Raw genomic sequence first — 454,543 nt, 5'->3', positions numbered from 1 at the left:
CTGCTTGCAGGCCTCGTCAACAGCCCCTCGGCCTTTGATCCGATCAGCAACCCGGACAACTCCAAGAAGCGCCGCGACCTGGTGCTGGCGGCCATGGTCAACCAAGGCAAGATCACCCAGGCAGAGTACGACGAGGCCGTGGCCACTCCTGTCACCACCAAGGTCACCCCGGCCCGCCAGGGTTGCGCCTACGCCACCATGGCTCCGTACTTCTGTGACTACGTGCTGCACCTTCTCTTGAACAACCCCGCCTACGGCGAAACTTCCGACGATCGCGAGAAGCGCATCATGCGCGGCGGCCTCACCATCCAGACCACCCTCGACCCCACGGCCCAGGCTGTGGCACAGCAGCAGGTGGACGGTACGGCCGGCGCCAACCCGGACAAGTGGGGCGCGTCGATCGTCTCCGTGCAGCCGGGCACCGGCCAGATCGTGAGCATGGCCCAGAACACAGTGTGGCTCCCGCAAGAGGGCAAGTTCGATCAAACCCAGAACTTCAACGTGGACGTCATGGACGCCAAGGGCAACGACCTGAACGGCATCGGTGGCTTCCAGCCCGGCTCGACGATGAAGCCGTTTACGTTCGCCCAGTGGTTGAACGAAGGCAAGTCCATGAACCAGACGGTCAATGCAGCGCAGCGCCGGTATCCACAAAACTTTCCGTGGAAGAACACCTGTGAAACGCCGACCGTTGGCTGGTATGACGCCACCAACGGCACGTTCGATCTCCAGAACTCCGATGAGGGCTACTACCGCAACATGACGGTCCTCTACGGCCTCATGAACTCCATCAACACCGCCACGTTCGCGTCGGCGGCACAGGTGGACCTCTGTGGGATTCAGAAGATTGTTGACGCTGTGGGAATCCATGGCGGTCTGCCCGCGCGGGACAAGGAAACCGGCAAGATCACGGATCCGAACCCCAAGGTCACCATGACCACGCTGTCCAACCTGATCGGTGCGACGCAGACGGCACCGCTGACGATGGCAAGTGCCTTTGCGACATTCGCCGCTGACGGCAAGTACTGCGAACCAATCGCCATCACCTCCGTGAAGGACCAGACCGGAGCAGATCTTCCGGCGCAGTCATCCAACTGCAAGGATGCCGTCAAGCCGGAAGTTGCACGCGGCGTGGCTTACGCGATGCAGGAAGTACTGAATGCCGGCTCCGGTTCCTTGATCCGCCCGGCGCTCAGCACGAAGAACAACTTCCCCGTCGCCGCCAAGACCGGTACCAACGACTCCAACGGCTCCACGTGGGTTGTGGGTTACACCACGGGGCTGGCCACGGCCTCTTGGTTCGGCGATCCCTTGGGTGACCAGCTCCGCCCGGGCCGCAACATCACCGTCAACGGCAAGTTCTACCAGTCCATTGACGGTTACATGATCGCCGGTCCGCAGTTCACCAACTTCATGCTGGCGGTGGCACCTGCGTATGGCACCAACCCGTTCCCGGCACCGCCGTCGAACCTCATGGGTGGCGGAGCGCCGCAGCGCAACAACACACCGGCGCCCAACACCCAGAACAGCCAGGCCCCGTCGAACAGCGGCAATAGTGGCAACAACGGGAACAACAACGGTGGAAACGGCAATAACAACGGCCCCGGCAAGGACTAACTAGTGACTTTCCGCGATTCCCTGGCAAACCGCGTCCGCGTTATCGGGCGCGGTTTCGCCGTAACTACAGCAATCGGAGCAACAGCCGGCGCAGCAGCTGCCGCCTACGGCTGGTGGGAAAAGGACCAGTTCGAGCTCAGGCGGGAGACGCTGCCCATTCTCCCCGAGGGCTTTGGACCACTCCGTGTCCTGCACCTGAGCGACATTCATTTCGTCCCCGGGCAAACCAAGAAGGCGCAGTGGCTGCGGTCTTTGGCAGACCTCAAACCGGACCTCGTGGTCAATACCGGTGACAACCTGAGCCACAAGAAAGCAATTGATCCCTTGGTGGAGGCGCTCCGTCCACTGATGGAGTTCCCGGGCGTCTTTGTGCCGGGTTCCAACGACTACTACGCGCCCCGCATGAAGAATCCTGCCGGCTACTTCCGTGGACCGTCCAAGCCCAAGCAGGATCCCATCAAGCTCGATTGGCCCAAGCTCCGCACGGCCTTCGGCATGGGCGGGTGGATCGAACTGACCAACCGGGCCCAATCGGTGGTCATCGACGGACTGCGGTTCGACTTCTCCGGTGTTGATGATCCGCACTTGAAGCGTGACCGTTTCGCCGGCTGGCCCCGCGGCACAGTCAACCAGGATGCCCGCCCCCGTCTGAGGGTTGGGGTCATCCACGCACCGTACCAACGCGTCCTTGACCGCTTCACCGAAGCGGAGGCAGACCTCATCCTCGCCGGGCACACTCACGGCGGCCAGATCTGCATCCCGGGCTACGGTGCGCTCGTGTCCAATTGCGACCTCCCCACGTGGCGCGCCCGAGGCCTCCACGATTGGGAAAGCGATGGATTCACGACGCCGGTGAACGTCTCCGGCGGTATCGGAACCTCCCGCTTCGCCCCGGTCCGCATCGCGTGCCGCCCGGAAGCGGTCCTGCTGACCCTTACGGCCCGCAACTGAACCAGCTGCGGCATTACAAAGCCCAATAACTGGGACCATCATTCCAACGGCGTCGCGCCATCCTGTGAAACGAATCACGGCATGGCATAGGGTTGTTGCTACGGGAAACTACCTCCGCACCACCTGAAGATCCAGCTGTTGAGAAGCGGGCATGTCCAAGCAAACGTCGTTCTTTACCTCCGTCGGCCGGCTATACCCCCATGTGCGGCCTATCCTCCCCCGGCTTTTCATGGGCCTGTTGTGTGCCTTGCTTGCCAGTGTCGTGGCACTGGCCATCCCGCAGGTGCTCCGGGTACTGGTCAATAACTCGCTTGAACCCGACGGCGACCCGGGCGCCGTCTGGACTGCCGCCGTCGTGATTCTTGCGCTCGGCGTGGGCGAAGCGGGACTGGTGGCGCTGCGCCGTCAGTTCGTGATCAACCCTGCGACCACGGTCGAGACGAAGATGAGGGTGTCCCTGTACGGGCACTTGCAGCAGCTCACGGTTGCCTTCCATGATCGCTGGGGGTCGGGGCAGCTGCTCTCGCGGGCCATGACGGACCTCAGCTTCCTCCGCCGCTGGATGGCATTCGGCGCCATCATGCTGGTGGTCACGACGCTCACGGTGATCATTGGCGTGGGCGTCATGTTCTCCATGAGCTGGCAGTTGGCGTTGATCTTCCTGGCGGCTGCCGTCCCGATCATGGTCAACTCGTTCCGTTTCCGCCGCCGCTTCAGCCTGGTCACGCGGCTCAGCCAGGACCAGGCCGGCGACCTTGCCACCACAGTGGAAGAGTCCGTCCACGGCATCCGCGTCCTGAAAGCGTTCGGACGCAGCCGGGAAGCGCTGGAGAACTTCAATGGACAGGCCGAGGAACTTCGCCAGACGGAGATCGCCAAAGCCAAGCAACAGGCCGGCTTCACGCTGGTAGTCACCCTCCTGCCCGAACTTGCCCTGGGTGTTGGACTGGTAGTCGGCATCATGCTGGCTGCTTCAGGCCAACTGAGCATTGGAGCGCTCGTTGCCTTCTTCGCCACCGCGGCGGTCGTGGCGACTCCCGTGGAATTCTCGGGCATGCTTCTGGCGATGGCGCTGACCGCCAAGACCGCGCTTGACCGCCACTTCGAGGTCATGGACACGGTCAACACCATTACGTCCCCGGACCAGCCCGCCACCCCTTCCGTGGTCAGGGGCGCCTTGGGCTTTGAGCACGCAGGCTTCGGGTTCGACGACGGCGGGACCCTCCTACACGACGTCACCCTGGACATCCGCCCCGGCGAAACCATGGCCCTCGTGGGCATCACGGGAAGCGGGAAGAGCGCCATGCTGCAGCTGGTTCCGCGCCTCTACGACGTGACCGAAGGAGCTGTGACCATCGACGGCGTGGACGTGCGCGACTTCGACCTCCAAGAACTCCGGAGGATTGTGGCCGTGGCATTCGAGGACACCACGCTCTTCTCCAGTTCCGTCCGGGACAACGTCCTGCTGGGCGCGCCCGACCCCTCGGATGCAGCCCTCGACGAAGCACTTGACGTCGCCCAGGCACAGTTCGCCTATTCATTGCCGGACGGCGTGGACACCTTGATCGGAGAGGAAGGGCTGAGCCTCTCCGGTGGCCAGCGGCAAAGGATCGCCCTGGCCCGCGCCATCGCAGCCAAGCCGAAGGTCCTGGTGTTGGATGACCCCCTGTCCGCCTTGGACGTCAACACCGAGGAACGCGTGGAAGCGCGGCTCCGCGATGTCCTCCACGACACCACGACGCTCATCGTTGCGCACAGGCCGTCAACGGTAGCGTTGGCGGACCGCGTGGCCTTGCTCGAAAACGGAACCATCACCGCCGTCGGAACCCATACCGAACTCCTGGTCAACAACGCCCACTACCGCTACGTCATCGCGAGCCTGGACACCGGGCCCAAGGACCTGGACAGCGAACTGCACGATCTCGAGGACGCAGAGGAGTCCCGCCGGTGAGTGCCACGACTTTTGGAACGGCCAACGAGGACAACACCCTTCTCTCCAAAGCGGACAGCAAAGCCGTACGACGGCGGTCCCTCGCCTTGCTTGCCTCCCTGATACGTCCGGTCCGGCTGCGTTTTTGGTTGACGATCGTGATGGTTGTGGTTTCACAGCTCACCCGCGTTGCGGGGCCGGCACTCATCGCTTTTGGCATCGACCACGCACTCCCCGCGTTGCAGTCCGGTGACAACGGTCCGCTGATTCTGGTGGGCGTTCTGTATATTGCCGCGGCTGTGGCCACCGCCGGAATGACGGCGCTGTACGTCACGTCCACGGCACGCCTGAGCCAGGCGATGCTGTTGGATCTCCGGGTCCGGGTGTTCCGCCACACTCAGCGGCTGAGCCTCGAATTCCACGAGAAATACACGTCCGGACGCATCATCGCCAGGCAGACCTCGGACCTTGAGGCACTCCGCGAGCTCCTGGACTCAGGCGTCAGCTCACTGGCATCCGGGCTGCTCTTCATGATCTTCACCGCGGTCACCATCTTCGCATTGGACTGGCGAAGCGGACTGATCGTTTTGGCTGCAGGCGTACCCATGTTCTTCCTGGCCCGCTGGTACCAAATTCGTTCCCAGATCGCCTTCCGGGAATCCCGCGTCGTGTCGGCACGGCTGATCGTCCACTTCGTGGAGACCATGACCGGCATCCGTGCGGTCAAGGCTTTCCGCAAGGAGCGTGAGAACGCCGAACAATACGGCGAGGTGGCCGAGGACTACCGCAAGGTCACGGTCCGGTCGATCTTCCTGAACGGTGTCCTGCAGCCCGGATTGGTGCTGATCGGCAACGTCTGCGTCGCTGTAGTTCTGTTGTTCGGAGGCTTCCGGGTTCTCAGCGGGGATCTGGCGGTGGGTGTCCTGCTGGCCCTTATTCTGTCCACTAAGCGCTTCTTCCAGCCCGTGGACCAGATGGCAATGTTCTACAACTCCTTCCAAAGTGCGCAGGCTGCCCTGGAAAAGGTGTCCGGGCTGCTCGAGGAAGTTCCCACCGTCCGCCCGCCCAAGAACCCGGTGGCGTTGAAGCAGCCGCGCGGCGAGATCGACTTCAACAGCGTGGAATTCGGCTACAACGACGGCAGCGTTGTGGTTCCACGGCTTGACCTGCACATTCCTGCCGGACAGACAGTGGCGCTGGTGGGGCAGACGGGCGCCGGCAAGTCAACGCTGGCCAAGCTCATAGCGCGTTTCTATGACATCTCTTCCGGGTCCATCACGCTGGACGGCGTCGATCTGCGCGATCTGTCCACCACCGATCTTCGGCGGGCAGTGGTCATGGTCACCCAGGAAGCTTTCCTCTTCAGTGGCTCGGTGGCGGACAACATTGCCCTGGGACGCCCGGAAGCGTCCCGCGCCGAGATTGAAGCAGCGGCAAGAGCAGTGGGAGCCCACGAGTTCATCATGGGCCTGCCAGACGGTTACGACACCGATGTGAACAAGCGCGGCGGACGCGTATCCTCCGGGCAGCGCCAGCTCATAGGCTTCGCCCGGGCCTTCCTTGCGGCACCGGCAGTCCTGATCCTGGATGAGGCAACCTCCTCCCTGGATATCCCTTCCGAGCGGATGGTCCAGCAGGGATTGGCCAGCCTGCTGGAAGGAGTATCCGGGGGCAGCGCGGGACGGACTGCGATCATCATTGCCCACCGTCTTTCCACCGTCGAGACTGCCGACCGGGTGCTGGTGGTCCACGACGGACGGATCGTTGAAGACGGGACACCCGCGGAATTGATCTCCGGCGGCGGCAGGTTCGCCCGACTGCACGGGGCGTGGCGGGATTCCCTGGTTTAGCGTCAAAGGGTTGGGGCTCAGGGTGTTGTTGTGACGAGCAACACCGCTCCCCCGATTTCGCATCCCGCACCGATTCAGCTATTCTTTAACAGTTGCTTTCGCAGCGGATCGGGATGTAGCGCAGCTTGGTAGCGCGCTTCGTTCGGGACGAAGAGGTCGCAGGTTCAAATCCTGTCATCCCGACCAATAACGAAAATGGCGTCGAGAAATCGGCGCCATTTTTGTTTTAAGTTGGGCCCGGGCCCCTGGGCCGGGACCTTGGGCCGGGGCCTTGTCTCAAGGCACGAGGCTCACGGTTGCGGCGCCGGGCTGTCCACGCATAAAACGCAAAAAGAAACCCCGGAGCTGCTCGTGATGCTCCGGGGTTCCAGTCGAATGATTGATTACATCGGATCCGGCCAGTTGCCGATGGACGAGGTGGTGTACGTCGTCTCCGTTGTCTTGGTGGGTGCCGCTACGCTTGCGCGCATCGGATCAGGCCAGTTGCCAATGGCACTGAGCGAAGTGTCGGATTCAACGGTCGAAGCCGCGGAGACGACTGCGGGAGCCGCAACCGTGAACGCAAGCGCGCCTGCCAGTGCCACCGAGGCGGCGAGTTTCTTGAACATATTGTTCCCCAATGCGAGTCGGATTCGTTACGGAAATTGCGCGGTCCCTGTTGACATACATTGTAAAATGTTTTCCACAGACACTGTCAAGGTTTGGGTCGAAAGACACCGTAGGGAGGAACCCGTGGGAAACGGATTCGGCGAGAAACTACGTGCCGAACGGCTGGAACGCGGTCTGACCCAGGCCGAGCTGGGTAAGAACCTGTACTCCCCGAGCTACATCTCCCTGCTTGAAACCGGACGGCGCGAGCCCACCCAAGAGGTCATCGAGGAACTCGCCCGGCGCTTGGAATTGGCACCTAAGGCCTTGGAGGCCTGGAGCCAGCCCGTTTCAGTCAGTGACGCCGAGTACGTCCTGGCCGGTCTTTACGCCCGGCAGGCCTGGGACCTCCGCGATTACCAATTAGCCGCCAGTCATGCAGCAACGGCAGCGCAGATCGCGCTGGAAGCCAAGAACAACAGCGCTTGGTGGAACATGACCTACATGCAGGCCGAGTGCGTCATGAAGCAGGGCCTGCTGAAGGAATGCCAGCAGATTGTCGAACACCTGCTGGAACACCCTATGGCCACCGAGTCCGCAGGCTTGGGAGTGCGCGCCTGGCAGATGCTTGCTGCTGTGTGCCACGGTCAAGGCCAACTGGCCACCGCCGTCGAGCATGCCAAAAAGGCCGTTGAACTCTCCAGTGAGCTGCCCAAGGGATCCACACTGATCATTGGCGCCCACCGGGCGTTGATCGGTGCTCTGGCCGAGAGCGGCAAACTGGACGAGGCGTGGGAGTACTGCCTCGCGATGATCGATCACATGGATGAGCACTCCATGTCCCAGCTCGCCGGCGAGGTGGCCTGGGTGGTGGGCAACGTCGCCTTCATGCGCCACGATTACGCAGAGGGCATCAAGCACCACGAACGGGCCGCCAAGCTCCTCTCCCCCGCCAACGACATCGAACTGTGGGCCCGCTTCAACAAGGCCTCCGCCGCAGTCCGGCTGTCCTCCGGAATCGTTGAGCCGGAGACGTTGTCCGCCATCGAGCGGGCCGAGTTGGCCCTGTCCATTGTGGGCGGCAACAAGACCGACCAGCTCGAAGTCGCTTTCATCCGTGCGCGCTGGCTGTACCTGACCGGTGACATTCCTGCCGCCGTCGACAAACTGCGGGAGATTTACGAGGACCGCAAGGTCCTGGCCCGGCACACTGCCGGCGAAGTCTCGCTTCTGCTCGGCAAGTCGTTGAAGGCTGCGGGCGAAACCGCCGAGGCGCTTCACTTCCTGGAGGAAGCACAGCACGACTTCAGCGCGGCGGGTGCCTCAGACCGTGTCCAGCAGGCCATGGACGCGGTCCTGGAAATCCGCTTGGCCGAACGCCGCGCCGCCGCAACACACCCGGAACACTCAGAGGCCAGCTAAACCCATCTAAGTAGCAGTAGAGCGCGTTTTGAGGGTTCAAAACGCGCTCTACTGCTACTCAGTTGGGGCGGGGTTACGCGAAGGTGCGGCCCGTCAGTTTCTCGTACGCTTCGACGTAGCGGGCGCGGGTGCGCTCCACAACCTCGGCAGGCAGTGCCGGCGGAGGGGTGTCCGAGGACTTGTCCCACCCGGATTCCGCGGAGGTCAGCCAGTCACGGACGTACTGCTTGTCATAGGACGGCTGCGACTTGCCCGGTGCGTACGTGGACGCATCCCAGAATCGGGACGAGTCCGGCGTCAGGACCTCATCGCCCAGGGTGATCACGCCCGTGTTCGCATCGACACCGAACTCCACCTTGGTGTCTGCCAGGATGATGCCCCGTTCCCGGGCGATCTCCTCGGCGCGGGTGTAGATCTTCAGGGTGAGCTCGCTCAGGCGTGCAGCGATGTCGTCGCCAACCATGGCCACAACGTCGTCGTACGTGATGTTCTCGTCGTGTTCGCCCACCTCGGCCTTGGCCGACGGCGTGAACAGCGCTTTCTTCAGGCGGGACCCGTCAACCAGGCCCTCGGGGAGCGGAATGTCGCACACCGTGCCCGATTCCTTGTACTCGGCCAGCCCCGAGCCGGTCAGATACCCGCGGGCGATGCACTCCACAGGGAACATGTCCAGCTTCTTGCAGATCATGGCCCGGCCCTCAACCTCCGCCGGAACACCGCCTTCAGCCGTGGAAGCGAGCACGTGGTGCTCAACACCCAGCTGCTCGAACCACCACAGGCTCAATTGCGTCAGCACGCGGCCCTTGTCCGGGATCTCGCTGCTCAGCACATGGTCGTAGGCGCTGATCCGGTCGCTGGCGACCACCAGGACGCACTCCTGCCCGAACTTCTCGTTAATGGACTCATCGGCGGGAACGTAGAGGTCGCGGACCTTGCCGGAGTACACGTGCGTCCAGCCGGGAAGCTGCAGGGCCTCCGTCTCAAGGCCGCCGGTGGGAAGGGACTCAGTCATGGCTCAGGCCTGCACTTTCGGGATGCTTCCGGTGGCGCCGTACGGTACGTGGATTTCTCCGCGAGCGGCCTTGCCTGCAATATCCGTACGGAACTGTGCGCCTTCGAGCTGAACCAGCTCCACGCCGTCGTACGCTTTTTCGCGCGCGTCCACCAGGTCGGAACCGAGCGCAACAACGGCCAGGACGCGGCCGCCGGCCGAAACCACCTTGCCGTCGTCGTCCAGCTTGGTGCCGGCATGGATAACGTGGACGCCGTCCAGCTCGTCAACCTTCTTGAGGCCGCGGATGCGATCGCCCGTGCGGGGCGTGTCCGGGTAGTTCTCAGCGGCCACGACGACGGCGACTGCCGTGTCCTTGGACCAGCGCAGCTCTTCTGCCGTGTCCAGTTCGCCCTTGGCAGCTGCCAGCAGCAGCGCACCGAGCGGCGTCTTGAGGCGGGCAAGGACGGCCTGGGTCTCAGGATCGCCGAAGCGGACGTTGAACTCGATGACGCGGGTGCCGCGAGAGGTCAACGCGAGGCCGCAGTACAGGACCCCGATGAAAGGCGTGCCACGGCGGGCCATCTCGTCCACGGTGGGTTGGGCGACGCGGTCGATGACTTCCTGGACGAGGCCTTCCGGAGCCCACTCCAGCGGGGTGTAGGCACCCATGCCGCCGGTGTTGGGGCCTTCGTCGTTGTCGAAGATGCGCTTGAAGTCCTGCGCCGGGGACAACGGGACGGTGTTGCGGCCGTCGCAAAGAACAAACAGGGACACCTCGGGGCCGTCGAGGAACTCCTCGATCACCACGGTTCCGCCGGCGTCGAAGCAGGCCTGCGCGTGGGCCAGGGCTTCGTCGCGGTCACGGGTGACAACAACGCCCTTGCCGGCAGCCAGTCCGTCGTCTTTCACAACATAGGGAGCACCGAACGTGTCCAGCGCGTCGGCGGCTTCTTCGGCGTTCTCGGCAACCCGGGCCATGGCGGTCGGCACGCCGGCCTCGGCCATGATCTGCTTCGCGAAAGCCTTGGATGCCTCAAGCTGGGCGGCTTCCTTGCCAGGACCGAAAACGGGAATGCCTGCCTCACGGACGGCGTCGGAAACACCGGCAGCGAGGGGAGCTTCCGGACCAACCACTACCAGGTCCACGCCGAGCTTGGTGGCAAGGGCGGACACGGCTTCCGGGCTGTTCCCGTCGATCGCGTGGGTGGGAACCAGTTTGCTGATGCCTGCGTTTCCGGGCGCCGCGTGGACCTCGGAGACGTTGGGATCTTCAAGCAGGGAGCGGACAATGGCGTGTTCGCGGCCGCCTGGGCCAATGACGAGTACCTTCACAGTCTTCAAGGGTACTTTGTGAAGGCGTGCGAGTCCTAAGGTGTGTCAGCCCCCGGGCAAGGATGGCCCGGCGTGCATGACCCGGGAGGGATGACCCGCTGCCCACGCCCCACGCCGCCTAGACTGGGCTCATGCCACTGAGTTCCCATGAAACGTTCACCGTTGAGTCCGCCGTCGAACTTGCAGTGATCGAACGCAGCGGCTTCATCGAGTCCCGGCACATCGGTTCCGCGGTGGTCCTGTCGGGGGACGGGAACGTGGTTACGAGCCTCGGCGACATTGACGCCCCCGTCATGGCCCGCTCAACCCTCAAGCCGTTCCAGGCCCTCGCCGCCATGCAGTCCGGCGTCCCGCTCCGCGGCGCACAGGTGGCCCTTGCCTGCGCCAGCCACAACGGCTCCCTCGATCACATGGACGTGGTTGAACGCATGCTGAAAGCGGCCGGGCTAAAGGAAGACCAGCTCCAGTGCCCCGCAGCCTGGCCCCAGGACGAGACCGCAAGGAACTGGCTGGTCCGGACCGAGCGGGGCCAGTCGAAACTCGCCTTCAACTGCTCGGGCAAGCACGCGGCTTTCCTCTGGGCGTGCGTGGAAAACGGCTGGGACCTCCGCAGCTACCTCGAGCCGAACCACCCCCTGCAGCAGCAAGTGCGCGCCGTGATCGAGGAGTACGCCGACCAGCGGATTGCGCATCTGGGCATCGACGGCTGTGGCGCACCCGTTGCGGCGATCTCCTTGACCGGCTTGGCCCGGGCCTACTCGCGCTTGGCCCAATCGCCCGGGAACCCGGCTTCGAATGCCCGGGCCGCCACCATCGCCACGTCCATGCTGGACTACCCGTGGGCCGTGCAAGGCCGGGGCGAAGCGAATACCACCGTCATGGAAGAGCTGGGAGTCCTGGCCAAGATCGGCGCGGAAGGGGTGCTGGTCCTCGCCACGGACACCGGCGCGACCGTGGCCGTCAAAGTGCTGGACGGGAACCTTCGGGCCACGTCGCTGGTAGGCCTGACGCTCCTTGCCGTGAGCGGCGCCGTGGACATCCCGGCGGTCTCCAACGTGCTGGAGCGCGTGGTGGAACCCGTCCTCGGCGGGGGACGGCAAGTAGGCAGGATCCGGCTGGGCAATGCCGTGTCCGCGTTGCTCGACTGAGACTGATACGTAGGTTTAGGAGAAGTTCATGGCAGTTGCACGTCGCCGCGTCGACATCAACGAGGGCCGCGCCGCGCTGGAAGCCTGGCAGTCCGCCGTCGGGCCCCGGGAAGGTTCCGGCGGCGACGAAGCCGGGACCCCGCCGTCGCGCTCCATCATTGCGACGGCGGTCCGCTACTCGCTGGAGGAAGTCACCGCACGCGCGCCGGGCAATTCAGTGGAGGTGCGTGTACCGCCGTTCGGCGTGACGCAGTGCGTGGAGGGTCCGCGGCATACGCGGGGCACTCCCCCGAACGTCATCGAGACCGACGGCGCCACCTGGCTTGAACTGGTGACCGGACTGATCACGTGGGGAGAGGCCGTTGCCGCCGGGCGTGTAGCAGCTTCCGGCCTGCGCGCGGACCTTTCAACGCTCCTGCCGCTCTAGGTGTACCAACCCGATCGCGGGCGGAAACAGCTGATGCCCCCAAGACCGGGTCTTGGGGGCATCAGCGCGACTGTTTGGAGTCAGTCGGGGCAGACCGGGGTTTCGGACTGGCCCTTCTTGCTCATTTCGAACTGTGGAATGTTGTCAGGGGTGGGACCGCCACGGAATTTGGGCGACGGGTTCTGGCCGCCGGTGATCCGCTGCAGTTCCTGCTCCTCGTAGACGTCTTCCTTGCCGAGCATGATGGCCGAATCCTCGTTGGTGATCTCGCCCTTGAAAGCACGGAGCATGACGCTGCGGTCGAATTGGCCTTCCCATTTGGCCACCACGAATGTCGCCACGCAGTTGCCGAGCAGGTTCACGACAACGCGCATGGAGTCCATGAGGCGGTCCGCACCGAGGAGGAGTGCGACGCCGGCAACCGGGAAGATGCCCAGGGCTGCGGCGGTTGCCGAGAGGGCCAGGAACGATGAACCCGGAACCCCTGCCATGCCCTTGGAGGTCAGCAGCAGCACACCGAGCGCCGCGAGCTGCTGGCCGAGGTCCAGGTTGTGCCCGAACGCCTGCGCCAGGAACAGCAGTGAGATGGAAAGGTAGATCGCCGCGCCGTCAAGGTTGAAGGAGTAACCCGTGGGAACCACCAGGCCGGTGGTGGCCCGGGAGCAGCCGGCGTTGGTCAGCTTGGTCATGATGCGCGGCATGACGGCCTCCGTCGAGGCGGTGCCGAGTGCCAGCAGGAATTCTTCGCGGGTGTACTTCAGGAAGCTCCACAGCGGAACCCGGGCGAAGCTCCATGCAACGAGGAACAGCAGCGCGATGAAGACGATGGCCGCTCCGTAGCAGGCTGCGATCAAGAGGGCGTAGGTGCTGAGGGTGCCCAGGCCGTACTGGCCGATGATGAACGCCATGGCGCCGAAGGCACCAATGGGGGCGACCTTCATGATCCAGGACATGATCTTGAAGATCAGTTCGAGGACGGTCTCCATGAGGCTGATGACCGGCATGCAGCGTTCCCGGCCGATCACCACGATGGCTGCACCGAAGAAGACGGAGAAGAACAGGACCTGGAGCAGGCTGTTGTTCGCGAAGGCGCCGATGACGCTGGTGGGGATGACGTCCAGGATGAAGGCTGCGGCGTCCTTGGGCGGCGCGTTGCCTGTCTTGGCGTTGAGGGCGTCCTGGGACAGCGTCGCGGGATCGATGTTCAGGCCGGCACCCGGCTGGACGATGTTACCTACGATGAGTCCGAAGACGAGGGCGAAAAGCGTGGCGCCGGTGAAGTACAGGAGTGCTTTGACCCCGACCCTTCCGACCGCCTTGACGTCGCCGACCGCTGAGATACCCGTGACGATCACGAGGAAAATCAGCGGGGCAATGATCATCTTGATGAGTTGAATGAAACCATCGCCCAACGGCCGGAGGGTGGACCCGATGGTCGGCCAAAAGTGGCCGATGAGTACACCTGCGACGACGGCGATCAGAATTTGGAAGAAGAGCGACCTATACAGGGGCTTCTTCTTCCGCGGAGCCGAACTCGCCTTCAGCGCCGCAGAGTCTGGGATCTTCATTGATCTGAACCAATCAGTTTGGGAACAGGCCCCTCATTTGGGGGATGTTTTCAATGTAATCCTGCTCACATCATTCCGCAAGGGGAAATTGATTTTCCATAATACGGAAGTCACATCTGGTTTGGTATGCCATTGCGGCGTGCGGCCACGACCCACTTTGACGGCGGGAAGCCCCCGACACGCCGGAAATTCCGGCTGTCGGGGGCTTCTTGGGCTCAATGTTGGTCGGGGCGGTACGCGCACCTTGGGCGCCGGGCCGGAAACTCCTAGCCGCGGCCGATGAACGGCATGCCGGCGGCGGTCACCACCACGGATCCCACACTGGCCGATGGCGGCATATTGGCCATCATCAGCACGGCGCGGGCCGCATCTTCCACGGGGAACATCGGCTCGACTTTGCGGGACCCATCGGCTTGGAGGGCACCGGAACCTACGCCAATGGTGTCCATGATCTCCGTGCGGGTGTTGCCGATGTCTATCTGTCCACAGGTGATGCCAAAGCCGCGGCCATCCAGCTCGATGCTCTTGGTCAGGCCGGTCATTGCGTGCTTGGTGACGGTATACGCAACAGACCTGGGCCTTGGTGAATGCGCGGAGATGGATCCGTTGTTGATGATCCGGCCGCCCTGCGGTTCCTGTGCCTTCATGGTCCGGACGGCCTCGGCGGCACACAGCATGGAGCCGGTCACATTGACCCGCAGCGTGGCCTCCCACTCCGCGATGTCCATGTCCCCCACGTCGCCTGCCGGCCCGAAGATGCCGGCATTGTTGAACAGCACATCAACCCGTCCCCAGCGTTGCCGCACCTGTTCGAAAAGGCGCGCAACGTCGTCGGGCACTGTTACGTCGCACGGGACCGCCAGCGCGTCCGGGTGGCCGTCCGCTGTTTCCAGCAGCTGCGCCTCGCGCCGCCCTGCCAGCGCCACCCGGTAACCCTCGGACAGCATGAGCCGGGCAACTGCGCGGCCAATGCCGGAACCGGCCCCGGTGACGACGGCGACCCTCGGGTCTGCGGGCAGGCTTGGGTCAGTCATATGGATACCTTTCGGGTGGTCGCCTAGCGTGCAGCAGTCCGGGCTGCCTGGGTTATGGGCCAGCCTATGACAGTCTTGGGACGCGGCGTGGCGAAGGTGCGCACCTTGGAAGTGGTCAGGCCCAACCGGACCAGGGACTCGGCGATAGTGACGGCGGAGGCTACCCCGTCCACCACGGGAACGCCGGTGCGCTGGCGGATCTGCTCGTCAAGGCCTGCCATTCCCCCGCAGCCCAGGACGATCACCTCGGCGTGATCCTTGCCCACGGCTTCTTCAGCCTGCCCTACGATCGCCTCGACGGCGCGCTCCGGATACTCCTCCAACTCCAGGACCGCCATACCGCTGGCACGGACGGAAGCACAGCGGGCGTCCAGGCCGGCCAGTTTGAGGCGGTCCTCAATCAGCGGAACAGCCCTGTCCAGGGTTGTGACCACCGAGTATTTGTGACCGAGGAACATGGCCGTGCTGGCTGCTGCCTCGGTGATGTCCACTACGGGGACATCGAGGAGTTCCTGCAGGCCCTCGCGCCCGTGTTCACCGTAGCCTGCCTGGATCACGGCATCGAAAGGCTCGGGGTAGTTGACTACGGCATCCATGACGGCGATCGCGGCAAGGTAGCTCTCGAAGTTGCCCTCGCAGGAATCGGCGCCGAACCGCGGGGTGATCCCTACGATCTCCGTGCCCGGCGCGGCTGCGGCCCGGGCCTGGGCGGCGATGGAATCGGTCATGGACTGCGTGGTGTTCACGTTCGCTACAAGAATGCGCATTGGTTTTTCCTCTCAACGGGCAGCGCCCGCCCTGCGACCGGTGGGACCGTGGTCCGGTACCGGGAGGACGGGCAGCGCCTTGGTTTTGCTTCTAGTGGGTGCTTGCGACGGCGATCGGCTCGCCGGAGACGTCAAGGTGTGCCTGTTTCTTGTCAGCCACGGCGAAGTACGTCAGCGCTCCGACGCCCGCTCCGATGAACCAGGCGAACGGCGCGGCCGCGGCCAGGCCCGGAATGAAAGCGATGGCGATGGCCAGCCCTGCGGCCGGGATCATGGCGATGATGGCCCGGGGGTTGACGCCGCGCTTGTAGAAGTACGCACCCTTCGGGTCTTCGGTGTAAAGCTCGGGGACGTTGACCTTGCCGCGGCGGACCAGCCAGTAGTCGGCCATCACGACGCCGAACAACGGACCGAGCAGGGCGCCAAGGCCACCGAGGAAGTACACGATGACGATCGGGTTGTTGTACAGGTTCCACGGAAGGATGACCAGGCCGATGGTGCCGCTGACCCAGGCCGCCTTGCGGAAGTTCAGGTGCCGCGGGAACAAGTTGGTCAGTGCGTAGACCGGAGCCACGAAGTTTGCCATCAGGTTCACTGCGATGGTCAGGATCAGCAGTGCAAGGCAAGCCAGGACCAGGAGGAGCGTGTTCGGGATGCTCTGGACGATGTCCGAGGGGCTTTCGATCACCGTTCCGTTGATCTTGTACTGTCCGCCGGCCATGACCACGACGATTGCGCCGAAGACCAGCATGTTGATGGGAATGCCCCAGAAGTTGCCCTTGACGATCGACTTCTTGGACGTGGAAGACCTGGTGAAGTCGCAGAAGTTCAGGACGAACGTGCCGTAGATGGACACCCAGAGGGCACCGCCGGCGAAGATGGTCAGCCACATCTCCGTACCTTCAAGGCCCTTGATGCCGGACCACTGGATGGCACCGCCGGCCTCGACGAAAACCCACACGGCGATGGCGGCCATGGTGACCAGGATGATGGGTCCGGCGAAGGCCTCGTACTTGCGGATCATTTCCATGCCAAAGCTCACGATGACCAGCTGGACGATCCACAGCGCAACGAAGGAGAGCCAGCCCAGGGTGGAGAGGCCGAGGATGGAATTGCTGTCCAGGTCCTTGAGCCCGGGTGCCACAGCTACCAGCAGGACGCGCAGGACCACTGAAGCGAGGTACGTCTGGATGCCGAACCAGGCGACAGCGACGGCGCCACGGACCAGGCTGGCGAGCTGGGCTCCCCGAATGCCAAAGCTGATACGGCTCATGACCGGGAAAGGAACACCGGTTTTCTGCCCCATGAAGCCGGAGAAGTTGAGCAGGGCAAAGAGCAGCACTGCCCCGATTCCCAGCGCATCGAGGATTTGCCAGCCGCCAAGGCCCAAGGAGAAGAGGCCAATGGCGAAGGCGTAGTTACCCAGGCTGTGGACGTCGTTGGCCCAGAGGGTAAAGATGCTGTAGCTGGTCCACTTACGGCCCTCCACCTTGGTGGGTGCGAGGTCGATGTTGTAGAGGCTGGGGCTGATGGTACGGCCTGATGCTTCGGAAGCTATGGCGCAGAGTTCCGTATTTCCTACGGAAGGAAGGTGTCCTCCACCTTTATGCGCGTCTTCTTCCGGAGCTCCAGTGACGCCGACTGATGAAGTCGTCTGCATCGTGGATCTCCACTTCGTACTGTTTCCGTCAGGTGGAAACAAGTTATTGAATAGTGAAAACACTTTATGACTTACATCACGCGCGGTCAAGGGGTCGACTGTCTATCGGGTCACATTCTGTTGATTGGCCGGGGGCGGAGGAGTTGACTGTATCGGTCCAGCAATCCGTGTTGACGCCACCCACCACGCGTGCGTAATCTCGAATTGCAGAATTTTATTCTCACAATACGAAATTCCTTGAGCGCCCCCACAGAGCAAGCGCCCAGACATTCAATGAAGAGAGGTTGGACGTGGCTGCAGGAGAAGAGACCTCACACATCCTCAGCGGGTTGACTGCCCAGCTGCCTGATCGTGATCCGGAAGAGACTGCGGAGTGGATTGAGTCCCTTGATGCGTTGATCGCTGAGCAGGGTACTGAGCGTGCGCAGTTCATTATGCGTTCGTTGCTCCAGCGTGCCGGTGCCCGGAGCGTGGGTGTTCCGATGGTGACCACTACTGATTACGTGAACACGATTCCGGTGGATCAGGAGGCCGAGTTCCCGGGTAATGAGGAGTTCGAGCGCCGGTACCGGGCGTATATGCGGTGGAACGCGGCGGTGATGGTTCACCGGGCGCAGCGCTCCGATATCGGGGTGGGCGGGCATATTTCCACGTACGCGGGCGCGGCGACGTTGTATGAGGTGGGTTTCAATCACTTCTTCCGCGGCAAGGATCATCCTTCGGGCGGGGACCAGGTGTTTTTCCAGGGCCACGCGTCCCCGGGCATGTACGCGCGTGCGTTCATGGAAGGGCGGTTGAGCGAGGAGGATCTGGACGGGTTCCGGCAGGAGAAGTCCAAGGAAGGCCATGCCCTGTCTTCCTACCCGCACCCGCGCCTGATGCCGGGGTTCTGGGAATTCCCGACCGTGTCGATGGGTATCGGCCCGATGAACGCGATCTACCAGGCCCAGTCCAACCGGTACCTGCATAACCGCGGGATCAAGGACACCTCGGACCAGCAGGTCTGGGCGTTCCTTGGTGACGGTGAAATGGACGAGCCCGAATCGCGGGGTTTGCTGCAGCTGGCAGCGAACGAGAACCTGGACAACCTGAACTTCGTGATCAACTGCAACCTCCAGCGCCTGGACGGGCCGGTACGCGGCAACGGCAAGATCATGCAGGAACTCGAAGCGTTCTTCCGCGGCGCGGGCTGGAACGTGATCAAGGTCGTCTGGGGCCGGGAATGGGACTCCCTCCTGGAAGCGGACCACGACGGTGCGCTGGTCAAACTCATGAACGAAACCGCCGACGGGGACTACCAGACCTACAAGGCCGAATCCGGCGGGTTCGTCCGCGAACACTTCTTCGGCCGCACCCCGCAGACCAAGGACATGGTCGCGGACCTGAGCGATGAACAGATCTGGAACCTCAAACGCGGCGGCCATGACTACCGCAAGGTCTACGCCGCGTACAAGGCAGCGACCGAGTTCAAGGGCAAACCCACCGTCATCCTGGCCAAAACCGTCAAGGGCTACGGCCTGGGACCGCACTTCGAGGGCCGCAACGCGACCCACCAAATGAAGAAACTGACCATGGAAGACCTCAAAGCCTTCCGTGACCACCTGCGCATCCCGATCAGCGATGAACAACTCGACGCGGACCTCTACCGGCCCCCGTACTACCACCCCGGCATGGACGCCCCGGAAATCCAGTACCTCATGGAACGCCGCAAAGCACTGGGCGGATTCCTGCCCGAACGCCGCCCCGGCCACACCCCCGTGACCCTGCCCGAAGCCAAATCCTACGACATCGCCAAACGCGGATCCGGGAAACAACAAGCCGCGACCACCATGGCCTTCGTGCGCCTGCTCAAAGACCTCATGCGCGATAAGAACTTCGGCCACCGCCTCGTCCCGGTCGTCCCGGACGAATCACGCACCTTCGGCATGGACGCGTTCTTCCCGACCGCGAAAATCTACAACCCCAAAGGCCAGAACTACCTCTCCGTGGACCGCGACCTCGTCCTGGCCTACAAAGAATCCCCCGCCGGACAACTGATCCACCCCGGCATCAACGAAGCCGGAGCCGTCGCAGCATTCACCGCCGCCGGAACCTCCTACGCCACCCACGGCGAACCCCTGGTCCCGATCTACGTCTTCTACTCCATGTTCGGCTTCCAACGCACCGGCGACTCCTTCTGGGCCGCAGCAGACCAAATGACCCGCGGCTTCATCATCGGCGCCACCGCAGGACGAACCACCCTCACCGGCGAAGGACTCCAACACGCCGACGGACACTCCCCCCTGCTCGCCTCCACCAACCCCGCCGTGCGCACCTTCGACCCCGCCTACGGCTACGAAATCGGCCACATCATCCGCCACGGACTCGAACAAATGTACGGCGACGCTGACGCGCAAGGAATAAGAACTGCGTCAGATCAAAACGTCATGTACTACCTCACCGTCTACAACGAGCCCATCACCCAACCGGCCGAACCCGCCGACCTGGACATCAACGGACTCCTCAAAGGCATCTACCAACTCGCCCCCGCACCCGAAGGGGACCCGAACCGGCCCACCGCACAAATCCTCGCCTCCGGCGTCTCCGTGCCCTGGGCCCTGGAAGCCGCCCGCATCCTCAACGAGGACTGGGGCGTCGCCGCGGCCGTCTGGTCAGTAACCTCCTGGAACGAACTCCGACGCGACGGACTCGCCGCCGAAGAACACGCCTTCCTCAACCCCGGCCAGGAAGCACCCACCCCCTTCATCACCGAACAACTCCACGGCCACAACGGACCCGTCATCGCCGTGTCCGACTACATGAAAGCCATCCCCGACCAAATCCGCCAATACATCCCCAACGACTTCGCCTCCCTCGGAGCAGACGGCTTCGGCTTCTCCGACACCCGCCAAGCCGCCCGCCGCTACTTCAAAAACGACACCCACTCCATCGTCACCAAAACCCTGCAGATGCTGGCGGCGAGGGGCGAGGTCGAGGAGGGCGCGCCGTCGTACGCGATTGACCGCTACAAACTGCTCGACGTCAACGCCGGCACCACCGGAGGCGCAGGCGGCGACGCCTAAACCCTGCATCAACAAAAGCGGCGGCAGTGTTCTTCATGAACACTGCCGCCGCTTTTTGTTCCAACAGGACCTACGTTCGCAAGCTGCGCCGGTCCACCACAAACCCGGTGGCCGCATTTTCGCGGACTGCATTGATCCCGGCTACAACCGCCTTCAGGTTGGGAAACTGTGGCGACACTGCCACAACCGTGCCGTCGTCGGCCGTGAGCCGGAACCGGAAGGTGCTGGGTCCGGCCTTGAGAATTTCGAAACTGCCCGCCATCTTTGTTTGTCCTCCACGCGTCATTGCATCAGAGCTGATTTGAACAATTCCCTTCAGACCCTAATAGGCCCGCGAAGGCGCCAAAAGCCCTACCCGGCAGTAGTTTTTCAACCGATTCCGGTAGATAACCCTCAAAAGGCTCCATGGACCTAGAGACCGCGTCGAATGCCGCGCGTATGGTGAGGATATGACTCACTCCGGCTCATCACAGATCACCGGCGTCCTGTTGGCGGCCGGGGCAGGCACCCGTCTGGGCCGCGGCCCCAAAGCACTGCTCCCCTTCCGGGGGCGCACCCTGGTGGAAGTGCTGGCCGAAACCCTGTACGACGGCGGCTGCCGCGAGGTGGTGGTGGTGCTCGGTGCCGAGGCGGCCAACATCCAGAAGAACACCGACCTGGATCGCTACACCGTGGTGGAAAACGCGGATTGGGCCAAGGGTATGGCGGGCTCGTTCCGCACCGGCATCGAGGCCGCCAACCCCAACAACAGCATCCTGGTGGCTCTGGTAGACCAGCCCGGACTGACCCCGACGGCGGTCAGCAGGTTACTGGGCGCCCACCGTCCCGGCCGGATCACTGCGGCGGCCTACCCCGATGATGCGGGCCACCTGAAGCGTCGGCACCCGCTGATCATCGACGTCGGGCTCCGCGAGCAAGCCGCGGAAGCGGCGAAAGGTGACACGGGGGCGCGGTCCTTCCTCAAGGCGCATCCGGGCTTGGTGGACCTGGTGGATTGCAGCGACCTCTGCTCCGGCGAGGACCTGGACACCAAGGACCAGCTGCACCTGCTCGAAGCCTGATCCGCACCCGCTTTGACCCGCACCCGCTCCCCCGTTTTAACCCAACTGGGTCGCAGTAGTGCGCGTTTAGACGGGTCTAGACGCGCGCTACTGCGACCTAGTTGGGTGGGGTTGGGCGGGGCCTTGTGGGGTTGGTTAGTTGGGGACCAGGGTGCGGTCGCGGAGGGCGAGGTAGATCTTGTCCCGCGCGATGGGGAGTTCGCCGAAGCGCACCCCGGTCGCGTTCCGGATCGCGTTGGCCAACGCCGGTGCCACGGGGTTGAACGGACTCTCGCTCATGGACTTGGCGCCGAGCGGCCCCGTGGAGTCATTGGTCTTGGCGAAGTAGACCTCGCTCCGGGGCACGTCCGCGAAGGACGGGATGTGGTACTGCCGCAGGATGTCCGTGGTCACGTGCCCGGAGTCGTCAACTTTGACCTCCTCATACAGCGTGGCACCCAAGGCCTGCGCAATGCCGCCCTCGATCTGCCCCCGGCACTGGCGTGGGTTGACCACGACGCCGGCGTCGGCAGCCTGGACGCTCTGCAGGATCCGCAGCTCTCCCGTTCCGGTGTTCACGGCAACCCTGAATCCGTGGACGTTGAAGGCAACCGAACGCGGCGTGCCTCCCCAGTTGCCGTCGGTGGCGAGGCGGACGCCTTGGAGGCGGGCGGCGTCGTATATTTCCTTCATCGGCACCGAACGGTCGCCGCACTCCACGGCTCCGTCCACGAGGCGGCAATCCGCCAACGGCGCGCCGGTGAGCGATGCGGCGACGGTTTGGATCCGGGTGGCGAGCTCGAGCGCGGCCGCGAGGGTCGCCTTCCCGGCCACCACTGTCCCTGCCGAACCGAAGGCGCCGGTGTCGTGCTCCACCAAGTCCGTGTCCGACTGCCGCACCTGAATGGCGTAGGCGGAGGTCCCCAACGCGGTGGCGGCAAGCTGCGCATGCACGGTTGTGGTGCCGTTCCCGAATTCCGCAGTTCCGACGTCGACGGCGAACCTGCCGTCCGCTTCGAGGCTCACCCGGGTGTGGGCGAAGTGGCCGCGCGGCGGGACGGTGTCGATCATGGACAATGCCGCGCCTTCGCCGGTGACCCATTCCGGGCCGAGGTCATCCAGGCCCGCGGCGCGGTAACGTTCCTTGCCACGATCAAGGGCGTCCCGGACAAGTGACACGCATTGGTCCAGGCCGTAGCTGCCGTAATGCACATCTTCTTCGGGTTCGGGGGTGGTGGAGAGCATGTGGTCGCCGGGCCTGACCATGTTCTTGAGCCGGAACTCCAGCGGGTCCATGCCGATTCCGACCGCAAGCTCGTCAATGGCGGACTCGATCGCGAAGATCATCTGGCTGAGGCCATAGCCGCGGAAGGCACCTGCAGGAACCGTGTTGGTATACACCGCCTGCGCATCGACCTTCTTGTTGACGCACTTGTACACGGCCAGGGATTCGCCGCAGCCGTGGAACATGACCCCCGGAGCGTGGTTTCCGTAGGCGCCGGTGTTGGTGATGACATCCAGTTGCAAGGCCGTGAGGTAACCGTCGCGGTTGGCTCCCGCCTTGAGCTTGATGGTGAAGGGGTGCCGGGTGGTGGTGGCCATGAACTGCTCGGTCCGGGTGAATTCCAACTGCACCGGGCGTTTGAGGGCCAGCGCCGCAAGTGCCACGAGGTCCTCAGTGAGCACTTCCTGCTTGCCCCCGAAACCGCCGCCGACGCGTCCTGCCACCACGCGGACCGCCTCCTCCGGAAGATCGAACAGCCGGACCAAGGTGCGCTTCACCAGGAACGGAACCTGGCTGGAGGAGCGGACCATCAGCCGGCCGTCGTCGTCAACCCACGCGATGGCCGAATGCGTTTCCATGGCAACGTGCTGCACACGCTGCGTCCGGTAGGTGTGCTCATGGACGAAGTCAGCGGCGGCAAAGCCCTCCTCCACGCTGCCGAGCTCCGCGTGGACTTCAGCCACTACGTTGTCCAGGGGCCGGGCGATCCGCGTAGCCACCGCATCTTTGTCACCATGGATGACGGGAGCACCGGGAAGGATGGCTTCCTGGGGCGTGAACACCGCGTCCAGGAGCTCGTATTCGACTTCCAGCGCACGGGCACCTGCCTCGGCTGCGCCCACCGATTCCGCTACGACGGCGGCAACCCGCTGCCCGATGAAGCGCACCACGTTATCCAGGACGCGGGTGTCGTCGGGATCGTCCGTGTAGTGCTCGTGCTGGGCGGTGGAGAAGAGTTGCTGCGGGGCGTCTTCATGAGTGAAAACGGCCACGACCCCCGGCACGGCGAGCGCAGGCGCCTTGTTGATGGACACGATCCGTGCGTGCGGGTGCGGTGAACGGACCAGCTTGAGATGGAGCAGGCCGGGCAGCTGGTCCGCTGGAACATCAAGGGCATACCTCGCGGTTCCGGTGACCACGGCCGGGCCGGCGGGTGCGGGCACGTTGTCGCCCAGCTGACCGCTCTTGGGTTCGACGGCGGCGGGTGACTGTGCGCCGGAAACGTCAGCTCCGGCGTCGTGCGCGTCTGGACCGTGCCCGTCCGGACCGTGGCCGCAGACCGCGTCCGCAATGGAGCGGTACCCGGTGCACCGGCAGAGGTTGCCCTTGAGGTTCCGCGGCAGGTTGGCGCGCTGTTCGTCGTCGAACGTTGCAGCGGTCATCATCATCCCGGCGGTGCAGAAGCCGCACTGGAAGCCTTGCGCCTCAAGGAACTGTTCCTGCACGGGGTGAAGTCCGTCGACCGTGGCGAGGCCCTCGATGGTGGTGACGGCTTTTCCTTCGGCGCGGACGGCCGGGTAGATGCAACTGTGGACGGGCGTGCCGTCGACGTGGACGGTGCAGGCCCCGCAGTCACCGCCGTCGCAACCCTTCTTGACGCCGAAGTTGCCTTGCTCGCGGAGGAAGGTGCGGAGGCACTGGCCGGGGCGGGTTGTGGCCTGCGAGGCAGCGCCGTTGATCTCAATTGCCATGGGAGGCCTCCTTCTGGGTGCCTGACGTTTCGGGTTGCGTGGACGGCTGCGGCGAGGTGGCGTGCGGGGGCCAGAAGTCGCCGGACACGGCCATGGATTCGTCCAGCAACTCGGCCCGGATTTCCTCGGCGAGCCGGAAGGTCATGTCACGCCGCCATGCGGGGAGCCCGTGGATGTCGTCGTGGTAAAGGTCGAGGGGGATGGAATGCTCGACGGCGGCAGCCAGGGCCGCGGCGTCGGGAACCTGATCGGCGGGGAACCGCAGCTGCACGGGCCGCTTGGTGGACGCCGTGACGGTGATGACGAGGCCAAAGACGGGATCCAGCCGGCCGATCAGCAGCACACCGGAACGGCCGAGGTTGCTCAGGGAAAGACGACGGAACGCCACCCGCGCGGAGAGCGCCTCGGCAGGAAGGTGGATGCTCCGCAGCAGCTCACCCGGGGCCAGGACGTTCTCCATCTCCCCCGTAACGAAATCGGCAACTGGAACGTTGCGGCTGGTGCCGTCAGGGCTGAGGATAGTGGCCATGCCGTCCACGCCGGCGCACAGCGAGATCATGGGACCGGCGGGCAGGGAGGTGCAGAGGTTGCCGCCCACGGTGGACATGTTCCAGATCTTGAAGGACGCCACGAACGAGTCGCAGCTGGGACGCACCAGGGCCAGGCCGGGCCATTCGCGGTGGGCCGCTTGCTCCGACTCCGGCAAGGCGTACAGTTCAGCCACCGTGCAGGTGGCGGCGAGTTCAATGCCTTCATCGGTGACGGTGATGGCGGGCCAGCCGGCATTGCCGAGGTCGAGGAGCCGCTGCAGGACGGTGCTTCCGTAGGAGAAGAGGACCGTCCCACCGGCCAGCCAGGCATCCCCTTCCCGCCACTGGGCCGGATCCGTGGTGGGTACCACGGCCTCTATGGTGTTCATGTCCATGAGTCCTCCTCGGTCAGAGAGTCTTTGGTGCCGGTCCCGGCATGAATTGGACCGGAAGTGTCTTTGAGGGAGCGGAAAGCTCCAACCCCGTGCAGGCTTCCCTGCGATGCGACGATTTCAGCAGTGATGGATATGGCCACCTCGGCAGGCGTGACGGCGCCCAACTCCAGCCCGATGGGCGAATGCAGCCGTTCCAGGGTCCCGGCGGGCGTGCCCCTCTCCAGCAGCGCATCAATACGTTGCCGGTGGCTCCGCCGCGACCCCATGGCCCCCACGTAGGCGAGGTTCAGGCTGAGCGCTGTTTCCAGCAGGGGAAGATCAAATTTGGGGTCGTGGGTCAGGATGCAGACCACGGTGCGGGCGTCGATGCGTCCGGCTTCTGCTTCGTTCTCCAGGTAGCGGTGGGGCCATTCCGTGATCACCTGGTCCGCCCCGGCGAAGCGGCTTTGCTGGGCGAAGGCGGGGCGTGCGTCGCACAAGGTGACCTCGTAGCCCAGGAGTTGCCCGGCCGGCAGCAGCGCGGCACCAAAGTCGTTGGCTCCGAACACCAGCATGCGGGCCGCCGGCAGACGGCTTTCGACAAACAGCGTGATGGGTTGGGGTTCCGGTTCATCGCGGGGAGCCTCCCAGCGGTCCAGCGTGACCCAACCGTCGATGCAACCCTCGGGCGGGGCCAGCCGCACCAAACCGGCGCGGCCGCCTTGAAGCAGTGGCTCCGCCTGGGCAGCCGCTGCGAAGAGCGTTGCGGGGTGGTCCCCCACCAGCTTGGCGAGTTCAGTGGACTCCATCGCGCGGAAGCGCACAGGATCATGCACGACGACGACTCCCCCTGCGCCGTCCAGCCTGCGGATGAGTGCCAAGGGGCTTGGGGCCTGGCCGTTGCGGGCTGCAGTGGATTCGTCCGCCAGCGATGAGAGCCCGTCCGCAAGGGGTTGGATATGGACTTCCAGTTCCCCTCCACAGGTAAGCCCCACCGCGAAAGCGTCCTCGGCACTGTAGCCGAACGACTCAAGGCGCGGGCCGCCGTCGCGCATTGCTTCCAACGCCGCTTCAACCACGGCCCCTTCCACGCATCCGCCGGACAGGCTGCCCAGGATCTCGCCGGTTTCCGAGACCATCATGGACGTCCCCAAGGGCCGCGGAACCGAGCCGCCGGTTCCAACAATCGTTGCCACAGCGCACCGTTGGCCGGAGACCGCCGGCCGCCAGCTGCCCAGTGAAGGCATCAGATCCAGCATGGCTACACGTCCTTTTCCAGGTGTCCCGGCAGGGTGGCCCGGCCGGGGCAGTGCGCGATCTTGCCTCAATTCTCATTCGGGATGGTGGCTGAGGGTAGTCGCGCTGACTAAGTTCAATGGTTTTGGTGGAGTGGGGCAGGGCTTCATCTCCCTGCCCCACTCAATGGAGCTGCGCGCTCCATGGCGGAGCATCGACTCCCGGCCGCCGCCCGCCGTCGTCCCTTAATCAGGTGCCCTGCTGTGGAAGGGACCTTCCCTCATAAGGGAGGACGGCTGACGCCTATTCGTGCGGCGGGAGCGGATTCAACGCCGTTTCGGGTGCCGGTTTGCCCGCCGGCACGGGGTTTGCCGCCCCGGTCAGATGCCCATCAGCGCGTTGATCGGGCCGCGGGCGAAGTAGATGACGAAGCCGGCCGTGACCACCCACATGAGCGGATGCACTTTCTTGGCTTTGCCGGACGCCGCGTTGACCACTGCGAAGGAGATGAATCCGACGCCGATGCCGTTGGCGATCGAGTAGGTCAGGGGCATGGTGACGATTGTCAGGAACGCCGGGAGTGCAATGGCGAACTTGGTGAACTTGATTTCCCGGATCTGGGCCATCATCATCGCGCCCACAACCACCAGGGCAGCAGCTGCAACTTCCAGCGGAACCACCGAGGTGAGCGGGGTGAAGAACATCGATCCCAGGAACAACGCGCCGGTGACCACGGAAGCCAGGCCGGTGCGGGCGCCTTCGCCGATGCCCGCTGCGGAGTCGATGTAGACCGTGTTGGACGAACCGGACGTTGCGCCGCCCACCACTGCGCCCATGCCTTCAACAATGAAGGCGGACTTCAGCTTGGGGAACGTTCCGTCCTTGTGTGCCACGCCGGCGCTCTTGGCCAGGCCGGTCATGGTTCCCATGGCGTCGAAGAAGTTGGTGAACACCAGGGTGAAGACCAGCATCGTGGCAGCCAGGCCGCCGATCCGTGCGAACGAACCGAAGAGATCGAACTGGCCCACGAGGCTCAGGTCCGGGACGGACACCAGCTGGCCGGAGAGCACCGGGGTGTTGAGGTGCCAGCCGCCGGGGTTGTCAGCGCTGCCGGGACCGATCCGGAACACGGCCTCGGCAACAGCGGCGAGGACGGTTGTTGCGACGATGCCGATCAGCAGGCCGCCCTGGATCTTGCGTGCCACGAGGATCCCCATGACCAGCAGTCCGACGATGAAAACGAGGGTGGGGATGGACGTGATGGATCCATCGTTGCCGAGCTGGACCGGCGGGCCGCCCTTGGTGGGACGGACAAAGCCGGAGTCGACGAAGCCGATGAAGGCGATGAACAGGCCGATGCCAACGGTGATGGCGGCCTTGAGTTCCTTGGGTACTGCCTTGAAGATCGCCGTCCGTGCGCCCGTGGCGCCGAAGAGGACAATCAGGACGCCGTTGATGACCACCAGGCCCATGGCTTCGGGCCACGTCACCTCCTGGATGACCGCGACGGCCAGGAAGGAGTTGATGCCAAGGCCCGCTGCGAGACCGAAGGGCAGGTTGGCCACGAGGCCGAAGATGATGGTCATGACACCGGCCGTGAGGCCAGTGACAGCACCTACTTGCGCTGCCGACAGCCAGCCGCCGGCAACATCCGTGGGAGCGTTGTCGGCGGTGAAGCCGCCCAGGATGAGGGGGTTGAGGATGACGATGTACGCCATGGTGAAGAAGGTGACCAGGCCGCCGCGGAACTCCCGGGCGAGCGTGGATCCGCGCTTGGAGATCTCGAAGAACTTGTCCAGGAAGTTCGGCGGCTTCTTGCCGTTGCCTGCTCCGGGTGCGGTGGTTGCGTGTGCCGCTGCGTGCCCTGCGCCCTTGTCCCCGTTGGGGAGGAGCGCAGCCTGCTTCTCAGCGGCGGTCTGCTTTTCAGCGGTATTTTGCATGTCTGCGGTATCCAGGATTTCCATGTCAGCCACCGGGCCCTAGTAGTCAATCCTGGAATCGAGGGTGTTCCATGTGGTGAACGGCTGGAGGACCGCCGGAGCCTGGGGGTCGCCCAGTTCCAGCTTGGATACCGGCATCAGCTCGTCCCGGTTGTCATTCTCGAAGTACTCGTAGAAGACCGCATCATCGAAGCCGACGGATGCGGCGTCATGGCGATCGGCCGCGAAGAACACGCGGTCAATGCGGGCCCAGAGTGCGGATGCCAGGCACATGGGGCACGGCTCGCAGCTGGTGTAGAGGGTTGCTCCGCTCAGGTCGAAGGTTCCCAATTCGCTGCAGGCGTTGCGGATGGCCGTTACTTCTGCGTGGGCGGTGGGATCGTTCGAGGCGGTCACGCGGTTGACGCCATGGAAGGCTTGTCCGTCCGCGGTAACAATGACGGCGCCGAAAGGGCCTCCACTGTTGAGGACATTGGCCGTTGCCAGCTCAATGGATGTGGCCAGGAATTGTTCGGCCGTGACGGTTGTACTCATGTTGCGACTTCCTTAGTGCTGGGAAGCCGGGTGACCTGTCGGGGGGCGCGCCGGAAAGGAGAGCTCCAGTGCTTGGTTACCAGGCTTCAGCATGTGCGATGAAGGTTAAGTTGCGCCTGGTAGATAGCTTCCCGGGATCCGGGTGCCCGCCTTTGGCAGATAGAGCGTAACACCCACGCTGTGAGCCGCGCCATACGTTTTTTGAAAAAAGTTTTTCGTCTTGTGAAATTGACTGCTTGATGGCGGTTGGCGCCGGATATGACCGGCGACGCTCCCACGGACGTTGACTGCCGCCGTCGGAAATCTTACTCTGGCGGGACCGGAGCTGACGTAACGCCCGGAACCTGGATCAGCAGACAGGGCCTAACTGAGCTGGAACGCAGAGACGCCGACCAGACAAGGAACCCTTCATGCTGTGGATCAAAAACCCACTCGGAATCTTCACCGCCAACGACCTCGACGCCGGCAACGGATTGGTGGTTTCCGATTCCGGCACCATCGTGGAACTAGTGCCCGCCGGAGGCCGTCCCTCGGTTCCATGCACCGAGTTCGACGCCTCCGCGCACGTGGTCCTGCCGGGCCTGATCAACACGCACCACCACTTCTACCAAACGCTCACCCGCGCCTGGGGACCAGTGGCCAACGCACCCCTTTTCCCGTGGCTGCAAAACCTCTACCCCGTCTGGGCACGGCTCACCCCGCGAAGCCTGGAACTCGCCGTGCAGGTAGCACTTGCCGAACTGCTATTGTCCGGCTGCACCACCGCCGCCGACCACCACTACCTCTTCCCGGACGGCATGGAAGATGCGATTGACATTGAAGTCTCCGCGGTGCGGTCCATGGGCATGCGGGCCACCTTGACCCGCGGGTCCATGACCTTGGGAGAGGACGACGGCGGCCTGCCGCCCCAAACCACCGTCCAGTCACCGGAGGCGATCCTTGCGGACAGCGAACGACTCATCCGTGAGTATCACCAGACCGGCGCCGGGGCATCCGTGCAGATCGCCCTAGCCCCTTGCTCGCCCTTCTCCGTGACCAAGGAAATCATGGCCGAGTCCGCAGTCATGGCCGAACAGTACGACGTCCGGCTGCACACGCACCTCGCCGAAACCATCGACGAGGAGGACTTCTGCCGCTCCATGTTCGGCCTCCGGACCGTTGATTACCTGGAATCCGTCGGTTGGCTCGGATCACGGACCTGGCTGGGACACGGCATCCATTTCAACGACGAGGAGATCGCCCGGCTGGGAGCCGCCGGAACCGCCGTCGCGCATTGCCCGACGTCGAACATGCGGCTGGCGTCCGGCACCGCACGGGTGCTGGAACTTGAGGCGGCCGGGGTTCCAGTGGGCCTGGGGGTTGACGGTTCTGCCTCCAACGATGCGTCGAACATGATCCTCGAGGCGCGCCAGGCCCTGTACCTGCAGCGGCTCCGATACGGCGCCTCGGTCCCCGTGTCCCGCGCGCTCGGCTGGGCGACCCGAGGATCCGCCGCCGTTCTTGGCCGCTCGGACATCGGGCAGTTGGCTCCGGGAATGCAGGCCGACCTCGCCATGTTCAAGCTCGATTCCCTGCGCTTCTCCGGGAGCCACGATCCTGTTGCTGCTTTATTGCTCTGCGGCGCGGACCGGGCTGACCGGGTGATGGTGGGTGGGTCCTGGCGGGTAGTTGACGGCGCGATTCCCGAGCTGGATGTGGCCGGGCTCATCGCGGAGCACTCGGCCGCGGCCCGGAAGCTGATCGCGGGGTAGGTCCGGCTGCGTGTTTCGGGCGGGCCCGACGCCCGTTTCGACGACTCGCTGCGTGTTAGACGGTTCCTACCGTCTAACACGCAGCGAGTCGTCTAACCGGTGATACCAAGGGCCTTGAGTACCCGCATCTTCAGGGCCTGCTCGTTGAACAAGTCCCTCCACTGGATGCGGATGAACAGCCAGCCTTGCTCCATCAGGGCCTTCTCCCTTTGCCTCTCCCTATATATGACCTCGTCGGTTGGCGCATAGTCGAAGTACTTAATCTTGCCGTCGAATTCCAGGGCAACCATCTTCTTTCTCCACGCGAGGTCTATCCGATACAGCCCTTCGGAGGTAGCCACCGCAACCTGCAGCTCAGGCGTTTCGATGCCGAGCCTTTGCAGGATGTCCCGGGTCAAGGTTTCACCGGGCGACTCAGATTTAGCGTCAGCATTCTCAAGCGCCCGCCGCAGAGTCAGCACACCCTTTCGTCCTGCCAATGAGCGGCACATCTCCCACAGTTTGCCCGTGCTTGCGCCTAAACGAAGAGCATGGTCCATGATGATCAGGGCTTGCCCGTAGCTCAACATCAGGCAGCAATCCACAACCGTGCGCTCCAGAGATGTACAGGGAAGTCCATCAACGGTGACCAACTCATCCGCCTTGAGGCTCCCAGTGTGCGGCACAACGTCCCTGCCGTGTGAAACCCGGGACGGCGTCTTGGCCTGGGTGATGTGCACTCGATCGTCAACATTCCAGAGAAAGAGCCGATGCAGGCGTGCAGCGGAGGTGTGGCTGTAAACCATCCTGCCCTCCGACGTCGCGAGTGTCCCATGGGCATGCGCAGCAATCAGTTGACGGCTTCTGACAACCCGCGTTTGCGCCACCCAAGTGCTTCCCCGGATATAGCAACCGCGCCTGAGCCTGACCAGCTCACCGGACCGGACCAGGGCAGCAATAGTTCGGGCGCTGAAACCTGCACTTTCCAGCTCATTGGTCCGCCATAGGTTCATGCCCGCAGGGAGCTCCCGCTGCTTCTTTCCAGTCATTCCACAAGCGTCTTTGAGTCCGCTCCAGCAGCGAAGGCTCAACGTGCCCTATGTGGAAATCCCGGCTTCGACGACTACCTGCGTATTAGACGGCAGGAGTCGTCTAATACGCAGCGAGTCGTCGAAACGGGCGAGGGGGGCGGGCTGGGAACGGGAGGGAGCCCGGGCGGGGGTGGGGCGGGCATGACAAAGCGGGCGGCACCTCCCCAGGTACCGCCCGCTCCGTTGGCTCTGTTGCGCAGAGTCCACCCCTGACAATTCCCCGCAGCGGCAGGGCCCTGTCCATGCTGGCGAGGAAAGGTAACCGTGCTCGCTGAGGACGGAGAAAATCAGGGACGCTGCCGGCCGAAGACAGGGAGCGCCCTGAGCCAACGGGAGAACCCGCCGCTCTTGCGGTCACAGTCGGCCGGAATGTAGAAATCCGGATCCGTGGCGCCGAAGGGCAGGTACAGCTCCTGACCCGGTGCCGGAAATTCTACGACCTTGCCCGTATCCTTCGAGTCCATCTGATCCTCCTCTTTCAGCATCCAAGGTTTCCGTAATTTGGAAACTTTTTATTGATATGTGGAAAGTCTAGGGAATACAAAGAACGCCCGTCAAGACCCCTCCAGTGATCACGGAAAGTTGCTCCGGTCACATTCGGAAGATTCACAACGATCCCCCGGAACCCATGTACAGCGGGCAAACCATGGGCTACTCTCGAATGAGTTCGTGGCGTAGGTCACGTAACCTGAGAGCAGCAGGCAGGGTCGTAATGAGCTGGCATCCATGGATGCCGGCTCTTTTTTGTTGGGTCGGCTCCACCGGAAACGGAGTGGAAACACTCACTTAATTTCATTGATGGAACGTACGTTCCACCTCACAGAAGTTGGGATATGACCATGAGCAACAACATCGTCCTCGGCGAAAACCAGTACGGCAAAGCAGAAGTCCGCGTCGTCAAGGTCACCCGGGATACCGACCGCCACCAGATCGAAGACCTGAACGTCACCTCGCAGCTCCGCGGTGATTTCCAGGCAGCCCACCTCGAAGGCGACAACGGCCATGTGGTGGCAACCGACACCCAGAAGAACACCGTGTACGCCTTCGCCCGTGACGGCGTCGGCTCTCCGGAAGCGTTCCTGCTGCGTCTTGCCGACCACTTCACCGGCGAGTTCTCCTGGGTTACGGGTGGCCGCTGGGAAGCTGAGTCCTACGCATGGGAGCGCATCCAGGCCCACGGCCAGGGACACGACCACAGCTTTGTCCGCAACGGACAAGAGGTGCGTACCGCCGTCGTCGTCCGTGATGGCGCAACCACGCACATCATTTCCGGCCTCAAGGACCTGACCGTCCTGAAGACCACGCAGTCCGGCTTCGTCGGCTACCCGCGCGACAAGTACACCACCCTCCCCGAAACCACGGACCGCATCCTCGCAACGGATGTATCGGCCCGCTGGCGCTACAACACCAACCTCGACGCCGGTGCAACCGACTTCAACAAGAGCTACGAGGACATCAAGGCCCTCCTCCTGGAAGGCTTCACCGAGAACTACTCGCACGCGCTGCAGCAGACCCTCTTCGACATGGGCAAGAAGGTCCTCGAAGCACACAGCGAGGTTGACGAGATCAAGTTCTCCATGCCGAACAAGCACCACTTCCTGGTTGATCTGAGCCCGTTCGGACAGGACAACCCCAACGAGGTCTTCTTCGCCGCCGACCGCCCGTACGGCCTCATCGAAGCAACCGTCCAGCGCGACAACACCACCGCCGCACCGCTCGCCTGGATGGGCATCGCCGGCTTCTGCTAAACCCACCGGCCCGCACCGGGCACGGCACGAAGCCGACCACGGCAACTAAGCCGAACCACGGCTCCAGGCCGACCACGGCAACAAAGCCGAACCAATCCGGAGTTTGTGTACAGGTCCTGCCCTTGAGGCACCCCTCCATACCGGCAGCACCTGTACACAAACCCGACCCTAGGAAACCCCAGATTTTGTTAGCCAGACACAGTTAGCCAGACGAAGACGTCTGCCATGAACCCAGAGAGTCTGCCATGAACATCAAGAAGAAATCCCGCTCCGCGAATCCCACCGCGCACAAGTCGCAGCGTCCCGAGGACCAGCGGCTGCCCATCGGAAGCACGTTCGCGTACGGCTTCCAGCACGTACTCACCATGTACGGCGGCATCATCGCACCGCCGCTGATCATTGGTGCCGCAGCCGGCATGTCCTCCCAGGACATCGGCCTCCTGATCGCCGCCTGCCTCTTTGTGGGCGGCCTTGCCACCATCCTCCAGACCGTCGGCATTCCGTGGTTCGGTTCGCAGCTTCCCTTGGTCCAGGGCGTCTCTTTCGCCGGCGTCTCCACCATGGTGGCGATTGTCCAAGGCGGCGGCGGGATCCAGGCAGTCTTCGGGTCGGTCATCGTGGCCTCGCTGATAGGCCTTGCCATCACGCCCCTGTTTTCGAAGATCATCAAGTTCTTCCCGCCGGTAGTTACCGGCACGGTGATCACCACCATCGGTTTGACTCTCATGCCGGTGGCCGCGAACTGGGCCATGGGCGGCAACGCCAAGGCAGACAACTACGGCAGCATGGCAAACATTGGCCTCGCGGCTGCAACCATGGGCGTCGTGTTGCTCCTCAGCAAGGTGGGCAACGCCGCTATCTCCCGCCTGTCCATCCTGCTGGCCATGGTCATCGGCACCATCATCGCCACCGTTTCCGGCATGGCGGACTTCTCCAAGGTTGGCCAGGGCGACATCGTTGCTTTCCCCACCCCGTTCGCTTTCGGTGCTCCCACGTTTGAAATCGCCGCGATCATCTCTATGCTGATCGTCATCCTGGTGACCCTGACCGAAACGTCCGCGGACATCATCGCAGTGGGCGAGATCGTTGACACCAAGGTCGATTCCCGCCGGATCGGCAACGGCCTGCGCGCCGACATGCTCTCCAGCGCCATCTCCCCGCTGTTCAACTCCTTCACCCAGAGCGCCTTCGCCCAGAACGTCGGCCTGGTGGCCATCACGGGCATCAAGAGCCGCTTCGTCGTCAGCGCCGGCGGCCTCATCCTGGTGATCCTGGGCCTCCTGCCGATCCTTGGCCGGGTTGTCGCAGCGGTTCCGACGCCCGTCCTGGGCGGCGCCGGCGTCGTACTCTTTGGAACGGTTGCCGCCAGCGGTATCCGCACCCTCGCCAAGGTCGAGTACAAGAACAACATGAACCTGATCATCGTTGCGGCTTCGATCGGCTTCGGCATGATCCCCATTGCTGCGCCGAAGTTCTACGACCAGTTCCCCACCTGGTTCTCCACGATCTTCCACTCGGGCATCAGCTCGGCGGCAGTCATGGCCATCATCCTGAACATCCTGTTCAACCACTTCAAGGCCGGCAACACGGACAACCAGTCGGTGTTCGTGGCCGGGACGGAGCGGATCATCACCAATGAGGACATCAAGTGCCTCAACGAAGGCGACCGTTTCGAGAACGGCAAGCTGATCGACGCCGACGGCAATGAAGTCCCCATCAAGACCAACAGCGTCTCGGAGCACTAGCTCCCGGCACCGGCAGAAGACGGCAGCGTCCCGCGTGGAGGCTGTCGTCTTTTGTCGCGTCGCGCGGAATGTACGACGGCGGCACACACCCGGGCGGGATGGCGGCACAGGCCCGGGGCGTCGAGACAACAAAAGATGGCAATGTTTCCAGGAAACATTGCCATCAAATGCCAACTCGGTGGTTAGTTTTGGTTGAGCTCCGCGGAGATCGCCAGGGCTGCTTCACGGAGCATGGGTACCGCGCGGTCGGCGAAGCTCTGGTCCACACGGGTGATGGGACCGGAAACGGAGATCGCCGTGGGTGTGGGAGCGTTCGGGACGGCCATGGCAAAGCAGCGGACGCCGAGTTCCTGCTCCTCCTCGTCAATGGAGTAGCCGCGTTCACGGATGAGCTTGAGGTCTGCCAGCAGGGAGTCGATGTCTCCGATGCTCTTGGCCGTAGGAGTAGGCATGCCGGTGCGGGCCACGATGCCGCGGACCTGCTCGTCGTCCAGTTGCGCCAGGATGGCCTTGCCCACGCCGGTGTCGTGCGTGTGGGCGCGGCGGCCGACCTCGGTGAACATGCGCATGGAGTGCATGGACGGAACCTGGGCCACATAGATCACCATGTCCGAGTCGAGGACCGCCATGTTGGAGGTCTCGCCGAGCCGTTCAACGAGGTTCTTGAGCTGGGGACGCGCCACGGCGCCGAGCTGCTTGCTGGCACCCTCGCCGAGCCGGATGAGCCGCGGCCCAAGGGCGTAGCGCCGGTTGGGCAGTTGGCGGATGTAGCCAAGGGCCACCAAGGTGCGCAGAAGGCGATGGATGGTGGGCAGGGGCAGGTCCGTGGACGACGACAGCTCGCTGAGCGTGACATCCCCGCCTGCGTCGGTGATCAGTTCCAGCAGTTCAAAGACGCGCTCGACGGACTGCACGCCTCCGGAGGCTTTTTCAGCCATTCCCTTGTCTCCAATGACTCAGATTCCGACAACTCTTATCCGCATCGTGAAAAGAATTGCTTAGAACACCCAAGATACAGCACAGCGGACACCTTGGCGACGAGACCAAAGATGACCCGCGAAGGGGTTGTATTTCCACTTTGCAGATAATAATATCCATAATACGAAAACATTCAGTTTTGAACGGCGGCCCTCGAACGGGCCCAACAGGAGGAATTTCAATGGCGAACCCGAGCCCCGGTAACTCGATCACCCTGCGCGTCTCCGCGCCGTCGAGCTTCACCGCGACGAGCGAACTTGCTGCCGCAGTTGGCGCCGCCGGTGCCGCAATCACCGCGCTGGACGTCACGGAATCCCACCACGAGACGATCGTCGTCGACGTCACCTGCAACACCACCGACGATGCCCACGCAGCCCGCGTCAAGGATGCCCTGAACGCCCTCGACGGCGTTTCCGTCCAGCATGTTTCCGACCGCACCTTCCTGATGCACCTCGGCGGCAAGCTCGAAGTCGTCCCCAAAGTAGCCCTGCGCAACCGCGACGACCTCTCCCGCGCCTACACTCCCGGCGTCGCACGTGTCTGCCTCGCGATCGCCGAGGACCCTGCCGCTGCCCGCAACCTGACGGTCAAGCGCAACACCATTGCCGTCCTCACTGACGGCTCGGCCGTGCTGGGCCTGGGCAACATCGGTCCGGCTGCGGCCCTTCCGGTCATGGAAGGCAAGGCCGCCCTGTTCAAGCAGTTCGCCAACGTGGACGCCTGGCCGGTCTGCCTGGACACCCAGGACACGGAAGAGATCATCAAGATCGCCAAGGCCATGGCACCGGTTTACGGCGGCATCAACCTCGAAGACATCGCCGCACCGCGTTGCTTCGAGATCGAAAAGCGGCTCCGCGACGAGCTGGACATCCCGGTCTTCCACGATGACCAGCACGGCACGGCAATCGTTACCCTCGCCGCCCTGGTCAACGCCCTGCGCGTCGTGGACAAGAAACTGTCCGAGGTCAAGATCGTGGTCTCCGGCGTCGGCGCTGCCGGCTCCGCCATCATCCAGCTCCTCAAGGCACAGGGCGCACAGCACATCGTCGCCGCCGGCCGCTCCGGCGCCATCCACTCGGGCGAAAAGTACGACGACGAGCACCGCAGCTGGATCGCCGCGAACACCAACGAAGAAGGCTTCTCCGGCACCCTCCACGAGGCCCTCAAGGGTGCCGACGTGTTCATCGGCGTCAGTGCACCGCACGTGATCGGCGAGGAGCAGGTGGCTTCCATGGCAGAGAACGCAATCGTGTTCGCCATGGCCAACCCCACCCCGGAAATCGATCCGGGCATCGCGTCCAAGCACGCAGCAGTCGTGGCGACGGGCCGCAGCGACTTCCCCAACCAGATCAACAACGTCCTGGCGTTCCCCGGCTTCTTCCGCGGCCTGCTCGACGCCGGAGCATCGGACATCACGCCGAACATGCTGGTAGCTGCAGCCGAAGCCATCGCCAACCGCGTGGCTGACGACGAGCTCAACGCGAGCTACATTATCCCCAGCGTCTTCGATCCCCATGTTGCCGCCGAGGTTGCTGCTGCGGTCGCCGCAGCCGCCCAGGAAAACGCCGCCAGCTAGCACCAGCGCACTAGACAAAGGAATCCGCTCACATGGCTATCACAGTCACCGATCCCCGGCCGATCGATCGCGCCGAGGAAATCCTCACTCCCGAGGCACTGGGCTTCATCGAGGAACTGCACAAGCGCTTCGCAGGTACCCGCAACGAACTCCTCCAGGCCCGCAAGGCCAAGCGCCAACAGGTTGCCGAGACCAGCCGCCTGGACTTCCTCCCGGAGACCCGGGAGATTCGCGACGGCGACTGGAAGGTCGCCGAGGCTCCTGCGGCTTTGCAGGACCGCCGCGTTGAAATGACCGGCCCGGCCACCCCGGCCAAGATGGCCATCAACGCCCTGAACTCCGGCGCCAAGGTCTGGCTCGCCGACCTCGAGGACGCCAGCACTCCCACGTGGCCCAACGTCATCGACGCCATCCTCAACCTCCGTGACGCAGCCCGGGGCACCCTCAGCTTCACCTCCCCCGAGGGCAAGGAATACCGTCTGCGCACGGACGCTCCCCTTGCGGTGGTTGTGGCACGCCCCCGCGGCTGGCACATGGAAGAGAGCCACCTTTTGATCGACGGCGAACCCACCGTGGGTGGCTTGGTGGACTTCGGCCTGCACTTCTTCCACATCGCCAAGCAGCTGCTCCAGAACGGCCACGGCCCGTACTACTACCTGCCCAAGATGGAGAGCCACCTGGAGGCACGCCTCTGGAACGACGTCTTCGTCTTTGCCCAGGACTACCTCGACATCCCGCAGGGCAGCATCCGTGCCACGGTGCTGATCGAAACCATCCCTGCCGCCTTCGAGATGGACGAGATCCTCTACGAACTGCGCCACCACGCCTCCGGTTTGAACGCCGGCCGCTGGGACTACCTCTTCAGCATCATCAAGTACTTCCGTGATGCCGGCGAAGAGTTCGTCCTCCCGGACCGCGCAACCGTCGCCATGACCGCCCCGTTCATGCGCGCCTACACCGAGCTCCTGGTCAAGACCTGCCACAAGCGCGGCGCCTTCGCCATGGGCGGCATGGCCGCAGTGATCCCCAACCGCAAGCAGCCCGACGTCACCGCCGCAGCCTTCGAGAAGGTCCGCGCTGACAAGACCCGCGAAGCAAACGACGGCTTCGACGGATCCTGGGTTGCCCACCCGGACCTGGTCTCCACGTGCCGCGAGGTGTTCGACTCCGTGCTCGGCGATCCGGAAAACGGCGGCAAGAAGAACCAGATCGACAAGCAGCGCCCCGAGGTGAACGTCACCGCCGAACAGCTGATCGACGTCGCGTCCGCCGGCGGTACCGTGACAGAGGCCGGGCTGCGCCTGAACCTGTACGTCGCCGTCGCCTACACCGGCGTCTGGATTTCCGGCAGTGGCGCCGTGGCCATCCACAACCTCATGGAAGACGCAGCGACGGCGGAAATCTCCCGTTCGCAGGTGTGGCAGCAGCTGCGCAACAAGTCCATCCTCGCGGACACCGGCAACACCGTGACCCGCGAACTGGTCACCCGCATCCTCGGCGAAGAGACCGAACGCCTGCGCATCGAGTTCGGTGACGAGAACTTCACCAAGTACTACGAGCCGGCGTCCAAGCTGATCGAGGAAATCTGCCTCTCCGACGAGTACACGGACTTCCTCACCACGCCCGCGTATGAGCTGGTGGGCTGAGATGGGTTCATTCTCCGCATCGGACCTGAAGCATATCGAGTCCCGGCTCGCCGCCACGGACCAGTTGCTTGACCGCAACTACCCCGGCGACGACGGCTCGCGCCAGCCCATCCACACGGTTTACGTCCCCGCCGACCGCTTCACGTCCACCTTCGCTGCCGATTGGGGTGCCCAGGCACTCGCGACGGCGGAAGCACACGGCGGTCTCGAGAAGCTCGGCCGGTTGCTGGGCCAGGAACCGGAACTCGCGGCTGCTGTTGCCGCCCGGGTTTCGGCCAAGCTCGCTTCTGAGCCCATCGAGGACCTGCGCCTGGACTTCGAGGACGGTTACGGTGACCGCGGCGACGAGGCAGAAGACGCCGACGTCGTTGCTGCCGCCAAGGCTGTTTCCGCAGCAGTCGCGGCCGGCACGGCACCGCCGTTCATCGGCATCCGTTTCAAGTGCTTCGAAGCTGCAACGCGTGCCCGTGGTTTGAAGACGTTGGACCTGTTCGTCTCCACGCTTGCCTCGGCCGGCGAGCTTCCCGAGGGCCTGATCCTCACGCTGCCGAAGGTCACCACGGTGGCCCAGGTCCAGGCCATGGATTATGCAGTGTCCCGCCTCGAGGAAGTCCACGGGCTCCCCGCAGGCCGGCTCCGCTTCGAAGTGCAGGTGGAAACCCCGCAGCTCATCCTCGGTGCCGACGGAACCTCGCCCGTGGCACAGCTCCCGCACGTGGTACCCGGCCGCATTAGCGCCCTCCACTACGGCACGTACGACTACAGCGCCTCCTTGGGGATCTCCGCCGAGTACCAGTCCATGGAGCACCCGGTGGCCGACTTCGCCAAGGAAGTCATGCAGCTCGCCGTGGCTGGTACGGGCATCCGCCTCTCCGACGGTTCCACCAACATCATCCCCGTGGGCGATGCCGTGGAAGACGCCTGGAAACTCCACGGCCGGCTGGTACGCCGCTCCCTGGAAAACGGCTACTACCAAGGGTGGGATCTCCACGCCGCCCAGCTGCCCAGCCGTTTCTCGGCGTCGTACGCTTTCTACCGCGAAGGCCTCCCCGCAGCGGCGCTGCGGTTGCGCAACTATGTCGAGCGGACCGAAGGCGGCGTGATGGACGAGCCCGCCACCGCCCGTGCCCTGGCAGGATTCGTCCTCCGCGGCGTCCAGTGCGGCGCAGTGGGGACCGACGAGGTCAAGGCGCTTGGCGGCGTCGAACTTCCACAGCTGACCGCACTGGCGCACCCGCGGCTCGCACAACCAACTTCGCACTGATTAGGAGCACCCTGATGGGCAACTATTACTACCCGACCGGTGGCTTGCCGCCTCAGACCCACCTGACCACGGAACGGGCCATCGTCACCGAGGCGTACACCGTGATCCCCAAGGGCGTCCTCACGGACATCGTCACCAGCAACCTGCCCGGCTTCACCAACACGCGGTCCTGGATCATCGCCCGGCCGATTTCCGGGTTCGCCACCACGTTCTCGCAGCTGATCGTGGAGATCGCCCCCGGCGGCGGTGCTCCCAAGGCCGAGTTCGAGGCAGGCGTTGAGGGCGTCATTTTCGTGACCAAGGGCCAGCTCAACCTGACGCTCGACGGCGAACTGCACCACCTCGAAGAGGGCGGCTACGCCTACCTCGCGGCAGGTGCGGAATGGGGCGTGGAGAACGTTTCCAACGACATCGTGTCCTACCACTGGATCCGCAAGGCGTACGAACGGCTCGAGGGCTACGAGGCCAAGTCCTTCGTGACCAACGAGAAGGACGTTGAGCCGACGTCCATGCCGGACACCAACGACGTCTGGAAGACCACCCGCTTCACGGACTCCAGCGACCTCGCGCACGACATGCAGGTCAACATCGTCACTTTCCAGCCCGGCGGCGTGATCCCCTTCCCGGAGACCCACGTCATGGAGCACGGCCTGTACGTCCTCGAGGGCAAGGCCATGTACCTGCTCAACAACGACTGGGTTGAGGTTGAGGCCGGCGACTTCATGTGGCTGCGCGCGTTCTGCCCGCAGGCTTGCTACGCCGGCGGACCGGGCGAGTTCCGGTACCTGCTGTACAAGGACATGAACCGCCAGGTGAAGCTCACGTAGTTTTGGTTGGCTCGAGATCGCCGGAACGCTGCCCTTTCGCAGGGAACGTTCCGGCGATTTCGTCGTTTTCGTGCCGTTTCAGCGCCGACGGCCGATGGCTAGCCCCGCCCAGAAGGAAAGAGCCAGCAGGCCAACAACTGAGATGGCCACGCCAAGCTGTGTTTCGTTGCTCAGGAATGAGCCGTTGTTTCCCACGAACACCTCATTGCTGAGGGGCGCGTAGGCGAACCAACCCACCTCCGCGTTCAGGCTGGCCCACGCCACCGCGACCCCCACAGCCACAGTGATCAGTCCCAGCAAAGGCACGACGGCGGCCCGGACTTTGCGTGCAGGGTGCGGTGAGTGGTGTTCCCCAGGTGTGTTGTTGTCCCCCATGCCCGCTAGCCTAACCCCTCCCCGGCACCCAACTAAGTCGCAATAGTGCGCGTTTTGACGGGTCTAAACGCGCACAAACGCGACCTACTTGGGGGTGCCGGCGATCCGGTAGGACTCCTGGAGGAGCCCGGTCAGTTCATCGACGTCGATCTTGTCCAGGCGGATGAGGATCAGGTTGGGGGAACCGTCGTGATGCGGCGTCCAGTAGAACTTGTCCGGGTCCATGGCGGCGAGCGCTTCACGTTCCCCCGTCTTTACCGTCACCACTCCTTCTTCCCAGATCCGGGCCATCAGCGTCTTCGCGAACCATGCCGGCTGACCCCAGCTGGAGCGCTCGGTGACTCCGGGCAGGCCCAGGCATATTCCTCTTACGTCCTCCTCCGTGGCCATGGTTTACTGTGGCACGCCGCGGTTAGGGCCGTCGAGGCCCCGGGTCGCCGGAAAGCCGCGAAACCGCGGGAAAGCGGCGAAACAGGAGCACCGTTCCGGGCGACAGCGCAGGCTTGCGGCGAACACGGCACACCGACACACGGGACAGCAGCGCTCGGGGGTTCGGGGCGGAACCGCGGACCTTTGGAATCGGTAGAGTGCTCGCATGGATGACAAAGCAACGTTGCTTCATTACCTGCGCACCCGTCGGGCCGACCTGCTCGGAAAGGTAGAGGGCTTGAGCGAATACGATGCCCGCAGGCCCATGACTCCCACCGGCACCAACCTCCTGGGGCTGGTGAAACACGTGGCCAGCGTAGAACTGGGGTACTTCGGGGAGACCTTCGGACGCCCCAACGGGAGGGATCTCCCGTGGTATGCGGACTCCGCCGAACCCGATGCCGACATGTGGGTCCCGGCTGATGAAAGCATGCAGGACATCATCGACCTGCATCACTTCTCCGCCAAGCGCAGCGACGAAACCATCGAGTCACTACCCCTCGACGCGCCCGGCGTCGTGCCTTGGTGGTCCGAGGACAAAAAGAACGTGACTCTGCACCAGATCTTGGTCCACATGTGCGTGGAAACTGCCCGGCATGCGGGCCATGCTGACATCATCCGGGAACTCATCGATGGTTCTGCGGGTCAAGGGCCCAATGATCCCAACATCTCCGGGCGTAACTCCGAGGAATGGGCCGCGCACAGGTTCAGCATCGAGCAAGCTGCACTCGAAGCGGACGGCCTCAGCTGATTCCACCCCGCCCACTGAAACTTGATGGGAAATTGAGCTAAACGAACCCGATCCTTGATGATCCGGCGTGACTCTGGTTGCAGGCGAAGCATCCACGGAGGCTTCGGCTACGAATTTCCAGCAAGGACACAAGGACGTGGGGGAATGATGGATCAGGCAGAAGCTCAAGCAGAGGTGATGACCGTCAAAGGCATCATCCAGGACCAGCACCCGGTGGACTTCCACGCGCTGGGCGTTGCGGGGTGCATCGACCGGCTTGCCGAGCCTTTGCGCCGCTCCGGTGTACAGGTCAGTTGGGAGATCCCCCATCACGGCATTGAGATTTCCTCGGCATCTGCGGGACTGCTGTATCACGTGGCCCAGGAGACCTTCAGCAACACCCTCAATTACGCCGGTGCCAGCGAACTGACCGTCAAGCTCAACGCGGTCTACCACGGCATCCAACTCACCGTCCGTGACAACGGCAAGGGCTTTGAAATCCACGCTGCGCCGAGTGGACGCCGGCACGGCTTCGGGCTGTTGCTCATGTCCTTGGCGGTACACGATGCAGGCGGCATCCTGGACATCACCTCCGAAGTTGGACGCGGAACATCCGTCAGTGTGACGCTGCCCCTGGATTGAGTCCTGATTGGGACCTAAATTGACTGCCCCGGCCATGGAACCATGGCAGGAGCCGACGTATTCTGTAGCTACTTTTCAGCCTGGACTCCGGACGGAACGGCAGGAAAATGGCGCGGAACAAGGGTCAGAGCATCGGTTTGGGCAGGTTCCTGTTCAGGCTTTTCGGCTTCTTCTTTGTTAGTTTCCTCTGCGGCGTGCTCATCTCAGGGCTCATAGTGCCCGTGGTGGCATTCACCAGCAGCACCGTGGGCGGATCCATTGGGTTCTATCAAAGCCTTCCCAGCCAACTGGACGTTGAATCGCCGTCGTTGTCCAGCAAGGTAGTAGCCTCCGACGGAACGCCGATCGCCACTTTCTACGCGGAGAACCGCGTCAAGGTCCCCCTGGACCAGATGTCGCCGTTCATCCGGCAGGCGATTGTGGCCATTGAAGACAGCCGCTATTACCAGCACGCGGGCGTCGATGCCCAGGGCATCATGCGGGCGTTGACTTCCAACCTGACCAAGGGCACACGGCAAGGGGCGTCGACGCTGACCCAGCAATACGTCACCAACGTCCTCAACGAGTCACGGCTGTCTGACGGGCGGCCCGAGGACGTGGTCCTGAGCGGACAGAAATCAATGGGCGACAAGCTCCGGGAGGTGAAGCTTGCCTTGGAGCTGGAGAAGAGGTTCACCAAGGACCAGATCCTTGAGGGCTACCTGAACATCGTGTTCTTCAACCGGAACGCATACGGCATTGAGGCAGCATCTCGGTACTTCTTCAGCACCTCAGCCAAGGACTTGAACCTTCCCCAGGCTGCGATGTTGGCCGGGTTGGTGAACGGCCCCAGCATCTACGACCCCACTGTGGACCCGAACGCTGCCATTGCCCGGCGAAACCTGGTCCTGGACCGGATGCTGGAGCAGAGCATGATCAGCCAGGCGGACCATGACGCCGCAGTGGCCACGCCTGTGGAATTGAAGATCACGCCATCCCTTCAGGGCTGCGCCGGAGCCGCGATCGCCACGTACTTCTGCGATTACGTATCCCACCTCATCCTCAACAATGAAGCCTATGGGGCCACCTTCGCCGACCGCGAGCGCCTCCTGTACCGGGGCGGGCTCACCATCACCACCACCCTCGACACCCGCCTGCAGACAGCAGCGCAGGCACAGGTGGACGCTTCGGCCGGAGACAATCCGGACAAGTGGGGTGCCGCCTTGACCACGGTCGAACCGGGAACAGGCAGGATTTTGGCGATGGCCCAGAATACGGTGTTCGTTCCGGAGCCCGGCAAGTTCGACACGCAACTGAACTTCAACGTCGACGCCAAGGATGAGAACGGCTACGACCTCAACGGCGCGGGCGGCTTCCAACCTGGATCCACCATGAAGCCGTTCATCTACGCCGAGTGGTTGAACGAGGGGAAGAATCCCACGGCCGTGGTGGATGCCTCACGCAGGGTTTACCCGGTGGGTTTCCCCTGGCGTTCCAGCTGCGGCAGAGTCCTTGGCGGGTACAGCAGCGCACAGAAGGCCCAGAACCTAGGCGCCGATGACGACCTCCAAAACAACGATGCCGGCTACTACCGTCCGATGCCCATCAACTACGGCCTCTACAACTCCATCAACACCGCAACGTTCGCCACGGCAGCCCAGCTCGACTTCTGCGGCATCCAGCGCATGGTGGATACCGTGGGACTGCACAGCGGCCTGGACAACGCACCCGTCAACATGCACCAGATCGGAAACCTGCTGGGCTCCATCGGTGTTGCTCCCTTGGTCCTGGCGAATGCCTACGCCACCTTCGCCAATGACGGCCGCTACTGCAAGCCGATCGCCATCACCGAGATCACCGATGTCCAGGGCCGGAACTACGATGCCCAAAAGACTGAATGCCGGGATGCCGTGAAACCCTCGGTCGCGCGGGGCGTGACGGCAGTGTTGCAGGATGTCCTCAAGATCGGTTCCGGCGTCTACATCAATCCCAAGGTCCAGAACCAGGTCCCTGTTGCGGCAAAGACCGGCACCTCCAACAACAACGGGGCCACTTGGATCGCCGGGTACACCACGCGACTGGCCACGGCTTCCTTCTTCGGGGACACCACGGCAGGGCAGCAGCGGGCAGGGCAGAACGTCACCATCAACGGCAAGTTCTACAAGTCCTTGGACGGCTACATGATCGCCGGACCCCAATGGGCCAATTACATGATGGAAGCCACCGCGCTCTACCCAAGCGGCGCCTTCAACCCGCCGGCTCCCCCACCCCCGCCGGTCGCCACCGCACCGGCCGTACCGCGACCCACCGGACGCTAGGGTCAAGCAAGCCAGCGCACGACGGCGGCCTCCCGCCGTCGTGCGTGTCAGCGGGCGTAGCGTTCCGTGAAGTTCCTGAGGATCCGCATGGGCTCGGTGACGGGGTGCTGGCGTGCAGTCCGGATGAGTTCGTCGGCCTGGTGCGGCGGGAAGTATCCGGCATCCTTGTAGATCGTGATGCGCGTGGTGAGGCCGTCCACGTCAAGCTCCGGGTGGAATTGCGTGGCGTAAAGGTTCTCCTTGATGCGGAACATGTGCACCGGGCAAGCCGGGGAGCTGGCCAGCAAGACGGCGTGACCGGGAAGTTGGCTGCAGGCTTCCTTGTGGCCAACGAACGCCTCAAAGGTTGGCGGGAGGCCCTTCAACAAGGGGTCCTGTTCGCCGTCCTCCGTCAACGTGATCCGGGTTGGCCCAACAGGTTCCCCGAATTGGCGGTCGATGGTGGCGCCCTGGTGGACACCCAGCGTTCCCACCCCGTAGCACGCGCCAAAAAACGGGAAGTCGTCGGCGACGATGCGGTCCAGCAAACGTGAGAGCTCACCCTCCACACGGATCTGAGCCGCGCTCTTTTCCTCCACAGGGTCGCTGGAGGTGTACGGGCTGCCTCCAACAATCACGCCGGAGTAGTCATCGAGGTCGATGGGCGGCAGGGGCCCTGCTTCCAGCCTGACGCGGACCAGCTCCCGCTCATCGAGGCCGCTGTAGCGCAGGTAGGCCTGGTACTCGTCGTCGGCTGCGTGGTCTTCGGCGCGGGTTGCTAGCAAGAGGAATGGCTTCACAGGCCCAGTCTGCGGGAGGGCGCTGGTTGTTTCCAAGCGCGTTGCGCAGGAGTGCGGGCCGCTGAGGGGGTGTCTGACAGACACTCCCTCAGCGCGTCAGTATTGCGTAGCTTTGACATTGTTCGCGCTAACGCCCCGGGTGCGATCCATTGTTGAGGAGCCATATTGAAGCAAGACCCGTCCGCAGTTGAAAGCCAAGCGACCGAGGACATCAAGGACACCCAAGAGCCACTGTCACAGGAAACGACGGCGGCTCGCGGCACGCCGCAGTGCGCTGTGTCCGGAAGGCGCCCTGCGTCCGGCACGCGGCAGCGCCCCGCGTCCGGAGCGCGCCCCGGCAAAATACCTTGGTCCGCCCTTCTGGTCCTCGCAGCCGCCGGGTTCACGGCCGTCACAACCGAGCTGCTGCCATCGGGTTTGCTGCCCCAGATCAGCCGGGACCTTGGTGTGGACGAGTCGGCCGTTGGATCGCTCACGGCAGCATACGCCGCGATCATCGTCTTCACGGCTCTTCCCTTGTCGCGTCTCTTGGCCGGCCGCGTCCCGCGCAAAACCCTGTTGCTTGGGACCATGCTCGCGTTCGCACTCAGCAACGTGCTGTTGGCACTAAGCCCGACCCTCGCCGTCGCGGTGGGTGCACGACTCTTGGGCGGCATCGCCCATGGCATGCTGTGGTCCACCATGGCCCCGTACATTGCGCGGATTGTTCCTGCCCACTCCATGGGGAAAGCCATGGCCGTGGTGTTCAGCGGCAACAGCATCGCCTTGGCCGTCGGAGCGCCGATCGGAACACTGATGGGCACCGTCCTGACGTGGCGGGCTTCGTTCGTAGTCCTTGCAGGCGTTGGAGTCCTTTTGGCCTTCCTGGCGTTTGGGGTACTGCCTGCAGTGAAGGATCCGGGCAGCCACAAAGCACCCTCCTTGCGGGCTGCCCTCAAGTTGCCGGGCGTCATTGCCGTGGCCATCGCCTGGCCGTTGTTGTTGCTGGCCCATTTCGCGATCTTCACCTACATTGCCCCGTTCCTCCTTTCCTCGGGACTGCCCGAAGCGTTCACCGGCATATCCCTCTCCGTAGTGGGTGTCTCGGGGCTGGTGGGCATCTGGATTGCCGGCCTGACCGCAGACTCCTATCCACGGCGCTCGGTGATGACCGCCGTCGGGCTTCTCCTGCTGGTGTTCGCGCTCATGCCGTTCCTGGGCACCACGGCCGTGGGCGTTTTCGTTTTGATGGCGGTGTGGGGCGCAGCGTTCGGCGCGCAGGGCATCTACAACCAGGCGGCGATCCTGCGGGCCGGCGGGGAGCACAAGGACGCAGCCAATGGGATCACGGTGGTGACCATCCAACTGGGCATCGCCGTGGGTGCGGGATACGGGGCCGTTGCCCTCACCACTGCGGGGGCGCAGTGGATTCCGCTCGCCGCGGCCCTGCCCACGGCCATCGCTCTGGCCATCATGATCGCCGGCAGGCGTGGCGGTTACCCGGCCGGGGGCAGGGAGGTCCGCCGTTAACATCTCCGAAACATGCCGGTCACGCGATCTTCACGAAGGCGGGATTTCTGTAACTTAGCCGCAACTTAGCTCTTCTGAACCGGAAACATAGCTCACCGACTATTGATCGGGGGTTAGCAAGGGGCCGGATTTCCAAGGCCCGGTTTTCGGACAGGTTTGATCAGAAGGGAACGCAGATGGAGATCTCTGCGCAACACGTCTGGCTGATGCTGGCGTCGGCAATGGTGCTTTTCATGACCCCGGGCCTCGGGCTGTTCTACGGCGGCATGACGCGCGCCAAGGCTGCCCTCAACATGATCATGATGAGCTTCATCTCCGCTGGCATCGTGGGCGTGGTGTGGGTCCTTTGGGGTTACTCCATGACCACCGGCGACGGTTTCCTGGGCCTGTTCGGGAACCCCTTCGCGCACTTCGGCCTCCAGGATCTCATCGGATCCCCCGACCTCATCAAGGCCGGCTTCGCTGCAACGTTCGCGATCATCACGGTCGCCCTCATCAGCGGAGCCATCGCCGACCGTGCCAAGTTCGGCGCCTGGGCCGTGTTCGTGCCGATCTGGGTAACAGTTGTCTACTGCCCCTTGGCGTACATGGTGTGGGGCGGTGGCCTCATGAGCGCAGGCGGCGCCCTGACCAGCATCTTCGGACAAGTGATCGACTTCGCCGGTGGTGCGGTAGTTGAGGTCAGTTCCGGAACCGCAGCTTTTGTCCTCGCTTTGATCGTGGGAAAGCGTCACGGCTTCGCAAAGGACCCCAACCACCGGCCGCACAACGTTCCGTTCATCATGATCGGGGCCGCCATTCTGTGGTTCGGTTGGTTCGGCTTCAACGGCGGTGCCGCGACCACCGCCGAACAGGCGGGCCTCATCTGGGTCAACACTCTGGTGACGCCGGCTGCCGCGATGCTCAGCTGGCTGGTGGTCGAAAAAGTCCGGCACGGACACCCCACTTCCCTGGGTGCCGCCTCAGGCGTGGTTGCAGGGCTGGTGGCCATCACGCCGTCGTGCGCCAACATCAGCCCGCTCGCCGCCGTCGGTTTGGGCTTGGTGGCCGGCGCGGCCTGTGCGGTGTTCGTGGATCTCAAGTACAAGTTCGGCTTTGACGATTCTCTGGACGTGGTGGGCGTGCACTTCGGTGCCGGCGTTATCGGAACGCTGTCCCTCGGATTCATCGCGCTTCCCCTCGATGGGTCTGCCGGAGGCCTCTTCTACGGTGGCGGCTTCCAGCAACTCGTCGCCCAGGGCGTCGCGGTACTGGTGACCATCATCCTCTCGGGCCTAGGCACACTGGTCATCGGGCGGGCGATCCACAAGACCATCGGCTTCCGCGTCACCCACGAACACGAGGTCACCGGCGTGGACCTCACCCAGCACGCTGAGACTGCCTACGAGTTTGGCCTCACCGCCCACGGCCACTTCCGGCAGCAGCAGGCTCACCTCGCCTCATTGCTCAAGCGCAAGCCCGAGCCGGCACCCGGTGTGGAGTCCCGGGAAGACAGCTACGTTTAGTCCCCGCCGTTCCAGAGCCGCTGCCACCAGGAACGTTTCGACGGCGGTTCGGGTTCAGGTTGCGGCGGGGCGGAAGCAGCACGCCGTTCCCGCCACCGTTCCACTTCCAGCTCGACGTCCCGCAGCTTGGTAATCACGGGCGGCCCGCCCTGCAGTTGGCGGCGGGCTTCGATGACTCGCTTGTTGAAGTCCTCCAGCGTCTCCCGGACTTGTTTCTCCATGAGGAACTGGTCCAGCTTGGCCTCCAGCTCCGCGTCTTCGGTGCGCAGCAGAATCGCGGGAGGGCCCAGGCCGCTGATCTGTTCGCGTTGGATGAGCCCCTTGACCCACCAGTCGGGGTCGTAGCCCTTGCCGAGGCCGGGAATCGGCTTGCCGGCGTACTTGAGGTTGTCGAACTTCCCCTGGGACATCGCTTCGCGGACCAAGTAGTCGGCGCGTGCAGCCTCGTTGACCTTGCGGCGTTTCTCCCTCAGAGCATCATCCGCGTCCAGTTCAGCCCGTTCCCGGGCATCGCCCACGGAACTTCGGCCCGCCCGGAGTTCGGCAGCACGTTCCAGTTTTCGCCTGTTGTTGTGGTCGCCCATTGCCCCACCGCCTCTCACGATCGTCCGTAGCAGCTGGAATCGTGGTCTACCTCCCAGTATTCCCCAATGCGTCGGTGGTGAAACATGGAATCCGTGTTCCGCCACGACCCACTTTGGCCAACGGGAGGCTCCGAAGGGCGCCGGAAATGCGGCGTGTTGGAGGCACCCCTGGCTCAAAGTGGGTCGTGGCGGAACAGGTGTTGGTGGGGACGGTCTAGTTGACGGCCATCCTCGGATCCAGCTGCTCAATCCCTTCCGCCGTCACCAGGATGACGCGGGCCGTGCAGATGTCATAGAACAGCCCCGTGGCCTGCACCTGCCCGGAGGCCAACGCGGGTCCGGTCACGGCATGGTCGTGAAGTTTGCGCAGTTGCACAGCCACGTTCACCATGCTGAGCTGATCCACGCGGCTGAACCCCTCAGCAGCTGCCGCCAAGGCAACAGGATGGCCATCAACCAGTGCTCGGTAGGCCGGCCGGGCATGGTCCAGCCACGCATCAAAGCCCGAACCCAACGCAGGCGCGGGGCCCGCGGCATCCGCCAGGACAGCCTTCATCGCCCCGCAATTCGAGTGCCCGCAGACCACGATCGAGTCAACGGCCAACCCTTTGACGGCGAAGGCCATGACGGAATCAATCGAAGCCTCGTCATCATCGCGGCAGACCACGTTGCCGATGTTCCGAAGGGTCAGGAGGTCGCCGGGTCCACTGCTGGTGATGAGGTTGGGATTAACCCGTGAATCGACGCAGGCAATGAACAGGGTGTCCGGGTTCTGTTCCTCGGTGAGGTCCTGGACCAGGGGCCGGACTTTGTCGGCGTAGCGGCGATGGTATTTGTCGATGCCCAGGAGGATTGACCGCAGCGGGGGGTGATCGTGTCCGTCGTCGTCCGCTGTTTGATCGGCCGGCGCAGCAGGCTGCCAGGACGATCGCGGAGGGAGCGGAAACTCACGCAGGTCCTGCCGCTGCGGTGCGCTGTGGGCGGCATCGGTGAAAGCCGTGGTTCCGTGTTCTTCGATGGTGACCGTGGCCCCGGTGCTGCGCTGTTGTGCCTGCCATGCGGTGAGCGCTTCGCGGAAGGCATGGTCCAGGTAGTCGGCGTTGAGTTCCACCAGTGCGTCCTGGCCGGCGGGCACGGAGTGGAGCACACGGTTGAGCCGGGGAAGGGCAAAAAAGCTGCAGGATCCGGCAATGGTGAGCCGCCACGGCTGGCCGTCGAGCACGGGCTGGTGGACGTGGATCTGTGCACGGAGAACCCTCCATAGGACGCACACGGCGGCCAGCGCGAGGCCGATGATGACGCCCTCCAGGAGGTTCAACGCCACAACACATACCAACGTCACGGAGTACACCAGGAGGTCGCCCGTGCGGAGGCTGGTCTTGATGTCGGCGATCTTCACGAGCTTGGCACCGATCACCAGCAGCAAGCCCGCGAGCACGGACAGGGGAATGAGCTGGATGATGCCCGCAAACAGGGCCGAGAAGAGGAGCACCCACACCCCGTGCAGGATCGCGGAGGCACGGCTCTTGCCGCCGGCTTCCACATTGGTGGCACTGCGGACGATCACGCCGGTGACCGGGAGGCCACCCAGCATGCCGGACACCATGTTGGCTGAGCCCTGCCCCACCAGTTCACGGTTGAGGTTGGCGCGGGGTCCGGTGTGCATCTTGTCAACGGCCACCGCGGACAGCAACGACTCGATGCTCGCGATCAACGCCACGGTCATGACCGCCATGCCGACGGACAACCAATTGCCGTCCGGCAGCACCGGCAACGCCACGGCGTCGAAAAGGGAGCCGCTGAAACTGACCCGCTCCACACCAGGCGCTACCGCCACGGACACCGCCGTTACTGCGACGACGGCCGCCAGGGGCCCGGGCACTTTCCGCACCGCTGCGGGGAGGTACTTCCACACGATCAGCACCGCCACGACCGCAAGCCCGAGCAGCGCGGAGTGCAGCTCGACCCGCGTGATGGCGGCCGGCAGGCCTGCCAGGTTCTCGACGGCGGAGTCCCCCGCCTGCCCGCCCAGGAGCACGTGGAGTTGCTGCAGGATGATGGTGATTCCGATGCCCGCGAGCATGGCTTTGACCACCACCGGGGAGACGGCCAGAGCAGCGCGCCCCACGCGGCTCAGCCCCAGGAGCAACTGCACGACGCCGGCAGCAGCGGTGATTGCGCACGTCACCTGCCAGCCGAACTCGGCGATGAGCCCGGCGACCACCACCGTCAGACCTGCTGCCGGGCCGCTCACCTGGAGGACGGAGCCGCCGAGGCTGCCAGCCACAATTCCGCCGACAGCCGCGGCGATGAGGCCGGCCATGATGGGCGCACCGGAAGCTGCGGCGATGCCGAGGGACAGCGGGAGTGCCACCAGGAAGACGACCAGCGAGGCCGGGAGATCAGCGCCCAGGCTGGCTGGAAATCGGAGCCTTTTGTGTTCTGGCGGGCTGTGGGCGTCGTTAACGGACGTTTTGGACTTGAGGGTTGGATGCATGGGATGTTCCTTGGCTCGGGGAGTTGACGACCCCAGCCTAGGAAAACTGTCATGCCTTGTGACAAGGTTTTGTGACAGAGTTGACAAACTTGGTGAATCAGCGGCTTCATGCAGCGACAAGCGGGAACTTTTGCCTCCCCCGACGACGTTGAGCACCCGCCGTCGTACGTTTGCGTTCGCAACCCTCCAGGTTCAGGACACGACGATTCGGGCGCCAAAAGTTCGCGACCCGAAGGTAAGGCTCCTTAGGGTAGGTTGGTGGGAACCGGAAAACGGCCAATCGGCAGCTTGGAGGCATCTATGGGCGAAACCACCGAATTCCAACCAGTGCTGATCAGCTCGGAACCGGTGCAGCTCCAAGCCCTGCAGCCCACGCTCGACGCCGTGCACACCCACATAGGCGATGTCCCTGCCCTGCTGGACATCGCGAAGGACATCGGACGGACTGCCCCGCACCCGGGTCAGGGCAGCACCGGCAAACTGTGGGAGCTCCTGGCCTCGGTTACGGCAGTGGATGTCGCGGCGGGGCGGATCCTGGAACCTCACCTCGATGCCCTGCATATCCTCGCCCAGGCCGGCCACGACCAACCAGCCGGCGCGTGGGGTGTTTTCGCTGCCGAGGGTCCGGGGCAGAAGCTGGAGGCCAAGAAGGATGACGACGGCGGCTACGTCCTGGAAGGCGACAAACCGTGGTGCTCCCTCGCCGCGCAACTGGACGGGGCAGTCATCACAGCGCACCTGCCCGGAGAAGAGGGTCGCGCGGCCTTCGCCGTCGATCTCAAGGACCCCGGCGTCACTTGCGGGGAGCCGGCGTGGACCAGCCGTGGACTACGGGAAATCCCCAGCGGCCCAGTACATTTCAACAGGGTTCCGGCCACCATCATCGAGGGTCCGGGTTGGTACCATCAGCGGCCGGGATTCGCGTGGGGCGGCATGGGCGTAGCGGCGTGCTGGCTCGGCGGTGCCATTGCTTTGGCACGCGACTTTGCCGAATCCTTGGCCAGGTCCGCGGACAAGGGGCGGGCGGCTGACCAAATCGCGCTGGCCCACCTCGGCGACATCGACCGCACCATCAACTCCGCCACCGCATCACTCGCACGCGCAGCCGAACGCATCGACGCCTTCGAACCTGATGCCTTTTCCAGCACGTGGAGCGGGGCGCTCCGTGTCCGCGGAACCGTTGCCGCCGCCGTCGAACGCATCCAAACCCTGGTGAACCAAAACCTGGGCCCGGGCCCGCTGGCCTTCAACGAGGCGTACGGAAAACGCATGGCGGACCTGTCCCTCTACGTCCGCCAGCACCACGCCATGCGGGACGACGCGCAGCTCGGCGCCCGCGCCCTGCAAGGGGACCGCGAATGGTGACCTTCACCCACAACGACGCCGGCACCCCCGAGGCCGACTGGGATGCCAGCGGCGTTGGTGAGCTCCCGGAACTGCCCTTGAATGCCGAGGAGCTCGCCGGCATGACGTTCGTCATCCTGGCAGCCCATCCCGACGACGAATCGCTGGGCGCCGGCGGCCTCCTGGCCAGGCTCCACGCGCTGGGGGCCACCGTCCGCCTGCTGCTGTGCACGGCAGGTGAGGCGTCACATCCGGAATCCACAACCACGACGCCGGAACAGCTTGCCGCCGTCAGGCTCACTGAGTTCGGAGAGGCCGTGTCCGGGCTGGCGCCCAGCGCCAAGTGGCGGTTCGTAGAGGTTCCGGATGGTCGCGTGGCCGCACAAGTTGATAGCGTTGCCGCCGCCATCCGACGGGAAGTGGCCGAGTCCGGCGCCCCGGCCGACAAGGTGGTCCTGGTCGCCCCCTACCGCTCGGACGGACATACCGACCACGATGCCCTCGGAAGCACCGCGGCCCGGATCGCGGCATCAGAAGGCTACGGGCTGCTCGAGTACCCCATTTGGTACTGGCTCTGGGCCGGTCCGGAAGATGGGACATGGGAATTGTGGGTGCGACTGCCGCTGGGCCCTGAGGAACGCCGGGCCAAGGCACAGGCCATGCACTCCCACGCATCCCAAACGCAGCCACTCTCCGAGGAACCCGGCGACGAAACACTGCTGTCCCCTACGTTCCTGCAACACTTCTCGCGGAGCTGGGAGACATTCGCGTGGACCCCTCCAGCCGGCGGGTCAAACACCGCCTGCGACGCCGAGTCCATCTTCGACGCCGTTCATGCCCGCGAAGAGGACCCGTGGGACTACGCCTCGGGTTGGTATGAACGCCGCAAGCGGGCCCTGACTCTCGCGGCCCTGCCGGAAGAGAGGTACGAGTCCGGGCTGGAGATCGGCTGCTCGATCGGGGTCCTCAGCGCCGAACTTGCCCCGCGATGCGAGCGGTTCCTGGCCCTGGATGCGAGCAGTACGGCCCTTGCCCAAGCCACCCGTCGCCTGTCCGGCATGGGCCATGCGGGGACCGGACACCTGACCGTGCCGTCGGAATGGCCCTCCGGAACGTTTGACCTGGTAGTGGTGTCAGAGATGGGCTATTACCTCAGCCCGGATGAACTCGATGGAATGCTGCACCGCGTCAAGGACTCCATCCGGCCTGGCGGCACGCTGCTCCTGTGCCACTGGCGCCACCCGATCTCCGGCTGGACATTGGACGGAGAAACCGTCCACAGGACCGCCCGCCGCGTGCTCGACTGGCCAAGCCGGGGGCTGTACCGGGAGAAGGACTTCCTTCTGGAAGTCCTCGTCGCCCCGGAGGGTGCGGCGTGACAGGGCGGGCGATCCGGCACGTTGCGGTAGTCGTGCCTGCGCATAACGAAGAAGAGGAACTCGGCCCCGCCCTGAGCGCCATCCGCCATGCGGCCGACGCCCTGAGCGCCGGGAATCTACATCCCGAGGTCCTGGGTGCCGAGGCCCGGAGTGCCGAGGCCTCGGCCGCCGAGGCCTCGGCCGCCGAGGCATTAACCGCGCAAGGAACACAGGTGTCCGTCAGCATCACGGTGGTTTTGGACAGTTGCACCGACGGTTCCCGCGATATCGTCAATGCCCATGCCTCCGCCGACGCCCGGGTCCGCATGCTTGAAACCCGTGCCCGAAGCACGGGAGCCAGCCGCGGAGCCGGCGTGATGGCCGCGCTGGCCGGCCTCGACACGGGCCGCCGCACCGATCCGGACACGGTCTGGCTGGCCAACACGGATGCGGACTCCAGCGTGCCAACAAACTGGCTGATCCGGCAGGTGGAGTTGGCCAACGCCGGGGTGGACGTCGTCTTAGGCTCAGTCGAACCGGATGCCCGCACCGCAGACCCGGGGATCCTTCGCCGCTGGCTTGAGCTGCATCCTTTCCGGGAGGACCACCCGCACATTTACGGAGCCAACTTCGGCGTCCGCGCGTCCGCGTACCTGGCCGTGGGCGGGTTTCCGAAGTTGCAGGCACATGAGGACCGGATTCTGGCCACGCGGTTGTCACGGCAGGGATTCCTGATCAGATCGACGGACACCAACAGGGTGGTCACGTCGTCCCGGACAACAGCCCGGGCACCCCAGGGATTCGCCACCTACCTGCGGGCCCTCGGCGAACTGGCGCCTGTCACCGCGGATATCGCCTAGAGCGCCCCTAGTGCCGGATCACCGACTCCACTGCGGCGATGGCTGCTGCCGTGATCATCTCCCTCTGTCCTGAACCCTCTACGGTCAAGAGAATCCCGCGCTGTTCATAGGCACTGATGACGGGACGCGTTTGCTCCCGGTAGAGCTCCAGCCGCCGCTTGATGACGGGACCGGTATCGTCGCTGCGGCCCTGCTCCTTGGCCCGCAGGAGCATCCGTTCCAGCAATTCGTCGTCGGATACTGTGAGGGCCAGGACGGCTTCCAGCGCCTGGTGCCGCGTACCGAGCAGCGCGTCAAGCGATTCCACCTGGGCCACGGTCCTCGGGTACCCGTCCAGCAGGAAGCCCGCACCGGCGTCGTCATCCTCCAGGCGCTGACTCAGCATCGCTGTGGTGACGTGGTCCGGCACGAACTCGCCACGGTCCATGTAGCGTCCGGCCTCCGCACCGAGGCTGGTCCCGTCGCGGACATGGGCCCTGAAGAGATCGCCCGTTGAAATCGCGGGCACGGAGAAGTGCTTGGCGATGTGTTCAGCCTGTGTTCCCTTGCCCGAACCGGGAGGTCCCATGATGATCAGTCGCGCCATGACGCTGGTCCATTCGAAAGAGGCGGCGGAGACTTCAACCATACGCCCCTGCGCTTTGTCGCGGCACCCCGCCCTTGCGACCCCCATCACATCGGAGTACGGTTTTTGAAACGTCACAAAGAAAGCGCTTTCCCAGACTCTTGAGGTGAAATTCCATGACACAGCACGCCCCGGTCACGTGGATCGACGGCGCACCCCCCGCCACGCTCAGCGGTGGCTCCACTTGGGGAATGCCCTTCCAGCGCGGAACAGTCCATGACGCCGATGCCCTGTCCGTCGTAGACGCGGACGGCACCGCCACCCCCTCCCAGGCCTGGCCCTTGGCTACCTGGCCCGACGGCTCCCTCAAGTGGGCCGGACTCGCCATCGGGGCCACGGACAATCCCTCAACCAACTACTCGGTGCAGCTTCCTTCCGGCGAGGCAGACGGAACGCAAGCGCACGACGCCGGTCCGGCAGCCGCCGTCGTACGTGAACCGCAGGTGGTGGTCACCGAAACGGCGGAAACCATCACAGTCTCCACAGGAACAATGGACATGCTTCTGCCGCGCACCGGCGACCGGCTGTTCCGAAGCCTGACGCGGGACGGCTCGGTGGTGGCCCGGGACGCACAACTGGTAAGCCTGCTGCAGGACGGGATTGCCGAGGGTGCGGGCAGCACGAGCCGGGAAGGATTCACGGGCCACATCGAGTCGGCGACGGTGGAACAGAGCGGGCCCGTGCGGGCTGTGGTGCGGCTGGATGGACGGCATCGTTCGGATAGCCCACAGCCGTCGGGACGGGAATGGCTCCCCTTCACTGTTCGTTTCTACTTCCTGGCCGGCGCCCGGAGCGTGCGCATGGTGCACTCGTTCGTGTGGGACGGAAATGTTGAAAAAGACTTCCTGGCCGGCCTGGGCGTTCGTTTCACGGTCCCCTTGGCCAGCGAACTGCACGACCGGCACGTACGGATTGCCGGCGCGGACGGCGGGTTCTTGGTGGAGGCCGTCCGCGGACTGACGGGCCTTCGCCGCGATCCGGGCACCGAAGTGCGGAAAGCCCAGCTCGACGGGGAACCCACGCCGCCGCTGGAGCAGTGGAAGCCGGAGGTCTCCGAGCGCCTGCACCTGATTCCCGCGTGGAACGACTTCACCCTCACGCAGTTGTCCGCCGACGGCTTTGAGCTCCGCAAACGGACCGCCGCCGGGCATGGTTGGGTGGGGATTTCGGGCGGCACCCGGTCCGCCGGTTTCTGCTCGCTGAGCGACGTCGGTGGCGGCTTCGGGATAGGGGTACGGGACTTCTGGCAATCGCACCCCGGGCAGTTGGACATCCGAGGCGCTGCTACGGCCGAACCCAGCGTAACGGCATGGCTCTACTCCCCCGAAGCCCAACCCATGGACCTGCGTTTCTACCACGACGGCCTAGGCCAGGACACCTTCGAAGAGCAACTCGAAGGCCTGGAAATCACGTACGAGGACTACGAGCCCGGTTTCGGCAATGCACAAGGGATAGCAAGGACGCACGAGCTCACGCTCTTCGCCTACGACTCCACTCCCCCGGTCGAGTCACTGGCAGCCGATGCAGCGTACGCCTCCCGGCCACCGGTCCTGCAACCCTCGCCCCAGTACCTGCACAGCGCGGGCGTCTTCGGCGACTGGACGCCGGTGGATCGAAGCACGCCTCCCCGCGCGGAGCTCGAAGACAAGCTGGACTTCCTCTTCGACTTCTACCGCGGCCAGCAGGAGCAGCGCCGTTGGTACGGTTTCTGGAACTACGGCGACGTCATGCACACCTACGATTCGGACCGGCACGTCTGGCGCTACGACGTCGGCGGCTATGCGTGGGACAACTCCGAACTCTCGCCGGACTTGTGGCTTTGGTACATGTACCTCCGCTCCGGCCGCGCCGATGTGTTCCGTTTCGCCGAGGCCATGACCCGGCACACCGGCGAGGTGGACGTCTACCATCTGGGCCCATGGCGCGGTCTCGGCTCGCGGCACAACGTCCAGCATTGGGGCTGCAGCGCCAAGCAGTTGCGGATCAGCAACCCCGCCTATCGCCGCTTCTACTACTACCTGACGGCCGACGAACGGACCGGGGATCTCCTCACCGAGCTGGTGGACAGCGACCAGAATTTCCTTGGCCTGGACCCGGTCCGCAAGGTTCGCCCCGATGCCGATACCTACCGCCCGGACCGCGGCTCGCTGGGCGTTGGGCTGGGTACCGACTGGGGCTCGCTCGCGGCCACCTGGCTCACCGATTGGGAACGCACCGGCAACCCCCGCTCACGCGACCGCCTACTGGGCACCATGGCTGACATCGGCGCCCTCAAGTACGGCTTCCTCACGGGCGAGGCACTGTATGACCTGGATGCAGGAAGGTTCGACGCCGGACGCGAGGTCATCAGGGTCTCCCACCTGAGTGCGGTGTTCGGTTTGGTGGAGATCTGCAGCGAACTCATCAGCCTGGTGGCGGACGCCGGGTTCGAGGAGGCCTGGCTGCAGTATTGCCGGCTGTTCCTGGCCTCACCCGAAGAGCAGGCCGCCGAAGTGGGCCAAGCGTTGGACGGCATCTACCTGACGCAGGCCCACAGCCGCCTCACAGCCTACGCAGCAGCCCGGCTTGGTTCGCCTGAGCTGGCCGCATCGGCCTGGTCCAGCTTCAGCGTCGGCGGCGAAAACCTGAACCATGCCGAGGCATTCACCCTGAAGAAGATCATGCCCCCGTATGTCCTCCAACCCGTTGACGAGGCGCCCACGGTGTCCACCAATGACACTGCCCAGTTTGGCCTGGCCGCCATCCAGAACCTGGCCCTCATCGGCGGGCACCTGCCGGGGGCAGCCTCGCAGCAGTAGCCCGACGCGGCGGTTCTCCGCCCGCCGCTGGAGGCTCCGGCGTCGTACGCCCGGGGCCACGAAACCACCGGTCGCCGCACACAACAAAGCCGCCCGCCTCCTTTCGGGGGCGGGCGGCTTTGTTGTGTGCGCTTACTTCTTGCCGGTATAGACGACGGCGGGTGCTGCCGGAGGCTGCATGCCCTCACCCACAAAGAAGCTCGGGTGCGGCGGCTGGTTGTACGCCACGTTCTCGCGGGCGACGGCCGTTCGGTACACGGTGTCGTGCATCAGGGTCCGCAGGCGAACCTCGGTGGGAGCTGTGGTGGTGTAGATCCGCAGCTCCGTGCTGTCCGTGGACGGCCAGGCGATTTCCTCGCGCCAATCGCCGAGGATGTCCGCCTGGATGGACGGGTTGCCCTTGGTGGTGTTGTTGCTGCGGGCGCCATCGGCGGTCAGCAAGCGATCGCTGGTCTCGGTTTCCCAGTTCCACTTGGAGATAGTGGGGACGCCGCGGGACACGGTGGCGTCGTAGTCGTGGTCCACGATTTCACGCAGCAGGTCGCCATCCCACCAGGCAAGGAAGTTCGCGGCGGGGATATTTTCCGCGATCAGCTCGCCCTTGGCGGACATCAACTGGCCCCGCGGAGAATCCCACGCCGCCGTCCCGCCTACGGCCCATCCTTCGGCCCCTTCATAGCGGGGATCGATGTCGCCCGCAGCTCCACGCCCGGTGTCCTTGGTGGCCGGGATGCTCCACAGCACCTCGCCGGTGGCAGCGTCCCGGAACGTGGCGCCACGGTTGCCGCTCTGGCTCATGCTCTCGTGGACGGCAAAGGTTTCCAGGCCGGGCCGCGAGGGATCCAGATCGCCCGTGTGGATGGCGTCGCCGTGGCCGAGCTTGGTGTTGTAGAGGGGCTGGCCATTGTCGTCGATGGTCATGGAACCGAAGACGAACTCGTCCTTGCCGTCCTGGTCAACGTCAGCCACGGAGAGGTTGTGATTGCCCTGGCCCTTGTATTGGTCGCCCGCCGCGTTGGAATCGAAGGACCAGCGCTTCACGAGCTTGCCGTCAACCAGGTCATAAGTCACCAGCACCGTACGGGTGTAGTAGCCGCGGCTGAACATCATGGACGGGTGCTCGCCGTCCAGGTACGCGACGGCTGCGAGGAAACGATCCACGCGGTTGCCGTAGTTATCGCCCCAGCCGGCCACGGATCCGCGCTCAGGCTCATAAGCGACCGTGTCCAGGATGGTCCCCGTCCCGCCCTTGAACACCGTGAGGAACTCCGGGCCGGCCAGCACGTAGCCGGCGCTGTTGCGGTAGTCGGCGTTGGCGTCGCCGATCACTGTGCCTGAAGCATCCGTGGTGCCATCCGCCGTCTTGAGCGAAACCTCGGCCTTACCGTCGCCGTCGAAGTCGTACGCCAGGACCTGCGTGTAGTGCGCCCCGGCGCGAATGTTGCGGCCGAGGTCGATGCGCCATAGCTTGGTGCCGTCCAGCTTGTAGGCGTCCACATAGACGTTGCCCGTGTAGCCGGACTGCGAATTGTCCTTCGCGTTGGACGGCGACCACGTCTGGATGACCTCATACTTGCCGTCACCGTCGAGGTCCGCCACGGTGGCGTCGTTGGCCGAGTAGGTGTAAGCCTTGCCGTCGGGGGTGACGCCGTCCGCCGGCTTGTCCAGCTTGATGCCGAGGTAATTTTGGGCCAGCGGCGTGACAGCCTCGGTCAGCTTGTCCTGGCCTTGGCCACTGCCCACCGTCTTAATGACGTAGCTTGAGGTGGCCGTTCCCGCAGGATCCACGAAGAAGGTTGAATTGCGGATGGGTTCGGGCGTGATGTTGACGCCGTCGCGGAGCACTTGGAACCCGATGCTGTCCTTGTCCAGGCCCAGCATGCGCCAACTGACACTCACGCCTTGGTCAGTCAGGACCGCCACCGGCGCACGGTCCAGGTTTTCCACCTGCCTCTTCGGCGTTTGGTCCTGCTTCGCGCTGACGACGGCGGGCGCGTTGCCTGGCGCTGTTTGGGTGGTTGCCGCTTGCGCGATGGGCACACCCGTGAAGGCCAGGGCTGCCGCGGTGAGGGTGGCCATGGCCGTGAGGGGAACGAGTGGTCTGCGGGAGGAACATTTCGAGGGGTAAGCCAAAGAACATCTCCTTTGATGCTGGACAGCGGAGGGTCCGCCGTCCACGTTTGGAACGTTTCACTTGCTTCCAGAAAACGCTTTCCGCGGTCTATGTTTACAGCGCTCCACACCTTGGTCAAGGGTTTGACTGTAAATTACTGTGTGTTTTCGATTCTTGATGTTTACTTTTGTTGACATTCACCCTGAAGGTGAACCGGCATTGCCTCTGGTCCGCATCCGGGAATCCGGATATCGTAAGTATGCTGACAAATTCCGAGCGAGCCAGGAGGACACTGTGACCGAGAAGGATACGGAACGCATCACCGCAAGCGAAGACACCTTGAACCCAATCACCCACCCGTTCGACCAAACCAACGGCTTGGCGGACGACCTCGACGGCGATTCCGACGGTACGGCTGAGAGCGATACGCGCAGCGAAGCCGAACGCACGGACGACGACGAATCAGGGGCAGGCGTACTGGACGGCGACACCAACGAGGACGCCACAGGCCCCGAAGGCAGGAAAGGCCCGGGTGCCGTGCCGCCCCTCGGCGGAGCACTCGGACAGCACTAGCAGCACGTGGAATGCCGCCCCGGCCATCGCCCGGGGCGGCATCTCTTCGTCACGACTTCAAAGGAACCTCATGACTACCTGGCTTATTACCGGTTGCTCAACAGGCCTCGGCCGGGCCTTGGCGAAAGCCGTGCTCGAGAAGGGGCACAACGCGGTGGTCACCGCACGTGACACCGCAACCCTGCAGGACCTCACCACTGAATTCCCGACGACGGCCCTCGCCGTGGGGCTCGATGTCACCGACGCCAACCAGGTTGCCGAAGCCGTGAAGAAGGCGGAGGACCGGTTCGGCGGCGTTGATGTGCTGGTCAATAACGCCGGATACGGTTACCGTGCGGCCGTCGAAGAGGGCGATGAGGAGGATGTCAGGGCCCTTTTCGACACCAACGTGTTCGGCCCCGTATCCATGATCAAAGCGGTGCTTCCCGGCATGCGTGCACGGCGGTCCGGGGCCATTGTGAACATCTCCTCCATAGGCGCCCGGATTTGCCCTCCCGGTTCCGGTTACTACGCCGCTTCCAAGGCCGCGCTGGAGGGCATCTCGGGGTCAATGCAGAAGGAGCTGGCGCCGCTGGGAATTTCGGTCACCGCGGTGGAGCCGGGAGGATTCCGCACGGACTTTGCGGGGCGTTCCCTGACGCAGTCCGCGGAGGCCATCGATGACTATGCTGACACCGCCGGAAAGCGCCGCAAGGAAAACGACACCGTTCACGGTACCCAGCCCGGCGACCCGGACAAGGCTGCGCAGGTGATCATCGACGCCTTTGAAGCCGAAGAGACGCCCGCCTTCCTGTTGTTGGGAGCGGACGCCCTGTATGCCTACGACGCCGTTGAAGAAGCAATGCGGGCCGAGGTGGAGCGCTGGCGGGAACGGAGCGGGAGCACCGGTTACACAGAGTAAAGAGCAACGTGTAATCGGTCACACTTGGGCGGATTTGCTTGTCATTCAGGGCAGCCACCATGAACCATGAATGAGGGAACGCGTTCCCAACAAGCTGAATCAGCAATCCTCACCGACGAGGATGCGGCCCCGGGCGAAGAGGCTTGGGGCTGTTAAAAGCCTGAGTGAAAGTACTGACAATGACGACACATACTGACTCCATCTCGCTTAAAATCTGGGATAACTCGGCAATCGACCACACCATCGAAGCCGCTATCCGGGATCTCACCCCTCGCGCCGCTGCGGAGAACTGCGGTATCTCCGTGACCCTCAGCGGACCCAAGACCTTCACGGTCAGCCTTAACCGCTAAGCAGTCCAGACACACAAAAAGCGGACGACTCCGGTACCCACCGGCGTCGTCCGCTTTTTTGTTGCTCCGCGAGTTCGCTGGAAACGTGCCAAACACCCTGCAAGTTTCCCTACGACGCCGCAGGTTTTGCGCCCGGCCGGTGACCAAGCCGTGGAGTAGCCTTGGACTTCGAGGCACAGCTTGGCCAGGGAGGACGCATCAGTATCCGAAGCGCAGGGATCCTGCTTTACAGGCGGTCCGCGGAGCATGGCTTGGAACTTTGGATTGCCCATATGGGCGGCCCTTTCTGGGCCCGCAAGGACCAGCACGCCTGGTCCATCCCGAAGGGTGAATTCGCAGACGACGAAGACCCGTTGGTTGCTGCCCGGCGCGAGTTCACGGAGGAGATCGGGTCACCTCCGCCGGACGCGGAGTACCACCTGCTGGGTGTCTTCCGGCAACCCTCCGGCAAACTCATCACCGCCTTCGCAGCGGAAGCCCCGTCTTTCCAGCCGGAGGAAGTGGTGAGCAACACCTTCCCCATGGAATGGCCCAAAGGCTCCGGTTCCATCAAGGAGTTCCCCGAGATCGACGACGCCCAGTGGATCGACGACGCAACGGCACGCACCAAGCTGGTCAAGGGTCAGCTGCCCATTGTGGATGCGCTGGTGGCGCACCTCAATGCTTGATCAGCGTCTCAACGCCGCCGAAATCTGCGGTAGGCCCTCGATCTCAAGCCGTCTCAGACGACCGTGAAGACCACCTAAATGAGCCCCATTTCCTGTCCTAGCGCCGATAACTCGTCCGCAGCGTCCTTCTGGGCCACCAAAGCCCGGCGTTTGTAATCGTAGAGTGACTCCGCCATCACGCGGCGGTGTGTGCCTACCTTACGGAACTCGATCTGGCCTGATTCCAGTAACCGGACCAAATAGGGACGCGATACGTTGAGCAGATCCGCGGCTTGCTGGGTCGACAGTTCGGCATTCATCGGGATGACGGTGACTCCTTGCCCGGCCGCCATCTTTCCCAGGATTCGAATCATCAGTTCGGCTGCAGGTCCGGGCATCTCCAGGTGCCCCCCGTCAGCCACTGTCATCTCAACCGGCTGGCGCGGGTCAGTGTGCGAGTCCACGGCTCTCCGCAGGACCTTCAATGCGTCCCGGGCCATTTCAGCATCGCTTCCGTGCGGATACGCCGGAGTTGCCGGCTCAACGGTCATCGCGCGTCCTCCTAGGTTGGGCAGGGTACCCAAGCAAGCTTAGTCGCTAAACGAAATAAACGAAACGCCTTCCTGCTATCGGCTCTTCCTTGTTGTGAACTCCCGGATCCAGTCAACGGTTTCGGGGTGGTCCAGGTGGAGGCCGTGCCCCGCACCCGGGACGCGCACCAGCAGTGAACCCCGGATGTGCCGCCGGAGCGCAACGGCATTCGGCAGCGGCGTCAACGGGTCCTCCGTCCCGTGGAGAATCAACGTCGGAGCAAGGATGGAACCCAGCTCCGACCACGCGTCATGCTCACGGCTGGCCCTGAAGTGACGCGACTTTGCCCAGGCCGAGGCCTTGGATGTAAAGAACGTTTGCACCGCATCGGGGTGGTCCGCAGCCCACTCCGCGTCGAAGAACAAAGGGGCCAGCCGAGCCAAGTCGCCGCTCACCAGGGCCGCCATGGCCGCCGGATCCGCCCGCATCCCCGGATCCGTTGATCGTCCTCCACTGCTCGCAGCCAGGATCAACGTCCTCACCCGCTCAGGGAAGTCGATGGCGAGCCACTGCCCTATCCGGCCACCCATGGAGTGCCCATAAACGTGCGCAATCTCCACTCCGGCGGCGTCCAGTACAGCAACCGCATCGGCAGCCAGCAAACGGGTGGAATAGCGATCAGCTTGCCCCTGCCCGCTGCGGCCAATCCCACGGTGGTCGAAGCGGATCACGCGATAGAAGCGGGACAGCAGTTCCGCCGTCGGGCCCCAACCGTCCATGGCCGTCGCCTGACCTGCGATCAACAGCAATGGCTCCCCGCCGCCGGACTCCGTCCACGCCAGTTCGGTGCCGTCAGGGGCCGCAGCAAAGTTCACCGTGACACTTTATCGGGGCAGCGGCCGGAAGAGTCTGCGCGGCGGCTAGCGTTAAGGGATGACCGCGGAATACAGGTACGACGTCGACGTGCTTCACCTTTTGGTGTCGCCCGCGCATGCCTACTTTGGCAGGGCACGGGAGGGCGCCGCAGATGTTCCGACCACCGATGCACCGACTGCGGAGCTTGTTGCAGGCAAAGGCATTGTTGGCGACCGTTTCTTTGGCAAAGCGGCGCACATGGATGCGGCAGTGACTGTGTTCGCGGTCGAGGCGCTGGAGGCTATAGCTGCCGAACTCGGTTCCGGGCCGTTTGATCCCCTGTTGACCCGGCGGAATGTGGTGATCCGAGGCGCGGAGCTGGCACCCCTGCTGGGCCACGAATTCGTCCTCGAGTCGGGCAAGGATTCCGTCCGTTTGAAAGCCGGCCGCCCCGCCCACCCCTGCGCGTGGATGGACCAGATGTTGGCTCCCGGCGCCCACAAAGCCATGCGGGGAAGGGGCGGAGTAAGATGCCAGGTGATCTCCGGCGGGTTCCTCCATCGTGGGCCTGCCACCCTGGTAAGCCCTGTCCCCCTGGACCCGGCCCGCGCCGGGGAAGCTTCCGTGCTGCGGCCCACCCGGCTGCCCTAGCTGCGAACCTGCGCCTCACACCTCCGCAGCCGGCGCCGCGAACTGGGCTTCGTAGAGCCGGGAGTACGCGCCACCGGCGGAGAGAAGCTCCGAGTGGGTCCCCTGCTCCACGATCTGCCCGGACTCCATGACCAGGATGAGGTCGGCGTCCCGGATCGTGGAGAGCCTGTGCGCGATGACGAAGCTGGTCCGGTCCGAGCGCAGGGCATTCATGGCCTTCTGGACCAGCACTTCCGTACGGGTGTCCACCGAGCTCGTGGCCTCATCCAGGATCAGCACTGAAGGGCGTGACAGGAAGGCCCGGGCAATGGTGAGCAACTGCTTCTCCCCTGTCGAGACGTTGCTGCCCTCATCGTCCAACAGGGTGTTGTACCCCTCGGGCAAGGAGCGCACAAAGCGGTCAACATACGTGGCCTGTGCAGCCTCCACGATCGATGCTTCCGAAGCGTCGGGCCGGCCATAGGCGATGTTGTCCCGGATTGTCCCGCCGAACAGCCACGTATCCTGCAGCACCATGCCCATCCGCGAGCGCAGTTCCTGCCGGGACATGGTGGAGATGTCTACGCCGTCCAGGGTGATCCTGCCGCCGTCGAGCTCGTAGAAGCGCATCATGAGGTTCACCAAGGTTGTCTTGCCCGCACCTGTTGGCCCAACAATGGCGATGCTTTGCCCCGGTTCGGCCACCAGGTTGAGCCCGGTGATGAGCGGCTTGTCCGGCGAGTAGCTGAAAGAAACGTCCTCGAAGACCAGCCGGCCGGGCCCTCCGGCCGATGAAGCATCCGAAGGCTCAGGCGATTCTTCCTCTTCGTCGAGCAACTCGAAGACCCGTTCGGCGGAGGCCACACCGGATTGCAGCATGTTCGCCATGGATCCGAGCTGCGCAAGCGGCATGGTGAACTGCCGCGAGTACTGGATGAATGCCTGCACGTCGCCGAGCTGCATTCCGCCGGAAGCCACTTGCAGGCCGCCCACCACGGCGATGGCCACATAGACGAGGTTCCCGATGAACGTCATGGCAGGCATGATCAGTCCGCTGACGAACTGGGCACCGAAGCTGGCCTGGAAGAGCTCGGAATTCTTGTCCCGGAACTTCTGCTGTACCTCGTCCTGCCGGCCGAACACCTTCACCAAAGCGTGTCCGGTGTAGGTCTCCTCAATGTGGCCGTTGAGTTCGCCGGTGTTCTTCCACTGGGCCACGAAGAGCTTTTGGGAACGCTTGGCGATCAGCACGGTGATCCCGAGGGTCAGGGGAATAGTGATGAGGGCAATCAGGGCCAGCAGCGGGGAGAGGATGAACATCATCACCAGCACCCCCAGCACGGTCAGCAGGGAGGAGACGACTTGGCTGATGGATTGTTGGAGGCTTTGGGAGATGTTGTCGACGTCGTTGGTCACCCGGCTGAGGAGCTCGCCGCGCTGGATTTTGTCGAAGTACTTCAGCGGCAGCCTGTGGATTTTCGCTTCGATCCGTTCGCGCAACCGGTAGACGGTCCTTTGGACGACGCCGTTGAGGATGTACGCCTGGATCCAACCGAACGCCGCGGCCAGGACATACAGCACGAGCGTCCAGAGCAGTACCGAGGACAGCGCGCCGAAGTCGATGCCGACGCCGGGTGTCAGGGGCATGGCGCTGAGCATGTCGGCTTTGGTGTTCTCGCCGGCGGCGCGGAGCCCTGCGATCACGGCTTCCTTGGAAACGCCGGCGGGCAGTTCCTTGGAAACGACGCCGGCGAAGATCAGGTTGGTGCCTTCGCCAAGCAGCCGTGGGCCAATGACGTTCGGGCCACGCTGACAACGGCGAACATCAGGACAAGGCCAAGCCAGACCCGTTCGGGATGCAGGGTTCCCAGCAGACGCTTGGCGGAGGCGCCGAAGTTGGAGGCCTTCTCGGCCGGGACGTTCATGCCGGCGAACGGCCCGCCCCTGCCCGGCCCCATCGGGGGACGCTGCGGACCCCGGACAGCTGTACTCATGCCGCCTCCTCCGCTGCGAGTTGGGAGGCCACGATTTCCCGGTACGTTTCGGAAGTCTCCAACAGCTCATCGTGCGTTCCCTGCCCAACGATCCTGCCGTCGTCGAGCACTAGTATCCGGTCAGCATCCGCGATGCTGGAGACGCGCTGGGCGATGATCACCAACGTGGCACCCTGGGTGTGCTGTTTAAGGGCGCGGCGCAGCCGGGCGTCCGTCGCGGTATCCAGGGACGAGAACGAATCGTCAAAGATGTAGAGTTCGGGCTGTTTGACCAGTGCCCGGGCGATGGCGAGCCGTTGCCGCTGACCGCCGGATACGTTGGTCCCGCCCTGGGAGACCGGCGCGTCCAGCCCGCCGTCCATTTCCTCAACAAAGTCGCGGGCTTGGGCGACGGAGAGAGCCTGCCACAGTTCGTCGTCGGTGGCGTCCGGTTTGCCGTAAAGCAGGTTGCTGCGGACGGTTCCGGAGAACAGGTAGGGCTTTTGCGGCACCAACCCGATGTGCCCCCACAGGTGGTCGGGTTGCAGTTCCCGGACGTCCACGCCGTCCATCCGGACGGATCCCGAGGTGGCGTCGAAGAGCCGCGGCATCAGGTTCACGAGGGTGGTCTTGCCCGCCCCGGTGCTGCCGATGATCGCCGTGGTCTGGCCGGCCCGGGCGGTGAAGGACACCCCGCTGAGGACGGGCTGCTCGGCAGCCGGGTAGGCGAATCCGACGTCGCGCATTTCCAGCTCGCCCCTGCGGTGGCCGGTAAGGGAAACAGGGTTCGACGGCGGCTGGACGCTTGAGTCGGTCCTCAGCACCTCGCCGATGCGGTCTGCTGAGACGGAGGCACGCGGGATCATCACGGCCATGAACGTGGCCATCATGACGGACATGAGGATTTGCATGAGGTAGCTCAGGAACGCGATGAGCGTCCCCACCTGCATGGAGCCGTCCTCGATCCGGAACGACCCAAGCCAGATCACCGCCACACTGGAAATGTTCATGACCAGCATGACCACGGGGAACATGAGCGCCATCAGCCGGCCGGCCCGCAGCGCAACGTCCGTGACGTCGTCGTTCGCTTTGCCGAACCGCAGCGATTCCATGTCTTCCCGCACGAAGGCCCGCACCACGCGGATACCGGTCAGTTGCTCGCGAAGCACCCTGTTCACGGCGTCGATCCGGACCTGCATTTTGCGGAACAGCGGAACCATCCGGGTCACGATCAGCCCGACGCAAACCAGCAGCACCGGCACCGCCACGGCGATCAACCACGACAGTTGCGCATCTTGCCGAACCGCCCTGATCACCCCGCCGATACTCAGCATCGGCGCCGTGACCATCAGGGTGCAGGACATCAGGACCAACTGCTGGACCTGCTGGACGTCGTTGGTGGAGCGGGTGATGAGGGACGCCGCGCCAAAGCGGCTGACCTCTTGCTCCGAGAACTCCCCCACCCTGCCGAAGATCGCGTCACGGAGGTCGCGGCCAAGGCTCATTGCCGCTTTGGCGCCGAAGTACACCGCAATGACGGCGCAGGCGATCTGCAGCAGGGTAATCAGCAGCATAACCGCGCCCATGCGGAGGATGTATCCGGTGTCGCCTGTGGCGACACCTTGGTCGATGATGTCGGCGTTGAGCGTGGGCAGGTACAGCGAGGCGATGGACTGCGCCAGCTGGAAAACGACGACGGCGACCAGCAGCCGCTGATGCGGCCGGAGGAAACGAACAAGGACCTTCCACAGCATGGGATCTCCAGCGTCCGGGGGTAAACCGAAGGCCAGTTTACGTCTGGTTGCTGGGGGCAACTAGGGGGTATTCAGTAGGCTGGAAGCGTTCCACCCCAGAACCGCTATGAAGGGACCGAAGTTTTGGCTTACATCACCGTCGGAAACGAAAACAGCACTGAGATTGAGCTCTACTACGAGGACCACGGGGCGGGGCAGCCTGTGGTGCTGATCCACGGCTATCCCTTGGACGGATCCTCGTGGGAGAAGCAGACAGCGGCCCTCCTTGACGCCGGCTACAGGGTGATCACCTATGACCGCCGCGGCTTCGGGAAGTCCAGCAAGCCCACGGTCGGCTACGACTACGACACCTTCGCAGCTGACCTCAAAGCGGTCCTGGAAACCCTCGACCTCAACGACGCCGTACTGGTGGGGTTCTCCATGGGTACAGGCGAGGTTGCCCGCTACATCAGCACCTACGGTACCGGCCGCGTGGCCAAGGCGGTGTTCCTCGGCTCCCTGGAACCGTTCCTTTTGAAGACCGACGACAATCCGGATGGCGTCCCGCAGGATGTCTTCGATGGCCTCGCCCAGGCCGTCAAGGCTGATCGTTACGCCTTCTTCACGGATTTCTTCAAGAACTTCTACAACAGCGACACCTTCCTGGGCACCGACCGCCTCAGCCAGGAATTGGTCGATGCGAGCTGGAACCTGGCAGCAAATTCGGGTGCATTCGCATCAGTTGCCGCACAGCCCACGTGGCTCACTGATTTCCGCGCGGATATCCCCACAATCGATGTCCCCGCTTTGATCGTTCACGGCACTGCGGACAATATCCTGCCCATCGATGTCACGGGCCGCCGATTCAAGGATGCACTTCCCAGCGCCGAATACGTGGAAATCGAGGGGGCGCCGCACGGTTTCCTGTGGACGCACGGAGCAGAAATCAACGAAGCCCTTCTGGCGTTCCTCAAAAAGTAGGTAAATAGCCCTCAAGAACCTTTTCTTGAGGGCTATTTCCTAAGTGATCCTGAGTTTGCGGACTTTCTTTCCCAGCCGGAGATACTCCTGCTGGACCGCGTCCGCTGCCGTCCGTTCCCTGGCGTGGAGAACTCCGTACGTAAATGCGGCGTTGCCCATGCCGGGAGCGGAGCCGAGCTTCAACAGTTCAGTCCGGGCTACGGCACTGTCCTGGTGTTCACCCAAGATGGTCTGAATCCGGTGGGCCATATCAGCGATCTTCGATGCCTGCTTGCCGTGGATGCTTTCTGCCGCCGCAGCCGCAAAGCGCAATTTCTTGGCTGCCTTCCGGACTTCGTGGAAGGCCTTGTCACGGGAAGGCCCGACGGCGGCGGCAACCGCTGCGTCGTGGCGTTCGGCGAGGCGTTTGGCAGCCTTGTTGACGCGCTTGGCCGTTGCCTTGCCTGCACCGGGCATGACCTCGGATGCGACCGGAGGCTCCTCGACGAAGGCCTCCAGTTGGTCCAGCAGCCGGAAGTATCCAGGACTGTCCATCCGGGATCGGATGGCCGTCAGCGCAGTGTCCTTACGAACCTTCATGCGTTCGTCCAGCTCTGCCGCCAAGGGGCCCAGCACGAGCCTTCCCGGCAGTTCATCCAGCGATTCCCGCAGCCGCCGATGGAGCACCTCGGCGTCCCTGTACCGGCCCAGGGTTTGGGCGAGCGATTTCAAGCCCGCTTCCAACTCGTCCACCGGGCCGGCTTTGAAGAACTTGCGGTAGCTGTGGAGCACCGACCGGATCCGCCGGGTGACGGACCGCAGCTGGTGGACGGAATCATCGGCGTTCATCCTGACCTGGGCATCCCGCCGGAGCATCCTGGCCACTTGTTGGTCAAGGTAGTTGAGGACGGGCACAACGGCCGGTCCCTTGCGTTCGGGGACCTCGCGGCCTCTCCCCTTGGGACGGGGCAAGTGTCCGGCCAGCGCGGTTGCGAGTTTGGACGTGCGTTCGCTGGGGCGCGCGCCGGTTTTCGTAAGTATCCCGGCAGCGGCATCGAACAGTGCTGCCGCGGCGTCGTCGCCCGGATTGTGGTTCAGCTCCAGTTCCCATTCACGCCACGTGCGGGAGGTGGCATCGGTGAAAGACACCTGGGCCTCGACGTGGTCATCGACGAACTCGGCAATCGCCCTGCCGTCTTCCGCATACAGGCCGATGCTGGTGCGGCGGGTATTCAAGATGGCCACAGGTGCCACGGCACGGCCGCGGGTGTAGGCGAGGACGTGAACCAGGATGTCGTCCGGAACCATCTCCGGCCGGCCCAACGCAGCATGTATTTCCGTGCGCCGCCCGGGGCCTTTCGGCAGCTTAAGGTGCCATCCGGCGTCGGGTCCTCCGGTACGACGGCGGAGCGTCATCCCGTAGGAGGCGAGGGCGAGCTCTTTGGTGTCGAAATAGACGGCCTCAAGCTGGTGGGTGACCGGTTCGCCCACTCTGGAGACGCCGTCGATGGCTTTCAAATCGGGCAGCGGTGTTGACGGGTCGACGTCGAACTTCCGCTCCACTTCCACAGTGGACTTGGCCATGGTCCGGTACCTCCTGCTGCCTTATATGCTGTTTGCAACGGTGAAGGCCGGCCGGATTTCCGGCCGGCCTTCACCGAGTTGCATCAGACCAGCGGTCCTCCAGCTTCATCTACGTCCCCACCGGAGATGGTGCCGCGCCAGGCGCCGGATTCATGCCCTTGGGCTTCGATGAACTTCTTGAACTTGTCCAGGTCCGCACCAACGCGCAGACTGTCGGCTCCAAGAGCCGAGCCTGCCTTTTCGGCGAGGGTGTCCGGTTCCCACACGAATTCAACGTTGACGCGGGTCCTGCCGGCATCAAGTGGTTCAAAGGTCACCGAGCCACCGTTGCGGGGGCCGTCCACGCTGGCCCAGCTCACCAGGGAGTCCGGAACCTGGTCAATGATCTGGGCGTTGTAGTCGCGCTTCACCCCTCCCACATTGGTTGAGAAGTGCAGTGCCGTGTCATCGATTTGCCGCACAGCTTCCACACCGTTCATGAACTCCGGGAAGCTCTCAAACTGGGTCCACTGGTTGTAGGCCACGGAAACGGGGACATCTACTTCAATTGACTTGTTGACGGTAGCCATGGATTTTGCTCCTTCATTGCCGTCGCGTGCGGGTGCCTTGCGGTCGCGTACCTCGTGCTGTCAGGTTTTAGCCTGCGTTGAAGTCTTCTTGGTCGTCGTCGTTCGGCGCCTGCTCCTGGGGAAGGTCGGTGCCGCTGCCGTCCGGCAGGTCCTCTGCGTCGGGTTGCAGGTTCTGTTCCTGGAGGGACTGCTCATCTGTCCCGCCGAAACGGCCTGCGCCCGGTTCGCCGGAGCTGTCCGAATCTTCCGGATCCAAGTGGCTGAGGTTCGGGGCGCCGGTTGCGTAGGTCTCGCCGTCGGGGCTGTCCTGGCTCAAACCGGCTTCGCTCAGGTCTTCTTCTACACGGGGCTGGGCCTGTCCTCCGCCAGCTTCCTGCTCTGCCGTCGGGGTGCCGTAGCCGCCTACTTCTTCTTCAGGTGTGGCGTTCTGACTGTCCATGAGACCTGTCCTTTCCAACGGTTAATGGAACACTTCGAATTTATAAGCATACTTAGCTGTTTGTCCATGCCGGAAGGCCTTAGTCAGTAAACTTAGTACTTCTTCGCTTCATCGGCTACCGTGTCAGGCCGGATTCGTAGGGGGTGAAGTCGGACCGCAGCCGCACGGACTTCGGCCCCATCAGCGCAATGTCCTCCCACAGCACCAGGAACGAACCGCGGTGCCGCCACCGGAGCAGTTGGGCTATCGGCCAAGGCTGGGTGAGGTTCTGCCGCTCGAATCCCAGGAACGACGACGCCGTGCGGGGACTGACAATAATGCCCACCAGCCGCGCCTTGCTCAGCAGCGGGCCGGGAGCAGCATCCAGCGCGAAACGGACGTCCGATACCTCGCCGAGCCGTTCTCCGTTGCTGTCCAGCACGTCGATTCCCAGCATGTCAGTCAGGATCATGGCGGCCTCCCGGGATGCGGCCAATGACGTGGTTCCGCAGCCAGCGCTCCACCCACGATGCGTCCAGGGAATCCGAGCGGACCCCCACGGAGATGACGGTCCCTACGCCTGACACAACGTCCCAGGGGATACGGATCAGCCGGCTCGACGGCGGCCTGCCGCCAAAGATCCGCGTACCCAGCACCGGCCCGGTCAGCAGCGCAGTGATATGCGGCGGGTCGGTACCCGGCGGGATCGGCTGGTCCGGTTCGGGGCCGCTCAACTCAATGTCGTCCACAGTGGTGACGGGTACGTCGTCGACGTCCAGAACCTGGCGGTCCAGCAGGTGCAGCTGGGCGTCGAGGACCAGTCCGGCGGGAACGGGCGGCGGCTTCAAACGGCTTGTATCCAGCCCTCGGTTCTTTGCCATTACGCCCCCGCTCCCGCTCCCGTGGCAATCATGAGGGGAATCGCCGCAATCGACGCCACCAGGATGATGACCAGATAGACCATTCCGGCAATATTCACCGGCCGCTTATTGACGTGTTCGCCCATGTACTGGGGGTCATTTGCCACGATCAGGATGGGCAGGTACGTCAGCGGGAGGGCAATGGCCGAGAAGACCACCGAGTATTCCGTCACCAGGATCGGATCGACCCCTGTCATCAGCACCGCCACTCCCGCCAGCAGCACCACGATCATGCACATGTGGAACCGGGCTGCTTGCGCCGGACGCCGGAACTTCCCCCACGACCAGCCGAAGTACTGCGCCAGGGTGTAGCCGCTGGAAAGCGTCGTCTCCAATGCCGCTCCGAACGTTGCCGCCACGATGCCCACAATCAGGACGGCCAAAGCGATCTGGCCGCCCGCTTGCGCTACCGGCAAAGCCACCTGCGACAGCGTGGTCACGCTGATGCCGGCAGGGAGAAGAACGACGGCGGCGCACCCGGCGATTGCGAGCGAAAGGAAACCGCCAAGAGGGAAGCCCAGCAGGACATTAAGCCGCGATTGCGCCAGGTCTTTCACCTTCCACTTTTCTTCCACGGCACCCGACGAGAAGAAGAAAACCTCATACGGGGTCATGGCCGCACCGAAGAGGGCAATGGCGTAGTACCAGTACGTTCCAGCCTTCTCCTCGTGGGAAACAGAGGGGGTAAAAACCTGGGACGCCAAGGCACCCCAGTCCGGCTTAAGGAGGAATAAAGCCACTGCGAAGACCACCAGTGAGAGCCCCACCAGGCCCGTGACGTTCTCCATGATCTTGAACTTCACCCGCCAGATCACCAGCCACACAGCCAGCAAAGCCACGGGAACCCACAAGAGATAGGCAACGCCGCTTGCCAATTGCAGGGCCAGGGCAATGCCGCCAATTTCGGCAGTGACCGTCATGAGGTTGATGAGGAAGGACGCACCGAGGTTCGCCAGCCCGGCGCGGGCTCCCATCCGTTCCCGGATCACTTCAAAAGTGGCCCTTCCCGACACCGCAGCAACCCGGCCGGACATGTTGGCAAAGAGGCAGATTCCTACTACTCCCACAAGCACCACCCACGCCAGCGAGAGCCCAAAGCGCGAGCCCACCACGGCATTGGTGACCAAATCCCCGATGTCGACGAAGCCCCCGATCGCTGTCAGGATGCCGAGTGCAACACCGAGGAGCCGTTTCACTGTATGCCGGCCTTGGTCATGAGAGCGTCGAGCTGGTCCGAGGCCCTGTGCAATTCATCGAGCACGGGCATCAAGTGGGATGGGTCGCTTCCGATCCTGCCCTCTTCCGGGCCGCCTTGCGGCGCCGCCAGGGCATCACGGGCGTGGATCAACGCACGGGAAATTGTTGCGAAAGCGGCAAGAACGTCATCCCGGAGGTCCTGGTCATCTCCGTTACTGGCAGACGTGCCTTGGACTTCCTTGGTAGCTGAGTCGGCTTGCTTCAGCATGTCGTCAGCCGCAGTTGAGCCGGCCGCCGCCGTCGTGTGGCCCTTGAGTCGCAACTCCACGGCCATGGCCGTTGTCCTGGCGGCAGCGGAGGCGTCTTTCATTGGCCCCTCAAGGGCCTGCGTCGAGGGACTTTCCGAGCAGCCGGAAACGACTCCGACCAGCAACGCGAATGTCAGGAGCACCTTGAAAGCATGCTTCCACAAGCAGCTCACGACGGCTGCGGCACCTCGCATCCACCTTGCGGATCAAGCCCCGTGTAATTCAGCGGTCCGGCAACAATGTTGAGGGCGATCGTGGCGAACTGTGAGCACTGCGCCGGTGGCGCGTTGTAATATCCACGCTGCCCCGCAGCTATTGCACCGATGACCAACCACACCACTACGATCAGCCCGAGAATTGATCCGATACGCATTTTCCACCTCAATCAAAAGAATGGATAAACCCGGAACCGGGCGGATTATGGGCGAAGCCGTGGGCGATTATCCACCCACGGCTTCGAAGCCCCGATCAATCCGTCGGATTAGGTTCAGTAGTTAAGCTGCGGTCGTCCGCAGTCTTTGCATCTTTTTCCTCAGCCGGTCCCGGCGGAGTCGCAGACTTGTTCGCTCCGGCGTCGGCAGCGTCGTCCGGATCTCCCCCGGCCCCACCGTCCGCCGGCACTTGCGCGCTGGCGAGGGGTGTTCCGAGATCCCGCGGGATCGGATGGCCAGGGGTTGTTACTCCGTCATGGATGTGGCTAAGGCCCCCAGATTCCACTGGGTCCGAGGTCATACGCGCGACCGCCCCCGTCCCAAAACCCATCCAATGAGGGCAAGAACAAGAAGGATAATTCCTACCCACAGCAGGAAACTAAGGGCCTGGTTGAATCCACCCACCAGCAGCAGGATGATCGCAATGACTCCGGCGATGATCAATAGTGTGTTCATGTAGCTACGCATCCCTTCAAACAAATTTCTGTCCAGTTAGGAAGGCATCCGCCGGGACCCCAAATGAAGTCCCACCCCATACCAACGGGCACCAACGGAGAATGTTCTCCTTATTCCGTACCTACCCATAATGGCTATGGTTCAAACAGAGCAACCACTACGGGAAGCACGTGCACAGCTTCATAATAAGCACGCTTTCTGTTTTGGCGAAGTGATTTGACGCCGAACATTTTTCGAGCCGGATCACCCTGTCAATGCGTTTCCCCGCCTACACCCTCGGGCGCATCAACGGCGGGTTCAGCACCGCCCGGGCGGGGTGCCCCGCCGTCGAACGCGCCTCCTCCGCCAGCCTGAAGAGTGCCGCCGGCCTGCCCGCATCGCCCGCCGTCATGCGCCCTGTGTCCTCGAGGAAGCCGGGCGTGCCGGTGGCCTTGCGATGGAAGTTTCGCGGGTCCAGGCGGGTCCCCAAAACGGCCTCGTAGACAGCGCGTAACTGGGCGATGGTGAACTCTTCGCCGCAGAACGCTGCACCCAAAGGCGAGTACTCCAACTTGGCCCTGGCCCGTTCCACGGCATCTTCCAGGATCTGCGCGTGGTCGAAGGCCAAATCCACCTCGCCGCTGGCCACGCGTTCCACCGGGTACCACGCCGCTTGCTCGGCGTCGCTGCCGGCGGACAGAACCGGAAAGTCGGGCGCCAGCAGAAGGTGCGCCACGGTGAGGACGTCGCCACGGGGGTCGCGACCCTTGGGGCCGTAGCTCGCCAACTGCTCCAAATAGCCTGGCAAACGTTCGACGCCGGTTTCCTCGCCCAGTTCGCGGATCGCTGCTTCCACGAGGTCCTCGCCGGGCAGGACGAAACCACCGGGGAGGGCGAGCCGCCCGCGGAAGGGCTCGATGAGGCGGGTGATGAGGAGGACGCAGAGCTCGCCGCCGCGGACGGTAAGGGCAACGATGTCCACCGTGACGGGAAAGCTCGCGGGTGCTGGAACAGCTTGTGTCATGCGGCAATTCTACGGCATTTATCGTCACGTTGACATTAATAGTTCCAGCGTCCTAGAGTGTGGTTATCGTCAGATAGACGATAACTCTTTGAATCAAGGAGCATCATGGCAACCATCAAGCGCTACCCCTGGATCAGCCACTTCCTCGGCAGCCCCACCGGTTACGTCGTGCACCTGCAAAAGGGCGCGGTGAAGCACCAGGGAGTGGGCCAGGCGTTTTGGTTCCGGCCCGTGAATTCCGTGCTCAGCGAAGTGCCGGTGGACGATCAGGAACTCCCCACCCTCTTCCACGCCATCACCCGGGACCACCAGGACGTCACGGTGCAGGCCAACGTCACCTACCGGTTCGTGGATCCTGTGGCGGTGTCGACTCGGCTCGACTTTGGCCTGCAAACACCGGGGGCCGCGCCGGCAACGGGACGCGAGCAGGTGTCCACCATCATCGGGCAGCTCTGCCAGAGCCACGCGATCGACCAGATTGCCGCCACCACCTTGGCCGAAGCCTTGGAACGCGGCGTCAGCCAGCTGCGGATGGTGCTCACCGAAGCCCTCCGCGCAGACGCCCGGCTGCAATCCACCGGCATCGAAATCCTCGGGGTGCAAGTCCTGGCAGTCCGGCCCGAGTCCGACGTCGAACGTGCCCTGCAGACACCCGTCCGCGAACAGCTGCAAGCCGAAGCGGACCGGGCTGTCTACGAAAGGCGGGCTGTCGCCGTCGAACGTGAACGCACCATCTCCGAAAACGAGATGGCCAGCCAAATCGAACTGGCCGTTCGGCGCGAGAACCTCGTGGCGCAGGAGGGCGTTAACGCCCGTCGGGCAGCGGAGGAAAAGGCCGCAGCCGGCCTCGTCGAAGCCCAGGGTTCTGCCGAGCGCAAGGGCATCGGCGCTGCGGCCGAAGCCAACCAGATCCGGCTGGTGGGTGAGGCAGCTGCCGCCCGTGAAGCTGCCACCATGGAGGTCTACCGGGGCATGGAACAGTCCACGCTGCTTGCCCTCGCCCTGCGGGACGCAGCCGGTTCGCTGCCGAACATCGGCAACTTGACCATCACCCCGGACCTCCTGAGCGGAGCCCTGGCCGGGCTGTTCAAGGATCAGAACGGACAAGCACCGGCACCGGCCGCCAAGTAAGGATCAGACCATGGCAACACCACGCATCGTCATCGTCCACAGGCGTACCGAACTCCAGGAACTCCTGGACCGCCACTCGACCCGCGGACAGGCTGAGTTCTTCCTCCGGACCCGTGGCCGAAGCCTCGAAGAAGTTCAGCAGCGCCACGACCACCTCACCGCCGCCCTCGCCACCGTGCGGGGAGCGGTCCCGGCCGAATGGCGGCAAGCCGAAGTGGAACGCGCCGACCTCAGCCGCTTCCTCCTGACAGCAGAGGACATCATCGTGGCCGTGGGCCAGGACGGGCTGGTGGCCAATGCTGCCAAGTACCTGTCCGGGCAACCGGTCATCGGCGTGGATCCGGAGCCCGGAGCCAATCCCGGCGTCCTGGTGCGACACACGCCCGCTGCGGCCGCGGCCATGATCCGCGCCGGCGACCCGACCCGCCTGCGCTGCCTGGACCTCACCACCGTGACGGCAACGCTCGACGACGGGCAGCAGCTTTCGGCACTCAACGAGATTTTCGTAGGGCACGCCTCCCACCAGTCCGCCAGGTACCAGTTGACGGCGCCAAGTTTCAAAAGTTCCGGTGGTCTGACCGAGCGGCAGTCCTCATCGGGATTGATCGTCTCCACCGGCACCGGAGCCACCGGCTGGTGCGCCTCAATCGCACTGGAACGCGGCGGCAGGGCCCTGCCCGCACCGACTGACCCGACGCTTGCGTGGTTTGTCCGCGAAGCCTGGCCGTCGCCCGTTACGGGAGCTTCCCTCACTGAAGGCCTCCTGCAAGCCGGCGAAGTCCTCCGCATCACCGTCGCTTCGGATCAACTGGTGGTGTTCGGCGACGGCATGGAAGATGACCGCCTGATCGCCTCATGGGGACAGGAAATCAGAGTGCAGGCGGGGCAGCGGCCGCTGCGGCTGGTGGTTTAGCGGGCGAGGTTCTTCCTGAGGTACTCGCGAAGACCGGGAATCGCGAACTCGACTTTTCCCCGCCCTGCCGTTTCGATAAGCCCTGCAGCAAGTAACCGGGCTCGATATTTGGCCACCAAGCTGCTCCCCGACGCAGTGCGCTGACCAATGTCCGCCGCAGTGCTAGGGCCATCGTCGGCGCTCATTGCAAACAGAAATGCCCGGTCCTTCTCCGATGTTTCCGCGAGGGCCGCCTCGATGACAACCCGCTCGTTCCGCCGAGCGGCTGCAGCCAATGCCTTCTGTACCGCGTCGTCGAGGAGGTGGTCTCCGTGGTTTTCAGCCTCTCGCCAGAGGAAGTATCCGACCAATTGAATCAGAAATGGATAGCCGCCTGTTGCCGCAGCAGCTTTTTGGACGAGTTCAGGAGCAATTGTGATACCCGCCTCGGAGAAGGTGTGGGCATATGACTGTTCTACATCTCGAATAGCCGCCGAATGAAGGTCAATCTTGTCGGCTCGCCGTAGGAAAGTAGCCACTCCTTCGTTGAGCAAGTCAGACACCGCCGCCGGCAATCCAGCGAAAATCAAAGCGATAGGAAGCCGATCCTGGATGAAGTGCTGCACGTTGGCGGCGAGCTGGGCTAACTCGGTTCGGTCTGCAGCGTGGATCTCGTCCACCGTTATCAGCAAACCTGTTCCTCGTTCTTGGAGCAGCTGGAGCAACGACTCGCCCAGTTCACGCCAGTCCACCTGACGTTCGGGCGTTAACTGGGAAGTCACACTGAACCCGGCGATGGAAACTCCAGTGATGCGGCGCTTTGAGTCAGGATGATCGCCGATCTCCCCCAGCAGCCGGCGCATTTGCTCGCCGATGCGGCCCATGAATGCTCCCGTCGCCGTCTCCGCGACCACAGCCCATCCATGTTCCCTGGCTACGTCATGCGCTTCGCCAATCATGACGGTCTTCCCAATCCCTCGGGCGCCGGTAAAGATAGACAACAGCCCAGGCGCCCCTGAACCTAGGCGCAACCCGTATTCGAACTCATCCAAAAGTCCAGAACGACCGATGACCTCGGGTGGGGTTGCCCCCGCAGTCGGGCGAAACGGATTCTCTGTAGACGGCATCTGCATTCCTTGTGACGGCTGAGGTTAGTAACGGTTAGTTTGGTTAGTTTGGTTAGTTTGGTTAGTTTGGTTAGTTTGGTTAGTTTGGTTAGTTTGGTTAGTTTGGTTAGTTTGGTTAGTTCATCTTATCGGCTGCCTTCTTCGGCGCCCACTCCCGCTCCCAGCCCGGCAGTGCTAGCATTCCCATGATCGTGACAACCAAGCAGGAGGTGAGACCCATGTACGCAGTATCCGCAATGGGCGCTCCCCCGCAGCCCACGATTCCGCGACGCAAGTAGTCGCCACCGGGAGCGCCAATCCTCATTCGTGAAGGGCTCTCCTATGAACACAACGCTTTCCCAAGACATCACTCATGCCCGGGCCTTGGTGCTCGGTGGCGGAGGTTCCACCGGCAATGCCTGGTTGATCGGCGTCGTCGCCGGCCTGGCGGACGCGGGTCTCGATGTCACCAACGCCGACCTCACCATCGGCACATCGGCCGGCTCAACCGCTGCCGCCCAAATCAGTGGCGCTCCAATCGCTGAGTTGTATGCCGCAACCGTTCAAGCTCCACCCAGCCGACGGCCGGCGCCCGCCGATCTCCGGTCCGCACCCGCCAAAGACAGGGACGTATCCGACCACATGGAACGGACTGCCCGGATCATCGCCTCTTCCGCGGATCCTGCAGACATGCGACGCCGGATGGGCGCTGCGGCGCTCGAACTGCAAGCCGCACTGGACCCTTCCACACAGGAACGATGGCGCGTTACGGTAGCGGCCAGACTTCCCCGGCAGGAATGGCCGCAACAGCAAATCCTCATCACAGCCGTTGATGCAGGCACCGGCGAACCTGTCGAGTTCGGCAACAGCAGCGGGGTGGACCTGGTTGACGCCGTCGCAGCCAGTTGCGCCAGCGGCTTCGCGTACAGGATTGGCAGCGCTGACTATATCGACGGCGGCTACCGCTCCAACGCTGAAAATGCGGACCTTGCGGCTGGGTTTAGGAGGGTGCTGGTCCTGTCGCCTTTCGGTGGCCGAACCCGGACTCCTGTGACATGGAAGCAAGACCTCGCCTCCCACATCGAGGTTCTGCGAGCCGGCGGCAGCCAAGTGGAGTCGATTTTCCCGGCCGTTGAGTCGGAACATCTCTTCGGTGCCAACGCCATGGATTTCTCCCTCCGTCCGGCCGCGGCGATGGCCGGTTTTGAGCAAGGAAGAAGCTTAGCCAGCGGGCTTTCGGCGTCCTGGAACGGGCCCCTCACTTAGCCCCTGACCAGCCGGGAGTCAACCGTTGTCCCTCCCGAAGCCCCGGAGTAGGGTGGCCGGACCGCCAACCCTCAACAAACTCTGGGTAATTTCTGGGAGACACCATGAGACTAAAGAGACGTCAGTTTGCCGCGGCCACTGCCGCGTTGGCACTTAGTGTAAGCAGCGCAGCAGTGGCCAGTCCGGCCTTCGCGGACCCCCGGCAGACCGAAAAGAACCCCACGGCCACGGGCTACGGCGGCGCCGTCAGCACGGTGGATCCGGAGGCATCCGCAGCGGCCATCGAAGTATTGAAGCGGGGCGGCAACGCGGCCGACGCAGCGGTCGCGGCTGCTGCCACCCTCGGAGTAACTGAGCCCTACAGCGCCGGCATCGGCGGTGGCGGCTACTTCGTCTACTACGACGCCAAGACCGGAGAAGTCGGAACCATCGACGGCCGCGAAACGGCACCTGCGGCAATGCCTCATGATGCCTTCATCGATCCTGGTACCGGCAAGCCCTACAAATTCACGCCGGATCTCGTCACCAGTGGCGTCTCTGTTGGTGTCCCCGGTACTGCGGCTACATGGGAACGCGCTTTGGAACGGTGGGGAACCTTGGGCCTGGACGCGGCCCTGAAACCGGCCATCAAGGTCGCCAACCGCGGCTTCGTGGTGGATGAGACTTTCCGCCAGCAGACCGAGGACAACAAGGCACGGTTCAGCAACTTCACCTCCACACAGCAACTCTTCCTCCCCGGCGGTGAGTCTCCCGCCGTCGGAAGTATCTTCAAGAACCCCGAACTTGCGGCAACATACCGCCTGCTTGCCAAGGAGGGGACAAGCGCGTTCTATAACGGCCCGCTGGCTGAGGAAATCGCTGCAACGGTCCAGGCGCCGCCCAAGGTCGCGAAACCCACCCTGCCAGTGCCTGTTGGTTTCATGACAGCCCAGGACCTGGCCGACTACAAAGTCCTGAACCAGGATCCCACCCACATGAAGTACCGCGGCTACGACGTCTATGGAATGGCACCTTCGAGCAGCGGTGGCACCACTGTCGGCGAGGCGTTGAACATTCTTGAGCCGTTCAACCTCAGCGAAATGCAGCCTACTGATGCACTGCACCACTACTTCGAGGCGAGCGCCCTGGCGTTCGCCGACCGTGGTGCCTACGTGGGTGACCCCGCGTCCGTTGATGTTCCTACGGACATCTTGCTGGACCCCATGTTCGCCAAGGAGCGCGCCTGCCAGATCAACCCGACGGCGGCCGCCGCCAAACCCGTGGCTCCCGGCGATGTAGAGGATTACGACGGCGCGTGCCCGGCTTCCGCTGCGCCGCTCGCCGATGAGACGGACACCGAGAATATCTCCACCACCAACCTGACGGTCGCTGACAAGTGGGGCAACGTGGTGGAGTACACGCTGACAATCGAGCAAACAGGAGGATCGGGCATCGTTGTTCCGGGTCGGGGATTCCTGCTGAACAACGAGCTGACGGACTTCAGCACGGTCTACGATCCCGAGGACCCGAACCGGATTGAACCAGAGAAGCGGCCACGGTCATCCATGTCGCCCACCATCATCCTGGATGAGGGCAAGCCATTCCTGGCCCTCGGTTCGCCGGGCGGCTCCACCATCATCACCACGGTGCTTCAGACAATTCTGAACCGGGTTGATTTGGGCATGGACATCTCGGAAGCCCTGGCTGCTCCCCGGGCAGCCCAACGAAACACGAAAACGGTCACGGCCGAACCGGCTTTCATACAGAGTTACGGATCCCAGCTCACCGCTCTTGGCCACGAACTGGTCCCTGCCGGTGATGCCTTCACATCCGCAGCCGAGATTGGTGCTGCCACGGCCATCGAGTTCGGTGAAGACGGCAAGCTCGTTGCCGTGGCGGAGCCGGAACGGCGGGGTGGTGGATCCGCCATGGTGGTTTCGTCCGGTGACCAGCCGGCGAATGGCCACGGGAAGGGCCCGAAGTCCAAGTAGTCCTACAGATTGAAACCCGGGAAGCCAGGGCAGGCCTATTCACGGTCCTCCCTGGCTTCCTCCCGTAAACGCCATAGTGCTCCAAGAGCACCCAAAGCGCAGATGACCCCCGTCAGCAGCGGCCACACCGAGCCGCTTTGATTGGAGAAAAGGGCGTACACGGCATAAGCGCCCAAGAGTAGGGCAAGCATGAGCCAAACGAGTGATTTGTGATTCATGGTTCGTTCCTTTCGCGGCTTAGGTCCAGCGGCAGATGGGGTCTAGCGAAGGTCGCGTTGGGAGAAAACGGCCCCGGCGGAGCCGAGCAACAGCACCAGCCAGCACAGCGACCCCAGGAGCGGCATGGAGTTGATGCGTCCTTCTGCAGCGCTGGTGGACCACTCCGATGTCAGCACGGGGAAGAAGAATTCGGTGGTTATCCCCGCACCAGCAAGGAACTCGGGGAGGGCAAGAGTCAACGGGACCACGAAGAATGCCACCAGATGGTTACGGACAAGGGATCCGACGGCAAAGCCCCACATGGAACCCACAGCAGCGACCCCCGCAAACGCCCCGGCCGCGAAGAAGCTGGTTGGGTGCCCGCCGATCAGGAGCATGAGGAGCACCAGCACTGCTCCCACTGCGCCGCCCGCGACCACCGAGGCAAGGAATGTGGAAGCTGCCCGGGATGCAAAGATCGGTGCCCGGCTGAACAAGAGGACCCTCCTGTGCAGGGAACCACGACGGAAGTCAACCGTAAAGGCGAAGGATCCCAGCACCGCCCCGACCGTGAGCATCACCGACAGCGCCGGTCCCAGAAGGGCAGCGCCCAGCTGACCGACGCGTACCTCATGTGCCAGGCTGGAGACGATGGGTACGGCAATCAGGCCAACTGCAATGAGTGCAGCGATACCCGCGCCCCGCCACAGCCAGGGTCTGCTGAGCTCAGCGGACAAGACGGATCCCAGAGGAAACACTCAGAGCTCCTTCCGGCCGAGTACCAACACCGCGCCAATGCCCGAAAGGGCAATCCACGCCAGGAAGACCAAGGACGCTTGAATGGGCGGCAATAAGCCCTCGAACGGCACCGAGCTGATCCCGGCCAAGGCACCGGAAGGAAGCCAGCGGGCCACCTCGGTGGAATTTGCCAGCAGGGGTAATTCCACGGCTAACGGGACCAACATCGCCGCTACCGTGGTGGCGTAGTAGTGACGGATGATCCAGCCAAGCGAACAACCCCATACCCCACCGAGTACCGAGGCAAGCAGGACGCCCGGAAGAAACCGCCAGGCATCGGGAACCAGCACTCCTGCCCGGGCTTCGGGTATGGACCACAGCATCAGGCTCGCTGCCCACAGTCCAGTCCCCGCCAAGGCAACGATCAGTGCCACAGCAACGGCAGCAGCGTACTTGATCAGCACCAGCCGGGTCAGGCCGCACATCACCACACTGCGCTTGAGTGTTCCGTAATAGGCCTCCCGTGACACTACGTAGCTACCCGCGAATACACTCACAATTGCCATGGTTGCCGCCAAAGCCCAGAAGATCCTGACGTTCTCGACGGCGGTCAGGCCACCGGCGGTGCTCGGCCAGCCGAGGAAGTTGCTGACAAACCACGGAATGAGGATGCTGAAACCCAGTACGCCCAGAAACGAATAGCCACTGAAGAACCTCAACAGCTCCGAACGCAGCATGCCCATCACGGCGCACCCTCCAGGATCCTGAAGTAGGCAGCCTCAAGGCTTCCGTTCCCCACACGCTTTGCCTCGTCGAGGGATCCCTGAAACAACATCCGCCGTTTCAGGACCACTACCTCGTTGGCAACTTGCTCCAGTTCCAGCAGCTGATGGCTTGAGACAAGGACGCTCCCACCAGTGGAAGCAAAGTCCCTGAGGAACCCTCGCAGCCAGTGGATACCTTCGGGGTCCAATCCGTTTGCCGGTTCGTCCAATACCAAGAGTTCCGGGTTGCCAATCAATGCCGAAGCGATCCCCAGCCGCTGCTTCATGCCCAGTGAGTAGTCCTTGACCTTCCTGTTGGCCTGCGCCGTCAGGTCCACTTGGGCAAGGACGCGTTCCACGTCCTCCTTGCCAACCCCGGCGGCCATCTGGCAGATACGGAGGTGGCGCCGGCCGGTCAGTCCGTCTTCCACGTCCATTCCGTCCAAATTAACGCCGATTCTGCGGGCCGGCCTGTCCAGCGAGCGATAGTCGGTACCGAACACCTTGGCATTGCCCGATGTCGGATCCAGAAGGCCCGTGAGTCCTGCGAGCGCAGTGCTCTTTCCGGCGCCATTGGGGCCGATCAGCCCCACGACACAGCCGACGGGAACATCGAAGGTGAGGTCCTCGACAGCAAGCTGCGTTCCACGCCATTTGGTGAATCCGTGAAAACTCGCATGAATTGTCATCTGTTTTCCTTCCCCGCGTTTCCCGGCCACAGGGGAGATGACGTCACTGCATTCCAGAGGTACTCCCCCAAGGTGGTTCTGACGTTGCTGGTCACCTCGGCGCGACCATGGGCGGGCAGGTCAGCATGCGCAGCCCGAATCTCGGCGTCGTAGGCAATGACTGGAACGGTAATCCCCGGCAGGGTCACCGGCGCAATGCTCTCCAGTGGGGCATTGGCTTCCGACGGCGGCAGCGAACCTACAGTGGCCAGGCCCAGTTCCGTGTGGACTACTGTTCCTTGCGTCTGCAGGCTGACCCTGTCCCCGGCTTCGATCGACGGTAACTCTGAGTCCTTCGGAAAAACGATGCTCAACTGCCCTGCTTCCAACGAAAACCCCGCTGCTTGAACAGATGAAACGGGAACGGTGGCGAGCACGGCCGACGTCAAACCAGCGCCAAGGAGCAAAGCCAAGGTCCGACGCCAAAGGGTGCTGCCATTCGCGGCGGCAGTTCGGAAGAACCGAACAATGCCTTTGACCGCCAGTATTGCCAGGAGTCCGATGAGCAAGGCCACCGCTGCATGACCGGCCATTCCCAACTGCAGGAAGACCGGAACAAGGCGTTGGAAACCGACCACCACAAAGCAGAGTCCAGCGGCGAAACTGGCTAGTCCGAAGAGCGCGAGGAAGCCGGGGTGCGGCACCTGCACGGTGGTGCCAAGAGCGAAGCGACCCACGATTTCCTCGGCAGCAGCCAGAGACTTACGACGCAGGTGGGGTATGTCCAGTGCCGACATCAGGGCCACGTATCCGTCCAGCTTGATGAACGGGAAGAGGTTCAGAAGGGCGACTGTGTAACAAAGCACTCCGTAGAGGAGCAGGCCATCCTTGTGCGGAGAAGTTGCCATGAAGGCTTGGCCACACAGCACCAAGCTACCCAAGCCAACGTGAACCAAGGGACCGGCCAGGGCCACCATCACGCGTTGTTTCCTGGAAGCGAGCCGCCAGCCATCGGTGACATCGCAGAAGAATGCCGGAGACAGGTAGAAGAGCATGATGCCGATGCGTCGGGGTTTGCCCCCAAAGTAGGACAGCGCCAAGCCGTGGCCGAGCTCATGGAGCAGGGTCGAGGCAAACATTGCTGCCGCCACGCCAAGGTACGTTGCCAAGGGAAGCGGCGATGAAAAAAGCCTCACTATGTCCGTCCCGGTCGAGCTCACCACGAGAAGTCCCCCCAGAAGGGAGATGGCCAGCAGCGCCAACGACCCCCTGCGGAGCAGGAACGTCACAACGGGATGCAGGGCAGGGAGCACGCTGCTTGGATCGAACAGCGTCAGTTGAACTGTCAGAGGGGCACGGAACTGGACTCTTCGCGGTGCGTTTCTCCGTGGGCCGGCGTCGAAAATTCCGGTCGGCGCAACTCGCTCCACCACGCTTCCCACATCAGACGCAGTCCAAGGAGCACCCAACGTCAGTGCTATCTGGCCGGCGTCCTTTTCACCGTCCAGTTCCTTGAGCACGGACGCCACGTCCTGCGAGATCCGTGCCCTCGGCACTCCGTCGAGGGCCACGATCCAAGGACCGACGCTGTCTACTGGTGGCTCAATGGAAGCATGGGACGCCAACCGAACCGGCCACTGCGGCTCGGTCGTGATGCGGTTCCTTGTGCCCTTCATATCAGCGGATGGGGCATGGTTTGCGAGCGGACAATACCTGGCCGGTGTGGGGCCAAACTTTTGGTTTCGTCCATGGACAGTTGCACGGCGCCGGGACACACCACTTTGCCCGCATGCCAACCGTGGTTCCTGATGGCGGCGGGCAGCCTATGGGTCAAGTCCACCCATTGAGGGCTGATGTTTCGGCCGGCAAAGTACGTCGCCAGGTGGTTAACCCCCGGCACGTCGAACCCCTCAGGAATCGCAGTCAGCGGAAAGGAACGGACCCATTCCTCCAGCCGTGCAACGGCTGAAGCGGTATTCCAAAAGTCCGCACGCGAGGCGTCATCGGTGACTGAACCGCCGGCGTCAGACGAAGGGCGTCGCGACAGGAACAGCTCCCGTATCTGCAGTCCCTCCTGCAGGGCTCCCAGCAGTGCTGAACCTGGACCGGCGGCCGCTTTGAGTCCGACTGCCCCGAAGGGAGCTGATTCGTTGACGCCGATGACGAAGCAGGCAGCAACCACTAGGGGCGCCGAGGTGGGGACGAAGGCGAGCGTAAACTTCACTCCGTTAGCCAGCGCGGACTCCGTCAACATTGCGAGATTCCTGACCGTGGGTGATGCCGGCAGGCTGCGAATGTCTATTTTTTGGAGGGGCGCCCGGGAGTACCAGGAAGTCAGGAACGCATCCCGCTCAATGACCTCCGCCAGGCCGGATGCCTGGGCGAAGGACTGAGAAGGCCCCGAAGCAGCACCGTTGGGCGAAGGGTCAACCAACCGGTCCCATTCGGAGACCGGGGAAGCGCCGGGCCAGTAATCAACAACCGGCCCCGGAACCCGGGACTCTCCCCCGGTGAGCAGATTCGAGGCTCGGTACCAAGGAAGATCACAGGCAAGTGCCGACGCGCGTCCCAGCCCTCCGGTAACAAAATCGATCCGCCGCCCAACGTCGTCCTGGACGTGCAGATGATCGGCATCGGCTGACGCAGGCACCAACGCGTAACGCTCCACGGCCTCGCCGGCGCCCCTCATCAGCGACCGCCGTCGGCTGACATCGAAAGCCCCGACGGCGGAGGCGAACCCTTGTTCGGTGATCTCGCCGTTGGCGAGCATCGCCACGGTCCGCCAGAGTCCGACGTCGTTGGGCGGGTACACCGTGGACTCGGAGACCAGACCCAGCGCGGGGTCGAGGGTCAGTGTGGGGTCCAGGTTCGGTACGGGGTCCGGATTCATAGTCCACACACCCAAAGCTCAATGTCTTTCAACGCGGGATTCGGGTTGGCGATGCGGACGGGCCTGCGTTCAAGGACCTTCAGGCCCTCACCCAGGATTTCTTCCTCGATCAACGCGTTGCTGACAAAGGCGACGTCGCTGGCGTACGCGGACGACCGGTATGTCCCGCCTTCGTTGAAGCGAACGTGAATCATGGTCACGCGGCGGGAGCCGTTGACGGCGTCCCTGCTTTCTGCGGTGATCAGGAAGGCGTCCTCCCCCAGGGCCGAAACTGTTGGTTCGCCGTCGTAGTGCGCCGTGCCTTGGTGGCTGTCCGCGTTGAGGACTGTGAGCAGGAAGTGGCCGCCCGGATTCATCGCGTTGCGGACCGCCCGGAATAGTTGGCGACGTTCTTCCCTGCCCAGGAGAGTCACGGAACTGGCGCCGAGTACGACGCAACCGAACCCGCCGTCGAACTCCAACCGGGACATGTCACCGTTCAGCAACTCAACATCCACCTGCCGCGGGTTGAAGGCCACGGTACGGACTTTCGCGCGGAGCATCTCCAGCATCTCCGGAGAGGAGTCGACGGCGGTGACCGGACGTCCCAGCGGCAACAGGGCACGCGTGATGCGCCCTGATCCGGCCGCCAGTTCCAGGATGGGGCCCGTGGTCTTGCGTGCGGCTGCTTGGATTTCCGGCAGTTCCGTGAGGTCGTTCTCGGTGATCTGGTCGTAGAGGCGCGAGCCGGAGACGCTGTAAAGGTCCTCCGGCGGGTCCAGGTGTCCAAGGACGCGAAGGATGGCGTCTGCGGTTTTGTCAGGAGCGGGGTTCATCAGAGTGTCCTTGGGCAGGTGGTTGAAGTGTCATGCCTGCCTCCTTTCTGTTGCTTGCGGCCAATGAAGTTGCCATTGGCTAGGTGATGCCGACGGCAATGAGTCCCAAGGCCACTCCCTGGGATACGCCGATAAACCAGTTGTTGAAGTCAGGGGTGTCCAGGGCCTCAAGCTCTTGGATGGAAAGATTGAGTTGCTTCTGCATGTTCACCTCCTTCTGTGCTTGTTGGACGGGATACCAGCTGCGTTGACGGGATCTCAGGTGATGCCGACGGTGATGGTGATGATGGCCAGGCCGACAGTGATGCCGTGGATCCTTTCGCTCCAGTCATCCGGTACAGCGATGGTTTCCAGCTCCTGAATCCCAAGATCCAAGGGCCTGTGTGCAGTGCTGATCATGTAGTCACCTCCTTTCCCTTGCCTGTGGGTGGTGCCTTACCGCGGGTGCCCTGCGGTAAGCAGTGGGGCGCGGCTCAGGCGAGAGCTGCGCGCAGGACGTGTTGGATTTGGACCGCGCCTATGCCGCGAAGCATGGGGAGCACTCCGCCCCAGTTACGGACGGCGGCAGTGGAGGCATCCTTGATGGTTCCTTCGCTGCAGCCGCTCAACCTCGGGATGTCCCACTGGTGAATGAGTTCGGCAATACCTTTGGAGGGGCGCAAGTCGTATGCTTCTTCGCTGTTTGCCGCCGACCAGAGCCTGCGAAGCCGCCCGGCGTCACCCCACGGGAAGTTGCCCCGCTCGATCTCCTCCCAGATGGGAGCAATCAGCGGTGCAGTTGCAGCCATCTTCCGGGCGCCGGTCAGGTAGGCCAGTTCGTTGGCCACGTACCAATGCTTGGCGCCGTACGGGTTACGCCCCGTCAACGACCAACCGGTGTGGGTTTCCATACTCAACCGGGCAGCAAGCAGGCGATCCTCGGGCGAGTCCTCTTTCCTCAGTTGTTCCCCTAAGCGAACGATCCGCGCCAGGAGGTGGTGACCGTCGTCGTCGAACATGCTGGCCGTGCTCCCCGCCATGGTTCCGGCCACACGCAGGAAGGCTTCCAGCAGTCCTTCCAGTACCAGCCTCCGCGGCAGGGTGGCGAGGTGGCCGGCGTCGAGCACTGCTACGTCTCCGGCCAGCTGGGGTGACGCCAGCAGGCGGCGCCCGACGACGGTGTCCAGGCACGCAACCGCGCTGGCTTCCGCGCCGGTCCCCACTGTGGACGGGAGGAGAACGGTTTTAGGCCGTTTGCCTGTGTAGGGAACGGGCGGCAGCACCAAGAGTCCGGAGCGCTTGACGTGGCGTTCCACGAAGATTGCCAGGCTTGGGTCGGCGGAGAACATGGCTGCGAGCTTGGCCGCGTCCATAATCGATCCGCCGCCCAGCGCCACCACTGTGTCCAGCCGGTGTTCCTGGATGAACCCCACCACCTCACGCAGCGTCACTACAGTGACGGGAACTGCATCCAGTGCCAGGACTGCTACTCCCCGGAGGTCACCTTCCAACAACGTGCTTTGATGCGCGGCGAGCGCTGCGTCGACCACCAATCCGACACGTCCGCGGGTCAATGAACCCACGTATTTAGGGCTCATTCCGGACCCCAGGATGACGCAACGTGTCTTCCACGTTCTATCCGCGATCATGCGAAGACCCCGTCCCGGCGAGCTTCACGGATTCCTTGCGCGATAGCAGCGTGGAGTTCCTGGAAGTCCTCCTCCATATAGGTCAGGGCCGGAAGGAGCTGGATGCGTCCGGGGCCAGGCTGGACAATGGCGCCAGCGCCATGGATGCGATTTACGACGGCGAGCGTCGCACGTGCGTGGAGCGGCACCCCGGTGTCCGAGTACAGTTTGAGGCCCCGCATGCATCCACGGCCGGTTGATTCGCCAACTCCGTCGATGCCTTGGAGGTCTCGAATCAGTTCATAGAGCCCCACGCTGACGTTGCGGGTGAGCCTTTCATGGCCCACCCATGCCATTTCCCCAATGGTGGCAAGAATCGCTGCGCAGGCGGCAGGTGTGCCGGCTTGGGTTTCACCGTGGACGAAGACCGCTCCGGTGTGGTCAAACGTCTCCGTGACTTTGGTGCCCACCAGGAGTGCAGCACAGGCACTGGTCCCGTTGGTGAGGCCTTTTGATGTGACGATGACATCCGGCGCTTCCGGCCATTCGTCCGTAACGAACCAGGAGTGTATCCGGCCAAAACCCGTCGCTACCTCGTCGGCCACCAGCAGGAAGCCCTGTCCCTCCCTGTGTGCAAGGAGTGCCGTGATGAAGTCTGCGGGTACGGCTTCGGCTCCGGAGCCAAGTACAGGTTCTACTACAACGGCTGCCACACGGTAGCCCTCCCGACGCATCAGGTTCTCCAGCTCGGCTCCGCCGTCATCAAACCTGACGTGCCGGATGTTGCGAGTGTCCACGCCATAGAGGGGCTGCCCAAGATCGTCCCCGCTGAGGCCCTGGCTGCCATATGTCAGACCGTGGTAGCTGCCCTTCAAACCAACTATCAGTTTCCGCTCGGGTTCACCGATCAATATGCAGTACTGCCTGGCCAGCTTCATGACAGCATCGTTGGCGGCACTTCCGGAGGTTGAGAAAATGACTTTCCCGAAGGGGTGTGCCGGGAGCTCCAGCAGTGCTTCGGCTGCCTCAATGGCGTGGGTATGTGCGCTGCGGAACAGCGGCAGATAGGACGCACTCTCCAGTGCTGCGGCCACTGCTTTGGCGATCGCCCGGTTTCCGAATCCCAGGTTGGCATTCCAGAGCCCGCTTTTCGCGCAAAGCCGGCGCTGGCCGTCCCTAAAGGTGACGTGAACGCCGTCGGCGGCTACTGCCGTGTGGGTGTCCGGATTGAAGTCCCGCTGCTCCACCAAGGGCACCCAGAGGGGAAGGCTTGTTCGGGTCATCAGTGGCCGCCCAGGAGATCGATGCCGAGGTGACCGAGCTGCTCCACGACGGCTTTCGCCGATGATTCCGCGAGCTCCGGGGGTATGCCCATGGAGAAGGCGGCGACGTTTGCGGCAGCTTCCACACTCCTCAAGTTGGAGATGGCTTCAATGAGGACGGCAGCGTCCCGGCCGATGGTGAAGAGCTTCCCCGCGTTGGTATCGAGAAGCCTGTGTTCCCCCTGCCGTTCCACGATGAAAGGAGCATTGGGCAACGGGAGGCCGTGGCTGTCGGTGGCTCCGTACAGACTCAACCCGAAGCCGACCAGGCGGGTGCCAGGGCGTTGCTGGGGACCGATGAACTTCCACGCATCGAATGCGGCCAAGTAGCGGGGAATCCAAGGTCGGTCGCTGAGGGCTGCCACGACTTCGGGTGCGTGGGTCAGGGAGGCTATCGAGGACTCGGGTTTGAGCGGCATGGCTCTGGCCCGGATGTCCTGTAATTCATCGCCAACCCAGCCGATCACGGTTCCACTGGGTCCGTTGAGGATGGTCCCGTTGGCGGTGATGTGGATCCTGGCCAGCGTCGAGTCCGGGTTTCCGTGCCCGGCAAGCAGCGCACGCTCGGCCAGTACCGCGTTGATTTCGGTGAGTTGGCGGACAAAGTGGCCGGAGCTGCGGGCTTCGTCGGCGTCGTCGAAGAACGACTGCCAGTCATCCTGGCCTGCGAAGCGAATGACTGTTGGACCCACAAGGCTGATGAACGGGACGGCCAGGTAGTCCTGAATTTCGATGCTCAGGGATCCGTCCACCAGAAGTTCTTCGCCTGACTCGTCAAAACGGCCTTTGACTGTGACCAGATCCGGATCGTCGGCGTCGCCATCAATCACCAAGACCACCGACCCGTCCCTTGCGATCTCCTTCGCATAGGAAGAATGCCCCGCGTTTTCCACGAATACCGTGTGGCCCGGGATCCGTCCCGGGATGCCCGTAACCCATTGATCTACAGCCGCCGCGATGGCTTGTTGCTGACTCAGCGCCAATTCCAACCCCCAATAGTTGTCCATGTTCCGCTGGAGCGACCCGGACGGGCTCGTTCCTGAGAAGGACACTATGGGCGTAGACAGGCTCCACGATCGGGCGGAACCAAATTAGGTGGTGATCCGGAGCAAATTAGGTGGTGGACGGGCCGATCTAGGTGGTGGAAGTGGGTGGTCTAGGTGGTGGGTTTTGGGCGCGGTCTAATGGCCGATCATCTCCAGGCAACCGCCGTCCATGATGGGACCACCGGTCGCCAACTCCGGTTCTCCGTCGTTCGGCATGAAACCGTAGATGCAGCCTCCGCTGCGGACCGCCGCACCAAACCTGACGCCCTTTCCGCCGTCGTCGGTCCGTATGTCCATCAGGCCGATACTGGTCAGCGCCGCTTCGACGTCATTGCCGGTGACGGGCCGGGGTACTGCTGCGAGCGCCTTTCTTGCGGGCTCGACGTGCTGGTTCAGCTGCGTCAGCATCACAGGGGTGAGCTTCCGCCGCTGCCGATACATCTCGTTCTGGGCCATGGCGGCGTCGCCGTCGTAGGCGATGCAGTTGGTCTGTTGAGGCTCCGTCCCGGTGATCGGGCAGGCTGCCGTTGGCGTAGGAGTGCAGCTGCTTGGCGTGGTTGTGGCCGGCGCTTCGGCGCAACCCGCCAGAGCAGCAAGTACGACGGCGGCCATCGCCAGAGCGGAGCGGTTCGGTTTCGTCTTCCCCATCCAGAGGACGATACGCGGCCATGAGGGGTTTATCCAATGAATTGCCTAATGTGTTACTGGCACCTAGGAAAGCCGCGGCAGCACCTATTTTTGGGCTAGGCCCACCTAGTTTTGAACTTCTGGGACTGTGAGCGCTGGATCTGAACACCTAGGACGGAAATCTGGCCACATGCTTGAGACACTCCGACAGATTGGATTCAGTAATGAGGGTCTTGTTCCTGGTGGCAACAGCCTTGCAAGTAGTCGCCGCCTGCGTGGCCTTCAAGTACGCTCCCGCAATCAGTGCGCTAAGTGTGCTCGCAGCCGCTGCCTCGGCAACATTGTGGTTCGTGACCCGGAAGAAGGAGTCAGACTCCCGCGAGCCCGCTCGTTCGCGCTGATCGTGCCCCGATTTCATTCCGCCAACGGCTACTGGCTGGGGCTGTCCGCCGCCTACGGGACCACCTTGGCTTTAGTGACAGCCGCTGAGTGGCCGTGGCCTTGGCTCCTGACCATCTTTGGCGCGCTACTTGTCTTTCTGGTGATTCACGCCTGGCTGTATGGGCAGTTGGGCCGTGCGCCCTTCAAAGACCTCGACGCGGGCAAGGATTCCGGCCTTGCGATCCTCACAATTTTCCCAGTGCTCGCGCTCCTTGTCCGAGGCTCACCCGTGGCCTTGTGGGCCGGCCCGGCACTGGGCGTGATTGTGTGCTTCGTTTCCTTCGTGCGCCTCAAGAAGTACGGATACTTCAGACAGCGCTCAACCTCCCGAGGGGACCGGATTCCACCAACGGGTTACCCGAAGGCATAAGCTCACAAGACTCACAAGGATCCGTCGATCTTTCTAGATAGCAGGCCGTCCAGCGCACTGAAGACCGCATTGAGGTCATCGACGCCATTGTCGTGGAGCAACCTGCCGCCCTCCGTATCTTCTCCAACGCCCGCCGGCCAATTGCGCAACAAGCTGTTGCACAATCGACTCCGGCCAGGCCGCGCAAGAATGCCCGCACATAGAAGACGTGGTAACAACTCCGATCCAGCAAGTAAGCGGCCCTCCCGGGCAAGTAGTGGGCCCAGCCAAAATCGAGTACCACCCAAGCATGGTTCCTCCGGGAAGTCTCATCTACACTCCACATACGGGCTGGGGTGCACACAATTTCAGAGCATTCGAACATGAGGAAGCCCTCAATGAAGACACCCCGCACCTCCTGGAAAGCACAGAAAAAGCACACCGCACCGCTGGCCCTCGCCGCCGCGCTGTCGATTCCGCTGCTGGCAGCCGCACCGGCCACGGCCGAGGTCAACTCCGACACGATCGACAAATCCATTGTGTGGGTCGATACAGCATGGTCGGCAACAGTGCAGGTTCCCTTCAAAGACGGAACCACGGAAACTTACAAGACCACGCTGGTCACTCTCTGCACCGGCTGGTTTGTCAGCACGACCGGGCACGTGGCCACGGCCGGGCATTGCGTCGACGCCGATGACGCCCTCTACACCAGCATTTACGCCAAAGTCATTGACGAGCAGGGCCTCACCGGGGTGAAACCCGAAAACGTCGACTGGCCCATGTCACTGGCGGACCCTCTCATCAAGGTCGACCAGCCCTCGGGCATTGACGGTGGTCTGCTCAGCGGCAAGACGGCCATCACGGCCCAGCTCATCGCCAAGCAAGGCTTCGAGAAAGGCGACAATGCGCTGTTGCGGATTGCCGACATGAAAGATACCCCCGCGCTGGCGCTGGGTGCGGAGGCACCGAAAGTGCGCGAAAAAGTCACATCCGTCGGATTCCCCGACCTCGTCGGTTCAACCTCGGACGTTGAACGGCAAAAGCCGTCCTACCGTTCCGGGGCTGTCAGCTCACGCAGCTACTCAACCCAGGGTGTTCCGCGCACGGAAATCGACACCGACATCACACCCGGCATGTCAGGCGGCCCCTCGGTGAACGAAGACGGGGAAGTCATTGGCATCAACTCTGCCTACGTTGCCCGCGGATCAGGGCAGGCGAACTACATCACCGACACCCAAACCCTCCGCGACTTCCTGACCTCCAACGGCGTCAAACTAGCCGAGGCCGCAACCGCGTCCGCGACGCCGGCAGCCGCCGCCGATGCGCCCACCAGCACCACACAAGATGCTCCCGGGATTCCTCTGTGGCTGATCGCCATCGTCGCGGTGCTCGTTCTGGCCGTGGTCGGGATGGCCGTCCTGCTGATCATGAACATGCGCAAGCAACGCCAACCCGCAGCCTACACCCCGGCACCGGCCGGCCCACCAGCAGCCATTCCACCCACACCGTGGATGCAGAACCCAAACCACCCGGACAACGGACCCGGCCGGGCACCCTGACCAGCACGGCATTCCAGAAGGGACACTGAATGAGCCTTTCGGCTCGGTCAGGTCGAGAGTGATAGTGATGCGCAGCCAGACTGAACTCCCGTCACCACACTCTTATTCGCAGCCGATTCCTCAACCGCGGCCAGCACCCGCTGAACCTGCAGCCCGTCGTCGAACGACGGCGACGGCACCTCACCATCCCGGATGGCACAGAGGAAGTCCCGGATCTGGTGGGTGAAGGTGTGCTCCCAGCCAATGATGTGCCCTTGTGGCCACCACGCTTCGAGGTACGGATGTTCAGGTTCGTTCACCAGGATCCGGCGGAAACCTTGCTCGCGCACCGGAAGCGTGGCGTCCAGGAAACCGAGCTCGTTCAGGTTCTCCAGATCGAAGGTCAAAGAACCCAGAGACCCATAGATTTCAATCTTGAGCGAGTTCTTTTGCCCAGTAGCCACCCGTGACGCTTCCACCGACGCGCTGAGGCCGCCGCTAAGGCCCAAAGTGGCCCACGCGGCGTCGTCAACTGTCACTTTCTCCATGCCGCCGGGGCCAGGGCGCTCGGGAACGAAAGTCCTCAACCGCCCGGTCACCTCGGTCACGGCCTGACCGGTCAGGTACTGGACCTGGTCGATCGCGTGGGAGGCGATATCCCCTAGGGCGCCGGAGCCGGCCGTCTCTTTCCGGAGCCGCCAGCTCATGGGAGTCTCGACGTCGGAAAGCCAGTCCTGCAGGTAAGCGGCACGGATGTGCCGCACGGTTCCGAGACGTCCTTCGGCGATCAACTCACGGGCCAGGGAGAGCGCAGGAACCCGGCGGTAATTGAAACCGACCATCGACTGGACACCCCGGGCCTGAGCGGATGCTGCAGCGGTAGCCATCACCTCGGCCTCAGCCACAGTGTTGGCCAGCGGCTTCTCCACGAGCACGTGTTTACCTGCTTCCAACGCCGCGACAGCGATCTCGGCATGCATCCAACCAGGCGCGCAGATGTCCACGATGTCGATGTCGTCCCGGTCAATGACCGAACGCCAATCCGTCGTCGATTCCGACCATCCGTACTTCCCTGCCGCGAATGCAACCTGGACCGCGTCCCGGCCAACGAGCACTTTCTGTTCGAAGGCCGGGACCTCAAAGAAGCTGGCCACGTTCCGCCACGCATTGGAGTGGGCTTTACCCATGAAGGCGTAACCGATGGCGGCCACGCCCAAGGGACGGCCCGTCACCAAGGGACGCCCGGCGGGAAGGGAAGTGGTCATGTTGCTGCTCCTGGAAGTGAGTAGGGAAAGGCTTAGGCCTCGAACCAGCCCCGGGCCGGGTTGGAAACGTCGGGCGCCTCGCGGAAGACACCAGGCTGGGCCACCCAGGAAACACCGTTGGCGATCACCTTTTGGATCTGCGGCTGGTGGTACACCGGGTATTCCTGATCGCCCGGGCTGAAGTAGAAGATGCGTCCCTTGCCCCGCGAGAACGTCACGCCGGAGCGGAACACCTCTCCCCCTTCGAAGGAGCTGATGAAAATCAGGTCGTCGGGTTCCGGAATGTCGAAGAGCTCTCCGTACATTTCCTGCTGCGGAATCAAGAGAGGGCTTTCAATGCCAGCCGCGATCGGGTGCGAAGGCTTAACTGTCCAAACGAGCTCCCGTTCGCCTTCGTTGCGCCACTTCAAAGAGCACGTGGTTCCCAACAAACGCGTGAAGATCTTCGAGAAGTGCCCGGAGTGGAGCACAATCAGGCCCATGCCTCCCAGCACGTGGCGCTGCACTCGTTCAACTACCTCGTCAGCAACCTGGTCGTGGGCAATGTGTCCCCACCACAGCAGTACGTCAGTTTGCTCCAGGATTTCCTCGGAGAGGCCGTGTTCGGGGTCAGCGAGGGTGGCTGTTGAGATTTCCGAGTCGGGGTAGAAGCCGCGGAGTCCCGCCGCGATGGCGCCGTGGATGCCTTCCGGATACATCTCGCCGATGGTGGCGGGCTCGTTGCGCGCCTCGTGGACGCCTTCGTTCCAGACAACAACTTTCAGTTTCTTGTCGTACATATCAGAGGCTCACTTCGCGTTGTTCCAGGGCGGACTTGTAGCAGGCATCGAGCACCAGCGCGCGACTGAGGGCGAGGGAGCCGTCGTGGCTTCCCCACACCGTCTCGCCGCCGCGCACGGCAGCCACGAAATCTTCGACGACGGCCTGGTGGGCTCGCCCGGGTTCGGCCACCACTTCGAAGTCGGCGTTCTCGCCGTCCTTCTCGGTGAAGACGTGCACATCTGCGACGGGGTTTTCGGAGGCGCCGACCGAGCGCAAGTCCGCTCCGCCGTCGGTCCCGTAAACGGTGAAGTCCATCAGGTCCCGCTGGTCACGGAACGCGGCCCAACCCGCTTCAAGAATCAGCGTGCCGCCGCCTTCCAGACGGATGAACGCGGAGGCGAAGTCCTCCACCTCGAACTTGTGGCTGGAGTTCGACGCCGTATACCGCGCGTTGCCGCCGAGGCCACGCGGACCGAGCTCCGAATGCGTTGAGGCGGAAACCGCCAGGACCTTCGGCTCGCCCAACAGGTGCAGTGCGTAGTCCAAAACGTGGACTCCGATGTCAGCCAACGGACCGCCGCCGGCGAGCGCCGGGTTGGTGAACCAACTGCCGAGCATTGGAATGCCTTGGCGGCGCAGCCACGAGGCTTTGGCGTAGTACGGGCGGCCCAGCGTCCCGTCGTCGATCACTTGCTTGAGCGCCTGGATGTCGCCGCGGCGGCGGTGGTTGAACGCAACGTCCAGGACGCGTCCCGCCTTGCGGGCGGCGTCCACCATCGCTTGGCCTTCGACGGCGTTGCGCGCGATTGGCTTCTCGCTCAGCACGTGCAGTCCCCGCTCGAGCGAAGCGATGGCGATCGGCGCGTGCAGGAAGGTGGGCACGGCGATGCTGACGGCGTCGAGGTCTTCGAGCTCGATCATGTCCTCCCACCGGGTGAGGGCGTGGGGGATGTTGTATTCGTCCTTCAGCTGGGCGAGGAGGTCCGCTTCCATCCCGGCGACGGCCACGATTTCTACGCCCTCAATGTTGTTGTACGCCTTGAGGTGCTGCTGGCCGGCCCAACCGATCCCCACAACTCCCACTTTGAGGGTTGCGGATGGGGCCTGCTGCTGAATACTCACTGTTTTCCTGTTCTTTCTGGGGTTCTGAGGAGTCTGTAGGTGGTTGTTGGATTCTGTGACGCCGAAAAGTGGCCTAGCCTTTGACGGCGCCGGCGGTCATGCCGGAGACGATGCGCTTCTGGCACAGCAGCACGAGGATCACGAGCGGGACGGTGATGATCACTGAAGCGGCGCTGATGGTGCCGAGCGGCTGGTCGAACTCGCTGGTGCCGCTGAAGAACGCGATCGCGACCGGGACCGGACGGGATTCCGGTGACGTTGTCAGCGTGACGGCGAGGAGGAATTCGTTCCAGACTGAGATGAACACGAGGATCGCGGTGGTCGCCAGGCCGGGGACAGCGAGCGGCAGGATGACTTTGCGGAACGCGACAAACGGCGTGGCACCGTCCATGTACGCGGATTCTTCGAGTTCGCGCGGGATTTCCTTGAAGAAGGATGTCAGCGTGTAGATCGCCAGCGGCAGGGCGAACGTCAGCTTCGGAATGATGAGGCCCAAGAGAGTGTCGTACAGGCCGATTTCGCGCCAGATGGAGAACATCGGGGCCGCGATCGCGATGGCCGGGAACGTGGTCACCGACAGGATGAGCGTCAGGATCATTCCCTTACGGCGCATCTTGAGCCGCGCCAGCGCATACGCGGCGAAGGACGCGAACACCAGCGCCACAGTTGTTGTTACGACGGCGATGATCACCGAGTTGCGCAGGGCCAGGAGGAATTCGGCGTTCTGAAAGACCACGAGGTAGTTCTCCAGGGTCGGCTGGCTCGGGAAGAGCTCGCCTTGCGACAGGCTCGCGCCCTTCTTAAGGGAGGTGTTCACCAGCCAATAGAACGGGATGAGCGAGAAGCCCATGACGGCAACCACGAACACCCACACCGAGGGGTGGAGTCTCGCTTCGCCCCTGAGCCGGCGCTTCGGCGACTTGGTCCCGGTGGCGGGTGCCGCCGTCGTGCGTTCTGCTGTCAGCGTGCTCATTGCTCCTCCTTCGCGACGTCGCGGATGTTGCCGCCGCCGAAGCGGATGTAAATGACCGAGACCACCATGACGGTGAGGAAGGTCAGGATTGAGAGGGCCGAGCCTTCGCCAACCAGCCGGTTTTCGCGGAGTTCGCCGTAGGCCAGCATGGACATTGATTCGGTGCCGTTGGCGCCGCGGGTGAGGACGAACGGCAGGTCGAAGACGCGGAGGGCGTCCATGGTGCGGAAGATCGCGGCGAGGACAATTGCCGGACGCAACAGTGGCAAGGTGATGTGGACGAAGGTCTGCCACTTGCTGGCACCGTCGAGTTCCGCGGCCTCGTACGTTTCGGAGGAAATGACCTGCAGGCCGGCCAGGATGATGAGGGCCGCGAACGGTGTGGTTTTCCAAACGTCGGCGAGGACGATGACGGCCATCGCGTAGCCGCGCTCCCCCAGCCACACGACGTCGCCGCCGGGCAGCCCAAGCGCGGAGAGGACGTTGGTGACCAGGCCGAGGTCGGGCTGGAACATCGTCTGCCAGGTGATGGCGCTGACTACGGTGACGATCGCGTACGGCAGGAGGACCACCGTGCGGAGAAGCGCGCGACCCTTGAACGCGAGGTTGAGCAATAGCGCCATGGCCGTTCCAAGGATCAGCTCCAAGGTGACCGAGAAGGCGGCGAAGGTGAAGGTCTGCCCGAAGGCCGCCCACCACTCTTGGCTGGTCAGGGCGGCGATGTAGTTATCCAGGCCGACGAACCGTGAGAGCCCTGCGGTGCGGACGCTGTACTGGTTCAGGGAGAGCCAAATTGCGTATCCGATCGGGACCGCCGCCACGAGGGCCATGAGGATTAGCGACGGTGCCGTCATCCGGAAGGCAAGGCGACGTTCGGCACGGTCGCGGGTGCTTGTTCTTGGTGCGTTGGGGGGCGCGCTTGGGGGCGCTCCTGGCGTGATGGTTTTGGTGGACATGTTTAGAAGCTCGCCTTGGCGGTGGTGATTTCGTCGGCCATCTTCTTCACCGCATCCTCGGTGGAGGCGGTGCCGGACAGCACGGCGTAGACGTTCTTGTAGATGGCCTGCGAGATCTGCGGGTAGACCGGCGAGATCGGGCGCGGCTTGGCGCCCTTCACCGAGGCCAGGAGTTCGGTAGCGAACGGCATCTTCTGGAGCACCGCAGGGTCCGAGTACGCAGCCTCATTGACCGGGGCCTGCGAGTAGTCCATGGCCACGTGTTTCTGCCAGTCCGGTGTGGTAGCGAAGTCAATGAAGGCGACGGCTCCGGCCTGGTTGGTGGAGTGCGCCGAGATGGCCAGGTTCCAGCCGCCCAGCACGCCCGAGGCCTTGCCGCCTTCCCATGCCGGGAGCGGCGCGACGCCGAAGCTGTCTGCCAGCGGGGTCGCGTTCAGCAGACGGTACACGTGAGGCCAGTTGCGCTGGTATCCGAAGTTGCCGGATTCGTAGGCCAGGCGGGCCGGGTCCTCGTTGTAGGTGAGGACGGCGCGGTCGGCTGAGCCGTTCTTGAGGCCCTCGGTCATGAAGTTGAGGACGTCGCGGGTCTCCTGGGAGTCGATCTTGACGTTGCCCTGGTCATCCAGGACTTCGCCGCCTGCGCTGTAGAGCATTTCGAGGAAGTTCACCGTGAGGCCCTCGTACTGCTTGCCCTGGTAGACGAACCCGTTGCCCGGCGCCTTGGCGGCTTCCGCGTAGAGCTGCTGCCAGGTCTCCGGCTTGGCTACCTTGTCCTTCTGGTAGTAGATCAGGCCGGCGTTGGTGAAGAACGGCGAGGCCCAGTACTTGTCCTGGTACTTGGTGGTTTCCACAGTGGAGGGAATGAGCCGGTCCTTGTTGGCCTCCACCAGCTTGGTCTGGTCCAGCAGCCAACCCTGCGATGCGAACTCGGAAGTCCAGATCACGTCCGAGAGGAAGATGTCGCACTCGGTGGACTTCCCCTCCAGCCGCTGCACAATCTGCGTGCGGGCTTCATCCGTGGTGGCGCCGATCTCGGTGTACTTGGCCGTGACCTTGCCGTTCGCCTTGGTGAACGCTTCCGCCGTGCCCTTGTAGATGCCGCTCGCGTCCTTGACGCCGCAGATGTTGACGGCACCGCTTGCGTTAGCGCCCGACGACGGATCGGCAGCTGCCGCTTTTTCCGCACCTTGGGGTGCTGCTCCCCCGCCGCACGCGCTGAGGAGGAGGGCTGCGGCAACTGCGGTGGCTGCGAGTGCTGTTTTTGTGCGCGATTTGGTGCTGTTCTGGAGCGGAGAGGCAGGTCGGTTCAAGTCCACGAGTGGCTCCTTTGGTGTCTGTGGGGATGGTGGTTCAGGTTGCTTTGGCTGTGGTGCGTCCTGAGCCTGGCTTCATTGCCGGTGTTGCTTTGCTGGCTTCCTTGGAATCGATTCCAAATGTGCTCTTGAAAAACGGCCTTGCGGCCGTGGAATCGATTCCAAAGAAGTGTGACAGTCGCCACGCGGAGCTGTCAACCCCCGCTATTTCGTGGAGTCTCGGATGACGAGTTGGTGCGGGAGGAAGGTCCTGCCCCTGCGGTGCGCGCCTTCGACAGTCATGCGTTCCAGGAGTTCCGCGAAAGCTACGCGGCCCATTTCGTACGCCGGCTGCCTCACCGTGGTCAGCTCCGGGACACACATTTCTGCCTGTGCGGAGTCGTCGAAACCGGCAACGGCGACGTCTTGTGGAACTCTCAAGCCGGCATCAGTGAGCTCTCGGACGCATCCGGCGGCGACCACGTCGGTCCCGCAGAAGATCGCGTCCGGGAGGTCCTTTGCCTCCAGGATTTTCTTGGTGAGCTCGCGGCCCGCGTGGAACCCGAAGTTGCCTTCGCCAAGGAGGATCGTGTCTGGTTCCAGGCCTTCCTCAGTGAGTGCTTGGCGGAAGCCTTCTTCACGAAGCCGGCCGGAGCGGGCACCCCTGTGGGCGAGCATGGCCAGCTTCCTGGCGCCCGTGTCGATGAGGTGTTTGGTGATGTCGTAGGCGGCCTGGCGGTCATCGATGGACACTCCAAATGCAGCCTCGGCGTCCACGATTTCACAGACTTGGATGACGCTCAGTTGTTCGGCGACGGTGTTGACGTCCTCATCCGGCATCGTGGGCGAGAAGATCACCAAGCCGTCCACTGAGCCGTTACGGAGCATGTCCACGAGTTGCTGTTCGCGGTCGCGGTCCCCGTCGGTTGCTGCGATGAGGCTGACGTAGCCGTTATCCGCGGCGGCGTCTCCTACTCCACGGAAGACTTCACTGATCACGAGCGAGTCCAGGTTCTTGGCTAGGGCCAGGACACGCATGGTCCGGTCTCTTCTTAGGTCTCGCGCTGATGCGAGAGGCCGGTAGTTCAGCTTTTTGATTGCAGCGTTGACCTTCTCTTTGGCCGATGCGCTGACGGCCGAGCTTCCGTTCAAGACGCGCGACACCGTCCCCACGGACACACCCGCAGTCCTGGCGACGTCTTGAACTGTCGGCCGAGCCATTCGATTGTCCTTCCGCGAGCAGTTCGGTGCGTCCAGCCCCGATACAGTATCTGCCATCCGACCCCTCAGCTTAGCGGGCCGCGAAAGCAGAGCCTGAGGCGCAGGTAGACGCCACGATTGTCTAGCGGGAGTAATAATCGAGCTTAACGACCGCCAAATAATACTGCTTCCTGCTCACACCAATCGGCGGAAGTCATTTCAAAGAAACTGACCCCATTGCAGAATTTGTTGACAAGATGTGCTCATACGCATTCCCCGCTTCAGCTCCCTGAGCTCCGGAGTCTTGCGGTTGCTGGGACCAGAACCCGGCGGCGCCTCCACCATGCGCAATCATTGCTCAGACTCCACCGCCTATAAACTGAACTCTTCAGCGCACGAAACACAGCACTGCAGGCACCGCCGTTACAACGCCACTAGGGGAAACGGGCTCACTTCCAGCGATCAGGTCGAGGTCTAGATTAATGCGCTTTCTGCGAGCGTCCATTCCATGGGCAAATGTGCGTTAGGAGTCAACGTACCGGTAACCTCACCCCATGACCACCGATAGTCTTGCGCAAGCCTCCAGTTCAAAAATTGAAGGTTTCCTCAGTTATGCCCACGAATCTGACTCCTTCCTTGACCTTGCAGAACCTCTGCACCGAGACCTAGTCAGGGTCATCAAGCTGCGTTCAAATCGGGACATCGAGATCTTCCGCGATAGAGCGGCGATCAAGTGGGGCGATCGGTGGAAAGCCACGATCGACAACGGCCTCACCAACGCCAGCGTCCTCTTTGTCATAGCTACGACTCACTACTTGGCCAGCAACAACTGCCGCGATGAGTTTCTGGACTTCCTCAATGCGGCCAGATCATCAACCATGAGCGGCGCGCGGCGCCTGATCCTGCCCATAATGCCCATGGCGGCCTCGACCGTATTTACCGTCGACTCAGAGGATGAGATTGCCAAAGAAATTGCGGAAATTCAGTTTGAACTGATCGAGGACGCCGTCGTAGCTGGGGAAGGATCACCAGAGTGGAAACGCGCCTTGATCAAGCTGGCAGACCGTTTTATTGAGGTAGTCGCGCTAGCCGAGTCTCAGGCTGCCGCTGCCGCCGCTCAAGCGGAAGCCGAAGAAGAGGGGAAGCACGCAAGAACGGCAGCTCTTGCCCAGGGAAACGAAGGAGCCGCGGAGGACGAGCCTGAAGTGGCAGATGATCGCGGTTTTTTCGAGGCCTTGGAGGATCTGGAAACTGACTTTGAAGAACTGACTGGACTAGCTGACAAGATGAGTGGTCTCATGACGACGGTTGTCCTCCCAATGAAAACCGTTGATTTTGAATCAACATCTTCGGCGAAGCAGATGAACGCTAAGATCGCACACTTGGCGAAGCAAATGACTCCTGACAGTCGCGCCCTGGGCGAGACCGGCCGCGCCATACGCGACAAAACAAATACTATTGATGTCGGCATTCGCCACCTTGTACGAATCGCTAAAAGCAACCAAGGCACAATCGCCGATGGTGTGCGCGGGTTTCTGGAGGGTGCCCAGACTTCCTTGGCCGGGACGACGGAAGTTCTGGAGCAGATGGATGGTCTCCTTACCTCAATGGCGCCAGCGGAAGCTGCGTCAAGTCTTATGCGGAATGCCCTAAAGCCCATGCGCAGTGGCATTGTAGCTTTCAGCGACGCCGTTCGGGTCATCCACAAATGGGGACCTGAGCTGCTGGACTAAGGGCCAGAACAGGGCCGGCATAGGCATTGCGCTTGTCCACCCGATGATGATCTTGACAATCGCACCGAGCACCGACGCCCAAATCAGGTGAGACCTCCAAGCTGAGCCAAGAGTCCACCTAGCTAGTTGCGTCACGCGTTGTCACGTATTCGCGTAGACCAGAGATGGCGAAATCGGCGGCCCAGATCTTAGAATTCGATGAGGTCCTTGCCCACCTCTTGCGCGATGTTTCAGGTCATGCGTTCTAACGAGGTCGGGCGAAGACCCGATCAGTGATGGGAACGGGGAGCTGAACGGCAGACAAGACAACGTTTTCCAACGTTGCGTAGCGAGCCTCAATTTGGTCATGAAGCGCCTGCCGCTCTCCAAGGTCTCGAGCAACGCGAAACTCCTCGTAAAGACTGTGAGTGTCATGGTAGGCTTCGACACTTTCGGGTGAATGAAACTGAACTTCTACCCACATTTCCAAAGCAAATCGATCGTGAAGACCGAAATGGGCATGAATACCCTTATATCGAGATGTTGGATGATAACTGTTTAAAACACAACGCAGATCAAGCTCATTGGCACGTGCAATTGCGATGAATGAATGCAAGCTTCCCCCTAACTCCGCATGCTCCTCAGCTAAGACGGAGTACCGGAGGACATCCTCAATTAGGCTTAGTGCAATGTGGGCCATCTCGCGCTGCGTTGACACGTTGCTAAACCGGTAGGGGCTGAGACGCACCATGTCCTTAGCCTTACGGTGCAGGGACTGCCAACGTTTGACTCTAAATTCCAAGCCGTACGGCCGAGCCCCTTTAGGTATAGCTTTAAGCACCAAGGACGTAATTTGAGGTTCAATCGGTTTCAGGCTTTTCAGAAAATAGATTACTTCACGCAGAAACTCATCGTTCTGCGGATTCACGTTCTCGTTTTCAGGCCATTCTTGTTCCGGAAGAAAGCTCGGCTCAGTTTCATTCGGCATCGAAGTCATACCGCCTGTCACGTTCAGTGGCTGTAGCCCACTCGGCCTCCGCAATCGAGGAGTCTGCGCCCCAGAGAGCTTTCCTCTTTAAGGCAGCTTCATTCCTCATGATTCTTCGATCTAGCGCATTGCGAGTTCTCAGTGTTCCGGGTTTGGCTAACGACCCAAGCATCCGTGCAAGTACAGATAGCTTTGCAGGCTCAAAGGTCGTGCTCTCAGGCGAGGCCTGCTCAAGAGCGCCGGACCATCGCCGATACAAAGTAACGTGGTTTCGACGAAACCAGTCGATCAACTCGTCTCCCACGCCAAGCAACTCTGTTTCTCCGATCTCCTGCTGATCCGAGAGGAGCGCCTTCGGCAGAACACGAGAGTCTTCCAACAAAACATCAACGACGAGCGGATTCATTGGTCGCATTGCCGACGCGAGGTAACGCGCGAGCTCCCCGGGTAGCGTCTTGTAGCGAAGTTCAGTGCGGTCGCCAAAGTAGTCGCGCTCTATGGACGGGTTGAGTACCCAGGAACGAGTGTTGGGCAAATAGCTGTATATATGATGCTCATGCAGAATCCCAATTCGAGCCGTTTCCAAGGGGAACTCACGCTCTCTGTGCTCATCGATGAGATCGATCATGGCTAGGTACGTTGCCATTTCTGCCTCCAACCTTTAGCGGAAGTTATCATGAAACGGTCCCTTCCTCTACCGAAAGCGACCCGTTTCACGTTTTGACTCGTTCCCAGCGTCGTGAGCAGGGCGTCAAATTCCGCCTACTCCTGCGTGAAACTGCGCTGCTTGGGGTGCTTGCTTTCTGGTTTTCGGAAGGCGCGGATGGCCGGAGGTGCCGACGGCGACGAGTTCACCTGGTCTCTGGTTTACGCCGCGTTGGCCGCAGCCCACGGCTTTGTGCTTTACCATTGGCGTCGGCGAAGCCCATCGCAACGACAAAGTGGTTGGCCACATTCCTTGCTGCTGATCTACCAGTGCGCCCCCTGGCGCGCAGGCTATGAGCGCAATGGCACACGCTCGCATATTCGTACCCAGCAGCCCTGCGCTGTCCTTCAGGCGGATCCCAGGCCGAGTCCTTGACCCCGGACCTCGACGCCGAATGCCTTGCGAGCTGATTTAGGGCAACCACACCGAGTCGAAACGGCGCGGCACCATGTCGCCACGTCCGAGCCTTTGGTATCCCAAGCTCCCACCCCCTTGACTCCCACCCCCTCCTTCCCTAGACTTTTCATAAAGCAGAATCTAAATTCCACTAGGCGGAACAAAAGCCAAGCACCAAGGCCAAGACGAAGCACAGAGGAAGATAGATCAAAGCACCTCCTCGGAAGGACCTACGATGACGTACACAGTGAACTGCTCCATCCTCCTGACGGAGCTGCCCTTGCTCGAGCGCCCCGCCGCCGCGAAGGCAGCCGGTTTTGACGCCGTCGAGTTCTGGTGGCCCTTCGAAACCTCCGTCCCCAGCGACGCCCAAGTAACCGAGTTCGAGAACGCCATCAAGGACGCCGGCGTTCAGCTCACGGGCCTGAACTTCAATGCAGGAAATATGCCTGGCGGCGACCGCGGCCTGGTTTCCTGGAAGGGACGTTGCTCCGAGTTCAAGGACAACATCGATGTCGTAGCCGGCATCGGTGAGCGCCTCGGCTGCAAGGCCTTCAACGCCCTCTACGGCAACCGCCAGGACGGGTTCACCCCTGAAGAGCAGGACGAACTCGCCGCCAGGAACCTCGCCGCGGCAGCTGCCGGCGTCGCACGTATTGGCGGAACTGTCCTCCTCGAGCCGGTGAGCGGCGCACCCAAGTACCCGCTCCTCACGGCAGAAGACGCACTCAAGGTCATCGCCCGCGTCAAGGCAGAATCCGGCGCACAGAACATCAAGCTCCTCGCCGACTTCTACCACCTGGCAGTCAACGGCGACGACGTCGAATCCGTCATCGAGAACCACGCCAAGGACTTCGGCCACATCCAGATCGCCGACAACCCCGGCCGCGGCGCACCCGGAACCGGCAACCTGCCCCTCGGCGAATGGATCGCCCGCAGCCGCGAACTCGGCTACGACGGCTACATCGGCCTCGAGTACAAGGAACCGCAGGAAACGGCATTCAGCTGGGCCATCCGCCAGCGCGCCGCAGCCAACTAAGCCCCGCACGCCCAACTAAGTAGCAGCAGAGCGCGTTTAGAACCCTCAAAACGCGCACTAATGCGACCTAGTTGGGTAAGCACACCTGAGTTAGCGCACTCGGGTTAAAAGACTCACCCAGACTTCAGACACACAGACTTTCCCGGAAAGAGAAACACAATGAGCAACGTTGCAGTCATCGGCCTCGGAATCATGGGCCTGCCTATGGCCATCAACCTCGTCAAGGCCGGCCACACGGTCACCGGTTTCAACCGCAGCCAGGACAAGATCGACAAGCTCGTCTCCGAGGGCGGCCAGGGCGCCAGCTCCATCGCGGACGCAGTCAAGGACGCCGACGTCGTCATCACCATGGTCCCGGACTCCCCCGATGTTGAGGGCGTTGTCACCGGCAAGGACGGCGTCTTCGCCAACGCCAAGAAGGGCACCCTCTGGATCGATGCCTCCAGCATCCGCCCGGACGTCGCCGCCCGACTCGCAGCAGACGCCAAAGAAGCCGGCATCCGCCCGCTCGACGCCCCGGTCTCCGGCGGCGAGCAGGGTGCCATCGACGCCGTCCTGTCCATCATGGTCGGCGGCGAAGCAGCTGACTTCGAGGCAGCACAGGATGTCCTCAACGCAGTGGGCAAGACCATCGTCCACGTCGGCCCGTCCGGCTCCGGCCAGACCGTCAAGGCAGCCAACCAGCTGATCGTCGCGGTGAACATCCAGGTCCTCGGCGAGGCCATCGCCTTCCTTGAGGCTTACGGCGTAGACACCGACGCAGCACTGAAGGTCCTCGGCGGCGGCCTGGCCGGCTCCAAGGTCCTGGACCAGAAGGGCCAGAAGATGCTCGACCGCAACTTCGACCCCGGCTTCCGCCTCGCCCTCCACCACAAGGACCTCGGCATCGTCACGTCCGCAGCCCGCGAAGCCAACGTCTCCGTCCCGCTCGGCGCAGTCGTCGCCCAGCTCGTCGCCGCAACCGTCAACCAGGGCGACGGCGGTCTCGACCACTCGGGCCTCTTCAAGCAGGTCCTCCAGCTCAGCGGCCGCAAGTAAGGCCCTAAGCACCAAGAAGCAAGGGAACCCGCCGTCGTACATAAACGACGGCGGCTCCCTCACCACACCCAAAAACACCCCAGACTTCGCCCGCAAGGGCAAAAAACAAGGAGCACACCATGGCTAAGATGCGCACCGTTGACGCGGCGATCGCCATCCTGGAAAAGGAAGGCGCCACCGAGGCGTTCGGCCTGCCAGGCGCAGCAATCAACCCCTTCTACTCCGCAATGAAGGCTCACGGCGGTATCCGCCACACCCTGGCCCGCCACGTTGAAGGCGCCAGCCACATGGCCGACGGTTACAGCCGCGCAGCTGATGGCAACATCGGCATCTGCATCGGCACCTCGGGCCCTGCCGGCACGGACATGATCACCGGCCTCTACGCGAGCTGGGCCGACTCGATCCCCATGCTGTGCATCACCGGCCAGGCACCCGTGTCCAAGCTGCACAAGGAAGACTTCCAGGCCGTGGACATCGAGTCCATCGCCAAGCCGGTCACCAAGTTCGCCATGACCATCCTGGAGCCGGGCCAGGTTCCCGGCGCTTTCCAGAAGGCCTTCCAGGTAATGCGCTCCGGCCGTCCGGGCCCGGTCCTGCTGGACCTGCCCATCGACGTCCAGATGGCTGAGATCGAATTCGACATCGACGCCTACGAGCCCCTGCCGGTGGAGAAGCCCAAGGCTTCCCGCAAGCAGCTGGAAAAGGCTTTGGACATGCTGACCGCGGCCAAGCACCCGCTGATCGTTGCCGGTGGTGGCATCATCAACGCCGGTGCTTCGGCCCAGCTGGTTGAACTGGCTGAGCTGCTGAACGTTCCGGTAATCCCCACCCTGATGGGCTGGGGCGCCATCCCGGACGATCACGACCTGATGGCAGGCATGGTTGGCCTGCAGACCTCGCACCGCTACGGCAACGAGACCTTCCTGCAGAGCGACTTTGTGATCGGAATCGGCAACCGCTGGGCCAACCGCCACACCGGTGGCCTGGACACCTACACGGCTGGCCGCAAGTTCGTTCACATCGACATCGAGCCCACGCAGATCGGCCGCGTGTTCTCCCCCGACTTGGGCATCGCTTCCGACGCCGGTGCGGCGCTGGATGGTCTGCTGGAACTGGCACGTGAGCGCAAGGCCGCAAGCACCCTGCCGGACTACTCCGCCTGGGTTGCCGAGTGCCTGGAGCGCAAGGGTTCCCTGCACCGCAAGACGCACTTCGACAACGTGCCGATCAAGCCGCAGCGCGTGTACGAAGAGATGAACAAGGCCTTCGGCAAGGACACCACGTACGTCTCCACCATTGGTCTCTCGCAGATCGCCGGCGCCCAGATGCTGCACGTGTTCGGTGCCCGCAAGTGGATCAACGCCGGCCAGGCTGGCCCGCTGGGCTGGACCGCTCCCGCCGCCTTGGGCGTGGTTCGTGGCAAGCCTGACGAGAACGTTGTGGCACTGTCCGGTGACTACGACTTCCAGTTCATGATCGAAGAGCTGGCCGTGGGCGCACAGTTCAACCTGCCCTACATCCACGTTGTGGTGAACAACTCCTATCTGGGCCTGATCCGCCAGTCCCAGCGCGGCTTCAACATGGATTATCACGTGTCCCTGGGCTTCGATAACATCAACTCCCCCGAAACCATGGGCTACGGCGTTGACCACATCAAGGTGGTTGAAGGCCTGGGCTGCAAGGCCATCCGTGTGGAGAACCCGGAAGACATGCCTGCCGCTTTCGACAAGGCCAAGGCCTTGCGCGACGAGTTCAAGGTTCCGGTTGTGGTGGAAGTGATCCTGGAAAAGGTCACCAACATCTCCATGGGCCTGGAAATCAACGCAGTGAACGAGTTCGAAGAGCTGGCCGAGACCGCTGCGGACGCCCCCACGGCGATCCTGGCCAAGGCCTAACAGCCGCACACGGCCGCGAACGGCCCAACAGCCGCCACGGCTAAAGAGAAACAGTAAAGGAGGCACCGGAATGCGTGTGGTCATCGCCCCGGACAAATTCAAGGGCTCACTGTCCGCGCCCGAGGTCGTCGAGCACCTGGCAACAGGCCTGCAGGCCGGCTTCGGCAGCAGCGGCCTGGAGACAACACGCATTCCGGTGGCCGACGGCGGCGAAGGCACCATCGATGCCGCCATCGGCTCCGGCTTCACCCGCCGGACCGCCACGGTCACCGGCCCGCTTGGCGAACCGGTCAAGGCCGACTTCGCCATCCGAGGGACCGAAGCCGTGATCGAGATGGCAGCAGCTTCCGGTTTGGCGCTCCTCCCGGAGGGCCCCACGAGCGAAACCGCGAAGACTGCCACCAGCATCGGCACGGGTGAACTCATCCGTGCCGCGCTGGACCTCGGTTGCCGCAAGATCATCCTTGGCGTTGGAGGCAGCGCCAACTCCGACGGCGGTGCAGGCGTCCTGCAGGGCCTCGGAGCCGTTTTCCTGGACAAGGACGGCAACGAACTCCCCGGCGGCGGCGCCGCCCTCGCTGCGATAGACACCATCGACTTCGCCAACTTCGACGTCCGGTTGGAGGCAACGGACTTCGTGTTGGCGTCCGACGTCGACAATCCCCTTTTGGGGGCCAGCGGGGCTCCGGCCATCTTCGGTCCGCAAAAGGGCGCGACGCCGGACGACGTCGCCGAACTCGACGCGGCGATCAGCAACTTCGTGGAAGTGCTGAGCCAAACCACGGGCATTGAAGCCAAGCACGCAGCGAAGGCACCGGGCGCAGGCGCGGCCGGAGGCGTTGGCTACATTGCCATCGCGGCACTGAAGGCTGAACGCCGGCCGGGCATCGACGTCGTCCTTGAGTTCACTGAGCTCGAAAGCAGACTGAAGGGCGCGGACCTGGTGATCACCGGAGAAGGCAGCCTGGACGAACAAAGCCTCCTGGGCAAGACCCCCATGGGCGTCTCCCGCGCAGCCGCGAAAGCCGGAATACCGGTGATCGCAGTCTGCGGCCGGACCACCCTGAGTGCGGAGCAACTCACCAATGCCGGATTCCATACGGTCCACGCCCTGACCGACATGGAAAAAGACGTCCAAAAATGTATCGCTGAAGCAGGTCCGTTGCTTGAACAATTGGGAAAGCACGTAGGCGTGTATCTGGCGGAACGGACCGAAAACAAGGAGTACCTCAATGTCTGAAGCAATCGGCGCTTACGACCTCGTTATCCGGGGCCAGCGCATCCTCACCACCGCCGGCATTGCACCCCGCGAAGTGGGCATCCGTGACGGCGTGATCGTCGCGATCGAACCGCTGGGCAACGGCCTGACGGGCACCGAGGTCATCCACCTCGCAGACGACGAGACCCTCATCCCCGGCTTGGTGGACACCCACGTCCACGTCAACGAGCCCGGCCGCACCGAGTGGGAAGGCTTCGCCTCCGCCACTCGTGCAGCCGCAGCTGGCGGCGTCACCACCATCATCGACATGCCGCTCAACAGCATCCCGCCCACCACCAGCGTGGACGGCCTGGAGCAGAAGCGCGTGGTGGCCAAGGACCAGGCATTCGTTGACGTCGGATTCTGGGGCGGTGCCATCCCGGGCAACAAGGCCGACCTCCGCCCGCTCCACGACGAGGGCGTCTTCGGCTTCAAGTGCTTCCTCCTCCACTCCGGCGTGGACGAGTTCCCGCACCTGGACGCGGATGAGATGGAAGAGGACATGAAGGAACTGAAGTCCTTCGACTCCCTCATGATCGTCCACGCCGAGGACTCCCACGCGATCGACCGCGCCCCGCACCCCGGCGGCGACCACTACGAAACCTTCCTCGCCTCCCGCCCCCGCGGTGCCGAGAACAAGGCCATCGCCGAGGTCATCGAGCGCGCACGCTGGACCGGCGCACGCGCCCACATCCTGCACCTTTCCTCCTCCGACGCGCTGCCCATGATCGCTTCGGCAAAGCGCGACGGCGTCAACCTCACCGTTGAGACGTGCCCGCACTACCTGACCCTCATGGCCGAGGAGATCCCGGACGGCGCAACCGCGTACAAGTGTTGCCCGCCCATCCGTGAAGCCTCCAACCGCGAGCTCCTCTGGAAGGGCCTGCAGGACGGCACCATCGACTGCATCGTGTCCGACCACTCCCCCTCCACCCTTGACCTCAAGGACCTGGAGAACGGCGACTTCGCCGTTGCCTGGGGCGGAGTCTCCTCCCTCCAGCTGGGCCTGTCCCTGATCTGGACCGAGGCACGGCACCGCGGCATCTCCCTGGAACAGGTCGTTGCCTGGATGTCGGAGAAGCCCGCTGCCTTGGCCCGCCTCCACAACAAGGGCCAGCTCGCCCTGGGCTACGACGCAGACTTCAGCATCTTCGCCCACGATGACGCGTTCGTGGTGGACGTCAAGAAGCTCAAGCACAAGAACCCGATCACTCCGTACGACGGCCGCCCGCTCTCCGGCGTGGTCCGCAAGACCTTCCTGCGCGGCTCGGAGATCGACTTCCAGAACCCGGGCGGAAAGCTGATCCGCCGCGGCAACGTTTAGGACATATCGCCATGGCAGTACAGGCCTATGGCCCGCCGCCGGCACGGTACCCCGGACGCCAGGGAGCCGGACACCAGCAGGCAGGACGGCAGGGAGGTGGACGCCCGATCACGGGCCGTCCGGGTACCGCGCGGCAGCAGGGCCAGAACGCTACGGGTCTGAGTGCACGGGGCCTGGCCCTTTGGGTCAACCCGGCCGAGGGCGATCCCGTAGACCCTGAAATTTGGGACCGGGCAGCACGCCTTGTGCTGGCCCGGGCAATGAAACTTGCCCCGGAGGCGGAAGTCCGCATCTGGCCCGCCATCGGGGCAGAACACTCCGGCGTCGGCAGCACTTCCTGGGGCGGCACTCCGCAGGAAGCCGCCGACGCCGGTAACCACCTTCCGCAGTCGGGTTCGATGGCGCTGGCAGAGGCTCTCGCCGCCGCCCGTGCCACGGCCGAATCCGACGGCGGTGACCACCCCTCCGAGGGCGGCAGCACCGCCGTCGAGCCCGTAACGTTGGCAGCCCGGCGCAGCCAGCTTGCAATCGACCTCGCTGCTGAAGTAGTGCTCCTGGACGGCAAGCCAGTTGCCTTCACTGGCATGGAATACAAGCTGCTGCGCTACCTCGTGGTGAACTGCTCGCGGGCAATCGGACGTGAAGAATTGCAACGCTTCCTGGAGTCATTTGACCTTCCGGGCGCGGCATTTCGCTCGATCGACGTTTATGTTGGAAGGGTGCGGCGGAAGCTCGGCTCCGCCCGTTATACGGTTGCCACCGTCCGTGGTGGCGGCTACCAGTTCGTGCCTGGCCCATATGCCACCGTGCGCGGACCTGCGGAATACAGCATCTAGCGACGCTGTTCTGTCAAGAGGCACACCTGTCCTGACAGTCCGCCCTGAATGACCATTGCTGGCTACGCGTCAGTGTGAAAATGCCGGCAACCGCCGGTTGAATGTAAAGGATCGCTATGGCCCAGAAACTCCTCGTCGGAACGCAGGCACCGGATTTCGCGCTTCTCGACGCCGACGGCAACAAGGTCTCGCTGTCCGACTACCGCGGACGCAACGTCATCGTTTACTTCTACCCGAAGGCCGCCACCCCCGGCTGCACCACCGAGGCCTGCGACTTCCGCGACAACCTGGCCAGCCTCCAGGGCAAGGGCTACGACGTCATCGGAATCTCCCCCGACGCCAAGGAAGCGCTGTCCGCGTTCTCGGGCGACTTCGAACTGACCTTCCCGCTGCTCTCCGACGAAGACCACTCCGTTGCCCTGGCCTACGGCGCCTGGGGCGAGAAGCTGGTCAACGGCGAAATCGTCGAAGGAATCGTCCGCTCCACCGTTGTCCTCGACGGCGACGCCAAGGTGAAGCTGGCCCAGTACCAGGTGAGCGCCCAGGGCCACGTCCAGGCCCTCCGCGAAGAGCTGGGCGTCTAACCCTCTCCCACATCCCGCCGCTTTCCGGCGGACGCTCGCTCACATCCCGCCGCTTTCCGGCGGTTCCTCTTTCACCCAACTACACAATTCTTGTAACGCCCGCTCACCCGAAAGTGAGCGGGCGTTCATCTTGCTTGACCAAACGTGACAAAAAGTCAGCAGCATTAGTTAATGGAGCCATGGTCTCACCTGCGCCCCAGCGTCATGCCGTCGTCATTGAAGATGATGAGGATATCCGCGGCCTCCTCGTTGTTGTCCTTGAGCAGCTGGATTTCATCGTCACGGAAGCCGCAGATGGGTCCACCGGCGTCGAAGCAGTCAAGAACACCAACGCCGAACTGGTCACCCTGGACATCAACCTCCCCGACTGCGACGGCATGGAAGTGTGCCGCCGCCTACGGGAATTCTCCGACGCCTACATCCTGATGCTCACGGCGCGCGCCGACGAATTGGACCGGCTGACGGGCCTGGACACCGGCGCGGACGACTACCTCATCAAGCCGTTCAGCCCCAAGGAACTCCAAGCCCGCATCCGGGCCCTCTTCCGCCGGGCCCGCACCCCCGCCCAGCCCGCGGAGGACCCGCGCCAAACCGACGAACTGGCGCGCGCCGCCGTCGTACAGCAAAGCCTGCTTCCGCAAGAGAAGGTCCGGCTGGAAGACTTCGACGTCGCCGGTGCCTTCCGGCCGTCGCGCAGCGTTGGCGGGGACTTCTACGACTGGTACCAAACCCCCGACGGCGTCCATCTCACGTTCGCGGACGCCATGGGCAAAGGAATGGGAGCCGCCCTCATCGCCGCGACGGTGCGCGCCGTGATGCGTTCCGTCGCGGATACGCCTGCCATCGATGCAGCATTCGGGTCGGCGAGCGCCACCATCGCGTCGGATCTGGACCAGTCGGGTTCGTTCGTGACCATGTTCCACGCACGCTTGGACAGCGACTCGGGCAAGCTCAGTTATATCGACGCCGGCCATGGGCTTGGCCTGTACGTTCCGGCTGAGGGATCGGCACACCGGCTCGTCTCGGCAGGGCCGCCGGTTGGGATCCTTGAGGGGCAAACCTGGCCTGCGGCCGAGCTCACGCTTGAGCCGGGTGACTCGCTGGTGATCGTCAGCGACGGCGTGCTGGACGCCCATGATTCGCTCGAAGACTTCGTCCGCAACGTGGACAAGGCGGTACGGGCCGAGTCGACGTCGGAGGACGTGTGCGCTGCGCTGCTGGACCTGGCCCCGGCCGCCACAGCGGAAGATGACGTGACCGCCGTCGTTGTTCGACGAAAACCTGCACCGCTGCCGGCCGGACTGTAAAGCCACACAGGGGGGATTTTGACTCGTTTCTGGACCCGTTTGATCGTTGTCCTCACCGTCATTCTTGGCGTGAACTACGTTGCCTGGCGGTGACTGGCATCGCTGAACTGGGAGGCGTGGTGGATCCCTGTTCCGCTGGTGGTTGCTGAGACGTACAGCCTCATTGACGTGATGCTGTTCGGCCTGACGGTGTGGAATCTGAAGATCCGCAAGGCGCCGCCCGCCCCGCCCGCGGATGCCACGGTGGACGTTTTCATCACCACGTACAACGAGCCACTGGACCTGGTGATGACCACCGCCCTTGCGGCCAAGGAGATCCGCTGGCCGCACAGCACCTGGATCCTCGACGACGGCAACCGGCCTGAGATGCGTGAACTCGCCGAAGCCAACGGCATCGGTTACGTGACGCGGACCGCAGACTGGACGCCGGACATGCCGCAGCACGCCAAGGCGGGGAACCTGAACAACGCGCTGATGCTCACCTCGGGCGAGTACCTGTTGATCCTCGACGCCGACCAGATCCCGGAGCCGGACATCCTGGACAAGACGCTGGGCTACTTCAACGACGATCGAGTTGCCCTGGTCCAGACTCCGCAGTACTTCATCAATGTCCCCGCGGACGATCCGTTGGGCAGCCAGGCACCCCTCTTCTACGGCCCCATCCAACAGGGCAAGGATGGCTGGAACGCGGCGTTCTTCTGCGGTTCCAACGCGATCCTCCGCCGCGAAGCCCTCATGCAACTGGGCCTAGTGGGCTACGTGAAAGCAACGGAGCAGAGCATCAAGCGTGCCTTGGCCGCCTCCAAGCAGGCCATCAAGAAGGCCCGCCGCTCGCCCGAGGCCGCGAACCCGTTGGTGGAGCAGATGCTCAACGAGGTGGAGGCCGCAACCAACGCCGCGCAGCAGGATCTCGAGGCCCGGGTGTCCCTCAGCGAGATCACGTACCGGGTCCGCCGCAAGGTTGACGACGCCGTGCGGACCCTCGTCGCAGCCGATTTCTCTGCGTTGCAGGCCGACCTTGAGGAAATCGCGGCCATGGAACTGGCCCACGTCGGCGAAGGCGGCGTGACCACCGTGGCGAGTGACGCCGTCGACCGTATGTCCGGCCGCGACTGGTCGCCGCTCGGTGCCCTGGAGTCCGTCCATGCGGTCCTGGACGCCATCTCCGTGGAACGCAGTGACGAGGCCCAGCCGGTCATGCCGCTGGCCACGATCTCCGTCACCGAGGACATGGCCACGGCCATGCGCCTTCACGGACTCGGGTGGAAGAGCGTCTACCACCATGAGATCCTCGCCAACGGCCTGGCCCCCGAGGACATCAAGACCATGCTCACCCAACGCCTCCGCTGGGCCCAGGGCACCATCCAGGTCCTCCTCCGCGAGAATCCGTTGGTGCAGCGGAAACTCACGTGGGGCCAGCGCTTGATGTACTTCTCCACCATGTGGAGCTACCTCAGCGGATTCGCCGCCGTCGTGTACTTCGCCGCTCCCATCATCTACCTCACGCTCGGCATCCTCCCGGTCACCAGCCTCAGCTTCGACTTCTTCATCCGCTTCATCCCGTTCATGGTGGTCAACCAGCTGCTCTTCGTGGTGGCAGGGCACGGGATCCCCACGTGGCGCGGCCAGCAGTACAGCCTCGCGTTGTTCCCCACATGGATCAAGGCATGTACGACGGCGGCACGGAACGTTTGGTTCGGCCGTCCCCTCGGGTTTGCGGTCACCCCCAAGGCGCGCCAGAGCGGCGGGCCAAGTTGGAGCCTCATCCGTCCGCAGATCATTGTGGCGGTGCTGCTGGCCATTGCCTTGGTAGTGGGTGTTGCGCGGTTGTTGACCGGCCTGGCCGAGCCGCTGGGGACATTGGTGAATGTCGCCTGGGTGGCGTTCGACCTGGTGGTCCTGAGCGTGCTGGTCAAAGCAGTTTTGTACAAGGGTTTTGTGCCTGAAAGTTCCGAAGAAAGGAAGGCAGATGCAGTTTAGCTACGAAGTCAAGGACACCTACGCGGAGGTCAAAAGCGTTGGCCGTCTGAACATGGTGGCCGCGCCAAAGCTCCGCGAAATGGTGAACGAGGTTGTCGCCGGCGGTTCCAGCCGCGTGGTGGTCAACCTGGCCGGCACTGACTTCATGGACTCGTCCGGGCTTGGCGCACTGATCGGCTGCCTCAAGGCCACCCGGCAGGCCGGCGGGGACCTCCGGATCGCCGGCGTCCAGCCGCAGGTGAAGATGGTCCTGGAACTGACCAACATGGACCGTGTCCTCACTGCCTATCCAACGGCCGAGGCAGCGTTCGGCGATGACTGAGGTCATTGCCCGCCGCGGCTTCCACGGTCCGTCCAACGAGGAAGCCATCGAGGCCATCCACGGCGAACTGGATTCCTTGTGGGAGGACGCCTCCTTTGTGCCTGATGTTGACCGGATGACTTTTGCCACCGCCGTGATCGAGGCCGCCGCCAACGTGGTCCAGCATGCGGTCCCGGTGGCAGAGAAGCCGGTGGAGATCGACGTCGAAATCAGCGTATGGCCGGCACGGTTGGTTGCCCGGGTCAGCGCCCGGAACGCCCGCGAGCCGTTTGCCGGGGACATGCAGGCTTCCATGCCCGGTTCCGATGCCGAGTCCGGGCGTGGCCTTGCCTTGATCGAAGCCCTGGTGACGACAGTGACGTTCGAACGCCAGGACGGCACCAACACCTGGATCCTGACCCGCAACACCTGACCCTCTATCACATCCCACCCCCTTCCCCCTGACCCTCTATCACATCCCACCCCCTTCCCCCCGACGCTCTATCACTTCCCACCCAGGGGGCCTTCTCCCCATGGCCGGACGCACGGCAAGTGTGAAACCATGCGGTGACTGCCGCCGTCGTGCTTCCACGCGCGCGTGAGCAAAACCGAAAACTGGGGGAAGAATGCCAAAGACCACCGCCAGGCTGAGCACGTGGACCGTGGCCTGTGTCCTCGCGCTGTCCGCGTGCACCCAAACCCCGAACGGCCCAACAAGCGGCACGCCAACGGCAACACCAACAGCGACCCAAAAGCCCGCCTCCGTGGCAGAGAGTTACGCCAAATACGATTCCCTTCGCACCGATCTGGCCGCTGCCTTGGAACAGAAGCTGCCCGGCATCACGTGGAGTACGGACAAAGCCGCCACCTTGGCTAAATCAAACGACGGCCGGTGCATCCTCCAACCGGCGAGCATGAAGAGCAGCGCGGACATTGTGGAGGCGTCGCGGAACTTCGAGGATGTCTTCGCAGCGGGCGACCCCGTCCTGGGGAAGTACGGGTTCCCCGCGTTCGGGGGCAAGGACGACGTCCCCGGCGGCTGGCTGGTCACGCGGAGTACCGACGCCGCAGGTGCCACCGTAAGCATCGAGGCCAAGGGCCCGGCCTACCTGCGCATCACGGTTCCTGTGAACTCGGCCAGCTGCAGCCCCACTGAAATCCTGAGCGACTAAACCGGCGGGCCAAGGGAACTTCTACCCATCGACCCACCCCACACAGCGGGATACCGTGACCGTGGCCAACCGCTGCTTGACGTCGGCCACACATCTTTGAATACATTCACGAGGGGGACGCGATGCCGGGATTCTACGGTGCCGATATCCAGCAGTTAAGGGCACTGGCCAAGACCATGGCCCGGCACTCAGACACAATGAACGCGTTGTCCAAGGAACTCGGGCAACTCATCGCCTCAGCTCCGTGGGACGGCCGTGATGCGATCCAGTTCCGTCAGGCGTGGGATGCCGAACACCGGCCGATGCTTCACCGGACGGCCTCCACCCTCCAAGCACAGTCCAAGGAACTGGAACGGAACGCGGACCAGCAGGACAAGTCCAGCGCCGCTTCCACCGGATCCGGCGACTCCAGCAGGGGCGACTCCAACCCGCCCGGCGACCCCGGTCCCCTCGATCCGGACAGGCCCGACGTCGATGTCCCCGGCGACGTGCGTAAGGACCCGGACGCCGGGGATCCCGGCGATATCAACCAGGGACAAATCGGCGACTGCTGGCTGCTGGCCGGCATCGGCTCCGTCGCGCAGACCCTAAAACAGCAGGGCAAACTGGACGAGTTCCTCGAATCGCACATGCGGCCGGTCGGCGACCCGCCAACGCACTGGGTGGTCACGCTGTACGAGGACGGAGAACCGGTGGAAGTCACGGTGGAGGCCAAGTCCACCGAGGGCGGCGTCCGCGGCGCTGACGGCCAACCCAACTGGCTGTCAATTTACGAACGTGCGGCCGCCGAGCACCTGGGCGGCTCCTACGATGACATCGACGGCGGTTTCAGTAACGACGCCATGGAGCTCATGACCGGCCGTTCCGCGGACAAGGACGGGGAGCTCGACCTTGGCTCCATCGAGGAGAAGCTTGCCTCCGGTCAGGCGGTCTCGGTGGGGACCGAGGACGTCAAGGATGACGACTTCGACTGGTTCTGGGAGTCCGAGGAAGTCAACCGCACCGACGTCGTTCCCAACCACGCGTACGTTGTGGTGGACGTGAAAACGAACGACGACGGCGAGAAAGTGATCGTCCTGGCCAACCCTTGGGGACCTTCCGGAGGTTACATGAGCGGGGACGACGACAAGAAAGCCGGGACACTGGAACTGACCGAGGACGAGTACAAGGAAAACTTTGATTCCGTGTACTCCGTGGACACCAAGTAGGGATGGCCGTGGAACAGCTCGTAAAAGTCAAGCAAGGGACGCAACCCACATTCGATGGCGTGAAGGTGGGCGTCGTCAAGATCGGCGTCGCGGACGGGAAACCCGCCATCCAGTTTTGGATCCGGACCGGCGGACAGGAGCGCAAGGAGGCGTTCCGGGAGGGCCAGTCGACCGCATTGCCGGGTGCCGGTACCTTGAGGATCGTGTCGATTCAGCCAGCCGACGGCGGAACACCCGCCTCCGCGGTTTTGGCGTACGACGCCGGTCAGCTCACCCCGTGAGGTGATAGAGGAACCGGAAAAACCCGTCGGGAAGTGATAGAGGAACCGGAAAAACCCGTCGGGAAGTGATAGAGGAACCGGAAAAACCCGTCGGAAGGTGATAGAGCAACGGTAGTTGGGGGATGCTCTATCAGATCCCCGCGGGTTTCCGGCGACGCTCCATCAGATCCCTGCGGGTTTCCATCGGCGCTCTATCAGATCCCCGCGGGTTTCCGGCGTTGCTCCATCAGATCACCGCGGGTTTCCGGCGTTGCTCTATCAGATCCCTACACTCACGCCTTCGCCATTGCCTCTTTCAGTGCGCCGAGCACCAAGGTTACTGATGCACTGTTGGCATTGGGGCCCATCATGCCGATCCGCCAGACGGTGTCCGTGTATTCACCAACACCCGCGCCGATTTCCATGCTGAAGTGCTCCAAAAGGTAAGCGCGGACGGCAGCCGAGTTGACGCCGTCGGGCACTTTGACCGTGGTGAGGCTCGGCAGCCGGGCTCCTTCGGCGGCGAAGAGCTCGAGGCCCATCTCCTGCAAACCTTCCTGGAGCGCGGCCCCGGCAGCGCGGTGGCGGGCCTGTACGACGTCGAGCCCCTCGGCGAGGATGCGGTCCAGCGCCGCTTCGAGACCGGCGATCATGGTCACCGGCGCGGTGTGATGGTACGTCCTCGATCCGGAAGCGGCTCCTACGTAACCGCCGAGCAGCCCGATATCCAGGTACCAGGAGCGCGGGTCCTTGACGCGACGTTCGAAGGCGCGGTCCGAGACCGTGAACGGGGAGAGGCCCGGCGGCACGCCGAGGCATTTCTGGGTCCCGGCATATCCGACGTCGATGCCCCAGTCGTCTGCCAAAAGCTCAAGGCCGCCGATGGACGTGACAGCGTCGGTAATCAGGAGCGCGTCTCCTTTGCCTGCCCCGAGGGCGGCGATGTCGGACTGAACCCCCACGGAAGTCTCCGCATGGACAGCCGCGATGACTTTCGGGTTGGGGTGGGCGGACAACACCCGGTCAGCGTCCACCGGTTGGCCCCACTCATGATCAACCCTGACCACGGTGGCACCGCAACGCCGGGCAACCTCGCACATTCGGGCACCGAAGAGTCCGTTCACCGCAATCACTGCCACGTCGCCGTCGGACACGGTGTTCACGAACGCCGCTTCCATGCCGCCCGACCCCGTGGCGCTCAACGGAAGGGTCCGGGCGTTCGACGTTCCCCAGACCGCACGGAGACCCTCGCAGACCCGGTCGAGGCGCTCGATGAAGACAGGGTCCAGGTGCCCCAGCACGGGCCAGGAAAGAGCGGCCATCGCTTCCGGGTAGCAGTTGCTCGGACCGGGGCCGAACAGGAATCTGGAAGTCAGGATCTGGGGCATGGAGCAACTCCTTCAACGCAGTTGATGGCCATTCTGCCGCAGCCGGTTGCGTGGAGCGAGCAGCAGGCGCCCTGAAGCGCGGCGCGCGGTACCGCACCGGCCCACAAATGATAAGGTTACTCACTATTATCAAGTCCACCCCCGCCGAGCCGAAGAGGACGAAGATGACCACTGAGGGACGAGAGTCGCAGGACCACGGCGTCCGCGGAGAGGTCCGGCAAGACCGTTATGTGGCCGGGCAGGACCTGACGCGGTGGAAAAGCCCAGTTGGTCAACTCATGGCTGCCACGGCGCAGCGCATCACGACGTTCCTCGGCCCGTATGCCGCACTGGTCATCACCTTGGTCATTGGGCTCCTCATCTTCGTTGCCCTGGTTGTCACTTTCGGCGAGGTCTACGAATCAGTGACCGAAGCGGACGGCGTGGCCGGCCTGGACCATCCTGTCCTCGACGCAGCGAAGTCCTTCCGGTCCCCCGCCTTGGATGCAGCCACTACGGCCTACACAAACGTCGGCGGAACGGTGGGGATGCCGTTGATCGCCGTTGGCATCATGATCTTCCTGGCCACCAAGCGGAAGTCGTGGACGCCGGTCATCCTGATGCTGGCCGCCGGACTTGGCTCCTTGCTCCTGACAGTCGCCGGAAAGCCCCTCTTCGGCAGGACCCGCCCGGACCTCAGCGACGCCATTCCTCCGTTTGAACACTCGCCGTCATTCCCCAGCGGGCACTCCTTGAACTCGATCGTGATCGCCGGAATCGTGGCATATCTGGTCATCCTCCGCTTGAAGAGCAAGAGGGCACGCATACTGACGATCGTTATCGCGTCCGTTTTCTCGCTGACCATGGGGTTGAGCCGCGTCTACCTGGGCCATCATTGGCTTACCGACGTGCTGGCCGCGTGGGCGCTGGGCATCGCGTGGCTGTCGCTGGTCATCATGGCGCACCGCCTCTATCTCACGGTGAGGACGCGGCACCACCAAGAGGCAGCGTCTTGACACCGGGCCAAGAACTCGGCTTCACTTATTACGTATGCTGAAATAACAGTTCCATGATGCGGAAGCTTGAAGCAAGACGGCTTCCTCCTGCCCACCAAGCAGGAGTTCCGCATAGCCCACACCATGGATGCCAGCATTAACACGAGGATGACACAAGCATGGAGCTTGCAGTATTCAACAGTGTTGGACGCGACGAGGCCATCAAGGCCCTGACCCCTTGCCTGGATATCAGCCGCTGGGTGGAAACAATCGTCGACGCCCGCCCCTTCGCGAGCGTCGACGAACTGCTCCGCACGGCGAACCAGGCCGCCGAGCCCTTCAGCCCCCAAGAGGTCGAGTCGGCCCTTGCCCACCACCCCAGGATCGGTGAGCGGCCCAAGGCGCAAACAACCGAAGCGGCCATGTCCCGTTCGGAGCAAGCCGGCGTGGACCCCAACGACGACGGCACAGCAGCCGCGCTGGCGGACGGAAACCGCGCCTACGAGGAAAAGTTCGGCAGGGTCTTCCTGATCCGCGCGGCGGGACGCAGCGCCAAGGAAATCTTGTCCACGCTGCAGGAGCGCCTCACCCACACCCCTGAACAAGAAGACACAATTGTGGCTGAGCAACTCCGCGAGATCGCACTGTTGCGCCTCTCCGGACTCGTCAGCGAAGGAGCCAACGCATGAGCGTTTCACAGGTAACAACGCACATCCTCGACACCGGTTCCGGCCGCCCGGCGGCGGGTGTCGCCGTCGTACTCTACGTCCGCGAAGGCGAGAACTGGACGCTGGTCGGCAAGGGCCAAACCGATGCCGATGGCCGCATCAAGGACCTCGGACCGGAACGCATTCCGGGCGGGGCGTACCGCCTCAATTTCGCCACGGGCGCCTACTACGACGGACTGGGCATTGAGACGTTCTTCCCGGAAGTGGACCTGAACTTCACGGTCTCCGACGCCGGCGAGCACTACCACGTGCCGCTGCTCCTGAGCCCGTTCGCATTCTCCACGTATCGCGGCAGCTGACCCGCTGCCCGGACGACAGTTAATCCCCCCCTGTTCCCCGCGAACAGGGGGGATTAACTGTCACTCCGGCGATGACCGGTAGGCTGGAAGGCATGGCTTCCGAGGACACCAACCCCACCCCCAGCAACGAATCACCCGCCCGCCGCGACGTCACGGTCCGCCGGGCACCAAAGTTCGTCCCCTTCATGATCCTCGGAGCAATCGTCGGTGCAATCGTCGCCGCCATCATCGCTTTCAGCCGCCCCGCCGATCCCGAATTCGACGCCCCCACGGTCTTCGGATTCTTCCTCGTGGCCTGCGCCGGCGGCGGCGTGATCCTCTTCTCCATCCTCGCGCTCATCCTCGACCGCCTCAGCGTCAAACGCGCAGAGCGGGCTGTGGTGGAAGCCGTTCCGGACTCGGTTCCGGACGAAGGACCAGAGCACGACGGCGACCGCTAAGGGACGCAGCCAGGGCACCTTTTCATGGGGAGCCACTGTGACACGCGCCGCATTTGCCGGACAAATCGCCTGATCGCGCAAGGAAACAGGCCCGGCCGCGTGGTCACAAAACCGGAGCGGGAACTTACCACGGCCGCAACATGAGACAATCGACCAGTGGCACGTGGCGACGGAAAACTTTCTCATGATCTTCTTCCCGGCGAAAAGGGCCCCCAGGACGCTTGTGGCGTCTTCGGGGTGTGGGCTCCTGGCGAAGAGGTAGCAAAACTTACCTATTACGGGCTGTATGCGCTGCAGCACCGCGGACAAGAGTCGGCTGGTATTGCTACCAGTGACGGCAAGCGCATCAATGTCTACAAGGACATGGGCCTTGTGTCCCAGGTCTTCGACGAGACAACCCTCAATACTCTCACCGGGCACCTTGCAGTAGGACACTGCCGGTACTCCACCACGGGTGCCAGTCACTGGGCCAACGCGCAGCCCACCCTGGGCGCAACCGCAACCGGCACGGTGGCCTTGGCTCACAACGGCAACCTGACCAACACCGCTGAGCTCCGGGAAATGATCCTGCAGCGCAACGACGGCCAGCTGACCGGTGAAATGAAGCAGGGCAACACCTCGGACACCGCCCTGGTGACGGCTTTGCTGGAGGGCGAAGAGGGCAAGACCCTGGAGCAGACCGCTTTGGAGTTGCTCCCCAAAATCAAGGGCGGCTTCTGCTTCGTCTTCATGGACGAAGGCACCCTCTACGCCGCGCGTGACACGTACGGAATCCGTCCCCTCTGCCTTGGCCGTTTGGACCGGGGCTGGGTTGTGGCCTCGGAACAGTCCGGCCTGGCCACTGTTGGTGCGAGCTTCATCCGTGAGATCGAGCCCGGCGAGTTCATCGCGATCGACGAGGACGGCGTCCGTTCCCAGCGCTTCGCGGAGGCCACCCCGGCCGGCTGTGTCTTCGAGTACGTCTATCTGGCCCGCCCCGACGCCGCCATCGCAGGCCGCTCGGTGTACGAGTCCCGTGTTGAGATGGGCCGCCAGCTGGCCCGCGAGAACACTCACGAGGCGGACATCGTTATTCCCGTCCCCGAGTCCGGCACCCCGGCAGCGGTTGGCTACGCCGAACAGTCCGGCATCCCGTTCGCGCACGGCTTCGTGAAGAACGCCTACGTGGGCCGCACGTTCATCCAGCCTTCGCAGACCCTGCGCCAGCTGGGCATCCGCCTCAAGCTCAACGCCCTGGAATCGGTGATCCGCGGCAAGCGCGTCGTGGTGGTCGACGACTCGATCGTCCGTGGCAACACGCAGCGGGCCATCGTCCGGATGCTTCGCGAGGCCGGAGCCAAGGAAGTCCACGTCAAGATTTCCTCCCCGCCCGTCCAGTGGCCTTGCTTCTACGGCATCGACTTCGCCTCCCGCGCAGAATTGATCGCCAACGGAGCCACCATCGATGAGATCTCGCAGGCAATCGGAGCGGACTCCTTGGCATACATTTCCGAGGACGGCATGATCGGGGCAACGCAACAGCCCCGCGAACGCCTTTGCACGGCCTGCTTCACCGGCAGGTACCCCATCGAGCTGCCGCACGCGGACAAGCTGGGCAAGAACCTGCTGGAACGCACCGATATTGGCGGACTTGCGCCTGCCGAGCCCACTGCCGAAGCTGCCACCGATCCGGCCTCCACCGAGGATCCCGCCGAGAAATCGGGTGCCACCGGCTGCGACCCGGGACCGGATGCCGAATTCGAGAACCTCCTGACCGACGCTGATCGTTTGACCGACGCCGACAAGAAAGAGTCCGTATGACCTCCGCATCCCCTGCCGGAACCCCTGAGAACGCCTCCGGCATCACCTACGCTTCGGCGGGTGTCGACGTCGAAGCGGGAGACCGCGCAGTCGAGCTCATGAAGGACGCCGTCAAGGCGACCCACAACACCTCGGTGATTGGCGGCGTCGGCGGTTTTGCCGGCCTGTATGACGTCTCCAAGCTGCTGACCTACAAGAAGCCGCTGCTGGCCACCTCCACCGACGGTGTGGGCACCAAGGTCGCCATCGCGCAGGCCATGGACATCCACGACACCATCGGTTACGACCTCGTGGGCATGGTTGTGGACGACATCGTGGTTGTAGGCGCAGAACCCCTCTACATGACCGACTACATCGCATGCGGCAAGGTTGTTCCCGAGCGCATCGCTGACATCGTCCGCGGCATCGCTTCCGCCTGCTCCGTTGCCGGCACCGCACTGGTGGGCGGCGAAACCGCCGAGCACCCAGGCCTTCTGGGCGAGCACGAATACGACGTCGCAGGCGCCGCAACCGGCGTCGTCGAAGCCGACGCCCTGCTCGGCCCGGACCGCGTCCGCGCCGGCGACGTAGTGATCGGCATGGCCTCCTCCGGCCTCCACTCCAACGGCTACTCGCTGGTCCGCCGCGTCATCAACCACGCAGGCTGGGCGTTGGACCGCCAGGTTTCCGAACTCGGCCGCACCTTGGGCGAGGAGCTCCTGGAGCCGACCCGCGTCTACGCAGCCGACTGCCTGGACCTGGCCCGCACCTTCCCGGTGACGGCAGGAGCAGCTGTCCACGGCTTCAGCCACGTCACCGGTGGCGGCCTCGCCGCCAACCTGGCCCGCGTTCTTCCGCAGGGCCTCGTGGCCACCGTTGACCGCGCTACGTGGGAACTTCCCGCCATCTTCAAGCTCGTTTCCGAGCTGGGCAACGTCCCGCTGGCCGACCTCGAGCGCACGCTGAACCTCGGCGTCGGAATGGTTGCGATCGTTTCGCCGGAAGCTGCCGACGCCGCAGTCGCCCGCCTCAACGAGCGCGGACTCCCCTCCTGGGTCATGGGCACGGTTGCAGAGAACTCGGATTCGATCGACAAGACCGGCCCGGACTACGTACAGGGCGCAAAGGGCGTCGACGGCGGCGCCGTCCGTTTGGTGAACGCCTACGCCTAAGCGGCTTATCGCCTCACACACAGGGCGGCCCGGCAGTTTTCGAACTGCCGGGCCGCTCTGCGTTCCCCCAACTAAGTAGCATTTGTGCGCGTTTTCAGCGGTCAAAATGCGCACTAATGCGACCTATTTGGGTGGGAGGACCTGCATCAGGCTCAGGACGCCGCCTTGGGGATCCATGATGGTGGCCAGTGAGCCCTCTTCCGGTTGATGCTCGGGCTCCACCAGCACGGTCCCTCCGGCGGCGATCACGGAGGCCACGGCCTTTGTCACGTCCGAGACCCCGAAGTAGACCTGCCAGCCGGCCTCATCGCCCTCTTCGGCAGGGACAATCCCGGCCACCTCGTTACCGTTGACGATCAGCGTCGAGTAGCTGCCGCCGTCGTCCTGCGGGTATTCCGTAACGTCATGACCGAAAAGCTCTTGGAAGAACGCGACGGCGGCTTGCGGCTCGGGAGTCAGGAGTTCCGCCCACGCCAAGGCGCCGTGTTCGTTGAAGCGGTGGCTCCCGCGGTGCGTGCCCGGCTGCCAGATGCCCGTGGTGCCGCCTCCGGGGGGAGCCACGAACGCCAGGACACCGGTGGCGGCAACCTGCTCCGGCCCGAATTCGAGCTTGCCGCCGGCATGGACGGCGTCCTCACCGATCTCCTCTGCGTCCGTGGCAGCGAAGTAGATGTTCCACCGCCCGGGTGTTCCCGCAGCTTCCTGCCTCGGATTCTGCGGAGCTATGACAGCCACAAGGTCCTGGCCCAGGAACGCCTGAGCGTAGCGGCGGCCATCGGGCGTGGGCAGGTCCTGGAAGGTCCAGCCAAACAACGCACCGTAAAAGTCCTTGGCCGCCCCAACATCCCTCGTCTGAAGATCCGCCCAGCACGGCTCCCCGTGGGCGTAGTGGGTCCGGGACGTCATGCCGGGAGTCCTGCCATGATGCTGAACGCCGCTCCGGCGGGATCCATGAGCACAGCCATTCGCCCGATTCCGGGAACATCGAACGCCGGAGCGATGACGTGCCCGCCAAGCTCGACGGCCTGTTGCAGTGCCTGGTCCACGTCCTCCACGTTATAATAGGTCATCCAGAACGGGAGGAGTCCTTCGATGGGCACCTTGAGGGCACCGGCAACCGGCCGGCCCTCCACCACGAGGCTGGTGTATTCCCGTTGGTCTCCTGCCGGCCCTGTGCTGCTGGTGCAGCCTGTGACCGCTTCATAGAAGGCAACGGCTTTGGGGACGTCATTGGTTTGGAGTTCATTCCAGATCATGGTTCCGGGCTCGTTGATAAGGCCTGAACCCAGATGGGTTCCGGCCTCCCAGAAGCCAATTTGCGCGCCCGTGGGATCGGCGGCAAAGAACATCCTTCCGCTGCCGTTCGGCACAGAGTCCGGAGCGACGACGATGGTTCCTCCCGCGGCCACCGCACGCTCAGCTGCCGCATCTGCCGAGTCCACGGCAAGGTAGTTCGCCCAATAGGAGGGCATGCCCGGAGGCGCATCGGGCAGCTGCTGCATCATTCCGGCGACGTACCGGCCCTTCAGCCTGGCCATGTAGTAGGTCAGGCCCTGGCCCACGTCCATGGCTTCAAGTTCCCAACCAAAAAGTTCCCGGTAAAACTTCTTGGAGACTTCGATGTCCGTGGAAGACAGGTCCACCCAACACGGAGTCCCCTGCTTGTACCGATCAACTTCCGGCATGGCTGTCCTTTCCGAGAACGTGGCCCCCTCAACCTAGTATCTCCGGTTGTGCTGCCCACAACGCGGGAGCCGCGCCGCTTCCGTCGTCCGCATGTGAAGGTAACGTCTCCATCACGGATCCCTAATACTAAGGAACCTTATGATAGCGTCTGGAGTGCACGGAAAGAACTCAGGACTACGCACCCACACTCACTGAGGAGAAACCATGACAGCCACGAACCACCCCGCCCGGACCCGAACAACCATCCAGCGCGCAGCACAAATTGTTGGAGTAGTTTTCCTTCTGGTCGGCATTCTGGGCTTCATTCCCGGAATCACCTCCAATTACGACACCATGCAGTTCGCCGGACACACCTCCGAAGCGCTCCTTCTGGGCATCTTCCAGGTCTCAATCCTGCACAACATCGTCCACTTGCTCTTCGGCGCAGCCGGCTTGCTGATGGCCAAAACACCCGGCCAAGCCCGCAATTACCTCGTCGGTGGCGGCATCATCTACCTGGTGCTCTGGATCTACGGCCTGCTCATCGGCCAGGATTCGACGGCCAACTTCGTGCCGCTCAACAGCGCCGACAACTGGCTGCACCTGATCCTGGGCATCGGCATGCTGGGCCTCGGATTTGGACTCAGCCGCCGCACAACGGACAACCGCACCGGCAACGTCGCGGGCCGGTAGCCTCACAACGTTCAGGGCCCGCCCTGGTGCGCCTCCCGCGGGGGACGCAGGGCGGGCCTTGCTGCGTTCAAGGACGCTCGACGTTGTGGGTGAACGCAAGGTTGCGGGTGAACGCAAGGTTGCGGGTGAACGCAAGAAGGACCCGCAGGGTACGCCGATGTTCGGCATGCCCTGCGGGCCTTCTTGAGAGATCTTCGGCATCCGTGGATGCACGACAACCTTGATGTACGACGGCGGTACGCAACTCAGTGCCTGGAGGCACCTGTTGTGTTGCGACAGCTAGCCGAGACGGCGGGTGTCTACCTCGTCGTCATCATCTTCCGCGTACTTGTCCTCGTAAGCCGAGTAATCCGGCTCCGGAGGATCCTCCTGGAAGTGGCTCTTGGCACGACTAGATGGGCGCGTGAGCTCACGCTCAAGTGCCGAGTAGTCAGTGTTCGGGGAGTAGTACTTGATGTCCCGAGCCTGCTTGGTAGCTTTTGCCTTTTGACGGCCGCGCCCCATGGCGTGACCCCCTTTTGTACTTGGACCGGAGGTGGTCACCTTTGGCTATCGGTGAGGCCCCGGAATGTTTGGTCAATTTGTCGTATGTCTAGATTACATGGTTTCAGGGGTGCCTGTGTGCCACCTCAGAGCCGTGCCTGACCCCCAGGCCGGCCGCAGCACCTCACAAGGGAACGAAAATTGGGTAGAGTCTGCCTCAATGCGGCGTCAGATCAGGAAGGCACACCACCCGAATGACTCAGGACAACACTCCACCCCGTGACGAGTCGGCAGCGGAACCAGGCAAGGAGCAGGTGCCGCCTGCCCCGAATGTGCCGCCGAAGCCTGACCTTCCACCCCCGCCGCCACAGTCGGCGCCAATGGGACAGTCGGCGCCAATGGGTGGGCCAAACGATGCGCAGCAGCCGGACAACCCGCAGCCCGGCCATCCGGCAGAGCCAATCGATGCGCAGCAGCCCGACAACCCGCAGCCCGGCTACCCCGCACAGCCAATCGATGCGCAGCAGCCCGGCTACGCGGAGCAGCCGCCGCCACAAGGTGATCCGGTCAAGCGTCAGCGCCTGGTGATCGGGGGAATCGTGGTGGGGGCCTTGGTCCTCATCGGCGTCGTCATCTGGGTCCTGCTGAACCTGCTGGGAACACGCCCCGAACCTACGGTCGCTTCGCCCACGCCGTCGGCCACCCTGGGACCCCTCCCCCGCGACACGGACGCCAAGGATTTCCAGATCGGTGACTGCTTCGCGGACTTCGACCCCAACGCATCCAAGGCCCGCGCGGTGGCTTGCGACACTGAACACACAGCCCAACTGGGCGCGGCTTTCACTTACCCCACGGATGATTCCTTCCCGGGGACCAATGCACTGCGTGACAAGGGCCGGGAAGTCTGCAAAGGCATCAAGCTCAATGACGCTGCCAACGAGTACACCAATCTGTTGCAGCAGAATGTGTACCCGAGCCCCAGCAGCTGGGACCGCGGGGACCGGCGCGTGGACTGCTTCATTGTGGTGAGCCCGGGCAGCACCATCAAGGAGGACCTGTTGGAGAAGTAGCCTCACGGCTACCCCTCCAACAACGTCACCCCTCCAGCCCTGTTAGCTTTCCAGCCCTGTCAGCTCTATAGCCCTGCCAGTCTCTGGCCGGCCTACTTTTCCAGCGACGGCTGCTTCCGGCGGACCGAAAGACCCGTCCCTGCCGACCAGCCGCCGTCGGAGTTTCCCATCTCCTCAAGGCCCTCGACGGTGAGGGCGTCGACGTCGGCGGCGGTGTCCACCAGGACGGTGTCGCCGTCGCTGATCTCCCCGGCAAGGATTTCCTTGGCGAGGCGGTCACCGATCTCGCGCTGCACCAGGCGGCGGAGCGGCCGGGCACCGTAGGCGGGATCGTAGCCGGACATTGCGAGCCAGGCGCGGGCGCCGTCCGTGACCTCGAGCGTGAGCCGCCGTTCGTAGAGGCGCTTGGTGAGTTCGGCGACGTGCAGTTCCACAATCCGGGCGAGCTCTTCGACCGACAGCGGGTCGAAGAGGACAATCTCGTCCAGGCGGTTCAGGAACTCCGGCTTGAAGGAGCCCTGCACCACGGCCATGACGGCGTCCCGCTTCGCTTTCGCATCCATGGACGAGTCCACCAGGAACTGGCTGCCCGCGTTGGAGGTCAGCACCAGGATGGTGTTCCGGAAGTCCACTGTGCGGCCTTGGCCGTCGGTGAGGCGACCGTCGTCGAGCACCTGCAGGAGGATGTCGAAGACCTCAGGGTGGGCCTTCTCAACCTCGTCCAGCAGGACCACCGAGTACGGGCGGCGCCGCACGGCTTCAGTAAGCTGGCCGCCTTCCTCGTAGCCGACGTATCCCGGAGGGGCACCGACCAAACGGGCCACGGAGTGCTTCTCGCTGTACTCGGACATGTCGATCCGGATCATGGCGCGTTCGTCATCGAAGAGGAAATCCGCCAAGGCCTTGGCCAGTTCGGTCTTGCCGACGCCGGTGGGGCCGAGGAACATGAACGAACCCGTGGGGCGGTTGGGATCGCTGATCCCGGCCCGGGCACGGCGCACGGCGTCCGAGACCGCCTGCACGGCCTTCGACTGACCGATCAGGCGCTTGCCGAGCTCCTCCTCCATGTGGAGCAGCTTTTGTGATTCGCCTTGGAGCATGCGTCCCGCGGGGATGCCCGTCCACGCTGAGATGACCTCGGCGATGTCGTCGGCACCGACTTCCTCCGCCACCATCAGCTCGGGCTTGGCGCCCCTCGCCGATTCTTCTTCGGCAGCGGCGTTGAGCTCGCGTTCCAAGGCAGGCAGCTCACCGTAGAGAATCCTCGACGCCGACTCGAGGTCACCTTCGCGCTGGTGCTTCTCGGCAGCCGAACGCAGCTCGTCGATCTTGGCCTTCAGGTCACCGACCCGGTTCAGGCCGGCCTTCTCGGCTTCCCACCGCGCATTCAGCGCACTAAGTGCTTCCTTCTTGTCCGCCATGTCAGACCGAAGGGCAGCCAAACGCTCAACCGATGCGGGATCAGTTTCACCCTGCAGGGCAAGCTCTTCCATGGTCAGGCGGTCCACGGCACGACGCAGCTGGTCGATTTCTTCCGGAGCGGAGTCGATCTCCATGCGAAGGCGCGAGGCGGCTTCATCCACGAGGTCGATTGCCTTGTCCGGCAACTGCCGGCCCGAGATGTACCGGTTCGACAGCGTGGCAGCTGCCACCAGGGCGGAGTCCGCGATGGCTACCTTGTGGTGGGCCTCGTAGCGTTCCTTCAGTCCACGGAGGATGCCGATGGTGTCCTCCACGCTGGGCTCACCCACATACACCTGCTGGAAACGGCGTTCCAGCGCAGGGTCCTTTTCGATGTTCTCGCGGAACTCGTCCAGGGTGGTTGCACCAATCAGGCGCAGCTCACCGCGCGCCAGCATCGGCTTGAGCATGTTGCCTGCGTCCATGGCGCTCTCGCCTGTGGCACCGGCGCCAACAACGGTGTGGATCTCATCGATGAACGTGACGATCTGCCCGTTCGAGTTCTTGATCTCCTCCAGCACGGCCTTCAACCGCTCTTCGAACTCACCGCGGTACTTGGCGCCGGCCACCATGGAGGCAAGGTCCAGTGCAATGAGGGTCTTCCCGCGGAGGCTTTCCGGCACGTCGCCTGCCACCATGCGCTGGGCAAGGCCTTCGACGACGGCGGTCTTGCCTACGCCGGGCTCACCGATCAGAACAGGGTTGTTCTTGGTACGGCGGCTCAGGACCTGAACCACGCGCCGGATCTCGCTGTCACGGCCGATCACGGGGTCAAGCTTGCCCGAGCGTGCCACGGCAGTGAGGTCGGTACCGAACTTCTCCAAGGCCTGGAAGGTGTTCTCAGGATCCGGCGAATCGACCTTGCGATCGCCCCGGACACCCGGCAGGGCGGCGAGCAGCGCTTCATGGGAGGCGCCGGCGTCGCGCATTAACTTCCCGACGGCGTCACTGCCGGCCGAGAGCCCCAGGAGCAGGTGCTCTGTGGAGACGAAGGAATCTCCCAGCTTGTCCGCCTCAGCCTGGGCAGCCTGGATCGCCTGCATGGCCTGACGCGACAGCTGGGCCTGCTGGACCGAACTACCCGACGTGGACGGCAATGCCTTGATGGCTGAACTTGCCTGAACACTCACGGCATCCGGGTCAGCGCCGGTGGCGCGCAGCAGTGCCACGGCAACGCCCTCCCGCTGATCCATGAGTGCCTTGAGGAGATGAGCCGGTTCCAACTGCGGATTGCCGGCAGTCGAGGCATTCATGGCGGCCGCAGAAAGGGCCTCCTGGCTCTTGGTGGTGAATTTGGCGTCCAAAGAGAGCTCCCTTTCTGGAGTAGTACCAATGCTTTCAAAGTTGAGTGTACTACGCTCAACTTTGGATTTGGTCCACTGTGTTCCATGTTTGCCCACGGCGAAACTGCTGTCCAGAGCCGTTCCACCGTTGGGCGTGGCCGAAGTCGATATACTCCTGCGTCCGTATCCGCCCGAGGCACCCGTTCCGTCGGAGCCCCGCACCCGTTCGCGCACGGCGCACACGTACCAATGGGCGCGAATGGAGGAAAAGGGTGCGCCCCCCAATCGACCGCAGCAAGGTGCGCCAGCCACACGCGGGCACCGGGGAAACTAGGCTGGGGCCATGAAACCCATCGGCTGCGCAGACGAACTGGAACAACTGATCGGTCAACCCCTGGATCGGGTCCGACGAAAAGTCCGCAGCGAGCTTAGCGACTTCGACCGGCAGTGGCTTGCGGCCAGCCCCTTCTGCGTCATCTCGACGGCGGACGCCCGGGGTCGCGTCGATGCCTCACCGAAGGGCGATCCCGCGGGCTTCATTGAGGTCCTGGACAACCGCACCATCGCCATCCCTGAGCGGCCGGGCAACAAGCTCGCCTTCGGATTCCGCAACATCCTGGAGAACCCGAACGTGGGAGTCCTTTCCATCGTCCCGGGACGGACGGACACCCTCCGCATCAACGGTCAGGCGCAGCTGGTCAGCGATGGCGACTTCTTCGACCGGATGGTGGTCAAGGGACACCGGCCCCGCGTCGCCATTGTGGTCTCCGTAGAGGAGGTTTTCACCCATTGCGGCAAGGCGTTCATGCGGAGCGGGCTGTGGGAGCCGGGCTCTTGGGATTCCGGGGGCCTGCCGAGTATGGCCATGCTCTCCAAGGCCTACGTCCAGCCCGATACGCCCCTCGAAGACTTGGAGTCCTACTACGGCCCCTCCTACGCGGAGCGCATGTACAAGGACTAGGTGTCAGGCCGGGTAGATGGACACCAGGGCCGACTTCACCACGAACCGGACCTCCATCCCCGGAGCCAACCCCAGATCGGCAGATGCCGCTGGGGTGACGTCTGCGGAGAGAGTGTCCGCTTCCCCGCCCCGTGCATGCACACGGATCTGGCCACCGTGCCTTTCCAAGTCGGTGATGGTCACCGGGAAAGAGTTGCGGGGACTTCCGTGCACATCGCCCAGGAAGACGGAAACGGCCGACGGCGGAAAGGCTGCCACGCCTGCCTGGCCGGGCCCGGGTGACCACTCGGGATCGTGTTGCCCGGCGAAAAGCCGACCATCCGGCGTCGTGATTCCTTCCGCAGTGATGGACCCGGTGACGATATTGAGCCCGGCGAGTCCTGCGGCGAAATGGCTGCGGGGGCGTTCAAGGACCTGGCGTGTGGGGCCTTCCTCGGCAATGCGGCCGCCCTCGACGACGATCACGCGGTCGGCGAGCATGTAGGCGTCAAGGACATCGTGGGTGACGATGATGGCTTTGCGGCCTTCCAGGACGCGTTTCAGTACCCGCCGCAGCATGGGAGCTGCGTGGATGTCCAGTGCGGCCATGGGTTCATCCAGGAGCAGCAGCTCTGGCTCGGCGGCAAGCGCCCTGGCAACCGCCACCCTTTGGGCCTGGCCTCCTGAGAGCTGCGCCGGCTTTCGGTCCTGGAGCTCGAGCGCGTCCACTTCGGAGAGCCAGTGCCGGGCCGCTTCGCGTGCCTTGCGTTGGGAACTCCCCGTGCTTCGAGGGCCGAAGGCTACGTTGTCCAGGACACTCAGGTGGGGAAAGAGCAACGCTTCCTGTGCCAGAAGGGCTATGCCGCGATGGTGAGGGGCGCTCCACTGGCGGGTGCCGCCGTCGAGCGTGAAGAGCGGCCTGCCGCCTATCCGTGCCGCGCCGGAGTCCGGGCGAACCAGGCCTGCCGTGACGTTCAGCAACGTGGATTTGCCTGCGCCATTGGGGCCCAGGACGGCAACGGTCTGGCCCTCGGCAAGGGTGAGGGACATGTCGAAGTTGCGGGCGGCGAGGCGTGCGGACAGCTCGAAGGTCATTTCGTGGCCCCTGATTCTGCGCGGTTTCCGGTGCGGATTCCGGCCCTGCGGCCTCCGTAGCTCAGCCCGACCACGGCGATGGCCACGGCAACCAATACCAAGGACAGTGCGACGGCGGCGTCGGCGTCGGTTTCGCGCTGGAGGTAGATCTCAAGGGGCAGGGTACGGGTGACTCCTTGCAGGCTTCCGGCGAACGTGAGGGTGGCGCCGAATTCACCGAGGCTGCGCGCGAAGGACAAGACCGCTCCCGAGGCCAGGCCCGGCAGCACCAGCGGCACGGTCACCCGCCGAAGGACGGTTCCCGGACCGGCTCCAAGGGTTGCCGCGACCGCCTCGTACTTATTCCCGGCCGTGCGAAGGGCGCCTTCCAGGCTCACCACCAGGAACGGAAGCGCAACAAACGTCTGGGCAAGCACGACGGCGGTGGTGGAGAAAGCGATCTGGACACCTGCCAGCTCCAACGACTTCCCCAGCAAACCCTGCCTGCCGAAGGTGTACAGCAAGGCGATACCCCCGACGACGGGCGGCAGCACCAGCGGCAACAGGACGAAGGCGCGCAGGAGACGCTGACCGGGAAACGGACTCCTGGCAAGGACCAAGGCAAGCGGCACTCCGAGCAGCACGCAGAGAACAGTGCTCGCCGCCGACGTCCGCAGGCTCAGCCCGAGGGCCGTCAGCGACGATTCCGAGGTGATGAGCGGAAAGAACTGCGACCAATTCACCTTGGCCACAATCGCCACAAGCGGCAGCAGAATGAAGGCCGCCGCAACCGCTGCGAGGGCGTAGATCCAGGAAGGGACGCCGGTGTAGCCGTGTCCGCCGCGTCGTGTCATGGGTGCCTTGAGCGTCATGGTGCGTTCTTACGGTGTGCCGAAGCCGGCATCGTTCAGTACCTTTCGGCCTTCGCTACCGGTCACCAGGTCCATGAATGCCTCAGCGAGTTCCTTGTTCCTGGCCGAACCTACTGTGGCAATGGGATACGTGGTTACGGACTGCGCAGACTCCGGGAACGGGATTCCCTTGACCTTGCTCCCGGCTGTTTTGACGTCCGTGACATAGACCAGTCCGGCATCCGCTTCCTGGCTGATGACTTTGCCCAGGACATCGGTGACCGAGGACTCCTCGCTGACCGGGGTCAGAGTGGTGCCTGCAGCTTTCTCCACCACCTGCGTGGCGGCGCCGCAAGGGACCTGTGGTGCACAGACCACAACTTTGACGCCCGGTTTACCCAAGTCCGGGAAGGAACTGATGTTGGCCGGATTGGACGGCGGAACCACGATCTCCAGGACGTTGGTTGCGAAGTTCCTGGGTGCTTTGTCCAGGAGGTTGGCATCGGCAAGCCTGGTCATGTTCCGGGTGTCCGCCGATGCGAAAACGTCCGCGGGTGCTCCTTGGGATATTTGCGTGGCGAGGTCCGAGGAACCGGCGAAGTTCAGGGTGACCTTGGTTCCAGGGTTCCTGGTCTCGAAGTCATTGGCCAGTTGGGTGAAGGTTGATTTGAGGGACGCCGCAGCAAAGACGGTGACTGTTCCGGAAGGCCCCTCCCCCGAGGCGGCTGGATTTGCCGGGGCACAGCCTGTCACTGCCACGGCAAGGACCCCCGCCCCGAGCAACGCGCTGAGGAGACTGCGGGGGCTCATATGATGCTCTTTCCCTGAGGCGCCTCGATGATCACGGTGGTCGCTTTCACCACTGCGGTGGCGACGGAGCCGAGCTCGAGTCCCAGCTCACGCACGGCTTCACTGCTCATGAGGGACACCACGCGGAACGGGCCGCACTGCAGCTCCACTTGGGCCATGACCTTGTCCGTGGTGATTCCGGTGACCAGGCCCACAAAGCGGTTGCGGGCCGAGCTCCCTGCACGTGAAGGATCGTCTTGAAGGTGTGATTGGTCCCTGGCCAGTTTGGCGAGCTCCAACCCGTCAACAGCGAGCCTGCCCGACGGGTCCTTCTGCGCCGTGAGGGTCCCGTTTTCCGTCCAACGCCGGACGGTGTCATCGCTGACTCCCAGGAAACGGGCTGCTTCGGAGATCCGTATTTGCGGCATGCGGGAAGTATATCGTCGCATTTGCGGTTTTCTGCGGCTTCGAGAGCCGCAATACGTCAAGTGACCCGGCGTGGGTGCTGGGCGCTCCGGGCGCACCCGTTTCCGCTGCACGCAACCCTTTTGGGCTCACGCCGCGCCCCTTCCCGCACGACGCACCCACAACACCAGGTGCGCCCGGCGGCAAGAGATGCGCACCGCCGTCGTACTTCCGTAAGCATTACCCATGGCCCGCCACGATGCGCCGCCGTACCCTGTTCTAGGGAGAGAGTCTTAGGCGCGAAGGAGCGTCCACATGGAATGGATTCGTCCGGAAGATCCGGACTATGACGAAACCCGAAAACTCTTCAACGCAATGATCGACCGACGGCCGGCTGTCATTGCCCGTTGCTCCTCTCCCGGCGAGGTGGCCGAAGCCCTCCACCACGCCAGGACACACAATCTGGATGTCGCCGTCAGATCGGGCGGGCATTCAGTGGCCGGCATGTCCACGAATGACGACGGCCTGGTAGTTGATGTCCGGCCCATGAAATCCATTCAGGTGGACCCGGAAGCGAAGACGGCCAAGGTCGGCGGCGGTGTCACATGGGGCGAATTCGATCGCGCCACCCAGCAACACGGGCTGGCGGTAACCGGTGGCAGGGCGTCCACCACGGGCGTCTCCGGCTTCACGTTGGGCGGAGGTTCGGGTTGGCTGGAACGGTCCTACGGGTTCTCCTGCGACAATCTGCTCTCCGTGGATTTGGTAACCGCCTCCGGGGACCTGGTGACCGCGAGCGCCACGGAAAACCCCGAGCTGTTCTGGGCGTTGCACGGCGGCGGCGGAAACTTCGGCGTGGCAACGTCCTTCACGTTCCAACTCCACGATCTTGGTCCAACGGTGACGGCCGGGCTGGCCCTCTTCCCCGGGGAAGCCGCACCGGAGATCTCGCGCGCCTACCGGGACCTGGCACTCAGCGCACCCGATGAGGTGGGCACAGCCCTGGTCTACCTGACAGCCCCGTCCGAGGATTTTGTACCCCCGGACATGGTGGGCAAGCTGGCCGTTGGCATGGCTTACCTGTACGCGGGGAACGCCGAGGAGGGCGAAGAGCACGCAAGGCCATTCAAGGAGCTGGGCCCGTCCGTGGACCTTATTGACGCCATGAACTACGCGGATTTCCAGTGCATGATCGATGATCCACCGGACCACTACAACTACTGGAGCGCCGACTATCACGATCACCTCAGCGACGAAGCCCTGGACATCCTGGTGGACTCGGCACAACGGCTCCCCGGGCCCAATTCGCAGCAGCTGGTGGGGCGTTGGGGTGGCGCGGTGGGCGGACCTGCTGCGGCCAACACGCCCTTGCAGCATCGCAGCGCAGCGTGGGTGAGCCACCCCTTTGGCTTGGCCGAGACGCGGGAAGGATGGCAGGAAGCGAAGGATTGGGTGAAGCAGTTCCGGCAGGACATTGCCCTGCATACCACCGGCGGCGTGTGGCTCAACTTCATCGGCGACGAAGGGCAGGACCGGATCATGGCGGCCTACGGGGAGCAGAACTACAGGCGACTCTCCAAGGTCAAAGCCCAATTCGATCCCGACAACGTCTTCAGGGGCAACCAGAACATCCTGCCGGCCGAGCGCTGACCCCAGGCTCCTTCCCAGTTGCCGTGAACACCACGGGCAGCGAAGCCCGCGATTCCGGGGCGGTGGTTCGGCGGTAGACTCGCCCTGACGACCGGCAACTGGGAGGGATCGCGCCGCCTTTGCCAAGGCTGAACCGGGACTACACTTTGCCCATGGCCGTATACGTCGATCCGCCCCTGTGGCCCGCGCACGGGACCGTCTTCTCCCACTTGATCTCCGATAAGTCCCTGGATGAGCTGCATGCCTTCGCTTCGGCAGCGGGGGTTCCCGAACGGGCTTTCGACGGCGACCATTACGACGTGCCTGAGCGCCTCTACGACGACCTCGTTAAAGCGGGAGCCATTCCGGTGGAGGCACGTGTCCTGGTCCGGAAACTCATTGCCAGCGGACTCAGGATTCCCGCCCGGGACCGGAACAAGGCCCTCACAGTTCCCTTGATGAAGCACTGGAACACCATCTACCCCGGCCACGAGGAGCTGGGCCTGGAGTTGCTGGAACGCTGGGGCGAGGACACCCGGAAATACCACGGCCGAACCCACCTGCTGGCTGTCCTTGAGGCCTTGGACGTCCTCACCGAGCCGGCGCTCCCTGCCCGGACAGTGTCCTTGGCGGCGTGGTTCCACGATGCTGTTTACGAAGGAGTCGCCGGACAGGACGAGGAGGCCTCCGCGCAACTGGCAGAGGATCGCTTGAGCAAGGCCGGGCTTTCCCCGGAGGACGTCGCGGAAGTAGCCCGTCTTGTGCGGCTCACGGACAAGCACAATCCGGAACCCGGCGATCACGCCGGAGCACTGTTGTGCGATGCGGACCTCTCCGTCCTCGGCGGCGACGAACAGTCCTATGCCAAGTACGTCGCGGCCGTCCGCGAAGACTACGCCCACATCAGTGACGACGACTTCGCGACGGGGCGGGCCGCCGTCGTGCGCCACCTGCTGGCCCTGGACCCGCTGTTCCACGGAGACCGCGCGAAGGCGTTGTGGCTGGAGGCAGCCCGGCGCAACCTCGCGGCCGAGTTGGCTGGTTTAACCTAAACTAGGAGGTGTGACCTCCTACCTCCCCCCGTCAATCCCGCAAGCACGGCCCACTGTGGAGCATGTGCTCGCTGTTCGAGGCGTGGGCGGCTACCGTCAATACCGCATTCCCGCCCTCGCCGTCAGCACGCGGGGCACCATCCTCGCCGCCTACGACGGCAGGCCCAACCTGGATGACCTCCCCAACACCATCGACCTGCTTCTCCGCCGCAGTTTCGACAGCGGCGCCTCGTGGACTGAGCAACAAGTGGTCCGCACCGGTTCAGGCTTGGACGGCTACGGTGACCCGAGCCTGTTGGTGGACGCTGAGACCGGCCGGATCTTCATGTTCCACGCGGCAGGAACGCACGCCGGCTTCTTCGAAGCGTCGTCCGGCTTGGAACCCGAGGACGACATCCAGCACGCGGATGTCAGCTTCTCCGACGACGACGGCGGCACCTGGCAGCACAGGCGGCTCACCGCGATGCTCAAGCCCGTTCACGCCGGAACCACCGGGCTGTTCGCCGCGGCCGGCCAAGGAATTCAAGTCCACACAGGCCCATATGCGGGACGCCTGGTCCAGCAATACGTACTGCTGATAAACGGCAAAATCAGGGCCGCCTCCGCCTATAGCGACGATCACGGTGACACGTGGACGCTGGGTGGACTGATCGGGCCCGGCACGTCCGGAGTTGGACCCAATGAAAACAAGGTGGTGTGCCTGTCCGATGGCCGGCTGCTGCTGCACTCAAGGGCCACTCCTTCGCGACTGGCTGCCATCTCCAACGACGGCGGCCAGACCTGGAGTTCACTGCTGCCCGTTCCCGAACTGCCGGACCCCAGTGACAACGGCTCCCTGGCACGCTTCGACGGGGCGCCGATTGTTGACGCACTCGCGGGGCCAGACACGGGCTCTGGCGCCGGCTCGGCTTCCGGTTCGGCTTCCGGTTCGGCTTCCGGCAACTGGCTGATTGCCACCAATAACCAGGACCCGCACCTGCGCCGCAACACAGTGTTGAGCCTCTCCCCGGACAACGGTGCCACGTGGCCTGCGAAGCTCATGCTGTGCGAGGGCAGTTCTGCCTACTCCACGGCGACGCGGTTGCCGGACGGGAATATCGGCGTGCTGTATGAACGGCAAGGGTACCGGGAGATCGTCTTTGCCTCGGTGCCGGCGGAACAACTCACCCTCCAGTTGGCCTCCCCCCGCCTTCCGGAGGCACCCGTGCACCGTGGGGAAGCCGGCCCATTGTCCTTCGACATGGAACTTCGCTCGATCACCCCGGGCCGGCCCGAAGTATGGCAGAACGCCGGGGAATTCCACGTGATCCCCTCCAACAGCGACGGCGAATGGGATGTCCAGACGTGGAAGGAAATCGGCCAAGGCTATGCGGACGGGGATCAAATCCTGGGCACCCGCGAAGCACAGGACCTGAACTACGGCCCCATCATTCCCGGCTACAAGGCAGGTGACATCCTGGCTTTCACCGGGCGCGTCCGGAACGCCGGCACCCAACCGCTTTCCGGCGTCGTGCTTCATGGGCCGCACCAGCAGGATTTTCCCGCGGCCAATCTGCAGCCCGGCGAGCATTCACTGTACTTCACCCCGAGCTACACAGTGACGGAGTCCGACCTGCGCTCGGGCACGGTGGAACTTACCTTCGTAGCGGAGGCCGACGGCGGTAAATTCCGTGAGGAGCGGCAGTTCCGGTTCGATGTGCGGACCGGAGAGGTCTCCGGCTCCTAACCCATTGCGGTGGGCGGCCCTCAGCGGTAGGTGCTGACGAACGGCCTGTCGGTCGGAACGATCTGCTTACCCAGTGGCATGAGCGATACCGGGATCAGCTTGAGGTTGGCGATGGCCAGCGGGATACCGACGATGGTGATGGCCATGGCAAACGCGGTCACGACGTGACCGATCGCGATCCAGATGCCGGCCACCAGCAGCCAGATCACATTGCCAAGGAGGGCGAAGACGCCGCTTCCACCTGGCTTCTCCACCACCATCTGGCCGAAGGGCCACAGGCAGTAGAAGCCAATGCGGAACGACGCGATGCCCCAGGGGATGGTCACAATGAGCACGCAGCAGATGAGTCCTGCCGCGAAGTAGCCCAAAGCCAGCCAAAAGCCACCGAAGACCAGCCAAATGATGTTGAGCAGCGTTTTCATAGGGTCCATTCTCCATTGAACGGCCGACAAAATAACCCGGGGTATGCCCTGAATCGTCCCTGACTTCCGCCCTGTGCCCCTCTGCCACATCCCACCCCCTTTTCGCCATCCCTCTGCCACATCCCACCCCCTCCGCCATCCCTCTCGCACTCTTCCGGCGCAGTTCATCAGCACGCCGTCGGTTTTTGCCGGTCGTAAGCCTAGACTCGGTCAGACAACAGCATCTTTGGCCATCAGTCGATTTACTTACCACGGGAGCCACATGAGCACGGCACAGCACACTTTGACCCTGACCCGAGACTTTGACGCCCCTCGCGAGAAAGTATTCGAGGCTTGGATGGAGCCGGACCAACTCACTAAATGGTTCGGCCCAGTGGACGTGGGTGCTCCTCGCGAGAAAATCGTCGTTGAGCCCAAGGTGGGTGGAATATGGCAGGTCGTCATGGTCTGGACGGATGAGAACGGCCGGCAGGAAGCGCCCATCGAGGCCGTCATCACCGAGTTGGATGCTCCGGGCCTTCTGGTCGCGAAGGCTAAAGCCGCCCCGGACTCGGACCACGAGTACGAAGAAATGCATCTTAAGTTCGAAGACCTGGGCGGCAGCCGCACCCGGATGCACCTGACGCAGGGACCGTTCGCGTCGGAGGAGTGGGTGGAGATGACGAAGGACGGCTGGGGCACGTCATTCGACAAGCTGGATGCGGTGCTCGCCTAGCCCGCGGACGCGCATCGGAAAAGCATCCGCTGAAACTCGGCTGGAAGTGACAGAGGAACCCCAAGAACTCGGCGGGAAGTGACAGAGGAACCCCAAAAACCCGACGGGATGTGACAGAGCAACACCAAAAACCCGACGGGACGTGACAGAGGAACGCCGGGAGGGGAACCCTAGGCTTTGGCGGCTTCCACGAACGCGCGGATCTTCGCCAGATCCTTCACCCCACGGGACGCCTCGACGCCCGAGGAAACATCAACGCCCCAAGCACCGGCAGCCGTTGCGGCGAACGCCACGTTGCCCGGCTCGAGCCCTCCGGCGAGCAACCATTTACGGTCGCCGAGGCCTTTCTCCTGTACGGACACGTAGTCCCAGGCCTCGCCCGAACCCGGAACGGCGGCATCGATCAAGAACAGGTCCTCGCCCAGATCACCGAACTCTTCCACAGAGGCACCCATGGTGGCTGCCCTGATGAGCCGCATGCCGGCGTCGTGCACTGTTTTGACGTCGTCGGCAGTCCGGTGACCGTGCAGCTGAACCCAGGCGAGACCGGCCTTACGGGCGATGGCCACGGCGTCGGCTGCGGTTTCGTGGCGGAAGACGCCGACCGCATGCACGCCCCCCGGAACAAGCGGTAGCAAAACGTGGACTTGCTCGGGCGTGACCTCGCGGGGACTGGCGGTCAGCACGAAGCCAACGGCGTCCGCGCCGGAGTCGACGGCCTCTTGCACGGATTCGGGCGTGCTTAAACCACACACTTTGACGAACATCCCGTGCCTCCAGACTTTGCGTGCAAAAACCAAACCCTTATGACGTTAGCAAGCGCTGCAGTGCAACGCCGAACTACTAGGCTGGACTGATGGAAATCATCCGCTTTGCCGACACCCATCCCGAGCCGTGGCGCAACGGCGGCGGGATCACACGCGAACTCGCCAGCCACCCCAAAGCGGCCTCAGCCCAGGACGGCTCGTGGGACTGGCGGGTCAGCATCGCGGACGTTTCCAAAGCCGGGGACTTTTCCGCTTTCCCCGGCATGGAACGCGTCATCACCCTGATCGACGGCGAACTCCTCCTCCTCACAGTGGACGGCGCCGAACATCCGCTGGAGAAGTACCGCCCGTTCCGGTTCTCAGGGGACGCGGCGTCATCGGCAACCCTGCCCACCGGCGACATCCGCGACCTCAACGTCATAGCCCGGACGGGGGCTTTCAAGGGGTACACGTCAATCGTCGAAATTTCCAAGAAGCGCCCGCACCCGGTGTTCGAGGGCCAGCTCGCCATCCTTCTTGAAGGCAAAGCGACCGTGACGCAGGGCGTTGCGGAAACCCCCGACGCCGACACCCCGCCGACCAGCCCCGGCGAACCCGTTGAACTGGCCAAGTATGACGCCGTGGTGGGTTCCGACGTCGCGAGCCCCGAGATCTCGGGCCGCGGATTCGTGGCGGTCGTTTCCATCGACCGGGCCTGAGCCCCGCCCGGCTGCCAGCGCCGAACTGGTGCCAGTCCCCGCCCGGCTGACAGCGCCGAACTGGTGAGCTTGGCCACCGGAAGTGGCCACCCTCCGCGGGACTTGCTAGCCTGAAACCAAGGTTCCGCTCTGGAACCTCCGGACGACGGTTCAGTACCCGGTGCGCGACAAGACTGGCCAAAGGAAATGTCATGTCGTGGCTGATTCTTATTCTGTCCGGTGCGCTCGAGGCCGTTTGGGCCGCCGCACTCCACCGTTCCAAGGGCTTCCGCAAGCCTGTCCCCAGCATCGTTTTCCTGGTCTCCGTGATCGCGAGTACCGGCGGCCTGGCCATTGCCATGCAGTCAATTCCCACGGGCACGGCCTACGCGGTGTGGGTTGGCGTGGGCGTCGTGCTGACCTCGGCTTACGCCATGGTCACCAAAGTCGAACGCCCGACGCCGGCCCGTCTCCTGCTGCTCGCCGGCATCGGTTTGTGCGTGGTCGGCTTGAAGGTGGTGGCGTAGCCATGGGTACCCCCACCACTGCCAAACATGAGGCAAGGACCGGAGTGTCCTGGCTGGTCCTCCTCGCCTCCGCCGTCCTGGAAGCCGTGTGGGCAACAGCCCTGGGGCTCTCCAATGGCTTCACGGAACTCATTCCAACGCTGGTCTTCGCGGTCACCGCGACATTGAGCATGCTCGGCCTGGGCATCGCCGTGAAGCGCATCCCCTTGGGCACGGCCTATGCCGTGTGGGTGGGGATCGGTGCAGCACTGACCGTTGGCTGGGCCATGGTCACGGGTGTCGAGCCGGCGAGTCCGCTGAAGCTGCTCTTCATCGCGGGAATCGTGGGCTGTGCTGCGGGCTTGAAGGCCCTCCCCGCAGACCAGCCGGCTGACAAGGCCATCACCAGCGCCGAGTAGCCCGACCCGCAGCACTCTTCGCCGAATTCGACGACCCGCTGCACGTTAGACGTGTCCTACCGTCTAATACGCAGCGAGTCGTCGAAATCGGGCAAGTTGAAGCTCACGGGTAGCGCCCCGCAAGCCGAAACCCCGCAAGCACCGCCATGACCTCCGCGTTCCGATTGTGGAAACCGTGGAGGTCATGGCGGAGCTGTCCGGGAGGGCTAAACCAAGGGCAAAATCAGGGCAACCCAGGGGAACGGGCAGCCGTGTCACCAAGGCCGCAAACCCAACGACGTAGGCTGAGCAGATGGATTCGCTAATTCACTCAACCCGCGACGTCACTATTCGCAGCATCTCCGTGAGCGAGATGAACAACAACGTGTACCTGCTGACGTCCAAGGCAACAGGTGCGCAGTTGTTGATCGATGCTGCCGACGACTTCCCGGCCATCCAGCAACTCCTGGCCGACTCCGCCGCGGATACGCCTGAGCCCACCAAGCTGCTGAGGATCGCAACCACCCACCAACACTGGGACCACGTGCGTGCCTTGGCGGAGCTGGTGGCAGCCAACGGTGCTACCACTTCCGCAGGAACGGACGACGCCGACGAGTTGCCTGTTCCAGTGGATGTGCGGCTTAGCCACGGCGACGTTGAGCAGTTTGACGACTTCGAGGTCCGTGCTATCCACCTTCGCGGACACACCCCTGGCTCGATCGCTTTCGTGTACCAGGACCCGGACGGGCCGGCACACATTTTCAGTGGAGACTCGCTGTTTCCGGGCGGCGTGGGCAACACTCAGAACGATCCCGCACGCTTCACGTCACTGTTGAATGACGTCACGGAACGGCTCTTCGACGCGTACCCGGATGACACCGTAGTGCATCCCGGACATGGCTTGCCTACCACGCTCGGCGCCGAGCGCCCCCACTTGGAGGAGTGGCGCGCCCGGGGCTGGTAACCGCCCGGGGCTGGCAACCTCCCGGGCTGGTAACCTCGCGGGCCAGACTTGCGGGGCCTGCCTTGCGCCCTAAACCCAAGGAATAGAGCGCAGAGCGGGCCTCACAACGTGAGGGACCTTAGCGGCCGCGGCGCTCGTTCGACGCCGGGGCAGACGCACGGCGGGGACCGCTGCGCGGCGGGCGACCCGAGCCGGAACCCCCACGGCCGGAATTGCCCGCGCCGAAGGATCCACCCGAGGTGCCGCCGGTGTTCGAGGACCACACGGCCTTGTTTCCGCTGCTGCGCGTCGTGGTGGCAGAAGCAGTTCGCGGAGCCGACGCCGACCGCTGTCCGCCGGCTGCACGCTGGCCGGTTGCGGGGCGACCACTGCGGCCGCTTTGACCCTGCGAGCCGGGAACGTCGTTACGGTGCGAGGCACCTGCCTTGCCGCGGCCGCGTGAGCCGCGGGCGACGTCGTCGTTCATTGCTGCCCGACGCTCCGCACGGCTGATGTCCGTGCGAACCGGCTCGGCCGAAACCTTGCCGCGTCCGCCGCGTCCGCCGCGACCGCCTGCAGTGGGCGTAGCCTGGCCGGAACGCCGTGCACGCTTGCGCTGGGCATTGGCGCCGTTGGACGTTCCGCCGCCCTGCTGCGGGAGCTTGGCTGCCAAGAGTGCAGCGCGCGTGCGGGGGTCAACTTTGTCCGCTACATCCCCCACGAGCTCAGCCACGAGCGGAGAGTTGGCGGTGACGCGCTCGAACGAGACGTCGACGCCGGCAGCCCGCATGAGCTTCTTGACGTCCTGCTGCTGCTCGGGGAGCGTCAGCGTGACGACGGTTCCGTCCGAACCGGCCCGGGCCGTACGGCCGGAACGGTGCAGGTAGGCCTTGTGCTCTGTGGGCGGATCGACGTGGATGACGAGTTCGACGTCGTCTACGTGCACGCCGCGGGCGGCGACGTCGGTGGCCACGAGGACGCGCACCTCGCCGCTGGAGAACTCGGCGAGGTTCCGGTCACGGGCGTTCTGCGACAGGTTTCCGTGCAGGTCCACCGCGGGGATCCCGGCGTCCGTGAGTGTCTTGGCCAGCTTGCGGGCATGGTGCTTGGTCCGCATGAAGAGGACGCGGCGGCCTGCGCCGGACGCCAGTTCCACAATGAGCTGCTTCTTGACGGTCTGGTCGTTGACCACCAGGACGTGGTGTTCCATGGTGGTGACCGCGGCTTGGGGATCGTCCACGGAGTGCGTCAGCGGGTTGGACAGGTAACGGTTGACCAGCTTGTCAACACCGTTGTCCAGCGTCGCCGAGAAGAGGAGGCGCTGACCCTGCTTGGGGGTCATGTCCATGAGCTTCTTGACCACGGGGAGGAATCCGAGGTCGGCCATGTGGTCTGCCTCGTCCAGGACGGTGACCTCAACCGCTTCAAGCGTGAGGATCCGCTGGCGGATCAGGTCCTCGAGGCGGCCCGGGCAGGCAATGACGATGTCGACGCCGGCACGCAGCGCCTTCTCCTGGCGGGCCTGGGAGATGCCGCCGTAGATCACGGTGGTGTTCAGGCCCATGGCCTTGGCCATCGGCTCGACGGTGGCGTTGATCTGGGTTGCGAGCTCGCGGGTCGGCGCAAGGACCAGGCCCATGGGACGGCCCGGCTTGCGGAAGTAGCCTGCCTCGCGCTCGGCCAGGCGGGCAACGAGCGGGATGGCGAATGCGATGGTCTTGCCGGAGCCGGTGCGGCCGCGGCCCAGGACGTCGCGGCCGGCCAGCGTGTCCGGCAGGGTCTTGACCTGGATGGGGAATGCCTCTTCGATGCCGGTTGCAGCGAGGGATTCGACAATTGCCTTGGGCGTGCCAAGGGCAGCAAAAGTAGTCATGTACTTCATGTCTTTCGGGCGGTGTCCTGTGGCGGACATCGGCCCCCGACGCCGGTTGGGCCAGGGGTTCGCCGAGGAAAAGTCAGGTGGTCTACCGGTTCGCTGCAGGAGCGCTGGCCGGGACCAAATGGAACGCGTTCATCGACGCAGGATGTGCCTCTCACATGAAAAATGCCCCGCCACGCAGCCTGTCAGGCCACCTGCTTCAGGGCGTCACCGCACATCAAGTGATCCCATTCTAGCAGCGCTGGACGTTTCTCCTTGCATCGGGCCCCCAACTGGGTCGCAGCACCGCGCGTTCTGAGCCCTGAAAACGCGCACAAATGCGACCTACTTGGGCTGGGTGAGCGAGAAGTCGGCTTGGCCGTCGCGGGCACCGCGGGCCTCGGGTGCGGCGGAACCACCCGAGCGGGCTGCGACGCGCGGTGCCACCACAACACCAACGACGCCGATGACCGCCGTCAGTGCAAAGACCGCCGCAAAGGGGCCAACGGTCGTGAAGGCCGCAAAGACGAGGCCCGTTGCGGCGAGGGCCAGCGCACCGCCCAGGGAGTCGGAGATGGACATAGCGGCACTGTTGAAGCCTTGGTTATCCGGCGAGGACAGCGCCAGGGTCATGACGCTGAGCCGCGGGTACATCAGGCCCATGCCGAAGCCCGCGAAGAGCCAGCCAACAATTGCTATGGCCGCCGGCAGCGCCAGCGCGGACGTGACAAGCGCCAAAACGATGGCCCCCAACACCAGGATGGCACCAATCTGTACGGCCAAGGCATCAGCCAACCGGGACCCGAGCCGCCCTTGCACAGCGGACGCCCCGGCCCACGCCAGCGCTGATCCGGTCAGGGTCAGGCCCGCAAAGGTCGGGCTGAAGTCATAGCGCTCCGTCAGCATGTAGGGCAGGTACACCTCGGCTCCGAAGAAGGCAGCCGACGCCAGCCCACGGGACAGGATGACGCTCGGCAACCCCCGGTGCGCTGTGAGGGTTCCCCGCGGGACCAGCGGACGGACAGCCACGAGCGCCGTGACAAGTGCGACGGCGGCAATCACCGCGCCGAAGGCCGGCACCCCGCCGGACAGGTTCAGTCCAAGAACGGCCACGGCCGCGAGCGCAGCCCACGCCATGCGCCCGAAAGCCCATGGGACGGTCGGTGCATCCACACCCGATGGGGCCTCGGACCCGCTTCCTGAAGCCAGGCCCCGCATCGCAGGAACCACCATGGCCAGCGCCGGAATGACAAGCCCAACAACTCCCAGGAAGACCCAGTGCCAACTGCTCAGCTCCGCCACCACCCCCGCCGCGAAAGGACCGATCAGGGAGGGAATCACCCAGGAAGCTGCGAAGGCCGCGAAGATCTTGGGGTGCAGGACGGGCGGGTAGATCCGCGCAACCAGGACGTACAGCGCCACAGTCACTGCCCCGCCACCAAAGCCCTGGACCAGGCGGCCGAGCACCAGCATTTCCATGGTGCCGGCAGTTCCTGCGATGAGGAGTCCCACCACGAACATCGCCACCGATGCGTAGAGCGGAGCCTTCGGGCCCCTGCGGTCGGACCAGTTCCCGGCACCCACCATGCCCATCACGCCTGTAGCCAGCGGACCGGCGAAGGCCAGTGCATACAGGCCGGCTCCGTTCAGGTCCCGGCTGACCACCGGCATCACGGTGGTGACGGCGAGGGACTCAAAGGCGCTCAGGAACACCAACGCGCAGGTGCCCACGGTGGCCAGGAGGTATGGACGGCGCAGGATACCGGCCGTTGAGGTGTCAGGGGTCATGCACGCTACCCTAGAACCTCAACTATTGTTGAGGTCAACGCCCCGCCGGGCACGTGGAGGTTCAGTCATGTCGAAGGTATCCGGACACCGGCCCCTGACCATAGGCGAGCTTTCCGAGCGGAGTGGAGTGTCGCCGTCGGCCCTTCATTTCTACGAACGCAACGGCCTCATCAGCGCCGAACGGACGCCAGGCAACCAGCGGCGTTACGCCCGCGAGACGCTGCGCCGCGTGGCGTTCATCAAGACGTCCCAGCGGGTGGGGCTGCCGTTGAAGGACATCCGCGAGGCATTGGAGTCCCTGCCCAACAGCCGTACACCCACCAAGCGCGACTGGACCAGGCTCTCGTTGCGCTGGCGGCAGGAACTCGACGAGCGCATCGCCGCCCTGCAGCACCTCAGGAACGATCTTGACGGTTGCATCGGTTGTGGCTGCCTGAGCCTTAAATCGTGCACGTTGCAGAACCCGTCGGACGAACTTGGCGCATCCGGGGCGGGCGCCCAACGGTGGAATGCACCCATCTGACTGGCATTAGGGGTTGTTCTGAGCCCTGAAAACAACCGCTGCTGCCAGTTAGTTGGGCGGGGTTTGCCGGAACAGCAACAGGTATTGCGTCGCGTCTGCGGCGAACGGCACGCTTGGATCATGACTGAACACACTCACGACGGCGGAACCCGCCAGCACGCGCATCATCACGACGGCGGGGCTCGCCAAGGCGGCGACCAACAGGGCCGCCTGGACCTCCACGAGGATGCGGACAACGCCGTGGACATGTGGGACGGGATGTACCGGGAACGCCCGAAGATTTGGAGCGGGAACCCGAATCCCCAACTGGTCGCAGAAATCACGGGCATGGAGCCGGGAACTGCGCTGGACCTCGGCTGCGGCGAGGGTGCGGATGCCATCTGGCTCGCGAAACAGGGATGGACGGTCACAGCGATGGATGTATCGACTGTGGCGCTTGAACGGGCAGCCGGCCATGCCGTGGAAGCCGGGCTTCAAGAGAGCGTCAACTGGCAGCAACAGGACCTCGCGGAGTGGACACCCGAGCCCGTGTTCGACCTTGTATCAGCCCAGTTCCTGCACTCTCCCCTACTGCCCTGGCGGGACTCGGCGTCGAAGGCGGCCGCCGCAGTAGCTCCGGGAGGAACGCTGCTGGTGGTCGGGCACCACCCGCACGGGCTGGCGCCATGGAGCCGACACCACGAGACGGACATGTTCTACACACCCGAAGAACTTGCGGAGGAGTTGGGCTTGGAACACGGGCAGTGGTCGGTTGAGGTTCTCACCAGCCGCGAGCGCACCATCGAAGACCCGGACGGCAACCCTGCCACCATCATGGACACCGTCCTGCGGGCCACGAGGAAGCCCTAAGCGCTCGCCGGGAGCAGCTCGCCGTACGGTGGCACCACGGTTCCGGTGCACGTGGAATCCGGGTTGAGCATCCAACCCACCCGCTTGGCGGTGTTCAGCATGACGACGCTCTCCTCCAGTTCGATCCCCGGGATGCGTTGCTGGATGGCAAGTTCCATCTCCATCACCTCGGCCAGGGTGCGCAGCCACATGATCATGGTGAAGTTGGTCCGACCCGTGGTTGAGGCCAAGAACCGCACGTTCCGGATGGCCCGCAATTCCGTGGCCGCGGCTTCGTGCTGGCCGGCCGGGACATTGGCGAACCACTGCACAGTCACGGGATAGCCGGAGAACTTCTGCGCAATCTCGCAGCGGAAGGAGAGCATGCGGCTGCCGAGCACGCGGGTGAGTTGGCGCTGGACGGTGGCCGGGTGGCGGCCCAGTGCCCGGGCAATTTCCGCGGCTGTGGCACGGCCGTCGCGGGCCAAGAAGGGGATGAGCGCCAGATGGCTTTCGGGCAGCGGCACAACAATGGCGTCCGGTGCGGGCGGGTTGGCCGACTCGGGCCCGGCCATAGCGCGCAATGCATGCTGTTCAGCCTTGGTGAGGACGTTAAGCCGCCAGGCGTAGCCACTTGTATGGATCCTGGTGCACAGGGACGTGTGGTACTTGGTGAGGCCCCGGACTTCCTTGAGCCGGGGCAGCAGACCGGTACTGAAGTGATCCAGGTCCTGCGTGATGACGGTCAGGGTGAGGTCCCGGTTGCTGGCCGCCTCTTCCACGGTGATCACCTCGGGCAACCGGGCGAGGTCCGCAGTGACGTCGGGCCGGAGATCCATGTCGCAATCGACGTCCACCATCGCCAGGCACATGTTCTTGGGGTCACCCATCAAGTGGGCGGTCGTCCACGCAGCACCCTGGGCCTTGAGCCGGTCCCAACGGGCGGCCAGGGTGGTGGCATGGACGCCCAGGACGTCGCCGGCGTCGGACCAGCTGATCCTGGGTGAAATCTGCAGGGCGTTGATGAGGCGCAGGTCTTCCTCGCTGAGTTCCATGTCCCCAATTCTCTCCCGCTTGCATGAATCCTGCACCTTTCACACATGCCATGCATATTTCCTGATCTTTCGGGCCTCGTGAGGTGCATCACCACAGAATGATCTAAGAGAAGCGCAAGCCGAACAAACCACAGGAGACCCCGTATGACCATCGCCGCCGACGCCCAGGAACTCCGCGAAGACATCGTCCGGCTCCGGCACGAACTGCACCGCGAACCGGAGATCGGATTGCATCTCCCCCGCACCCAGGAAAAAGTACTCCAGGCACTGGACGGACTTCCGTACGAGATCACGCTGGGCAAGGACACGACGTCGGTCACCGCAGTCCTGCGGGGCAGTGCGGCACACGCTTCGGCCCGGAAGCCCGTGGTGCTCCTGCGCGCGGACATGGACGGATTGCCGGTCCAGGAAACAACCGGCGTGGACTACTCCTCCCGGCTGGACGGTGCCATGCACGCCTGCGGCCACGACCTCCACACCTCAATGCTCGCCGGAGCCGCGACCCTCCTGGCCGAACGCCGCCACCAGATCGCCGGAGACGTGGTCCTCATGTTCCAGCCGGGCGAAGAAGGATTCGACGGCGCCAGCTACATGATCAACGAAGGCGTCCTCGACGCTGCCGGACGCAGGGCAGACACCGCCTACGGAATGCACGTGTTCTCCTCGCTGGAGCCGCACGGGCAGTTCGTCACGAAGGACGGCGTGATGCTCAGTTCCTCCGACGGGCTGGTGGTCACGGTCCTCGGCGCGGGCGGCCACGGATCAGCCCCGCATTCCGCCAAGGACCCCGTCACTGCCGCGGCAGAAATGGTCACGGCCCTGCAGGTCATGGTCACCCGCCAGTTCAACATGTTCGATCCCGTGGTCCTCACCGTCGGGGTGCTGCACGCAGGGACCAAACGTAACGTCATCCCGGAAACCGCACGCATCGAAGCAACCATCCGGACCTTCTCCGAAGCGTCCAGACAGAAGATGATGGAAGCAGTTCCCCGGTTGCTCAAAGGCATCGCCGCAGCACACGGATTGGAGGTGGACGTGGACTACCAAGAGGAGTACCCGCTCACCATCAACGACGAGGACGAAACGAACACCGCCGAGAAAGTCATTGCCGGCATGTTCGGAGACTCCCGCCTCACCCGGATGGCCACCCCGCTCAGCGGCTCCGAGGACTTCTCCCGCGTGCTGGCCGAGGTCCCCGGAACCTTCGTGGGACTCAGTGCCGTTGCGCCCGGCGCCGACCCGTCGACGTCGCCCTTCAACCACTCCCCTTACGCAACGTTCGACGACGGCGTCCTCACCGACGGTGCCGCGCTTTACGCCGAACTGGCCGTGTCCCGCATCGCCGCGCTCGCCGCCAACTGACTCCTGGAGAACGAGATGACAACCACCGTTGGAACCCCTGCCGACGTCAAGGTCCACAAGTCGCACGTCCGCACCCTCGTGGGTACCGGCATCGGCAACGCCGTTGAATGGTACGACTGGGCTATTTACGCCACATTCTCGCCCTTCATCGCGAGCGCGTTGTTCAGCGCAGCCGACCCCACCTCTGCCGTGCTGTCCACGCTGGCGATCTTCGCCGTCGGATTCGTAGCCCGGCCGTTTGGCGGGTTCGTGTTCGGCTGGATAGGCGACCGGATTGGACGCAAAACGTCAATGACTGTTGCCGTGGCCCTCGGCGCCATCGGCAGCATGTTGATCGGCATGGCCCCCACATTCGAGTCCGTCGGCGCCTTCGCATCCGTGATGCTCCTGGTGGCCCGCCTCATCCAGGGCCTGGCCCACGGTGGCGAGCTGCCGTCGTCGCAAACGTACCTTTCGGAGATGGCGCCCAAGGAAAAGCGCGGCTTCTGGGCCACCCTCATTTACACCTCCGGCACGGCCGGGATCCTTGCAGGCACGTTGCTCGGCGCCGTCCTGACCGCTGTGCTCAGCAAGGAAGACATGAGCGCGTGGGGTTGGCGCATCCCGTTCCTCATCGGTGGCGCCCTGGGCGTTTATGCCTTGTTCATGCGGGCCAAGATGAAGGAAACCGAGGCGTTCGAGGCCGAGTCGCCCAAGGAAAAACGCGCCCCGATGTGGCCGCAGATCGTGAAGCACCGCAAGCAGGCCCTGCAGGTCATCGGGCTCACCGTGGGCCTCACGGTGGTGTACTACATCTGGGGCGTCGTGGCACCGAGCTACGCAGCGACGGCCCTGAAGATGGACCGCGGTGCTGCATTGTGGGCCGGCGTGATCGCCAATGTGGTGTTCATTGCAGCATTGCCGTTCTGGGGCCGCCTGTCTGACCGGATCGGCCGGAAGCCTGTCCTCATCATGTCCTCAGCCGGCGCCGCGCTGTTCCACTTCCCCATGACCTGGCTGCTGAAGGATTCTCCGTGGCAGCTGACCGTGTCCATGTCCGTGATGCTGTTCTTCATTGCCGGCAGCGCCGCGATCGTCCCCGCCGTCTACGCGGAGCTCTTCCCGACCCACATCCGGACCGTCGGCGTGGGCGTTCCGTACTCGATCTGCGTGGCCGTGTTCGGTGGCACGGCCCCTTACCTGCAGACGTGGCTGGGCACGATCGGCCAGGCGTACCTGTTCAACGTTTACGCGGTGATCCTGCTGCTGGTGGGTATCCTGTTCGCCTTCCTGATCCCCGAAACCAAGGGCAAGGACCTGACCGTCTGACCCCTCCCAACTGAGTCGCAGCAGGGCACGTTTTGAACGTTCAAAACGCGCACTGCTGCGACTCAGTTGGGTTAAACGAAGCGGTCCCGGCCCGCCCTGTATCCGAAGAACGCCGCCAGCAAGCCGACCACCAGGAACAGGACCCCCGCCGCGGCGAAGCCACCCGTTGCCTGGTGGAGTTGGCCAACCATCAGCGTCCCTGTGGAACCCACCCCGTAGCCCACCCCCTGCATCATTCCGGAGAGGTGCGCTGCCGTGTGGGCGTCCCGGGTGCGGAGCATGATCATGGTCAGCGCCACGGCAGTCAGTGACCCTTGGCCGAGCCCGAGCAAACCCGTCCACACCCAAATCAACTCAGTGGGCCCAAAGATGCTCAGGGCGAAGCCGCAGCCCGTCATGAGCGCTACCACCATGTTGATGACCCGTTGGTCCTTGAGCCGGGCAGCGAGCGCCGGGGCGAACAACGACCCCAGCATCTGCAGCACAATCGACACCGAGACGATCAGGCCCGCCGTGCCACCGTCCACACCGCGGTCACGCAGGATCGGCGCCAGCCACGCGAACACGCTGAACGACATCATCGCCTGCAGCACCATGAACGCCGTCACCTGCCACGCCACCGCGGATCGCCACACATTCACCCCGCCCTTGAGGTGCTGGTGCCGTACGGGGTGCTGCCTGATGGCCGGCGGCAGGAAGAGCAAAAGTACGACGGCGGCCGGCACCGCCCAGAACCACAGCGCCGATGTCCAGTGGCCGGTTGCCGTAAAGACCGGATACGTGAACCCCGCTCCGAGTGCTGCAGAGGCACAGATCGCCGTGGTGTACAGGCCGCCCATCAAGCCGAGACGGTGCGGGAAATCCCTCTTCACCACGCCGGGAAGCAGCACGTTGCACAGCGCGATGGCTGCACCGCACGCCGCTGTTCCCACCAGCAAGGCGGGCAGGTGGCCTGCGCCGGGGAGCTCGGCCGGCCTCAGCAGGAGCCCCGCGGTGAGGACGGCCATCGCCCCCAGCAGCACCCTCTCTGCTCCGAACCTTCTCGCCAGGCCGGGTGCCGTAGGTGCGAAGACACCCAGCAACGTCACCGGCACAGTAGTCAGCACCACAACAGACCAACCCGGCAGACCGGCGTCGGACGTTACTTCCGGCAGCACCGCGGAGAAGCTGGAGAAGACGGTCCTCAAGTTGAGGCCGATGAGGATCAGGCAGACCGCAAGATAAGCCAGCGCCCGCTTGCCTTTGAGCTGGGTGGGAGCCGGGGCCGGGTCTTCGTCGATCTCAGCGTCGACGGCGATCTCGGGCAACGGGCGTTTCTCTTCGGACTTCTCTGTGCGCTTCTTGGTTCGGCTCTGTGCGGAGGCAGGCTTCTGGGAGGAGGTCACACGTCCTATTCTGTCAGGGCTGTTTACTGCTGCCTCTGTGGGACCGACTGTGACCCGGTTTTGGACGGCCAAGTATTCTGGAATGGACATGAGTGAGACCCCAGATACCCCACGCCCCATCACCCCCGGCAGCCAAGCTTCCTTTGGCACATACGGCGGCCGTCCGGTCAGCTTTGTGCGTCGAGGTACCCGCCTCCAGGGCCGCCGCCAGGCCGCCTGGGAAGAACATGCCGAACGCTGGGCTGTGCAGGTCCCCCGTCATGTGGCCAACACGTCCGTGCACCCGGACTACGTTTTTGACGCCGAGGCCGTGTTTGGACGCAAGGCCCCCCTGATCGTGGAGATCGGCTCCGGCTTGGGCGATGCAGTGGTCCATGCTGCCGAGCAGAACCCGGATAAGGACTTCCTTGCCGTTGAGGTCTACACCCCGGGCCTGGCCAACACCATCATCAAGATCAACAGCCGCGGGCTGACCAACGTGCGCGTGGTGGAAGCCAACGCACCCGAGGTCCTGGAGTCCATGCTGCCTGCGGGCTCAGTCAGTGAACTCTGGGTATTCTTCCCGGATCCCTGGCACAAGGCCCGGCACCACAAGCGCCGGCTCATCCAGCCGGCTTTCGCATCAGTCGCAGCCAAGGCCCTCAAGAAGGGTGGCTACTGGCGGATTGCCACCGACTGGTCCAACTACGCCATCCACGTCCGCGATGTCCTTGCAGGTTCCACGGAGTTCGAGAACATGCACGAAGGCGAGCGCAGCGGCGAGGAGAGCCCGTTGACGCAAGTCTGGCAGTCCGGCGTCGAATCCGTTGTTGGCGGCGCTCCCGTCAAGGAGGGCCGTGCACCCGTCAGCACCGAGCACACCGGCCCCAACCAGGGCGTGGACGAGGTGGGCGGCTGGGCTCCCCGGTTCGACGGCCGGATCCGCACCAGCTTCGAGAACAAAGCCCACGAGGCCGGGCGCATGATCTTCGACCTCACCTACCGCAAGATCTAGTCCACGGATTCCGGGGGAACCATGAGCTACCAACCACCACTCGAATACCACCAGCAGCCACCCCGATCGGGGACGCGGGGGTTGGGGGCAGGCATCACCAGCATCGTGGCTGCCGTGCTGTCGCCGGTAGCGGCCGTGGTCAGTGTTCCGCTGGGCATCGCTGCGGTAGCTTCTGCCATGAGCCGCTTCAACGAGGGCAACGATGCGTGGTGGATCGGAGCTTTGGCCTTCGCCGCGTTGGCTGTTGCCTTGGCGATTGTGGCCGTGGTCTGCGGACTGATTGCCGTGTTCCGGGCAGGCCGCATGAACGCCGGGAGAATCACGGGCATCGTTGGGCTCTCCATCATGGCGGTCAACGTCTTCGGGGTGGCTTTCATGGTGATCCTGGTACTCGGATCCGGACAAACGGGCTGATATGCCGCAGGTACGCGCAGAACGGTTCATCCGCCTGGATCCGGAGACCACCTTCGCCCTCTCCCAGACCACAGGCGCATTCAGGCTCACATGGGACCCGTTCATCTCGGCACAATCGTTCGTTGACGGCGCCACGAAACCAGGCAAAGGGGTCCGCACGCGCACCGTATCCCGGATGAAGCTGACCATGGTGACCGAGTACGTTTCCTACAATCCCCCACGAAACGTAGGAATGACCATGGTGGCCGGCCCCTGGTTCTTCGGCACCTTCGGAGGCGGGTGGCGGTTCACTCCGGAGCCCGGGGGCACCCGCGCGGTGTGGAAATACACGTTCTCCTGCAGGCCCGGCTGGCTGGCGCCTATCGCCGAGAAAATCGGGACATGGGTGCTGGGCCGCGAAATTGAGCGTCGGATCGAGGCCTTCGCCAGGGCATGCGAGGACCCCGCCCTCGTGGCCGAACTGCAGGCAGCATCACGGCACGGAGATTGACGCCACCGTCTTGTCCGAATCGTCCCTGAGCTCAACACCCGCGATGCCGGTCAGCTGAACAGGAGTGGCGCCGGTGATCTTGATGCGTCCGCTGGGCGTCGCCGTCCACCCGCACGTGCGTTCCTCAGCGCCGTCGCGCCCCTTGACCCACAGGTAGAGCGTCCCTTCCAGCGGCATGCTCCGCCCCTCAACAGCCAACTCCGTGCCCCAGGTCTTCTTGACCATGCCAACCGTCAGCTGCAGGCCATCGCCCGACTGAACGGAATACGTGGCGTCGGGTTTCGGTGGCTGGTTCAGCAAAGGACCCGCCAGGAATCCCAAGGCCAGGCACGCGGCGGCGACAGCCCCAACAACGGCTGCCCACCGCCGTCGTGATTTCCGCCTGCGGGTGGAGAGATCAACCAGGAGCGACGGCGGGACAGTCTCCAACGGCGCCAACGGCTGGCTTCCGCCCGCAACGGTGAGGGCGACTGCATCAGCGGCGGGGACGGCGTCGAGCAACGCGGGAAGGCTTTCGAGCTCCTCCAGCTCGCCGCGGCAGTCCGCGCAAGCGGCGAGGTGGTCCTCGAACGCGCGTGCCTCATCCGGCTCAAGCCCACCCAGCAGGTAGGCGCCCAGCAACTGGTGGACGGAATCGGCGTTCATTTTTCCACCCCCATTTCGTCAAGAATCGTTCGGAGGGCTTTCACTGCATAAAAAGCCCGGGACTTAACAGTGCCCACAGGGATGTTCAGGTGCAGCGCCGCCTCGGTGACCGTGTACCGCTGGTAGTGCAGGGCCACCAGAACTTCACGGTGTTCGTGGCTGAGCCGCAAAAGCGCTTCCTCCATGAGCACACGGTTCAAGAGCTCGTCCACGCGCTCGGTGGCGACGTGGTCCGGAAGTTCGTGCTCCTCTGCCTCCGCGGGCCTGCGCTGGGCCTTCCGGTAGTTGTCGATGATCACGTTCCTCGCGGTCCTGAAAAGATAACTCCGCAGGCTTCCCGTGATGTGCGGGGCGTGCTGCCACACTTTCAGGATGGTTTCCTGCACAACGTCGTCAGCCAGGTGCGCATCCGGGGTGCAACTGAGCACAAAGCGCTTCAGGGCCGTGCCGTGGTCGCGGTAGATCGCTGCCACCACGTCCTCGTCCAACGGCATAGCCACCTCCTTCGCTCCCACCCCATACGACGCCTTTTCCAGGCACACGGTTCACCATGAACCATTCTTCCCCCGGCGGCGTCTTAGGGTTAGCGCCGGCCCACTCCGGCCGGCCCGTCAAGGGAGCCAGTGATGAAGAATAGATTCAGCTTTGGACTTGGTGCTGTGGTCCTCGCGGTGGCCTTGGGAGGATGCGCCGGCAGTCCGGGCACCTCCACGTCCTCTGCACCGCCGGCGTCGTCATCCGTGTCCGCTCCCAGCACAGCAGAGGCAGACGCGGAGATGAAGGTGGCGTCCTCCAGCGCCGGCCCGATCGTGGTGGATAGCAAAGGAATGAGCCTCTACTTCTTCACGAAGGACGTCAAGGACTCCGGCAAGAGCGCCTGCGTGGATGCATGCCTTGCCGCGTGGCCCGTATTTACGACGACGGCGGACGCGCCCAAGGTTGATGGCGTCACCGGCACTGTGGGAACCATCGCCACGCCCGACGGGAAGAAGCAGGTCACGCTGAACGGCATGCCCCTGTACTACTACGCCCAGGACAAGGCCCCCGGTGACGTTAGAGGCCAGGGTGTGAACAACGTCTGGTACCTGGTGAGCCCCGGCGGAGAGATGATCAAGGGCGCTGCTGGTTCGGGCTACTGAGTGGGCCCCTCGTCCGTTGCCGATCGCCGAGTTCGCCTAGTGCCGAGTTCGCGGGAAGCGTGCCGAACCGCTGCAAGCTTCCCTGCGCCTATGCACGTTTCCCACGAACCGCTGCGACCATCCCCCTTACCTGGGCGACCTGAGCGCTCGAAGGATTCGTTCTTTGAAGGTCCCCTCTTGGAACAGGTCCTTCCACTCGATCCGGATGAACCTCCAGCCGTCCTCCATGAGCGCCTTCTCGCGTCGCCTTTCTTCAAAGATGACCTCGTCGGTTGGTTTGTAGTCGAAATACTTGGTTTTCCCGTCGAATTCCAAGGCCAGTTTTTCTTCCTCCCACGCGAAGTCCAAGCGGTGGCTTCCTACCCGGGTCTTCACGCGGAATTGGGGTTCCGGTGGTTTGATGCGTAACCGCTGCATCAACTCCCGGCTCAGCGTCTCGCCTGCGGATTCGGACCGAGGATCGGCATTCTCAAGGGCCTTGCGAAAAATACGGATCCCGCGCTTTCCCGCGGACGCTGCGCCCATTGAGGCGAGCACACTCCGATCTGCCCCAAGCCGCAGACCATGGTCCATGATGACCAACGCCTTCGGATAGCTGAGCATCCTGGCACAGTCGAACATTGTGCGCTCAAGCGACGTGACCCGCAGGCCTCTCACCGTCACGATCTCAGTCTCGGCCAGCGCTTCAGTATGACCCCGGACATCCTTGCCCCATCGACCCGAGGACGGTCGAACCGGGTGCAGGACGTGGACTTTTTGGTCCACACCCCACAAGAACAGGCCATGGAGTCGTGCCGCCGATAGATGGCTGTAGACCAAACCGCCCGTCGAAGTCGTCAGGGTTCCGTGAGCATGGGCCATGATCCGCGCAAGGGCCTGACTTCGTGGTCCCATGGAGTCCCACTTGCCGGCGCTCATGTAGCATCCGTACCGCATTCGACGCAGCTCGCCTGAATCCAAGAGGTACTTGATGCTTCGGCTGTTGTAGCCCAGGCGAAGCAGCTCGTCCGTGCGCCACATGTAGCCTCGTTGAGGTGCGGCGCGGAGGGTCGACCGAGTGGTCACACTTGATGTTGGTTGCATCGCTTCAGCATCGCCGGGCCTCCAAGTCGACAGTAGGCCTGGTCGTCGCTATGTGGAAAGTACACGCCAACGGTGCGAATACCCCCGCAAACTTACAGCGTCTGAGCATCGTTCCCGCGAACCCGGCGGGATGCACCAAAGCTGCGGGAACGACGCCGAGCTCCGCCGCACGCTTTACCTATCGCCCACCTGCGGCTCCCGAGATCGCCGGAAGCCTGCCGCCGCGCCCCAAGCTTCCATGCGAACCCACAGCGTTCCCGCGAACCCGGCGGCTCAAATTTGGGAGCCGCAGCAGGCTGACTAAGATTGGGCAGATAACCTCCTTCCGAAAGTAGTCGCCTGCATGCCATCCCACCCCGATGACAATTGGGAACTGGCCATACAAACACCTGCCATTAACGACCGCTCCCTCGCGGCGGGGCTGGCCTATGCCATGGGAAGCCGGGTCAACGGGATTACCTTCGACTCAGCCACCGGGCTCCTCCTCGGCAAAGTCCGCGGCAACGGAGTGCAGCCCTACTCCACGTCGGCAAAGCTGGTGCGAAAACCGAGCGGCTGGAGCTGCACCGTGGGCATCTGCAGCTGCCCGGTCCGGAAGGATTGCAAGCACGTCGCAGCCCTGCTCTTCACGGCGGAGGACCACCCCACCATTCGGGCCCAGCTCCTTGCCCAGTCCCCCGGGATGCAAACGGCGAACCCAAGCCAGGCCACCAGCCGTCCCGCATGGGAACTTGCCCTCAACAGGCTGATCACCAAGCCTGGAGCACCCGCCAACCCCGCCGGTATCCAGCTCGCTTTGCAGTTCGAAGTGGAAGAACCTGCCGCGCACTTCTCCTACACAGGCCGCCGCGACCCTGCAAGGAGCGTAAGGCAACTCAAGGCCCGCCCCATGATGATGGGTGCGAAGGGCAAATGGATCCGCGGCGACGTATCGTGGAACAACCTCAGCTACATCAGTTTCCGCCGCGAATTCAACGAGGCCCAGGTGGAATGGCTGCAAACCTTCATGGCAGCCCACGGTTCCCCCAGCGGGCGGCACCAGCCCTCCGGCGCAATGTGGCTCAGTCTGAACGACTTCGCCGGCAAGAACCTCTGGTCACTCCTTGAAGAAGCCAGGAAAGCCGGAATTCCGCTCATCCACACCGCTGGTACTGAACCCGTTCACGTGGAGTCCCAACCCGCCGTCGTGGGTTTGAGCCTGGCCAGGACAGGAACCGAAGGTACCACTGACGGAAAGCCCGACGGCGGCCTGCGGCTGTCGCCGTCAGTCACCGTTGATGGGGAAGCCGTTGATCCGGCCACTGTTGGCTTTGTGGGAAAGCCGGCCAACGGGATCTTCTATACGCAATCCGGCGCCGACACTCTGCCCGGGGCGCCGCAGCAGAAGAACCTGATCACCCTTGCGCCGCTTGAGGGAAGCCTCAGCGATGAATTGCTGGAGTTCGTGACCGAGGGTTCCACGTTGGAGATTCCGGCCGAGGACGAGGGCCGCTTCCTCACGTCTTTCTACCCCAAGCTCCGGCAGTCCACGCCGGTTCAGGCAGCCGACGAATCGGTGGAGCTGCCCACGCTTGCCGTGCCGATGTTGTCCCTGCTGGCCAACTACGGCAACGACCACAAGGTCCGGCTGCACTGGGAGTGGCACTACACGTCGGGAACCTTGGTGACGGCCCAACCCCTCTGGCGGCACCCGGACGATCGCGGCTACCGGGACGACGCGGCGGAGGCACGCATCCTCGAGTCGCTGGGGCACCCGTGGGAGATCGTCCCTGCCCTCGCTGAATCCTCAACAGGGGGTTGGGGTGCGCCCCGGCTCACCGCTACCGCTGAGCTGAGTGGCCTGGACACCCTGGCGTTCACCGAAGAGGTGCTGCCTGCACTCAGGCAACTACCCGACGTCGTGGTGGAAACCTCCGGTGACATTGCCGATTACCGGGAGGCCGAAGAAGCGCCTGTCGTGTCAATCTCCACCAAGGAGACCGCGAGCGGAGACTGGTTCGACCTCGGGATCGTCATCACGCTCGAGGGTGAACCGGTATCCTTCGCCGCCGTTTTCTCGGCGCTCGCTGCCGGGCAGACCCGCATGCTGCTGCCCAGCGGCGCACACTTTTCCCTCGATCTGCCCGAGCTCCACCAGCTCCGCGAGCTCATCGACGAGGCCCGTTCGTTGCAGGACAACCCGGACAACAAAGACGGAACCCTGCAGATCAGCCGCTTCCAGGTAGGGCTGTGGGACGAACTCGCACAGCTTGGAATCGTGGACGAACAAGCGGCTGCGTGGCGTGAGTCCGTTGGTGGACTGCTCGACGACGGCGTCACCGGACTGCCGCTGCCGGCCGGCCTTAACGCTGAGCTGCGACCGTATCAGCTGGAAGGGTTCAACTGGCTGAGCTTCCTTTACAAGCACAGCCTGGGCGGCGTCCTCGCCGATGACATGGGCCTCGGCAAAACCGTCCAGGCGCTGGCGCTGATCTGCGCGGCGCAGGAACTGGCTGCTTCCGAAGGCAGGGACAGGGCCCCGTTCCTGGTGGTCGCACCAACGAGCGTCGTCAGCAACTGGGCCTTGGAAGCTCAGAGGTTCGCACCCGGCCTGACGGTTCGGACGGTTTCGGAAACCTTTGCCAAGAGTGGCCTGTTGCCGTCGGAGGCTTTGGCGGGTGCCGACGTCGTTATTACCTCCTATGCGCTGTTCCGCATCGATTACGAGGCCTACGCGTACTTCCAATGGGCCGGGCTCATGCTGGACGAGGCCCAATTCGTGAAGAACCACCAGTCCAAGGCCTACCAGTGCGCACGCAAGCTGCCTGCGCGCTTCAAGCTGGCCATCACGGGCACCCCGTTGGAGAACAACCTGATGGAGTTTTGGGCCCTGACGTCGATCGTTGCGCCGGGGTTGTTCCCCAGTCCCAAGAGGTTCGCCGAGAACTACCAGAAGCCGGTGGAGAAGAACGGCGACTCGGCGCAACTGGGCAAGCTCCGGCGTCGGGTCCGTCCGCTCATGATGCGGCGCACCAAAGAGCAGGTTATCCAGGACCTTCCGCCAAAGCAGGAGCAGGTGCTGGAGGTGGTGCTCAACCCGCGCCACCAAAAGGTCTACCAAACCCATTTGCAGCGGGAGCGGCAGAAGATCCTCGGCTTGATCGACGACGTGAACAAGAACCGCTTCACGATCTTCCAGTCGCTGACGTTGCTTCGGCAGCTCAGCCTGGACGCCTCACTGGTGGACTCCTCCATGTCCGCTGTGCGGTCGTCCAAGCTGGATGTCCTGTTCGAACAGCTCGAGGACATCATCTCCGAGGGCCACAGGACGCTGATCTTCAGCCAGTTCACCGGGTTCCTGAGCAAGGTTCGGGAACGCATGGACGCCGAAGGCATTGAATACTGCTACCTCGACGGCAGCACCCGCAACCGCGGGGACGTGGTCAGCAAGTTCAAGAACGGTACCGCTCCTGTCTTCCTGATCTCGCTGAAGGCCGGTGGATTCGGCCTCAACCTGACCGAGGCGGACTACGTTTTCCTTCTGGATCCGTGGTGGAATCCGGCATCCGAAGCCCAAGCCGTGGACCGCACGCACCGGATCGGCCAAGCCAGGAACGTGATGGTTTACCGGCTGGTGGCCAAGGACACCATCGAGGAAAAGGTCATGGCGTTGAAGGCCAAGAAGTCGCAACTTTTCGCGGACGTGATGGAAGGTGACGCCCTGGCCGGCGGCTCGTTGACGGCTGAGGACCTCGCTGCGCTGTTTGCGGAATAACTCCCAACTGACTGGCATTAGCGGTTGTTCCCAGCCCTTTTGGCAACCACTACTGCCAGTCAGATGTCCGGGCGCCCTACCTTCCGAACCGCGATGATCTCCACGGCCTGCTCCGCATCGAAGAAGCGTTTCCCGACGTCATCGACGTAGACCCAAACCCCGCTGCCGTCGGACATGCCATCCAACACAAGCCCACCCAGTGTTTCCCCGTCTTGCATGGTCACCTCCACCTCATCGCAGGGCAGGAGGTACTCCCACCCTTTTGTAGAGCGAGCCGGTAGAGCGTTCGGATCCATAGTGATGAAGACAGTGTTTCTTTTCTTGGTCAACAGGTCCCCCTTTTTCGCCTACTTTGCAGTGACGGGAGTGGGGGAAACATGACGCGTCAGTCGTCCAGGCGCACTCCGCGCAGCAGGATCATCGTCCCTCCCACCGCGACGGCCGATGCCAGGAACACTCCGGAGGCGCCCAAGCCCACAGCCACCACTCCGATGGCACTTGGCAGGACAACTTGCCCCACCCTGTTCCCCGCCAGTCGCAGGGCCAGTGCCCTCCCGCGTTGCCCTTCCGGAGCCTGCGCGGACAGCCAGGACATGGTGAGCGGCTGGCCGATTCCCAGCCCCAAACCTAGGAACGCCATGACCACGAAGAGCAACCACTCCGGCATGGGGATCGCCGCCACAGCCAAGGCGACCGTCGAAACAGCGAGACTAAGAACAAGGAGTTTCAGCCGCCCGAGCCTGCGGGACACCCGTCCCAGGCCGAGCCTGGAAACCATGGAAAAGACTGCCCGGACGGTGAGCATCAGACCCACTGTGGCCGCGGTGAGTCCGCGCTCGGCACCCAGTGCGGGGAGGTAGACCACGGTGAGGTCGACGACGGCCAGCACCGTTGCGCTGGTGGCCAGCGCCCGCGCCACGCCTGGCACGCGCAGCAGGGAGAAGGCGCTTCCGCGGGGAGCTCCGCCGCTGCGGGTGGCCCGCATTCCACCACTGACCCGTGATGAGACCAGGAACGTCGTCCCGAACAGCACGAGCCCCATGCCGGCGGCCAAGAGGAAGATCGAGTGGGTGTCGGGCCGCACTGATTGACCTCCGACCAACGAGATAGCCAGCGGCCCCAAGGCCTGGCCCAACGACGCTGCGAAGGTCAGGTAACCGAAAGCAGAGTCAAGACGGGACGAGGCAGCGTTATTCGCCACCACGGCTTGCTGCCCCACCACGCACGCAAGCTGGCCCGCACCCAGGAGCGCTGTTCCCGCGATCAGCGCAGCCACGGACGACCCCCACAGCAGCAGGAACACCGAGCAGGAAAGCACGACGGCGGAGCCCGCGGCCATCAGCCGACGCTCGCCAAGGCGGTCCACCAGATTTCCGATGGGAAGGGCCAGCAACAACGGAAAGACTGCGTAACTGGCGGCCAGCACACCGAGCGCGAAGGCGGGAACGTCGAGTTCCAGGGCCCGGTATGTTGCAGCCGGCCTCACCAGGAAAGTGATGGCCTGAATCAGCGCCGAGTGAAGGAGGAGAGCAGTTGACGAGCGCCGCCCCAGTTCGCCGATCATTCGGCGTCGAGACCCTTGTCTGCGATGACGCGCAGAGTCTCGTCACGGGCTCCAATGACGTGATCAAAGGCTAGCTTCGCCGCGCGCTCCGGGTCCTTGGCCGCCAAGGCTTCCACCAGTGCCCGGTGGTCCGCCAAGGCCTCCTCCCGACGTTCCGGTGAGTTGTTGGTGAAGTACCGGTACCGCTCAACTTGGCTGGCAATCTGCTCGTGGAATCGAAGTGCCCAGGAGTTGCCGGCGATGTCTGCGATGGTGGCATGGAGGGTCACTCCATGCCTCATGGCCTCGTCCGCGAATCCGACCATGGCTGCGTTTCGGTCCAGGATTCCCCGTAGTTTTTCGATGTGTTCGGTGGTGGCCTTGGCGCAGGCTTCGCGGGCCATCAATGACTCAAGGGCAGCCCTGACGTCATACAGCTCGGAGACCGCCTTCTCATCAAGCAACGGAACCAGGACGCCGCCAGTTGGCTGTTGCTCAAGAAGGCTCTCCGAAATGAGTCTCCTGATCGCTTCTCTCAGTGGGGTCCGGCTGACCTGCATTGCTGCAGCCATCGCGGGCTCGAAGATTCGGGTTCCGGGCTTCAATTCCAGATCGAGGATCTGCCGCTTTAGCTCGGTGTAAACGAGGTTCGCCCCGGTGTTCCGAAGCCGTGATTCTGCCATGCTGCCGCCCAAGTAGGAGTGAAGTGTACTTGTATACATCTATACATAGCTTCTGCCGTGGATCAAAAAGAGTGCCTAAATGAGCGCTTATTCGCATTTAAACTGTAAAATGCGAATAACAGGCATCTAAATCACTGTTAGGAGGGGTGATGGGAGGTTGGCCAGCGCACGGGAGGCGCGTCATGCCGTGGAAATCTTCCGGGCGTCCGCCCCGCGAAGACAGGATGTTTACCGAAGTTGAGGTATCGCTTCCTCCGCACATTGCGAATCTGGGGTTCGAGCCGAGCCGGGAGACCGTTCTAGCTCTCGAAGAGGCAGCCGCTGCCATTGCATCGCTGGATGTCACGGCAGGGTCCCGCATGGCGGCAATCAGCGACTTCCTCCTGCGGAGTGAGGCAGTGTCCTCGTCGAAGATCGAACACGTCGACGCGAATCGCAACGACTACGCGCGGGCACTAGTCGGTCTGAAAGCATCCGATCAGGCCAAGTCGATGGTAGCCGCCGCCGAGGCTGTGCAGAGCATGATCAACGACGCCGGGGTAGCAGGTGAAGTCCGGATGGAGTCGCTTCTCAAAGCACACAGGACATTGATGAAGGATGACCCGCTGGACGGACACAACGCCGGCTCATTCCGCGAGGTGCAGAACTGGATCGGGGGCAGCGATTATTCCCCGCGAGGAGCAGTCCATGTTCCTCCCCCACCCGGGATGGTCCGGGAACTCATGGACGACCTCATGGCCTTCTGTCAGCGCAAAGACATCCCGATCATGGCACAGGCAGCCATTGCGCATGCACATTTTGAATCCATCCACCCGTTTACTGACGGCAACGGCCGCATCGGCAGGGCCCTGATTGGGGCCGTCTCGCGTCGACGGGGACTAACCAGGAACACTGTGACCCCAGTTGCCTCCGCAATGGTGGCTGACGTCGAAACCTACTTCGCGTTATTGAACAACTACCGCGACGGGGATGTCGATCCTTTCGTGCTCTATCTAGCGAAGTCGTCAGTTCGAGCTGCGGATGCTGCGCGCGAATCAGTTACCGCACTGGACGCGCTGCCTGCAGCATGGACAGAGGTCGTTCGTCCCCGCAAGGGGTCGGCCGACGAAAGGATTCTGACTTGGCTCTTGGAACGCCCTGTCTTTGAGGCGCACAGTGCCGCGTATGCCGCGGGGATCGACGAGCGCTCTGTTTATAGGGTCCTTGACCGGCTGACAGACGCCGGAGTACTCTCCCTGATCACGCAGTCCCAGCGAAATCGCGCTTGGGCGGCAACGGAAGTCTTGGACGAGGTCGACCGGCTCAACCGTCGTCTGGCAAATCGCGATTATTGAGTACCTCAGCCCCGCACCCACCGGTACGGAGTGGTGGTCGAGACTTTGATCAAACCCGAACGCTCCAGGATCGGACGTGAAAACTCCGTCGAGTCGCTGTTGATGAGCGACTTTCCACGAGCAAGGGCCGACTGTGCACGTCGGGCAGTGAGGGCCCGGTAAATCCCGCGGCCTCGCCACTCCGGGAGGGTGGCTCCGCCCCAGATTCCGGCAAAGTCCGTACCCGGAACGGGTTCCAACCGTCCGGCGCTGACCATCCGGCCCTCGGCTTCAGCGACCCACAGCTCGATGCTGTCGTCCAAAGAAAGGCGGTGCAGCAGTTCGTCGGCTCGTTCCTTCGACACCGGTCCCCCGAAAACTCCATCCTGCATGGCGCTCATGGCCCGAACGTCAGGTTCGTCAACTACGCGACGCAACCTCACGCCGTCGGGCACTGGCACCTCCGCATTGAGCGTCCGTGCCTCCCCGATCATGATCGATTCGGGCTCGTCAGCCGTAAAACCGTTGGCGAGCAGGGCATCATGCAGTCCCGGGGCATGATCGTGTCCCCTGGATTTCCACTCAACGTTGGTGATGTGAGGCTGGCTCCTGAAGAAGTTGAGTGCCTCGGCCACTAAGGCCTGGATGCCTTGGTGATCCGCCCCGCCCAGATTACGGTACGTAATGAAGCCGCGGCCACCCACGAAAGCAGCGAGTAGAAGGGGGCCGTGTCCATGGACAGTCAGCGCACCCGGTATCTCCGCCTCCGTGCGGAGCTGGGCGTCGTAGGCTTCGAGGAAACGTGCTGCTGCCTGGCTCATCGGGAAAGCCTACCCACAAAAAACGCTCTCTCACTTATGGCCCCGATTCGGCGTTTCCTCTGTCATCGAGTGAGAGAGGAAACGCGAAAAGGGGCCGTTATGTGAGAGAGCGTCCGGAAGGGGTGCCGGCTACTGGGCGCCGCGGCAGAGTTCGCCGTACTTGGTGCCGGCTTCCTGGTAGGCGGTGGTCAGCTCGCCGAGCTTGGCTTCATCGGGATCGGACTTGGCCTGCTCGTCGAGGAAATCCAGGATGGAGGTCACCACGGGCTTCATCTCGTCGGAAGCCACGGCCTGGATGGGACGGATGGCGTTGGCCACGCGGTTGGTTGCCGTCTTGTTCGATTCCTGGGTGAGCCCGGAAGCGGCGGCGGCCATCCTGTCGCATGTCTGCGCGGTGGTCAGCTGCGGTGCTGAGCAGGCGGAGGCCGAGGCAAGCAGCCCGGCAGCGATCAGGACAGTGGTGAGTTTCTTCATGATTCCCTCAATGGTCGACGTCCCTTCGATTGTAATCAGAGCCCCGCAATGCCTGCGCATCGGGACAACTTAGAGACCTGACCGGTGCTGCCCTAGGCTGGGTGGCATGGCGATCATTCACAAGGCAACCCTGTCCCCCAGCAAGCTCGAGCTCATCGCTGACTACCTGCCGAAGCAGCCGTGGTTCATCCAGGAGGGCGAACCGGAGCTGGTGGGCGCCTACCGCTTTGACGATCCCGCCGGTGAAGTCGGAATCGAAACCCACGTCGTCTCAGCCGGCGACCGCATTTACCAGGTTCCCCTCAGCTACCGCGGCTACGAGCTGGCCGGTGCGAACGACTGGCTGATCGGCACCATGGACCACTCCGTCCTTGGGAAGCGCTGGGTCTACGACGCCTGCGCCGACCCCGTCTACATCAAAGCGCTGGCCACTGCCATCCTCACCGGGCAGAAAGAGGCCGAACAGTTCGTGGACGGCGAGTCCCAGCCCCGCCCGAGCACAGTTTCGGTACAAGGAACGGGAATGCTCGACGGCGGCCTGCCCGCCTTGAGCGCTTCGGCGCCGGTATCGGGAAGCGGTGTGACCATCATTGACGCGGGAAGCCTCCGCCTGAAAGTAAACCGCGTAGTGGAAGTCGCCGTCGATGCCGCTGTCAACACTGCCGCGGCACCGGAACTGCACACCGAGCTGGCCCTCACAGGAACCTGGGAAGGGCTTGAAAACCCGGTCGAGCTGGCTTCGGTAATCCGCGACTAAGCTGCGCGGGCAGAGTCGCCTGTTCCTGAAGGAGCTGGCGGCGTAGGCTGGCCGTCGAAGCACATCCCTCTCCCAGGAGTCCTCATGCACAAGCCGCAGACCGTCATTTCCGCAGCCCAGGAGCTCGCAGGCGAGTGGGTCAGGCACGCTGCTGACGGGAAGGCCTCGCAGTCCGATGCAGTGGTGGGCTGGGCCCTCTCCCGCATCAACCACGCCGACGTGCCGTCCGTTGTTCAGGGAGTGATGATGACGCTCACCGGCAACCGCAGGACGGCGCGGAAAGCCCGCCGTGCAGCGAACAAGGCGGTCAAACGGGCCACTCAGGCCCTTGCTGACCGTCGCAGGGGGTCAGCGGGAAGGACTCCTTCGCGCCGAGGTTTGTGGTTGACGTTCATTGCCGCAGCAGGTCTTTCCGCTGGTGCCGTTTTCCTCTGGCGGACGCTGCTCCCTCAAGGAGAACCCACCCCCGTTTCCGCTTCGGAGACGGCGGCCAACCACGCGGCTTCGTCACAAGAGGGCACGAACTAGTCCGGCCAGAGCCGCTTGGGACCGGTCTGGTCGTTCCGGTCCCCACCGTCGTCCCGGCGGAGGCGCCGACGAAATACCAGCCTGCTCAACAGCACATAAGCCCCCGCACCCGCTACGAGGAATCCCGCGACACCCACAATCAGGATCTGCGTGGCGATCCCGGTGATGATCAAGGCGAATCCGGCAAGGACACCCAGCACGCCCATGACCGTCCTGGCCGCCGTCCCCCGCAGGCGGCCTGACTTCAGCTGCAGGTCCAAGTCGGGGTCCGACGCGGCCAGGCCCCGTTCGAGTTCTTCCAAACTCCTGCGTTCTTCATCCGACAACGACATCGGAATCTACCTCACCTACGGCTCCCGTTTCTGACGCTGGAGCCCTCTTGCCGGGCGCGGGCACTGCTTGCCGTACCTTGCCTTCATTATCTGCCGAATCCGGGGTACTAGCCACTGGGCAGGTCCAGGCTGAAGCTCCTGCAGTGCATGACCGGAGCTGACTGTGGCACCCTGAAGGGGTAGTTCCCAGCACGCGTACGGACAACCAACTGGAAGGCACTTCTTCCCATGGCACGACGAACTGCAAGAATCCGGAACAACACTGCACAAGCAACACGACCCAAGCGTGGGCGGGCTGCATGGCTGATCCTCACGGCCCTCGTTGCCGGGGTGGCAGGGGGCATCTTTGCACGGCGGGTGGCTGTCCCTGCCGGCAACAGCCAACCGGGTAAACGGGCGGCGACGGAACCTGGGGGCACCAACACGCCGGACGTGCTGCTCCCACGGACTGAACCGGTAGAGATCTCGACCCGGATGCGTCCTGGCGAGTGGACCGAGGAATCCTTGCAGGCCCACATCGAGGATTACCGCCAGCAGATCCGGAACATGGGCGCCACTGACGCAGAAATCGTGACGAACGTCGAGCGGACGGACGAAGGCGCGGCCCGGGTAGTTGTCAGCTGGAACCGAACGGGCCTCTGAGGCAACGGGCTGGCAGCATCTGGTACGCCCGCAACAGCCCGGCGCAGGCGCATACTGTCGATATGACCGATCGTGAAGATTTCCTGGCCTGGGTGACGTCCGATCTTCGGCACGCCGAACAGGCCCTGCATAACGGCGATCCAGAACCCCGCAGGGCCGTCTGGTCGCGCAAAGAACCAGTGAGCGTGATGGGTGCTTGGCGGAATGCCTTGGGACAGCTCGCCCTGCACGACCTTTTCACGCATTTGGGCGAGAGCTTCTCAGACTGTGTGTCCTACGAGTTCGAGCTCCAGAGCTACGACGTCGTGGGCGATATGGCCTATACCGTCGGACTGGAACACACCTCAGCGTCCATTAATGGCGAGGCCCGCAGCTACGTGCTGCGGGCTACCCAGGTGTATCGGCGCGAAGACGGACAGTGGAAGGTGGTACACCGGCACGCGGATACCGTGGGCGGCTAAAGCTTTGGAGCTCGCTAAGCCACAACAGCGCTCACCGCTGCTTATCCCCCGGACGCGGCCGCCACACCACAACAGCCTGCGAACGCGGGCGGGGCCGCTGCCCGCGGGCAAGGCTGACGACGTCGCCTCCGGCGCCCGCCGCGAAGATCCGGGCTTCCAAGGGGCTGCGCCGGCGTGACAGCTCTTCGGTCAGTTCGGCAACCTTGAACTGCAACGCAGCCACCTGGTTCTCGAGCTCCATGATGCGCTTGATGCCTTCCAAGGAGACACCCGACTGCGAGAGGCGCTGGACCTCCCGGAGCTTGTCAACGTCCTTTTGGGAGTAACGCCGGGACTTGCCCGGAGCACGGCTGGGGGAAACGATGCCCAGGCGGTCGTACTGGCGCAACGTCTGCGGATGCATGTCGGCAAGCTCCGCGGCGACGGAGATGACAAAGATCGGCTGGTTGACGTCCATTGCCATGACCGCCTCCTTACAACCGGGCCTTCGAGGCCAGGTCCCGCCGCGGGTTCGCATCAGAGGTGGCGGCAGCAAACGCCTTCACAGCCTCTTCCGCTTCCTTGCTCAGGTTCTGCGGAACGGCGACGTCGATGGTCACCAGCAAATCGCCGGTCACCTTGGACGTCTTCACACCGCGGCCCTTCACCCGAAGGGTCCGGCCGGAGGGTGTGCCCGCCGGGACGCGCAACTTGACGGTGTCGCCGTCGAGCGTTGGAACCTCGATGGTGGCGCCCAGCGCCGCTTCCGCGAAGGTGACAGGCACATGGATACGGATGTTGTCGCCGTCGCGCTGGAAAAAGTCGTGGGGCTTCACGTTGACGGTGATGATGAGGTCACCGTTGCCGGCCGGGCCTGCATTGCCCTTGCCGCGCTGGCGGACCTTCTGGCCGTCCTTGATGCCGGCGGGAATCTTGACGTCGATGACGTTGCCGTTGCTCTCACGCAGGCTGACCGTGGTGCCCTTGATGGAACCGGCAAAGGAGATGGACGTGGTTGCAGTTCGGTCCGATCCCTTTTGCGGTGCGCGCTGGAATCCGGCAGGTCCCCCACCGAAACCGCCACCGAACAGGTCCGCGAACTCCGGCGGAATACCGCCTGCTCCGGGAGATTGCCGTGCGCCGCCGCCGAACAGGCCACCGAACAGGTCCTCGAACCCGCCGTTGGCACCGGCACCCCCGCGCCCGGCACCGGGAGCAAAGCGCGCCCCGCCACCCATGGCGCGAATGGCGTCATACTGCTGCCGGTCCTCAGGACTCGACAGCACCGAGTAAGCCTCGGAGATGTCCTTGAACCGCTTTTCCGCGGCAGCATCTCCGGCGTTGGTATCCGGGTGGTACTGCCGGGCAAGCTTGCGGTAAGCCTTCTTGATATCGGCGTCGGAGGCGTCCTTGGCGATACCAAGGATCGCGTAGAAATCCTTTTCAACCCAGTCCTGGCTGGCCAAGAGCGTTTCCTTTCGTTGGTAACGAGATGGCAGTTCATGCCAATGTTCATCTCAAACACTGTCACGAACTGCCATCTCGATGAGTTGTTACGCGGGTACAGCCACAATCACTTGGGCTGCACGCAGGACACGCTCGCCGGAGCGGTATCCGGTGCGCAGCACCTGGCTGACCGTGTCCACTTCGATGTCCTCGCCGGGCTGCTGGATGAGGGCTTCGTGGATGGTGGGGTCGAATTCGACGCCCGTTTCCGCGATGCGTTCCAGTCCGTACGTCTTCAGCGCATTCTCCAGCTTGGTGGCGATGGCGGCGAAGGGGCCGTCTTCGAGGTCACCGTGCTGGCGGGCGGCGTCGACGTCGTCCAGCACCGGAAGGAGCGAGTTGAGGACGCCGATGACGGCCATCTCTCCTGCTACGGCGCGGTCGCGTTCAACGCGCTTGCGGTAGTTGACGTACTCAGCCTGCAGGCGAAGGAGGTCGTTGCGGAGTTCCGCTACCTGGGCCTCGGCTGCAGCACCGGGGGCTACCGACTCTTCAGCCGGAACCTCAACCCCGTTGAGGATTTCCTCGGCCTGGGAGAGGGCGTCGCCGTCAGTGGGCGCTGCCTTCGCTTCGCCTTCAGGGTGGCGGGCCGCCCCTGTCTCCGGGTCAACCTTGCGGTTGTCCCGGATCACAGGTTTACGCTGTTCGTTGCCTTCAGAGTGCTCTGCTTCGTTGCCGTGATGGGGCATGGCTACTTCTTCGCTTCGTCTTCGTCGATGATTTCGGCATCAACGATGTCTTCATCGGCCGAACCGGAACCTGCCGGGGCACCCTCTGCACCTGCACCCGGAGCATCAGCTGCAGCTGCCTGCGAGTAGATGGCTTCGCCGAGCTTGGTCTGGGATGCCTGGAGCTTCTCGAACGCGGTCTTGACTGCGGCGTCGTCGGTGCCTTCCAGCGCGGACTTGAGGGAGTCGACGTCGGCCTTCACCTCGGTCTTGACCTCCTCAGGCAGCTTGTCCTCGTTTTCGGAGAGCAGCTTCTCCACCGAGTAGGCGAGCTGTTCAGCGGAGTTACGGGTATCCGTGGCTTCGCGGCGTGCCTTGTCCTCGGCTGCGTGCTCCTCGGCTTCACGGACCATGCGGTCGATGTCTTCCTTGGAAAGGGCCGTGCCACCGGTGATGGTCATGGACTGTTCCTTGCCGGTGCCCTTGTCCTTCGCGGAGACGTGGACGATGCCGTTGGCGTCGATGTCGAAGGTGACCTCAACCTGGGGAACGCCACGGGGTGCCGGAGCGATGCCCGTCAGCTCGAACGTGCCCAGCGGCTTGTTGTCGCGGGTGAATTCACGCTCGCCCTGGAAGACCTGGATGGCTACGGACGGCTGGTTGTCGTCCGCGGTGGTGAAGGTCTCTGAACGCTTGGTGGGGATTGCGGTGTTGCGCTCGATCAGGTGGGTCATCACGCCACCCTTGGTTTCGATGCCGAGGGACAGCGGGGTGACGTCGATGAGGAGGACGTCCTTACGCTCGCCCTTCAGGACACCGGCTTGGAGTGCGGCACCTACGGCCACGACCTCGTCCGGGTTGACGCCCTTGTTGGGTTCCTTGCCACCGGCGAGTTCCTTGACGAGCTCGGAGACGGCAGGCATACGGGTGGAACCACCGACGAGGACGATGTGGTCGATGTCGGAAACCTTGATGCCGGCTTCAGCGATGACGTCGTGGAACGGCTTCTTGGTGCGGTCCAGCAGGTCCTTGGTGAGGTCCTGGAACTTGGCACGGGTCAGCTGCTCGTCCAGGTGAACCGGGCCGTCGGGGGTGACGGACAGGTACTGGAGGGAGATGTTGGTGCTGGTGGAGGAGGACAGTTCCTTCTTGGCCTGCTCTGCAGCTTCGCGGAGACGCTGGAGGGCAATCTTGTCCTTGGAGAGGTCGATGCCCTTGACCTTGAGCTGGCCCAGGAGCCATTCGACAACGCGGTTGTCCCAGTCGTCGCCGCCGAGGCGGTTGTCACCTGCGGTTGCACGGACCTGGATGGTGGAGAAGTTGTCTTCGTCCTTGCCAACCTCCAGGAGGGAAACGTCGAACGTACCGCCACCGAGGTCGAAGACCAGGATGAGTTCGTCTTCCTTGCCCTTGTCCAGGCCGTAAGCCAAAGCAGCCGCGGTGGGCTCGTTGACGATGCGGAGGACGTTGAGGCCTGCGATTTCGCCGGCTTCCTTGGTGGACTGGCGCTCGGCGTCGTTGAAGTATGCCGGAACGGTGATCACAGCGTCGGTGACCTTTTCGCCCAGGTAGCTTTCGGCGTCGTTCTTGAGCTTCATGAGGATACGCGCGGAGATTTCCTGCGGCGTGTACTTCTTGTCATCGATCGCCTTGGTCCAGTCGGTGCCCATGTGGCGCTTGACCGAAGCGATGGTGCGGTCGATGTTGTTGACGGCCTGGCGCTTGGCGATCTCGCCAACCAGGACCTCGCCGGACTTGGAGAACGCGACGACGGACGGCGTGGTGCGGCCGCCTTCAGCGTTGGCGATGACCGTGGGCTCGCCGCCTTCAAGGACAGAAACCACGGAGTTGGTGGTTCCGAGGTCGATACCTACTGCACGTGACATATCTTGTTTCCTTTCAATGGCCGATGTTGATGATCGCGCCCGGCAGCATCCTCCGCGGCAGCGGTTGTGTTGTTCGGGGAACCACTCAACAATCGGCTAGTTGAGCGTTCTGCACTCAACTGTACTCAGCCTCGGAACGATGTCAATCCAAAGTTGAGCCAACTACGCTCAACTTTGACTCACAACTTGCGAAAAACCGCGAAATATCGCGGGCTTCAGGCCTCATTTCGCCCAGCGTGAACTGCCGATGGGCTGCCGCGGGAACCTTCCGGAGGCTCCGGCTTGTACACCCACGCCACCAGCACAACGGAGATGATCATGAGCAGGAACCACGCGAGCAGCTTGTCGACGGACACCGCCTGCCACCCGCCCAGCTGGTTCGGGTATAGCCACGCCCGGGACCAGGTGCCGATGTTCTCGGCGAACCAAATAAACAGGGCCACCAGCAGGAACGCCAGCAGGATGGGCATCCGGAACCGCTTCCGGAACACCCGGAAGTGCATCACGCACCGGCCGTAGTCAAGTACGACGGCGGCCAGCAGCACCCAGCGGAAGTCCACGATGTAGTGGTGCGAAAAGAAATTGACGTAGATGCCCGTGGCCACGAGCGCCGTGATCCAACGGCGCGGGTAGCGGTCAAAGCGCAGATCGAACAACCGGAACACCCGCACCATGTAGGACCCGACTGCTGCGTACATGAAGCCGCTGAACAACGGCACGGCTCCAATCCTGAGCACCCCGTCAGCTTCATAAGCCCAAGAGCCCACGTCCGTCTTGAACAGTTCCATGACCGTGCCCACCACGTGGAAAAGCACGATCACCCGAAGCTCGCGGAGCGTTTCCAGACGGAAAACGACCATCAACACCTGGATTGCGACTGCCGAAAGGGTGAGGAAGTCGTTGCTCGCCAACGCGGCACCGGAGGGGTACCAGAGGCGGACCGCAATGATGACGGCCAGCAGCAGGGCACCAAAGACGCACGCCCACGCCTGCTTGAGCCCGAACACCACGAACTCCGCTAGCCGCGCTTTCCAAACGCCTCCCGCCCCGCCGCGCGAAACCACCCTGTCCAGGTAGCGGTGGGCGAGGCGGTCGATGGACGCTTCCACCGACGTCGAACTACGCATTCCGGGTCCTGCCCCGCAACCGGGCGGGCGCGGGTTGCAGCTTGCCCAGGCAGTAGTTCTTTGGCCAGTGCCGGATCCGGCGGGGCAGCCTGGGATAGACCTGCCCCAGCAATCGCATGGTCCGTTGGAACCGCCGGGCGTGGGCCGGACCCCATTCAAGGCCGAACCCTTCGCGGACGTGTTCCGGCAACATCCCCACAGTCAACAGCCGGGCCAACGGCATCAGGGGACGCATGAGCACGGGGCCGCGCGAGGGGTACAGCAAGTCGCGGGCTATCTTCCGGGCCGCTTCGTCGGGCTGCAAGGAGGCAACCTGCCGGTTCCAGTACTCGGCGAAAGCGGCACGATCCGCCGGCCACATCTCCGGCGGCAACTGCAGAGCAGTCCCGATCCGGGCATAGTCCCGGTACATGCGGTCAGCCGTGTGGTCATCGGGCGACCCCAGGACGTGCTGATAGACAGTGACTGCGGTGTCGTAGAGCGTGGCCACCACCCACAATTGGGACGATGCGTCGAAAGCGTTGTAACCGGCGGAACTTCCATCAGCCGGCTTGTGCACCGGCACGTGCGCGCGGTTGACGGCGCGGCGCACGGCCGCAACCTGGCTGTCGGTGCCATAGACAATCGCGTAAACGTAGGTCAGCGTTGCCACGAGCCGGTCCTGCGGCCGGTCGACAAAATTGCTGTGCGCCGCCACGCCGTGGCCAATGCGCGGGTCCGCGACCTGAAGCAGGATGGCACGGCCGGCCCCCGCGAGGAGTACACCCTCGGCCCCAATGTCAGCCAAACCACGAGCCATCCGAATACTCTACTTCCGCTCCCTACAGCCCGGCGACTGCCTGCAGTACTGCAAGCTGATGATCGAACAGTTCGTCCCGCGCGCTAAAGGTATCTGCCCCGTACTGACCGAACACCTCAAAGCTCACTGCCCCGAACAGCGAGGTCCACACCAGCACGCCCTTCGCCAGCGGCGCATCGGGCGCAGCCAGCCCCATGTCCGTGCGGATACCGGCCAGGTCTGCGGCCAGCTTGGGAGGCATGACGACGGCGGGAGCCACCTCCGCGTCCAGCGCACCCGCGCGGTAGGCGGCGTCGAAAATTCCCACCAGGGTGACGATGACACGGGTGCCGGGGCCGGTGGTGCGCTCCCCCGGAGCCCGGTAGCCGGGCACGGGGCTGCCGAACAGCAGCGCATAGCTGGCCGGTTCCCGGAGCGCCCATGCCCGGACGGCAGTGCCCAGCGCCCGGAATTGCGCGGCGAAGTCATCACCCGGGACGGCGCGGACTGCCGCATCCACCTCGTCACCGAGCTCGTTGTAGGCATCGATCAGCAGCAAGGTCAGAAGCTCATCCCGGCTTTCGACGTACCTGTACACAGCCGAAGAAACGACGCCTAAATCGCGGGCAACCGCCCTGAGGGACAGTGCGGCGGCCCCGTGGGTCGCGAGGTGCTGCCGGCCCAGTTGAACGATGTCCGCAATGGTCCGGGCGCGGGCACGCTCCCGCGGGGTGGGCTGCTTCGGTTTCTCGGGCATGGGGATAGCTTGCCATAAACAAGAGCGGAGATAGCAAAAGAGAGCACTGCTCTTGACAATTGCGGACCACTGCCCGAACCTTGATTACAAGAAAAGAGGCACCGTGTACGTCGTTACAGGAGCAGGACCCGTCGGCTCGGCCATCGCAGAGCAACTGGCAGACCAAGGCCATGAAGTCCGCGTCCTGACGCGTTCCGGCAGCGGACCTGATCATGCGTTGATCCAGCGGATGAGAGTCGACGTGTCAGACCCCGCGCGGCTCACCGGGGCGGTCCGGGGCGCAGAGGCGATCTTCCACTGCATTCACGGGTCCAAGTACTCCGCATCCGCCTGGGAGGCCGAGCTCCCCCACGCCGAGCAGGTGGTGATGGATGCAGCGGCAGCCGCGGGCGTCGTCGTCGTCTTTCCCGAAAGCCTGTACTCCTACAGCGAGCCAGACCGCGTCATGACAGAGTCCGGGGCCCGCGCGGCGAGCGGAGGCAAACGCGGCATCCGTACGCAACTACTCAAGGCGCGGGAGGCTCACGCCGCAAAAACTGTGAGCGTGGTGGCGGGGGACTTTTTTGGGCCCCGGGTCAGGATGGCACACGCCGGTGAACGCATGGTGCCCCTGGTTCTCAAAGGAAAGACTGTCCAAGTGCTGGGCAGTGCCGACCAGCTGCACTCCTTCACTTATGTGCCGGACCTGGCGGCGGCCATGATTGCGGCAGCCCGGCGTCCCGATCTGTGGAACAGCGTGCTGCACGCCCCCACCAATCCGGCACTGACCCAGCGCGGGCTCGCAACCGCCTACGCCACGGCAGCGGGACTGCCGGCGCCGAAAGTCACGGCCATTCCTGGTTGGGTTGTTCGGGGCGCGGGCATGGTGTCCAAAGACATGCGGGAGGTGGCGGAGATGCTCTATCAGTTCGAGCGGCCGTTCGTGATGGACTCGGCGGAGAGCCAACGCCTTCTCGGCCTGGAACCGACGCCGCTCCCTGAGGCGGCGGCAGCGACCGTGCAGTGGTGGCAGGCCGCTGAATAGTCAGGATAGGACGGAATTGTCAGGATAAGACGGGATTCTCAGGTGAGGGCGGGAGCCCTGGCGAACAGGCGGCGGCAAAGCCCCACACCCTCCACGAAGAGGGCGACCACCGCCACGACGTAGAGACCGTAGGATCCAAGCACAATGGCAAGCGGCCAGCCCTCTGCCGGCGTCTCTCCCGAGGCCAGGCCCGTAGTTATCGCCAGGATCATACTGACGACGAACAGAACTCCCGCCCCCAACAGCAGCCACCCGGTGAGGCTGCGTCGTTGTCGCGACACCAGGCTGGACGCGAACAGGACCACACCTCCCCCGAGGACCACCACGAAGAGTTCCCCGGGCATGAGGAAGTCAAGATGGAAGCGGCCGGACCTCACGAAGAAGATCGCCGCAAGAACAATAGGCGCTGCCAAGGGAATTCCTACCAGGACGGTCCCAGCCACCGCCAGCACCCGCGCGGTGGTGGTGCGGCGTCCTGGTCTGACATTGTCAACCTGCATACACCCAGCTTCCTGACAACGCCATCAGCCGCATAGGGGCTTACGTCCTGATGCCCTGCAGCAGTTCGCTTCTTGTCACACAGTTAACCGGCAGTTCACACCACTCTCGGCGCCCGTCAACTAAGGCTTCCTAGCGTCGAGGGCATGGAGAACATCACCCGCAGATCCCTCATTTCCGCCGGCCTCGGGGCCGGTTTGATTGCCGCCTTGCCGCACGCCGCCGTCGCCGTTTCAACAGCAGACGACGCCGGACTCCGCACCGATCCCTTCACGCTCGGCGTAGCTTCCGGGGAGCCGTGGCCGGACGGCTTCGTCATCTGGACCCGGCTGGCCGCCAACCCCGTGGCCGAAGACGGCCTGGGCGGCATGCCGTCCCGCAACGTTGCGGTGGCCTGGGAAGTGGCAGAGGACCCGCACATGCGCCGGGTAGTAGCCCGCGGCGTGGAACAGGCCCGGATCGAGTCCGCCCACTCGGTGCACGTGGAACTCAAAGGCCTCAAACCCGGCCGCGAATACTTCTACCGGTTCCGCACCGGCCGCCACCTGAGCGACACCGGCCGCACGATGACCAGCCCCGCGCCCGGGGAGATTCCCGCAGCCCTGGCCATGGCCTTCGCAAGCTGCGCCCAGTACGAGCACGGCTACTTCACGGCCTACAAGCGCCTGGCTGAGGACCACCCGGACCTGGTACTCCACTTGGGCGACTACCTGTACGAGTACAAGAAAGACAGCTACGTGATCGGCGGCGGCAACCCGCGCGACCATGAAGGCCCGGAAACTGTCAGCCTGGCAGGCTACCGCCAGCGCCACGCGCAGTACAAAGCCGACGCCGACCTCCAGGCAGCCCACGCCATCGCACCGTGGCTGGTGGTCTGGGACGACCATGAAGTGGACAACAACTGGGCGGACGAGATCCCGGAAAACAGCGATCCTGCCCAGCTCAACGACACCACTGAACACTTCCGGCAACGCCGTGCAGCTGCCTTCCAGGCGTACTACGAGAACATGCCGCTGCGCCCTTCCTCGCTCCCGGCCGGCTTCGACATGAAGATCTACCGCACCATCCAATGGGGCCAACTGGCCAACTTCCACATGATGGACACACGGCAGTACCGCGACGACCAGCTCGCCGGCGACGGCTGGCGCAAGAATGTGGCCGAACGCCTAGACGAGAACCGGACCATCACGGGAGCCGAACAGGAAAAATGGCTGTTGGACGGTTTCAGGAACTCCACCCAGCGGTGGGACATCCTTGGCCAGCAGGTCTTCTTCGCCGAGCGCGACCGCAACAAGGCTCTCGACATCGACGACGTTTCCATGGACGGCTGGGACGGTTACGCCGCCTCCCGCCGGCGTATCACCCAAGGCTGGGTTGACGCGAAGGTCCGTAACGCCGTCGTACTTACCGGCGACGTGCACCGGCACTGGGCCACGGACCTGAAAGTGGACTATAAGGATCCGGCGTCGCCGGTTGTCGGTTCCGAACTCGTGTGCAGCTCCATCACCTCCACGGGAGACGGTTCGGGATCCACCACGGACGCAACCATGGCATGGAACCCGCACCTGAAGTTCTACAACGACAACCGCGGATACGTGAACACCCGCATTACCAAGGATTCCATGACGGCAGACTTCCGCGTCCTGGACTATGTCACCAAGCCCGGAGCCCCGGTGAGCACCAGGAAATCCTTCACCATCAACGACCGCGTGCCCGGCCTGGCCTGATTCCCGGCGCGGTGCCGGCACCTGTCCCGGTTGGCAGTTGCCGGCACCGGCCCGGGCCCCTCCCACGCGACTCTTCAAACGAATGGAGTTACCCCTGTTTCCCCAGTGACTACGGGCAACTGCGGGAGTACCCTATTCCCAGTTACGTTTGTGGATCACCTTCCAGCTGGGGTTCTGCCGTGGGCTATGTGCGTTCGTCGCTGTCCGACCTTCTCGGAGTCCTTTCCGACGCCGTCGCTCCCCAACGCGTAAGGTTCGACGACGACTCCCCCCACGGCGCCGATTCCCCTCCCGATGCTCCCGTGACTGTCCACGCCGTCGCCCTCGACAGGGTTGGCCGTTCGCGCCGCGACGGTCCCGTGTTGGACCTGGAGCTGCGGGTCGCGGTGGAATGCCACGGCCCGGAACAACTGGACAACATGGAGCAACTGCTTTTGTCCGTGGAACGCCACAGCCAGTACTCGATTGTTTCCAGCAACGAATACCGGCCCGGCGAGTACCAGGAAAGCATCCGCGACGGGCTCGGCTTCCTGGTGCGCATCCCGGTACCCCTTCGCTTCGAAGAACCGTCCGGCCCGCCGGTCCTGGAACCGCTCGTGGCCAAGACCGGAGTCGCCCGCAGAATCCAAGGACGCCTGGTGGACGTCCACAACAAAGGCATCCCCGACGCCTACATCCACGCCCATTCCTCCGCCACGGCGGTCGTCAGTGATGCGACCGGCCACTTTGAGGTCCTGGCCTCGGCGGACGAACTCCAGCACTTCGCCGTTGCGGTCCACGGCACCGAACGGGAAGTCTCGGCCAGCACCAGCAGCCTGCCGGTCATCATCCGGTGGACCTGAACCCGCCCACGTGCGGGTAGGGAAGGGAGCGCACCATGGCGAACTACCAGGCGCCAGGCGTTTACGTACAGGAAGTCCCCAGCGGGGCACGCGCAATAGGACAGGTGAACACCAGCATCGCCGGATTCGTCGGCCTGGCTCCGGACAATGACGCCTTGGTCGATGAGCTCCGCGTCCTGGATAACTGGACGCAATTCGTGGACCAATACGTCGGGACCGCGACGGCGGGTACCCCGCTCTCCAACGCTGTGTACGGCTTCTTCTCCAACGGAGGAAGCCGTTGCTACGTTGTGAACATCGGCCCCGGCGGCAGCCTGACCGGAACGGCCTCGGCGCCCACCGGGCTGACCCTCTTCGAAGCCGTGGACGACCTCTCCATAGTCGCCGCCCCGGGCTACGCCACCGCCGAGGCGTACGCAGCGCTGCAGGCCCATGTGGAACATCCGCTCCGCCAGGACCGGATGGCGATCCTGGACACCGTGGAGAAAGTGGACGACGTCGGTGCGCTCACCCGGGCGGCGACCTCAGGGGTTCCCGGGAACCCGGATGCCCGGGCCGAAGATGCGGCGGACACCGGGGCTGACGAACCGGAGGATGGCGACGAGCCTGACGGGTCCGATAAGCCGGATGGTTCTGACATGCCGGACGGCCGGGACGGACCGGATGGGGCCAGCACCGAAGCCGGAGAACAACAGGACCTCGGCGCACCCCAGTCCCCCGGCGGCTACACGGCGTTGTACTACCCATGGATCGTGATGATCGATCCGGTCTCCGGCAAGAAGGTAACCCAACCGCCGTCGGGCCATATCGCGGGGGTGTGGGCGCGCGTGGACGCGACCCGCGGCGTCCATAAGGCGCCCGCCAACGAGCCGATCCAAGGCGCAATCGACCTGGTGCGGCGCGTCAGCCGCGGTGAGCAGGAGGTCCTGAACCCAGCCGGCGTGAACTGCATCCGATATTTCCCCGGCGAAGGAATCCGGGTCTGGGGCGCGCGGACCAAGGCTCCCGAGGCCAGCGAGTACCGGTACATCAACGTCCGGCGCCTGACCAACATGATCAAGGAATCCGTGGCGGACGGGACCCGCTGGGTGGTGTTCGAACCCAACGACCACACCCTGTGGAAGTCCATCCGACGCGACATTGGGGCGTTCCTCACGAACGTTTGGCGGGACGGAGCGCTGCTGGGCACTACTCCTCAACAGGCGTTCTTTGTGAAATGCGACGAGGAAACCAACCCTCCCGAAGTCCGCGACGCCGGGCAAGTGGTCACGCTGATCGGTATCGCACCTGTGAAGCCGGCGGAATTCGTGATCTTCAAGCTCATGCAATCCGCGGACAACACCAGCGAAACAGAGAGCGGAGGAGCCTGACATGAGCACCCCAACACCTGCAGCGCAACCGGGCAACGTGGTGGACCCGTACCGGGCCTACAATTTCAAGCTGGTCATCCAAGGTGTGGTGCAGGGCCACTTCACCAAAGTGGAGGGCCTGGGCCTCAAGATCGGCCGCATCCTGTACCGTTCCGGCGGCGAAAACAGCACCGTGCGCGTCATCCCGGGCCAAGTGGAATACACCCCGGTGACGTTGAAGTACGGGCTCACCGATTCCACCGAGATGCTCCAGTGGCTGTTCAAGGCCGTGAACGGGACGGTTGAGCGGCGGAACGTCTCCATCGCCATGCTGAACGACGCCGGCTCCACGGAAGTGCGGCGCTGGAACCTGCTGGGAGCCTGGCCCTGCGACTGGTTCGGCGCACCGCTGGATGCCCTCGGCAAGGACCTCGCCATCGAGACCCTGAGCATCGCCTACGACCGCCTGGAACTCGACGATGCCCGCGCTCCCGTCGCCTGACGTCCCCTCGGGCGCCCGGGCTTCCTGGCGGCGGGCCTTGGCCGGGCGCCTGCGCCGGGCAGCGGCGTGGGTGGAAGCCGGCCGCGGCTCCGGCGTCGCGGGTTTTGAAAGTTCGGCTCTTGAGACGACGACGGCGGAACGCGCCTTTGACCTGGCAGACGCACCCGAGCATTGGGTTGCGTTGCTGCGGAACGCCGGATTGGTTCCTTCCGCCGCACCCAAGCGGGCGGGTCCCAACCCCGGAACTCCCTACTCCGCAGCTGCCAACCCCGTAGCTCCCAACCCCGTTGTGAGGCCCGCTCTGCGTGCTATCCCGCGACATTGGCGCGCACAGCGGGCACCACACGTTGAGCCCACCGCCGAACAACCCGTTGCCGGGCCTGCTCTGCGTGCTATCCCGCGACTGTGGCGCGCACAGCAGGCCCCACAACGAACCCCCGTCCTGCGGCTTCGTACACCCTCCCGACCTGAAAGACCCCAAACACCAACAGGCACACCCGTTGAGGAGCCCACTCTGTACCCGGACGAACCAACAAAGAGCGCACAGCAGGCCCCACACGTTGAGCCCACCGCCGTTGCCGGGCCCGCTCTGCGTACTGACGAGCACCAGGGAAGCGCAGAGCGGTCCCCACAACGAACCCCAACCCTAAAGCTTCGCGCGCCCGCCCAATCTGAAAGACCCCAAGCACCCACAAGCACACCCGGTGCGGAGCCCACTCTGCGCCCCGACGAACCAACAAAGAGCGCACGGCAGGCACCCCAACGAACCCCAACCCTTAAGCTTCGCGCGCCCTCCCACCCTGAAAGATCCCAAGCATCCACAAGCACACCCCTTGCTGAGCCCACTCCGCGCCCCAACGAACCAACAAAGAGCGCACAGCAGGCACCCCAACGCAGCCAACCCCGGCAGAACCGCGCCCATGCCAACGCGCACACCCCGGCTCCGGCACTTCCCGGGGTGTGGCCGGAACTCGTTCCCCGGCCTCCCCGGTCAACACCTGTGGACGGGGCAACTTTGAGCAGTGCCATGGCCCGGCAGACCCGGATTAACCAGGAACACGGAGCGCTCTGACATGGAACGGGTCGCCTTCCTGATCGAGGACACCGGGGAACACCTGGGCTGCCTCCTCAACCCGGAAACCGTGGTGATGCAACGCTCTGCCGGTGTTGAGCCACGAAGGAGCGCGGGCGGCAAGCTGAGCGGCACCGGCCTGGCCGACGATCCCCTCCTCTTCACGGGCGGCGGCCACACCGAGTTGCGGTTGGATCTCCTCTTCGACGTCGACCTCGCGCCGGCGTCGCTCCACGTCCAGGACGTCCGCCAAATGACCCGCCCCATCTGGGCGCTCGCGGAAAACAGCGCCGAAGTGGAACGCCAGCGCCGGCCGCCGTCGGTCCGGTTCGTGTGGGGCCGCGCGTGGAACGTGCCCGGCATCGTGACGGAAGTGGCGGAGCGCTTTGACCGGTTCGCCCCGGACGGTTCGCCCCTCCGTTCCTGGATGCGGATGGTGTTCGTCCGCGTCGGACAAGCCGCGGACGAGGAAGGCGGGGAGAACTACGAACTCGCCCGGAGGCTTCCTCCCGTGGACCTGACCGCACCGCCGGTGGATACCCTGCCGGTGACCGGCGACGGCAGCACAGACCGGGACGCACTGACTCCCGACGGCGGGCTCCTTCCCGAAGTGCCGCCGGCCGAGTTGGGACGCTTGTCCATCGAAGCATTCGGGACGCCCCTGCTCTGGAAACTGCTCCTTGAATACAACAACGTGGACGACCCCGCGCACTTCAACGGCCCCCTGGCCGTCCCGCCCATGGGCGAGGCGCCATGAGGCAACTCCAAGGACTTCCCGAGCTGATCGTCACCTTGGGCCGGCGACGCCTCACCACGGCGGAAACGGCAGCGATCGTCTCCGTCAATGTCCGCAGTTCCCTGGCGCGGCCGGCCCAATGCCTCATTTCCTGGCGCCCCGGCCCGGGACGCACTGCTGCGGCGCGCGGCGGGGTGGACCCCGCACCGGGTGACGCGCTCCGGGTGGAGCTGGGCGGCCAACGGACGGCGCTGTTCGCCGGCGAAGTGACCGTGGTGGAGTACGGCTACGGGGCCGACCTTGGCCAGGAAATCCGCATCCGCGCCTACGATGCCTTGCACCGGCTGAGGAAACGCCAATACACGCGGCTCCACGAAGACACCGACCTCGCAACACTGGCCAAAACCCTTTGCGAAGGCACCGGCCTGAGCGTGGTGGGCGGCAATGAGCGGCTGGGCCACGTCTACCAGTGCGCCCGCACGGACCTGAGCCTGCTGGTTGAACAAAGCGCCAGGGTCGGCGCCTACCCCGTCGCCCATGACGGCACCCTGAAGCTCGTGGGGCTCGACGGCGAAGGCGAACCCTTGGAACTGACGCTCGGCTCCACGCTCCACTCGGCCGAGATCGAGGTCAGCCAGGAGCCCGCCTATGCCGGCGCAACAACTCACGGCTGGCGTGCGGAGGATGCTTCCCTCCACCAAGCAGAAACCAGCACCAGCGACTCCAAAGCCCACGTCACCGCAGACCCGGGCCTGGCCAGCGTAGGCGCGGGTGGCGACGTCATCCGGGACAACGAGCTCTTCGACTCGCCGGCGCTCGCGGCCGGACTTGCGCAGGCTGAGCTGGATGCCAGGATCGCAGGCCAGGTGTCGGGTGTTTTCGTCGCGGAGGGCAACCCGAAGCTCAGGGCTGGTGGCCGGGTGCGGATCACCGGGGTATCGGCGTCCGTTGAGGGAACGTACTTGATCGCGAGCGCAGCACACAGGCTGGACGGCACCGGCTACGAAACCACGCTGACCACCAGGCCGTCCTCTCCCGTCCCCGAACGCAGGCAGGATGTCTTCACCCTTGGGGCCATCGCGGACACCAACGATCCCGAGGCCCGCGCCAGGGTCCGGGTCCGGCTGCCTGCCTATCCGGACCTGGAAACCCCGTGGGCACCTGTCCTCATGGCGGCCGCGGGCCCCGGCAAGGGAATGGTGACGCCCCCTGCCCCGGGCGATCGTGTCCTGGTTCTGCTCCCGGCGAGCGACCCCGCGCAGGCAATCGTCCTGGGCGGGCTCTACGGCGCCGAACAGCCGCCGGACCATCACGTGAATACGCCCCGCGAAAGCCGCTATACGTTCCGTAGCGCGGACGGCCAACAGATCATGCTCGACGGCGGTGCGCGCACGGTCAGCTTCACGGACGGGCACGGCTCGTCGGTGCAGTTGGGGCCGGACGAGCTCCGGATTTCCGCCGCGACGGACCTTGTTCTGGAAGCTCCGGGCAGGGCCATGAAGATCAGGGCCAAGTCTGTGGATTTTGAGGAAGCCTGAGCATGGAGGCGGCATGAAGGTCCTGGTCAAAGAAGCCATCCTCCGGTGCGGACACGACGGCAAGGTGGAGAACGTGCCGTCGCAGGAGTGGGTGCGCGTCACGGGTTCTCCCGTCCTGGTGGCAACGGATCCGCAGGGCCGGGACATCTCCATGTGCCCGCATATCAGCATCAACATCAAGCCCTGCCGGAAGACCTTGCCGGTGATCAGGGGCTATTCGGCGTTCATCAGGATCGGCGGCAAGGCCGTGTGCCTGGACACTGTGGAGGGTTTCACGGACGGGACCCCTCCGGGCGCGGTCAAGTACACGGTCCGCCGGCCGGGCCAGACGCTGGTGGGGGCCGGATCATGAGCCGGATCACGGGAAGCCGCGGACAATGAGCACCCCGCGCTACAAATCAGCGGCTTTCATCCACCCCGACTTTGACGCCGCGGCGGGGCCTCCAGGCTTGAGGATCACTCCGGCGGGACGGCTCGCCACGGTGACCGACGCCGCCTCCATCCGCCAGGCCCTCCTGCTCCTTTTGAGCACCCGGCCCGGCGAACGCGTGAACCGTCCCACCTACGGCTGCCATCTGTTCCGCTTGGCTTTCGCGCCGGCTGACGACACCACGGCCGGGCTGGCGATCCACTATGTGGCCAGGGCGGTTGAGCAGTGGGAGCGCAGGATCACGGTCCTTTCCCTGGATGCCTCGCGGTCTCCGGAGTCTCCCGAGGTGCTTGAGGTGCGGCTCAAGTACCGGGTCCGCACCTCGCACATGGAGGACCAGATTGTCATAGCCCTTCCCGTCGAATCCGGAGGTGTGGCGTGAGCATCCCCGTCCCCAACCTCGACGACCGCGATTTTTCCGACCTTGTGGCAGGGGCCCGCGAGCGCATCAGGCAGGTAGCGCCCGAGTGGACGGACCTTTCCGTGCACGACCCCGGGATCACCATCGTGGAGGCCTTCGCGTACCTCACCGATACCCTCATGTACCGGGTGAACCGGGTCCCGGACAAGCTCTACGCCGTCTACCTGAACCTCCTCGGCACGGCCCTTTATCCGCCGTCCTGCGCTGAGACGGTGTTGGAGTTCAGCCGCGCGTCCGCGGCGAATGCCGACGAGGAGATCCGGATCCCGCGCGGCACCCAGGTCAGCTGCCCGCCCGGCGTGCCGGGGACATCACAGCCTTTATTTACGACGACGGCGGCAGCCACTCTCGCGTCCGGCCAGGCGAGCGTCCTGGTCGCCGCAGCCGACGTCACCATGTACGACGCCATCCCGATCGGTACGGGAACAGGCAGGCCGGGCCAGAGCATGGTGATTCCCAACGCGCCGATCGTTTCCGGCGCAGGCCTGGCAATCGCCGTCGAGGTTCCACCGGGGACGCGGCTGGCCAGCGGCGAGGCGGTGCTGGTGGACGGCAAACCCTTCCGGTATTGCCAGGAGGTGGAGGCGTTCGCCGACGCGGGCCCCGGGGAGGTGCCGGTGCGGATCGACCGCAGTGCCGGCGTCGTGATGTTCGCGTGGTGGGACGAGGAGTCGGCCGGGAGGTCGGACCCGGCGCTGGTCCCCGGCCCGGGAGCAGAGGTCCGGGCCTGGTACCGCAGCGGTGGCGGCGCTTCGGGCAACGTCGGAGCCGGGCAGTTGACGGTGCTTCGGACGCCGGTGCCGGGGGCCAAGGTGACTAATCCGGAGCCTGCCACGGGTGGCCGCGACGGGGAGTCGTTGGAGAACGCCCTTCGCCGCGCGCCGCAGGATTTCCAAGCGCGTGACCGTGCGGTGACCGTCCGCGACTATGAAGTCCTGGCACGCCGCCACGGCGGGGTGGCGCGGGCGCGGGCCTTCACGCGGAGGGACCTGTGGGCGTTCGCGCGGCCGGGGGAAGTGGAGATTGTGCTGGTGCCGTTCGTTCCCGCCGGTCGCGGCTCCGGCCACAGTCCGGTGCGCGCCGCGGACCTCGAAACCCAGTCGCGGGAAGAGGTGCGCTCCGAAGTGGAAGCGTATCTTCGCAGGCGATCCACCGTTGGCGCCGAACCGGTGGTGCGGTGGGGGCTCTATAAGCAGGTGCTTGTTGATGCACGGATCGTGGTCCGTCCCGACGAGGACGCCCAGGCTGTGAAGAACCGGATCGTGGGCCGCTTGTCAGAAAGCATCAGTCCTTTGGGCTCCGATGCGTCATCCTACGGTTCGGGCTTCGGCAAGCCGTTGCGCGTCTCCAACCTCTACCGGGCCATGGAGGAAGCCGAACCCGGGGTCCAGTACGTTGACCGCGTCCGGCTGGAAGTGGACAAGGTACCGGACACCGATGCGGTGGGACTGGTGCAGGCCGAGGGCCAGGACAATACGTGGTTCGTAGGCCAGGACGGGACGTTGTTCCGGACCACGAACGCCGCTGACGGCTGGGAGGCGTGCGCCGACTTCGCCGACGGGGACGACGAAACCGTCCGTTCCATCGCACCTTTCCGCTCCCCTGCACCCGGCCGCGCCGGACCCGAACGCCACCCCGGCATGGTGGCTGTCAGCACCGTCACGGGCACGGGCTCCCGAATCTACATCAGCGAAGACCTTGGCGAGTCATGGCGCAAGGCCGCGGAGCTCGGCTTTGTGGTGGCGGACCTGTGCTGGGTGGACCGCCAGGGCGAGCCCCTGCTGCTCCTGGCCGGCGAGCGCGGACTGTACGAACTGCCCGTTACGGAAGGAGCCATCCCGGTCCAGAACGTGGTGGACACCAGCCAGCCGGACCGCGGCTTCTACGCCGTAGACGCCCTGGTGGATATCCGCGGCAGGACGGGCGTGGTGGTGGCGGCCGAGGCGTCGGCGGGCGTGTGGCTCTCCCCGGACGCCGGAACCGCCGGAAGCTTCAAACAGGTCAAGGCAGCCGGCGAGGACATCCGCTGCCTGACGGTCCAGTACGACGGCGGCGCAAGTTACGTGTGGGTAGGGCGCGCGGTTCCTGAGGGCACAGGGACGGGCTGCCTCCGGCTGAAGATTGATGAACTGGGCAGGACTGACTTCGACCAACAGTTCATGGAGTCCTGGGAGCAGTTCAGTGCAGGGTGGACCGGCGGCAGCTGCTGGGGCGTGCATGTCATGGGCAACGCCGCCTACGCTGCCACCCAAAGCGGCGGGGTTCTCCGGTTGCAGCTGGGACAGGCCTCGGCGCAGTGGAGCGTCCCCGATGTGAACTGCAACCTGCCCCTGCGTGACCGGACCCGCTTTGAGCCCGTGCGGTCTGTTTCCGGCGCTGTTGGCCCCGGCGGAGCGGCCATGGTGCTTGCAGCCGGGCCCAAGGGCGTGTACCGCAGCACGGACAACGCCGTGTCCTGGGCGAGCTGCACACGCCGTGTGGTGGCGGATGTGGTGACGTTGCCGGACACGTGGCTGTTCTGTTCCGGCGACCACCGGATTGAGGTGGTCCACGGCCATGGATGATCCCGTGAAACCGTCAGGGTCCAGGCTCCTCAAGGTCCTCCCGGAGGTGTTCCAGGTAGCCGCGGACACGAGCCCTGCCATGCGGGCGCTCTTGGCCGTGGCCGAGGACATGCAGGGGCCCGTCCGGGAAGTCCTGGACCGCATCCACACCGTTCCGGACCCAAGGCGCGCACCGGCGTCGTTGATTCCATTCCTCTCACACTGGGTGGACCTGGACTGGTTGACGCTGCCCGATCCCGGCACTGCCACAGCGGACAGTACACGTCCCGGCACCCTTCCCGTCGCGAGGCAGCGGGACCTCATCGCAGCCGCGGCGGACCTCTCGTCCCGGCGGGGCACAGTGGATGGGCTCACCCGGTTCCTGCACCTTGCGACGGGCGTCCCCGGGTTCGCCGTCGAATCCGTTCCTGGTGAGTCCCACATCAAGGTGCTGGTGCCTGCGGACGCTGCCGAGCACCTTGAGCTGGTGGGCCGGATCGTCAAAGGCATGAAGCCGGCGCACGTTACGGACCAGCTGGTACTACTGCCGGAACCGGGTGACGTTGGATGAACGGTTGCCCGCAATGAATGGTCGCCCGCGATGAACAAGGAGAACCGGACGCCGATCCTGGTGGTGATCGCCTGCGGGGTGGTCGCGGTCCTGGTGCTGGTGTTCGGTGTCAGCTGCGGCGGCGGTAACAACAATGCCGCCCCGGACTGGCAGGCAGGCATCTCGGGAGCGGGCGGCGGCGCACGGCTTACCGCAGCGGACTTCACCGTCACGGATGGTTCCTGCACGGTGTCGGACGCCCAGCTGGTGGTCAACGGAGGATGCGCGCTCACGGTGAAGGATTTCGGCGGCGGGCTGTTCTACTTCGGGCCACCCACCAAGCGGGCCAGGCTCGCTCCCCAACAGCCCGTCACGGTGACCCTCTTCCTGCAAGGGACCCGCGCCCAGCAGGAGTCCGGGCCCGGGAAGACCGTGGACCTGACCTTTGGGACCGCGGGCGGAGAGCTGGGCATCACCTGCCGGCTGATCGGCGCTTGTGCGCTCCAGTTGCTGGAACCCGGAGGCTGAAATGACCCTGACTACCCCCGCAACCGTCCACAGAGGAGTTATGCCATGACCACTATCACCATGACGCTGAGCTCCCCCGATGTTGTTCTCAAGGACGGCAAAGGATCACTCACGGCGTCAGTCACCAACGGCTCGCCCGAAGCCGAGCGCGTGGTCCTGGGCGCCTTCCCCGGACAGGTGACCAATCCGCCGTCGAAGACGTACACCGACATTCCCAACCCGCTCCGGACCATAGCCGCCGGCGCCACCGAACAGTACGTGGTCAACTTCGACACCACAGGTGCAACGGCAGGGAACTACCCCGTGAAGTTGATCGCCTATTCCGCGGATGACGCCCCCGAGGACTACGCCGACCAGGCGCATGTGGTCACCCTGAAGGTGCCGGCGGCCGAGGCACCCAAGCCGCCGCAACCGTTCCCGTGGTTGTGGGTGATCATCGGCGGGGTGGTGCTCCTGGCGATCGTCGGCGCAATCCTGTTCTTCATCTTCAAGGACGCCAACGTCCCGGACGTGAAGGCCAAACCGGAGGCCGAAGCGGTGAAGATCCTCACGGATGCCGGGTTCAAGGTCGGCAGCAACCAGGTGGAAAGCGCCGAGACCGAAGGCACCGTGGTCAAGCAGACCCCGAATGGCGGCGAAACCGCAGGCCGCGGGAGCACCGTCAACATCGAGGTCGCCATCCCCGCGCGCCCCACAGTGCCGGACGTCCTGGGCAAGCGCATCGAGGACGCCAAGACTGCGTTCCAAGCTGCGAAAATTCAGCTGGACTTCACCCAGGGCTCGCAATGCTTCGGTTCCGCTTTTGAGCCGCTCTTCCGGCCGTGCGTGGTGGTGGGCGTGAATCCCGACGTCGGTACCAAGGTCAACGTCAACGCCCTGGTCCTGGTGCGGACCGAGCCACGGTCAATCATCGTCCTGGACCCCCTGCCCAACATCTGCAAGACCAATCCGCAGTTCTGCGTCCAGAGGCTGCAACCTTGAGGCGTTTTTACTCGCTTGGCCTTGCGACATGAAAAGATCAACCATGCGCCCGATGCAGCACTCCAGCAAACTCCGGAACGTCCGGTACGAACTCCGTGGTCCTATCCTCCAGGCCGCCAAGGTCATGGAAGCCGAAGGGCACCGCATCCTCAAGATGAACCTCGGAGACACCGCCCCGTTCGGACTTGAAGCGCCGGAGTCCGTGGTGGTGGACATGATCCACCACATCCGCGGAGCCCAGGGCTACAGCGAATCCAAGGGAATTTTCTCCGCCCGCACAGCCATCTCGCAGTACTACCAAACGCGCGGATTGATGAACATCGGCGTGGAAGACATCTTCATCGGCAACGGGGTCAGCGAGCTCATCTCCATGACCCTCCAGGCCTTCATGGAGAACGGCGACGAGATCCTGGTACCGGCGCCTGACTACCCGCTCTGGACCGCCGCCGTCACGCTCACTGGCGGCAAAGCCGTCCACTACCTCTGCGACGAGGACGAACAGTGGTGGCCGAACATGGCCGACGTCGAAGCCAAAATCACCCCTCGCACCCGCGGAATCGTGATCATCAACCCGAACAACCCCACCGGCGCCGTCTACCCCCGGCACATCCTGGACCAGTTCGCGGCGCTCGCCCGGAAGCACGATCTTGTGTTGTTCTCCGACGAGATCTACGAGAAGATCCGGTACGTCGACGCCCCGCACATCCACACGGCTTCCATCGCGGACGACATTTGCGTGCTGACGTTCAGCGGACTGTCCAAGGCCTACCGGATGCCCGGCTACCGTGCCGGCTGGGTAGCGGTGACCGGGCCCCTCGCCGCGACCGCCGCCTACCGGGAGTCCTTGGAACTGCTGGCTTCCCTGCGCTTGTGTTCCAACGTTCCCGCACAGCATGCCATCCAGACCTGCCTCGGCGGTTACCAAAGCATCGAGGCCCTGATCCGTCCCGGTGGCCGCTTGCGGGAACAACGCGATCTGGCGTGGAAGCTGTTGACGGCCATTCCCGGGGTCTCCTGTGTTCCCGCCGCCGGCGCCATGTATCTCTTTCCCCGGCTGGACCCGGAGATCTACCCGATCGACTCCGACGAGAAGTTCGTCCTCCAGCTCCTGCAGGAACAGAAGATCCTGGTCTCCCACGGCACGGCCTTCAACTGGCCCACCCCGGGCCACTTCCGGTTCGTGATCCTTCCCGCCGTCGAGGACATCGAGGAAGCCGTCCGCCGGATCTCGCACTTCCTCGCCGGGTACCGCAACCGCCCCGCAGACTAGCCCAACCAGGTCGCATTTGTGCGCGTTTTGACGGCTCAAAACGCGCGGTGCTGCGACCCAGTTGGGCCAGGTGGGACAATTAGCGCGCCGGGTCGATCATGGTCATCCCGGCCACGGTCGCTGTGTCGAAGGTCGGCAAAAGGGCCGCCGCTTCCTCCAGCCCGATGGTCCGTTCAATGAGCATCTGCGGCTGCAACGCGCCCTGCTCGATGAGCGCCATCATGCCCGGATAGTCCACCGCTGCCATGCCGTGGCTGCCCAGCAGGTCAAGCTCCCAGCCGATCACCCGATCCATCGGGACGCGCGGGCGCCCGTTAATGGAAGGCAACAAGCCGATCTGCACGTGGCGACCCCTCCGGCGAAGGCTAAGGATCGCGTCGGCGCACGTCTGTTCACTTCCGACGGCGTCAATCGCCACGTGGCTGCCACCACCGGTCAGCCGGTTGACGGCTTCGGGAATGTCCGCGCCGTCAGCCAGCACGGTATGGTCGGCACCCAGGCGGGCCGCCACGGCGAGCGCCTCCGGGTTCCGGTCCACCGCCACCACCCGTGCCCCCAGCGCCTTGGCGATCATCACAGCGCTCAGGCCAACACCCCCGGCGCCAACGACCGATACCCATTCTCCGCTCTTCACCTTTGCCCGGGCAGCGAGGGCCCGGTATGCGGTGGCGAAGCGGCAGCCGAGGCTTGCCGCCGTCGTAAATTCAACGCCGTCAGGAATGGCAACCAGGTTGCTGTCCGCAGCGTGCAGGGCCACGTACTCGGCGAATGATCCCCAATGAGTGAACCCGGGTTGCTGCTGGTCCGGGCAAACCTGTGCGTCCCCGGCGAGGCACCATTCGCAGGTGCCGCAACCGCAGACGAACGGGACGGTGACGCGGTCGCCGGCCTTCCAGCGCGTCACGCCATTCCCGACGGCGGCGATCACCCCTGCGAGTTCGTGGCCCGGAACGTGCGGAAGGGCGATGTCGTCGTGTCCCGCCCAGGCGTGCCAGTCGCTGCGGCACATTCCCGTGGCCACAACCTTGACCACAACACCGCCGTCAGGCGCTTCGGGGACGGCAACTTCCCTTACGCGGGGTTGGCTTCGGACGTCGTCAAAAATCACTGCTCGCACGGGTCGACTCTACAAGCTGTCACACTTCCGGGCTCCCTTCCGGCGGCTTCGCGGGACCTCCCACGTGGCGGCTTCGCGGGAAACGTGCGGGCGAGGGCCAAGCCTCCCTGCGAAAGCGCAGGCTTCCCGCGAACCCGGCGAACCCGTCCCGGCCTACCAGTCGTACCAGTCCCCGGGCTAGTCCCCCACCGAGCCACTCACCCGGAGAGCATTGATGATCGCCGGGATGGAGGCAATCAGCATCACCACGGCCCACGCCAGGGCCACAACCACGGTGATAAGTGCCCAAAACTGGTCCCCTATGGAGACCAGCGGCCCCGGCAGGAAGCCGTGGATCACCCCAAGGATCACCTGCAGCAGCACGGAGATTGCCAGCAGCAACACCAGCCCCGTGATCTTGAAGAACTTTGGCTGGCTCAGGATCAGCAGGACCGCGAACACGATCTTCAGGAGCAACAGAAGGCCCAGAATGGCTGCGGCCTGCCCCTTGGGGAAGCTTCCCCAGAGCGCCAGGTAGGCCAGCGTTCCGAACGGTGTGGCCACAAACAGCCCGATCATCAGGAACAGCTTGGCGAGGGCCAGCATCGCGGTGAGGAAAGCTGCGATCACCCACAGGAACGTCACCACCAGGGTCACGATGCCTTGGATCCGCCCGTAGGCGCGCAGGTCCATGATCAGGCTCAGTCCGAGCATCACCACCGTGAACAGCAGCAAGCCGTCCAAAAACGCGAGGAAACCTATACCGGTACCGGGCGGATCGGCGTCGGCCCTTTGCGTTTTCAGGAAGACATTCAGCGGGACGCCCAGCTTCCCTGCCTCATCGGCAGAAACAGGTTCGACGGCGGTTTGGCCCAGTACCAGCGACATGCCCACTTCGGTGAGGACCACCAACGCAAATACGACGACGGCGGCGATGAAGAACGGCCGGCGCAGGGCACCGGGATCCGGCCCACTGCGGAATCCTCCACGAATCGACCACGCTGCGGTCATGGGTCAATTGTGGCACCGCGCGTTCCAGTTACAAGGGGATGCAGGGCTAGCTGGTAGCCCCCGACGCCACCACGCCCACACCCAATCCCGCGATGATTCCGCTGCTGGCCCGTTCAACCACAGTGTTCACCTTGGGGCGTTTGAGCCACCTCATGGCCTTGAACGCCACTACCGCCACCATGGAAAGGTAGGCGAAGGCAATGACGGCCACCGTGACGCCCAGGATGAGGGACGTGCCCATGGTGTCTCCGCCGTGGGGGATGAACTGCGGGACCACGGCCAGGTAGAACAGGCCCACTTTGGGGTTGAGCAACGTCGACAACGCCCCGGCGCCCACAGCGGAGAGCCTGCTGTACGGAAGGGGTGCGTCCTGGGCGTCCCCCGATGTGCCGGCTTTGGCGGCTTTACGGGACTTGATGAAGGAGGAAATGCCGAGGTAGAGCAGGTAGAGGCCACCGGCGATCTTGATCCACCGGAACAGCTCGGCAGACTGCTCAAGGATCGCGGCGAGACCGACGCCTACCAGCGCTGCCCAGACGATCGCCGCCCCCGCCGAGCCGGCAGCGGCAGCAATTCCGGCGCTCGGCCTGTTCAAAGCGATGCGCAGCACCAGGAAGGTGTCAGGGCCCGGAGTTACGGACAGCACCAGGCAAAGCCCGGCGAAAGCAGCGAGGGATGCGAGAGTCACAAGATTGATTGTGGGGCATACCCGCAGGTAGCGGAAGCTGGCTCGTCTGGCTGAAGCTCCGCCTGGAGGCTCCGGTCCGTCTGGAGGTTCCGGCCCGGCTGGAGGTTCCGGCCCGGCTGGAGGCTCCGGCCCGGCTGGAGGCTCCGGCCCGGCGTTTCCGAACGGTAGGAGAAGCCGTGCTCCTTCCCCAGACCGAAGTAATGCCTGAAGTTGTAGATCAACGGTTCCCATCGCCCGGGGTCGATGTGCTGCGTGCCTGGTATGACCAAAGTTTGGCGAACGTGCACCTTTTCGACGCCGCATTCGACGATCGCAAAGCCTCCGCTTGCGGACGGCGAGATCCCGGATACCTTCGCCTCAAGTTGAACGCCGCATTCCTTGACCCTGGGCGGCCGGACACCAACCGAGCTTTGCTGGCTCAGCCCAGCGGCAGCGAACTTGTCCGCACGGTAGGTGGTTTGGGCAGGCTTCGTCTTCGGAACGGGATTGGCTCCGGTCAGTGAAGCGAGCCGCTCAACCGCTTCCCACAGGTGTGGTTCCGGGTAATTGATGGTCAACCCGGGACGCGATCGAAGGTTGCTGAGGGTGTGCCCGTCTTCTCCTAGTCCCAGGACTATGGAGTGCCCCAGCGCCCAGGCGGATGAAACAGGTGCGAGGTTGAAGGAACCATCGGCATTCTCTGTGCTGATCAGGACCACGGGTGTCCCGAAGTAGAGGATCTTGGGCTTCACTTCACTATGTACTGATTCCGGATGTGCCATGGTTCAGAAGCCTAGGTCTGCGACCGTTCGGCCTGGACCGAACCGTGGCTCGCAGATAATGGATCCATGGCTACCGACGTTCTTCCGCGCGGCAAAGGAATGGCTTCATTCGCCGCTCTTTTCGCCGACAGGACCCGTGCAACTTTCTGCCTGGCACTGCTGGATCGACGGGCATGGACCGCTACAGAGCTGGCCGGCTATGCCGGGGTTCCGAAGTCGTCAACCACCGAACACCTCAACAAGCTCATCCACGCAGGCGTCCTCGTTGAGGTCCGGCAAGGCAGGCACCGGTACGTACGCATCGAGGACGCTCGGATGGCAGAACTGATCGAAGCCATGGCCAGCCACGTTGAGCCACTGCCGGGCAACGTTCGTTCCTACAAAGCAGTCACCCAGGACCAGGCACTGAGCAGGGCCCGCACCTGCTACGACCACCTCGCCGGAGATTTGGGTGTCGGCCTCATGAAGGCTCTGGTCACCAAGGACATCATCAACGTCGGCTCAGGAGTGCAACTGACACCCGAGGGTGCCCGGCATCTGGAGGACATGGGAATTTCCATCAGTACCAAGAGCACCAGGCCCCTCGCACGGACCTGCCTGGACTGGACAGGGCGCCAGTACCACCTGGCCGGCAACGTGGGCGCAGCCATCTGCGATCATTCCCTTGCCAGCGGATGGGTGCTCCGCATTCCGCACACCCGGGCGCTTAAGGTGACTGATTTCGGCCTGGAAGAGCTGCAGAAGCACTTCGGCCTCGACTTGGCGTGGTGAGCCCGGTCTTCGCCACGGACCGGCCACAAGGTGGACGCTTTTGCGCAGCCCTATGCCTCGCGTGAAACCATGAGCACCATGGCCCAGAAGATTGCGTACCAAGGCGAACCGGGAGCCAATTCCGATCTCGCTTGCAAGGAAATGTACCCCGGATACGAGAGCGTGCCCTGCGCCAGCTTCGAGGATGTTTTTGAGTTGGTATCCAACGGCGACGTGGACCTGGCCATGATCCCGATCGAGAACTCCATTGCCGGGCGGGTGGCGGACATCCATATCCTCCTTCCACAATCCAGCCTGCAGATTGTGGGCGAGTACTTCCTGCCTATCCGTTTTGACCTGTTGGGAATTCCGGGCGCCACCATCGAAGGGGCAACGGAAGTCCACAGCCACATCCACGCGTTGGGCCAGTGCCGGAAGATCATCAGGGAAGCCGGGCTGAAGCCTGTTATCGCCGGTGACACCGCCGGTTCGGCCCGCGAGGTGCGGGACTGGAACGATCCCCGCAAGTTATCCCTGGCCCCGCCGCTTGCTGCCGGGCTGTACGGACTGGAGGTGCTGGCCTCGGGAGTCGAAGACGATCCCACCAACACCACCCGCTTCGTTGTGCTGGCGCGGGAGACTGCCCTGCCCACCAAGGCGGAGCTTCCCGGCCCGGCTATCACCACATTCGTGTTCCGCGTCCGCAACGTTCCGTCCGCGCTGTATAAAGCACTGGGTGGATTTGCGACCAACGGCCTCAACATGACACGGCTTGAGAGCTACATGGTGGGTAATGAGTTCACGGCCACCATGTTCATCTCCGACGTCGAAGGCCATCCGGAAGACGCCAGGTTGCGGCGCGCCTTGGAGGAACTCGAGTTCTTCACCACCGAGGTCCGGGTCCTCGGCGTCTACCCGGCAGACGCGTACCGCGCGAAGAGCACAGATACCGCGGGTGCAAGCCAAATATTAGGCTAGTTATTAGCCTGATAATTGGCTAGAATTGGGTCATGAAGACGGTTCCCCTCAGCGAGGCCAAGGACAAACTCTCGGCCTTGGTCGAAGAAGCAGACACCACACACGAAATCATTCAGATCACTCGCCACGGACACCCGTCGGCCGTCCTCATGTCTGCGGATGACCTGGAATCACTTCAGGAAACCATCCACTGGCTGTCCCAACCGGGCCTACGTGAGGATCTTGCACAGGCTCGCCGCGATATCGCAGAGGGCAACACAGTAAGCGGCGATGACCTGCGCCGTGAATTCGGACTGCCTCCCCGGTGAGCAATTCGAGCTTGGAGGGCGAGCCGTGGAACATTCAGGTCACAAGTCCGGCACTGAAAACATTTCATCGGCTTCCCGAAAAGGCCGCCTCCGCCATAGTGGAGTTCATAACCGGGGCTCTGGCAGGCAACCCACACCGCCTCAGCAAACCCCTGACCAATGAACTTCTTGGCATGCGCACCGCCCGCCGAGGTGATTACCGCGTGTTGTTCACCCTCGACATCGAGGACCACGTGCTGTACGTCCATCGAATTCAGCACCGCGCAGATGTCTACAAGCCTCGCTGATTCGTCAGCACCTAGGAGTGCGTCGGTTCCTCCACCAATGCCGTGGCAATGCTGTCCACGTCATCCAGCGCTGCGAGGTACCGTTCAGCATCCAACGCGGCCGCGCAGCCGGTGCCCGCGGCGGTGATCGCTTGGCGGTACCGGTGGTCCACAGCGTCGCCGCATGCAAAGACCCCGGACAAGTTGGTGCATGTGGTGGGCGAATCCACCTTGATGTAGCCCTCGGCGTCGAGCTCAACCTGGCCGGCCACGAGCTCCGTGCGGGGCAAGTGCCCGATCGCAACGAAGATCCCGGTTGCCGCCTGCTCGCGGGTTTCACCGGTCCGCGTATCCGTGAGGGTTACGCCCGTGACCTTGGAATCGCCATGGATGGCCGTCACTGCCGAATTCCACGCGAAGCGGATCTTTGGATTGTCTTTCGCCCGCTGGGCCATGATGCGGGAGGCACGCAGCTCGCCTTTTCGCACCACCACGGTCACGGACTTCCCGAACCGCGTCAGGAAGGTTGCTTCCTCCATGGCGGAGTCGCCGCCGCCCACCACAATTATGTCCTGCTCGCGGAAGAAGAAACCGTCGCACGTGGCACACCAGGACACGCCATGTCCGCTGAGTTTCTTCTCTTCCGGGAGACCGAGTTCCTTATAGGCCGACCCGGTGGCAAGGATGACGGCCGGAGCCTCGTGTGTCTCCCCTGCCCCGGTGACCACCGACTTAAGGTGACCCTGCAGCGACACCGACGTGACGTCGTCGAACACTATCTCCGCACCGAACTTCTCCGCCTGGGCCTGGAGGCCGTCCATCAACTCCGGGCCTTGGATGCCCCCGGGGAACCCCGGGAAATTCTCCACTTCGGTGGTGTTCATGAGGGCCCCGCCTGCCGTTACGGAACCGGCCAGGACCAACGGCTTGAGGCCCGCGCGGGCGGCGTAGATCGCCGCGGTGTAACCGGCGGGGCCGGACCCTATGATGATCAGCTGTTGCTTGCTCACAAAATCTCCTTGGCTCGGCGGGTACCCATCAAGTGCAACAAGTACCCGCCAAGCAATCAAGGGTTATCCGCTCACAGGCGCTTTGTCCTGCTCGCTTGCCTGGACGCGCGACCGGGAGCTGCCGCGGCTTAGCTTGCTCGGCCACCAGACCTTGTCTCCGATGTCGTAGGCGAGGGCGGGAACCAGCAGCGAGCGCACCAGGACGGTATCCAGCAGCACGCCGAAGGCAACAATGAACGCCAATTGCACCAGGAACATGATGGGGATGACACCGAGGGCCGCGAACGTGGCCGCCAGGACAACGCCCGCCGACGTAATGACGCCACCGGTGACGCCGAGGCCGCGGAGGATGCCCGGACGGGTGCCGTGCTTGAGCGATTCCTCGCGCACGCGGCTCATCAGGAAGATGTTGTAGTCCACGCCGAGAGCCACCAGGAACACGAAGCCGAACAGCGGAACCGTGGCGTCGGCACCCGAGAATCCGAAGATCCCGTTGAAGACCCATGCGGAGACGCCCATCGCCGCGCCGTAGGACAAAACCACGGACAACACCAGCAGCACGGGGGCCACCACGGACCTGAGCAGGAGCATCAGGATGAAGAGGATGACCACCAGCACGATCGGAATGATCACCACCAGGTCCCGCTGGGCGGTGGTGTTGGTGTCCAGTGCGGTAGCCGTGATGCCGCCCACCAGCGCTTCGGAATCCACTTCCTTCAGTGAAGTCCGCAGTTCCTTGACGGTCTCTTCCGCCTCGAGCGAGTCCGCCGCGGAGCTGAGGGTCGCGTTGATGAGTACCCGCCCGTCGCGGACGGCCGGGTCAGCCGGCGCTCCCGGAGCCCCGGTCACGGGAATGTTGCCTTCGGCCAGGAGGTAGGCGTCGCTGACGCCGTTGGTTGCCTTGACCTCGTCCAGCACCTGCCGGGCGCTGCCCTCGGAAGCCACCACGACGGCGGGGCTGCCGCTGCCGGCGTCGAAGTGCCTCGCCAACGCTGCCTGGCCGTCGACGGCGTCGGACTTGGCCAGGATGACGTCGGTCTGCGGAACACCGTTGGCTTTCAACTGCGTGATGCCGATCGAAGCGACCGCAAGGAGCAGGACGGAGGCGACCCATACGATGCGCGGCCGTTTGGAAACCAGCGAACCCACACGGCGCCACAGACCCTTTTGCCCCTCAAGTCCGGTGACCAGCTCAGGTTCGCGTTCGTCGTCGGGCAGTAGCTTGGGCCGGAAGGGCCAGAAGGCCGCGCGGCCCAGCAAAGCCATGAAAGCAGGGAGGAGGGTCAGTGCCGCCAGGAGGGCGCATACGATCCCGGCCGCGGCCACAGGCCCGAGGCCCTTGTTCGAGTTCAGGTCGGAGAAGAGGAGGCAGAGCAGCGCGATGATGACGGTCGCGCCGGAGGCCAGGATCGGCTCGAACGACGCCTTCCACGCGGTGAGGACTGCCTGGGTTCGGTTGGTGGTGTGGGTCAGCGCCTCTCGGAACCGGGCAACGTAGAGGAGCGCGTAGTCGGTTGCCGCGCCGATCACCAGGATGGAGAGGATGCCTTGGCTCTGGCCGTTGAGCTGGATCCAGCCGGCCTTTGCCATGCCGAAGACCAACAGGATGGCTGCTGACAGCGCAAAGACCGAGGTCAGCAGCACGGCGATCGGCAGGACCACTGAGCGGTACACCAGGAGCAGGATGATGAACACCGCGCCGAGGGCCACCAGGAGAAGGATGCCGTCGATGCCGCGGAAGGCGTTCACGAGGTCCGCCGTGAGGCCGGCAGGTCCGGTCACGAAAGCCTGCATGCCATCGGGCGCGCCGGGCTGGACCACGTCGCGGAGCTCCTTGACCTTCTCGCGCAGCTCATCCGAGGACGCAATGGGGACGATGAACTGGACAGCCTTGCCGTCTTCCGACGGGATAGGGCCCACGACGGCGCTGCCCAGCTTGAGTGCCTCAATGTCGGCCTTCAGCTTGGCTGCTTCGCCGAGCTGTGCGGGTGTGAAGGCTGAGTCGTTCTCGATGATGACGACGCCGGGAATTTCCTCGGAGTCGCGGAACTTGGCTTGCCACTCCGCTGCGGCGGTCGCTTCAGCGCTTGCAGGCAGGAAGGACGCTTGGTCGTTCGAGGAGACTTCGCTGATCCGGCCGAACGTCGGTCCACCTATGCCCGCGATGCCGAGCCACGTGATGACAAGCACCACGGGCACTAACCATCTAAGCCAGAAAGGCACCTTCGATGTCATGAGTCCTTCTTCCAGGGAGGGGTGGGCGGGGTCTACTATTTATTAGACAATAGAGTATCTCCACCATGGAACTATTCCAATCCTCTGATTCGGAAATACCTCGTGGGTCCGGAGCGGGAGTATTATCCGGAAGGCAGCAAACATGAAAGCAGGAGGGTGAGCGTGGCTGAGACTTGGGCCGAACACCCCCATAGTGCTGACGAGCCGACGGAGCGTCCGCCCGGCTCACACCCCGGCGGGCCGCCCGGGCCCGGGACGCAACCGGACCCGCCCCCGCCCGGCGGGCCGCCTCAGGGCGGGCTGACGCAGGACCTCGTGCGCGTGCTGCAGGACTTCACCCTCGAGGCCAACCACTACGTGGACGCGGCCGGAGGGCGAAAGGAGATGCACCGCACCGACCTCAACGCCCTGGCCGTGATCATGCGCCACTCGGCAGCAGGCCGCGTAGTAACCCCCGGGGTCCTCCGCAGCGAGTTGCGGCTGAGCTCGCCCGCCACCACGGCGCTGGTGGACCGGCTCCATGCGTCCGGCCACCTGACCCGCGAGCGCCTGGGCTCCGACCGCCGGCAGGTCCAGCTCCACATGACCCCCAAGGCCTACCAGGATGGCAGCGCCATGTTCCTTCCCCTCGCCCTGCGGATGGGCAAAGCGATGGGAGCCTACACTCCTGAAGAGTTGGAGTTGGTGCAGCGCTTCATGACGGACATGGTGGAGGCCACCATCGCAGCGCGCCACGAAGCAACCCACCCACCCCACCCCGAACCCACCCAACCACCCCACCCCGAACCCAAGTAGGTCGCAATTGTGCGCGTTTTGACCGCTGAAAACGCGCACAATTGCGACCCAGTTGGGTGGGCAAGCTGTAGCGTTTCCCTATGAACGAGCAGCAGCCAGAAGATGTCTACACCCACGGACACCACGAGTCGGTTGTCCGGGCCCACGCCTCACGGACCGCCGAGAATTCGGCCGCGTTCGTCATACCTCACCTGACGCCCGGAACGGCAGTGCTCGACGTCGGTTGCGGACCGGGCAGCATCACGTGCGACTTCGCGCGGCTGGTCGCCCCCGGGCACGTGATCGGGCTGGACCGCTCACCCGATGTCATCAACCAGGCCGCCGAGCTGGCGAAGGACCGCGGCGTGGACAACGTCGAGTTCCGCACCGGCAATATCTACGACCTCGAATTCGAGGATGAGTCGTTCGACCTCGTCCACGCCCACCAGGTCCTCCAGCACCTGACCGACCCCGTGGCAGCGCTGCGCGAAATGCGGCGGGTCGCCAAAGCAGGGGCTATCGTGGCGGTTCGCGACGCCGACTTCCACGGCATGAGCTGGTACCCGGAAGTCCCCGAATTGGACGAATGGATGGAGCTCTACCAGAAGATCGCCCGCCGCAACGGCGCCGAGCCCGACGCCGGACGCCGCTTGGTATCGTGGGCGCAGCAGGCCGGGTTCGGACAGGTTTCGCCGAGCAGCAGCAACTGGCTCTACGCCACGGCCCAGCAACGCGCGTGGCAATCCAGGGTCTGGAGCGAACGCGTGTTGCATTCGGCCTTCGCCGAGCAGGCCCTTGAATACGGCTTCGCCAACGAGGCCGACCTTGCCCGCATTGCAGCGGGCTGGCATCGTTGGGGAGCCACCGAGGACGGCTACTTCCTCATCCCCAACGGCGAAGTCATAGCCCGGGCGTAAAAAAGTTTGCCGAACCACGTAGAGAAACCGGTATCAGTTCCGACCTATGAGTGAAGGCAACCACACAGGGAGCCCCGCACCAAGGAGTTCAGAGATGAAGTACATGATCATGATGTTCGGATCCGCCGAGGGCATGATGGAGACCGCTGATCCGGAGTGGGTCAAGGAAATGATCGGTTTCATGATCCAGATCGACAAGGATCTCCGTGATTCCGGCGAACTCGTGTTCAACGCCGGCCTGGCAGACGGAAGCACCGCCAAGCTGGTCAAGCAGACCCCGGACGGCGTCATCACAACGGACGGCCCCTACGCCGAGGCAAAGGAGTCCCTGATCGGGTACTGGGTGGTGGACGTCGCCAGCGAGGAGCGGGCCGTGGAGATCTGCTCGAGCATCGTCAAGTACGCGCAAGTGGTTGAACTCCGCGCCATCCCGGACGGCCCGCCGGAGGTCTAGCCTATGGCCGGGCCACCGGAGAAGAGCCACCTTGAGGACCTGCTGCGCACCCTCGCGCCGCAGGTCCTTGGCGCGCTTGTCCGCAGGCACGGCCAGTTCGACGCCTGCGAAGATGCCACCCAGGAGGCGCTCATCGAGGCTGCCCTGCAGTGGTCATCCGGGCTTCCGGACAACCCGAAAGCCTGGTTGCTCTCCGTGGCCAACCGCCGGTTGATCGATGCTTGGCGCAGCGAGAGCGCCCGCCGGGGCAGGGAAGAGCGGGCAGCGGCCATGGAGCCACCCGACACCTCCCTGCCGGATCCCGTTTCCGAAGCCGACGACACCCTCACCCTCATGTTTCTCTGCTGCCACCCGGCTCTCTCCGCACCGTCGCAACTCGCCTTGACGCTTCGGGCCGTAGGAGGACTCACGACGGCGGAAATCGCCTCCGCATTCCTCGTCCCGGAAGCCACCATGGGGCAGCGCATCAGCCGCGCGAAGCAAGCGATCCGGAAGGCGGGAGCCAGGTTCGAGCAACCGGCGACGGCGGAGCGGAACGCGAGGCTCGGCGTCGTACTTCACGTCCTGTACTTGATCTTCAACGAAGGCTACGCGGCAAGCTCCGGTGACTCGCTGCAGCGCGAGGACCTCACGGCGGAAGCGATCCGCTTGACGCGGCTGCTGCTGAAATCCGTTCCGGACGAGCCGGAGGCAAGTGGGCTGCTCTCACTGATGCTGCTCACGGATTCCCGGCGCGCGGCGCGGACTTTACCGGACGGAATGCCCGTGCCGTTGGCAGATCAGGACCGCCGCTTGTGGAACCGCGGGCAGATCGAGGAGGGCATCGCCCGGCTGTCCTCGGTCCTGGGTCGCAGTGGGCCGGGGCGCGGGGCACCGGGGCCGTACCAACTTCAGGCCGCAATCGCCGCCGTCCACGCCGAAGCAGCGTCCGACGCGGAAACCGATTGGCCGCAGATCCTTGCCCTCTACACGGTGCTCGAGGCGTTGGCACCGAGTCCCGTGGTGACACTCAACCGGGCTGTTGCCGTGGCGCGCGTCGAGGGACCCGCCGCGGGGTTGGCCTTGCTGGACGGACTGGATTCCTCACTGGGGAAGTCGCACCGGCTGGACTCTGTACGGGGCCATCTCCTGGAACTTTCCGGTTCGTTCCGGGACGCCCGTTCCGCATACGTGGCCGCCGCCGGCAAGACGGGAAGCCTGCAGGAAAGGCGGTACCTGCTGGGCAAAGTGGCGGATCTGGATTCCCGGGGCACTTGGTGATAGCGCTCACAAACACCATATAATCGAACCCATGGAACAGCGCATACTTGGCAAGACCAGCCGGAACGTCTCAACCGTGGGGCTGGGCACCTGGCAACTCGGGGCCGGCTGGGGATCCGTCACCGAAGAGGACGCTTTGGCGGTGCTTGAAGCATCCGTCGACGCCGGCGTCACCTTCTTCGACACCGCGGACGTGTACGGCGATGGCCGCAGCGAGCAGTTCATCGGCCGGTTCCTGCATAGCAACCCGGACCTCGGCATCACCGTGGCCACCAAAATGGGCCGACGCGTCGACCAAGTGCCGGAGAACTACACGTTGGCCAACTTCCGCGAATGGGCCGACCGCTCCCGCCGCAACCTCCAGCAGGACACGCTGGACCTGGTCCAACTGCACTGCCCACCGACAGCCGTGTACAGCAACTCCGAAGTGTACGACGCCCTGGATACCTTGGTCAGCGAAGGCGTCATCCGCAATTACGGCGTCAGCGTTGAACGTACCGATGAAGCCCTCGAAGCCATCAAGCGCGGGAACCCCGCAACTGTACAGATCATCCTCAACGCCTTCCGCCTCAAGCCCTTGGACGAGGTATTGCCTGCCGCCAAAGAGGCCGGGGTCGGCATCATCGCACGGGTTCCGCTGGCGTCAGGCCTCCTGTCCGGGAAATACACCACGGAAACAACATTCCCGGAGAACGACCACCGGAACTACAACCGCACCGGCGCAGCATTCGACGTCGGTGAAACCTTCTCCGGCGTCGACTTCGCCACCGGCGTCAAGGCAGCGCAGGAATTCGGCCGGTTGGTTCCCGACGGCGTCACCACCGCCCAGGCGGCCCTCGCCTGGGTGATCGCCCAGGACGGCGTCAGTTCAGTCATTCCTGGTGCCCGGTCGGCGTCGCAGGCCCGCGCGAACGCTGAGGCGGGCTCGGTCTCGCTGGACGGCAGCGTTTTTGATGGCGTCCGGGACATCTACGACCGCTATTTCCGCGAGGCGATCCACCCGCGCTGGTAGGCGGCACCTGTGGCGGCGCCACGAGTCGGTCGCCGCCACAGATGACCTATGGCGAGTTGCGGGCTCGTCCTCGTCGACTATGGATTGAGTCCGAGGCGACGGCCGCAATCAGTGCCAGCGTCATGGGCGAAACGCCTCCAACAACAAAAGCCATGGCGAATAGATTGGTCCTCGTCGTGTGGATTGTTTCATAGAGCAGAATCGATAGGACCGAGGCCAACACCAAGGTGACGAGCACGAGTGTCTTCAGGCGAACACTGACCGCAAGCCTTCGATAGCCGACGGTAGCCGAGAAGCACATTAAGACAGTCGCTACGTGAAGTTCCCAAGGAAACCGTTTGGCAATTGATACTGCAGGTGTACCAGTGAAGTCGAAAAGATATCCGTTGAACATTCCCTCTGATTGCAGAGCGAGATATCCTGCCGCCAGTACGACAGCGAATGACAAAAATGGAACCACAGCTAGTGAGATCTTCGAATGCTGCATCAAATTGCTATTTCAAAGCCAACGGCAAATCGGAAAAATTGAACTTAACTTTGCTTTGTAGACGGTCAAGTTCAACTTGCCCTGACCCGGGGGAAGCATTCGGTTGAACCACGAGATTGCTTACAAATTTCCCGGTCAAATTTGCGTTGGCCCTTATGGGAGTTGCATCCACATCCGCGGGCAGGAGATGTGTAACGATAGCCCGCCCTCCGTTCTCTTGAACGCCCACTCTAACGCCTGAAAGGGCGAACTGCTCTTTCGTTGTGCACGAAGATCCCCCTACAGAGCCAACCCCGCGCAGTTGAACGATGATGCATATCTGCGTTCCACCCTCTGCTTGTGCAACGGAATATCTGCCGTTTGTGTCCTCTCCAAGAAGACGAACACTGGCGGGGTCGACGGCAGCTTGCCCCGGTAGAGACCTTGCGATTTCCATGTCCTGCAAACCCTGAGGGAAAGCCAGCGCGGGGACCAGCACCGGTGCATCCAGAGAGGTGATCTGTTGAGCCATAGCCGGTGACGCGCCTATGGCCAGGCCTGCCACCGGGACGCAGGCCAGTGAAAGTACCTTGGAAAATCTTTTCATGGTTTTCTCCTTAGAAGTCTTCTTTGCCATCAATCGCGGAATTGCTCGCAAGTCATCACAGGCTGTCCTGGATTAGAATAGTTTGAATTCCACCAGCACTCTTGAAAGGCGCTGTAATGCAATGATGACCAGTTATTCGTCCAACTTCCCGTATCACCGGAAGCAGCAGAAATCCAATAACCCGTAGCCGCGTCGTAGCTTGCCGTGTATTGATAGTTACTAAAACCGTACTCCGCTGCGCCCATGCCCGTGTAGACACGACCACCGGAGTCAGTGCCGGTTGCACTTCGCCAGAGATTATTTGCGTAGCTTTCGCCTTCGAAGTAGCGATAATTCCATGAGGCTTGCGCCGCTGGTGCCAGAAACATTAGTAGAGCACCCAGACAGCACGCCCGGATAGGCAGTGCGAAAGGTTTCAGCCTCGACGTTGAAGTTTTCATTTTCCCTCCATCGTTATGGTGGGAACCCCGTTCCGAGAGTAGTACTGATGAAGGAAGTTATCAACGATCTCGGTTAACTTTCCCCGGCTAATGTCGTCGACCGCGCGCAGGCAAAGCGAGAACGACCTTGAAACACAAATCTTCGATTCATGACGCGGGATATATCGAGTTTAATCCCCACCTGATGGCTAATAATTCTTGGAAGCAGACTTCAGGCTATTTGAGAGTGGCACCCGCGCTGGTAGGCGGCAGGCCGGCGTCGTGCTTTAGCGACGCCGGCTTTACCAGCCGCTGCGGGTGGGCGTGTGGCCCTTCCGGGCGTCGTCCGGCATGGCCATTTCGGCGCGCAACCCCAGCAGGCGGATAGGCCGGTCGGGTTCCATCTTCGACGTGAGGTCCAGTGCCTGCGCGAGGACCTCGGCACGGTCGAAGGTTTCGGGGATTTTCCGTGCATAGGTCTTGGTGAAGAACGGTTTGTAGCGGACCTTGAGCGTCAGCCCGACCACAGGCCGGCCCTCAGCTGCGACGTCTTCCAAAACCCTGGCGGCAAGTTCCTTGATGGCGTCGCTGATTTGAGCGGGCTCGGTCAGGTCCTGCTGGAACGTTGTTTCCCGGCCGTGTGCCCGGGCAACCCAAGGGGTATCGTCCACTTCGCTGGCACCTTCGCCCCGGCCGAGCTGTGCGTACCAAGGGCCCATTTTCGGACCGAATTCTTCCACGAGGCTGGACGGGTCCACGGCGGCCAGTTCATTGACGGTGTTGATGCCGTGGGCCGCGAGCCGCTTGGAAATCTTGGGTCCAATTCCCCACAAATCCCGCGTGGGCCGATCCCCCATGACCTCGAGCCAGTTTTCCTGCGTCAGGCGAAAGATGCCGGCCGGTTTACCGAAGTCCGTGGCATTCTTGGCGCGGACCAGGGTATCGCCGATGCCCACACTGCAGTGCAACCGGGTTTTTTTGAGGACCTCCTGTTGGATCTGTCTGGCGTAGCCGTCGGGGTCCTCGGTGGTCACCCCGACGAAGGCCTCATCCCAGCCCAGCACCTGCACCGTGGCGTCGGGCTGATTCCGGAGGGTGGCCATCACAACCTCTGAGGCGGCGAGGTATGCCTCCTGGTCAACGGGGAGGATGATCGCGTCGGGCGCTTTCCGGGCGGCAATGCGCAGCGGCATGCCCGAGCCTACTCCAAACTTCCTGGCCTCGTAGGACGCCGTGGACACCACAGCCCGCTCGCTCGGATCACCGCGACCTCCCACGATCAGGGGTTTCCCGGCGAGTTCGGGCCGTCGAAGTATCTCGACCGCTGCAATGAACTGGTCGAGATCGACGTGCAGGACCCACGGGATTCCGGTCACGGCATTAGTCTGCCTCACTCGCCCGGCCAAAGCACCATAAGCTGATCTGGTGCAATTTTCCCTTTGGCTGGCCTTGGTTGGTGCCGGCACCCTGATCAGTTTCACTCCCGGCGCCGGGGCCATCTTCACCATGAGCAACTCGCTCAACTCGGGCTTCCGACGCTCCATTTGGGGCATCCTCGGCCAGCAAGTGGCACTGGTCATCCACATCGTGATCGTGGCGCTGGGCGTTGGCGTCCTGGTGTCCAATTCGCCGCTGATCTTCAACATCATCCGCTACGCGGGGGCGGCCTACCTCGTCTATCTGGGAATCCGGCAGTTCCTTCACAAGCCGGACCTGGACAAGGAATCCGTCGAGGAGAAGAAGAACGAACCCGCGCTGTCCATGTTCCAGCGCGGCATCTGGGTGAACCTGCTCAACCCCAAGGCGATCGTGTTCTTCCTGGCTTTCATGCCGCAGTTCATCCGGCCGAATGAGCCCCTGCTCCAGCAATACGTCGTGCTGACGGCCACGGTGATCGTCATCGACATCATGGTCATGTGGTTCTTCTTTGCCCTCGCCGCCAGGTCATTCCAGCGCTTTACCCATAACGCCCACGGGCAGAAGATCCTGAACCGCGTCTTCGGCTGCCTCTTCGTCCTGGTTGGCGTCCTGCTGGCAGTGATCCATTAACTCCGGCTACGCGGGAACAGTCGATCCCCTGACCACCAGCGAACTCTCCAGGGTCACGTGCGGTTCCGTCAGGGCCAGCCCCTCCATCAGCGCCCGCAACTGCTCGCCCGCTTTCCGCCCCAGGTCCGTCGCGGGCAGGTGCACGCTGGTGAGCGAGGGGTTGCTTGTGGCGGAATACGGGAGGTCATCGAAGCCGGCCACGGCCACTTCCTCCGGGATCCGGATACCTTCCACGCGCGCTTCCTGCAGCACGCCGTAGGCGTGCGTGTCGGTGCCGCATACGACGGCGGTAACTCCCTCGCGCTGCCAGGAGGGCCAGGCTTCGGCGAAAGCAGCGGCGGCCTCACCGACGTCGATGGACGTACTGATGACGTGGTCCGCTGAGACAGTGAGCCCGCAGCGGGAAGCTTCCTCGAGAAATGCTTCACGGCGCAGTTTGAATGTCTCCGTCCCCGTGATGCCGTCTACATAGGCGGCCCGGGTGTGCCCGGATGAGGCCAGGTGGCGCGCCAGTTCACGGGCGCCTTGGGCAACATCCAGGTTGACTGACGGCGCCCAGGAATCCAGACCGGGGGCGTCGAGCAGGACCAGCGGACCGCCGGCGGAAAGGTCTTCCAGGAACTCGGCGCTGGGAGCGCCGACCAGCAGTCCGGCGGGTCGGAGGGCCAGCAGCTTACGGACGTCGTCAGCCTGGGGTGACTCCCCGGCGTCGGTCACGGAGAGCAGCAGCTGGTATTGGGCACCCAACGATTCGCGGACGCCGGCAATCACGTTGGCGAAGAAGGGGTTGGACACGTCCGGCGTCACGAGGATGACGATCGAACTGACACCGCGTGCCAAGGAACTGCCGATGCTGTCCACCACGTAACCGAGCTCAGCTATCGCAGTCCGGACCCTGGAAATGTTCTCCTCGGAGACCCGCCCTTGGGTCTTGCCGTTGGCAACCAGGGAGACGGTCGCCGTCGAAACTCCTGCCTTGGCCGCCACCATCGCAGCCGTAACGCGGGGCGCGCGCGTGCGGGTCTGTTGGGGGCTGTCCATGCATCGATCCTAGCCGTGATCAGGCCAATTCTTGTCCCATAAGGCATCAAGCGCTTGACGCTCGGAACGTTAAGCGTTTGACGTAAACCCTCAATGAGTGCCATGATTCCCCGTGAATGCCGAGCACCCTGTCCGGCACTGCGCCGCCCCGTCACGGGGCATGGTCAACGGACAGGCCCCAATGACGTGGAGAGAGACGTGGAAAAAACAGCCCGCAAAAAGATCATTCTTGACTGCGACCCCGGCCATGACGATGCAGTGGCATTGCTGCTGGCTCACGGCAACCCGGACATCGAGCTGCTGGCCGTCACCACGGTGGTAGGCAACCAGACACTCGAGAAAGTCACGCGGAACGCACTCTCGGTTGCCACGATCGCAGGCATCACCGGCGTCCCGTTCGCCGCAGGTTGCGACCGCCCGCTGGTCCGCACCATCGAAACCGCACCGAGCATCCACGGCGAAACCGGCATGGACGGCCCGGAACAGCCCGAGTCCGCGATCGAGCTGGACCCGCGCCACGCCGTCGACCTCATCATCGAAACCGTCATGGCGCACGAGCCCGGAACGGTAACGCTGGTCCCCACCGCTGGTTTGACCAACATCGCCATGGCCGCCCGCAAGGAACCGCGCATCGTGGAGCGCGTCAAGGAAGTTGTCCTGATGGGCGGCGGCTACCACGTGGGCAACTGGAGCGCGGTGGCGGAGTTCAACATCATCATCGACCCCGAAGCCGCACACATCGTGTTCAACGAAAAATGGCCGGTGGTCATGGTGGGCCTCGATCTGACGCACCAGGCGTTGGCTACCGATGAGGTCGTCCAGCGGATCGCCAGGATCGGCACCAAGCCTGCCACGTTCGTCCTGGAGCTCATGGAATTCTTCAAGAAGACCTACAAGGATGCCCAAGGCTTCGACTTCCCGCCGGTGCACGATCCCTGCGCCGTTGCCTACGTCATCGACCCCACCGTCATGACCACCCGCAAGGTTCCCGTGGACATCGAATTGCAGGGCAAGCTCACGCTCGGCATGACGGTGGCCGACTTCCGCGCGCCCGCTCCGGAGGACTGCCACACGTCCGTTGCCGTTGACCTGGACCACGGCAAGTTCTGGGATTTGGTCATCGATGCGATTGAACGGATTGGCGAACCAACGCACGACGGCGGCGCTTCCGCAGATGCGCTGGTCACCGAAACTGCCGAGGCCGTGCTGGCTGGAGAGGCCAAGTGATGACTACCCCAACCGCCACCCGCAACAACGTCACAGCCCTGATGGTTGCCCTGCTGGCGGCCTGTGTGGCCTTCCAGCTCAACGCGTCCATGCTCAGCCCGGCGCTGGTGACCATGGGCAACGAACTTCAGACCGACCAGGCAACCATCGGCCTGTCGCAGACCTGGTTCTTCACGGCTGCAGCCCTCTTCTCCTTGTTCCTGCCTCGCCTGAGCGACATCGTGGGCCGCAAGAAGATCCTCCTCGGCATGATGCTCCTCATGGCCGTGGGCTCGGTCATTGCGGCCTTGGCCCCGGATGTCACCTGGCTGTTCGTTGGCCGTATCATCCAAGGCGTCAGCGGCCCGACTGTTCCGCTGTGCCTCATCATGCTTCGCTCGGCCGTGAGCAACAACCGCAAGTACGGCGCACTCATGGGCCTCATCACCGCGGTCAACGGTGGCGTTGCGGGCGTTGATTCGTTCGTAGGCGGCTACTTCGCGGAGAACTTTGGATTCCGCAGCATCTTCTGGCTCATGGTGGCCCTGGCAATCGTGGCTACTTTCCTGATTGCCTTCCTGGCCAATGAGAGCAAGCCCGCCGCCGGCACCACCATGGACTGGCTCGGCGTGTTCTTCATTGTCATCGCCGTCGGTGCCCTGCTGACCGCCCTGAATGAGGGTGCCAAACTCGCCACTGCCTTCGACGCCGGAACCCTGACCTTCGCCGTCGTGCTGACCGTGGTCGCCGCCGTCGCGTCCTTCGCCTTCTGGACCGTGGAGAAGCGCGCCAAGCAGCCGATGGTGGAAACCGTGCACCTGCGGCAGCGTTCCACGTGGGCTCCCCTGCTGACCACGACGCTCACCATGACCGGTATCTTCGCGGTGATCAACGGAATCGTCCCGGCGTACGTCCAGGCCGCCGACCCCGGTTTCGGCGTGGGACCCACCGAGATGTCGCTCATCATCCTTACCCCGTACGCCCTGCTCGGTTGGCTTTTCGGGCCGATCAGCGGCCGGCTGGCTCCGGTCCTGGGCTACACAAAGGTGCTTCGCATCGGCCTCGTCGGCAGCCTCGTGGCCTTGGCAATCATTGCCCTGTTCGGCCTCAACAACCTGCCCATGATGATCGTCGGCACGGCCTTGCTGGGCATCATGTACGCCGGTACGGTCAACATCATGCTGAACGGACTGGGCGTGGTGCTCTCCCCGCAAGGCAACCCGGGCTTCCTTCCGGGCATGAACGCCGGGGCCTTCAACCTCGGCGCCGGACTCAGCTTCCTGGTCCTGCCCGCAGTCCTGGTGGCTACCTCAGCGCTGGGTGACGCGAAGGGGTCCTACCTGACGGTCGTCGTCGTTGGTTTTGCCATCACCTTCGCCGCGTTCGCCGCATCGCTGCTGATCCCCAAGCCGGTCGACGCCGAAGTAGCCGAACACGAAGAGGTAGCAGCATGAGCAGGTCCGGGATCGTCGTCGTCGGTTCGCTCAATGCCGACCTCACCATCTACACCGAGCGCCTCCCCCAGCCCGGAGAGACCGTGCATGGCAACGGCTTCGCGGTGAATCCCGGCGGCAAGAGCGCCAACCAGGCCGTCGCGGCCAGCAAGCTCGGCGGGCATGTGACGCTGATCGGTGCCGTCGGCGAGGACGCCAACGGGACGATGCTCCTCGAGTCCACCGCGGGTGCCGGCGTGGATGTCTCCCGCGTCCGGCGCTGCGACACGGCCACCGGCGTGGCGGTGATCTCCGTGGACGCGCGCGGCGAGAACAGCATCATCATCTCCGCTGGCGCCAACGGCACCCTCGCCCCCGCGGACGTGGACTTCGACGCGTTCCGCGACGCCGCCGTCGTCTGCCTCTGCCTGGAGGTGGGCATCGACACCGTGGTAGCCGCCGCCCAAGCCGGGCACGACGCCGGAGCAACGGTCCTGCTGAACCTGTCGCCCTACGCTGAGGTGCCGGAGTTGTTGGCCGGATTGGCCGACGTCCTGCTGGTGAACGCCCACGAGGCCGCACTGTTCCTGGGTTCGGAGGCCGGCATCCCGGATCCGGACGCTGCAGTGGAAGCCTGGGAGCCCGTGCGGAGCCGCTTTGCGGACCGGGGCCTGCAGCGGGTGCTCGTGACCTTGGGCGCGCAGGGTTCCGTGGTGCTGGATTCGCTGGCCGTGGGCGGGCAGCTGACCCGCATTGCTCCAACGCAGGTCTCGGCCGTGGATACGACAGGTGCCGGGGACGCCTTCACGGGTGCCGTGGCTGCGCGTTTGGCCGCCGGCGATTCGTTGGTGGCCGCTGCGTCGTTTGCCTCGGTGGCGGCTGCGCTGGCTGCAACAAAGAAGGGCACGCAAGCTGCGTACCCCACCCTCGAGCAGGTAGAAGCCGCCCAGCCATTTCCCAACTAGATCGCATTCGTGCGCGTTTAGAGCCCTCAAAACGTGCACAACTGCGACCTACATGGGTTAGGCCGGGCCGAGCATTTTTGAGCTCCTGTCACCGGATATGACAAATTCGACACAGAAAGTGACACGTGATTCGAGTAATCCACTAGCCAAGTCGGGGCGACATGAATCATGCTTGCACCATGTACTCAACGTCGAGCCCATACCGCGTCATTACGGTCTGCACCGGGAACATCTGCCGCTCGCCCATGGCAGCCCTCATGCTCACCGAAGCCTTCAAAGCGGAAGGACTCGGCCACCTCGTTGAGGTGGACTCCGCAGGGACAACGGGATACGAGGTGGGACACCCCATCGATCCCCGCGCGGCCCGTGTCCTGATGGCCCAGCACATCGCGTCAGAGGACCACATCGCACGGGAATGGCGGCGTGAGTGGTTCATTGAGAGGGACCTGATCCTGGCACTGGACGTCGACCACTTCGGCTGGCTCCAGGAAGGCGCTCCGGACAAGGAAGCACTGGGCAAAGTCCGCATGCTCCGCAGTTTCGACCCCGCAATGGCCGACCGCAGCTCCCTCGACCAAGGCATCGAGGACCCTTGGTACGGCGGCCATACGGACTTCGACAACACGTGGATCCTCATCAGGGCAGCGGTCCCGGGAATCGTGCAGCACGTCAAGGCGGCTATCGCCGAACGCGAAGGAGCAGGTCGGCTGGACGGGTCAGAGGACCACCAGCAGGTAACCTCTATGTCATGACCCCTGCCCCCGTGATTATTGCTGTCGACGGGAGGTCAGGCGCAGGCAAGACCACCCTCGCCGTTGAACTGGCCGCCCGCCTTCGGGAGCACCACAAAGTTTCCCTGTTCCATCTTGAAGACATCTACCCCGGCTGGAACGGGCTGGCAAGCGGCATTGAGCGCTATGTGGCAACGGTGCTTGCTCCGCTGCGCGAGGGCAAACCCGCGGAATGGATCAGCTGGGACTGGGAGAAGCACTACGACGGTCGTACCCAGGTCACGCTCCCCGCGGAAATCGTCATCGTTGAAGGCGTCGGCGCGGCAGCCCAAGCCGCCCGCGGCATGCTCGACGCCGTCGTATGGGTGGAAGCATCAGGCGAGGACCGCCGTCGTCGGGCCCTTGCGCGCGACGGCGGGAGCTACGAGCCGTACTGGGACGCCTGGGCGCAGCAGGAAGAAGAGTGGCTGGCCGTCGACCCTGTGACGGAAGCGGCGGACATCCGCGTGCAGAACCCCGCCGACGGCAGCGCCCCCGCGCACGTGCTGCAGGCCATGACGTACCTTGCACCGCTGGCCGCCGTGCTCTCGCCCGAGTTGAGCGCGCGACGCGGCCTGCAGCTTCGGGCGGAACGGATCGACGCGGCGCCCGACGCCGAAGCCCTCTTCCAGGACGTTTACGGCTTGTCAACGAACGCCGTCTGGCTCGATTCTTCCAATGCCGACACCGCCATCACCGGCGGCGCACAGGCCGCCGCCCGCAGCCGGTTCAGCATCATGGCCGACGACGGCGGGACGTTCGGCCAGTCTGTCCGCCACTCTTCCGGGACTACGTGGGTGACGACCGGCTCGGCCACCGTGCGCAGCTCCGGCCCCTTCTTCCGCTGGCTGGACTCAGTGTGGGGCCGCCGGGCAGTGCGCTCTCCCGAGGGATACGACGGCCAGTTCACGCTGGGCTGGCTGGGGTACCTCGGTTACGAGCTCAAGCGGGAAACCGGCGGCAACGACGTCAGCTCCGCTACCCCGGACGCGGCGCTGATCTTCGCCGGCCGGGCGCTGGTTCTGGACCACCGCGAGCACGCCGTCTGGCTGCTCGCTTTGGAAGCGCCCGACGCCGACGAATGGTTCAGCGCTGCCCGCGCCGCCGTGGGGGCTGCTGACGCACACCCTGCCGTGCACCCGGCAACGGTCCGCCCGGTTTCCGGCCTCCCGGTTTCCGGCCGCCGCGCCGTGGGTGTCCCCATCGATACCGCCGGGCAAGCCGTTGCGGCCGCTTCCCCGGAGTTCGCCTGCAGGGATTCGGCCACCGACTACAAGCGCAAAATCACCGAGGCCCAGCACGAAATCAGCGAGGGAAACTCCTACGAGGTCTGCCTTACCACCACGCTCGAGGCATCCGCGGGGGAACTGGATCCGTGGCAAAGCTACCAAGCCCTGCGTCGCCGGAACCCCGCCCCGTTCGCGAGCTACCTGCGGTTCGGCGGCTTGGCGATTGCCAGTACGTCACCGGAACGCTTCCTGCGGATCACCTCCGACGGCGGGATGCGGGCAGAACCCATCAAGGGCACGCGCCGTCGTTCGGCAGATGACGCCGAGGACATCCGGCTGCGGCACGATCTTGAGACCTCGTTGAAAGACCGCGCCGAGAACATCATGATCGTGGACCTGCTCCGCAACGACCTCAGCCACTTCGCGGTGCCGGGCTCGGTGACGGTGAGCAGGCTGTGCGCGATCGAAAGTTACGCCACCGTCCACCAAATGGTCAGCACCGTGGACGCCCACCTGCGGCCCGGGGCTCCGCGGGCAGAGGCCGTGGCTGCCGCCTTCCCGGCCGGTTCCATGACCGGGGCGCCGAAGATCAGCACCATGGACATCCTGGACCGCTTGGAAGCAGGCCCGCGTGGCGTCTACTCCGGCGCCATCGGCTACTTTTCGATGAACGCCGCTACGGACCTGGCGGTCGTCATCCGCACGTTGGTGATAAACCCCGACGGCGGCGGCGGACGAACGCTCAGCCTGGGGGTCGGCGGGGCGGTTACTGCGGACTCGACGCCGGATGACGAGTACGACGAGATCCGCACGAAGGCCTTCGGCGTGCTGTCGACCCTTGGAGCAACGTTCCCGTCCTGAGACTCCGTGGGCGTTCCGTTGGCTGCTTCGTTTGGGGCTTTCCGGGAGCCTTTACTGGAGGGTGGCCGTCAGCCGGGCCACGTTGTCCACATACTTGGCAAGAGGGGGTCTGTGCACCCAATCCTCGAGGGTAAGCTCACGGGAAACCTCGCGATACGTGGACTCCACGGCCCGCATGAGGTTCACGGTGTCGGCGCCCAGGAGCATCACCGATACCTCCATGTTCAAGGAGAAGGAGCGCATGTCCATGTTGCTGGAACCGAGCACCGCCACTTCGTCGTCGATCGTGAAGTGCTTGGCGTGGAGGACGTACGGAGCCCGGTACAGGTAGATGCGGACCCCCGCGCCCAGGAGTGCTTCGTAGTAGGACCGTTGGGCGTGGTGGACCAGGAACTGATCGCCCTTTTCCGAGACAAACAACTCCACGTCAACGCCCCGTTGGGCAGCAGTGGTGATGGCGTAGAGCAGCGAATCGTCAGGGACGAAGTACGGGCTGCAAATGGAGATCCGGTGCTGTGCCGAATAGATCAGGGTGTTGAACAGGCGAAGGTTGTTCTCGGTTGAGAACCCCGGACCGCTCGGCACCACCTGGGCCGTGACGCGTCCCGGATTCGACTGCTCTGGAAGGCGCAGCTGGTCTTCAAGGGATTCGTCGGTCTCGCTGAGCCAGTCGGTGGCGAAGACGACGTTGAGGGTCGGGACGATCGGACCTTCGAGGCGGGCCATGAGCTCCACCCATTTCCGGCCCACCTTGCGATGCTTGGGGTTGTTGTAGGACGGCTCAATCAGGTTCTGCGAACCCGTGAAGGCCAGCAAGCCGTCGATCACCAGGATCTTGCGGTGGTTACGGAGATCGGGGCGGCGCCACTGCCCGTGGATGGGTAGCAGGGGAAGCATGGGCCGCCACTGGATCTTGCTCGCTTTGAGCCTGCGCTTCAACCGCCGGTAACCCTTGATGCGGAGCGTGCCAATGTGGTCAAAGAGCAACCGGACAGTGACGCCGCGTTCCGTGGCGTTCTCCAGTTCGGTCAGCAGTTCATCAGTCACGTAGTCGCTGCTCATGATGTAGAACTCGGCGTTGATGTAGCTCTTGGCCCCGCGGATGGCCTCTGTCATGGCCTTGATGGACTCTTCGTAGCCGGGGATGAGTTCCACTTTGTTTCCGTCAACCATGGGCAAGGAACCCAGCCGGTGGTTAAGCTCGCCGGCCGAACGGACCCATTCCGGGCCGGAGTACTCGCTCGTGGGGTCGGACAGTTCGGACGTGACGGACCGGACCCTGTGGTTGACCGCTTCCTGCTGTTCCCTCCGGCGCTTGGAGAGCCTGAAGTTGCCGAACAGCAGGAACAGGATGAAGCCCACGGAAGGAATCAGGAAGACGGCCAGCAGCCAGGCCATGGCCGTGGTGGGGCGGCGATTACCGGGAATGATGCCCAGGAGGACAATGCGCATGATGACTTCCGCAATGACCCAAACGCCCAAAAGCCACGTCCATTCAGGGCCCAGCGGAAAAGGGAAAAGCATTCGACAAACCCCCACGGTTCATGAACTAACGGTGACCACAGCCTATCCGCCGTGCGGGTTGCCGGGCGCCACTAAGCTGGGATCATGACTTCTCCCGCGCCAACGGTCCTCGTTTTCCTTGATCCCGCCTACCCGAACGGCAGGGTGGCCGATTCCAGCCAGCCGCAGCTCATGGCCACGGATCTGGGTGCCACACGCGGTGACGGAGTCTTTGAATCCCTGCTTGCCGTCCAAGGCAGGCCTCGCAAGGTACAGGCGCATCTGAACCGCTTGGGCAGTTCCGCAGCGGCACTCGATCTGGCCATTCCGGAGCAGGACGCCTGGCGCAGCGCCATCGATACCGCCCTCGCCGAATTCCGCACGAACTACCCTGCTCCAACGCCCGAGGAAGACGAAGTCGTCGTCAAGCTCCTGGTGACCCGCGGCGTCGAAGGCGCCGCAACGCCCACGTGCTGGGTCCAGGCTTCGCCCTCACCCGCGGGCAGTCGCCGGCAGCGCGAGACGGGCATCGACGTCGTACTTCTTGACCGCGGTTTCGACACCGAAGCCGGCGAACGCGCGCCCTGGCTGCTGCTGGGCGCCAAGACGCTGTCCTACGCCGTGAACATGGCCGCGCTGCGTTACGCGCACAAGCAGGGGGCGGACGACGCCATCTTCACATCCACCGACGGCCGCGTCCTTGAAGGGCCCACCTCCACGGTGCTGCTAGCGCACCTGGAGACGGTGGACGACGGCGAAGGTTCCGTCAAGACGGTCCGCCGCCTGATCACGCCCCAACTGGACAGCGGCATCCTGCCCGGCACGTCCCAGGGCGCCCTTTTTGCGACGGCTAAGGCAGCGGGCTGGGAGCTGGGCTACGGTCCGCTGGTGCCTCAGGACCTCTTTGATGCTGATGCTGTCTGGTTGATTTCGAGCATTCGCTTGATCGCGCCCGTCAACCACATCAATGGCCAGGAAATCGGCTCGCCCGCAGTCCGCAAGCAGCTGACCGCTGAGTTGAACCAGCTTTTCGCGGGCATCGAATAGGAACACGTCCTGGACGTGCGCCTTGGGTGCAGCGGGGGGTGCGCCGCGGGGGTGCACCCTGGGTGCAGGCGCCTGCACGGAAGCTGCCCGCAAGGAACCTAACAGACAGCACATGAAGTAATCGCTCTGATGACGCTCTGATTAGAAACTCTTAAGCTCAGGCTTTGCGCTCCTTCGCGTCCAATCGGCTTCCTTAGCCTCCTTGAAATGGGGCTTCGTCCTGTGATGAACCTTGTTCTCGTGTTAGTTGGATCACCTCCTCCTTGCACCATCTTTTAGAGTTTGCCGGCTAACTTTCCGGAGGGAATATGGGACTCAGCTCCCCAACACATGCCGAGGGATCGGCCACCGACGCGTCGTCGGACAGAAGGCCTTCAGACGTTGATGCATCGGATCGAGGGTCTTCCGCCGAAGGCCTTCGCCGTTCCATGGGTGCCCGCCACCTGGTGATGATCGCCATGGGCGGCGTCATCGGTTCGGGCCTGTTTGTCAGCTCGGGTTACACCATCGCCACCGCAGGACCACTGGGAGCCGTCATCGCTTTCCTCGTCGGCGCCGTGGTGGTCTACCTGGTCATGGCCTGCCTCGGGGAGCTCGCCGTTGCGTTCCCCGTCTCAGGCGCGTTCCACATTTATGCAGCGCGGACCATTGGGCCCGCCACCGGCTTCGCCACTGCATGGTTGTATTGGCTCTGCTGGGCGGTGGCCCTGGGATCGGAGTTCACAGCAGCCGGGTTGCTCATGCAGCGCTGGTTCCCGGACGTCGACGTCTGGATCTGGTGCTTCATCTTCGCCGCCGTCCTCTTCACCCTCAATGCGATTTCATCGCGTGTCTTTGGCGAATCGGAGTTCTGGTTCGCGCTGATCAAGGTTGCCGCCGTCGTCGGCCTGATCCTCCTGGGCGGCGCCGCTTTGCTGGGCTTCCACCCGCTGGCACAGGGCGATTACCCGTCATTGACGGAGAACTTCACCACCTCCCAAGGCCTGTTCCCCAACGGCTTCACCGGCGTTTTTGTAACGTGCCTGGCCGTGTTCTATGCGTTCTCCGGTTCGGAACTCATCGGTGTGGCTGCGGGTGAAACCGAGGATCCGGGCAAGAACATCCCCAAGGCCATGCGCACCACGGTCATCCGGCTCATGATCTTCTTTGTCGGGGCGATTCTGGTCATCGCAGCAACCATCCCTTATGAGAAGGTCAGCGTTGACGAAAGCCCGTTCGTGACGGTGTTCTCAATGCTGGGCATCCCGTTCGCTGCGGACATCATGAACTTCGTGATCATCACAGCGTTGTTGTCCGCCGGCAACTGCGGCCTCTTCTCCTGTGCGCGGATGCTGTTCTCCCTAGCCGACGAGGGCCATGCGCCCAAGGCGTTCCGAAAGCTCACCAAGCGCGGTATCCCCATGGTCGCACTCTGCGTCAGCATGCTGGGCGGGCTGGCATCGTTGATCAGCAGCGTCGTGGCGCCCGCCACTGTCTACCTTGTGTTGGTCTCTGTTGCGGGCTTCGCAACCGTGGGCGTTTGGATGTCGATCGTGGCCTCGCACTTCGTTTACCGGCGGACCTTCGTAAGGAACGGCGGCGACCTCTCCTCGCTCCCCTACCGCGCTCCGCTGTTCCCGCTGGTACCAATCCTCGCGTTTGGGCTGTGCGTTGTGTCCCTGGTGGGCATCGCCTTCGATCCCAACCAGGTTGCAGCGCTGCTGTTCGGCATCCCGTTCGTTGGTGCTTGCTATGCCGTCTTCTACTTCAAGTACGGACGACGCCGGCGACTCCCCCAGGCGGTCGAGGGCAAGGCCTCTGTAGGCTCCTGACCTCTTGTGGAACCAGGGCAGTCTTTTACCAGGGCAGCTTTTCCAGGGCAGCCCCCGAGCAACCTTCATTGGTTGCGCGGGGGCTGCCTTCGTCTGCAAATCTCTATCTAAACGGCCACGAAGCCTCGGCGGGGTGTGCCGCCACCACCCACTTTGAGGCGGCGGAGGCCCAACACGCCGGGGAAACCCCGCCCCGCGGCGCCTAGTGAGCCCAAAGAGGGTCGTGGAGGTACGCCTGGATAGCTACTTCTTGGCCACCCGGACCGGATGCTCGCTGAGGATGGACAGCCTGTTGAAGGCATTGATGCCGATTGCTGCCATGCAAATCACACTGATCTGCTCGTCCGAATAGTGCTCCCGCGCTTCAGCGAAGAGCTCGGCGCTGGGCCTGGAGGTGCTCATTCGGGTGATCTGCTCGGCGATCTTCATGGCCAGGACCTCTGCGGCCTCGAACAGCCCCACTTCCCTGTAGACGGCAACCAGGGACAACCGCTGTTCCGTCTCTCCGTACTTCAAGGCCCGCCGGTGATGAAGGTCCAGGCAGAACGCGCATCCGTTGATTTGCGAACACAGGTAGTTGATGAGCTCCAAGGTCTTCCGCGGAATCCCCACCCGGTCGGCTTCATCCACTAACTGCTGCGAGTAGTGCGTCAACGTGGCGTAGAGGTCCGGCTGTTGCTTATCCAGATAGCCGGCGAGGCGCGGCGTTGTCTCCTGTTCGGGCATGCTTGGAGCCTAGCGCAACGGTACGTGATAGAGCGCCGCCCAGAAACGGGCGGGACGTGATAAAGGGATCACTCGCCGGGGACGATGTCCGCCGCGAGGCGGATGTGGTTCTCGGCCAGCCACTGCGGGTTGAAGGCTTTGCTGAGGTAGTTCGTGCCGGCGTCGGGGGCTATCGCCACCACCACCGAACCGTGGGGCGCCGCCCCGGCCACCCGCAAGGCCGCTGCCACGGTGAGTCCCGACGACGGCCCCAAGGACAGGCCCTCTTCGTCAAGAAGCCGGTGTACCACTGTGTAGACCTCGTCGTTGGGGATGCGGAGGAAGCGGTCAACGATCGAGCGGTCGAAGATCTTGGGCCACTCCGCGGCCGGCCATGAGTTCCCCACGCCATCCACCAGGATTTCGCCGGGGTGGCCGCCGCTGTAGGCGGAGCCGTAGGGATCGGCGCCCACCACCTCCACATGGCCGCCCGGCCGTTCCTTCGCCACCCGCTCCTTCAGGTACCGCCCGTTGCCGCTGATGGTCCCGCCTGTGCCGATGCCCGCCACGAAGTGGGTAATGGTTCCCCCGGTCTGTTCCCAGATTTCCGGCCCCGTGGTCCGGTAATGCGCCAGTGGGTTGGCCGGGTTGTCGAACTGCATGGGTCGCCATGCTCCGGGAGTCCCATCCACGATGCGGGCAGCCACGGCCCGCGCGTTTTCCGGGGATTCGGACGGCGCACTCCAATCCGTCAGGATCACCCGCGCACCGTAGCTGTGCAGGGCAGCGAGCTTCTCCGAGGAGATGGTGTCGCCGGTAACCACCACCACCGGATGCCCGGTGAGGCGTCCGATCAGCGCCAAGCCGATCCCCGTATTGCCCGAGGTACTCTCCACAATGGTGGCCCCGGGTTTCAGCTCCCCGGACTGTTCGGCCGCCCGGACCATGCTCAGGGCTGTCCTGTCCTTGATGGACCCTCCGGGGTTCTCCGATTCCAGCTTGATGTGGATGCTGCTGCCCAGCCCACGGCCCAGGACCTCGAGCTTCACCAGCGGGGTGTTCCCCACTCTGTCCAGCACAGAGGCATCCAGCGCGTCAGCCGGGACGGTTGCTGCATGCGCACCGTGCTGCCGGTTTGCCGTAGTCACCATTCGTTTCCACCTTCCCGGAGTCCGTCAAGAACAACCCGAAGCTCCCGCCGCGCGCGCTCCACCAGTTCCGACGCCGGCGGCCGATCCGCGAGGACGTCGGCCAGACGGCCGACGACGGCGGCAGTCCCCTTGCCCAGCGGCTGCGCAGCTCCCGCTTCGAGCAGCAGATAGGACGCGGTCAGTGCCTCGATGGCGAGGAGCTTCTCCACGGCGTCCACGGACTTCCCGAGTTGCTGCAGCGCCAGCGGAGCAAGGGTTGAATGGTCTTCGACGTCGGCGGACAGGGTTGGCGCCCCAAGGGTGGCCGGCGCTGCCAGGAATTTCAGTTCGGCGAGGAGCCCGGCCGCCGAGTACCACAGCAGCCCCGGCAATTCTTCCTGCACCAGGCCGGTCCCCGCCGCGGCAGCAAGGTGCTTCGCCCGGATGGCACGCTGCGGCGGGTACAGCTTGGCGATCCTGCGTTCACTCGGAATACCCACGTGGGCGAGCGCCAAGCGCAAGCCCTCGAAGGCCAACGCCAACTGCATCGGCTGGAAATTGCCCCCGGAGACCATCTGCCCCGATTCGAGGTCCACCAGCGGATTGTCGCCCCTGCCGTTCAACTCCACGTCCAACGCTGCCGCCAACTGCCCCACCGCGGCCCTGAACGCCCCGTGCGTCTGAGGCGCAGCCCTGAGGGACAGGGGGTCCTGCACGGAAACTTCCGGGCGCACGTCTTCCAGCCACCCGCCGCTCAACAGGCGGCGGACGGCGGCGGCCGATTCCCGTTGGCCGTCCACGGCCTTGGCCGATTGGATAGCCGGCGAGAAGGGGCTGAGGTTGCCGCCGCCGTCGTACCTTGCGATGGTCTCCAGGGAGAGGGCGAGCGCGACGTCCGCAAGCCGGGCCACATGCCGCAACCTCAGCAAGGCGAGGGTGCCGGCACCTACCGAATAGGCATTGGCGCTGACGAGGGCCAAGGCCTCACCGGCGTGGAGCGTGAGGGGCTGAAGTCCGGCGTCCGCGAGGGCCTTGGCGCCGGGCACCAGGACGCCGGATGCGTCGAGCGCTTCTCCCTCACCGATCGCGACGGCGGCGACGGCGGCCAGTTGGGTGAGGTCGGAGGAGCCCACCGAACCTTCGGCCGGGATGGCGGGGTGGACGCCGCGGTTCAGGAGGTCGGCGTAGAAGCGGGCTGTTTCGGGCCGGACGCCGGAGCCGCCGCGGCTGAATCCGACCAGTCGGGCGAGGATCACGGCACGTGCTTCGGCGCGGCTCAGGCAGGGTCCCACCCCGCTGTTGTGGTACCTGACCACCTGCACTTGGTAGGCAAGGATGGAGCCGTCCTCAACAGCGGTATCGCGGCCGGATCCCAGGAGGGTGTTGAGGCCGTAAACCCGCTCGCCGGAGGCCGCCACGTGCTCCACGACTTCCCGTGAACGGCCGATCAATGTCAGGGCATCGTGGTTGAGTTTCACGTGGCAGGAGTCGTCTGCCGCCGCCATGGCGATACTTTCGGCATGCACGGGCGCCGTCCCGATCAGCAGCACCTTCGACTCCGGAAACATGGTCAGAAATCCAGGAGATTCTGCCGGAAACCGCCGTTGCCATAGCTTTTCCTCAGCAGGCCGCGGCGACGAAGTTCGGGAGTCAGTTTGTCCAGGACCCCATGCACCGTCACCGGATCGACGAACCCGGAAAACAGGAAGCCGTCACCGCCCACGGCCTCGCCCGTCTCCTCGAGGTAGTCGGCGATCTCTCCGGCGGTCCCGATGATCGAATCACCTGCGCCGCCGCTGCGGGCCTGCAGGATCTGCCGCAGCGTGGACCCGGGACGAGCCGCTTTGGCGAAGTGTTCCAGCGTTCCTTGGTTGCTGTTGGTGCTCAGCTCGGGGAGGGGCTGATCGAGGTCGAATTGCTTGAAGTCGATCACCGAAAGGTAGGAGATCGAGTTGAGCTGGCTGTCGATGTCCCGCTGGGTCAGCTCCTTGCGCCGTGCCCGCAGTTCCTCCCCCTCCGCGGCAGACCCCACCACGGTGGGCTTGAGGACAAAAAGTACCTTGACGTCGTCGGGATTCCGTCCTGCATGTGCGGCTTCGGCACGGATGGAATCGCGGTAGGCCTTCATCCCGTCGACGCCCCGGGCCAGGGCGATGGCGACGTCAGCGTGGCCACCCGCGAACGCCTTGCCCCGGGGCGATGCACCGGCCTGCACCAGTACGGGTTCCTCGGGAAGGGGTGCCGTATTCAGCGGACCCCGGACCTTGAAAAACTGCCCGTCGTGGTTGATGGGATGGACTTTGGTGTGGTCCGCAAACCGGCCTGCCTCCACGTCCTCCAGCACGGCGTCCGGTTCCCAGCTCCGCCAAAGCCGCCGAACGACGTCGACGAATTCCTCCGCCTTTTCATACCGCAGGTCGTGCTCGATCTGCTGGTCCAGTCCGTAATTCTGCGCGGCGAGGTCGCTGCCGGAGGTCACCACGTTCCAGCCGAGTTGGCCCCCGGAGAAATGCTGCAGGGTGGCAAGGAGCCTGGCCGCGGTGAAAGGCGGGTAGAAGGACGCGCTGATGGTGGGCACAATGCCGAGGTGTTCGGTCGCGGACAGCAGGTACGGCACCAGCGCGAGGGGATCGTGCTTGGGAGCGAAGGAGGCGTGCGCAAGCGACACTTCCGCGGTGCCGCCGTACGTGTCCGGGACGGTGAGTGAATCTTCGATGATGAACAGGTCCAGCCCCGAGCGTTCAAAAGCCCGGACGGCCTCCTGGTAGAGCGCAGGCTTCTTCCAGTCGTAGCCCAGGCTGTAGCCGGGAGTCCCCCAGCCCTGGACACCGAATCCATGGCCCACGAACCATCCGAAATGCAGCATGGGCTTGAGTGTAGAACTGCTCTGTCCGTTCACCGCGACCTGATTTCATGCGAAGTTACAGGGGGTCGTATTGCGTCAATTATGCTCCCGTGACGTCTTAAATGGTCCAGTCCCGGCGGCCGGTCCGGTTACGCAACATGACGACGGCGGGACACCCGCCACATGCGTCGCAACGGCCGCGGATGTTATTTTCTTCTTGAGTAATGAGTACCAGCGCCAAGCCCTGACTTGCTGGTCGGCAACCCTCTCCCGCGGCGGGGTGCCTCAGGTGACTACTCGGCGTATTCGACACTTCGAACTGCAAGCGTGACTGAGGAGCACATTAATGCCTGAACCCACCGAAGAGAGACTTTCCTACCGTTTGATCACGGGCCCGGACACCCGGGACTTCTGCGAACGGATCAGCAACGCCCTCGCTGAAGGCTACGTCCTGCATGGCAGCCCGTCGGCCACCTTCAACGGCACGGACGTCATCGTGGCACAGGCCGTGGTGTTGCCTGCCGCCGTCGCCAGCGCGGATGCCGCCGTGGCCAATGCCGTGGATGAGCTGGAGAACGACGAGGACGAGGCAGCATTCGAGGGCCACGCATGAGCTACGCCGGAGACCTGACCCCGCAGGATGCCTGGGCGAAGCTGCAGGACGGTGCCATCCTGGTGGACGTCCGCACCGAGGGCGAATGGGCCCACATCGGCATCCCCGACACCAAGGCCACGGAAAACGATCCCCTGTTCATCCAGTGGAACCTTGCAGGCGGCGTCCCGAACTCCCGCTTCATCGAAGACCTGCAGCAACAGGCACCCGAGGGAGACGGCGTTGAGCTTGTGTTCCTTTGCCGGTCCGGACAGCGCTCCATTGCTGCGGCCATCGCCGCAACACAGGCAGGTTTCACCGCCTACAACGTCCTCGAAGGCTTCGAAGGTGAACCGGACCGTTACGGCGAACGAACCGTCAACGGCTGGAAAAACCGCGGCCTGCCAACCAACCTTGGAAACGAATAAGAAGTGACTTTCAACCCTGACGCCGCCGGCTGGAATCCAGACACCCAAGCCGTTCGCGGTGGCCTTGACCGTACCAATTTCCAGGAAACGGCGGAGCCCGTCTTCCTCAACTCCGGCTTCGTCTACGAGTCGGCGGCAGCTGCCGAGCGCGCCTTCACCGGGGAAGACGAACGCTTCGTCTACTCCCGCTACGGCAACCCCTCCGTTGCCACCTTCCAGGAGCGGCTGCGTCTCCTTGAAGGCACCGAAGCCTGCTTCGCGACGGCGTCGGGCATGTCCGCAGTCTTCACTGCCCTTGGTGCCTTGCTGGGCGCCGGCGACCGGGTGGTTGCCGCCCGCTCGCTCTTTGGTTCCTGCTTTGTGATCCTCAACGAGATCCTGCCGCGCTGGGGCGTGGAGACCGTGTTCGTGGACGGCCCCGACCTTGACCAGTGGCGCGCTGCCCTCTCCGAGCCCACCACCGCGGTGTTCTTCGAGTCCCCCTCCAACCCGATGCAGGAGATCGTGGACATCGCAGCCGTCAGCGAGCTCGCGCACGCCGCCGGGGCAACAGTGGTGGTGGACAACGTCTTTGCCACTCCCCTGCTCCAGCGCTGCGGCGACCTCGGCGCCGACGTCATCGTGTACTCCGGCACCAAGCACATCGACGGCCAAGGCCGCGTACTGGGCGGTGCGATCCTGGGTACCAAGGAGTTCATCGAAGGCCCGGTCAAGCAGCTCATGCGGCACACCGGACCGTCATTGTCCGCGTTCAACGCGTGGGTGCTGACCAAGGGCCTGGAGACCATGGGCCTGCGGGTGAACCACAGTTCCGCCTCTGCGCTGAAGATTGCCGAATGGCTGGAAGACCAGCCTGCGATCAACTGGGTCAAATACCCCTTGCTCACGTCCCACCCGCAGTATGAGCTGGCCGCCAAGCAGATGAAGGCCGGTGGTACCGTGCTGACGTTCGAGCTTTCGCCGTCGTCCGGCCGCTCCACCAAGGAAGCCGCGTTCGCCTTGCTCGACGGGTTGCGGGTCATCGACATCTCCAACAACCTGGGCGACTCGAAGTCGCTCATTACCCACCCGGCTACCACCACCCACAGGGCCATGGGACCCGAAGGCCGTGCAGCCATCGGGCTCTCCGACGGCGTGGTCCGGTTGTCCGTTGGGCTCGAGGACGTCAACGACCTCATCCTGGATCTGGAGAAGGCCCTCAAACAGGTCTAATCTCATGCCATGAGGCATCCATACCGCCGCGCGGGGGCTGTCATTGTTGCGGGTTCGGTCGTGTGGCTGGCGGGAATTTCTCCCGTGCCCCGCGTCTATACCACCCAGGATCCGGCCGAGCGTTTGAGGCTGCTTCTAAGGGGTGAGCGGGGATGGGTGGCGGGCCACCACGTGGCCGCAGCCGGGACCGCGGCCGTGCCGATTGGATTCGCCGCCTTGGCACGGGCCATGCCTGACGCCAAGGCCAGGCACTGGCTAGAGGCTTCGGCTGCCGCGCTCTTGGCCGGAGCTCCGCTGTTTGTGTACAGCCTGTCCCGGAGGGCGTCGGACCTTGAACGGTTTGCGTATCGTCGCGGCTCGAATGTTCCGTTCCTGGGCTACTCATGGCTGCACATTGCCGGCCTGGCCGCCCTCGGCACCGGCCTCCTGCGATCGCCGGCAAAACGCTGGGTGGGGGTGACGGCCAGCAGCGCTGCGGTACTTTTCGCTGGCATCCTGCTCAAGGCCAAGGACATTCCGCCGTTCGTCTTCTACGTCACGGAGGCGACTGTGGGAGGGTACTTGATGGTGTGGGATCCGGAGCCTCCCGCGGGCGATCCCGGGGTTGGTTGAGTTCCTAGGCCCGGCGGACGCGTGCCAGCACGGGATCGGGATCCTTGATGGCACCTCCCGGTGTGCCGGAGGCGGTGACTTTGACGGCATGCCCCACCACAGCACCCAACGCCTCTACACTCGGCGGACTGCCTGCGGGGCTTTGGCCGTCCCGTTGGCGGCTGTTGAAGCGTGCCGCAGCTTCCCGTTGCTGATGGGCGCCGTTTCCGCGCTCCAGGATGTCCGCTAAACCTGCTTTCACCAGTTCCAGCTCGCCCTGTTCCGTCAAGACAGGGGCCAAGTAGTCCACCAACGCCCACACCACGCTTGTGGCCGGTTCGGGACGGAATTCGCCAAAGTCAAGAAGGTCACCCCGCAAACCCATGTTGCTGGCTTGGAAACTGGCCATGCGCAACAACGCCGTCGGCACCGAGGCGGGTTCAACGCCGTCGAGCATCTCCCGGGTGGCCGTCTCCACCAAAGCCCGCACCAGCACGGCGATCAAGGCCGCATCCTCCGAACGCAAGCAGACGTCGGCAACCCGGACTTCCACTGTGGGGTGGTCCCGGGAGAGGCGGGCGTCAAAGTAGATCATGCCCTCATCCAGCAGCACGCCCGTCTCCAACAACCGCTTGACCATCCGCCGGTAGGAGGTCAGCGAACCGAACACTGCGGACGGCCCGGACGTGGGCCAGCGGTTCCAGGCCTGGGTGCGGTAGCTGTCAAAGCCGGTGGCCTGTCCGCGCCAGTAGGGAGAATTGGCGCTGATGGCGGTCAGGACAGCGAGCTTGTCCCGGATGTGGTCCAGAACTACGACGCCTTCCTCAGGCGATTCCACCGAGGTGTGCACGTGGAAGCCGCACGTCAGCTGCTCGTACGCCGTGAGTCCAAAACGCTCCAGCATCTCCGCGTACCTGGGGTTGGGCGTCGTGTGCGGGGTGGAAGCGAGGGGCGAAGTGGCAAGTGCGGCTACGCGGGCCCCGTGCTTCCGGGCGGCCTGGTCTGCCATGGCCCGGCCCCGCCTGATCTGATGCAGCAACTCGTCGTAGGTATGGCAGGGCCGGGTGCGGGTCTCGATCTGTTCGAGCTTCAATTCATGGGTGAGCTCTGAACCCTCTGCCTCGGAAGTCCCGTCCTGCGGCGCTTCTCCGCTGATCAACGCATCCGCGAGGGCCAGAGGTTGACCCGTCACGGGATCGACGATGAGCAGCTCCTCCTCCACCCCGAAAGTACGCATGCTCCATTTTGCGCCCCACGATAGCCGCGGCAAACAAACCCCGCCGCCATCTGGTCCGTCAATTTTTGCTGGATCATTCGCCCCTGACCGCAGGCGATGCCCCGGATTGGCGGGCCTGCCCGAGGGCCAAGACCGGAATGATCCAGCAAATTTCTCGTCGGGCTATCCACATAAGGCCCCCGACCACTCCTGGGCGGGGCGTCGATCGTGGCTTGCTGGCCCTATGGATGCGTTTGAATTCCTCACAAGGGTGGGCGGAGTCGCCAAGATCGGGCTGCTCCGGGCCAACGGGTACACCCCCGCCGATATCCGGAAGCTCGCAGGTGCTTATCAGCCCAGGCATGGTCTGTGGGCTATACCGTCGGCTGACCCTGCTGTCCTCAAGGCGGTTTCCAACAACGGCTACCTGACATGTGCAAGCGCAGCGCTCAGGTACGGTCTCTGGCTCAAGACCACACCGGCAAAGCTTCACTTAGCCACCCGGCACGGCAGAGGGCACGGCTTCGTGCGGCACGGCGGTCTCCGCTTCGGTCCGGAGGCCAATCTTCCCCTTGCCTCCGTGGAAGATACAGTCCTGCATGCTTTGACGTGCCTCTGCGCCGAAGATGCCATCGCCGGAGCCCAGTCGGCCATCAAGAAGTTTGGTTTGTCGCGGGACCTGCTTCGCAGCGAGCTCCAAGCCCGGTATTTCGGCACGGCACGGCGTCGCTTAGAGATGGCAGACGGGGTCTCAGAGTCCGTGCCGGAGATCAGCGCCCGCCTTCTCTTCGAAGCAGAAGGGCTGAAATTCCGCCGACAGGTACGGATAGAAGGCGTAGGAAGGGTGGACACCCTGATCGACGAATGGCTGATTGTGGAGGTCAACGGTTACCAATTCCACAGCTCCCGTTCAGCATGGCGGAAGGACATGGCCCGGCTTAACGCTGCGCAGGCGCGTGGCTACCATCTCTTGAGCTACGCCCCGGAGCAGATCTGGAACTCGCCGGAGCACGTCATGGCGGAAATCCGGGGCTTCCTGGCCAGGGGAAGACCCCGCCATTTGGGGTGATGAACAAAATTTGCTGGATCATTCGCACCTGACCTCAGGCGAAGCCCCGGAATGGCGGGGTCCCCGAAGGGCCAAGGCCGGAAAGATCCAGCAAATTTGAAGGACCCGGCCTAGTCCTGGAAGTACTCCACCTTGGCGCCGATGGTGTTGAGCCGCTCGGCGAGGTCCTCATAGCCACGTTCAATGACGTAGATGTTGCGGAGCTCCGATGTTCCGCGGGCGGCAAGCATCGCAAGGAGCAGGCACGCCGCCGGACGGAGGGCCGGAGGGCAGCCAATCTCGGCGGCACGCCACTTGGTGGGGCCGTTGACGTAAATCCGGTGTGGATCCAGGAGCTGGACCTGGGCGCCGAGCTTGTTGAGCTCGGTCAAGTAGATGGCGCGGTTCTCGTAGACCCAGTCGTGGATCATGGTCTGGCCCTCGGCATTGCCGGCGATCACGGCGAAGAAGGGCAGGTTGTCGATGTTCAGCCCCGGGAAGGGCATGGGGTGGATCTTGTCCTGCGGGGCGCGGAGCTCGGATGGCTTGGTGGTGACGTCCACCAAGCGGGTACGTCCGTTGCGCGCTTTGTATTCGCCGGAAATCTCCAGCTCCTGGCCCATCTGCTGCAAGGTGGCCAACTCGATCTCCATGAACTCGATGGGCACCCTCCGGATGGTCACCTCGGAGTTGGTGACGATGCCGGCAGTAATAAGGGACATCGCCTCGATGGGGTCCTCGGAGGGGAAGTACTCGATGTCCACGTCGATGCTGGACCGGCCGGTGATGCGCAGCGTGGTGGTGCCAATGCCTTCGATCCCCACACCCAGGCCCTGCAGGTAGAAGCACAGGTCCTGGACCATATAGTTGGGGCTGGCATTGCGGATAACGGTGGTGCCTTCACGGTGCGCGGCAGCCATGATCGCATTCTCGGTCACGGTATCGCCGCGTTCGGTCAGCACGAACGAGCGGTCTTCGCCGTCGGCCGGAGGAGCTGCTACGGAGTAGAACCCGGACTTCGCCTCGACCCTCAGCCCGAATTCGCGCAGCGCCTGCATGTGGGGCTCAACGGTGCGGGTTCCCAGATCGCAGCCACCGGCATACGGCAGCAGGTATTCGTCGGTCTCGTCCAGGAGCGGTCCCAACAGCATGATGACACTGCGGGTCCGGCGCGCTGCATCGACATCCATGGTGCCGAGATCCAGCACTTCGGGACGGCGGATGCGCAGATCGCTGTTGTTAAGCCACGTGCACTCGACGCCGATGGACGTCAGGACCTCGACGATCCGGTTGACCTCTTCAATCCTTGCCAAACGACGCAGGGTGGTGGTTCCCCGGTTGATCAGGCTGGCGCACAGCAGGGCCACGCCGGCATTCTTGCTGCTGTTGACGTCAACGGCACCGGACAACGTCCGCCCGCCTTCAACCCTGAGGTGGGTCATCTGGGGACGGCCTACCTTGACGATGGAACGGCCAAAGATGGCCTCAAGCCGTTCAATCATTCGAAGGCTCAGGTTCTGTTTGCCCTGCTCCATGCGGGCCACGGCGCTCTGGCTGGTTCCCAGCTCGGCGGCCAGCTGGCCTTGGGTCCAGCCCTTCTCGCTGCGGGCGTCGCGAAGCAGAAGGCCAACGTGTTCGGCAGTAGGTTGGGTCATAACCCAAGAAATATCACAAGTGAGTTAGAAGGCCCGCGCAAAACGCCGATTCAGCGATTAACGTCACATCGTACCCGGGCGGTGCGATATAAAGCTCGACGGCGGACTGTCGGCCAAGGTGCGGGGGTCAGGCCTTCCAGTACCCCAGGACGTCGATCCGCCGTCTATCCACTCCCACAACCTTGCGCAGGTGTTTGGCAATGGCGCGTGCACTGGAGGCCTCGCAGGCAACCCAGAAAAAGTCCTCCTCTGGCGAAACGGCTTCTGCAGTCAGCGACGAGCAGACTTCTTCCGCCAGGGCCGCTCCGTCACGCTTGCGGGGAATCCAGGTAACAGCATCGCTTGGCGACGTCCGGACCTCAAGGGAAGGATCGGCGTCGTGCTGGAATTCCAGCCAAAGGTGCGCCGGCGCCGTGGATCCCACGTCGGAACGCGCATCCAAGAGTGAGTTGATGGCCGGGATCGAGGCGGGATCGCCAACGATCCAAAGGCGCCGCGCCGGCTGCGGGAAATCGAAGGCGCTGCCTTGGACGGTCGCTTCGATGGTGGCGCCGGGCTGCACCGTACGGGCCCAGTCAGCCGCGACTCCTGCGTGCATGGCGAAGTCCATGCTGAAAGTTCCGGCCCGCACATCCGGACCCACCAGGGTGTAGGCGCGCTGATGACCCTTTCCGCCGTCGTCGAACCACAGCCTGATCCACATGGTGGGGTGCAGCTCGGAGTTTATCAGCAGCCCACCGTCTTTGACGTTGATGCGGAGGAAGTCAGGGCTAATTTCTTCCCGCCCGATGACTTCCAACGTGAAGTCCTTGGCACCCATCGCTTTGAGGACGATGCCTTCCCAGCTCCGCTTCAAGCAACACTCCTTCATGAATGGCAGGGATTTTGAGAAAGCGGCCGCACCGCCTATCTTGAACTTAAGTAAGCCTAACCTAACTCGAAAGCAGTCCCGGAACTATGACGCCAGCGTCGACGTACAACCCGCCCGCAGAAGGTTCCGGGATCTACCGGGACGAATGGGGCATCCCCCACCTGTGGGCTGACAGTGCCGATGACCTGGCCTTCCTCCAAGGCTTCAATGCGGCAGCGGACAGGTCCTGGCAGATCGAACTGGAACGCTGGCGCTCCGAAGGACGGACGGCCGAGCTCCTGGGATCCGCGGTCCTTGAGTGGGACCGTTTCGCCCGGCAGGCCCGACTGGACCATACTGCGCAGCGCTGTTTTGAAGGGTTGGACGAGGCCACCCGCCGCTGGTGTGGGAAATATGTGGACGGCGTGAACCAGGCTTTGGCGGACGGCCTGCGGAGCGGCGCGGAATTCGACCGGGCCGGCGCTGCGGCCGAACCGTGGAATCCCTGGACCCCGCTGGGAGTTTTCCTTGTTCACCACATCCTGTTCTCCACCTTTCCCAACAAGCTGTTCCGCGCCCACGTTGCCCGTGCCCTTGGCGCCAAGGCAGTGGACCTGTTCAGCATCGAGGCACCGGTATGGTCGGGCAGCAACGCGTGGGCTGCACATGGATCCGTCACTGAAAGCGGGCTTCCGCTGGTGGCCGGCGACCCCCATCGCCTCATGGAACTACCCGGCGTGTACCAGCAAGTGCACCTGGCCTGCCCGGAGTTCGACGCCGTCGGGTTCGCTTTCCCGGGTGTCCCCGGGCTGCCGCATTTTGCGCACACAGGTCACACCGCCTGGGCCATCACCAATGCCATGGCCGACTACCAGGATCTCTTTGAAGAACACCTCCGCCGGCTCCCCGTCCGTGGGGATCCCGCCGAGCGGGTGCTCGCGCGGGGCCCCAAGGGTTGGGAGGTCGTTGAGGCCGGGGTCGAAACCATCACCGTGCGGGGCGGCGAGCCGGTCCGTGTGGAAGTTCTCCAGACGCCCCGCGGTCCCGTTATTTCACAAACGCCCGACGGCGGCGCGCTGAGCTTGCGCTTCCCCGCGTCGGTTGAAGGGCGGCTGGGTTTCGAATCCCTCCTTCCGCTGTTGCGGAGCCGGAGCGTGGCAGATGTGGAGGCTGCGTTCGATTCATGGGTGGAACCCGTCAACAGTGTCATAACAGCAGACATCCATGGCTCCGTACGACAATTCGTGGCCGGCCTGGTTCCGCAACGCAATCCTGCAAACCGTCGCTTGCCTGTTCCAGGCTTCTCCTCCCGTCACGGATGGGACAAGCAGTACGTGGCTCTTCCCCGCACCAAGGTCCGGCGTTTCGCCGTCAGCGCCAACGATCGCGCAGCCGGCGGTGGGGACTCCGTAGCTTTGGAGTTCGCTCCGGAACACCGGGCGCGGAGGATCCGCGAGCTCTTGGAGGCCACCTGGGAACCCTTCACGGCGGACCACATGCGGGCCATTCACTCGGACACGTACCTGGGGCCGTGGCCACACTTCCGGAAACTCTTGGCGGCCCTCGATGCAGATGATCTTTCCCCGGAGGCGTCGTCCCTCCATGCCAGGCTTCTCGAATGGGATGGTCGGATGGACTCCGGGAGCCATCTGGCGGCGTGCTTCGCAGCGTGGCGGGGTGCCCTGGTCCAAAGGATCGTCAGGCATACCGCCTTGTCTGCCCTTGCCGGGCCGACGGGATTTTCGCCCTTGTTCGGACCGTGGCTCTCCATAGCTTCCCGGGTGGGTTTCGCGCTCGAAACCCTGACGGTCCGCGCCGGCGAACTGGGGATATCGGTGCCTGTTGAGGCTACTGCGGCCCTTGAGGATGCGGCGCAGGATAGGGCCTTGGAGGATTCAAGCCAGAACCGCGGCACGTGGGGTGACCGGCATCAGCTTCTGGCGGTCCATGTGCTGCCCGGAGACCTCGCCGGTTCGGCACCAACACGCGCGCTCAGCGGGGATACCGGATGCGTCCTCTGCACGGAGAGCCTTCCCGGTGTTGACGACCGCAGCTTCCGGGGACCTGTCGCCCGTTATGTCTGGGACCTTGCCGAGCGAAGCAAAAGCCGCTGGGTGGTCCCTTTCGGCGCCTCCGGCAGACCGGAAAGCGCCCATTTTTCCGACCAACTCCCCCTCTGGGCCGAGGGTGAACTCATCCCCGTGATCACGGATTGGGGCCGTCTTCGCAAGGAAACGCGCTGACAGCTGCTTCCGGCACGCACGCCACACAAACCAAATGGAGAATGAATGACCACCTCAACACAGGACTTTGCCGTCCGCCAGACCATCTACGCAGAAGAACTCCCGGGCTGGGGTTCGTTGCGGATTGTCCCGCTCATTCCTGCGGAAGACATCGAATTGGTCCACCAGTGGGTCTCGCAGCCAAGGGCAAGGTTCTGGGGCATGACCGAAAAATCACGCGAGGAAGTCCAGGGAATCTACGAGTTCCTGGACTCCCTGGACACGCACCATGCCTTCCTGGTGATCCTGGACGGGGAGCCGCTGGCTTTGTTCCAGACGTACGAGCCGCTGCACGATCCCGTGGGTGAGGCCTACCCTGCGCGCGAGGAGGACATCGGCATGCACCTGCTGCTCGCTCCCGCGACGCGGCCGATTCCGCACTTCACCCCACGGCTTGCGACGTCCCTCATCAAGTACATGTTCTCGGTCCCCGGAAAGGACCGGATCATAGTTGAGCCCGATGCCAGGAACGCCAAGGCGCTTCGACGGCTGGAGGCGACCTGCTTCGAGCTGGGTCCCATCATCCGGCTCGAAGAAAAGGAAGCCCAACTCGGCTTCCTCACGCGGGCCGGCTTCGAACAAATCCAAGCGGAGCAATCCACTCGCTGAACCCCTAGCGCCAGACGAAGCTCCACGTGCCTGCACCCAAGGCGGCCAACACAGCCGCGGCGGCAATCAGCACCCCTCCCAGCAAGACCCAAACGTCCAGCATCGAATAGGTGGACTCCCGGGCCCACGTGCGCTGCGCTCCCCCGAAGCCCCGGGCCTCCATGGTCACAGCCAGCCGCGACGCCCGCCGGACAGCCTGGACCAGCAGCCCGAAGCTCTGGCCAAGGGTCGCTTTGAGCCGCTGCACCGGGTTCCCCTGCGATCCCACCCCGCGGGCGCGCCGGGCCATGCCGATGGTTTGCCATTCCTCCGCCATCAGCCCCACAAGCCGCATCGCAGCCAACGATCCCAACACGAACCGGTGCGGGAGGCGGGCCTTCTGCGCCAGCGCGTCGGCAAGGTCGGTGGGGTCCGTGCAGGTCATCAGGAGGATCGCCGGGAGGGCGATCGCCAAGCCGCGGAGCATGAAACCCAGCCCCAGCTCAAGGGAACCTTCGCTGATGGACCACAGTCCAACGTCGAGCAGTACGGCCCCGCTGTCAGCGGCGACAATCGCAGTGCTCCACCCGCCAATTGCGGCTGCGATGATGAGCGGCCACGCCCGCACCCACAAGAGCCGCAAGGTCAGCCCGGCAAGCGGGAACAGCGCGAGTTCGGCGGCAAGGGCGATCGATGCCGATACCCAGTCGATGGACAAGGCCAGGACCATCGAAATCAGGAAGACGGCAACGAACTTCGCCAGGGGGTTGGCCTTGGTCAGCACCGCGTTGTTTCCGGTGAGGCTTAGCGCATCCCTCATGCCGCACCCGCTTCCTGCCTGGCAGCTTCAGTGGCCGGGTCCAGCCGCAACTCCATGCCGCCCAGCACTGCGCTGAATTCCTCGTCGTGGGTGACGGACACAACGGCCGTGCCCTGGTCCAGCAACTCGGACAGGAAAGACGCGAGTTCCGCCCAGGTGTTGGCATCCTGCCCGAAGGTGGGCTCATCAAGCACCAGGACCTGCGGGTGGGCGGCCAGGACGGTCGCGACGGAAAGCCGCCGCTTCTCGCCGCCGGACAGGGTGTAGGGATTCGCGTCCACCAAGTGCGTCAAACGGAGCCTCTCCAGGAGTTCGTCCACCCGCTCCTCACCCCTGCCAAGGTGCCGGGGCCCAAACATCAACTCATCCATCACTTTGCCCGTGACGAACTGATGCTCAGGCTCCTGGAACACCGTCCCGATGCGGGAAATCAGTTGATCCGCCTTCCACTTGAAAGGATCGATTCCGGCACCCTCGGAAAGCTCGACGGCGGCAGAGACCTTTCCTGCCACCGGCGCCAGAAGGCCGGCCATCGTGAGCGCAAAGGTGGACTTCCCTGCGCCGTTGGGGCCAGTGATGGTCAACGCCCGTCCTGCCCGAACCTGGGCGGACACACCGGCTTGGACCGGGATGGGCGGGATGCTCTTGAAACCCCTCCGCCGCGGCCTTTCGCGGGAAACGGCCACGTGCTCTGCTGCGAGGAGCAACTCCGCCGGCCCCTCGGCGGTGGTCCTGGTACGGGTACGGGGCACATATCCCGGGACCCAGACTCCGGCTGTGATGAGCATGCTCCGGGCTTCGGCGAGCACCTGATCGGGAGGGCCGTCCAACAGCACTCCGCCACCGGCCGAGCCCGGTTGGAGGACCACGATGCGGTCAACCAGGTCCTTCCACACGGACACCCGGTGTTCCACTACAACCAGCGTGGCACCGGTCTTTTCAAGGCAGCGGCGAACTGCGTCCCGGACTTCCAGCACGCCTGCCGGGTCCAGGTTCGCCGTTGGTTCATCGAGCAGGATCAGCCCCGGCCGCATCGCCAGAATCCCGGCCAGCGCCAGGCGCTGCTTCTGCCCGCCGGAAAGAGCCGCCGTCGGGTGGTCCAACGCGAGGCCGTCGCCGGCAGCGGTACGCAACCCGACGTCGTCGAGCGCTTCATGGACCCGTGCCCAAATGTCGTCACGGGGCACGGCAAGGTTCTCGGCGCCAAAAGCGACGTCGTCGCCCACGCGGGACAGGACTACTTGCGTTTCCGGGTCCTGCTGCATGAGCCCGGCCCGGCCCCGCTGTTCGCGAGGTGCCGCACCGTCGATGAGGAGGGAACCGGTCTCGTCCGCGTCGTCTTCCTCGTCGCCCAGCACCCCGGCGAGGGCGTGCAGGAACGTAGATTTACCGGCGCCGGACGGCCCCAGCAGCAGAACCCGTTCCCCGGGTTCGATCTGCAGGTCCAGCCCCTGGATGGCTGGTACCGTCCGGCCGGAATGCCGCCAGCCCCAGCCGTTGGCGGAGATGGCGGCGGGCCGTACCTGTGCCGGTCCCATCAGTTGAAGACTGGCTCTGACGCGGCTTTCCGGGAAGCGAAGGAGCTCAGGACGCCCGTGGACGCGAGCCCGCGGGTGGCCACCCATGACAGTGCCCCGGCGATGATTGCGCCCGAAACGGTGGTGAAGGCGATGTAGGCCAGCTTGTCGACGGCTTCGTAGGCGATGTTCCAACCCCACGGCATGAAGGAATCGTTAAGGCCGCAGAACAGTCCTGCCCCGGCACCCGCGAGGAGGGCCACCGGGAGGTTGAACTTCTTGTAGCGGAAAGCAGCGAAGATCAGTTCTGCTCCGAGGCCCTGCAGGATGCCGGAGATCAGGACCGTGGTGCCGTACTGGGACCCCATGATGAGCTCACCCGTTGCTGCGACGGCTTCGCAGAACAGCGCTGCTCCCGGTTTGCGGATGATGAGCATGCCCAGCACGGCCGGGATCATCCACCCGCCGGCGATCAGGCCGGTGAGGGGCGGATAAGCAGCATTCATGGGAACGGATACGAGTGCGGCGCCCTGGGACCAGGCCCAGAAGATCACTCCGCCTGCGATGGCAATCAGCGCCGCCACCACAATGTCTACAACGCGCCAGCTGTTGCCGGTCTTCTTCACGCTTGACGTGGTCATTCTTAGCCTCCTGAGGTTACAGGAGGGGAAAGTGCTCCCCGGTATTCCCGGTGGCCTGCTGCCATCCGGTTCCGGACACTCTGAGAAGCTCGACTCCCTTGCGCCGGTACTAACCGGATCAGGTTCGAGGGTCTGCGGCTGTCCGCACTCTCAGCGCCCTCGCGTCTCCTGCATGCCTGCAGGTTCGACGGCGGCGCTCCCCTGTCGTTATCAATCTGCCCTTGTGGGCGTGCCCAGTTTACACCGGAAGGGGTGCGCCGGGTTATGGGCCCGGTCATAAACCTTTTTGCTGTTTCACGGGCGCACAGCCGGGACCGGCTGTGCCGCACACCTGAGAGAATGGGGCCAGCAGATTCAGCACACCGGATTCACAGCAGCAAGAGGGGCGCCCATCCCATGTCAGAACAGCCAGCCAAGGACACCCCCGTGGCCGAACCCCGCCTTGCCGCCAGCGTGATCCTGCTTCGGGATGCGTCAGCGGGGCTGGAAGCCTTTGTCCAGCACAGGGTCTCTTCCATGGACTTTGCAGCAGGCATGGTGGTGTTCCCCGGCGGTCGCGTCGATGCCTCGGACGCGGAGGGCTGGAACTACTCCTCCGAACTGCTGGAAAGGCATGCGGCCGATTGGTCGATGAGCTCGATCGCGGCCTCCGACCCGCATGCGCAAGCAGGCACGGTGTTGGCGGCTGCCATCCGTGAAGTGTTCGAGGAAGCAGGGCTGAGCCTCGACGCCTCCCAGCTCCGCCCCTGGGCCAACTGGGTGACGCCCACGGACATGCCCAAGCGCTTCGACACCTACTTCTACGTGGCCAGGCCCGCCCCCGGAGCCGAGCCGCAGCACCAAACCACGGAGGCCTGGCAGTCACTCTGGATGCCGGTGGAAGGCATCCTGGCGGCAGAGGCAGAAGGCAAGCTCCAGCTCATGCCGCCAACCTATTTCCTGCTCAAGGAGATCTCGGAGTTCCACAGCGTGGAGGCCGTGTGGCAGGCCGAGCACCAAGTGCGGCCCGTCCTGTCACCTCCTGGCTCCATGGCTGCGTTCCTGAAGGAACGCGGGAACAAGCAGTAAAACGCGGCCCCCACCGCCGTGACGCTAGGCTGAGGTCATGAACTTCTTCTTCAAGCTTCTGGGTGCCGGCGTGAGCCTCGGCGCGGGTTTCCTTGGCACCAAACTGGTGAACAAGGGTTGGGAAAAGGCCACAGGCCACAAGCCGCCCGCAGGCCACGACGACGTCGAGACGAGCCTCCGCTCAGCCCTGACCTTCGCGTTAGTGTCGGCTTTCGTCAGCACGCTCATCCAGGTGCTCACCAGCCGCGGAACCCAGCGTGCCATTGCCCGCTTCGCGAAGTCCCAAGACATCATCTAGGAGCTTTCCTGCACACGGGCAACGGATCAGTTCTCGTTTTGGCTTTCGGCTGCCCGCTGGACCACGGCTTCCAGTTCATCCTTGGTCAGCAGTTCCCTGTGCCCGTGCTTGGTGCGGTACGCGGAGCGGCCCACCATGTGCGCGGAGACTGGCGCGGTGAGCAGCTGGAAGATCCAGGCCACCAGCAGGACCGGCCACACCCACCACGTCCTCATCTGCAGCCCTATGGAGGCCAGCATCAGGAACAGCCCCAGCACCTGGGGCTTGGTGGCGGCGTGCATGCGGCTCATCAGGTCCGGAAAACGCAGCAAGCCAATAGCGGCGCCCAGGGACATCAGCGCGCCCACCACCAGAAAGACGGCGGTCACGCCATCAATGACGGCGTCCAGGCCGGTTGCATCAGGACTCATTGCTTTGCCCCCTTCTGTCGGCCACGAAGCGGGCAACCGTCACGGATCCGATGAATCCAATAACGGCCAGGGCAACCAGCAGCATGAGGTTGTTCAAGTGACGGTTCACGGCCATGTCGATAGCCAGCGCCGCGCCCAGGATGGCCAGCAGGACGTCCGATGCCAGTACGCGGTCCAGGAGGGACGGGCCGACGGCGATCCGGATGATGGCCCCGGCAGCAGCCAGGCTCAGGATTGCCGCCGTCACCACCAGTACAAGTTCTTTCACAGCGCTGCCCCTTTCACACCTGGGTGCTGCTCGGCCTGCAGCGCGTCCAGTTCTTCACGTGTTCCCATGATCCGGATCAGCCCGGCCTCGATGTCCTGGACCTCCCGGCGGATCTTCTGGATGTCCTCTTCGGTTTTCATGTTCAGGGCGTGCAGGTACAGGGTGGACGTGGAGCGGTCCACTTCCACCACCAGCGAGCCCGGAATCAGCGAAATGACGTGGCCGGTGGCCGTCACCATGAGGTCGGAATGGCTCCGCAACGGAACAGCGACGACGGCGCTGCGCACGCTGGGCCCTTTAACCACGGCGAGGTAGAGGACAAGGAAGCTCGCTGCCGCCACTTTGCCGAGGAACATGAGGGCGAAGCGGAATGCCCGGAGCACGTTGAACCGTCCGCTGAGCTCCACGGGCGGAAGGTAGAACAGCTTGGCCACAATGATCGCGATCAACGCGCCGAACAGCAGATTGCCCGGGCTGAAGTCCCGCCAGAGGGCACCCCACACGATGACGAGCCATACCAGCAGCGGCAGTTCGGTCCGGAAGGATATGGGTTTACGGCTCATTTGGCATCACCCGGCTGCGCCTGCGCGGGCACGGGAGCGGTATCACCCAGGACGGAGTGGATGTACGCACCCCGGTCCAGCATGATTTCCGCAGAGCCGCCGGCGAGTTTGAAGAGCGGTCCGGCGAAGACTGTCAGTGCCACTCCGAAGACCACCAGGGCTGCGGTGGAACCCACCATGCTTCGCGGGAGGACTCCGACGCTGCCGGGAGATTGAAGGACGGGGTCCGGGAAGTCGGCGTCCTCGGGCTTGCGCCAGAAGGCCCTGTTCCAGACGCGGGCGATCGCCAGCAGGGTCAAGAGGCTTGTGACAACCCCGCCCACTACAAGCGTGATGGCCAGCGGTGTTCCCAGGTCCACACCGGCCTGCAGAAGGCCGAGTTTGCCCAGGAAGCCTGAGAAGGGCGGAATGCCTGCAAGGTTCATGGCCGGTACGAAGAACAGCAGGGCCAGCAGCGGGGAGAGCTTGGCCAGTCCGCCCAACCTGTCGATGGACGATGATCCACCGCGACGCTCAATGAGGCCAGTGACCAGGAACAGGCTCGTCTGCACCGTAATGTGGTGGGCCACATAGAAGACCGCTGCTCCCAGCCCCGTCACGGAAGACATCGCCAGGCCGAACACCATGTAACCGATGTGGCTGACCAACGTGAAGGAGAGCAGACGTTTGATGTCGCTCTGCGCCAGGGCACCAAGGATGCCCACCACCATCGTCAGCAGGGCCACCACCATGAGCGGGGTGTTGAGCGTGTCCCCCGGGAAGAGGAGCGTCTCCGTCCGCACCATGGCGTACACGCCCACTTTGGTCAACAGGCCGGCGAACACGGCCGTGACCGGCGCGGGGGCCGTCGGATAGGAGTCCGGCAGCCAGAACGACAGCGGGAAGACAGCTGCCTTGATCCCGAAGGCGACCAAGAGCATCACGTGCAGGAGATTCCGGGTCCCGTCGTCCAGCTCGGCCAGTTTGATGGCCAGGTCCGCCATGGTGATGGTGCCGGTGGCGCCGTAAATCATGGCGATGGCGATCAGGAACAGGACCGAGGAGACAACGGAGACCACCACGTAGGTGACGCCGGCGCGGATGCGTGGTCCGGTACCTCCCAGGGTCATGAGAACGTAGCTCGCTGTCAGGAGGATCTCGAAGCCCACGTAGAGGTTGAAAAGGTCACCCGTGAGGAAGGCATTGGACACGCCAGCCACGAGGATCAAGTACGTGGGGTGGAAGATCGAGACGGGAGCTTCCTGGTCGCCGTCGGCCATGCCCTGGCCGGTTGCGTAAATCAAAACCGCCAGGCTCACCACCGTGGAGACCACCAGCATGAGTGAGGAGAACTGATCCACCACCAGAACCACACCCCACGGAGGCAGCCAACCGCCCAGCGTGACGGACGTCGTGCCGCCGTTCCACACGGAGAAGAGGAGGAAGGATTCCAGAATCAACGTGAGGCTCAGGATCCCGATGCTGACGGCACGCTGCGCCGCAGTGTGCCGGATCAAGACGAACGCCAGCGCAGCGCCCAGGATGGGGAGAAGGACAGCAAGCGGTGACAGGTTAGCGAGGTTCACGCGCTGCCTCCTTCCCGGCTCTTTGCCGTTTTGGGGGTTTCAGTTTCTTCCGGGTGCAGTCGTTCCTCGGGGGTGGACGGCGTAATGGCGAACTCCGAGGTTTCCAAGGGAACGATCGCATCGTCTTCAGCGTCGTAGCTGGGTGTTTTGGCCACGCGGCGGTCTTCAACGTCATCCTGGATTTCGTCTTGCCGTGCCAGCGCCCAGGTCCGGTAGATGATGCCGAGCATGAAAGCCGTGACGGCGAAGGAGATGACGATCGACGTCAGGATCAAAGCCTGCGGCAGGGGGTCGTTGTAGGCTCCCGGGTCTGTCTCTTTGCTGTACAAGGGAGCCAGGCCCGCGTAGCCGCCGGTCGCGAGGATGAGGATGTTGGTGGCATTTGCCAGCAGCATCAGGCCCAGCAGGACGCGCGTGAGGCTGCGTTCCAGGATGAGGTAGATCCCGCAGGCGTAGAGAACGCCCATGACGATCAGCAAGGTCAGGTTGATGCTCATGCGTTGCCCTTCCCTGCAGAGGCGGTCTCGGCGGCGTCTTCCTCGGCGATGGGGGCTCCCTTTCCTTCAAAGTGTTCGTCGATCTCGGCACCAAGGCTGCGGAGCACGTCCAGGGCCAGGCCCACCACCACGACGTACACGCCGATATCGAAGATGGTGGAGGTGACGAACTTGACGTCCCCGAACACCGGGAGCCAGAACTCGATGATGGCGCTCTGGAACACCTGGCCGCCAAGGAACAGCGGTACGACGCCGGACGCAGCCGCCGTGGCCAGGCCCGTTCCCAGGAGCGTTCCGGCGCTGACCGTCGCTGCCTCACTGAGCTCGAACCGGCCGCCGGCCAGATAACGAATGGTGAGGGCCAGGCCTGCTGTCAGGCCTCCCGCAAAGCCGCCGCCCGGCAGGTTGTGTCCGGCCAAAAGCAGGTAGATCGAGAAGACAATCATGGAGTGGAAGATCAACCTGGTGACAACTTCGAAGATGATGGACCTGCGCTCGGGGGCCAGGGTACGGCCTGCCACAAGCCAGGCATCGCGTGTCACGTCGCTGAACTTCCGGGCGACGGCCAGCGTGGCACTGTCGCGGGAATCGCGCTCCACCCGCCGGCCCACACTGCCTTCAGGTACTGCCGCAGACGTGCGGATCCGGTCGCCCCGGCTGCGCACGAAGATCAAGCTGGCCACACCGGTGGCTGCAACGGCCAGCACCGAGATCTCACCGAACGTGTCCCATGCCCGTATGTCCACGAGGGTCACGTTGACGACGTTCAGTCCCCCGCCGCCTTCGTAGGCAAGCTTCGGGAATTCCAGGGAGACCGGCGTGGCCACCCGAGCACCCATCGCGAACATGGCAACGAAGATCATGGTGGCGCCAAAGGCTGCACCGATAATGACGCGGATAACCCGCAGCCTGCCGCCGGTGCGGTCCCGCAGCTCTGCAGGAAGGCTGCGCATGGCCAGCACGAAAGCAACCAGGACGATTGTTTCCACAAGCATCTGGGTCAAGGCGAGGTCAGGAGCGCCTTGGAGGGCGAAGACCAGGGCGATCCCGTAACCGGTGACGGACACCATGAGTACGGCGAGGAAACGTTTGTTGGCCCGGACGGCCGCCAACGCACCCACCACAATGCCGATTCCCACAATCAGCTGGAGCGGCGAATTGGGATCAATGAAGTACACGTTGCCGGGCAACGGCTTGTTGGAAACGAGCAGTGCCGTCAGGGGAACCGTGAAAGCGACACTGAGGATGACCGTCAGGTAGAAGTACAGGGAACCACGCTGCGTGCGGCCGGTGATCCAGACTGCGACGTCGTCCAACGCGCCGATGGTGTGCTGGTAGGCGCGGTCGCCATCCACCCAGTCAGGGACGAATGCCTGTGCCCGGGACACGAAGTTGCGGCCGTAGAACATCGCCGCGCCCACCGCGAAAGTCAATGCTGTCAGTCCCAAAGCGGGAGTGACGCCATGCCACAAAGCCAGGTGTCCGGCGTCGACGGTGTTTTCCTTGCCTGCGAAGAGCGCGGCGTAGGGCTGGATCCAAGCGTCCACCGGCACGGGCCAGACGCCGTAGGCGATTGACAGCGCGGCAAGGATGGCGGGGGCGGCGAGGAAGGCCGGCTTGATGGCCTTGAACGGGGTGCGTTCAATGCCGGGCTTCGTGGCAAATGCCCCCCACATGAACCGCGCACTGTAAGCGAATGTGAGGATGGAGCCGATCACCAGCCCCACCAGGATCCAGATGCCCCAGTCGGGCGCATCGGGCTCAGTGGCGTAATGCACGAACGTCTCGAACACAGACTCCTTGGCCACGAAACCCGCCAATGGCGGCACGCCGGCCATCGATGCTGCGGCGATGGCAGCCACTACGCCCAAAGCCCGGGAGGAACGGAATACGCCGGACAGCTTGCGGATATCACGCGTACCCGATTGGTGATCGATGATGCCCACCACCAGAAACAGCGTTGCCTTGAACAAACCGTGGGCCAGCAACAGTGCCAGTCCGGCAAGGGCCGCGTCCGGCCTGCCCAAGCCAACCACCATGGTGAGGAAGCCGAGCTGGCTGACAGTGCCGTAGGCGAGGATGAGCTTGATATCGGTCTGCCGCAGCGCCCGGTAGCCGCCGATGAGCATGGTCGCCAGGCCCAATCCGAGGACCAGCGGCAGCCAGAACGCAGACTCGGCAAAACCGGGAGCAAGCCTCGCAACAATGTAGATGCCGGCCTTTACCATCGCCGCAGCGTGGAGGTATGCACTCACTGGAGTGGGCGCCGCCATGGCACCGGGCAGCCAGAAGTGGAACGGGACGAGGGCCGATTTGGTGATGGCACCAACCAGGACAAGCACGACGGCGGCGGTCACGGCATCCTGCATGGGGCCGCCCATGAGCTCCCCGGCTTGCTCGAGGATCGCCGAGATCCGGTAGGTTCCGGCTGCCTGGCCGAGGATGATGAGGCCCACGAGCATCGCCAGCCCGCCTGCGGTGGTGACCATCAATGCCTGCAGGGCCGAGCGGCGGGCTGCCAGCCTGGTCCGCGCGTAGCCGATCAGGAGGTAGGAGAGGATGGTGGTCAGTTCCCAGAAGATGAACAGCATCAGCAGGTCATCGGACGTCACCAAACCGAACATCGCGCCTGCAAAAGCCAGCAGTTGGGCGCCGAATCCGCCAAGACTGTGGTCTGAGTCCTTGAAGTACCGCGCGCAATAAACCAGCACCAGCGTGCCCACGCCAAGGATCAACAGCGACATCACCCAGGACAGGGCGTCCATCCTGAACGCGAATTCCAGTTTCAGGTCCGGAATCCAGGGGACGATCTCTTCTATGCCACCGGCGGAATATACAGCGTCATGCTGAAGGACCAGCCAAGCGAACGCGCCGGCAGGTATGGCCGCCAGGGCATAAAAAGCGTTCCTACCAAGTTTGCTGAAGATCAAGGGCGCCACAGTTGCCGCTACAAAGGTGATGGCGAGAACTGTGATCAAAGGTGTCTCCGCAAAGTCAGGAATGAATTATCAAAAGTTGGAGCAGGCGGTACATACGTTGGGTTCAGTCTGTCTAGTTTATCAAGGCGAACCGACAGTTTTTCCCCTGCTCCGGATAGCATTCAGGCTATGAACGCGGCTGCAGTTCCCGAAACTTCCCCACCGTCGTCCGAGCTTGCCTCGGGTCCTGCCTCTTCCAAGAAAGGCCAAATACTGGCGTGGGCTGCATGGGACTGGGGTTCGGCTGCGTTCAACGCCGTGATGACCACTTTCGTGTTCACCGTGTACCTCACGTCGAATGCTTTCGGCGGGGAAGATACTGCATCTGCTGCCCTTGGCGCCGCCCTGGCCGTCGCCGGCCTCGCCATTGCCCTCCTTGCCCCGGTCACCGGCCAACGCTCGGATGCCGGAGGACGCCGGAAGCTCTGGCTGGGCGTCAACACTGCAGCGACGGCAGTTCTGACCGCGTTGTGTTTCTTCGTGTTCCCGGAACCGGGTTTCCTTCTGCTGGGCGTCAGCCTGATCGCGCTGGGGAATGTCTTCTTCGAGTTCGCGGGGGTCAACTACAACGCGATGCTCTCCCAGATCTCCACGCCCAAAAACATCGGCAAGGTCAGTGGCTTCGGGTGGGGCATGGGGTACCTCGGCGGGATTGTCGCCCTCCTGCTGGTCCTGCAACTGTTTGTCCAGCCGTCTTTCGAGTGGTTCGGTTCGTCCACGGAAGACTCCCTTAATATCCGCCTGGTGGCTGTCTTCTCGGCTTTGTGGTTCTTTGTCTTTGCCCTGCCGGTCCTCTTGACGGTGCCGGAAGTGCGGATTCGCAAGGACACTGCCGCGCTGGGTTTCTTCGCCTCATATCGCTTGCTGCTGCGGCGCATCGCAGCCATCTACCGCACCAGCCCGCACACGATCTTCTTCCTTCTCTCCAGCGCGATCTTCCGGGACGGGCTGGCCGCCGTCTTTACTTTTGGCGGGGTGATTGCCGCAGGCACGTTCGGCTTTGAACTGAAGGACGTCATCTTCTTCGCAATCTTCGGCAACGTGGTCGCAGCCGCCGGCGCCATCGTGGGCGGCTTCCTGGATGACAGGATCGGGCCCAAGGCCGTTATCGTCCTGTCGTTGATCGGGTTGCTCATCGCCGGAACGGTCATCCTGGTCCTCGGCAACGGGGACTATGATTTCTTCGGATACCAATGGGCCGGCTCCACCACCTTCTGGGTTTTCGGACTCCTCCTCTGCCTGTTCGTAGGACCGGCGCAATCGTCATCCCGGGCTTACCTTGCCAGGCTGGCTCCGGAGGGCGAATCGGGCGAACTCTTTGGTCTTTACGCCACTACGGGCCGGGCTGTCAGCTTCCTCGCTCCCAGTCTTTTCACCTTGTGCATCACAATCGCCGCTCCGTTTGTTGAAGAAGGTGGGGCCCAACGTTGGGGCATCCTCGGGATCATGGTGGTCCTGCTGGCAGGCCTGCTGGTGATCCTGCCGGTGAGGCCGCCGAACAAGACCTCGATTGCCGTGGTCCCCAGCAAATAAAGGCCCGGCGGGAGCCGGGCACGAATGCCGCTCCCCAGCGGACTATCGAAGATTTTCTACAGAGTTAAGGTTGAGAGATGAACGTGGAAGAGACCGAACTCCCGGGCCTCGGTGTCCGCAAGGACTTCGTCACAGCGTCGGGTCGTCGCATCGGCGTGGTTGAGCACCGTGAGGGTGAGACCGAACTATTCGTTTCCACATGGGACGATCCTGACACTTGCCAGGCTTCCATCCCGCTGACGGCCGACGAAGCTGCAACCTTGGGCAACCTGCTGGGCGGACAGCACATTGCCATGCGGCTGGCGGAAGATCACAAGGAACTCCCGGGCATCATCACCCGGCAGTTCTCCATCAAGTCCAGTTCCCCCTTTGCCAACCAGCCCATGGGGAAGGCGCAGATCAGGACGCGAAGCGGGGTTTCCATCGTGGCCCTCATGCGCGAAGGCGAGGTGATCCCGTCACCGTCACCCGAAGACGTCCTTCATCCCGGTGATTTGCTCGTAGCGGTCGGCACGCAGGAAGGCCTTGACCTGGCCGCCGCCATCTTCCGTAACGGCTGACCCGCATGGATCCTTTAGCAGTGACCCTGGTGGAACTGGGCGCCGTAGTCTTCTGCCTGGGACTGCTTGCCAGGTTGGCCGGCAGGATCGGCATGTCCCCGATTCCGCTGTACTTGGTTGGCGGACTGGCCTTTGGGGCAGGCGGACTGGTGGATTTGGATGGCCTGCATGAGTTCGCGCACCTGTCCGGCGAGATCGGGGTGATCCTGCTCCTGCTGATGCTCGGGCTGGAATACACCGCTTCCGAGCTGGTCACCGGACTCAAGCGCTCATGGCAAGCCGGAATTATGGACCTTGTCCTCAACTTCATCCCCGGCGCGGGCATCGCCATGCTCCTTGGCTGGGGACTGGTGGGGGCAATCGTGATGGGCGGCGTCACCTACATTTCGTCCTCGGGCATCGCCGCGAAGGTCATTACGGACCTTGGCCGGATCGGTAACCGTGAAACACCCGTGGTGTTGTCGATCCTTGTTTTCGAGGACCTCGCCATGGCCGTCTACCTCCCGATCCTCACCGCCATCCTTGCCGGCGTCGGCTTCCTCGGCGGGCTGCAGACCGTGGGCATAGCACTGGCTGTTGTCACGGTGGTCCTGGTGGTGGCGCTGCGGCACGGACATCGGGTGTCGAAGGCGATCCACAGCGAGAACTCCGAGGTGTTCCTGCTCAACGTCCTCGGTCTGGCGCTCCTGGTTGCGGGCCTTGCCTCAGCGTTGCAGGTCTCGGCCGCAGTGGGCGCCTTCATGCTGGGCATCGCCATCTCCGGTGCAACCGCCCACAACGCCACACGAATCCTGGAACCCCTGCGCGACCTTTTCGCGGCCATTTTCTTCGTAGCGTTCGGGCTCAACACCGATCCGGCATCTATTCCGCCGGTCCTCGGCTGGGCGCTTGTCCTGGCGATCCTCACAGCCGCAACCAAGGTGGTTACCGGCGTCTGGGCAGCCAAGCGCGCTGGTATCGCAGTTCCCGGTCGTTTCAGGGCAGGGGCGGCCTTGATTGCCCGCGGCGAATTCTCGATCGTCATTGCCGGGCTTGCCCTTGCGTCCGGCGCCGTTCCGGGCGAGCTCGCGGCTCTCGCTACGGCTTACGTGCTCATTATGGCCATCCTGGGCCCACTCGCGGCCCGGTTCGTGGAGCCCTTGGTCAAGATGATCCGCAAGAGCCCCAAGGCCCCTCCCCGGAGAACCGAGCCCACCCCGGTCTGAACACCCCGCTCACCCAAGGGTGACCTCCCGGCACCAAGCCCTTGCCTAAGCCCCGGGAGCTAACCCCTCGGCGGCGGGAAGGGCTAAATGGACGTCCTGTGGAAGTTCAGGTGGCTGCGGCTGGCGGTCGGGCCACGCTGGCCTTGGTAGCGGTTGCCGTACTCGCCGGACCCATAGGGGTGCTCCGCTGCCGACGTGAGCCGGAAGAAACACAACTGGCCGATCTTCATCCCGGGCCAGAGCTTGATGGGCAGGGTTGCCACGTTGGACAGCTCCAGCGTGACGTGGCCGGAGAATCCCGGGTCAATGAACCCGGCGGTGGAGTGGGTCAAAAGACCAAGCCGGCCGAGGGAGGACTTTCCCTCCAGCCGTGCCGCGATGTCATCCGGAAGGCTCACGGTTTCATACGTGGAACCGAGGACGAATTCACCCGGGTGCAGGATGAACGGCTCGTCGCCCTCGACCTCCACCAGGCGGGTCAGCTCGGGCTGCTCCTCGGCGGGGTCGATGTGGGCGTATTTGTGGTTGTCGAACAGCCGGAAAAAGCGGTCAATCCGCACGTCCACGGAAGACGGCTGAACCATCGCGGGGTCGTACGGTTCAAGGACAATCCGTTGGGAGTCAATTTCGGCACGAATATCGCGGTCAGAGATCAGCACAGCATCAAAAATACAGTATTGATTGTTCCGGCTCCCGTGGGACGATAGTTCCCGGACAAGTTAAGCCGCGCCCGTGGTTTGGGGGCAACGAGCATTCGCGGGGTAATTGTGGGGAAATGGGCAGCGCCCGCGGCTATGGTCGTGGCCGGAACAGTGGCATTGGTCATAGTCGGATCCAGCCAGCTGCTTCCGGCGACGGAATCCACGCCGGGGGGCGGGACCACCCCCTCCAGCAGCGCACCTTCCGCTTTCCAGGCTCCCGAACCAAGTACGACGCCGGCACCCTCACCTGCGGTGGACACGCCCGCGGCCGGCGGGGATGCCACGTCCAGCCCGGCGACGGACCCGGGATCAATTCCGGCACCTGCAGGGCCAACCCGGCCAGTCGCCGTCGAGCCGACCATTGAGAGCCCGCCGCCGGTGCCGACGATCGGACCGTCATGGGGTCCGGACGCCCCGGGTACGGTTGGCACGCCATCAGAGAGCGCAGGGGCGGGTGCCTCTGGACCGGCACCGAGCGAACCGTCCGCGTCCGCAGTCCCGACGCCGACTGCACCCGCCGCTGGACCCGTACCTTCCGCGCCGCCGTCGGCAGCGCCCACCGCAACGGTGACCCCGTCACCCAAGCCCACCGCCACGGTGGCCCCAACAGCAGCGCCCACCCCAACCCCCACCAAGGCAACGGGACCCAGCGCAACTCCAACGCCGACGCCGACGCCGACCGGCACAGCCACAACTCAGACAAGCGCTCCAACACCATTCCCCGGCAAGACCCCCAGCGGCGACGCCAACGCTGACAACGGCGCCCTCGCTTTGCTTCCCGACAGTAATTCGGCCGCGATCCTCACTGTTTTCAACTCCATCAACAGCTACCGGGCTTCCCTCGGCCTGGCCCCGGTGAAGTACCACGCAACCGTGGCCGGACTCGCGCAGGAGTGGTCCAACAACATTGCCAGCCGGGAAGTGATCCAGCACAGGGCCAACTTCTGGACGGATCCCCGCGCTTTGAACCCGAACAACGGTGCCGGCGAGGTGATCGCCGTCCGTTGGGACCGCGACGCCGCACAGTTGGTGGAGTGGTGGAAGGGTTCTCCCGGCCACGATGCCGTATTGAGGGATCCCCGGTTCAACGTGATCGGCATCGGCATCACGTACACCGACGGTAACTGGCAGACCACGCCCAACCGCTTCACCATGTGGGGCGTGGTCAACTTCTTCGGCTACACCACCTTGCCGGCGGGAACGGTGACCAAACCGGGCGGAACAGTCACGCCTCCGGGAACGGTCACCCCTCCGGCTGATCCGGTGGCCGCCTGCGAGCCCGGCGACAAATACCAGCCGCCCACGGTGGACCTGAAGTCAGCCGCCATCCGCAGCGGAGCGGACCTCGTGTCTGTCGCAGCCGACGGTTCGGTGTACTCGTACCCTTCCCTGGGCAACGCCAAGTACGGTGCGGCCCGGAAGATCGCCCATGGTTTCACCGGGCTCAAGGAACTCTTCGTTTCGGACTGGGACCGTGACGGGGTGTTCGACCTCATCGCCCAGCGGACGGATGGACAGCTCCTGGTGTACCCGGGCAGGGCTTCGGGCGGGTTCGGCTCGCCCGGCGTCCTGGGCCATGGGTGGCAGTCGCTGACCCTCGCGGTGGGTCAGTGGTGCGCGACCAACCGCCTGCCGCAGATCGTGGCCATGGACGGTTCGGGCGGGTTGTGGCTCTACAAGAACTCCGGCATGACGTACATCCGAAGCCAGGCCGCCATCGCCACAGGCAACCCTGCGGTGCGGCTCAGCATGGTGGACTACAACGCCGATGGTTTCCAGGACCTGCTCACGGTGGAGGCCAACGGTTACCTTCGCCTGTACCGCGGCAGCGGGCTGGCCACTCCGCGCCAGGAAGCACGGCCGATTGTCGGTGCGGCCTGGACCGACTACACCGGCTTGCGTTCCCTCCAGGGAGTGGACGGGCCCGGCAGCACGGGCGTCGCGGGCTTGGGCACGAACGGCGTTCTGGAGTACTGGGACCTCACCTCGGGACGACTCACAACGCCAGTGTCCGTGGGCGGCGGCTGGACCGGCTTCAAACTGGCGCAGTAGCAAGCCTGCGCAGTAGCCGACCGGCGCAGCCAGCCGGGGCCGGTCGGCTACGAACGTCAGGCGGCAGGCCGCGATTCGATCACTGCCTTGAGCTGTTCCAGCTGGGCAACCTCGGCCTCCATGGTTTTTTGGACCATGCCAACCATCAGCTTTTGCAGGCCTTTGGGGTGGTATTCGAGGGCAAACCGTAGGCGCGTTGCAGGCCCCTCGGTGCTGAGGTAGTAGCCGCCCGTGGGGCGTGCGGGTCCGGCGATGACTTCGAAACGGACTTCCGCTCCGGGCCGCGCGTCAGTGATCCGGAAGTCTGCGGCGATCGACCGGCCGCCGGGGCCTGTCAGCGTCTGCTGGTACACGGCACCTTTTTGGCCGCGTTCCCCTGATTGCAGCGAAATGCTGCGCACGCCGGAACGCCAGAGGGAATTGTTAAGGCCATCCATGAGGAACCCGTAAACGGTCATGGCGTCCCTGTTGATCACCACTTCATAGGCTGCGAGTGCCACGGAAACTTCTTTCGGCGTACGGTCGAATGGTCGTAGCCCGGTTCCCCATACACTGCAGCTAACACCTTCAGAATAATCAGCCGGACCTGCCTCCAACACGCACTCGGGCGAGCCTTGATCGAATGGTTACCTGACATGGCACCCCGGGGCGCGGTAGAGTGCGTGCCGCTGGCAAAAACAGATGTTGGGGGAAACATGCAGCTTCACGATCACCGCGCTCGGGCGGCAAAAGTACGACGACGGCTGGTCGGGCTCGCTGCCGGCCTCGCCATGGTGACGGGCAGCGCAGCAGTCGCCGCACCGGCAAACGCAACAGCCGCCGCATCGGCAAGCGCAGCCCACATGACCCCGGCGCGGGTGGGTGCAACGCCCAACTCCGCACCGCCGTCGTCGGTTACCAAGGCGGCCCTGCCCGCCACCGTGAACCCGTTGCCGAGCGTGGACCCCATCAGCGACCCCGCAAGTTTCTCCGTGCTGGTGAACAAGTCCCGTCCGCTGAACCCCGCAAGCTACGCGCCGGCTGACCTCATCAATGCGCGCGGCTCAGGGCAGTACCTAAGGGCCGAAGCAGCGGCGTGGCTGAACGGCCTGTTCCAGGGGGCAGCGGACGCCGGTACGGGCGGGCTGTCGATCGTGAGCGGCTACCGGTCCTACGCCCAACAGCAGCAGGTCTATGCCTACTACGTCAGCATCTACGGCCAGGCATATGCGGACACCATTTCCGCGAGGCCGGGCTACAGCGAGCACCAGACCGGCCTGGCGGTGGACGTCGGCAACCAGAACGGTTCCTGCGGCCTGAGCACGTGCTTCGGGGACACTGTGGCCGGACGGTGGGTGGCTGCCAACGCGCACAAGTACGGGTTCATAGTGCGCTACCCCAACGGCTACACCGGAACCACGGGCTACAGCTACGAGCCGTGGCATTTGCGGTACGTGGGGGTGGCGCTGGCGACGGACATGAACCGCCGCGGCTACGCCACCATGGAGCAGTACTTTGCGGGCAACCCGGCCGCTGCGGCCAGCATCAAGTCCGGAGCGGACCTGGTGGCTGCCGATTCTTCCGGCCGTTTGCTGCGTTACCCGGCGACGGCGGTGGGCAGCTACGCGGCGCCGGTTCAGATCGGTTCGGGCTGGACGGGGCTGAAACAAGGCTTCGTGGTGGACTGGGATATTGACGGCGTGTACGACATCCTGGCCCAGTGGAACAACGGTGTCCTGGGCGTCTACCGGGGACTTCCCGGAGGTGGCTTCGCCGGGCAGGTTGTGGTGGGCAACGGCGGTTGGGACCGCATGACCATCACCGTGGGCAAGTGGTCGCACGCCCATCCCCGGCCTTCCGTGGTTGGGTACTTCCCCGACGGCGTCCTGCGCTATTACCCCAACACGTTCGGTGGAGCACTCAGCGGCCCGCAGGTCATCGGCACGGGGTGGAACGGCCTCGAACTCACCATGGCCGATTGGGAGGGCGATGGCGCCAACGACATCATTGCCCGCAGGTCATCGGGAGCACTCATCAACTATCGCGGTGATGGCTGGGCCGGGTTTTACGGGCCTGCGATGACGGTCGGCACCGGGTGGCAATACATGCGGGTTCTGACGCCGAGCTTTGGTCTGACAGGCGCGGGAACGCGGGGCATCACGGCCCAGACCATGGAAGGCAACCTGTACAACTACGGACTGGGCCGCGGGCAGTGGACGACGTATGCACAGGTCGGCTCCGGGTGGAACAGCCTGAAGCTCTTCAAGTAGCTCGCGCGTCTGTCCGGAACAGCTCTTGAACTGCGCTAAGCTGGGATTCGCTCCGGTCACCAACCGGGACGAATGCGGGCGTAGCTCAATGGTAGAGCGCTAGCTTCCCAAGCTCGATACGCGGGTTCGATTCCCGTCGCCCGCTCAGACGAAGACCCCTTGCCTGTGGTTCCACGGGCAAGGGGTCTTTTCTTGTGCCGCCCCGAGCCTAAAATCGTAGGTACATCACCTACCCGGGAGGTCCCCCATGACTCTCACCGACGATGCTGGGGCGGGTCCGCTCGCCGTCATCCACCGCCTGTTGGAAGCCACGAACAAACACGATCTGGAAAGCCTGGCGGAGTGCTTCGCTCCGGGCTACGTCAACGAAACCCCGGCCCACCCCACCCGCGGATTCACGGGCCGCGACACTATCCGCAGCAACTGGGAGCAGCTCTTCACCGGAGTTCCGGACATCAAGGTCCGCATGGTCTCGCACAGTGTTTCCGCAGACCAGGTGTGGACGGAACTGCACATGCAGGGTGCCTGGCGCGACGGAACACCCCACGAGCTCACAGGGGTAGTGATCTTCGGCGTGGAAGAGGGTGCCATCAATAGCGCCCGCTTCTATATGGAGCCCGTGGAGCATCTCCCCCGCGTCGTCGACACCGCGGACAGGGTCAGCCACCGGGTAACGCATGGCCGGCCGGCAACCCGGGAAGCACCGGCTGAAGCGGCACGGTAATCCACCGACGCCGGCCAGGCCTCAGGCGGTCTGTGTCCTCTCCACGATCCGCACCACGCGGCGACGGTCGCGCAGGTCCACTTTCAGCTGCAGGGAGGACCTGCGGGCGAGGACGACGGCGACCACCGCAGCTGCCGTTGCCGGAACGCCGCCTGCTATCAGGATGCCCAGCTGCGGTCCGAGGTGTTCGGCGAGCCAGCCCATCACCGGACCCCCAATTGCCTGCCCGCCAATGAGCACCACCAGGTAGAGGCTCATGACGCGACCACGGATGCCCATGTTCGAACTTGTCTGGACCATTTGGTTGGCGGCAGTGAGGAACATGAGGCACCAGAACCCTGCAAGGACCATGGCCACGCAGAACCACACCATGGAGGGCATGGCCGCCGACAGGACCAGCATCAGTCCGTAGAGGCCCGCGGATACCACCACCGAACGCAGCCGGAGCTGGCGACGGCGCGCTGACGCCACTGCCCCCGTCAGCGCACCGAGCGCAACCATGGCGTTCAGCAGGCCGTAGCCCCCGGCGCCGGCGTCGTACACGTGGTCCGCGAACGCGGCCAGCAGCACGGGCAGGCTCATCGCGAAAACTGCCACGAACCCGGCCATCAACCACGGCCAGTAAATGGTCGGCTTGCTGAGCGCGTAGTTCAATCCTTCGCGCAGCATGCCCTTCCGGCGGGGCGTGGGCTGGCTGATGTGGAGCTGGTCCTTGCGAAGGATGAAGAGCATGGTCACCGTGGAACAGCACGCCACGGCGTTCCCGGCGAAGGCCCAACCGGCTCCGACGGCGGTCAGGAGCCAGCCTGCCAGGGCCGGACCGATCAGCCCGCCCAATTGGAACGTTGTGGAGTTCACGCTGATGGCGTTGCGCAAGTACTTGGGACCGACCAGCTCGTTGACGAACACTTGGCGTGCGGGCTGGTCCAGCACGGTCACGAAGCCCAGCAGGAGAGCGATTACGTAGACGTGCCACACCTCCACCACGTGCGTCAGGGAGAGGACGGCCAGCGCGGCCGCCAGGATCGCGGCGGCGGACTGGCAGATGATCAGGATCTTCCGCTTTGCGAAGCGGTCGGCAATCATGCCGCCCCACGGTCCCAGGAACAGCGACGGCAGGAACTGCAGGGCCACGGTTATTCCGACGGCTGTGACGGAGCCGGAGAGCTGAAGCACCATCCAGTCCTGCGCGATGCGCTGCATCCATACGGCGATGACGGCAATGAAGTGGCCGATGGCGAAGATCCGGAAGTTTGGAACCTTCAGTGAAATGAATGTGTGGCGCCAGGGCAGCTTCTCGCTCACGACGGCGAGCGGCTGGGTGCTGGTGTCCGGCTGGTTCGTGGGCGGCTGGTTTGTGCCCGGCTGGTTAGTGACCGGCATGGGACCAGCAGAGAGGGAATCGACGACGGGCTGGCTGACGTTTGCCGCAGAAGGCGGAGGGGGTGCCAAAGGAAGTCCTCGGATCAGGGGTTTCAGTGGAATGCCATTAACGCTAGGGTTGCCAGCAGTAATTGTGGAAGCGTATTGCGGTGATAACTAAGATTGCGGATCGCAATGGAGCTGCTGCCACTCCGCCTTCCACCAGGCCTCGAGGAGTTCCGTGTTTGAACCTGTCCAACTCCGTTCTTTCCTCGCCGTAGCGGAAACACTGAGCTTCACCAAGGCCGCAGAACGCTTAGGCTTGGCGCAACCCACCGTGAGCCAGCACGTCCGCAAGCTTGAGACCGCCGCGAAGCGCGTGCTGGTGGCCCGGGATACCCGCGAGGTCCGGCTGACCGACAACGGTGACGCCATGGCCGGGTTCGCACGCAACATCCTGGCAGCACACGACTCCGCTGCCCGCTACTTCTCAGGCTCCGCAATGAGGGGCCGCCTGCGTTTCGGAACCGCTGACGACCTGGCCATCACCGGCCTGCCCCGCATCCTCCGCGAGTTCAGGCAGCTTTACCCGCAAATCAACCTCGAACTCACCGTGAGCCAGAGCGACCAACTGTACAAACGCCTCAACGCCGGGCAACTGGATCTGGTGTTCGTCAAATGGGTGGCAGGAGCCAAGGACGGTACGGTGGTCCGGCATGACAACTTCGCCTGGGTGGGCCTCGAGCAGACTGTCCTGGAGCCGGGTGCTCCGGTACCGCTGATCGCCTACCCCGCTCCGAGCCTGAGCCGGAAGCTTGCCATTGACGCGTTGGAGGCGGCAGGCCGGACCTGGCGGATCACGTGCAGCACCAAGCAGATCAGTGGCGTCCTCGCAGCGGTGCGGGCCGGCATCGGAGTGGCCGTCATGCCGGCTTCCCTGGTTCCGGAAGACCTCAAAGTCATCACCCAACGCTTCGGGCTGCCACCGGTGGGGGACGTCGACTTCACATTGATCCGGAATCCCTTGGCCAACGCAGAAGTCATTGACGCGCTGACCCAGGCGATCATGGGCAGAACGCTAAACAAGTCCACATAGCAGTCAGGCCTATCCCGGTAAGCGCATTCCCGGTAGCCTTGGCCGATGATCGACCTCACTACGCTGGCGGACCTCACGCCCGGCATCTGTTCCGTCACACTCCGCTCCGCGAGTATCGAAGAGGTGGTCGGCATTGCCTCCGAGGCGGGACTGGCGGGCATTGAGTGGGGAACGGACGTGCATGTCACAGATACCGCTGCCGCGGAGAAAGCCCGGGAGGCCTCGGAGGAAGCCAGCCTGACCGCGCTTTCCCTCGGCTCCTACTATCGCGCGGGCTCCTTCGGGGACTTCGAGCAGGAGCTCAGACTTGCGGAGACCCTGGGCGCACCGAGGATCCGGATCTGGGCAGGCGGGTCGGGCTCAGCCGACGCGGACGCCGAACTCCGGGACGCCGTCATCCGTGATGCCCGGCGGGTTGCAGGGCTCGCTGCCGAACGCGGAATCTCCATCGCTTTTGAGTACCACGCCAACACCCTCACCGACTCCCCCGAGGCCACCCTTGACCTCTTGGATCCCGTCGGCCAAGGCAACGTGGGCATTTACTGGCAGCCCGCCGTCGGGCTTTCCGATCAACAAGCCCTGGAATCGCTTCACAAGGTCCTGCCGCATGTGGTCGGCGTCCATTGCTTCTCTTGGGGCCCGGAAGCTGAACGCCAACCCCTGCGGTCACGGAAGCAGCTGTGGCAGGCAGTCTCCGATGTGCTGAGGGGCAATGGGAAAGACATGGACGCGATGATCGAATTCGTCGAGGACGACCTCCCGGAAAACGTGCTCAACGACGCCACGTTCCTGCACAGCATCACCCTCGGCGAGGACTAAGCCCGGGCACGTCCGCCGAGTTCGCCGCAATGCTGCGGTTCGTGGGGAAGCTTGGGGGTGTCATTGCAGGTTTCCGGCGAACGCGGCGAAAAGCATCGCCCGGCCGACCTCAGGCGGGGTCGCCGGCAGGGACCTCAGTGCAGTGCCGAAGCCAGCTCGGCGTTCCACTCGTACAAGTTGATGGCGTCATCATGGCTGGCGCCTCTGCTTTGCGCCGCACGGTCAAAAGCTGTCAGTCGGGCAGGGGTGATGGCCCTGCGTATCTCGGCGTACTGCAATTGACCGGACCCGCCTATCTCGGTAGTGTCTTGCGTACACGCTTCGGGTTTTGAGGGCGAAAGCCTACGCTCGGAGATAAAAGAGATTGAGAAAATGCCACCCGATCGGGTGGCATTTTTCATGCTATCGACGTGCTCCATTCGGGCCCAATCCGACTCAGGCGCCTGTTGAAAACCGGGCACAGCGGCCGAGTTAGCCGCAACGCTGCGGTTCGTGGGAAAGCTTGGGGTGTCATTGCAGGTTTCCGGCGAACGCGGTAAAAAGCATCGCCCGGCCGACCTCAGGCGGGGTCGCCGGCAGGGACCTCAGTGCTGCGTCGAAGCTTGACGGACCCTGTGACAGAACCGCCTTCCGTTGCTCCGGCAGCCAGGCGGCCGATCTCCTCCAACGGCAGGAACACGGTGGACAGGGCCGGACGGAAGTCGCGGAGGGTTTCAATGTCGTCGAACCCGGCAATGGTGGCGTCCCTCGGGATCCACACCCCCTTGGAACGGAGGGCCGCGGTAACGCCAATGGCCATGACGTCGTTGACAGCGAAAATGCAGAGCCGGTCCTTGGCTGAGGTGATCCGTTCGGCCAACGCCAGCCCGGCGTCGTAACCACCTGCACGGTTGAAGCCGGTCCGGATAACCTCGGCGGCAGGCCTGCCGGCTTCCGCAAGTCCACGCTGGAATCCGCGGACACGGTCGTCCGAGGTTAAGAGCCCTTCCGGTCCCGCCACCACCACGAACCCAGCGTCGTGGGAGCCTGCAAGTTCCCGGGCCAGGTCGGCAGCGAGTTCTTCGTTGGGTACCTCCACTACGCGGTAGCCCTCGGTTGTTGAAGCACCCACCACGGGATGGCCCACCACCCCTACATGGCCACCGTTGCGGCAATAGCGGTCCAATTCCGCGGCGAGCCCGGCATTGGCCAGAGCGTCTTCGTCCCGGGCAGAGCGTGAACCGGCGATCACGATCGAATCAGCCCGCCGCGCCGCAAACGCGGCCACGGCTTCACGTTCTTCTGCGGGCGATCCGGAGGTGCTGGCCAACAGCACCATGCGGTTTTGCTCGCGGGCCGCGCCCTGTACTCCCCGGGCAATCGCCGAGAAATAGGGGTCGGCGATGTCGTGCACTATGAGGCCGATCAAACCCGAGCTGGACTTGGCCAGTGCCTGGGCCTGCGCGTTGGGGACATAACCGAGCTTGTCCGCAGCCTGGCGAACCCGGTCGGCGATGTCCTCTGCCGGCTTGCGGGAGGATCCGTTCAGGACGCGCGACGCCGTTGCCAGGGAAACCCCTGCCAGGCGCGCTACTTCGCTCAGTGTGCTGGCGGCCACGACGGCCCTCCTTCTCTGCGTGCGCCCGGGACTGGCGCTAGGGAAATTATGGCAGCATTCCTCCATTTCCGGGAAAGCGCTTGCCAAGCAGCCGCGCCATAAGGCATCATCGATTCAGTGGGAATGCGCTTTCCCATCCTGCAGACATCCACTGCCCGCACCGTCGCGGCAGGCAACTTTAGGCACTTGGAGAAAACATGGGCTTCGAAACAAAGACGATCCGCATCGCCATGAACGGCATCACCGGCCGAATGGGATACCGCCAGCACTTGCTGCGTTCCATCCTCCCCATTCGTGACGCGGGCGGCTTCACCCTGGAGGACGGCACCAAGGTCCAGGTGGAGCCCATCCTTGTGGGCCGAAACGAAGCCAAGATCCGTGAACTCGCCGAACTGCACAAGGTTTCCGAGTGGACAACGGACCTCGATGCCGTGATCAACGATCCCACCGTGGACATCATCTTCGATGCCTCCATGACCAGCCTCCGCGCCGCCACACTGAAGAAGGCCATGCAGGCCGGCAAGCACATCTTCACTGAAAAGCCCACGGCCGAGACGCTTGAAGAAGCCATCGAACTGGCCAGGATCGGCAAGGAAGCCGGCGTCACCGCAGGCGTCGTCCACGACAAGCTGTACCTCCCGGGACTGGTGAAGCTGCGCCGCCTGGTTGATGAAGGGTTCTTTGGCCGCATCCTCTCCATCCGCGGCGAGTTCGGCTACTGGGTCTTTGAAGGTGACGTTCAGGCAGCACAGCGCCCGTCCTGGAACTACCGCAAGGAGGACGGCGGTGGAATGACCACGGACATGTTCTGCCACTGGAACTACGTCCTTGAAGGCATCATCGGCAAGGTCAAGAGCGTCAACGCCAAGACCGCCACGCACATCCCCACCCGCTGGGACGAAGCCGGCAAGGAGTACAAGGCAACGGCTGATGACGCTTCCTACGGCATCTTCGAGCTGGAGACCCCGGGCGGCGACGACGTCATCGGCCAGATCAACTCTTCCTGGGCCGTGCGCGTGTACCGCGACGAACTGGTTGAGTTCCAGATCGACGGCACGCACGGTTCCGCCGTCGCAGGTTTGAACAAGTGCGTCGCGCAGCAGCGCGCCCACACCCCCAAGCCCGTCTGGAACCCGGACCTTCCCGTCACCGAATCCTTCCGCAGCCAGTGGCAGGAAGTCCCCGCCAACGCCGAACTGGACAACGGCTTCAAGTTGCAGTGGGAAGAGTTCCTGCGCGACGTCGTAGCGGGACGCGAGCACCGTTTCGGCCTGCTTTCCGCGGCCCGCGGAGTGCAGCTGGCCGAACTCGGCCTTCAGTCCTCGGCCGAGCGCCGCACCATCGACATCCCGGAGATCAGCCTCTAATGACGTCCCTTATCCTCCCCACCGACGACGGCGGTACCCGCGAATACCGCCTTCAGGCGGCCACCACATGGGCCAAACCCGCTGCTCCCCTGACCGCACGGCGCGCTTATGCCGCAGCCCACGTCATCCCCGAGGTCGCTGCTGACAACACCCCCGGCGCCCCGGCCCAGCTCGACTGGGAAGCCACGCTCGCCTACCGGCATGAACTATGGTCCTACGGCCTGGGCGTTGCCGATGCCATGGACACCGCTCAACGCGGCATGGGCCTGGACTGGGCCGCAACCCAGCAACTCATCAAGCGCACCGGCGCCGAGGCCGCCTCGGTGGTGGGCGGCAACAACGCCGCAATCGCCGGAAAGTCCGTGCGTGACCTCGTTTCCTGCGGCGCGGGCACCGATCAGCTGGACATCGCCGCCCTTCCGGACGGCGCAGCCGGCATCAAAGCCGTGATCGAGGCCTACCGCGAGCAGATCGCCGTCGTCAGCGAAGCCGGTCCCAAGGTGATCCTGATGGCATCCCGCGCGCTGGCCAAAGTGGCCACCAGCGCCGACGATTACCTGCACGTCTACTCCACGCTCCTCCAGGAAGTCGAACAGCCGGTCATCCTGCACTGGTTGGGCACCATGTTCGATCCCGCACTGGCCGGCTATTGGGGCTCGGACGACGTTTCCGTGGCTACCGACACGTTCCTCAGCCTGATCCGTGAACACGCGGACAAGGTGGACGGCGTGAAGGTTTCCCTGCTGGATGCTTCCCATGAGGTTGGCCTCCGCGCAGCCCTTCCGGAAGGCGTGCGCCTCTACACGGGCGACGACTTCAACTACCCGGAACTGATCGACGGCGACGCCACCCACCACTCGGACGCGCTGCTGGGCATCTTCGCGGCCATCTATCCGGCCGCGTCGGTCGCCCTCCAGAAGTACGACGCCGGCAACGGTGCAGAGGGGCGCGCCATCCTTGATTCGACGCGTGAGCTGGGAAAGCACATCTTCAGCGCACCGACGTTCTACTACAAGACCGGAATCGCCTTCCTGTCCTGGCTCAACGGCAGACAGCCCGGCTTCCAGATGGTGGGCGGACTGCACTCCGGCCGTTCCGTGCTGCACCTCTCGAAGACCTTCGAGCTGGCAGACAAGGCCGGGCTCTTGAAGGACCCGTCGCTGGCAGCTTTCCGTATGTCCGATTACCTGCGGATCAACGGGGTGGCCGCATGAGCGACTTCTCGCGTCTTTCCCTCAACAGCGCCACCACCAAGAAGTGGACGCTCGCGGAAGCAGTCGACGGTTGCGCACGGGCGGGCATCCCGGCCATCGGCCCTTGGCGTGACCGCGTTGCGGAAGCGGGCCTGGACAAGGCAGCCAAGCTGATCAAGGACGCCGGCCTTCGGGTCTCATCACTGTGCCGCGGCGGTTTCCTCACGGCAGCCGATCCCGAGGGCCAGGCAGCAGCACTTGCCGACAACTTTGAGGCTGTCCGCGAGGCCGTGGCGCTGGATACCCGGGAGCTGTTCCTGGTGGTCGGCGGACTCGCACCCAAGGAGAAGGATGTTGTGGCTGCCCGCCAGCGCGTCGCGGACCGGCTCGAGGAACTGGTTCCCTTCGCCTCGGAAAACGGCGTGCGCCTGGTGCTGGAACCCCTGCACCCCATGTACGCAGCGGACCGGGCACTCATTTCCACCCTCGGCCAGGCCTTGGATCTTGCCGCGCCCTACGACGCCAGGGCCGTGGGCGTCGCCGTCGACACCTTCCATGTCTGGTGGGATCCGGAACTGAAGGCGCAGATCGAACGCGCCGGCCGCGAAAACCGCATTGCTTCCTACCAGGTGTGCGACTTCAACCTGCCGATTGCCGCCGATGCGCTGCTGTCGCGCGGAATGATGGGCGACGGCGTCATCGACTTCGCGACCATCGGCACCTGGGTCAGGGACGCCGGATACACGGGTGACATCGAGGTGGAGATCTTCAACCAGGAGATTTGGGATGCGGACGGGGACAAGGTCCTGGAAACCATGAAGGAGCGCTACGCGGAGCTCGTGCTTCCGTACGCCTGAGACTTGTGATCCGTCAGGTCGGGAATCCCTGGCGGATCACAGCCAAACGAGCGGATCCCTGCCAAGGTCACGGCAGGGATCCGCTTTTGTTTGTGCCCCCGGCAGGTCCAGGGTCCTAGGAGCTCCGCCCGCTTTCTCCCTTGCCGTGGACTTCACGGATTTCCTCACCGCTGCGGACCAACTCGTCTTCCTTTTCCTGCATCTTGTCGCTCTTCTTGGTGTCGCGCGGAGGCAGTTGAATGGTCTCTTCAGCTTCGATGCCGCCCTGCAACTGACGGCCCCGCTCCATCTCGGCGTCGAACTCTGCACCAAACAGGAGGGACATGTTCAGGATCCAGAGCCACAGCAGCATGATGATCACACCCGCAAGGGCGCCATAGGTCTTGTTGTAGTTGCTGAAGTTGGCAACGTAGAACCCAAAGCCGAGCGAGGCCAGGGCAAAGATCACCAGGGCGATCAGGGAGCCCATGCTCATCCAGCGGAACTTGGGCTGCTTCACGTTGGGAGTGAAGTAGTAGAGCACCGCGATGATGGCGACGACGATCAGGATCAGGACCGGCCACTTGGCAATGTTCCAAATGGTCAGGAACGTCTCCGACATACCGATGGCCCCGCCCACTGCTTCAGCCACCGGGCCGCTGAGGACAAGCATGGCCGCCACCAGGGCAGCGCCAACCACGGCCACGACGGTCACGGCGAGCATGGTGCCGCGCAGCTTGACGAAGCCGCGGCCTTCGTCCACCTCGTAGACTCGGTTCATGGCCCGGCTAAAGGCCGTGGTGTAGCCGGAAGCTGACCACAAGGCCACCAAAATACCGAAGACCAGGGCCAAACCTGCGGTGTTGGACTTAGTCAGCTCTTCGATGGGCTGGCGCATGGCTTCGACACCCGGCCCCGGCGCGAATTGCTGGACGATGTCCAGGAGCGCCCCGGTCGTCTTCCCGGCATCGCCAAAGATACCGATCAGGGAAACCAGGGCGAGCAGCGCCGGGAACATGGAAAGGACCGCGTAGTAGGTCAAACCCGCGGCCGCGTCGGGGCACTGGTCCTTGGTGAACTCACGCAGCGTGCGCTTGGCAATGTACGTCCAGGTGGGCTTCACAAGGTCATTGGGACTGTCCGGCTTCCGGGAGTCCTCGGGAGAAGGGGCAGTAGCTGCCTTCGCGGTGCTGGTCTTTTCAGTTTCGTTAGTACTCATGAGGCACCTGTCCGTGGGGGATAGCTTGCGCGAACAACTGACCCAACAATACTAAGCATGCTGATTATCACAAGGGAAGTCCGTTGCCCCAATCAGGCCGGCGCCCACGGGCCGGCTTTCACAGTCCGCCCGCGGCGGTGCGGTCCGTCACCACCAGGCCCAGCGGCGACGCGATGACGGAGCGGATCACCTGCCCGGCAGCGCCAAGCAAGGTACCGGCGTGCTTGAGTCCGGACACCTTGAGGCCTTCGGGGCGCACCAGGCCCGGGGCGTGGCGCTCCACGCTGGCCAACACCGCGGGACGCAGCCACTCGGCGAGTTCGGCGAAGTGACCGCCCAGGACCACGGCTTCAATATCCATCAACCGGGCTGATGAGGCGAGCGCGACGCCCAAGTACTTTCCGGCGTCGTCCACTGCTTTGACGGCGCGCGGCTCCTTGTCCGCCAAGGCGGCCAGCAAAGCTGCCGTCCGTCCGGAGAGTGGACCGGGGGCAATCCCGGCAGCCTCGAACACAGCCTCCTGGCCCGCGAAAGTTTCCAGGCATCCCACGCCGCCGCAGGAACATCCGGACCCCTCCGGGTGCACCACAATATGGCCGAGCTCCCCGGCCGAACCGCCGGGGCCCGTGTAAAGCTCGGAGCCGATGATGACGCCGCCGCCTACGCCTACTTCGCCGGAGACGTAGAGGAAATCGGGCTGGCCTGCTCCGTACCAAAGCTCGCCCAAGGCAGCGCTGTTGGCCTCATTGGACAACCGGACACCCAGCGGCACATCACCCAGCAGCGCGTCCACGTTCAATTGTTCATGCTCCCAATGGAGGTTGGGAGCGGACAGGACAACACTTCGGGCCTCATCCACGAGGCCCGGAACGGCAAGCCCGCCACCCAGGATGGCTATGTCCTCCGCGGCCGCAGCGTCCTTCGCCTCGCCGGCAAGTTCTGCAAGCTTGGCCATGACCTCGCCGGGTTTAAGACCGCGGTGATGCGACTCCACAGTGGTGGTGAAGCGGAGGTTTCCCCCGAGGTCCACCAGCCCCACCGCGAGGTAATCCACGTTGATTTCCATGCCCACCACGCCCCGCCTGGGGCTGAGCTCCAGGCCCTGGCCTGGCCGGCCGCGTTCGCCGTCCCTGTAGAGGCCCACCTCGGAAACGAGCCCGGATTCCACCAACTCCGCAACCAGGCTGGACACGGCCGCCTTGGTGAGGCCGGTTGCCGCAGCCAGCTGCGCCCGGCTTGGCTTGGCGTCTCCCGTCCGGGCTATGGAGTCCAGGACCAGTGAAAGATTACGACGGCGGACGTCACCCACCCGCCCGGGCGCGGCGTTCTCATTCACTGGCATGGGACTTCCTCGCGGCTTGAAAGTTTCTTGTCGGATTCCATTGACCATGATCCATCATCACCCATATAGTTCAGATTGAAAACTAATTGGAGTGCTTTTCTCAGGTGCCTCCGTCCACGCATTGCAAAGGAGCAAGAATGTCCCCGCAACCCACACCCCAGGACCGTTTCACCTTTGGCCTCTGGACTGTTGGCTGGACCGGCAATGATCCCTTCGGTGTTCCCACCCGCGAGGCGCTGGACCCGGTGGAAGCCGTCCACAAGCTGAGTGAGCTTGGCGCCTATGGCATTACGTTCCATGACAACGATCTGGTCCCGTTCGACGCCACCGGGTCCGAACGCGACCTCATCCTCAAGAACTTCAAGGGCGCCCTCGCAGAAACGGGCCTCAAGGTGCCCATGGTCACCACCAACCTGTTCAGCCACCCGGTCTTCAAGGACGGCGGCTTCACGTCCAACGACCGCTCCATCCGCCGCTACGCCCTGAGCAAGGTCCTGCGGAACATCGATCTGGCCGCTGAGCTCGGCGCAGAAACGTTCGTCATGTGGGGCGGCCGCGAAGGCAGCGAGTACGACGGCTCCAAGGACCTCTCCGCAGCACTGGACCGCATGAAGGAAGGCGTCAACACCGCCGCGGGCTACATCAAGGAAAAGGGCTATGGCCTGCGCATCGCGCTGGAGCCCAAGCCGAACGAGCCCCGGGGCGACATTTTCCTCCCGACCGTAGGCCACGCCCTGGCATTCATCGCCCAGCTGGAACACGGCGACATTGTCGGCCTCAACCCGGAGACCGGCCACGAACAAATGGCGGGCCTGAACTTCACCCACGGAATCGCCCAGGCACTGTGGGCCGGCAAGCTCTTCCACATTGATCTCAACGGCCAGCGCGGCATCAAGTACGACCAGGACCTGGTGTTCGGCCACGGCGACCTCACCAGCGCCTTCTTCACCGTCGACCTCCTGGAGAACGGCTTCCCGAACGGCGGACCCAAGTACGACGGTCCGCGCCACTTCGACTACAAGCCCTCACGCACCGACGGTTACGACGGCGTCTGGGAGTCGGCCAAGTCCAACATGGCCATGTACCTGCTCCTCAAGGAACGTGCCGTTGCCTTCCGCGCGGACCCCGAAGTCCAGGAAGCACTCGCAACCTCCGGCGTTTTCGAACTCGGCGAATCCACCCTGGCCGCCGGCGAGACCACCGCGGACCTCCTGGCTGACGCATCAGCCTTCGAGTCGTTCGACGCCAACAAGGCCGCGGAGCGCTCCTTCGCCTTCATCAGGCTGAACCAGTTGGCCATCGAGCACCTCCTCGGCGCCCGCTGATTCATTCCATCGTGAAGTTGCGGTGGCCGATCCGGCTTTGACCCGGACCGGCCACCGCACCCGATCCGTTTACACGAAAGATAAGAGAGCCATGCCCCTCGTCGCCGGGATCGACAGTTCCACACAGTCCTGCAAGGTGGTCATCAGGGACGCAGCAACCGGCGCCCTGGTGCGCCAGGGCCGCGCAGCCCACCCGGAAGGCACCGAAGTCCACCCCGACCATTGGTGGAACGCGCTACAGGAAGCCATCGCCCAAGCGGGCGGATTGGACGACGTCGACGCCGTTTCCGTAGGCGGCCAGCAACACGGCATGGTGTGCCTCGACGAGTCCGGCGAGGTGGTGCGGCCGGCACTTCTGTGGAATGACACGCGCTCCGCTCCCGACGCCGAAGCCATGGTTATGGAAGCAGGCGAAGGAGATCCGGCTGGCGGCGCAGCGCAGTGGGCCGCGCTCACCGGTACTGTCCCGGTAGCATCCCTGACAGCCACCAAGCTGCGCTGGCTTGCATGCAACGAGCCGGAAAACGCCCGACGCACCGCTGCGGTTTGCCTGCCGCATGACTGGTTGTCGTGGCGGCTTGCCGGCCACGGTCCGGGATCGGGCCCCGAGTCGCTGCGCCTGCTCCGCACAGACCGCTCCGATGCTTCCGGGACAGGCTACTTCTCCACCGAACGCAATGAATACCTGCCGCAGGTCCTTGAGAACACGCTGGGTCATGTGCCCCTGCTGCCCGTAGTCCTTGGACCACTGGAAGCGGGCGGCAAGACTCCCGCCGGCGCCCTCATCGGACCCGGCGCCGGGGACAACGCCGCAGCGGGACTCGGCGTCAGCGCCGCCGTCGGAGATGTCGTGGTGTCGATCGGCACCTCCGGGACAGTCTTTGCCGTATCCGATGTTCCGGCCAAGGACGCCAGCGGCCTGGTGGCGGGGTTCGCCGACGCCACAGGCAACTACCTCCCCCTCGCCTGCACCCTCAACGCCACCAGGATCTTCGATGCCACCGCATCGTTGCTCGGGGTCGACCTTGCCGAACTGGGCCGGCTGGCAATGTCCGCTCCGGAGGGTGCCGGCGGCCTGACGCTCATTCCTTATTTCCAGGGTGAACGCACTCCGAACCTTCCCCATGCCACCGGCTCCCTCCATGGGCTTACGGTGTCCAACTACACGCCCGCGAACCTGGCGCGCGCCGCCGTCGAGGGTGTCCTGTGTTCGCTGGCGGACGGCCTTGCCGCGCTTCAGGCGCAAGGCGTGGCCGCCCGGCGGATCATCCTGGTGGGCGGAGGCGCGCAATCCGAGGCCGTGCAGCAGGTGGCCGCCGCGGCGTTCGGGCTGCCGTTGTCCGTGCCGGCACCGGGAGAGTACGTCGCCGACGGCGCAGCACGTCAGGCCGCCGGAGTCCTCACCGGATCGCTTCCGGACTGGCACATGGAGGGAACCAACGTCGCCGCCGGTTCCCCGGACCCGGAGTTCCTGGCCAGGTACCGTCATTACGCCGCGAAGGCAGCCAACCACTGATCGGCGTTGCCGGTGCTCTATCGTGACAGGGTGAGCCCCGAACAATCCGCCCCCAGTCGGCCTCCGGTCATGGAAGACGTCGCCCGCGTGGCCGGCGTTTCCCACCAAACAGTTTCCCGGGTCCTTAACAACCACCCGAACGTCAGCGCAAAAACCAAAGAGCGCGTCGAGCAGGCGATCACCGAGCTCGGGTACCGGCGGAACACCGCTGCCCGCAGCTTGGTGACACGCCGGTCCCAAACCATTGGGGTGTTGGGCAGCGAGCTTGCCCAGTACGGGCCGTCGCACACACTGCTCGGCCTCCAGCAAGCGGCAAGGGATGCGGGCTACTTCGTCAGTGTCGCCGGGCTGCGGGACGTGACCCCGGAGTCCATCAAGGACGCCGTAGCCCACTTCATGGACCAAGGCGTGGACGGCATCGTAGTCACCGTTCCCCATCCCGGAACATTCGATGTCCTCAAGGACATCACCACGCAGGTCCCTTTGGTGGCCGTGGGAGCAGCAGGCGATGAACAGCTCACAGGAGCTGCGGTGGATCAGCAGGAAGGCGCCCGCCTGGTGGTGGAACACCTCGTGAACCTCGGACACCGGAAAATCGGCCACCTCTCCGGGCCTGCCGGTTGGATTGATGCGGCGGCCCGCATCGAGGGTTGGCGTGACGCGCTAGCCGCAGCCGGACTGGACCCTGCACCGTTGATCGAGGGCGACTGGACAGCCGAATGCGGCTACCGGCAAGGCCTCGCAATCGGTGCGGAACGCTCCGTCACCGCCCTCTTCGTCGCCAACGACCAAATGGCCCTGGGCGTGCTGCGCGCTTTCCACGAAGCCGGAGTGCGGGTACCGGAGGACATCAGCGTGGTGGGCTTTGACGACCAGCCCGAGGCCGCCTATTTCATCCCGCCACTGACCACCGTGGCGCAGGACTTCGAAGAACTCGGCCAGCGTTGCATCTCGCTGCTCCTAGACCGGTTGGAGACGGGCCATCCCGGCGCCCCGGTCACGGTCCGGCCCCGCCTGGTGGTGCGCAACACGACGTCCGCCCCTCCCCCTCCCAACTGAGTCGCAGCACTGCGCGTTTTGAGCCGTGAAAACGCGCACTGCTGCGACCTAGATGGGGGCGGTGGTCGGTGGGGTCTTGACTTGCTTGTTGTTAGCGCTAACAATTGCAAACAGACCTCTTGTCCGCCCCTCCCTCATCCCACTTCACCCGACCCCGGCAACGAGGCCTTGGCCAGCCGGATGGAGAATCCCATGAATCCCGCAGAAAACTCACCCCTGGATCAGCAGTACGTCATCGGCGTCGATTTCGGGACGCTGTCCGGACGCGCGGTAGTAGTCCGCGTCTCGGACGGGCTGGAACTCGGCAGCGGCGTCTTCGAGTATCCGCACGCCGTGGTGTCCGAGGTACTCCCCGCTACCGGCGAGCGCCTCCCCGCCGATTGGGCCCTCCAGGTGCCCAACGACTACCGCGACGTCCTGCGCAACGCAGTACCTGCCGCCGTCGCCGATGCCGGCATCGATCCGAAGAACGTAGTGGGCATCGCCACTGACTTCACGGCCTGCACCATGGTCCCGACGACGGCGGACGGCACTCCGCTGAACGAACTGGACCGCTTCGCGAACCGGCCGCACGCCTACGTCAAGCTTTGGCGTCACCATGCCGCGCAGCCCCAGGCGGACCGCATTAACCAGCTTGCGGAAGAGCGGGCGGAAGCATGGCTTCCGCGGTACGGCGGGCTGATTTCCTCCGAATGGGAGTTCGCCAAAGGCCTGCAACTGCTGGAAGAAGATCCGGAACTCTACGCCGAAATGGACCACTTTGTGGAGGCTGCGGATTGGATCGTCTGGCAGCTGTGCGGCACCTACGTTCGGAACGCCTGCACCGCCGGGTACAAGGGCATCCTCCAGGACGGGCAATACCCGTCCGAAGACTTCCTCACGGCACTCAACCCGCAGTTCGGGGACTTTGTGTCAGCGAAGCTGGAACACCGGATCGGGCGCCTCGGCGAAGCGGCGGGAACCCTGACGGAGGAAGCTGCAGCCTGGACCGGATTGCCCGCCGGGATCGCCGTGGCTGTTGGCAATGTGGATGCCCATGTCTGCGCCCCCGCGGCGAACGCGGTCGAACCTGGCCAGTTGGTGGCCATCATGGGCACGTCGACGTGCCACGTCATGAACGGGGACACCTTGCGTGAAGTCCCCGGCATGTGCGGAGTGGTCGACGGCGGAATCGTGGACGGGCTGTGGGGTTACGAAGCCGGGCAGTCCGGTGTGGGGGACATCTTCGGCTGGTTCACCAAGAACGGCGTTCCACCGGAATACCACCAAGCTGCCTCGGCTCAAGGCGTCAGCGTCCACGAGTACTTGACCGAACTCGCGGAGAAGCAGGAAATCGGCCAGCACGGCCTGATTGCGTTGGACTGGCACTCCGGTAACCGCTCGGTGCTGGTGGACCACGAACTGTCCGGCGTTGTTGTGGGCCAAACGTTGGCTACCAAACCGGAGGACACCTACCGGGCTCTGCTCGAGGCCACGGCATTCGGCACCCGGACGATCGTGGACGCCTTCCGTGACTCCGGCGTTCCAGTGAAGGAGTTCATCGTGGCAGGCGGGCTCCTCAAGAACAAACTCCTCATGCAGATCTACGCCGACGTCACCGGACTGCAGCTTTCCACGATCGGTTCAGAACAAGGCCCGGCGCTGGGCTCGGCCATCCACGCGGCAGTGGCTGCGGGCAAGTACAAGGACATCCGTGAAGCCGCCGCGGCCATGGCTGCAGCCCCGGGTGCCGTGTACACGCCCATCCCCGAAAACGTCGCGGCCTACCAGGCACTGTTCAACGAGTACCGGACCCTCCACGACTACTTCGGTCGCGGCACCAATGACGTGATGCATCGGCTCAAGGCCATCCAGCGGAAAGCCGCATCCAAGGGCGGAGCAACAGCGATGGCCGGCGACGCACCGCCGTCGAACGCCGCGTCCCAAGCAAGCCAAGCACTGGAAGGTGCCACCGCATGAGCTCCCTCCAGGACACCATCGCCGCAGTCCGGCAGGAAGTCTGCGGGCTGCACACCGAACTGACCCGATACCAGCTGGTGGTGTGGACGGCCGGCAACGTCTCCGGCAGGATCCCCGGCCACGAGCTCATGGTCATTAAACCGTCCGGCGTTTCCTATGACGACCTCACCCCTGAACAGATGGTGGTCACCGACCTCCATGGCGTGCCGGTCAACAGCATCACCACCGGCACCGGTGAAACGATCACCTGGCACAATCCGGCCCTATCGCCGTCCTCCGATACCGCCGCACATGCTTACGTGTACCGGAACATGCCCGAGGTGGGCGGGGTGGTCCACACACATTCCACCTACGCCACAGCGTGGGCTGCCCGCGGAGAGGACATCCCCTGCGTGCTGACCATGATGGGGGACGAATTCGGCGGCCCGATTCCCGTGGGGCCGTTTGCGCTGATCGGTGACGACTCCATTGGCAAGGGAATCGTGGAGACGCTCAAGAATTCGAACTCCCCCGCGGTGCTGATGCAGAACCACGGGCCTTTCACCATCGGCAAGGACGCCCGCGCGGCGGTGAAGGCAGCCGTGATGTGCGAGGAAGTTGCCAAGACCGTCCACGTTTCGCGCCAACTTGGCGAGCCGCTGCCGATTGATGAAACCCGGATCGCTGCACTCTTCGACCGCTACCAGAACGTCTACGGGCGCTGAACCAGGCCCACCCCAAACTTCAGGAGAACCCCATGCCCCACAGCACTTCGCCCCACAGCACCTCCCTCGACCAGTACGAAGTCTGGTTCCTCACGGGCAGCCAGCACCTCTACGGGGAGGACGTCCTCAAACAGGTCGCAGCCCAGTCCCGCGACATTGCCGACGCCCTGAATGCCAACGTTCCGGTCAAGCTCGTGTGGAAGCCCGTCCTCACCGACTCGGACGCCATCCGCCGGACAGCCCTTGAAGCCAACTCGGACGACTCCGTGATCGGTGTGACCGCGTGGATGCACACGTTCAGCCCGGCCAAAATGTGGATCCAGGGCCTGGACGCCCTCCGCAAACCGCTCCTGCACCTGCACACCCAGGCCAATCGGGACCTGCCATGGGCGGACATCGATTTCGACTTCATGAACCTCAACCAGGCAGCCCACGGCGACCGCGAATTCGGGTACATCCAGTCCCGCCTCGGCGTGCCGCGGAAGACCGTCGTCGGGCATGTCTCCAACCCTGAGGTGGCGCGCCAGGTGGCCGCGTGGCAGCGGGCCTCCGCCGGTTGGGCGGCGGTCCGGAACCTGAAGCTGACGCGGTTCGGCGACAACATGCGCAACGTCGCCGTCACTGAAGGCGACAAGACCGAGGCCGAACTCCGCTTCGGCGTCTCGGTCAACACCTGGTCCGTCAACGAACTCGCCGACGCTGTCCACGCCGCGGAAGAGTCCGACGTCGACGCCCTGGTTGCCGAGTACGAGCACCTTTACGAGGTGGCTGACGAGCTGAAAGCCGGTGGCGCCCGCCACGAGTCCCTCCGCTACAGCGCCCGGATCGAGCTGGGCCTCCGAAGCTTCCTTGAGGCCAACGGCTCGGCCGCGTTCACCACATCGTTCGAGGACCTGGGCGAACTCCGCCAACTCCCCGGCATGGCAGTGCAACGGCTCATGGCCGACGGCTACGGGTTCGGGGCCGAGGGCGACTGGAAGACCGCCATCCTGGTCCGCGCCGCAAAGGTCATGGGATCCGGGCTTCCCGGCGGTGCCTCGCTGATGGAGGACTACACCTACCACCTGGAACCGGGCAGCGAAAAGATCCTCGGCGCCCACATGCTTGAAGTCTGCCCGTCCCTGACCGCGAAAAAGCCGCGCGTGGAGATCCACCCGCTTGGTATTGGCGGCAAGGAGGACCCCGTCCGGATGGTGTTCGACACCGACGCCTCGTCCGGCGTCGTCGTTGCGCTGTCCGACATGCGCGACCGGTTCCGCCTGGTCGCGAACGCCGTGGACGTCGTCGACCTTGACCAGCCGCTGCCCAACCTCCCGGTTGCCCGCGCGCTGTGGGAGCCCAAGCCGGACTTCGCCACCTCGGCCGCCGCGTGGCTCACCGCCGGAGCGGCGCACCACACGGTATTGTCCACGCAGGTAGGTATGGACGTGTTCGAGGACTTCGCCGAAATCGCCCATACCGAACTCCTCACCATCGACGAAAGCACCACCATCAGACAGTTCAAGAAGGAACTCGCTTGGAACGCGGCGTACTACAAACTGGCAGGCGGCCTGTGAGCACGGAATTCACCCTTGAAGCCGGCGGTTACAAGGCCGTCGTGACGGAACACGCTGCGGCCTTGCGGGTGCTGCAGTTCCGCGGCCGGGACTTGGTGGTTCAGTTCCCGGAAGGGGGCCCCATCCCCGATTACCGGGGCATCATCGCCGCGCCGTGGCCCAACAGGATCGAAGACGGCCAGTACACCTTCGACGGCGTCACCCACCAGCTCCCCGTCAATGAACCCGAGCGTGCCGCTTCTTTGCATGGCCTCGCCTTCCCGCTCGACTGGGCTGCGAAGGAGCACGACGCCGGTTCGGTCACCCTGACGTGCGTGGTGGGACCAACCGACGGCTACCCCTTCGTGTTGGAACTCACGGCCCAGTACGCCTTGGATGAAAACGGGCTGCACAGCACGGTCAGCGCCATGAACATCGGGGAGTCCGCAGCTCCCTACGGCGTGTGTCCGCATCCGTACCTGGTGGCCGGCACATCGTCACTGGACGAATGGATCCTCGAAGTCCCCGCAGCCACGTTCCTTGAGGTGACGCCGGACCGGCTCCTCCCTGTTGCGCTGGCATCGGTGGAGGGTCATGAGTTCGACTTCCGCTCGCCCCGCGCGATCGGCGCCACCGAGATCGACCACGCGTTCACGGAGATAACGTTCGACGGCGGGTCGGCGCGCCTGTCGCTACGGGACCCTGCGGGCACCGGCGTCGGAATGGCCTGGGACGAACGCTGCCCGTGGCTGCAGATTCACACGGCGGACAAGCCGGCTCCCCTGCCCAACCGGATCGGACTGGCCGTGGAGCCCATGACGTGCCCGCCGGATGCCTTCAACAGCGGCACGGACCTGATCCGCCTGGAACCGGGCGCCACCCACTCCGCGTCCTGGAGCATCTACTCCCTGTAAACCCAACTGGGTCGCATTTGTGCGCGTTTTGAACGTTCAAAACGCGCACAAATGCGACCTACTTGGGTGCGCCGGCGGTACTTTGGCGCACCACGAGTTCGGGCGTGAAGACGACGGCGCGGTGCTTGGTTCCGCCGCTCTCCTGCTCTTCGGCGAGAAGCTCGACGGCGGTCCGGCCCAGCGCCTCGGTGGGCTGCCGGATGGAGGACAAAGGCACGACGGCGGAGACGGCGAAGTCGATGTCGTCGTAACCGATCAAGGCGATGTCTTCGGGGATTCTCACCGTTCGCAGCATGGTCAGTGACTGCATGACGCCTAGGGCGAGGAGGTCGTTGGAGCAGAAGACGGCTTCGGGACGTTCCTCCGGCGAGCGCTCCACCAGGCTGTTGCCCACTTGGCGCCCGGCAAGGACGGTTTGGCCGGCAGAATCCAGTACTTCCATGGACGCATCGGATTCTTCGGCGACCGCACGCTGCGCGCCCTTGAGGCGGTGGGCCACCTGGCGAATGGACGGGGTACCAACAAAAGCCAGACGACGGCGGCCGATGTCCAGCAGGTGCCGGGCAGCCAGGTAACCGCCTTCCTCATCGTCGACGGAGACTGAGCTGCAGCGATCGCTGTCGGCGAGCTGATCCACCAGCACCGTGGGCACGCCGCGTTCCCGCAAGGTATCGATCCGGGCCGTGACATCCCCTACGGGCGAGATCAGGAGTCCTTGGACGCGCTGTTCCTGGAAGAGGTCCATGTAGTGGGCTTCGCGGGCAGCGTCTTGGCCACTGTCCCCCACCAGGACCACGCTTCCGAGCGCGGTGGCCGCATCTTCGGCGGCCCGGGCCACTGAAGAGAAGAAGGGGTTGCCGACATCGAGGACCACCAAGCCGATGGTTCGGCTCTGGCCGGCGCGCAACTGGCGTGCAGCGTCATTGCGCACGAATCCGAGCTCGGCAATGGATTTGAGAACGCGCTCCTTGGTCCGCTGCGAGACCCGGTCCGGGTAATTCAGCACGTTGGACACGGTGCCCACGGCAACCTTGGCGTGGATGGCAACATCTTTGATGCTGGCTGTTTGGGACATGCTTTCCGGTCTCCCCCGTCGTCTTGTCCGGCTATATGAACGCCCTTGACACCCCCTTCCTTGCGAGGGTAATTTGAATCGTAACAAATGAAACGATTCAAAACCGAGTAACCCCGGAGAACCGCAGATGAGGGTATGTTTCCGCTCCTCAGTTCAGCCCGAACTGATGGATGAGTACAGGCGCCGGCACGCAGCTGTCTGGCCGGAGATGCTTCGCGCATTGAAGGACGCCGGATGGAACAACTACTCACTGTTCCTTGCTCCGGACGGGCAGCTCATCGGCTACCTGGAATGCGAGGACTACGCGGACGCTCAGGCCCGCATGGCCCTCACCGAGGTCAACGCCCGTTGGCAAGCCGACATGGCAACCCTCTTCGCGAACAGCGACGTACCGCCGGATGAGGGATTCGAAATCCTCGACGAAGTTTTCAACCTTGAAGACCAACTGGCTGCGGCCAGTCACAGCACCCACCAGAAGGAAGAAGCATGAACACCACGGAATCGGCCCTGGGCCGCTTGGGAGAACTGGCCATCGAAGTGCCGTCCTGGGCCTACGGAAATTCGGGGACCCGGTTCAAGGTCTTCGGCACCCCGGGGACCCCGCGCACCGTGCAGGAAAAGATCGCCGACGCCGCCAAGGTTCACGAGCTTACGGGCCTGGCGCCCACTGTTGCGCTGCACATCCCGTGGGACAAGGTGGACGATTACTCCGCTTTGCGTTCGTATGCAGAGGACCTGGGGATTGGCCTGGGCACCATCAACTCCAATACGTTCCAGGATGACGAGTACAAGTTCGGCTCCCTGACCTCGTCCAACGAGGCCGTACGCCGCAGGGCCATCGAGCACCACTTGGAGTGCATCCAGATCATGCACGCCACCGGGTCAAAGGATCTGAAGATCTGGCTGGCCGATGGCACCAACTACCCTGGCCAGGACGACATGCGGGGCCGTCAGGACCGCTTGGCCGACTCGCTTCAGGAAATCTACGCCGCCCTGGGTGATGAGCAGCGCCTGGTGTTGGAGTACAAGTTCTTCGAACCGGCTTTCTACCACACCGATGTTCCGGACTGGGGTACCTCGTACGCGCAGACCCTGGCCCTGGGTGAGAAGGCGTTCGTGTGCCTGGACACCGGCCACCACGCCCCGGGGACCAACATCGAGTTCATCGTGATGCAGCTCCTGCGCCTGGGCAAGCTGGGCTCGTTCGACTTCAACTCCCGCTTCTACGCCGATGACGATCTCATTGTGGGCGCGGCTGATCCGTTCCAGCTCTTCCGCATCATGCACGAGGTCATCCGTGGCGGCGGCTTCGGGAAGGATTCCGGTGTCGCGTTGATGCTGGACCAGTGCCACAACCTGGAAGAGAAGATCCCGGGCCAGATCCGCTCGGTGCTCAACGTGCAGGAAATGACTGCCCGCGCCCTGCTGGTGGACACCGCTGCGCTGAACGAGGCGCAGCGTGCCGGGGATGTCCTGGCAGCCAACAGCATCTTCAACGATGCCTTCTACACCGATGTCCGTCCGGCCCTTGCCGAGTGGCGTGAATCCCGCGGCCTGCCCGCCGACCCGATCGCTGCCTACAAGGCCAGCGGCTACCAGAAGAAGATCAACGAGGACCGCGCAGGCGGCCAGCAAGCCGGATGGGGCGCATAAGTAGCCATGAACAAGACTGTTGAAGACCTGATCACCCGTTCCAACCGCCTCGGCGCGGACAAGCGGAACACCAACTTCGCCGGCGGCAACACCTCGGCCAAGGGTTTCGAGAAGGACCCCGTGACCGGCCAGGACGTTGAACTCCTCTGGGTTAAGGGCTCCGGCGGCGACCTGGGCACCCTGAAGGCCGAAAACCTCGCAGTACTTCGGCTCGACCGGCTCCAGGCGCTCAAGTCCGTTTACCCCGGCGTCGAGCGTGAAGACGAGATGGTGGCCGCGTTCGATTACTGCCTGCACGGCAAGGGCGGCGCAGCACCGTCGATCGATACCGCCATGCACGGCCTCGTGGACGCAGCCCACGTTGACCACCTGCATCCGGACTCGGGCATCGCCATTGCGACGGCGGTGGACGGTGAAGCGCTGACGTCGAAGATCTTCGGCGACAAGGTGGTGTGGGTTCCCTGGCGCCGACCCGGCTTCCAGCTCGGTTTGGACATCGCCGCGATCAAGGAAGCCAACCCGCAGGCCGTCGGCACCATCCTGGGCGGCCACGGCATCACCGCCTGGGGCGCCACCAGCGAAGAAGCCGAAGCGAACTCCCTCTGGATCCTCGACCAGGCCGAGAAGTACATCGGAGAGAACGGCAAAACCGAGCCATTCGGCCCCGCCCTCCCCGGCTACGGCGCCCTGCCGGAGAAGGAGCGCCGCGCCAAGGCGGCGGCCCTGGCCCCCGTGATCCGCGGCCTGGCCTCCACGGACAAACCGCAGCTGGGGCACTTCAGCGATGACGCCGTCGTGCTTGACTTCCTCGCCTCCACCGAGCATCCACGCCTCGGCGCACTCGGCACGTCCTGCCCGGACCACTTCCTCCGGACCAAGGTCAAGCCCCTCATCCTGGACCTGCCCGCGGACGCGTCCATCGAAGAGTCCGTGGCCCGCCTGAAGGAACTGCACGCTGAATACCGCGAGGATTACCAGGCGTACTACGACCGGCACGCCGTCGCTGATTCACCTGCGTTGCGCGGCGCGGACCCGGCGATCGTGCTCATCCCCGGGGTGGGTATGTTCTCCTTCGGTAAGGACAAGCAGACCGCCCGCGTGGCCGGGGAGTTCTATCTCAACGCCATCAACGTCATGCGCGGCGCCGAGGCGATCTCCAGCTACGCCCCGATCGAGGAATCCGAGAAGTTCCGCATCGAGTACTGGGCACTGGAGGAAGCCAAGCTCGCCCGGATGCCCAAGCCCAAGTCCCACGCGACCCGCATCGCACTGGTCACCGGCGCGGCTTCCGGCATCGGGAAGGCGATCGCCACCCGATTGGCGTCCGACGGCGCGTGCGTAGTGATTGCCGACCTGAACCTTGAGAACGCCCAAGCCGTCGCCGAGGAACTGGGCGGTCCCGACGTCGCCATCGGCGTCCAGGCCGACGTGACCAACGAAGCCCAGATCAACGCCGCCATCGCCGAAGCCGTGCTCGCCTTCGGTGGCCTGGACCTGGTGGTCAACAACGCCGGCCTGTCCATTTCCAAGCCGCTGCTCGAAACCACCGAGAAGGACTGGGACCTGCAGCACAACGTCATGGCCAAGGGATCGTTCCTCGTCTCCAAGGCCGCAGCGAAGGTCATGATTGACCAGGGCCTGGGCGGAGACATCATCTACATCTCCTCCAAGAACTCCGTGTTCGCCGGACCCAACAACATCGCCTACTCCGCCACCAAAGCCGACCAAGCCCACCAGGTCCGGCTCCTCGCTGCAGAGCTGGGCGACCACGGCATCCGCGTCAACGGCATCAACCCCGACGGCGTGGTCCGCGGCTCCGGCATCTTCGCCGGCGGCTGGGGCGCCAAACGCGCAGCGGTCTACGGCGTGGACGAGGAAAAGCTGGGCGAGTACTACGCCCAGCGCACCCTCCTCAAGCGCGAAGTCCTCCCCGAACACGTGGCCAACGCCGCAGCCGTGCTCACCAGCAACGAACTCTCCCACACCACCGGCCTGCACATTCCCGTGGACGCCGGCGTCGCAGCAGCGTTCCTCCGATGAGCACTGCATTTGGCGATATCGACGGCGGGCGGCCCACCTCCGGTGTGTTCGCCGCCGTCGATATCGGCGCGTCCTCCGGCCGCGTCATGCTGGGCCGCGTCTGCCCCTCCACAGGCGCGACGCTGGAGACCGTGCACCGTTTCCCCAACGGAGTGGTGGAGCTCGACGGCGGACTCCGCTGGGATTTCGACGCCCTCTTCGCTGAGGTACTTGGAGGCCTCCGCACGGCCGCGACTGTGGCAGCCGGAAACGGTGAGCGGATTCAAAGCATCGGCATCGACACCTGGGCCGTGGACTACGGGCTGGTGGACGCTTCCGGGAAACTGATCGCCCCACCGTACAGCTACCGGGACGAACGAAGCCGTTCCGCCGTGGCGCGCGTGCACGCGCTCATCCCACCGGAGCAGCAGTACGCCACCACCGGCCTGCAGTTCCTGCAGTTCAACACCATCTACCAGCTAGCCACCGAGCAGGACCTCGACGGTGTGCAGGCACTGCTCATCCCGGACCTGATCGCTTTCATGCTGACCGGGCAGCGTCGGACCGAGGCAACGAATGCCTCCACCACCGGGATGTTTGATGCGGTGACGGAGGAATGGGCCACGGAATTCCTGGATGTACTGGGGCTTCCGCGGGACATCTTCCCGCCACTGATCCAGCCGGGCGAATCTTACGGAACCCTGCGGCCGGACATCGCCTCACAGCTGGGCATGCCTTCCGGTACCCCCGTGGTTGCCGTGGGCTCGCATGACACCGCCTCGGCTGTTGCCGCAGTCCCTGTCGAGCAGGAAGAGTTCGCCTATATCTCCTCCGGAACGTGGTCCCTGGTGGGCCTGGAGCTGAAGCACCCCGTGCTCTCCAAAGAAAGCCGGGCCGCGAACTTCACCAACGAACGTGGAGTCGACGGGACCATCAGGTACCTGCGCAACGTGGGCGGGCTCTGGCTACTGAGCGAGTGCCAGCGCACCTGGGCAGCCCAGGGATTCGCCCAATCACTCCCCGCACTGCTGGACGCGGCTGCCGCCCTGCCTCCTGGCGGACCGCAGATCAATGCCGAAGACCCCGCTTTCACCGCACCGGACAACATGCCAGAACGCATCCGCTCAGCCGTGCGGCACAACGGTGACGTGCTCCCCGACCGTCCGGCCTCCGTCGTGCGTTGCATCATGGACAGCCTTGCCGCAGGTTACGCCCGGACCCTCAACGACGCCGAACGCCTCACCGGCCGTACCGCCGGCGTGGTGCACGTGGTGGGTGGCGGATCGCAAAACAGGCTGCTCTGCCAACTGACAGCGAATGCCACGGGCAGGCCGGTGGTCGCCGGGCCGGTTGAGGCCACGGCCCTGGGCAACGTGCTGGTCCAAGCCCGCGCCGCCGGCGTGGTGATCGGCGGGTTGACGGAATTGCGGGCGCTTGTTGCGTCAGGGACGGAACTGGTGAGGTACGAGCCCGGAACGTCTCCTACGTCACAGCGGCCATGAAGCCCCCGCGCTAAACTGAACGCATTATGATCCGCACAATGTTCAAGTCCAAGATTCACCGTGCCACGGTGACCCACGCCGATCTCCACTACGTCGGTTCGGTCACCGTCGATCTGGACCTTCTGGACGCCGCCGACATTCTTCCCGGCGAACTCGTGTCCATCGTGGACATCACCAACGGTGCCCGCCTGGAGACGTACACCATCGCCGGCGAGCGCGGATCAGGGGTCATCGGCATCAACGGTGCCGCAGCCCATCAGGTCCATGTGGGCGACCTCGTCATCCTCATCACTTATGCGGAGATGACTACTGAAGAAGCCAGGTCCTACGAGCCCAAGGTGGTTCACGTGGGGAAGGAAAACCAGATCCTGCAGCTCGGCAACGATCCCGCCGAGGCCCACACACCCGGACTGATGCGGCCCCCGCATGCCTTGAACAACGCGGCTCACCTTAGCTGAACCAGCCACAGACCAAACCTCGACGGCGGCACTCACACTGAGTGCCGCCGTCGGCGTCTGCGCGCGTGAGTGGGCCCTCGAGTGGGTGCGTCCGGATAACGGACCTCAGCACTGAAAACGCTTACCCGTGAATAAATCTGATTAGGCTTAAGGCGTGATCCACATTTACCCAGCCTGTCCCCCGCCATGATCGGAGTCTTGTCCGGGTTCTTCGTGGTGTGGGCCATCATCCTGGTGGGAATGTTCGTGGGGCGCCGAAACATCCTCGGTGACAACGCGAGATCCGTGCTCAGTTCGCTGACGTTCTTCGTCGCCAGCCCTGCCTTGCTGTTCGAAACGTTGAGCAAAGCCAAGCTTCACGAGGTCTTCGCCGCGCCGCTGCTGGTGACGGCAGTGGGAGCGACCATCACGGGGCTCCTGTTTTTCCTGATTGCGAAGTTCTGGCTGAAGCGCAGCCTTCCTGAATCGCTCATGTCCTCGATGAGTTCGTCTTTGGCCAACTCGGCCAACCTTGGCATTCCCATTGCCGTGTTTGTTCTGGGCGACGCCAGCTATGTGGCCCCGTTGCTCATCTTCCAACTGGCATTTTTCACGCCCATGTATTTGATGGCGTTGGATGCGAGCACCAGCAACCATCGCACCACTCCCCTGCGGTTCGTCCTGATGATCATCAGGAATCCGATGATCGTGGGATCCGCATTGGGCCTAGTGGTGGCTGGCACCGGCTTTCAAGTCCCCCAACTGGTTCTCGAGCCGATCCATTTGATTGGCGGGGCGGCGATTCCGGCCATGTTGATGGCTTTCGGTATGAGCCTGAACGGTTCCAAGCCGCTGCAAAAGTCCGGGGGCCGTCGCTTGGACACCCTGCTGGCCAGCGCGTTCAAGCTGCTGGTGCATCCCCTGATCGCGTATGTGTTTGCCCGCTTCGCCTTGAACATGGACGGCCATGCGCTGTTCGCGGTGGTGGTGACCTCTGCCCTGCCGACAGCACAGAACGTGTTCGTTGCCGCCAACCGATACCAGGCCGGCATCACCGTAGCGAAGGACACCGTCCTGCTCACAACCATCGTGGCTGTTCCCGCGATGATCGCCGTGGCGTTGTTGCTCGCCTAGTCCCCCAACTGGATCGCAATTGTGCGCGTTTAGCGGCGTGTAAACGCGCACAACTGCGACCTGGATGGGCTAGTCGACGTCCGCCGTCGCCAAATTGAGTTCCAGGAGTTGGGCGCAGCGGATAAACCCCAGATGCGAGTAGGCCTGGGGGTGGTTGCCAAGGTGGGTCTCCGTGCCGGGATCGTATTCCTCCGGCAACAACCCCGTTGGACCGAACAAGGCGACCAGGCGGTTGAAGAGCTCCAAGGCATCGTCCAAGCGGCCCACTGCGAGGTAAGCCTCGATCAGCCAGGTGGTACAGATGTGGAAGCCACCCTCCAAGCCCGGCAGGCCGTCGTCGTACCTGTACCGGAAGACTGTGGGCCCCACGCGCAGTTCCCGTTCCACTGCGGTGACCGTATCCAGGAAGCGCTGGTCGTGGACATCCAGCAGGCCGGACAATCCAATGTGCAGCACTGCGGCGTCCAGGTCGGGGCTGTCATAGGCCACCGTGTAGGACGCAACGGAAGAATCCCACCCTTCCCGCAGGACTTCTTCACGGATGGTCTCAGCGGTGCCCGCCCAATCGGCATGCGGCACCCGACCATGCAAACCCGCCGTGCGAACAGCACGATCCAGGGTGACCCAACACATGACCTTGCTGTAGACATGGTGCCGGGGCGGTTTGCGGGCCTCCCAGATTCCATGGTCCGGCTCGTGCCATCGTGCAATGACGGCGTGGGCCATCTGCTCCATGAGGAACCAGTGGTCATCCGGCAGTAACCCCCGCCGTTCCGCTAGGTCATGAATCACTTCCGCAATGGGACCGAACACGTCCAACTGAACCTGGTGGTCAGCCGCGTTGCCGATCCTGACCGGGCGCGAACCGGCATACCCCGGCAGGCTGTCCACGATTGCCTCGGTGGAAAGCGGCGCCCCGGTCACCGAATACAACGGGTGCAGCCACTCGGGCCCCGGGGCGTTCTCCAGGATCCGCCCCAGCCAGCCGAGGAAGCCCACCGCTTCCTCCGTGGACCCGAGGCCCACCAACGCATTCACGGTCATCGAGGCATCACGGAGCCAGCAGTAGCGGTAGTCCCAGTTCCGCGTACCGCCGATCCCCTCCGGAAGCGACGTGGTGGGCGCGGCAAGGACAGCCCCGGTGGGCTGGTGGACCAAGGACTTCAGAACGAGCGCCGAGCGCCTCACCAGTGAAGTCTTGATGGCCGGCAACCGGAGCGATTTGACCCACTCCCTGGAGGACTGCCCGACGGCGGCGCGCCTGGCCGGTTCTCCGTCCGGATCCGGAGGGGCGGATTCTGTATCACCGCAGCGCAAATTGAGCACAACCGGCCCGGACCCCAGATATACCTCCGCGGTGGCAGTTGCGTGCCGGCTGTCACTGGTGATGGTGAACTCAACGCCCGGCGCGGACAGGATGATGGGATCCGAGGTGCCCACAACGTGGATCTCATCGCCGCGGATCTCCATGTTGAAGGGAGCGCTGGCGTAGTCCGGGCGCGGAGCGAAGACCACCCTGGCCGTGCCGGTTCCGGACAGGACCCTGACCAGGCTGGTGATGCCGTCCGGTGCCGGTTCGAGGTAGTCGGTCACGGTGACATCGGCCCAACGGGTCTCCACGATCATGGTGTTGTCCACGTAACGCTGCGCGAGGACCGCAGAGGGTTTCACGGGCTCGATGCTGAAGTGACCCGCCGGCTCGCCACCGAGGATGTGTGCGAACAAGGACCCGGAATCGGGCAGCGGGTGACTCATCCAGCAAACCTTCGCATCCGGGGTGAGCAACGCCGTGGAGGTGCCGTTCCCAATCATCGAGTGCCGCTCCAGACCAACGGCGTCCTCACCAAAGAGCCACGACCGCCGCAGTTCGAACAACAAAGCCAGCACCCTCGCGAAGGCTTCCGGGTCCGGAATGGTGTGTGCCGCCGCCGTGTCTCCCGGCCCGACGTGCAAGCCAAGGTCCGGTCCGCGCAGCGTGGCGAGCGCCCGTTCGTCGCTCTCGGCGTCCCCGGCGTAGAGAGCGGCAGTGACGCCCAAACGGGATCGGAGCTGTTCAAGTGCCTTGCCCTTGGCAGGTTCTTCCACCGTGAGGTCCAGGACGGTGCCGTCGACGATGAAGTAGAGGCCGTACTGGATGGCAATGTGCTGCGCCTTATACGTCACGCGTTCCACCACATCCTGCGTGGCGGGGCGGGTGCGGACCGCCACTCCTACGGGTTTGCGGACTATGCTGACGCCCTTTTCGAAGCCAACGGCCTCACTCAACGCCGTAGCCACCTCATGCAGCAGGTTTTCGGTGGCAAGGGATTGCCCGTAGGCGAATCCCATGTCGAATTCGACTCCATGGGACCCCACCAAATGCACCTCCGCCGGCAACCGGGAAACGGCAGCCAGGTCCCTCAAAGACCGCCCGGAGATAATGCCTGCATGCGTGTTGGGAAGCGCCGCCAGCGCACGCAGTGCCACTGCCGCGCTGTCCAAGGGCAACGTCTCATTGGAAACGCCTTCGGCCTCACACAGCGTGCCGCCGTAATTGCAGGCCACCAAAAGGCCCGGAACCCTGGACAGGACTTTGAGGTCAGCCATCAACTCCGGGGTGATCCCTTGGTCCTCCTGGGGACGGACAAAGGAACGGAGTAAACCAAGCGGCAACGAGTTCATCAAGAGCGCCGAATCGGCAACTGACTGGTTCAACGGCGTCGGCATGGCGGTTCCTTCCGGAGTGGATAGGAATAGTTTCCGCCCGAAGGGTTTCCCTCGTATAGCTCTGTAATTGCGTATGTGTAAAAGGAGGTCCTAGGCCGGGACCAGACCCGCCACCCCGGCCACCAACTCGACCGACCGCAGCCGCTCCTGAGTCCCCACGCTCTGGTGCGCAACGATCAGTTCATCCGCGTCCGCATGCTTGGCGAATTCGTCCAAGTATTCCCGCACAACGTCGGGGGTTCCCACGGCGGAGAACTTCATCATCTGGGCGATGTGCTGCCCCTGCGGGGAGTCAAGGACCATATCCGCCTCGTCGTCCGTGAACTCGCGTCCGCCGCCAAAAAACAGGGCCACCCTGGCACGCTTCACGGCGAGGTGGATTGCCTGGGCTTCTGCGTTGGTGTCAGCCGCTGTCACGTTGACGCCGGCAATGACGTAGGGCTCGGACAGTTGCTCGGAGGGCTTGAAGTCGCGGCGGTAGATAGCCACTGCGTCGCGCAGGGCGGCGGGCGCAAAGTGTGAAGCGAACGCGTACGGCAGTCCCAGCCGGGCAGCCAGCTGCGCACCGAAAAGCGAGGAGCCCAGAATGTACAGCGGCACGTTGGTTCCCTTGCCCGGAGTCGCCTCCACGCCTTGGATCCGGGTAGGACCCGTGAGGTAACCCTGAAGTTCCAGGACGTCCTGCGGGAACGAGTCGGCAGACATGTGATCGCGCCGCAAAGCACGCATGGTGTTTTGGTCGCTGCCCGGAGCACGGCCCAGGCCGAGGTCGATGCGGCCCGGGTGGAGTGTTTCCAGCGTCCCGAATTGTTCGGCGATGGTCAGCGGCGAATGGTTGGGCAGCATGATGCCGCCTGCCCCCAACCGAATGCTGTTGGTGTGCGCTGCCACGTGGGCGATCAGCACGCTGGTGGCGGATGAGGCGATGGCGGACATGTTGTGGTGTTCGGCGTACCAAACCCGGCGATATCCCAGCTCTTCCGCCTTCTGCGCCATGGCCACACTGCCCGCGAGGCTTTCCGCCACTGTCTGGCCCTTCCCGATGGTTGCCAGGTCGAGGATGGAAAGAGGAACAGTCACAGGGGTACCGGCCTTTCGGAGTTGTTCGCGTCGGCCCGTTGGCGGGCACTTAAGCGACAACGACGGCGTCGCCCGCCTTATTTCTGTGAGTTACGTCGCGGTTCTCCAAAGCGTCCAAAATCCCCCGGTTTGTGACCGGGCGGGACGCGTGATTAACGGCTGTGACCCCCTGTATCTCCGCGTTTCGCAGCGCTTTGACCGCTCTTTGCGCCCTACCGGATAGTGGCAGCGACAAGTACGCATCGAACTTCACCCAAGGGGGTACCCATGGCACGATTCGCAGCCAAGACCGGCCTTACCGCGGCACTGGCCGCCACCACTCTGTTGGGCCTCGCGGCCTGCTCGGATCCCGGCGCGACGGCGGCAACCGGCCCGGGCTCGACCAGCAGTTCCGCGAGCGCCGCGTCCAAGCAATTCAACCTCTCACCGGAACAGGACCGGATCAAGGTTGAGGTGGATTCCGCGGCAGCGGCCCAGGTTCCCGATGCCATTAAGGCTGATGGCAAGCTCACGGTGGTGACTACCGGCGGAACCCCTCCCCTGAGTCTTTTCGCCTCCGACAACAAGACCCTCATCGGCAGCGAGGTGGATATCGCCTACGCCGTGGGCGGGACCTTGGGCCTTGAGGTGGAAGTCCTGCCGGTGGCGTGGGCCGATTGGCCGCTGGGCGTGGAGTCCGGCAAGTACGAGGCCGTGCTTTCCAACGTGACAGTCACTGAGGCCCGTAAGGAGAAGTTTGACTTCGCCACCTACCGCAATGACCTCCTGGGGTTCTATGCCAAGAGCGATTCGGACATCTCCCAGGTCAAGGAAGCCAAGGACGTAGCCGGAAAACGCATCATCGTGGGTTCCGGTACCAACCAGGAAGCCATCCTGGTCCGTTGGGACGAGGAGAACAAGAAGAACGGCCTGGAGCCCGTTGATTTCCAGTATTACGACGACGACTCCGCCTCCCAGCTTGCCCTCCAGTCCGGCCGTGCGGACCTCACGTTCGGCCCCAACGCCTCAGCGGCCTACAAGGCTGCGCAGGACGGCAAGACCAAGCAGGTAGGAACGGTTGACGGTGGGTGGCCCCTGAAAGCGGAGATCGCCTTCACCACCAAGAAAGGCAATGGCCTGGCCGTCGCTGCCCGGACTGCCCTGAACAAGCTGATCAAGGACGGCAACTACGGCAAGATCCTCGACCGCTGGGGCCTTTCCTCCGAAGCCATCCCGGCTTCGGAACTGAACCCGGCAGGCCTGCCCAAGAAGTAGCAGGGCACGGTGGTTCCGGGCCCTGCGAAGGGTATGCAAACCTGCGTAGCCGCGGACGGCAGCCGATGTTTTACTGTTCACTATGACTGAGTTGCTGAAGCAGCACCCCAACGAACCGCACAACGACAGCATCGCGGCACGCTTGAACTGGCTGCGCGCAGGTGTCCTTGGAGCCAACGACGGCATCGTGTCCGTGGCCGCCACGGTTGTGGGCGTCGCGGGTGTTACCAACGATGTCACCCCCATCCTGGTGGCCGGCACAGCCGCCGTCGTGGGCGGGGCCGTTTCCATGGCCCTTGGCGAGTACGTCTCCGTCAGCAGCCAAAGCGACAGCCAGCGGGCCTTGATTGAGAAGGAACGGAAGGAACTCCGCGACGATCCCGAAGGCGAGCTGGAGGAGCTTGCCTCCATCTACCAGGCCAAGGGCCTCAGCGAAGCCACTGCGCGGACGGTGGCCCGCGAACTCACCGATCATGATGCCTTGGGTGCCCACCTGGAGGCTGAACTGAAGATCGATGAGGCAGAGGTAGTCAATGCCTGGCATGCGGCCTTCGCCTCGGCAATCGCCTTCACCATTGGCGCGGTGCTGCCGCTGCTGGCCATCCTCCTCCTGCCGGCCGAGGTCCGGATCCCGTTGACGTTCGTGGCCGTGGTGGTGGCTTTGGCCATCACCGGCACGGTCAGCGCCAGGATCGGTGGCAGCTCGAAGCGGAAGGCCACGTTGCGCCTGGTCATCGGCGGCGCCCTTGCCATGGCCTTCACCTACGCCGTTGGCCTGCTGCTGGGCACCACGGGGATAGCCTGATCCCGTCTTAGGGACCCGTCTCTAGGACGTCGATGCGTCCCGCAGATGGTCATTGTTGCGCATCCGCACGGCCACCACTGCGCCGGAAACCGCGGTGATCGCTGCGACGACGGCGACTGCTGCGGGGATGCCGTAAAGGTCCGCGAGCACTCCTGACAGGAGGGCACCAACGGCGAACCCGCCGTCGCGCCATAACCGGTACACCCCTACGGAGCGCGCCCGCCAGATGGGGTGGGCAACGTCGCCGATGGCAGCCAACAGTGTTGGGTACACCAATGCGGTACCGAGGCCCAAGATAATGGCTGCGGCAAGCCAGGGTCCGAAGTCGTGGGCGAAGGCGAAGATTCCCAAGGCCACGGACTGAACCAGCATGCCGGCCGTAATGAACCATTTGCGGCCCCCGCGGTCTGAAGCCGCGCCGGTGACCAGTTGTGCCAAACCCCAGGCGGCCGGGTAAGCGGCGGCCAGGATGCCAATTTGCCCAAGGTTCAGCCCGGCGCCGGCGAACAGGACGGGGAAGAGACCCCAGGCCAAGCCGTCGTTGAGGTTATTCACCAGTCCGGCCTGGCTGGCTGCGGACAGGGAGCGGTCCCTGAAACTGGTCAAGGTAAACACCTGCCCGGTGGTCAGGCTGGCGTGGGCCCCTGATTGAGTAGCGACGTGACGGGCAGCTTCCGTTTTTGCGTGGTGGTGGGTTTCCTTCACGGCGAGCACTGTCAGGCCCAGGCCCAGGGCGATGAAGGCGGCCCCGAGCAGGAAGGGGGCTGGACGCAGGCCGTAGGCGGTGGCCAGATAGCCTGTGGCGAGTGCAGTGCCGGCCACGCCAAGGTAGCCTGCGGCCTCGTTGAAGCCCATGGCCAGTCCACGCTGTTTGGAGCCCACCAGATCCATTTTCATGATGACGGCGGTGGACCAGGTGAGCCCTTGGCTGATGCCCAGCAGCACGTTGGCCGCTACGATCCAGGACCAGGACGGGCCGGCAATGAGAATGATCGGCACGGGGACCGCCACCAGCCAGCCGGCGACGAGGACAGGTCTGCGGCCATACCTGTCAGAGAGCGTGCCGGCAAAGTAGTTCGTTACGGCCTTGGACAAGCCGAAGGCCAGGATGTAGGTCAGCGCGCCGGTGTACTGGTCCAGGTGGAATTCCTGTGCGGCGAGAAGGGGCAGCACGGTGCGTTCCTGGCCCAAGGTCCCGCCTACGAGGGCATTGACGGCCACCAGCAACATGAACTGCGGCAGGTTCTCCCGTAAGCCCAGTACGGTCCGTGGAGTGGGCGCATCGTACTTTGGGATGTCGCTGGCCATGCGCGGGGTGCTCCAAATCCGGTGTGCGGGCAAAAGGGTGCCCGGGCACGCTTGGGGGAAGCGTACCCGGGCGGGGCCCGGACAGGAGGGGGGACCTGCCCGGGCGGCTTGGGGGTGGTTAGACGGCGGGGACGCTGTTCTTCCAGGAGTTCCAGGCTGCGTAGCTGCCGTCGAGTTCGACGACGTCGTACCCGGCACGGCGCAGGGCGCTGGCGGCGACGGAGTTCCGGACGCCGGACTGGCAGTAGCTGACGATGGTGCCGTTGGCGGGCAGTTCGTCCAGGTGCCACATGACGCGGCCGCCGCTGAGCTGGTACGAGCCCGGGACGTGCCCGGCGGCGTACTCAGTCTTGTTGCGGACGTCCAGGACCATGGCAGCGTCGAACCCTTCGAGTTCCTCGGGCTGGATCAGCTTAGGGGTGGCGGTGGGCAGCCCGTCGATGCTGGTGAGGTAGCCCGCCACGTTGTCGATGCCCACGCGTACCAAGTGGTCCCACAGGTCCATCGCCTGCTCCTGGTCTGCGGCGAGGAGCACCAGCGGGTTCTTGTCAGTTTCCGGGTTCACCACCCAGGCACCGTAGCTGGCCACGGACTTGCCGGCAGGGACATTCAGCGATCGGGCCACGGTTCCCTCGTGGACTTCGCCGTTGGAACGGGTGTCGATGAAGGTCAAGGTGTCCTCGGCCAGGCCTGCTGCGACGGTCCCGGTGGAGAGCTCCGGCAGTGGAGTGCGTTCACCCATGACCACAGGGCCTTCACGGTTTTCGCGCTTCATGCGGCCGAAGTAGGCGTGTGCGTCGGGTTGGCCGTCGAGGAGTTCGTCGATGAAGCCCTGCTCGTCGTCGGCTGCCAGGTAGGGACCCCACCAGGCGTAGAGCCGTTCGTAACCAACCGTGGAGGACGGGATGGCCCCGAGTGCTTTGCCGCAGGCGCTTCCGGCGCCGTGCGCGGGGTGGACCTGGACGTAGTCCGGCAGCGTCAGGAACTTCTCGCGCAGGCTGGCGAAGAGCTGCTTGGCGCCCTCGAAGCGGGTGTCAACGCCGCCGGCTGCTTCATCCAGCAGGTCCGGCCGGCCCAGGTCTCCGGAGAAGACGAAGTCACCGGAGAGCAGGTAACCGGGTTGGTCGCTGAACGCGCCGTCGGTGACCAGGAAGGACAGGTGCTCCGGGGTGTGCCCGGGGGTGTGCACGGCCTTGATGCTGATGTTGCCCAGGGTGATGGTGTCCCCGTCGTAGAGCCGTTCGCCGTCGAACTGGTACTGCCAGTCCGGGCCGCCTTCTCCGGAAACATAGATCTTTGCTCCGGTGGCGGCAGCCAGCTCGCGGGTGCCGGAGAGGTAATCGGCGTGGATGTGGGTCTCGGTGACTGCCACGATCTTCATGCCGTTCTTCGCGGCCAGATCCTGGTAAACGGCGATGTCGCGGCGACCGTCCACCACGATCGCTTCGCCTTTGGCCTGGCAGCCGATCAGGTAGCTGGCCTGGGCAAGGTCTTCGTCGTAAATGCGCTCGATAAGCATGGGGTGCTCTCCTTCAAGTGAAAGGGGATGTTGGGGGCCTGCATTCAGTATAGATACCCCCGGGGGTATCTTGCAACCGGGCTGCGGCCTGGGTTTTTCCTGCAGGAGGGCCCTGGCGCCAGGCGCAGGAGGCCTGGCGCTTCGTTGGGTTTGCTGGTGCCGGCGGCCGGTTTTACGGAGCCTGGATCAGGCGCGCTGACGGCCGGCTTCGGCGCGGGCTTTGTCCATGTCCAGGTTCTTCACGGCCTGGATGACTTCCTCGAGTCCCGTGGCGTTGAGGGCGCCCGGCTGGGAGAAAACGAGGGTCTTGTCCTTGAAAGCCATCAAGGTGGGGATGGACGTGATGTTTGCTGCGGCGGCGAGGGCCTGTTCGGCTTCTGTGTCTACTTTGGCGAAGGTGATGTCCGGGTGGCGTTCGGCGGCGGCGCCGAAGGTGGGGGCAAACATGCGGCACGGGCCGCACCAGGCTGCCCAAAAGTCAACGAAGACGATCTCGCTGCTCTCCAGGGTCTGGGCAAATGTGTGTTGGGTGATGTCAATGGTGGCCATGGCCTGGTGTCCTTTCGGGAGGTTTTGGTTGCGCCCGGTTGGCTGGTGCCGCTGCCGGGTCAGGGGTTTAGGTGGTGGGGAGTCCGGCGCGGGTCCAGGCGCTCATGCCGCCTGCCATGGTGTCGGCTTTGTAACCGGCGCCGTTGAGGGCATCGGCGACGGCGGCGCTGCGGTTGCCGCTGCGGCAAACAGCGATCACGGGGACGGCAGGGTCAAGCTCGCCCAGGCGGGCCTGCAACTGCCCCATGGGAATGTGCAGAGCGCCGGGGATCATGCCCTCGGCGACTTCGAAGTCCTCGCGGACGTCGAGGATCCGGGCACTGGCGCGGCGCTGCTCGGCTTCGGTGATGGTGATTTCAGCCATGATGGTTCTCCTTTGAAGTGGTTGGCGGCTGGCGGTTTGGGGGTGGTATCTGCCTAGCGGACGGGTTCGCCGGCTTGGCGCCAGGCGGCCATCCCGCCGCGTACTGAGTAGGCCTGGTAGCCCCGGGCTGCGAGGAGCCGGGCGGCGGAGGCGGAGCGCACTCCGGAGGCGCAGACTGCAATCACGGGCTTGTTCCTGTTGATGCCGGTGGTGCTGGTCTGCAGCCGGTCCAGGGGGACGTGCTTGGCCTGCGGCGCACGACCGGTCCGCCACTCCTGGGCGGAACGGACGTCGATCAGCGTGGCTCCAGAGCCCAGGAGTTCCTTGGCCTGGGCCACGGAAATGGTTTGGTAGGGCTTGCTGAAGGCCTTCTTGAGGGAATCGAAAAGTCCCATGGCAATTCCTTTCTGTGGTGCCCGGCTCAGACGGGCGACGGGACATCGGTACTGCGGCGGCCGCGGTTCCGGAGCGGGCAGGAGCTCACGAAGAACCAACAGATGCCTGCGGTTACCGCGGTGAGCCCCGCGACACCGGCGGCGATGGGCCATTGCAGTCCGGCGGGGGCCTGCTGGATCAGGACGAAGGTACCCATGGCCAGGACGAACCAGCCGAAAGCCTTGCGCAGGGCCGTCTCCGGGATGCGCCCGGCGAGTTTGGCGCCGATCAATGAGCCCACGATGGCCGCGGCGGTCACCCCGAGGGTGATGCCCCAGTCCAGCTGGACGGTAGTGAGGTAGCCCGCGAGGCCTGCAAAGGACTTCATGGCAATGACCACCAGGGACGTTCCCACGGCCACCGCCATCGGCAGGCCACCCAGCAGCGCCAGCGCCGGCACCACGAGGAAACCGCCGCCCGCGCCGACCAGACCGGTCACGAGACCGACGACGGCGCCGTCCAGCAGCACCCTGCCAAGGGGCAACTCGTGCTTAACAGGCGCCGCTCCGCCGTCGTTCTTTTTCTTCCGCCCACGCAACATGGCCAGCGAGGTGGCCACCATCATGATGGCGAAGGCGATGAGCAGGATCTGGCCAGGGATGTGACCGCCGAGGAGGCCGCCAACAAACGCACCCGCCATGCCGGCGGCACCGAAGATCAGCCCGGTCCGCCACATCACCCTGCCCTTGCGGGCATGGCTGATCACGCTGAACACCGAAGTAACGCCGACGACGAACAGGGAAGCCGCGATGGCCTCCTTGGCCTCGAATCCCGCCACGTAGACCAGGATGGGCACGGTCAGGATCGACCCGCCACCGCCCAGGACTCCCAGTGAGAGCCCGATGACCACCGACAGGGCCAGGACCAGGAGCAGGGTGAGGCTCATCAGGCTGCGGCTTCCGTGCTCTTGCTGCCGGCGGCGGGCAGGGCCAGGATGGCGCTTTCGCGGGTGGGCTCCTTGGCGGCCTTGTTCCACGGCATCGCGGAGATGGCCTTGCCCATGGCGCAGGTGTTGGTCGCAGCAGAGAAGGTCAGCCCGGTGCCGATAACGCCCGCGAGCGTCCGGATCTTGGGAGAAATGAACTTACCGCCGGCCAGGCCCAGCACTACCAGGGAGCCGGCCACCAGGCGCACCTGGCGTTCAAGGTCCCAGCGGTCCTTGCCCTTCACGACGTCGCCACCGGCGGCGGCGTACCCCGGAGCCCCGCCCGTGAGGACGTACGCGGTGTCAATCCCGGACTTGGCAAGGCGCTGGCGGGCCTGCTCGGCGCGGACGCCGGACTGGCAGACCAAAACCACCCGGGAGCCAAGCCGGGCGGCGAGCTCGTCGGTGTGCTCGGACAGCAGCGACAGAGGCACGTTGTAGGAGCCGCGGATGTGCATGGACTCAAATTCGGCAGCGGAGCGGACGTCGATGACCACGAGGTCCTGATGCTCCTTGATCCAGGACTGCAGCGTCTCAGGAGCAAGGGCGGTAACAGCGGATGCCGCGGAAGGGGAAGTCATGAATGGCCTCTCGATTCGAGTGAACAGGTGAATACCCCACCGAGTATTACAGATACCCCCCGGGGTAGCCAAAACACCCTAGGGGGTATAGGCTGGGTCCAAGAAACCGCATTACTTTGGAGTACCCATGGAACTGAATCCCACCGAACTGACCCCCGTCATCAACCGGCTCAAGCGCGCCCAAGGCCAGCTCGCGGCCGTCACCCGGATGCTCGAAGAAGGCCGGGACTGCAAGGACGTCGTCACCCAACTGGCGGCGGTATCGAAAGCACTGGACCGCGCGGGCTTCGCCATCATCGCCACCGGATTGGAGCAGTGCATCGTCCAAAAGGACGCAAGCATGGACACCAAGGACCTGGAGAGGCTCTTCCTCTCCCTGGCCTGAACCCTTCCTACCGACAATCCCCTGCCCGGCCCTACCAAGGAGAACCATGACGTACACCCTCGCCGCGACCATCGCCCTCCCCTGGGCCGAAGCTGTCGAGAAGACCCGGGACGCCCTGGCTGAGCAGGGCTTCGGAATCCTGACCGAAATCGACGTCCGCGCCACGTTCGAGAAGAAGCTCGGAGCTGAGGCCGCCGACGCCGTCGGAGACTATGTCATTCTCGGCGCCTGCAACCCCGCCCTGGCCAGCCGCGCCCTCGCCGCAGAGCCTCAGATGGGGGCATTGCTCCCGTGCAACGTCGTGGTGCGCCGCGCCAAGGATGCAGACACCACCACGGTCGAGGCCATCGACCCGCAAACCATGGTCCAACTCAGCGACGCCCCATCGGTCAAGGAAGTGGCTGACGACGCCGGCACCCGTCTCCGTCAAGCACTGGCGGACCTCAGCGAAGCGGCCAACTAAGAGACCCCGGGCTAGAAATGCGCCGGATCCGTGTTCGCTCCGCACAGCACGACGGCGACCTTCTCACCAGCGCCCGGGGCATAAGCCCCGGAAAGCAGGGCCGCGTACGCAGCCGCTGCCCCATGCTCAACGACGATTCGATGCCCTTCCCATAGCCTGCGGCGGGCCTCAATGATGGCCTGGTCAGTGACCAGCACGCTCTGCACACCCGCTCTGCGGGCAACCCCGAAGCCGATCTCCCCCAGCCTGCGGGCACCCAGGGAATCGGCTGCAATGCCTGAAACCGGTACGTCCACGGGCTCGCCGTGTGCCAATGCGCTATGGAGTGTAGGAACTGTTTCCGGCTCGACTCCTACAACCCGGGCCCGCCCCTCGGTAGCGGCCGCTATGCCACCCATCAACCCGCCGCCGCCGACAGCGACGAGGATGGTGTCGACGTCGGGCAGTTGCTCCATCATTTCAAGGCCCACGCCACCGGCGCCCGCCACAATCTCCGGCTGGTCATAGGCATGGCAGTAAACGGCGCCGCTTTCTGCAGCGAAGGCGACCGCCGCAGCATAAGCCTCGGCATATTCGGATCCGCCTTGAACCACCCTTGCTCCGACTGCGTACAGCTTGTGGACCTTGTTGGCGGGAGCGGACTCCGGGACGAACACCGCGGCGGGAACACCCAACTTCGCAGCGGCGTAGGCATTTGCCAAGCCCGCATTGCCGCCGGAGGCCACAACCACCCCGACCTCGGGATTGAGTTCCCCGTTCTCGCGGGCAGTGAGCAGCCTGTTGAAAGCGCCACGGGCCTTGAACGAACCCGTGTGCTGCATGTACTCACACTTAAACCACAGCGGGTAGGTCCCTTCATTGCCGCTCGCCGCCATCGGGGTGTGGCGGACCCAAGCGGCCGTCCGGGAATACGCTTCCTCAACCTGTTCGCGAGTGACCATCCGACTGCCCCTTTCGTTGGGTTTCATCCTACGATCGGGACCGCGGAGATCACGGGTGTTTGGAATATTGTCTTGCAATATAGAGAGTATTGCAAGACAATAAACCATGGGGATAGCTTGGACGAACAGTGCAGACAAACATGGAGTCGACAGGGAAGACGCCCTTCATGCCATCTTGAATTACATATACCGAGTCCAAGAGTTCGATGAGCCCTGGATCGATACGCCGAACAGGCCCGACCTCTTCATCGGTCCAACCAAGGATCGGAGGACAATCCTGGAGGTCATGGCTGTGATAACTCCACCGGATGGCATCCTGATATTTCATGTCATGGAAGCACGAAGAAAGATACTCGACATCGCAGAAAGAGGCACAGACAATGCGTGAAGTTAAGAGGCAAAACCCAACGGAGGAGAACGCAGCGCGGGTTCGCGACGCTGAACTTGCTGAATGGGCGGAAACTGCCGACCTCAGCCCGGATGCCCGGATCAGCAAAGCCGAAGGACCGGAGGCCGGCCGATCCATACTCGAAGCGGCTCTGGGTTCGCCCGAAGCTGTCAGGCGGGCTGTTGGAAAACCCTCGTTGGGCGGCAAGGGTACCTCACCGTCAAGATCCCTCCGCTTGCCCGTTGAGATGGATGCCCAACTAGTGGCTCGTGCCGCTGCGGAACACCGAAAGCCCTCAGAAATTATGCGGGATGCTTTAGCTGAATATTTGGCGAAAGCATCATAAAGCCAGCGGACGGGCTGTTGATCCGAAGGTAAGGAACCTGCCCAAGATCCCCGCGAGTGAGGTAGCCTCAGCAGAGACCCACGCACTATCGATGCTGGCTTCCGGGGGGAAACAATGGGGATCTTTGGCACGCGCAAGGCAGCATACGCAGCAACGGCACTGGCGGTAGGTGTGGCCCTGATGGGCGCGCCCCCAACGACGGCAGCACCGAAAGTAACGTCCGCACCTGCCGTTCAGACCCCCTCAGTTGGCCCCACGGCAGTCATCGACGGAGTCCCCTACGTCGGCGCGGAGCTGCGGAAGCAATACGACTACGACTATGCGGGCTGCAAGAACCCGGACGGCACCACCCCCAACGGGTACAGGGCGGAGTGGCTCCAGGACGGGGTACCCCTACCGCCCGAACGTCAGGGCGAAGTCCTTCAGCTCACCCCTGCGGACTTCGGTCACCGGATTTCACTCAGGGTCCACCCTTCAACGCCCGAAGAGCCCAATTGTCCTGATGCCACGCGGGTAAGCCCCGGCACGGCACCGGTCAAGGCGTCCTCGAGGGCCATGGGTTGGACGGGACGCGGGAACTTCGAACCCCTCGGGCGCACGGCGGATGGCAGGTTGATCCTCTACCCCCGGACGTATACGTACGTTCCCGGCAGTTGCGAGGGTGCCTGCCCGCGGTACTTCGGAGAGTGGGACGAACCCCGCCAGACAGGCCAGGGCTGGGACGCCATGGGAATCGTGTTCTCGCCGGGTGACTTTGACGGCGACGGCTACAACGACCTCCTCGCAACCGACGCCGCAGGCAACCTTTTTCTCTACCCGGGCGATGGCAACGGGGGCTGGCTTGACCGCCGCCAGGTTGGTCAAGGCTGGAACATCCTCGACTCGATCGTTGGCCCGGGAGATTTTGACGGGGACGGTTACAACGACGTCATGGCCCGCGATGCTGCCGGCGACCTTTATCTTTACCCCGGCGACGGAACCGGCGGCTGGAAACCCCGCAGCAAGGTGGGCCAAGGCTGGCAGATCATGGACAAGATCATCACCGGCGGTGACATGAACGGGGACGGTCCCGTGGAGGTCTTCGCACGGGACCGCAATGGATACCTCTCCATCTACCGGGCCGACGGCACGGGTGGCTGGGAGTCCTCGGCCATGCTCAGCGGCGGTTGGGGTGCTTTTTCCGATATTGCAGGGCTGGGCAGTTTCGGACACCAGCAGTACAACAACTTGTTCGCGGTCAACGGCAACGGGGATCTCATGACCTACTCCACCGGCGCATCAACCGGGGTCCTCTGGGGGCCTTACGGCCCGGTCGGGGCAGGGTGGAACGTGTTCCGCGAACTCCTCTGAGCGAGCCTACGTCCTCGGAGCGAGCCGAACGAGCCAAGGGAAGCTACAGGGGCTGCTCCCACACGGCCAGTTCCAGCCGAACGGTGCCCTGTGAGGAGGCCGCACAATTCTGCTGGATCATTCGGGGATCCGCCGGGCCAACACCGCGCCAATAAGCGGTTCCGCCCAGACGAGCGAAGAATGATCCAGCAAAATCGAGCAGGCTCTTCATCAGACGTTCACCGGCTGGCTCAAACGAACCGGCGTCTCCAACCCGAGGTTCTCCCGCAGGGTGCTGCCGCGGTACTCCGTGGGGTAGACGCCGCGTTCCTGGAGCTCCGGAACCAAGTGGTTCACGACGTCGTCCAGGCCGGTGGGGATGAGCCACGGGGAGATATTGAAACCGTCCACCGCTCCGACCCGCGCATATTGGGCCAGGTGATCGGCCACCGCGTTGTACGAGCCGGTAAAGGTGGAGTCGATCCGTGCCGTCTTGGACGAGACGAACTGGCGGATGGATAGGCCCTTGTCCTTGGCTTCCGCACGCCACTGATCCGCCAACTGGCGGGCCTTGGCGCCGTGGAAGCCGCTGCCGCGGGTTTCCGAGGTCTCTTCCACCACGGGATCAATGTCAGGCAGCGGGCCGTCCGGATCGTACGCGGAAAGCTCACGTCCCCAGAACTGCTCCAGGTAGGCAATGGCCTGCTGCGGACCGATCTGGAGGCTCCGCACCCAGTCCTTCTTCTCCCGTGCCTCCTGGTCAGTAGCGGCGAGGATGAACTCGCTGGCCGGCATGATCCGGACCGCGTTGGCGCCGCGGCCGGCAGCCACTGAACGGGAAACTATGTCCCGGCGGAATTCCACGGCATCGTCGAATTTAGGGTGCGCAGAGAAGATCACGTCCGCTTGGCGTGCAGCGAAATCGCGGCCCTCGGGTGAATCACCGGCCTGGAAGAGCACGGGACGGTACTGCGGACTACGAGGCAACCGCGGTGTGACGTCCACAGTGTAGTGCTGCCCCTGGTGAAGGACGCGGTGCGCGGGACCGGACGGCGTCTCCCACGAATCCCAGATGCGCTTGGCGGTCTCCACGAACGCTTCAGCATGCCTGTACCGGTCCGCGTGGTCCAGGTATCCGCCCCGGCGGAAGTTGGCGCCCGTCCAGGCGTTGTCCGTCGTGACGACGTTCCACGCAGCGCGGCCCCCGGAGATCAGGTCCAGCGAGGACAACCGGTGCGCCAGGTCTGCGGGATCGTTGTAGGTGGTGTTCTGTGTGGCAACCAGGCCGATGTTGGTGGTCACCGAAGCCAACGCCGCGAGCATGGTCTGCGCATCCGGCCGGCCCACCACATCGAGGGCGTGCGGACGTCCCAAGTGCTCCCGCAGCCGCAGGCCTTCCCCAAGGAAGAACGCCGCAAACTTTCCCCGTTCGGCGGTCTGAACGATCCTGCGGAAGGATTCGAAATCGGTCTGCGAACCGGATTCGGCGGCCTTCCAGATCGTGCCGGAGTTGACTCCTTGGAAGAAGACGCCGAACTGGATCCGGCCGCTGGGCTTGAAGATATCCCGTGTCATGCTGTTCCCTTACTTTCCAGCAGCAGCGCTGGCGGTGGTTGAGGTCGAGTAGCGGTTTGCGGGCCGTTCCAAGCCCAGCAACCCGCGGAAGGTGCCGTCCTGGACCGGCGCACGCAGCGAACCCCGGCGGCGGAGTTCCGGCAGGACCAGCCGGGAGAGTTCATCGAGTTCCCGCGCCAGGTCGCCCGGGTGCAGCCGAACGCCGTCGGCCTCCAACAGCAGTCCGTGAAGGTACTCGGTGAGTTCCGCGGCGGTGCCTGCAAATTGCGCGCGGCCGGCTTCCGGCACTGCCCGCGCAGCAGCCGGCTCACCGCGGGAATCAAGGACGACGCCGAGTTCGGCCACCACAGCCACCACCCCATGGCGTTCCCGCGCGTCGCGAACCTCGGCCACCAATAGTTCGGGCGTGGGCGCCGTGACCAGTACTGCGTCAACAGATTCCACCGGAACACCGCCGCCAACCAGCGACGCCGATGCCAGTACGGGAAGCTGGCCCTGCAGCGGCCTGGGGATGATGGAGGGGCCCTTGACGGAATACGGTGTGCCCGCGAAATCGGCCGGGGTTTCGAAGTCCACGTAGTGCAGTTTGTCGACGTCGATGTAGCGCCCGGTGGCAACGTCCCTGATCACGGCGTCGTCTTCCCAGGAGTCCCAGAGACGGCGCCCGACCTCAATGGACGCAGCGGCCTCGTGGACCAGCGCGTTGCCGCTGACCGGGGAACGCCCGACGGCGGCAGCGGCCCCGGGTGATTCGGCTGCGGTGACGATCCACCCGGCACGGCCGCCGGAGACGTAGTCCAAGCTCGCGAGCTGCGTGGCGATGTGGAACGGCTCGGTGTAAACGGTGTCCACTTCCGGGGCCAGTGCGATGGTCCGCGTGACCGGCCCTGCGTAGGCGGCACGCTGCAGGGCGTTCGTCCGGCCCGGCTCCGGAGCGTCCTTGAAGGTTGCCACATGGAATCCGGCCGCCTCGACGGCGAGGACCGCCCCGGCAAGGCTGCCGAACGCGCCTCCGTCCCAGCCGGCGCCGTCAAGCTCTATGGCCAGGAAACCGGCCTTGTTATCTTGGGTACTCACTTCTGGTCCTGACGTTCGTAGGGTCTATTTGCCGAAGCTTGTTTCCGTGACGGTCTTGGACTCCGGCACTGCTTCTTCGGAGAGGCCCCAGCGTTCCAAGACCTTCGCGTAGGAGCCGTCCTTGATGGTGGAGTTCAAGGCGTCGGTGATGGCGGGCGCCAAGCCGTTGCCTTTCAACGTCGTCGCGGCAACCAGGGTTTCGGACGGCCAGCCGGCGTTGACCTTGCCAACCAGTTTGAGGTCGTCCCGGGTGTTCTCGCGGTAGGTCACGGACGGGTAAGGGGCGAGGTTCAGGTCGGTGCGTCCGGAGGAGAGCGCAAGGATGGTGTCGGCGTCCGAGGAGTAGTACTGCAGGGTGGCAGGGGCTTTGCCCTTCTCCTCGAGTTCCTTGTTCCAGGCCAGGAGGATCTTTTCCTGGTTGGTGCCCGAGCCCACGGAAACCTTCAAGCCGGAAATGTCGTCGGCACCCTTGATGTCGTAGCTGGCGCTCTTCTTCGCTTCGAAGCCCATGTAAGCGGCCCGGTACGTGGAGAAGTCGAACAGCTTCACCCGGGCGGCGTTGATGCCCACGTTGGAGAAGACCGCTTCGAAATCGCCGGACTGGGTCTTGAGCGGCCAGTTCTCCCACGATGTCACCTGCAGGTCCAGCTCGAGTCCCAGTTTGTCCGCCACCAGCTGTGCGAGATCGATCTCCACGCCGATAGGGGTCTTGTCGTCCGTGGCATGGAAGGACAACGGGACCGACCCCGCGGTTGTGGCAACCGTCAGCTTGCCGTCCTTGGAAATGGCGGCCGGGACGGTGGCCGCGGCCGTGGCATCTTTCTCAACGCGGATGCGGTTCTGCTCCACTGAGGTGTTGTAGACGACGCCGTTCTTTGCGGCTTCGGATTCGGGCTTGGCTGCCGACGCTCCAGGATCGGAGCACCCGGCGAGCGCCGGAAGCACGACGGCGGGGAGGACGGCGAGTGCCAGGAATTTGGCTGTGGTGGTGCGAAGCATTGGGGAGATTCCTAGATGTTGAAGGCGGGTTCGATGACTTTGGAGAAGAAACTGCGGGTGCGTTCTTCGCGTGGGTTGCTGAAGATGTCCTGCGGGGCGCCGGACTCGATGATCCGGCCTTGGTCCATGAACACCACGGTGTCCGCTACGTCCCGGGCGAATCCCATCTCGTGCGTGACCACGATCAACGTGGTGCCGGACGTGGCCAGTTCGCGGATGACATCCAGGACCTCGTTGACGAGTTCGGGGTCCAATGCGGAGGTGGGCTCGTCGAAGAGCAGGATCTTCGGTTCGAGCGCGAGCGCCCGGGCGATCGCAACACGCTGCTGCTGGCCTCCGGAAAGCTGGCGGGGATACGCGTCGGCCCTGTCCTTCAAACCCACACGGTCCAGGAGTTCCAGTCCGCGCTTCCGGGCCTCGGCTTTGGAGCGCTTCTGTGCCACGATCGGCGCTTCGGCCACGTTTTCCAAGGCCGTGAGGTGGGGAAACAGGTTGAAGTTCTGGAACACCATGCCAACGTTGGTGCGTTGTTTGAGGATGTCCTTCTCGCGCAGCTCGTGCAGCTTGTTCCCCCGGGCCTGGTAGCCCACCAGTTCACCGTCGATGGTGATGAAGCCGCCGTCGACCTTTTCCAAGTGGTTGATGGTCCGCAGCAGCGTGGACTTGCCGGAGCCGGACGGGCCGACGATCACTGTCACTCCGCCAGGCGGCACGGACAGTGAAACACCCTGGAGCACTTCGGTGTTGCCAAAGGACTTACGAATGTTCTGGATGTCCACCTGTCCCTTGGTGGCCACCGTGCTGGCCGGGCCGGCAGCGGCAGGTGTTGCCGCCGTCGTCGATTCTTTGCGTGCGGTGATGATGCTCATCGGGCGTCCTTGCTGGGAGAGGCGGGAGCGTGGCTGGCGAAGAACTTGCGGGCCTTTTGCAGCGGCGTGAGCGGCAGGTTCCGCAGTGCGCCCTTGGAGAAGTGCCGTTCCACGTAGTACTGGAAGATGCTGAGCACGGAAGTGATCACCACGTACCAGAGCGTTGCCACAAGGAGCAGGGGCAGCACCTGTTGGGTCCGGTTGTAGATCACCTGCACCGTGTAAAACAGCTCGGAATAGGCCAGGACGTAGACGATCGACGTTCCCTTGACCAGGCCGATGATCTCGTTGAAGGCCGTGGGCAGGATGGCCCGCATTGCCTGCGGGAGGACGATCCTGGTGGAACGCTTCCAGGCCGGGATGCCCAAGGCGGCTGCGGCTTCCAGTTGGCCTTGGTCGACGGACAGGATGCCGCCACGGATGATTTCGGCGGAGTAGGCCGCCTGGTTCAGGGTGAGGCCGAGCACGGCTGCCGCGAACTGGCTGATCAACGTGGTGGTTTGGGCTTCGAAGAAGCGGACATCCGTGAACGGGATGCCCAGGCTGATCTTCTCGTAGAGGTAGCCGAGGTTGTACCAAAGGAGCAGCTGGACCAGGAGCGGAGTGGATCGGAAGATCCAGGAGAACGTCCAGGATACGGAGACCAGCAGCGGTGAGGATGAGAGGCGCATCAAGGCGAGGATAAACCCGAGAACGAAGCCAAGGATGCCGGAGATGGCGGTCAGCTTGAGGGTTTCCACCAAGCCTGCCACCACGGACTGGGCAGTGAACCATTGGGCAACCACTCCCCATTCCCAGCGCGGGTTGGTCAGCAGGGACCACGCTATGGCGGCGACGCCAAGGGCGACCGCCACGGTGCCCACCCAGCGCCACGGATGCTTTGCCGGGACCAGCTTGTAGTCGGAGTAGTCGACGGCGGGCCGAAGGGCCTCGTCCGCCGTGGCGGGCGGTGCGGCTGCACTCATGCGCCACCTCATTTCAGTTGGGATTTGCCTATCGGATTGCTGCAAATCTAGGGGCGGAATTATCCACCGGCAATTCGGATTTTTGTACTTCTTCACGGGACTTATTGCGGCTTCAAAAGGCTTCTTTCGGCGTCATCAATGAGTTCAGCCGGAGCCATTTGAGTCGTTTTGTTTTCCTCGGTTAACGCTGAATGACGCGTGGTGAACGGCGGTTACAGGCGCCTCGACCCGGGCACCACAGGCTCCCTACATTGGCCTTACCAACCACAGCAGATCAGGAGACCGCATGCCGTCACGAGTTCCCGCCATCGTCTTTATTGGCGGCGGCCCGCGCACGGCCGGCGTGTTGGAAAGGCTGGCGGCCAGCCGTCCCGCCTTGTTCGAAGGACCGCTGCAGATCCACGTCGTTGAGCCGCATGAACCTGGCTCAGGACGCATCTGGCGTTATCACCAGGATCCCGGCCTGCTGATGAATTCCACGGCCGCCGACGTCACAATGTTCACCGACTCTTCCGTGGCCTGTGACGGACCGCCGCTGGACGGCCCGGCCCTCGCCACCTGGGCAGCCGGCGTACTGGACGGCAGTATCCGTGATGTGCCGGTCTTCGAGCAGCACATCCTGGAACAGCTCCGTTCCCTGACCCCCGCGTCCTTTCCCACGAGGCAACTCCAAAGCAAGTACCTTGAGTGGTTCTTCCGCCGGGCGGTTTCCTCGCTCGGGCCGGACGTCACCGTCACCGTCCACCGCGATGTGGCCACCGCCGTCGAACGGGCCTCGGGGCCGCTGCCCGTGCATCGCGACGCCGGTACGCACCTCGTGCGGTTGGCCTCCGGCACCGAGCTGGGTGCCGACGTCGTGGTGTACGCCCTGGGCCACACCGATTCGCAGGCGCATCCGGACGCGACCCGGCTGGCTGGATTCGCGGCCGCGCACGGCGGCTACTACGCGCCGCCGTCGTACACAACGGATGTGGACTACTCCCCCATTGAAGCCGGCCAGGACGTCATCGTCTCCGGGATGGGGCTGGCCTTCGTGGACCTGTTGGTGCTGTTGTTCGAGGGCCGCGGCGGCCGCTTCGAGGAAAGGCCCGACGGCGTCCTCGAGTATGTGCCTTCGGGCGCCGAGCCACGGGTCTGGGCCGGTTCACGCCGTGGTGTCCCCTACCATTCCAAAATCTCCTCCTCGTTGCGCAGTCCGGTGGAGCGGCCGCGGTACTTCACGGCTGCCGCTGTTGAAGCGTTGCTGGCCGAACACGACGAACTCGACTTCCGTACCCACCTCTGGCCGCTCATCGCCAAGGATGCGGGCTACGCCTATTACCGTGAACTGTTCACCGGCTACCCTGAGCGGGTTCGTGGCGCTTGGGCGGACTTCGAGGCCCGTTTCGATGCCCTCGACTGGTACAGCGCCGGGCGGGAGCAACTTGTGGCCTCTGCCGTCCCGGATCCCGCTGTGCGCCTGGACCTTGAGTCGCTGGACCAGCCCTTCAGCGGTTGCGCGTTCGAATCCCATGAGACCGTGCAACGGTCCGTGGCCGCCTACATCCAACGCGACCTGGCACTACGGACCAGCCCCGACCATTCGGAAACGCTTGCCCTGTTCATGGCCTTGCTGTTCGTCTACATGGACTTGGGCCGTCTGGTGCCGCAGGAACGGCTCAACGCCCGCTCGCAGCAGGCAATCCACGGCTGGTGGAACGGCTTCTTCAGCTTCGTCGATTCCGGCCCTCCGGCACACCGGCTGCAGGAAATGCTGGCCTTGCACCGGGCCGGGTACCTGCAGTTCCTGGGACCGGGCATGTGGGTCCGCGCCGACGAACCAACCGGCCGCTTTGTTGCCGGGTCCTTCCAGTCACCGGTCCTGGTGGAGGCCTCCGCGTACATCGAGGCACGCCTGCCGTCTGCCTCCGTGGAGCGTTCCGCGAACCCTGCCCTCCTGAACCTGCACGACGCCGGACTGGGCACCGAACAGAGGCTGCTCACATTGGACGGTGCGCATTCGACAGGGAAACTTCTGGTCTCCGGGAATCATGAGGTCCTTTCTCCTGTTGGAACACCACAGCATGGGTTGTTTGCAGTGGGTCCATGGACGTCAGGCTGGGGCGCGGGTGCGTTTGCCCGGCCGAACACCAACGCGGCGCCGTTCCGCGAGAACGACGCCTTGGCCCGCCGCATCCTTCACACGCTGCCCTCCCCCGCCCCTCCCGCCCCTCCCAACTAGGTCGCATTAGTGCGCGTTCTGAGCCCGCAAAACGCGTGTGGAGTCTCATGACTTAATAGACAGTTCTGTCTCATGACTTCGTAGACACTCTGTCTCATGACATCGTGGACACTTTGCTGGCGGGTTTGCTGCTGTTCATGAGTAAATCCCAGCCGGATATCAGGATTCGGCATGCTGTCGCGACGTGGCCCGAGGATTCGCCTAGGGGCGCGGTCTCGGCTTTTTGCAGGAAGCACAATGTCTCCCGGGCGTGGTTTTACCGGGTCCGGGCAGCGGCTTCGGAAGTGGGACCAGTGAAGGCGTTGGAGAAAAAGCCCCCGCTTCCGAAGTCCATGCCCACTGTCACGGCTCCGGTCATGATCGAACTGCTGCTCGGTACCCGTGCAGAACTTCAGGAGAGCGGGTTTGATTACGGCCCGCTCTCCGTTATCGCGAAGCTCGCAAGGCAGGGCTTCAAGCCGCCTTCGCGTGCCACCGTGGCCAGGATCTTTGTCAGGGCAGGTGTCGTGGTGCCCGAGCCCAGAAAGAAACCACGAAGCGCGTACAAAAGGTTCGTCTATCCCCAGCCGAACGCCTGTTGGCAGATCGACTCGACCGAATGGCAACTCGCCGGCGGACAGAAGGTAGCGATCTTCCAGCTCGTCGACGATCATTCACGTCTGGCACTGGCGTCCCTGGTCGCAGCCGGGGAAACCAGCGCCGCTGCGATCGCCGTTGTCACGCAAGCGATCGAACGCCACGGGACACCGCAACGATTCCTCTCCGACAACGGTGCGGCACTGAATCCCACACGCCGCGGTCGCACCGGTGCGCTTGTGGAGTTCCTCAAAGCCAAAGGCATCGAACCGATCACAGGCAAACCCTACAAACCGACCACCCAAGGCAAGAACGAACGGTTCCACCGGACCCTGCACCGCTACCTTCACCGGCAGCCACCGGCAACCTCTATGGCCGCCCTCCAGTCACAGGTGGACGCCTTCGATCTCTACTACAACAACGAACGCGAACACCAAGGCCTGCCCAACGCAATGACACCCCGTGAAGCCTGGAACGCCACCCCCAAGACGTCCCCGCCAGCGGCCCCTGAACCGCTCGCGCCCCGTCCGGACAGGCGAAGCGCGCAACGGACAGTGAACAGAAACGGGTCCGTGACGATCCTGGGCACCCATTTCAAAATGGGCAAGGAACATACCGGCACCACCGTGCACATCCTCTACGACGACACCACCATCATGTTCTTCGGAGCCCAAGGCACCGAGATCATCACGCACCCCAGACCACCACAAGGAACCACCTACGTCGGCAACGGCAAACCCACAGGAGTCGCAGCCGACCCCCGAGGCACACGCACCAAACGAACCATCTACCCACAGCTCAAAAACCGGAACCCCAAACCATCGAACGAACTGTCCACGAAGCCATGAGACATCAAGTGTCTACGAAGTCATGAGACATGAAGTGTCTACAAGGTCCTGAGACATGACAAGCCCGCAAAACGCGCACAACTGTCACCTACTTGGGTGCCCACCACGAAAGGCAAGCCATGACCGCACCGCCAACCCTGCCGACGTCGGGCCTTTCCGTCCTCAGCCTCGCCATGGACGATCCCCGCGTCCGGCCGCTCCTGGATGAGCTCGCCGTCGAATATGACACCCGCTACGGGGACCTGTTCAGCAGCAAGGGAGCCTCCGAGGAACTCAGCAGGTACCCGGCGGAGGAATTTGCCGCACCGCACGGGGCTCTGATCATCATCCAGGAAGACGGCGAATCCGTAGCCGGTGGAGCGTTCCGCCGCTACGACGCCGACACCGCCGAGCTGAAGCGCATCTGGACCCACTCGGCGCACCGACGGCGTGGCCTGGCCCGCCGCGTGCTGGCCGAGTTGGAAGCTGAAGCCCTGCGCCGTGGCTACACCAAGCTCTACCTGACTACCGGGCCGCGCCAGCCCGAAGCCAGGAACCTGTACCTCGCCACGGGCTACACCGCCCTCTTCGATCTCGCAGCGGATCCCGAGGAAATCAAGCATTTGGCCTTCAGCAAGGATCTTGTGGCGCACCGCTAAGCTATCCGCATGGCCACGAAAACCACTGCCGAAAAACTCGCCACCATCCAGCAGGGGTACACCCTGCAAGGTGCCACCATCGAGCTGGGTGCCGCAATCGTGGACGGTGAAGTCCACAAGGAAGCGCAGGTCCGCCTCCCGTTAGCGATGATGAACCGTCACGGGCTGGTGGCCGGCGCCACCGGCACAGGCAAGACCGTCACGCTCCACATGATTGCGGAGCAACTGTCGACGGCGGGTGTTCCGGTTTTCCTCGCCGACATCAAGGGCGACCTCTCGGGACTGGCGACGCCGGCAACGGCCAGCGAGAAGCTGACCGCCCGGACGTCGGCCCTTGGGCAGGACTGGTCGGCAAAGAACTTTCCCGTTGAGTTCCTGTCGCTGGGCGGTGACGGCAACGGCATTCCCGTGCGGGCCACCATTACCTCTTTCGGGCCTATCCTGCTCTCGCGCATCATGGACCTGAACGACACCCAGGAATCCAGCCTCCAGCTGATCTTCCACTTCGCCGACAAGAACAACCTCGAACTCATCGACCTCAAGGACTTGCGGGCCGTCATCCAGTTCCTCACCTCGGATGAAGGCAAGCCCCAGCTGGCCGAGTTGGGCGGGCTGTCCAAGGCCACGGCCGGCGTCATCCTGCGCGAACTGGTGTCCCTGGAAGCGCAGGGCATGGAGAAATTCTTCGGCGAACCCGAGTTCGACACCGCCGAACTCCTCCGCACAGCCCCCGACGGCCGCGGCGTCATCAGCTGCCTCGAACTGCCCACCCTGCAGACCAAGCCGCTTCTCTTCTCTACGTTCCTCATGTGGCTGCTCGCCGACCTCTTCGAAGACCTTCCCGAAGCCGGCGACCTGGACAAGCCCAAGCTCGTGTTCTTCCTGGACGAGGCGCACCTGCTGTTCAACGATGCTTCCAAGGCCTTCCTTGAGGCGATCACCACAACAGTCAGGCTCATCCGTTCCAAGGGCGTCGGCATTTTCTTCGTCACCCAGACCCCCAAGGACGTACCCGCAGACGTGTTGGGACAGCTGGCCAACCGTGTGCAGCATGCGTTGCGCGCTTTCACCCCGGAAGACGCCAAGGCCCTGAAGGCCACGGTGTCCACATTCCCCGTCAGCGACTACGACCTCGAAGAAACCCTCACCTCCGCGGGAATCGGCGAGGCAGTCATCACCGTGATGAATGAGAAGGGCGCACCCACGCCCGTGGCCCTGACCAGGCTCCGCGCACCCGAGTCAGTCATGGGTCCCAGCGCCGAAGACCTCATCCGCAGTACGGTTGGGGCTTCATCGCTGTTGGCCAAGTACGGCACCGCCGTGGACAACGTCTCGGCGTACGAGAAACTGAGTGGGGCGGCGCCAGTGCCCACAGGTTCTCCGGCGTCGGGGGGCGTGTCAGGGCCGTCTTCAGATGGCGCCTCGGGAGCATCAGATGGGTCCGTTCCCTCCCGAGCCGACATCGACGCCGAAGCCCGGCGCATCGAGGAGGAAATCCTCGGCCGCCCCAGTTCCCGCCCCGCCTCTTCGCCTTCACCGTCCTACCCCGAGCCTCCTGCACCCTCCGCGCCAGGAACGTCCCAGCAGGACATCGGCATGTTTGGTGACCTGGCCGGTGCGCTTGGCGGCGCGTTGGGTGGCGGGCTCAAGAGCATGGTCCGTTCGATGGGGACCCAGCTGGGTCGCGACCTGATCCGGGGCGTCTTCGGTACGTCGTCCAAGCGTCGTCGCCGTTAGGGCTTGTTGTCCTGCGTCGTAACGACGGCGGGTGGCCGGTTCGGGCGGGTCAGGGCCCGACGGCGGGTGGCCGGTCTGGTGGGGCAAGGCCCGACGGCGGGTGGCCGGTTCGGTGGGGCAACGTACCGCCGTCGTGGATATGTTTGGGGGTCTTGCTAAGTCACCTTACGGTCTTGCTGCGCAGCTAATCGCGCGGCGGCGGGTAACGTAAAGGGCGTGCAGGTGAGTCAAGCGTTGGTCAAGACCGCAGCCGGATGGCTGCTCGGTCTGATGCTTGCTGCCGCCGGCGCCGTGGTGTGCATCAACCTGGTAAGCCAGTCCGTGGCGAGCCCGCAGCAGCCTGTACGGGAATACTTTGAGGCTCTGCAGAAGGGCGAGGGCGAACAGGCCCTGGGTCTGCTCCGCGCGAAGGTCCCGAAGGCCAACGCCGCCATGCTGGACGGCACAGCCCTGCAAACCGCGGCATCCGAACTGTCGGATATCAAGATCGGCAACGCGCAATCCCGTGGCGGAAACCGAGTCGCTGTACCGGTGGACTACTCGTTGGACGGTAGCCGCCTCCATAGCGAGTTCCTGCTGGAACGCACTGGTACCCAGTGGCTGTTTTTCGGCAAATGGGCCTTCGTCCCCACCACGTTGCCCACCCTCGAGGTGACCGTGGTGAACGCCAGCGAAGCAGCCCTTAATGGAGTGCCGGTCAATATGCCCAACGGACACAACACGTTTGCCGTCTTCTATCCCGGCAAGTACGAGGCCAGTCTCAACGGCACTTTCTTTGAAGCTCCTCCGACGTCGGCCCTCGTCTCAAACCGCGACGGCGGAACGGCCCCGCTGAACCTGCAAACCCGGTCCACCAAGTCCATGGATGAAGCCGTGGCAGGCAAGGTCCGCGAGTTCCTGGACACCTGTGCCGCAGAAGCGACTGAGCAGCAGCGCCTCCAGCCGGACTGCCCCTTCTATCACGCCAGCAACGCCCGCGTGGTAGACGGGACCATCAAATGGGAAATCACGGAATACCCGAAGATCACTATCGAACCGTTCGGCGGCAAGTGGGTAGTGGCCCCCCTCAACGGCAAAGCCCGGCTGACAGCCCGGGAAATCAACCTCTTCACGGGCTACGTCAACGATCTCAACGTTGAACACGACTTCAGCTTCACCACCCAGCTGGACACGGACGGCAACACAGTGACCGTTACGCCCCTGCTGAGCTTCTAGAGGCTGGGTATCGCCTCCTGAGCCGGTGCGGGTGGCGCCGGTGACCGCGCCAGCGGCTGGGTATCGCGTCCTGCGCCGGTGCGGACCGGGACCGCTGACCCGCGCCAGCTCTTCCAGCCGCCGGCGCGTGCCCTCGCGGTCAGTCCATTCCGCGGAGGTCCAGCACAAGCTCCGAGTCGCCGTCAGCTTCCAGGACCACGGGGATTCCCCAGTCCTGCTGATACAGATGGCAGGCTGCGTGATCCGGGATCTCGCCGTCCTCCGTTTCGGGTCCGTCACAAGCTGCCGCTCGAGCAGTGATGTGCAAGACGCCCTCAAGCACGTCCGAAGACAATTCGAGGGTACGCAGGAGCCCCACCGACGTACCGCCACCGGAGACAAGCAGTTCGGGCGGAGTAGAGGAGATCTTCAGCTGCGTCGGATCACCCCAACGATCGTCGAGCTTCTGCCCCGTTGGAGCCGTGAACCGCACTGTGAGCTCCAGGTGCCCCGGGGCAACAGGGCTCTTGGGCCGGTGCGTCTGCGACGCGCCCTCATCTACCTGCTGGGCTTCCTTGGGGATCGGAACCAGGACAAGCTGGTGCTTGTTCGACTCAACCACCACCAGCAAAGGTTCGCCGTCCTCGTGGGTGACCACTACAACATCGCTTGGCTCGGCCAGGCCACGTGCCAAGGTGGACACGTTGGTGCTCGTGGGGTCATACCGGCGAACGGCACCGTTGTAGGTGTCAGCGATTGCTATGGAGCCGTCCGGCAGGACCGTCACACCCAGAGGATGCTGCAAGCGTGCCTCGGCTGCCTCGCCGTCCCTGAACCCGAAGTCAAAGAGGCCCTTGCCGATCGCGGTCTCCACGGTCACGCCGGAATCGCCCACTACCAAGCGCCGGAGCGCGGAGGTTTCCGAGTCTGCTACCCAAATGTTCTGATCCTGGTCGATCACCAAGCCGGACGGCTGCGCGAACCAAGCCTCTTCCGCGGGACCATCCAGCAAACCTTCGAGCCCGGATCCTGCAAGGATCGACACTTCGCCCGACTTCGGTTCGAAAGCAAAAATCTGGTGTGTGCCGGCCATGGCAATCACAACCCGCTGCAGCTTCTCGCTCCAGGCAACGTCCCAGGGCGAAGACAAGGAAACGCCGGTCCCGAGCCCAAGTACCCCCACGTCCACTGCATCGGCGGCAAAATCCGCCGGTCCGCCGTCGTGGTGTTCAACACGGGGTTCGGACCATTCACCGGTGCCGGACTCCGTAACCCGGGCCGGGCCGGCGTCGAGCAGCCGTTGAATGCCGTTTCCGGCGACCGTCCTGACTTCTCCGGTGCCAAGATCAACACCCCGGAGACGGTGGTTTACCGTGTCCGCAACCACCACGTCATATCCGACTGCGGTTGCCAGCTCAGCAGGCAACACTGCCACGCCCTGCGGCTCATTGAATTGCGCAACGTCCCCAGCGCCGTCGGCATGGCCTTTGGTTCCGGATCCAATAAGCCTGTCCACGGTCTCGAAATCGGGGCGCAACTCAACCAAACGATGGTGACCGGAATCGACAACAAGGTAGTTGCCGTTCCCAAGTTGGGTGGCCTTGCCAGGGAACCGCAGGGTGCCCGACGTCGGCTCGGGCGCCACGTACGGTCCGTTGCCGCGGTGGAGCGTGCCCTTGGCCTCGTGCTCAGCGACGAGTTCCTCCAGGAGGACGCCAAGCCCCCCTGCGTGTCCCTCTCCCGACAGGTGCGCCACAATGTAGCCCTCGGGGTCGATCACCACGAGGGTCGGCCACGCACGTGCGGTGTACGCCTTCCAGGTGGCCAGCTCCGGGTCATCCAAGACCGGATGGTGGATCTCATACCGTTCAACGGCTGATGCCAAGGCAACAGGATCGGCTTCGTGTTCGAACTTCGGCGAATGCACGCCCACTGTTACAAGAACGTCGGAGTACTTCTCCTCCAATGGCCGAAGCTCATCCAGGACGTGCAGGCAGTTGATGCAGCAGAACGTCCAGAAGTCCAGCAACACGATCTTGCCGCGCAAGGATTCCAAGTCCAAGGACTTGCCGCCTGTGTTGAGCCAGCCGCGGCCCTCCAGTTCGGAGGCCCGGACCCGCAGTTGGGTGCGTACGGTTTCGCTCATCAGCGTCCTTCCAGCTTGGTGTTTGGTTCGTTGTGCCCGGGTGCGTCTTCGATGGGCGCGGGTTGCTTGCCTCGCTGCCCAGCATTGCCACTGCTCATTCCCTTGCCCATAGTGGCCTCGCTACCTTGGCTGGCCGCGGGAGTACGGCGGTCGGACAACTTTGCGTCCCGCTCGGCGAGCCGGGCAAACATATCGTTGTAAGCACTGAGATCGGCGTCGTTATTCCTGTCGGCTGCTCGGTCTACCCGTTTCGTCTCCCGCGCGTCGGAACGTGACCACATGACGGCCACACCGATGGCCACCAGAAGCGTCGGAACTTCTCCGATGCCCCAGGCAACGGCGCCGCCCAACTGCTGGTCAGCGATAGCCGACGGTCCCCACGTACGGCCGAGGTTGCCGAAGTAATCGGCGGCCAGAAGACCCGTGCCGCCCATGATCGCCACACCGAAGAAGGCGTGAAAGCCCATGGTCGCCAGGAGCAGTAGCAGTCGCATGGGGTAAGGCGCCCGCCGAGGAAGGGGATCGCTGCCAATCATGCTCAGAACAAAGATGTAACCGGTGAGGAGGAAGTGGAGGTTCATCAGCTCATGGCCCACGTGCTCGCGCATGGCGAAGCCGAAAAGATCCGAGTAGTAGAACAGCACAATGGAGCCGGCGAAATTTGCGGCAGCGAAGAGGGGGTGCGTAACCACTTGGGAGAACTTTGAGTGGACGAACAACAGCAGCCACTCGCGCAGGCCCCTCGAGCCATGCGCTCCCTCAACACGGGAAGGAAGCGCGCGAAGGGCCAACGTCACAGGGGCCCCGAGGACAAGGAAGATCGGGGCAACCATGGTCAGTGCCATGTGGTCCACCATGTGCGCGGAGAACAACACGCGCCCATAGACGGCCGGCGGACCGGAAGTTATATAGGTGAGGACAACCAGTCCCACCAACCAGGGGATGGTGCGCAATACAGGCCAGCTGTCCCCCCGTCTGCGCAGCTTGAGGACGCCCATGATGTAGGAAACAGCACCAAAGAGCGCCACACCTACCCACAGCCAGTCGAAGCGCCACTCTGTCAGCCACCGCTCGGGAGTAAGCTCCGGCGGTACCTCGTAGCCGGACAGGATGAATGCGGGAGAAGCATCAGGCGAATACGTGGTGGGCTGCGGCGGGGCGGAACGTCCAAGCGCAGCGGCGAGTCCCGACGTCGCGCCCATCACCAGTAGCTCCACCAAGACCAGTTGCCACAGCACCCGGCGGGCGGACACGGTGCCCTTCCCCAACTGGGGTATTACCCACTGCCGATGCATGAAGCCAATGCCCCCGAGCACCAGCGTGGCCAGCGCCTTCGCGATGATCAGTTGGCCGTAAGGCGAACCGAAGAGATCACCCGGGCTGGTCACGCGGATGGCGGCGTTGATGACACCTGATGCGAACACCAAGACGAAAGCGAAGCCGGCGAGCGAGGAAAAACGTCGAAGCGTCGGCTCAGTGATGTCTGTGCTCGCGTTGCTACGCTGACCCGTCAGCAGGCCGGACAGGACAGCGAGCATGATGATGCCACCCACCCAGGTGGTAACACCTACCAAGTGCAGGCCCAGCGAGTTGATGGCGCCCTCATGGTCGCTGGAGCTGGAGGAGTGGCCAATGAGGGCTGGAGGGACCAAGCCGATGAGCGCTAGAAGTAGCGTGAACGCCAGTCCAGTCAGTGACCGCACTCCAAAAAGTGCCGTTGTGGCGACGGCAGCGATGATGGTCACCGCGAGCCATGCCTTGCCGGTTTCGATGTCAGTCATGAAGTAAACCAGCGCACGCGTGAACTCCGCGTCCCCCGAGATACCTTGGCCAGCAACGTCAGCGTATGTCAGAACCAAGACAGCTACAGCCGAAAGCGTCCACAGCGCTCCTGCACCCGCGGCTACAGCCAGCGCACGGGTAAATGCGGGGTGCTCAGGCGGCTCCACCTCATCCCGTGCTCGTGACCTGGACGGCTTGATGCTCTTCGGCAGGATGCCCACCGCAAAAATCAGGCCACCGATGACGGCTGCCACGGAGACGTTGTGAAGTGCCTTGGCCACAGGAAGTCCCCAACGCACCAAGGCTCCAGGATCCGAGACCTGGCGAGCGGCTGCCGCGCCGGAGAAGATGAGTGCCGCGGCGAGGGCCATAAGCATGATTGCCAGCCCGGCCAGTTGCCACGGTACGGAAATGCCCACGCCTGAGGCGCCTTCCCGCGCTCCCGGTTTGGGATTCGGCGAAGGGACAGTGGCGGAGCTTCTGGCTAATGGCACCTATCCATTGTCCGACACCCACCCCCGGGCTGCGAATCGGGAAGCCTCTGGGGAGGGGAAGTGGGATAAGCACCACTTAAAGGCAGAAGGGGTGGCAACCTTACGTTGCCACCCCTTCCAGGCGTTCGCCGAAGTGTTTGACTACTTCTTCTTGGCGACAGCAGCCTTCAGCTTGGAGCCTGCGGTCAGCTTGACGCTGTGGCCGGCTGCGATCTGGATCGTCTCGCCGGTCTGCGGGTTACGGCCGGTGCGTGCTGCGCGGTCGGTGCGCTCAACTGCGAGCCAGCCCGGGATGGTGATCTTCTCGCCTGCAGCAACAGAAGTCTCGAAAACTTCGAACAGTGCATCGAGCACGGAGTTCACGGCTGCCTGGCTGGTGCCGGCCTTGCCTGCTACCTCTGCAACGAGTTCACTACGGTTCTTAGCCATTTACGTCCTCCTGGACTAATACGTTTTTGAGCCGGCAAGCGGAACGCGAGCAAGCCACTGCTCGAAAACTTACCAGCTTGGACACTGTTGGCCAGCAAATTCCGCGTGTTTCCGCGCTTTTTTGACCGAAATCACCGGTTTTTCGGGGTTTTTGGAGCTCAGAACGCTTCATGCCGTACCCTACGGCCCACAAATAGGACCCTGCTGCCGGGCCGTCAAGGCAGAATACGTTGATACAGAATGTGATCCTGCCAGCGGCCGGCGATCTTCAAATAGGACCGTGCCAGCCCGATCTCCTCAAAGCCTGCCCGTTTGAGGACCGCCCTGGAAGGACCGTTGTTGCCAAGGACTGCCGCCTGAACACGATGAAGACCCAGACCTTCGCCTGCCATTTCCAGAACGGCCTTGAGCGCAGCCCCTGCCACGCCCTGCCCCGTCAGGGTCCGGTCAACCCAGTACCCCACATGGGCATTCTGGAAGGAGCCTCGAACAATGCCTGTCAACGTGACTGTGCCCACGACGCGTTCTCCTGCAAGGATGACCCACGGCACCTCAGTACCCGATTCGAACTGCGCCAACTTTCCAAGAATGGAAGTGCGTTGACCTTGGACGGTGAAAAACAAATCCTCACGCAGAGGCTCCCACGGGGCCAGATGGCTTGCATTCCGCGTATAGGCATCCGCTAGTAATGCAGCGTCAGTCAAAGCCAAAGGCCGGATTGCGAGCCGAACTGCGCCCGCAGGCTGCAAATTCAGGTCCAGGATTCTGCTGAGGTGCATCCTGTGACTCTACCCGTGGTGTTGTGGTGGTTAATGTGGGAGACCCCCCGACCCGTGTGGGTTGGGGGGTCTCGACCTAATGGTTGTCCGGCGGTGTCCTACTCTCCCACACCCTCCCGGGTGCAGTACCATCGGCGCTGTGGGTCTTAGCTTCCGGGTTCGGAATGGGACCGGGCGTTTCCCCCACGCTATGACCGCCGTAACCTTGTTACCCGTCCCCCTGTGTGGGGGTGGGAAGTGTGTGTGGTTACAACTGTGGTGCTTGGTTGCTGTTTAGTTGTGTTGTTGTGTTGGTGTTCCCGGGTTGTTGGTTGGGAACCACATAGTGGACGCGTGCAGTGTGTTGTGTGTGGTGTAAGTTGTTGGCCTATTAGTACCGGTCAGCTTCACGAGTCTTTAGTCCTCGCTTCCACATCCGGCCTATCAACCCAGTGGTCTGGCTGGGGGCCTCTCACACATAATGTGTTTGGAAATCTCATCTTGAAGCGAGCTTCCCGCTTAGATGCTTTCAGCGGTTATCCCATCCGAACGTAGCTAATCAGCGGTGCACTTGGCAGTACAACTGACACACCAGAGGTTCGTCCGTCCCGGTCCTCTCGTACTAAGGACAGCCCTTCTCAAATTTCCTGCGCGCGCAGCGGATAGGGACCGAACTGTCTCACGACGTTCTAAACCCAGCTCGCGTACCGCTTTAATGGGCGAACAGCCCAACCCTTGGGACCTACTCCAGCCCCAGGATGCGACGAGCCGACATCGAGGTGCCAAACCATGCCGTCGATATGGACTCTTGGGCAAGATCAGCCTGTTATCCCCGAGGTACCTTTTATCCGTTGAGCGACGGCCATTCCACAATGTACCGCCGGATCACTAGTCCCGACTTTCGTCCCTGCTTGAGATGTCTCTCTCACAGTCAAGCTCCCTTGTGCACTTACACTCGACACCTGATTGCCAACCAGGCTGAGGGAACCTTTGGGCGCCTCCGTTACTTTTTAGGAGGCAACCGCCCCAGTTAAACTACCCATCAGGCACTGTCCCTGACCCGGATCACGGGCCGAAGTTAGATGTCCAAAGTGACCAGAGTGGTATTTCAACGATGACTCCACCCGAACTGGCGTCCGGGTTTCAACGTCTCCCACCTATCCTACACAAGCCACTCCGAACACCAATACCAAACTATAGTAAAGGTCTCGGGGTCTTTCCGTCCTGCTGCGCGTAACGAGCATCTTTACTCGTACTGCAATTTCGCCGAGTTTATGGTTGAGACAGCGGGGAAGTCGTTACTCCATTCGTGCAGGTCGGAACTTACCCGACAAGGAATTTCGCTACCTTAGGATGGTTATAGTTACCACCGCCGTTTACTGGGGCTTAAATTCCCAGCTTCGCCCGCAAAGGGGCTAACCGGTCCTCTTAACCTTCCAGCACCGGGCAGGAGTCAGTCCGTATACATCGTCTTGCGACTTCGCACGGACCTGTGTTTTTAGTAAACAGTCGCTTCCCCCTGGTCTCTGCGGCCCACACCCGCTCCACAACGCAAGGTCGTTTCACGGGGCAGGCCCCCCTTCTCCCGAAGTTACGGGGGCATTTTGCCGAGTTCCTTAACCATAATTCTCTCGATCGCCTTGGTATTCTCTACCTGATCACCTGTGTCGGTTTGGGGTACGGGCGGCTAAAACCTCGCGTCGATGCTTTTCTAGGCAGCATAGGATCACCGGATCCCCCCATGCGGGGGTCCCATCAGATCTCAGGATCGTGCTCGAAACACACAGGAACGGATTTGCCTATCCCTGACCCTACATCCTTGGACCGGGGCTACCATCGCCCGGCCCGGCTACCTTCCTGCGTCACACCTGTTAATACGCTTGCCTCCCGGGATCAGGTCCCAGCACCAGCCCAACCATCACACCACAAGTGGCGCAACAAGAAAGACCGGCGGTGGTTAGTATCCCCCGTTCAACATGGGCGGTTTTTCGCCGGTACGGGAATATCAACCCGTTGTCCATCGACTACGCCTGTCGGCCTCGCCTTAGGTCCCGACTTACCCAGGGCAGATTAGCTTGACCCTGGAACCCTTGATCATTCGGCGGACGGGTTTCTCACCCGTCTTTCGCTACTCATGCCTGCATTCTCACTCGTGTAGGCTCCACCGCTGGTTTACACCGCGACTTCACCGCCCACACGACGCTCCCCTACCCATCCACACCCCTGAACCACGAAGGCTAGGGTAATGCGTGAATGCCACAACTTCGGCGGTGTACTTGAGCCCCGCTACATTGTCGGCGCGGAATCACTTGACCAGTGAGCTATTACGCACTCTTTCAAGGATGGCTGCTTCTAAGCCAACCTCCTGGTTGTCTAAGCAACTCCACATCCTTTCCCACTTAGCACACGCTTAGGGGCCTTAGTTGGTGGTCTGGGCTGTTTCCCTCTCGACTATGAAGCTTATCCCCCACAGTCTCACTGCTGCGCTCTGACTTACCGGCATTCGGAGTTTGGCTGACGTCAGTAACCTTGTAGGGCCCATCGGCCATCCAGTAGCTCTACCTCCGGCAAGAAACACGCAACGCTGCACCTAAATGCATTTCGGGGAGAACCAGCTATCACGGAGTTTGATTGGCCTTTCACCCCTACCCACAGCTCATCCCCTCCATTTTCAACTGAAGTGGGTTCGGTCCTCCACGACGTCTTACCGTCGCTTCAACCTGGCCATGGGTAGATCACTCCGCTTCGGGTCTAGATCACGCCACTGAACACGCCCTGTTCAGACTCGCTTTCGCTACGGCTTCCCCACACGGGTTAACCTCGCGACGTAACACTAACTCGCAGGCTCATTCTTCAAAAGGCACGCCATCACACCCATACAACCCCGAAGGGCTGCAGATGCTCTGACGGATTGTAAGCACACGGTTTCAGGTACTGTTTCACTCCCCTCCCGGGGTACTTTTCACCTTTCCCTCACGGTACTGGTCCGCTATCGGTCATTAGGAAGTATTTAGGCTTATCAGGTGGTCCTGACAGATTCACACGGGATTTCTCGGGCCCCGTGCTACTTGGGATCCTCTCCAAAGGCGGTGCCACACATTACGGTTACGGGACTCACACCCTCTCTGGCCGGCCTTTCAAGACCGTTCACCTATACGCACACCCACACCCCACCGGTCCGGCAGAACCAGCACGGAAAGTCCCACAACCCCGCCCACGCAACGCCCGCCGGCTATCACACATGGAACGGTTTAGCCTCATCCGCGTTCGCTCGCCACTACTAACGGAATCACTCTTGTTTTCTCTTCCTGCGGGTACTGAGATGTTTCACTTCCCCGCGTTCCCCCCACGCACCCTATGAATTCAGGCACGGGTCACACAATCACCTCACAGCGTTGTGCGGGGTTTCCCCATTCGGACATCCTGGGATCACCGCTCGGTTATCAACTCCCCCAGGCTTATCGCAGATTCCTACGTCCTTCTTCGGCTCCTAATGCCAAGGCATCCACCGTGCGCCCTTAAAAACTTGACCACACAAAACCACAACCCCAACGGGCCGCGGCTGATGCACTCAATCAATTCGAGAGAACCACGACCACAAAAGGGCCAGGTTCATTCATCAAAGAAATTGCTAGAACACACAACCCACACCCCCAAAAAGAGTGCAGGACCATGTGTCCAGATGCTCGCGTCCACTATGTAGTTCTCAAACAACAACCCCGTCAACCACACCCACCCCACACAAACACGAGGGGGGTGCCGGCCGCAGGAACAACAAGAAACACCAGGATTCCCTGCATTGCTGCAAAAAGGCCCTGTTGCCTCAGGACCCAACAGTGCGCCAAACACAACCCGGCAACGAACACCCCGGACCGCTTTCCCAACACCCCCCCACACAAAAGTGCGAAAAGGGGCTGCCGTACTCACGCCAGGACACCACCACCAACAGGCCATGCCAAAAACTTGATTTGCTGATATTCCACCCATGAGCACCCACCGCAGAACAGACGCCTGCGCAATGGGCAACACTGACAACCCCGGAACCCGCCCATGCAGGCAGACCCGGACGCCGTTAGCAGCTCCTTAGAAAGGAGGTGATCCAGCCGCACCTTCCGGTACGGCTACCTTGTTACGACTTAGTCCCAATCGCCGGTCCCACCTTCGACGGCTCCCCCCACAAGGGTTAGGCCACCGGCTTCGGGTGTTACCAACTTTCGTGACTTGACGGGCGGTGTGTACAAGGCCCGGGAACGTATTCACCGCAGCGTTGCTGATCTGCGATTACTAGCGACTCCGACTTCATGGGGTCGAGTTGCAGACCCCAATCCGAACTGAGACCGGCTTTTTGGGATTAGCTCCACCTCACAGTATCGCAACCCTTTGTACCGGCCATTGTAGCATGCGTGAAGCCCAAGACATAAGGGGCATGATGATTTGACGTCGTCCCCACCTTCCTCCGAGTTGACCCCGGCAGTCTCCTATGAGTCCCCGGCCGAACCGCTGGCAACATAGAACGAGGGTTGCGCTCGTTGCGGGACTTAACCCAACATCTCACGACACGAGCTGACGACAACCATGCACCACCTGTAAACCGGCCGCAAGCGGGGCACCTGTTTCCAGGTCTTTCCGGTCCATGTCAAGCCTTGGTAAGGTTCTTCGCGTTGCATCGAATTAATCCGCATGCTCCGCCGCTTGTGCGGGCCCCCGTCAATTCCTTTGAGTTTTAGCCTTGCGGCCGTACTCCCCAGGCGGGGCACTTAATGCGTTAGCTACGGCGCGGAAAACGTGGAATGTCCCCCACACCTAGTGCCCAACGTTTACGGCATGGACTACCAGGGTATCTAATCCTGTTCGCTCCCCATGCTTTCGCTCCTCAGCGTCAGTTACAGCCCAGAGACCTGCCTTCGCCATCGGTGTTCCTCCTGATATCTGCGCATTTCACCGCTACACCAGGAATTCCAGTCTCCCCTACTGCACTCTAGTCTGCCCGTACCCACTGCAGAACCGGAGTTGAGCCCCGGTCTTTCACAGCAGACGCGACAAACCGCCTACGAGCTCTTTACGCCCAATAATTCCGGATAACGCTTGCGCCCTACGTATTACCGCGGCTGCTGGCACGTAGTTAGCCGGCGCTTCTTCTGCAAGTACCGTCACCCCCAAAGAGGGCTTCTTCCCTACTGAAAGAGGTTTACAACCCGAAGGCCGTCATCCCTCACGCGGCGTCGCTGCATCAGGCTTTCGCCCATTGTGCAATATTCCCCACTGCTGCCTCCCGTAGGAGTCTGGGCCGTGTCTCAGTCCCAGTGTGGCCGGTCACCCTCTCAGGCCGGCTACCCGTCGTCGCCTTGGTAGGCCATTACCCCACCAACAAGCTGATAGGCCGCGAGTCCATCCAAAACCACAAAAAGCTTTCCACCCCCCACCATGCGATGAGGAGTCATATCCGGTATTAGACCCAGTTTCCCAGGCTTATCCCAGAGTCAAGGGCAGGTTACTCACGTGTTACTCACCCGTTCGCCACTAATCCCCGGCGCAAGCACCGGATCATCGTTCGACTTGCATGTGTTAAGCACGCCGCCAGCGTTCATCCTGAGCCAGGATCAAACTCTCCGTTCAAAAACAAAAAACGAAACACAACCACCCCCACCGGAAATCACGGCAAGAAGCAGCTGCAAATCTGAAACCAGCTGAAAACCAAACCACCACACACGGGGGTGCGCAATGGCCCGGCAAAAAATTCAACCAATCAAAAAACAATCGGTATCAACAAACTTGGCACACTATTGAGTTCTCAAACAACAGACACTTACCGGCACCACCACCAACCAAAGGCCAGCAGATCGCTCCGGAGCAACTTTTCAAAGTTACCCGAACCAGCCACACAAAGCAAACCAGCCCGGAACCCCCCACCAGCACCAACAGCGCACCAAAGCACCACCGGAAACCGGCCATTTGAAAGGGAGAAAGTCACCGTCAAACCCGCATCAGCGGCGGCAACTCGAATAACTTTACACACCCCCAACCCCCGAAACAAATCGGCACCGAGACCCCTCCAAAACCCCTGGAACACAAGGGAAGCGGCGTGAAAACAGCCTCGCACAGCGAGATTGCACCCATGTGAAGCCCATCACCTACCCCGGCCATGAACGCCCGGTGATAGAGCAACCCGGGAAAACCGACGGGACCTGGCAGAGCAACCCGGGAAAACCGACGGGACGTGGCAGAGCAACCCGGGAAACCCGGCGGGACGTGATAGAGCAACCCGGGGAAACCGGCGGGACGTGATAGAGCAACCCGGGGAAACCGGCGGGACGTGATAGAGCAACCCGGAATCGCCGCTTAAACGCCAAAGAGGCCGGCAACCATGACGGTTACCGGCCTCTTTAGAGTGCTGGTGCTTACCAGGAAGACTTGGTGATACCCGGCAGCTCACCCTTGTGAGCCATGTCGCGGAAGCGAACGCGGGAGATACCGAACTTCTGGAAGGTGCCGCGGGGACGGCCGTCGATCTGGTCGCGGTTACGCAGACGGATCGGGGAGGCGTTGCGGGGCAGCTTCTGCAGGCCGAGGCGTGCTGCTTCGCGGGCTTCGTCAGACGCGTTGGGGTCAACCAGGGTCTTCTTCAGCTCGAGGCGCTTGGCAGCGTAGCGCTCAACGATGACCTTGCGCTGCTCGTTACGAGCAATCTTGGACTTCTTAGCCATGTGTTTAGCGCTCCTCTCGGAATTCGACGTGCTGGCGGATCTTGGGGTCGTACTTCTTCAGGACCAGACGGTCGGGGTCGTTACGACGGTTCTTGCGCGTCACGTAGGTGTAGCCGGTGCCCGCAGTGGACTTCAGCTTGATGATGGGACGTACGTCCTTGTCCTTTGCCATTAGAGCTTCACTCCTCGTGCCAGGATGTCGGCGACGACCGCGTCGATGCCGCGAGCGTCAATTACCTTGATGCCCTTTGCGGACAGCGTCAGGGTGACGTTGCGGCGCAGGGAAGGAACCCAGTAACGCTTCTTCTGAATGTTCGGATCGAACCGGCGCTTGTTGCGGCGGTGCGAGTGCGAAATGCTGTGTCCAAAGCCCGGCTCGGCTCCGGTCACTTGGCAGTGTGCTGCCATGACTCTCCTCCAAAGTTTGAATGTAACGGCGTGCAGGGTCTTCCTGCAGTACCGTGCGACAGGCAGCGTCCGCGTCCAGTCCGAACCAGCCCGATGGATTCCGCAGTAACGCGGCGAAGAAGGTTGGCCTCAGAACAGGGCAGTGAAAATCACTGCTTCAGATCCTGGGATACTGGGCGAATACAGGGATGCACGCAACTTGAGCCCCTAACTACCGGCCCACGGGATGCTGGTCAGACCAACATTTACCGCCAACCGGAGCAATTGCACACGCTCCGCACTACCTAGCGCCTAACTATTCTACGGGCAGCACCAAATTAAGACCAATCAGGCCGGACCAGCGCAGGGTACTTGGGGCTCAGCCCGTCGCCGGACGACGTTCCCCGAACCCGCCGGACAACCCAAGGCGTAGCGAACTCACGAACCCACCGGGCGTTTTCACGCAAAGTTTCGGCACGGCTGAGCAGCCGCTGCGGCGCGGGTTCCGGAACGTCGATGACGTGCTCGTGTTCAAGGACATCAAGCACTCTTTTGGCCATGTTCAGGTGACCGGCAGTGGACATGTGCATGCGGTCCGTGTCCCACATGCGCCAGTCGTCGTATTCGTCGAATCGCCAGTAGTCCACCAGCAGGGCGCCGTGGTTTTCGGCAATTTCGCGAACCAGTTCGTTGTAGATCGCCGTGCGCCCGCGCATGGCGCCGAAGACCTTGGAACCCTTGGCATCGAAGCCCGTGAAGAGAACCACTGTTGCGCCCGTCGCGCTTAACTTGGCGATTCCGGCGTCGTAATCCTGCAAAAGCGAGTCAATGTCGATCTTGGGACGCAGGATGTCGTTCGCCCCTGCGTACAGGGTCACCAACGTGGGTTTAAGCTCGACGGCGGCATCCACCTGCTCTGCCATGATCTGGCGCAGTTTCTTGCCGCGGATAGCGAGATTAGCGTACCCGAAGCCTTCATTGCTCTGGGCCAGCTGACCGGCCATGATGTCGGCCCATCCGCGCACTCCGTTGGGGCGCGAGGAGTCAGCGTCTCCGACGCCCTCGGTGAAGGAGTCTCCAAGGGCAACATAACGGGCAGAAAAATCCATGCCGCCAGTCTGCCACCCGAAGGCTCGGCCCAACAAAGCCGGCAGGCTGCTAGGAATCGCGGAGGATCCAGTGGTTGTTGTCGAGCCGGGCCACGATCTTCTCACCGATGCGCGCCAGGTCCGCCACGTCGTCGGGGGTCAGCGAGTCCAGCATCAGCGTGCGGACAGATTCAACGTGACCGGGCGCCAGCGAAACGATGGTGTCCATCCCCGCCTCTGTCAGGTGGGCAACAGTTACCCGGGCATCACCGGGGTGCGCCTCGCGCTCAACCCAGCCGCGCTTCTGCAGTTTGGTCACCACGTGTGAAAGGCGGGACAAAGAAGCACTCGTGCGGGCAGCGAGTTCGCTCATCGGAAGGTAGCGGCCCTCAGCCTCGGAGAGCATGGCCAAAACGTTGTAGTCGAAAAGGGACAGCTTTCCGGCGGACTGCAGTTGCGTGTCCAACGCTGACGGAAGAAGGGTGTTGATGCTTAGGAGGGCCAGCCAAGCCCGGCGTTCCTCAGCGTTAAGCCAGCGCGGTTCAGTCATGGCTTCAATCTTAGGAGAATCCGTCACCTCCCCCGTCCGCGCAGTCCCGAAACGGTAGGCTGACGGCATGTTTGTTGTGTCACTGACCTACAGGGTTCCCGACGAGATTGTGGACTTCCACCGGCCAGGCCATATGGCCTGGCTTAGGGAAGCGTTCGACGGCGGCGTGTTCGTAGCGTCCGGACGTCGCGTCCCGGCAGTTGGCGGAGTCCTGCTCTCCAACGTGGACAGGGCAACTTTGGATGAATCCCTGGCGAAGGACCCGTTCTACAGCAACGGAGTGGCGGATTTCGAAATCATCGAATTCAACGCCACCACCGTGGCGGACGGCTACGAGAACCTGCTGGATTCCTGACAGAGGAACGCCCGACAACGCGCGGGATGTGACAGAGGAACGCCCCACAACGCGCGGGATGTGACAGAGGGTCAGCCTTCGGCTTTGCCGCGCCGCCAGTAGCCCATGAAAGCTACCTGCTTACGGTCAATGCCGACGTCGCGCACCAGGTACCTCCGCATTTCCTTGATCACGAACGCTTCCCCCGCAATCCAGGCGTAGAAGGGCAACGCACCGGCCGGCAGCGTGGGGTTCTTGGTGGCTTCGATGGCCGCGGCATCCAGTCTTTGCGGGGTTTCCCACAGGATGTCCTGGTCCACGTTGACCTCTTCCGGCTCGGGACCGGCGGCGGTTTCGGCGCCCTTCAAACCCACCCAGCCGGGAACGGGAACAGCCTTGGCGACGGCCGCTTTGAGGAGTTCCCCGTGGGGACGCGAGCGTCCGATGGATGCGCCGCGGGCGAGCCAGGTGATCTCGACATTTGCCGGCGTGCTGATCTCCTGGACGTCCGCGGCAGAGGGCACCTCAAGGAAAGCATGCCCGGTGATGTCGGCCGGAAGGCTTTCGAGGATCGCGCTGATGGCCGGGACTGCTGTTTCGTCGCCGGCGAGGAGGACACGCTGGGCGAGGCCCGGCCGCCACTCGATGCCTCCGTACGCGCCGGCCGTGGCGCACTGGGCGGCCCGGTTGTTGGGGCCGATGATGGTGAGGGTGTCGCCCGGTTTTGCGGCCAAGGCCCAGTTCGCGGCTGGCCCGCCATGGCCGGAATCGTCAAAGTGCATGACGAAGTCGATGTCGATCTCCGGGTACACGGCATCAAGGCGCTCCGAGCGGACAGTGTAGGTGCGCATCGAACCTCGGACAGCGGGGTCCATGGCCAGCCATTCCTTGTACCAGCCGGCCTCTTCCATGGTGAACTCGGGCAACGGGATCGGTTGTCCCGCGGCGTCCATGGACGGGATCATCAGTTTCACGCGGAGATCCAGGGTGTCCCCGGCTACGCCAAACTTCCGCAGGGAGTAGCCGCCGAACGTGATGCGCCGGAAGTTGGGGCTGAGTTCCTGAACAGCGCTGACCGTGACATCGAACGCCAGCGTCATCGGCTCCACGGCACTCGCTGTGGCCTGGGTGGGGTGTGCACTCATGAGGCGATCTCCAGTTGGTTGGTTGTAGCGGGCTGGGCGTGATGGCGTCCGATCGGAACGATCAGGGGTGTGCCGGAGATGGGGTCCTGGACCACACGGGATTCCAGGCCGAAAACGGTGTGCACCAATTCCTCGGTGACCACCGCGGAGGCGGGACCTTCGGCCACGATGCAACCGCCCTTCATGGCGATCACGTGGTCCGCATAGCGTGCAGCGAGGTTGAGGTCGTGCAGCACGATCGCCACGGTGGTACCGCGGGTGCGGTTGAGGTCGGTCACCAGGTCCAGGACTTCCACTTGATGGGCGAGGTCCAGGTAGGTGGTGGGCTCGTCGAGCAGCAGGACTTCGGTCTCCTGGGCCAGCGCCATGGCGATCCATACGCGTTGGCGCTGGCCGCCGGACAGTTCATCGACGCAGCGTTCTGCGAGCTCCAACGTTGCGGTCGCCTCGAGCGCGCGCTGCACTGCGGCGTCGTCGTTGGCGCTCCAACTGCGGAAGAGGCCTTGGTGCGGGTACCGGCCACGTCCCACGAGGTCCCGGACGGTGATGCCGTCAGGAGCGGTGGGGTGCTGGGGCAGCAGGCCGAGCGTGCGGGCAAGTTCGCGGGCGGGACGGGAGTGGATGTCCTTGCCGTCCAGGGTGACGGCGCCACCGGCCGGCTTCAGGAGCCGTGACAGCCCCCGCAGCAGAGTGGACTTGCCGCAGGCATTCGCCCCGACGATCATGGTCACTTTGCCTTCGGGGATCTCCGTGGAAAGTCCTTCCACCACCTTGCGCTGCTCATACTGGAGCGTCAGGTCCTTGGCATTAAGGAGGGCCATGTCAGGCTTCCTTTCGGTTCGACGTGACGAGGAGCCACAGGAGGAACGGTGCACCGAGTGCGCCGGAAATGACGCCCACCGGCAGGACGGTTCCATCGAGGATCAACGGTGCGATGTTGGAGGCGAAGAAGTCGGCCGCGAGCACAATCAGCGCACCTGTGAGGGCCGACGCCGGAAGGCTGGGCTTGCGGACGAAGCGGCGGGAAATCGGTCCGGCCAGGAAAGCAACGAACGCTACGGGACCTGCGGCTGCGGTTGCGACGGCGGACAGCGCGACGGCGGTGACCACAAGTCCCAGCCGGGTGCCGTTGACCCTGATTCCGAGCCCTGCTGCGGCATCATCGCCGAGTTCCAGCATGCGCAGCGGGCCGGAGAGGAACATGGTTGCCGGAATGAGCACCAGCAAGGCCGCGGCCAGGATTCCGGCGCGTTCCCAATTGGCTGAGTTAAGGGATCCGTTAAGCCAAACGAGTGCGTCCGCGGCCGTGCGAATGTCCGCGCGGGTCATCAGGAAGTTCACGACGGCGTGCAGTGCGGCGGCGATGCCCACCCCGGCGAGGATGAGGCGGTTGCCTGCCGCATTGCCTCGGTTGCCGCCACCATTTCCCGCACTCCGTGAGATTGCGTAGATGATGGCAGCCACGCCGAGTGCCCCGCCCAAGGCCGCTGCGGATACCACGGCACCCGAGGCTCCGAAGATCACGATTGCCGTGACCGCGGCGGCGCTCGCCCCGTAGCTGATGCCGATGATGTCCGGGCTGGCGAGGGGGTTCCGGAGCATGGTCTGGAACAGGGCGCCCGCAAGGCCGAACGCGACGCCGATCAATGTACCCACAGCCGCGCGGGGCAGCTTGTGTTCCATGACGATGAAGCTGGCGCCGGGGATCTTTTCGCCGCCGGTGAGGTGGTTGATGACGATCGTGAAGAAGTCGGGGATAGTCACCGTGTAGCTGCCCAGGAGCACGTACACCGCGAACATCGCCAGCAGGGCGAGGGCAAGGATGAACGTGCGGCTCAGGACCCGCCGAAATGACAATTGATGAGGGTGTTTGGGCGAAGGATTGGCATTAACTGCCAACTCGGTGGGGAGCTTGTGGAGTGTACTCATAGTCCGGCCGCCTTGCCCCGGCGGATGAGCCAGACAAAGACGGGTGCGCCCACCAGGGCGGTCATGATGCCGGCGGGGACTTCACCAGGAAGAAGGATGACACGGCCAATGACGTCGGCGGCGATGAGCAGGATGGGTGCGGACACCATGGAGAACGGCAGGATCCAGCGGTAGTCCGGCCCGGTCAGTGATCGGATGGCATGCGGCACAACGAGGCCCAGGAACCCGATGGGGCCGGCCAGGGCGGTGGCCGACCCGCACAGCAAAACGATTCCCAGCCCGATGATTCCGCGCGAAAGGCCAACGTTCTGGCCGAGTCCGCGTGCGACGTCATCTCCCAAGGCCAGGCCGTTCAGGACACGCCCGCCCGCCACCACCACCAAGGCACCGATGAGCAGGAACGGCAGTGCCGGAAGGAGAACCGACCAGTCACGGCCGCCGATGCTGCCCACCTGCCAGAAGCGGAAGCGGTCCAGGGTGTCCTGGCTGGAGACCAGGATGACGTTCATCAGCGAAAACAACCCGGCACTCAGCGCCGCGCCTGCCAGGGCGAGCTTGACCGGCGTCGCACCATCCCGGCCGCGGGAGGCGATGGCGTAGACCACGACGGCGGCCGCTGCGGCTCCGACGAAAGCGAACCAGATGTAGCCGGTCAGCGACGTGATGCCAAAGACGTAGATGCCCACTACCACCGCCAGTGCAGCACCGGCGTTGAGGCCCAGGATGCCGGGATCGGCCAACGGGTTGCGGGCAACGCCCTGCATGGCAGCGCCGGCCAGGCCCAAAGCGGCCCCCGCCAGCAGGCCCAGCACCGTACGCGGAATCCGGGCGATGACCACGGCGTGCTCGCCGTCCTGCGGATTGAAGGTGGTGACAGCTTCCCAAATGGTTGAAAGGGGAAGCCCGCGTGCGCCGATCGCCAAAGACGTGGCGCACGCAGCAGCAAGCACGACGACGGCGAGCAGCAGCAAGGCGGTGCGCTTGCCTGCCATTCGCGGACCGTTTGCGGCGGTCGCGTTGCTGCCGGGAGCGATGCCTCGCTGGTTATCAGACACCGAAGTGCCGCCAACCCGCTCCACGGGAGCCGCCGTCGTCGTGCTCAACTTCACTGGACTTACTTGCCTGCTGCGTCCGCTGCTTTACCCAACTGCGGCAGGAACGTATCCAGCGCCCACGGCAGGCTCAACGGGGAAGATGCAGAGATGGACAGCGTCAGGGTGTTGTCCGAGTCGGCAACCAGCGCGCCGCCCTTGATGGCGGGGATCTGGCCCAGCAACGGATCAGTCTTGATGGCCTCGGCGGTGGTGGCATCCGGAACCCAGGTGACGAAGATGTCGGAGTCGAGTTCGTTGGCCTTCTCGGCGGACCACGGGATGAAGAAGTCCTTGTTGGTCTTGGTGTTCTCAGTGACCACCGGTGCCAGCTTCATTCCGATGTCGGAGAGGAACCGGGGGCGGTTGTCGATGGCGGTGTAGACGTTCACGCCATCGCCCTTGGCGGGCTCGAGGTTGCCGTAGATGAAGGTCTTGTCCTTGATCTGCGGGTACTTGGATACCTTGTCCTTGATGGTGGCCTCGGTGTCTTCAACCAGCTTCTTGGCCTCGGCTTCCTTGCCCAGCGCCTTGCCGATCATGGTGGTGCTTTCCTGCCACGGCGTACCGTAAGCCAGCTCCGGGTAGGCAACTACAGGGGCGATCTCGGACAGCTTCTTATAGTCGGCTTCTTCGAGGCCGGAGTACGCGCCGAGGATGACGTCCGGGCTGAGCTTTGCGATTTCCGTGAAGTTGATGCCGTCAGCTTCGGAGAACTGGACGGGAGCCTTGTCGGAACCAAAGCCGGCGCCGGCCTTCTCCAGGGCGTCATCCTTCCAAGGAGTAGAGCCCTTGTCATTGTTGCCCCACTCGTTCTTGGGGACGCCTACGGGAACGACGCCGAGGGCGATCGCGATGTCATCGTTGACCCACGAAATGGTGACGACCCGCTTGGGCTGTTCCTTGATGGTGGTCTCACCGAAGGCGTGCTTGATGGTGACGGGGAAAGCCGACGATGCTGCTTCCGATGATGCCGGCGCCGAGGTGGCGGGCCCGGTGGAGCAACCAGAAAGGGTAAGGGCGACGGCGGCCAATGCGACCGTCGCTGAACCTGCAGTCTTCAGCAGGGCGCGGCGTGGAAGAAGGGAAGCCACGGGACTCCTTAGGTAAGTTATGCGAACCTAAGTAAGGCTAGCCTATCCTTCGGATAATTACGAAACGTTTCTGTCGCGTAATCCTTTCCCATATTCCTCCGCCACATCCCACCCCCTTTCAGGAATCCCTCTGCCACATCCCCTCCCGGTGGACAGCTCCCGCGGAGATTTGGGAGGATATCGGCAGCGGACTACCGCTTCCAGGAAAAATCACGAGGGGAATGAGCGTGCGCACTGCATCAGTTGCCGCAGCCATGGTTGGCGAGGTGGCCGCTTTGGCCTGCTTGGCACACCCCCACGCGCCGGCATCGTCCAAGTAGCACCGCAAGCACCAAGATCCAACGCCACTGTTGGTTTCTTCGGCGTGCCCTTGTGCTCCACGGAGACGGCCCCGCGCCTAACGTGCCATGACGCAGCGCCAGGTGCGCTGCCGACGTCGTAATTTTTCAAAGGAAGCTTCGCCATGCAGAAAATCACTGCCCAACAAATCCGATCATCCTTCATCAATGCCAGCCGCTCAGAAGCTGCCAAACTGAATCTTCCCCGCAACTTCGAAACAATCGAATGGGAAACCCTGGAGTTCCTCGGTTGGCGGGACGAGAAGATGCCCCAACGGGGGTACCTGGTTGTGCCGTATGAAGGAAAGCTGACGGGCGTCCTGCTCCGCGCTCCGGAAGGCGGCTCCGGCAAGAACCGTGCAGTCCTGTGCGAATTGTGCCGGGACGTCTTTTCCAAAGATGACGTTTACCTGTGGGTTGCCAAGAGGGCTGGACAGTCCGGCAAGGATGGCAACACTGTGGGGACGTTGATCTGCGCGGAATTCGGTTGCAGTGCCAACGTCCGCAAGGAGCCGCCGGTCAACGAGATCAACCCGGACCCGGCTGCCGTGGTGCTCAAGCAGATCGCAGGCCTGGAATTCCGCACGGCCCAATTCCTGAGCAGGGTACGGGGCAAGTAGGCCAATGTGACTGGCAGTAGGGGTTGCTATGAGTGCTCAGAACAACCCCTGCTGCCAGTCAGTTGGCAGACGGCGGCGGGGCCGTCAGCGGAGGACGATGTCCACTGGATTGGCTTCCGAACGCCACGCTCCAGGCTCGCCACGTCCCGAAATGACGGGCGCAGTCAGCACGCCGCTGCGGTTGGTGCGCTTGTCGCGGAGGATTTCCGTGACGGAGCCGAGGTGGCGTGACAGGTCGATGACGTTCTCCGGGGCGGCCAACAGCAACTGGAACCCAAATTCGTGGAGCGCCTTGATTCCAGCCCCGGCGAATTCCTCGGACGCCAGGACAAACGCTTCGTCCATCATCACGGTGCCGTACGTCGTGAAACCCTGCTCGGCGATGCCCAGCTGGTAACTCAGGGCAGCCGCCATGATGAAGGCGGTGAATCGCTGACGCTCGCCGCCGGACATGGAGCCGGTATCCGCGTGCATGAAGACTTCCGTCTTCTTTCTGCCCGACGCGCCGGCCACCTCGCGGTGCTCCTTGCACTGGATGAAGAGGTGTCCGCGGACATCGAGAACCTCGGAACGCCAGCGCCGGTCCTCGGGGGTCTGCGAGCCGAGCCGCTTCACCAGGGTTTCCAGTGACTTGTAACGGGCAGTGAGCTCGGCGTCCTCATCCACCTCGGACGGCGCGGCTCCCCGGGACGGGCGTGCGTGCTTGGCCTTGAGTGCGTTCTGGATCGCGTCCTTGAACTGCTTGGCAGTGGCAGGAAGTGTCTGCTTGATATCCAGTTCCAGGTAGCTGCCTTCGTGGAAATTGACCTGGGAAAGGATCCCGTTCAGCGGCAGGATGCGGCTGGTGATGCTGCGGCGTTCCTCATCAAGAAGGTGCAGCAGCGTGCTGAACGATTCATGCGTGCGCTGGTTGAAGAACAACCGGAATTCCGCTTCCTGCGAGGGCAAGCCGTCGCTCACGATCGCATGGTACCGGGCTTCGAAATCACCGGCGGCGCCGATTGACGTGCCATGATCGGCGCTGATGGCACTGCCCCATTCACGCACGAACGCCTCGAAAATCCGGGTCAACCGCTCCGCCGTTGCCTGCCCGCGGGACTCTGCTGCGTGCAATTCATCAAGCAACTTGTTGCGCACGCTGTTGGCCAGGTTATCCAGCTCGTAGAGCTGGGTGACGTCGGCAGCGCCGGCAAAATACGGCTCAAGCGCCGCAACGGTGGAGCTCGACGGCGGTGCTTGCTCAAGCTTCAGCCTCGCCGCCTCCAGCAACCCGTCAGCCGTGGTCATCTGATGGTCGAGCGCCTTGTATTCGCTCTGCAGGACGGCCGCAGCACCTGTGGAGGATTGGTGCTTCTCACGCACCGCCTCGATGTTTGCCCGCAACGGCTCCAAGTCGGCCTGCGCGGCCAAGGCGTCGGCAAGACGCTGCTCGATCCGCGCCAATTCCTCCCCGGCAACTGCTGCCGAAACCTGCTCCCAAGGACGTTCGTCCTCGGCAACCCGGCGGAGGGCTTCCAACTGGCGGGCCATTCCCTGATGCGAATCTTCCCGGCTCTGTGCCAGTTCCGCGGCCTTCGCCAACTCGTTCTCGAGCTCACCGACGCGGGCCGCCACCAGCTCCAACTTGGACGCGTTGTCGAAACCGAGGACGTAGTCCTGGCGGCTCGTGAAGCGATCGTCCTTCTCCACGGTGTGCCGGTTGCGCTTGACCACGCCGCCCAGGCTCAATCCCTTGTCCAGGGAAGCCAGCTCGTCCGGGTCCTCGACGCACGGGTAGGCGAAGTCCACGGCGATCCGTTCACGGACCCACTCCCCCGCCTCTGCATTGGCCCCCGACGTGAGGATGCTCAACTTAGTCAAGAGGTCGCCGTCGGACACGTCCTCCACAGCAAGTGCGCCGCCTGCAAGCGGCTTGGACACATCCACGGCGCGAAGGGCTCCGCGGATGGTGTTGTCATTCAGGTAGCGGGTTACGGCCGCGAAGTACTCACCCGGGACCAGCAGAGTGGTCGCGAGGTTGCGGAGCGCGCGTTCGGCGGCTGGACGCCACTGCTCCTGGCCCTCCGCGAGATCGATGAGCTCGCCCGCGAACGGCATCCGTTCCTCGGGTACGCCGGTGGCCGCAGCTATCGCAGCCCGGTTTTCAATGCTCGACGGCGGCAGAAGGGACTTGCGCGAACGCAGCGACAACAATTCCTGCTGGGCCGCTGCGAGCTCGCGCTTCTTGGTGGCGTGGGCATCGAACGCCTCAAAACGGAGTTCCTTGAGGGACTCCGAGTCGCCCTGCAAGGATGCCGACCGCGCTGCGGCCTGCTCATGGGCCTGGTCCCAACCTTCAGCCGACCATTCCAGGTTCAGCCCGGCGTCGGACAACGCCTTCCTGGCAGACTCCTCCACCTGCTGCCGCAGCTTCAGGCTAACACGGGCGTTCTCCAGTGACTGCTCAATGGCAGAGATCGCGTTGCCGCCCCGGTTGTTGTAGTCGGACTCCAGCTCCCGCAGTTCCTTGGCGAGCGCATCCCGGATGGTCCGCTCCGCCGCGAGTTCCTGCGCTTTCTGCTGGGCCAATTCCCTGAACCGGGCCAAGGTCTTCGCATGCACGGAAACCGCGAGCTGCTGTTTGTACGCCTCAAATTCCTCGCCCGTCAGCTCACGGAGCCGGTTGGCATCCAACAACGCCTGCGCGTATTCCTTGTTGAGGCCGGGAACCGGTGCCAACTGGTCGCGCTGCTGCCGGACATCTTCCAACCGCTGGCGGATGGACATCAGGTTGCTGAATTCCTCAACCACATCGTCCGCGGCGGCAAGCGTCGCAGGAGCATCGAGCACCTGGTCGCGGAAGAAGGTGTTGACGCTGCCGCCCAGGCCCTTGCCTGCCTGGATGACGCGGAGCAAGGGCAGCGCCTGGTCCGAATTGATGCCCAGAAGCCGGCGGAACCGCTCGGCAAAAGCCTTATGGACGTCGAAGACCTGCCCCTCGGGGAAGATCGACTCCAGCGCGCCCTTGGTGAACCGCTTCTGCGCGATCCCCTCGATCGCTTCAAGATCCAAAGGCTTGCTGTCGATCACATAGAACCGGCCGACGCTCGATTCGGTGCCGTTCTTGGGCAAGTCGAACAGCGCGGAAATCGTCACCTTGGTGCCGGCTGCGTTATCAAACGTGAGTGCGACGGCGGACCAGGTTGCACCCGGTCTCTGGAAGGCACTGGCCGAGCTGTCACCGACCGCCTTATCACCGACCTTGCCGCGCATGTAGGTGAACGTGGTCCTCTTGTCCTCCACAGCACCGCCGGACCGCTGGGCCGCGGCCTCGTTGGAACGCGGACGGGCATCAAATACTCGGAGCATCGCGTCAAAGAGCGTCGATTTGCCGACGCCGGAATTACCCGTGAGGAGCGTGCCGTTGCGGTCCACGTGCATGGTGTGGGCGCCATGGAAGGTGCCCCAGTTGACCACCTGGACGAGGGCAAGGCGCATCTGGCCCGGGTTCGTCTGTTCGCCCAAAGGGAGCATGCTTGCGATCGTCACTTCGTGGTCCCTTCGGGTGCGTCCGCCTCCGCGGCGGTACCGGACACATGCTCTGCCTGCTCGCTCGTGCCGTCACCATCGGTGTCGTCGTCCTCATCCGCACCCGAGTCCAGGTCAAGCAGCGGTTCGGTGCCGGATTCGTCGGCTGCTACTGCCACCAGGGCTTCGATGTGGGCCGGAATGTCGCCGATGTTCTCGAAGGGGAGGGCCAGCGGGAGTGCGTTGCTGATGGTGTAGGTGTCGTCCAGCGGGGTGGCCAGGAGCAGTTGGCGGGCCAGGAGTTTGGTGATGGTGCGGTTCACGACGTCGGAGTCCCGCAAGGCATCCTGCTGGCCGGCCGGGGTGTAATTCGCTACCAGGTCGGAAATCTCCTCGCGCGTTACGGTCGGATCCGTCTGGGCCGTGACATGGCGGTCCAGGAGCAGGCGAAGCCGCAGCAGGACGATGGTTTCCACCCGGCTCAGGGCGCGCTGTTGGCGGAGGATGCTGGACCGGGAGCTTGCCCCGATGATCTCCGGATCCACCGGGCGCAGGACCGCGATCTTGCGGTCGTGGTCCAGCTGGAGCGTCAGGAAGAGTTCCGACAGCCGGCTCCGGAGGATCAGTTGGTTATCCAGGAGTGTGGTCCAGAGCTTCTCGTCGCGGCCGCCGTCGATGTACGGCCCTTTCAGCAGTTTCACCAGGGCGTGCCGGACTTTCATGGGCAGGACGCCGGTATCCCCGGGAAAGAGAGCTGCACCGTCAACGAACGTATCCCTCGGGGACACACGGAACGGATCCGCGGTGTGCGTCTCCACCTCTTCCCGGCCACCATCCATGGTGGGGTTATCCGGCGCGGCGAGTTCCGTCGTCGTGATTTCCTCAGTCATCAGAATCCTCATTCAGCGTGACGACGGGCAGGTATGCCGTGCGGATGCTGCCGTCGATTTGTTCGAAGTCGATGTGCTCCCAGGCGGCCCGGTCAAAGGCGGCACCGGTCTGCAAGGCCATGGACAGGAGGGAACGGACGGTGTTGATGTGCCGTTCCTCGGCGGGAAGGTTTTCCCACGCCTCGCCCAGGGTTGCGGACCCGGCCATGGCGGCACGTACGACGTCGGGCCTCGCCTTTCCGGTGCGCGCGGACTTGACGCGGTCCGAGTCGGTGAAAGCGATGGGGTCTGCCAAGCGGGGTGGCGTGGCGAACTCGTCAGGGTCGAAGAGCTTGACCATGGCCAGCGACTCGAAGCCCGCGTTGTAGAGGACGGGACCGGGGACAAGGCCCGGCCGGTCCCGCTCGTAAGGCATGGACCGGATTGCCTGCTCGGCCTCGGCAAGTACTTTGCGGAGCGTGACCGACTGGCGGACGTCGTCGCTCTGGATGTACGTGTTGAGGCTTTCCGAGAGCTTGCCGTAGATCCTCTGGATCTCGCTGTGCTGTGTCCGGAGCTCGGCTACGAGGTTCTTCAGGGTCTCCCGGTCATCGTGCGTGAGGTCGTCCGCGAACTGCCTGCTCAGGACCTCGCCGATGGCTGAGCGGAAACGCAATTGCTGCTGCGGATCTTCGAGGAACGCCGTGAACGAACGGAAGGTACGGCCCTCCGGGCTCTGCCTCAGCCGCTTGTCTGCTTCGAGCACTTGGGCCATGGTGGCACCCTTGCTCAGTGACTCTTCAATGATCTGGTTCCGGAGTTCGCCAACCAATTCCTCGATGCGGTCGCGCATCTTCTTGTAGTCGGCGGGCAGGCTGGCCGCGAGGTCCAGGATGTTACCGGCGGCCTCCACGGCTTCCTCATCGTCAAGGAGCCCGTCGAATTCACCGGAGCTGATGTCCTCCACCAGTTGTTGACGCTCCTGGATCTCCTCCTCGAGGGCTTCAAGGCGGGCGCTCTGGTCCGGGTTGGTCTCGTTGGCGAGCTTCTCCACATCCCCGAGCAGGGTGCCCAGCCGGGAACCGTTGAGGGTGGAACGTTCACTGGACAGGCTATCCAGGAAGGCGAGCACGCGCGCTGCGGCTTCGGTGACTTCGTAAACGATCTGACCGGATTGGTTACGCCGGGTGAGGAACTGCTTGCGGGTCCATTCGTCACCGAAAGCTTTGCCGTTCAGCTGCCCGCCGAGGGCCGGGTCCTGGCGGCGAAGCTGCTCAAGGAAAGCGTCGACGTCGGCATGGAACTCTTCGAGCGGAAGCTGCGGCCGGGTGCGGGTGAAGGAGGCTTGGAGTACCGCGATGACCCACGGCGCCGAGCGCGTCAACGTCCAGGCCGGGCCTTTGGTGAGTTGTTCGAGGTCCCTTAGCCGGGCACTGATGGCGTCGGCGGAGGACATGGCTGAACGGGACAACTACTCTCCTTCAGCTGCTGCGAAACCTGGCTGGCAGCGAAAACTGCCCCGTACAAGGTTAACGCAGAGCGTCCGCACCCAACTAAGTCGCAGCAGAGCACGTTTAGAACGCTGATGACGCGCACAACTGCGACCTACTTGGGGGGTGGGCACCCGCGTGCGTGCCGCCGTCGTGCCCTTTCCGTGACCTACCGCAGGGTAGGGTTTCGATCCCGTATCAACACCGTCTCCATGCTGGCCGCGGGCCCCCGCCGCCCCTAAGGTCAGATCATCGACGCCGGCAACGCCGCGTCTACCCACGCACTGTCGCATAGGGGGAACTGTGGATTTCGACTTTACGACGCTGGAAACCGCCACTTACGTGTTCATTGGAACGCTGGCGTTCGCTGCACTTCTGGTCGCTTTCATCGCGGCGGCGGCAATAGCAACAATTGTTCTCATCGGCGTCATGGGCATGGCCTGGTATGCCATCAAGGCTGTCCTTGGCGGACTGGTCCATGGCATCAACTTCGTCTGGGCCCGACTGGTCCACCATGCCGGCCAAGTGGACATCCCGGCCGAATTCCAGCCGCAGGTATCCACTGGTACGGGTAGCTACCCGCGGGTAGCATTGAGGGACAGCTGAAGGGTTCGCACCCGAGGCGGACCCTGGCTCCATCCGGCACAACCGGTTAGAGGAGTTATCCCATGTCGTCCGCCACTGACAACAGTCTCTCCGCAGCAAGCGTCAACGCCTCCGCAGAGGAGGCCCGTGCCGTCGCCGAAGCCGCGCGGGAAACCGAATGGAACCGTCCCAGCTTCGCCAAGGGCCTGTACCTGGGCAGCTTCGACATCAGCCTGATCCACCCCTGGCCCGAGGCCAAGGCAGAGGATGTTGAGCGCGGCGAAGAGTTCATGGCTAAGCTCGAGGCCTTCTGCAGGACCATGTCCGGACGCGTGATCGAACGCGATGCGAAGATCCCGGACGAATACCTCACAGGACTGGCCGAGTTGGGCGTCTTCGGCATGAAGATCCCGCGTGAGTACGGCGGCCTGGGATTGTCGCTGGTTTACTACGGCCGCGCTTTGGCCTTGGTGGGTTCGGTCCATCCCAGCTTGGGCGCCTTGATCTCAGCCCATCAGTCCATCGGCGTCCCCGAGCCTGTGAAGGTCTTCGGCACGGACGAGCAGAAGCGCGAGTACCTGCCCCGATGCGCCGCGGGCGCGATCACCGCTTTCCTGTTGACAGAGCCCGACGTCGGCAGCGACCCCGCGCGCATGGGCGCCACCGCGGTCCTTTCCGACGACGGAGAGTCTTACGTTGTGGACGGCGTGAAGCTCTGGACCACCAACGGCGTGATAGCCGAGCTCGTTGTGGTCATGGCCCGCGTCCCTGAACATACCGATCCGGACGGCACCACCCACAAGGGCGGCATCTCCGCGTTCGTCGTGGAGATGGATTCTCCCGGCATCACCGTGGAGAACCGGAACACCTTCATGGGCCTGCGAGGGATCGAGAACGGCGTCACCCGCTTCCACCAGGTCCGTGTCCCGGCGGCCAACAGGCTGGGTCGCGAAGGCCAGGGTTTGAAAATTGCCCTGACCACCCTCAACACCGGCCGCCTCTCCATCCCCGGACTGTGCGTTGCCGCCGGAAAGTGGAGCCTCAAGATTGCCCGCGAGTGGTCCAACGCCCGCACCCAGTGGGGCCGCCCGGTGGGACAGCACGAGGCAGTCAGCAAGAAGATCGCCTTCATCGCCGCCACGACCTTTGCTTTAGAAGCAGTCTTTGAGCTGTCCGCCGAAATGGCCGATGCCGGCGCACGGGATATCCGGATCGAAGCCGCACTGGCCAAGTTGTGGTCGACCGAGCTGAGCTGCAGGATTGCCGACGAACTCGTACAAATCCGCGGCGGCCGCGGGTTTGAAACCGCCGACTCCCTGGAGGCCCGCGGTGAGCGCGCGGTGGCAGCGGAACAACTCCTCCGCGACCTCAGGATCAACCGCATCTTCGAGGGTTCCAGCGAGATCATGAAGCTCCTCATCGCCCGCGAGGCCGTGGACGCGCACCTCGCGGCAGCGGGCGACCTCGCCTCGCTGGATGCGAGCCTGCAGGACAAAGCGAAGGCCGCCGTCGGCGCTTCCGGCTTCTACGCGCGCTGGCTGCCGAAGCTGGTTGCCGGGGCGGGAATGGACCCGAGGTCCTACTCAGACTTCGGGCGGCTGGGCAAGCAACTGCGTTTCGTGGAGCGGTCGTCCCGCCGGCTGGCACGGCAGACGTTTTACGGCATGGGCCGTTGGCAGGCGAAGCTCGAGCACAAACAAGCGTTCCTTGGCAGGATCGTGGACATCGGAGCCGAGCTGTTCGCCATGGCCGCGTGTTGCTCGCGGGCTGAGAAACTGCTGCACACCCGGCCCGAGCATGCCGCAGCAGCCTTTGAACTGGCGGAAGCGTACTGCGAACAGGCCCGCGTGCGGGTGGACGAATACTTCGACCAGCTCTGGCGCAACACCGACGACGCCGACCGCGACCTTTCGCGCAAGGTCCTCGCCGGGGATTACGCCTGGCTTGAGGCCGGCATCCTGGACCAGTCCGAAGGAACAGGGCCGTGGATCGCCGACGCCTCCCCCGGCCCCTCAGCCAAGGAGAGCCTGCACCGCAAGTACAGGTAGCTTTCCGGTGCGTTAGCGAACGTCGCCGTCCACGTAGTACCAACGCTTGTCCTCACGCACAAAACGGCTGAGTTCGCGCTGGACTCCGCGTTCGCCGTCGTGCCTGTAGTGAGCTGCGAACTCCACCGTGCCCCGCGCGTCCAAAGGTCCGCCGGCCGTGGTTCCGAGAATGTCCAACCGCCGCCATTCCATGTCCGGATCCAGGTCCATGGTGTCCGGCCGCGTGCTCGGATGCCACGTGCGAAGAAGGTATTCGGGGTCCAGGACAACGAAGGCCGAATACCGCGAGCGCATGAGCTGTTCGGCAGTTGGCGCGCCGGCTTCCGAGCGGTGGAAACGGCCACAGCACTGGTCGTATGGATCCCAGGACAGGCACGGGCAAGCGCCGTTGCGGAGACGGGTGAGATCGGGCGTCAAAATGCCCCTTTCCGAGGCCGTAAATGAGAGCTGCGCAACATATTTTCCCACGCCGTATAACAGCTTTGAAACAACCCCGCAGGAGTGCTGAGCCGGGCGTGATTCCGTCGGTGCCGGACCGTAGGCTAGATGTGCAAGCGGGGGAGACCGCGGGCATCAAAACGCAAAGCCAGGGGAGGCTACGTGGAGGATCCGACAACGCTCGCCATCAATCTGACCTACCTGGGGACGTTGGGGATGGCAGTCCTCATGTTCCTGGGTCTGGGATTCGTCATCATCATCACGCTTGTGGTGGCCGGTATCGGGCGTCTGCTGTCGATCATCATCCTTGCGCTTTTCGGCATCTTCCCCAAGAAGGAAACGACGCCGATCGTCCACCTCCCCCAGCGGCCGGAGGACTCCTCCGCCCCGGTTGGTTCCGGCGTCCTGCCTACTGCTGGCGCTCCGCTGAATGAGCCCGCTACCGGTCACGTGGCCGCCGTTGCCGCAGCCGCTGTTGCCGCTCCGCCCGCACCTTCCGCACCCCCGGTAATGGTTGAAACGCCACCTGCCCCGGCCCAGCCGAAGCGTGACCTCCTTGGAGAAGCCCGACGCCGGGTCGCGGGGGCGGCTGCCTCCGTCAAGGACGGCACGTGGAAGTCCAGGATGGACACCCAGACCAACCACCATCCCCTCGTCGTGGCCGCAGCCAAGGAACCGCCCGTCCTGGCGAAGGGCTGGGCCGAGGCCGTGGCCAAAGCTGACCAGCGGGCGGCTGCCCGGGCCAAGGCTGAACAGCCCCCGGCCATCAAGGTGACAGTCCGCGAGGTGGGAGAGTCGGGATCGCCGGCCAAACCGTCGTCAGGAAATGGTCCTTCCCCGGACGCAGGAACAGCGCCCGCACCAGCGGACCCTGCCACGAAGGCTGAACCCGCAAAACCAGTCCAACCGGTCGCACTCAAGCCCCTTGCCAACAAGCAGGGGCCCAAGAACACCGTCAAAGGGAAGTCCCCGGGCCAAGTGCGCAAGGGTTCCTTGAGCGGTGCCAGCCGCAACTCCTAGGCGGGGTCAGGCCGCCAGCTGGCGGAACGATGCCCCGTGGTAGATGAGTGGCTCGGAATCATGGTTGACGTTGGTGGACTTGACCTCAAGGACCACGATCGCGTGATCCCCCGCCGGAGTCTCTGACACGACTTCGCACTCGAAACCCAGCACGGCTCCGTCGATCAGCACAGCCCCCGAGTCGGTGACGCTGTGGGCCAAGCCGTCAAAGCGGTCGCGGGTCTTGGAGGAGAGCTGGAGGCACGCGGCTTCCTGCCCCTCGGCAAGCACGGATACACCGAGCCGGGCTGCCTGCCGAAGCCTGGGCCACGTGGTGGAGGAGTTCTGCACGGCAAACATCACCAGCGGAGGCTCCAAGGAAACGCCAACTGTAAAGGACGATGCCACCAAGGCCTCGGGCGTGAAGTCGACCATTGCACTGAACGCAGCCACACCGGACGGGAACCGGGCAAAGGCAGCCTTGATCGCTGCTGTTTCATCCACCGTTGTCCGTGTCATTTGATCTGTCCCCTTTGCGCGTCGATTGAACCTCTTTCCCCATGATTCATGCGTTCCCGGGAACCTCCACGTTTGTGGATCCGGAAGTCGTTTGTATTGCCCGGTGTCAAGAAATGTCTCGCAGTAAGGCCCCTTCCGTTACTTCCCAAGACGAAAAACGAAGAAGTTCTACCACTTGCGTTTCTGCGTCCCGCAGCGCTGTGTAGCCTCGACGGGACACCTCCCCCACCACAGGAAGCCGACATGAGCCTCAACGAGCTACGGACGCTTGGACGCACCGGCGCCCTGATCAGCCCCCTCACCCTTGGCACATTGAACTTCGGGACGGGAACCGCCCCCACGGGCCCCGCGGACAGTATCCGCATCATCAAAGCAGCCCTCGATGCCGGGATCACCAGCATCGACACCGCGGATATCTACTCCCAGGGCGAGGCCGAAAACGTGGTGGCCCAAGCCATCCACGGCCGTCGCGACGAGGTCTTCCTCGCCACCAAGTTTCACGGCCAGATGGGTTCCAATCCCGCCCACGCCGGCAACTCGCGGCGCTGGATCGTCAGGGCAGTGGAAGACAGCCTGCGTCGCTTGGATACGGACAGGATCGACCTTTACCAAGCACATCGCCCGGACTACAACACCGACCTGCTGGAAACCATCACCGCCCTCAACGACCTCATCCGGCAAGGCAAAATCCTCTACTACGGCACCTCTGTATTCAGTCCCGCGCAACTGGTGGAGGCACAGTGGATTGCCAACACCAACCACCTCACGCCCCCAGTCGTGGACCAGGTTCCGTATTCGCTCCTGGTGCGTGCCAACGAACGGGACGTTTTCCCCATCACCCAGCAATACGGCGTCGGGGTTTTGAGTTACGGACCGCTCGACGGCGGCTGGCTCGCCGGCGGGTACCGGGTGGGTGGCGGTCAGCCTGAAAGTTCGCGCTTCTCGGCTGTCCCGGGCCGCTTCGACGTGACCGCGCCCTTCAACCAAGCGAAGCTGCACGCGGCCGATGCCTTGGGCCGGGTCGCTGCCCGCTACGGCATCTCCTTGATCCAACTGGCCGTGGCATTCGCCATGAACCACCCCGCCGTCACCAGCGTCATCATCGGACCACGGACCGAGGAGCACCTTACCGATTACCTGAAGGCCGCGGACGTCGTACTCAGCGAAGCCATCCTGGACGAGATCGACGATATTGTTGCCCCCGCCGTGAACTTCCTCGAGCGGGATGCCGGCACGGTGGCGCCGCACCTGGAGTACCCGGAACTTCGACGCCGGTAGGCCTTGCAACGTCCTATTGACGGCGGTTCCGGCGCGGCGTGATCCTTGACCTAAGTGCTGCGGCACATCCGCAGCGTCGGTTCCAGTAGAACGCCGCCCGCCATGTCCACACCCCATATTGAACGCGGCCTTGCCGCCACCCCGGGCCAACCGACCCAAGGCCCACTCACCCACGAAGAACTCCAACTCGCCGGCCGGAACCACTCGATGCCGCTTGAAGCGTTGCACGACGACCTCACCCCGGCGGGACTGCATTACCTGCTGATCCATTTCGACATTCCGCATGTTTCGCTCGAGACGTGGCGGCTGCGGCTGGGCGGGGCTGTTTCACGCTCTCTGGAGCTCAGCCTCGACGATCTCAAAGCCCGGCCCGCCGTCACCATGCCCGTCACGCTCGAATGCGCGGGAAACGGGCGATCGCTCCTGCAACCCCGGCCACTCAGCCAGCCCTGGGTCCTTGGAGCCGTGGGCACCGCCGAATGGACCGGAACTCCCCTGGCGCCCCTGCTGGAGGAGGCCGGGTTGGCGAGTGACGCCGTCGAACTCGTCTTCACCGGCGCTGACAGCGGCATCCAAGGCGGCGTCGAAGAGCCGTATGCGCGGAGCCTGACCATCGAGGAGGCCATGCACCCCGAGGTGATGCTGGTGTACGCAATGAACGGTCAACCGCTGCCGCTGCAGCACGGGTTCCCGCTCCGGTTGCTGGTGCCGGGCTGGTATGGAATGGCGAGCGTGAAGTGGCTGGCGTCCATTGAAGCTGTGACAACCAGGTTTATGGGGTACCAGCAAGCTGTTGCCTACCACTACCTCCAAGGTCCTGACGGGCCGGGGCTGCCCGTGACCCACATTCGTGTGCGGTCTTTGATGGTGCCGCCCGGGATTCCCGATTTCTTCAGCCGTCGCCGGGTAGTGGATGCCGGACCGGTGATGCTTCACGGGCGCGCGTGGTCCGGGCATGGCGACGTGGAGCGCGTGGAAGTGGGCATCGATGGAACGTGGATGCCTGCGCACCTCGATCCGCCCGTTGGGGACTTCGCTTGGCGGTCGTGGTCCATGGTGTGGGTGGCGAACAAGGGTGATCACGTGCTGCGATGCCGCGCCATGGACTCGTCCGGTGCCCTCCAGCCCACGGAACAGGTGTGGAATTACCAGGGCATAGGGAACAACGTGGCGCAGCGGGTGGAGGTGACGGTGCGGTAGGGGGTGTTTCGCGGGGTGGGGGCCCCGGTGCGGCGTGGTGGCGGGCCGGTGCGGCGGTGCTGCCCAGTTCGCGGGAAGCCTGCATGCTCGCTGTAGCCTTGCAGCGGTCAACGTACGTTTTCGGCGAACACACGACTCTCCGCCGTAACCGCTTTCGCTAGACTCGACTGCATCATGAGCAGCCAGTCTTCCGCCCCGGCCACCGTCCGCGTTGACGCTTGGCTGTGGGCGATCCGAGCCTACAAAACCCGTTCCGCCGCGACGGCAGCTTGCCGGGCCGGGCATGTCCGCCTTAACGGCAACCCCGTGAAGGCGTCGCAGACTGTGATTGTGGGAGACACCATCCGGGTTCGCGAATCCGGGTGGGAACGCGTTTTCGAAGTGCGGCGACTCATTGCCAAGCGTGTGGGCGCCGAGGCCGCATCGCATTGCTACACCGACCACACTCCCCCGCGACCTGTCCTTCCCCAGCTGGGTCTGCCCCAACGCGACCGCGGTGCCGGCCGGCCGACCAAGAAGGACCGCCGCGACATGGACAAGCTGCGGGGATAACATCCAGCTCCGGCTGAATTTTGCTGGATCATTCCATGCCACACCACTGCTGGGCCTCCGGATTCCGCGAATCTGCTGCCCCGGCTGAGCAATGATCCAGCAAATTCTTCCCCATGCAGTTATCCACAGATGGGTCTTTCCGGCTCGAACCAGCGCGAACCCCCTGCTTAGACTGGCCAGCACTACGCCAAAAACAGTCGCTGGGGAGTCTGTACATTGCCACGCTTTTTGTTTGCTCTTTCGCCTGCCCTTTTCCGTTCCGTTGCTCTCACGGTTTCTGCGCTTGTGCTCCTGAGTTCATGCCAAGACCCTGGCTCGCCGCCGGTTCCAGGCGCGGTTACGGAAACTATGACGGCGCCTCCCGCAGCAAGTGCCTCGCCTTCCGGTTCCTCGAGTCCCTTCTCCGGGAATCCGGGGGTCTACAAGCCTGCTGATTCGAAGGGCAAAGCCGAGAACGTGCCGGTGCCCGTCATGCCCGAGCTGGCGAAGGAGAACTCGAAGGAGGGGTTGGAGGCGTTCATTCGGTACTGGTTTCAACTGCTGAGCTACGCCTACGAAACCGGTGATACTGCTCGTGTCGCTGGCCTCTCGTCTCAACAATGCGCCCTTTGCGGTCATCTTGGTCGAGCAGTATCCAAGAGCTATGAAGACGGTTCTTGGATGACCGGAGGAATCCTCCAGACCCCGGTGGTGGAAGTTCGCTGGGATTCCTCGTCATATAGTCAGCAGGCACAGGTACAACTTATTCAAACGGAGATCCGCTACTTTGCCGCAGACGGCACTGAGCACCGAGAACTTACCGGTGCTACCAATGATGCCGTCGCCTTCTTTGCCGAGTTCCGGAATGACGCTTGGACGACCCTGGATACGGGCATCATCCGGTGAGGCGGGTACTCCTGGCTGCGATTGTGATGGCTCTTGTTATTTCTCATGCGTCCACTAGCGACACGCAGGCCCATGTCCAGGTACCCCTGAACCCTCCACCCCCTGATCTCAACGCAGGATTCCAAGAGGGGTCAGTGTTCCTTGGAGCGGTATGGCAGTTCGACCCGGCCACGGGAAGATCTAACCGGAGAGTCGGAAACTCGGACACAACAGGCGAAGCATCCGAGGACCCGAATCAGTACATGGCCGATACCCACTGCCGCGCCGACGGGCCCGACACCGTGGACCCCGGATGCCTCACCCTCGCCTGCCCACCATCACCCAACGGCGCCACCGGCACACCCGTGATCTGGAAAGAAGCCCCCAAAGCCATCACCAACCCCGGCTGGACCGACTGGATCCCCGTCACCGGCCCCACCTGCCTCTACGGCCCCGAACCCCACAACATCCTCGACGACATCGCAGCCCGCATCCTCACCGACTTCCGCCAACTACCCCTCAACCCCGGAACCCTCACAACCCAGCCCTTCCCCAACACCCTCATCGGGGCACCCACCAACTTCTACGCCACCACCACACCCCAAACCTTCAACCTGACCATCCTCGGACAAAACGTCCACCTCACAGCCACCCCCACCACCTACACCTACAACTACGGCGACGGCCAAACCCTCGGACCAACACCCACCACCGGCCACCCCATCCCCGACAACCAATGGCTCACCACCACCACCCAAACCAGCCACACCTACACCACCACCGGCAACTACCCCACTACACTCACCACCACCTACACCGGCACCTACACCGTCAACAACGGCCCACCCCTACCCATCAACGGAACCCTCAACCTAACCACCACACCCCAAACCATCCACGTCTGGAAAACCGAAACAGCACTCGTCGCCGACACCTGCGAACAAAACCCCCACTCCTGGGGCTGCCCCGGCACCACCGACTAAAACCACCAACCCCGGGCACCAGAAACAAAACAGCCGCACCGCCACCACCCACATCGACGGCAAAACCCACCCAACTCGACGGAAAAACGCGCCCCCGGGCATCAAAGAAGGTCGCAACGGCACAGCCAAGACAAGCGCAGCAAACGCAGTCCCCCCGGCAGATCGAAACCCTTCCACCTATTCCAGGAAGGTTTCACCCGTTTCATATGATCGCGGTGTCCAGATTGCGGCAGCACGGCTTCGATTGGTTTGCGATCGTCGGCTGGGCAAAGAGACTCCCGGCTGGATCCGCCAGCTCGCTGCCCAGAAGTTGGCCGGGGAATACTGACAGGACCTGGTCAGCGGCGAACGTGCCCTACGAGAACCACGTATCCGGCGGCCCCATGTACAAAAGGAAGCTAAATACTGCAGCCACGCCGACCAACACCACTACTGCGGCAAGGATCGGCTTAGCCAAGATCCAGGCCTGAATTTTCTCCACAGCACCCATCGGTTCCTCGCGTCCAGCGGCAAGGCGCCAATGTCCGGCAAGGAGGCCTCTGCGATCAAGTGACTTTTCGACGGGGATGGTGGCATACGGAATGACAGCCGACACGATGGCCACGAGCCCGGTGCGGGCCTTCCATTTCTGGTTGACCCACGTGAACGCGGCAATGAAGGCGTAACAGAGGAAAACGAATCCGTGGACACCACCTGCAATGCTCACCGCTGCACCAGTCGTCTTGGTGACGTACTTAAGGAAAAGCGCGATCAGAAGAAGAGTCCAAGTGACGGCTTCGGCGAAGGCAACAGTTCGGAAAAGGGCGCGGGGTTGCATTGAGTTTCCTCGGTGATGGGAGTCATGGTCGCTCTAGACAACGGACGGGAGGGACATCTCGTTCCGTATTCGGGATGTTCCGAATTCCAAAGCCAGCGTTTCTATCTTAATGGGCTCTTGATGTTTCGCACGTGCCTTGCCCACCGCCACGTGCGGTATCCAGTGGGGTGACCGGTAACCAAGCGCCGGCGAGCTGAGAATGAAGTCATCGATATAGTCCAAGCCCAGGTCGTCAAGAAGCACATGCAGCCCTTGAAGCAACAAGGTCTGGTAGTCATGCACTGCCTGCGGAACCACGACCTCCAGACTGCTGATACGTCCACCGCCTAGGGTAAGGATGGTGTCTGACTTGCCCAGAAAACCGTCGAGCACAGGAAGTTCACGAAGCCAGGTGGCTATCTCCAGTGCCGCCCTTTCCGCAGGCATCCGCCCCTTGGTCCAGGCGAAGATGTCGGCAGCCAAGCGCTCCAGTATGCCGATGTGCAGGAGAGTCATATGCAGGCTGCCCGGCTTCCTCAGCGCGTCAACGTGGCGACCCAGGTCCTCGTAATCCGTAGGACCGGCACCGATGCTCAACACGGGCACCTCCACCGTGACGCGAGGAAGCTCCGACGTGTCACGGGATTGAGGGGCAGTCATGCCAGCAATTATGCGCTGACAATGGGCACGCTTGTAGGCCTGCAGGACACAAACTTTGACGTTCGCTGGCACGTTCAGCAATAAGTTGCACCGTCAAGTACGCTGAGCTTTCCTCACTCGACTCAAACGCAAAAAGGGGGACTATTTGCGCGCCCAAACAGACGGCATAAGTGCTTGCCCACGCTCCGACCAACCCTTCAGACAGAGCAGGGGGCGTCATGCGTAAGCTGCTCATCGGATCGACTGCCGCCGCAGCGCTCGTCGCCGGTTCTCTCATCGCTGCTGCGGCAGCAAACGCAGACTCCGGAACTGTTGTGCGGGTGGTCGACGGCGACACCGTAGTCGTCTCGATCAACAACAACGACCAGACCATCCGCCTACTGAACGTGAATACACCGGAGACAAAGGACCCAAACAAGCCGACGGAGTGCCTGGGTCCGGAGGCTTCGGAATACCTCAAACAAGCGCTGCCCGCTGGAAGCAAGGTTCGGCTCGAGTTCGACGTCGAGCGGCACGACAAGTACGGCAGGACTTTGGCTGGTGTCTTCAACGCTTCCAATCAATTGGTCAATGCTGAGATCGCCAGAAAAGGACTCGGCGTCCCAATGGTTGTAGGCGAAAACCGCAAATTCCTGCCTCCGGTACAGGCTGCCCACGACGAAGCGCGCAAAGCCGGGGAGGGGCTTTTCGCGGAATCCATAGAATGCACGCTTCCGGCCAAGGTGGCAGCTGCTTCAGAGGCGCTGGCATCCGCTGAGGAGGCCGCCCCGGCAACGACTTCATCAGCCGCTGGTGCATCCGCGTCGACATGGGCTTCGGCGCTCGTCGCCGCCAAGGCCGCCCATGACCTCTTGTCTGCAGAGAGGGACTCCGAGCATTCCATCATCTGGGCGGCGTACTCCACTGGAGAAGCTGCCTCAAAACTCAAGGCATTGTCAGACCGGATTACCCGCGCCGACACCACGCTGAACCAGGTCAAGGAGCAGCAGAAAACGCTGGCCGCAACTGAGAAAAAGGCTGAGGAAGAGCGCAAAGCCGCTGAAGCCAAGGCAGCGGCGGAGAAGAAGGCCGCCGAGGAAGCAGCAGCCGCAGCTAAGAAGGCGGCTGACGAAGCTGCCGCCGCGGAACAGGCCCGAGCGGCAGCCGCCGCAGCGGAAGCTGAACGCTTGCGGAACATTCCGGCGCCGCAACCGTATGTTCCACCTGCTCCGAAGTATGTAGCTCCGCAGCCGGCTGCTCCATCAAACCCATATCCGGGTTACACCGGACCCCGCTGCTACGCACCCGGCGGAAAAACCTGGCGCCCCTGCTGATGAAGCAGGAGCGCAAAAGCCTGGCACTGCCCGCAGGGCGGTGCCAGGCTTTCTTTGTCGTGAAGCCCAGATTCCTGTTGCCGTACGGCAACAAATGCTAAAGTCGGCGTACGGCGACAATTGAAGAAGTTGCCGTACGGCGACAGGAGAGCTCGTTGAGGACCGTGCGGGAAGCCGGACCATTGGTCCGGGAACTGAGGGAAGAACGCGGCTGGTCGCAAGCCGAGTTGGCGCGACGGGCAAACGTCTCGCGAACCTTCCTCATCGACCTCGAATCCGGCAAGGCCACTGTGGAGACATCCAAGTTCATGGACGTATTCCAAGCACTGGGGTTCGAGCTCGCAATCCGGGACAGCGAGACGGGCGATGTTCGATGGTGAGTACCCGCGCACTCGATGTCTTCATGGATGGGACGCTCTGCGGACGAGTGGAGCAGTCCGCCTCAGGGAACCTGGTGTTCGACTACCTCCCCGAATATCAGGCGCGCCGTGACGCAACACCACTGTCCCTTTCCATGCCGCTGGCTGCGAGATCGCACAAGAAGCGCGCCGTTTTGCCCTTCCTTCAAGGCCTGCTTCCGGACAGCGAGGGCGCCCTGCAGACAATCGCCAGGCGATTCAGGGTCTCACCAGCGAACCCTTTTGCAGTTCTTGAACACATCGGCGCGGACGTCGCGGGCGCGCTGCAATTCCTGCCACCGGGAGCGGAATCATCCGATGGCAAGTTCCAGAGGACCTCTGTAACACCGGTCTCCGACTCTGAGGTGGCCGCGATGCTGGACCACGTGGTGACGGAGTACGAAGACGGCACTCCCTACGATGATGCGGCGGGACGCTTCAGCTTGGCCGGAGCACACCCGAAGATCGCTCTCCACCAACTCCCGGATGGCACGTGGGCGGTTCCCGCGGATGCCACCCCTACGACGCACATCCTCAAACCCGCGGCGGGCAGCTTCAGCCGTTTGGATGTCGTCGAACAATTGACGATGCGCGCCGCTGCTTTCCTAGGGCTCGAGGTAGCGAACTCCGAGCTCAAACGGATCGGTGGATGGGACGTTTTCGTCACGCGTCGCTATGACCGCCACGCCCTAGACGGAACCTGGCGCCGCCTGCATCAAGAAGACTTCTGCCAGGCCCTCAGCGTCTCGCCCGCCAAGAAATACCAGCATCGCGACGGCGGTCCGGGCGCCGGCGACATGGCCTCCCTCGTCAGGTCGTTCCCGCTCGAAGCAGACCGCAGAGCGGCAGGCGAGTCGTTATATCGGGCTTTCGTCTTCAATACGGTGGCCGGCTGTACAGACGCCCATGCGAAGAACTATTCGCTGCTACTCCACGGCGAGGAAGTCCGGTTTGCGCCGCTCTACGACCTCGCTACGTACGCACCCTATTGGGACGGCGAATCCAGCATCAATTTAGCGATGAGCGTGAAGGGCGAGTACCGCTTGCAAAGAATCAGCAAACAAATGCTGGTCGCCACAGGCGCGCAATTTGGCGTCCCCAGCGATGCCGCAGAAAGCGTTGTTGTGCACTACTGCGAGCAAATGATCGATGCATTTGACGCCGCCAAGAAAGAATTGCTGCGGGAGCTGGGATCCTTGCCGGACATCGCTGAAGAGGTAACTGCCAGGGTACGTTTGCTGCCTCTGGTTGTGACGGCCGCGCGGAAATAGAACTGAGCATTCACTCCCTCATGATTGACTAATCCAGTACAGCGAGGCGACTGATCGGAGAGAACTGCATTGGGGGCAGTGGACCAGCAGCAGTCCCTAACTCTCGCCCACGTTTTGGCCGGCGTTGGCGCGGAGCATGATCCGCCGATTCAACTGGAGCAAATCCACGTCATCCGCCACTCTTTCAGGGCCAATGACGAATCTGCCCTTCGCGGCTTCGAGGATCTGACCATGCAGAAGGTTCATGCCTACACGCGTGAGCAGGACGTCTCCCCGCGCCGCTTCCCCGCTCAGCCCGGCCAAGTGTGGGTCATTTTCATCGCCGATGGCAAGAATCGCTCGCGGCTGTGGGGCGCATTCGAAAATCACGGCGAGTTGGAAGAGGAGCGTACCCAAGATTGCCGATACTTCGACCTCCGGCCGAGCAACTTCCTGGCTACGCTCAAGGACCGACTGGTCGTCGATTGGGATAACCCGCGGAGTTGGCACCGCAGTGCGCAGTCAGCAAGCGCCCGGCGTATGCAGGTGATCGAGATTGCCGACCGCGATAAGGTCCCGTTTCCGGGCTTCGACGGAGTCCTGCTCACCTTTCACCAGCTGCGGGAGCTGGTGGATGATTCCCGCTACTCGGATTGGCGCGCAGCACTGGCTGAAGTTCAGGGCATCTACCTCATCACCGACTCCAGCAATGGCAAACAATACGTCGGCAAGGCAGACGGTTCTGAGCGAATCCTCGGGCGATGGACGGCCTATGCCCGGGATGGTCACGGCGGCAACGTGGCCCTCAGGGAGCTAGCCGTAGAGAGCGTCGGCAGTACCACGGGTGCCAAGACAGACCATGCCCGCCACTTTCTCTTCAGCCTTCTCCGTGTTTTCGGGCCGAGCACGCCTTCCACCGAGGTCAACGCGGCGGAATCGCACTACAAGGCCGCCTTGATGACTCGGATACACGGCCTCAACCGGAACTGACACCACCCCAACCACCAAAGCGTGAAGCAGTCCTTTCAGCGTTGACAGCCCCTTGTGACCCGTGCCATATTCAATATCGTGAACCTGTCAGACAGCCGGACAGCCGGACAGCATGGTGCGAGCACCAGCCGCTCGACGCCCACTCCCATCTCCCGAATTTCAGCGGCAGAAGCGGTGTTCGCCGCACTCAGGAGGGCAATCGAGGGCGGACAGTTCGATATCGGCACCAAGCTCAGCTCCGAAGCAACGCTGGCAGCACAGTATGGCGTCAGCCGCTCCGTGATCCGCGAAGCACTCCGGTCCTGCAACACGCTGGGCCTCACCACCACCAAGACCGGCAAGGGCACGTTCGTGGTGGCGAACAAGGTTGCTAATGACCTTACCTTGGGCCAGTACAGCGCACGCGATCTCAATGAGGCCCGTCCCCATATCGAGATCCCCGCGGCAGGGCTTGCTGCCGAAAGGCGCACTGGAGAGGAACTTGAGCACCTCAAGGACATCGTCCAGGAGATGCTGCACGAAAACGACCCCGAAGCGTGGGTGAACCTTGACGCGACCTTCCACTCCGCCGTCGCACGCGCCAGCGGGAACCGCGTGTTCGCGAGCGTCGTCCAGGACATCCGCGACGCCCTCGCCCACCAGTCCGAAACCCTGAACCTCGTCGCTGACCGGCAACACCGTTCCGATGAAGAACACGTCGCCATCCTGAACGCCATCGAAGAAGGCGACTCACAGGGCGCCAGCAAAGCAATGGCTGAGCACCTGCAGGCCGTCAGCGTGGCACTCGAGACGATCCTCAGCAAATGACAAAGGAAACCATGGAAATGGTCAAGCAAGCCACCCGCCACGTCCCGCTGGTTGAGCAGACCCGCGACGGACTGGTGGAGAGCATCCACTACGGCTCGCTGGTGGCACTGAATGCGGACAGCAGCACGGCTCTGGAAGCCGGGGAACCGGACGCGCCGATGTACCCGCGGTCGAGCCTGAAGCCGCTTCAAGCCGTGGCGCTCCTCAAGGCCGGCCTGGACATCCCGGAACGGCTTCTGGCTTTGACGGCAGCCAGCCATTCGGGAGGCAAGGACCACCGTGACGGCGCAGCGGAAATCCTCCGGCTGCATGGCCTGACGGTAACCAGCCTGGCCAACAGCACGGACCTCCCCTACGGATTCAACGAACGCAACCAGTGGCTCCGCGAGGGCAACGGCCCCACCCGGCTGGCGCAGAACTGCTCCGGCAAGCACGCGTCCATGGCCTCCGTTTGTGTCATCAACGGCTGGCCGGTGGAGGGCTACTTGCACCCCGAACACCCGCTGCAGGTCCTGGTGCGGGACACCATCACTGAACTCACGGGCGAGGAAGCGGCCGCGGTCAGCACCGATGGCTGCGGTACTCCCCTGTTCGCCCACTCGCTGCACGCGATGGCCCGCGCCTACGGCCGCCTCGCTTCAGCCGACGAACAAACAAACGAAGGCAAAGTAGCCCACGCGATGCGCCGTAACCCGGATATGGTGGCCGGCGAGGGTCGCGATGTCACTGCGCTGATGCGCGCGGTCCCGGGCCTGCTCGCCAAGGACGGTTTCGAGGGCCTGCAGCTGGTCGGCCTCGCCGACGGCCGGGCAGTGGCCGTGAAGATTTCCGACGGCGGGGACCGCGCCCGCATGCCCATCACCCTTGAGGTGCTTCGTCGTCTGGGGCTCGACGGCGGCACTTTGGACACGCTGCAGAGCCCACCCGTGCTGGGTGGCGGCCTTCCGGTCGGCGAGCTCCGTGCAGCACACATTTTCACCACAAACTAAAGGACAGCTATGACCACCGTCGATCAGGCGATCCCTCTCCGTTCCGAGCACGACCTTCTGGGCGACCGCGATGTTCCCGCAGACGCTTACTGGGGCGTTCATACCCTGCGCGCCATCGAGAACTTCCCCATCACAGGTCAGCCGCTTTCCACCAACAAGCACTTGGTCCGTGGCCTCGCGGCAGTCAAGCAGGCCGCTGCACGGACCAACCATGAACTTGGCTTGCTGGACACCGAACGCGCCAACGCGATCGACCAGGCATGTCAGGACATCATGGACGGCAAGCTCCACGAACAGTTCATGGTGGATGTGATCCAAGGCGGAGCCGGGACCAGCTCCAACATGAACGCCAACGAGGTCATCGCCAACCGCGCCTTGGAAATCCTGGGCCACCCCAAGGGTGATTACTCCAAGCTCCACCCCAACGACCACGTCAACCTGAGCCAGTCAACCAACGACGTCTACCCGACGGCGGTCAACCTCGCCACGATCTTCTCCGTCAAGGAACTCCTGGAAGCACTGGAAGAACTTGAAGTAGCTTTTGCTGAGAAAGGCCGCGAGTTCCGCACGGTCGTGAAGATGGGCCGCACGCAGCTGCAGGACGCTGTTCCCATGACTTTGGGCCAGGAATTCGGCGGCTACGCCGTGACGATCGGCGAGGACCGCGCCCGCCTGGATGAGTCCCACATGCTGATCCACGAGATCAATCTGGGTGCCACGGCCATCGGCACGGGACTGAACGCCCCTGCAGGATACGCCGATGCCGCGTGCCGGCACCTCGCCGAAGTAACCGGCCTTCCCCTTTTGACAGCAGCGGACCTCATCGAAGCTACGCAGGACGTAGGCGCGTTCGTCCACCTTTCAGGCGTGCTCAAGCGCGTCGCCGTGAAGCTGTCCAAGATTTGCAACGACCTCCGCCTGCTGTCCTCCGGGCCGCGTGCGGGATTGGGCGAGATCAACCTGCCGGCTGTCCAGTCCGGCTCCTCGATCATGCCCGGCAAGATCAACCCGGTGATCCCGGAAGTAGTCAGCCAGGTCGCATACGAGGTCATCGGCAACGATGTCACCGTCACCATGGCCGCGGAGGCAGGCCAGCTCCAGCTGAATGCCTTCGAACCGATCATTGTGCACAGCCTGCACAAGAGCATTTCCCATCTCGAAGCAGCGTGCCGCACTTTGACGGCCCGCTGCGTCCGGGGCATCACCGCAAACACCGAACGGCTACGGCTTACCGTGGAGCAGTCGATCGGTCTCGTCACGGCACTGAACCCGCACATCGGATACGCCTCAGCCACAGCAATCGCCAAGGAAGCCCTGGCCACGGGCAAAGGCGTGGCAGAGCTCGTCCTCGAACACGGCTTGCTCACCGCAACCCAACTCGAGGAACTGCTCAGCCCCGAACGCCTGGCAAACCTGAGCAAGTAGGCCCTCCAGCCCCACGGCCCCAAAGCCGTCCTGCCCGATGAGGCACCCACATAAGGAATTGCGCGCGCCCAAAAACCCCGTACAGGGCACGTGCAGTACACCTAAAGGACACCCGTAAGGATTCCCATGACCAACCCCATCACGGACCACACGGTCCCGCTCCAAGCGCATGCCAGCGAACAAGCCCTCCACAAGGAAGACAAGGGCTACCACAAGGACCTGAAGCCCCGCCAAATCCAGATGATCGCGATCGGCGGCGCCATCGGTACCGGCCTGTTCCTCGGAGCCGGCGGCCGCCTCAACGCCGCGGGCCCGTCTCTGGTCATCGCTTACGCAGTATGCGGCTTCTTTGCCTTCCTCATTCTGCGAGCGCTGGGCGAGCTGGTACTGCACCGCCCGTCGTCGGGCTCTTTCGTTTCCTACGCCCGCGAGTTCTACGGCGAGAAAGCCGCGTTCGTCTCCGGCTGGTTCTATTGGATCAACTGGGCCACCACCACCATTGTGGACATCACGGCAGCGGCCCTCTACATGAACTTCTTCGGCAAATACGTACCGTGGATGGGTGCCGTCCCGCAGTGGGCCTGGGCTCTCATCGCCTTGGTTGTGGTCCTCAGCCTGAACCTCGTTTCCGTGAAGGTCTTCGGCGAGATGGAGTTCTGGTTCGCGCTGATCAAGGTGGCAGCCCTGGTGGCCTTCCTCCTGGTGGGCACGTACTTCGTCATCTTCGGCACCCCGGTGGAAGGCCAGGAAGTCGGATTCAGCCTCATCACCGACAACGGCGGGATCTTCCCCAACGGCCTGCTCCCGATGATCATCCTCATGCAGGGTGTGCTGTTCGCCTACGCTTCGATTGAACTGGTGGGAACCGCTGCCGGCGAGACCGAGAACCCGGAGAAGATCATGCCCAAGGCCATCAACTCCGTGGTCTTCCGCATCGCTGTCTTCTACGTCGGCTCCGTGATCCTGCTGGCCCTGCTCCTGCCGTACACCTCCTACGAAAAGGGCGTCAGCCCGTTCGTGACCTTCTTCGGATCCATCGGTGTCCAAGGCGTCGATGTCATCATGAACCTCGTGGTGCTGACGGCCGCTTTGTCGTCGCTTAACGCCGGCCTCTACTCAACGGGCCGTATCCTCCGGTCGATGTCCGTCAACGGTTCGGCGCCGAAGTTCGCCCAGCGCATGAACAAGGCCGGCGTTCCCTACGGCGGCATCGCCATCACGGCCGGCGTCTCCCTGCTCGGCGTCCCGTTGAACTACCTCGTCCCGGCCCAGGCCTTCGAGATCGTCCTCAACGTGGCTTCCGTGGGCATCATTGTCACCTGGGCAACGATCGTCCTTTGCCAGATGCAGTTGAAGCGCTGGGCGGACAAGGGCTGGCTCAAACGTCCATCGTTCCGGATGTTTGGTGCCCCCTACACGGGCTACCTGTCCCTGCTATTCCTGGCCGGCGTCTTGGTGATGGTGTTCATCGAATCGCCGCTCACCATGCTGGTCACGGCCATCGCCTGCGCCCTCATGGTCTGGGGCTGGTTCCTCTGCCGCAAGCAGATCCACGAGATCGCAGCCACCCGTGACGGCTACACGGGAAGTGCTCCCGTGGTCGCCAACCGGCCGCTTCCGGGCAAAGACGCCTAGCAACTGAGTGCCCGACGGCGGCACCCGGGTTCCGTAACAGCGGAAGCCGGGTGCCGCCGTCGTAAGTTAACGCCCCCAACTAATACGAAAGTAGTGGTGGGTTAGGCGGCGGTGACCGGGGTGATGGTGACGTCGTAGCCGAGGTTGTTGAGTTGTTTTATGGCGCGGTTCTTGGCTTTGGTCGGGTTGATGCGGGTGTAGTGGTCGGCGCCGGGGTCGTTGTAGATTTCTCCGGTGCTGAGCATGTGCCAGGCTGCGGTGAGGATCGAATGTTCGACGGCGACGAGGGCTTTGTTGCGTCCGGCGCGGGTTGTGATGCGCCGGTATTTCGCGGCGAGGTAGGTGTTTTTGGATCGTGTGGCGGACATGGCCGCGGTGCCGAGCGCTGCTTTGAGGTATTTGTTCCCGGGCATGATGTGGCTGGATTTGATGTGTCCGGCGGATTCGTTGGCGCTGGGACAGACCCCTGCCCAGGACGCGAGCCGGCCCGGGGTTTGGAAGACTGCCATGTCCGCCCCGGTTTCGGCGATGATCACTTCGGCGACGCGGTGGGAGACTCCGGGGATGGTGGCCAGGGCTTCCCTGGCGTCACGAAAGGGTTCCATCGCCTCCTCGATCCGTGTCGTGAGGGTATCGATGGTTCGGGTGTGGGCGTCGATCTGGTCCAGGTGCAGCCTGGCCATGAAGGCATGGTGTGGTTTGAACCGGCCGGTCAGGGCGTCGACGAGGGCCGGGATTTTCGAACGCAGCATTCCGCGGGCCATTCCGGCCAGGACTTCGGGGTTCCGTTCACCGTTGATGAGGGCTTCGAGCATGTCCCGGGAGGAGACTCCGGTCAGGTCCGAAACGACGGAGGAAAGTTTGATTCCGGAGCTTTCAAGGAACTTCTCCAACCTGAGGATCTCCCGGGCCCGGTCGCGGGTCGCGATGGCGCGCGCCCGGGTCAGGTCCCGTAGCTCGCGGATGGGTTCGGGCGGCACGAACGAGGCCCGCAGGAGCCCGTGCGCGGCCAGTTGGGCCAGCCAGGCGGCGTCGGAGACATCGGTTTTGCGTCCAGGGATGTTCCGGGCAGCTTTGGCGTTGACGAGCATCACGGGCAGGGTTTCTTCGAGCAGGTAGAAGAACGGTTTCCAGTAGTCGCTGGTCGCTTCCATCACCACCACGGTGACATGTTCGCGTTCGAGGAACTCCCGCAGTTCCAAGATCTGATGCGTGGTCGCGCCCCAGGTCGTGACCTTTGAGGTGTAGGTCCCGGCCCTGGCGCCTGGGATCCGCACGCAGACCTTCGCGTCGCGTTTGGAGATATCCATCCCCGCGGCCCGTTCATTAACGATGTCCATCTTCTTCCCTCCAACACTGTTTGACGGTGATGACAGTGTCTGTCTCGGGGAGGACTGGGAATATTCAGGAATCTAATACTCGTGCTCAAGGGCAACAATCCACGGTTCCCGTGGAGGTCCTCCACACCACGCTGGGTCACGGACTCGCGGCACCAAGTTGGGTCGGCGTTCACCGAGACGGACAGCCCAATGATCTACCCGGAAGGCCAGAGTCCGCCAGAGCCCTGGCGAGCCACCCCGTACACTTTCCCGGCCCCACGGCGCGCCAGCGGCGCTCACACGCTGGGTCGCATTAGTGCGCGTTATGAGCGTTCAAAACGTGCTCTGCTGCGACCCAGTTGGGTGCAGACGTCGGATCACTGGCACCTAGTATTGGTCCATGGCTGTCACAGACGAGGCGATCGGCAAGATCAAGGACATGCTGATCCGCGGCGAACTCAAGGCCGGTGACCGGCTTCCTCCCGAGAAGGAACTCAGTGAACGGCTGGGGCTCTCCCGAAGCTCGCTGCGGGAAGCCGTCAAAGCACTGGAACTCACCCGCGTCCTCGACGTCCGCCGCGGAGACGGAACATACGTGACCAGCCTCGACGCCAAATTGCTCAACCAAGCCGTGGCCTTCGTGGTGGACCTGCACCAGGACCGTTCGGTCCTTGAACTCTTCGAGGTCCGACGTATCCTGGAACCCGCCACGGCCCACTTGGCCGCAGGAAGAATAAGTGCCGCAGACATCGCCAGACTGCGCGACAGCTTGAAGATGGTGGACGAGTACAGCTCCGTGGAGGAACTCGTTGCCCATGACCTCACGTTCCACGGCGTCATCGCGCAAGCAGCCGGAAACGACTACCTCGGCAGCCTCGTGGAAGCCCTTTACAGCAGCACCATACGGGCCCGCATCTGGCAGGACGTCACCAGGGACAAGGCGGTAACTCGGGCGTTGGATGACCACAGGACGATCGTCGACGCCCTGGAGCGGGGCGATGCCGAACTCGTGAAGGCACTGGTCACCGTCCATATCAGCAATCTGGAGAAGCGGCTCCGGCGGACCCTTTAGCGGGAAGCCGGACGGGTCAACCGGAGCCCAGCCGGGTCACATTTAAGGATTGCCCGGCCAACACAGCACACTGGGTTGCGGATGTCAGTACCGAAAACGGAGGAAGCCATGACCTTGAAATTCGCCAGGCTGGGAGCGGCCGGAAACGAACAACCTGTTGTCATTGCCCAGGACGCACAGGGGGAAAAGTACTTCAGCCTGGCGTCCCTCACCAAGGACCTCGACGGCGGCTTCCTCGCCTCGGACGGCATCGCCCGCACGCGCGAAGCCCTGGATGCCGGCCAACTCGAGGAGATCTCCGCCGAAGGCTTAAGGATCGGCGCCCCCGTTGCCCGGCCGGCCAACGTCATCGCGATCGGACTGAACTACGCGGCCCATGCCGCTGAATCAGGAGTCACGCCGCCCGAGGTCCCGGTGGCGTTCCTCAAGCCGGCCAACACCATCAGCGGGCCTTTCGACGCGGCCCCCATCCCCCCGACGTCGGAAAAGTACGACTGGGAAGTGGAACTCGCAATCGTGATCGGCAAGGAAGCCTCCTACCTCTCCTCTGTTGAGGAAGCGGCGGAATACATTGCCGGCTACGCCGTAGCGAACGACCTTTCCGAGCGCGATTTCCAGATGAACGGCCCCGCCGGGCAGTGGACCAAGGGCAAGACGCTCCCGGGTTCCACGCCTTTGGGTCCGTGGCTGGTTCCCGCGTCCGACGTCGATACCGCCAACCTTGGGTTGCGCACCCGCGTGAACGGCGAGATCCGGCAGGACTCCAACACCTCGGACATGGTCTTCGATGCCCCCACGATCGTCCACCACCTCAGCCAGTACATGGTGCTGGAGGCCGGCGACGTGATCATCACGGGAACCCCTGAGGGCGTGGCCTTGTCCGGCCGGTTCCCCTTCATCCAGCCCGGCGACGTGATCGAGCTTGAGATCGACGGCCTGGGCGTCCAGCGCCAGGAGTACTACCGTGCCGGCACGGGTAAGCGGGCCGGTGCGGGTAAGCGGGCCGGTGCGTCACTCGCCAACGCCGGCGCCTAGCTCCTGACCCTAACGGCGGGTGCGTAACGCAACCGCCGCGCAACGTCCCGCCTGCCGGGTTCGCCTATGCTCGACTCCAAGGAATCAACGGCGACCCCACTTTGCGGACTCAGGAGCAGGCATGACGAATTGGCGCATCAGGGATTTTCACTCCTCGGACCTGGACGGCATCCTGCATCTGTGGGAATCGCTGAAGGCCAACGGCGTCGAGCCGGTATACGCACTCTCCGAAGTACTGGCCTCCTGCGAGAAGGACCACGCGGTTGTTGCCGTGCAGGGCGACGAAGTGGTGGGAGCCGCCGTCGGACGCGCCGCGCATGATCAAGGCTGGATCGTCTTCCTCGCCACCCTGCCGGAGTTCCGCGGCCGCGGGATCGGCACCTCGTTGCTGTCCGCCGTCGAGAACCGCATGGCACCGCACGGCCTGAACAAGCTCTCCGCGCTCATGCCCGAAACCGAAACCCGGGTAGAGGCGTTCCTCGGCCGCGGCTTCGTGGTGAAGAAGAACCTGCGCTACTTCGAGCGGACCATCCCCGTCCAGCGGCAGGAATTGGAGCCACTCAGCCTGCTCGGAGGCCGTATCCTGGCCCGGGATCTGTGGGAAAACGTGGCGGGCATGAAGCGCGAGAAGGAACTGCTGGAACGCCGCCTCGTCCTTCCGCTGGCCGAAGCCGACCTCGCCGATGAATACGGAGTAGTACCCCCACGCGCCGTGGTGTTGTTCGGTCCTCCCGGCACCGGCAAGACCACATTTGCGAAGGCCATCGCCTCACGGCTGGAGTGGCCGTTCGTGGAGGTTTTCCCTTCCCGGCTCGCTTCCGACCCCAAGGGCCTGGCGGGTGCGCTGCGGGAAACCTTCCTTGAGATCGCAGAGCTGGAACACGCTGTGGTCTTCATCGACGAAGTGGAGGAAATCGCCTCCCAGCGTGCGGGCGATCCGCCGTCGCCGTTGCAGGGCGTCACCAACGAGCTCTTGAAGATCATCCCGGCCTTCCGCGAACAGCCCGGCCGCCTCCTGGTCTGCGCCACCAACTTCATCCGCGCCCTGGACACGGCTTTCCTGCGTCACGGCCGCTTCGACTACGTCATCCCCATCGGCCTTCCGGACGTCCATGCCCGCGAAGCCATGTGGCAGCGTTTCATCCCCGCAACTGTGGTGGACAACGTGGACATTCCGTTGCTGGTTGAGCGGACCGAGGGCTTCTCCCCGGCGGACATCGAGTTCGCTGCGCGGAGCGCCTCCCAGCGCGCCTTGGAGAAAGCCGTGTACGACGACGCTGCTGCCGCCGGCTCGCCCTCGAACGGCAGCACTGCTTCACAGGGCCGGAAGGGACCTGTCACGCAGGACTACCTCGACGCGATCGCCGACACCCGGACCACCGTCAGTGAACAGGTGTACCAGGAGTTCCTCGAAGACATCGATGTGCTGGGGCGCGTCTAGGCCCCAGCGCCTGGTTTGTTGCGCCGAGTTCGCTGCGCCCAGTTCGCCCAGTTCGCTGGAAGCCTGCCCCTTCGTCCGTAGAGGAACGGCGATCCTGACGCATTCCCACGAACCCGGCACTACCGCGATGCACAGCGGGAGGGCTAGTCCTGCACGGCTCGGGCGGCGATGGCCACCGTGAGGGCGCGGGGCAGGCGCTGGGCCAGCCCCGCGGCAATGCGGTTGGTCAGGCCTGACACCACGCTGGCCGGAGTGGCCTTCCCACCCAGTGCCTTGAGAGCGGTTTCAACCACTTGTTCGGGCGTCTGCATGATTCCGACTGCTGCCGACTCGCTGCCCAGGACCTCAAAAAACTCGGTAAGGGTGGCTCCCGGGCACAGGCCGAGGACCCGGAGTCCGGTTCCCTTCGTTTCATGGGCAATGGCCTCGGTGAAACTCAGGACGAAGGCCTTGGTAGCGCCATAGACTGCCATGCCGGGGACGGGTTGGAAGGCCGCGGTGCTGGCAACGTTCACCAGCGCGCCCTTGGCGGAGGACAGCATGCCGGGAAGAAATGCCCTGGTGATGTCCACCAAGGCTGAGATGTTAACAGCGATTTCGGAGGCAATAACATCGGGATCCTCCTGGGCGAACGGGCCCCGGGTACCAAAGCCTGCGTTGTTGATCAGGGTGTCAACCGCGATCCCGCGGGTGGACAGCGCGGTCGCCAGTTCGCGGCCCACGCCTGCCCTGCTCAGGTCCATGGCCAGAACCGTGACGGAGACCCCGTGTTCGGCACGCAAGTCCCTGGCCAGCTCTTCCAATCGATCAGCACGCCGGGCAACGAGGACCAGGTTGGCTCCCCGGGCCGCAAAGCGGGTAGCGAATTCGGCGCCGAGCCCCGAGCTTGCACCGGTAATCAGGGCCGTGGTGCCCTTGTAGGTCATGGTCATGGTGTTCATCCTTTGTATGGGCCGGGCTTTACGGGGTAGGACTACAGCGCCGCGATCGCCTGGCGCACCGCCGAGCTGAGCAGGAAGTTCCGGCAGCCCACTCCCCCTGGCTCGGCCTGCTGGGGTACGTAGCCAAAACCGAGTTCATACACGGGATCCGCGTATCCGAGGGAGGCACTGGCACCGTCATGCCCGAACGCGCGGTAGCTGCCGAACGGCATCCTGTTGTGCGACTTCATGAACACCGTGCCAAAGCATCCGGCCTCGCCAAAAACCCGGTCGATTCCGAAGACCTGTTCGGCGGACACCGCCCGGATGGTCTCCTCGGTGAGCAAAGGCCCGACGGCGGAGGCGGACAGGCCCGTCAGCGCAAGCGCATAGATCCGTGCCATTCCGTCCGCGCTGGCAACCCCTGCTGCGGAGCTCAGTCCTGCCGCGCGGACTTCCCTGATGTTGGGCAGGTCCAGGAGGTCCCCGGCAGCCGCGTTGACGGTCAGCCCGAAGTGGCTTGCCGGGTCAACCCACGGCATTGAGGGGTCGGCGACCCAACGGAAGGGCGCGAACCGGCCTTCCTCTTCGGCGGGCAGGCCCAGATAGAAGTGCGCGCCTGCAACCGACCTGATCCGCTCCTCGAAGATGGCCTGCAGGGTGGAACCGGTGATCCTGCGGCAGAGTTCCTCCATGAAGACCCCGATTGTCAGTGCGTGATAGCCGAACGCCGCACCCGGCTTCCACAAGGGAGGCAGCTTGGCGAGTTTTGCCGCGGCCAGCCCGGAGTCGTTGACCTCGTCCATGGTCAGCCCGCCTTCCACGCCCAAAAGCCCGGCCTGGTGCGAAAGCAGCTGCGCCACCGTGACGCTTTCCTTGCCTTCGACGCCGAACTCCGGCCAGTACTTCACCACTTCAGCGTCGAGGTCCAGCAAGCCGTCCTGGACGAGCAGGGCCATCACCAAGCCACCCATGCCTTTGGAACAGGAGAAGACGCCGGTCACGGAATCGGCCCGGATGTGCGGTCCCCCGCTGAGGTCCAGGACCTTGACGCCGCGATGGTAGGCGGCGACCTGCGCGGAGTACTCCGGATCCTGTTCCAGGAAGCTGCCAAAGAGCTCTGCGACGTATTCGAATCCGGGGGCGATCACCTGTGAATGCATCCTGCCAGCCTAACGGGCGGGCATCTCCGGCACGGGGTTTTTCCACACCCACGGGTCCCGCGGGAGCTTCGCCGGCTCAAAGAAAGGCAGGGCGGATTCCAAGGATCCCGCGGGCAATCCGAGCGACCCCAGCAGAAGGTCCCGCACGGCATCGGCAGAAACCCCGACGGCGGCGAGGTCCCCCAGGGTGACGGCACCGTCGCGCTTTGCCAGCCTGGCGCCGTCGTGATTAACAACCAACGGAACATGCGCGTATTCGGGGACCGGGAGCCCCAGAAGCGTGGCCAGGTAAGCCTGCCGGGGCGTGGAAGGGAGGAGGTCGTCGCCGCGCACCACCTGATCGATGCCCTGGGCTGCATCGTCCACCACCACTGCGAGGTTGTAGGCCGTCACGCCGTCGTTGCGGCGCAACACAAAGTCGTCCACGACTCCCCGGTACTGGCCGTGCAACTGGTCCTCCACATCCCATTCGGTGACGTCTGCCATGAGCCGGATGGCGGCGGGACGGGTGGCCCGGCGGATCTCCCGTTCGGCGTGCGACAACCGCCGGCACGTTCCCGGGTAGGCGCCCTGCGGGGCGTGCGGCGCCGACGGTGCTTCCTGGATTTCGCGTCGCGTGCAGAAGCACTCATACGTGCGGCCTTGGGCCGTCAACCGCGCAATCGCGTCCGCGTAGAGCGTCACGCGGTCGGTTTGGCGTACGACGGCGGCGTCCCACCGGACGCCCACGGCAGCCAGGTCGCGGAGCTGCACCGCTTCGGCTCCGGAGCGCGCCCGGTCAAGGTCCTCTACGCGCAACAGGAAGTCCCGGCCCGTGCCCTTGGCGAAGAGCCAGGCGAGGATAGCGGTCCGCAGGTTGCCCACGTGGAGTTCCCCGGAAGGGCTGGGGGCAAAGCGTCCTGCGGAAGTCATGGTCCAAGCCTATGCGGCGTGGTTCGGCCAGGATGGCTCCACCACCGCCAAGGCGCGCCACGGACAGCACAAGAGCCCCTCAGCTACCGCAACGATTCGGTGGCTCAGGGGCTCTTACTGTGGTGCCCATACGGGCATGTTGTGCGGAATGACAATGCGTGAACAAGAGTCAATCAGCGGCTGCTTCCTTGCGGGATGCTTTTGCAGGATTCCGGGTGGTGTACCGGGATACCTGGTGCCTGCGGGATCCGGCGATGGCCTCGTTCCGCTTCGTTGTCACAATTTCAGCAGGAAGCATACAGTTGGTGCAACAGAGTCTAGGATGATTAGTCGATCTGACCAGTATCACCGTGAAGAACCGACAGGGAGTAGTCACTTTGCAGGAACTCGACGCCACCGACCGCCGGATCATCGCCGCCTTGGACGATGATCCCCGCATGCCCATCATGGTGCTGGCGCAGAAGCTGAACCTTGCCCGGGGCACGGTTCAAACCCGTTTGGAACGCATGACGGCGGCCGGGGCCTTGCGCGCCAACAGCAGCCGCGTGCTTCCTTCCGCACTCGGCAGGGGCGTCGCCGCTGCCGTCAGCGCCGAACTGGACCAAAGCCACCTCAACGAGGCCATCGCCGCCCTGCGGAAGATCCCGGAAGTCCTGGAATGCCACGCTCCAGCCGGCGATACCGACCTCATCATCAGGGTGGTGGCGAAAAGCCCGGACGATCTCTACCGGGTTTCCGAGGAGATCCGGCTCTGCCCCGGGATCGTCAGGACATCCACCAGCATGTTCCTCCGCGAAGTGATCCCTTACCGCACCACCGGCCTGCTCCAGGAATAGCCCCGCTCCAGGAGAGCTCAGACCGGCGGCCCGGTGTTCGTTTTGAGGTTCTTCATGACCAACGTCGAGTTCAAACGCTCCACCGCCGGAAGTGCGGCCAACTCGTCGTCGTAGAAGCGCTGGTACGCGGGCAGGTCCGCGGCAATGACTTTCAGCAGGTAATCGGGCGAACCGAACAGTCGTTGCGCTTCGACAATGTTGGGGCTTGCGGCCACACGGGCCTCGAAAGCCGCCATGGTTGCCCGGTCCGCCTGGCGGAGGGTCACGAAGACAATCGCTTCGAAACCAAGCCCGACGGCGGCGGGGTCGATGTCTGCGCGGTAACCACGGATCACGCCGGACTGCTCCAAGTCGCGGAGCCTCCGGTGGCACGGAGCGACGGTCAGGCCGACCTTGGAAGCCAGCGCGGTGGCAGTAATCCTGCCGTCTTCTTTGAGGTGCCGCAAAATACTTCTGTCGATTCCGTCAATCACGCAAAAATCTTACCCGAAAGGCTGTGATCCAGGCGAAATTGGCGAGCACTTCTCAAGCGATTTTCCCTAGAGTTTTCCTACCAACAAACCCTGGAGAGAACCTTGAATCCGCAGCTGTTCTTCGCCTTCCTGCTGGTGTCTATCAGCCTGGCTTGCACCCCCGGCGTCGATTGGGCCTACTCAATTTCGGCAGGCCTCCGGCAGCGCAGCTTCGTCCCCGCCGTAGCGGGGCTCTGCGGGGGCTACGTCATCCACACATTGCTCATGGCAGCCGGCCTGGCGGCACTTTTGGCCGGCATTCCGGGCCTCCTGAGTTGGCTCACTGTTGCCGGCGCCGCCTACCTGCTGTGGCTTGGCGCCTCGACCATCCGCTCGTGGCGAGGTGCGAGCTTCAGTGCGGATGCCGGCGTCGTACATTCCGGAAACCAGCTCCGCACTTTCCTGCAGGGCGTGGGAACCAGCGGCATCAACCCGAAGGGCCTGCTGTTCTTCGTTGCGCTGGTTCCGCAGTTCGTCAGTCCCGACGCGTCGCTTCCCGTGCCCGTGCAGTCCGGCTTGCTGGGGATGACGTTCGTGGTGATGGCAGGGCTGGTCTACACGGGCGTGGCGCTGACCTCACGGAAACTGCTTGCCTCGAGGCCCGGCGCTGCGCGGGTCGTGACCCTCACCAGCGGCATCATCATGGTGGGATTGGGCGTGGTGCTGTTGTCGGAACAGATCATTCCGCTGGTGGCCACGCACATCTAGTCGCTTTCAGGCTGCGAGCACTTCGTCCAAGCGCACAAACCCTTCAATGACGCCGTGTTTACTCGCCGCCCAGCTGCCTGAAGTCGTTCTCCCACAGCCGGCGCATCTCGGCGTCTTTACGGATGACTTCCAAGGACTCCAGCTCAGCCGGGGGTGCAGGCCGCCGGGACCTCGGAGTCAACGTGAAACGTCCCTGGTCCAGCGCAAGCAGGGCCCTGTCCGTGAGGGCATCATTACGGAGGGCCAAGCTGGTCTTCTTGCGGCGCAGGACCTCCTTGAGGGCGTTTTGGGCGGAATCGAGGTCTCCGCGGGCTCGCTGCGCCCGGGCGCGGATCAGCAACAGCGCGGCAGACAGGTCATCGGTATTCAGCAGGCCGTTGGTCCAAATCACCACGTCGCGGTAGCGTCCCAGCGCAAAAGCCGCCGTGCAGCGGGCCAGCGCAGAAGGCAACGACGGCGGCAGGCTCACCACGGCTTCGAGCGCCGCCTCCATCATTCCCATCTCCCGCAGGCAATGAGACAGGGCAAGGAACACTGATTCCTCGCTGAACAGAACCGGGACTTCAACGCGTTCGGCAACCTCAACCCTGGCGACCACCCGCCCCAGGTACTGGGCAGAGAACTGGCTGGCGTCGTCGTCGATCCTTGTTGCCAAGCCCCGTTGCAGCAGTTCCGACGCCCGCAGGTATCCACCGTGCTTGTAAACCAGCAAGCCGGACATGACGTAGCAAAGACCCGCCCACCCCGGGAACTCACGGGCAAGGGAGAGCAGGCGGTCCGGGTCGGATGAGCCGAAAACCGCGTCGTGCATCAGCCGCGACTGCCTGGATGCCAGGAACTTCAACCGCGGCGCATCGCCGCTCACGGATAGCCTGGCCGCGTTCCGGCCGATCAACACCCCGGACAGCGCTCCGCCAAGCCCGTCGGTCAATCCGCGCACGGGCGTTCGGATGTGTCCCTCACGGAATGGAGTGACGTCACGGGTGTCGTGGAAAATCGAAACAAATCCTCCGTTGGGGCCTTGGGTCATTAACCAATGCTAACCGGCGCTGAACTGCCCTTTCCCCTGCTATCAGCGGCATTTCAGGAGTATTATGGCGGCGTCGGCAAGGTTTTCCGACACCCCTTGCCGCGGGCCGGCTCTCCATGAGAAGAGCCGGAAAACAGCGTGAATAGGGAGGACTTATGACCACCGCTTCGCACCCAGCACATCACCATGCGATGGGTTTAACGCTCCACAACACCGCCTTGGGCGTTGGCATTGTATTTCTGCTGGTAGGCGTTCTTGGGTTCATCCCGGGAATCACCACCAATTACGGCGCCATGACCTTTGCCGGACATGAATCAGGCGCCATGTTGTTTGGAATATTCCAAGTTTCAATACTCCATAACATCGTCCATTTGCTGTTTGGCGCGGCCGGCCTGGCCATGGCGAGGACAGGCCGCATGGCTCGCCTGTTCCTCCTGGGTGGCGGTGCCGTGTACATCGTCCTTTGGATCTACGGCCTGGTCATCAACCAGGAAACCGCTGCCAACTTTGTTCCGTTCAACACCGCCGACAACTGGCTGCACTTTGTGCTTGGCGTGGCCATGATTGGCTTGGGCGCGTGGCTGGGCAGGGACGCTATGGATGAGACCACCTCAAGGAAGGCAATGTAGCGCTAATTACCCCGCGAGATGGCACTTAATGGCAGTGTTTGTGCATCTGATTGTCATTAAGTGCCATCTCGGCGTCACTTGACGGGCGGGCTCACATCCGTGAACGTGTTCCCGGTGGAGTAGCCGTCAAAGCGCCAGGGGTTGGCGTTGTTCCGGACGCTGAGGAACGTCACCCCGTGGAACGCGGAGTCCGTGAGGCCCTTGATGTTGGTGGGATTAACGTTCCGGAAAACCACATCCTGGAAGGTGAACCCGCTGAGCGTGGCCGTCCCTTCGCCCAGGGCAGGCCCCGCATGGATGTCGATCACCGGCTTGCTGTCGGAGACGGCCATGCCGCACGTGGGTGAGTTGTTGCCGTCCACAGACACATTCTTGACCTTCACGTTTTTGAAAGTCGCGGAATCTGCTGCGACGTACCCCGACGGCGACTGGTTGTAGCTGAGCGTCATGATGAACGCGCTGCTCCCCATGCAGGCCATGGCCGTATCACGGAACAGGAAATCCCGTCCGCCGCCTGCCATGTCCGAGGTGCTCTTCATGCGCAGGCCACCGGTCTCCACCTTGTACATAACGTTGTCCTCCGCGAGGACCCGCTGAACCCACGCCGCCGTGTTGGAGCCTACGGCGACTCCGCCGTGACCCATGCGCATGTAGTTATTGAAAATCCACACGTCCTCGCTGGGCCGTCCTTCTGCGCCGTACTTTCCTTGGCCCGCGGCAAAGTTGACCTGGTCGTCCCCGGTGTCGAAGAAGTTGTTGAGCACCATGCCGTTGCTGGTCCCGCCGAACTCCAAACCGTCGCCGTTGTTGGTGTTGTACGTCGTGTGGCGCATCCCGTTCACCGTGGTGTTTTCGCTGTCCAGGATCATCACGCCGTGGAAGGCCGGGTTATCGGCCGTGAGTCCCTCAAGGTAAAGGTCTTCCACGCCCATGAAGGTCATCAGGCTTGAGCGGTACTGGCCGTAAAGCACGGAATCCTCCAGCGTTTCCGGCTTATTGACCACTCCCGTCAGGAAGTCCGGGTGTTCCTTGGCATTGCGGAATTGGGCCGCGGCGAGGAGACCGTCATCCAGAACCTTTCCGGCCGAACTGGCAACATATTGCGGAAGCACATTTCCCGCTTCGTCCGTGATGGAACCCTCCGCGGTCCGCTTCCACCCGTTGCCGTCCACGACGCCCTTGCCGGTGATCCGAACGTTCTTCGCGACAGCTCCCGGCTCGCGGCCTTCAGCCGAACGCCCATTGTCTGCCGGCAGGACGTTAATGAGCGACGGCGGCCTGCGGAAGTTCCGGTATTCGGTTTCTTCGGGAGCGGGGTCGGGGACGGGGTAAAGGTAGTAGCCCTTTTCCAACGGGTAGTCCTCCGGCCTGTCCGAACCCAGGAGCCGTGCGCCTTCTGCCAGTTCCAGCGTCATGTCCGAATGCAGGAACAGGGCACCCGTTTTAAACGTGCCCGCTGGAACCACCACCGTGCAGCCCGGGGTCCGGCAGGTATCGATTGCCTTCTGGATCGCCTTCGTGTTGAGGGTCTGACCGTCACCCACAGCTTTGTAGGCGGGGTGCGTGATGTTCACGCGGTGGCGTTCGGGAGTGGTGGTCACCGTGATCGGACCACTCGAAGGGGTCTCGGTTCCGTCTTTCCTGATACCGGTGACGCTGAACTGGTAGGTGGTCCGTGGCGCCAGCCCCGTGACCGTGAAGTTGTGGGCCACGGTTTTCGCGTGGAACCCGTCCCGGTCCGCAGCCCGGAAAGCATCAATGTAATCCTGGGCTGGAGAATGGGTCTTCGCATTTTCCTCGGCCGTGCCCAGCGGCTGGCCGTTCATGTAGACGCGATAGTCCACCACGTCGTCGTATACGCCTGGCTTGTTCCAGACGAGCAAGGTCTTGTTGTGCTCCGTGGCTTCGGCGGGGACGCAGAGGTTCTGCGGCGCGCTGCCGGTAGTGGCGGTGAGCTGGACACTGGCGCTGGAGCAGCCCGGAGTGTCCATTGAACCAGGCTTGTTCGCGGGAACGGCGCTGGCTGGACTTCCCAGCGCACTAAGCGACGCCAGGCCCAGCGCTGTAGCCAAAGTGGCGACCCCGACCCTTCGCAGGCGTTCTCTCTTGTGGGTTTTCTGCATGGATGATCCTTCCCTGGGCACAACAATGTGACCCAGTCCGGGAGCGCCTCAGGCACTCCGGCATGGACAAGCAAGGGCAAGAAAACGTTTTCTCACAACACCCTAGGAAGGAGAACGGCGCAGGTCAAGTGGTTGGCCCCCACGCCGGGATGGCAGTTAATAGGTATGTTGCGGCCTCGGACTGTCATCAAATGCCATCTCGACGGTGGCCCTGGGACCAATCAGGCGGGAGGGCGTCCACCCAGGCGCGACGTCACCTTGGCCGCCGCATCCGCGCAGGCTTCTCCGAGACTGTTGAGGGTGTCCTGCGAGACGCGGAACTTCGGGGCCGGGATCAGCACCGAAGCCACGATGTCGCCGCGGTGATCGTAAACGGGCGAGGCAACACCAACCTCCTCGATGGAGGTTTCCCCAAAATTGACGGCCCATCCGCGCTTCGATGTTTGCTCCAGACGCCGGAGGTACGACTCAACGGCGTCGGCATCCAGGCTGGGCAGTGTGACCGAACCGCTGCGGAGAAGACTCCGGACGCGGTCCTGGTCCTCGGCGGCGAGGAACACCTGGACCGAGGAACTCAGCGCTTCGCTGTAGCGCGCCCCCAACGGGGCAAGGTGTTTCACCTGGTGCCGGCTCGGGATCTGCTCCACGCACATGGATTCGACGCCGTTCCACACCATGAGTGCGCTGGTCTCACCTGTCCGTTCGGTCAACTCGCGGAGGACGGGATAGGCCACGCGCCGCTCTTCGAGTTCCGCCAGGAGGGGGCCCGCCATGGCGATCATCCCCAGCCCCAAGCGGAACCTGCGCGAATCGACGTCGCGCTCTACCAAACCCTCTTGCTCCAAAGTGGCCAATATCCGCGAAACGGTGCTCTTATGCAGTCCGACGCGGCCGGCAATCTCAGTGACTCCGAGCAAGGGTTCCTCGGCGCTGAAACTCTTCAGCACGGCAATGGCGTTAACGATGACCGACGTGCCTTTGCCGTCGCCGTTAGTGTTGCTGCCGTCAGGAGTCTCGGTGGATTCGGTGGGAGTCATGGGTCTCACTATATTTCGCTGCAGCGGTTGGCTCGGTACTGGTTTGCCCGGCACTGGGCCGGGACGGCCGGCGGACGCCCTGCACTGCGTCCGCCGGCCGCACCACGCTAGGCTCCGATGATGTTGTACTCGGGGCCGAACGGGAACTTGGTGATGTTCTCCGCGCCGTCCTCGCCCACAACCAGGATGTCGTGCTCGCGGTAACCGCCGGCACCGGGCTGGCCGTCCAGCACCGTGATCATCGGTTCCATCGAGACCACCATGCCCGGCTCCAGCACAGTCTCGATGTCCTCACGGAGTTCCAGCCCGGCCTCACGCCCGTAGTAGTGGCTCAGCACACCGAAGGAGTGACCGTAACCGAAGGTCCGGTTCGCGAGGAGTCCGTGGCTGACGTAGATCTCGTTCAGTTCGGCAGCGATGTCCTTGCAAACGGCGCCCGGCTTGATGAGTTCCAGACCGCGCTTGTGGACCTCGACGTTGATGTTCCACAGCTCCAGCGAACGGGCATCGGGCTCACCGTAGAACAGGGTCCGCTCAAGTGCCGTGTAGTAGCCGCTGGTCATCGGGAAGCAGTTCAGGGACAGGATGTCGTGTTCCTGGATCTTGCGGGTGGTGGCCCAGTTGTGGGCGCCGTCGGTGTTGATGCCGGACTGGAACCACACCCACGTATCGCGGATTTCGGAGTTCGGGAACGTCCGGGCGATCTCGTGGACCATGGCTTCGGTGCCGATCAAAGCGACTTCGTACTCCGTGATCCCGGCCGTGATGGCGTTGCGGATGGCCTCGCCGCCAAGGTCGCCGATGCGGGCACCGTGCTTGATGACCTCGATTTCCTCAGCGGACTTGATCATGCGCTGACGCATCGCAGCCTGGGCAACATCCACCAGCGTCGCGTCGGCGAACGCCGCCTGGATCTTGTTGCGGTTGTCCAGCGGCAAGGAGTCATCTTCGACGCCGATGCGGCGCGGCTTGATGCCGCGGGTGCGCAGGACTTCCTGGATGGCGTGGATGTAGTTGTCACGGCGCCAGTCCGTGTACACGAGGTTCTCGCCGTAGCTGCGGCGCCAAGGCATGCCGGCGTCGATATTTGCCGTGATGGTGACGGTGTCATCCTTGGTGACCACCATCCCGTATGAACGGCCGAAGTAGGTGAAGAGGAAGTCGGAGTAGTACTTGATGGAGTGGTAGCTGGTGAGGACGACGGCGTCGAGGTCCTTTTCTGCCATGATGCGGCGGAGTCCGGCGAGACGGCGCTCGAACTCGGCGTCGGAGAAGGTCAGCGACACTTTCTCACCGTTGTTGAGGACCTTGAGGCGCTCGAGCTTGGCGACGTCGTTGACAGCCTCGTTCTGCGTGATGGTCATGGTTCTTTCCTTTCAATGGGGTGTGGTTGTTTCAGTCCTGCTGCAGGGGCTTGCGGGAAGTCTCTGCGGCGAAGAGGACTGCGATGAGGGAAACAAGGGAGGCGGCGACCAGGTACCAGCCGGGTGCCAGCTGGTTGTGTGTCATGCCAATGAGGAGGGTGGCCATGAACGGGGCCGTGCCACCGAACAGGGCGTTGGAGAGGTTGAAGCTAACCGCGAACCCGGTGTAGCGAACCTTTGTGGGGAAGAGTTCCGCCAGGAAGCTGGGCAGGGTTCCGTCGTTCAGGGTGAGCATGCCGCCGAGGAGGATCTGGACGAAAACAATCACCGCGAAGCTTCCGGAGTCCAGCAGCATGAAAGCCGGGACCGTCAGGACGCTGAACAGCACCGCTGCGATGATGAGCATCTTCTTCCGGCCGAACCTGTCCGAAGCAATGCCCGTGAGGAAGATGAAGCCGATGTAGCTGGCCAGGGCAATGGTGGTTGCGAGGAACGATTCCGCCGCACCGAATCCCAATTCCTCCGAGAGGTACGTGGGCATGTAGCTGAGGATGACGTAAAAGCCGACGGCATTCAGCAAGACCGCTCCAGTAGCGATGACGAGCTGCTTGCGGTAGGTCCTGAACATCGCAAATGCCGGGGCCTTGACTGCGTGGTCTGTCTCGGCGAGCTCGCGGAAGGCGGGCGTATCCTCCAGTTTCGTCCGGATGTACCGGCCGATCAGGCCCATGGGCGCTGCCAGGAGGAAGGGAAGGCGCCAGCCCCATTCGTTGAGCTGCTCCGCGCTCATCACGGAGGTCAGCAGCGCGGCCAGAAGCGACCCCAGCAGCAGTCCCGCCGCAGTGCTTGCAGGTACGACGGCGGCATAGAGTCCGCGCCGATGTGCGGGCGCGTACTCCACCAGGAATGCGGAGGCTCCTGCATATTCGCCTGCTGCCGAGAATCCCTGCACAACCCTGACCAGCAGGAGCAGGATCGGCGCCATGACGCCGATGGTTGCGTATCCCGGGATCAGTGCAATGCAGAAAGTTGCAACCGACATCAGCAGGATGGACAGGGACAACGCCTGCTTGCGTCCGATCCTGTCGCCGATGTGGCCCCAGATGAAACCACCAATGGGTCGCACAAAGAAGGAGATCGCAAAGACGCCGAACGTTGCCAGGAGTGCTGTCTGACGATCGGACTCCGGGAAGAAGACGGTCGAGATGATTCCGGCAAGGTAGCCGTAGACGGCGTAGTCGAACCATTCGACGAAGTTGCCGATGAAGCTAGCCGTGACCACGCGACGTCGAGTGTCCTTGCTAACCGAAATTTTGGGGGCGGGTGTAGTTCCCTGTCCGCCGTTGGACAGGTCTTCCGATACGGCCGCCACCGGGTTGGATTCGTTACTCATGTTCCACCAAGTTGATTGGGGTTGCATTGAACGCAACGCTGTTGCACCAGACTAAGTGTGAGCGGGACCACGGTCAAGGGTGAATTTTTACCGTCCGAGAACCGCCCGAGAAATGTCATCGCTACGTTCCATCGACGGTGGGCAGGAGAGTGCCCCAAATCTGCCTCGAATGCCGTTGTTGCACTTATATCAACGTAGTTGCACTCAAGGCACAGGCTGGGCGCAAATGTACCCCAATCTCTCCCGGCCACCCCCGAATGCTCTCTCACATCCCACCCCCTTTTTGGCCTTCCTCTCTCACATCCCACCGCCCTTTTGGACACCCCTCTCTCACACCCCACGTCCTCTTCGGCGTTCCCCTCTCACACCCCACCCCCTTTTTGGCCTTCCTCTCTCACATCCCATCGCCTTTTCGGCGTTCCTCTCGCACATCCCGAAACGCTGGCGGCGATAAACAACCGGTGGAGAGCCCCGGGCAACGAGGGGCTGAGGCCAAAGCCGACCAGGTTGGCAGCCCCGAGGCATGCCTCGGAGTCACGGCCGTTCCGCCGCCCCGCTGCTTGCCAATGTTCAGGACGCAGCTGCCAGGGATGGGTAGAGGCCGACGGTCGAGCCCTACGCCAGGCCGAGAGAGCAGGCCTGGCGTGACGGGGCGGTGGGTGCAATCGTCTTGTGCCGCCACGACCCACATTGAAGGCACTGGACGGTGACACGCCTGAAAATTGGGGGAACCTGCGGGGAGGACGGCCGAATGTGGGTCGTGGCGGTACGCAGCCCCACGAGAAGTTCAGATCACCCTCACGCCTGCGGATACACCCAGCTGATAGAGCATCCCGGGAAAAGGGGTGGGACGTGATAGAGGGACGCCGGAAAAGGGGTGGGACGTGATAGAGGGACGCCGGAAAAGGGGTGGGACGTGATAGAGGGACGCCGGAAAAGGGGTGGGACGTGATAGAGGGACGTCAGAAAAGGGGCGGGAAGTGATAGAGGGACGTGATAGAGGGGCGGGTTAGAGAACCTTGCGGATGGTCTCTTCGAAGCTCACCACGTGGTGCATGGCCAGCTTGGCAGCGAGTTCCTCGTCGCCGTCGGCAATGGCAGTCAGGAGCTCGGCGTGCTCGGAGATGTGTCCGGAAACCGAGGGCATCTTTTCCAGCATGTGGCACCAGATACGGGTGGCGAGGTTGTCGTACCGGATCAGGACGTCCTCAAGGTGGGCATTGGCCGAGGCCTTGTAGATGAGCCGGTGCACCTGGATGTCGTAGCGCATGAGTTCCTTGGAGGAAGCATCCTGGCCTTCGAGGTCACGGATGGCCGCGGCCACGGCGCGCAGCTCGTCCCGCATGGCAGGGCTGGCCATCCGCGCCGCTTTGCGCGAGGCCAATGGCTCCAACAACTCACGGATCTCGGAGACTTCCGCGAGCTGGGTGATGTCCACACCGGTGGCGAAGGTGCCGCGGCGCGGATAGGACACCACGAGGTGGTCGCTCTCCAGCCTCTTGATTGCCTCGCGTACGGGCGTGCGGCCAATTCCGAGCTCGGCCGCGATCTGGCCGTCATTGATGGGATCGCCCGGCTTGATGTCCAGCATGATGAGCCTGTCGCGCAGGAGCAGGTAGGCATTCTCCGCGAGGGATGCCCCCTGCGGAGCGGATTCCAGTGCTTCCAAAGCTGTGCTCATGGCCTACTCCCCGTGGTCGTATTTCCCAGTCTGCTGGACGAGTTGCCGCGGACCTGTTGACGACTATGTGATCTCCAACATACCATGGCAGAAGTTCTAATATATTAGTTGACTAACAGTCAGCAACTACAAGTACTTCTAAGGAGAACACCATGGTTGAACCGCTGATCCGCTCGCTCGCCCAAGCGGACCCGGAGGTTGATCAGGCGATCGCCCAGGAACTCATCCGCCAGCAGTCCACGCTGGAGATGATCGCTTCAGAGAACTTCGCCCCCACCGCCGTCATGGAGGCACAGGGCTCGGTGCTCACCAACAAGTACGCCGAAGGCTACCCCGGCAAGCGCTACTACGGCGGCTGCGAACACGTTGATGTGATCGAACAGCTGGCCATTGACCGCCTGAAGTCGCTCTTCGGAGCCGGATTCGCCAATGTACAGCCGCACTCCGGCGCACAGGCCAACGCCGCTGCCATGCACGCGCTGATCACGCCGGGCGACACCATCATGGGCCTCAACCTCGCGCACGGCGGACACCTTACCCACGGCATGCGGATCAACTTCTCCGGCAAGCTCTACAACGTCGTTCCGTACAGCGTGCGGGAAGACACCCACACCATCGACATGGCAGAGGTGGAGCGCCTTGCACTCGAGAACAAGCCGCAGCTGATCGTTGCCGGCTGGTCCGCCTACTCCCGCCAGTTGGACTTCGCTGAGTTCCGCCGCATCGCGGACCTGGTGGGTGCCTACCTCATGGTGGACATGGCCCACTTCGCCGGCTTGGTGGCAGCAGGACTGCACCCGAGCCCGGTCCCCCACGCACACATCGTCACCAGCACCACGCACAAGACCCTCGGCGGACCCCGCGGCGGCGTCATCCTCACCAACGACGCCGACATCGCCAAGAAGGTCAACTCCGCAGTGTTTCCCGGACAACAGGGTGGACCACTGGAGCACGTCATCGCCGCCAAGGCCGTCGCCTTCAAGTTCGCGGCAGAGCCTGAGTTCAAGGAACGCCAGGAACGCGTCCTCGAAGGCTCCAAGATCCTGGCCGAGCGCCTCCTCAAGGAAGACGTTGCAGCCGCCGGCATCTCCGTCGTCAGTGGTGGCACCGACGTCCACCTGGTCCTGGTTGACCTTCGCAACTCCGAACTCAACGGTCAGCAGGGCGAAGATGCCCTGCACCGCATCGGCATCACGGTCAACCGCAACGCAGTTCCTTTCGACCCCCGCCCGCCGATGGTCTCCTCGGGACTCCGCGTCGGCACCCCGGCACTGGCGGCCCGCGGTTTCGGAGCCGAAGAGTTCACCGAAGTTGCAGACATTATTGCGACGGCGTTGATCGCCTCGGCCGGCACCGGCACCCTGGATGACCGGACTGCCGTCGAACTCCGTACCCGCGTCACCGCGCTGGCGGAAAAGTTCCCCCTGTATCCGCACCTTTCCAGCAACAGGAATGGCGCCGAATCCGTACTCGAAGCAGAAATGATTGGAGCAGCCCAGTGAGTGTCGATCACCTCCCCGAACACCCTGACTTCCTCTGGCGCAACCCGGAACCCAAAAAGTCGTACGACGCAGTGATCGTCGGCGGCGGCGGGCACGGCCTGGCCACCGCCTACTTCCTGGCTAAAAACCATGGCATGACCAACATTGCCATCCTGGAAAAGGGCTGGCTCGCCGGCGGCAACATGGCCCGCAACACCACCATCATCCGCTCCAACTACCTCTGGGACGAGAGCGCTGCCATTTACGAGCATGCCCTCAAGCTCTGGGAAATCCTTCCCGAGGAACTCGAGTACGACTTCCTGTTCAGCCAGCGCGGCGTCATGAACCTCGCGCACACCCTGGGTGACGTCCGCGAGAGCATGCGTCGCGTTGGCGCCAACCGCCTCAACGGTGTGGACGCCGAATGGCTGGAACCGGACCAGGTCAAGGAACTCTGCCCCATCCTGAACACGAGCGACAACATCCGCTACCCGGTCATGGGCGCCACCTACCAGCCGCGTGCGGGTATCGCGAAGCACGACCACGTTGCCTGGGCATTCGCCCGCAAGTGCGACGAAATGGGCGTTGACATCATCCAGAACTGTGAAGTCACCGGCTTCATCAAGGACGGCGACCGCGTCACCGGCGTCAAGACCACGCGCGGCACCATCAACACCGAAAAGGTGGGCCTCTGCGCCGCCGGCCACAGCTCCGTACTGGCAGAAATGGCAGGCTTCCGCCTTCCCATCCAGTCCCACCCGCTGCAGGCACTGGTGTCGGAACTGCACGAGCCCGTCCACCCCACGGTGGTCATGTCCAACCACGTCCACGTATACGTCTCCCAGGCCCACAAGGGTGAACTGGTGATGGGTGCCGGCGTCGACTCCTACAACGGCTACGGACAGCGCGGCTCCTTCCATGTGATCGAAGAGCAGATGGCGGCAGCCGTGGAGCTGTTCCCGATCTTCGCCCGGGCTCACGTGCTCCGTACCTGGGGCGGCATCGTGGACACCACGCTGGATGCTTCCCCGATCGTGGGCCTCACTCCGGTGGAGAACATGTTCGTCAACTGCGGCTGGGGAACCGGCGGCTTCAAGGGCACCCCGGCAGCGGGCCTGACCTTCGCCCACACCATCGCAACGGGCGCACCGCACAAGCTCAACAAGCCCTTCGCACTGGAACGCTTCGAGACCGGTGCCCTCATCGACGAACACGGCGCCGCAGCCGTGGCCCACTAGGAAGGCACAGACATGCTCCTCATCTCATGCCCCAACTGCGGGCCACGCGACGAAACCGAATTCCACTACGGCGGACAGGCACACGTGCCCTACCCCGAAAACCCGAACGACCTCACGGACCGGGAATGGGCTGAATACCTGTTCTACCGCGAGAACACCAAAGGCACTTTTGCCGAACGCTGGGTCCACAGCACCGGTTGCCGCCAGTGGTTCAACATGCTGCGCGACACCGTGAGCTACGACATCCACTCCATCTACGCGATGGGCTCACCGCGGCCGGAGCTCCCGGGTTCCAAGGCAGCAGCCCAATCAGCTCAAGGCCAGGCCGGCACTCCGGGCCTCGCCAGCGGCGCCCCCACCACTACAACCTCCCCGGAAGGAGCCCGGAAGTGAGCAGCAAGAACGCCCGCCTCGCCACCGGCGGCCGCATCGACCGCAGCATCACCTGGCGGTTCACCGTGGATGGCCAGGAATTCGTTGGCCACCCCGGCGACACGATCGCTTCGGCCCTCCTGGCCAACGGCCACATCAACGCCGGCAATTCCCTCTATGAGGACCGTCCCCGCGGCATCATGGCTGCAGGCGTCGAGGAGCCCAACGCGCTGGTCAAGATCGCACCCCGCTTCCCCGGCCACGTTGCCGAGTCCATGCTCCCGGCCACGGCGGTTTCCCTGGTGGACGGACAGAACATCGAACTCCTCTCCGGTTTGGGCAAGTTGGACCCGGCCGAGGACAAGGCCGAATACGACAAGAAGTACGTCCACACCGACGTCCTGGTGGTCGGTGGCGGTGTTGCAGGTTTGGCTGCAGCACGCGAAGCCGTCCGCACCGGCGCAAGGGTCATCCTGATCGACGACCAGCCCGAACTCGGTGGCTCCTTGCTCTCCGCTTCCACGGCGGAGGGACTCGCCGAAGAAATCGAAGGCAAGCCGGCCCTCGAATGGATCGCAGACGTTGAAGCCGAACTGGTTTCCGCCGAGGAATGCACGGTCCTGCACCGCACCACCGCCTTCGGTTCCTACGACTCGAACTACTTCATCGCAGCCCAGAACCGCACGGACCACCTCACCGTCCCGGCAGCCCCCGGAGTTTCCCGCACGCGTATTTGGCACATCCGTGCTGCACAGGCGGTCCTGGCACCGGGCGCCCACGAGCGTCCCCTGGTGTTCGAAAACAACGACCGTCCGGGCATCATGCTCGCCTCCGCCGTGCGCACCTACCTGAACCGCTACGCCGTCGCAGTCGGCCAGCGCGTCGTCATCAGCACCACCAACGACTCCGCCTACCTGCTCGCCGCGGACCTGAAGGCAGCAGGCATTCCGGTTGCCGCCGTCGTCGACGCCCGTCCGCAGATCAGCGAAAAGGCCGCAGCCGCCGTCGAATCCGGCCTCCGCGTCCTGATCGGCAGCGCAGTTGCCGATACCAGCGCGGATGAGGCCGGTCGCCTGAACGGCGTGACCGTCCGCAGCATCAACGACGACGGCGAACTCACCTCGGGCGTCGAGCAGATCGCCGCCGATGTCCTCGCTGTTTCCGGTGGCTGGAGCCCGGTGGTCCACCTCCACAGCCAGCGCCAGGGCAAACTGCGTTGGGACGACGACCTCGCAGCCTTCATCCCCTCCAGCGTGGTCCGCGACCAGCAGGTTGTGGGCGCAGGCCGCGGCAGCTACGAACTGCAGGACTGCCTGGCCGAAGGCATCTCAGCCGGTGCGGCGGCGTCGATCGCAGCTGGCTTTGAGTCCACCGTGACTCCGTCCGAACTGCAGGCGCCGGTGGCGTCCGCACCCACCCGCCAGCTGTGGCTGGTTCCGGGCCAGACGAGTGAACCGGGCGAGTGGCACAACCACTTCGTCGACTTCCAGCGCGACCAGTCCGTGGCGGATGTCCTCCGTTCCACCGGCGCCGGCATGCGTTCGGTGGAGCACGTGAAGCGGTACACCTCCATCAGCACCGCCAACGACCAGGGCAAGACCTCCGGCGTCAACGCGATCGGCGTGATCGCCGCGGCTCTCAAGCACGGCGGCGCTGACGCTGTTCCGGGCATCGGCGAAATCGGTACCACCGCGTACCGCGCGCCGTTCACCCCGGTGGCCTTCGCAGCATTGGCCGGCCGCCAGCGCGGCGAGCTGTTCGATCCCGCCCGCGTCACCTCCATCCACCCGTGGCACGTTGCCCAGGGCGCCCTGTTCGAAGACGTCGGACAGTGGAAGCGCCCCTGGTACTACCCGCAGGACGGCGAGGACATGGACACCGCGGTTCTCCGTGAATGCGCAGCAGTCCGCGACTCCGTCGGTTTCATGGATGCCACCACCCTGGGCAAGATCGAGATCCGCGGCAAGGACGCCGGCGAATTCCTGAACCGCGTCTACACCAACGCGTTCAAGAAGCTCGCTCCGGGTTCGGCCCGCTACGGCGTCATGTGCACCCTTGACGGCATGATTTTCGACGACGGCGTGACCCTCCGCCTGGATGAGGACACCTACTTCATGACCACCACCACCAGCGGCGCAGCCAAGGTGCTGGACTGGCTGGAAGAGTGGCACCAGACGGAATGGCCGGAACTCGATGTTGTTTTCACCTCCGTCACGGAGCAGTGGAGCACCATCGCGGTGGTCGGTCCCAAGTCGCGCGAAGTCATCGCCAAGGTGGCCCCGCAGCTGGCAGAGAACGGCGGACTGGAAGCAGAGAACTTCCCGTTCATGACGTTCCGCGAGACCACGCTGGCCTCCGGCGTTCAGGCACGCGTCTGCCGGATCTCCTTCTCCGGTGAACTCGCCTACGAAATCAACGTTCCCTCCTGGTACGGGCTCAACACCTGGGAAGCAGTCGCTGCCGCGGGTGCCGAGTTCAACATCACCCCGTACGGCACGGAAACCATGCACGTCCTCCGCGCCGAGAAGGGTTACCCGATCGTCGGCCAGGACACCGACGGCACGGTCACCCCGCAGGATGCCGGCATGGAGTGGATCGTCTCCAAGGCCAAGGACTTCATCGGCAAGCGTTCCTACCTCCGCGCGGACTCCAAGCGCGAGGACCGCAAGCACCTGGTGAGCGTCCTGCCTGCCGACCACTCATTGAAGCTCCCCGAGGGCACCCAGCTCGTTGAGAAGGGCATCGCGGTCAACCCGGCCTACGGTCCCGTTCCCATGGAAGGCTTCGTGACCTCCAGCTACCACAGTGCCGCTTTGGGCCGTTCGTTCGGCCTGGCCCTGATCCAAAACGGCCGCAACCGCATCGGCGAAACCCTCCAGGCTTCCGTCGGAGACCAGCTGGTGGACGTGGTTGTTGGCGAAACCGTACTTTTCGATGCTGAAGGGACCCGCAAAGATGGCTGAGACAGCAACATCCGCAGAAACCGTCGACCGCGTTCGTGAGGCCCGCCGCAGCCCGGCGCAGCACCTTGCCGAGGCCTTCGCCGCCGGTTCGGTGGCCGGCAAGGTCACGCTCAAGGAAATCCCGTACCAGACCCAGGTGGGTGTCCGGGTCAACAGGACGTCCGACGCCGGTTCCCGGGTTGCCGCGATCACCGGCGGCTTGCCTGCCGCTTGCGGCGAGGTGACGGGCTCGGGTGCCATCAGCACCTTGTGGCTCGGCCCGACCGAGTTCCTTGTGGTTGCTCCCGAGGAGTCCCACGATTCCTTCGGCGGCTCCCTGGTCTCCGATCTGACCGCGGCCCTGGGCAGCGACTCCGGCCAGGTGGTGGACCTCTCCGCCAACCGCACCACGTTCGAACTCTCCGGCAGCCGTGCCCGCGCAGTCCTCGAGAAGAGCTGCGCACTGGACCTCCACCCGCGCGTCCTGAAGGCAGGCACTGCCCTGTCCACGGAAATCGGGCACATCCCGGTGGTTCTCTGGAAGACCGACGACGAGACGTTCCGGATCTTCCCCCGGGCGTCGTTCGCCGACTTCCTGGGCCGCTGGCTCCTCGATTCAATGCGGGAGTACGCGTCGCCTGAGGTTCCGTAATGGCACTGAGTGTGCTTGACCTGTTTTCCGTCGGCATCGGGCCCTCGTCGTCACACACGGTGGGCCCGATGCGGGCGGCTAAGCAGTTCACGGACGGCCTTGTTTCGGCCGGCCAACTTCCGGCAACGGTGCGCGTCCAGGCAGAGCTCTTTGGCTCGCTGGGCGCCACCGGCCGGGGGCACGGCTCGGACAAGGCCGTGGTCCTGGGGCTTCAGGGCCACTCCCCCGAAACCGTGGATACGCGCACCGCAGATGACCAAGTGGCAGCTGCTGCACTGGATGCCGAGCTGCGCCTGGGCGGCAGCCACCGGGTGGACTTCAACTGGGACGAGGACGTGGTCCTGCACCGCCGCAAGTCCCTCCCGGCGCACCCCAACGGCATGACCTTCCGCGCCTTGGACCACACAGGCACGGTGCTGCGGGAGCGCAGCTACTACTCGATCGGCGGCGGCTTTGTGGTGGACGGCGACGTCACCGGCACGGAAAAGATCGTGCCGGACACCACGGTCCTGCCCTATCCCTTCACCACCGGCGACGAGCTCCTTGCCATCTGTGAACGCGAGGGCAAGTCCATCTCCGACATCATGCTGGCCAATGAGCTGGTGTGGCGCTCGGAGGAGGAACTGCGTGAACGCCTCCTGGGCATCTGGGCAGTCATGCGCGAATGTGTGGACAACGGCTGCTCTGCCGAGGGCATCCTGCCGGGCGGTTTGAGCGTTCGGCGACGGGCGCCGTCGTTGTTCAAGAAGCTTGCGGAGGCCGAGGCAGCCAACAGCAGCGATCCATTGCTGGCCATGGAATGGGTGAACCTGTTCGCCTTGGCCGTCAATGAAGAGAACGCGGCCGGTGGCAGGATCGTCACCGCACCCACCAACGGTGCGGCCGGGATTGTGCCGGCGGTGCTGCACTATTACACCAAGTTCGTTCCGGGAGCCGACGACGACGGCGTCGTGCGGTTCCTGCTGGCGGCGGCCGCCGTCGGGATCCTGTTCAAGATCAACGCCTCCATTTCCGGCGCCGAGGTTGGTTGCCAGGGCGAGGTGGGTTCTGCCTGCTCCATGGCGGCCGCAGGGCTCTGCGAAGTCCTGGGCGGAACGCCGAGGCAGGTGGAAAACGCCGCGGAAGTGGGCATTGAACACAACCTTGGCCTGACCTGCGATCCCGTGGGTGGGCTGGTGCAGATTCCGTGCATTGAACGCAATGCGATCGCGAGCGTCAAGGCCATCAACGCCGCACGCCTCGCGCTCCATGGCGACGGCAGCCACAAGGTCTCCCTGGACAAGGCCATCAAGACCATGCGGGAAACCGGCGCCGACATGAAATCCAAATACAAAGAGACCTCCCGTGGAGGACTCGCCGTCAACGTAGTGGAGTGCTAGCAATGACTGCCATTCAAACTGAACCTTCTGCCGCTGTGTCTTCCGGGACGTCGGTGGAGCACGTGCTCACGCTGGACTGCCCGGAAGGTCCCGGCATTGTGCATGCGGTCTCCGGATTCCTGCTGGAGCACGGCTGCGACATCATCGACAACAAGCAATTCGGCGACCGCGCCGAAGGGCACTTCTTCATGCGCGTGCATTTCGCGTCCGACGGCGACGACACCACCGTGGACGCCCTGCGGGCCTCCTTCGCTCCCGTTGGCGAGAAGTACGGCATGAACTGGCAATTGGAGCGGCAAGGCTACAAGCGCAAAGTACTGATCATGGTCTCCAAGTTCGGGCACTGCCTGAACGACCTCTTGTTCAGGGCACGGATCGGTGAGCTGCCCATTGAAGTGGTGGGTGTGGTGTCCAACCACCTGGACCACCAGGGACTCGTTGAATGGCACGGGATTCCGTACTTCCACGTTCCCGTCACTGCCGCCACCAAGCCCGCCGCCGAGGCCCGCCTGCTGGACATCATCGACGAACTCGACGTTGAGCTTGTGGTGCTCGCCCGCTATATGCAGGTCCTCAGCGACGATCTCGCCCGGAAGCTGGACGGCCGGGCCATCAACATCCACCATTCGTTCCTTCCGAGCTTCAAGGGCGCCAAGCCGTATCACCAGGCTTATGCACGAGGCGTCAAGACCGTGGGCGCCACCGCGCACTACGTCAACGGCGAGCTCGACGAAGGACCGATCATCTCGCAGCAGGTTGTGGAGGTGGACCACACGTTCGGACCGGAAGACCTCGTAGCGGCCGGTCGGGACACGGAGTGCAAGGCTTTGAGCAACGCCGTTCGTTGGCACTGCGAAGGGCGGATCATCCTGAATGGGAACAGGACGATTGTGTTGAAGTAGTCATTGCTCTCCCCTTCTGCGGGCCGACTTCGCGGGTCCGCTGCCTCTTCGCCGTTCTTTTCCGGCGACCGGGGTAGTGGTCCCGCGATTCGGTGTTTAAGGATGGCGCTGGTTCATGGCGACGATGTGCTGGGCGATGTACTTCAGGCCATCGTCCATCTTCGTCTGCCAGCCCACAGCTGCAGCCCGGAGGTCGCCTGAATCGATCGCGTCGAAAATAGCAGAGTTCTGTTCGAGGATGATCGTGGGCGAGAAGGCGTAACGGGCGCCGATGAACGCAAAGTGCATGAACGCCTGCTTGGTGAGGGTTTCCAACATGGCAGGCACGCGGCTTAGACCCGAGGCCTCGAAGAGGGCGATTTGAAAGTCCATGTCCGTATAGTGCGCCTTGGTGACGTCATTGCGTTCCACGCTCTCCCGGAGCACGTCCAGCTGGTTCTTCACCACAGCTCGACCCTCCGGGCTCCATCGGCTCGCTGCGCGGACCGCAATCGATCCCAGTGCCCGGCGGGCCATGTACGTCTCGGAAGCATCCTCGAGGGAAGGAATCCGGACCACCACCGAATCGGACCTGGCGGCTGTCACCAGGCCGTGGTCGGTGAGGGCCCGTAACGCCGGCCTGACGTCCCGGGGCGGAGCTCCCACCTTTCGGCTCAGTGTTCCCAGCGGGATCTCGGCCTCGCTGGAGAACGTTCCGTCCACCAGTCCTTGGCGGATCACCAAAAGGATGTCCTCGGCCAGTTCGTTGTCCGATTCGAGCCTCATGATTCGGTCACGGCCCGGGCCGGACGACTGCGCAGGTACAGCCTCCCTGCCTTCCGCCACCCAGAGGAAGGGCGTCCGGCCACCCTGGTACCAGCGGCGGACGCGGCGTTCAAGGTCAACGAGTGCTTCGCACGTGGACACTTCCGGCAGGACTTCCAAGGCCGCCACCAGCCTCTGCCAGTCCCAGGCGCTTGTGAAGTGTGCTGCAACCGGAACATCCGCAGGAAGCACCAACCCGCCGCTCGTCAGGACAACGGCTTCGCTGAGATGATGCCCGGCGCTCTCCAGTGCCGACAGCAGCTCCGTGCTCCCGCCACGCTCGAGCGCGTCACCCCGGAGTAGATCGGCCGCCAGAACTGTCCGGAGGCGTCGCGTGCTGTTGGCTGATAATCCTGCCGGATACTGAGCGCTGGAGACCCGGGAGGGCCCCAAAACCAAACAAGTCCCGCCGGCCCCGATGGAGAATCCAATCAACACCATCCGGCGCTCGGAAAGCCTGGCCCGTAACTGCGTGCTGGTTGCGTCGGGTTGAGATGCCTCCCGCCAGACGCGCGACACCAACGATTGGCTGACGCCCACAGCATCTGCCACATGGCGGCTGGAACCCTTGGTGGCCTGCATCCATAGCGGCGCTGTCAGGACCGACCTTTTGAGCTCGTCAGTGCGCATGCCGCAAGTCTAGGCCGTTCCTGACTCAAAAACTCATTTTCGGGTTGTTTCGTACCTGAAGTATTCCCCCGCCTGCGGATGCCGCCAATCATGAATGCGGGGACCCTGCCACCTCCGATTCCGAGCTGCAGTGGCATCCCTGCACCCCCATTCCCGCACCAGGGATTTTTCGTCAAAGCAACGCCCATTTCAAAGGAGAACAAAGATGTACGATGTCGCCGTCATTGGTGGAGGCCCCGCCGGCCTTGCCGCCGCCTACAACCTCGAGCGGGCCGGTCAAAAAGTGGTGCTCCTTGAGGAAACCAACCGCCTTGGCGGTCGCGCGAAGACGGTAGAGATCCACGGCGAACCGGTCAACATGGGGGCCATGTTCGTCTATTCAGGCACAGCCTCACATGAGTTGGCGCTGGAATTGGGCGTTCCGCTGGTGCCTTTCGAGCCAAAAACCTTCGGCCTGCACGTCAACGGTGAGACCGTCGTCTCCGCGGACAACGGCGAGCTGGTGGGCAGGTTGCCACTCTCCGAAGAGTCCAAGGCCGCTTTGCTGGCCTTCATCGAGCGCGCGGGCGCAGAGTACTTCGCCAATACCGTCGGGGGACAGCTCAAGCCCGCCACTCCGGGCTTCGGCGACGAATCCGCCCAGTCGCGGATTGACGACCTCCCCGACGATGTCCAGGAACTACTGACCGCTGCTATCAGGGGCGGCTCGGTGGCCCATCCCACGGAACTCAGCGCTACCTACGCCTTGCGCTACTTTGCCAGTTACCTGGTGTTGGAGAAGAAGAACCGCATGGTTTCCCTGGGCGGCATGCAAGCAATCCCTGCAGCTTTGGCCGCATCCCTGGAAGGCACGGATGTGCGCATGAGTCATCGAGTAGAGTCCGTTCACCCCAACGACGACGGGCTGTGGACGGTGGAGATCCTCCCTCTGGGCGAAGGAGACGCCGGGCACGCAGGGCTCCCGCAGCAAGTGACCGCCAAGCACGTGATCATGGCCGTCCCCGCACCGAGGATCAGCAGTATCGCCCAACTCCCGGAATGGAAGTGCAAAGCCCTCGACGCCGTCCGGACGCCCGGGTCCACCGAGCTTGGTGTAGTGGTGGATATCAGCGACCCCACGCTTGCGGAAATCGATGACTGGGCTTTCATCGCGACCGCCGGACGGGTGTTCGATGTGATCATCAACCCGCGACCGGGGCGCGGCGACGGAACGGCGCAATTTGTTTGTTACGGGAATTCGGCGGGGTACATCCCGGAGGCCAACGATCCCTCTTCAGGCGTTTTGGAGCAGTGGTTGGAAGAGTTCCTTGCCGTTGCTCCGCAACTGCGTGGCCGTATCACGGGCGCAAGCATTCAGTCGTGGCAGCATTGCTTCTCGCTCCTGACTCCTACCCGGGCCGCGGCGCTCAAGGAGCTGCAGGCACCGGTGGCCGGCACACTCCACTTTGCCGGCGACTACTCCTCGGAGACTGCCGGAACCCACGGGGCATACGCCGAGGCCAAGCGGGTAAGCGACGCCATTCTTAGCACGCTTTCCATAGCCTGACAGCTCCCCCAAGGCGCTGTTGTGCCGCGACTGGGACGCCGGGAAGAGGGCTGTTGATAACGAATCGACCCCTATCCCTAATACCTATTGTGTTAATCATACAATGATGTATTCTTTAGATGTGATCAGGACCACAGGGCGATAAGGTCCCGGTCTGCACATCCCCCAATTTGAGCGCCGGTAGGACCTGGACCGACGGGACAGGCCCAAACCTTCCGCTCTCCGCTCGAACGCACCAGCGTCGGCGGACCGGTTCAGAACCCTACGCTCCGCTACTTGAAGGAAAAGAAATGGGCTTAAGTTTTGGCACGAAAGCTCCCCCTGTGACTCTCACTGGCGAGGTCGAGGTGGCTGGGCTTGGTAAGAAGTACGGCGTGATCGAGGTCTTGAAGGACGTGAATTTGTCCATGGCCGAGGGTGAGGTGGTTTCGATCATCGGGCCTTCCGGGGCGGGTAAGTCCACGTTCCTTCGGTGCTTGAATTACTTGGAAACCCCTACGACGGGGACGATCGCGATCGGCGGCGCGCGTGTGGTCGCGGGCGGGCCGAAGGCTCCTGATAAGGCCAGCCTGGATCACTTGCGCCGGGTCACGGGCATGGTGTTCCAGTCCTTCAACCTCTTCCCGCACCTGACCGTGATGGAGAACATCACCCTTCCCCAGCGCAAGGTCCTGGGCTCCTCCAAGGACCAGGCCGAAGAAGTCGCCAACCGGCTCCTGAAAAGGGTCGGCCTGCCGGACAAGGCCGCCGCGTACCCGGCCAGGCTCTCGGGCGGGCAGCAGCAGCGCATCGCGATCGCCCGCGCCCTGGCCCTGTCCCCGAAAGTGATGCTGTTCGATGAACCGACCTCGGCACTGGACCCCGAAATCGGCCTCGAAGTCCTGGCCGTCATGCGGGACTTGGCCGATGAGGGCATGACCATGCTCGTGGTCACCCACGAAATGCACTTCGCCCGCGACGTCTCGGACCGGATCATGGTCATGGGCAACGGCGGGGTCCTGGAAATCGGGCCCAGCGAACAAGTCATGACCGCCCCGCAGAACGAACGCACCCGGCAGTTCCTCAAAGCCGTCCTGGACCGGTGAACCTGCGATGATCGGACAAATCCTCCCCGCGATCGCCCAAGGCATCGGCCAAACCCTCTACGTCACCGGCGCCTCCCTGCTCTTCGGCGGACTCATCGGCCTGGTCCTGGTCGGCGCGGCCCGCTCCCCCCTCGGAATCATCCGCACCGCAGCATCCCTGTACATCAACATCGTCCGGGTCATCCCCCCGATCACCTGGCTGTTCCTGATCTACTTCGGACTCCCCCAATACGCCCTCCGCCTGAACACCATCCAGGCAGCGATCATCGGATTCTCCATCATCGCCTCGGCGTTCATGGCCGAAATCTACCGCTCCGGTTTGTTGAGTATCCCGGACGGGCAGCGCGAAGCAGCCCACGCCCTGGGCATGTCCTCCATCACCACCGTTGCGCACGTCATCACCCCCCAAGCCTTCCGCGTGGCACTGCCCGCGATCGCCACCTACGGCATCGGACTCCTGAAGGACTCCGCCCTGGCCTCCACCATCGGCGTGCGCGAAATCACCTACTACGCCCAACAATCAGCCAAACAAACCCACGAAGGACTGCTCTCCTTCGTCGTCGCCGGCGCCCTCTACATCGCCATCAGCCTCATCGTCGCCCTCATCGCCCGCCGCGTGGACCTCAAACTACGCAGAAAGATCGGAGTAGCGTGATGGACCTGATCAACCAATGGCTCTCCTGGATGCCCAACCTCACCCCGGGCCTGGCCGTCAGCCTCCAACTCACCGGCCTGTCCCTGCTCTTCGGCTTCCCCTTCGGGCTGCTCCTGGCCGTCATGGCCGAAGCCAAACTCAAACCCCTCCAATGGATCTCCTTCCTCTTCGTCGAAGTCGGCCGCGGCCTCCCGGCCCTGGTCCTGCTCTACCTGCTCTACTTCTCCCTCCCCGACGCCGGCATCACCCTGAACTCCCTGGACACCGCGATCATCGCCCTGACCTGGAACACCGCCGCCTACGCTTCCGAATACTTCCGCGCCGGCATCAACTCCGTCCCCCAAGGCCAAAAAGAAGCAGCCCTCACCACCGGACTCAGAGGCTGGACCGGATTCCGGCTCATCATCCTCCCCCAAGCACTACGCATCTCCACCCCACCCCTGGCCGGACTCGCCGTCCTCGTCTTCCAAGGCTCCGCCCTCGCGTTCGTCATCGCCGTCCCCGAACTCATGTCCAAAGCCTTCGAAATCGGCTCCATCACCTTCGAATACCTCTCCGTCTACACCCTCACCGCCATCATCTACGGCACCCTCACCCTCATCTTCCTCGCAGCCATCAAACTCCTCGAAAACCGCCTCGGCCGCCACCTCCAACGCAACTAAAACCACCCGTTCCACCCATCCGGGGTACAGCCCCAACTCCCCAGCAAAAGAAAGAGACACCATGTCGCGAACAACCCGTTCCCTCGTGCGCGTACTTTCGGCCGGCACCGCCGCCGGCCTGGTCGCCCTCTCCCTCGCCGCCTGCGGAGGCGGCGGCGACGCCTCCGCCGGCTCGGGCGATTGCACCCCCGCGCACCCGGACCTCAAAACCCTCACCCAAGGCGAACTCACCGTCGCCAGTTACGACTACGCCCCGGCCACCATCCTGAACGGAGACACCGTTACAGGCATGGAAGGTGACCTCATCGCCGAGATCGCCAAAATGGAGTGCTTGAAGGTCACGGTCAGCACTTCCGGCGGCGCCGGCGCAGTCATTCCTTCCGTGCAGTCCAAGCGCGTGGACATCGGATCCGGGAACTGGCTCCGCACCAAGGAACGCACCAAGATCGTCTACCTGAGCACCCCGCTCTGGAGCGACCCCCAGGCCATCGTGTCCAAGACCGGGCTCACCAGCGACCAGTTGGAAGGCAAGAAGATCGACTCTGTTGCGGGCAACCTCTGGAACGACTCCATGCAGAAGTGGCTCGGCGACAACTTCAAGATCTACCAGGACGACGAATCCATCTACGGCGACCTCAAGGCCGGCCGCATCGACGCCCTGGTAGCCTCCGCGGCCTCTGCCAAGTACCGCTTCAAGGACGCCCCCATCGAGGGAGCCACTGTGGTGGACGTGAAGCCCAATGCCAACGTTCCCCAGTTCGCCTCAGTAGGCCAGGTCATGCTGCCTTCAAGCCTGGATAACCAGGAGCTCGGCAAGGCCCTGGACGAGGACATCAAGAAGCTCCGCGAAAACGGCACCATCAAATCGATCCTCGAAAAGTACGGCATCGACCCCTCCGTAGGCGAGCCGGGTGAACCCAGCCTGCTCTAGCAAGTACCGAACCACAAGCCCAAAGAACGACGCCGGACCACCGTCCGGCGTCGTTCTTTGGCGTTACAGTGGGGGCGCTTCCCCAAGGATGCGCCGTAGTCGACGCGAGTACCGGATCACAGACCGTGAACCTGTTTGGCGCCATGGCCTTCATCGTGAACGGGATCTTCCACGAGGCCTGGCCGTCAGTGGTGAGCAACATAGCCTGGTTCGTGATCTCCGGTGTGGCACTGGTTCGCATGAGGACGAATTCGTAAGAGGACGAATTCGCATAAGGACGAGGCACAGCAAAAGCCGTGCGCCCCTCGGACTGGAGTCCGAGGGGCGCACGGCTTCTTACGGCGGGGCCTCAGCCCCGGTTGTACATGACGTGCTTGGTGCGGGAGAAGTCTTCCAGCGCGTAGATGGAGAGGTCACGGCCGTAACCCGAGCCCTTGAATCCACCCCAGGGGACTTCGGCGGCGATCACCAGGTGGGAGTTGACCCAGACCGTACCGAAATCAAGCCGGCGGGGCACGGTCAGTGAACGGGACGCGTCCTTGGTCCATACCGATGCTGCCAGGCCGTAGACGGTTTCGTTGGCGCGGGTGATGGCTTCTTCGTCATCGCTGAAGGTCTCCACGGACACCACAGGCCCGAAGATTTCGGTGTACGTGATCGGGGCGCCTGCAGGAACGTCGGTCACCACCGTGGGTTCGATGAAGTAGCCCGGGCCCTCCAAGGCGTTGCCGCCGACAGCGATGGTGTGGCCGTCCTTGCGGATGTCCTCCAGCGCCGTCAGGACCCGTTCGTAGTGCGACTTGGAGATCATGGAACCGATCTCGGCGTCCGACCCGGGCGCACCAACAGTAATGGCGCTGATTTCCTTGACAAGAAGCCCGGTGAACTTCTCCGCGACCGATTCGTGCACCAGGACGCGGCAAGCCGCACCGCATTCCTGGCCGGCGTTCCAGAAGCCCGCGGAACGGACACCCTCGGCGGCCGCCTGCAGATCGGCGTCGGCGAACACCACAACAGGTGCCTTGCCGCCGAGTTCCAAGTGGACGCGCTTGACCGTGGAGGCCGCATTCGCGGCCACTTTCTGCCCGCTTCCGACGCTGCCCGTGATGGCTACAAGGTCGACGTCGGGGTGTTCGGAGAGGCGGTTGCCCACCACGCGTCCGGGGCCGGTGACAATATTGACGACGCCGGCAGGAACCTCTGCGGCGATCAGCTCCGCGAGCTTCAAGGTGGTCAGCGGAGTCTGCTCGGAGGGCTTGAGGACCAGCGTGTTACCCGCAGCCAGGATGGGAGCGATCTTCCAGACAGCCATGAGCAGCGGGTAGTTCCACGGAGTAATGACGCCAACCACGCCCACTGGTTCGCGGAAAACCACGGAGGTGTGGTTCTCTGCGTAGTCGTCGGCGCCAAGAGCGGTGAACGCACGCGCAGCGCCGGCGGAGAAACGGAACGTGTCGATCGCGCTGGAGACGTCATCCTCGGCAACAGCTGCAGTCTTACCCGTGTTCGCAGCCTCGAGGTTCTCGAGCAGTTCGCGGTTGGCCTCGACGATGTCCGCGATGCGCAGCAGGATCGTGGACCGTTCCTTCGGCGTCTTGGCGGCCCACCCTGCCTTGGCTGCGACGGCGGCTGCCACGGCGGCGTCGACATCCTCAAGGGAGCCGGCGGGCACCTGGGTGATGGTCTCCCCGGTAGCCGGATTGACGACGTCGACCGTCTCCTCCGAGGTGGAGGGAACGAAGCTGCCGCCGATGAACTGGCCGAACGGCGGGAGCTGCGGCGCGGGAAGGGATCCGTCGCGACGGACCGTGAACGGGGACGTTTCTGTGATGGTCATGAATCAGTTCCTTTGCGATAGGGCGGTGGCTGCTGCAGGGGACTCTTGCTTCCGGTGCTCCCAGAAGTCGGCACCTTCGATGCCCAAGGCCTTCGGATCGAAGGTGGGGTCCAAGCCGAGCTTCCGCTGGCGTTCGTAGTCCCGGTAGATCTTGCGGACCAGCGGGAACAGGAACACCAGGCAGATGAGGTTTACCCAGGCGATAAGGCCGAGCCCGATGTCGCCGGCAGCCCACATGAGCTTGGCGTTGACGATGGAGCCGAAGAAGACGATCGCCATGGTTCCGATCTTCAGCACGTTCTTCCAGCCATGCCCATTCCTGCCGTCCAGCAGGTAGAGAAGGTTGGAGTTGGCCACATAGAAGTAGGCGAGGAGGCAGGTGAAGCCGAACATCAGTACGGCGACGGCAACGAATCCGGCACCCCAGCCGGGCATCATGGTGTCGATGGCTTCCTGGACCCAGTTGGCGCCGACCGGAACTCCCGGAATGTTGTTCACCAGGAATCCGCCCGCTCCGTCCGAGACGTTGTACTTGCCGGAAACCACCATCATCAGGCCCGTCGCCATGCAGATCAGCAGCACGTCGATGTAGATGCTGAACGTCTGGACCAGGCCCTGCTTTCCCGGGTGGGAAGTCCGTGCCGCGGCGGCAGCGAAGGTCGCTTCACCGAGGCCATTGGAGGATGCGAAGACTGCACGGCGAACGCCCCACGCCACCGCCGCGCCGGCGATGCCACCCATCACCGGGTGGATTCCGACGGCGGACTGGAAGATCAGGACTACGGCTTCCGGTACCTTGTCCACGTTGATGGCAATGACGGCGAGTGCCAAGACGAGGTAGCCGATGGCCAGGACCGGGACGAGCCCTTGGGTGACCTTGACGACGCGGGTGGTTCCGCCGACGATGACCAGGCCGATCAGCACCGTCACGAGGATGGCCGGCGCCCAGCTTGGCATGTTGAAGGCTTTTTCGGCGCTTGCTGCAATGGTGTTCACCTGGAGGCCCGGGAAGACGAATCCGTAGCCGATGACGCCGAGGACTGCAACGATGGCACCCACCTTGGGCAACTTGAGTCCGTACTTGATGTAGTACGGCATGCCGCCGATGTCCTCGTTGGCCTTGCGGCGGTCTTCGTCCTGGACCTGACGCTTGAAGGCCTGCGAAAGCGTGGCTTCCGCGTAGCCCACCGTGCAACCGACCAGTCCGGTGATGGCCATCCATACCAGGGCGCCGGGTCCGCCGGCGCTCACGGCGGTGGCGACGCCGGCGATGCTGCCGACTCCCACGCGGCTGGCCAAGGCGAGGACCAGGGCTTGGAAGGAAGACAGCCCTCCGTCGCCATGTTCGGTTTCCTTGAGTTGGCGCAGCATGTCCGGGATCCGGCGGAACTGGATGCCTTTGGTAGCTACGGAATAGGCGATACCGAGGCCCAGGACCACGTAGGCCATGGGCGCCCAGATCGCGTCGGAAACGCTGGAAAGGAACTCCGTGACATCGAAGTCAGCCATGGGCTATCCGATGTTCTGCTTGATGGAGGCCAACTTCGCCAGCGCCTGCTCCACCTTGGCGAGCTGCCCGGCGTCGAGGTCTGCCGTCGGGCGCTTCGGCGATCCTGCAGGGAGGCCCTGCAGGGTAAGGCCGGCCTTCACCGCGGGAATGAACGGCGAGGTGAGCAGCGCGTCGATGACGGGGTAGACGGCCTTCCACAGCTCGAGCGCACCGGCGAGGTCGCCTTCGTTGATCCGGCGGGTGACGGCAACGATCTCGTCGGGGACAACGTTGGCCGTTCCTGCCATGACGCCCGCTGCGCCTTCCACGAGGGCGCTGTAGAGGTAGGCATCCCAGCCAATGAAGGTGCCGATCACGTCGCTGTGGTGGTGGATGAGTTGCAGTGCCTGCTCCCAGTTGGCGCTGGAGTCCTTGATGTAGAGGATGTTCTCCACTTCCTCCGCCAGGGAGCGCACGGTGGCAGGGTCCAGGTTGACGCCGGTCACCGGCGGAATGTTGTAGAGCATCACGGGGATGCTGACCGAGCGGGCAACGTCCTTGATGTAGGTGACGGTCTCTTCGAGGGTCAGCGGCTCGTAGTAAGGCGTGATGAGCATCAGCACGTCGGCGCCCAGCTGTTCGGCGGCCTTGGAAAGGCGAATGGCTTCGGCAGTGGAGGTAGCACCGGTGTTCGCAATGACGGGAACGCGGCCGTTGGCCTGCTCGATGACCGTCTTAATCAGGAGCAGGCGCTCCTCCGGGGACAAGGCGCCGACTTCACCCGTGGACCCGGCCGCGACAACGCCGTCGACGCCGGCATCAATGGAGCGGTCGACGATCTTGCGCAGAGTGTCGACGTCGATCGTTTCGTCGTGGTTGAACGGGGTGGAGAGTGCAGTAAGAACGCCGCGAAGTTGGGTGGTCATTGGTCTTTCCTCAATTCTGTACGTAGCTAAAAGGGGTGAAGCTCTCAGGCGACGATCGAGAGGCCTGAGTGCGGGAGGGATTGCCGCTGCGTAGCGAGGACGCTTGCTGCTTCCTGCGCGGCAGAGAAACCGGTGGTGATGGAGCTTTCCGTGTAAAGGGTGCCCAGGTAGTCGCCGGCCAGGAAGACCCTGTTGGTGCCTCGCATCAGCGTTGATTGGAGCTTGGCCCGGCCCGGGAAGCAGTACGGGGAGGCAACTGCCCAACGGTCGGTCTCGGCTTCCACCACGCTGTCGGCGAAGCCGTGGCCCAGGACCTGGTCCAGGTCCCGGAGATGGGTCTGGACAACTTCCTCGTCGCTCTTGTCCAGGAGTGCCTTGCCGAGCGCTGCCGGTGAGAATGTCATGAAGCTGCCACCGGGCTTGCGGACGGACTCCGTACCGCGGACGATGCTTGCCTGGTTCAGTGCGATGGCAAAGGAGCGTTTGGGGGCTGCGATGGCGTAGATGTCATCCCACGGACGGGCGGACGTCTCGTTGGTCAAGAACGCCGTGCTGACGTGCGGGCCGTACTTGATCTGGCTGAGGGCACCACGCAGCTCCTCGGGGAGGTCCACGCCCACCTTGTGCGATACATCGGCCGTTGTGGCGAGCACAACGGTGCGGGCCTCTACCTCATGATCCGAGCCGTCCCGGGTGTAGCGGACCAGCACTGAGTCCTTCTTGTGCACCACTTCGTTGACGGTGGCACCGAGCTGGACGCGATCGCCCAACGCAACGGCGATGGATTCCGTGAGTGTCGAGGGGCCGCCAACAATGCCCTGGCTTAGGCCTTGGCCGATTCCCAGCACCAGGCTGAAGTAGCCGATGCCCGCCCCGGCGGAGATCTGGTCCATGTCCCCGGCCGAGCGGGTAACCGTCGTCTTGAACAACGCCGCGGCATCCTCGGAGAGGTTTCCGACGAAATCCTCGAAGGATGTGTTGTTCTCGAAGTCGTAGATGCGCTGCTGCCGCATGGCGCCGGATTCACCCGCGCGCTTCCTGACCACGCCCGTGTATTTGGCAACGCCGCTGACCACCTTCATGCCGGCCATCAGCGTGTCAAAGCGGGAAGAGAGGGACATGGGAATGCGGAACGGGTAGGTGGCGATGTGCCCCTTCTTGATGAACTTGCCGTTCATGGACAAGGCCTGCAGGGAGCCCGGAATCTGGACTGCGGTAACGCCCACTTCGCCCAGCAAGGCATCGGTTGAGGAACCTGCTCCGGCGAAGACGTGGCCGCCCCAGTTGAGCCAGTAGTTTCCGCGCCTTTCCGACCGGATGCGTCCGCCGACGCGGTGCTCCGACTCCAGGACAACGGTGTCCCAGTGCCGCAGGCGCCAGGCCGCCGATAGTCCGGCCAGGCCGCCGCCAACAATTACTACGTCTTTCATGGGTCTGAACTTCCTGCTCGAGGGGTCGCGGTACGGGGACTGTCTGTCACTCCCGAAAGAGCGGCCGGTCCCGAAGAGACTATGGGGTGCATCCCAGGGCCTTGTGCCGCTGGTCACATCTAAAAGATACATCATTGTATGATTAATGCAATAGGTCTTACGGAAATAAAAAAGTCCGCCGGCACAATGGCTGGCGGACTTCGCGGGAAGCGTCCTACTCTTTGAGACTGATGAGCTTCCATGGAAGCTTTGCTGGTTGCCCGGACGGAACGTCCACCGAGTGCTCCACGCGCTCCATGTCACGCTCCAGCAGCAAGGTGCCCGACGCGATCCGGGCGTCATTGGATGCGATCACGCGACCATTGGGCCCCAGGAGGACGACGGAGGGGCGCTGGAGCTTCAACGCCCTGAGAAAGACCCCTTCCAGCTTTGCCAACGTCAGGTCGCACCCCAGCACATGCGTGCCCTGGGGCGTGGGAGCCGGAACGCAGAGTGTAATGATGTTGACGTTGATGCCCCCGATGTCCACATACGGGCCAACAGCAACAGGATGGCCGCCGTCGGTGGTGGCACGGAACCATTCGCGGCTTGTGTAGTCGTAGTAATTCAGCGACTCAGGATTCAGGTCATGCGTGACAAACCTGGGTTCGCCGGCGGGCGCCGCCCTCCACCACTCAAGCCAGAGCGGTGCCTCCGGCAAGCTCCCGGGAGCATACGCTATTCCGGCGCCAACAATCAGGGCGGAATGCCGCTTGATGAACCCGGCGAAGTCAGCCTTAAGGAAGGCATAGGCATTTCGCCGCGGAGCACCCTCCATCCCCGCCGGAACCGCGGAAACTTTCTGCGCTATGTTCCCGAAGTCGTCAAAGACCTGGCCGATCCCCGAGGCGATAACCTCAGCCGTCACTTGGAGAGTTTCTTTCATTGCTGCCGCCTCACGCACTTTCGTCCGACTCCATCGTCAATTTCAGGTGCTGCGCTATCAAATACTCAGTCTCTGTCCTTGAGTGCAATTCAGCCGCCGCAGCGGCAGCGTCACCGTTGCGGTCCCGGATCGCACCAAGGATGGCCGCGTGCTGTTTTTCGAGCTCGTCCTGCTCATCCGGCTGTTCAGGATGCCCCCACCACAACGTCATGAGTTCAGCCTCGAGCTGGAGGGAAGCCGACGTCAGGCGGCTGGACTGTGCGGCGACACTGACTGCAACGTGGAAGCGACTGTCCACACGCCTGCGGGTCCGCAAATCCTTGGTGTCGCGGTGCTTCTGGACAAGGTCCTCCAGATGGGCAACGTTCTGGGCATCTGCGCGGCTTGCCGCCAGCCGGGCGGACATCGACGAAATCGCTGCTCCCAGGTCTCCCAGGTCGCGAAGGGATTCCGTACTTGCATCTTTGAGCTTGCGTTGAAGCTGGCTGTCCGTGAGGTCGATCTGCCCTCTAATGACACTGCCCCCGCTGCGCCCGCGGCTGGTTTCGATCAAACCCTTGGTGCGCAGCGCTGCGAGTGATTGGCGGAGCGTGATGGGAGAAATTCCCAGTTCGGCTGCCAGCACGGATTCCGTAGGAAGGCGGTCACCCTCGGTGAGGATGCCCATCAAGATAGCGGTTTCGATCTGGTACGAAACTTGGTCGGCGCGGCCAAGACCCTCGGGCTCACTTCCGCGCAGAAGGAGCAAGAGGTCCAGTGCGCGGGTTGAGAGTGCCGTACTCTCCATTGACGGGGCCTTCCTTTAACGCATTGAGGCAAGCGGGCCGGAGACCCTTTCCTATTTCATTGAATCTTTACATAATTTGCCGGCGTTGATAAGGGCTTAGTGCGTGGCGCCCGCCGGGAACCGGGCCAATCTCGTCGCCAGGTGCAGCCCCGCCAGCCGGCCCGTCCCCCTCGGATCGCCACCGCAGAGTTCAAAAATGCGCTGCAGCCTTTGATGCATGGACTGCCGCTCCAAGTGGAGCTCCCTGGCCGCTTGTGCGGTGTTGCATCCCGAATCCAGCCACACAGTCAGCGTCCGCAGCAGCGCCGACTTCCTCAACCGGTCGTGTTCCAGCACGCCGCCGAGTTGCTGCGCCACAAACCTCTCACGAACCTCCGCGTCGAGTGCTCCGTGCGCCAGACGCTCAACGGCGAAGGCCTCCGCATCAAGTACACCCCCCATTCCGAGCGGCAGATCGAGAGTCAGCCGCGCCTCGGCCAATGACCAGGGGGCCTGGTCGATCCCCTTTCCCGCAGGCCCCACAGCAACAGCAGCGCCGGTTGGCAGTTCCAAGGACCGGAGCGCTTCCAGCAACCCGGCACGTGCACCGGCCACATCTTCCGGCAGGGCCGCCAGCGCAATCAGCTCAGCGTTATTGGCGTAGCTGGCGCTATGCGGAACGCAGTGGGCCAGGGCGGCATCGACCGTGGCACGCAGGTGCCCCGACCCTGCCGAGCGGACAACGACGGCGGCTACGGCACCGTCAACAGGGAACCCCGAGGCAGGGCCCAATTGGTGCAGCTGCCACGGCTGGCTGCCGGAATTGATGGCCCTCATCAGTTCGAGCCCGGCCATCTCCTTCAATCCCGGGGGCATTCGCTGCATGAGGGCAAGGCCGAGGATGTCCACCGACCTCTCCCCCGCCACCCGCGCGAGGCCGCTGTCTCCGCCGTCGGGCACTTCCAGCTCCAGCCGGGCGGCAAGGACGCCCCGAACCGGCACGTCCACTACGGTAACGCTGCCGCCTTCCTCTGCCGCGGGGCCCGCGGCCCCGAGGGTCAAGCCCGACGGCGACACCAACCGGGCGCCGACGCCGGTCTTTTCTGCCAGTACGGCGAGCAACTGGTCCAAACCGGCCCCGTGCGCGAGCTCGGCTGCCATGGCGTGGCTCGCTTGGTCTCCCAGTTGCAGGTGCTCCACGGACTCGCTCACCAGCAGGGAGTTGATTTCCTGCATGATTCCAACAAAGGGCGTCTGACGGCGCAGCTCGATGATGGGGAGTCCCGAGGCCTGGGCGTCCTCCAGCATGGCGGCCGGAATTTCGGGGAGGGCCGGACCTGTTTCCAGCGCCAGCGCCGCAATCCGGCGGGCAGCAAGTTCAGCGACGTAGGCGCTCCGCCGCTCACTGCTCACGCCGGCGAGCGCCTGGCCTCCGCTGAGCAGGAGTTCCCCGCCCCTGAGCAGCGGAGCGATGTCCAAAACTTCGCTGGAATGGACCCAGCGGACGGGCCTGGAAAGCGCGCCGGGGACGTCCGTGAGCAGCCGGGGATCAGCCTCTTTCAGACTGCTGGTACTCAATGCTTCGCCGAGGAGGATGGACATGACACTCCGTCAATTAGGATCTATTTATTCATGACACATAGTATCTTGTTGCTGTGACGTGGCGCACATAGCCTTAGAGGGTCCCTTTCATAAACGGAGGCTCTCCCCATGCAAGACAACCTCTCTCAAGCACAGACGGGTGGTCCGCAGTCGGGCCCGGCAACGGCGCCGGCCCACGACAGCGAAGCCTGGCTTCAACCAATTCCCGAGTCGGACCGCACCCGCAAAGTATCCGGACAGTTCTGGATCTGGGCGGGCGCCAACCTGGCTCCCATCAACTGGGTGCTGGGCGCACTCGGCATCCACCTGGGCCTCGGCTTCGCAGACACCGTCACTGTCCTGGTGCTGGGAAACCTGATCGGCATGCTCCTCTTCGGCTGCTTCGTCCTGCTGGGCCAAAAGACCGGGGCCACCGGCATGGTCCTGGCACGTGCAGCATTCGGACGGCGCGGCAACTACCTTCCCGCAGCCATCCAGGCACTCCTTGTCATCGGCTGGTGCGCTGTGAACACCTGGATCATCCTGGACCTGGTGATGGCGCTCTTCGGCACCCTCGGCTGGGTGGACCCGGACGCTCCCAACTATGCGTGGAAGATCGGGGTAGCCACTGCCATCATGGCCGCGCAGGTGGCGATCGCCTGGTTTGGCTACAAAGCCATCGCGGCATTCGAAAAATGGACCGTTCCTCCCACCATCCTGATCCTTGCCGTGATGTCCGCCGTGGCGTGGTTCGGCATGAAGATCGACTGGGGCTACGCAGGTCCGGCCGGCAACATCCTCCAAGGCTCCGAGCGCATTGCAGCTATGAGCGCCGTCATGACCGCCATCGGCATTGGCTGGGGCATCACGTGGTTCACATACGCCGCTGACTACTCGCGGTTCGTCAGCACCTCGGTCCCCAAGCGCAAGGTCTACCTCGCGTCGGTCCTGGGCCAGTTCATTCCGGTGGTCTGGCTCGGAGTCCTCGGTGCAAGCCTTGCGACCAACAGCGGGGAAGTGGATCCCGGCAAACTGATCGTGCAGAACTTCGGCGTCCTTGCCCTTCCGGTGCTCCTCATGGTCCTGCACGGGCCGATCGCCACGAACATCCTGAACATCTACACGTTCTCCGTGGCCACCCAGGCCCTGGACATCAACATCAACCGGCGCAAACTCAACCTGTTCGTCGGCGTCTTCTCCCTGATCGCCGTCATCTTCTTCATCTTCCAAGAGGACTTCGCAGCTGTTCTCGATGCGTGGCTGATCGGTCTCGTGGCCTGGGTTGCAGCCTGGGGCGGCATCATGCTGGTCCACTACTTCTGGCTGGACAGGCGCTGGCCCGCCAAGGTGGAACGCCTCTTCGACGGCGTGAACACGCCGCGCCTCCCGGTGGTCAACTGGGCCGGCGTCGTGTCCCTCCTGGCCGGAATCTTCTCCACCTGGCTGTTCATGTACGGACTGATTCCCGTCATGCAGGGGCCGATCGCCGTCGCCTTGGGCGGCTGGGACCTGTCCTGGTTGGCCGGTGGACTCACCAGCGCGGCCTGCTACGCCATCCTTGGCCCCCGGGTCCACAAAAGGTTTCTCCTCGCTGAGTCCAACCACATCTCGGTAACGCAGCCGGCACCGGCTCCCGCCCACGAACCCGCCGCACAAGCGCCCGCCAAGTAAGGATCGATCCCATGAACAAGCCCGCCTTCGCGGACTCACTCCATCCCATCAGCTGGCCGGAAGGCTTCAGGGCAGCAGCATCTTTCACCTTCGATGTTGATGCCGAGTCCTGCACCATCGCGCACGACCCCACCAGCACCCGCCGCATGTCCCTCATGAGCCACCAGTCCTACGGCCCCAAGATCGCCGTCCCGCGGATCCTGCAAATCCTGGAGCGGCAGGACATCAAGGGAACGTTCTTCATCCCGGGATTCACGGCCGAGAGTTACCCCGACGTCGTGCGCCGGATTGCCGACGCCGGCCATGAAATCGGCCACCACGGCTACCTTCACGAGCCCATGCAGGGAATTGACGCCGCCACTGAAGCCAGCTACCTGGACCGTGGATTGGACGCGCTCCACAAGGTTGCCGGCGTACGCCCCGTGGGGTACCGGGCACCCTGGTGGGAGTTGAACTGGCAGTCGCCGGCGCTGCTGGCCGACCGCGGCTTCCTCTACGATTCCAGCCTGCTCGACGGCGATGCCCCCTACCGCATGGCCGTCGCCGACGGTGACTCCCGTGACATCGTGGAGATCCCCGTCGACTGGGCCCTGGACGATTGGGAACAGTACGCCTTCTACCCTGGCGTCACGGGCAGCGGAGTCATCGAGAGCCCCGCCAAGGCGTTGGAAATGTGGACCCTCGAAGCCGAGGCCCACCACTCGCAGGGCAGCTGCTTCGTCCTGACCAACCACCCCTTCATCTCCGGCCGGCCCTCCCGCGCCGTGGCTTTGGAACAGCTGATCGAACGGGTGAAGGACCTGGACGGCATGTGGGTCACGACGTTGGCCGAGATCGCCGGGCACACGGCGTCAACGGTGCAGGAGATCCACACGCACGCGCGCATTGATGTTCCGATGTTCCCCGGGGCCGGTGCCTCGTTCCGCCCGGCCCAGGTGCGCAACCCGGAGCCCGCGCTTAACCGTTGACCGCGTTGATCCACACCCCGATCACCCATGTGCTGGCCGCCGCACACGCCAGTCCGAACTCCACGAGGATGCCGATGCCGGTGGCCTTGAGGGCAGCCAGGCTGGAGCGTGCGGCGGTCCGCAGATCGCGGGTGCGTGCCACCTCGCTCAGCAGCAATCCCAGCGCAAATCCCACAAAGAGCCCCACCACGGGGATGACGAACATGCCCACGACGCCCACCACGACACCCGCCAGCACTGATCTGTTGGGGATGCCGTGTTGCATCAGCTTCCTGCCGGTCAGCACCGCACTGGCAGCCATCCCGGCCACCACAAACACCATGCCGACGGCGAAGATCACCCAGCCAAGCGTCCCTGCTCCACCCCAGATGGCCCAAGCCAGCAAACTCACTCCGATGAGGATGCTGCCGGGCAGGATCGGGATGATCACTCCGGCGACGCCCACGGCAATGGCAAGGCCGCACAGGATGGTCACAATCACTTCGGCATTCATGGGCCCAGTCTAGGTGGCACCTTACGGTCCGGTCCGCCAGGTTGGACACGACTATCAGGCCGGGCACGAACTGCCTTAAGCAAAAACGACGGCGACGCTCCCCGTGAGGGGGCGTCGCCGTCGTGGTTGGTACAGCGGTGACCGCTACTTGGTGACGGCAGCCGCTACAGCCGCGGTGACGGCAGGTGCCACGCGGGCATCAAGCGGGCTCGGCACGATGTAGTCGGCGGAAAGGTCCTCTTCGGCAAGCTGGGCGATGGCCCGGGCTGCCGCGATCTTCATCTCAGAGGTGATGCGCCGTGCACCGGCGTCCAGGGCTCCGCGGAAGATACCCGGGAAGGCCAGGACGTTGTTGATCTGGTTCGGGAAGTCGCTGCGGCCGGTGGCTACAACAGCTGCGTGCTGGCGTGCGACCTCAGGCAGGACCTCCGGGTCCGGGTTGGAAAGGGCGAACACGATCGACTGGTCGTTCATGAGCTTCAGGTGTTCCTCGGCCAGCTTGGAGGAGGAGACACCCACGAAGACGTCCGCGCCGGTGAGTGCTTCGCCCGGTCCGCCGGTAACAGCGCGCGGGTTGGTGCGCTGGGCGAAGCGTGCCTTGACGCTGCCGGCATCAGCCACGAGGTCGGCGCGCTCTGCGTTGATGACACCCTTGGAGTCGAGCAGGATGACGTCCTTGACACCCACGGCCAGGAGGATCTCGGCGATGGCGATGCCTGCCGCGCCTGCGCCGGACACAACAACCTTGAGATTTTCGATCTCGCGGTTGGTCACCTTTGCTGCATTGGTCAAGGCGGCAAGGACCACGACGGCGGTGCCGTGCTGGTCATCGTGCATGACGGGGCAGTCGAGGGCCTCGATGAGGCGCTCTTCCAGTTCAAAGCAGCGCGGAGCGGAGATGTCCTCGAGGTTGACCGCGCCAAAGCTCGGGCGGAGGCGGACCAGGGTTTCAATGATCTCGTCAACGTCCGTGGTGTTGAGGACCAGCGGGATGGAATCCAGATCGCCGAAGGTCTTGAACAGTGCGGACTTGCCTTCCATGACCGGCAGGGAGGCGCTTGCGCCGATGTTGCCCAGGCCAAGGACTGCCGTGCCGTCGCTGACCACTACTACAAGGCGCTCGGCCCAGGTGTGGGTGCGGGCCAGCTTCGGATCTGCATGGATGGCGCGGCTGACCTCGGCGACGCCGGGGGTGTACGCGATGGAAAGATCGCGCTTGTCATTGAGGGGGACCGTGCTGGATACGGTCAGCTTTCCGCCTTCGTGGGCCTTGAAGATTTCCTCTTCGGTCAGCACAAGGGCGGTGGTGTTGTCAGGTGAAATTGTCTCAGTGGACACGTCTTTGTCTCCTCAGGCTAGCCGTGGACCCACGGCGTGGTGAATGGCAGGGACAGAACTGCGGGTTCGGGCCAATGGTGGCTGGCCCGGCGGTGAGTCTGAAGATTTGGGCTGCTAGCCGCTTCGGTTATTCCAGCCTAGGGAACGTCGGGGAGAGGTAGATTCAATACCTAGAGAGACGATTCGAGAGTAAAACGTTTTTGCAGAACAAAATGTGATTCAGGTCATGCGAAAACGCGGGCTTTTGGCCCCTGGAGGTCTAGACCAGTACAAAGGACCGGGGTGCGGCACCCTGGCTGCCCGAGTCGCGTTCACTCCCCGGCTACGAGGCTGCAGGCCTTCTTGAGGTCCTTCTCCGCTTCGAACAACGACAACCGCCGGCACCGCACGGCCTGGACCAGACCACTCACCAGATGCAACAGGATGCGCGCCTTCACGGGGTCATTGCCCGGGTCCTTGCTCAGTGAGTTCACCACTTCTTCGGACAGGGCATCGATCTCCCGCAGCAGCTGGGCTGTGTCGCTGTCCTTTCCTGCGGGGCGGATCAGGCAGTGTTCCACACCCGGCTGCATGACCCGCAGATGGAAGATCTCCATCATCAGGCCCGCAAGGGCGTGGCTGTTCCCCTGCCGCTGCCGGACGCCGTCGCGCAATTCCCGCAACTGCTGCCGGTACACCGCCAACATAAGGTGCGCGGTGGAAGGGAAGTAACGGTAGAGAGTGCCCAGGGGCACGTCTGCACGGGCAGCAACGTCGGAAAGGCTCAGGGTGTCGAACTGGCGCTGGGCGAAGCCCGCCGCCGTCCTGAGGATGCGGGCGTAACGCAACAACTGCCGCGGGGTAGTGGGCGCGGCAGCCATGCGGGGAAGCCCTGTGGTCAGGTCCAGGGAGTACGGTTCCAGTGAATTTGCTGCAGACATCTCCGACGATTTCCTGGGAAGCTGGCAAGGACGCGGCGGACTGGAGCGAGGGGCCCCTGCTGACCGACCGCATCAATGATACGGGAGCTTCTTGACCGTTTCCTGAAAGTCCCTCGAGCACCGGCACAGCATGCCGTTCCCGGTATTCGCGGCGCGGCACCCTAAACTTCTGGGAGGTTTCAGTCTCGCGCGGAAGGCACACACATGGGGAAATTACGACGCCGGATGGCGGCTGCGGTAGTGACCGCAGCTGCGGCGGCCATGGCACTTACTCCCCTGCCGGCGTCGGCGGCGCCCAGCAACGGCCCGGACCCGGTGGTCCAGGGTGAACCTTTTGTGGGGAAGACGTTGACCACCGAGATCGGCCCCTACACCTTCTATGGGTGCGGGGGCGGCAAGGGACCGGACTTCACCATCTACTGGACCCGCGACGGATTCCTGGTAGCCGGCGAAACCGGCCGAAACTATGTGCTGCAGCAGGACGACACGGGCGGACGGATGGCCGCGCACCTTACCGCCAGCAAGAACTCATGCTCCGGCGAAACCCTGCACAGCAACGAAACAGCGCCCGTGGGAGCCGTGAACCGGGCCAGGGGATTCACCGGCCGGGCCTTCGAACTTCTGGCGCGGGGCAGCGACGGCACGTTGTCGCTCTACGGTCGCACAGGCAAAGCGTGGGACCCTGCACGGACCGTCGGCTGGGGTTGGCAGGGCTTCAACAGCGTCCTCTCCCCCGGCGACTTCAACGGCGACGGCAAGTCGGACGTCCTTGCGCGGGACACCGCAGGAACCCTCTACCTTTACGCCGGCGACGGCACGGGAGGGTGGAAACCCGCCCAAACCATCGGCAAGGGCTGGAACATCTTCGACTCCATCGTCAGCCCCGGGGACTTCAACGGGGACGGCACCAATGACATCCTCGCCCGCGAACCCGGTGGCGCCCTTTATCTCTACCCGGGCAACGGCTCCGGGGGCTGGTTGGCGCGGACCGCCGTCGGGCAGGGCTGGCAGGTGATGGACGCCCTCCTGACACCCGGCGATTTCAACGGCGACGGCAAAACTGATGTCCTGGCGCGCGACCGCAACGGCTACCTCTACTTCTACGGCGGCAACGGCGCAGGCGGTTGGGCGCGGTCCTGGCTGATCGGCGTCGGATGGAGCGCCCTGAAGTCGGTGGGTGCCGCCGGAGATTTCGACGGGGACGGCTCCCCGGACGTCTACGGCGTGGATCCGCAAGGACGCCTGGTGGTCTATTACAGCGACGGCCGGACCGGGTGGCGGGGTTCGGAAGTCGTCGGCAGCGGCTGGGGTGGTTTCACAGCGATCTTCTAGGTGATTCCCAGGAGCGGTATCATATAAGGGCATAAGTCTGGGGAGGACACCATGAGCGCTTCATCACGCCCTACGTTCGGCGTGCGCCGGGCGGTGGCGGGAATTGCGGCCGCAATCGTCGCCGCAGTCACTTTCGCACCGGCGCCTGCCATGGCCGCCGCGGAACCCGACCAGCCGGTGGTCCACGGAGCGCCGTTCGTCGGATCAACACTCACTGTGGAGATCGAACAGGGCTCGTACATGGGCTGCGGCCTCGCGGCCGGTCCCGACTACAGCATCTACTGGACCCGCGACGGTGTCATCTCCTCCAGGCAGTGGCCAAACTACGTCCTCACTGAAGAGGACCAGGGCAAAACCATTGCGGCACACCTTGTAGCCAGCCAGAACGGGTGCGGGGGCCAGCAGGTGTCCAGCGAGGAGACCCCGCCTGTTTCAGCGTCCAACCGGGCCAACGGCTTCACAGGCCGCGGCGCCTTCGAGCTGCTCGCACGCCGCACCGACGGAACGCTCATGCTCTATCCCCGGATCAACAACGCCTGGGAACCGGCGCGCATTATTGGCCCCGGCTGGAACGGCTTCGACACAGTGTTCTCGCCCGGCGACTTCAGCGGTAACGGCGCCAACGACGTCCTCGCCAAGGACTCGGCAGGCCGGCTGTTCCTCTACGAAGGCACAGGTAGCGGCGGCTTCGTAGCCGGTCGCCAAATCGGCAGCGGCTGGAACGGCTTCACGTCGATCGTCTCTCCCGGCGATTTCAACGGCGACGGCGTTAACGACGTCCTCGCCAGGGATACCACCGGAAACCTGTACCTCTACCCAGGCAACGGGCAGGGCGGTTGGCTTAACCGCTCCTTGGTGGGCACCGGGTGGAACATCCTCAACCAGATCATCACCCCCGGCGACTTCAACGGTGACCACGACGTCGACATCCTGGCCCGCGATACTTCCGGCAACCTGCGTCTCTACGCCGGCAACGGCGCCGGAGGTTGGCGCGGCTCAGCAACCATCGGCTGGGGCTGGGGCGGCATGTCCGCCATCGCCGCAGCAGGAGACATCGACGCCAACGGCAATGTGGACGTGTTCGCAGTGGACGGTTCCGGCCAGTTGTTGGCTTACTACGGCAACGGCGACGGCGGGTGGAACGGTTCGGGCGTCATCGGCTGGGGTTGGGGCGCGTTCAACCCGGTGTTCTAAACCGATTTCGGTTGGTTTTGGGGTTTGACTTGCTTTAAGCCTGGAAATGTTCCCAGGAAATTCCCAGACGCCGGCTTTCCCGATGTACCCTCAAGTCACTTACACCGGCTCGGTTATCTGCAACCAGCCTGACTTGGGGGAACAATGGGGATCACTCCTGCCCGCCGTGCGCGCACCTGGCTCGCTGTATACGTCACGTTTTTTCTTCTTATCAGCGGCCTTGGGTCGGCACCCGCAGCGCTGGCCGACGACGCGTTCGCTCCCGTCCCGGTAGCAGTATCCACCACCCCAACGTCCATCGGTGCCGGCGGCCATGCCCAGTCACGGATCACCCTCAAGGCCTCAGCACCGATCGCAGACGTTTACGTCGCCTTCCGGAACACAGCGACGGGCACGGTCCACCGCGAGGTGACCCAGGGTTCCTACAACCCAACGGACTCCACGTACACGTTCGAGGTCTTCTTCGCGCCGGGAGCCGCTCCGGGCAGCTACCGTGCCCAGTACGTGGAAATTCAGACCGAGGCCGGTCACGTCATCGTGTACTGGCGTGACGGATCCCTGAACTACAACCCGGACAACCTTCCGAGCTCCGGAACAGCGGCCGTTCCGTTGGATACCCTGGACTTCAACTATTCCTCCACAGTCAGCCTCGATCGTCCCCACACCAGCGGGTTCTACCGTGACAACTACTGGGACGCTTACACAATGAGCTTGCTGATCCGTGATCCCTGGGGCCGGCTCGGGCTGTTTCCCACAGGAGGAAACGGTACTTGGAAACAGGCCTACGAGGTCGGATCCGGATGGAACATCTTCAACACCATGATCGCGGCCGGCGACTTCAATAATGACGGCGAGAACGACGTTATTGCCCGCGACGCTGCCGGCTCACTCTTCCTGTACCCCGGCACTTGGTACGGCGGCTGGAATCCCCGTCAACAAATCGGTTGGGGCTGGGGAATCTTCAGTTCGATCTTCGCCGCTGGGGACTTCAACGGCGATGGCAACAATGACCTCCTGGCACGCAAGACAAACGGCGAACTGATTCTCTATCCGGGCAACGGCCACGGCGGTTTCCTGTCTGCTTCCACCGTGGGCTGGGGATGGAGCGGCATGACTGCGATCTTCTCCCCCGGCGACTTCGATGGTGACCGCAAACCCGACGTCCTGGCCAGGAACACCGCGGGAAACCTCGTCTTCTACGGCGGCAACGGTTCAGGCGGGTGGACCACCAGTCGGGTCATAGGCCAGGGTTGGAACGCGATCACCAAACTGGGCGGCGTGGGCGACTTCGACGGCGACGGCACGAACGACGTCTGGGGCATCGACACCGCCGGGCAAATGCGGATGTACTACGGCAACAACGCGGGCGGCTGGAAAGGATCCGGCGTCGTGGGGTGGGGCTGGGGCGAATTCACGGCCGTCTTCTAGGCCACGCTCTTGATTTTCACCACGAAGACGGCTCCCAGGAGCCCGATCACGGCTGCGGCTACGTACAGCGAGACGTAGCCGCCAAGGTTCTTGACGAACAGATAGGCGATTGCCGGCGCCAATACCTGCGGCAGTGAGTTGGCGATATTGACGACGCCTAGGTCCTTTCCGCGGTCGAGGGCTGCGGGGAGGACCTGGGTGATCAGCGCGAAGTCGACTGCCAGGTAGGCTCCAAAGCCGATCCCCAGCACCAAGGCGCCGGAAATCGCCCCGACCCAGGTCGGTGCGAAAGCGAGGATCAGCGAGGCCATTGCGATGATGGCTGATGAAGCAATCACCAAAGGCTTCCGCTTGCCCATCCTGTCACTGAGCCTTCCGCCCACAACACTGGTAATGATCACGGTGACCGCATACAGGCCCGTAACCACAAGAACACCGACTTCGGGTTCGATGCCTTCGGTCTCCTTCAGGCGTACTGCGTCCCCCAGGAAGAAGAGCAGGTAGATCGTCACCATGTGATTGCCTGTGCTCACCAGGAACCTGGTCAGCCAAGCCCATGCGAAGTCCGGGTAGCGTTTGGGCGAGACCCAGAAGCCCCGGAGGAATCCAAGCAGCCTGAACGCGGGACGCTCACCGGCAGGCAGGGGCTGATCGTCGCTCTTGAAGAGATAGAGAACAATGCCGGCCAGCAGCGACGCGGCGCACACCCAGTATCCTGCGGCAAAGTTACCGGCAACGACGGCGGCAATCACCGCGCCGACCAGAATGCCGACCGTCTGGCCCATAGCGGCCAAACCGCCCACCGTTCCCCGCTGTGGAACGGGAACCCTGTCCGGGACAGCTGCAAAAATCGCAGCGTACATGGCGTTCGCCCCCGCCTGCACGAGGCACCACAGCAAGGTCATGACGGCAACATTGGGGGCACCGGCCAAGGCGACCAAAGCCGCAGCGGCAAGGACCGCCCCCATCAGGACCCAGGGAACACGGCGGCCGTAGCGGGAGGTTGTCCGGTCACTGAAGGCACCAAAGAGCGGGTTGGCAACCAAGGAAACAGCAGCGCCGCACCCGGTCACCAATGCCAGGATTGCTTCCTTCTCCGCAGCGTTGAAATGCTCCGCCTGTTGCCCCAGGAGGACCTGGAGAGGACCGAAGAAAGCGGCGTTGATGCCAAGGTTGACCAGCACCACGCCGGTGACCCACAGTCCCCGGACGCGTTCCACGGGTTCGGCGAGTGCCGTCGTCGTTCTTGACGCTCCGATCAAAGGGTCGGGGACCGGCCCCGGAAGGTCGGACAAACTCATGGCAGGTTCCCCCCTGTTTCAAGTGTTTGGCTTCAGCCTAGCGCGGGCGGAGGGCGCCCAACCCTCCTGCGCGCCCGTCATATCCACATAGATCCGGTCAACCGTGCCGCCCGCGCGATTCCAGCGTTAGTGTGGCATCACACCCAGAAGGAGAAACCTTGAGCGAGCATCTGAACACGGCCGATCTCTACGACGAGCGCGGCGAGGACCTGGAATCCATCTCTGTACAGTTTCAAAACTTCGGCGGTGAATCGCACTTCAGCGGACCGGCCCGGACTATCCGGTGCTTTGAGGACAATGCACTCGTCAAGACCGTGCTTGCTACTCCCGGTGAAGGCGCTGTCCTGGTTGTCGACGGCCAAGGGTCATTGCGTACCGCCCTCATGGGGGACCTGATCGCGGCGAGCGCCGTGGCCAACGGATGGGCCGGCGTCATCATCAACGGGGCAGTCAGGGACCGTGAAGCGCTGGCAACTTTGTCCCTTGGCATAAAGGCCCTGGGGAGCAACCCCAAAAAGAGCGCCAAAACCGGCGTAGGGGAAGTCGACGTGGAGATCGTCATCGACCATGTCCGGATCCAGCCCGGCGTCATGGTGTACAGCGATCCCGACGGCATCCTGGTGGAACGCTAAGGATTCCCGGTTCCGTCCGGCAATTCCTTCGGGAATCAAACAGGGATTAGGATAGTTACTGAAAGCAACTATCTGTCGCTTCCCGATTTCCTTCTGCTTCCTTGGAGAACCACATGTCCAAATACGCCTCAGCCAGGGCCGCCGGCGAGGTGCTGACCCACCGTCAGACCCTCACCGTGATGGTGGGACTCATGCTCGGCCTGTTCCTGTCCTCACTGGATCAGACCATTGTGTCGACGTCCATCTACACCATCGCCAACGATCTTGATGGATTGTCCCTCCAAGCGTGGGCAACTACCGCCTACCTCATCACATCCACCGTCAGCACACCCCTGTACGGCAAACTCAGCGACATCTTTGGCCGACGCCCGCTGTATCTGGTGGCCATTGCGATCTTCCTGGCCGGTTCGCTGTATGCGGGTTCGGTCCATTCCATGACTGAGCTCGCAATGGCCCGGGGCGTGCAAGGGCTTGGAGCAGGCGGCCTCATGGCCCTGGCTCTTACGATCATCGGGGACATTGTTGCTTTGAAGGACCGGGCCAAGTACCAGGGCTACTTCATGTCCGTATTCGGCATTTCCTCGGTCCTGGGGCCCGTGATCGGCGGCGCCCTGGCCGGTGCAAGCAACATCCTCGGTTTTGACGGTTGGCGCTGGGTCTTTTTCATCAACCTCCCCATCGGCCTTGCCGCGCTGGTTGTGGTCTACATGTTCCTGCATCTGCCGGCCCGGCATGTGAAGCAGAAGATCGATTACTGGGGTGCTGCCACCATCACGTTGGGGATCGTGCCGTTGCTTCTGGTCGCCGAGCAAGGCCGCACCTGGGGTTGGGCCTCGGGCGCCTCCTGGCTCTGCTACGGACTCGGCGTGGTGGGCATCGGAGCCTTCCTGTTCGTCGAAAAGAAGGCCGGCGACTACGCGCTCATCCCGCTTCGACTGTTCAGCAACGCCACCTTCGGGCTCTCGTCGCTGCTGAACTTCATCATTGGCATCGGAATGTTCGGTGCCATCGCGATGCTCCCCATGTACCTGCAGCTGGTCAAGGGCCTCACCCCCACCGAAGCCGGCCTCATGATGATCACATTCACCATCGGCATCCTGTTCGGGTCCATCAGCGCCGGCCGCACCATCTCATCCTCCGGCGTCTACCGGATCTTCCCCATCCTTGGCACGGCCATTCTTGCCGGCGCCGCCCTGGCCATGGGCCTCGTCCTGGGGGTTGATACCGGGCTCTGGGTGCCGGGGCTGATTGCAGTGTTCTTCGGCGTTGGACTCGGCTTCTGCATGCAGCCGCTGACACTCGCGATGCAGGTGTCCGTCCCGCCCAAGGATATGGGGGTGGGAACCTCCACGGCAGCGTTCTTCCGCTCCATGGGCGGAGCCGTCGGCACGGCCGTCTTCATCTCCCTGCTCTTCAGCCTGGCCGCCGACAAGATCGCCGATGGCATGAAGGCCGCGGTCTCCAACCCCGATTACCAAGCCGTGATGAAGGACCCTGCCGTTGCCGGTGACCCCGCCAACGCCAAGCTGTTCGATTTCTTCAAGAACGGCGCAAGCAACGACTCCCTCAATGACACCAGCTGGGTCCACGCCGCCAACAGCACCCTCACCAGGCCCATCACTGAGGGGTTCGCGCAGGCAATCGACGTCGTCATGTTGACGGCTGCAGGCCTGATGGTCATTGCGTTCCTGATCAGCTTCGCCCTGCCCAACAAGAAACTAACCGACCCCAAGTCGGCCGCCAAGGAAGCAGCCCCAGCTCACTAGGCCTACTTCTTTGATTCATGGGCCTTACTGCTCCTTGTGTTCATTTCATTGACGCAACCAAGGTCAAAAGCCCACTTCAGAGCGGGAATTGAAGCCTGAGGATCCAAAAAGGATGACATGCATTCACTTAGTGAATGCATGTCATCCTTTCCTTGTGACTGGAACTTGTCCGATATGACGTGCCACACTGTGTAGCGCGTGTGCACCGGCGTCCCCGTCGGTCAAGCCGATGACGACTGCACCGTGAATCCCAACCACAAGTCCCAAGGGAGAACCATGTCCAACTCCAGCGCTGAAGGCACCCCACCAGTCTCCCGAAAGGTGGTCGGCCTCGCGGTCGCGGGAGCTGTGGGCGGATTCCTGTTCGGGTTCGACTCGTCCGTTGTGAACGGGGCCGTCGATGCCATGAAGGATGAGTTCGTTCTGAGCGAGGCCGTGACCGGTTTTGCGGTTGCCATCGCCCTGCTTGGATGCGCCTTGGGTGCTTACCTGGCCGGCAAAGTCGCCGACCGCTATGGCCGCATCCCGGCCATGAAGATCGGCGCCATCCTCTTCCTGGTGAGCTCCCTTGGAACGGGCCTGGCGTTCAGCGTCTGGGACCTTATCTTCTGGCGCCTCGTGGGCGGCCTCGGCATCGGCCTGGCATCGGTGATCGCCCCCGCCTACATTTCGGAGATCTCGCCCCGCCACGTACGTGGCCGCCTGGCCTCACTCCAACAGCTGGCCATCACCACCGGCATCTTCGCCGCGCTCCTGTCCGACGCACTGCTTGCTAACTCCGCGGGCAGCGCCGCCAACGACTTCTGGCTGGGCATCGAAGCCTGGCGCTGGATGTTCATTGCCTGCGCTCTTCCGGCCGCCGTCTATGGCCTGATCGCCTACCGCTTGCCGGAGTCCCCGCGATTCCTTGTGCTCAACGGCAAGGACAAGGAAGCCCGCAAGGTCTTCGACGCCATCATGCCCGGCGAAGACATCGAGCGCCACATCCGCGAGATCCGCGAGGGAATCCAGGAAGACGAACTCTCCAGCAAGAAGGGCTCCCTGCGCGGCAAGGCATTCGGATTGCAGCCCGTGGTCTGGATCGGCATCATCTTGTCCGTGTTGCAGCAGTTCGTGGGCATCAACGTGATCTTCTACTACTCCACCACGCTGTGGAAGGCAGTCGGCTTCCAAGAGAAGGACTCGCTGACCATCTCAGTGGCAACTTCGGTCACCAACATCCTGGTCACCTTGGTGGCCATCGCCTTGGTGGACCGTGTGGGTCGTCGCCCGATCCTGCTGACGGGTTCCATTGGCATGGCCGTGTCCCTTGGGGTCATGGCGGTCGCGTTTTCCTCGGCTACCGGAACCGGCACGGCCATTTCCCTGCCGGGCGGCTGGGGTCCGGCCGCGTTGGTGGCGGCTAACGTCTTCGTGATCAGCTTCGGAGCTTCCTGGGGCCCCCTCGTGTGGGTCCTGTTGGGCGAGATCTTCCCTTCACGCATCCGCGCGCGCGCCCTTGGCTTGGCTGCGGCAGCGCAGTGGATTGCCAACTTCGCCATCACGCTGAGTTTTCCTGTCATGGCGGCAGCCTCGCTTCCGCTGACGTACGCCATGTACGCAGCGTTCGCTGCGGCGTCGTTCTTCTTTGTCATGTTCAAGGTGCCGGAGACCAACGGCATGTCCCTTGAGCAGGCGGAAACGCTCTTCGTGCCCAAGGGCGTCCCCGTAACACCGCTGCCGACGGCCGACCAGCCCAAGTAGGTCGCAAAAGTGCGCGTTTTGACGGCTCGAAACGCGCACTGCTGCTACTTAGTTGGGTGCTGGACTAGGTGGGGTTCGTGGGCCTTCAGGTAGTTGCGCCCGCCGAATGCCACCAGGATGGCGAACACCATGGCCACGGCGCCGGCGAAGAACGGCACCTGGGGACCGAAATGTTCGCCGAGCTGCGCGGCCGCGAACGGCGCCAGTGCACCGCCCATCCAGCGGACAAAGTTATACCCGGCGGAGGCAACGGGTCGCGGTGAATCGGAAACACCCATGGCCAGTTCGGTGTAGATCGTATTGTTGACGCCCAGCAGGGCGCCGGCAGCGATGACAAGCACGACGACGGCCGGCACCGAGTGCCCCGCGGCGAGTCCCAGCCCGATCAGGTCGAGCATGAGGAAGAACAGCGTCCCGGTGAGGACCTTGACCGCACCGAAGCGATTCTGCAGGACCGGGGCCACAAAAACCGAGAACACTGCAACAGCAACGCCCCAACCGAAGAACACTCCCCCGATGCCGTACGCGTCCATGCCAAGGATGAACGGGGTGAAGGCCAGGATGGTGAAGAAGCCGTAGTTGTAGAACAGCGCACTGGCGGCGGTGGTGCTGAGACCCTTATGGCCGAGCGCAAGGAGCGGATCCCGCAGCCGCGCTTTCTTGGCAGGGGCCGGGGTCTTGGGCAGCAAAGCGATCAGGGCGATGAAAGCGGCAGCCATCAGGACCGCGGTGCCAAAGAAGGGGGCACGCCACTGCCAGCCACCCAACAAGGCACCCAGCAGTGGTCCGAGCGAGATACCCAGGCCCAAGGCTGCCTCATAGAGGATGATCGCCGTTCCGGTTCCACCGCTGGCAACGCCGACGATCACCGCCAACGCCGTGGCCACGAACAACGCATTACCCAGTCCCCAGCCGGCACGGAAGCCCACCAGCTGTTCCACACTGCCGGAGAGCCCGGACAGCGAAGCGAACACCACGATCACCGCGAGGCCAATCAGCAGCGTTTTCTTGCCGCCGATCCGCGAGGAAACGAAGCCGCTAATGAGCATGGCCACGGCCGTCACCAGGAAGTAGCTGGTGAACAAGAGGGACACTTCGCTGGTGGAGGCGTCCAGGTTTTCGGCGATCGCGGGAAGAATGGGGTCAACAAGGCCGATACCCATGAAGGCGAATACTGCGGCGAGGGCCGTTGCCCACACTGCCTTGGGCTGCTTGAGGAAAGAAACCTTCTCGGCTTCCAAGGTGTTTTCGGCGCTTGTTGAGGCGTCAGCCAACTGGCGTGACATGGGGTGTGCCCCTTTCGGATTAGTTCTGGAAAGCGTTGTTGATCTTTGTGATCACGGGCAGTGCCGCCGTCAGGTGCCCAAGTTCGTCGTCGCTGAGTTCCTGCAACAGCGTGGCTACCAGCTCGTTCCTGCGCTGGTTGGCAGAGTCGACGGCGGTCATGCCGGCTTGGGTGATGGCGACCTGCACGGCCCGGGAGTCATCGGGGTCCGGCTGCCTGCTGACGAGGCCTGCGCGCTCAAGCTTGATGATTTGTTCGGTAGCGCTGGGGACCTTGATTCCAAGGTTCCGGGCGACGTCTCCGACGCGGAGACCGCCGTCGGAAATCATGGCCAGCAGGCTGAGCTGCGCTGCCGTGAGATCCCCTTCAGGGTCCAGCCGGCGGAACATGTATACGCCCAAGCGCAGGGTCTCACGGAATTCCTGCGCTAGGTCGAGGAGCGCGGGATCGAAAGCTTTGATCATATTTAGGTACCCTAATAGTTAGGGTACCTAAATGTCAACAATGTCCCAACTGGGTCGCAGCTAAGCGCGTTTTCAGCCGTGAGAACGCGCACTAATGCGACCTGGTTGGGTTGGCCAAAAAAGCTTGCCGCGGGCTGCAACTAAGTATTGCTAAGTACCGCTACTCAGTCTTACTATGTACTGGTAGTTAGTAAGACTGAGTAGCGAGAGGTCTCCCATGGGAAAGCAAATGACGGAGATGCTCAAGGGGACGCTGGAAGGCATCGTTCTGGCCCTCCTCACCGGACAAGCCGCGTACGGATACGAAATAACCACCAAATTGCGGGCCCGGGGCTTCACCGATATCGCCGAAGGCACCGTGTATGCCCTATTGGTCCGGATTGAGCAGAAGGGCCTGGTGGACGTCGAGAAGCGTCCGTCGGAAAAAGGTCCACCCCGCAAGGTGTACACGCTCAATACCAAGGGCGAGAACGAACTCAAGGAATTTTGGAACACGTGGAGCTTCTTGTCCGAACGGCTCGAAGAACTCCGCAAGGGAGGGAACTGACATGACGGCGAAATGGATCGAAACGGTCACCGGATCACTCGAACAAAAGAAGCAGTACAAGCAGGCGAAATCCCGGATGGACGCGCTCCCCGAGCCGTACCGGACCGTGGCCGCTGCCTACAACCGGTACCTGATGTACTACGGCGGCGTGACCGAGGGCGGGACCATGGTCCAGATGTTCACGGACCTCGCCGATCTCTGGGAACGTGCAGCGATCGACGGCGCACCCATCGGCGGGATTGTCGGGGAGGACCCCATCGAGTTCGCTGAAACCTTCGCCCAGGCCTACGGGGGGAAGCGCTGGATCGACAAGGAACGCGAACGGCTCACCAAGGCCGTGGAAGACGCCAAAAAGAAGGAGGAGTGAGTCATGAGCCTTCCAGCTTCGGCCCCGGCAATTGTTGTGGAGGGCGTCCGGAAGTCCTTCAAGGACACCGATGTTCTTCGAGGCGTCGATTTCGACGTTCCACGCGGGAGCATCTTCGCGTTGTTGGGCTCCAATGGAGCAGGGAAGACCACGCTGGTGAGGATCCTGTCCACGCTGCTCGCAGCGGACGGCGGGGAAGCCGCCGTCGAGGGCTTCGACGTCGGCGCCCAGCCTCATAAGGTTCGCGAAGTCATCAGCCTGACCGGGCAGTTCGCTGCCGTCGACGAGATCCTCACGGGCAGGGAGAACCTGGTGCTGGTGGCAAGGTTGCGGCATCTGGCGCACCCGCAACAAGCCGCAGACCAGTTGCTTGCGCGGTTCGGACTCACGGACGCGGGGGCGCGGAAGGCCGCAACCTACTCAGGCGGCATGCGCCGTCGGCTGGATATTGCCATGAGCCTGGTCGGCGAACCTCGGGTCGTCTTCCTCGATGAGCCCACCACGGGGCTTGATCCCGAGGCCAGGCTGGAAGTGTGGGACATCGTCAGGAACCTCGCCAGCCAAGGCACTACCGTGCTCCTCACCACCCAGTACCTTGACGAGGCGGAGAACCTCGCGGACAGAATCGCCATCCTGCACGGCGGCCGGATCATCGCCAATGGAACGTTGGCGGAACTCAAGCGCCTCCTTCCGCCAGCCACGGTGGAGTATGTCGAAAAGCAACCCAGCCTCGAGGCCATCTTCCTTGCGCTGGTGGGACATGGCGAATCAGTGAAGGACAGGTCATGAGCACGCATTTCGTGATGGATACCGCGGTACTGACCGGCCGTTCCATGCGGCACATCTTCCGGAGCGTGGACACCATCATCACCACCGCGATCACACCGATCGCCTTGATGCTGCTGTTCGTCTACGTCTTTGGGGGCGCCATCCGCACCGGGACTTCCAACTATGTGAACTACCTCCTGCCCGGCATCATGCTGATCGCCATCGCCTCGGGCATTGCCTACACGGCGGTCCGCCTCTTCACCGATTTGCAGGGCGGAATTTTCGAGCGGTTCCGGTCAATGCCGGTATCACGGTAGTCGGTACTCTGGGCGCACGTCCTGACGTCCCTCGCGGCAAACGGCCTATCCTTGGTGATCATTGTTGGCGTTGCGCTTCTCATGGGATTCCGCACATCGGCCACCATCCTTGACTGGCTCGCAGTGGCCGGCATCCTGGCACTTTTCACGCTTGCCCTGACCTGGATAGCCATCATCGCCGGGCTCTCCGCGAAATCGGTGGACGGTGCGGGAGGATTCTCCTACCCGTTGATCTTCCTGCCCTTCATCAGCTCGGCTTTCGTCCCCACGGACACCATGCCGGGACCTGTCCGCTGGTTCGCGGAAAACCAGCCGGTCACGTCGATCGTCAACACCCTCCAGAACCTGTTCGCGCAGGAGCCCGTGGGATCGGACATTTGGGTGGCACTGGCGTGGTGCCTCGGCATCCTCGCGGTGGCGTACGCCGCTGCCAACGGGATCTACCGACGGAGAAACGGTTAGGGAGGCGCGGACGTGGTGCTGCGCAGGCACCACGTCCGCGGTCGATTAAGCCGCCACGACATCCGCCAACCGATCGATTGGTCAATTACCCACACTTGGCTATAGCTTGGTCAAGCAGATTTGTAACGGCCGTCACCTTTGTGACGGTTCTTTCGAAGGGTTCTTGAACAAACATGTCAGACCAAACAACCACGGGGCAGCGCGCCGCCTCAAGCAGGGACAGCGAACCACACCTGTCACGCGCGCTCAGCAACCGCCACATTCAGCTCCTCGCTATCGGCGGCGCAATCGGAACCGGCCTGTTCATGGGTTCGGGCAAGACCATTTCCGTAGCCGGCCCTTCCGTCATCTTTGTCTACATGATCATCGGCTTCATGCTCTTCTTCGTGATGCGCGCCATGGGCCAACTCCTGCTGTCCAACCTCAACTACAAGTCCTTCAGCGACTTCGCGGGCGACCTCCTGGGACCCTGGGCGGGCTTCTTCACGGGCTGGACGTACTGGTTCTGCTGGGTAGTAACGGGCGTCGCGGACGTCATCGCGATCGCCGGTTACGCCAACGAGCTCTGGCCTGGTATCCAATTGTGGATCCCGGGCCTGGCCACCATCCTCATCCTGCTGCTCCTGAACCTGCCCACTGTCAAAGCTTTCGGCGAGACGGAATTCTGGTTCGCGCTGATCAAGATCGTGGCAATCGTTGCCCTGATCGTTGTTGGCCTCGTGATGATCTTCACCGGCTTCCAGTCGAACGCCGGCACGGCCAGCTTCACCAACCTGTGGAGCCACGGCGGTTTCTTCCCCAAGGAATTCATGGGCTTCGTGGCCGGCTTCCAGATCGCTGTCTTCGCGTTCGTGGGTATCGAGTTGGTTGGCACCGCGGCAGCTGAAACCAAGAACCCGGAGCACAACCTCCCCCGCGCCATCAACGCCATTCCGTTGCGCGTCATGCTCTTTTACGTAGGCGCCCTCATCATCCTCATGTCCGTTACCCCGTGGACCGAGTTCAAGGCCGGGCACAGCCCCTTCATCGCGATGTTCTCCTTGGCCGGCCTCGGCATGGCCGCGACCGTGGTGAACCTGGTGGTGCTGACTTCTGCAATGTCCTCGGCCAACTCCGGTATCTACTCAACCTCCCGGATGGTCTTCGGCCTCGCGAACGACGGCGACGCGCCCAAGCTTTTCGGCCACCTCTCCCGCCGCAAAGTACCCCAGAACGCCCTGTTCCTGTCCTGCGTCCTGCTGCTGGCCGGCGTCGTCCTCCTCTACGCCGGCAAGGACGTTGGCGCCGCGTTCGACATGGTGACCACGGTATCCGCGGTCTGCTTCATGTTCGTTTGGTCCATCATCCTGGCCAGCTACCTCGTCTACCGCAAGCGCCGCCCCGAGCAGCACGCAGCCTCCCCGTTCAAGATGCCCGGCGGCATCCCCATGGTCTGGGTGGTGTTCGCATTCTTCGCGTTCCTGGTCTGGGCCCTGACGACGCAGCCGGACACGCTCACTGCACTGCTCGTCACGCCGATCTGGTTCGCCGTCCTCGGCATCGCCTACGCCGTGGTCCGCCGGTCACCCCTCCACCAGGCCCGCGTGGCCGAGTGGAAGGCCATGGCTGAGAGGGAAACCGCGGCAGCGCGCTAAGCCCTCACGCAATAAAAGCCCGACGTCGGACACCCAGCCTGGGTGCCCGACGTCGGGCTTTGCGTTTTCCCCCTGCTACCGCCCTTCTCTCACATCCCGACGCCTTTTCCGGATTGCTCTCCCACATCCCGACGCGTTTCGGGCGATCCTCTCGCACCATGCAGAGGGATGGGTGGTTAGCGGGGCTGGGCCGGATTGGTGGGGTCACCCTGCGACGGCGGGTTAACCGGAGGGCCCGACGTCGCGGGGCTCACCGGCGAACCTGTGCTCGACTGGCTCACCTGGGGGTGGTGGGCGCGGTGGTTCCGCGTGGCTCCGTTCCACCCTTGAGCGCGTTGAGCCGGCTCTCGAGAATCTGGATGACCGGGAGCCTGTTGCCGTGGGCGCGCTCGTAGTCGAGAAGGAGTTGGATGCCCTCCTGGTCAAGGCCGGAAATCCGCGACGGCAGGGTGCCGTTGGGGATGTGAGAGAGCGTCCCGCCAAACGCGGCGGGAGGTGATAGAGGAACCGCCGAAAACGCGCGGGAGGTGATAGAGCGTCGGGGGCGCCGAGCGCCTCTTGACCAAGAGAAGAGCCCGACGCCGGCACAGGTGAGTGACGGGTCGGGCTCTTCTGTTGGTGATAGAGGAACCGCCGGAACCGGCGGGAAGTGATAGAGGAACCGGCGAAAACCGGCGGGAGGTGATAGAGGATCAGCGGGCTTGGCGGTCCTCGACGAGTTTCTGCACGGCGGGGAACAGCGGATGCGACGGCGGAAGTTCCGTGACCCGTTCGACGACGGCGGCCGCATCCAGTTCGGACAGCAGCTTGGCGAGCTCCACGGCTTCGTCGTCCGAATGTTCGTCGAATCGAAGGGCTGCCGACATCGCCTCGAGCAACGCCACGGGTGTCACGCCGCGTTCGGCCAGCTCCGCAGCGGGCCCGACGAACCGTTCGTGCCGTCCGAGCTTCCGCAGGGGTGCCCGGCCAACCCGGACCACGGTATCCGGCAGGTGGGGGTTGGTGAAGCGGGACAGGATCTTCTGCACATACGCTTCCTGCTCCGCTTCCGCAAAGCCGTGCTTGACCACCAGGAGTTCCTTGGTTTCCTCCAGCACGGCCCGCACCTTTGCCGCGACGGAAGGGTCGGCCATGGCATCGGAAATCTTCTCCAGCCCCGCCTGGTACCCGAAGTATGCAGCCGAGGCGTGGCCCGTGTTCACCGTGAAGAGCTTGCGCTCGATGTAGGGACCCAGCTCGTCCACGAAGGTCGCGCCCGGGATGACCGGTGCGTTGCCGCCGAGGGGAGTCCGGTCGATGACCCACTCATAGAAGGTCTCCACGGTGACGTCCAGGCCCTGGCCCGGGGCCTGATTGGGGACGATCCGGTCCACTGCGGTGTTGGCGAAGACAGCCACGGCATCCAGGCTGCCTGCGGACTCGTCCCACGCGGAGCGGACCTCCTGCTGCAGGATGTCCGTGGCGTTGATCGCGTTCTCGCAAGCCATCACCTGGAGCGGGGGCAGCCCTGCGGGACGGGCAGCCAGGCCGCGGGCGATCACGGGTGCCACGAACTTGAGGATGTGCGGCCCCACGGCGGTGGTGACCACATCCGCCGTCGAGATTTCCTCCACGACGGCAGCCTCCTCGGTTGCCGAGTTCAGTGCGCGGAAGCCGTCCACGGTCTTGACCGCGGCGTGCTCGCCCACTTCATGCACCTCGTAGCTGTCCGCGCCGGCCAACTGGCTGATGAGCGCGTCCGCGACATCCGCGAACACCACTTCGTAGCCGGCCTCGTGCAGCAAAAGCCCCACGAATCCCCGTCCAATGTTGCCTGCCCCAAAATGGACTGCCTTCACTATGCGTTGACCTTTCCGAACAGCTCCAGGACTTCCTCAACCGTGGTTGCTTCCTCCAAGCGGGCCACCTGGGCCTTGTTGGTGAAGATCTTCGCGATTGAGGACAGGATGTGGAGGTGTTCATTGTTGAGGCCGGCCACACCGACCACGAACTTCACTTGCTTGCCGCCCCAGTCGATGCCTTCGGGGTAGCGGACGATCGAAACAGCGGAGTGCTTGATGTGGTCCTTGGCGTCGTTGGTGCCGTGCGGGATGGCCAGGAAGCTGCCCATGTAGGTGGACACTGATTCCTCGCGTTCGTGCATGGCGTGGACGTAGCTGACATCCACTGCGTCGCGGTCCAGGAGGAGCTGGCCGGCCTCGTCGATGGCAGAGTCACGGTCCTGCGCAGAGCCGTTCAGCTTCACGCTTTCGGCAAGCAGGACGCCCTTACCTTCGACGGCGGTGGCCGGCTCGGCGGCATGCGCACCATGGCTGGTACCCGGCGCAGCGGGAGTGGCAGCTGCGGCAGGCCGGGCACCCGCGGTGGTTTCCGGCGTCGTGCTTTCTCCGACGGCGGCACCGCCTGCCTCTGCGTCGTTGCTGGTCCGCACCAGTTCAACGATCTCGTCATACTTGGGGCTGTTCATGAAGTTGTCCACCGAGTAGTGCACGGCGGACGAGGTCCGCGGCTGTGCCCGTTCGGTGAGGTCCTGGTGCGTGACCACAACGTCGTAGGTGTCGCTCAGGTTGGCGATTGCGGAGTTGGTGACCTTGACGTCCGGGAAGCCGGCTGCCTTGATCTTGTTCCGCAGCACCGAGGCACCCATGGCGCTGGAACCCATGCCGGCGTCGCAAGCGAAGACAATGTTCCGGACGGGACGGGTGAGGACGGTGCCTTCACCGCGGCCGGCGGCGGATTCATCGCCCACCAAGGCGGAGGAAACGGAGCTCTTCTTGCCCTTCATGGCTTCCATGCGGGACGTGGCGGCGCTGAGGTCGTCTTCGCCCTTGTTCTTGGAGGTCCGAAGGATGAGCGATGCGATCAGGAAGGACACTGCCGTTGCGAGGACCACAGCCAGGATGACGCCCACATAGCTGTCGCGGGAAGTCTGGGCCAGTACGGCAATGATGGAACCCGGAGCTGCGGGAGCAACGAGGCCGGAGTTGGTGATGGCCAGGGTTGCGATGCCGGTCATGCCGCCGCCGATGGCAGCGAGGATCAGGATCGGCTTCATCAGGACGTACGGGAAGTAGATCTCGTGGATACCGCCGAGGAAGTGGATGACGGCAGCACCGGGAGCCGAAGCCTTGGCAGCGCCGCGGCCGAAGAACATGTAGGCCAGCAGGATGCCGAAGCCGGGGCCGGGGTTGGCCTCAAGCAGGAAGAGGATGGACTTGCCCTGGTCCAGGGACTGCTGAATGCCCAAAGGTGTGAGGACACCGTGGTTGATGGCGTTGTTGAGGAAGAGGACCTTGGCCGGCTCGATGAAGATGCTGGTCAGGGGAAGCAGGCCGTTGTTGACGAGGAAGCCCACAACGGCACCCGCACCTTCAGTGAAGCGCTGGACCACCCAGGACAGACCATAGAAACCGCCGAGGGCCAACGCTGCGCCCCAGATGCCCGCGGAGAAGTTGTTCACCAGCATTTCGAAGCCCGGGCGGATCTTCCCGTCCCACAGACGGTCGATCTGCTTCATGGTCCAACCGCCCAGCGGGCCCATGATCATGGCACCGATGAACATTGGCGAGTCGGTTCCTGCGATGACACCCATGGTTGCGATGGCACCAACCACACCGCCGCGGACGTCATAGACCATCCGCCCGCCTGTGTACGCGATCAGGATCGGAAGGAGGTAGGTGACCATCGGGCCGACGATGCCCCCGTTGGGCTCGCCCTCGGCGTTGGTGCCGAACCCGCCCAACTCGGCAACGGGGAACCAGCCCTTCTCGATGAACAGGGCCGTAATGAGGCCCCACGCGATGAAGGCTCCGATGTTGGGCATGATCATGCCGGACAGGAAGGTTCCGAATTTTTGGACACCAACGCGAACGCTGGTGCGGGGCTTCGCAACGGTCTCTGTTGCCATGTGAATTCCTAACGTGTTTCCCGCGGCGGCGCGGGGTCAGTCGATATAGATCGAGAGGACAGCTTTAGGAGCTGCTGGAGATGCGGTGAAGCCATTCCAGGAAAAGCTTCAATTCAGAACTGGACAGTTGGTCAGAATGCGAGGCCTGCAGTGCCGCATTCAGGGCGATTGCCGCAACAACCACGGAGGACTTACCGGAGTCCTCCGCTGCGGCGCCACGGGCGGTATCCGTGGAGACGGCGAAGATCATGGAATCCCGGGTCATTGTTGATAGCTCCAGGTTCCGGTCTTCGGCCGGTTCGGCGATGAGCATGAGCGTGACGCCCACATTGGCCGCGAGGATGCTGCGCGCCGCTTCGCGGGGCGGCACATTGATCTGTCCTGAGATGGCGGCCTTGTTCAGCATCTCCTCCAGGAGGGCTTCCGCGTCGGCCACAATGGCCGGGCGGCTCTCCGGGCGGATATTGCCGAACATCACCAAGTACAGATGGGGCTGGGAGAGTCCGAACCTGACGTGGTTGTCCCACATCCGCCTGACGTCCTCCAGGGGTTCCCCGGACGGTGCAAAGTCGCGCTCCTTGGCCACGTACTCTTCAAAACCGGCCGACACGACAGCGTCGAACAAGCCCTCTTTGGTTCCGAAGTGGTGGTAGAGCGTGGGCGCCGTGACACCGGCAAGCTTGGTGATTTGGCGCGTTGAGACCGCTGACCCTTCCGAATTTGCCAGCAATTCGGCAGCTGCGCGAAGCAACCGAATTTTAGGCGGAAGCTGGTCATCGAAACTCATAGCCGCTACCCTAGCACCTATAGCGTTGCTATATGAAGTGGCTCACAGCACAATTTTGTAAGCTCGACTTCAAGGCTCGTGGTGCCGATGCCGCAGGGTCAGATCCAACCAGCAGGAACAGAGGATTCAGTGCAGAATTTCCAAGGAGTAGGGGTAAGCCCTGGACGCATCATTGGTTCCGTTCGGCAGATGCCCAAGCCGGTCAGCGAACCGCCCGCGGGCGAACGGCTCGCAGCGGACGCCAGCCCGGAAGACGCCGTCGCCGGTTTGAAGGCAGCAGCCCAAACCGTCCATGACGAGCTCAAACGCCGGGCAGATACCGCCAGCGGCGACGGCAAGGCCGTCCTCGAAGCGACGGCACTGATGGCCAAGGACACCATGCTGCTGAAATCGGCCACCAAGCTGATCAATGCAGGGACCTCCCCGGAACGAGCCATCTGGGAAGCCGGCGCCTCCGTCTCCGAAATGCTGCATAACCTGGGCGGCTACATGGCCGAACGCGCCACCGACGTCCTGGATGTCCGCGCCCGCATCGTCGCCGAACTTCGCGGCGTTCCCGCACCCGGCATCCCCTCCTCGGCAACCCCCTTCATCCTCGTCGCCGAAGACCTCGCCCCCGCCGATACCGCCACACTGGACCCCTCCACAGTGCTGGCCCTGGTCACCTCCGGCGGCGGACCGCAGTCACACACCGCGATCATCGCCCGCTCCCTTGGCCTCCCCGCCGTGGTGGCAGCGCACGGCGTCGACTCCGTACCCGACGGAACCGAGATCTACGTCGACGGCGCCGCGGGCCTCGTCTCCCTGGAACCCTCCAATGAACAGCGCACCGCCGCAACGGCCTGGGCGGAAACCTCGGCAACGCTCGCTTCCTTCGACGGAAACGGCACGACGGCGGACGGACACCTGGTGCCGCTGCTCGCCAACGTCGGAGGTGCCAAGGACGCGGTCGCCGCCGCGGGGCTGGGTGCCCAGGGCGTTGGCCTGTTCCGCACCGAGTTCTGCTTCCTCGAACGCGACACCGAGCCCTCCGTGGACGAACAGGCCGCGGCCTACAAGGCAGTGTTTGACGCGTTCCCCGGCAAGAAGGTTGTGCTCCGCACCCTGGACGCCGGCGCGGACAAGCCCCTGCCCTTCCTCACCGATGCCACAGAACCCAACCCCGCGCTGGGCGTCCGCGGCTACCGGACCGACTTCACCACCCCCGGCGTCCTGGAACGCCAACTCTCCGCGATCGCACAGGCCGCCTCCGAATCAGAAGCCGACGTGTGGGTCATGGCCCCCATGATCTCCACCGCAGCCGAAGCCGGCCGCTTCGCCTCACTCTGCGCCGCCGCCGGACTGAAGACACCCGGCGTAATGGTGGAAGTACCCTCGGCAGCACTCACCGCCGCAACAGTACTCAGGGAAGTCGCTTTCGCCTCACTCGGCACCAACGACCTCACCCAGTACGCCATGGCAGCCGACCGCCAACTGGGCCCCTTGGCCGAACTGAACACTCCGTGGCAGCCCGCAGTTCTCCGGCTCGTGCAGCTCACCGTGGAAGGCTCCGCCGCCGAAGCATCCGGCCGGGAAGGCGATCCCAAGCCTGTCGGCGTGTGTGGCGAGGCGGCCGCGGACCCTGCGCTCGCCGTCGTACTCACGGGCCTTGGCGTCAGCACGCTGTCCATGACCGCGCGCTCGCTGGCCGCCGTCGGGACTGTGCTGAAGACCGTCACACAGGAACAGGCGCAGGAGCTGGCCCGGCTGGCCCTGTCCGCACCAAGTGCGACGGAAGCCCGCGAGTGGGTGCGCGCCAAGCTCCCGGTGCTCGAAGAGCTCGGGCTGTAAGTCCAGCCCGACCCGCCGCATCCGCAAGTTCCGCAAGTTCCCAACCGCAAGGAGAAACCCATGCCCGAACGCACAGCTACCATCGCCAGCAAGTCCGGCCTCCACGCGCGTCCCGCGGCGCTCTTTGCCGAGGCAGCCGGTGAACAGTCCGTGGACGTCACCATCGCCATGCAGGGAGAACCCGCCGAAGACGCCCTCGACGCCGCCAGCATCCTGTCCCTGATGACGCTTGGCGCGGCCAAGGGCGATGTGGTGGTGCTCCGGGCCGAGGGTGAAGGTGCTGACGAGGCACTGGATGCCTTGGTGAAACTGTTGGAAACGGACCTGGACGCCGTCTGACTCTTGGCTTGCCGCCCGATTCGATGGCTCGCTGCGTGTTAGACGGTAGGAAACGTCTAACACGCAGCTAATCGTCGAAACAGGCGAACCGGCATGCAACACCGCCTTGGGGTGCAGCCGCGCTAGGCTTCTGCCATGGCATTGATAGCTCCCCGCGTCACGGCCGGCCTTCCCGCCGATGACGCCCGGAACCTGGCACGCTCGCTCCAGGACAGCAACGACATCACTGTGTTCGTCGATGGCACCGTCCACCGCCTGCCCGATCAGGCGAAGGACGCCGTCGTCGACCTCCTCGCGCGGCTCAGCAGGGGCGAAACCGTGACCGTCAGCAGTGTCGAGGAGATGCTCACCACCTCCCAGGCAGCTGAGCTTGCCGGGATTTCGCACACCTATCTGCGGAATATGACCGACCGCGGCGAAATCCCCGTGGAGTACCGGGGAACCCATCGCCGTATCCGGCAGGCTGCCATCATGGCCTGGCTGGAAAAGCAGAAGCGCAAGGAAGCCGCGGCCAGTGCGGCAGAGGAAGCCCCGGGACCTGACGACACGCCGTAGACAGGGCGTGGTGATAAGGATCAAGCAACGATCCCGGCCAAGAGGCGGAGTGCCGCAAACGCCGGGGTTACGCTTATTTGGTGGGAAATTTCAAGGGGTGGCATATCGTGGCCGGAGCGGCCGCCATGGCTGTTGCCGCACCCCTTGGTTCGGCCATGGGATTGAACTTCGTGGCCACGTTCATGTTCGCGTGCGTTGTGTTCGTCGCCGTCGCGATGTGGACGGAATCAAAGATCGCCCGACGCCGGGAAGCGGCCAACGCTGCCGACGTTCACCAGAGCGCGGATGAATCAGCCGGGTCCGACGACCCCGCGCGGGAGTAGAACAGGTGCGAGGACGATTGACACGCCGCACGCCCCTGCGCTCGGAAGACGTCGAAGCCGGCGGGCTTAAGGGTCGCATCCTTTGGACCAACGGAACCCCGCCGCCCGGCTCGCAGCCATCGCCCGGCTCCCCGGACAGCCCCGTGTACATCCTGATTCACGGCATCGGCGTCTCACACCGCTACCTTGCCCGCCTCCACGCCGTCCTTGCCGCTGGTTCGCCGACGTACTCGTTCGACCTGCCGGGTTTTGCGGGCACGCCCACACCGGACCACCAAGTCATGGCCGAGGAATACGGTGCCTTCATTGCGGAGACGTTGAAAGCGAAGGGCATCACTTCCTACGTGCTGGTGGGCCACTCCATGGGCGTCCAGTTCGCCATCGAGGCTGCGCTTCATGCACCGGAGCAGGCCTCGCACGTGGTTCTGATGGGTCCTGTGGTGGATTCGAAGCACAAGAACGTACGGCGGCAATCGCTGGCCCTCTTCCTGGATGGGCTCCTTCGCGAAAGTCCGTCCTCCAACTGGATCGTCGTCTCCGACTACTTCCTGTGCGGGCCCCGCTGGTACCTCACCGAGCTGCCCGTGATGATGGAGTACCCCACCGAGAAACGACTGAGCCTTGTGGGGAACCCCGTGCTGATCCTGCGAGGCAGCCGCGACCACGTGGCAGGACCCGAATGGTCGCTGCGGCTCTCCCGAGCTGTTCCCCAAGGCAGGCTGGTGGAGATTCCGGGAGTGGGACACGTGGCCCAGCACATGAGGCCGAAGGCCGTTGCGGACGCGATCCGGAGCTTCGTCGCCGCAACGTCGGACCGTACGCAGGCATAGCCTCACGACGGCGGCACGCCCCTTGTTGCGCTGGACAGGACACGGTTAGGCTGGCAGGGCAAGCCAAATAGTAAGTTTGCTTAGGAAGGGGTTTGACCATGACAAGCTATGACCCGGAAGACGATCCGCAGACCTTCGGAGTGTCCGGCGCGGCCGAGCCCGACAGCATCCATGAAGACCCGGACATGAGGCAGGACGAAGACCGCGATCCCGCCGCATCAGCGAACCCGGATCCGGACAACGGCAACGTCACAGGGCTTGAACCCGGCGGCGGAGTACCCCCGGGAGAAACGCCTCCAGCGGAAGACAGCATGAGCATGGATCAAGGGCACGAGGAATAGAACTCCCCTACTTCAGCTTGAGGATCTCGCCGAGGTTATAGTCGGCCGGCTCCTCCAGCTGTGAGTACGTGCAGCTTTCAGGAGTCCGGTCCGGCCGCCACCTGCGGAATTGCGTGGTGTGCCGGAACCGGTCTCCTTCCATGTAGTCGTACGCCACTTCGATCACCAGCTCGGGCCGCAGAGGAACAAAGGAAAAGTCCTTGCCGGCACTCCAGCGGCTTTGGGCCCCCGGCATCCTCGAACCAACCGCCGCTCCGGTTTCCTGGCTGGCCCACTCTCCCCAGGGGTGGTCCGCGATCTCCACCTGGTACGGCTCCAACTCGGCCACCATCGCCTTCCGCTTCGCCATGGGGAAGGCGGCCACCACTCCGACGTGGTGGAGTTTGCCGGAATCGTCATAGAGCCCCAGCAGCATCGACCCCACGACGTCCGCCGTCTTGTGCCAACGGAAACCGGCCACCACGCAGTCCGCCGTCCGTTCATGCTTGGTCTTGAACATCACCCGCTTGTTCGGCTGGTAGGTACCGTCGAGCGGTTTGGACAGCACGCCGTCGAGCCCTGCTCCCTCAAGCTGCACGAACCATTCCTTTGCCCGCTCTAGGTCGGTGACCGCAGGCGTCACGTACACGGGCGGCTCGGCATCGGCGAGCGCCTTTTCCAGCGCAGCACGGCGCTCGGAGAACGGCCGGGCAGTGAGGTCTTCGTCCCCGAGGGCCAGGAGGTCGAACCCGACGAAGGAGGACGGCGTCTTCTCTGCAAGCATCCGGACGCGGCTGTCGGCGGGGTGGATGCGCTGCTGCAGTCCTTCGAAGTCGAGCCGGTTGCCGGAAATAAGGATGATCTCGCCATCCACCACGCATTTCTCCGGCAGGTTCTTCTTCAACGCCTCCACCAGCTCAGGGAAGTACCGGGTCATGGGTTTCTCGTTCCGGCTGCCCAGGATGACGTCATCCCCGTCCCTGAAGACGATGGTCCGGAACCCGTCCCATTTGGGTTCGTAGTGCCCAACCTCAGGAATGTTGGGCACGGATTTGGCGAGCATGGGCGAAACGGGTGGCATCACGGGTAGGTCCATAGCTCATGTCTACCGGCCGGTAGACGCCGAAAGCTAGTGTTCAGCAGGGATATGTGGACGGTGTGTGGCGCGTCCGTCCGCCAGCGCGGGCGCTGCCGGCCCTCATGTACCGTCCGTTACATTAATGTGACTTTACTTCCCTGCTGCTGTAACTTCGTAGGGCGACCCGTATCTCCGCTGGGCCGCTTCCGGGCTGACGCCGAGCTCTGCCGCATCCCGGAATCCCGCCAGACCCGCGGCAGAGACGGGGGACCCAGAGTTCCCGGGCCTGTTCCCCGCAGGCCCTTGGGGTGAAGCCGCCACGTGCGGCCGGACGGCCTCGTCCGAACCCGACAGCTAACCTCGCAGGCGTTGAGAGGCAAACACCATGTCCCCAACCATGGATCAGCCGCGCCGTGCCCAAGGGGACGGCCAGCCCACCAAGCCAACCGGACGCCGTCGGGCCCAGCCCAGCGGTCCGGCCACCGAAATGGATAGCACGACGGCGGTACCCGCCACCGCAACCGACCCCACCGCTGCGCCCATGACACGAGCACAGCGACGGGCGATGGAACGCGAGCGCGCGGCCCAGGCAGTCGTGGCTCCGGAAGCTGCACCGAGTGCTGAGTCCGACTCCGAACCCACCGCTGAATCCCCCACCGAAGAGCCGCGCACCGAAGCCATCCCCGTAGTTGCCGCTCCTCCGCGCTCGGAGTCCACTACGCCCGGACCGCCCACGGCTGCCATCCCCGTGGTGAAGGCCACGCCGGCGGAGCCCGCCACTGAGCCCGAGCCCGCGACTGCCGCTATTCCGGTGGTTTCGGCGCACGTTGCCGCCGCGGCCGGGACCCCCCAGCCCAAGACGCCGGCCCGGATCGCCGCTGACGCTACAGCCGCCGCCGGATTGGCCAGTCGCAAGACCGCCCGTGGCCAGCACGACGGCGCACGTCCTGCGGCAGGACGAGCCGCAGGACGCAATGCTGCGAAGTCGGCCTTTGGTTCCTTTGCTTCCTCCTCCTTCACCAAGGAACCCCACGCCGTCCTGACCAAGGCAGCGTCCGTGAAGACCATGAGCCAGCGCATGGCGGTGGTCGCCGGAGCACTGGGCCTGGTCCTCACGGTGGGAACGGTAAGCCAAGCCATGGACCTGCCGATCTTCGGACAGGACACTCAAAACCAGGCCAGCGGCGCTAACAATTCCGGCGAAGACCGGGCAACGGGCTCGGCCACTCCTGGCCCGACGCCGTCCTACTCCACCGCGTCCTCGACGTCGGCCGCTACGACGGATACCGGGCAGTCCGCCGTCGAAGCAGCCTCTCCGGCAGCGGCAGCACCGCCGTCGTCCACTCCGACGCCGCAGGTTTCGTTGGCCGACCCCAAGTGGGTTCCGTCCACCGCCCCTTCGGCCGTGGTTCCAGTACCGGGCGTGACGTCGCCCGTTCCGAGCCAGCCGGCACCGCCGTCGGACAACATCACGGCGCCTTCGCCCAGCACGACGCCTTCTACGACGACGACGCCAACCACCACCCCAACGCCCACGCCGACGACGACGCAGACTTCCAAGCCGCGGCCCAGCGACTCCCCGAAGCCGGGCTCCGACCCTAAGTCCAGCGCACCGACGGAGGCTCCGAGCCTGGACGTGGACGGCCTGCTCGACGCAGCCAAGGGGGTCCTCAAGTGAGCACCCGCATGCCCCGCACCACTACCCACATCGGCTGGCACGGCCGGTACTGCTGCAGCAGCCGGACGGCCACTTTCCGCCATCGGATGGGCCGCTGGAGCCACCAGCGGCTGCGCCGTTTCTGACGGGCGCCGCTAACAAACAAGTGTGAAACCAAGAAGGCAGGGACCCGGCAAGGGTTCCTGCCTTCTGTTCTGCCACCCGACTCTTCCGCCACCGGGTCGGTCACATGTTTCGCTACCCCAAGAGCCACGCGACCACCAGCAAGGCCCCCACGCAGAGCACTGTGGTCAGGAGGATGACGTCGCGCGCAACAACAGTGCCCCGGCCATACGGGGAAGCGAAAAGGAACACGTTCTGTGCCGTGGGAAGCGCACCCATGATGACCAACGCCAGGAGGTGCTGCCCTTCGAGCCCGAAGACGAACCGCCCCAGCGCCCAGACCACCAAGGGCATCCCCACGAGTTTCAGGAGCGTCGCCACCACGGTTTCCACCCGGCCGTCGCCCTTCTGCAGCGGAGCGCGGCCCGCCAAGGACATCCCGAAGGCGAGCAGCACCATGGGCACGGCAGCTCCGGCCAACATATCGATGGGCCGCTGGACCAGTTCCGGAACCTTCCACCGGGTCAACGCCACCACCACGCCCAGCGCTGACGCGATGATCATGGGATTCCCCAACGGCTGCAGGACCACCCGCTTCCAAGGCACCTTCGCCCCTCCGGCCACACCAAGGATGGTGACGTAGAAGGGCGCCAGGACCAGGAGTTGCACCAGCAGGACCGGGGCCACGTGCTGGGCCGTTCCCACCGCATAGAGGGAAACGGGGATCCCGATGTTGTTGGCATTGGCATAGCTGCTGGCCATGGCTCCCACAGCCGTTTCGGCCACGGGCCTTCGGAAAAAGAGGAAACTCAGCAGGCAGTACAGGAGCCCCATCGCGGCAGCAGACAGAAGGGCCAGCGGGGCGTCGACGCCGAGCGCGGCCCCTATGTCGCTCCCGGCCACCACGGTGAAGAGCAGCGCCGGGTTGGTGATGTAGAAGGCGGTGCGGGTCAGCGCACCCTGCACTTCCGGGGCGAGCAGTTTGCACCGGACGGCCAGGTAGCCCACGGCAATGACTGCCGAAATGATGAGGATGCCGGAGACGACGCCGCCCACCCCGCCCCCTTTCGCATTGGTAACAGGTGCCGCTTGGAGCGGTTTCCCTAATTACCAGTCCCGCGAGAAACCGCTTTCTCACACTAAGCTTACGGGCAGGGACTGTCCATCGGAGTTCATCCTGTGGCGCCTCTAGATCCGTGGCCTGACCGCCCAGCGCCGGGCCTTCAGCGCGGCGTGAAGCTCCAACCGGATAGCACCGCTGAGGGGATCGGCCCCAATGAGTTGGCGGATCCTGCCGAGTCGGTTGTAAATACTGCTGCGATGCAGGTGGAGCTTGGCGGCGACATCCTGCACCGAACCGTCGTTGTCGTAGAGGAGCTCCAGGACGGGCAGGAGTTCACCGTTTCGATCCTGCCCTTCAAGGGTGCTGTAGTGGACGGATCCCGTGTCGTCCCAACCGCCGGGCGCCTGCAGACGGTCGAAGAGTTGATAGACCCCCACCGACCGGCTGTCCACCAGCTCTCCCAGCGACGGTTCGACAGCCGCCGCCTGGGCAGCCACCTTCGACTGCCGGTACGCCCCGGCAAGCTGCCGGATCACTTGTATTGGTTCGCTGATGCCCAGGATGATGCGGTCCACCGAACGGCCGGCACGTTTGGCCAACTCCAGCTGGTAGTGCACCAGTACTTGCGCATGAACGGCCCGGCCGCCCGATTCACGGAAGAGGACCACCGAATGCGTCTCGGTCCCGGCGCTGAAGAGGGCAACATCGACGCCGATGGTGGACTGAAGCGCCGCGGAACGGTGGGTCAAGGTGGCGTCCAAAGGATCGACGCCGGACCCGGCACCACCGGCGTCCAGGATGGTCACCACCTGCCAGGGACCCTTGCCCTGGATCTCCTTCCACCCGGCCACCGCAGCCACCGCGTTGGATTCCCCGCCACAGGCGGCCAGGAACTCCTGCTCCCTCCGGCGGCGGAACTCGGACTCCGCCGTGTTCGAGTCCAACAGCAAGGCCGCGAGCAGGTCCAACTCGTCACGCACGCCGGGCAGCTGGGTGAGGATCGCCGTCGCACTTTGCTCCTCAAGGTCCTGCTGCACCCACAGGTAACCGACGCGGAAGCCGCGCACCAACAGCGGTACGCAAACGCGCCCCAGCATGCCCAAGTCAGGGTTGGCCGGAATCACAACGGGACGGACCGCCGTCGCGATACCGTGCGAAAGCTGCCAGGCGCTGACGTCGCTGGGCACACGCTTGCTGAGCAGGAAATTCACCCGGACGCGGTCCGCGTGGGACTGGTTGGAACTGTACGCGAGGAGGACACCGTCAAGGTCCTCAAGCGACAATCCCCTGCCCAGCTTTAGCGCTACGCGTTCGACGAGTTGCTCAACGTCCTGCTGCATCAAAAAAGCGTACCAACAGCAGGCGACACTTGACGCTCCGCTTCTCGACAAATGTCGAGCTCAGCCCTTGATATTCCGCGGAATCCGCAGCCGGATCCACACCAGTCCATGTCACCTGCCTCACAGCCGGACCTATTCTGGAAGCACAGCCCACAGCACAAAAAACCGGCCTTAAGAGGCCGCTGACGATGGAGCCCCAGATGATCATTGGCGTCCCCAAGGAAATCAAGAACAACGAATTCCGCGTAGCCATCACGGCCGCCGGCGTGCACGAGTTCCGCACCCACGGCCACACCGTCCTCGTAGAGCGCGGTGCAGGCCTCGGCTCCGGCATCACCGACGAGGAATACTCGATCGCCGGCGCGGAAATCGTCAACGACGCCGACGATGTCTGGGCCCGCGCGGACATGGTCATGAAGGTCAAGGAACCCATCAAGGCGGAATACCACCGCTTCCGCAAGGGCCTGATCCTCTTCACCTACCTGCACCTGGCCGCCGAGCCCGAGCTCACCGCCGAGCTCATCAACTCCGGCGTCACCGCAATCGCCTACGAAACCGTGCAGGAAGGCCGCACCCTCCCGCTGCTCGCCCCGATGTCCGAAGTTGCAGGCCGCCTCTCCGTGGTGGTTGGCGCTTCTTCCCTCATGGCCCCCGCCGGCGGCAAGGGCATCCTCATGGGCGGCGTCCCGGGCGTGCGCCCGGCCAAGGTTGTTGTCCTCGGCGCAGGCGTTGCGGGAACCAACGCCGCTGCCATGGCATTGGGACTTGGTGCTGATGTGACCATCATGGACATCAACATCAACCGGCTGCGTGAACTGGACGCCCTCTACCAGGGCCGCCTGAAGACCGTCGCCTCCAATGCCTACGAGATCGAGAAGTCAGTTGTCGACGCAGATCTGGTCATCGGTTCCGTCCTGATCCCCGGCGCCAAGGCTCCCAAGCTGGTCACCAACGAACTCGTGTCCCGAATGAAGCCGGGCTCGGTTCTGGTGGACATCGCCGTAGACCAGGGCGGTTGCTTCGAGGACACGCACCCCACCACCCACCAGGAACCGACGTACAAGGTCCACAACTCGATCTTCTACTGCGTTGCCAACATGCCTGGCGCTGTTCCGAACACCTCCACGTACGCACTGACCAACGTCACCCTGCGCTACGCAGTTGCCCTGGCCAACCTGGGCGTCAAGGCCGCCTTCGACCGCGACCCCGCCCTCGCAGCCGGCCTCAACATCGCCGCCGGCCACGTGGCTCACCACTCCGTCTCCGAGGCGCACAACCTGCCCCTCGTTGAGGACTGGCACACCCTGGTCTCCGCCTAACGGCTGAGCAAACCCGGGCAGGAAAAAATGGCGGGGTGCTGCTTCTACGGAAGCAGCACCCCGCCGTCGTCTGTTCACCCCGATGCGCCCCTACCGAGATGGCAGTTAATGCCAATGTTTGAGGGAAACATTGGCATTAATTGTCATCTCGCGGGGGTTATTGGGCGGGGGCGGACTACTTCGCAGGGTCTGCGGGAGCTTTGGGGATCTCCGGAACGACGTGCGTGGGAACAGGCACCGGGATGTCGGACGGTTCAACCTTCGGTGGATCCAGCTTGGGGAGGTTCTCCGGGCTCACTGGCGGGGCGGGTAGCGGGAGTGCATTTCCCGGAACTGCCGGACGGGCGGGTTCCTTGGCCTGTTCGTTGCCGTTGGGTTTACCGGGTCCGGATGAGGGTGCTGCTGGGGGCGTGGCTCCGCCTCCCGGAACGGTGCCGGCCGATTCTCCGGGGACGCCCGATGCGGGTTGCGGCGAGTGTGAGTCCTGAACGGGGACGCCTGCCTGCTCTTCCTCGTGGGGCGCCTCGGCAGGAGCCTGAGCGGGCGCAAACTGGTCCACTACCGAGCCAATGGCCGCACCCCAGTGCTGGAATGTTCCCGCGATTCCGCCCTCTTGTGCAGCGGCGGCCGTGGCGCCGCCTGCCAGCGAAACCGCCACGGCAAGTCCCGTGAAGGCTGCGCGGCGCTTACGACGGCGGAAGGCCAGTTCGTCGCGGACAGCCGGCATGGCCGCCGTCGTGGTTTCCTGCGCGGCTGCACTGCCGGTCAACAGCGCGCGCACAGCGTCCGACGGCGCCGGATTGGTGGCCGCGAGCGAACGAAGCTCCAGCAGTTCGGTGCGGATGTCCGCAGCATCGTCGACGCCGGAATCTGCCAGGAAGCGGTCAACGGAGGCTTCCGGGCGTTGCCGCTGAGGATGGTTGTTCATGCGTGCTCGTTCCTTTGCGGTGTCCGCTGCGCCAATGCTTGTTTCCTCAATGCGGTCAGTGCCCTGCGTTGCAGTTGCTTGATGGCCCCTTGGGACTTGTTCATGATGGACGCCGTATCTTCGACGGACAGGTCGGCTACCACGCGGAGTGCCAGGACTTCGCGGTAATCGTCGGGGAGTCCTTCCAAGAGGTGGATAGCCCCGAGGCCGCCGACAGCCTGATCCTCGGCCGAAGGTGCGCTGCGGTGGTCAAGGTCGGCTTCGTAAGGGGCCGCGTCAGGGGTGCGCTCCCGACGGCGGTAGTGGTCCACCATCCTCGCATGGGCCATGGAGAACAACAACGACTTTGCCCCTTGCAGGCCGCCCTGAAGCGTGGGGATCTTGGGGTACAGGGCCAGGAACACATCCTGCGTGACGGCCTCCGCATCCTCCACACCCCGGGCCCGAAGGTATCCGAGGACGGGTCCGGAAAAGGTGTTGTAGGCAGCGGTAAAGAGCAGGCCAGGATCGTCCTGGTCTGCTTGGGCATTCACTTCAACCAAAGGGTTCAGCACCCGCGGATGCCTCCATCCTGCGCAGCGCAGCGACGCGTTACAGCCCCCAAACCGTTGCTGCTGCCGTCCGTTACGTGGCGGGGCTCCGTGCCTGATCGCTCGGATCCGGCAAGAAGCCCCGCCCTTAAACCGTAGCTGCCTGGTGCTTAGCGGACAGAATCGAGGGCTGCGCCGGGGCCTGCGGGCAGGTCCGTGGGAACCTGGGAAGGCAGTGCCGGAGCTGCGGGAACCGCAGGCGTGGCGGGAACTGCAGGAGTTGCCGGAACGGACGGCGTGCCGGGAACTGCAGGAGTAGCCGGAACGGCCGGGACTCCAGCCGAAACGGAAGCGTCGGCGTCGGCGTTTGCTGTGGCGTCAGCCTTCAGTCCCGCGGCCTTGCCGGCGTCCACAACAGCGGCACAGTGGGCCTCAACGTTGGCTTCGCCGCCGGCGTCGATGACCAACGATTCGTAGCCGGGGATCTTGGTGTCCGGCTTCAGCCCGCCGTTGACGAACGCGGTGCACAGGCCGAATGCTTCCGGGGTGGCGGCGACGGCGTCGTTCGCAGCGGACTTGGCGGCCGCTACTGCGTCTGCGGCCTTGTCCTGACCGGCGGCCTTCGCCTCTTCGGCCGTAGCCTTGGCGGTCTCGACGGCGTCAGTCGCCTTGGCAGCAGCGGCTTCCGTTGCGTCGGTGGCCTGCTGGGTTGCCTGCTCGGCGGCCTGGCTTGCGGCGGGGGCAGGGGCGCCAACGAGCTCGTGGGCGCTCTGCTGGAGCTCGGTGGGGAGCGCGCCGTTGGCTGCAGCGACGCCGGTTCCACCGGCGGCTACGGCTCCGGCGGCCAGGACGCTCGCGGCGACTTTGCTCGAAGCGATGACAGAGAACAAGGACATTGAAGACCCTCCGAAAGTTTGGGAGATTGCCCCGGCCGCGACGTGTTCGCAGCCGGATGATCAGGGTGCGGACGCGGCCCGCACACCCTCTACATCGCTACGGACCCCGGCGAGGTTACGCCTTGGTGAAAAACTTTTTGACGGAGAAGGAACCCCACAGGAGAGAACTGCCCATCGCGCGCCCCTCTGCCGACGGCTAGGCTCGGGGAACGGCCTTGCTGAACTCCTTGTCTGCGGCCGGATAACTTTCAACGCAGGGGGAGCTGTTGTGGGACAAGGTTTGATTGGCGCCGACGTCGCGGATCTTCGGTGGCTGTCCCAAGTGATGGACGCCGAGGCGGACAAGATGGCAGCCCTTCAACGGCAACTAACGTCTTTGGTCCATGACGGCCACTACTGGCGAGGGCAGGACGCCGACCGCTTCCGTAGCCAGTGGAACAGCGAGCTCTCCCGGCGCCTTGCAGCGGCAGCCGCGTGCTTACGGGCCAACGCCAAGACCCTGCGGACGAACGCCACCCAACAGGAGCTGGCCTCACGCGGGGACGCGTTCGTCGCCAGCAGCAGTTACTCCAACTCCAACGGCTTCAGCATCGACCCCGTCACCGTGGGCCCCCTGACGATTGGCGCGGAGGGGTCTACCGGCGTGGAAGGCAGCAGCGAAGCACATGGCTCGCTCGGCCCCGCCGGAGTGGAATTCGGGGTGTCCGCGGACGGATCGGCAGGCAGCCGGTTCGTCATAACAGGCAGCGGGGAGTTCGGACCCGTCAAGACCGTAACCACCAACGAAACGTTCGCCGGTGCGCGCGGGAACGGCAGCATCACCGGACACATCCCGTTCGGCTTCAACTTCCTGGATGGCCCGGCCATTAAGGCCACCGGCGAGGCCTTCGTCGGCATCGAGAACATCACCACCACCAAGAGCGAATTCTTCGACGGCTGGGTCAACAACACCTCCACGGTCCGGGCCATGACAGGCGCCGAGGCCAGCGCGCACGCCAACGCCGGCCCGTTCCTTTTCGGAGGCGGCGGCGAGGCCTTCGCCGGCCAGAAGGTGACCATGACCAATGAGACCGAGTTTGCCGGAGGCCTCTTCGGGGTAGGCCAGGGCGGGGAAATCCGGGGCGGCGCGTGGGCAAGTGCCGGTAGCGCCGAAGTCAGCAGCAGCAAGGCCGACGGCGTTACAGGCTCGGCCGCGAGCGCGGGCGTCGGCGCCGAGTTGACCCAGTCGCAGTACGTGGAGTTCCTGGGGCAGCGGCTCTCAACCTCCGGGACTGTTGCCGCCGGCGCCGGGGAGGGCTACACCTTCAAGGCTTCCATGGACGAAGACGGCTTCACGTTGGGCGTCGGTGCCAAGGTGACCGCGGAACTGGGCCTCGGAGCCGGGGCCGAAGTGAAGATCAGCCCGTCCGGCTTCAAGGATTCAGTCACCGGATTCGTCGAGTTCCTGTCCAAGTAACCACTTCCCAGCGCGAAGGGCACCCATGCCGTCCACACAGCTTTACCCGTCAACAGCCTTCCCGGCATTCCCTTCCATCGCGGTGGATCCCCCGGAAGGCTGGACGCCCCGGGTGGTGCCTGACGCCGTCGGGGCTTTGATGGGCCCGGCGGTCCCCGGCAGCTACGTCCCGAATGTGGTGATCACGGTGTCCCGCCGCACCCCGGACTATGGATTGAAGGACATCGCAAAGTCCGTGGATGCTTTCCTTTCCACCCTCCCGGACGCTGTCCTGCTGGGCACCGAGCCCGTGGTGATCAACGGCAGGGACTGGCACATTAGGGAAGCCCGGTACACCCATCCCGATGCCGGGTCCCTGACCCAGTTCACGGCGGTGACAGTGGTTCAGCGGGATGTGACAACCGACGTCGTCCAACTCACGGGCAGCTGCCGGGCGTCGGATGACAATCAGGACCTCAAAGCGATCTACGCCTTGGTCGCAAGCACCGAGGTTGGCTAAACGGCCATCTCCCTCGCCTGCTCGATCAACTTCAGCACCTCTACGGAGCCAGCCGGATCCACCGGCGGGGGAAGCACGGAGGCCGCACCGCCGTCGTCGATCTTCTCCGCAAGCAGGCGGTAAAACTCAGGGTAGGCACCGCGCTCGGTGGGAACAGTAGTTCTTTTGCCGTTGACTTCCAGCGTTCCATGGTGCGCGGAATCTTCGACGCCGTAGTCAGCATCCGTGGGCAGGCCGCCTCCCAGAAGGAAGGGTTCCTGCGGGTCGGTTCCGAACTTCACGAAGCCGCCGTCCGTGCCCAGGATACGGAAGCGCGGGCCGTGGAGGTGGCTGTTGAGATTCAGCGTCACGTGGGTCACGACGCCGGACTCATGGCGGAGGACCAGGAAAACGTCATCGTCCGCCCGTTCCTGCGGCCTGCGGGCCGTGATCTCCGCGTAGTCGACCCGGGCGGGACCAAAGAACCGGAGGGCGAGGTCCAGGACATGGGTGCCAAGGTCGAACAGGACGCCGCCCCCGTCGTCCGCCGTGGCGCCGGCTTTCCAGGCCTTGGAGATCTCCGGGGCCCAGCGCTCCATCCCCACCTCGAACCGGGTCACTGAACCCAGCGTCCCGGCGTCGAGCAGTTTCCGCACAGTGAGCGCATCGCCGTCCCAGCGGCGGTTCTGGTACACGGTGAGGACCCGACCCGCTGTGCGGGCAAGGTCAATGAGTTCCTCGCCTTCCGCGCTGCGCACCGTGAAGGGCTTGTCGACGACGACGTCAAGGCCGGCTTCCAGCGCTGCTTTCGCGAGTGGAAAGTGCGTTGCGGGCGGTGTGCCCAGGACGATGAGGTCCAGATGCCCGGCCGCGTCGAGGATGTCCTGCGGTGTTTGGACCACCGTTGCCTGCGGGTACTTAGTGTGCGCCTGCGCTTGGCGGCCGGGGTCCGACGTGGAGATCATGCTCAGCTGATAAGCAGGGTGGGCCTCGATGAACGGGGCATGGAAGACGCTGCCGGACAACCCAAAGCCGGCAACAGCGGTACGGATCGGTGAGGAAGCCATGTGCCTAGGCTACCGATCCACTATCACTTCCCCACCCCTCCCGGGCCTTCCTCTATCACTTCCCCACCCGTTTTCAGCGACGCTCTATCACTTCCCCACCCCTTTTCAGCGACGCTCTATCTGGGCGGGCGCTATCCGGGGAGTCGGTCGGACATCGGGGAGCCGTACACGTTGATGGGCAACGCTGTGCCTGGCAGTTCAGTACGCCTCAAGCCGGTGCGCTGACCGGAAGACAACAACCAGCTCGCTGTCAACTATTTCGCAAATCACTCGGGGGTCGCGGATCGTCCCGAAGGTCGGAAATGCCCAGCAGAAATCGTCGCCTGATAGCCGGGTCGAGCTTACGAATCTGCTTAGCAGCTGCTGCGGTGAACTCAATTCGATAGACGGTCAACGGTTAATGCCGTTTTCCTTCAGCATCTCGTCAAGACTGATTCGAGTGCCGTCGTCCTCTGCTCTGGCTGTTTGGAGAGCCCCCAGGTCCGCCTCATCTTCGAGTAGTTCAAGTCGTTTCAAATCCTCGGCTCTGATCAAAACGGCCGCACGCTTGCCACTACGTGTGATGCTGATGCGCTCGTGCCCGTAGGCAGCGCGGTTGATGGTGTCTGAGATGTACATGATGTACAAACGCCTTTCCGCCCCGGAGCGGGAGCACTTCCTGCGGTGGGATGTGAGAGAAGGATGCCCAAAACGTCGCGGGATGTGAGAGAGCGATCGGCGAAAGGGGGTGGGATGTGGGAGAGCGATCGGTGAAAGGGGGTGGGATGTGATAGAGGAACGCATGGGGAAGGCCGGGACTCCTCCGCGGGCCGTGGCACACACCAGCGGCTGCGGGAAATCCCGGCCTTCTTCAGGTCAAGCAGATCGTTCAGATCCTGTCAGGTCAAGCAGATCGTTCAGATCAAGCGGATACAGCAGATCGTTCAGGTCCTGTCGAACCTGTCAGATCAAGCAGATCATATAGATCAGGCTTGACGGGTTACTTCTTGGCGCCCTTTTCCCAACCGATGGTGGTCCAGTCCGGAACGTTGGACAGGCTCTTGAACAGGGACGGACCGTAGTTGGCCAGGCCCGTACGAACGAACTGGATCTCCGGGCCGTTCAGGACGGTACCCATGGAGAAGTACTTCTCCATGTGCTTCTTCTCTACCTCCATGGCGGCCTTGTTGCGCTCGGCGTCGTCGGCAATGGTTGCAAGTCGCTTGATTTCGGCGTCCAGCTCGGCGTCGCCCAGACCGTTCTCGTTGGTGGCGGAGTCGTAGTACTGCTTGACTGCGTCCGTGGCATCCGGGCCAACGGTGTAGCCGGAGATGGTCACATCGAACTCACGACCGCCAACAACCTTGCCGAAGTCGGCGTCACCGCGCTGGTCGATGGAAACGTCCATGCCCGCAGCCTGGAGCTGCTTCTGCAGGGTCTGCGAAGTGGCGGCGGTGGTGGGGTCGTCACCGAAGTTGGTGATGCTGAAGGCAACCGGAACGCCGTCCTTGGCCATGATGCCCTTGTCGTTCGGGGCGTAGCCGGCGTCGGTCAGGACCTTCTTGGCCTGCTCGGCGCCGCCTTCCTTCACGGGGTAGTTGTCCTGGTAGTACTCGGAGAACGGCATGAGCATCATGGAGCCCGAGCTCTCTTCGGACCAGTTCAGGCCGTTGAAGCGGACATCGCGGATGGCCTTGCGGTCGACGGCGGTGAAGATTGCCTTGCGTACTGCGACGTCGGTGAGGGCCGGACGCTTGGCGTTGAGGTTCAGGCCACCTGCGAAGAGGCGCTGGCCACGGCGGACCTCGGAATCCTTGGTGCCTTCGAGCTGCTTGTAACGGCCGAGGGTGCGGCCGCTGGTTGCGTCGATTTCGCCGTTCTTGAAAGCTGCGATGGTGGCGCTGGGTTCCATCTGGCGCCAAACGATCTTCTCGAGAACCGGCTTCTGGCCCCACCACTTGTCGTTCGGAACCATGGTGACGGTCTTGGCGGTGGTGTCGTAGTTTTCAACCTTGAACGGGCCGGCCATCCACTCGGGGTGCATCTCACCGGCGAAGCCCTTGTTGAAGATGTCCGGGGTGTTGATGGCGGGGTGGATCAGGCCGAAGAACAGGCCTTCCAGCGGGTAGACCGGCTGGGTGGTGGTGACGATGACTTCCTTATCATTGGCTCCGGCCTTGACCGAGTCAACAAACGCATAAGCACCGGCGCTTACGATGTCGATCGACGTGTCCTCGCCCTTGAGCATGTTCCACGTGTTCTCGAACGTCTTGACGTCGATCGGCGTGCCGTCGTTCCACGTCGCCTTGTCGTTGATCTTGATGGTGATGGTCTGCTTGCCATCCTTGACTTCGCTCTTGACCTCTTCGCAGAAGTCCTTGTTCGGCTCTGCCTTGCCGTCGAAGTCGAGCTTCCAGCAGCCGCCGATGCCACCGCTGTTAATGGAAGCTGTGTTCACCGGGGTCATCAGTGCGGACGTGTCCGCGCTGTTGCCCACGTTGGAGAAGCCGTTGAAATCCGGGCCGATGCTGCCCACGGCCAGGGTGACCGTGCCGCCCTGCTCCAGGTCCTTGGCTTCCTTGGCGTTGACGCTGATCAGCTTGCTGATGTCGCCGCCTGCTTCTTCGGCCTTCTGGGAGGCCGGACCCGACGGCGTTCCCCCGCCGCAGGCGGTCAGCATCAGCGCTGTTGCCAGTGCTACGCCGCCGATCGTCGTGTACTTCTTCATGGTGTGCCCTTCATGTTTACGACTGGAAAATCATTGCGAGTTGAGACCAGGGATTTTTTCAATGCGTCATGTGTCGTCAGGCATGCACCACCAGCATGTCGGCATCTATTTCTCCATCCGGGAAGAAGCATGCAAACTCCTGTTGCCCTTCTGAGGCCAAGGGCGGCTCCAGATTAAGGCACTTCTCCTGTTTGGACGGTGGAAGCGCTGCGAATACGGGGCAGCGAGTCGCAAAATTACATCCCTTGGGGGCGTCCAGGGGGCTGGGCAGGTCACCTTCGAGGATGATGCGTTCACGGGTGCGTTCAACTTCCGGATCCGGCACGGGAATCGCAGACAGCAGGGCCCTTGTGTAGGGGTGCCGGGGGTTGTCGAAAACGTCGTCCACGTCGCCGGTCTCCACGATCTTCCCCAGATACATGACGGCCACCCGGTTGGAGATGTGCCGGACCACGGAGAGATCGTGAGCCACCATCAGGTAGCTCAGGCCGAGTTCGGCGCGGAGTTGGTCCAAGAGGTTGATCACGCCGGCTTGCACGGAGACATCCAGCGCGGACACCGGCTCGTCCAGGACAACGAGCTTCGGATTGACTGCGAGCGCCCGGGCGATGCCGATGCGCTGCCGCTGGCCACCGGAGAACTGGTTGGGGAACCGGTTCACGTGGTCCGGTTGCAGCCCCACCAGGCGCATGAGTTCCATGATCCGTTTCTTGACGGCCGCCTTGGGCATGCCCAGGTTTTCGAGCGGTTCGGCCAGCACCTCGTACACGGTGAACCGCGGGTCCAGGGCTCCGGTGGGATCCTGGAAGACCATCTGCATTTCCTTGCGCATGGCCATCTTGGTCTTGTTGTCCGTGGCGGACTTGTTGCTGACGCCGCCGATCACCACCTCGCCCGTTTGCTCGGGGTGGAACTCCATGATTTCCAGGAGGGTGGTGGTCTTGCCGCAGCCCGATTCCCCCACGATTGAGAGGCATTCACCTTCGCGGATGTCGAAACTCAAGCCGTCCACGGCTTTGACCGTGCCGATCCGGCGCTTGATGAGGGCACCCTTGAGCAGCGGGAAGTGCTTTTTGACGTCTTTGAGTTCCAGGACCTTTTCCCGCTCGACGCGGGGAACGCCGTCGAACTTCGATACCGGAAGCGGGGGCGCCTTGAAGATGCGGTGCGCGTCTGCGTCTCCGGCCAGTTTCTCCGACTTGATGCAGGCTGCCTGGTGGCCCTGGACAACTGCGCCATCGGGCGCCGGCACCGGCCACAGGGTTGGTTCGCCGTCCAGGCATTCCTCGCTGGCCAGCGGGCAGCGGGGCGCGAAGGAGCAACCAGTGACGGGCAACGTGAGGTTGGGCGGCGTCCCTTCGATGGGCACCAGCGACTGTTTGGTGGCGGTATCCACCCGGGGCACTGCCCCCAGGAGACCCAGTGTGTAGGGCATCCGGGGGTTGTAGTAGATGTCCTCCACGGTGCCGGTTTCCACCGGCTTGCCTGCGTACATGACCATGATGTCGTCGGCCATGCCCGCTACGACGCCGAGGTCGTGCGTGATCATGACGACGGCGGCGCCGGTTTCCTCTTGCGCGGCGTGAAGGACTTCCAGCACCTGCGCCTGGATGGTGACGTCCAACGCCGTCGTGGGTTCATCGGCGATGAGCACCCGCGGATCGTTGGCGATCGCAATGGCGATCATGACGCGCTGGCGCATACCGCCCGAGAATTCGTGCGGGAAGGCCTTGAGCCGGTCCTTGGGACTCGGGATGCCCACCATCCGCAAAAGGTCGACGGCGCGGGCTTCTTTGGCCTGTTTGCTCATGGTGGGGTTGTGGACCGTGAGCGCCTCGATGATCTGGTTGCCCACCGTGTAGACAGGGGTCAGCGAGGACAGCGGATCCTGGAACACCATGGCGATGTCATTGCCGCGGTGCTTGCACATGGCTTTGTCGCTCAGGCCCAGGAGTTCCTTGCCTTTGAAACGGACTGACCCGGTGATGTCCGCCGTTTCCGGCAGGAGGCCCATGATCGCCATGGAGGTGACGGACTTGCCCGAACCGGATTCGCCCACGATGCCCAGGGTCTTGCCGGGCATCAGGTCGAAATCAACGCCGCGGACAGCGTGGACAACACCGTTTTCCGAGTTGAAGCGGACGTTCAAGTCGCGGACGCTGAGGACCGCGTCGCCGGGAGCGTAGAGGCCGGCATCGCGGAGCCGTTCCGCGGGAGTCTGGGAAATGTTGGTGCTCATTTGCTGGCTCCCTTTGAGCTCTGTGCAGCTTCGACTGCTTTGCCGGAGTTTCGCTTGGCCCGGCCGATGGAACTGGAACTGGGGTCGAAAGCGTCACGGAGGCCGTCGTTCATCATGGCCAGCGAACCCGTCAGGAGGAACATGACAACCAACGGAACCCAGAACATCCACGGGAAGGAGGACACCTGGCCTGTTGCCTGGCCGATCAGGACGCCCAGGCTAACGTCCGGGAGCTTGATGCCGATGCCGATGAAGGAGAAAGCTACTTCTGCCAGGACTGCTCCGGTGATGCCACGCGTGAAGTCGAGCACCAGGAGGGAGCCGATGTTGGGGACGAGGTGCCGCCACACAATCCTGCGGGAAGGGACGCCCATGTACCTGGCGGCCTTGACGTAGTCGCGCTGCATGAGGGACATGGACAAGGACCGCACCAAGCGGGCGGTGCCCATCCAGCTGAAGAACAGCAGGACGATGATCAGCAGCAGCCAGCTGGGCAGGTTCTTGAGTCCGCCACCGCCGTTGGTGGCGACGGCGACAACCAGGATGGCGGGCATCATGA

The 454,543-nt window shown here is 63.7% G+C and carries 420 protein-coding genes, 2 tRNA genes, 3 rRNA genes, 3 pseudogenes and 4 riboswitches (2 of these 432 cut by a window edge); of the genes and pseudogenes, 222 read left to right on the top strand and 206 right to left on the bottom strand.

The window, feature by feature from the left end; translation table 11 throughout:
* The 5 genes from HMI59_RS04015 to HMI59_RS03995 form a co-directional block, all read left to right on the top strand.
* Window positions 1-1,617: the 3' portion of a transglycosylase domain-containing protein gene (locus HMI59_RS04015; protein ID WP_193592885.1), read on the top strand. Its footprint begins 696 nt before the window's first position; only the last 1,617 of its 2,313 coding nucleotides appear in the window; its start codon lies off the left edge, out of view; the stop codon is at window positions 1,615-1,617.
* A 3-nt stretch (window positions 1,618-1,620) separates the two neighbouring features.
* Window positions 1,621-2,568 carry a metallophosphoesterase gene (locus HMI59_RS04010; RefSeq protein ID WP_193592884.1) on the top strand — a complete coding sequence of 316 codons (948 nt, stop codon included), beginning with the start codon at window positions 1,621-1,623 and terminating at the stop codon, window positions 2,566-2,568.
* Between the two features lie 151 nt (window positions 2,569-2,719).
* Complete coding sequence (locus tag HMI59_RS04005; RefSeq protein ID WP_193592883.1) at window positions 2,720-4,519, top strand: ABC transporter ATP-binding protein; 1,800 nt, start codon at window positions 2,720-2,722, stop codon at window positions 4,517-4,519.
* Window positions 4,516-6,348 (top strand): ABC transporter ATP-binding protein, encoded by a 1,833-nt coding sequence (locus HMI59_RS04000; protein ID WP_193592882.1) that lies wholly within the window; start codon window positions 4,516-4,518, stop codon window positions 6,346-6,348. Before HMI59_RS04005 ends, HMI59_RS04000 begins: the two co-directional genes overlap by 4 nt.
* Window positions 6,349-6,457: 109 nt before the next feature.
* A tRNA-Pro gene (locus tag HMI59_RS03995) sits at window positions 6,458-6,534 on the top strand.
* A 197-nt stretch (window positions 6,535-6,731) separates the two neighbouring features.
* On the opposite strand, the gene HMI59_RS03990 is transcribed toward HMI59_RS03995, so the two are convergent.
* Entirely contained in the window at window positions 6,732-6,956 is a 225-nt protein-coding gene (locus tag HMI59_RS03990) for a hypothetical protein (protein WP_021473780.1), read from the bottom strand.
* 124 nt (window positions 6,957-7,080) lie between these two features.
* Here HMI59_RS03990 and HMI59_RS03985 point away from each other — a divergent pair, with 124 nt between their 5' ends.
* A complete protein-coding gene (locus HMI59_RS03985) occupies window positions 7,081-8,358 on the top strand; it encodes a helix-turn-helix transcriptional regulator (protein WP_193592881.1) in 1,278 nt (425 codons plus the stop codon).
* A gap of 73 nt (window positions 8,359-8,431) precedes the next feature.
* Here HMI59_RS03985 and HMI59_RS03980 read toward each other — a convergent pair whose 3' ends face one another.
* Window positions 8,432-9,370 carry a phosphoribosylaminoimidazolesuccinocarboxamide synthase gene (locus HMI59_RS03980; RefSeq protein WP_193592880.1) on the bottom strand — a complete coding sequence of 313 codons (939 nt, stop codon included), beginning with the start codon at window positions 9,368-9,370 and terminating at the stop codon, window positions 8,432-8,434.
* 3 nt (window positions 9,371-9,373) lie between these two features.
* Window positions 9,374-10,684 (bottom strand): phosphoribosylamine--glycine ligase, encoded by a 1,311-nt coding sequence (gene purD, locus HMI59_RS03975; protein ID WP_193593664.1) that lies wholly within the window; start codon window positions 10,682-10,684, stop codon window positions 9,374-9,376.
* Between the two features lie 131 nt (window positions 10,685-10,815).
* Between purD and HMI59_RS03970 the strand changes: the two genes are divergently transcribed.
* Window positions 10,816-11,832 (top strand): asparaginase, encoded by a 1,017-nt coding sequence (locus HMI59_RS03970; RefSeq protein WP_193592879.1) that lies wholly within the window; start codon window positions 10,816-10,818, stop codon window positions 11,830-11,832.
* Between the two features lie 28 nt (window positions 11,833-11,860).
* On the top strand, window positions 11,861-12,259 hold the full coding sequence (locus tag HMI59_RS03965; protein ID WP_193592878.1) for a sterol carrier family protein: 399 nt from the start codon (window positions 11,861-11,863) through the stop codon (window positions 12,257-12,259).
* An 80-nt stretch (window positions 12,260-12,339) separates the two neighbouring features.
* Here the strand turns inward: HMI59_RS03965 and HMI59_RS03960 are convergent, their stop codons facing one another.
* From HMI59_RS03960 to HMI59_RS03945, 4 genes are all read right to left on the bottom strand, one after another.
* Window positions 12,340-13,827 carry a cation:dicarboxylate symporter family transporter gene (locus tag HMI59_RS03960; RefSeq protein ID WP_166186445.1) on the bottom strand — a complete coding sequence of 496 codons (1,488 nt, stop codon included), beginning with the start codon at window positions 13,825-13,827 and terminating at the stop codon, window positions 12,340-12,342.
* Between the two features lie 266 nt (window positions 13,828-14,093).
* Entirely contained in the window at window positions 14,094-14,861 is a 768-nt protein-coding gene (locus HMI59_RS03955; RefSeq protein WP_166186446.1) for an SDR family oxidoreductase, read from the bottom strand.
* A gap of 23 nt (window positions 14,862-14,884) precedes the next feature.
* Window positions 14,885-15,628, bottom strand: a complete 744-nt coding sequence (locus tag HMI59_RS03950) for an aspartate/glutamate racemase family protein (protein ID WP_166186447.1) — start codon at window positions 15,626-15,628, stop codon at window positions 14,885-14,887.
* Window positions 15,629-15,719: 91 nt separating this feature from the next.
* Window positions 15,720-17,288, bottom strand: coding sequence for an NCS1 family nucleobase:cation symporter-1 (locus HMI59_RS03945; RefSeq protein WP_193592877.1), 1,569 nt, complete (start codon window positions 17,286-17,288; stop codon window positions 15,720-15,722).
* 290 nt (window positions 17,289-17,578) lie between these two features.
* On the opposite strand from HMI59_RS03945, the gene aceE reads away from it, so the two are divergent.
* Window positions 17,579-20,350, top strand: coding sequence for a pyruvate dehydrogenase (acetyl-transferring), homodimeric type (gene aceE, locus HMI59_RS03940; RefSeq protein ID WP_193592876.1), 2,772 nt, complete (start codon window positions 17,579-17,581; stop codon window positions 20,348-20,350).
* Window positions 20,351-20,420: 70 nt separating this feature from the next.
* Here aceE and HMI59_RS03935 read toward each other — a convergent pair whose 3' ends face one another.
* Entirely contained in the window at window positions 20,421-20,612 is a 192-nt protein-coding gene (locus HMI59_RS03935; protein WP_021473425.1) for a DUF1508 domain-containing protein, read from the bottom strand.
* A 187-nt stretch (window positions 20,613-20,799) separates the two neighbouring features.
* Between HMI59_RS03935 and nboR the strand changes: the two genes are divergently transcribed.
* Complete coding sequence (gene nboR / locus HMI59_RS03930) at window positions 20,800-21,411, top strand: nicotine blue oxidoreductase (protein WP_193592875.1); 612 nt, start codon at window positions 20,800-20,802, stop codon at window positions 21,409-21,411.
* A 135-nt stretch (window positions 21,412-21,546) separates the two neighbouring features.
* Here the strand turns inward: nboR and HMI59_RS03925 are convergent, their stop codons facing one another.
* The 5 genes from HMI59_RS03925 to HMI59_RS03905 form a co-directional block, all read right to left on the bottom strand.
* Window positions 21,547-24,366, bottom strand: coding sequence for a molybdopterin-dependent oxidoreductase (locus HMI59_RS03925; protein ID WP_193592874.1), 2,820 nt, complete (start codon window positions 24,364-24,366; stop codon window positions 21,547-21,549).
* Complete coding sequence (locus HMI59_RS03920) at window positions 24,356-25,291, bottom strand: FAD binding domain-containing protein (protein ID WP_193592873.1); 936 nt, start codon at window positions 25,289-25,291, stop codon at window positions 24,356-24,358. Before HMI59_RS03920 ends, HMI59_RS03925 begins: the two co-directional genes overlap by 11 nt.
* Window positions 25,282-26,529 carry an XdhC family protein gene (locus HMI59_RS03915; protein WP_193592872.1) on the bottom strand — a complete coding sequence of 416 codons (1,248 nt, stop codon included), beginning with the start codon at window positions 26,527-26,529 and terminating at the stop codon, window positions 25,282-25,284. The genes HMI59_RS03920 and HMI59_RS03915 overlap by 10 nt, the downstream gene beginning before the upstream one ends.
* A gap of 357 nt (window positions 26,530-26,886) precedes the next feature.
* Entirely contained in the window at window positions 26,887-28,479 is a 1,593-nt protein-coding gene (locus tag HMI59_RS03910; RefSeq protein ID WP_193592870.1) for an NCS2 family permease, read from the bottom strand.
* A 6-nt stretch (window positions 28,480-28,485) separates the two neighbouring features.
* The gene (locus tag HMI59_RS03905) at window positions 28,486-28,980 is read right to left on the bottom strand and encodes a nucleoside deaminase (RefSeq protein ID WP_021473431.1); all 495 of its coding nucleotides are present in this window, start codon (window positions 28,978-28,980) and stop codon (window positions 28,486-28,488) included.
* A gap of 410 nt (window positions 28,981-29,390) precedes the next feature.
* Here HMI59_RS03905 and HMI59_RS03900 point away from each other — a divergent pair, with 410 nt between their 5' ends.
* Complete coding sequence (locus HMI59_RS03900) at window positions 29,391-30,731, top strand: 8-oxoguanine deaminase (RefSeq protein ID WP_166186454.1); 1,341 nt, start codon at window positions 29,391-29,393, stop codon at window positions 30,729-30,731.
* A 92-nt stretch (window positions 30,732-30,823) separates the two neighbouring features.
* On the opposite strand, the gene HMI59_RS03895 is transcribed toward HMI59_RS03900, so the two are convergent.
* Both HMI59_RS03895 and HMI59_RS03890 read right to left on the bottom strand, forming a co-directional pair.
* Entirely contained in the window at window positions 30,824-31,759 is a 936-nt protein-coding gene (locus HMI59_RS03895) for a type IV toxin-antitoxin system AbiEi family antitoxin domain-containing protein (protein WP_193592869.1), read from the bottom strand.
* Window positions 31,760-32,088: 329 nt separating this feature from the next.
* Entirely contained in the window at window positions 32,089-32,265 is a 177-nt protein-coding gene (locus HMI59_RS03890) for a hypothetical protein (RefSeq protein WP_164888665.1), read from the bottom strand.
* Between the two features lie 369 nt (window positions 32,266-32,634).
* Here HMI59_RS03890 and pucL point away from each other — a divergent pair, with 369 nt between their 5' ends.
* Together pucL and HMI59_RS03880 are read left to right on the top strand one after the other, a co-directional pair.
* A complete protein-coding gene (gene pucL, locus HMI59_RS03885; RefSeq protein WP_193592868.1) occupies window positions 32,635-33,549 on the top strand; it encodes a factor-independent urate hydroxylase in 915 nt (304 codons plus the stop codon).
* 245 nt (window positions 33,550-33,794) lie between these two features.
* The gene (locus HMI59_RS03880; RefSeq protein WP_193592866.1) at window positions 33,795-35,294 is read left to right on the top strand and encodes a nucleobase:cation symporter-2 family protein; all 1,500 of its coding nucleotides are present in this window, start codon (window positions 33,795-33,797) and stop codon (window positions 35,292-35,294) included.
* A 182-nt stretch (window positions 35,295-35,476) separates the two neighbouring features.
* Here HMI59_RS03880 and HMI59_RS03875 read toward each other — a convergent pair whose 3' ends face one another.
* A complete protein-coding gene (locus tag HMI59_RS03875) occupies window positions 35,477-36,232 on the bottom strand; it encodes an IclR family transcriptional regulator (protein WP_021473437.1) in 756 nt (251 codons plus the stop codon).
* Between the two features lie 221 nt (window positions 36,233-36,453).
* On the opposite strand from HMI59_RS03875, the gene HMI59_RS03870 reads away from it, so the two are divergent.
* From HMI59_RS03870 to HMI59_RS03855, 4 genes are read left to right on the top strand one after another with little or no spacing between them, the layout of a single operon-like run.
* Window positions 36,454-37,848 carry an NAD-dependent malic enzyme gene (locus tag HMI59_RS03870; protein ID WP_069696113.1) on the top strand — a complete coding sequence of 465 codons (1,395 nt, stop codon included), beginning with the start codon at window positions 36,454-36,456 and terminating at the stop codon, window positions 37,846-37,848.
* Window positions 37,849-37,880: 32 nt separating this feature from the next.
* Entirely contained in the window at window positions 37,881-39,494 is a 1,614-nt protein-coding gene (aceB, locus tag HMI59_RS03865; protein WP_021473439.1) for a malate synthase A, read from the top strand.
* 1 nt (window position 39,495) lies between these two features.
* On the top strand, window positions 39,496-40,758 hold the full coding sequence (locus tag HMI59_RS03860; protein ID WP_193592865.1) for an aldolase: 1,263 nt from the start codon (window positions 39,496-39,498) through the stop codon (window positions 40,756-40,758).
* 14 nt (window positions 40,759-40,772) lie between these two features.
* The gene (locus tag HMI59_RS03855) at window positions 40,773-41,585 is read left to right on the top strand and encodes a bifunctional allantoicase/(S)-ureidoglycine aminohydrolase (protein ID WP_021473441.1); all 813 of its coding nucleotides are present in this window, start codon (window positions 40,773-40,775) and stop codon (window positions 41,583-41,585) included.
* A gap of 78 nt (window positions 41,586-41,663) precedes the next feature.
* Here HMI59_RS03855 and HMI59_RS03850 read toward each other — a convergent pair whose 3' ends face one another.
* Complete coding sequence (locus HMI59_RS03850; RefSeq protein WP_193592864.1) at window positions 41,664-41,960, bottom strand: hypothetical protein; 297 nt, start codon at window positions 41,958-41,960, stop codon at window positions 41,664-41,666.
* 84 nt (window positions 41,961-42,044) lie between these two features.
* Window positions 42,045-42,350 (bottom strand): MmcQ/YjbR family DNA-binding protein, encoded by a 306-nt coding sequence (locus HMI59_RS03845; RefSeq protein ID WP_193592863.1) that lies wholly within the window; start codon window positions 42,348-42,350, stop codon window positions 42,045-42,047.
* A gap of 205 nt (window positions 42,351-42,555) precedes the next feature.
* Between HMI59_RS03845 and HMI59_RS03840 the strand changes: the two genes are divergently transcribed.
* The 3 genes from HMI59_RS03840 to HMI59_RS03830 all read left to right on the top strand — a co-directional run bounded on the left by HMI59_RS03840 (window position 42,556) and on the right by HMI59_RS03830 (window position 46,058).
* Window positions 42,556-43,140, top strand: a complete 585-nt coding sequence (locus HMI59_RS03840; RefSeq protein WP_166186590.1) for a DinB family protein — start codon at window positions 42,556-42,558, stop codon at window positions 43,138-43,140.
* A gap of 147 nt (window positions 43,141-43,287) precedes the next feature.
* Window positions 43,288-43,761 carry a sensor histidine kinase gene (locus tag HMI59_RS03835; RefSeq protein WP_193593663.1) on the top strand — a complete coding sequence of 158 codons (474 nt, stop codon included), beginning with the start codon at window positions 43,288-43,290 and terminating at the stop codon, window positions 43,759-43,761.
* A gap of 107 nt (window positions 43,762-43,868) precedes the next feature.
* Window positions 43,869-46,058, top strand: coding sequence for a transglycosylase domain-containing protein (locus HMI59_RS03830; RefSeq protein ID WP_193592861.1), 2,190 nt, complete (start codon window positions 43,869-43,871; stop codon window positions 46,056-46,058).
* Between the two features lie 47 nt (window positions 46,059-46,105).
* On the opposite strand, the gene HMI59_RS03825 is transcribed toward HMI59_RS03830, so the two are convergent.
* Window positions 46,106-46,837 (bottom strand): glutamine amidotransferase, encoded by a 732-nt coding sequence (locus HMI59_RS03825; protein ID WP_193592860.1) that lies wholly within the window; start codon window positions 46,835-46,837, stop codon window positions 46,106-46,108.
* A gap of 276 nt (window positions 46,838-47,113) precedes the next feature.
* Here HMI59_RS03825 and HMI59_RS03820 point away from each other — a divergent pair, with 276 nt between their 5' ends.
* Both HMI59_RS03820 and HMI59_RS03815 read left to right on the top strand, forming a co-directional pair.
* Window positions 47,114-48,346: an MFS transporter gene (locus HMI59_RS03820; RefSeq protein ID WP_227471615.1), complete on the top strand. Its 1,233-nt coding sequence runs from the start codon at window positions 47,114-47,116 to the stop codon at window positions 48,344-48,346.
* A gap of 176 nt (window positions 48,347-48,522) precedes the next feature.
* A complete protein-coding gene (locus HMI59_RS03815) occupies window positions 48,523-49,851 on the top strand; it encodes an ammonium transporter (RefSeq protein ID WP_166186592.1) in 1,329 nt (442 codons plus the stop codon).
* Here the strand turns inward: HMI59_RS03815 and HMI59_RS03810 are convergent.
* Both HMI59_RS03810 and HMI59_RS03805 read right to left on the bottom strand, forming a co-directional pair.
* Window positions 49,848-50,435, bottom strand: coding sequence for a DUF1992 domain-containing protein (locus HMI59_RS03810; protein ID WP_193592859.1), 588 nt, complete (start codon window positions 50,433-50,435; stop codon window positions 49,848-49,850). The genes HMI59_RS03815 and HMI59_RS03810 overlap by 4 nt on opposite strands.
* A gap of 214 nt (window positions 50,436-50,649) precedes the next feature.
* Entirely contained in the window at window positions 50,650-52,932 is a 2,283-nt protein-coding gene (locus HMI59_RS03805) for a SulP family inorganic anion transporter (RefSeq protein ID WP_193592858.1), read from the bottom strand.
* A gap of 300 nt (window positions 52,933-53,232) precedes the next feature.
* Here HMI59_RS03805 and HMI59_RS03800 point away from each other — a divergent pair, with 300 nt between their 5' ends.
* Genes HMI59_RS03800 through HMI59_RS03790 form a run of 3 tightly spaced genes read left to right on the top strand, consistent with a single transcriptional unit; the run spans window position 53,233 to window position 56,494 of the window.
* Window positions 53,233-54,297, top strand: a complete 1,065-nt coding sequence (locus tag HMI59_RS03800; RefSeq protein ID WP_193592857.1) for an acyl-CoA dehydrogenase family protein — start codon at window positions 53,233-53,235, stop codon at window positions 54,295-54,297.
* Entirely contained in the window at window positions 54,291-55,655 is a 1,365-nt protein-coding gene (locus HMI59_RS03795; protein ID WP_193592856.1) for a PIG-L family deacetylase, read from the top strand. Before HMI59_RS03800 ends, HMI59_RS03795 begins: the two co-directional genes overlap by 7 nt.
* The gene (locus HMI59_RS03790) at window positions 55,652-56,494 is read left to right on the top strand and encodes a glycosyltransferase family 2 protein (RefSeq protein WP_193592855.1); all 843 of its coding nucleotides are present in this window, start codon (window positions 55,652-55,654) and stop codon (window positions 56,492-56,494) included. Before HMI59_RS03795 ends, HMI59_RS03790 begins: the two co-directional genes overlap by 4 nt.
* Before the next feature lie 7 nt (window positions 56,495-56,501).
* On the opposite strand, the gene HMI59_RS03785 is transcribed toward HMI59_RS03790, so the two are convergent.
* Window positions 56,502-57,080, bottom strand: coding sequence for an adenylate kinase (locus HMI59_RS03785; RefSeq protein WP_193593661.1), 579 nt, complete (start codon window positions 57,078-57,080; stop codon window positions 56,502-56,504).
* 155 nt (window positions 57,081-57,235) lie between these two features.
* Here HMI59_RS03785 and HMI59_RS03780 point away from each other — a divergent pair, with 155 nt between their 5' ends.
* Window positions 57,236-59,917 (top strand): Tat pathway signal sequence domain protein, encoded by a 2,682-nt coding sequence (locus HMI59_RS03780; protein WP_193592854.1) that lies wholly within the window; start codon window positions 57,236-57,238, stop codon window positions 59,915-59,917.
* Between the two features lie 132 nt (window positions 59,918-60,049).
* Here HMI59_RS03780 and HMI59_RS03775 read toward each other — a convergent pair whose 3' ends face one another.
* Entirely contained in the window at window positions 60,050-61,996 is a 1,947-nt protein-coding gene (locus tag HMI59_RS03775) for a rhamnogalacturonan lyase (protein ID WP_227471529.1), read from the bottom strand.
* 328 nt (window positions 61,997-62,324) lie between these two features.
* Here HMI59_RS03775 and HMI59_RS03770 point away from each other — a divergent pair, with 328 nt between their 5' ends.
* From HMI59_RS03770 to HMI59_RS03755, 4 genes are all read left to right on the top strand, one after another.
* Window positions 62,325-62,603, top strand: coding sequence for a hypothetical protein (locus HMI59_RS03770; RefSeq protein WP_227471528.1), 279 nt, complete (start codon window positions 62,325-62,327; stop codon window positions 62,601-62,603).
* 70 nt (window positions 62,604-62,673) lie between these two features.
* Window positions 62,674-63,504 carry an oxidoreductase gene (locus tag HMI59_RS03765; protein ID WP_193592852.1) on the top strand — a complete coding sequence of 277 codons (831 nt, stop codon included), beginning with the start codon at window positions 62,674-62,676 and terminating at the stop codon, window positions 63,502-63,504.
* 179 nt (window positions 63,505-63,683) lie between these two features.
* Window positions 63,684-63,854 (top strand): hypothetical protein, encoded by a 171-nt coding sequence (locus HMI59_RS03760; protein WP_021473460.1) that lies wholly within the window; start codon window positions 63,684-63,686, stop codon window positions 63,852-63,854.
* 197 nt (window positions 63,855-64,051) lie between these two features.
* Complete coding sequence (locus HMI59_RS03755) at window positions 64,052-64,522, top strand: NUDIX domain-containing protein (protein WP_193593660.1); 471 nt, start codon at window positions 64,052-64,054, stop codon at window positions 64,520-64,522.
* 74 nt (window positions 64,523-64,596) lie between these two features.
* On the opposite strand, the gene HMI59_RS03750 is transcribed toward HMI59_RS03755, so the two are convergent.
* Complete coding sequence (locus HMI59_RS03750) at window positions 64,597-65,052, bottom strand: excisionase family DNA-binding protein (protein WP_193592851.1); 456 nt, start codon at window positions 65,050-65,052, stop codon at window positions 64,597-64,599.
* A gap of 75 nt (window positions 65,053-65,127) precedes the next feature.
* Complete coding sequence (locus HMI59_RS03745; protein WP_227471527.1) at window positions 65,128-65,907, bottom strand: alpha/beta fold hydrolase; 780 nt, start codon at window positions 65,905-65,907, stop codon at window positions 65,128-65,130.
* A 58-nt stretch (window positions 65,908-65,965) separates the two neighbouring features.
* On the opposite strand from HMI59_RS03745, the gene HMI59_RS03740 reads away from it, so the two are divergent.
* The gene (locus HMI59_RS03740; protein ID WP_193592850.1) at window positions 65,966-66,538 is read left to right on the top strand and encodes an MOSC domain-containing protein; all 573 of its coding nucleotides are present in this window, start codon (window positions 65,966-65,968) and stop codon (window positions 66,536-66,538) included.
* Between the two features lie 15 nt (window positions 66,539-66,553).
* Here HMI59_RS03740 and HMI59_RS03735 read toward each other — a convergent pair.
* Window positions 66,554-68,511 (bottom strand): annotated as a pseudogene (locus HMI59_RS03735) (ABC transporter ATP-binding protein).
* Entirely contained in the window at window positions 68,508-70,244 is a 1,737-nt protein-coding gene (locus tag HMI59_RS03725) for an ABC transporter ATP-binding protein (protein WP_193592849.1), read from the bottom strand. Before HMI59_RS03725 ends, HMI59_RS03735 begins: the two are co-directional and overlap by 4 nt.
* A 123-nt stretch (window positions 70,245-70,367) precedes the next feature.
* Here HMI59_RS03725 and HMI59_RS03720 point away from each other — a divergent pair, with 123 nt between their 5' ends.
* A complete protein-coding gene (locus HMI59_RS03720; RefSeq protein WP_193592848.1) occupies window positions 70,368-71,204 on the top strand; it encodes an alpha/beta fold hydrolase in 837 nt (278 codons plus the stop codon).
* Between the two features lie 39 nt (window positions 71,205-71,243).
* On the opposite strand, the gene HMI59_RS03715 is transcribed toward HMI59_RS03720, so the two are convergent.
* From HMI59_RS03715 to HMI59_RS03670, 10 genes are all read right to left on the bottom strand, one after another.
* Entirely contained in the window at window positions 71,244-72,767 is a 1,524-nt protein-coding gene (locus HMI59_RS03715) for a CYTH and CHAD domain-containing protein (protein ID WP_193592847.1), read from the bottom strand.
* An 83-nt stretch (window positions 72,768-72,850) separates the two neighbouring features.
* Window positions 72,851-73,336, bottom strand: coding sequence for an SRPBCC family protein (locus HMI59_RS03710; protein ID WP_193592846.1), 486 nt, complete (start codon window positions 73,334-73,336; stop codon window positions 72,851-72,853).
* A 67-nt stretch (window positions 73,337-73,403) separates the two neighbouring features.
* Complete coding sequence (locus tag HMI59_RS03705) at window positions 73,404-73,775, bottom strand: hypothetical protein (RefSeq protein ID WP_166186606.1); 372 nt, start codon at window positions 73,773-73,775, stop codon at window positions 73,404-73,406.
* Window positions 73,776-73,890: 115 nt separating this feature from the next.
* On the bottom strand, window positions 73,891-74,226 hold the full coding sequence (locus tag HMI59_RS03700; RefSeq protein WP_193592845.1) for a PRC-barrel domain-containing protein: 336 nt from the start codon (window positions 74,224-74,226) through the stop codon (window positions 73,891-73,893).
* A complete protein-coding gene (locus HMI59_RS03695) occupies window positions 74,213-74,635 on the bottom strand; it encodes a hypothetical protein (protein ID WP_079941445.1) in 423 nt (140 codons plus the stop codon). Before HMI59_RS03695 ends, HMI59_RS03700 begins: the two co-directional genes overlap by 14 nt.
* Complete coding sequence (locus HMI59_RS03690; protein ID WP_193592844.1) at window positions 74,635-75,870, bottom strand: Nramp family divalent metal transporter; 1,236 nt, start codon at window positions 75,868-75,870, stop codon at window positions 74,635-74,637. The genes HMI59_RS03695 and HMI59_RS03690 overlap by 1 nt, the downstream gene beginning before the upstream one ends.
* Window positions 75,867-76,322: a hypothetical protein gene (locus HMI59_RS03685; RefSeq protein WP_193592843.1), complete on the bottom strand. Its 456-nt coding sequence runs from the start codon at window positions 76,320-76,322 to the stop codon at window positions 75,867-75,869. Before HMI59_RS03685 ends, HMI59_RS03690 begins: the two co-directional genes overlap by 4 nt.
* A 26-nt stretch (window positions 76,323-76,348) precedes the next feature.
* Entirely contained in the window at window positions 76,349-76,552 is a 204-nt protein-coding gene (locus tag HMI59_RS03680) for a hypothetical protein (protein WP_021473476.1), read from the bottom strand.
* Between the two features lie 355 nt (window positions 76,553-76,907).
* Window positions 76,908-77,066, bottom strand: a complete 159-nt coding sequence (locus tag HMI59_RS03675; protein ID WP_017200690.1) for a hypothetical protein — start codon at window positions 77,064-77,066, stop codon at window positions 76,908-76,910.
* A gap of 268 nt (window positions 77,067-77,334) precedes the next feature.
* A complete protein-coding gene (locus tag HMI59_RS03670; RefSeq protein WP_193592842.1) occupies window positions 77,335-78,069 on the bottom strand; it encodes an NUDIX domain-containing protein in 735 nt (244 codons plus the stop codon).
* A gap of 105 nt (window positions 78,070-78,174) precedes the next feature.
* On the opposite strand from HMI59_RS03670, the gene HMI59_RS03665 reads away from it, so the two are divergent.
* On the top strand, window positions 78,175-79,200 hold the full coding sequence (locus tag HMI59_RS03665) for an SPFH domain-containing protein (RefSeq protein WP_193592841.1): 1,026 nt from the start codon (window positions 78,175-78,177) through the stop codon (window positions 79,198-79,200).
* A gap of 10 nt (window positions 79,201-79,210) precedes the next feature.
* Complete coding sequence (locus tag HMI59_RS03660) at window positions 79,211-80,113, top strand: hypothetical protein (protein WP_193592840.1); 903 nt, start codon at window positions 79,211-79,213, stop codon at window positions 80,111-80,113.
* Here the strand turns inward: HMI59_RS03660 and HMI59_RS03655 are convergent.
* Together HMI59_RS03655 and HMI59_RS03650 are read right to left on the bottom strand one after the other, a co-directional pair.
* Window positions 80,110-81,219 (bottom strand): ATP-binding protein, encoded by a 1,110-nt coding sequence (locus HMI59_RS03655; RefSeq protein WP_193592839.1) that lies wholly within the window; start codon window positions 81,217-81,219, stop codon window positions 80,110-80,112. The two genes, HMI59_RS03660 and HMI59_RS03655, sit on opposite strands and share 4 nt — an antisense overlap.
* A 115-nt stretch (window positions 81,220-81,334) precedes the next feature.
* Window positions 81,335-81,523, bottom strand: coding sequence for a hypothetical protein (locus tag HMI59_RS03650; RefSeq protein ID WP_193592838.1), 189 nt, complete (start codon window positions 81,521-81,523; stop codon window positions 81,335-81,337).
* 17 nt (window positions 81,524-81,540) lie between these two features.
* On the opposite strand from HMI59_RS03650, the gene HMI59_RS03645 reads away from it, so the two are divergent.
* Together HMI59_RS03645 and ggt are read left to right on the top strand one after the other, a co-directional pair.
* Window positions 81,541-82,464, top strand: a complete 924-nt coding sequence (locus HMI59_RS03645) for a patatin-like phospholipase family protein (RefSeq protein ID WP_193592837.1) — start codon at window positions 81,541-81,543, stop codon at window positions 82,462-82,464.
* Between the two features lie 104 nt (window positions 82,465-82,568).
* Complete coding sequence (gene ggt / locus HMI59_RS03640) at window positions 82,569-84,434, top strand: gamma-glutamyltransferase (protein ID WP_193592836.1); 1,866 nt, start codon at window positions 82,569-82,571, stop codon at window positions 84,432-84,434.
* 35 nt (window positions 84,435-84,469) lie between these two features.
* On the opposite strand, the gene HMI59_RS03635 is transcribed toward ggt, so the two are convergent.
* From HMI59_RS03635 to HMI59_RS03580, 13 genes are all read right to left on the bottom strand, one after another.
* The gene (locus HMI59_RS03635) at window positions 84,470-84,652 is read right to left on the bottom strand and encodes a hypothetical protein (RefSeq protein WP_193592835.1); all 183 of its coding nucleotides are present in this window, start codon (window positions 84,650-84,652) and stop codon (window positions 84,470-84,472) included.
* 42 nt (window positions 84,653-84,694) lie between these two features.
* On the bottom strand, window positions 84,695-85,390 hold the full coding sequence (locus HMI59_RS03630) for a hypothetical protein (RefSeq protein ID WP_193592834.1): 696 nt from the start codon (window positions 85,388-85,390) through the stop codon (window positions 84,695-84,697).
* Window positions 85,391-86,113: a hypothetical protein gene (locus HMI59_RS03625; protein WP_227471614.1), complete on the bottom strand. Its 723-nt coding sequence runs from the start codon at window positions 86,111-86,113 to the stop codon at window positions 85,391-85,393. It lies immediately after the preceding gene.
* Window positions 86,113-86,823, bottom strand: a complete 711-nt coding sequence (locus HMI59_RS03620; RefSeq protein ID WP_193592832.1) for an ABC transporter ATP-binding protein — start codon at window positions 86,821-86,823, stop codon at window positions 86,113-86,115. The genes HMI59_RS03625 and HMI59_RS03620 overlap by 1 nt, the downstream gene beginning before the upstream one ends.
* The gene (mpaP, locus tag HMI59_RS03615) at window positions 86,820-88,478 is read right to left on the bottom strand and encodes a daptide biosynthesis intramembrane metalloprotease (protein ID WP_193592831.1); all 1,659 of its coding nucleotides are present in this window, start codon (window positions 88,476-88,478) and stop codon (window positions 86,820-86,822) included. The genes HMI59_RS03620 and mpaP overlap by 4 nt, the downstream gene beginning before the upstream one ends.
* Window positions 88,475-89,692 (bottom strand): YcaO-like family protein, encoded by a 1,218-nt coding sequence (locus HMI59_RS03610; protein ID WP_193592830.1) that lies wholly within the window; start codon window positions 89,690-89,692, stop codon window positions 88,475-88,477. The genes mpaP and HMI59_RS03610 overlap by 4 nt, the downstream gene beginning before the upstream one ends.
* Window positions 89,689-90,507 carry a daptide-type RiPP biosynthesis methyltransferase gene (mpaM, locus tag HMI59_RS03605; protein WP_193592829.1) on the bottom strand — a complete coding sequence of 273 codons (819 nt, stop codon included), beginning with the start codon at window positions 90,505-90,507 and terminating at the stop codon, window positions 89,689-89,691. Before mpaM ends, HMI59_RS03610 begins: the two co-directional genes overlap by 4 nt.
* 79 nt (window positions 90,508-90,586) lie before the next feature.
* Entirely contained in the window at window positions 90,587-90,712 is a 126-nt protein-coding gene (locus HMI59_RS25925) for a daptide-type RiPP (RefSeq protein ID WP_021473491.1), read from the bottom strand.
* Window positions 90,713-90,765: 53 nt separating this feature from the next.
* Complete coding sequence (locus HMI59_RS03600; protein WP_021473492.1) at window positions 90,766-90,906, bottom strand: hypothetical protein; 141 nt, start codon at window positions 90,904-90,906, stop codon at window positions 90,766-90,768.
* Between the two features lie 74 nt (window positions 90,907-90,980).
* Window positions 90,981-92,084 (bottom strand): daptide-type RiPP biosynthesis dehydogenase, encoded by a 1,104-nt coding sequence (gene mpaC, locus HMI59_RS03595; protein WP_227471526.1) that lies wholly within the window; start codon window positions 92,082-92,084, stop codon window positions 90,981-90,983.
* Between the two features lie 47 nt (window positions 92,085-92,131).
* Entirely contained in the window at window positions 92,132-93,397 is a 1,266-nt protein-coding gene (gene mpaD / locus HMI59_RS03590; protein WP_193592828.1) for a daptide-type RiPP biosynthesis aminotransferase, read from the bottom strand.
* Window positions 93,397-94,443 carry a daptide biosynthesis RiPP recognition protein gene (gene mpaB / locus HMI59_RS03585; protein ID WP_227471525.1) on the bottom strand — a complete coding sequence of 349 codons (1,047 nt, stop codon included), beginning with the start codon at window positions 94,441-94,443 and terminating at the stop codon, window positions 93,397-93,399. The genes mpaD and mpaB overlap by 1 nt, the downstream gene beginning before the upstream one ends.
* Window positions 94,444-94,617: 174 nt before the next feature.
* Entirely contained in the window at window positions 94,618-95,130 is a 513-nt protein-coding gene (locus tag HMI59_RS03580; protein ID WP_193592827.1) for a hypothetical protein, read from the bottom strand.
* Window positions 95,131-95,333: 203 nt separating this feature from the next.
* Between HMI59_RS03580 and HMI59_RS03575 the strand changes: the two genes are divergently transcribed.
* The 3 genes from HMI59_RS03575 (at window position 95,334) to HMI59_RS03565 (ending at window position 97,458) form a co-directional block, all read left to right on the top strand.
* Window positions 95,334-95,510, top strand: coding sequence for a hypothetical protein (locus tag HMI59_RS03575; protein WP_193592826.1), 177 nt, complete (start codon window positions 95,334-95,336; stop codon window positions 95,508-95,510).
* A gap of 2 nt (window positions 95,511-95,512) precedes the next feature.
* Window positions 95,513-95,920 (top strand): hypothetical protein, encoded by a 408-nt coding sequence (locus HMI59_RS03570; protein WP_193592825.1) that lies wholly within the window; start codon window positions 95,513-95,515, stop codon window positions 95,918-95,920.
* A gap of 377 nt (window positions 95,921-96,297) precedes the next feature.
* Entirely contained in the window at window positions 96,298-97,458 is a 1,161-nt protein-coding gene (locus HMI59_RS03565; RefSeq protein ID WP_193592824.1) for a serine protease, read from the top strand.
* A gap of 47 nt (window positions 97,459-97,505) precedes the next feature.
* Here HMI59_RS03565 and HMI59_RS03560 read toward each other — a convergent pair whose 3' ends face one another.
* The 7 genes from HMI59_RS03560 to HMI59_RS03530 all read right to left on the bottom strand — a co-directional run bounded on the left by HMI59_RS03560 (window position 97,506) and on the right by HMI59_RS03530 (window position 105,028).
* A complete protein-coding gene (locus tag HMI59_RS03560) occupies window positions 97,506-98,702 on the bottom strand; it encodes a Gfo/Idh/MocA family protein (RefSeq protein ID WP_193592823.1) in 1,197 nt (398 codons plus the stop codon).
* Window positions 98,703-98,734: 32 nt separating this feature from the next.
* Window positions 98,735-99,481 (bottom strand): ThuA domain-containing protein, encoded by a 747-nt coding sequence (locus HMI59_RS03555; protein ID WP_193592822.1) that lies wholly within the window; start codon window positions 99,479-99,481, stop codon window positions 98,735-98,737.
* A 1-nt stretch (window position 99,482) separates the two neighbouring features.
* Entirely contained in the window at window positions 99,483-100,586 is a 1,104-nt protein-coding gene (locus HMI59_RS03550; protein ID WP_193592821.1) for a Gfo/Idh/MocA family protein, read from the bottom strand.
* A gap of 73 nt (window positions 100,587-100,659) precedes the next feature.
* The gene (locus tag HMI59_RS03545; RefSeq protein ID WP_193592820.1) at window positions 100,660-101,559 is read right to left on the bottom strand and encodes a carbohydrate ABC transporter permease; all 900 of its coding nucleotides are present in this window, start codon (window positions 101,557-101,559) and stop codon (window positions 100,660-100,662) included.
* The gene (locus HMI59_RS03540) at window positions 101,556-102,515 is read right to left on the bottom strand and encodes a carbohydrate ABC transporter permease (protein ID WP_193592819.1); all 960 of its coding nucleotides are present in this window, start codon (window positions 102,513-102,515) and stop codon (window positions 101,556-101,558) included. Before HMI59_RS03540 ends, HMI59_RS03545 begins: the two co-directional genes overlap by 4 nt.
* Before the next feature lie 2 nt (window positions 102,516-102,517).
* Window positions 102,518-103,831 carry an ABC transporter substrate-binding protein gene (locus tag HMI59_RS03535; protein WP_193592818.1) on the bottom strand — a complete coding sequence of 438 codons (1,314 nt, stop codon included), beginning with the start codon at window positions 103,829-103,831 and terminating at the stop codon, window positions 102,518-102,520.
* Between the two features lie 201 nt (window positions 103,832-104,032).
* The gene (locus HMI59_RS03530) at window positions 104,033-105,028 is read right to left on the bottom strand and encodes a LacI family DNA-binding transcriptional regulator (protein ID WP_193592817.1); all 996 of its coding nucleotides are present in this window, start codon (window positions 105,026-105,028) and stop codon (window positions 104,033-104,035) included.
* A 533-nt stretch (window positions 105,029-105,561) separates the two neighbouring features.
* Here HMI59_RS03530 and HMI59_RS03525 point away from each other — a divergent pair.
* The gene (locus HMI59_RS03525; RefSeq protein WP_193592816.1) at window positions 105,562-106,740 is read left to right on the top strand and encodes a toll/interleukin-1 receptor domain-containing protein; all 1,179 of its coding nucleotides are present in this window, start codon (window positions 105,562-105,564) and stop codon (window positions 106,738-106,740) included.
* Between the two features lie 244 nt (window positions 106,741-106,984).
* On the opposite strand, the gene HMI59_RS03520 is transcribed toward HMI59_RS03525, so the two are convergent.
* The gene (locus tag HMI59_RS03520; protein ID WP_193592815.1) at window positions 106,985-107,716 is read right to left on the bottom strand and encodes a hypothetical protein; all 732 of its coding nucleotides are present in this window, start codon (window positions 107,714-107,716) and stop codon (window positions 106,985-106,987) included.
* Window positions 107,697-108,353: a hypothetical protein gene (locus HMI59_RS03515; protein WP_193592814.1), complete on the bottom strand. Its 657-nt coding sequence runs from the start codon at window positions 108,351-108,353 to the stop codon at window positions 107,697-107,699. Before HMI59_RS03515 ends, HMI59_RS03520 begins: the two co-directional genes overlap by 20 nt.
* 691 nt (window positions 108,354-109,044) lie before the next feature.
* On the opposite strand from HMI59_RS03515, the gene HMI59_RS03510 reads away from it, so the two are divergent.
* From HMI59_RS03510 to HMI59_RS03445, 14 genes and pseudogenes are all read left to right on the top strand, one after another.
* Window positions 109,045-109,848, top strand: coding sequence for a hydroxypyruvate isomerase family protein (locus HMI59_RS03510; RefSeq protein WP_193592813.1), 804 nt, complete (start codon window positions 109,045-109,047; stop codon window positions 109,846-109,848).
* A 138-nt stretch (window positions 109,849-109,986) separates the two neighbouring features.
* A pseudogene (locus HMI59_RS03505) lies at window positions 109,987-110,886 on the top strand (2-hydroxy-3-oxopropionate reductase); the annotation flags it as partial.
* A 119-nt stretch (window positions 110,887-111,005) separates the two neighbouring features.
* Complete coding sequence (gene gcl, locus HMI59_RS03500; RefSeq protein ID WP_193592811.1) at window positions 111,006-112,781, top strand: glyoxylate carboligase; 1,776 nt, start codon at window positions 111,006-111,008, stop codon at window positions 112,779-112,781.
* Between the two features lie 70 nt (window positions 112,782-112,851).
* Complete coding sequence (locus HMI59_RS03495) at window positions 112,852-114,021, top strand: glycerate kinase (protein WP_193592810.1); 1,170 nt, start codon at window positions 112,852-112,854, stop codon at window positions 114,019-114,021.
* Window positions 114,014-115,363 carry an allantoinase AllB gene (allB, locus tag HMI59_RS03490; protein WP_021472781.1) on the top strand — a complete coding sequence of 450 codons (1,350 nt, stop codon included), beginning with the start codon at window positions 114,014-114,016 and terminating at the stop codon, window positions 115,361-115,363. The genes HMI59_RS03495 and allB overlap by 8 nt, the downstream gene beginning before the upstream one ends.
* A gap of 11 nt (window positions 115,364-115,374) precedes the next feature.
* Window positions 115,375-116,199 carry a winged helix-turn-helix domain-containing protein gene (locus HMI59_RS03485; RefSeq protein WP_193592809.1) on the top strand — a complete coding sequence of 275 codons (825 nt, stop codon included), beginning with the start codon at window positions 115,375-115,377 and terminating at the stop codon, window positions 116,197-116,199.
* A gap of 116 nt (window positions 116,200-116,315) precedes the next feature.
* Complete coding sequence (gene bcp / locus HMI59_RS03480; protein WP_193592808.1) at window positions 116,316-116,783, top strand: thioredoxin-dependent thiol peroxidase; 468 nt, start codon at window positions 116,316-116,318, stop codon at window positions 116,781-116,783.
* Between the two features lie 179 nt (window positions 116,784-116,962).
* Window positions 116,963-118,090 carry a PP2C family protein-serine/threonine phosphatase gene (locus tag HMI59_RS03475; protein WP_193592807.1) on the top strand — a complete coding sequence of 376 codons (1,128 nt, stop codon included), beginning with the start codon at window positions 116,963-116,965 and terminating at the stop codon, window positions 118,088-118,090.
* Between the two features lie 93 nt (window positions 118,091-118,183).
* Entirely contained in the window at window positions 118,184-120,070 is a 1,887-nt protein-coding gene (locus tag HMI59_RS03470; RefSeq protein WP_227471613.1) for a glycosyltransferase family 2 protein, read from the top strand.
* A complete protein-coding gene (locus HMI59_RS03465; protein ID WP_021472786.1) occupies window positions 120,060-120,392 on the top strand; it encodes an STAS domain-containing protein in 333 nt (110 codons plus the stop codon). The genes HMI59_RS03470 and HMI59_RS03465 overlap by 11 nt, the downstream gene beginning before the upstream one ends.
* Window positions 120,385-120,804, top strand: a complete 420-nt coding sequence (locus tag HMI59_RS03460; protein ID WP_071416099.1) for an ATP-binding protein — start codon at window positions 120,385-120,387, stop codon at window positions 120,802-120,804. The genes HMI59_RS03465 and HMI59_RS03460 overlap by 8 nt, the downstream gene beginning before the upstream one ends.
* Window positions 120,805-120,997: 193 nt before the next feature.
* Window positions 120,998-121,543, top strand: a complete 546-nt coding sequence (locus HMI59_RS03455; RefSeq protein ID WP_166187304.1) for a hypothetical protein — start codon at window positions 120,998-121,000, stop codon at window positions 121,541-121,543.
* Between the two features lie 122 nt (window positions 121,544-121,665).
* Window positions 121,666-122,751 (top strand): C2 family cysteine protease, encoded by a 1,086-nt coding sequence (locus HMI59_RS03450; protein ID WP_193592806.1) that lies wholly within the window; start codon window positions 121,666-121,668, stop codon window positions 122,749-122,751.
* A gap of 8 nt (window positions 122,752-122,759) precedes the next feature.
* Window positions 122,760-123,032: a hypothetical protein gene (locus HMI59_RS03445; RefSeq protein WP_193592805.1), complete on the top strand. Its 273-nt coding sequence runs from the start codon at window positions 122,760-122,762 to the stop codon at window positions 123,030-123,032.
* A gap of 272 nt (window positions 123,033-123,304) precedes the next feature.
* Here the strand turns inward: HMI59_RS03445 and HMI59_RS03440 are convergent, their stop codons facing one another.
* Window positions 123,305-124,399 carry an alanine--glyoxylate aminotransferase family protein gene (locus HMI59_RS03440; RefSeq protein ID WP_193592804.1) on the bottom strand — a complete coding sequence of 365 codons (1,095 nt, stop codon included), beginning with the start codon at window positions 124,397-124,399 and terminating at the stop codon, window positions 123,305-123,307.
* A gap of 164 nt (window positions 124,400-124,563) precedes the next feature.
* Between HMI59_RS03440 and HMI59_RS03435 the strand changes: the two genes are divergently transcribed.
* From HMI59_RS03435 to purM, 6 genes are all read left to right on the top strand, one after another.
* Window positions 124,564-125,394 (top strand): phosphatase PAP2 family protein, encoded by an 831-nt coding sequence (locus HMI59_RS03435; RefSeq protein WP_193592803.1) that lies wholly within the window; start codon window positions 124,564-124,566, stop codon window positions 125,392-125,394.
* Between the two features lie 158 nt (window positions 125,395-125,552).
* Entirely contained in the window at window positions 125,553-126,062 is a 510-nt protein-coding gene (gene uraD / locus HMI59_RS03430) for a 2-oxo-4-hydroxy-4-carboxy-5-ureidoimidazoline decarboxylase (RefSeq protein ID WP_193592802.1), read from the top strand.
* On the top strand, window positions 126,059-126,400 hold the full coding sequence (uraH, locus tag HMI59_RS03425) for a hydroxyisourate hydrolase (protein ID WP_062098071.1): 342 nt from the start codon (window positions 126,059-126,061) through the stop codon (window positions 126,398-126,400). Before uraD ends, uraH begins: the two co-directional genes overlap by 4 nt.
* Window positions 126,401-126,492: 92 nt before the next feature.
* Window positions 126,493-126,840, top strand: a complete 348-nt coding sequence (locus HMI59_RS03420; RefSeq protein ID WP_062098074.1) for a hypothetical protein — start codon at window positions 126,493-126,495, stop codon at window positions 126,838-126,840.
* Window positions 126,841-126,996: 156 nt separating this feature from the next.
* A complete protein-coding gene (gene purF / locus HMI59_RS03415) occupies window positions 126,997-128,640 on the top strand; it encodes an amidophosphoribosyltransferase (protein WP_193592801.1) in 1,644 nt (547 codons plus the stop codon).
* Window positions 128,637-129,791, top strand: coding sequence for a phosphoribosylformylglycinamidine cyclo-ligase (gene purM / locus HMI59_RS03410; protein WP_021472797.1), 1,155 nt, complete (start codon window positions 128,637-128,639; stop codon window positions 129,789-129,791). Before purF ends, purM begins: the two co-directional genes overlap by 4 nt.
* A 123-nt stretch (window positions 129,792-129,914) precedes the next feature.
* Here purM and HMI59_RS03405 read toward each other — a convergent pair whose 3' ends face one another.
* Window positions 129,915-130,697 carry a VOC family protein gene (locus tag HMI59_RS03405; protein ID WP_193592800.1) on the bottom strand — a complete coding sequence of 261 codons (783 nt, stop codon included), beginning with the start codon at window positions 130,695-130,697 and terminating at the stop codon, window positions 129,915-129,917.
* Window positions 130,694-131,476 (bottom strand): VOC family protein, encoded by a 783-nt coding sequence (locus tag HMI59_RS03400; RefSeq protein WP_193592799.1) that lies wholly within the window; start codon window positions 131,474-131,476, stop codon window positions 130,694-130,696. Before HMI59_RS03400 ends, HMI59_RS03405 begins: the two co-directional genes overlap by 4 nt.
* 205 nt (window positions 131,477-131,681) lie before the next feature.
* Here HMI59_RS03400 and HMI59_RS03395 point away from each other — a divergent pair, with 205 nt between their 5' ends.
* A complete protein-coding gene (locus HMI59_RS03395; protein ID WP_193592798.1) occupies window positions 131,682-132,149 on the top strand; it encodes a DUF4383 domain-containing protein in 468 nt (155 codons plus the stop codon).
* A 279-nt stretch (window positions 132,150-132,428) separates the two neighbouring features.
* Here HMI59_RS03395 and HMI59_RS03390 read toward each other — a convergent pair whose 3' ends face one another.
* On the bottom strand, window positions 132,429-132,653 hold the full coding sequence (locus HMI59_RS03390; protein ID WP_021472802.1) for a DUF3073 domain-containing protein: 225 nt from the start codon (window positions 132,651-132,653) through the stop codon (window positions 132,429-132,431).
* A 377-nt stretch (window positions 132,654-133,030) separates the two neighbouring features.
* On the opposite strand from HMI59_RS03390, the gene HMI59_RS03385 reads away from it, so the two are divergent.
* Window positions 133,031-133,702, top strand: a complete 672-nt coding sequence (locus HMI59_RS03385) for a septum formation family protein (RefSeq protein WP_227471524.1) — start codon at window positions 133,031-133,033, stop codon at window positions 133,700-133,702.
* Window positions 133,703-133,794: 92 nt separating this feature from the next.
* On the opposite strand, the gene clpB is transcribed toward HMI59_RS03385, so the two are convergent.
* Window positions 133,795-136,467 (bottom strand): ATP-dependent chaperone ClpB, encoded by a 2,673-nt coding sequence (clpB, locus tag HMI59_RS03380; protein ID WP_193592797.1) that lies wholly within the window; start codon window positions 136,465-136,467, stop codon window positions 133,795-133,797.
* A 322-nt stretch (window positions 136,468-136,789) separates the two neighbouring features.
* Between clpB and HMI59_RS03375 the strand changes: the two genes are divergently transcribed.
* Window positions 136,790-137,407, top strand: coding sequence for a pyridoxamine 5'-phosphate oxidase family protein (locus tag HMI59_RS03375; RefSeq protein WP_193592796.1), 618 nt, complete (start codon window positions 136,790-136,792; stop codon window positions 137,405-137,407).
* A 3-nt stretch (window positions 137,408-137,410) separates the two neighbouring features.
* Here the strand turns inward: HMI59_RS03375 and HMI59_RS03370 are convergent, their stop codons facing one another.
* Genes HMI59_RS03370 through HMI59_RS03355 form a run of 4 tightly spaced genes read right to left on the bottom strand, consistent with a single transcriptional unit; the run spans window position 137,411 to window position 140,528 of the window.
* The gene (locus tag HMI59_RS03370) at window positions 137,411-138,481 is read right to left on the bottom strand and encodes a sulfate/molybdate ABC transporter ATP-binding protein (RefSeq protein ID WP_193592795.1); all 1,071 of its coding nucleotides are present in this window, start codon (window positions 138,479-138,481) and stop codon (window positions 137,411-137,413) included.
* Complete coding sequence (locus HMI59_RS03365) at window positions 138,478-139,314, bottom strand: ABC transporter permease (protein WP_193593656.1); 837 nt, start codon at window positions 139,312-139,314, stop codon at window positions 138,478-138,480. The genes HMI59_RS03370 and HMI59_RS03365 overlap by 4 nt, the downstream gene beginning before the upstream one ends.
* Before the next feature lie 27 nt (window positions 139,315-139,341).
* Window positions 139,342-140,121, bottom strand: a complete 780-nt coding sequence (modA, locus tag HMI59_RS03360; protein ID WP_193592794.1) for a molybdate ABC transporter substrate-binding protein — start codon at window positions 140,119-140,121, stop codon at window positions 139,342-139,344.
* A complete protein-coding gene (locus tag HMI59_RS03355) occupies window positions 140,118-140,528 on the bottom strand; it encodes a molybdopterin-binding protein (RefSeq protein ID WP_062098091.1) in 411 nt (136 codons plus the stop codon). Before HMI59_RS03355 ends, modA begins: the two co-directional genes overlap by 4 nt.
* Window positions 140,529-140,820: 292 nt before the next feature.
* Between HMI59_RS03355 and HMI59_RS03350 the strand changes: the two genes are divergently transcribed.
* The 3 genes from HMI59_RS03350 to HMI59_RS03340 all read left to right on the top strand — a co-directional run bounded on the left by HMI59_RS03350 (window position 140,821) and on the right by HMI59_RS03340 (window position 144,912).
* Window positions 140,821-142,155 (top strand): FAD-binding oxidoreductase, encoded by a 1,335-nt coding sequence (locus tag HMI59_RS03350; RefSeq protein ID WP_193592793.1) that lies wholly within the window; start codon window positions 140,821-140,823, stop codon window positions 142,153-142,155.
* 152 nt (window positions 142,156-142,307) lie between these two features.
* Complete coding sequence (locus HMI59_RS03345) at window positions 142,308-143,186, top strand: DUF4031 domain-containing protein (RefSeq protein ID WP_193592792.1); 879 nt, start codon at window positions 142,308-142,310, stop codon at window positions 143,184-143,186.
* 10 nt (window positions 143,187-143,196) lie between these two features.
* The gene (locus HMI59_RS03340; RefSeq protein ID WP_193592791.1) at window positions 143,197-144,912 is read left to right on the top strand and encodes an exo-alpha-sialidase; all 1,716 of its coding nucleotides are present in this window, start codon (window positions 143,197-143,199) and stop codon (window positions 144,910-144,912) included.
* Window positions 144,913-144,932: 20 nt separating this feature from the next.
* Here the strand turns inward: HMI59_RS03340 and HMI59_RS03335 are convergent, their stop codons facing one another.
* A complete protein-coding gene (locus HMI59_RS03335; protein WP_193592790.1) occupies window positions 144,933-145,334 on the bottom strand; it encodes a YccF domain-containing protein in 402 nt (133 codons plus the stop codon).
* Between the two features lie 262 nt (window positions 145,335-145,596).
* Here HMI59_RS03335 and HMI59_RS03330 point away from each other — a divergent pair, with 262 nt between their 5' ends.
* Entirely contained in the window at window positions 145,597-146,049 is a 453-nt protein-coding gene (locus HMI59_RS03330) for an SRPBCC domain-containing protein (protein WP_166188132.1), read from the top strand.
* Window positions 146,050-146,219: 170 nt separating this feature from the next.
* On the opposite strand, the gene HMI59_RS03325 is transcribed toward HMI59_RS03330, so the two are convergent.
* Window positions 146,220-146,816 (bottom strand): phosphoribosylanthranilate isomerase, encoded by a 597-nt coding sequence (locus HMI59_RS03325; RefSeq protein ID WP_193592789.1) that lies wholly within the window; start codon window positions 146,814-146,816, stop codon window positions 146,220-146,222.
* Window positions 146,817-146,905: 89 nt separating this feature from the next.
* Between HMI59_RS03325 and HMI59_RS03320 the strand changes: the two genes are divergently transcribed.
* The 4 genes from HMI59_RS03320 (at window position 146,906) to HMI59_RS03305 (ending at window position 149,361) form a co-directional block, all read left to right on the top strand.
* Window positions 146,906-147,514: a HutD family protein gene (locus HMI59_RS03320; protein WP_193592788.1), complete on the top strand. Its 609-nt coding sequence runs from the start codon at window positions 146,906-146,908 to the stop codon at window positions 147,512-147,514.
* A 116-nt stretch (window positions 147,515-147,630) separates the two neighbouring features.
* Window positions 147,631-147,696, top strand: a riboswitch (guanidine-III (ykkC-III) riboswitch).
* A gap of 9 nt (window positions 147,697-147,705) precedes the next feature.
* Window positions 147,706-148,020, top strand: coding sequence for a multidrug efflux SMR transporter (locus HMI59_RS03315; RefSeq protein WP_021472817.1), 315 nt, complete (start codon window positions 147,706-147,708; stop codon window positions 148,018-148,020).
* A gap of 2 nt (window positions 148,021-148,022) precedes the next feature.
* Entirely contained in the window at window positions 148,023-148,418 is a 396-nt protein-coding gene (locus tag HMI59_RS03310; protein ID WP_166188141.1) for a multidrug efflux SMR transporter, read from the top strand.
* 292 nt (window positions 148,419-148,710) lie between these two features.
* A complete protein-coding gene (locus HMI59_RS03305; protein WP_193592787.1) occupies window positions 148,711-149,361 on the top strand; it encodes an MBL fold metallo-hydrolase in 651 nt (216 codons plus the stop codon).
* 118 nt (window positions 149,362-149,479) lie between these two features.
* Here the strand turns inward: HMI59_RS03305 and HMI59_RS03300 are convergent, their stop codons facing one another.
* Both HMI59_RS03300 and HMI59_RS03295 read right to left on the bottom strand, forming a co-directional pair.
* A complete protein-coding gene (locus HMI59_RS03300; RefSeq protein WP_193592786.1) occupies window positions 149,480-151,213 on the bottom strand; it encodes a DEAD/DEAH box helicase in 1,734 nt (577 codons plus the stop codon).
* Between the two features lie 330 nt (window positions 151,214-151,543).
* The gene (locus HMI59_RS03295; RefSeq protein WP_193592785.1) at window positions 151,544-152,986 is read right to left on the bottom strand and encodes an MFS transporter; all 1,443 of its coding nucleotides are present in this window, start codon (window positions 152,984-152,986) and stop codon (window positions 151,544-151,546) included.
* On the opposite strand from HMI59_RS03295, the gene soxR reads away from it, so the two are divergent.
* Window positions 152,985-153,509 (top strand): redox-sensitive transcriptional activator SoxR, encoded by a 525-nt coding sequence (gene soxR / locus HMI59_RS03290; RefSeq protein WP_193592784.1) that lies wholly within the window; start codon window positions 152,985-152,987, stop codon window positions 153,507-153,509. The genes HMI59_RS03295 and soxR overlap by 2 nt on opposite strands.
* A gap of 120 nt (window positions 153,510-153,629) precedes the next feature.
* Entirely contained in the window at window positions 153,630-154,358 is a 729-nt protein-coding gene (locus HMI59_RS03285) for a cyclopropane-fatty-acyl-phospholipid synthase family protein (RefSeq protein WP_193592783.1), read from the top strand.
* Here HMI59_RS03285 and HMI59_RS03280 read toward each other — a convergent pair.
* Window positions 154,355-155,392 carry an Lrp/AsnC family transcriptional regulator gene (locus tag HMI59_RS03280; RefSeq protein ID WP_193592782.1) on the bottom strand — a complete coding sequence of 346 codons (1,038 nt, stop codon included), beginning with the start codon at window positions 155,390-155,392 and terminating at the stop codon, window positions 154,355-154,357. The two genes, HMI59_RS03285 and HMI59_RS03280, sit on opposite strands and share 4 nt — an antisense overlap.
* A gap of 144 nt (window positions 155,393-155,536) precedes the next feature.
* Here HMI59_RS03280 and HMI59_RS03275 point away from each other — a divergent pair, with 144 nt between their 5' ends.
* Together HMI59_RS03275 and HMI59_RS03270 are read left to right on the top strand one after the other, a co-directional pair.
* Window positions 155,537-156,754 (top strand): M20 family metallopeptidase, encoded by a 1,218-nt coding sequence (locus tag HMI59_RS03275; protein ID WP_193592781.1) that lies wholly within the window; start codon window positions 155,537-155,539, stop codon window positions 156,752-156,754.
* A 15-nt stretch (window positions 156,755-156,769) separates the two neighbouring features.
* Complete coding sequence (locus HMI59_RS03270) at window positions 156,770-158,062, top strand: MFS transporter (RefSeq protein WP_193592780.1); 1,293 nt, start codon at window positions 156,770-156,772, stop codon at window positions 158,060-158,062.
* Between the two features lie 71 nt (window positions 158,063-158,133).
* Here the strand turns inward: HMI59_RS03270 and HMI59_RS03265 are convergent, their stop codons facing one another.
* The gene (locus HMI59_RS03265; protein WP_227471612.1) at window positions 158,134-159,369 is read right to left on the bottom strand and encodes an MFS transporter; all 1,236 of its coding nucleotides are present in this window, start codon (window positions 159,367-159,369) and stop codon (window positions 158,134-158,136) included.
* Between the two features lie 166 nt (window positions 159,370-159,535).
* Here HMI59_RS03265 and trmB point away from each other — a divergent pair, with 166 nt between their 5' ends.
* The 3 genes from trmB to HMI59_RS03250 are packed head-to-tail and all read left to right on the top strand — an operon-like array spanning window position 159,536 to window position 161,345.
* Entirely contained in the window at window positions 159,536-160,441 is a 906-nt protein-coding gene (gene trmB / locus HMI59_RS03260) for a tRNA (guanosine(46)-N7)-methyltransferase TrmB (RefSeq protein WP_179012931.1), read from the top strand.
* A 21-nt stretch (window positions 160,442-160,462) separates the two neighbouring features.
* Window positions 160,463-160,855 (top strand): hypothetical protein, encoded by a 393-nt coding sequence (locus HMI59_RS03255; protein WP_193592778.1) that lies wholly within the window; start codon window positions 160,463-160,465, stop codon window positions 160,853-160,855.
* 1 nt (window position 160,856) lies between these two features.
* Window positions 160,857-161,345 carry a type II toxin-antitoxin system RatA family toxin gene (locus HMI59_RS03250; RefSeq protein WP_021472831.1) on the top strand — a complete coding sequence of 163 codons (489 nt, stop codon included), beginning with the start codon at window positions 160,857-160,859 and terminating at the stop codon, window positions 161,343-161,345.
* Here HMI59_RS03250 and HMI59_RS03245 read toward each other — a convergent pair.
* Entirely contained in the window at window positions 161,328-161,990 is a 663-nt protein-coding gene (locus HMI59_RS03245; RefSeq protein ID WP_179012930.1) for an anti-sigma factor, read from the bottom strand. The genes HMI59_RS03250 and HMI59_RS03245 overlap by 18 nt on opposite strands.
* Window positions 161,987-162,484 (bottom strand): sigma-70 family RNA polymerase sigma factor, encoded by a 498-nt coding sequence (locus HMI59_RS03240; protein WP_021472833.1) that lies wholly within the window; start codon window positions 162,482-162,484, stop codon window positions 161,987-161,989. The genes HMI59_RS03245 and HMI59_RS03240 overlap by 4 nt, the downstream gene beginning before the upstream one ends.
* Window positions 162,485-162,616: 132 nt before the next feature.
* Between HMI59_RS03240 and HMI59_RS03235 the strand changes: the two genes are divergently transcribed.
* The gene (locus HMI59_RS03235) at window positions 162,617-163,129 is read left to right on the top strand and encodes a hypothetical protein (protein WP_193592777.1); all 513 of its coding nucleotides are present in this window, start codon (window positions 162,617-162,619) and stop codon (window positions 163,127-163,129) included.
* A 126-nt stretch (window positions 163,130-163,255) separates the two neighbouring features.
* Here HMI59_RS03235 and HMI59_RS03230 read toward each other — a convergent pair whose 3' ends face one another.
* A complete protein-coding gene (locus tag HMI59_RS03230) occupies window positions 163,256-164,212 on the bottom strand; it encodes a type IV toxin-antitoxin system AbiEi family antitoxin domain-containing protein (protein ID WP_193592776.1) in 957 nt (318 codons plus the stop codon).
* A gap of 343 nt (window positions 164,213-164,555) precedes the next feature.
* On the opposite strand from HMI59_RS03230, the gene HMI59_RS03225 reads away from it, so the two are divergent.
* A complete protein-coding gene (locus HMI59_RS03225; RefSeq protein ID WP_193592775.1) occupies window positions 164,556-167,966 on the top strand; it encodes a DEAD/DEAH box helicase in 3,411 nt (1,136 codons plus the stop codon).
* Window positions 167,967-168,025: 59 nt separating this feature from the next.
* Here the strand turns inward: HMI59_RS03225 and HMI59_RS03220 are convergent, their stop codons facing one another.
* The 3 genes from HMI59_RS03220 to HMI59_RS03210 all read right to left on the bottom strand — a co-directional run bounded on the left by HMI59_RS03220 (window position 168,026) and on the right by HMI59_RS03210 (window position 170,192).
* Window positions 168,026-168,190 carry a hypothetical protein gene (locus tag HMI59_RS03220; protein WP_227471522.1) on the bottom strand — a complete coding sequence of 55 codons (165 nt, stop codon included), beginning with the start codon at window positions 168,188-168,190 and terminating at the stop codon, window positions 168,026-168,028.
* A gap of 161 nt (window positions 168,191-168,351) precedes the next feature.
* Window positions 168,352-169,530 (bottom strand): MFS transporter, encoded by a 1,179-nt coding sequence (locus HMI59_RS03215; protein ID WP_193592774.1) that lies wholly within the window; start codon window positions 169,528-169,530, stop codon window positions 168,352-168,354.
* Window positions 169,527-170,192 carry a GntR family transcriptional regulator gene (locus tag HMI59_RS03210; protein WP_193592773.1) on the bottom strand — a complete coding sequence of 222 codons (666 nt, stop codon included), beginning with the start codon at window positions 170,190-170,192 and terminating at the stop codon, window positions 169,527-169,529. Before HMI59_RS03210 ends, HMI59_RS03215 begins: the two co-directional genes overlap by 4 nt.
* A gap of 182 nt (window positions 170,193-170,374) precedes the next feature.
* Between HMI59_RS03210 and HMI59_RS03205 the strand changes: the two genes are divergently transcribed.
* The gene (locus tag HMI59_RS03205; protein ID WP_043427194.1) at window positions 170,375-171,526 is read left to right on the top strand and encodes a Fic family protein; all 1,152 of its coding nucleotides are present in this window, start codon (window positions 170,375-170,377) and stop codon (window positions 171,524-171,526) included.
* 5 nt (window positions 171,527-171,531) lie between these two features.
* Here HMI59_RS03205 and HMI59_RS03200 read toward each other — a convergent pair whose 3' ends face one another.
* Window positions 171,532-172,326 carry a GNAT family N-acetyltransferase gene (locus tag HMI59_RS03200; protein WP_193592772.1) on the bottom strand — a complete coding sequence of 265 codons (795 nt, stop codon included), beginning with the start codon at window positions 172,324-172,326 and terminating at the stop codon, window positions 171,532-171,534.
* A gap of 129 nt (window positions 172,327-172,455) precedes the next feature.
* Complete coding sequence (locus HMI59_RS03195) at window positions 172,456-172,800, bottom strand: hypothetical protein (RefSeq protein WP_193592771.1); 345 nt, start codon at window positions 172,798-172,800, stop codon at window positions 172,456-172,458.
* Window positions 172,801-172,906: 106 nt separating this feature from the next.
* Between HMI59_RS03195 and HMI59_RS03190 the strand changes: the two genes are divergently transcribed.
* Both HMI59_RS03190 and HMI59_RS03185 read left to right on the top strand, forming a co-directional pair.
* A complete protein-coding gene (locus HMI59_RS03190; RefSeq protein WP_021472842.1) occupies window positions 172,907-173,557 on the top strand; it encodes a hypothetical protein in 651 nt (216 codons plus the stop codon).
* An 84-nt stretch (window positions 173,558-173,641) separates the two neighbouring features.
* Entirely contained in the window at window positions 173,642-174,085 is a 444-nt protein-coding gene (locus tag HMI59_RS03185; RefSeq protein WP_193592770.1) for a hypothetical protein, read from the top strand.
* Here HMI59_RS03185 and HMI59_RS03180 read toward each other — a convergent pair.
* A complete protein-coding gene (locus HMI59_RS03180) occupies window positions 174,082-174,417 on the bottom strand; it encodes a DUF3040 domain-containing protein (protein WP_021472844.1) in 336 nt (111 codons plus the stop codon). The genes HMI59_RS03185 and HMI59_RS03180 overlap by 4 nt on opposite strands.
* A gap of 228 nt (window positions 174,418-174,645) precedes the next feature.
* On the opposite strand from HMI59_RS03180, the gene HMI59_RS25605 reads away from it, so the two are divergent.
* Both HMI59_RS25605 and HMI59_RS03170 read left to right on the top strand, forming a co-directional pair.
* Window positions 174,646-175,059, top strand: coding sequence for a hypothetical protein (locus HMI59_RS25605; RefSeq protein ID WP_227471521.1), 414 nt, complete (start codon window positions 174,646-174,648; stop codon window positions 175,057-175,059).
* Window positions 175,060-175,121: 62 nt separating this feature from the next.
* Window positions 175,122-175,520, top strand: a complete 399-nt coding sequence (locus HMI59_RS03170; protein WP_193592769.1) for a nuclear transport factor 2 family protein — start codon at window positions 175,122-175,124, stop codon at window positions 175,518-175,520.
* A 31-nt stretch (window positions 175,521-175,551) separates the two neighbouring features.
* Here the strand turns inward: HMI59_RS03170 and HMI59_RS03165 are convergent, their stop codons facing one another.
* From HMI59_RS03165 to HMI59_RS03135, 7 genes are all read right to left on the bottom strand, one after another.
* Window positions 175,552-175,983, bottom strand: a complete 432-nt coding sequence (locus tag HMI59_RS03165; RefSeq protein ID WP_021472876.1) for a heat shock protein transcriptional repressor HspR — start codon at window positions 175,981-175,983, stop codon at window positions 175,552-175,554.
* Between the two features lie 10 nt (window positions 175,984-175,993).
* Complete coding sequence (locus HMI59_RS03160; protein WP_193592768.1) at window positions 175,994-176,965, bottom strand: DnaJ C-terminal domain-containing protein; 972 nt, start codon at window positions 176,963-176,965, stop codon at window positions 175,994-175,996.
* A gap of 87 nt (window positions 176,966-177,052) precedes the next feature.
* Window positions 177,053-177,694, bottom strand: coding sequence for a nucleotide exchange factor GrpE (locus HMI59_RS03155; protein WP_193592767.1), 642 nt, complete (start codon window positions 177,692-177,694; stop codon window positions 177,053-177,055).
* 2 nt (window positions 177,695-177,696) lie between these two features.
* Window positions 177,697-179,559 carry a molecular chaperone DnaK gene (dnaK, locus tag HMI59_RS03150; RefSeq protein WP_021472879.1) on the bottom strand — a complete coding sequence of 621 codons (1,863 nt, stop codon included), beginning with the start codon at window positions 179,557-179,559 and terminating at the stop codon, window positions 177,697-177,699.
* A 215-nt stretch (window positions 179,560-179,774) separates the two neighbouring features.
* Window positions 179,775-180,686 (bottom strand): DUF817 domain-containing protein, encoded by a 912-nt coding sequence (locus HMI59_RS03145; protein WP_193592766.1) that lies wholly within the window; start codon window positions 180,684-180,686, stop codon window positions 179,775-179,777.
* On the bottom strand, window positions 180,679-181,485 hold the full coding sequence (locus HMI59_RS03140; RefSeq protein ID WP_193592765.1) for an oxygenase MpaB family protein: 807 nt from the start codon (window positions 181,483-181,485) through the stop codon (window positions 180,679-180,681). Before HMI59_RS03140 ends, HMI59_RS03145 begins: the two co-directional genes overlap by 8 nt.
* 22 nt (window positions 181,486-181,507) lie before the next feature.
* The gene (locus tag HMI59_RS03135) at window positions 181,508-182,221 is read right to left on the bottom strand and encodes a TetR/AcrR family transcriptional regulator (RefSeq protein WP_193592764.1); all 714 of its coding nucleotides are present in this window, start codon (window positions 182,219-182,221) and stop codon (window positions 181,508-181,510) included.
* A 103-nt stretch (window positions 182,222-182,324) separates the two neighbouring features.
* On the opposite strand from HMI59_RS03135, the gene HMI59_RS03130 reads away from it, so the two are divergent.
* Complete coding sequence (locus HMI59_RS03130) at window positions 182,325-183,245, top strand: NAD-dependent epimerase/dehydratase family protein (protein ID WP_193592763.1); 921 nt, start codon at window positions 182,325-182,327, stop codon at window positions 183,243-183,245.
* Between the two features lie 38 nt (window positions 183,246-183,283).
* On the opposite strand, the gene HMI59_RS03125 is transcribed toward HMI59_RS03130, so the two are convergent.
* Window positions 183,284-183,745, bottom strand: a complete 462-nt coding sequence (locus HMI59_RS03125) for a hypothetical protein (RefSeq protein ID WP_193592762.1) — start codon at window positions 183,743-183,745, stop codon at window positions 183,284-183,286.
* A gap of 144 nt (window positions 183,746-183,889) precedes the next feature.
* Between HMI59_RS03125 and HMI59_RS03120 the strand changes: the two genes are divergently transcribed.
* From HMI59_RS03120 to HMI59_RS03060, 13 genes are all read left to right on the top strand, one after another.
* Window positions 183,890-185,470 (top strand): alkaline phosphatase, encoded by a 1,581-nt coding sequence (locus tag HMI59_RS03120; protein WP_193592761.1) that lies wholly within the window; start codon window positions 183,890-183,892, stop codon window positions 185,468-185,470.
* 179 nt (window positions 185,471-185,649) lie between these two features.
* Window positions 185,650-186,312 carry a hypothetical protein gene (locus HMI59_RS03115; RefSeq protein ID WP_166186565.1) on the top strand — a complete coding sequence of 221 codons (663 nt, stop codon included), beginning with the start codon at window positions 185,650-185,652 and terminating at the stop codon, window positions 186,310-186,312.
* 35 nt (window positions 186,313-186,347) lie between these two features.
* A complete protein-coding gene (locus tag HMI59_RS03110) occupies window positions 186,348-187,682 on the top strand; it encodes a phage tail sheath subtilisin-like domain-containing protein (protein WP_193592760.1) in 1,335 nt (444 codons plus the stop codon).
* Window position 187,683: 1 nt separating this feature from the next.
* Window positions 187,684-188,163, top strand: coding sequence for a phage tail protein (locus tag HMI59_RS03105; protein ID WP_021472891.1), 480 nt, complete (start codon window positions 187,684-187,686; stop codon window positions 188,161-188,163).
* A gap of 1,073 nt (window positions 188,164-189,236) precedes the next feature.
* Complete coding sequence (locus tag HMI59_RS03100) at window positions 189,237-189,992, top strand: hypothetical protein (RefSeq protein WP_021472892.1); 756 nt, start codon at window positions 189,237-189,239, stop codon at window positions 189,990-189,992.
* A complete protein-coding gene (locus HMI59_RS03095) occupies window positions 189,989-191,509 on the top strand; it encodes a phage baseplate assembly protein V (RefSeq protein WP_193592759.1) in 1,521 nt (506 codons plus the stop codon). Before HMI59_RS03100 ends, HMI59_RS03095 begins: the two co-directional genes overlap by 4 nt.
* 13 nt (window positions 191,510-191,522) lie before the next feature.
* On the top strand, window positions 191,523-191,861 hold the full coding sequence (locus HMI59_RS03090; RefSeq protein ID WP_021472894.1) for a hypothetical protein: 339 nt from the start codon (window positions 191,523-191,525) through the stop codon (window positions 191,859-191,861).
* Window positions 191,862-191,886: 25 nt separating this feature from the next.
* On the top strand, window positions 191,887-192,321 hold the full coding sequence (locus HMI59_RS03085) for a GPW/gp25 family protein (protein ID WP_166186568.1): 435 nt from the start codon (window positions 191,887-191,889) through the stop codon (window positions 192,319-192,321).
* Window positions 192,318-194,924 carry a baseplate J/gp47 family protein gene (locus HMI59_RS03080; RefSeq protein ID WP_193592758.1) on the top strand — a complete coding sequence of 869 codons (2,607 nt, stop codon included), beginning with the start codon at window positions 192,318-192,320 and terminating at the stop codon, window positions 194,922-194,924. Before HMI59_RS03085 ends, HMI59_RS03080 begins: the two co-directional genes overlap by 4 nt.
* Window positions 194,917-195,474 (top strand): phage tail protein, encoded by a 558-nt coding sequence (locus tag HMI59_RS03075; RefSeq protein WP_193592757.1) that lies wholly within the window; start codon window positions 194,917-194,919, stop codon window positions 195,472-195,474. Before HMI59_RS03080 ends, HMI59_RS03075 begins: the two co-directional genes overlap by 8 nt.
* Window positions 195,475-195,504: 30 nt before the next feature.
* On the top strand, window positions 195,505-195,981 hold the full coding sequence (locus tag HMI59_RS03070) for a hypothetical protein (RefSeq protein WP_166186571.1): 477 nt from the start codon (window positions 195,505-195,507) through the stop codon (window positions 195,979-195,981).
* A 45-nt stretch (window positions 195,982-196,026) separates the two neighbouring features.
* Window positions 196,027-196,962 (top strand): PASTA domain-containing protein, encoded by a 936-nt coding sequence (locus HMI59_RS03065; RefSeq protein WP_166186572.1) that lies wholly within the window; start codon window positions 196,027-196,029, stop codon window positions 196,960-196,962.
* Between the two features lie 43 nt (window positions 196,963-197,005).
* Window positions 197,006-198,232, top strand: coding sequence for a pyridoxal phosphate-dependent aminotransferase (locus tag HMI59_RS03060; protein ID WP_193593654.1), 1,227 nt, complete (start codon window positions 197,006-197,008; stop codon window positions 198,230-198,232).
* Between the two features lie 79 nt (window positions 198,233-198,311).
* On the opposite strand, the gene HMI59_RS03055 is transcribed toward HMI59_RS03060, so the two are convergent.
* The 4 genes from HMI59_RS03055 to HMI59_RS03040 form a co-directional block, all read right to left on the bottom strand.
* Window positions 198,312-199,349, bottom strand: a complete 1,038-nt coding sequence (locus tag HMI59_RS03055; RefSeq protein WP_193592756.1) for a zinc-dependent alcohol dehydrogenase family protein — start codon at window positions 199,347-199,349, stop codon at window positions 198,312-198,314.
* A gap of 177 nt (window positions 199,350-199,526) precedes the next feature.
* Window positions 199,527-200,339, bottom strand: a complete 813-nt coding sequence (locus HMI59_RS03050; RefSeq protein ID WP_166186575.1) for a hypothetical protein — start codon at window positions 200,337-200,339, stop codon at window positions 199,527-199,529.
* 46 nt (window positions 200,340-200,385) lie between these two features.
* Window positions 200,386-201,027, bottom strand: coding sequence for a LysE family translocator (locus HMI59_RS03045; protein WP_193592755.1), 642 nt, complete (start codon window positions 201,025-201,027; stop codon window positions 200,386-200,388).
* Complete coding sequence (locus tag HMI59_RS03040) at window positions 201,024-201,788, bottom strand: flavin reductase family protein (RefSeq protein WP_193592754.1); 765 nt, start codon at window positions 201,786-201,788, stop codon at window positions 201,024-201,026. Before HMI59_RS03040 ends, HMI59_RS03045 begins: the two co-directional genes overlap by 4 nt.
* A 66-nt stretch (window positions 201,789-201,854) precedes the next feature.
* On the opposite strand from HMI59_RS03040, the gene HMI59_RS03035 reads away from it, so the two are divergent.
* The 4 genes from HMI59_RS03035 (at window position 201,855) to HMI59_RS03020 (ending at window position 204,111) form a co-directional block, all read left to right on the top strand.
* Window positions 201,855-202,559 carry a helix-turn-helix transcriptional regulator gene (locus tag HMI59_RS03035; RefSeq protein ID WP_193592753.1) on the top strand — a complete coding sequence of 235 codons (705 nt, stop codon included), beginning with the start codon at window positions 201,855-201,857 and terminating at the stop codon, window positions 202,557-202,559.
* Window positions 202,560-202,637: 78 nt separating this feature from the next.
* Window positions 202,638-203,516 (top strand): prephenate dehydratase, encoded by an 879-nt coding sequence (locus HMI59_RS03030; RefSeq protein ID WP_193593653.1) that lies wholly within the window; start codon window positions 202,638-202,640, stop codon window positions 203,514-203,516.
* A 32-nt stretch (window positions 203,517-203,548) separates the two neighbouring features.
* Window positions 203,549-203,824, top strand: coding sequence for a type II toxin-antitoxin system Phd/YefM family antitoxin (locus HMI59_RS03025; protein ID WP_021472907.1), 276 nt, complete (start codon window positions 203,549-203,551; stop codon window positions 203,822-203,824).
* Window positions 203,821-204,111: a type II toxin-antitoxin system RelE/ParE family toxin gene (locus HMI59_RS03020; protein ID WP_021472908.1), complete on the top strand. Its 291-nt coding sequence runs from the start codon at window positions 203,821-203,823 to the stop codon at window positions 204,109-204,111. Before HMI59_RS03025 ends, HMI59_RS03020 begins: the two co-directional genes overlap by 4 nt.
* Before the next feature lie 11 nt (window positions 204,112-204,122).
* On the opposite strand, the gene trxB is transcribed toward HMI59_RS03020, so the two are convergent.
* Both trxB and HMI59_RS03010 read right to left on the bottom strand, forming a co-directional pair.
* On the bottom strand, window positions 204,123-205,100 hold the full coding sequence (trxB, locus tag HMI59_RS03015) for a thioredoxin-disulfide reductase (RefSeq protein WP_193592752.1): 978 nt from the start codon (window positions 205,098-205,100) through the stop codon (window positions 204,123-204,125).
* Window positions 205,101-205,163: 63 nt separating this feature from the next.
* The gene (locus HMI59_RS03010; protein ID WP_193592751.1) at window positions 205,164-207,335 is read right to left on the bottom strand and encodes an MMPL family transporter; all 2,172 of its coding nucleotides are present in this window, start codon (window positions 207,333-207,335) and stop codon (window positions 205,164-205,166) included.
* Between the two features lie 300 nt (window positions 207,336-207,635).
* Here HMI59_RS03010 and HMI59_RS03005 point away from each other — a divergent pair, with 300 nt between their 5' ends.
* From HMI59_RS03005 to HMI59_RS02985, 5 genes are all read left to right on the top strand, one after another.
* A complete protein-coding gene (locus HMI59_RS03005; RefSeq protein WP_227471611.1) occupies window positions 207,636-208,130 on the top strand; it encodes a MarR family winged helix-turn-helix transcriptional regulator in 495 nt (164 codons plus the stop codon).
* Between the two features lie 80 nt (window positions 208,131-208,210).
* Window positions 208,211-209,026, top strand: coding sequence for a class I SAM-dependent methyltransferase (locus tag HMI59_RS03000; RefSeq protein ID WP_021474094.1), 816 nt, complete (start codon window positions 208,211-208,213; stop codon window positions 209,024-209,026).
* A gap of 94 nt (window positions 209,027-209,120) precedes the next feature.
* Window positions 209,121-209,480, top strand: coding sequence for a YciI family protein (locus HMI59_RS02995; RefSeq protein ID WP_021474093.1), 360 nt, complete (start codon window positions 209,121-209,123; stop codon window positions 209,478-209,480).
* A 3-nt stretch (window positions 209,481-209,483) separates the two neighbouring features.
* The gene (locus HMI59_RS02990; RefSeq protein WP_193592749.1) at window positions 209,484-210,740 is read left to right on the top strand and encodes an RNA polymerase sigma factor; all 1,257 of its coding nucleotides are present in this window, start codon (window positions 209,484-209,486) and stop codon (window positions 210,738-210,740) included.
* 31 nt (window positions 210,741-210,771) lie between these two features.
* Window positions 210,772-211,752 (top strand): aldo/keto reductase, encoded by a 981-nt coding sequence (locus HMI59_RS02985; protein ID WP_193592748.1) that lies wholly within the window; start codon window positions 210,772-210,774, stop codon window positions 211,750-211,752.
* Between the two features lie 494 nt (window positions 211,753-212,246).
* On the opposite strand, the gene HMI59_RS02980 is transcribed toward HMI59_RS02985, so the two are convergent.
* From HMI59_RS02980 to HMI59_RS02970, 3 genes are all read right to left on the bottom strand, one after another.
* On the bottom strand, window positions 212,247-212,825 hold the full coding sequence (locus tag HMI59_RS02980) for a hypothetical protein (RefSeq protein WP_166187139.1): 579 nt from the start codon (window positions 212,823-212,825) through the stop codon (window positions 212,247-212,249).
* Window positions 212,826-212,854: 29 nt separating this feature from the next.
* Window positions 212,855-213,265 (bottom strand): hypothetical protein, encoded by a 411-nt coding sequence (locus HMI59_RS02975; protein ID WP_193592747.1) that lies wholly within the window; start codon window positions 213,263-213,265, stop codon window positions 212,855-212,857.
* Between the two features lie 281 nt (window positions 213,266-213,546).
* Window positions 213,547-214,620, bottom strand: coding sequence for a DNA polymerase IV (locus HMI59_RS02970; RefSeq protein ID WP_227471520.1), 1,074 nt, complete (start codon window positions 214,618-214,620; stop codon window positions 213,547-213,549).
* 49 nt (window positions 214,621-214,669) lie between these two features.
* Between HMI59_RS02970 and HMI59_RS02965 the strand changes: the two genes are divergently transcribed.
* Window positions 214,670-215,293 (top strand): LysE family transporter, encoded by a 624-nt coding sequence (locus HMI59_RS02965; protein WP_069696784.1) that lies wholly within the window; start codon window positions 214,670-214,672, stop codon window positions 215,291-215,293.
* A gap of 6 nt (window positions 215,294-215,299) precedes the next feature.
* On the opposite strand, the gene HMI59_RS02960 is transcribed toward HMI59_RS02965, so the two are convergent.
* Window positions 215,300-216,334: a LacI family DNA-binding transcriptional regulator gene (locus HMI59_RS02960; protein WP_166187141.1), complete on the bottom strand. Its 1,035-nt coding sequence runs from the start codon at window positions 216,332-216,334 to the stop codon at window positions 215,300-215,302.
* A 198-nt stretch (window positions 216,335-216,532) separates the two neighbouring features.
* Between HMI59_RS02960 and HMI59_RS02955 the strand changes: the two genes are divergently transcribed.
* From HMI59_RS02955 to pabB, 5 genes are all read left to right on the top strand, one after another.
* Complete coding sequence (locus HMI59_RS02955; protein ID WP_227471519.1) at window positions 216,533-217,561, top strand: nucleoside hydrolase; 1,029 nt, start codon at window positions 216,533-216,535, stop codon at window positions 217,559-217,561.
* A complete protein-coding gene (locus tag HMI59_RS02950) occupies window positions 217,561-218,994 on the top strand; it encodes an MFS transporter (protein ID WP_193592746.1) in 1,434 nt (477 codons plus the stop codon). The genes HMI59_RS02955 and HMI59_RS02950 overlap by 1 nt, the downstream gene beginning before the upstream one ends.
* Window positions 218,991-219,938: a ribokinase gene (locus tag HMI59_RS02945; protein WP_193592745.1), complete on the top strand. Its 948-nt coding sequence runs from the start codon at window positions 218,991-218,993 to the stop codon at window positions 219,936-219,938. The genes HMI59_RS02950 and HMI59_RS02945 overlap by 4 nt, the downstream gene beginning before the upstream one ends.
* Window positions 219,939-220,117: 179 nt before the next feature.
* Window positions 220,118-220,690: a low molecular weight protein-tyrosine-phosphatase gene (locus HMI59_RS02940; RefSeq protein ID WP_193592744.1), complete on the top strand. Its 573-nt coding sequence runs from the start codon at window positions 220,118-220,120 to the stop codon at window positions 220,688-220,690.
* Window positions 220,687-222,798: an aminodeoxychorismate synthase component I gene (pabB, locus tag HMI59_RS02935; protein WP_193592743.1), complete on the top strand. Its 2,112-nt coding sequence runs from the start codon at window positions 220,687-220,689 to the stop codon at window positions 222,796-222,798. Before HMI59_RS02940 ends, pabB begins: the two co-directional genes overlap by 4 nt.
* 51 nt (window positions 222,799-222,849) lie before the next feature.
* Here the strand turns inward: pabB and cls are convergent, their stop codons facing one another.
* Entirely contained in the window at window positions 222,850-224,322 is a 1,473-nt protein-coding gene (gene cls / locus HMI59_RS02930; protein ID WP_166187146.1) for a cardiolipin synthase, read from the bottom strand.
* An 84-nt stretch (window positions 224,323-224,406) separates the two neighbouring features.
* On the opposite strand from cls, the gene HMI59_RS02925 reads away from it, so the two are divergent.
* Both HMI59_RS02925 and HMI59_RS02920 read left to right on the top strand, forming a co-directional pair.
* A complete protein-coding gene (locus HMI59_RS02925) occupies window positions 224,407-225,348 on the top strand; it encodes an aminodeoxychorismate lyase (protein WP_193592742.1) in 942 nt (313 codons plus the stop codon).
* Between the two features lie 308 nt (window positions 225,349-225,656).
* A complete protein-coding gene (locus HMI59_RS02920; protein WP_193592741.1) occupies window positions 225,657-227,159 on the top strand; it encodes an amino acid permease in 1,503 nt (500 codons plus the stop codon).
* Window positions 227,160-227,402: 243 nt separating this feature from the next.
* Here HMI59_RS02920 and HMI59_RS02915 read toward each other — a convergent pair whose 3' ends face one another.
* The 4 genes from HMI59_RS02915 to HMI59_RS02900 form a co-directional block, all read right to left on the bottom strand.
* Complete coding sequence (locus HMI59_RS02915) at window positions 227,403-227,885, bottom strand: carboxymuconolactone decarboxylase family protein (RefSeq protein WP_021474077.1); 483 nt, start codon at window positions 227,883-227,885, stop codon at window positions 227,403-227,405.
* 68 nt (window positions 227,886-227,953) lie between these two features.
* Window positions 227,954-229,015 carry a PLP-dependent cysteine synthase family protein gene (locus HMI59_RS02910; RefSeq protein WP_193592740.1) on the bottom strand — a complete coding sequence of 354 codons (1,062 nt, stop codon included), beginning with the start codon at window positions 229,013-229,015 and terminating at the stop codon, window positions 227,954-227,956.
* On the bottom strand, window positions 229,009-230,562 hold the full coding sequence (locus HMI59_RS02905) for an aromatic amino acid ammonia-lyase (RefSeq protein ID WP_193592739.1): 1,554 nt from the start codon (window positions 230,560-230,562) through the stop codon (window positions 229,009-229,011). The genes HMI59_RS02910 and HMI59_RS02905 overlap by 7 nt, the downstream gene beginning before the upstream one ends.
* A gap of 2 nt (window positions 230,563-230,564) precedes the next feature.
* On the bottom strand, window positions 230,565-231,893 hold the full coding sequence (locus tag HMI59_RS02900) for an NtaA/DmoA family FMN-dependent monooxygenase (protein WP_193592738.1): 1,329 nt from the start codon (window positions 231,891-231,893) through the stop codon (window positions 230,565-230,567).
* Window positions 231,894-232,059: 166 nt separating this feature from the next.
* A riboswitch (SAM riboswitch) is annotated at window positions 232,060-232,173 on the top strand.
* A gap of 12 nt (window positions 232,174-232,185) precedes the next feature.
* Here HMI59_RS02900 and HMI59_RS02895 point away from each other — a divergent pair.
* The 4 genes from HMI59_RS02895 to HMI59_RS02880 are packed head-to-tail and all read left to right on the top strand — an operon-like array spanning window position 232,186 to window position 234,683.
* A complete protein-coding gene (locus HMI59_RS02895) occupies window positions 232,186-232,452 on the top strand; it encodes a DUF1737 domain-containing protein (RefSeq protein WP_193592737.1) in 267 nt (88 codons plus the stop codon).
* A complete protein-coding gene (locus HMI59_RS02890) occupies window positions 232,449-232,859 on the top strand; it encodes a rhodanese-like domain-containing protein (RefSeq protein WP_021474072.1) in 411 nt (136 codons plus the stop codon). The genes HMI59_RS02895 and HMI59_RS02890 overlap by 4 nt, the downstream gene beginning before the upstream one ends.
* 3 nt (window positions 232,860-232,862) lie before the next feature.
* A complete protein-coding gene (locus tag HMI59_RS02885) occupies window positions 232,863-234,071 on the top strand; it encodes an O-succinylhomoserine sulfhydrylase (protein WP_193592736.1) in 1,209 nt (402 codons plus the stop codon).
* A 9-nt stretch (window positions 234,072-234,080) separates the two neighbouring features.
* A complete protein-coding gene (locus HMI59_RS02880) occupies window positions 234,081-234,683 on the top strand; it encodes a hypothetical protein (RefSeq protein WP_166187155.1) in 603 nt (200 codons plus the stop codon).
* Between the two features lie 4 nt (window positions 234,684-234,687).
* Here the strand turns inward: HMI59_RS02880 and HMI59_RS02875 are convergent, their stop codons facing one another.
* Entirely contained in the window at window positions 234,688-235,899 is a 1,212-nt protein-coding gene (locus tag HMI59_RS02875) for a glutamate--cysteine ligase (protein ID WP_193592735.1), read from the bottom strand.
* Window positions 235,900-236,122: 223 nt separating this feature from the next.
* On the opposite strand from HMI59_RS02875, the gene HMI59_RS02870 reads away from it, so the two are divergent.
* Window positions 236,123-236,947, top strand: a complete 825-nt coding sequence (locus HMI59_RS02870; RefSeq protein WP_193592734.1) for an endonuclease domain-containing protein — start codon at window positions 236,123-236,125, stop codon at window positions 236,945-236,947.
* Window positions 236,948-237,057: 110 nt separating this feature from the next.
* Here HMI59_RS02870 and HMI59_RS02865 read toward each other — a convergent pair whose 3' ends face one another.
* Window positions 237,058-238,581, bottom strand: coding sequence for a UDP-N-acetylglucosamine 1-carboxyvinyltransferase (locus HMI59_RS02865; protein ID WP_069696794.1), 1,524 nt, complete (start codon window positions 238,579-238,581; stop codon window positions 237,058-237,060).
* A gap of 127 nt (window positions 238,582-238,708) precedes the next feature.
* A complete protein-coding gene (locus HMI59_RS02860) occupies window positions 238,709-239,437 on the bottom strand; it encodes a siderophore-interacting protein (protein WP_193592733.1) in 729 nt (242 codons plus the stop codon).
* A 101-nt stretch (window positions 239,438-239,538) separates the two neighbouring features.
* On the opposite strand from HMI59_RS02860, the gene HMI59_RS02855 reads away from it, so the two are divergent.
* Both HMI59_RS02855 and HMI59_RS02850 read left to right on the top strand, forming a co-directional pair.
* Window positions 239,539-241,674 (top strand): penicillin acylase family protein, encoded by a 2,136-nt coding sequence (locus HMI59_RS02855; RefSeq protein WP_193592732.1) that lies wholly within the window; start codon window positions 239,539-239,541, stop codon window positions 241,672-241,674.
* A gap of 45 nt (window positions 241,675-241,719) precedes the next feature.
* Entirely contained in the window at window positions 241,720-242,322 is a 603-nt protein-coding gene (locus HMI59_RS02850; RefSeq protein WP_193592731.1) for a GNAT family N-acetyltransferase, read from the top strand.
* Window positions 242,323-242,326: 4 nt separating this feature from the next.
* Here the strand turns inward: HMI59_RS02850 and HMI59_RS02845 are convergent, their stop codons facing one another.
* Genes HMI59_RS02845 through HMI59_RS02835 form a run of 3 tightly spaced genes read right to left on the bottom strand, consistent with a single transcriptional unit; the run spans window position 242,327 to window position 245,279 of the window.
* The gene (locus HMI59_RS02845; RefSeq protein WP_021474063.1) at window positions 242,327-243,121 is read right to left on the bottom strand and encodes an energy-coupling factor transporter transmembrane protein EcfT; all 795 of its coding nucleotides are present in this window, start codon (window positions 243,119-243,121) and stop codon (window positions 242,327-242,329) included.
* Window positions 243,118-244,659: an ABC transporter ATP-binding protein gene (locus HMI59_RS02840; RefSeq protein ID WP_193592730.1), complete on the bottom strand. Its 1,542-nt coding sequence runs from the start codon at window positions 244,657-244,659 to the stop codon at window positions 243,118-243,120. Before HMI59_RS02840 ends, HMI59_RS02845 begins: the two co-directional genes overlap by 4 nt.
* Entirely contained in the window at window positions 244,659-245,279 is a 621-nt protein-coding gene (locus tag HMI59_RS02835) for an ECF transporter S component (protein ID WP_193592729.1), read from the bottom strand. The genes HMI59_RS02840 and HMI59_RS02835 overlap by 1 nt, the downstream gene beginning before the upstream one ends.
* 77 nt (window positions 245,280-245,356) lie before the next feature.
* Window positions 245,357-245,492, bottom strand: a riboswitch (TPP riboswitch).
* Between the two features lie 183 nt (window positions 245,493-245,675).
* Between HMI59_RS02835 and HMI59_RS02830 the strand changes: the two genes are divergently transcribed.
* Together HMI59_RS02830 and HMI59_RS02825 are read left to right on the top strand one after the other, a co-directional pair.
* Window positions 245,676-246,347: an NUDIX hydrolase gene (locus HMI59_RS02830; protein WP_193592728.1), complete on the top strand. Its 672-nt coding sequence runs from the start codon at window positions 245,676-245,678 to the stop codon at window positions 246,345-246,347.
* Window positions 246,348-246,384: 37 nt separating this feature from the next.
* A complete protein-coding gene (locus HMI59_RS02825; protein ID WP_193592727.1) occupies window positions 246,385-246,645 on the top strand; it encodes a DUF4235 domain-containing protein in 261 nt (86 codons plus the stop codon).
* Window positions 246,646-246,671: 26 nt separating this feature from the next.
* Here the strand turns inward: HMI59_RS02825 and mnhG are convergent, their stop codons facing one another.
* The 6 genes from mnhG to HMI59_RS02795 are packed head-to-tail and all read right to left on the bottom strand — an operon-like array spanning window position 246,672 to window position 252,926.
* Window positions 246,672-247,055, bottom strand: coding sequence for a monovalent cation/H(+) antiporter subunit G (gene mnhG / locus HMI59_RS02820; protein ID WP_193592726.1), 384 nt, complete (start codon window positions 247,053-247,055; stop codon window positions 246,672-246,674).
* Complete coding sequence (locus tag HMI59_RS02815) at window positions 247,045-247,323, bottom strand: monovalent cation/H+ antiporter complex subunit F (protein WP_193592725.1); 279 nt, start codon at window positions 247,321-247,323, stop codon at window positions 247,045-247,047. Before HMI59_RS02815 ends, mnhG begins: the two co-directional genes overlap by 11 nt.
* Window positions 247,320-247,886, bottom strand: coding sequence for a Na+/H+ antiporter subunit E (locus tag HMI59_RS02810; RefSeq protein WP_166187166.1), 567 nt, complete (start codon window positions 247,884-247,886; stop codon window positions 247,320-247,322). The genes HMI59_RS02815 and HMI59_RS02810 overlap by 4 nt, the downstream gene beginning before the upstream one ends.
* Window positions 247,883-249,451, bottom strand: a complete 1,569-nt coding sequence (locus HMI59_RS02805; protein WP_062098241.1) for a Na+/H+ antiporter subunit D — start codon at window positions 249,449-249,451, stop codon at window positions 247,883-247,885. Before HMI59_RS02805 ends, HMI59_RS02810 begins: the two co-directional genes overlap by 4 nt.
* Window positions 249,448-249,948 carry a Na(+)/H(+) antiporter subunit C gene (locus tag HMI59_RS02800; RefSeq protein ID WP_193592724.1) on the bottom strand — a complete coding sequence of 167 codons (501 nt, stop codon included), beginning with the start codon at window positions 249,946-249,948 and terminating at the stop codon, window positions 249,448-249,450. Before HMI59_RS02800 ends, HMI59_RS02805 begins: the two co-directional genes overlap by 4 nt.
* Complete coding sequence (locus tag HMI59_RS02795; protein WP_193592723.1) at window positions 249,945-252,926, bottom strand: Na+/H+ antiporter subunit A; 2,982 nt, start codon at window positions 252,924-252,926, stop codon at window positions 249,945-249,947. Before HMI59_RS02795 ends, HMI59_RS02800 begins: the two co-directional genes overlap by 4 nt.
* Before the next feature lie 129 nt (window positions 252,927-253,055).
* Between HMI59_RS02795 and HMI59_RS02790 the strand changes: the two genes are divergently transcribed.
* The 3 genes from HMI59_RS02790 (at window position 253,056) to HMI59_RS02780 (ending at window position 256,224) form a co-directional block, all read left to right on the top strand.
* On the top strand, window positions 253,056-254,459 hold the full coding sequence (locus HMI59_RS02790; RefSeq protein ID WP_193592722.1) for an MFS transporter: 1,404 nt from the start codon (window positions 253,056-253,058) through the stop codon (window positions 254,457-254,459).
* Between the two features lie 77 nt (window positions 254,460-254,536).
* The gene (locus tag HMI59_RS02785) at window positions 254,537-255,019 is read left to right on the top strand and encodes a cation:proton antiporter regulatory subunit (RefSeq protein ID WP_021474051.1); all 483 of its coding nucleotides are present in this window, start codon (window positions 254,537-254,539) and stop codon (window positions 255,017-255,019) included.
* Window positions 255,020-255,024: 5 nt separating this feature from the next.
* Window positions 255,025-256,224, top strand: a complete 1,200-nt coding sequence (locus tag HMI59_RS02780) for a cation:proton antiporter (RefSeq protein WP_069696805.1) — start codon at window positions 255,025-255,027, stop codon at window positions 256,222-256,224.
* An 83-nt stretch (window positions 256,225-256,307) separates the two neighbouring features.
* Here HMI59_RS02780 and dcd read toward each other — a convergent pair whose 3' ends face one another.
* Window positions 256,308-256,883: a dCTP deaminase gene (gene dcd / locus HMI59_RS02775; RefSeq protein WP_021474048.1), complete on the bottom strand. Its 576-nt coding sequence runs from the start codon at window positions 256,881-256,883 to the stop codon at window positions 256,308-256,310.
* Window positions 256,877-257,545 carry a hypothetical protein gene (locus HMI59_RS25600; protein WP_227471517.1) on the bottom strand — a complete coding sequence of 223 codons (669 nt, stop codon included), beginning with the start codon at window positions 257,543-257,545 and terminating at the stop codon, window positions 256,877-256,879. The genes dcd and HMI59_RS25600 overlap by 7 nt, the downstream gene beginning before the upstream one ends.
* Between HMI59_RS25600 and HMI59_RS02770 the strand changes: the two genes are divergently transcribed.
* On the top strand, window positions 257,523-258,977 hold the full coding sequence (locus HMI59_RS02770; protein ID WP_227471516.1) for a CAP domain-containing protein: 1,455 nt from the start codon (window positions 257,523-257,525) through the stop codon (window positions 258,975-258,977). The genes HMI59_RS25600 and HMI59_RS02770 overlap by 23 nt on opposite strands.
* A gap of 56 nt (window positions 258,978-259,033) precedes the next feature.
* Here HMI59_RS02770 and HMI59_RS02765 read toward each other — a convergent pair whose 3' ends face one another.
* Window positions 259,034-259,477 (bottom strand): SRPBCC family protein, encoded by a 444-nt coding sequence (locus HMI59_RS02765; protein WP_021474045.1) that lies wholly within the window; start codon window positions 259,475-259,477, stop codon window positions 259,034-259,036.
* Window positions 259,478-259,672: 195 nt separating this feature from the next.
* On the opposite strand from HMI59_RS02765, the gene HMI59_RS02760 reads away from it, so the two are divergent.
* The 3 genes from HMI59_RS02760 (at window position 259,673) to HMI59_RS02750 (ending at window position 261,950) form a co-directional block, all read left to right on the top strand.
* Window positions 259,673-261,226, top strand: a complete 1,554-nt coding sequence (locus tag HMI59_RS02760; RefSeq protein WP_166187592.1) for a D-alanyl-D-alanine carboxypeptidase family protein — start codon at window positions 259,673-259,675, stop codon at window positions 261,224-261,226.
* A 74-nt stretch (window positions 261,227-261,300) separates the two neighbouring features.
* A tRNA-Gly gene (locus HMI59_RS02755) sits at window positions 261,301-261,371 on the top strand.
* A gap of 102 nt (window positions 261,372-261,473) precedes the next feature.
* Entirely contained in the window at window positions 261,474-261,950 is a 477-nt protein-coding gene (locus tag HMI59_RS02750) for a nuclear transport factor 2 family protein (protein WP_193592721.1), read from the top strand.
* Between the two features lie 21 nt (window positions 261,951-261,971).
* On the opposite strand, the gene HMI59_RS02745 is transcribed toward HMI59_RS02750, so the two are convergent.
* Window positions 261,972-263,402, bottom strand: coding sequence for an MFS transporter (locus HMI59_RS02745; RefSeq protein WP_193592720.1), 1,431 nt, complete (start codon window positions 263,400-263,402; stop codon window positions 261,972-261,974).
* 151 nt (window positions 263,403-263,553) lie between these two features.
* Between HMI59_RS02745 and HMI59_RS02740 the strand changes: the two genes are divergently transcribed.
* Both HMI59_RS02740 and HMI59_RS02735 read left to right on the top strand, forming a co-directional pair.
* Entirely contained in the window at window positions 263,554-264,408 is an 855-nt protein-coding gene (locus HMI59_RS02740; RefSeq protein ID WP_021474041.1) for a LysR substrate-binding domain-containing protein, read from the top strand.
* 45 nt (window positions 264,409-264,453) lie between these two features.
* Entirely contained in the window at window positions 264,454-265,227 is a 774-nt protein-coding gene (locus HMI59_RS02735) for a sugar phosphate isomerase/epimerase (RefSeq protein WP_193592719.1), read from the top strand.
* Between the two features lie 559 nt (window positions 265,228-265,786).
* Here HMI59_RS02735 and HMI59_RS02730 read toward each other — a convergent pair.
* Window positions 265,787-266,824: a LacI family DNA-binding transcriptional regulator gene (locus tag HMI59_RS02730; RefSeq protein ID WP_193592718.1), complete on the bottom strand. Its 1,038-nt coding sequence runs from the start codon at window positions 266,822-266,824 to the stop codon at window positions 265,787-265,789.
* 197 nt (window positions 266,825-267,021) lie between these two features.
* Between HMI59_RS02730 and HMI59_RS02725 the strand changes: the two genes are divergently transcribed.
* From HMI59_RS02725 to HMI59_RS02715, 3 genes are read left to right on the top strand one after another with little or no spacing between them, the layout of a single operon-like run.
* Window positions 267,022-268,191, top strand: coding sequence for a Gfo/Idh/MocA family protein (locus HMI59_RS02725; protein WP_166187601.1), 1,170 nt, complete (start codon window positions 267,022-267,024; stop codon window positions 268,189-268,191).
* A complete protein-coding gene (locus HMI59_RS02720; RefSeq protein ID WP_021474146.1) occupies window positions 268,191-269,405 on the top strand; it encodes a dihydrodipicolinate synthase family protein in 1,215 nt (404 codons plus the stop codon). The genes HMI59_RS02725 and HMI59_RS02720 overlap by 1 nt, the downstream gene beginning before the upstream one ends.
* Complete coding sequence (locus HMI59_RS02715) at window positions 269,402-270,241, top strand: sugar phosphate isomerase/epimerase (protein ID WP_021474147.1); 840 nt, start codon at window positions 269,402-269,404, stop codon at window positions 270,239-270,241. The genes HMI59_RS02720 and HMI59_RS02715 overlap by 4 nt, the downstream gene beginning before the upstream one ends.
* A gap of 115 nt (window positions 270,242-270,356) precedes the next feature.
* On the opposite strand, the gene HMI59_RS02710 is transcribed toward HMI59_RS02715, so the two are convergent.
* Together HMI59_RS02710 and HMI59_RS02705 are read right to left on the bottom strand one after the other, a co-directional pair.
* Complete coding sequence (locus HMI59_RS02710) at window positions 270,357-271,439, bottom strand: YihY/virulence factor BrkB family protein (RefSeq protein WP_021474148.1); 1,083 nt, start codon at window positions 271,437-271,439, stop codon at window positions 270,357-270,359.
* A 118-nt stretch (window positions 271,440-271,557) separates the two neighbouring features.
* Complete coding sequence (locus HMI59_RS02705) at window positions 271,558-272,781, bottom strand: ROK family transcriptional regulator (protein ID WP_193592717.1); 1,224 nt, start codon at window positions 272,779-272,781, stop codon at window positions 271,558-271,560.
* A gap of 137 nt (window positions 272,782-272,918) precedes the next feature.
* On the opposite strand from HMI59_RS02705, the gene xylA reads away from it, so the two are divergent.
* From xylA to HMI59_RS02670, 7 genes are all read left to right on the top strand, one after another.
* Window positions 272,919-274,106, top strand: a complete 1,188-nt coding sequence (xylA, locus tag HMI59_RS02700) for a xylose isomerase (protein ID WP_193592716.1) — start codon at window positions 272,919-272,921, stop codon at window positions 274,104-274,106.
* 91 nt (window positions 274,107-274,197) lie between these two features.
* Window positions 274,198-275,622 carry a xylulokinase gene (locus HMI59_RS02695; protein ID WP_193592715.1) on the top strand — a complete coding sequence of 475 codons (1,425 nt, stop codon included), beginning with the start codon at window positions 274,198-274,200 and terminating at the stop codon, window positions 275,620-275,622.
* A 69-nt stretch (window positions 275,623-275,691) separates the two neighbouring features.
* The gene (locus HMI59_RS02690; RefSeq protein ID WP_193593650.1) at window positions 275,692-276,681 is read left to right on the top strand and encodes a LacI family DNA-binding transcriptional regulator; all 990 of its coding nucleotides are present in this window, start codon (window positions 275,692-275,694) and stop codon (window positions 276,679-276,681) included.
* A 192-nt stretch (window positions 276,682-276,873) separates the two neighbouring features.
* A complete protein-coding gene (araB, locus tag HMI59_RS02685) occupies window positions 276,874-278,640 on the top strand; it encodes a ribulokinase (RefSeq protein WP_193592714.1) in 1,767 nt (588 codons plus the stop codon).
* Window positions 278,637-279,344, top strand: coding sequence for an L-ribulose-5-phosphate 4-epimerase (locus HMI59_RS02680; protein ID WP_166187614.1), 708 nt, complete (start codon window positions 278,637-278,639; stop codon window positions 279,342-279,344). Before araB ends, HMI59_RS02680 begins: the two co-directional genes overlap by 4 nt.
* 32 nt (window positions 279,345-279,376) lie before the next feature.
* Entirely contained in the window at window positions 279,377-280,900 is a 1,524-nt protein-coding gene (gene araA, locus HMI59_RS02675; protein ID WP_193592713.1) for an L-arabinose isomerase, read from the top strand.
* Window positions 280,897-281,793: an aldose 1-epimerase family protein gene (locus HMI59_RS02670; protein WP_193592712.1), complete on the top strand. Its 897-nt coding sequence runs from the start codon at window positions 280,897-280,899 to the stop codon at window positions 281,791-281,793. The genes araA and HMI59_RS02670 overlap by 4 nt, the downstream gene beginning before the upstream one ends.
* A gap of 58 nt (window positions 281,794-281,851) precedes the next feature.
* Here HMI59_RS02670 and HMI59_RS02665 read toward each other — a convergent pair whose 3' ends face one another.
* Window positions 281,852-282,868: a LacI family DNA-binding transcriptional regulator gene (locus HMI59_RS02665; protein WP_193592711.1), complete on the bottom strand. Its 1,017-nt coding sequence runs from the start codon at window positions 282,866-282,868 to the stop codon at window positions 281,852-281,854.
* A 127-nt stretch (window positions 282,869-282,995) separates the two neighbouring features.
* On the opposite strand from HMI59_RS02665, the gene HMI59_RS02660 reads away from it, so the two are divergent.
* The 6 genes from HMI59_RS02660 (at window position 282,996) to HMI59_RS02635 (ending at window position 289,613) form a co-directional block, all read left to right on the top strand.
* Window positions 282,996-283,358, top strand: coding sequence for an L-rhamnose mutarotase (locus HMI59_RS02660; RefSeq protein ID WP_062098277.1), 363 nt, complete (start codon window positions 282,996-282,998; stop codon window positions 283,356-283,358).
* Window positions 283,355-284,521, top strand: a complete 1,167-nt coding sequence (gene rhaI / locus HMI59_RS02655; RefSeq protein ID WP_021474159.1) for an L-rhamnose isomerase — start codon at window positions 283,355-283,357, stop codon at window positions 284,519-284,521. The genes HMI59_RS02660 and rhaI overlap by 4 nt, the downstream gene beginning before the upstream one ends.
* Before the next feature lie 6 nt (window positions 284,522-284,527).
* Window positions 284,528-286,561: a bifunctional aldolase/short-chain dehydrogenase gene (locus HMI59_RS02650; RefSeq protein WP_193592710.1), complete on the top strand. Its 2,034-nt coding sequence runs from the start codon at window positions 284,528-284,530 to the stop codon at window positions 286,559-286,561.
* Complete coding sequence (locus HMI59_RS02645) at window positions 286,558-288,042, top strand: rhamnulokinase family protein (protein WP_193592709.1); 1,485 nt, start codon at window positions 286,558-286,560, stop codon at window positions 288,040-288,042. Before HMI59_RS02650 ends, HMI59_RS02645 begins: the two co-directional genes overlap by 4 nt.
* Before the next feature lie 26 nt (window positions 288,043-288,068).
* Window positions 288,069-288,500, top strand: coding sequence for an aspartate 1-decarboxylase (gene panD, locus HMI59_RS02640; RefSeq protein WP_170828595.1), 432 nt, complete (start codon window positions 288,069-288,071; stop codon window positions 288,498-288,500).
* A 186-nt stretch (window positions 288,501-288,686) separates the two neighbouring features.
* The gene (locus tag HMI59_RS02635) at window positions 288,687-289,613 is read left to right on the top strand and encodes an AEC family transporter (RefSeq protein WP_193592708.1); all 927 of its coding nucleotides are present in this window, start codon (window positions 288,687-288,689) and stop codon (window positions 289,611-289,613) included.
* Window positions 289,614-289,682: 69 nt separating this feature from the next.
* Here HMI59_RS02635 and HMI59_RS02630 read toward each other — a convergent pair whose 3' ends face one another.
* Window positions 289,683-292,319: a trehalase-like domain-containing protein gene (locus tag HMI59_RS02630; protein ID WP_193592707.1), complete on the bottom strand. Its 2,637-nt coding sequence runs from the start codon at window positions 292,317-292,319 to the stop codon at window positions 289,683-289,685.
* A gap of 90 nt (window positions 292,320-292,409) precedes the next feature.
* Window positions 292,410-293,399 carry an LLM class flavin-dependent oxidoreductase gene (locus tag HMI59_RS02625; RefSeq protein WP_193592706.1) on the bottom strand — a complete coding sequence of 330 codons (990 nt, stop codon included), beginning with the start codon at window positions 293,397-293,399 and terminating at the stop codon, window positions 292,410-292,412.
* 267 nt (window positions 293,400-293,666) lie between these two features.
* Between HMI59_RS02625 and HMI59_RS02620 the strand changes: the two genes are divergently transcribed.
* Window positions 293,667-294,653, top strand: a complete 987-nt coding sequence (locus HMI59_RS02620) for an ABC transporter substrate-binding protein (protein WP_193592705.1) — start codon at window positions 293,667-293,669, stop codon at window positions 294,651-294,653.
* An 82-nt stretch (window positions 294,654-294,735) separates the two neighbouring features.
* Window positions 294,736-295,458: a VIT family protein gene (locus tag HMI59_RS02615; RefSeq protein WP_193592704.1), complete on the top strand. Its 723-nt coding sequence runs from the start codon at window positions 294,736-294,738 to the stop codon at window positions 295,456-295,458.
* A gap of 21 nt (window positions 295,459-295,479) precedes the next feature.
* Here the strand turns inward: HMI59_RS02615 and HMI59_RS02610 are convergent, their stop codons facing one another.
* The 7 genes from HMI59_RS02610 to HMI59_RS02580 form a co-directional block, all read right to left on the bottom strand.
* The gene (locus tag HMI59_RS02610; protein ID WP_227471515.1) at window positions 295,480-296,766 is read right to left on the bottom strand and encodes an MFS transporter; all 1,287 of its coding nucleotides are present in this window, start codon (window positions 296,764-296,766) and stop codon (window positions 295,480-295,482) included.
* Window positions 296,767-296,884: 118 nt separating this feature from the next.
* Window positions 296,885-298,285, bottom strand: coding sequence for a rhodanese-like domain-containing protein (locus HMI59_RS02605; protein WP_193592703.1), 1,401 nt, complete (start codon window positions 298,283-298,285; stop codon window positions 296,885-296,887).
* A gap of 186 nt (window positions 298,286-298,471) precedes the next feature.
* A complete protein-coding gene (trxA, locus tag HMI59_RS02600; protein ID WP_193592702.1) occupies window positions 298,472-298,834 on the bottom strand; it encodes a thioredoxin in 363 nt (120 codons plus the stop codon).
* Between the two features lie 67 nt (window positions 298,835-298,901).
* On the bottom strand, window positions 298,902-299,198 hold the full coding sequence (locus tag HMI59_RS02595) for a rhodanese-like domain-containing protein (protein ID WP_069696373.1): 297 nt from the start codon (window positions 299,196-299,198) through the stop codon (window positions 298,902-298,904).
* 53 nt (window positions 299,199-299,251) lie between these two features.
* Window positions 299,252-299,593: a rhodanese-like domain-containing protein gene (locus tag HMI59_RS02590; protein ID WP_193592701.1), complete on the bottom strand. Its 342-nt coding sequence runs from the start codon at window positions 299,591-299,593 to the stop codon at window positions 299,252-299,254.
* A 26-nt stretch (window positions 299,594-299,619) separates the two neighbouring features.
* Window positions 299,620-300,519 carry a sulfite exporter TauE/SafE family protein gene (locus HMI59_RS02585; RefSeq protein ID WP_193592700.1) on the bottom strand — a complete coding sequence of 300 codons (900 nt, stop codon included), beginning with the start codon at window positions 300,517-300,519 and terminating at the stop codon, window positions 299,620-299,622.
* A complete protein-coding gene (locus HMI59_RS02580; RefSeq protein WP_166187924.1) occupies window positions 300,519-301,139 on the bottom strand; it encodes a rhodanese-like domain-containing protein in 621 nt (206 codons plus the stop codon). Before HMI59_RS02580 ends, HMI59_RS02585 begins: the two co-directional genes overlap by 1 nt.
* A 127-nt stretch (window positions 301,140-301,266) precedes the next feature.
* On the opposite strand from HMI59_RS02580, the gene HMI59_RS02575 reads away from it, so the two are divergent.
* Entirely contained in the window at window positions 301,267-301,524 is a 258-nt protein-coding gene (locus HMI59_RS02575) for a metal-sensitive transcriptional regulator (protein WP_193592699.1), read from the top strand.
* 46 nt (window positions 301,525-301,570) lie between these two features.
* Window positions 301,571-301,987, top strand: coding sequence for a DUF302 domain-containing protein (locus HMI59_RS02570; protein WP_166187928.1), 417 nt, complete (start codon window positions 301,571-301,573; stop codon window positions 301,985-301,987).
* Between the two features lie 11 nt (window positions 301,988-301,998).
* Here the strand turns inward: HMI59_RS02570 and HMI59_RS02565 are convergent, their stop codons facing one another.
* A complete protein-coding gene (locus HMI59_RS02565) occupies window positions 301,999-302,928 on the bottom strand; it encodes a threonine/serine dehydratase (protein ID WP_166187930.1) in 930 nt (309 codons plus the stop codon).
* A 106-nt stretch (window positions 302,929-303,034) separates the two neighbouring features.
* Between HMI59_RS02565 and HMI59_RS02560 the strand changes: the two genes are divergently transcribed.
* The 3 genes from HMI59_RS02560 (at window position 303,035) to HMI59_RS02550 (ending at window position 305,012) form a co-directional block, all read left to right on the top strand.
* A complete protein-coding gene (locus HMI59_RS02560; RefSeq protein WP_193592698.1) occupies window positions 303,035-303,316 on the top strand; it encodes a hypothetical protein in 282 nt (93 codons plus the stop codon).
* Window positions 303,255-303,662, top strand: a complete 408-nt coding sequence (locus HMI59_RS26060; RefSeq protein WP_370583561.1) for a ribbon-helix-helix protein, CopG family — start codon at window positions 303,255-303,257, stop codon at window positions 303,660-303,662. The genes HMI59_RS02560 and HMI59_RS26060 overlap by 62 nt, the downstream gene beginning before the upstream one ends.
* 114 nt (window positions 303,663-303,776) lie before the next feature.
* Entirely contained in the window at window positions 303,777-305,012 is a 1,236-nt protein-coding gene (locus HMI59_RS02550; protein WP_193592696.1) for a VCBS repeat-containing protein, read from the top strand.
* A 210-nt stretch (window positions 305,013-305,222) separates the two neighbouring features.
* Here HMI59_RS02550 and HMI59_RS02545 read toward each other — a convergent pair whose 3' ends face one another.
* From HMI59_RS02545 to HMI59_RS02525, 5 genes are read right to left on the bottom strand one after another with little or no spacing between them, the layout of a single operon-like run.
* Window positions 305,223-306,566 (bottom strand): NtaA/DmoA family FMN-dependent monooxygenase, encoded by a 1,344-nt coding sequence (locus HMI59_RS02545; RefSeq protein ID WP_193592695.1) that lies wholly within the window; start codon window positions 306,564-306,566, stop codon window positions 305,223-305,225.
* Window positions 306,567-306,575: 9 nt separating this feature from the next.
* On the bottom strand, window positions 306,576-307,643 hold the full coding sequence (locus HMI59_RS02540; protein ID WP_193592694.1) for an LLM class flavin-dependent oxidoreductase: 1,068 nt from the start codon (window positions 307,641-307,643) through the stop codon (window positions 306,576-306,578).
* Window positions 307,644-307,667: 24 nt separating this feature from the next.
* Entirely contained in the window at window positions 307,668-308,642 is a 975-nt protein-coding gene (locus tag HMI59_RS02535; RefSeq protein WP_193592693.1) for an ABC transporter substrate-binding protein, read from the bottom strand.
* Window positions 308,643-308,653: 11 nt separating this feature from the next.
* Window positions 308,654-309,511 (bottom strand): amino acid ABC transporter ATP-binding protein, encoded by an 858-nt coding sequence (locus tag HMI59_RS02530; RefSeq protein ID WP_227471514.1) that lies wholly within the window; start codon window positions 309,509-309,511, stop codon window positions 308,654-308,656.
* Window positions 309,508-310,476: an amino acid ABC transporter permease gene (locus HMI59_RS02525; RefSeq protein ID WP_227471513.1), complete on the bottom strand. Its 969-nt coding sequence runs from the start codon at window positions 310,474-310,476 to the stop codon at window positions 309,508-309,510. Before HMI59_RS02525 ends, HMI59_RS02530 begins: the two co-directional genes overlap by 4 nt.
* 286 nt (window positions 310,477-310,762) lie before the next feature.
* On the opposite strand from HMI59_RS02525, the gene HMI59_RS02520 reads away from it, so the two are divergent.
* The 5 genes from HMI59_RS02520 to HMI59_RS02500 all read left to right on the top strand — a co-directional run bounded on the left by HMI59_RS02520 (window position 310,763) and on the right by HMI59_RS02500 (window position 317,711).
* The gene (locus HMI59_RS02520; RefSeq protein ID WP_193592692.1) at window positions 310,763-312,697 is read left to right on the top strand and encodes an FAD/NAD(P)-binding domain-containing protein; all 1,935 of its coding nucleotides are present in this window, start codon (window positions 310,763-310,765) and stop codon (window positions 312,695-312,697) included.
* 332 nt (window positions 312,698-313,029) lie between these two features.
* Window positions 313,030-314,121, top strand: a complete 1,092-nt coding sequence (locus HMI59_RS02515; protein WP_227471512.1) for a DDE-type integrase/transposase/recombinase — start codon at window positions 313,030-313,032, stop codon at window positions 314,119-314,121.
* A 119-nt stretch (window positions 314,122-314,240) separates the two neighbouring features.
* Complete coding sequence (locus HMI59_RS02510; RefSeq protein WP_021474188.1) at window positions 314,241-314,759, top strand: GNAT family N-acetyltransferase; 519 nt, start codon at window positions 314,241-314,243, stop codon at window positions 314,757-314,759.
* A 9-nt stretch (window positions 314,760-314,768) separates the two neighbouring features.
* Entirely contained in the window at window positions 314,769-316,496 is a 1,728-nt protein-coding gene (locus HMI59_RS02505) for a helicase HerA-like domain-containing protein (protein WP_193592691.1), read from the top strand.
* 222 nt (window positions 316,497-316,718) lie between these two features.
* Window positions 316,719-317,711: a hypothetical protein gene (locus HMI59_RS02500; protein WP_193593647.1), complete on the top strand. Its 993-nt coding sequence runs from the start codon at window positions 316,719-316,721 to the stop codon at window positions 317,709-317,711.
* Between the two features lie 139 nt (window positions 317,712-317,850).
* Here HMI59_RS02500 and HMI59_RS02495 read toward each other — a convergent pair whose 3' ends face one another.
* From HMI59_RS02495 to HMI59_RS02440, 12 genes are all read right to left on the bottom strand, one after another.
* Window positions 317,851-319,836 carry an NHL domain-containing thioredoxin family protein gene (locus HMI59_RS02495; protein WP_193592690.1) on the bottom strand — a complete coding sequence of 662 codons (1,986 nt, stop codon included), beginning with the start codon at window positions 319,834-319,836 and terminating at the stop codon, window positions 317,851-317,853.
* Window positions 319,836-321,995 (bottom strand): cytochrome c oxidase assembly protein, encoded by a 2,160-nt coding sequence (locus HMI59_RS02490; RefSeq protein WP_193593646.1) that lies wholly within the window; start codon window positions 321,993-321,995, stop codon window positions 319,836-319,838. The genes HMI59_RS02495 and HMI59_RS02490 overlap by 1 nt, the downstream gene beginning before the upstream one ends.
* Window positions 321,996-322,253: 258 nt before the next feature.
* Window positions 322,254-322,541 carry an HU family DNA-binding protein gene (locus tag HMI59_RS02485; protein ID WP_011776355.1) on the bottom strand — a complete coding sequence of 96 codons (288 nt, stop codon included), beginning with the start codon at window positions 322,539-322,541 and terminating at the stop codon, window positions 322,254-322,256.
* Window positions 322,542-322,756: 215 nt separating this feature from the next.
* Window positions 322,757-323,320, bottom strand: coding sequence for a GNAT family N-acetyltransferase (locus tag HMI59_RS02480; RefSeq protein WP_193592689.1), 564 nt, complete (start codon window positions 323,318-323,320; stop codon window positions 322,757-322,759).
* 85 nt (window positions 323,321-323,405) lie between these two features.
* Window positions 323,406-323,522, bottom strand: a 5S ribosomal RNA gene (gene rrf / locus HMI59_RS02475).
* Window positions 323,523-323,669: 147 nt separating this feature from the next.
* Window positions 323,670-326,831 (bottom strand): 23S ribosomal RNA (locus HMI59_RS02470).
* Between the two features lie 555 nt (window positions 326,832-327,386).
* Window positions 327,387-328,915, bottom strand: a 16S ribosomal RNA gene (locus HMI59_RS02465).
* Together the 16S, 23S and 5S rRNA genes form the textbook arrangement of a ribosomal RNA operon.
* Before the next feature lie 782 nt (window positions 328,916-329,697).
* A complete protein-coding gene (rpsN, locus tag HMI59_RS02460) occupies window positions 329,698-330,003 on the bottom strand; it encodes a 30S ribosomal protein S14 (protein ID WP_021474711.1) in 306 nt (101 codons plus the stop codon).
* Between the two features lie 4 nt (window positions 330,004-330,007).
* Entirely contained in the window at window positions 330,008-330,175 is a 168-nt protein-coding gene (rpmG, locus tag HMI59_RS02455) for a 50S ribosomal protein L33 (protein ID WP_003798558.1), read from the bottom strand.
* Window positions 330,175-330,411, bottom strand: a complete 237-nt coding sequence (gene rpmB / locus HMI59_RS02450) for a 50S ribosomal protein L28 (RefSeq protein ID WP_021474712.1) — start codon at window positions 330,409-330,411, stop codon at window positions 330,175-330,177. Before rpmB ends, rpmG begins: the two co-directional genes overlap by 1 nt.
* Window positions 330,412-330,728: 317 nt before the next feature.
* A complete protein-coding gene (locus tag HMI59_RS02445; protein ID WP_021474713.1) occupies window positions 330,729-331,499 on the bottom strand; it encodes an SGNH/GDSL hydrolase family protein in 771 nt (256 codons plus the stop codon).
* A gap of 49 nt (window positions 331,500-331,548) precedes the next feature.
* Window positions 331,549-332,028 carry a MarR family winged helix-turn-helix transcriptional regulator gene (locus tag HMI59_RS02440; protein ID WP_031217354.1) on the bottom strand — a complete coding sequence of 160 codons (480 nt, stop codon included), beginning with the start codon at window positions 332,026-332,028 and terminating at the stop codon, window positions 331,549-331,551.
* A gap of 67 nt (window positions 332,029-332,095) precedes the next feature.
* On the opposite strand from HMI59_RS02440, the gene HMI59_RS02435 reads away from it, so the two are divergent.
* On the top strand, window positions 332,096-332,383 hold the full coding sequence (locus HMI59_RS02435) for a YciI family protein (RefSeq protein ID WP_166187705.1): 288 nt from the start codon (window positions 332,096-332,098) through the stop codon (window positions 332,381-332,383).
* Between the two features lie 71 nt (window positions 332,384-332,454).
* Here HMI59_RS02435 and HMI59_RS02430 read toward each other — a convergent pair whose 3' ends face one another.
* Genes HMI59_RS02430 through HMI59_RS02410 form a run of 5 tightly spaced genes read right to left on the bottom strand, consistent with a single transcriptional unit; the run spans window position 332,455 to window position 337,621 of the window.
* Window positions 332,455-333,507 (bottom strand): siderophore-interacting protein, encoded by a 1,053-nt coding sequence (locus tag HMI59_RS02430; protein ID WP_193592688.1) that lies wholly within the window; start codon window positions 333,505-333,507, stop codon window positions 332,455-332,457.
* Window positions 333,504-334,328: an ABC transporter ATP-binding protein gene (locus tag HMI59_RS02425; protein WP_193592687.1), complete on the bottom strand. Its 825-nt coding sequence runs from the start codon at window positions 334,326-334,328 to the stop codon at window positions 333,504-333,506. The genes HMI59_RS02430 and HMI59_RS02425 overlap by 4 nt, the downstream gene beginning before the upstream one ends.
* Window position 334,329: 1 nt before the next feature.
* The gene (locus HMI59_RS02420) at window positions 334,330-335,436 is read right to left on the bottom strand and encodes an iron chelate uptake ABC transporter family permease subunit (protein ID WP_193592686.1); all 1,107 of its coding nucleotides are present in this window, start codon (window positions 335,434-335,436) and stop codon (window positions 334,330-334,332) included.
* Window positions 335,433-336,545 carry a FecCD family ABC transporter permease gene (locus HMI59_RS02415; protein WP_370583559.1) on the bottom strand — a complete coding sequence of 371 codons (1,113 nt, stop codon included), beginning with the start codon at window positions 336,543-336,545 and terminating at the stop codon, window positions 335,433-335,435. Before HMI59_RS02415 ends, HMI59_RS02420 begins: the two co-directional genes overlap by 4 nt.
* A gap of 5 nt (window positions 336,546-336,550) precedes the next feature.
* The gene (locus HMI59_RS02410; RefSeq protein WP_193592685.1) at window positions 336,551-337,621 is read right to left on the bottom strand and encodes an iron-siderophore ABC transporter substrate-binding protein; all 1,071 of its coding nucleotides are present in this window, start codon (window positions 337,619-337,621) and stop codon (window positions 336,551-336,553) included.
* Between the two features lie 463 nt (window positions 337,622-338,084).
* On the opposite strand from HMI59_RS02410, the gene HMI59_RS02405 reads away from it, so the two are divergent.
* Window positions 338,085-338,579 (top strand): FBP domain-containing protein, encoded by a 495-nt coding sequence (locus HMI59_RS02405; RefSeq protein WP_193592684.1) that lies wholly within the window; start codon window positions 338,085-338,087, stop codon window positions 338,577-338,579.
* An 84-nt stretch (window positions 338,580-338,663) separates the two neighbouring features.
* Here the strand turns inward: HMI59_RS02405 and HMI59_RS02400 are convergent, their stop codons facing one another.
* Genes HMI59_RS02400 through HMI59_RS02390 form a run of 3 tightly spaced genes read right to left on the bottom strand, consistent with a single transcriptional unit; the run spans window position 338,664 to window position 344,426 of the window.
* Window positions 338,664-342,107 carry an ATP-binding protein gene (locus HMI59_RS02400; protein WP_193592683.1) on the bottom strand — a complete coding sequence of 1,148 codons (3,444 nt, stop codon included), beginning with the start codon at window positions 342,105-342,107 and terminating at the stop codon, window positions 338,664-338,666.
* Window positions 342,104-342,976, bottom strand: coding sequence for a DUF4194 domain-containing protein (locus tag HMI59_RS02395; RefSeq protein WP_193592682.1), 873 nt, complete (start codon window positions 342,974-342,976; stop codon window positions 342,104-342,106). The genes HMI59_RS02400 and HMI59_RS02395 overlap by 4 nt, the downstream gene beginning before the upstream one ends.
* Window positions 342,969-344,426: a DUF3375 family protein gene (locus HMI59_RS02390; protein ID WP_166187718.1), complete on the bottom strand. Its 1,458-nt coding sequence runs from the start codon at window positions 344,424-344,426 to the stop codon at window positions 342,969-342,971. The genes HMI59_RS02395 and HMI59_RS02390 overlap by 8 nt, the downstream gene beginning before the upstream one ends.
* 322 nt (window positions 344,427-344,748) lie before the next feature.
* Between HMI59_RS02390 and HMI59_RS02385 the strand changes: the two genes are divergently transcribed.
* Both HMI59_RS02385 and HMI59_RS02380 read left to right on the top strand, forming a co-directional pair.
* Window positions 344,749-345,051: a hypothetical protein gene (locus tag HMI59_RS02385; protein WP_193592681.1), complete on the top strand. Its 303-nt coding sequence runs from the start codon at window positions 344,749-344,751 to the stop codon at window positions 345,049-345,051.
* Window positions 345,052-345,113: 62 nt separating this feature from the next.
* Entirely contained in the window at window positions 345,114-347,078 is a 1,965-nt protein-coding gene (locus HMI59_RS02380) for an acyl-CoA dehydrogenase family protein (RefSeq protein ID WP_193592680.1), read from the top strand.
* A 12-nt stretch (window positions 347,079-347,090) separates the two neighbouring features.
* Here HMI59_RS02380 and HMI59_RS02375 read toward each other — a convergent pair whose 3' ends face one another.
* Window positions 347,091-347,495, bottom strand: a complete 405-nt coding sequence (locus tag HMI59_RS02375; RefSeq protein ID WP_227471511.1) for a YchJ family protein — start codon at window positions 347,493-347,495, stop codon at window positions 347,091-347,093.
* 183 nt (window positions 347,496-347,678) lie between these two features.
* Between HMI59_RS02375 and HMI59_RS02370 the strand changes: the two genes are divergently transcribed.
* On the top strand, window positions 347,679-348,536 hold the full coding sequence (locus HMI59_RS02370) for a hypothetical protein (RefSeq protein WP_193592678.1): 858 nt from the start codon (window positions 347,679-347,681) through the stop codon (window positions 348,534-348,536).
* Window positions 348,537-348,542: 6 nt separating this feature from the next.
* Here the strand turns inward: HMI59_RS02370 and HMI59_RS02365 are convergent, their stop codons facing one another.
* A complete protein-coding gene (locus HMI59_RS02365; protein WP_193592677.1) occupies window positions 348,543-349,034 on the bottom strand; it encodes a flavin reductase family protein in 492 nt (163 codons plus the stop codon).
* A 243-nt stretch (window positions 349,035-349,277) separates the two neighbouring features.
* Here HMI59_RS02365 and HMI59_RS02360 point away from each other — a divergent pair, with 243 nt between their 5' ends.
* The 5 genes from HMI59_RS02360 (at window position 349,278) to HMI59_RS02340 (ending at window position 353,911) form a co-directional block, all read left to right on the top strand.
* Window positions 349,278-350,312, top strand: a complete 1,035-nt coding sequence (locus HMI59_RS02360) for an aldo/keto reductase (RefSeq protein ID WP_193592676.1) — start codon at window positions 349,278-349,280, stop codon at window positions 350,310-350,312.
* Window positions 350,313-350,414: 102 nt separating this feature from the next.
* Window positions 350,415-351,512 (top strand): sulfite oxidase, encoded by a 1,098-nt coding sequence (locus HMI59_RS02355; protein ID WP_193592675.1) that lies wholly within the window; start codon window positions 350,415-350,417, stop codon window positions 351,510-351,512.
* Between the two features lie 174 nt (window positions 351,513-351,686).
* Window positions 351,687-352,064 (top strand): RNA-binding S4 domain-containing protein, encoded by a 378-nt coding sequence (locus HMI59_RS02350; protein ID WP_166188168.1) that lies wholly within the window; start codon window positions 351,687-351,689, stop codon window positions 352,062-352,064.
* 348 nt (window positions 352,065-352,412) lie between these two features.
* Window positions 352,413-352,949, top strand: a complete 537-nt coding sequence (locus HMI59_RS02345) for a DUF6318 family protein (protein ID WP_227471510.1) — start codon at window positions 352,413-352,415, stop codon at window positions 352,947-352,949.
* A 242-nt stretch (window positions 352,950-353,191) separates the two neighbouring features.
* The gene (locus HMI59_RS02340) at window positions 353,192-353,911 is read left to right on the top strand and encodes a hypothetical protein (protein ID WP_193592674.1); all 720 of its coding nucleotides are present in this window, start codon (window positions 353,192-353,194) and stop codon (window positions 353,909-353,911) included.
* A gap of 355 nt (window positions 353,912-354,266) precedes the next feature.
* On the opposite strand, the gene HMI59_RS02335 is transcribed toward HMI59_RS02340, so the two are convergent.
* Together HMI59_RS02335 and HMI59_RS02330 are read right to left on the bottom strand one after the other, a co-directional pair.
* Window positions 354,267-354,728 carry a DUF3817 domain-containing protein gene (locus tag HMI59_RS02335; protein ID WP_166187528.1) on the bottom strand — a complete coding sequence of 154 codons (462 nt, stop codon included), beginning with the start codon at window positions 354,726-354,728 and terminating at the stop codon, window positions 354,267-354,269.
* Between the two features lie 33 nt (window positions 354,729-354,761).
* Window positions 354,762-355,367 carry a hypothetical protein gene (locus tag HMI59_RS02330; RefSeq protein ID WP_205680063.1) on the bottom strand — a complete coding sequence of 202 codons (606 nt, stop codon included), beginning with the start codon at window positions 355,365-355,367 and terminating at the stop codon, window positions 354,762-354,764.
* Window positions 355,368-355,585: 218 nt separating this feature from the next.
* On the opposite strand from HMI59_RS02330, the gene HMI59_RS02325 reads away from it, so the two are divergent.
* The 8 genes from HMI59_RS02325 (at window position 355,586) to HMI59_RS02290 (ending at window position 364,174) form a co-directional block, all read left to right on the top strand.
* Window positions 355,586-356,680: a thermonuclease family protein gene (locus tag HMI59_RS02325; protein ID WP_193592673.1), complete on the top strand. Its 1,095-nt coding sequence runs from the start codon at window positions 355,586-355,588 to the stop codon at window positions 356,678-356,680.
* A 164-nt stretch (window positions 356,681-356,844) separates the two neighbouring features.
* Window positions 356,845-357,060: a helix-turn-helix domain-containing protein gene (locus HMI59_RS02320; protein ID WP_225740095.1), complete on the top strand. Its 216-nt coding sequence runs from the start codon at window positions 356,845-356,847 to the stop codon at window positions 357,058-357,060.
* Window positions 357,054-358,349 (top strand): type II toxin-antitoxin system HipA family toxin, encoded by a 1,296-nt coding sequence (locus HMI59_RS02315; RefSeq protein ID WP_193592672.1) that lies wholly within the window; start codon window positions 357,054-357,056, stop codon window positions 358,347-358,349. The genes HMI59_RS02320 and HMI59_RS02315 overlap by 7 nt, the downstream gene beginning before the upstream one ends.
* A gap of 78 nt (window positions 358,350-358,427) precedes the next feature.
* Window positions 358,428-359,318, top strand: coding sequence for a GIY-YIG nuclease family protein (locus HMI59_RS02310; RefSeq protein ID WP_227471509.1), 891 nt, complete (start codon window positions 358,428-358,430; stop codon window positions 359,316-359,318).
* 78 nt (window positions 359,319-359,396) lie between these two features.
* Window positions 359,397-360,125: a FadR/GntR family transcriptional regulator gene (locus tag HMI59_RS02305; RefSeq protein WP_193592671.1), complete on the top strand. Its 729-nt coding sequence runs from the start codon at window positions 359,397-359,399 to the stop codon at window positions 360,123-360,125.
* Window positions 360,122-361,114 carry an asparaginase gene (locus tag HMI59_RS02300; RefSeq protein ID WP_193592670.1) on the top strand — a complete coding sequence of 331 codons (993 nt, stop codon included), beginning with the start codon at window positions 360,122-360,124 and terminating at the stop codon, window positions 361,112-361,114. The genes HMI59_RS02305 and HMI59_RS02300 overlap by 4 nt, the downstream gene beginning before the upstream one ends.
* A gap of 9 nt (window positions 361,115-361,123) precedes the next feature.
* Window positions 361,124-362,539, top strand: coding sequence for an aspartate ammonia-lyase (gene aspA / locus HMI59_RS02295; protein ID WP_021473950.1), 1,416 nt, complete (start codon window positions 361,124-361,126; stop codon window positions 362,537-362,539).
* 126 nt (window positions 362,540-362,665) lie between these two features.
* A complete protein-coding gene (locus tag HMI59_RS02290; protein ID WP_193592669.1) occupies window positions 362,666-364,174 on the top strand; it encodes an amino acid permease in 1,509 nt (502 codons plus the stop codon).
* A 101-nt stretch (window positions 364,175-364,275) separates the two neighbouring features.
* Here HMI59_RS02290 and HMI59_RS02285 read toward each other — a convergent pair whose 3' ends face one another.
* On the bottom strand, window positions 364,276-365,514 hold the full coding sequence (locus HMI59_RS02285) for an IS110 family transposase (protein WP_166185223.1): 1,239 nt from the start codon (window positions 365,512-365,514) through the stop codon (window positions 364,276-364,278).
* 379 nt (window positions 365,515-365,893) lie between these two features.
* Here HMI59_RS02285 and HMI59_RS02280 point away from each other — a divergent pair, with 379 nt between their 5' ends.
* From HMI59_RS02280 to HMI59_RS02270, 3 genes are all read left to right on the top strand, one after another.
* Window positions 365,894-366,565, top strand: a complete 672-nt coding sequence (locus tag HMI59_RS02280) for a FadR/GntR family transcriptional regulator (RefSeq protein ID WP_193592668.1) — start codon at window positions 365,894-365,896, stop codon at window positions 366,563-366,565.
* Between the two features lie 108 nt (window positions 366,566-366,673).
* The gene (locus HMI59_RS02275; protein WP_193592667.1) at window positions 366,674-367,600 is read left to right on the top strand and encodes a fumarylacetoacetate hydrolase family protein; all 927 of its coding nucleotides are present in this window, start codon (window positions 366,674-366,676) and stop codon (window positions 367,598-367,600) included.
* A 121-nt stretch (window positions 367,601-367,721) separates the two neighbouring features.
* A complete protein-coding gene (locus HMI59_RS02270; protein WP_021473946.1) occupies window positions 367,722-369,041 on the top strand; it encodes an ATP-binding protein in 1,320 nt (439 codons plus the stop codon).
* Between the two features lie 143 nt (window positions 369,042-369,184).
* Here the strand turns inward: HMI59_RS02270 and HMI59_RS02265 are convergent, their stop codons facing one another.
* The 3 genes from HMI59_RS02265 to gluQRS are packed head-to-tail and all read right to left on the bottom strand — an operon-like array spanning window position 369,185 to window position 372,036.
* Window positions 369,185-369,973 (bottom strand): SDR family oxidoreductase, encoded by a 789-nt coding sequence (locus HMI59_RS02265; RefSeq protein ID WP_193592666.1) that lies wholly within the window; start codon window positions 369,971-369,973, stop codon window positions 369,185-369,187.
* 41 nt (window positions 369,974-370,014) lie between these two features.
* On the bottom strand, window positions 370,015-371,124 hold the full coding sequence (locus tag HMI59_RS02260; RefSeq protein WP_193592665.1) for a serine hydrolase domain-containing protein: 1,110 nt from the start codon (window positions 371,122-371,124) through the stop codon (window positions 370,015-370,017).
* Between the two features lie 9 nt (window positions 371,125-371,133).
* Window positions 371,134-372,036: a tRNA glutamyl-Q(34) synthetase GluQRS gene (gluQRS, locus tag HMI59_RS02255; RefSeq protein ID WP_193592664.1), complete on the bottom strand. Its 903-nt coding sequence runs from the start codon at window positions 372,034-372,036 to the stop codon at window positions 371,134-371,136.
* Between the two features lie 377 nt (window positions 372,037-372,413).
* Here gluQRS and HMI59_RS02250 point away from each other — a divergent pair, with 377 nt between their 5' ends.
* A complete protein-coding gene (locus HMI59_RS02250; RefSeq protein ID WP_031217015.1) occupies window positions 372,414-372,872 on the top strand; it encodes an Lrp/AsnC family transcriptional regulator in 459 nt (152 codons plus the stop codon).
* Between the two features lie 17 nt (window positions 372,873-372,889).
* On the opposite strand, the gene HMI59_RS02245 is transcribed toward HMI59_RS02250, so the two are convergent.
* Complete coding sequence (locus HMI59_RS02245) at window positions 372,890-373,345, bottom strand: Lrp/AsnC family transcriptional regulator (RefSeq protein WP_062098353.1); 456 nt, start codon at window positions 373,343-373,345, stop codon at window positions 372,890-372,892.
* 102 nt (window positions 373,346-373,447) lie between these two features.
* On the opposite strand from HMI59_RS02245, the gene HMI59_RS02240 reads away from it, so the two are divergent.
* A complete protein-coding gene (locus tag HMI59_RS02240) occupies window positions 373,448-374,092 on the top strand; it encodes a LysE family translocator (protein ID WP_193592663.1) in 645 nt (214 codons plus the stop codon).
* A 58-nt stretch (window positions 374,093-374,150) separates the two neighbouring features.
* On the opposite strand, the gene HMI59_RS02235 is transcribed toward HMI59_RS02240, so the two are convergent.
* The gene (locus HMI59_RS02235; RefSeq protein ID WP_193592662.1) at window positions 374,151-375,122 is read right to left on the bottom strand and encodes a hypothetical protein; all 972 of its coding nucleotides are present in this window, start codon (window positions 375,120-375,122) and stop codon (window positions 374,151-374,153) included.
* Between the two features lie 155 nt (window positions 375,123-375,277).
* On the opposite strand from HMI59_RS02235, the gene HMI59_RS02230 reads away from it, so the two are divergent.
* Window positions 375,278-375,751: a DUF4383 domain-containing protein gene (locus HMI59_RS02230; protein ID WP_021473937.1), complete on the top strand. Its 474-nt coding sequence runs from the start codon at window positions 375,278-375,280 to the stop codon at window positions 375,749-375,751.
* A 74-nt stretch (window positions 375,752-375,825) separates the two neighbouring features.
* Here HMI59_RS02230 and HMI59_RS02225 read toward each other — a convergent pair whose 3' ends face one another.
* From HMI59_RS02225 to HMI59_RS02205, 5 genes are all read right to left on the bottom strand, one after another.
* Window positions 375,826-377,874 (bottom strand): glycosyl hydrolase family 28 protein, encoded by a 2,049-nt coding sequence (locus tag HMI59_RS02225; RefSeq protein ID WP_193592661.1) that lies wholly within the window; start codon window positions 377,872-377,874, stop codon window positions 375,826-375,828.
* Window positions 377,875-378,095: 221 nt separating this feature from the next.
* On the bottom strand, window positions 378,096-378,911 hold the full coding sequence (locus tag HMI59_RS02220) for an IclR family transcriptional regulator (protein WP_193592660.1): 816 nt from the start codon (window positions 378,909-378,911) through the stop codon (window positions 378,096-378,098).
* 107 nt (window positions 378,912-379,018) lie between these two features.
* Window positions 379,019-380,275, bottom strand: coding sequence for an aminopeptidase P family protein (locus HMI59_RS02215; RefSeq protein WP_193592659.1), 1,257 nt, complete (start codon window positions 380,273-380,275; stop codon window positions 379,019-379,021).
* Between the two features lie 31 nt (window positions 380,276-380,306).
* On the bottom strand, window positions 380,307-381,668 hold the full coding sequence (locus HMI59_RS02210; protein ID WP_021473932.1) for an MFS transporter: 1,362 nt from the start codon (window positions 381,666-381,668) through the stop codon (window positions 380,307-380,309).
* A gap of 1,009 nt (window positions 381,669-382,677) precedes the next feature.
* Window positions 382,678-383,349 (bottom strand): GntR family transcriptional regulator, encoded by a 672-nt coding sequence (locus HMI59_RS02205; protein WP_062098360.1) that lies wholly within the window; start codon window positions 383,347-383,349, stop codon window positions 382,678-382,680.
* A 152-nt stretch (window positions 383,350-383,501) separates the two neighbouring features.
* On the opposite strand from HMI59_RS02205, the gene glyA reads away from it, so the two are divergent.
* The 7 genes from glyA to purU are packed head-to-tail and all read left to right on the top strand — an operon-like array spanning window position 383,502 to window position 392,315.
* Complete coding sequence (glyA, locus tag HMI59_RS02200) at window positions 383,502-384,851, top strand: serine hydroxymethyltransferase (RefSeq protein WP_166185933.1); 1,350 nt, start codon at window positions 383,502-383,504, stop codon at window positions 384,849-384,851.
* On the top strand, window positions 384,848-386,068 hold the full coding sequence (locus tag HMI59_RS02195) for a sarcosine oxidase subunit beta family protein (protein ID WP_021473929.1): 1,221 nt from the start codon (window positions 384,848-384,850) through the stop codon (window positions 386,066-386,068). Before glyA ends, HMI59_RS02195 begins: the two co-directional genes overlap by 4 nt.
* Window positions 386,069-386,080: 12 nt before the next feature.
* Entirely contained in the window at window positions 386,081-386,461 is a 381-nt protein-coding gene (locus HMI59_RS02190) for a sarcosine oxidase subunit delta (protein WP_193592658.1), read from the top strand.
* A complete protein-coding gene (locus tag HMI59_RS02185) occupies window positions 386,458-389,403 on the top strand; it encodes a 2Fe-2S iron-sulfur cluster-binding protein (protein WP_193592657.1) in 2,946 nt (981 codons plus the stop codon). Before HMI59_RS02190 ends, HMI59_RS02185 begins: the two co-directional genes overlap by 4 nt.
* Window positions 389,396-390,034: a sarcosine oxidase subunit gamma gene (locus HMI59_RS02180; RefSeq protein WP_166185935.1), complete on the top strand. Its 639-nt coding sequence runs from the start codon at window positions 389,396-389,398 to the stop codon at window positions 390,032-390,034. Before HMI59_RS02185 ends, HMI59_RS02180 begins: the two co-directional genes overlap by 8 nt.
* The gene (locus HMI59_RS02175) at window positions 390,034-391,413 is read left to right on the top strand and encodes an L-serine ammonia-lyase (RefSeq protein ID WP_193592656.1); all 1,380 of its coding nucleotides are present in this window, start codon (window positions 390,034-390,036) and stop codon (window positions 391,411-391,413) included. The genes HMI59_RS02180 and HMI59_RS02175 overlap by 1 nt, the downstream gene beginning before the upstream one ends.
* A 2-nt stretch (window positions 391,414-391,415) precedes the next feature.
* The gene (gene purU / locus HMI59_RS02170) at window positions 391,416-392,315 is read left to right on the top strand and encodes a formyltetrahydrofolate deformylase (RefSeq protein WP_193592655.1); all 900 of its coding nucleotides are present in this window, start codon (window positions 391,416-391,418) and stop codon (window positions 392,313-392,315) included.
* A gap of 96 nt (window positions 392,316-392,411) precedes the next feature.
* Here the strand turns inward: purU and HMI59_RS02165 are convergent, their stop codons facing one another.
* Window positions 392,412-393,749: a GntR family transcriptional regulator gene (locus tag HMI59_RS02165; protein WP_193592654.1), complete on the bottom strand. Its 1,338-nt coding sequence runs from the start codon at window positions 393,747-393,749 to the stop codon at window positions 392,412-392,414.
* A 205-nt stretch (window positions 393,750-393,954) separates the two neighbouring features.
* Here HMI59_RS02165 and HMI59_RS02160 point away from each other — a divergent pair, with 205 nt between their 5' ends.
* From HMI59_RS02160 to HMI59_RS25920, 6 genes are all read left to right on the top strand, one after another.
* Window positions 393,955-395,295: an NAD(P)/FAD-dependent oxidoreductase gene (locus HMI59_RS02160; protein WP_193592653.1), complete on the top strand. Its 1,341-nt coding sequence runs from the start codon at window positions 393,955-393,957 to the stop codon at window positions 395,293-395,295.
* A 323-nt stretch (window positions 395,296-395,618) separates the two neighbouring features.
* Window positions 395,619-396,380, top strand: a complete 762-nt coding sequence (locus HMI59_RS02155) for an amino acid ABC transporter ATP-binding protein (protein ID WP_227471508.1) — start codon at window positions 395,619-395,621, stop codon at window positions 396,378-396,380.
* 7 nt (window positions 396,381-396,387) lie between these two features.
* Window positions 396,388-397,035: an amino acid ABC transporter permease gene (locus HMI59_RS02150; protein ID WP_193592651.1), complete on the top strand. Its 648-nt coding sequence runs from the start codon at window positions 396,388-396,390 to the stop codon at window positions 397,033-397,035.
* Entirely contained in the window at window positions 397,035-397,697 is a 663-nt protein-coding gene (locus tag HMI59_RS02145; protein ID WP_193592650.1) for an amino acid ABC transporter permease, read from the top strand. Before HMI59_RS02150 ends, HMI59_RS02145 begins: the two co-directional genes overlap by 1 nt.
* A 61-nt stretch (window positions 397,698-397,758) precedes the next feature.
* Window positions 397,759-398,628, top strand: coding sequence for an ABC transporter substrate-binding protein (locus HMI59_RS02140; protein ID WP_193592649.1), 870 nt, complete (start codon window positions 397,759-397,761; stop codon window positions 398,626-398,628).
* Window positions 398,629-398,753: 125 nt separating this feature from the next.
* Entirely contained in the window at window positions 398,754-398,885 is a 132-nt protein-coding gene (locus HMI59_RS25920) for a hypothetical protein (protein WP_255527681.1), read from the top strand.
* Between the two features lie 92 nt (window positions 398,886-398,977).
* On the opposite strand, the gene HMI59_RS02135 is transcribed toward HMI59_RS25920, so the two are convergent.
* The 7 genes from HMI59_RS02135 to HMI59_RS02105 form a co-directional block, all read right to left on the bottom strand.
* Window positions 398,978-400,465 (bottom strand): aldehyde dehydrogenase family protein, encoded by a 1,488-nt coding sequence (locus HMI59_RS02135; protein WP_193592648.1) that lies wholly within the window; start codon window positions 400,463-400,465, stop codon window positions 398,978-398,980.
* A 3-nt stretch (window positions 400,466-400,468) separates the two neighbouring features.
* Window positions 400,469-401,974 carry a sodium:alanine symporter family protein gene (locus HMI59_RS02130; RefSeq protein WP_193592647.1) on the bottom strand — a complete coding sequence of 502 codons (1,506 nt, stop codon included), beginning with the start codon at window positions 401,972-401,974 and terminating at the stop codon, window positions 400,469-400,471.
* Window positions 401,975-401,977: 3 nt separating this feature from the next.
* The gene (gene dapA, locus HMI59_RS02125; RefSeq protein ID WP_193592646.1) at window positions 401,978-402,880 is read right to left on the bottom strand and encodes a 4-hydroxy-tetrahydrodipicolinate synthase; all 903 of its coding nucleotides are present in this window, start codon (window positions 402,878-402,880) and stop codon (window positions 401,978-401,980) included.
* A 44-nt stretch (window positions 402,881-402,924) separates the two neighbouring features.
* Window positions 402,925-404,310, bottom strand: a complete 1,386-nt coding sequence (locus HMI59_RS02120) for an NAD(P)/FAD-dependent oxidoreductase (RefSeq protein ID WP_193592645.1) — start codon at window positions 404,308-404,310, stop codon at window positions 402,925-402,927.
* A gap of 214 nt (window positions 404,311-404,524) precedes the next feature.
* Window positions 404,525-405,235, bottom strand: a complete 711-nt coding sequence (locus HMI59_RS02115; protein ID WP_193592644.1) for a cache domain-containing protein — start codon at window positions 405,233-405,235, stop codon at window positions 404,525-404,527.
* A gap of 10 nt (window positions 405,236-405,245) precedes the next feature.
* The gene (locus HMI59_RS02110) at window positions 405,246-406,022 is read right to left on the bottom strand and encodes a FadR/GntR family transcriptional regulator (RefSeq protein WP_193592643.1); all 777 of its coding nucleotides are present in this window, start codon (window positions 406,020-406,022) and stop codon (window positions 405,246-405,248) included.
* A gap of 96 nt (window positions 406,023-406,118) precedes the next feature.
* On the bottom strand, window positions 406,119-407,603 hold the full coding sequence (locus HMI59_RS02105) for a PucR family transcriptional regulator (protein WP_193592642.1): 1,485 nt from the start codon (window positions 407,601-407,603) through the stop codon (window positions 406,119-406,121).
* Window positions 407,604-407,711: 108 nt separating this feature from the next.
* Between HMI59_RS02105 and HMI59_RS02100 the strand changes: the two genes are divergently transcribed.
* Both HMI59_RS02100 and HMI59_RS02095 read left to right on the top strand, forming a co-directional pair.
* Window positions 407,712-409,253 carry a cytosine permease gene (locus HMI59_RS02100; RefSeq protein ID WP_193592641.1) on the top strand — a complete coding sequence of 514 codons (1,542 nt, stop codon included), beginning with the start codon at window positions 407,712-407,714 and terminating at the stop codon, window positions 409,251-409,253.
* An 11-nt stretch (window positions 409,254-409,264) separates the two neighbouring features.
* Window positions 409,265-410,221: a polysaccharide deacetylase gene (locus tag HMI59_RS02095; RefSeq protein WP_166185940.1), complete on the top strand. Its 957-nt coding sequence runs from the start codon at window positions 409,265-409,267 to the stop codon at window positions 410,219-410,221.
* Here HMI59_RS02095 and HMI59_RS02090 read toward each other — a convergent pair.
* The 3 genes from HMI59_RS02090 to HMI59_RS02080 all read right to left on the bottom strand — a co-directional run bounded on the left by HMI59_RS02090 (window position 410,211) and on the right by HMI59_RS02080 (window position 412,972).
* Window positions 410,211-410,714: a DUF456 domain-containing protein gene (locus HMI59_RS02090; protein ID WP_166185941.1), complete on the bottom strand. Its 504-nt coding sequence runs from the start codon at window positions 410,712-410,714 to the stop codon at window positions 410,211-410,213. The genes HMI59_RS02095 and HMI59_RS02090 overlap by 11 nt on opposite strands.
* 144 nt (window positions 410,715-410,858) lie before the next feature.
* Entirely contained in the window at window positions 410,859-412,052 is a 1,194-nt protein-coding gene (locus tag HMI59_RS02085) for an NADP-dependent malic enzyme (protein WP_193592640.1), read from the bottom strand.
* Between the two features lie 311 nt (window positions 412,053-412,363).
* The gene (locus HMI59_RS02080; RefSeq protein WP_193592639.1) at window positions 412,364-412,972 is read right to left on the bottom strand and encodes a TetR/AcrR family transcriptional regulator; all 609 of its coding nucleotides are present in this window, start codon (window positions 412,970-412,972) and stop codon (window positions 412,364-412,366) included.
* A gap of 204 nt (window positions 412,973-413,176) precedes the next feature.
* Between HMI59_RS02080 and HMI59_RS02075 the strand changes: the two genes are divergently transcribed.
* The 3 genes from HMI59_RS02075 to HMI59_RS02065 all read left to right on the top strand — a co-directional run bounded on the left by HMI59_RS02075 (window position 413,177) and on the right by HMI59_RS02065 (window position 416,926).
* A complete protein-coding gene (locus tag HMI59_RS02075; protein ID WP_193592638.1) occupies window positions 413,177-414,304 on the top strand; it encodes a VCBS repeat-containing protein in 1,128 nt (375 codons plus the stop codon).
* Window positions 414,305-414,355: 51 nt separating this feature from the next.
* Window positions 414,356-415,498, top strand: coding sequence for a VCBS repeat-containing protein (locus HMI59_RS02070; RefSeq protein WP_069696235.1), 1,143 nt, complete (start codon window positions 414,356-414,358; stop codon window positions 415,496-415,498).
* A gap of 144 nt (window positions 415,499-415,642) precedes the next feature.
* On the top strand, window positions 415,643-416,926 hold the full coding sequence (locus HMI59_RS02065; protein WP_193592637.1) for a VCBS repeat-containing protein: 1,284 nt from the start codon (window positions 415,643-415,645) through the stop codon (window positions 416,924-416,926).
* On the opposite strand, the gene HMI59_RS02060 is transcribed toward HMI59_RS02065, so the two are convergent.
* Window positions 416,923-418,227 (bottom strand): MFS transporter, encoded by a 1,305-nt coding sequence (locus HMI59_RS02060; RefSeq protein WP_193592636.1) that lies wholly within the window; start codon window positions 418,225-418,227, stop codon window positions 416,923-416,925. The genes HMI59_RS02065 and HMI59_RS02060 overlap by 4 nt on opposite strands.
* A 158-nt stretch (window positions 418,228-418,385) precedes the next feature.
* Between HMI59_RS02060 and rraA the strand changes: the two genes are divergently transcribed.
* The 3 genes from rraA to HMI59_RS02045 all read left to right on the top strand — a co-directional run bounded on the left by rraA (window position 418,386) and on the right by HMI59_RS02045 (window position 422,368).
* Window positions 418,386-418,859, top strand: coding sequence for a ribonuclease E activity regulator RraA (gene rraA, locus HMI59_RS02055; RefSeq protein WP_166185947.1), 474 nt, complete (start codon window positions 418,386-418,388; stop codon window positions 418,857-418,859).
* A gap of 113 nt (window positions 418,860-418,972) precedes the next feature.
* Window positions 418,973-420,625, top strand: coding sequence for an MDR family MFS transporter (locus HMI59_RS02050; RefSeq protein ID WP_193592635.1), 1,653 nt, complete (start codon window positions 418,973-418,975; stop codon window positions 420,623-420,625).
* A gap of 276 nt (window positions 420,626-420,901) precedes the next feature.
* Entirely contained in the window at window positions 420,902-422,368 is a 1,467-nt protein-coding gene (locus HMI59_RS02045; RefSeq protein WP_031217005.1) for a sugar porter family MFS transporter, read from the top strand.
* A 44-nt stretch (window positions 422,369-422,412) separates the two neighbouring features.
* Here HMI59_RS02045 and HMI59_RS02040 read toward each other — a convergent pair whose 3' ends face one another.
* Window positions 422,413-423,654, bottom strand: a complete 1,242-nt coding sequence (locus HMI59_RS02040; RefSeq protein WP_193592634.1) for an MFS transporter — start codon at window positions 423,652-423,654, stop codon at window positions 422,413-422,415.
* Between the two features lie 19 nt (window positions 423,655-423,673).
* Complete coding sequence (locus HMI59_RS02035) at window positions 423,674-424,117, bottom strand: MarR family winged helix-turn-helix transcriptional regulator (protein ID WP_193592633.1); 444 nt, start codon at window positions 424,115-424,117, stop codon at window positions 423,674-423,676.
* A 217-nt stretch (window positions 424,118-424,334) separates the two neighbouring features.
* Between HMI59_RS02035 and HMI59_RS02030 the strand changes: the two genes are divergently transcribed.
* The 5 genes and pseudogenes from HMI59_RS02030 to cycA all read left to right on the top strand — a co-directional run bounded on the left by HMI59_RS02030 (window position 424,335) and on the right by cycA (window position 428,212).
* On the top strand, window positions 424,335-424,664 hold the full coding sequence (locus tag HMI59_RS02030; RefSeq protein ID WP_031217003.1) for a PadR family transcriptional regulator: 330 nt from the start codon (window positions 424,335-424,337) through the stop codon (window positions 424,662-424,664).
* 1 nt (window position 424,665) lies between these two features.
* Window positions 424,666-425,031, top strand: a complete 366-nt coding sequence (locus tag HMI59_RS02025; protein WP_021473905.1) for a DUF1048 domain-containing protein — start codon at window positions 424,666-424,668, stop codon at window positions 425,029-425,031.
* Between the two features lie 3 nt (window positions 425,032-425,034).
* Window positions 425,035-425,820 (top strand): ABC transporter ATP-binding protein, encoded by a 786-nt coding sequence (locus tag HMI59_RS02020; RefSeq protein ID WP_166185952.1) that lies wholly within the window; start codon window positions 425,035-425,037, stop codon window positions 425,818-425,820.
* A pseudogene (locus HMI59_RS02015) lies at window positions 425,817-426,578 on the top strand (ABC transporter permease). Before HMI59_RS02020 ends, HMI59_RS02015 begins: the two are co-directional and overlap by 4 nt.
* 173 nt (window positions 426,579-426,751) lie before the next feature.
* Window positions 426,752-428,212, top strand: coding sequence for a D-serine/D-alanine/glycine transporter (cycA, locus tag HMI59_RS02010; protein ID WP_021473902.1), 1,461 nt, complete (start codon window positions 426,752-426,754; stop codon window positions 428,210-428,212).
* A gap of 692 nt (window positions 428,213-428,904) precedes the next feature.
* Here the strand turns inward: cycA and HMI59_RS02005 are convergent.
* From HMI59_RS02005 to HMI59_RS01995, 3 genes are all read right to left on the bottom strand, one after another.
* Window positions 428,905-430,050 (bottom strand): mannitol-1-phosphate 5-dehydrogenase, encoded by a 1,146-nt coding sequence (locus tag HMI59_RS02005; RefSeq protein ID WP_193592632.1) that lies wholly within the window; start codon window positions 430,048-430,050, stop codon window positions 428,905-428,907.
* Complete coding sequence (locus tag HMI59_RS02000) at window positions 430,050-432,119, bottom strand: PTS mannitol transporter subunit IICBA (protein ID WP_193592631.1); 2,070 nt, start codon at window positions 432,117-432,119, stop codon at window positions 430,050-430,052. The genes HMI59_RS02005 and HMI59_RS02000 overlap by 1 nt, the downstream gene beginning before the upstream one ends.
* A gap of 64 nt (window positions 432,120-432,183) precedes the next feature.
* Entirely contained in the window at window positions 432,184-432,906 is a 723-nt protein-coding gene (locus HMI59_RS01995) for a TetR/AcrR family transcriptional regulator (RefSeq protein WP_021473031.1), read from the bottom strand.
* Window positions 432,907-433,035: 129 nt separating this feature from the next.
* Between HMI59_RS01995 and ptsP the strand changes: the two genes are divergently transcribed.
* The 6 genes from ptsP (at window position 433,036) to HMI59_RS01965 (ending at window position 437,124) form a co-directional block, all read left to right on the top strand.
* Window positions 433,036-434,736, top strand: coding sequence for a phosphoenolpyruvate--protein phosphotransferase (gene ptsP, locus HMI59_RS01990; RefSeq protein ID WP_193592630.1), 1,701 nt, complete (start codon window positions 433,036-433,038; stop codon window positions 434,734-434,736).
* Between the two features lie 60 nt (window positions 434,737-434,796).
* Window positions 434,797-435,075 carry an HPr family phosphocarrier protein gene (locus tag HMI59_RS01985; protein WP_021473029.1) on the top strand — a complete coding sequence of 93 codons (279 nt, stop codon included), beginning with the start codon at window positions 434,797-434,799 and terminating at the stop codon, window positions 435,073-435,075.
* Window positions 435,076-435,210: 135 nt separating this feature from the next.
* Window positions 435,211-435,630 (top strand): helix-turn-helix domain-containing protein, encoded by a 420-nt coding sequence (locus tag HMI59_RS01980; RefSeq protein WP_166185957.1) that lies wholly within the window; start codon window positions 435,211-435,213, stop codon window positions 435,628-435,630.
* Between the two features lie 80 nt (window positions 435,631-435,710).
* On the top strand, window positions 435,711-435,953 hold the full coding sequence (locus HMI59_RS01975; RefSeq protein WP_021473027.1) for a hypothetical protein: 243 nt from the start codon (window positions 435,711-435,713) through the stop codon (window positions 435,951-435,953).
* A gap of 17 nt (window positions 435,954-435,970) precedes the next feature.
* A complete protein-coding gene (locus HMI59_RS01970; protein ID WP_227471507.1) occupies window positions 435,971-436,783 on the top strand; it encodes an alpha/beta fold hydrolase in 813 nt (270 codons plus the stop codon).
* 98 nt (window positions 436,784-436,881) lie between these two features.
* Window positions 436,882-437,124 (top strand): DUF6480 family protein, encoded by a 243-nt coding sequence (locus tag HMI59_RS01965; protein ID WP_021473025.1) that lies wholly within the window; start codon window positions 436,882-436,884, stop codon window positions 437,122-437,124.
* Between the two features lie 7 nt (window positions 437,125-437,131).
* On the opposite strand, the gene HMI59_RS01960 is transcribed toward HMI59_RS01965, so the two are convergent.
* A complete protein-coding gene (locus HMI59_RS01960) occupies window positions 437,132-438,199 on the bottom strand; it encodes an ATP-dependent DNA ligase (RefSeq protein WP_193592629.1) in 1,068 nt (355 codons plus the stop codon).
* A 215-nt stretch (window positions 438,200-438,414) separates the two neighbouring features.
* A riboswitch (cyclic di-AMP (ydaO/yuaA leader) is annotated at window positions 438,415-438,562 on the top strand.
* A 4-nt stretch (window positions 438,563-438,566) separates the two neighbouring features.
* On the opposite strand from HMI59_RS01960, the gene HMI59_RS01955 reads away from it, so the two are divergent.
* Entirely contained in the window at window positions 438,567-439,859 is a 1,293-nt protein-coding gene (locus tag HMI59_RS01955; protein WP_193592628.1) for a hypothetical protein, read from the top strand.
* A gap of 237 nt (window positions 439,860-440,096) precedes the next feature.
* Here the strand turns inward: HMI59_RS01955 and HMI59_RS01950 are convergent, their stop codons facing one another.
* Together HMI59_RS01950 and HMI59_RS01945 are read right to left on the bottom strand one after the other, a co-directional pair.
* Window positions 440,097-441,017: an AEC family transporter gene (locus HMI59_RS01950; protein ID WP_193592627.1), complete on the bottom strand. Its 921-nt coding sequence runs from the start codon at window positions 441,015-441,017 to the stop codon at window positions 440,097-440,099.
* 132 nt (window positions 441,018-441,149) lie between these two features.
* Complete coding sequence (locus HMI59_RS01945) at window positions 441,150-442,364, bottom strand: CdaR family transcriptional regulator (RefSeq protein ID WP_227471506.1); 1,215 nt, start codon at window positions 442,362-442,364, stop codon at window positions 441,150-441,152.
* Window positions 442,365-442,564: 200 nt separating this feature from the next.
* Here HMI59_RS01945 and ald point away from each other — a divergent pair, with 200 nt between their 5' ends.
* Window positions 442,565-443,683 carry an alanine dehydrogenase gene (gene ald / locus HMI59_RS01940; RefSeq protein ID WP_021473020.1) on the top strand — a complete coding sequence of 373 codons (1,119 nt, stop codon included), beginning with the start codon at window positions 442,565-442,567 and terminating at the stop codon, window positions 443,681-443,683.
* A gap of 175 nt (window positions 443,684-443,858) precedes the next feature.
* Here ald and HMI59_RS01935 read toward each other — a convergent pair whose 3' ends face one another.
* The 3 genes from HMI59_RS01935 to HMI59_RS01925 form a co-directional block, all read right to left on the bottom strand.
* Window positions 443,859-444,611 carry a hypothetical protein gene (locus tag HMI59_RS01935; protein WP_166185962.1) on the bottom strand — a complete coding sequence of 251 codons (753 nt, stop codon included), beginning with the start codon at window positions 444,609-444,611 and terminating at the stop codon, window positions 443,859-443,861.
* Window positions 444,608-445,165, bottom strand: coding sequence for an RNA polymerase sigma factor (locus HMI59_RS01930; protein WP_193592626.1), 558 nt, complete (start codon window positions 445,163-445,165; stop codon window positions 444,608-444,610). The genes HMI59_RS01935 and HMI59_RS01930 overlap by 4 nt, the downstream gene beginning before the upstream one ends.
* Before the next feature lie 146 nt (window positions 445,166-445,311).
* Window positions 445,312-446,037, bottom strand: coding sequence for a hypothetical protein (locus HMI59_RS01925; protein WP_193592625.1), 726 nt, complete (start codon window positions 446,035-446,037; stop codon window positions 445,312-445,314).
* 268 nt (window positions 446,038-446,305) lie between these two features.
* On the opposite strand from HMI59_RS01925, the gene HMI59_RS01920 reads away from it, so the two are divergent.
* Together HMI59_RS01920 and HMI59_RS01915 are read left to right on the top strand one after the other, a co-directional pair.
* Window positions 446,306-447,493, top strand: a complete 1,188-nt coding sequence (locus HMI59_RS01920; protein WP_193592624.1) for a hypothetical protein — start codon at window positions 446,306-446,308, stop codon at window positions 447,491-447,493.
* A gap of 25 nt (window positions 447,494-447,518) precedes the next feature.
* A complete protein-coding gene (locus HMI59_RS01915; RefSeq protein ID WP_193592623.1) occupies window positions 447,519-447,992 on the top strand; it encodes a hypothetical protein in 474 nt (157 codons plus the stop codon).
* On the opposite strand, the gene HMI59_RS01910 is transcribed toward HMI59_RS01915, so the two are convergent.
* The 5 genes from HMI59_RS01910 to HMI59_RS01890 all read right to left on the bottom strand — a co-directional run.
* Window positions 447,989-449,038, bottom strand: a complete 1,050-nt coding sequence (locus tag HMI59_RS01910; RefSeq protein ID WP_193592622.1) for a Gfo/Idh/MocA family oxidoreductase — start codon at window positions 449,036-449,038, stop codon at window positions 447,989-447,991. The genes HMI59_RS01915 and HMI59_RS01910 overlap by 4 nt on opposite strands.
* A gap of 390 nt (window positions 449,039-449,428) precedes the next feature.
* Window positions 449,429-449,656, bottom strand: a complete 228-nt coding sequence (locus HMI59_RS01905) for a type II toxin-antitoxin system prevent-host-death family antitoxin (protein WP_193592621.1) — start codon at window positions 449,654-449,656, stop codon at window positions 449,429-449,431.
* Between the two features lie 361 nt (window positions 449,657-450,017).
* A complete protein-coding gene (locus HMI59_RS01900; protein ID WP_021473012.1) occupies window positions 450,018-451,745 on the bottom strand; it encodes an ABC transporter family substrate-binding protein in 1,728 nt (575 codons plus the stop codon).
* Window positions 451,746-451,821: 76 nt separating this feature from the next.
* Window positions 451,822-453,984 (bottom strand): ABC transporter ATP-binding protein, encoded by a 2,163-nt coding sequence (locus HMI59_RS01895; protein ID WP_193592620.1) that lies wholly within the window; start codon window positions 453,982-453,984, stop codon window positions 451,822-451,824.
* A protein-coding gene (locus HMI59_RS01890; protein WP_021473010.1) for an ABC transporter permease crosses the window boundary here: on the bottom strand, window positions 453,981-454,543 show its 3' portion. It continues 427 nt past the right edge of the window; 563 of the gene's 990 nt are visible here — the last part of the coding sequence; the start codon falls outside the window, past its right edge; the stop codon is at window positions 453,981-453,983. The genes HMI59_RS01895 and HMI59_RS01890 overlap by 4 nt, the downstream gene beginning before the upstream one ends.

This window comes from Paenarthrobacter sp. YJN-5 (assembly GCF_015040095.1).
GTDB lineage: Bacteria > Actinomycetota > Actinomycetes > Actinomycetales > Micrococcaceae > Arthrobacter > Arthrobacter ureafaciens.
This window is presented reverse-complemented; position numbering and strand designations above follow the sequence as displayed.

What these genes read in the sequence shown, in the direction of transcription:
- HMI59_RS04005 (WP_193592883.1), top strand. Translation starts at nt 2,720, where the DNA reads ATGTCCAAGCAAACGTCGTTCTTTACCTCCGTCGGCCGGCTATACCCC.
- HMI59_RS03990 (WP_021473780.1), bottom strand. Translation starts at nt 6,956, where the DNA reads ATGTTCAAGAAACTCGCCGCCTCGGTGGCACTGGCAGGCGCGCTTGCG.
- HMI59_RS03980 (WP_193592880.1), bottom strand. Translation starts at nt 9,370, where the DNA reads ATGACTGAGTCCCTTCCCACCGGCGGCCTTGAGACGGAGGCCCTGCAG.
- HMI59_RS03970 (WP_193592879.1), top strand. Translation starts at nt 10,816, where the DNA reads ATGCCACTGAGTTCCCATGAAACGTTCACCGTTGAGTCCGCCGTCGAA.
- HMI59_RS03965 (WP_193592878.1), top strand. Translation starts at nt 11,861, where the DNA reads ATGGCAGTTGCACGTCGCCGCGTCGACATCAACGAGGGCCGCGCCGCG.
- HMI59_RS03960 (WP_166186445.1), bottom strand. Translation starts at nt 13,827, where the DNA reads ATGAAGATCCCAGACTCTGCGGCGCTGAAGGCGAGTTCGGCTCCGCGG.
- HMI59_RS03955 (WP_166186446.1), bottom strand. Translation starts at nt 14,861, where the DNA reads ATGACTGACCCAAGCCTGCCCGCAGACCCGAGGGTCGCCGTCGTCACC.
- HMI59_RS03950 (WP_166186447.1), bottom strand. Translation starts at nt 15,628, where the DNA reads ATGCGCATTCTTGTAGCGAACGTGAACACCACGCAGTCCATGACCGAT.
- HMI59_RS03945 (WP_193592877.1), bottom strand. Translation starts at nt 17,288, where the DNA reads ATGCAGACGACTTCATCAGTCGGCGTCACTGGAGCTCCGGAAGAAGAC.
- HMI59_RS03935 (WP_021473425.1), bottom strand. Translation starts at nt 20,612, where the DNA reads ATGGCGGGCAGTTTCGAAATTCTCAAGGCCGGACCCAGCACCTTCCGG.
- nboR (WP_193592875.1), top strand. Translation starts at nt 20,800, where the DNA reads ATGACTCACTCCGGCTCATCACAGATCACCGGCGTCCTGTTGGCGGCC.
- HMI59_RS03925 (WP_193592874.1), bottom strand. Translation starts at nt 24,366, where the DNA reads ATGGCAATTGAGATCAACGGCGCTGCCTCGCAGGCCACAACCCGCCCC.
- HMI59_RS03920 (WP_193592873.1), bottom strand. Translation starts at nt 25,291, where the DNA reads ATGGACATGAACACCATAGAGGCCGTGGTACCCACCACGGATCCGGCC.
- HMI59_RS03915 (WP_193592872.1), bottom strand. Translation starts at nt 26,529, where the DNA reads ATGCTGGATCTGATGCCTTCACTGGGCAGCTGGCGGCCGGCGGTCTCC.
- HMI59_RS03905 (WP_021473431.1), bottom strand. Translation starts at nt 28,980, where the DNA reads ATGAGTACAACCGTCACGGCCGAACAATTCCTGGCCACATCCATTGAG.
- HMI59_RS03900 (WP_166186454.1), top strand. Translation starts at nt 29,391, where the DNA reads ATGCTGTGGATCAAAAACCCACTCGGAATCTTCACCGCCAACGACCTC.
- HMI59_RS03895 (WP_193592869.1), bottom strand. Translation starts at nt 31,759, where the DNA reads ATGACTGGAAAGAAGCAGCGGGAGCTCCCTGCGGGCATGAACCTATGG.
- HMI59_RS03890 (WP_164888665.1), bottom strand. Translation starts at nt 32,265, where the DNA reads ATGGACTCGAAGGATACGGGCAAGGTCGTAGAATTTCCGGCACCGGGT.
- pucL (WP_193592868.1), top strand. Translation starts at nt 32,635, where the DNA reads ATGACCATGAGCAACAACATCGTCCTCGGCGAAAACCAGTACGGCAAA.
- HMI59_RS03880 (WP_193592866.1), top strand. Translation starts at nt 33,795, where the DNA reads ATGAACATCAAGAAGAAATCCCGCTCCGCGAATCCCACCGCGCACAAG.
- HMI59_RS03875 (WP_021473437.1), bottom strand. Translation starts at nt 36,232, where the DNA reads ATGGCTGAAAAAGCCTCCGGAGGCGTGCAGTCCGTCGAGCGCGTCTTT.
- HMI59_RS03870 (WP_069696113.1), top strand. Translation starts at nt 36,454, where the DNA reads ATGGCGAACCCGAGCCCCGGTAACTCGATCACCCTGCGCGTCTCCGCG.
- aceB (WP_021473439.1), top strand. Translation starts at nt 37,881, where the DNA reads ATGGCTATCACAGTCACCGATCCCCGGCCGATCGATCGCGCCGAGGAA.
- HMI59_RS03860 (WP_193592865.1), top strand. Translation starts at nt 39,496, where the DNA reads ATGGGTTCATTCTCCGCATCGGACCTGAAGCATATCGAGTCCCGGCTC.
- HMI59_RS03855 (WP_021473441.1), top strand. Translation starts at nt 40,773, where the DNA reads ATGGGCAACTATTACTACCCGACCGGTGGCTTGCCGCCTCAGACCCAC.
- HMI59_RS03850 (WP_193592864.1), bottom strand. Translation starts at nt 41,960, where the DNA reads ATGGGGGACAACAACACACCTGGGGAACACCACTCACCGCACCCTGCA.
- HMI59_RS03845 (WP_193592863.1), bottom strand. Translation starts at nt 42,350, where the DNA reads ATGGCCACGGAGGAGGACGTAAGAGGAATATGCCTGGGCCTGCCCGGA.
- HMI59_RS03840 (WP_166186590.1), top strand. Translation starts at nt 42,556, where the DNA reads ATGGATGACAAAGCAACGTTGCTTCATTACCTGCGCACCCGTCGGGCC.
- HMI59_RS03835 (WP_193593663.1), top strand. Translation starts at nt 43,288, where the DNA reads ATGGATCAGGCAGAAGCTCAAGCAGAGGTGATGACCGTCAAAGGCATC.
- HMI59_RS03830 (WP_193592861.1), top strand. Translation starts at nt 43,869, where the DNA reads ATGGCGCGGAACAAGGGTCAGAGCATCGGTTTGGGCAGGTTCCTGTTC.
- HMI59_RS03815 (WP_166186592.1), top strand. Translation starts at nt 48,523, where the DNA reads ATGGAGATCTCTGCGCAACACGTCTGGCTGATGCTGGCGTCGGCAATG.
- HMI59_RS03810 (WP_193592859.1), bottom strand. Translation starts at nt 50,435, where the DNA reads ATGGGCGACCACAACAACAGGCGAAAACTGGAACGTGCTGCCGAACTC.
- HMI59_RS03805 (WP_193592858.1), bottom strand. Translation starts at nt 52,932, where the DNA reads ATGCATCCAACCCTCAAGTCCAAAACGTCCGTTAACGACGCCCACAGC.
- HMI59_RS03800 (WP_193592857.1), top strand. Translation starts at nt 53,233, where the DNA reads ATGGGCGAAACCACCGAATTCCAACCAGTGCTGATCAGCTCGGAACCG.
- HMI59_RS03795 (WP_193592856.1), top strand. Translation starts at nt 54,291, where the DNA reads ATGGTGACCTTCACCCACAACGACGCCGGCACCCCCGAGGCCGACTGG.
- HMI59_RS03785 (WP_193593661.1), bottom strand. Translation starts at nt 57,080, where the DNA reads ATGGCGCGACTGATCATCATGGGACCTCCCGGTTCGGGCAAGGGAACA.
- HMI59_RS03780 (WP_193592854.1), top strand. Translation starts at nt 57,236, where the DNA reads ATGACACAGCACGCCCCGGTCACGTGGATCGACGGCGCACCCCCCGCC.
- HMI59_RS03775 (WP_227471529.1), bottom strand. Translation starts at nt 61,996, where the DNA reads ATGGCCACCCTCACCGCGGCAGCCCTGGCCTTCACGGGTGTGCCCATC.
- HMI59_RS03765 (WP_193592852.1), top strand. Translation starts at nt 62,674, where the DNA reads ATGACTACCTGGCTTATTACCGGTTGCTCAACAGGCCTCGGCCGGGCC.
- HMI59_RS03760 (WP_021473460.1), top strand. Translation starts at nt 63,684, where the DNA reads ATGACGACACATACTGACTCCATCTCGCTTAAAATCTGGGATAACTCG.
- HMI59_RS03750 (WP_193592851.1), bottom strand. Translation starts at nt 65,052, where the DNA reads ATGACCGTTGAGCCGGCAACTCCGGCGTATCCGCACGGAAGCGATGCT.
- HMI59_RS03740 (WP_193592850.1), top strand. Translation starts at nt 65,966, where the DNA reads ATGACCGCGGAATACAGGTACGACGTCGACGTGCTTCACCTTTTGGTG.
- HMI59_RS03725 (WP_193592849.1), bottom strand. Translation starts at nt 70,244, where the DNA reads ATGCTGTGGAAGGTCCTTGTTCGTTTCCTCCGGCCGCATCAGCGGCTG.
- HMI59_RS03715 (WP_193592847.1), bottom strand. Translation starts at nt 72,767, where the DNA reads ATGGCCAAGTCCACTGTGGAAGTGGAGCGGAAGTTCGACGTCGACCCG.
- HMI59_RS03710 (WP_193592846.1), bottom strand. Translation starts at nt 73,336, where the DNA reads ATGGCTACCGTCAACAAGTCAATTGAAGTAGATGTCCCCGTTTCCGTG.
- HMI59_RS03705 (WP_166186606.1), bottom strand. Translation starts at nt 73,775, where the DNA reads ATGGACAGTCAGAACGCCACACCTGAAGAAGAAGTAGGCGGCTACGGC.
- HMI59_RS03700 (WP_193592845.1), bottom strand. Translation starts at nt 74,226, where the DNA reads ATGATCCTGACTGACATGCTGGGAATCGACGTGCTGGACAGCAACGGA.
- HMI59_RS03695 (WP_079941445.1), bottom strand. Translation starts at nt 74,635, where the DNA reads ATGGCAAAGAACCGAGGGCTGGATACAAGCCGTTTGAAGCCGCCGCCC.
- HMI59_RS03680 (WP_021473476.1), bottom strand. Translation starts at nt 76,552, where the DNA reads ATGCGTATCGGATCAATTCTCGGGCTGATCGTAGTGGTGTGGTTGGTC.
- HMI59_RS03675 (WP_017200690.1), bottom strand. Translation starts at nt 77,066, where the DNA reads ATGAACACACTATTGATCATCGCCGGAGTCATTGCGATCATCCTGCTG.
- HMI59_RS03670 (WP_193592842.1), bottom strand. Translation starts at nt 78,069, where the DNA reads ATGACACAAGCTGTTCCAGCACCCGCGAGCTTTCCCGTCACGGTGGAC.
- HMI59_RS03665 (WP_193592841.1), top strand. Translation starts at nt 78,175, where the DNA reads ATGGCAACCATCAAGCGCTACCCCTGGATCAGCCACTTCCTCGGCAGC.
- HMI59_RS03660 (WP_193592840.1), top strand. Translation starts at nt 79,211, where the DNA reads ATGGCAACACCACGCATCGTCATCGTCCACAGGCGTACCGAACTCCAG.
- HMI59_RS03655 (WP_193592839.1), bottom strand. Translation starts at nt 81,219, where the DNA reads ATGCCGTCTACAGAGAATCCGTTTCGCCCGACTGCGGGGGCAACCCCA.
- HMI59_RS03650 (WP_193592838.1), bottom strand. Translation starts at nt 81,523, where the DNA reads ATGAGGATTGGCGCTCCCGGTGGCGACTACTTGCGTCGCGGAATCGTG.
- HMI59_RS03645 (WP_193592837.1), top strand. Translation starts at nt 81,541, where the DNA reads ATGAACACAACGCTTTCCCAAGACATCACTCATGCCCGGGCCTTGGTG.
- ggt (WP_193592836.1), top strand. Translation starts at nt 82,569, where the DNA reads ATGAGACTAAAGAGACGTCAGTTTGCCGCGGCCACTGCCGCGTTGGCA.
- HMI59_RS03635 (WP_193592835.1), bottom strand. Translation starts at nt 84,652, where the DNA reads ATGAATCACAAATCACTCGTTTGGCTCATGCTTGCCCTACTCTTGGGC.
- HMI59_RS03625 (WP_227471614.1), bottom strand. Translation starts at nt 86,113, where the DNA reads ATGGGCATGCTGCGTTCGGAGCTGTTGAGGTTCTTCAGTGGCTATTCG.
- HMI59_RS03620 (WP_193592832.1), bottom strand. Translation starts at nt 86,823, where the DNA reads ATGACAATTCATGCGAGTTTTCACGGATTCACCAAATGGCGTGGAACG.
- mpaP (WP_193592831.1), bottom strand. Translation starts at nt 88,478, where the DNA reads ATGAAGGGCACAAGGAACCGCATCACGACCGAGCCGCAGTGGCCGGTT.
- HMI59_RS03610 (WP_193592830.1), bottom strand. Translation starts at nt 89,692, where the DNA reads ATGAATCCGGACCCCGTACCGAACCTGGACCCCACACTGACCCTCGAC.
- mpaM (WP_193592829.1), bottom strand. Translation starts at nt 90,507, where the DNA reads ATGAACCCCGCTCCTGACAAAACCGCAGACGCCATCCTTCGCGTCCTT.
- HMI59_RS25925 (WP_021473491.1), bottom strand. Translation starts at nt 90,712, where the DNA reads ATGCAGAAGCAACTCAATCTTTCCATCCAAGAGCTTGAGGCCCTGGAC.
- HMI59_RS03600 (WP_021473492.1), bottom strand. Translation starts at nt 90,906, where the DNA reads ATGATCAGCACTGCACACAGGCCCTTGGATCTTGGGATTCAGGAGCTG.
- mpaC (WP_227471526.1), bottom strand. Translation starts at nt 92,084, where the DNA reads ATGAGCCCTAAATACGTGGGTTCATTGACCCGCGGACGTGTCGGATTG.
- mpaD (WP_193592828.1), bottom strand. Translation starts at nt 93,397, where the DNA reads ATGACCCGAACAAGCCTTCCCCTCTGGGTGCCCTTGGTGGAGCAGCGG.
- mpaB (WP_227471525.1), bottom strand. Translation starts at nt 94,443, where the DNA reads ATGGACAACTATTGGGGGTTGGAATTGGCGCTGAGTCAGCAACAAGCC.
- HMI59_RS03580 (WP_193592827.1), bottom strand. Translation starts at nt 95,130, where the DNA reads ATGGGGAAGACGAAACCGAACCGCTCCGCTCTGGCGATGGCCGCCGTC.
- HMI59_RS03575 (WP_193592826.1), top strand. Translation starts at nt 95,334, where the DNA reads ATGAGGGTCTTGTTCCTGGTGGCAACAGCCTTGCAAGTAGTCGCCGCC.
- HMI59_RS03565 (WP_193592824.1), top strand. Translation starts at nt 96,298, where the DNA reads ATGAAGACACCCCGCACCTCCTGGAAAGCACAGAAAAAGCACACCGCA.
- HMI59_RS03560 (WP_193592823.1), bottom strand. Translation starts at nt 98,702, where the DNA reads ATGACCACTTCCCTTCCCGCCGGGCGTCCCTTGGTGACGGGCCGTCCC.
- HMI59_RS03555 (WP_193592822.1), bottom strand. Translation starts at nt 99,481, where the DNA reads ATGTACGACAAGAAACTGAAAGTTGTTGTCTGGAACGAAGGCGTCCAC.
- HMI59_RS03545 (WP_193592820.1), bottom strand. Translation starts at nt 101,559, where the DNA reads ATGAGCACGCTGACAGCAGAACGCACGACGGCGGCACCCGCCACCGGG.
- HMI59_RS03540 (WP_193592819.1), bottom strand. Translation starts at nt 102,515, where the DNA reads ATGTCCACCAAAACCATCACGCCAGGAGCGCCCCCAAGCGCGCCCCCC.
- HMI59_RS03530 (WP_193592817.1), bottom strand. Translation starts at nt 105,028, where the DNA reads ATGGCTCGGCCGACAGTTCAAGACGTCGCCAGGACTGCGGGTGTGTCC.
- HMI59_RS03525 (WP_193592816.1), top strand. Translation starts at nt 105,562, where the DNA reads ATGACCACCGATAGTCTTGCGCAAGCCTCCAGTTCAAAAATTGAAGGT.
- HMI59_RS03520 (WP_193592815.1), bottom strand. Translation starts at nt 107,716, where the DNA reads ATGACTTCGATGCCGAATGAAACTGAGCCGAGCTTTCTTCCGGAACAA.
- HMI59_RS03515 (WP_193592814.1), bottom strand. Translation starts at nt 108,353, where the DNA reads ATGGCAACGTACCTAGCCATGATCGATCTCATCGATGAGCACAGAGAG.
- HMI59_RS03510 (WP_193592813.1), top strand. Translation starts at nt 109,045, where the DNA reads ATGACGTACACAGTGAACTGCTCCATCCTCCTGACGGAGCTGCCCTTG.
- gcl (WP_193592811.1), top strand. Translation starts at nt 111,006, where the DNA reads ATGGCTAAGATGCGCACCGTTGACGCGGCGATCGCCATCCTGGAAAAG.
- HMI59_RS03495 (WP_193592810.1), top strand. Translation starts at nt 112,852, where the DNA reads ATGCGTGTGGTCATCGCCCCGGACAAATTCAAGGGCTCACTGTCCGCG.
- allB (WP_021472781.1), top strand. Translation starts at nt 114,014, where the DNA reads ATGTCTGAAGCAATCGGCGCTTACGACCTCGTTATCCGGGGCCAGCGC.
- HMI59_RS03485 (WP_193592809.1), top strand. Translation starts at nt 115,375, where the DNA reads ATGGCAGTACAGGCCTATGGCCCGCCGCCGGCACGGTACCCCGGACGC.
- bcp (WP_193592808.1), top strand. Translation starts at nt 116,316, where the DNA reads ATGGCCCAGAAACTCCTCGTCGGAACGCAGGCACCGGATTTCGCGCTT.
- HMI59_RS03475 (WP_193592807.1), top strand. Translation starts at nt 116,963, where the DNA reads ATGGTCTCACCTGCGCCCCAGCGTCATGCCGTCGTCATTGAAGATGAT.
- HMI59_RS03465 (WP_021472786.1), top strand. Translation starts at nt 120,060, where the DNA reads ATGCAGTTTAGCTACGAAGTCAAGGACACCTACGCGGAGGTCAAAAGC.
- HMI59_RS03460 (WP_071416099.1), top strand. Translation starts at nt 120,385, where the DNA reads ATGACTGAGGTCATTGCCCGCCGCGGCTTCCACGGTCCGTCCAACGAG.
- HMI59_RS03455 (WP_166187304.1), top strand. Translation starts at nt 120,998, where the DNA reads ATGCCAAAGACCACCGCCAGGCTGAGCACGTGGACCGTGGCCTGTGTC.
- HMI59_RS03450 (WP_193592806.1), top strand. Translation starts at nt 121,666, where the DNA reads ATGCCGGGATTCTACGGTGCCGATATCCAGCAGTTAAGGGCACTGGCC.
- HMI59_RS03440 (WP_193592804.1), bottom strand. Translation starts at nt 124,399, where the DNA reads ATGCCCCAGATCCTGACTTCCAGATTCCTGTTCGGCCCCGGTCCGAGC.
- HMI59_RS03435 (WP_193592803.1), top strand. Translation starts at nt 124,564, where the DNA reads ATGACCACTGAGGGACGAGAGTCGCAGGACCACGGCGTCCGCGGAGAG.
- uraD (WP_193592802.1), top strand. Translation starts at nt 125,553, where the DNA reads ATGGAGCTTGCAGTATTCAACAGTGTTGGACGCGACGAGGCCATCAAG.
- uraH (WP_062098071.1), top strand. Translation starts at nt 126,059, where the DNA reads ATGAGCGTTTCACAGGTAACAACGCACATCCTCGACACCGGTTCCGGC.
- HMI59_RS03420 (WP_062098074.1), top strand. Translation starts at nt 126,493, where the DNA reads ATGGCTTCCGAGGACACCAACCCCACCCCCAGCAACGAATCACCCGCC.
- purM (WP_021472797.1), top strand. Translation starts at nt 128,637, where the DNA reads ATGACCTCCGCATCCCCTGCCGGAACCCCTGAGAACGCCTCCGGCATC.
- HMI59_RS03405 (WP_193592800.1), bottom strand. Translation starts at nt 130,697, where the DNA reads ATGACGTCCCGGACCCACTACGCCCACGGGGAGCCGTGCTGGGCGGAT.
- HMI59_RS03400 (WP_193592799.1), bottom strand. Translation starts at nt 131,476, where the DNA reads ATGCCGGAAGTTGATCGGTACAAGCAGGGGACTCCGTGTTGGGTGGAC.
- HMI59_RS03395 (WP_193592798.1), top strand. Translation starts at nt 131,682, where the DNA reads ATGACAGCCACGAACCACCCCGCCCGGACCCGAACAACCATCCAGCGC.
- HMI59_RS03390 (WP_021472802.1), bottom strand. Translation starts at nt 132,653, where the DNA reads ATGGGGCGCGGCCGTCAAAAGGCAAAAGCTACCAAGCAGGCTCGGGAC.
- HMI59_RS03385 (WP_227471524.1), top strand. Translation starts at nt 133,031, where the DNA reads ATGGGTGGGCCAAACGATGCGCAGCAGCCGGACAACCCGCAGCCCGGC.
- HMI59_RS03375 (WP_193592796.1), top strand. Translation starts at nt 136,790, where the DNA reads ATGAAACCCATCGGCTGCGCAGACGAACTGGAACAACTGATCGGTCAA.
- HMI59_RS03370 (WP_193592795.1), bottom strand. Translation starts at nt 138,481, where the DNA reads ATGACCTTCGAGCTGTCCGCACGCCTCGCCGCCCGCAACTTCGACATG.
- HMI59_RS03365 (WP_193593656.1), bottom strand. Translation starts at nt 139,314, where the DNA reads ATGACACGACGCGGCGGACACGGCTACACCGGCGTCCCTTCCTGGATC.
- modA (WP_193592794.1), bottom strand. Translation starts at nt 140,121, where the DNA reads ATGAGCCCCCGCAGTCTCCTCAGCGCGTTGCTCGGGGCGGGGGTCCTT.
- HMI59_RS03355 (WP_062098091.1), bottom strand. Translation starts at nt 140,528, where the DNA reads ATGCCGCAAATACGGATCTCCGAAGCAGCCCGTTTCCTGGGAGTCAGC.
- HMI59_RS03350 (WP_193592793.1), top strand. Translation starts at nt 140,821, where the DNA reads ATGGAATGGATTCGTCCGGAAGATCCGGACTATGACGAAACCCGAAAA.
- HMI59_RS03345 (WP_193592792.1), top strand. Translation starts at nt 142,308, where the DNA reads ATGGCCGTATACGTCGATCCGCCCCTGTGGCCCGCGCACGGGACCGTC.
- HMI59_RS03335 (WP_193592790.1), bottom strand. Translation starts at nt 145,334, where the DNA reads ATGAAAACGCTGCTCAACATCATTTGGCTGGTCTTCGGTGGCTTTTGG.
- HMI59_RS03330 (WP_166188132.1), top strand. Translation starts at nt 145,597, where the DNA reads ATGAGCACGGCACAGCACACTTTGACCCTGACCCGAGACTTTGACGCC.
- HMI59_RS03325 (WP_193592789.1), bottom strand. Translation starts at nt 146,816, where the DNA reads ATGTTCGTCAAAGTGTGTGGTTTAAGCACGCCCGAATCCGTGCAAGAG.
- HMI59_RS03320 (WP_193592788.1), top strand. Translation starts at nt 146,906, where the DNA reads ATGGAAATCATCCGCTTTGCCGACACCCATCCCGAGCCGTGGCGCAAC.
- HMI59_RS03315 (WP_021472817.1), top strand. Translation starts at nt 147,706, where the DNA reads ATGTCGTGGCTGATTCTTATTCTGTCCGGTGCGCTCGAGGCCGTTTGG.
- HMI59_RS03310 (WP_166188141.1), top strand. Translation starts at nt 148,023, where the DNA reads ATGGGTACCCCCACCACTGCCAAACATGAGGCAAGGACCGGAGTGTCC.
- HMI59_RS03305 (WP_193592787.1), top strand. Translation starts at nt 148,711, where the DNA reads ATGGATTCGCTAATTCACTCAACCCGCGACGTCACTATTCGCAGCATC.
- HMI59_RS03300 (WP_193592786.1), bottom strand. Translation starts at nt 151,213, where the DNA reads ATGACTACTTTTGCTGCCCTTGGCACGCCCAAGGCAATTGTCGAATCC.
- soxR (WP_193592784.1), top strand. Translation starts at nt 152,985, where the DNA reads ATGCACGCTACCCTAGAACCTCAACTATTGTTGAGGTCAACGCCCCGC.
- HMI59_RS03295 (WP_193592785.1), bottom strand. Translation starts at nt 152,986, where the DNA reads ATGACCCCTGACACCTCAACGGCCGGTATCCTGCGCCGTCCATACCTC.
- HMI59_RS03285 (WP_193592783.1), top strand. Translation starts at nt 153,630, where the DNA reads ATGACTGAACACACTCACGACGGCGGAACCCGCCAGCACGCGCATCAT.
- HMI59_RS03280 (WP_193592782.1), bottom strand. Translation starts at nt 155,392, where the DNA reads ATGGAACTCAGCGAGGAAGACCTGCGCCTCATCAACGCCCTGCAGATT.
- HMI59_RS03275 (WP_193592781.1), top strand. Translation starts at nt 155,537, where the DNA reads ATGACCATCGCCGCCGACGCCCAGGAACTCCGCGAAGACATCGTCCGG.
- HMI59_RS03270 (WP_193592780.1), top strand. Translation starts at nt 156,770, where the DNA reads ATGACAACCACCGTTGGAACCCCTGCCGACGTCAAGGTCCACAAGTCG.
- trmB (WP_179012931.1), top strand. Translation starts at nt 159,536, where the DNA reads ATGAGTGAGACCCCAGATACCCCACGCCCCATCACCCCCGGCAGCCAA.
- HMI59_RS03255 (WP_193592778.1), top strand. Translation starts at nt 160,463, where the DNA reads ATGAGCTACCAACCACCACTCGAATACCACCAGCAGCCACCCCGATCG.
- HMI59_RS03250 (WP_021472831.1), top strand. Translation starts at nt 160,857, where the DNA reads ATGCCGCAGGTACGCGCAGAACGGTTCATCCGCCTGGATCCGGAGACC.
- HMI59_RS03245 (WP_179012930.1), bottom strand. Translation starts at nt 161,990, where the DNA reads ATGAACGCCGATTCCGTCCACCAGTTGCTGGGCGCCTACCTGCTGGGT.
- HMI59_RS03240 (WP_021472833.1), bottom strand. Translation starts at nt 162,484, where the DNA reads ATGCCGTTGGACGAGGACGTGGTGGCAGCGATCTACCGCGACCACGGC.
- HMI59_RS03235 (WP_193592777.1), top strand. Translation starts at nt 162,617, where the DNA reads ATGAAGAATAGATTCAGCTTTGGACTTGGTGCTGTGGTCCTCGCGGTG.
- HMI59_RS03230 (WP_193592776.1), bottom strand. Translation starts at nt 164,212, where the DNA reads ATGCAACCAACATCAAGTGTGACCACTCGGTCGACCCTCCGCGCCGCA.
- HMI59_RS03225 (WP_193592775.1), top strand. Translation starts at nt 164,556, where the DNA reads ATGCCATCCCACCCCGATGACAATTGGGAACTGGCCATACAAACACCT.
- HMI59_RS03215 (WP_193592774.1), bottom strand. Translation starts at nt 169,530, where the DNA reads ATGATCGGCGAACTGGGGCGGCGCTCGTCAACTGCTCTCCTCCTTCAC.
- HMI59_RS03210 (WP_193592773.1), bottom strand. Translation starts at nt 170,192, where the DNA reads ATGGCAGAATCACGGCTTCGGAACACCGGGGCGAACCTCGTTTACACC.
- HMI59_RS03205 (WP_043427194.1), top strand. Translation starts at nt 170,375, where the DNA reads ATGCCGTGGAAATCTTCCGGGCGTCCGCCCCGCGAAGACAGGATGTTT.
- HMI59_RS03200 (WP_193592772.1), bottom strand. Translation starts at nt 172,326, where the DNA reads ATGAGCCAGGCAGCAGCACGTTTCCTCGAAGCCTACGACGCCCAGCTC.
- HMI59_RS03195 (WP_193592771.1), bottom strand. Translation starts at nt 172,800, where the DNA reads ATGAAGAAACTCACCACTGTCCTGATCGCTGCCGGGCTGCTTGCCTCG.
- HMI59_RS03190 (WP_021472842.1), top strand. Translation starts at nt 172,907, where the DNA reads ATGGCGATCATTCACAAGGCAACCCTGTCCCCCAGCAAGCTCGAGCTC.
- HMI59_RS03185 (WP_193592770.1), top strand. Translation starts at nt 173,642, where the DNA reads ATGCACAAGCCGCAGACCGTCATTTCCGCAGCCCAGGAGCTCGCAGGC.
- HMI59_RS03180 (WP_021472844.1), bottom strand. Translation starts at nt 174,417, where the DNA reads ATGTCGTTGTCGGATGAAGAACGCAGGAGTTTGGAAGAACTCGAACGG.
- HMI59_RS25605 (WP_227471521.1), top strand. Translation starts at nt 174,646, where the DNA reads ATGGCACGACGAACTGCAAGAATCCGGAACAACACTGCACAAGCAACA.
- HMI59_RS03170 (WP_193592769.1), top strand. Translation starts at nt 175,122, where the DNA reads ATGACCGATCGTGAAGATTTCCTGGCCTGGGTGACGTCCGATCTTCGG.
- HMI59_RS03165 (WP_021472876.1), bottom strand. Translation starts at nt 175,983, where the DNA reads ATGGCAATGGACGTCAACCAGCCGATCTTTGTCATCTCCGTCGCCGCG.
- HMI59_RS03155 (WP_193592767.1), bottom strand. Translation starts at nt 177,694, where the DNA reads ATGCCCCATCACGGCAACGAAGCAGAGCACTCTGAAGGCAACGAACAG.
- dnaK (WP_021472879.1), bottom strand. Translation starts at nt 179,559, where the DNA reads ATGTCACGTGCAGTAGGTATCGACCTCGGAACCACCAACTCCGTGGTT.
- HMI59_RS03145 (WP_193592766.1), bottom strand. Translation starts at nt 180,686, where the DNA reads ATGCGTAGTTCGACGTCGGTGGAAGCGTCCATCGACCGCCTCGCCCAC.
- HMI59_RS03140 (WP_193592765.1), bottom strand. Translation starts at nt 181,485, where the DNA reads ATGGCTCGTGGTTTGGCTGACATTGGGGCCGAGGGTGTACTCCTCGCG.
- HMI59_RS03135 (WP_193592764.1), bottom strand. Translation starts at nt 182,221, where the DNA reads ATGCCCGAGAAACCGAAGCAGCCCACCCCGCGGGAGCGTGCCCGCGCC.
- HMI59_RS03125 (WP_193592762.1), bottom strand. Translation starts at nt 183,745, where the DNA reads ATGCAGGTTGACAATGTCAGACCAGGACGCCGCACCACCACCGCGCGG.
- HMI59_RS03120 (WP_193592761.1), top strand. Translation starts at nt 183,890, where the DNA reads ATGGAGAACATCACCCGCAGATCCCTCATTTCCGCCGGCCTCGGGGCC.
- HMI59_RS03110 (WP_193592760.1), top strand. Translation starts at nt 186,348, where the DNA reads ATGGCGAACTACCAGGCGCCAGGCGTTTACGTACAGGAAGTCCCCAGC.
- HMI59_RS03105 (WP_021472891.1), top strand. Translation starts at nt 187,684, where the DNA reads ATGAGCACCCCAACACCTGCAGCGCAACCGGGCAACGTGGTGGACCCG.
- HMI59_RS03100 (WP_021472892.1), top strand. Translation starts at nt 189,237, where the DNA reads ATGGAACGGGTCGCCTTCCTGATCGAGGACACCGGGGAACACCTGGGC.
- HMI59_RS03095 (WP_193592759.1), top strand. Translation starts at nt 189,989, where the DNA reads ATGAGGCAACTCCAAGGACTTCCCGAGCTGATCGTCACCTTGGGCCGG.
- HMI59_RS03090 (WP_021472894.1), top strand. Translation starts at nt 191,523, where the DNA reads ATGAAGGTCCTGGTCAAAGAAGCCATCCTCCGGTGCGGACACGACGGC.
- HMI59_RS03085 (WP_166186568.1), top strand. Translation starts at nt 191,887, where the DNA reads ATGAGCACCCCGCGCTACAAATCAGCGGCTTTCATCCACCCCGACTTT.
- HMI59_RS03075 (WP_193592757.1), top strand. Translation starts at nt 194,917, where the DNA reads ATGGATGATCCCGTGAAACCGTCAGGGTCCAGGCTCCTCAAGGTCCTC.
- HMI59_RS03070 (WP_166186571.1), top strand. Translation starts at nt 195,505, where the DNA reads ATGAACAAGGAGAACCGGACGCCGATCCTGGTGGTGATCGCCTGCGGG.
- HMI59_RS03065 (WP_166186572.1), top strand. Translation starts at nt 196,027, where the DNA reads ATGACCACTATCACCATGACGCTGAGCTCCCCCGATGTTGTTCTCAAG.
- HMI59_RS03060 (WP_193593654.1), top strand. Translation starts at nt 197,006, where the DNA reads ATGCGCCCGATGCAGCACTCCAGCAAACTCCGGAACGTCCGGTACGAA.
- HMI59_RS03050 (WP_166186575.1), bottom strand. Translation starts at nt 200,339, where the DNA reads ATGACCGCAGCGTGGTCGATTCGTGGAGGATTCCGCAGTGGGCCGGAT.
- HMI59_RS03040 (WP_193592754.1), bottom strand. Translation starts at nt 201,788, where the DNA reads ATGGCACATCCGGAATCAGTACATAGTGAAGTGAAGCCCAAGATCCTC.
- HMI59_RS03035 (WP_193592753.1), top strand. Translation starts at nt 201,855, where the DNA reads ATGGCTACCGACGTTCTTCCGCGCGGCAAAGGAATGGCTTCATTCGCC.
- HMI59_RS03030 (WP_193593653.1), top strand. Translation starts at nt 202,638, where the DNA reads ATGGCCCAGAAGATTGCGTACCAAGGCGAACCGGGAGCCAATTCCGAT.
- HMI59_RS03025 (WP_021472907.1), top strand. Translation starts at nt 203,549, where the DNA reads ATGAAGACGGTTCCCCTCAGCGAGGCCAAGGACAAACTCTCGGCCTTG.
- HMI59_RS03010 (WP_193592751.1), bottom strand. Translation starts at nt 207,335, where the DNA reads ATGACATCGAAGGTGCCTTTCTGGCTTAGATGGTTAGTGCCCGTGGTG.
- HMI59_RS03000 (WP_021474094.1), top strand. Translation starts at nt 208,211, where the DNA reads ATGAACGAGCAGCAGCCAGAAGATGTCTACACCCACGGACACCACGAG.
- HMI59_RS02995 (WP_021474093.1), top strand. Translation starts at nt 209,121, where the DNA reads ATGAAGTACATGATCATGATGTTCGGATCCGCCGAGGGCATGATGGAG.
- HMI59_RS02990 (WP_193592749.1), top strand. Translation starts at nt 209,484, where the DNA reads ATGGCCGGGCCACCGGAGAAGAGCCACCTTGAGGACCTGCTGCGCACC.
- HMI59_RS02985 (WP_193592748.1), top strand. Translation starts at nt 210,772, where the DNA reads ATGGAACAGCGCATACTTGGCAAGACCAGCCGGAACGTCTCAACCGTG.
- HMI59_RS02980 (WP_166187139.1), bottom strand. Translation starts at nt 212,825, where the DNA reads ATGAAAAGATTTTCCAAGGTACTTTCACTGGCCTGCGTCCCGGTGGCA.
- HMI59_RS02975 (WP_193592747.1), bottom strand. Translation starts at nt 213,265, where the DNA reads ATGAAAACTTCAACGTCGAGGCTGAAACCTTTCGCACTGCCTATCCGG.
- HMI59_RS02960 (WP_166187141.1), bottom strand. Translation starts at nt 216,334, where the DNA reads ATGGACAGCCCCCAACAGACCCGCACGCGCGCGCCCCGCGTTACGGCT.
- HMI59_RS02950 (WP_193592746.1), top strand. Translation starts at nt 217,561, where the DNA reads ATGACTACCCCAACCGCCACCCGCAACAACGTCACAGCCCTGATGGTT.
- HMI59_RS02945 (WP_193592745.1), top strand. Translation starts at nt 218,991, where the DNA reads ATGAGCAGGTCCGGGATCGTCGTCGTCGGTTCGCTCAATGCCGACCTC.
- HMI59_RS02940 (WP_193592744.1), top strand. Translation starts at nt 220,118, where the DNA reads ATGTACTCAACGTCGAGCCCATACCGCGTCATTACGGTCTGCACCGGG.
- pabB (WP_193592743.1), top strand. Translation starts at nt 220,687, where the DNA reads ATGACCCCTGCCCCCGTGATTATTGCTGTCGACGGGAGGTCAGGCGCA.
- cls (WP_166187146.1), bottom strand. Translation starts at nt 224,322, where the DNA reads ATGCTTTTCCCTTTTCCGCTGGGCCCTGAATGGACGTGGCTTTTGGGC.
- HMI59_RS02925 (WP_193592742.1), top strand. Translation starts at nt 224,407, where the DNA reads ATGACTTCTCCCGCGCCAACGGTCCTCGTTTTCCTTGATCCCGCCTAC.
- HMI59_RS02920 (WP_193592741.1), top strand. Translation starts at nt 225,657, where the DNA reads ATGGGACTCAGCTCCCCAACACATGCCGAGGGATCGGCCACCGACGCG.
- HMI59_RS02915 (WP_021474077.1), bottom strand. Translation starts at nt 227,885, where the DNA reads ATGCCCGAACAGGAGACAACGCCGCGCCTCGCCGGCTATCTGGATAAG.
- HMI59_RS02910 (WP_193592740.1), bottom strand. Translation starts at nt 229,015, where the DNA reads ATGGTGACTACGGCAAACCGGCAGCACGGTGCGCATGCAGCAACCGTC.
- HMI59_RS02905 (WP_193592739.1), bottom strand. Translation starts at nt 230,562, where the DNA reads ATGTTTCCGGAGTCGAAGGTGCTGCTGATCGGGACGGCGCCCGTGCAT.
- HMI59_RS02895 (WP_193592737.1), top strand. Translation starts at nt 232,186, where the DNA reads ATGCCTGAACCCACCGAAGAGAGACTTTCCTACCGTTTGATCACGGGC.
- HMI59_RS02890 (WP_021474072.1), top strand. Translation starts at nt 232,449, where the DNA reads ATGAGCTACGCCGGAGACCTGACCCCGCAGGATGCCTGGGCGAAGCTG.
- HMI59_RS02880 (WP_166187155.1), top strand. Translation starts at nt 234,081, where the DNA reads ATGAGGCATCCATACCGCCGCGCGGGGGCTGTCATTGTTGCGGGTTCG.
- HMI59_RS02875 (WP_193592735.1), bottom strand. Translation starts at nt 235,899, where the DNA reads ATGCGTACTTTCGGGGTGGAGGAGGAGCTGCTCATCGTCGATCCCGTG.
- HMI59_RS02870 (WP_193592734.1), top strand. Translation starts at nt 236,123, where the DNA reads ATGGATGCGTTTGAATTCCTCACAAGGGTGGGCGGAGTCGCCAAGATC.
- HMI59_RS02865 (WP_069696794.1), bottom strand. Translation starts at nt 238,581, where the DNA reads ATGACCCAACCTACTGCCGAACACGTTGGCCTTCTGCTTCGCGACGCC.
- HMI59_RS02855 (WP_193592732.1), top strand. Translation starts at nt 239,539, where the DNA reads ATGACGCCAGCGTCGACGTACAACCCGCCCGCAGAAGGTTCCGGGATC.
- HMI59_RS02850 (WP_193592731.1), top strand. Translation starts at nt 241,720, where the DNA reads ATGACCACCTCAACACAGGACTTTGCCGTCCGCCAGACCATCTACGCA.
- HMI59_RS02845 (WP_021474063.1), bottom strand. Translation starts at nt 243,121, where the DNA reads ATGAGGGATGCGCTAAGCCTCACCGGAAACAACGCGGTGCTGACCAAG.
- HMI59_RS02840 (WP_193592730.1), bottom strand. Translation starts at nt 244,659, where the DNA reads ATGGGACCGGCACAGGTACGGCCCGCCGCCATCTCCGCCAACGGCTGG.
- HMI59_RS02835 (WP_193592729.1), bottom strand. Translation starts at nt 245,279, where the DNA reads ATGACCACGTCAAGCGTGAAGAAGACCGGCAACAGCTGGCGCGTTGTA.
- HMI59_RS02830 (WP_193592728.1), top strand. Translation starts at nt 245,676, where the DNA reads ATGTCAGAACAGCCAGCCAAGGACACCCCCGTGGCCGAACCCCGCCTT.
- HMI59_RS02825 (WP_193592727.1), top strand. Translation starts at nt 246,385, where the DNA reads ATGAACTTCTTCTTCAAGCTTCTGGGTGCCGGCGTGAGCCTCGGCGCG.
- mnhG (WP_193592726.1), bottom strand. Translation starts at nt 247,055, where the DNA reads ATGAGTCCTGATGCAACCGGCCTGGACGCCGTCATTGATGGCGTGACC.
- HMI59_RS02810 (WP_166187166.1), bottom strand. Translation starts at nt 247,886, where the DNA reads ATGAGCCGTAAACCCATATCCTTCCGGACCGAACTGCCGCTGCTGGTA.
- HMI59_RS02800 (WP_193592724.1), bottom strand. Translation starts at nt 249,948, where the DNA reads ATGAGCATCAACCTGACCTTGCTGATCGTCATGGGCGTTCTCTACGCC.
- HMI59_RS02790 (WP_193592722.1), top strand. Translation starts at nt 253,056, where the DNA reads ATGAACGCGGCTGCAGTTCCCGAAACTTCCCCACCGTCGTCCGAGCTT.
- HMI59_RS02785 (WP_021474051.1), top strand. Translation starts at nt 254,537, where the DNA reads ATGAACGTGGAAGAGACCGAACTCCCGGGCCTCGGTGTCCGCAAGGAC.
- HMI59_RS02780 (WP_069696805.1), top strand. Translation starts at nt 255,025, where the DNA reads ATGGATCCTTTAGCAGTGACCCTGGTGGAACTGGGCGCCGTAGTCTTC.
- HMI59_RS02760 (WP_166187592.1), top strand. Translation starts at nt 259,673, where the DNA reads ATGCAGCTTCACGATCACCGCGCTCGGGCGGCAAAAGTACGACGACGG.
- HMI59_RS02750 (WP_193592721.1), top strand. Translation starts at nt 261,474, where the DNA reads ATGACTCTCACCGACGATGCTGGGGCGGGTCCGCTCGCCGTCATCCAC.
- HMI59_RS02735 (WP_193592719.1), top strand. Translation starts at nt 264,454, where the DNA reads ATGATCGACCTCACTACGCTGGCGGACCTCACGCCCGGCATCTGTTCC.
- HMI59_RS02725 (WP_166187601.1), top strand. Translation starts at nt 267,022, where the DNA reads ATGGGCTTCGAAACAAAGACGATCCGCATCGCCATGAACGGCATCACC.
- HMI59_RS02720 (WP_021474146.1), top strand. Translation starts at nt 268,191, where the DNA reads ATGACGTCCCTTATCCTCCCCACCGACGACGGCGGTACCCGCGAATAC.
- HMI59_RS02715 (WP_021474147.1), top strand. Translation starts at nt 269,402, where the DNA reads ATGAGCGACTTCTCGCGTCTTTCCCTCAACAGCGCCACCACCAAGAAG.
- HMI59_RS02710 (WP_021474148.1), bottom strand. Translation starts at nt 271,439, where the DNA reads ATGAGTACTAACGAAACTGAAAAGACCAGCACCGCGAAGGCAGCTACT.
- HMI59_RS02705 (WP_193592717.1), bottom strand. Translation starts at nt 272,781, where the DNA reads ATGCCAGTGAATGAGAACGCCGCGCCCGGGCGGGTGGGTGACGTCCGC.
- xylA (WP_193592716.1), top strand. Translation starts at nt 272,919, where the DNA reads ATGTCCCCGCAACCCACACCCCAGGACCGTTTCACCTTTGGCCTCTGG.
- HMI59_RS02695 (WP_193592715.1), top strand. Translation starts at nt 274,198, where the DNA reads ATGCCCCTCGTCGCCGGGATCGACAGTTCCACACAGTCCTGCAAGGTG.
- HMI59_RS02690 (WP_193593650.1), top strand. Translation starts at nt 275,692, where the DNA reads ATGGAAGACGTCGCCCGCGTGGCCGGCGTTTCCCACCAAACAGTTTCC.
- araB (WP_193592714.1), top strand. Translation starts at nt 276,874, where the DNA reads ATGAATCCCGCAGAAAACTCACCCCTGGATCAGCAGTACGTCATCGGC.
- HMI59_RS02680 (WP_166187614.1), top strand. Translation starts at nt 278,637, where the DNA reads ATGAGCTCCCTCCAGGACACCATCGCCGCAGTCCGGCAGGAAGTCTGC.
- araA (WP_193592713.1), top strand. Translation starts at nt 279,377, where the DNA reads ATGCCCCACAGCACTTCGCCCCACAGCACCTCCCTCGACCAGTACGAA.
- HMI59_RS02665 (WP_193592711.1), bottom strand. Translation starts at nt 282,868, where the DNA reads ATGTCCCAAACAGCCAGCATCAAAGATGTTGCCATCCACGCCAAGGTT.
- HMI59_RS02660 (WP_062098277.1), top strand. Translation starts at nt 282,996, where the DNA reads ATGAGGGTATGTTTCCGCTCCTCAGTTCAGCCCGAACTGATGGATGAG.
- rhaI (WP_021474159.1), top strand. Translation starts at nt 283,355, where the DNA reads ATGAACACCACGGAATCGGCCCTGGGCCGCTTGGGAGAACTGGCCATC.
- HMI59_RS02650 (WP_193592710.1), top strand. Translation starts at nt 284,528, where the DNA reads ATGAACAAGACTGTTGAAGACCTGATCACCCGTTCCAACCGCCTCGGC.
- HMI59_RS02645 (WP_193592709.1), top strand. Translation starts at nt 286,558, where the DNA reads ATGAGCACTGCATTTGGCGATATCGACGGCGGGCGGCCCACCTCCGGT.
- panD (WP_170828595.1), top strand. Translation starts at nt 288,069, where the DNA reads ATGATCCGCACAATGTTCAAGTCCAAGATTCACCGTGCCACGGTGACC.
- HMI59_RS02635 (WP_193592708.1), top strand. Translation starts at nt 288,687, where the DNA reads ATGATCGGAGTCTTGTCCGGGTTCTTCGTGGTGTGGGCCATCATCCTG.
- HMI59_RS02630 (WP_193592707.1), bottom strand. Translation starts at nt 292,319, where the DNA reads ATGCCGACGCCGTTGAACCAGTCAGTTGCCGATTCGGCGCTCTTGATG.
- HMI59_RS02620 (WP_193592705.1), top strand. Translation starts at nt 293,667, where the DNA reads ATGGCACGATTCGCAGCCAAGACCGGCCTTACCGCGGCACTGGCCGCC.
- HMI59_RS02615 (WP_193592704.1), top strand. Translation starts at nt 294,736, where the DNA reads ATGACTGAGTTGCTGAAGCAGCACCCCAACGAACCGCACAACGACAGC.
- HMI59_RS02610 (WP_227471515.1), bottom strand. Translation starts at nt 296,766, where the DNA reads ATGGCCAGCGACATCCCAAAGTACGATGCGCCCACTCCACGGACCGTA.
- HMI59_RS02605 (WP_193592703.1), bottom strand. Translation starts at nt 298,285, where the DNA reads ATGCTTATCGAGCGCATTTACGACGAAGACCTTGCCCAGGCCAGCTAC.
- trxA (WP_193592702.1), bottom strand. Translation starts at nt 298,834, where the DNA reads ATGGCCACCATTGACATCACCCAACACACATTTGCCCAGACCCTGGAG.
- HMI59_RS02595 (WP_069696373.1), bottom strand. Translation starts at nt 299,198, where the DNA reads ATGGCTGAAATCACCATCACCGAAGCCGAGCAGCGCCGCGCCAGTGCC.
- HMI59_RS02590 (WP_193592701.1), bottom strand. Translation starts at nt 299,593, where the DNA reads ATGGGACTTTTCGATTCCCTCAAGAAGGCCTTCAGCAAGCCCTACCAA.
- HMI59_RS02585 (WP_193592700.1), bottom strand. Translation starts at nt 300,519, where the DNA reads ATGAGCCTCACCCTGCTCCTGGTCCTGGCCCTGTCGGTGGTCATCGGG.
- HMI59_RS02580 (WP_166187924.1), bottom strand. Translation starts at nt 301,139, where the DNA reads ATGACTTCCCCTTCCGCGGCATCCGCTGTTACCGCCCTTGCTCCTGAG.
- HMI59_RS02575 (WP_193592699.1), top strand. Translation starts at nt 301,267, where the DNA reads ATGGAACTGAATCCCACCGAACTGACCCCCGTCATCAACCGGCTCAAG.
- HMI59_RS02570 (WP_166187928.1), top strand. Translation starts at nt 301,571, where the DNA reads ATGACGTACACCCTCGCCGCGACCATCGCCCTCCCCTGGGCCGAAGCT.
- HMI59_RS02565 (WP_166187930.1), bottom strand. Translation starts at nt 302,928, where the DNA reads ATGGTCACTCGCGAACAGGTTGAGGAAGCGTATTCCCGGACGGCCGCT.
- HMI59_RS02560 (WP_193592698.1), top strand. Translation starts at nt 303,035, where the DNA reads ATGGGGATAGCTTGGACGAACAGTGCAGACAAACATGGAGTCGACAGG.
- HMI59_RS26060 (WP_370583561.1), top strand. Translation starts at nt 303,255, where the DNA reads ATGTCATGGAAGCACGAAGAAAGATACTCGACATCGCAGAAAGAGGCA.
- HMI59_RS02550 (WP_193592696.1), top strand. Translation starts at nt 303,777, where the DNA reads ATGGGGATCTTTGGCACGCGCAAGGCAGCATACGCAGCAACGGCACTG.
- HMI59_RS02545 (WP_193592695.1), bottom strand. Translation starts at nt 306,566, where the DNA reads ATGACACGGGATATCTTCAAGCCCAGCGGCCGGATCCAGTTCGGCGTC.
- HMI59_RS02535 (WP_193592693.1), bottom strand. Translation starts at nt 308,642, where the DNA reads ATGCTTCGCACCACCACAGCCAAATTCCTGGCACTCGCCGTCCTCCCC.
- HMI59_RS02530 (WP_227471514.1), bottom strand. Translation starts at nt 309,511, where the DNA reads ATGAGCATCATCACCGCACGCAAAGAATCGACGACGGCGGCAACACCT.
- HMI59_RS02525 (WP_227471513.1), bottom strand. Translation starts at nt 310,476, where the DNA reads ATGAGTGCAGCCGCACCGCCCGCCACGGCGGACGAGGCCCTTCGGCCC.
- HMI59_RS02520 (WP_193592692.1), top strand. Translation starts at nt 310,763, where the DNA reads ATGCCGTCACGAGTTCCCGCCATCGTCTTTATTGGCGGCGGCCCGCGC.
- HMI59_RS02515 (WP_227471512.1), top strand. Translation starts at nt 313,030, where the DNA reads ATGCCCACTGTCACGGCTCCGGTCATGATCGAACTGCTGCTCGGTACC.
- HMI59_RS02510 (WP_021474188.1), top strand. Translation starts at nt 314,241, where the DNA reads ATGACCGCACCGCCAACCCTGCCGACGTCGGGCCTTTCCGTCCTCAGC.
- HMI59_RS02505 (WP_193592691.1), top strand. Translation starts at nt 314,769, where the DNA reads ATGGCCACGAAAACCACTGCCGAAAAACTCGCCACCATCCAGCAGGGG.
- HMI59_RS02495 (WP_193592690.1), bottom strand. Translation starts at nt 319,836, where the DNA reads ATGAGCGAAACCGTACGCACCCAACTGCGGGTCCGGGCCTCCGAACTG.
- HMI59_RS02490 (WP_193593646.1), bottom strand. Translation starts at nt 321,995, where the DNA reads ATGCTTATGGCCCTCGCCGCGGCACTCATCTTCTCCGGCGCGGCAGCC.
- HMI59_RS02485 (WP_011776355.1), bottom strand. Translation starts at nt 322,541, where the DNA reads ATGGCTAAGAACCGTAGTGAACTCGTTGCAGAGGTAGCAGGCAAGGCC.
- HMI59_RS02480 (WP_193592689.1), bottom strand. Translation starts at nt 323,320, where the DNA reads ATGCACCTCAGCAGAATCCTGGACCTGAATTTGCAGCCTGCGGGCGCA.
- rpsN (WP_021474711.1), bottom strand. Translation starts at nt 330,003, where the DNA reads ATGGCTAAGAAGTCCAAGATTGCTCGTAACGAGCAGCGCAAGGTCATC.
- rpmG (WP_003798558.1), bottom strand. Translation starts at nt 330,175, where the DNA reads ATGGCAAAGGACAAGGACGTACGTCCCATCATCAAGCTGAAGTCCACT.
- rpmB (WP_021474712.1), bottom strand. Translation starts at nt 330,411, where the DNA reads ATGGCAGCACACTGCCAAGTGACCGGAGCCGAGCCGGGCTTTGGACAC.
- HMI59_RS02445 (WP_021474713.1), bottom strand. Translation starts at nt 331,499, where the DNA reads ATGGATTTTTCTGCCCGTTATGTTGCCCTTGGAGACTCCTTCACCGAG.
- HMI59_RS02440 (WP_031217354.1), bottom strand. Translation starts at nt 332,028, where the DNA reads ATGACTGAACCGCGCTGGCTTAACGCTGAGGAACGCCGGGCTTGGCTG.
- HMI59_RS02435 (WP_166187705.1), top strand. Translation starts at nt 332,096, where the DNA reads ATGTTTGTTGTGTCACTGACCTACAGGGTTCCCGACGAGATTGTGGAC.
- HMI59_RS02430 (WP_193592688.1), bottom strand. Translation starts at nt 333,507, where the DNA reads ATGAGTGCACACCCCACCCAGGCCACAGCGAGTGCCGTGGAGCCGATG.
- HMI59_RS02425 (WP_193592687.1), bottom strand. Translation starts at nt 334,328, where the DNA reads ATGGCCCTCCTTAATGCCAAGGACCTGACGCTCCAGTATGAGCAGCGC.
- HMI59_RS02420 (WP_193592686.1), bottom strand. Translation starts at nt 335,436, where the DNA reads ATGAGTACACTCCACAAGCTCCCCACCGAGTTGGCAGTTAATGCCAAT.
- HMI59_RS02405 (WP_193592684.1), top strand. Translation starts at nt 338,085, where the DNA reads ATGCAGAAAATCACTGCCCAACAAATCCGATCATCCTTCATCAATGCC.
- HMI59_RS02395 (WP_193592682.1), bottom strand. Translation starts at nt 342,976, where the DNA reads ATGACTGAGGAAATCACGACGACGGAACTCGCCGCGCCGGATAACCCC.
- HMI59_RS02380 (WP_193592680.1), top strand. Translation starts at nt 345,114, where the DNA reads ATGTCGTCCGCCACTGACAACAGTCTCTCCGCAGCAAGCGTCAACGCC.
- HMI59_RS02365 (WP_193592677.1), bottom strand. Translation starts at nt 349,034, where the DNA reads ATGACACGGACAACGGTGGATGAAACAGCAGCGATCAAGGCTGCCTTT.
- HMI59_RS02360 (WP_193592676.1), top strand. Translation starts at nt 349,278, where the DNA reads ATGAGCCTCAACGAGCTACGGACGCTTGGACGCACCGGCGCCCTGATC.
- HMI59_RS02355 (WP_193592675.1), top strand. Translation starts at nt 350,415, where the DNA reads ATGTCCACACCCCATATTGAACGCGGCCTTGCCGCCACCCCGGGCCAA.
- HMI59_RS02350 (WP_166188168.1), top strand. Translation starts at nt 351,687, where the DNA reads ATGAGCAGCCAGTCTTCCGCCCCGGCCACCGTCCGCGTTGACGCTTGG.
- HMI59_RS02345 (WP_227471510.1), top strand. Translation starts at nt 352,413, where the DNA reads ATGACGGCGCCTCCCGCAGCAAGTGCCTCGCCTTCCGGTTCCTCGAGT.
- HMI59_RS02340 (WP_193592674.1), top strand. Translation starts at nt 353,192, where the DNA reads ATGGCCGATACCCACTGCCGCGCCGACGGGCCCGACACCGTGGACCCC.
- HMI59_RS02335 (WP_166187528.1), bottom strand. Translation starts at nt 354,728, where the DNA reads ATGCAACCCCGCGCCCTTTTCCGAACTGTTGCCTTCGCCGAAGCCGTC.
- HMI59_RS02330 (WP_205680063.1), bottom strand. Translation starts at nt 355,367, where the DNA reads ATGACTGCCCCTCAATCCCGTGACACGTCGGAGCTTCCTCGCGTCACG.
- HMI59_RS02325 (WP_193592673.1), top strand. Translation starts at nt 355,586, where the DNA reads ATGCGTAAGCTGCTCATCGGATCGACTGCCGCCGCAGCGCTCGTCGCC.
- HMI59_RS02315 (WP_193592672.1), top strand. Translation starts at nt 357,054, where the DNA reads ATGGTGAGTACCCGCGCACTCGATGTCTTCATGGATGGGACGCTCTGC.
- HMI59_RS02300 (WP_193592670.1), top strand. Translation starts at nt 360,122, where the DNA reads ATGACAAAGGAAACCATGGAAATGGTCAAGCAAGCCACCCGCCACGTC.
- aspA (WP_021473950.1), top strand. Translation starts at nt 361,124, where the DNA reads ATGACCACCGTCGATCAGGCGATCCCTCTCCGTTCCGAGCACGACCTT.
- HMI59_RS02290 (WP_193592669.1), top strand. Translation starts at nt 362,666, where the DNA reads ATGACCAACCCCATCACGGACCACACGGTCCCGCTCCAAGCGCATGCC.
- HMI59_RS02285 (WP_166185223.1), bottom strand. Translation starts at nt 365,514, where the DNA reads ATGGACATCGTTAATGAACGGGCCGCGGGGATGGATATCTCCAAACGC.
- HMI59_RS02280 (WP_193592668.1), top strand. Translation starts at nt 365,894, where the DNA reads ATGGCTGTCACAGACGAGGCGATCGGCAAGATCAAGGACATGCTGATC.
- HMI59_RS02275 (WP_193592667.1), top strand. Translation starts at nt 366,674, where the DNA reads ATGACCTTGAAATTCGCCAGGCTGGGAGCGGCCGGAAACGAACAACCT.
- HMI59_RS02270 (WP_021473946.1), top strand. Translation starts at nt 367,722, where the DNA reads ATGACGAATTGGCGCATCAGGGATTTTCACTCCTCGGACCTGGACGGC.
- HMI59_RS02265 (WP_193592666.1), bottom strand. Translation starts at nt 369,973, where the DNA reads ATGACCATGACCTACAAGGGCACCACGGCCCTGATTACCGGTGCAAGC.
- HMI59_RS02260 (WP_193592665.1), bottom strand. Translation starts at nt 371,124, where the DNA reads ATGCATTCACAGGTGATCGCCCCCGGATTCGAATACGTCGCAGAGCTC.
- gluQRS (WP_193592664.1), bottom strand. Translation starts at nt 372,036, where the DNA reads ATGACTTCCGCAGGACGCTTTGCCCCCAGCCCTTCCGGGGAACTCCAC.
- HMI59_RS02235 (WP_193592662.1), bottom strand. Translation starts at nt 375,122, where the DNA reads ATGACCCAAGGCCCCAACGGAGGATTTGTTTCGATTTTCCACGACACC.
- HMI59_RS02230 (WP_021473937.1), top strand. Translation starts at nt 375,278, where the DNA reads ATGACCACCGCTTCGCACCCAGCACATCACCATGCGATGGGTTTAACG.
- HMI59_RS02225 (WP_193592661.1), bottom strand. Translation starts at nt 377,874, where the DNA reads ATGCAGAAAACCCACAAGAGAGAACGCCTGCGAAGGGTCGGGGTCGCC.
- HMI59_RS02220 (WP_193592660.1), bottom strand. Translation starts at nt 378,911, where the DNA reads ATGACTCCCACCGAATCCACCGAGACTCCTGACGGCAGCAACACTAAC.
- HMI59_RS02215 (WP_193592659.1), bottom strand. Translation starts at nt 380,275, where the DNA reads ATGACCATCACGCAGAACGAGGCTGTCAACGACGTCGCCAAGCTCGAG.
- HMI59_RS02210 (WP_021473932.1), bottom strand. Translation starts at nt 381,668, where the DNA reads ATGAGTAACGAATCCAACCCGGTGGCGGCCGTATCGGAAGACCTGTCC.
- HMI59_RS02205 (WP_062098360.1), bottom strand. Translation starts at nt 383,349, where the DNA reads ATGAGCACAGCTTTGGAAGCACTGGAATCCGCTCCGCAGGGGGCATCC.
- glyA (WP_166185933.1), top strand. Translation starts at nt 383,502, where the DNA reads ATGGTTGAACCGCTGATCCGCTCGCTCGCCCAAGCGGACCCGGAGGTT.
- HMI59_RS02190 (WP_193592658.1), top strand. Translation starts at nt 386,081, where the DNA reads ATGCTCCTCATCTCATGCCCCAACTGCGGGCCACGCGACGAAACCGAA.
- HMI59_RS02180 (WP_166185935.1), top strand. Translation starts at nt 389,396, where the DNA reads ATGGCTGAGACAGCAACATCCGCAGAAACCGTCGACCGCGTTCGTGAG.
- HMI59_RS02175 (WP_193592656.1), top strand. Translation starts at nt 390,034, where the DNA reads ATGGCACTGAGTGTGCTTGACCTGTTTTCCGTCGGCATCGGGCCCTCG.
- purU (WP_193592655.1), top strand. Translation starts at nt 391,416, where the DNA reads ATGACTGCCATTCAAACTGAACCTTCTGCCGCTGTGTCTTCCGGGACG.
- HMI59_RS02165 (WP_193592654.1), bottom strand. Translation starts at nt 393,749, where the DNA reads ATGCGCACTGACGAGCTCAAAAGGTCGGTCCTGACAGCGCCGCTATGG.
- HMI59_RS02160 (WP_193592653.1), top strand. Translation starts at nt 393,955, where the DNA reads ATGTACGATGTCGCCGTCATTGGTGGAGGCCCCGCCGGCCTTGCCGCC.
- HMI59_RS02150 (WP_193592651.1), top strand. Translation starts at nt 396,388, where the DNA reads ATGATCGGACAAATCCTCCCCGCGATCGCCCAAGGCATCGGCCAAACC.
- HMI59_RS02145 (WP_193592650.1), top strand. Translation starts at nt 397,035, where the DNA reads ATGGACCTGATCAACCAATGGCTCTCCTGGATGCCCAACCTCACCCCG.
- HMI59_RS02140 (WP_193592649.1), top strand. Translation starts at nt 397,759, where the DNA reads ATGTCGCGAACAACCCGTTCCCTCGTGCGCGTACTTTCGGCCGGCACC.
- HMI59_RS02135 (WP_193592648.1), bottom strand. Translation starts at nt 400,465, where the DNA reads ATGACCATCACAGAAACGTCCCCGTTCACGGTCCGTCGCGACGGATCC.
- HMI59_RS02130 (WP_193592647.1), bottom strand. Translation starts at nt 401,974, where the DNA reads ATGGCTGACTTCGATGTCACGGAGTTCCTTTCCAGCGTTTCCGACGCG.
- dapA (WP_193592646.1), bottom strand. Translation starts at nt 402,880, where the DNA reads ATGACCACCCAACTTCGCGGCGTTCTTACTGCACTCTCCACCCCGTTC.
- HMI59_RS02120 (WP_193592645.1), bottom strand. Translation starts at nt 404,310, where the DNA reads ATGAAAGACGTAGTAATTGTTGGCGGCGGCCTGGCCGGACTATCGGCG.
- HMI59_RS02115 (WP_193592644.1), bottom strand. Translation starts at nt 405,235, where the DNA reads ATGAAAGAAACTCTCCAAGTGACGGCTGAGGTTATCGCCTCGGGGATC.
- HMI59_RS02110 (WP_193592643.1), bottom strand. Translation starts at nt 406,022, where the DNA reads ATGGAGAGTACGGCACTCTCAACCCGCGCACTGGACCTCTTGCTCCTT.
- HMI59_RS02105 (WP_193592642.1), bottom strand. Translation starts at nt 407,603, where the DNA reads ATGTCCATCCTCCTCGGCGAAGCATTGAGTACCAGCAGTCTGAAAGAG.
- HMI59_RS02100 (WP_193592641.1), top strand. Translation starts at nt 407,712, where the DNA reads ATGCAAGACAACCTCTCTCAAGCACAGACGGGTGGTCCGCAGTCGGGC.
- HMI59_RS02095 (WP_166185940.1), top strand. Translation starts at nt 409,265, where the DNA reads ATGAACAAGCCCGCCTTCGCGGACTCACTCCATCCCATCAGCTGGCCG.
- HMI59_RS02090 (WP_166185941.1), bottom strand. Translation starts at nt 410,714, where the DNA reads ATGAATGCCGAAGTGATTGTGACCATCCTGTGCGGCCTTGCCATTGCC.
- HMI59_RS02080 (WP_193592639.1), bottom strand. Translation starts at nt 412,972, where the DNA reads ATGTCTGCAGCAAATTCACTGGAACCGTACTCCCTGGACCTGACCACA.
- HMI59_RS02075 (WP_193592638.1), top strand. Translation starts at nt 413,177, where the DNA reads ATGGGGAAATTACGACGCCGGATGGCGGCTGCGGTAGTGACCGCAGCT.
- HMI59_RS02070 (WP_069696235.1), top strand. Translation starts at nt 414,356, where the DNA reads ATGAGCGCTTCATCACGCCCTACGTTCGGCGTGCGCCGGGCGGTGGCG.
- HMI59_RS02065 (WP_193592637.1), top strand. Translation starts at nt 415,643, where the DNA reads ATGGGGATCACTCCTGCCCGCCGTGCGCGCACCTGGCTCGCTGTATAC.
- HMI59_RS02060 (WP_193592636.1), bottom strand. Translation starts at nt 418,227, where the DNA reads ATGAGTTTGTCCGACCTTCCGGGGCCGGTCCCCGACCCTTTGATCGGA.
- HMI59_RS02050 (WP_193592635.1), top strand. Translation starts at nt 418,973, where the DNA reads ATGTCCAAATACGCCTCAGCCAGGGCCGCCGGCGAGGTGCTGACCCAC.
- HMI59_RS02045 (WP_031217005.1), top strand. Translation starts at nt 420,902, where the DNA reads ATGTCCAACTCCAGCGCTGAAGGCACCCCACCAGTCTCCCGAAAGGTG.
- HMI59_RS02040 (WP_193592634.1), bottom strand. Translation starts at nt 423,654, where the DNA reads ATGTCACGCCAGTTGGCTGACGCCTCAACAAGCGCCGAAAACACCTTG.
- HMI59_RS02035 (WP_193592633.1), bottom strand. Translation starts at nt 424,117, where the DNA reads ATGATCAAAGCTTTCGATCCCGCGCTCCTCGACCTAGCGCAGGAATTC.
- HMI59_RS02030 (WP_031217003.1), top strand. Translation starts at nt 424,335, where the DNA reads ATGGGAAAGCAAATGACGGAGATGCTCAAGGGGACGCTGGAAGGCATC.
- HMI59_RS02025 (WP_021473905.1), top strand. Translation starts at nt 424,666, where the DNA reads ATGACGGCGAAATGGATCGAAACGGTCACCGGATCACTCGAACAAAAG.
- HMI59_RS02020 (WP_166185952.1), top strand. Translation starts at nt 425,035, where the DNA reads ATGAGCCTTCCAGCTTCGGCCCCGGCAATTGTTGTGGAGGGCGTCCGG.
- cycA (WP_021473902.1), top strand. Translation starts at nt 426,752, where the DNA reads ATGTCAGACCAAACAACCACGGGGCAGCGCGCCGCCTCAAGCAGGGAC.
- HMI59_RS02000 (WP_193592631.1), bottom strand. Translation starts at nt 432,119, where the DNA reads ATGGCAACAGAGACCGTTGCGAAGCCCCGCACCAGCGTTCGCGTTGGT.
- HMI59_RS01995 (WP_021473031.1), bottom strand. Translation starts at nt 432,906, where the DNA reads ATGAGTTTCGATGACCAGCTTCCGCCTAAAATTCGGTTGCTTCGCGCA.
- HMI59_RS01985 (WP_021473029.1), top strand. Translation starts at nt 434,797, where the DNA reads ATGCCCGAACGCACAGCTACCATCGCCAGCAAGTCCGGCCTCCACGCG.
- HMI59_RS01980 (WP_166185957.1), top strand. Translation starts at nt 435,211, where the DNA reads ATGGCATTGATAGCTCCCCGCGTCACGGCCGGCCTTCCCGCCGATGAC.
- HMI59_RS01965 (WP_021473025.1), top strand. Translation starts at nt 436,882, where the DNA reads ATGACAAGCTATGACCCGGAAGACGATCCGCAGACCTTCGGAGTGTCC.
- HMI59_RS01960 (WP_193592629.1), bottom strand. Translation starts at nt 438,199, where the DNA reads ATGGACCTACCCGTGATGCCACCCGTTTCGCCCATGCTCGCCAAATCC.
- HMI59_RS01955 (WP_193592628.1), top strand. Translation starts at nt 438,567, where the DNA reads ATGTCCCCAACCATGGATCAGCCGCGCCGTGCCCAAGGGGACGGCCAG.
- HMI59_RS01945 (WP_227471506.1), bottom strand. Translation starts at nt 442,364, where the DNA reads ATGCAGCAGGACGTTGAGCAACTCGTCGAACGCGTAGCGCTAAAGCTG.
- ald (WP_021473020.1), top strand. Translation starts at nt 442,565, where the DNA reads ATGATCATTGGCGTCCCCAAGGAAATCAAGAACAACGAATTCCGCGTA.
- HMI59_RS01935 (WP_166185962.1), bottom strand. Translation starts at nt 444,611, where the DNA reads ATGAACAACCATCCTCAGCGGCAACGCCCGGAAGCCTCCGTTGACCGC.
- HMI59_RS01925 (WP_193592625.1), bottom strand. Translation starts at nt 446,037, where the DNA reads ATGTCCTTGTTCTCTGTCATCGCTTCGAGCAAAGTCGCCGCGAGCGTC.
- HMI59_RS01915 (WP_193592623.1), top strand. Translation starts at nt 447,519, where the DNA reads ATGCCGTCCACACAGCTTTACCCGTCAACAGCCTTCCCGGCATTCCCT.
- HMI59_RS01910 (WP_193592622.1), bottom strand. Translation starts at nt 449,038, where the DNA reads ATGGCTTCCTCACCGATCCGTACCGCTGTTGCCGGCTTTGGGTTGTCC.
- HMI59_RS01905 (WP_193592621.1), bottom strand. Translation starts at nt 449,656, where the DNA reads ATGTACATCTCAGACACCATCAACCGCGCTGCCTACGGGCACGAGCGC.
- HMI59_RS01900 (WP_021473012.1), bottom strand. Translation starts at nt 451,745, where the DNA reads ATGAAGAAGTACACGACGATCGGCGGCGTAGCACTGGCAACAGCGCTG.
- HMI59_RS01895 (WP_193592620.1), bottom strand. Translation starts at nt 453,984, where the DNA reads ATGAGCACCAACATTTCCCAGACTCCCGCGGAACGGCTCCGCGATGCC.